Source organism: Exiguobacterium sp. U13-1, from assembly GCF_001750115.1.
In the GTDB taxonomy this organism is placed as follows: domain Bacteria; phylum Bacillota; class Bacilli; order Exiguobacteriales; family Exiguobacteriaceae; genus Exiguobacterium_A; species Exiguobacterium_A acetylicum.
Genome location: NZ_CP015731.1, coordinates 1,269,560 through 1,730,932 on the forward strand (window position 1 = coordinate 1,269,560; position 461,373 = coordinate 1,730,932).

At 47.5% G+C, this 461,373-nt stretch carries 466 protein-coding genes, 2 tRNA genes, 2 pseudogenes, 2 riboswitches and 3 other annotated features (2 of these 475 only partly in view); of the genes and pseudogenes, 360 read left to right on the top strand and 110 right to left on the bottom strand.

Annotated features, from left to right (window positions below):
- From ESP131_RS06455 to ESP131_RS06500, 10 genes are all read left to right on the top strand, one after another.
- A protein-coding gene (locus tag ESP131_RS06455; RefSeq protein WP_029340987.1) for a YqeG family HAD IIIA-type phosphatase crosses the window boundary here: on the top strand, positions 1-536 show its 3' portion. It extends 49 nt beyond the left edge of the window; the window shows 536 of its 585 coding nt (coding positions 50-585); its start codon lies off the left edge, out of view; it ends in the stop codon at positions 534-536.
- Positions 537-679: 143 nt separating this feature from the next.
- On the top strand, positions 680-1,789 hold the full coding sequence (gene yqeH, locus ESP131_RS06460; protein WP_023467421.1) for a ribosome biogenesis GTPase YqeH: 1,110 nt from the start codon (positions 680-682) through the stop codon (positions 1,787-1,789).
- Positions 1,789-2,577: a shikimate dehydrogenase gene (aroE, locus tag ESP131_RS06465; RefSeq protein WP_029340988.1), complete on the top strand. Its 789-nt coding sequence runs from the start codon at positions 1,789-1,791 to the stop codon at positions 2,575-2,577. The genes yqeH and aroE overlap by 1 nt, the downstream gene beginning before the upstream one ends.
- A 2-nt stretch (positions 2,578-2,579) precedes the next feature.
- Positions 2,580-2,873, top strand: coding sequence for a ribosome assembly RNA-binding protein YhbY (yhbY, locus tag ESP131_RS06470; RefSeq protein ID WP_023467424.1), 294 nt, complete (start codon positions 2,580-2,582; stop codon positions 2,871-2,873).
- Positions 2,870-3,439: a nicotinate-nucleotide adenylyltransferase gene (gene nadD, locus ESP131_RS06475; protein ID WP_069940362.1), complete on the top strand. Its 570-nt coding sequence runs from the start codon at positions 2,870-2,872 to the stop codon at positions 3,437-3,439. Before yhbY ends, nadD begins: the two co-directional genes overlap by 4 nt.
- Positions 3,429-4,004 (top strand): bis(5'-nucleosyl)-tetraphosphatase (symmetrical) YqeK, encoded by a 576-nt coding sequence (gene yqeK / locus ESP131_RS06480; RefSeq protein WP_029340990.1) that lies wholly within the window; start codon positions 3,429-3,431, stop codon positions 4,002-4,004. Before nadD ends, yqeK begins: the two co-directional genes overlap by 11 nt.
- Positions 4,001-4,348, top strand: a complete 348-nt coding sequence (gene rsfS / locus ESP131_RS06485) for a ribosome silencing factor (protein WP_029340991.1) — start codon at positions 4,001-4,003, stop codon at positions 4,346-4,348. The genes yqeK and rsfS overlap by 4 nt, the downstream gene beginning before the upstream one ends.
- Positions 4,348-5,076 carry a class I SAM-dependent DNA methyltransferase gene (locus ESP131_RS06490; RefSeq protein ID WP_047396323.1) on the top strand — a complete coding sequence of 243 codons (729 nt, stop codon included), beginning with the start codon at positions 4,348-4,350 and terminating at the stop codon, positions 5,074-5,076. The genes rsfS and ESP131_RS06490 overlap by 1 nt, the downstream gene beginning before the upstream one ends.
- A 228-nt stretch (positions 5,077-5,304) precedes the next feature.
- Positions 5,305-5,913, top strand: coding sequence for a helix-hairpin-helix domain-containing protein (locus ESP131_RS06495; protein WP_029340993.1), 609 nt, complete (start codon positions 5,305-5,307; stop codon positions 5,911-5,913).
- Positions 5,913-8,075 carry a DNA internalization-related competence protein ComEC/Rec2 gene (locus ESP131_RS06500; protein WP_047396327.1) on the top strand — a complete coding sequence of 721 codons (2,163 nt, stop codon included), beginning with the start codon at positions 5,913-5,915 and terminating at the stop codon, positions 8,073-8,075. The genes ESP131_RS06495 and ESP131_RS06500 overlap by 1 nt, the downstream gene beginning before the upstream one ends.
- Before the next feature lie 36 nt (positions 8,076-8,111).
- Here the strand turns inward: ESP131_RS06500 and ESP131_RS06505 are convergent, their stop codons facing one another.
- Positions 8,112-8,273, bottom strand: a complete 162-nt coding sequence (locus ESP131_RS06505; protein ID WP_023467431.1) for a YqzM family protein — start codon at positions 8,271-8,273, stop codon at positions 8,112-8,114.
- Between the two features lie 97 nt (positions 8,274-8,370).
- On the opposite strand from ESP131_RS06505, the gene holA reads away from it, so the two are divergent.
- Positions 8,371-9,375 carry a DNA polymerase III subunit delta gene (gene holA / locus ESP131_RS06510; RefSeq protein ID WP_231681748.1) on the top strand — a complete coding sequence of 335 codons (1,005 nt, stop codon included), beginning with the start codon at positions 8,371-8,373 and terminating at the stop codon, positions 9,373-9,375.
- 13 nt (positions 9,376-9,388) lie between these two features.
- A complete protein-coding gene (locus ESP131_RS06515) occupies positions 9,389-9,832 on the top strand; it encodes a GNAT family N-acetyltransferase (protein ID WP_047396330.1) in 444 nt (147 codons plus the stop codon).
- Between the two features lie 126 nt (positions 9,833-9,958).
- On the opposite strand, the gene rpsT is transcribed toward ESP131_RS06515, so the two are convergent.
- A complete protein-coding gene (gene rpsT, locus ESP131_RS06520; RefSeq protein WP_023467434.1) occupies positions 9,959-10,219 on the bottom strand; it encodes a 30S ribosomal protein S20 in 261 nt (86 codons plus the stop codon).
- 232 nt (positions 10,220-10,451) lie between these two features.
- Here rpsT and lepA point away from each other — a divergent pair, with 232 nt between their 5' ends.
- The 15 genes from lepA to ESP131_RS06595 all read left to right on the top strand — a co-directional run bounded on the left by lepA (position 10,452) and on the right by ESP131_RS06595 (position 28,136).
- Complete coding sequence (gene lepA, locus ESP131_RS06525) at positions 10,452-12,275, top strand: translation elongation factor 4 (protein WP_029340997.1); 1,824 nt, start codon at positions 10,452-10,454, stop codon at positions 12,273-12,275.
- A gap of 58 nt (positions 12,276-12,333) precedes the next feature.
- Positions 12,334-13,479 (top strand): radical SAM family heme chaperone HemW, encoded by a 1,146-nt coding sequence (gene hemW / locus ESP131_RS06530; protein WP_083254772.1) that lies wholly within the window; start codon positions 12,334-12,336, stop codon positions 13,477-13,479.
- 314 nt (positions 13,480-13,793) lie between these two features.
- Entirely contained in the window at positions 13,794-14,828 is a 1,035-nt protein-coding gene (gene hrcA / locus ESP131_RS06535; RefSeq protein WP_029340999.1) for a heat-inducible transcriptional repressor HrcA, read from the top strand.
- A gap of 24 nt (positions 14,829-14,852) precedes the next feature.
- Positions 14,853-15,410, top strand: coding sequence for a nucleotide exchange factor GrpE (gene grpE / locus ESP131_RS06540; protein WP_029341000.1), 558 nt, complete (start codon positions 14,853-14,855; stop codon positions 15,408-15,410).
- 48 nt (positions 15,411-15,458) lie between these two features.
- Positions 15,459-17,285 carry a molecular chaperone DnaK gene (dnaK, locus tag ESP131_RS06545; RefSeq protein WP_029341001.1) on the top strand — a complete coding sequence of 609 codons (1,827 nt, stop codon included), beginning with the start codon at positions 15,459-15,461 and terminating at the stop codon, positions 17,283-17,285.
- 132 nt (positions 17,286-17,417) lie between these two features.
- On the top strand, positions 17,418-18,524 hold the full coding sequence (gene dnaJ / locus ESP131_RS06550) for a molecular chaperone DnaJ (RefSeq protein ID WP_023467442.1): 1,107 nt from the start codon (positions 17,418-17,420) through the stop codon (positions 18,522-18,524).
- 25 nt (positions 18,525-18,549) lie between these two features.
- Entirely contained in the window at positions 18,550-19,497 is a 948-nt protein-coding gene (gene prmA, locus ESP131_RS06555; RefSeq protein ID WP_029341002.1) for a 50S ribosomal protein L11 methyltransferase, read from the top strand.
- Between the two features lie 4 nt (positions 19,498-19,501).
- Positions 19,502-20,248, top strand: a complete 747-nt coding sequence (locus ESP131_RS06560) for a 16S rRNA (uracil(1498)-N(3))-methyltransferase (RefSeq protein ID WP_047396336.1) — start codon at positions 19,502-19,504, stop codon at positions 20,246-20,248.
- A gap of 5 nt (positions 20,249-20,253) precedes the next feature.
- Positions 20,254-21,588, top strand: coding sequence for a tRNA (N(6)-L-threonylcarbamoyladenosine(37)-C(2))-methylthiotransferase MtaB (mtaB, locus tag ESP131_RS06565; protein ID WP_047396339.1), 1,335 nt, complete (start codon positions 20,254-20,256; stop codon positions 21,586-21,588).
- 525 nt (positions 21,589-22,113) lie between these two features.
- Positions 22,114-22,809, top strand: coding sequence for a 23S rRNA pseudouridine(2604) synthase RluF (gene rluF / locus ESP131_RS06570; protein ID WP_029341005.1), 696 nt, complete (start codon positions 22,114-22,116; stop codon positions 22,807-22,809).
- Positions 22,810-22,856: 47 nt separating this feature from the next.
- Complete coding sequence (gene rarD / locus ESP131_RS06575) at positions 22,857-23,738, top strand: EamA family transporter RarD (protein ID WP_231925698.1); 882 nt, start codon at positions 22,857-22,859, stop codon at positions 23,736-23,738.
- Between the two features lie 16 nt (positions 23,739-23,754).
- Positions 23,755-24,639, top strand: coding sequence for an EamA family transporter RarD (rarD, locus tag ESP131_RS06580; protein WP_029341007.1), 885 nt, complete (start codon positions 23,755-23,757; stop codon positions 24,637-24,639).
- A gap of 76 nt (positions 24,640-24,715) precedes the next feature.
- On the top strand, positions 24,716-25,381 hold the full coding sequence (gene deoC, locus ESP131_RS06585) for a deoxyribose-phosphate aldolase (protein WP_029341008.1): 666 nt from the start codon (positions 24,716-24,718) through the stop codon (positions 25,379-25,381).
- A gap of 134 nt (positions 25,382-25,515) precedes the next feature.
- The gene (locus tag ESP131_RS06590) at positions 25,516-26,490 is read left to right on the top strand and encodes a BMP family lipoprotein (protein ID WP_029341009.1); all 975 of its coding nucleotides are present in this window, start codon (positions 25,516-25,518) and stop codon (positions 26,488-26,490) included.
- Complete coding sequence (locus ESP131_RS06595; RefSeq protein ID WP_047396344.1) at positions 26,487-28,136, top strand: methyl-accepting chemotaxis protein; 1,650 nt, start codon at positions 26,487-26,489, stop codon at positions 28,134-28,136. The genes ESP131_RS06590 and ESP131_RS06595 overlap by 4 nt, the downstream gene beginning before the upstream one ends.
- A gap of 63 nt (positions 28,137-28,199) precedes the next feature.
- Here the strand turns inward: ESP131_RS06595 and ESP131_RS06600 are convergent, their stop codons facing one another.
- Positions 28,200-29,447 (bottom strand): murein hydrolase activator EnvC family protein, encoded by a 1,248-nt coding sequence (locus ESP131_RS06600; RefSeq protein ID WP_029341011.1) that lies wholly within the window; start codon positions 29,445-29,447, stop codon positions 28,200-28,202.
- A 332-nt stretch (positions 29,448-29,779) separates the two neighbouring features.
- On the bottom strand, positions 29,780-30,529 hold the full coding sequence (locus ESP131_RS06605) for an SDR family NAD(P)-dependent oxidoreductase (RefSeq protein ID WP_047396351.1): 750 nt from the start codon (positions 30,527-30,529) through the stop codon (positions 29,780-29,782).
- Between the two features lie 137 nt (positions 30,530-30,666).
- Here ESP131_RS06605 and ESP131_RS06610 point away from each other — a divergent pair, with 137 nt between their 5' ends.
- The 3 genes from ESP131_RS06610 (at position 30,667) to ESP131_RS06620 (ending at position 32,439) form a co-directional block, all read left to right on the top strand.
- Positions 30,667-31,101 (top strand): YkvA family protein, encoded by a 435-nt coding sequence (locus ESP131_RS06610; protein ID WP_047396354.1) that lies wholly within the window; start codon positions 30,667-30,669, stop codon positions 31,099-31,101.
- Between the two features lie 131 nt (positions 31,102-31,232).
- Complete coding sequence (locus ESP131_RS06615; protein WP_047396358.1) at positions 31,233-31,796, top strand: DedA family protein; 564 nt, start codon at positions 31,233-31,235, stop codon at positions 31,794-31,796.
- Positions 31,797-31,809: 13 nt separating this feature from the next.
- Positions 31,810-32,439 carry an HAD family hydrolase gene (locus ESP131_RS06620; RefSeq protein ID WP_047396361.1) on the top strand — a complete coding sequence of 210 codons (630 nt, stop codon included), beginning with the start codon at positions 31,810-31,812 and terminating at the stop codon, positions 32,437-32,439.
- 87 nt (positions 32,440-32,526) lie between these two features.
- Here the strand turns inward: ESP131_RS06620 and ESP131_RS06625 are convergent, their stop codons facing one another.
- The gene (locus ESP131_RS06625; RefSeq protein ID WP_047396363.1) at positions 32,527-33,585 is read right to left on the bottom strand and encodes a PTS sugar transporter subunit IIC; all 1,059 of its coding nucleotides are present in this window, start codon (positions 33,583-33,585) and stop codon (positions 32,527-32,529) included.
- Positions 33,586-33,773: 188 nt separating this feature from the next.
- Between ESP131_RS06625 and ESP131_RS06630 the strand changes: the two genes are divergently transcribed.
- Positions 33,774-34,769, top strand: coding sequence for an NADP-dependent oxidoreductase (locus tag ESP131_RS06630; protein WP_047396367.1), 996 nt, complete (start codon positions 33,774-33,776; stop codon positions 34,767-34,769).
- A 58-nt stretch (positions 34,770-34,827) separates the two neighbouring features.
- Here the strand turns inward: ESP131_RS06630 and ESP131_RS16775 are convergent, their stop codons facing one another.
- Positions 34,828-34,992, bottom strand: a complete 165-nt coding sequence (locus tag ESP131_RS16775) for a hypothetical protein (protein ID WP_023467459.1) — start codon at positions 34,990-34,992, stop codon at positions 34,828-34,830.
- A gap of 287 nt (positions 34,993-35,279) precedes the next feature.
- Between ESP131_RS16775 and ESP131_RS06635 the strand changes: the two genes are divergently transcribed.
- From ESP131_RS06635 to pulA, 13 genes and pseudogenes are all read left to right on the top strand, one after another.
- The gene (locus ESP131_RS06635; RefSeq protein ID WP_069940363.1) at positions 35,280-37,904 is read left to right on the top strand and encodes a glycosyltransferase; all 2,625 of its coding nucleotides are present in this window, start codon (positions 35,280-35,282) and stop codon (positions 37,902-37,904) included.
- Positions 37,901-38,905 carry a class I SAM-dependent methyltransferase gene (locus tag ESP131_RS06640; RefSeq protein WP_069940364.1) on the top strand — a complete coding sequence of 335 codons (1,005 nt, stop codon included), beginning with the start codon at positions 37,901-37,903 and terminating at the stop codon, positions 38,903-38,905. Before ESP131_RS06635 ends, ESP131_RS06640 begins: the two co-directional genes overlap by 4 nt.
- Positions 38,800-40,116, top strand: coding sequence for a glycosyltransferase family 4 protein (locus ESP131_RS06645; RefSeq protein WP_231925699.1), 1,317 nt, complete (start codon positions 38,800-38,802; stop codon positions 40,114-40,116). Before ESP131_RS06640 ends, ESP131_RS06645 begins: the two co-directional genes overlap by 106 nt.
- Positions 40,113-41,366 (top strand): glycosyltransferase, encoded by a 1,254-nt coding sequence (locus ESP131_RS06650; protein ID WP_069940366.1) that lies wholly within the window; start codon positions 40,113-40,115, stop codon positions 41,364-41,366. Before ESP131_RS06645 ends, ESP131_RS06650 begins: the two co-directional genes overlap by 4 nt.
- A 278-nt stretch (positions 41,367-41,644) precedes the next feature.
- Positions 41,645-42,937, top strand: coding sequence for a nucleotide sugar dehydrogenase (locus ESP131_RS06655; protein ID WP_029341021.1), 1,293 nt, complete (start codon positions 41,645-41,647; stop codon positions 42,935-42,937).
- A complete protein-coding gene (locus tag ESP131_RS06660) occupies positions 42,934-43,734 on the top strand; it encodes an ABC transporter permease (protein ID WP_029341022.1) in 801 nt (266 codons plus the stop codon). The genes ESP131_RS06655 and ESP131_RS06660 overlap by 4 nt, the downstream gene beginning before the upstream one ends.
- 11 nt (positions 43,735-43,745) lie before the next feature.
- Positions 43,746-44,486, top strand: a pseudogene (gene tagH, locus ESP131_RS06665) (teichoic acids export ABC transporter ATP-binding subunit TagH); the annotation flags it as partial.
- 112 nt (positions 44,487-44,598) lie between these two features.
- A complete protein-coding gene (gene wecB, locus ESP131_RS06670; protein ID WP_069940368.1) occupies positions 44,599-45,699 on the top strand; it encodes a non-hydrolyzing UDP-N-acetylglucosamine 2-epimerase in 1,101 nt (366 codons plus the stop codon).
- Positions 45,696-46,181, top strand: a complete 486-nt coding sequence (locus ESP131_RS06675) for a hypothetical protein (protein WP_029341025.1) — start codon at positions 45,696-45,698, stop codon at positions 46,179-46,181. Before wecB ends, ESP131_RS06675 begins: the two co-directional genes overlap by 4 nt.
- Complete coding sequence (locus ESP131_RS06680) at positions 46,171-47,559, top strand: MBOAT family O-acyltransferase (protein WP_069940369.1); 1,389 nt, start codon at positions 46,171-46,173, stop codon at positions 47,557-47,559. Before ESP131_RS06675 ends, ESP131_RS06680 begins: the two co-directional genes overlap by 11 nt.
- Positions 47,560-47,574: 15 nt before the next feature.
- Positions 47,575-48,750 (top strand): DHHW family protein, encoded by a 1,176-nt coding sequence (locus ESP131_RS06685; protein WP_029341027.1) that lies wholly within the window; start codon positions 47,575-47,577, stop codon positions 48,748-48,750.
- 13 nt (positions 48,751-48,763) lie between these two features.
- A complete protein-coding gene (locus ESP131_RS06690; RefSeq protein WP_069940370.1) occupies positions 48,764-49,690 on the top strand; it encodes an LCP family protein in 927 nt (308 codons plus the stop codon).
- A gap of 226 nt (positions 49,691-49,916) precedes the next feature.
- Positions 49,917-52,829 (top strand): type I pullulanase, encoded by a 2,913-nt coding sequence (gene pulA / locus ESP131_RS06695; RefSeq protein WP_069940371.1) that lies wholly within the window; start codon positions 49,917-49,919, stop codon positions 52,827-52,829.
- 68 nt (positions 52,830-52,897) lie between these two features.
- Here pulA and ESP131_RS06700 read toward each other — a convergent pair whose 3' ends face one another.
- Entirely contained in the window at positions 52,898-54,157 is a 1,260-nt protein-coding gene (locus tag ESP131_RS06700) for a dicarboxylate/amino acid:cation symporter (RefSeq protein ID WP_069940372.1), read from the bottom strand.
- A 313-nt stretch (positions 54,158-54,470) separates the two neighbouring features.
- On the opposite strand from ESP131_RS06700, the gene rpsU reads away from it, so the two are divergent.
- The 21 genes from rpsU to ESP131_RS06805 all read left to right on the top strand — a co-directional run bounded on the left by rpsU (position 54,471) and on the right by ESP131_RS06805 (position 73,628).
- The gene (gene rpsU / locus ESP131_RS06705) at positions 54,471-54,644 is read left to right on the top strand and encodes a 30S ribosomal protein S21 (RefSeq protein ID WP_012369719.1); all 174 of its coding nucleotides are present in this window, start codon (positions 54,471-54,473) and stop codon (positions 54,642-54,644) included.
- A 21-nt stretch (positions 54,645-54,665) separates the two neighbouring features.
- Complete coding sequence (locus tag ESP131_RS06710) at positions 54,666-55,112, top strand: GatB/YqeY domain-containing protein (RefSeq protein ID WP_069940373.1); 447 nt, start codon at positions 54,666-54,668, stop codon at positions 55,110-55,112.
- Positions 55,113-55,293: 181 nt separating this feature from the next.
- Positions 55,294-55,803 (top strand): NfeD family protein, encoded by a 510-nt coding sequence (locus ESP131_RS06715; RefSeq protein ID WP_047396392.1) that lies wholly within the window; start codon positions 55,294-55,296, stop codon positions 55,801-55,803.
- Entirely contained in the window at positions 55,800-56,783 is a 984-nt protein-coding gene (floA, locus tag ESP131_RS06720) for a flotillin-like protein FloA (protein ID WP_023467489.1), read from the top strand. Before ESP131_RS06715 ends, floA begins: the two co-directional genes overlap by 4 nt.
- 13 nt (positions 56,784-56,796) lie before the next feature.
- Positions 56,797-57,267 carry a hypothetical protein gene (locus tag ESP131_RS06725; RefSeq protein ID WP_029341030.1) on the top strand — a complete coding sequence of 157 codons (471 nt, stop codon included), beginning with the start codon at positions 56,797-56,799 and terminating at the stop codon, positions 57,265-57,267.
- 171 nt (positions 57,268-57,438) lie between these two features.
- Entirely contained in the window at positions 57,439-58,401 is a 963-nt protein-coding gene (locus tag ESP131_RS06730; protein WP_023467492.1) for a PhoH family protein, read from the top strand.
- A 36-nt stretch (positions 58,402-58,437) separates the two neighbouring features.
- The gene (locus tag ESP131_RS06735; protein WP_069940374.1) at positions 58,438-60,495 is read left to right on the top strand and encodes an HD family phosphohydrolase; all 2,058 of its coding nucleotides are present in this window, start codon (positions 58,438-58,440) and stop codon (positions 60,493-60,495) included.
- Positions 60,492-60,968: an rRNA maturation RNase YbeY gene (gene ybeY, locus ESP131_RS06740; protein ID WP_029341033.1), complete on the top strand. Its 477-nt coding sequence runs from the start codon at positions 60,492-60,494 to the stop codon at positions 60,966-60,968. The genes ESP131_RS06735 and ybeY overlap by 4 nt, the downstream gene beginning before the upstream one ends.
- 29 nt (positions 60,969-60,997) lie before the next feature.
- On the top strand, positions 60,998-61,315 hold the full coding sequence (locus tag ESP131_RS06745) for a diacylglycerol kinase (RefSeq protein WP_231925700.1): 318 nt from the start codon (positions 60,998-61,000) through the stop codon (positions 61,313-61,315).
- Positions 61,316-61,363: 48 nt separating this feature from the next.
- Complete coding sequence (locus tag ESP131_RS06750) at positions 61,364-61,762, top strand: cytidine deaminase (RefSeq protein ID WP_023467498.1); 399 nt, start codon at positions 61,364-61,366, stop codon at positions 61,760-61,762.
- Positions 61,755-62,663, top strand: coding sequence for a GTPase Era (gene era, locus ESP131_RS06755; RefSeq protein ID WP_023467500.1), 909 nt, complete (start codon positions 61,755-61,757; stop codon positions 62,661-62,663). The genes ESP131_RS06750 and era overlap by 8 nt, the downstream gene beginning before the upstream one ends.
- Positions 62,664-62,666: 3 nt before the next feature.
- Positions 62,667-63,416, top strand: coding sequence for a DNA repair protein RecO (recO, locus tag ESP131_RS06760; protein ID WP_023467502.1), 750 nt, complete (start codon positions 62,667-62,669; stop codon positions 63,414-63,416).
- A gap of 288 nt (positions 63,417-63,704) precedes the next feature.
- On the top strand, positions 63,705-64,595 hold the full coding sequence (gene glyQ, locus ESP131_RS06765) for a glycine--tRNA ligase subunit alpha (protein ID WP_029341034.1): 891 nt from the start codon (positions 63,705-63,707) through the stop codon (positions 64,593-64,595).
- Positions 64,588-66,648, top strand: a complete 2,061-nt coding sequence (glyS, locus tag ESP131_RS06770; RefSeq protein ID WP_069940376.1) for a glycine--tRNA ligase subunit beta — start codon at positions 64,588-64,590, stop codon at positions 66,646-66,648. The genes glyQ and glyS overlap by 8 nt, the downstream gene beginning before the upstream one ends.
- Before the next feature lie 21 nt (positions 66,649-66,669).
- Positions 66,670-67,299, top strand: coding sequence for a transcriptional regulator CcpN (locus tag ESP131_RS06775; RefSeq protein WP_029341036.1), 630 nt, complete (start codon positions 66,670-66,672; stop codon positions 67,297-67,299).
- Positions 67,300-67,311: 12 nt separating this feature from the next.
- Positions 67,312-68,121: a pyruvate, water dikinase regulatory protein gene (locus ESP131_RS06780; RefSeq protein WP_029341037.1), complete on the top strand. Its 810-nt coding sequence runs from the start codon at positions 67,312-67,314 to the stop codon at positions 68,119-68,121.
- A gap of 146 nt (positions 68,122-68,267) precedes the next feature.
- A complete protein-coding gene (gene dnaG, locus ESP131_RS06785) occupies positions 68,268-70,064 on the top strand; it encodes a DNA primase (RefSeq protein ID WP_029341038.1) in 1,797 nt (598 codons plus the stop codon).
- A 34-nt stretch (positions 70,065-70,098) separates the two neighbouring features.
- Complete coding sequence (gene rpoD, locus ESP131_RS06790; protein WP_023467512.1) at positions 70,099-71,184, top strand: RNA polymerase sigma factor RpoD; 1,086 nt, start codon at positions 70,099-70,101, stop codon at positions 71,182-71,184.
- Between the two features lie 153 nt (positions 71,185-71,337).
- Positions 71,338-71,679, top strand: coding sequence for a cytochrome c550 (gene cccA, locus ESP131_RS06795; RefSeq protein ID WP_029341040.1), 342 nt, complete (start codon positions 71,338-71,340; stop codon positions 71,677-71,679).
- A 117-nt stretch (positions 71,680-71,796) separates the two neighbouring features.
- On the top strand, positions 71,797-72,516 hold the full coding sequence (locus tag ESP131_RS06800; RefSeq protein WP_328286309.1) for a tRNA (adenine(22)-N(1))-methyltransferase: 720 nt from the start codon (positions 71,797-71,799) through the stop codon (positions 72,514-72,516).
- On the top strand, positions 72,516-73,628 hold the full coding sequence (locus ESP131_RS06805) for a Nif3-like dinuclear metal center hexameric protein (protein WP_069940377.1): 1,113 nt from the start codon (positions 72,516-72,518) through the stop codon (positions 73,626-73,628). Before ESP131_RS06800 ends, ESP131_RS06805 begins: the two co-directional genes overlap by 1 nt.
- Positions 73,629-73,731: 103 nt before the next feature.
- Here the strand turns inward: ESP131_RS06805 and ESP131_RS06810 are convergent, their stop codons facing one another.
- Positions 73,732-74,679, bottom strand: coding sequence for a 4-hydroxy-3-methylbut-2-enyl diphosphate reductase (locus tag ESP131_RS06810; RefSeq protein ID WP_029341043.1), 948 nt, complete (start codon positions 74,677-74,679; stop codon positions 73,732-73,734).
- Between the two features lie 145 nt (positions 74,680-74,824).
- Between ESP131_RS06810 and ESP131_RS06815 the strand changes: the two genes are divergently transcribed.
- From ESP131_RS06815 to ESP131_RS06835, 5 genes are all read left to right on the top strand, one after another.
- Positions 74,825-76,588, top strand: coding sequence for a two-component system sensor histidine kinase NtrB (locus tag ESP131_RS06815; protein ID WP_050678374.1), 1,764 nt, complete (start codon positions 74,825-74,827; stop codon positions 76,586-76,588).
- Positions 76,585-77,538 carry a sugar ABC transporter substrate-binding protein gene (locus ESP131_RS06820; protein ID WP_069940378.1) on the top strand — a complete coding sequence of 318 codons (954 nt, stop codon included), beginning with the start codon at positions 76,585-76,587 and terminating at the stop codon, positions 77,536-77,538. Before ESP131_RS06815 ends, ESP131_RS06820 begins: the two co-directional genes overlap by 4 nt.
- Before the next feature lie 47 nt (positions 77,539-77,585).
- A complete protein-coding gene (locus ESP131_RS06825) occupies positions 77,586-78,938 on the top strand; it encodes a DEAD/DEAH box helicase (RefSeq protein ID WP_069940379.1) in 1,353 nt (450 codons plus the stop codon).
- 98 nt (positions 78,939-79,036) lie between these two features.
- Positions 79,037-79,939: a deoxyribonuclease IV gene (locus ESP131_RS06830; RefSeq protein ID WP_069940380.1), complete on the top strand. Its 903-nt coding sequence runs from the start codon at positions 79,037-79,039 to the stop codon at positions 79,937-79,939.
- Positions 79,940-79,959: 20 nt separating this feature from the next.
- A complete protein-coding gene (locus ESP131_RS06835) occupies positions 79,960-80,577 on the top strand; it encodes a hypothetical protein (protein ID WP_050678377.1) in 618 nt (205 codons plus the stop codon).
- 123 nt (positions 80,578-80,700) lie between these two features.
- Here ESP131_RS06835 and ESP131_RS06840 read toward each other — a convergent pair whose 3' ends face one another.
- Genes ESP131_RS06840 through ESP131_RS06850 form a run of 3 tightly spaced genes read right to left on the bottom strand, consistent with a single transcriptional unit; the run spans position 80,701 to position 84,615 of the window.
- Positions 80,701-80,871 carry a XapX domain-containing protein gene (locus ESP131_RS06840; RefSeq protein ID WP_023467523.1) on the bottom strand — a complete coding sequence of 57 codons (171 nt, stop codon included), beginning with the start codon at positions 80,869-80,871 and terminating at the stop codon, positions 80,701-80,703.
- A gap of 55 nt (positions 80,872-80,926) precedes the next feature.
- Positions 80,927-83,080, bottom strand: coding sequence for an RNA degradosome polyphosphate kinase (locus ESP131_RS06845; protein WP_069940381.1), 2,154 nt, complete (start codon positions 83,078-83,080; stop codon positions 80,927-80,929).
- Positions 83,077-84,615: a Ppx/GppA family phosphatase gene (locus ESP131_RS06850; RefSeq protein ID WP_029341049.1), complete on the bottom strand. Its 1,539-nt coding sequence runs from the start codon at positions 84,613-84,615 to the stop codon at positions 83,077-83,079. Before ESP131_RS06850 ends, ESP131_RS06845 begins: the two co-directional genes overlap by 4 nt.
- Before the next feature lie 215 nt (positions 84,616-84,830).
- Between ESP131_RS06850 and ESP131_RS06855 the strand changes: the two genes are divergently transcribed.
- The 5 genes from ESP131_RS06855 to ESP131_RS06875 all read left to right on the top strand — a co-directional run bounded on the left by ESP131_RS06855 (position 84,831) and on the right by ESP131_RS06875 (position 90,374).
- Entirely contained in the window at positions 84,831-85,598 is a 768-nt protein-coding gene (locus tag ESP131_RS06855) for a metal ABC transporter ATP-binding protein (RefSeq protein ID WP_023467526.1), read from the top strand.
- Positions 85,595-86,464: a metal ABC transporter permease gene (locus ESP131_RS06860; protein WP_029341050.1), complete on the top strand. Its 870-nt coding sequence runs from the start codon at positions 85,595-85,597 to the stop codon at positions 86,462-86,464. Before ESP131_RS06855 ends, ESP131_RS06860 begins: the two co-directional genes overlap by 4 nt.
- Positions 86,436-86,867 carry a Fur family transcriptional regulator gene (locus ESP131_RS06865; protein ID WP_023467528.1) on the top strand — a complete coding sequence of 144 codons (432 nt, stop codon included), beginning with the start codon at positions 86,436-86,438 and terminating at the stop codon, positions 86,865-86,867. The genes ESP131_RS06860 and ESP131_RS06865 overlap by 29 nt, the downstream gene beginning before the upstream one ends.
- A 94-nt stretch (positions 86,868-86,961) precedes the next feature.
- On the top strand, positions 86,962-88,392 hold the full coding sequence (locus tag ESP131_RS06870; RefSeq protein WP_069940382.1) for a bifunctional ADP-dependent NAD(P)H-hydrate dehydratase/NAD(P)H-hydrate epimerase: 1,431 nt from the start codon (positions 86,962-86,964) through the stop codon (positions 88,390-88,392).
- A 152-nt stretch (positions 88,393-88,544) separates the two neighbouring features.
- Positions 88,545-90,374: a GGDEF domain-containing phosphodiesterase gene (locus ESP131_RS06875; RefSeq protein ID WP_029341053.1), complete on the top strand. Its 1,830-nt coding sequence runs from the start codon at positions 88,545-88,547 to the stop codon at positions 90,372-90,374.
- Between the two features lie 55 nt (positions 90,375-90,429).
- On the opposite strand, the gene ESP131_RS06880 is transcribed toward ESP131_RS06875, so the two are convergent.
- The 4 genes from ESP131_RS06880 to ESP131_RS06895 form a co-directional block, all read right to left on the bottom strand.
- Positions 90,430-91,512, bottom strand: coding sequence for a GGDEF domain-containing protein (locus tag ESP131_RS06880; RefSeq protein ID WP_069940383.1), 1,083 nt, complete (start codon positions 91,510-91,512; stop codon positions 90,430-90,432).
- A gap of 98 nt (positions 91,513-91,610) precedes the next feature.
- The gene (locus ESP131_RS06885) at positions 91,611-92,180 is read right to left on the bottom strand and encodes a 5' nucleotidase, NT5C type (protein WP_029341055.1); all 570 of its coding nucleotides are present in this window, start codon (positions 92,178-92,180) and stop codon (positions 91,611-91,613) included.
- Positions 92,181-92,279: 99 nt separating this feature from the next.
- A complete protein-coding gene (gene ispG, locus ESP131_RS06890; protein WP_023467533.1) occupies positions 92,280-93,389 on the bottom strand; it encodes a flavodoxin-dependent (E)-4-hydroxy-3-methylbut-2-enyl-diphosphate synthase in 1,110 nt (369 codons plus the stop codon).
- A 167-nt stretch (positions 93,390-93,556) separates the two neighbouring features.
- Positions 93,557-94,042: a hypothetical protein gene (locus tag ESP131_RS06895; RefSeq protein ID WP_034785923.1), complete on the bottom strand. Its 486-nt coding sequence runs from the start codon at positions 94,040-94,042 to the stop codon at positions 93,557-93,559.
- 207 nt (positions 94,043-94,249) lie between these two features.
- On the opposite strand from ESP131_RS06895, the gene ESP131_RS06900 reads away from it, so the two are divergent.
- The 22 genes from ESP131_RS06900 to ESP131_RS07005 all read left to right on the top strand — a co-directional run bounded on the left by ESP131_RS06900 (position 94,250) and on the right by ESP131_RS07005 (position 116,462).
- Positions 94,250-95,893, top strand: a complete 1,644-nt coding sequence (locus tag ESP131_RS06900; RefSeq protein ID WP_029341057.1) for a Na/Pi cotransporter family protein — start codon at positions 94,250-94,252, stop codon at positions 95,891-95,893.
- A gap of 128 nt (positions 95,894-96,021) precedes the next feature.
- Positions 96,022-96,095: transfer RNA gene (locus ESP131_RS06905), tRNA-Met, on the top strand.
- A gap of 11 nt (positions 96,096-96,106) precedes the next feature.
- Positions 96,107-96,180, top strand: a tRNA-Ile gene (locus ESP131_RS06910).
- 116 nt (positions 96,181-96,296) lie between these two features.
- On the top strand, positions 96,297-97,757 hold the full coding sequence (locus tag ESP131_RS06915) for an alpha-amylase (protein WP_029341058.1): 1,461 nt from the start codon (positions 96,297-96,299) through the stop codon (positions 97,755-97,757).
- Positions 97,758-97,850: 93 nt separating this feature from the next.
- Complete coding sequence (locus ESP131_RS06920; protein WP_029341059.1) at positions 97,851-98,459, top strand: superoxide dismutase; 609 nt, start codon at positions 97,851-97,853, stop codon at positions 98,457-98,459.
- A gap of 135 nt (positions 98,460-98,594) precedes the next feature.
- Positions 98,595-100,667, top strand: coding sequence for a peptidoglycan D,D-transpeptidase FtsI family protein (locus ESP131_RS06925; protein ID WP_029341060.1), 2,073 nt, complete (start codon positions 98,595-98,597; stop codon positions 100,665-100,667).
- Positions 100,668-100,892: 225 nt separating this feature from the next.
- Positions 100,893-101,837: a PstS family phosphate ABC transporter substrate-binding protein gene (locus tag ESP131_RS06930; protein WP_050678389.1), complete on the top strand. Its 945-nt coding sequence runs from the start codon at positions 100,893-100,895 to the stop codon at positions 101,835-101,837.
- Positions 101,838-101,927: 90 nt separating this feature from the next.
- Positions 101,928-102,869: a phosphate ABC transporter permease subunit PstC gene (gene pstC, locus ESP131_RS06935; protein ID WP_029341062.1), complete on the top strand. Its 942-nt coding sequence runs from the start codon at positions 101,928-101,930 to the stop codon at positions 102,867-102,869.
- 1 nt (position 102,870) lies between these two features.
- Positions 102,871-103,779: a phosphate ABC transporter permease PstA gene (pstA, locus tag ESP131_RS06940; protein WP_029341063.1), complete on the top strand. Its 909-nt coding sequence runs from the start codon at positions 102,871-102,873 to the stop codon at positions 103,777-103,779.
- A gap of 99 nt (positions 103,780-103,878) precedes the next feature.
- A complete protein-coding gene (gene pstB / locus ESP131_RS06945; protein WP_053454494.1) occupies positions 103,879-104,655 on the top strand; it encodes a phosphate ABC transporter ATP-binding protein PstB in 777 nt (258 codons plus the stop codon).
- An 18-nt stretch (positions 104,656-104,673) separates the two neighbouring features.
- Complete coding sequence (gene phoU, locus ESP131_RS06950; RefSeq protein WP_023467542.1) at positions 104,674-105,336, top strand: phosphate signaling complex protein PhoU; 663 nt, start codon at positions 104,674-104,676, stop codon at positions 105,334-105,336.
- A gap of 107 nt (positions 105,337-105,443) precedes the next feature.
- Positions 105,444-106,169, top strand: coding sequence for a DUF4912 domain-containing protein (locus tag ESP131_RS06955; RefSeq protein ID WP_029341065.1), 726 nt, complete (start codon positions 105,444-105,446; stop codon positions 106,167-106,169).
- Between the two features lie 32 nt (positions 106,170-106,201).
- A complete protein-coding gene (locus ESP131_RS06960) occupies positions 106,202-108,385 on the top strand; it encodes a 1,4-alpha-glucan branching protein domain-containing protein (protein WP_069940384.1) in 2,184 nt (727 codons plus the stop codon).
- Positions 108,386-108,489: 104 nt separating this feature from the next.
- Positions 108,490-108,639, top strand: coding sequence for a 50S ribosomal protein L33 (gene rpmG, locus ESP131_RS06965; RefSeq protein WP_012369771.1), 150 nt, complete (start codon positions 108,490-108,492; stop codon positions 108,637-108,639).
- 57 nt (positions 108,640-108,696) lie between these two features.
- Positions 108,697-109,242, top strand: coding sequence for a 5-formyltetrahydrofolate cyclo-ligase (locus ESP131_RS06970; protein WP_029341067.1), 546 nt, complete (start codon positions 108,697-108,699; stop codon positions 109,240-109,242).
- Positions 109,236-110,015 carry a DUF92 domain-containing protein gene (locus ESP131_RS06975; protein ID WP_047396444.1) on the top strand — a complete coding sequence of 260 codons (780 nt, stop codon included), beginning with the start codon at positions 109,236-109,238 and terminating at the stop codon, positions 110,013-110,015. Before ESP131_RS06970 ends, ESP131_RS06975 begins: the two co-directional genes overlap by 7 nt.
- Positions 110,016-110,180: 165 nt before the next feature.
- Positions 110,181-111,137, top strand: a complete 957-nt coding sequence (locus ESP131_RS06980; RefSeq protein WP_029341069.1) for an L-lactate dehydrogenase — start codon at positions 110,181-110,183, stop codon at positions 111,135-111,137.
- Positions 111,138-111,392: 255 nt separating this feature from the next.
- Positions 111,393-111,902 (top strand): GNAT family N-acetyltransferase, encoded by a 510-nt coding sequence (locus ESP131_RS06985; protein WP_023467548.1) that lies wholly within the window; start codon positions 111,393-111,395, stop codon positions 111,900-111,902.
- 159 nt (positions 111,903-112,061) lie between these two features.
- Positions 112,062-113,099 (top strand): M42 family metallopeptidase, encoded by a 1,038-nt coding sequence (locus ESP131_RS06990; RefSeq protein ID WP_029341070.1) that lies wholly within the window; start codon positions 112,062-112,064, stop codon positions 113,097-113,099.
- A complete protein-coding gene (locus ESP131_RS06995; protein WP_029341071.1) occupies positions 113,083-113,286 on the top strand; it encodes a YqgQ family protein in 204 nt (67 codons plus the stop codon). The genes ESP131_RS06990 and ESP131_RS06995 overlap by 17 nt, the downstream gene beginning before the upstream one ends.
- Before the next feature lie 83 nt (positions 113,287-113,369).
- Entirely contained in the window at positions 113,370-114,320 is a 951-nt protein-coding gene (locus ESP131_RS07000) for an ROK family glucokinase (RefSeq protein ID WP_029341072.1), read from the top strand.
- 216 nt (positions 114,321-114,536) lie between these two features.
- On the top strand, positions 114,537-116,462 hold the full coding sequence (locus ESP131_RS07005) for an LTA synthase family protein (RefSeq protein ID WP_034785924.1): 1,926 nt from the start codon (positions 114,537-114,539) through the stop codon (positions 116,460-116,462).
- 100 nt (positions 116,463-116,562) lie between these two features.
- On the opposite strand, the gene ESP131_RS07010 is transcribed toward ESP131_RS07005, so the two are convergent.
- On the bottom strand, positions 116,563-116,742 hold the full coding sequence (locus ESP131_RS07010; protein ID WP_023467553.1) for a DUF2759 domain-containing protein: 180 nt from the start codon (positions 116,740-116,742) through the stop codon (positions 116,563-116,565).
- A 168-nt stretch (positions 116,743-116,910) separates the two neighbouring features.
- On the opposite strand from ESP131_RS07010, the gene ESP131_RS07015 reads away from it, so the two are divergent.
- Positions 116,911-117,528 (top strand): MBL fold metallo-hydrolase, encoded by a 618-nt coding sequence (locus tag ESP131_RS07015; protein ID WP_029341074.1) that lies wholly within the window; start codon positions 116,911-116,913, stop codon positions 117,526-117,528.
- A gap of 41 nt (positions 117,529-117,569) precedes the next feature.
- Here ESP131_RS07015 and ESP131_RS07020 read toward each other — a convergent pair whose 3' ends face one another.
- Positions 117,570-117,833, bottom strand: coding sequence for a DUF2626 family protein (locus ESP131_RS07020; protein ID WP_023467555.1), 264 nt, complete (start codon positions 117,831-117,833; stop codon positions 117,570-117,572).
- Positions 117,834-118,057: 224 nt separating this feature from the next.
- On the opposite strand from ESP131_RS07020, the gene ESP131_RS07025 reads away from it, so the two are divergent.
- The 13 genes from ESP131_RS07025 (at position 118,058) to gcvPB (ending at position 126,861) form a co-directional block, all read left to right on the top strand.
- On the top strand, positions 118,058-118,444 hold the full coding sequence (locus tag ESP131_RS07025) for a Spx/MgsR family RNA polymerase-binding regulatory protein (protein ID WP_023467556.1): 387 nt from the start codon (positions 118,058-118,060) through the stop codon (positions 118,442-118,444).
- A 61-nt stretch (positions 118,445-118,505) separates the two neighbouring features.
- Entirely contained in the window at positions 118,506-119,348 is an 843-nt protein-coding gene (locus tag ESP131_RS07030; protein WP_029341075.1) for an ATPase, T2SS/T4P/T4SS family, read from the top strand.
- 14 nt (positions 119,349-119,362) lie between these two features.
- Positions 119,363-120,304 (top strand): type II secretion system F family protein, encoded by a 942-nt coding sequence (locus tag ESP131_RS07035; RefSeq protein WP_069940385.1) that lies wholly within the window; start codon positions 119,363-119,365, stop codon positions 120,302-120,304.
- Between the two features lie 17 nt (positions 120,305-120,321).
- Complete coding sequence (locus ESP131_RS07040; RefSeq protein WP_023467559.1) at positions 120,322-120,633, top strand: competence type IV pilus major pilin ComGC; 312 nt, start codon at positions 120,322-120,324, stop codon at positions 120,631-120,633.
- The gene (locus ESP131_RS07045) at positions 120,602-121,063 is read left to right on the top strand and encodes a prepilin-type N-terminal cleavage/methylation domain-containing protein (protein WP_029341077.1); all 462 of its coding nucleotides are present in this window, start codon (positions 120,602-120,604) and stop codon (positions 121,061-121,063) included. Before ESP131_RS07040 ends, ESP131_RS07045 begins: the two co-directional genes overlap by 32 nt.
- A gap of 5 nt (positions 121,064-121,068) precedes the next feature.
- Positions 121,069-121,428 (top strand): type II secretion system protein, encoded by a 360-nt coding sequence (locus ESP131_RS07050; RefSeq protein WP_051656225.1) that lies wholly within the window; start codon positions 121,069-121,071, stop codon positions 121,426-121,428.
- Entirely contained in the window at positions 121,421-121,714 is a 294-nt protein-coding gene (locus ESP131_RS07055) for a hypothetical protein (RefSeq protein ID WP_029341079.1), read from the top strand. The genes ESP131_RS07050 and ESP131_RS07055 overlap by 8 nt, the downstream gene beginning before the upstream one ends.
- On the top strand, positions 121,711-121,983 hold the full coding sequence (locus ESP131_RS07060; RefSeq protein ID WP_231925701.1) for a hypothetical protein: 273 nt from the start codon (positions 121,711-121,713) through the stop codon (positions 121,981-121,983). Before ESP131_RS07055 ends, ESP131_RS07060 begins: the two co-directional genes overlap by 4 nt.
- Complete coding sequence (locus ESP131_RS07065; protein ID WP_047396464.1) at positions 121,976-122,461, top strand: shikimate kinase; 486 nt, start codon at positions 121,976-121,978, stop codon at positions 122,459-122,461. Before ESP131_RS07060 ends, ESP131_RS07065 begins: the two co-directional genes overlap by 8 nt.
- The gene (locus tag ESP131_RS07070; RefSeq protein WP_029341082.1) at positions 122,458-122,772 is read left to right on the top strand and encodes a hypothetical protein; all 315 of its coding nucleotides are present in this window, start codon (positions 122,458-122,460) and stop codon (positions 122,770-122,772) included. Before ESP131_RS07065 ends, ESP131_RS07070 begins: the two co-directional genes overlap by 4 nt.
- A 184-nt stretch (positions 122,773-122,956) precedes the next feature.
- The gene (gene gcvT / locus ESP131_RS07075) at positions 122,957-124,039 is read left to right on the top strand and encodes a glycine cleavage system aminomethyltransferase GcvT (protein WP_029341083.1); all 1,083 of its coding nucleotides are present in this window, start codon (positions 122,957-122,959) and stop codon (positions 124,037-124,039) included.
- 13 nt (positions 124,040-124,052) lie between these two features.
- Complete coding sequence (gene gcvPA / locus ESP131_RS07080) at positions 124,053-125,399, top strand: aminomethyl-transferring glycine dehydrogenase subunit GcvPA (RefSeq protein ID WP_035409120.1); 1,347 nt, start codon at positions 124,053-124,055, stop codon at positions 125,397-125,399.
- Positions 125,392-126,861: an aminomethyl-transferring glycine dehydrogenase subunit GcvPB gene (gene gcvPB, locus ESP131_RS07085; RefSeq protein ID WP_029341085.1), complete on the top strand. Its 1,470-nt coding sequence runs from the start codon at positions 125,392-125,394 to the stop codon at positions 126,859-126,861. The genes gcvPA and gcvPB overlap by 8 nt, the downstream gene beginning before the upstream one ends.
- A 66-nt stretch (positions 126,862-126,927) precedes the next feature.
- On the opposite strand, the gene ESP131_RS07090 is transcribed toward gcvPB, so the two are convergent.
- On the bottom strand, positions 126,928-127,308 hold the full coding sequence (locus tag ESP131_RS07090) for a rhodanese-like domain-containing protein (RefSeq protein ID WP_023467569.1): 381 nt from the start codon (positions 127,306-127,308) through the stop codon (positions 126,928-126,930).
- 138 nt (positions 127,309-127,446) lie between these two features.
- On the opposite strand from ESP131_RS07090, the gene ESP131_RS07095 reads away from it, so the two are divergent.
- The 3 genes from ESP131_RS07095 (at position 127,447) to hpt (ending at position 129,401) form a co-directional block, all read left to right on the top strand.
- On the top strand, positions 127,447-128,277 hold the full coding sequence (locus tag ESP131_RS07095; RefSeq protein ID WP_029341086.1) for a lipoate--protein ligase family protein: 831 nt from the start codon (positions 127,447-127,449) through the stop codon (positions 128,275-128,277).
- A gap of 24 nt (positions 128,278-128,301) precedes the next feature.
- Positions 128,302-128,724, top strand: a complete 423-nt coding sequence (gene mntR / locus ESP131_RS07100; protein ID WP_035398709.1) for a transcriptional regulator MntR — start codon at positions 128,302-128,304, stop codon at positions 128,722-128,724.
- Between the two features lie 149 nt (positions 128,725-128,873).
- On the top strand, positions 128,874-129,401 hold the full coding sequence (gene hpt, locus ESP131_RS07105; RefSeq protein WP_029341088.1) for a hypoxanthine phosphoribosyltransferase: 528 nt from the start codon (positions 128,874-128,876) through the stop codon (positions 129,399-129,401).
- A 58-nt stretch (positions 129,402-129,459) separates the two neighbouring features.
- On the opposite strand, the gene ESP131_RS07110 is transcribed toward hpt, so the two are convergent.
- Together ESP131_RS07110 and ESP131_RS07115 are read right to left on the bottom strand one after the other, a co-directional pair.
- The gene (locus ESP131_RS07110) at positions 129,460-129,861 is read right to left on the bottom strand and encodes an SA1362 family protein (RefSeq protein WP_069940386.1); all 402 of its coding nucleotides are present in this window, start codon (positions 129,859-129,861) and stop codon (positions 129,460-129,462) included.
- Positions 129,862-129,881: 20 nt separating this feature from the next.
- Positions 129,882-130,814, bottom strand: a complete 933-nt coding sequence (locus tag ESP131_RS07115) for a DUF1385 domain-containing protein (protein ID WP_029341089.1) — start codon at positions 130,812-130,814, stop codon at positions 129,882-129,884.
- A gap of 156 nt (positions 130,815-130,970) precedes the next feature.
- Between ESP131_RS07115 and aroQ the strand changes: the two genes are divergently transcribed.
- The 15 genes from aroQ (at position 130,971) to spo0A (ending at position 144,769) form a co-directional block, all read left to right on the top strand.
- Entirely contained in the window at positions 130,971-131,417 is a 447-nt protein-coding gene (aroQ, locus tag ESP131_RS07120; RefSeq protein ID WP_029341090.1) for a type II 3-dehydroquinate dehydratase, read from the top strand.
- Positions 131,414-132,478, top strand: coding sequence for a M24 family metallopeptidase (locus ESP131_RS07125; protein WP_029341091.1), 1,065 nt, complete (start codon positions 131,414-131,416; stop codon positions 132,476-132,478). The genes aroQ and ESP131_RS07125 overlap by 4 nt, the downstream gene beginning before the upstream one ends.
- A 35-nt stretch (positions 132,479-132,513) precedes the next feature.
- The gene (gene efp, locus ESP131_RS07130) at positions 132,514-133,080 is read left to right on the top strand and encodes an elongation factor P (protein ID WP_023467577.1); all 567 of its coding nucleotides are present in this window, start codon (positions 132,514-132,516) and stop codon (positions 133,078-133,080) included.
- A 169-nt stretch (positions 133,081-133,249) separates the two neighbouring features.
- On the top strand, positions 133,250-133,699 hold the full coding sequence (accB, locus tag ESP131_RS07135; protein ID WP_029341092.1) for an acetyl-CoA carboxylase biotin carboxyl carrier protein: 450 nt from the start codon (positions 133,250-133,252) through the stop codon (positions 133,697-133,699).
- Between the two features lie 15 nt (positions 133,700-133,714).
- Entirely contained in the window at positions 133,715-135,067 is a 1,353-nt protein-coding gene (accC, locus tag ESP131_RS07140; RefSeq protein WP_035409099.1) for an acetyl-CoA carboxylase biotin carboxylase subunit, read from the top strand.
- A gap of 120 nt (positions 135,068-135,187) precedes the next feature.
- Positions 135,188-135,592 carry a transcription antitermination factor NusB gene (gene nusB / locus ESP131_RS07145; RefSeq protein WP_023467580.1) on the top strand — a complete coding sequence of 135 codons (405 nt, stop codon included), beginning with the start codon at positions 135,188-135,190 and terminating at the stop codon, positions 135,590-135,592.
- 69 nt (positions 135,593-135,661) lie between these two features.
- Positions 135,662-136,495, top strand: a complete 834-nt coding sequence (folD, locus tag ESP131_RS07150; protein ID WP_081834682.1) for a bifunctional methylenetetrahydrofolate dehydrogenase/methenyltetrahydrofolate cyclohydrolase FolD — start codon at positions 135,662-135,664, stop codon at positions 136,493-136,495.
- Positions 136,492-137,814 (top strand): exodeoxyribonuclease VII large subunit, encoded by a 1,323-nt coding sequence (gene xseA, locus ESP131_RS07155; RefSeq protein ID WP_029341096.1) that lies wholly within the window; start codon positions 136,492-136,494, stop codon positions 137,812-137,814. Before folD ends, xseA begins: the two co-directional genes overlap by 4 nt.
- A gap of 2 nt (positions 137,815-137,816) precedes the next feature.
- Complete coding sequence (gene xseB / locus ESP131_RS07160) at positions 137,817-138,038, top strand: exodeoxyribonuclease VII small subunit (protein WP_023467583.1); 222 nt, start codon at positions 137,817-137,819, stop codon at positions 138,036-138,038.
- Entirely contained in the window at positions 138,035-138,904 is an 870-nt protein-coding gene (locus tag ESP131_RS07165; protein ID WP_029341097.1) for a polyprenyl synthetase family protein, read from the top strand. Before xseB ends, ESP131_RS07165 begins: the two co-directional genes overlap by 4 nt.
- A gap of 117 nt (positions 138,905-139,021) precedes the next feature.
- On the top strand, positions 139,022-140,908 hold the full coding sequence (gene dxs / locus ESP131_RS07170) for a 1-deoxy-D-xylulose-5-phosphate synthase (RefSeq protein WP_047396476.1): 1,887 nt from the start codon (positions 139,022-139,024) through the stop codon (positions 140,906-140,908).
- Between the two features lie 2 nt (positions 140,909-140,910).
- Positions 140,911-141,720: a TlyA family RNA methyltransferase gene (locus ESP131_RS07175; RefSeq protein ID WP_156772524.1), complete on the top strand. Its 810-nt coding sequence runs from the start codon at positions 140,911-140,913 to the stop codon at positions 141,718-141,720.
- A gap of 154 nt (positions 141,721-141,874) precedes the next feature.
- Positions 141,875-142,324 carry a transcriptional regulator AhrC/ArgR gene (ahrC, locus tag ESP131_RS07180; protein ID WP_023467586.1) on the top strand — a complete coding sequence of 150 codons (450 nt, stop codon included), beginning with the start codon at positions 141,875-141,877 and terminating at the stop codon, positions 142,322-142,324.
- A gap of 12 nt (positions 142,325-142,336) precedes the next feature.
- Positions 142,337-144,043, top strand: a complete 1,707-nt coding sequence (gene recN / locus ESP131_RS07185) for a DNA repair protein RecN (protein WP_029341101.1) — start codon at positions 142,337-142,339, stop codon at positions 144,041-144,043.
- Positions 144,044-144,046: 3 nt separating this feature from the next.
- Positions 144,047-144,769, top strand: a complete 723-nt coding sequence (gene spo0A, locus ESP131_RS07190; protein WP_035398295.1) for a sporulation transcription factor Spo0A — start codon at positions 144,047-144,049, stop codon at positions 144,767-144,769.
- A 36-nt stretch (positions 144,770-144,805) separates the two neighbouring features.
- Here spo0A and ESP131_RS07195 read toward each other — a convergent pair whose 3' ends face one another.
- Together ESP131_RS07195 and ESP131_RS07200 are read right to left on the bottom strand one after the other, a co-directional pair.
- The gene (locus ESP131_RS07195; protein WP_029341106.1) at positions 144,806-145,384 is read right to left on the bottom strand and encodes a dihydrofolate reductase family protein; all 579 of its coding nucleotides are present in this window, start codon (positions 145,382-145,384) and stop codon (positions 144,806-144,808) included.
- Between the two features lie 675 nt (positions 145,385-146,059).
- Positions 146,060-146,314 carry a DUF2627 family protein gene (locus ESP131_RS07200; RefSeq protein ID WP_023467590.1) on the bottom strand — a complete coding sequence of 85 codons (255 nt, stop codon included), beginning with the start codon at positions 146,312-146,314 and terminating at the stop codon, positions 146,060-146,062.
- Between the two features lie 122 nt (positions 146,315-146,436).
- On the opposite strand from ESP131_RS07200, the gene ESP131_RS07205 reads away from it, so the two are divergent.
- The 15 genes from ESP131_RS07205 (at position 146,437) to trpA (ending at position 163,039) form a co-directional block, all read left to right on the top strand.
- Positions 146,437-148,092 carry a sigma-54-dependent Fis family transcriptional regulator gene (locus ESP131_RS07205; protein WP_029341107.1) on the top strand — a complete coding sequence of 552 codons (1,656 nt, stop codon included), beginning with the start codon at positions 146,437-146,439 and terminating at the stop codon, positions 148,090-148,092.
- 144 nt (positions 148,093-148,236) lie between these two features.
- Positions 148,237-149,157 (top strand): phosphate butyryltransferase, encoded by a 921-nt coding sequence (gene yqiS, locus ESP131_RS07210; RefSeq protein ID WP_029341108.1) that lies wholly within the window; start codon positions 148,237-148,239, stop codon positions 149,155-149,157.
- Between the two features lie 13 nt (positions 149,158-149,170).
- Positions 149,171-150,295: a Leu/Phe/Val dehydrogenase gene (locus ESP131_RS07215; protein WP_023467593.1), complete on the top strand. Its 1,125-nt coding sequence runs from the start codon at positions 149,171-149,173 to the stop codon at positions 150,293-150,295.
- 16 nt (positions 150,296-150,311) lie between these two features.
- Entirely contained in the window at positions 150,312-151,415 is a 1,104-nt protein-coding gene (gene buk / locus ESP131_RS07220) for a butyrate kinase (RefSeq protein ID WP_029343376.1), read from the top strand.
- A complete protein-coding gene (gene lpdA / locus ESP131_RS07225; RefSeq protein WP_029341109.1) occupies positions 151,385-152,806 on the top strand; it encodes a dihydrolipoyl dehydrogenase in 1,422 nt (473 codons plus the stop codon). Before buk ends, lpdA begins: the two co-directional genes overlap by 31 nt.
- A gap of 13 nt (positions 152,807-152,819) precedes the next feature.
- On the top strand, positions 152,820-153,833 hold the full coding sequence (locus ESP131_RS07230) for a thiamine pyrophosphate-dependent dehydrogenase E1 component subunit alpha (RefSeq protein WP_047390820.1): 1,014 nt from the start codon (positions 152,820-152,822) through the stop codon (positions 153,831-153,833).
- Positions 153,830-154,813 carry an alpha-ketoacid dehydrogenase subunit beta gene (locus ESP131_RS07235; protein WP_023467596.1) on the top strand — a complete coding sequence of 328 codons (984 nt, stop codon included), beginning with the start codon at positions 153,830-153,832 and terminating at the stop codon, positions 154,811-154,813. The genes ESP131_RS07230 and ESP131_RS07235 overlap by 4 nt, the downstream gene beginning before the upstream one ends.
- Positions 154,814-154,827: 14 nt before the next feature.
- A complete protein-coding gene (locus ESP131_RS07240; protein WP_029341111.1) occupies positions 154,828-156,096 on the top strand; it encodes a dihydrolipoamide acetyltransferase family protein in 1,269 nt (422 codons plus the stop codon).
- Between the two features lie 56 nt (positions 156,097-156,152).
- Positions 156,153-156,404 (top strand) — a binding site (T-box leader).
- Positions 156,405-156,452: 48 nt separating this feature from the next.
- Positions 156,453-156,702, top strand: a binding site (T-box leader).
- A gap of 51 nt (positions 156,703-156,753) precedes the next feature.
- Positions 156,754-158,148 carry an anthranilate synthase component I gene (gene trpE, locus ESP131_RS07250; RefSeq protein WP_029341113.1) on the top strand — a complete coding sequence of 465 codons (1,395 nt, stop codon included), beginning with the start codon at positions 156,754-156,756 and terminating at the stop codon, positions 158,146-158,148.
- Entirely contained in the window at positions 158,145-158,711 is a 567-nt protein-coding gene (locus ESP131_RS07255; protein WP_029341114.1) for an anthranilate synthase component II, read from the top strand. The genes trpE and ESP131_RS07255 overlap by 4 nt, the downstream gene beginning before the upstream one ends.
- Before the next feature lie 6 nt (positions 158,712-158,717).
- Positions 158,718-159,734, top strand: coding sequence for an anthranilate phosphoribosyltransferase (gene trpD / locus ESP131_RS07260; RefSeq protein WP_029341115.1), 1,017 nt, complete (start codon positions 158,718-158,720; stop codon positions 159,732-159,734).
- Positions 159,731-160,498 (top strand): indole-3-glycerol phosphate synthase TrpC, encoded by a 768-nt coding sequence (gene trpC / locus ESP131_RS07265; RefSeq protein ID WP_029341116.1) that lies wholly within the window; start codon positions 159,731-159,733, stop codon positions 160,496-160,498. Before trpD ends, trpC begins: the two co-directional genes overlap by 4 nt.
- Positions 160,495-161,064, top strand: a complete 570-nt coding sequence (locus ESP131_RS07270; protein ID WP_029341117.1) for a phosphoribosylanthranilate isomerase — start codon at positions 160,495-160,497, stop codon at positions 161,062-161,064. The genes trpC and ESP131_RS07270 overlap by 4 nt, the downstream gene beginning before the upstream one ends.
- Positions 161,061-162,257 carry a tryptophan synthase subunit beta gene (gene trpB, locus ESP131_RS07275; RefSeq protein ID WP_023467602.1) on the top strand — a complete coding sequence of 399 codons (1,197 nt, stop codon included), beginning with the start codon at positions 161,061-161,063 and terminating at the stop codon, positions 162,255-162,257. The genes ESP131_RS07270 and trpB overlap by 4 nt, the downstream gene beginning before the upstream one ends.
- A complete protein-coding gene (gene trpA, locus ESP131_RS07280; protein ID WP_047390833.1) occupies positions 162,257-163,039 on the top strand; it encodes a tryptophan synthase subunit alpha in 783 nt (260 codons plus the stop codon). The genes trpB and trpA overlap by 1 nt, the downstream gene beginning before the upstream one ends.
- A gap of 258 nt (positions 163,040-163,297) precedes the next feature.
- Here the strand turns inward: trpA and ESP131_RS07285 are convergent, their stop codons facing one another.
- From ESP131_RS07285 to ESP131_RS07315, 7 genes are all read right to left on the bottom strand, one after another.
- Positions 163,298-163,768 carry a GNAT family N-acetyltransferase gene (locus tag ESP131_RS07285; protein WP_069940388.1) on the bottom strand — a complete coding sequence of 157 codons (471 nt, stop codon included), beginning with the start codon at positions 163,766-163,768 and terminating at the stop codon, positions 163,298-163,300.
- A 16-nt stretch (positions 163,769-163,784) separates the two neighbouring features.
- Complete coding sequence (locus ESP131_RS07290; protein ID WP_047390842.1) at positions 163,785-165,758, bottom strand: penicillin-binding transpeptidase domain-containing protein; 1,974 nt, start codon at positions 165,756-165,758, stop codon at positions 163,785-163,787.
- A gap of 116 nt (positions 165,759-165,874) precedes the next feature.
- Entirely contained in the window at positions 165,875-166,591 is a 717-nt protein-coding gene (locus ESP131_RS07295; protein WP_047390846.1) for a peptidoglycan DD-metalloendopeptidase family protein, read from the bottom strand.
- A gap of 246 nt (positions 166,592-166,837) precedes the next feature.
- Positions 166,838-167,731 carry a diacylglycerol/lipid kinase family protein gene (locus ESP131_RS07300; RefSeq protein ID WP_029341122.1) on the bottom strand — a complete coding sequence of 298 codons (894 nt, stop codon included), beginning with the start codon at positions 167,729-167,731 and terminating at the stop codon, positions 166,838-166,840.
- Between the two features lie 137 nt (positions 167,732-167,868).
- Positions 167,869-169,332, bottom strand: coding sequence for an alanine/glycine:cation symporter family protein (locus ESP131_RS07305; RefSeq protein WP_029341123.1), 1,464 nt, complete (start codon positions 169,330-169,332; stop codon positions 167,869-167,871).
- A 196-nt stretch (positions 169,333-169,528) separates the two neighbouring features.
- Positions 169,529-171,328, bottom strand: a complete 1,800-nt coding sequence (gene abc-f / locus ESP131_RS07310) for a ribosomal protection-like ABC-F family protein (RefSeq protein ID WP_029341124.1) — start codon at positions 171,326-171,328, stop codon at positions 169,529-169,531.
- Positions 171,329-171,600: 272 nt separating this feature from the next.
- Positions 171,601-172,482, bottom strand: a complete 882-nt coding sequence (locus ESP131_RS07315; RefSeq protein ID WP_029341125.1) for a DUF1002 domain-containing protein — start codon at positions 172,480-172,482, stop codon at positions 171,601-171,603.
- Between the two features lie 193 nt (positions 172,483-172,675).
- Positions 172,676-172,782, top strand: a riboswitch (TPP riboswitch).
- A gap of 74 nt (positions 172,783-172,856) precedes the next feature.
- Here ESP131_RS07315 and tenA point away from each other — a divergent pair.
- Both tenA and ESP131_RS16630 read left to right on the top strand, forming a co-directional pair.
- Complete coding sequence (tenA, locus tag ESP131_RS07320; protein WP_047390853.1) at positions 172,857-173,552, top strand: thiaminase II; 696 nt, start codon at positions 172,857-172,859, stop codon at positions 173,550-173,552.
- Between the two features lie 51 nt (positions 173,553-173,603).
- Complete coding sequence (locus ESP131_RS16630; RefSeq protein ID WP_148662008.1) at positions 173,604-173,900, top strand: hypothetical protein; 297 nt, start codon at positions 173,604-173,606, stop codon at positions 173,898-173,900.
- Positions 173,901-173,929: 29 nt separating this feature from the next.
- Here ESP131_RS16630 and ESP131_RS07325 read toward each other — a convergent pair whose 3' ends face one another.
- Together ESP131_RS07325 and ESP131_RS07330 are read right to left on the bottom strand one after the other, a co-directional pair.
- The gene (locus ESP131_RS07325; protein WP_047390857.1) at positions 173,930-175,846 is read right to left on the bottom strand and encodes a glycoside hydrolase family 3 protein; all 1,917 of its coding nucleotides are present in this window, start codon (positions 175,844-175,846) and stop codon (positions 173,930-173,932) included.
- Positions 175,847-176,024: 178 nt separating this feature from the next.
- The gene (locus ESP131_RS07330) at positions 176,025-176,798 is read right to left on the bottom strand and encodes a sporulation protein (RefSeq protein WP_047390861.1); all 774 of its coding nucleotides are present in this window, start codon (positions 176,796-176,798) and stop codon (positions 176,025-176,027) included.
- A 110-nt stretch (positions 176,799-176,908) separates the two neighbouring features.
- On the opposite strand from ESP131_RS07330, the gene ESP131_RS07335 reads away from it, so the two are divergent.
- The 7 genes from ESP131_RS07335 (at position 176,909) to ESP131_RS07365 (ending at position 182,273) form a co-directional block, all read left to right on the top strand.
- Positions 176,909-178,093, top strand: coding sequence for a class I SAM-dependent methyltransferase (locus tag ESP131_RS07335; RefSeq protein WP_069940389.1), 1,185 nt, complete (start codon positions 176,909-176,911; stop codon positions 178,091-178,093).
- A 30-nt stretch (positions 178,094-178,123) separates the two neighbouring features.
- Positions 178,124-178,549, top strand: a complete 426-nt coding sequence (locus ESP131_RS07340) for a BrxA/BrxB family bacilliredoxin (protein WP_023467616.1) — start codon at positions 178,124-178,126, stop codon at positions 178,547-178,549.
- Positions 178,550-178,836: 287 nt separating this feature from the next.
- Complete coding sequence (locus tag ESP131_RS07345) at positions 178,837-179,610, top strand: transporter substrate-binding domain-containing protein (protein WP_047390868.1); 774 nt, start codon at positions 178,837-178,839, stop codon at positions 179,608-179,610.
- A gap of 57 nt (positions 179,611-179,667) precedes the next feature.
- Positions 179,668-180,327, top strand: coding sequence for an amino acid ABC transporter permease (locus ESP131_RS07350; RefSeq protein ID WP_029341131.1), 660 nt, complete (start codon positions 179,668-179,670; stop codon positions 180,325-180,327).
- Between the two features lie 13 nt (positions 180,328-180,340).
- Positions 180,341-181,063: an amino acid ABC transporter ATP-binding protein gene (locus ESP131_RS07355; protein WP_029341132.1), complete on the top strand. Its 723-nt coding sequence runs from the start codon at positions 180,341-180,343 to the stop codon at positions 181,061-181,063.
- A 65-nt stretch (positions 181,064-181,128) separates the two neighbouring features.
- Complete coding sequence (locus tag ESP131_RS07360; protein WP_052169377.1) at positions 181,129-181,665, top strand: GNAT family N-acetyltransferase; 537 nt, start codon at positions 181,129-181,131, stop codon at positions 181,663-181,665.
- Positions 181,647-182,273 (top strand): HD domain-containing protein, encoded by a 627-nt coding sequence (locus ESP131_RS07365; protein ID WP_029341134.1) that lies wholly within the window; start codon positions 181,647-181,649, stop codon positions 182,271-182,273. The genes ESP131_RS07360 and ESP131_RS07365 overlap by 19 nt, the downstream gene beginning before the upstream one ends.
- Positions 182,274-182,350: 77 nt before the next feature.
- On the opposite strand, the gene ESP131_RS07370 is transcribed toward ESP131_RS07365, so the two are convergent.
- The 4 genes from ESP131_RS07370 to ESP131_RS07385 all read right to left on the bottom strand — a co-directional run bounded on the left by ESP131_RS07370 (position 182,351) and on the right by ESP131_RS07385 (position 186,258).
- Complete coding sequence (locus tag ESP131_RS07370; RefSeq protein WP_047390876.1) at positions 182,351-183,064, bottom strand: ZIP family metal transporter; 714 nt, start codon at positions 183,062-183,064, stop codon at positions 182,351-182,353.
- A gap of 274 nt (positions 183,065-183,338) precedes the next feature.
- Positions 183,339-184,103, bottom strand: coding sequence for a 2,4-dienoyl-CoA reductase (fadH, locus tag ESP131_RS07375; RefSeq protein ID WP_047390879.1), 765 nt, complete (start codon positions 184,101-184,103; stop codon positions 183,339-183,341).
- Positions 184,104-184,188: 85 nt separating this feature from the next.
- Positions 184,189-185,124, bottom strand: a complete 936-nt coding sequence (locus tag ESP131_RS07380; protein WP_047390882.1) for a manganese-dependent inorganic pyrophosphatase — start codon at positions 185,122-185,124, stop codon at positions 184,189-184,191.
- Positions 185,125-185,181: 57 nt separating this feature from the next.
- Positions 185,182-186,258 (bottom strand): N-acetylglucosaminidase, encoded by a 1,077-nt coding sequence (locus tag ESP131_RS07385; RefSeq protein WP_047390889.1) that lies wholly within the window; start codon positions 186,256-186,258, stop codon positions 185,182-185,184.
- 76 nt (positions 186,259-186,334) lie between these two features.
- Here ESP131_RS07385 and ESP131_RS07390 point away from each other — a divergent pair, with 76 nt between their 5' ends.
- Positions 186,335-187,297, top strand: coding sequence for an aromatic acid exporter family protein (locus tag ESP131_RS07390; protein WP_231925702.1), 963 nt, complete (start codon positions 186,335-186,337; stop codon positions 187,295-187,297).
- A 229-nt stretch (positions 187,298-187,526) separates the two neighbouring features.
- Positions 187,527-188,651 (top strand): M20/M25/M40 family metallo-hydrolase, encoded by a 1,125-nt coding sequence (locus ESP131_RS07395; RefSeq protein ID WP_047390897.1) that lies wholly within the window; start codon positions 187,527-187,529, stop codon positions 188,649-188,651.
- Positions 188,652-188,713: 62 nt separating this feature from the next.
- On the opposite strand, the gene ESP131_RS07400 is transcribed toward ESP131_RS07395, so the two are convergent.
- The gene (locus tag ESP131_RS07400) at positions 188,714-188,893 is read right to left on the bottom strand and encodes a hypothetical protein (protein ID WP_023467629.1); all 180 of its coding nucleotides are present in this window, start codon (positions 188,891-188,893) and stop codon (positions 188,714-188,716) included.
- 108 nt (positions 188,894-189,001) lie between these two features.
- Between ESP131_RS07400 and rnz the strand changes: the two genes are divergently transcribed.
- Genes rnz through ESP131_RS07435 form a run of 7 tightly spaced genes read left to right on the top strand, consistent with a single transcriptional unit; the run spans position 189,002 to position 193,753 of the window.
- Entirely contained in the window at positions 189,002-189,907 is a 906-nt protein-coding gene (gene rnz / locus ESP131_RS07405) for a ribonuclease Z (protein WP_047390902.1), read from the top strand.
- A gap of 3 nt (positions 189,908-189,910) precedes the next feature.
- Positions 189,911-190,807: a hypothetical protein gene (locus ESP131_RS07410; protein WP_029341141.1), complete on the top strand. Its 897-nt coding sequence runs from the start codon at positions 189,911-189,913 to the stop codon at positions 190,805-190,807.
- Positions 190,804-191,208 (top strand): DUF4430 domain-containing protein, encoded by a 405-nt coding sequence (locus tag ESP131_RS07415; RefSeq protein WP_029341142.1) that lies wholly within the window; start codon positions 190,804-190,806, stop codon positions 191,206-191,208. The genes ESP131_RS07410 and ESP131_RS07415 overlap by 4 nt, the downstream gene beginning before the upstream one ends.
- Positions 191,186-191,905, top strand: a complete 720-nt coding sequence (locus ESP131_RS07420) for a hypothetical protein (RefSeq protein WP_069940390.1) — start codon at positions 191,186-191,188, stop codon at positions 191,903-191,905. The genes ESP131_RS07415 and ESP131_RS07420 overlap by 23 nt, the downstream gene beginning before the upstream one ends.
- The gene (locus ESP131_RS07425; RefSeq protein WP_069940391.1) at positions 191,841-192,794 is read left to right on the top strand and encodes an ATP-binding cassette domain-containing protein; all 954 of its coding nucleotides are present in this window, start codon (positions 191,841-191,843) and stop codon (positions 192,792-192,794) included. Before ESP131_RS07420 ends, ESP131_RS07425 begins: the two co-directional genes overlap by 65 nt.
- On the top strand, positions 192,791-193,354 hold the full coding sequence (locus ESP131_RS07430) for an ECF transporter S component (RefSeq protein ID WP_231925703.1): 564 nt from the start codon (positions 192,791-192,793) through the stop codon (positions 193,352-193,354). The genes ESP131_RS07425 and ESP131_RS07430 overlap by 4 nt, the downstream gene beginning before the upstream one ends.
- A gap of 27 nt (positions 193,355-193,381) precedes the next feature.
- Positions 193,382-193,753, top strand: a complete 372-nt coding sequence (locus tag ESP131_RS07435) for a hypothetical protein (RefSeq protein WP_023467636.1) — start codon at positions 193,382-193,384, stop codon at positions 193,751-193,753.
- Between the two features lie 42 nt (positions 193,754-193,795).
- On the opposite strand, the gene ESP131_RS07440 is transcribed toward ESP131_RS07435, so the two are convergent.
- Positions 193,796-194,611 carry an SDR family NAD(P)-dependent oxidoreductase gene (locus ESP131_RS07440; protein WP_023467637.1) on the bottom strand — a complete coding sequence of 272 codons (816 nt, stop codon included), beginning with the start codon at positions 194,609-194,611 and terminating at the stop codon, positions 193,796-193,798.
- 145 nt (positions 194,612-194,756) lie between these two features.
- On the opposite strand from ESP131_RS07440, the gene ESP131_RS07445 reads away from it, so the two are divergent.
- Entirely contained in the window at positions 194,757-196,217 is a 1,461-nt protein-coding gene (locus tag ESP131_RS07445; RefSeq protein WP_047390922.1) for an MDR family MFS transporter, read from the top strand.
- A 248-nt stretch (positions 196,218-196,465) separates the two neighbouring features.
- On the opposite strand, the gene ESP131_RS07450 is transcribed toward ESP131_RS07445, so the two are convergent.
- The gene (locus ESP131_RS07450; protein ID WP_023467639.1) at positions 196,466-197,362 is read right to left on the bottom strand and encodes a DMT family transporter; all 897 of its coding nucleotides are present in this window, start codon (positions 197,360-197,362) and stop codon (positions 196,466-196,468) included.
- A gap of 44 nt (positions 197,363-197,406) precedes the next feature.
- Between ESP131_RS07450 and ESP131_RS07455 the strand changes: the two genes are divergently transcribed.
- The 5 genes from ESP131_RS07455 to ESP131_RS07475 all read left to right on the top strand — a co-directional run bounded on the left by ESP131_RS07455 (position 197,407) and on the right by ESP131_RS07475 (position 204,477).
- Positions 197,407-199,524 carry a DNA topoisomerase III gene (locus ESP131_RS07455; protein ID WP_047390973.1) on the top strand — a complete coding sequence of 706 codons (2,118 nt, stop codon included), beginning with the start codon at positions 197,407-197,409 and terminating at the stop codon, positions 199,522-199,524.
- On the top strand, positions 199,524-199,943 hold the full coding sequence (locus ESP131_RS07460) for a hypothetical protein (protein ID WP_047390976.1): 420 nt from the start codon (positions 199,524-199,526) through the stop codon (positions 199,941-199,943). The genes ESP131_RS07455 and ESP131_RS07460 overlap by 1 nt, the downstream gene beginning before the upstream one ends.
- A gap of 71 nt (positions 199,944-200,014) precedes the next feature.
- Positions 200,015-200,458, top strand: coding sequence for a hypothetical protein (locus ESP131_RS07465; RefSeq protein ID WP_047390979.1), 444 nt, complete (start codon positions 200,015-200,017; stop codon positions 200,456-200,458).
- Positions 200,459-200,666: 208 nt separating this feature from the next.
- Complete coding sequence (locus tag ESP131_RS07470; RefSeq protein WP_047390984.1) at positions 200,667-203,222, top strand: sensor histidine kinase; 2,556 nt, start codon at positions 200,667-200,669, stop codon at positions 203,220-203,222.
- 145 nt (positions 203,223-203,367) lie between these two features.
- The gene (locus ESP131_RS07475; protein ID WP_052169380.1) at positions 203,368-204,477 is read left to right on the top strand and encodes an MFS transporter; all 1,110 of its coding nucleotides are present in this window, start codon (positions 203,368-203,370) and stop codon (positions 204,475-204,477) included.
- A 51-nt stretch (positions 204,478-204,528) separates the two neighbouring features.
- Here ESP131_RS07475 and ESP131_RS07480 read toward each other — a convergent pair whose 3' ends face one another.
- The 6 genes from ESP131_RS07480 to ESP131_RS07505 all read right to left on the bottom strand — a co-directional run bounded on the left by ESP131_RS07480 (position 204,529) and on the right by ESP131_RS07505 (position 210,440).
- On the bottom strand, positions 204,529-205,701 hold the full coding sequence (locus ESP131_RS07480) for an MFS transporter (protein ID WP_047390988.1): 1,173 nt from the start codon (positions 205,699-205,701) through the stop codon (positions 204,529-204,531).
- Positions 205,702-205,815: 114 nt separating this feature from the next.
- A complete protein-coding gene (locus tag ESP131_RS07485) occupies positions 205,816-206,844 on the bottom strand; it encodes an ABC transporter permease subunit (RefSeq protein WP_047390991.1) in 1,029 nt (342 codons plus the stop codon).
- On the bottom strand, positions 206,844-207,704 hold the full coding sequence (locus ESP131_RS07490; RefSeq protein WP_047390994.1) for an ABC transporter permease subunit: 861 nt from the start codon (positions 207,702-207,704) through the stop codon (positions 206,844-206,846). The genes ESP131_RS07485 and ESP131_RS07490 overlap by 1 nt, the downstream gene beginning before the upstream one ends.
- Positions 207,705-207,732: 28 nt before the next feature.
- The gene (locus ESP131_RS07495) at positions 207,733-208,800 is read right to left on the bottom strand and encodes a DUF58 domain-containing protein (RefSeq protein WP_029341156.1); all 1,068 of its coding nucleotides are present in this window, start codon (positions 208,798-208,800) and stop codon (positions 207,733-207,735) included.
- Positions 208,801-208,806: 6 nt separating this feature from the next.
- The gene (locus ESP131_RS07500; protein WP_047390997.1) at positions 208,807-209,730 is read right to left on the bottom strand and encodes an AAA family ATPase; all 924 of its coding nucleotides are present in this window, start codon (positions 209,728-209,730) and stop codon (positions 208,807-208,809) included.
- 17 nt (positions 209,731-209,747) lie between these two features.
- On the bottom strand, positions 209,748-210,440 hold the full coding sequence (locus tag ESP131_RS07505; protein ID WP_047391004.1) for a hypothetical protein: 693 nt from the start codon (positions 210,438-210,440) through the stop codon (positions 209,748-209,750).
- 181 nt (positions 210,441-210,621) lie between these two features.
- Here ESP131_RS07505 and ESP131_RS07510 point away from each other — a divergent pair, with 181 nt between their 5' ends.
- Entirely contained in the window at positions 210,622-211,236 is a 615-nt protein-coding gene (locus ESP131_RS07510) for an NAD(P)-dependent oxidoreductase (protein ID WP_047391007.1), read from the top strand.
- Positions 211,237-211,281: 45 nt separating this feature from the next.
- Here the strand turns inward: ESP131_RS07510 and amyS are convergent, their stop codons facing one another.
- Positions 211,282-212,823, bottom strand: a complete 1,542-nt coding sequence (gene amyS, locus ESP131_RS07515) for an alpha-amylase (protein WP_047391009.1) — start codon at positions 212,821-212,823, stop codon at positions 211,282-211,284.
- A 337-nt stretch (positions 212,824-213,160) separates the two neighbouring features.
- On the opposite strand from amyS, the gene ESP131_RS07520 reads away from it, so the two are divergent.
- Entirely contained in the window at positions 213,161-213,985 is an 825-nt protein-coding gene (locus tag ESP131_RS07520; protein ID WP_029341161.1) for an endonuclease I family protein, read from the top strand.
- Between the two features lie 150 nt (positions 213,986-214,135).
- On the top strand, positions 214,136-214,720 hold the full coding sequence (locus ESP131_RS07525; RefSeq protein ID WP_083254775.1) for a YdcF family protein: 585 nt from the start codon (positions 214,136-214,138) through the stop codon (positions 214,718-214,720).
- 52 nt (positions 214,721-214,772) lie between these two features.
- On the opposite strand, the gene ESP131_RS07530 is transcribed toward ESP131_RS07525, so the two are convergent.
- Positions 214,773-215,324: a hypothetical protein gene (locus ESP131_RS07530; RefSeq protein ID WP_029341163.1), complete on the bottom strand. Its 552-nt coding sequence runs from the start codon at positions 215,322-215,324 to the stop codon at positions 214,773-214,775.
- A gap of 133 nt (positions 215,325-215,457) precedes the next feature.
- Positions 215,458-215,631, bottom strand: a complete 174-nt coding sequence (ytzI, locus tag ESP131_RS16635; RefSeq protein ID WP_143404442.1) for a YtzI protein — start codon at positions 215,629-215,631, stop codon at positions 215,458-215,460.
- A 126-nt stretch (positions 215,632-215,757) separates the two neighbouring features.
- Between ytzI and ESP131_RS07535 the strand changes: the two genes are divergently transcribed.
- Positions 215,758-216,861 (top strand): PP2C family protein-serine/threonine phosphatase, encoded by a 1,104-nt coding sequence (locus ESP131_RS07535; RefSeq protein ID WP_047391020.1) that lies wholly within the window; start codon positions 215,758-215,760, stop codon positions 216,859-216,861.
- Between the two features lie 80 nt (positions 216,862-216,941).
- Here ESP131_RS07535 and ESP131_RS07540 read toward each other — a convergent pair whose 3' ends face one another.
- Positions 216,942-217,877 carry a magnesium transporter CorA family protein gene (locus ESP131_RS07540; RefSeq protein ID WP_029341164.1) on the bottom strand — a complete coding sequence of 312 codons (936 nt, stop codon included), beginning with the start codon at positions 217,875-217,877 and terminating at the stop codon, positions 216,942-216,944.
- Between the two features lie 122 nt (positions 217,878-217,999).
- Between ESP131_RS07540 and ESP131_RS07545 the strand changes: the two genes are divergently transcribed.
- The gene (locus ESP131_RS07545; protein WP_029341165.1) at positions 218,000-218,368 is read left to right on the top strand and encodes an Hpt domain-containing protein; all 369 of its coding nucleotides are present in this window, start codon (positions 218,000-218,002) and stop codon (positions 218,366-218,368) included.
- Positions 218,369-218,415: 47 nt separating this feature from the next.
- Here the strand turns inward: ESP131_RS07545 and ESP131_RS07550 are convergent, their stop codons facing one another.
- Positions 218,416-219,294, bottom strand: a complete 879-nt coding sequence (locus tag ESP131_RS07550; protein ID WP_029341166.1) for a chemotaxis protein CheV — start codon at positions 219,292-219,294, stop codon at positions 218,416-218,418.
- A gap of 218 nt (positions 219,295-219,512) precedes the next feature.
- On the opposite strand from ESP131_RS07550, the gene ESP131_RS07555 reads away from it, so the two are divergent.
- From ESP131_RS07555 to ESP131_RS07605, 11 genes are all read left to right on the top strand, one after another.
- Positions 219,513-220,952 carry an NADP-dependent glyceraldehyde-3-phosphate dehydrogenase gene (locus ESP131_RS07555; protein WP_029341167.1) on the top strand — a complete coding sequence of 480 codons (1,440 nt, stop codon included), beginning with the start codon at positions 219,513-219,515 and terminating at the stop codon, positions 220,950-220,952.
- A 173-nt stretch (positions 220,953-221,125) separates the two neighbouring features.
- The gene (locus ESP131_RS07560; RefSeq protein WP_047391023.1) at positions 221,126-222,097 is read left to right on the top strand and encodes an MBL fold metallo-hydrolase; all 972 of its coding nucleotides are present in this window, start codon (positions 221,126-221,128) and stop codon (positions 222,095-222,097) included.
- Positions 222,097-222,855, top strand: a complete 759-nt coding sequence (locus tag ESP131_RS07565) for an SDR family NAD(P)-dependent oxidoreductase (RefSeq protein WP_029341169.1) — start codon at positions 222,097-222,099, stop codon at positions 222,853-222,855. Before ESP131_RS07560 ends, ESP131_RS07565 begins: the two co-directional genes overlap by 1 nt.
- A 19-nt stretch (positions 222,856-222,874) precedes the next feature.
- Positions 222,875-224,071, top strand: a complete 1,197-nt coding sequence (locus ESP131_RS07570) for an ABC transporter substrate-binding protein (protein WP_029341170.1) — start codon at positions 222,875-222,877, stop codon at positions 224,069-224,071.
- Positions 224,058-224,816 (top strand): ABC transporter permease family protein, encoded by a 759-nt coding sequence (locus ESP131_RS07575; protein WP_047391032.1) that lies wholly within the window; start codon positions 224,058-224,060, stop codon positions 224,814-224,816. The genes ESP131_RS07570 and ESP131_RS07575 overlap by 14 nt, the downstream gene beginning before the upstream one ends.
- On the top strand, positions 224,813-225,559 hold the full coding sequence (locus tag ESP131_RS07580) for an ABC transporter permease subunit (protein WP_029341172.1): 747 nt from the start codon (positions 224,813-224,815) through the stop codon (positions 225,557-225,559). Before ESP131_RS07575 ends, ESP131_RS07580 begins: the two co-directional genes overlap by 4 nt.
- Positions 225,531-226,418: an ABC transporter ATP-binding protein gene (locus ESP131_RS07585; protein WP_047391035.1), complete on the top strand. Its 888-nt coding sequence runs from the start codon at positions 225,531-225,533 to the stop codon at positions 226,416-226,418. Before ESP131_RS07580 ends, ESP131_RS07585 begins: the two co-directional genes overlap by 29 nt.
- A gap of 1 nt (position 226,419) precedes the next feature.
- Positions 226,420-227,001: a CDP-alcohol phosphatidyltransferase family protein gene (locus ESP131_RS07590; protein ID WP_023467668.1), complete on the top strand. Its 582-nt coding sequence runs from the start codon at positions 226,420-226,422 to the stop codon at positions 226,999-227,001.
- Positions 226,998-227,582, top strand: a complete 585-nt coding sequence (locus ESP131_RS07595) for an NUDIX hydrolase (RefSeq protein ID WP_029341174.1) — start codon at positions 226,998-227,000, stop codon at positions 227,580-227,582. The genes ESP131_RS07590 and ESP131_RS07595 overlap by 4 nt, the downstream gene beginning before the upstream one ends.
- 161 nt (positions 227,583-227,743) lie before the next feature.
- Complete coding sequence (locus ESP131_RS07600; RefSeq protein ID WP_023467670.1) at positions 227,744-228,280, top strand: PadR family transcriptional regulator; 537 nt, start codon at positions 227,744-227,746, stop codon at positions 228,278-228,280.
- Positions 228,281-228,359: 79 nt separating this feature from the next.
- Positions 228,360-228,977 (top strand): hypothetical protein, encoded by a 618-nt coding sequence (locus tag ESP131_RS07605; protein WP_029341176.1) that lies wholly within the window; start codon positions 228,360-228,362, stop codon positions 228,975-228,977.
- Positions 228,978-229,040: 63 nt separating this feature from the next.
- Here the strand turns inward: ESP131_RS07605 and ESP131_RS07610 are convergent, their stop codons facing one another.
- Positions 229,041-229,700: a type 1 glutamine amidotransferase domain-containing protein gene (locus tag ESP131_RS07610; protein WP_023467672.1), complete on the bottom strand. Its 660-nt coding sequence runs from the start codon at positions 229,698-229,700 to the stop codon at positions 229,041-229,043.
- Positions 229,701-229,767: 67 nt separating this feature from the next.
- Entirely contained in the window at positions 229,768-230,622 is an 855-nt protein-coding gene (locus ESP131_RS07615) for an aldo/keto reductase (RefSeq protein ID WP_029341177.1), read from the bottom strand.
- Between the two features lie 165 nt (positions 230,623-230,787).
- Between ESP131_RS07615 and ESP131_RS07620 the strand changes: the two genes are divergently transcribed.
- The 11 genes from ESP131_RS07620 to ESP131_RS07670 all read left to right on the top strand — a co-directional run bounded on the left by ESP131_RS07620 (position 230,788) and on the right by ESP131_RS07670 (position 239,886).
- Positions 230,788-231,318 (top strand): NUDIX domain-containing protein, encoded by a 531-nt coding sequence (locus tag ESP131_RS07620; RefSeq protein WP_023467674.1) that lies wholly within the window; start codon positions 230,788-230,790, stop codon positions 231,316-231,318.
- Positions 231,319-231,419: 101 nt separating this feature from the next.
- Entirely contained in the window at positions 231,420-231,902 is a 483-nt protein-coding gene (fur, locus tag ESP131_RS07625; RefSeq protein ID WP_023467675.1) for a ferric iron uptake transcriptional regulator, read from the top strand.
- A 125-nt stretch (positions 231,903-232,027) separates the two neighbouring features.
- Positions 232,028-232,912, top strand: coding sequence for a site-specific tyrosine recombinase XerD (gene xerD, locus ESP131_RS07630; RefSeq protein WP_047391039.1), 885 nt, complete (start codon positions 232,028-232,030; stop codon positions 232,910-232,912).
- 118 nt (positions 232,913-233,030) lie between these two features.
- Positions 233,031-234,203 (top strand): phosphopentomutase, encoded by a 1,173-nt coding sequence (deoB, locus tag ESP131_RS07635; RefSeq protein ID WP_047391041.1) that lies wholly within the window; start codon positions 233,031-233,033, stop codon positions 234,201-234,203.
- Positions 234,204-234,221: 18 nt separating this feature from the next.
- The gene (locus ESP131_RS07640) at positions 234,222-235,034 is read left to right on the top strand and encodes a purine-nucleoside phosphorylase (protein ID WP_029341181.1); all 813 of its coding nucleotides are present in this window, start codon (positions 234,222-234,224) and stop codon (positions 235,032-235,034) included.
- Positions 235,035-235,081: 47 nt separating this feature from the next.
- Positions 235,082-236,383: a pyrimidine-nucleoside phosphorylase gene (locus ESP131_RS07645; RefSeq protein WP_047391044.1), complete on the top strand. Its 1,302-nt coding sequence runs from the start codon at positions 235,082-235,084 to the stop codon at positions 236,381-236,383.
- A 104-nt stretch (positions 236,384-236,487) separates the two neighbouring features.
- Positions 236,488-237,132 (top strand): hypothetical protein, encoded by a 645-nt coding sequence (locus ESP131_RS07650; RefSeq protein WP_148662010.1) that lies wholly within the window; start codon positions 236,488-236,490, stop codon positions 237,130-237,132.
- 83 nt (positions 237,133-237,215) lie between these two features.
- Complete coding sequence (locus tag ESP131_RS07655) at positions 237,216-238,220, top strand: S66 family peptidase (RefSeq protein WP_047391056.1); 1,005 nt, start codon at positions 237,216-237,218, stop codon at positions 238,218-238,220.
- 103 nt (positions 238,221-238,323) lie between these two features.
- Complete coding sequence (locus tag ESP131_RS07660; protein ID WP_023467682.1) at positions 238,324-238,761, top strand: peptidylprolyl isomerase; 438 nt, start codon at positions 238,324-238,326, stop codon at positions 238,759-238,761.
- A 97-nt stretch (positions 238,762-238,858) separates the two neighbouring features.
- Positions 238,859-239,386 carry a type 1 glutamine amidotransferase domain-containing protein gene (locus tag ESP131_RS07665; RefSeq protein ID WP_029341185.1) on the top strand — a complete coding sequence of 176 codons (528 nt, stop codon included), beginning with the start codon at positions 238,859-238,861 and terminating at the stop codon, positions 239,384-239,386.
- 152 nt (positions 239,387-239,538) lie between these two features.
- The gene (locus tag ESP131_RS07670; RefSeq protein WP_029341186.1) at positions 239,539-239,886 is read left to right on the top strand and encodes a GNAT family N-acetyltransferase; all 348 of its coding nucleotides are present in this window, start codon (positions 239,539-239,541) and stop codon (positions 239,884-239,886) included.
- Positions 239,887-239,903: 17 nt separating this feature from the next.
- Here ESP131_RS07670 and ESP131_RS07675 read toward each other — a convergent pair whose 3' ends face one another.
- On the bottom strand, positions 239,904-240,368 hold the full coding sequence (locus ESP131_RS07675; RefSeq protein ID WP_029341187.1) for a DUF309 domain-containing protein: 465 nt from the start codon (positions 240,366-240,368) through the stop codon (positions 239,904-239,906).
- A 92-nt stretch (positions 240,369-240,460) separates the two neighbouring features.
- On the opposite strand from ESP131_RS07675, the gene ESP131_RS07680 reads away from it, so the two are divergent.
- The 39 genes from ESP131_RS07680 (at position 240,461) to ESP131_RS07870 (ending at position 283,556) form a co-directional block, all read left to right on the top strand.
- Positions 240,461-241,216, top strand: coding sequence for a segregation/condensation protein A (locus ESP131_RS07680; RefSeq protein ID WP_023467686.1), 756 nt, complete (start codon positions 240,461-240,463; stop codon positions 241,214-241,216).
- A complete protein-coding gene (gene scpB / locus ESP131_RS07685) occupies positions 241,206-241,778 on the top strand; it encodes an SMC-Scp complex subunit ScpB (RefSeq protein ID WP_023467687.1) in 573 nt (190 codons plus the stop codon). The genes ESP131_RS07680 and scpB overlap by 11 nt, the downstream gene beginning before the upstream one ends.
- The gene (locus ESP131_RS07690) at positions 241,778-242,539 is read left to right on the top strand and encodes a pseudouridine synthase (protein WP_023467688.1); all 762 of its coding nucleotides are present in this window, start codon (positions 241,778-241,780) and stop codon (positions 242,537-242,539) included. The genes scpB and ESP131_RS07690 overlap by 1 nt, the downstream gene beginning before the upstream one ends.
- Before the next feature lie 126 nt (positions 242,540-242,665).
- Entirely contained in the window at positions 242,666-243,256 is a 591-nt protein-coding gene (resA, locus tag ESP131_RS07695; RefSeq protein WP_023467689.1) for a thiol-disulfide oxidoreductase ResA, read from the top strand.
- A 22-nt stretch (positions 243,257-243,278) separates the two neighbouring features.
- Complete coding sequence (resB, locus tag ESP131_RS07700; protein WP_069940392.1) at positions 243,279-244,826, top strand: cytochrome c biogenesis protein ResB; 1,548 nt, start codon at positions 243,279-243,281, stop codon at positions 244,824-244,826.
- A complete protein-coding gene (ccsB, locus tag ESP131_RS07705; protein WP_029341189.1) occupies positions 244,823-245,989 on the top strand; it encodes a c-type cytochrome biogenesis protein CcsB in 1,167 nt (388 codons plus the stop codon). The genes resB and ccsB overlap by 4 nt, the downstream gene beginning before the upstream one ends.
- Before the next feature lie 171 nt (positions 245,990-246,160).
- Complete coding sequence (locus ESP131_RS07710) at positions 246,161-246,877, top strand: response regulator transcription factor (protein WP_023467692.1); 717 nt, start codon at positions 246,161-246,163, stop codon at positions 246,875-246,877.
- A 2-nt stretch (positions 246,878-246,879) separates the two neighbouring features.
- On the top strand, positions 246,880-248,607 hold the full coding sequence (locus ESP131_RS07715) for an ATP-binding protein (RefSeq protein WP_047391064.1): 1,728 nt from the start codon (positions 246,880-246,882) through the stop codon (positions 248,605-248,607).
- 33 nt (positions 248,608-248,640) lie between these two features.
- Complete coding sequence (locus ESP131_RS07720) at positions 248,641-249,192, top strand: cob(I)yrinic acid a,c-diamide adenosyltransferase (protein WP_029341191.1); 552 nt, start codon at positions 248,641-248,643, stop codon at positions 249,190-249,192.
- Positions 249,189-250,442 carry an EF-P 5-aminopentanol modification-associated protein YfmF gene (gene yfmF, locus ESP131_RS07725; RefSeq protein ID WP_029341192.1) on the top strand — a complete coding sequence of 418 codons (1,254 nt, stop codon included), beginning with the start codon at positions 249,189-249,191 and terminating at the stop codon, positions 250,440-250,442. Before ESP131_RS07720 ends, yfmF begins: the two co-directional genes overlap by 4 nt.
- On the top strand, positions 250,439-251,710 hold the full coding sequence (gene yfmH, locus ESP131_RS07730) for an EF-P 5-aminopentanol modification-associated protein YfmH (RefSeq protein ID WP_231925706.1): 1,272 nt from the start codon (positions 250,439-250,441) through the stop codon (positions 251,708-251,710). Before yfmF ends, yfmH begins: the two co-directional genes overlap by 4 nt.
- Positions 251,710-252,414, top strand: coding sequence for an elongation factor P 5-aminopentanone reductase (ymfI, locus tag ESP131_RS07735; RefSeq protein ID WP_029341194.1), 705 nt, complete (start codon positions 251,710-251,712; stop codon positions 252,412-252,414). Before yfmH ends, ymfI begins: the two co-directional genes overlap by 1 nt.
- Before the next feature lie 94 nt (positions 252,415-252,508).
- Positions 252,509-253,291 (top strand): DUF3388 domain-containing protein, encoded by a 783-nt coding sequence (locus ESP131_RS07740; RefSeq protein WP_023467698.1) that lies wholly within the window; start codon positions 252,509-252,511, stop codon positions 253,289-253,291.
- A 27-nt stretch (positions 253,292-253,318) separates the two neighbouring features.
- The gene (locus ESP131_RS07745) at positions 253,319-254,218 is read left to right on the top strand and encodes a helix-turn-helix domain-containing protein (RefSeq protein WP_029341195.1); all 900 of its coding nucleotides are present in this window, start codon (positions 253,319-253,321) and stop codon (positions 254,216-254,218) included.
- 64 nt (positions 254,219-254,282) lie between these two features.
- A complete protein-coding gene (pgsA, locus tag ESP131_RS07750; protein ID WP_029341196.1) occupies positions 254,283-254,861 on the top strand; it encodes a CDP-diacylglycerol--glycerol-3-phosphate 3-phosphatidyltransferase in 579 nt (192 codons plus the stop codon).
- A 71-nt stretch (positions 254,862-254,932) separates the two neighbouring features.
- On the top strand, positions 254,933-256,165 hold the full coding sequence (locus tag ESP131_RS07755; RefSeq protein ID WP_047391066.1) for a competence/damage-inducible protein A: 1,233 nt from the start codon (positions 254,933-254,935) through the stop codon (positions 256,163-256,165).
- 111 nt (positions 256,166-256,276) lie between these two features.
- A complete protein-coding gene (gene recA / locus ESP131_RS07760; RefSeq protein WP_023467702.1) occupies positions 256,277-257,320 on the top strand; it encodes a recombinase RecA in 1,044 nt (347 codons plus the stop codon).
- A gap of 193 nt (positions 257,321-257,513) precedes the next feature.
- Positions 257,514-259,076 (top strand): ribonuclease Y, encoded by a 1,563-nt coding sequence (gene rny / locus ESP131_RS07765; RefSeq protein WP_023467703.1) that lies wholly within the window; start codon positions 257,514-257,516, stop codon positions 259,074-259,076.
- A 49-nt stretch (positions 259,077-259,125) separates the two neighbouring features.
- Entirely contained in the window at positions 259,126-259,920 is a 795-nt protein-coding gene (locus ESP131_RS07770; protein ID WP_023467704.1) for a TIGR00282 family metallophosphoesterase, read from the top strand.
- A 29-nt stretch (positions 259,921-259,949) separates the two neighbouring features.
- Positions 259,950-260,210, top strand: a complete 261-nt coding sequence (locus tag ESP131_RS07775; protein ID WP_023467705.1) for a stage V sporulation protein S — start codon at positions 259,950-259,952, stop codon at positions 260,208-260,210.
- Positions 260,211-260,399: 189 nt separating this feature from the next.
- Positions 260,400-262,148, top strand: a complete 1,749-nt coding sequence (locus ESP131_RS07780; protein WP_029341201.1) for a 2-oxoacid:acceptor oxidoreductase subunit alpha — start codon at positions 260,400-260,402, stop codon at positions 262,146-262,148.
- Entirely contained in the window at positions 262,135-263,001 is an 867-nt protein-coding gene (locus ESP131_RS07785) for a 2-oxoacid:ferredoxin oxidoreductase subunit beta (RefSeq protein WP_023467707.1), read from the top strand. Before ESP131_RS07780 ends, ESP131_RS07785 begins: the two co-directional genes overlap by 14 nt.
- A 99-nt stretch (positions 263,002-263,100) precedes the next feature.
- A complete protein-coding gene (tdh, locus tag ESP131_RS07790) occupies positions 263,101-264,189 on the top strand; it encodes an L-threonine 3-dehydrogenase (RefSeq protein ID WP_069940393.1) in 1,089 nt (362 codons plus the stop codon).
- On the top strand, positions 264,189-265,364 hold the full coding sequence (locus ESP131_RS07795; RefSeq protein WP_047391079.1) for a glycine C-acetyltransferase: 1,176 nt from the start codon (positions 264,189-264,191) through the stop codon (positions 265,362-265,364). The genes tdh and ESP131_RS07795 overlap by 1 nt, the downstream gene beginning before the upstream one ends.
- Positions 265,365-265,510: 146 nt before the next feature.
- Positions 265,511-267,127 carry an alpha/beta hydrolase gene (locus ESP131_RS07800; protein ID WP_047391290.1) on the top strand — a complete coding sequence of 539 codons (1,617 nt, stop codon included), beginning with the start codon at positions 265,511-265,513 and terminating at the stop codon, positions 267,125-267,127.
- Entirely contained in the window at positions 267,124-268,578 is a 1,455-nt protein-coding gene (locus ESP131_RS07805; RefSeq protein WP_052169381.1) for a phytoene desaturase family protein, read from the top strand. Before ESP131_RS07800 ends, ESP131_RS07805 begins: the two co-directional genes overlap by 4 nt.
- A gap of 124 nt (positions 268,579-268,702) precedes the next feature.
- On the top strand, positions 268,703-268,990 hold the full coding sequence (locus ESP131_RS07810; RefSeq protein ID WP_029341204.1) for a hypothetical protein: 288 nt from the start codon (positions 268,703-268,705) through the stop codon (positions 268,988-268,990).
- Between the two features lie 105 nt (positions 268,991-269,095).
- Positions 269,096-270,364 (top strand): DUF445 domain-containing protein, encoded by a 1,269-nt coding sequence (locus ESP131_RS07815; protein WP_035398181.1) that lies wholly within the window; start codon positions 269,096-269,098, stop codon positions 270,362-270,364.
- Complete coding sequence (locus tag ESP131_RS07820) at positions 270,361-271,188, top strand: DNA-3-methyladenine glycosylase family protein (RefSeq protein ID WP_052169382.1); 828 nt, start codon at positions 270,361-270,363, stop codon at positions 271,186-271,188. Before ESP131_RS07815 ends, ESP131_RS07820 begins: the two co-directional genes overlap by 4 nt.
- A gap of 111 nt (positions 271,189-271,299) precedes the next feature.
- Positions 271,300-271,737, top strand: a complete 438-nt coding sequence (locus tag ESP131_RS07825; RefSeq protein ID WP_023467714.1) for a YlbF/YmcA family competence regulator — start codon at positions 271,300-271,302, stop codon at positions 271,735-271,737.
- 62 nt (positions 271,738-271,799) lie between these two features.
- Positions 271,800-274,331, top strand: a complete 2,532-nt coding sequence (gene mutS / locus ESP131_RS07830; RefSeq protein ID WP_069940394.1) for a DNA mismatch repair protein MutS — start codon at positions 271,800-271,802, stop codon at positions 274,329-274,331.
- A gap of 10 nt (positions 274,332-274,341) precedes the next feature.
- On the top strand, positions 274,342-276,174 hold the full coding sequence (gene mutL, locus ESP131_RS07835) for a DNA mismatch repair endonuclease MutL (protein ID WP_047391093.1): 1,833 nt from the start codon (positions 274,342-274,344) through the stop codon (positions 276,172-276,174).
- A 218-nt stretch (positions 276,175-276,392) separates the two neighbouring features.
- The gene (locus ESP131_RS07840) at positions 276,393-277,064 is read left to right on the top strand and encodes a hypothetical protein (protein WP_047391098.1); all 672 of its coding nucleotides are present in this window, start codon (positions 276,393-276,395) and stop codon (positions 277,062-277,064) included.
- 129 nt (positions 277,065-277,193) lie between these two features.
- Positions 277,194-277,583, top strand: coding sequence for a CidA/LrgA family protein (locus tag ESP131_RS07845; RefSeq protein WP_052169383.1), 390 nt, complete (start codon positions 277,194-277,196; stop codon positions 277,581-277,583).
- Positions 277,576-278,259, top strand: coding sequence for an LrgB family protein (locus tag ESP131_RS07850; protein ID WP_029341209.1), 684 nt, complete (start codon positions 277,576-277,578; stop codon positions 278,257-278,259). The genes ESP131_RS07845 and ESP131_RS07850 overlap by 8 nt, the downstream gene beginning before the upstream one ends.
- A gap of 101 nt (positions 278,260-278,360) precedes the next feature.
- Positions 278,361-278,885 (top strand): AAA family ATPase, encoded by a 525-nt coding sequence (locus tag ESP131_RS07855; RefSeq protein WP_047391102.1) that lies wholly within the window; start codon positions 278,361-278,363, stop codon positions 278,883-278,885.
- A 101-nt stretch (positions 278,886-278,986) separates the two neighbouring features.
- The gene (locus tag ESP131_RS07860; protein WP_047391105.1) at positions 278,987-281,026 is read left to right on the top strand and encodes an ATP-binding protein; all 2,040 of its coding nucleotides are present in this window, start codon (positions 278,987-278,989) and stop codon (positions 281,024-281,026) included.
- Between the two features lie 240 nt (positions 281,027-281,266).
- Positions 281,267-283,096 (top strand): anaerobic ribonucleoside triphosphate reductase, encoded by a 1,830-nt coding sequence (locus ESP131_RS07865; protein ID WP_047391109.1) that lies wholly within the window; start codon positions 281,267-281,269, stop codon positions 283,094-283,096.
- Positions 283,068-283,556, top strand: coding sequence for a 4Fe-4S single cluster domain-containing protein (locus ESP131_RS07870; protein ID WP_047391112.1), 489 nt, complete (start codon positions 283,068-283,070; stop codon positions 283,554-283,556). The genes ESP131_RS07865 and ESP131_RS07870 overlap by 29 nt, the downstream gene beginning before the upstream one ends.
- A 20-nt stretch (positions 283,557-283,576) precedes the next feature.
- On the opposite strand, the gene ESP131_RS07875 is transcribed toward ESP131_RS07870, so the two are convergent.
- Complete coding sequence (locus tag ESP131_RS07875; RefSeq protein ID WP_029341214.1) at positions 283,577-285,049, bottom strand: DHA2 family efflux MFS transporter permease subunit; 1,473 nt, start codon at positions 285,047-285,049, stop codon at positions 283,577-283,579.
- 169 nt (positions 285,050-285,218) lie between these two features.
- Between ESP131_RS07875 and ESP131_RS07880 the strand changes: the two genes are divergently transcribed.
- The 9 genes from ESP131_RS07880 (at position 285,219) to ESP131_RS07920 (ending at position 296,313) form a co-directional block, all read left to right on the top strand.
- Complete coding sequence (locus tag ESP131_RS07880; protein WP_035398167.1) at positions 285,219-286,127, top strand: TetR/AcrR family transcriptional regulator; 909 nt, start codon at positions 285,219-285,221, stop codon at positions 286,125-286,127.
- Positions 286,128-286,198: 71 nt separating this feature from the next.
- Entirely contained in the window at positions 286,199-287,641 is a 1,443-nt protein-coding gene (locus ESP131_RS07885) for a SulP family inorganic anion transporter (RefSeq protein WP_047391118.1), read from the top strand.
- A gap of 125 nt (positions 287,642-287,766) precedes the next feature.
- A complete protein-coding gene (locus ESP131_RS07890) occupies positions 287,767-288,591 on the top strand; it encodes a fumarylacetoacetate hydrolase family protein (protein WP_047391123.1) in 825 nt (274 codons plus the stop codon).
- A 287-nt stretch (positions 288,592-288,878) separates the two neighbouring features.
- Positions 288,879-289,625 (top strand): DeoR/GlpR family DNA-binding transcription regulator, encoded by a 747-nt coding sequence (locus tag ESP131_RS07895; RefSeq protein WP_029341218.1) that lies wholly within the window; start codon positions 288,879-288,881, stop codon positions 289,623-289,625.
- Positions 289,622-290,542, top strand: a complete 921-nt coding sequence (gene pfkB, locus ESP131_RS07900) for a 1-phosphofructokinase (protein WP_047391128.1) — start codon at positions 289,622-289,624, stop codon at positions 290,540-290,542. Before ESP131_RS07895 ends, pfkB begins: the two co-directional genes overlap by 4 nt.
- A 17-nt stretch (positions 290,543-290,559) precedes the next feature.
- Positions 290,560-292,494 (top strand): PTS fructose transporter subunit IIABC, encoded by a 1,935-nt coding sequence (locus ESP131_RS07905; RefSeq protein ID WP_029341220.1) that lies wholly within the window; start codon positions 290,560-290,562, stop codon positions 292,492-292,494.
- 105 nt (positions 292,495-292,599) lie between these two features.
- Positions 292,600-293,745 (top strand): FUSC family protein, encoded by a 1,146-nt coding sequence (locus ESP131_RS07910; RefSeq protein ID WP_023467731.1) that lies wholly within the window; start codon positions 292,600-292,602, stop codon positions 293,743-293,745.
- 70 nt (positions 293,746-293,815) lie between these two features.
- Positions 293,816-294,020, top strand: a binding site (T-box leader).
- A gap of 60 nt (positions 294,021-294,080) precedes the next feature.
- Positions 294,081-295,730 carry an aromatic amino acid hydroxylase gene (locus ESP131_RS07915; protein ID WP_047391131.1) on the top strand — a complete coding sequence of 550 codons (1,650 nt, stop codon included), beginning with the start codon at positions 294,081-294,083 and terminating at the stop codon, positions 295,728-295,730.
- A 61-nt stretch (positions 295,731-295,791) separates the two neighbouring features.
- Positions 295,792-296,313, top strand: a complete 522-nt coding sequence (locus tag ESP131_RS07920; RefSeq protein WP_029341222.1) for a pyrophosphohydrolase domain-containing protein — start codon at positions 295,792-295,794, stop codon at positions 296,311-296,313.
- Positions 296,314-296,376: 63 nt separating this feature from the next.
- On the opposite strand, the gene ESP131_RS07925 is transcribed toward ESP131_RS07920, so the two are convergent.
- The 3 genes from ESP131_RS07925 to ESP131_RS07935 all read right to left on the bottom strand — a co-directional run bounded on the left by ESP131_RS07925 (position 296,377) and on the right by ESP131_RS07935 (position 298,243).
- Positions 296,377-296,673 carry an MGMT family protein gene (locus ESP131_RS07925; RefSeq protein WP_029341223.1) on the bottom strand — a complete coding sequence of 99 codons (297 nt, stop codon included), beginning with the start codon at positions 296,671-296,673 and terminating at the stop codon, positions 296,377-296,379.
- Positions 296,670-297,638, bottom strand: coding sequence for a cation diffusion facilitator family transporter (locus ESP131_RS07930; protein ID WP_029341224.1), 969 nt, complete (start codon positions 297,636-297,638; stop codon positions 296,670-296,672). Before ESP131_RS07930 ends, ESP131_RS07925 begins: the two co-directional genes overlap by 4 nt.
- A gap of 119 nt (positions 297,639-297,757) precedes the next feature.
- Positions 297,758-298,243 carry a pyridoxamine 5'-phosphate oxidase family protein gene (locus ESP131_RS07935; RefSeq protein WP_029341225.1) on the bottom strand — a complete coding sequence of 162 codons (486 nt, stop codon included), beginning with the start codon at positions 298,241-298,243 and terminating at the stop codon, positions 297,758-297,760.
- 163 nt (positions 298,244-298,406) lie between these two features.
- Here ESP131_RS07935 and ESP131_RS07940 point away from each other — a divergent pair, with 163 nt between their 5' ends.
- The gene (locus ESP131_RS07940; protein ID WP_023467737.1) at positions 298,407-299,417 is read left to right on the top strand and encodes an LLM class flavin-dependent oxidoreductase; all 1,011 of its coding nucleotides are present in this window, start codon (positions 298,407-298,409) and stop codon (positions 299,415-299,417) included.
- Between the two features lie 19 nt (positions 299,418-299,436).
- Here the strand turns inward: ESP131_RS07940 and ESP131_RS07945 are convergent, their stop codons facing one another.
- Positions 299,437-300,705: an MFS transporter gene (locus ESP131_RS07945; RefSeq protein ID WP_047391141.1), complete on the bottom strand. Its 1,269-nt coding sequence runs from the start codon at positions 300,703-300,705 to the stop codon at positions 299,437-299,439.
- A 120-nt stretch (positions 300,706-300,825) separates the two neighbouring features.
- On the opposite strand from ESP131_RS07945, the gene ESP131_RS07950 reads away from it, so the two are divergent.
- Positions 300,826-302,016 (top strand): helix-turn-helix domain-containing protein, encoded by a 1,191-nt coding sequence (locus tag ESP131_RS07950; protein WP_051656228.1) that lies wholly within the window; start codon positions 300,826-300,828, stop codon positions 302,014-302,016.
- A gap of 29 nt (positions 302,017-302,045) precedes the next feature.
- On the opposite strand, the gene ESP131_RS07955 is transcribed toward ESP131_RS07950, so the two are convergent.
- Positions 302,046-302,225 carry a hypothetical protein gene (locus ESP131_RS07955; protein WP_029341228.1) on the bottom strand — a complete coding sequence of 60 codons (180 nt, stop codon included), beginning with the start codon at positions 302,223-302,225 and terminating at the stop codon, positions 302,046-302,048.
- A gap of 88 nt (positions 302,226-302,313) precedes the next feature.
- On the bottom strand, positions 302,314-303,747 hold the full coding sequence (locus ESP131_RS07960; protein WP_069940395.1) for a C40 family peptidase: 1,434 nt from the start codon (positions 303,745-303,747) through the stop codon (positions 302,314-302,316).
- 194 nt (positions 303,748-303,941) lie between these two features.
- Between ESP131_RS07960 and ESP131_RS07965 the strand changes: the two genes are divergently transcribed.
- Both ESP131_RS07965 and ESP131_RS07970 read left to right on the top strand, forming a co-directional pair.
- The gene (locus tag ESP131_RS07965) at positions 303,942-305,654 is read left to right on the top strand and encodes an ABC transporter ATP-binding protein (RefSeq protein WP_029341230.1); all 1,713 of its coding nucleotides are present in this window, start codon (positions 303,942-303,944) and stop codon (positions 305,652-305,654) included.
- A gap of 123 nt (positions 305,655-305,777) precedes the next feature.
- Positions 305,778-306,638: a DUF4003 family protein gene (locus ESP131_RS07970; protein WP_069940396.1), complete on the top strand. Its 861-nt coding sequence runs from the start codon at positions 305,778-305,780 to the stop codon at positions 306,636-306,638.
- Between the two features lie 57 nt (positions 306,639-306,695).
- Here ESP131_RS07970 and ESP131_RS07975 read toward each other — a convergent pair whose 3' ends face one another.
- The gene (locus ESP131_RS07975; protein ID WP_047391148.1) at positions 306,696-307,943 is read right to left on the bottom strand and encodes a lysine N(6)-hydroxylase/L-ornithine N(5)-oxygenase family protein; all 1,248 of its coding nucleotides are present in this window, start codon (positions 307,941-307,943) and stop codon (positions 306,696-306,698) included.
- Positions 307,944-308,020: 77 nt separating this feature from the next.
- A complete protein-coding gene (locus tag ESP131_RS07980) occupies positions 308,021-309,151 on the bottom strand; it encodes a S1C family serine protease (RefSeq protein ID WP_023467745.1) in 1,131 nt (376 codons plus the stop codon).
- A gap of 207 nt (positions 309,152-309,358) precedes the next feature.
- On the opposite strand from ESP131_RS07980, the gene ESP131_RS07985 reads away from it, so the two are divergent.
- The gene (locus tag ESP131_RS07985; protein WP_029341233.1) at positions 309,359-309,709 is read left to right on the top strand and encodes a DoxX family protein; all 351 of its coding nucleotides are present in this window, start codon (positions 309,359-309,361) and stop codon (positions 309,707-309,709) included.
- Between the two features lie 38 nt (positions 309,710-309,747).
- Here ESP131_RS07985 and ESP131_RS07990 read toward each other — a convergent pair whose 3' ends face one another.
- Positions 309,748-310,512: an SGNH/GDSL hydrolase family protein gene (locus tag ESP131_RS07990; RefSeq protein ID WP_023467747.1), complete on the bottom strand. Its 765-nt coding sequence runs from the start codon at positions 310,510-310,512 to the stop codon at positions 309,748-309,750.
- Positions 310,513-310,638: 126 nt separating this feature from the next.
- On the opposite strand from ESP131_RS07990, the gene ESP131_RS07995 reads away from it, so the two are divergent.
- Both ESP131_RS07995 and ESP131_RS08000 read left to right on the top strand, forming a co-directional pair.
- Positions 310,639-311,559: an ABC transporter ATP-binding protein gene (locus ESP131_RS07995; RefSeq protein ID WP_029341234.1), complete on the top strand. Its 921-nt coding sequence runs from the start codon at positions 310,639-310,641 to the stop codon at positions 311,557-311,559.
- The gene (locus tag ESP131_RS08000) at positions 311,552-312,550 is read left to right on the top strand and encodes an ABC transporter permease (RefSeq protein ID WP_034785942.1); all 999 of its coding nucleotides are present in this window, start codon (positions 311,552-311,554) and stop codon (positions 312,548-312,550) included. The genes ESP131_RS07995 and ESP131_RS08000 overlap by 8 nt, the downstream gene beginning before the upstream one ends.
- A 36-nt stretch (positions 312,551-312,586) precedes the next feature.
- Here ESP131_RS08000 and ESP131_RS08005 read toward each other — a convergent pair whose 3' ends face one another.
- Positions 312,587-313,114, bottom strand: a complete 528-nt coding sequence (locus ESP131_RS08005; protein WP_029341236.1) for a P-loop NTPase family protein — start codon at positions 313,112-313,114, stop codon at positions 312,587-312,589.
- Positions 313,115-313,620: 506 nt separating this feature from the next.
- Between ESP131_RS08005 and miaA the strand changes: the two genes are divergently transcribed.
- Together miaA and hfq are read left to right on the top strand one after the other, a co-directional pair.
- Complete coding sequence (miaA, locus tag ESP131_RS08010; protein WP_029341237.1) at positions 313,621-314,547, top strand: tRNA (adenosine(37)-N6)-dimethylallyltransferase MiaA; 927 nt, start codon at positions 313,621-313,623, stop codon at positions 314,545-314,547.
- A 48-nt stretch (positions 314,548-314,595) separates the two neighbouring features.
- Positions 314,596-314,844 (top strand): RNA chaperone Hfq, encoded by a 249-nt coding sequence (gene hfq, locus ESP131_RS08015; RefSeq protein ID WP_023467753.1) that lies wholly within the window; start codon positions 314,596-314,598, stop codon positions 314,842-314,844.
- 41 nt (positions 314,845-314,885) lie between these two features.
- On the opposite strand, the gene ESP131_RS08020 is transcribed toward hfq, so the two are convergent.
- On the bottom strand, positions 314,886-315,290 hold the full coding sequence (locus ESP131_RS08020; protein ID WP_052169384.1) for a DUF2283 domain-containing protein: 405 nt from the start codon (positions 315,288-315,290) through the stop codon (positions 314,886-314,888).
- A gap of 29 nt (positions 315,291-315,319) precedes the next feature.
- Positions 315,320-316,291: a site-specific integrase gene (locus ESP131_RS08025; RefSeq protein WP_047391156.1), complete on the bottom strand. Its 972-nt coding sequence runs from the start codon at positions 316,289-316,291 to the stop codon at positions 315,320-315,322.
- Between the two features lie 138 nt (positions 316,292-316,429).
- On the opposite strand from ESP131_RS08025, the gene hflX reads away from it, so the two are divergent.
- From hflX to ESP131_RS08055, 6 genes are all read left to right on the top strand, one after another.
- Positions 316,430-317,671 (top strand): GTPase HflX, encoded by a 1,242-nt coding sequence (gene hflX, locus ESP131_RS08030; protein ID WP_034785946.1) that lies wholly within the window; start codon positions 316,430-316,432, stop codon positions 317,669-317,671.
- Positions 317,672-317,673: 2 nt separating this feature from the next.
- Complete coding sequence (locus ESP131_RS08035) at positions 317,674-318,951, top strand: methionine gamma-lyase family protein (RefSeq protein ID WP_029341241.1); 1,278 nt, start codon at positions 317,674-317,676, stop codon at positions 318,949-318,951.
- Positions 318,952-319,091: 140 nt separating this feature from the next.
- Positions 319,092-319,490: a MerR family transcriptional regulator gene (locus ESP131_RS08040; RefSeq protein ID WP_023467758.1), complete on the top strand. Its 399-nt coding sequence runs from the start codon at positions 319,092-319,094 to the stop codon at positions 319,488-319,490.
- 45 nt (positions 319,491-319,535) lie between these two features.
- A complete protein-coding gene (gene glnA, locus ESP131_RS08045; RefSeq protein WP_029341242.1) occupies positions 319,536-320,882 on the top strand; it encodes a type I glutamate--ammonia ligase in 1,347 nt (448 codons plus the stop codon).
- 116 nt (positions 320,883-320,998) lie between these two features.
- Positions 320,999-321,235 (top strand): (4Fe-4S)-binding protein, encoded by a 237-nt coding sequence (locus tag ESP131_RS08050; RefSeq protein WP_047391159.1) that lies wholly within the window; start codon positions 320,999-321,001, stop codon positions 321,233-321,235.
- Entirely contained in the window at positions 321,210-321,485 is a 276-nt protein-coding gene (locus ESP131_RS08055) for a GNAT family N-acetyltransferase (protein ID WP_047391162.1), read from the top strand. The genes ESP131_RS08050 and ESP131_RS08055 overlap by 26 nt, the downstream gene beginning before the upstream one ends.
- Before the next feature lie 48 nt (positions 321,486-321,533).
- Here the strand turns inward: ESP131_RS08055 and ESP131_RS16640 are convergent, their stop codons facing one another.
- From ESP131_RS16640 to ESP131_RS08065, 3 genes are all read right to left on the bottom strand, one after another.
- Positions 321,534-321,710, bottom strand: a complete 177-nt coding sequence (locus ESP131_RS16640) for a hypothetical protein (RefSeq protein ID WP_156772492.1) — start codon at positions 321,708-321,710, stop codon at positions 321,534-321,536.
- 92 nt (positions 321,711-321,802) lie between these two features.
- On the bottom strand, positions 321,803-322,129 hold the full coding sequence (locus ESP131_RS08060; RefSeq protein WP_047391165.1) for an AzlD domain-containing protein: 327 nt from the start codon (positions 322,127-322,129) through the stop codon (positions 321,803-321,805).
- Entirely contained in the window at positions 322,108-322,809 is a 702-nt protein-coding gene (locus ESP131_RS08065; protein WP_069940397.1) for an AzlC family ABC transporter permease, read from the bottom strand. The genes ESP131_RS08060 and ESP131_RS08065 overlap by 22 nt, the downstream gene beginning before the upstream one ends.
- Positions 322,810-322,963: 154 nt before the next feature.
- Here ESP131_RS08065 and dhaK point away from each other — a divergent pair, with 154 nt between their 5' ends.
- Genes dhaK through dhaM form a run of 3 tightly spaced genes read left to right on the top strand, consistent with a single transcriptional unit; the run spans position 322,964 to position 324,920 of the window.
- Positions 322,964-323,932: a dihydroxyacetone kinase subunit DhaK gene (dhaK, locus tag ESP131_RS08070; RefSeq protein ID WP_023467763.1), complete on the top strand. Its 969-nt coding sequence runs from the start codon at positions 322,964-322,966 to the stop codon at positions 323,930-323,932.
- Between the two features lie 24 nt (positions 323,933-323,956).
- Positions 323,957-324,559: a dihydroxyacetone kinase subunit DhaL gene (gene dhaL / locus ESP131_RS08075; RefSeq protein ID WP_047391174.1), complete on the top strand. Its 603-nt coding sequence runs from the start codon at positions 323,957-323,959 to the stop codon at positions 324,557-324,559.
- Positions 324,552-324,920, top strand: a complete 369-nt coding sequence (gene dhaM, locus ESP131_RS08080) for a dihydroxyacetone kinase phosphoryl donor subunit DhaM (RefSeq protein WP_029341248.1) — start codon at positions 324,552-324,554, stop codon at positions 324,918-324,920. Before dhaL ends, dhaM begins: the two co-directional genes overlap by 8 nt.
- Positions 324,921-324,999: 79 nt before the next feature.
- On the opposite strand, the gene ESP131_RS08085 is transcribed toward dhaM, so the two are convergent.
- The 5 genes from ESP131_RS08085 to lexA form a co-directional block, all read right to left on the bottom strand.
- Entirely contained in the window at positions 325,000-325,320 is a 321-nt protein-coding gene (locus ESP131_RS08085; protein WP_047391178.1) for a hypothetical protein, read from the bottom strand.
- Positions 325,321-325,394: 74 nt separating this feature from the next.
- Entirely contained in the window at positions 325,395-326,897 is a 1,503-nt protein-coding gene (glpK, locus tag ESP131_RS08090; RefSeq protein ID WP_047391182.1) for a glycerol kinase GlpK, read from the bottom strand.
- Positions 326,898-326,940: 43 nt separating this feature from the next.
- Positions 326,941-327,642 (bottom strand): MIP/aquaporin family protein, encoded by a 702-nt coding sequence (locus ESP131_RS08095; protein ID WP_023467768.1) that lies wholly within the window; start codon positions 327,640-327,642, stop codon positions 326,941-326,943.
- A gap of 186 nt (positions 327,643-327,828) precedes the next feature.
- The gene (locus tag ESP131_RS08100; protein WP_047391185.1) at positions 327,829-328,299 is read right to left on the bottom strand and encodes a metal-binding protein; all 471 of its coding nucleotides are present in this window, start codon (positions 328,297-328,299) and stop codon (positions 327,829-327,831) included.
- 31 nt (positions 328,300-328,330) lie between these two features.
- Positions 328,331-328,945: a transcriptional repressor LexA gene (gene lexA, locus ESP131_RS08105; protein ID WP_023467770.1), complete on the bottom strand. Its 615-nt coding sequence runs from the start codon at positions 328,943-328,945 to the stop codon at positions 328,331-328,333.
- 208 nt (positions 328,946-329,153) lie between these two features.
- On the opposite strand from lexA, the gene yneA reads away from it, so the two are divergent.
- From yneA to ESP131_RS08140, 7 genes are all read left to right on the top strand, one after another.
- Entirely contained in the window at positions 329,154-329,444 is a 291-nt protein-coding gene (yneA, locus tag ESP131_RS08110) for a cell division suppressor protein YneA (protein ID WP_231925710.1), read from the top strand.
- Positions 329,445-329,489: 45 nt separating this feature from the next.
- Positions 329,490-330,143 carry a YneB family resolvase-like protein gene (locus tag ESP131_RS08115; protein ID WP_047391188.1) on the top strand — a complete coding sequence of 218 codons (654 nt, stop codon included), beginning with the start codon at positions 329,490-329,492 and terminating at the stop codon, positions 330,141-330,143.
- Positions 330,144-330,256: 113 nt separating this feature from the next.
- Positions 330,257-330,493 (top strand): DUF896 domain-containing protein, encoded by a 237-nt coding sequence (locus ESP131_RS08120; RefSeq protein ID WP_035398122.1) that lies wholly within the window; start codon positions 330,257-330,259, stop codon positions 330,491-330,493.
- A gap of 272 nt (positions 330,494-330,765) precedes the next feature.
- Positions 330,766-332,736 (top strand): transketolase, encoded by a 1,971-nt coding sequence (tkt, locus tag ESP131_RS08125; protein ID WP_231925712.1) that lies wholly within the window; start codon positions 330,766-330,768, stop codon positions 332,734-332,736.
- Positions 332,737-332,860: 124 nt separating this feature from the next.
- Positions 332,861-333,091: a YneF family protein gene (locus tag ESP131_RS08130; protein ID WP_012370001.1), complete on the top strand. Its 231-nt coding sequence runs from the start codon at positions 332,861-332,863 to the stop codon at positions 333,089-333,091.
- A 120-nt stretch (positions 333,092-333,211) separates the two neighbouring features.
- Positions 333,212-334,963, top strand: coding sequence for an ABC transporter transmembrane domain-containing protein (locus tag ESP131_RS08135; RefSeq protein WP_029341253.1), 1,752 nt, complete (start codon positions 333,212-333,214; stop codon positions 334,961-334,963).
- Complete coding sequence (locus tag ESP131_RS08140) at positions 334,960-336,723, top strand: ABC transporter ATP-binding protein (protein ID WP_069940398.1); 1,764 nt, start codon at positions 334,960-334,962, stop codon at positions 336,721-336,723. Before ESP131_RS08135 ends, ESP131_RS08140 begins: the two co-directional genes overlap by 4 nt.
- Before the next feature lie 71 nt (positions 336,724-336,794).
- On the opposite strand, the gene ESP131_RS08145 is transcribed toward ESP131_RS08140, so the two are convergent.
- From ESP131_RS08145 to ESP131_RS08155, 3 genes are all read right to left on the bottom strand, one after another.
- Positions 336,795-337,691: an SH3 domain-containing protein gene (locus tag ESP131_RS08145; RefSeq protein WP_029341255.1), complete on the bottom strand. Its 897-nt coding sequence runs from the start codon at positions 337,689-337,691 to the stop codon at positions 336,795-336,797.
- Between the two features lie 304 nt (positions 337,692-337,995).
- The gene (locus ESP131_RS08150) at positions 337,996-338,415 is read right to left on the bottom strand and encodes a hypothetical protein (protein WP_069940399.1); all 420 of its coding nucleotides are present in this window, start codon (positions 338,413-338,415) and stop codon (positions 337,996-337,998) included.
- A gap of 73 nt (positions 338,416-338,488) precedes the next feature.
- A complete protein-coding gene (locus tag ESP131_RS08155) occupies positions 338,489-338,683 on the bottom strand; it encodes an aspartyl-phosphate phosphatase Spo0E family protein (protein WP_029341257.1) in 195 nt (64 codons plus the stop codon).
- Between the two features lie 222 nt (positions 338,684-338,905).
- Between ESP131_RS08155 and ESP131_RS08160 the strand changes: the two genes are divergently transcribed.
- Together ESP131_RS08160 and ESP131_RS08165 are read left to right on the top strand one after the other, a co-directional pair.
- The gene (locus ESP131_RS08160; RefSeq protein ID WP_023467780.1) at positions 338,906-339,604 is read left to right on the top strand and encodes a cytochrome c biogenesis CcdA family protein; all 699 of its coding nucleotides are present in this window, start codon (positions 338,906-338,908) and stop codon (positions 339,602-339,604) included.
- Between the two features lie 16 nt (positions 339,605-339,620).
- Entirely contained in the window at positions 339,621-340,100 is a 480-nt protein-coding gene (locus tag ESP131_RS08165) for a CcdC family protein (RefSeq protein ID WP_029341259.1), read from the top strand.
- Between the two features lie 42 nt (positions 340,101-340,142).
- Here ESP131_RS08165 and ESP131_RS08170 read toward each other — a convergent pair whose 3' ends face one another.
- Positions 340,143-340,568: a DUF2621 family protein gene (locus ESP131_RS08170; protein WP_029341260.1), complete on the bottom strand. Its 426-nt coding sequence runs from the start codon at positions 340,566-340,568 to the stop codon at positions 340,143-340,145.
- Positions 340,569-340,659: 91 nt separating this feature from the next.
- On the opposite strand from ESP131_RS08170, the gene ESP131_RS08175 reads away from it, so the two are divergent.
- Positions 340,660-340,983, top strand: a complete 324-nt coding sequence (locus tag ESP131_RS08175) for a hypothetical protein (RefSeq protein ID WP_023467783.1) — start codon at positions 340,660-340,662, stop codon at positions 340,981-340,983.
- Between the two features lie 43 nt (positions 340,984-341,026).
- Here ESP131_RS08175 and ESP131_RS08180 read toward each other — a convergent pair whose 3' ends face one another.
- The 3 genes from ESP131_RS08180 to ESP131_RS08190 form a co-directional block, all read right to left on the bottom strand.
- Positions 341,027-342,331: an LD-carboxypeptidase gene (locus ESP131_RS08180; protein ID WP_081834688.1), complete on the bottom strand. Its 1,305-nt coding sequence runs from the start codon at positions 342,329-342,331 to the stop codon at positions 341,027-341,029.
- 26 nt (positions 342,332-342,357) lie between these two features.
- A complete protein-coding gene (locus tag ESP131_RS08185) occupies positions 342,358-343,371 on the bottom strand; it encodes a hypothetical protein (RefSeq protein ID WP_069940400.1) in 1,014 nt (337 codons plus the stop codon).
- Positions 343,372-343,463: 92 nt separating this feature from the next.
- Positions 343,464-343,904: an RrF2 family transcriptional regulator gene (locus tag ESP131_RS08190; RefSeq protein WP_029341264.1), complete on the bottom strand. Its 441-nt coding sequence runs from the start codon at positions 343,902-343,904 to the stop codon at positions 343,464-343,466.
- Positions 343,905-344,044: 140 nt separating this feature from the next.
- On the opposite strand from ESP131_RS08190, the gene ESP131_RS08195 reads away from it, so the two are divergent.
- Complete coding sequence (locus tag ESP131_RS08195; RefSeq protein ID WP_029341265.1) at positions 344,045-344,842, top strand: hypothetical protein; 798 nt, start codon at positions 344,045-344,047, stop codon at positions 344,840-344,842.
- Between the two features lie 62 nt (positions 344,843-344,904).
- On the opposite strand, the gene ESP131_RS08200 is transcribed toward ESP131_RS08195, so the two are convergent.
- The gene (locus tag ESP131_RS08200) at positions 344,905-346,149 is read right to left on the bottom strand and encodes an MDR family MFS transporter (protein WP_029341266.1); all 1,245 of its coding nucleotides are present in this window, start codon (positions 346,147-346,149) and stop codon (positions 344,905-344,907) included.
- Positions 346,150-346,551: 402 nt separating this feature from the next.
- Between ESP131_RS08200 and ESP131_RS08205 the strand changes: the two genes are divergently transcribed.
- From ESP131_RS08205 to ESP131_RS08215, 3 genes are all read left to right on the top strand, one after another.
- Positions 346,552-348,132 (top strand): peptide chain release factor 3, encoded by a 1,581-nt coding sequence (locus tag ESP131_RS08205; protein WP_029341267.1) that lies wholly within the window; start codon positions 346,552-346,554, stop codon positions 348,130-348,132.
- Positions 348,133-348,257: 125 nt separating this feature from the next.
- Entirely contained in the window at positions 348,258-348,731 is a 474-nt protein-coding gene (locus tag ESP131_RS08210; RefSeq protein WP_069940401.1) for a YflT domain-containing protein, read from the top strand.
- A 122-nt stretch (positions 348,732-348,853) separates the two neighbouring features.
- On the top strand, positions 348,854-349,942 hold the full coding sequence (locus ESP131_RS08215; RefSeq protein WP_069940402.1) for an MBL fold metallo-hydrolase: 1,089 nt from the start codon (positions 348,854-348,856) through the stop codon (positions 349,940-349,942).
- 164 nt (positions 349,943-350,106) lie between these two features.
- Here the strand turns inward: ESP131_RS08215 and ESP131_RS08220 are convergent, their stop codons facing one another.
- Entirely contained in the window at positions 350,107-351,345 is a 1,239-nt protein-coding gene (locus ESP131_RS08220; RefSeq protein WP_069940403.1) for a purine/pyrimidine permease, read from the bottom strand.
- A 107-nt stretch (positions 351,346-351,452) separates the two neighbouring features.
- On the opposite strand from ESP131_RS08220, the gene ESP131_RS08225 reads away from it, so the two are divergent.
- From ESP131_RS08225 to ESP131_RS08235, 3 genes and pseudogenes are all read left to right on the top strand, one after another.
- A complete protein-coding gene (locus tag ESP131_RS08225) occupies positions 351,453-352,274 on the top strand; it encodes a LysR family transcriptional regulator (protein ID WP_047391216.1) in 822 nt (273 codons plus the stop codon).
- Positions 352,275-352,314: 40 nt separating this feature from the next.
- A pseudogene (locus ESP131_RS08230) lies at positions 352,315-353,347 on the top strand (RtcB family protein).
- A 52-nt stretch (positions 353,348-353,399) separates the two neighbouring features.
- A complete protein-coding gene (locus tag ESP131_RS08235) occupies positions 353,400-353,960 on the top strand; it encodes a hypothetical protein (protein WP_197499312.1) in 561 nt (186 codons plus the stop codon).
- Between the two features lie 33 nt (positions 353,961-353,993).
- On the opposite strand, the gene ESP131_RS08240 is transcribed toward ESP131_RS08235, so the two are convergent.
- Positions 353,994-354,488 (bottom strand): hypothetical protein, encoded by a 495-nt coding sequence (locus ESP131_RS08240; RefSeq protein WP_029341274.1) that lies wholly within the window; start codon positions 354,486-354,488, stop codon positions 353,994-353,996.
- A 257-nt stretch (positions 354,489-354,745) separates the two neighbouring features.
- On the opposite strand from ESP131_RS08240, the gene acnA reads away from it, so the two are divergent.
- The 10 genes from acnA to ESP131_RS08290 all read left to right on the top strand — a co-directional run bounded on the left by acnA (position 354,746) and on the right by ESP131_RS08290 (position 366,026).
- Entirely contained in the window at positions 354,746-357,472 is a 2,727-nt protein-coding gene (acnA, locus tag ESP131_RS08245) for an aconitate hydratase AcnA (RefSeq protein ID WP_029341275.1), read from the top strand.
- 57 nt (positions 357,473-357,529) lie between these two features.
- Positions 357,530-357,994 (top strand): DUF3939 domain-containing protein, encoded by a 465-nt coding sequence (locus ESP131_RS08250; protein WP_029341276.1) that lies wholly within the window; start codon positions 357,530-357,532, stop codon positions 357,992-357,994.
- A 189-nt stretch (positions 357,995-358,183) separates the two neighbouring features.
- The gene (locus ESP131_RS08255) at positions 358,184-358,891 is read left to right on the top strand and encodes a hypothetical protein (protein ID WP_029341277.1); all 708 of its coding nucleotides are present in this window, start codon (positions 358,184-358,186) and stop codon (positions 358,889-358,891) included.
- A gap of 76 nt (positions 358,892-358,967) precedes the next feature.
- The gene (locus ESP131_RS08260) at positions 358,968-361,211 is read left to right on the top strand and encodes an AAA family ATPase (RefSeq protein WP_047391232.1); all 2,244 of its coding nucleotides are present in this window, start codon (positions 358,968-358,970) and stop codon (positions 361,209-361,211) included.
- 12 nt (positions 361,212-361,223) lie between these two features.
- Positions 361,224-361,661, top strand: coding sequence for an acyl-CoA thioesterase (locus ESP131_RS08265; RefSeq protein ID WP_023467801.1), 438 nt, complete (start codon positions 361,224-361,226; stop codon positions 361,659-361,661).
- A 238-nt stretch (positions 361,662-361,899) separates the two neighbouring features.
- Positions 361,900-362,928, top strand: coding sequence for a M15 family metallopeptidase (locus ESP131_RS08270; RefSeq protein WP_029341280.1), 1,029 nt, complete (start codon positions 361,900-361,902; stop codon positions 362,926-362,928).
- A gap of 17 nt (positions 362,929-362,945) precedes the next feature.
- Positions 362,946-363,560 (top strand): glycerol-3-phosphate 1-O-acyltransferase PlsY, encoded by a 615-nt coding sequence (gene plsY / locus ESP131_RS08275; RefSeq protein WP_029341281.1) that lies wholly within the window; start codon positions 362,946-362,948, stop codon positions 363,558-363,560.
- A gap of 191 nt (positions 363,561-363,751) precedes the next feature.
- Positions 363,752-364,516 (top strand): DeoR/GlpR family DNA-binding transcription regulator, encoded by a 765-nt coding sequence (locus tag ESP131_RS08280; protein ID WP_047391234.1) that lies wholly within the window; start codon positions 363,752-363,754, stop codon positions 364,514-364,516.
- Positions 364,517-364,541: 25 nt separating this feature from the next.
- Positions 364,542-365,204: a copper homeostasis protein CutC gene (locus tag ESP131_RS08285; RefSeq protein WP_047391237.1), complete on the top strand. Its 663-nt coding sequence runs from the start codon at positions 364,542-364,544 to the stop codon at positions 365,202-365,204.
- A gap of 186 nt (positions 365,205-365,390) precedes the next feature.
- Complete coding sequence (locus ESP131_RS08290; protein WP_047391242.1) at positions 365,391-366,026, top strand: DUF975 family protein; 636 nt, start codon at positions 365,391-365,393, stop codon at positions 366,024-366,026.
- Between the two features lie 52 nt (positions 366,027-366,078).
- Here ESP131_RS08290 and ESP131_RS08295 read toward each other — a convergent pair whose 3' ends face one another.
- Both ESP131_RS08295 and ESP131_RS08300 read right to left on the bottom strand, forming a co-directional pair.
- On the bottom strand, positions 366,079-366,960 hold the full coding sequence (locus ESP131_RS08295) for an NAD(P)-dependent oxidoreductase (protein WP_047391245.1): 882 nt from the start codon (positions 366,958-366,960) through the stop codon (positions 366,079-366,081).
- Complete coding sequence (locus ESP131_RS08300; protein WP_083254776.1) at positions 366,957-368,702, bottom strand: ABC transporter ATP-binding protein; 1,746 nt, start codon at positions 368,700-368,702, stop codon at positions 366,957-366,959. The genes ESP131_RS08295 and ESP131_RS08300 overlap by 4 nt, the downstream gene beginning before the upstream one ends.
- A gap of 124 nt (positions 368,703-368,826) precedes the next feature.
- Here ESP131_RS08300 and ESP131_RS08305 point away from each other — a divergent pair, with 124 nt between their 5' ends.
- From ESP131_RS08305 to ESP131_RS08320, 4 genes are all read left to right on the top strand, one after another.
- On the top strand, positions 368,827-369,258 hold the full coding sequence (locus ESP131_RS08305; protein ID WP_029341287.1) for a YaiI/YqxD family protein: 432 nt from the start codon (positions 368,827-368,829) through the stop codon (positions 369,256-369,258).
- An 83-nt stretch (positions 369,259-369,341) separates the two neighbouring features.
- A complete protein-coding gene (locus tag ESP131_RS08310) occupies positions 369,342-370,976 on the top strand; it encodes an ATP-binding protein (RefSeq protein ID WP_231925601.1) in 1,635 nt (544 codons plus the stop codon).
- Between the two features lie 31 nt (positions 370,977-371,007).
- Entirely contained in the window at positions 371,008-372,765 is a 1,758-nt protein-coding gene (locus ESP131_RS08315) for an EAL domain-containing protein (protein WP_231925602.1), read from the top strand.
- Positions 372,766-372,826: 61 nt separating this feature from the next.
- Positions 372,827-373,105, top strand: coding sequence for a hypothetical protein (locus tag ESP131_RS08320; protein ID WP_029341290.1), 279 nt, complete (start codon positions 372,827-372,829; stop codon positions 373,103-373,105).
- Positions 373,106-373,182: 77 nt separating this feature from the next.
- Here ESP131_RS08320 and ESP131_RS08325 read toward each other — a convergent pair whose 3' ends face one another.
- A complete protein-coding gene (locus tag ESP131_RS08325) occupies positions 373,183-374,142 on the bottom strand; it encodes a DUF4003 family protein (protein ID WP_029341291.1) in 960 nt (319 codons plus the stop codon).
- 54 nt (positions 374,143-374,196) lie between these two features.
- Positions 374,197-374,712: a DUF1836 domain-containing protein gene (locus ESP131_RS08330; protein ID WP_029341292.1), complete on the bottom strand. Its 516-nt coding sequence runs from the start codon at positions 374,710-374,712 to the stop codon at positions 374,197-374,199.
- A gap of 112 nt (positions 374,713-374,824) precedes the next feature.
- Here ESP131_RS08330 and trhA point away from each other — a divergent pair, with 112 nt between their 5' ends.
- The 9 genes from trhA to ESP131_RS08380 all read left to right on the top strand — a co-directional run bounded on the left by trhA (position 374,825) and on the right by ESP131_RS08380 (position 382,780).
- The gene (trhA, locus tag ESP131_RS08335) at positions 374,825-375,472 is read left to right on the top strand and encodes a PAQR family membrane homeostasis protein TrhA (RefSeq protein WP_023467814.1); all 648 of its coding nucleotides are present in this window, start codon (positions 374,825-374,827) and stop codon (positions 375,470-375,472) included.
- A 119-nt stretch (positions 375,473-375,591) separates the two neighbouring features.
- Positions 375,592-376,494, top strand: a complete 903-nt coding sequence (locus ESP131_RS08340) for a gluzincin family metallopeptidase (protein WP_069940405.1) — start codon at positions 375,592-375,594, stop codon at positions 376,492-376,494.
- Positions 376,455-377,315, top strand: a complete 861-nt coding sequence (locus tag ESP131_RS08345) for a M3 family metallopeptidase (protein WP_069940406.1) — start codon at positions 376,455-376,457, stop codon at positions 377,313-377,315. Before ESP131_RS08340 ends, ESP131_RS08345 begins: the two co-directional genes overlap by 40 nt.
- Positions 377,316-377,357: 42 nt before the next feature.
- Entirely contained in the window at positions 377,358-378,056 is a 699-nt protein-coding gene (rpiA, locus tag ESP131_RS08350; protein ID WP_029341294.1) for a ribose-5-phosphate isomerase RpiA, read from the top strand.
- Between the two features lie 21 nt (positions 378,057-378,077).
- On the top strand, positions 378,078-378,338 hold the full coding sequence (locus ESP131_RS08355) for a hypothetical protein (RefSeq protein WP_029341295.1): 261 nt from the start codon (positions 378,078-378,080) through the stop codon (positions 378,336-378,338).
- Positions 378,339-378,635: 297 nt separating this feature from the next.
- A complete protein-coding gene (locus ESP131_RS08360; RefSeq protein WP_051656231.1) occupies positions 378,636-379,685 on the top strand; it encodes a LytTR family transcriptional regulator DNA-binding domain-containing protein in 1,050 nt (349 codons plus the stop codon).
- 122 nt (positions 379,686-379,807) lie between these two features.
- Positions 379,808-380,656, top strand: a complete 849-nt coding sequence (locus ESP131_RS08365) for an ABC transporter ATP-binding protein (protein WP_029341297.1) — start codon at positions 379,808-379,810, stop codon at positions 380,654-380,656.
- A 20-nt stretch (positions 380,657-380,676) separates the two neighbouring features.
- Positions 380,677-381,363 (top strand): ABC transporter permease, encoded by a 687-nt coding sequence (locus ESP131_RS08370; RefSeq protein ID WP_231925719.1) that lies wholly within the window; start codon positions 380,677-380,679, stop codon positions 381,361-381,363.
- Positions 381,364-382,225: 862 nt separating this feature from the next.
- On the top strand, positions 382,226-382,780 hold the full coding sequence (locus ESP131_RS08380; RefSeq protein ID WP_029341300.1) for a hypothetical protein: 555 nt from the start codon (positions 382,226-382,228) through the stop codon (positions 382,778-382,780).
- A 151-nt stretch (positions 382,781-382,931) separates the two neighbouring features.
- Here ESP131_RS08380 and ESP131_RS08385 read toward each other — a convergent pair whose 3' ends face one another.
- Genes ESP131_RS08385 through ESP131_RS08390 form a run of 3 tightly spaced genes read right to left on the bottom strand, consistent with a single transcriptional unit; the run spans position 382,932 to position 384,688 of the window.
- Positions 382,932-383,336 (bottom strand): DUF350 domain-containing protein, encoded by a 405-nt coding sequence (locus ESP131_RS08385; RefSeq protein ID WP_023467822.1) that lies wholly within the window; start codon positions 383,334-383,336, stop codon positions 382,932-382,934.
- Between the two features lie 13 nt (positions 383,337-383,349).
- Positions 383,350-383,517 (bottom strand): hypothetical protein, encoded by a 168-nt coding sequence (locus ESP131_RS16780; protein ID WP_023467823.1) that lies wholly within the window; start codon positions 383,515-383,517, stop codon positions 383,350-383,352.
- 55 nt (positions 383,518-383,572) lie between these two features.
- Positions 383,573-384,688: a GGDEF domain-containing protein gene (locus tag ESP131_RS08390; RefSeq protein WP_052169386.1), complete on the bottom strand. Its 1,116-nt coding sequence runs from the start codon at positions 384,686-384,688 to the stop codon at positions 383,573-383,575.
- Positions 384,689-384,928: 240 nt separating this feature from the next.
- Here ESP131_RS08390 and ESP131_RS08395 point away from each other — a divergent pair, with 240 nt between their 5' ends.
- From ESP131_RS08395 to ESP131_RS17065, 7 genes are all read left to right on the top strand, one after another.
- Positions 384,929-386,368 (top strand): GntP family permease, encoded by a 1,440-nt coding sequence (locus ESP131_RS08395; RefSeq protein WP_047391258.1) that lies wholly within the window; start codon positions 384,929-384,931, stop codon positions 386,366-386,368.
- A 24-nt stretch (positions 386,369-386,392) separates the two neighbouring features.
- Positions 386,393-387,094 (top strand): CoA transferase subunit A, encoded by a 702-nt coding sequence (locus tag ESP131_RS08400; RefSeq protein WP_029341303.1) that lies wholly within the window; start codon positions 386,393-386,395, stop codon positions 387,092-387,094.
- Between the two features lie 13 nt (positions 387,095-387,107).
- Positions 387,108-387,770: a 3-oxoacid CoA-transferase subunit B gene (locus ESP131_RS08405; protein WP_029341304.1), complete on the top strand. Its 663-nt coding sequence runs from the start codon at positions 387,108-387,110 to the stop codon at positions 387,768-387,770.
- Positions 387,771-387,775: 5 nt separating this feature from the next.
- On the top strand, positions 387,776-388,552 hold the full coding sequence (locus ESP131_RS08410) for a 3-hydroxybutyrate dehydrogenase (RefSeq protein WP_047391263.1): 777 nt from the start codon (positions 387,776-387,778) through the stop codon (positions 388,550-388,552).
- A gap of 13 nt (positions 388,553-388,565) precedes the next feature.
- Complete coding sequence (locus ESP131_RS08415) at positions 388,566-389,756, top strand: acetyl-CoA C-acetyltransferase (RefSeq protein ID WP_047391267.1); 1,191 nt, start codon at positions 388,566-388,568, stop codon at positions 389,754-389,756.
- A 99-nt stretch (positions 389,757-389,855) separates the two neighbouring features.
- Positions 389,856-390,365: a helix-turn-helix domain-containing protein gene (locus tag ESP131_RS17060; protein WP_069940407.1), complete on the top strand. Its 510-nt coding sequence runs from the start codon at positions 389,856-389,858 to the stop codon at positions 390,363-390,365.
- A complete protein-coding gene (locus ESP131_RS17065) occupies positions 390,350-391,204 on the top strand; it encodes an IS3 family transposase (RefSeq protein ID WP_419718458.1) in 855 nt (284 codons plus the stop codon). Before ESP131_RS17060 ends, ESP131_RS17065 begins: the two co-directional genes overlap by 16 nt.
- Positions 391,205-391,328: 124 nt before the next feature.
- Here ESP131_RS17065 and ESP131_RS08430 read toward each other — a convergent pair whose 3' ends face one another.
- The gene (locus ESP131_RS08430; protein WP_029341309.1) at positions 391,329-392,207 is read right to left on the bottom strand and encodes an AraC family transcriptional regulator; all 879 of its coding nucleotides are present in this window, start codon (positions 392,205-392,207) and stop codon (positions 391,329-391,331) included.
- 366 nt (positions 392,208-392,573) lie between these two features.
- Between ESP131_RS08430 and brnQ the strand changes: the two genes are divergently transcribed.
- From brnQ to ESP131_RS08480, 10 genes are all read left to right on the top strand, one after another.
- Complete coding sequence (gene brnQ, locus ESP131_RS08435) at positions 392,574-393,914, top strand: branched-chain amino acid transport system II carrier protein (protein ID WP_047396111.1); 1,341 nt, start codon at positions 392,574-392,576, stop codon at positions 393,912-393,914.
- Positions 393,915-394,122: 208 nt separating this feature from the next.
- Complete coding sequence (locus tag ESP131_RS08440; RefSeq protein WP_052169516.1) at positions 394,123-395,601, top strand: AraC family transcriptional regulator; 1,479 nt, start codon at positions 394,123-394,125, stop codon at positions 395,599-395,601.
- 327 nt (positions 395,602-395,928) lie between these two features.
- Positions 395,929-397,623 (top strand): IucA/IucC family protein, encoded by a 1,695-nt coding sequence (locus ESP131_RS08445; RefSeq protein ID WP_069940408.1) that lies wholly within the window; start codon positions 395,929-395,931, stop codon positions 397,621-397,623.
- Entirely contained in the window at positions 397,580-399,205 is a 1,626-nt protein-coding gene (locus ESP131_RS08450) for an IucA/IucC family protein (RefSeq protein ID WP_052169514.1), read from the top strand. Before ESP131_RS08445 ends, ESP131_RS08450 begins: the two co-directional genes overlap by 44 nt.
- Entirely contained in the window at positions 399,192-400,388 is a 1,197-nt protein-coding gene (locus ESP131_RS08455; protein WP_047396108.1) for an AMP-binding protein, read from the top strand. Before ESP131_RS08450 ends, ESP131_RS08455 begins: the two co-directional genes overlap by 14 nt.
- On the top strand, positions 400,376-400,627 hold the full coding sequence (locus tag ESP131_RS08460; RefSeq protein ID WP_029341315.1) for a phosphopantetheine-binding protein: 252 nt from the start codon (positions 400,376-400,378) through the stop codon (positions 400,625-400,627). The genes ESP131_RS08455 and ESP131_RS08460 overlap by 13 nt, the downstream gene beginning before the upstream one ends.
- The gene (locus ESP131_RS08465; RefSeq protein ID WP_029341316.1) at positions 400,620-401,618 is read left to right on the top strand and encodes a DUF6005 family protein; all 999 of its coding nucleotides are present in this window, start codon (positions 400,620-400,622) and stop codon (positions 401,616-401,618) included. The genes ESP131_RS08460 and ESP131_RS08465 overlap by 8 nt, the downstream gene beginning before the upstream one ends.
- The gene (locus tag ESP131_RS08470) at positions 401,566-402,393 is read left to right on the top strand and encodes a sugar phosphate isomerase/epimerase family protein (protein ID WP_029341317.1); all 828 of its coding nucleotides are present in this window, start codon (positions 401,566-401,568) and stop codon (positions 402,391-402,393) included. Before ESP131_RS08465 ends, ESP131_RS08470 begins: the two co-directional genes overlap by 53 nt.
- A gap of 94 nt (positions 402,394-402,487) precedes the next feature.
- Positions 402,488-403,600 (top strand): glycerol dehydrogenase, encoded by a 1,113-nt coding sequence (locus tag ESP131_RS08475; RefSeq protein WP_029341318.1) that lies wholly within the window; start codon positions 402,488-402,490, stop codon positions 403,598-403,600.
- A 147-nt stretch (positions 403,601-403,747) separates the two neighbouring features.
- Positions 403,748-404,899 (top strand): FAD/NAD(P)-binding protein, encoded by a 1,152-nt coding sequence (locus tag ESP131_RS08480; RefSeq protein ID WP_047396103.1) that lies wholly within the window; start codon positions 403,748-403,750, stop codon positions 404,897-404,899.
- Positions 404,900-404,960: 61 nt separating this feature from the next.
- Here ESP131_RS08480 and ESP131_RS08485 read toward each other — a convergent pair whose 3' ends face one another.
- Entirely contained in the window at positions 404,961-405,899 is a 939-nt protein-coding gene (locus ESP131_RS08485) for a peptidoglycan DD-metalloendopeptidase family protein (protein ID WP_047396100.1), read from the bottom strand.
- Positions 405,900-406,157: 258 nt separating this feature from the next.
- Complete coding sequence (locus tag ESP131_RS08490; RefSeq protein WP_047396097.1) at positions 406,158-406,895, bottom strand: peptidoglycan DD-metalloendopeptidase family protein; 738 nt, start codon at positions 406,893-406,895, stop codon at positions 406,158-406,160.
- A gap of 326 nt (positions 406,896-407,221) precedes the next feature.
- On the opposite strand from ESP131_RS08490, the gene ESP131_RS08495 reads away from it, so the two are divergent.
- The 8 genes from ESP131_RS08495 (at position 407,222) to ESP131_RS08530 (ending at position 412,344) form a co-directional block, all read left to right on the top strand.
- The gene (locus tag ESP131_RS08495) at positions 407,222-407,683 is read left to right on the top strand and encodes an NUDIX hydrolase (RefSeq protein ID WP_047396095.1); all 462 of its coding nucleotides are present in this window, start codon (positions 407,222-407,224) and stop codon (positions 407,681-407,683) included.
- Positions 407,684-407,770: 87 nt separating this feature from the next.
- On the top strand, positions 407,771-408,646 hold the full coding sequence (locus ESP131_RS08500; protein WP_047396092.1) for an SDR family oxidoreductase: 876 nt from the start codon (positions 407,771-407,773) through the stop codon (positions 408,644-408,646).
- Positions 408,647-408,659: 13 nt separating this feature from the next.
- On the top strand, positions 408,660-408,848 hold the full coding sequence (locus tag ESP131_RS08505) for a hypothetical protein (protein WP_047396090.1): 189 nt from the start codon (positions 408,660-408,662) through the stop codon (positions 408,846-408,848).
- A 152-nt stretch (positions 408,849-409,000) separates the two neighbouring features.
- Positions 409,001-409,381, top strand: a complete 381-nt coding sequence (locus tag ESP131_RS08510) for a GntR family transcriptional regulator (protein WP_023467846.1) — start codon at positions 409,001-409,003, stop codon at positions 409,379-409,381.
- On the top strand, positions 409,374-410,051 hold the full coding sequence (locus ESP131_RS08515) for an ATP-binding cassette domain-containing protein (RefSeq protein WP_029341326.1): 678 nt from the start codon (positions 409,374-409,376) through the stop codon (positions 410,049-410,051). Before ESP131_RS08510 ends, ESP131_RS08515 begins: the two co-directional genes overlap by 8 nt.
- Entirely contained in the window at positions 410,048-410,863 is an 816-nt protein-coding gene (locus ESP131_RS08520) for a hypothetical protein (RefSeq protein WP_047396088.1), read from the top strand. The genes ESP131_RS08515 and ESP131_RS08520 overlap by 4 nt, the downstream gene beginning before the upstream one ends.
- Positions 410,864-410,873: 10 nt before the next feature.
- The gene (locus ESP131_RS08525; protein ID WP_029341328.1) at positions 410,874-411,968 is read left to right on the top strand and encodes a hypothetical protein; all 1,095 of its coding nucleotides are present in this window, start codon (positions 410,874-410,876) and stop codon (positions 411,966-411,968) included.
- An 82-nt stretch (positions 411,969-412,050) separates the two neighbouring features.
- On the top strand, positions 412,051-412,344 hold the full coding sequence (locus tag ESP131_RS08530; protein WP_047396084.1) for a hypothetical protein: 294 nt from the start codon (positions 412,051-412,053) through the stop codon (positions 412,342-412,344).
- 28 nt (positions 412,345-412,372) lie between these two features.
- On the opposite strand, the gene ESP131_RS08535 is transcribed toward ESP131_RS08530, so the two are convergent.
- Positions 412,373-412,861 (bottom strand): DoxX family membrane protein, encoded by a 489-nt coding sequence (locus ESP131_RS08535; RefSeq protein ID WP_051656236.1) that lies wholly within the window; start codon positions 412,859-412,861, stop codon positions 412,373-412,375.
- Positions 412,862-412,988: 127 nt separating this feature from the next.
- Positions 412,989-414,173, bottom strand: coding sequence for an MFS transporter (locus tag ESP131_RS08540; protein WP_047396081.1), 1,185 nt, complete (start codon positions 414,171-414,173; stop codon positions 412,989-412,991).
- Between the two features lie 190 nt (positions 414,174-414,363).
- On the opposite strand from ESP131_RS08540, the gene ESP131_RS08545 reads away from it, so the two are divergent.
- The 8 genes from ESP131_RS08545 (at position 414,364) to ESP131_RS08580 (ending at position 420,229) form a co-directional block, all read left to right on the top strand.
- On the top strand, positions 414,364-414,789 hold the full coding sequence (locus ESP131_RS08545) for an OsmC family protein (protein WP_023467853.1): 426 nt from the start codon (positions 414,364-414,366) through the stop codon (positions 414,787-414,789).
- Positions 414,786-416,006: a beta-N-acetylhexosaminidase gene (gene nagZ / locus ESP131_RS08550; protein WP_047396078.1), complete on the top strand. Its 1,221-nt coding sequence runs from the start codon at positions 414,786-414,788 to the stop codon at positions 416,004-416,006. The genes ESP131_RS08545 and nagZ overlap by 4 nt, the downstream gene beginning before the upstream one ends.
- A 56-nt stretch (positions 416,007-416,062) precedes the next feature.
- A riboswitch (TPP riboswitch) is annotated at positions 416,063-416,165 on the top strand.
- 82 nt (positions 416,166-416,247) lie between these two features.
- Positions 416,248-416,841, top strand: coding sequence for a thiamine phosphate synthase (locus ESP131_RS08555; protein ID WP_069940409.1), 594 nt, complete (start codon positions 416,248-416,250; stop codon positions 416,839-416,841).
- Entirely contained in the window at positions 416,838-417,782 is a 945-nt protein-coding gene (locus ESP131_RS08560) for an FAD-dependent oxidoreductase (RefSeq protein WP_069940410.1), read from the top strand. Before ESP131_RS08555 ends, ESP131_RS08560 begins: the two co-directional genes overlap by 4 nt.
- Positions 417,779-417,979: a sulfur carrier protein ThiS gene (gene thiS / locus ESP131_RS08565; RefSeq protein ID WP_069940411.1), complete on the top strand. Its 201-nt coding sequence runs from the start codon at positions 417,779-417,781 to the stop codon at positions 417,977-417,979. The genes ESP131_RS08560 and thiS overlap by 4 nt, the downstream gene beginning before the upstream one ends.
- A 2-nt stretch (positions 417,980-417,981) precedes the next feature.
- Positions 417,982-418,746, top strand: coding sequence for a thiazole synthase (locus ESP131_RS08570; protein ID WP_047396072.1), 765 nt, complete (start codon positions 417,982-417,984; stop codon positions 418,744-418,746).
- Complete coding sequence (locus ESP131_RS08575; RefSeq protein WP_069940412.1) at positions 418,743-419,750, top strand: ThiF family adenylyltransferase; 1,008 nt, start codon at positions 418,743-418,745, stop codon at positions 419,748-419,750. The genes ESP131_RS08570 and ESP131_RS08575 overlap by 4 nt, the downstream gene beginning before the upstream one ends.
- Positions 419,751-419,872: 122 nt before the next feature.
- Positions 419,873-420,229, top strand: coding sequence for a hypothetical protein (locus ESP131_RS08580; RefSeq protein ID WP_023467859.1), 357 nt, complete (start codon positions 419,873-419,875; stop codon positions 420,227-420,229).
- A 130-nt stretch (positions 420,230-420,359) separates the two neighbouring features.
- On the opposite strand, the gene ESP131_RS08585 is transcribed toward ESP131_RS08580, so the two are convergent.
- Complete coding sequence (locus ESP131_RS08585; protein ID WP_047396066.1) at positions 420,360-420,728, bottom strand: hypothetical protein; 369 nt, start codon at positions 420,726-420,728, stop codon at positions 420,360-420,362.
- A gap of 231 nt (positions 420,729-420,959) precedes the next feature.
- On the opposite strand from ESP131_RS08585, the gene ESP131_RS08590 reads away from it, so the two are divergent.
- The 5 genes from ESP131_RS08590 (at position 420,960) to ESP131_RS08610 (ending at position 427,113) form a co-directional block, all read left to right on the top strand.
- Complete coding sequence (locus ESP131_RS08590; protein WP_047396064.1) at positions 420,960-421,199, top strand: hypothetical protein; 240 nt, start codon at positions 420,960-420,962, stop codon at positions 421,197-421,199.
- Positions 421,200-421,404: 205 nt separating this feature from the next.
- A complete protein-coding gene (locus tag ESP131_RS08595) occupies positions 421,405-422,526 on the top strand; it encodes an exonuclease SbcCD subunit D (RefSeq protein WP_047396187.1) in 1,122 nt (373 codons plus the stop codon).
- A complete protein-coding gene (locus ESP131_RS08600; RefSeq protein ID WP_069940414.1) occupies positions 422,508-425,513 on the top strand; it encodes an AAA family ATPase in 3,006 nt (1,001 codons plus the stop codon). The genes ESP131_RS08595 and ESP131_RS08600 overlap by 19 nt, the downstream gene beginning before the upstream one ends.
- Before the next feature lie 13 nt (positions 425,514-425,526).
- The gene (locus tag ESP131_RS08605; protein ID WP_069940415.1) at positions 425,527-426,318 is read left to right on the top strand and encodes an AAC(3) family N-acetyltransferase; all 792 of its coding nucleotides are present in this window, start codon (positions 425,527-425,529) and stop codon (positions 426,316-426,318) included.
- Positions 426,319-426,375: 57 nt separating this feature from the next.
- On the top strand, positions 426,376-427,113 hold the full coding sequence (locus ESP131_RS08610; protein ID WP_047396056.1) for a Bax inhibitor-1/YccA family protein: 738 nt from the start codon (positions 426,376-426,378) through the stop codon (positions 427,111-427,113).
- A gap of 42 nt (positions 427,114-427,155) precedes the next feature.
- On the opposite strand, the gene ESP131_RS08615 is transcribed toward ESP131_RS08610, so the two are convergent.
- Genes ESP131_RS08615 through pssA form a run of 3 tightly spaced genes read right to left on the bottom strand, consistent with a single transcriptional unit; the run spans position 427,156 to position 428,712 of the window.
- Positions 427,156-427,698 carry a GNAT family N-acetyltransferase gene (locus tag ESP131_RS08615; protein ID WP_047396054.1) on the bottom strand — a complete coding sequence of 181 codons (543 nt, stop codon included), beginning with the start codon at positions 427,696-427,698 and terminating at the stop codon, positions 427,156-427,158.
- 25 nt (positions 427,699-427,723) lie between these two features.
- Positions 427,724-428,200: a DedA family protein gene (locus tag ESP131_RS08620; RefSeq protein WP_231925603.1), complete on the bottom strand. Its 477-nt coding sequence runs from the start codon at positions 428,198-428,200 to the stop codon at positions 427,724-427,726.
- A complete protein-coding gene (gene pssA, locus ESP131_RS08625) occupies positions 428,197-428,712 on the bottom strand; it encodes a CDP-diacylglycerol--serine O-phosphatidyltransferase (protein WP_047396051.1) in 516 nt (171 codons plus the stop codon). Before pssA ends, ESP131_RS08620 begins: the two co-directional genes overlap by 4 nt.
- A gap of 191 nt (positions 428,713-428,903) precedes the next feature.
- Here pssA and ESP131_RS08630 point away from each other — a divergent pair, with 191 nt between their 5' ends.
- On the top strand, positions 428,904-429,725 hold the full coding sequence (locus tag ESP131_RS08630; RefSeq protein ID WP_069940416.1) for a MerR family transcriptional regulator: 822 nt from the start codon (positions 428,904-428,906) through the stop codon (positions 429,723-429,725).
- A 151-nt stretch (positions 429,726-429,876) separates the two neighbouring features.
- On the opposite strand, the gene ESP131_RS08635 is transcribed toward ESP131_RS08630, so the two are convergent.
- The gene (locus ESP131_RS08635; RefSeq protein WP_047396048.1) at positions 429,877-430,182 is read right to left on the bottom strand and encodes a hypothetical protein; all 306 of its coding nucleotides are present in this window, start codon (positions 430,180-430,182) and stop codon (positions 429,877-429,879) included.
- A 130-nt stretch (positions 430,183-430,312) separates the two neighbouring features.
- On the opposite strand from ESP131_RS08635, the gene ESP131_RS08640 reads away from it, so the two are divergent.
- The 10 genes from ESP131_RS08640 (at position 430,313) to ESP131_RS08685 (ending at position 439,275) form a co-directional block, all read left to right on the top strand.
- Entirely contained in the window at positions 430,313-431,047 is a 735-nt protein-coding gene (locus ESP131_RS08640; protein WP_029341344.1) for a nuclease-related domain-containing protein, read from the top strand.
- Positions 431,048-431,122: 75 nt separating this feature from the next.
- On the top strand, positions 431,123-431,545 hold the full coding sequence (locus tag ESP131_RS08645) for a MarR family winged helix-turn-helix transcriptional regulator (protein ID WP_029341345.1): 423 nt from the start codon (positions 431,123-431,125) through the stop codon (positions 431,543-431,545).
- A 68-nt stretch (positions 431,546-431,613) separates the two neighbouring features.
- Positions 431,614-432,624 (top strand): ABC-2 transporter permease, encoded by a 1,011-nt coding sequence (locus ESP131_RS08650; RefSeq protein WP_047396044.1) that lies wholly within the window; start codon positions 431,614-431,616, stop codon positions 432,622-432,624.
- A 183-nt stretch (positions 432,625-432,807) separates the two neighbouring features.
- Positions 432,808-433,122 carry an ArsR/SmtB family transcription factor gene (locus ESP131_RS08655; RefSeq protein ID WP_029341347.1) on the top strand — a complete coding sequence of 105 codons (315 nt, stop codon included), beginning with the start codon at positions 432,808-432,810 and terminating at the stop codon, positions 433,120-433,122.
- Between the two features lie 127 nt (positions 433,123-433,249).
- The gene (locus tag ESP131_RS08660; RefSeq protein ID WP_069940418.1) at positions 433,250-434,554 is read left to right on the top strand and encodes an arsenic transporter; all 1,305 of its coding nucleotides are present in this window, start codon (positions 433,250-433,252) and stop codon (positions 434,552-434,554) included.
- Between the two features lie 20 nt (positions 434,555-434,574).
- Entirely contained in the window at positions 434,575-436,233 is a 1,659-nt protein-coding gene (locus tag ESP131_RS08665) for an FAD-dependent oxidoreductase (RefSeq protein ID WP_029341349.1), read from the top strand.
- A 135-nt stretch (positions 436,234-436,368) separates the two neighbouring features.
- Positions 436,369-436,698, top strand: a complete 330-nt coding sequence (locus ESP131_RS08670; RefSeq protein ID WP_029341350.1) for a PadR family transcriptional regulator — start codon at positions 436,369-436,371, stop codon at positions 436,696-436,698.
- Entirely contained in the window at positions 436,661-437,218 is a 558-nt protein-coding gene (locus ESP131_RS08675) for a DUF2812 domain-containing protein (RefSeq protein ID WP_083254778.1), read from the top strand. Before ESP131_RS08670 ends, ESP131_RS08675 begins: the two co-directional genes overlap by 38 nt.
- Before the next feature lie 285 nt (positions 437,219-437,503).
- Positions 437,504-438,637: a hypothetical protein gene (locus ESP131_RS08680; RefSeq protein WP_148662011.1), complete on the top strand. Its 1,134-nt coding sequence runs from the start codon at positions 437,504-437,506 to the stop codon at positions 438,635-438,637.
- A 203-nt stretch (positions 438,638-438,840) separates the two neighbouring features.
- Positions 438,841-439,275, top strand: a complete 435-nt coding sequence (locus ESP131_RS08685) for a hypothetical protein (protein WP_156772494.1) — start codon at positions 438,841-438,843, stop codon at positions 439,273-439,275.
- Between the two features lie 53 nt (positions 439,276-439,328).
- On the opposite strand, the gene ESP131_RS08690 is transcribed toward ESP131_RS08685, so the two are convergent.
- The gene (locus ESP131_RS08690) at positions 439,329-439,967 is read right to left on the bottom strand and encodes an SDR family oxidoreductase (RefSeq protein WP_029341354.1); all 639 of its coding nucleotides are present in this window, start codon (positions 439,965-439,967) and stop codon (positions 439,329-439,331) included.
- Between the two features lie 264 nt (positions 439,968-440,231).
- On the opposite strand from ESP131_RS08690, the gene ESP131_RS08695 reads away from it, so the two are divergent.
- The 5 genes from ESP131_RS08695 to ESP131_RS08715 all read left to right on the top strand — a co-directional run bounded on the left by ESP131_RS08695 (position 440,232) and on the right by ESP131_RS08715 (position 444,037).
- A complete protein-coding gene (locus ESP131_RS08695; protein ID WP_047396032.1) occupies positions 440,232-441,062 on the top strand; it encodes a transporter substrate-binding domain-containing protein in 831 nt (276 codons plus the stop codon).
- Positions 441,055-441,852, top strand: coding sequence for a transporter substrate-binding domain-containing protein (locus ESP131_RS08700; RefSeq protein WP_029341356.1), 798 nt, complete (start codon positions 441,055-441,057; stop codon positions 441,850-441,852). Before ESP131_RS08695 ends, ESP131_RS08700 begins: the two co-directional genes overlap by 8 nt.
- 103 nt (positions 441,853-441,955) lie before the next feature.
- The gene (locus tag ESP131_RS08705) at positions 441,956-442,237 is read left to right on the top strand and encodes a hypothetical protein (RefSeq protein ID WP_029341357.1); all 282 of its coding nucleotides are present in this window, start codon (positions 441,956-441,958) and stop codon (positions 442,235-442,237) included.
- A gap of 80 nt (positions 442,238-442,317) precedes the next feature.
- On the top strand, positions 442,318-443,268 hold the full coding sequence (locus ESP131_RS08710; protein WP_029341358.1) for an ATP-binding cassette domain-containing protein: 951 nt from the start codon (positions 442,318-442,320) through the stop codon (positions 443,266-443,268).
- Between the two features lies 1 nt (position 443,269).
- A complete protein-coding gene (locus ESP131_RS08715; RefSeq protein ID WP_029341359.1) occupies positions 443,270-444,037 on the top strand; it encodes an ABC transporter permease in 768 nt (255 codons plus the stop codon).
- 55 nt (positions 444,038-444,092) lie between these two features.
- Here the strand turns inward: ESP131_RS08715 and ESP131_RS08720 are convergent, their stop codons facing one another.
- From ESP131_RS08720 to ESP131_RS08760, 8 genes are all read right to left on the bottom strand, one after another.
- Entirely contained in the window at positions 444,093-444,530 is a 438-nt protein-coding gene (locus ESP131_RS08720) for an Asp23/Gls24 family envelope stress response protein (RefSeq protein ID WP_029341360.1), read from the bottom strand.
- A gap of 52 nt (positions 444,531-444,582) precedes the next feature.
- Positions 444,583-444,789 (bottom strand): DUF2273 domain-containing protein, encoded by a 207-nt coding sequence (locus tag ESP131_RS08725; protein WP_029341361.1) that lies wholly within the window; start codon positions 444,787-444,789, stop codon positions 444,583-444,585.
- Between the two features lie 20 nt (positions 444,790-444,809).
- The gene (gene amaP / locus ESP131_RS08730) at positions 444,810-445,352 is read right to left on the bottom strand and encodes an alkaline shock response membrane anchor protein AmaP (protein ID WP_047396014.1); all 543 of its coding nucleotides are present in this window, start codon (positions 445,350-445,352) and stop codon (positions 444,810-444,812) included.
- Positions 445,353-445,687: 335 nt separating this feature from the next.
- A complete protein-coding gene (locus ESP131_RS08740; protein ID WP_035397971.1) occupies positions 445,688-447,058 on the bottom strand; it encodes an amino acid permease in 1,371 nt (456 codons plus the stop codon).
- A 163-nt stretch (positions 447,059-447,221) separates the two neighbouring features.
- Positions 447,222-448,106: a hypothetical protein gene (locus tag ESP131_RS08745; protein ID WP_069940421.1), complete on the bottom strand. Its 885-nt coding sequence runs from the start codon at positions 448,104-448,106 to the stop codon at positions 447,222-447,224.
- 58 nt (positions 448,107-448,164) lie between these two features.
- The gene (locus tag ESP131_RS08750; RefSeq protein ID WP_023467894.1) at positions 448,165-448,758 is read right to left on the bottom strand and encodes an undecaprenyl phosphate transporter UptA; all 594 of its coding nucleotides are present in this window, start codon (positions 448,756-448,758) and stop codon (positions 448,165-448,167) included.
- 123 nt (positions 448,759-448,881) lie between these two features.
- On the bottom strand, positions 448,882-450,201 hold the full coding sequence (locus tag ESP131_RS08755; RefSeq protein WP_069941024.1) for a Na+/H+ antiporter family protein: 1,320 nt from the start codon (positions 450,199-450,201) through the stop codon (positions 448,882-448,884).
- 314 nt (positions 450,202-450,515) lie between these two features.
- Positions 450,516-451,067 carry a beta-class carbonic anhydrase gene (locus ESP131_RS08760; protein ID WP_029341367.1) on the bottom strand — a complete coding sequence of 184 codons (552 nt, stop codon included), beginning with the start codon at positions 451,065-451,067 and terminating at the stop codon, positions 450,516-450,518.
- A 336-nt stretch (positions 451,068-451,403) separates the two neighbouring features.
- On the opposite strand from ESP131_RS08760, the gene adhE reads away from it, so the two are divergent.
- The 3 genes from adhE to ESP131_RS08780 all read left to right on the top strand — a co-directional run bounded on the left by adhE (position 451,404) and on the right by ESP131_RS08780 (position 458,770).
- Complete coding sequence (gene adhE, locus ESP131_RS08770) at positions 451,404-453,998, top strand: bifunctional acetaldehyde-CoA/alcohol dehydrogenase (protein ID WP_069940422.1); 2,595 nt, start codon at positions 451,404-451,406, stop codon at positions 453,996-453,998.
- A 190-nt stretch (positions 453,999-454,188) separates the two neighbouring features.
- The gene (locus tag ESP131_RS08775; RefSeq protein ID WP_029341370.1) at positions 454,189-455,589 is read left to right on the top strand and encodes a hypothetical protein; all 1,401 of its coding nucleotides are present in this window, start codon (positions 454,189-454,191) and stop codon (positions 455,587-455,589) included.
- A gap of 460 nt (positions 455,590-456,049) precedes the next feature.
- Positions 456,050-458,770, top strand: a complete 2,721-nt coding sequence (locus tag ESP131_RS08780; RefSeq protein WP_069940423.1) for a bifunctional 2',3'-cyclic-nucleotide 2'-phosphodiesterase/3'-nucleotidase — start codon at positions 456,050-456,052, stop codon at positions 458,768-458,770.
- A 38-nt stretch (positions 458,771-458,808) separates the two neighbouring features.
- Here ESP131_RS08780 and ESP131_RS08785 read toward each other — a convergent pair whose 3' ends face one another.
- Positions 458,809-459,690 carry a LysR family transcriptional regulator gene (locus tag ESP131_RS08785; protein ID WP_069940424.1) on the bottom strand — a complete coding sequence of 294 codons (882 nt, stop codon included), beginning with the start codon at positions 459,688-459,690 and terminating at the stop codon, positions 458,809-458,811.
- A 101-nt stretch (positions 459,691-459,791) separates the two neighbouring features.
- On the opposite strand from ESP131_RS08785, the gene ESP131_RS08790 reads away from it, so the two are divergent.
- Together ESP131_RS08790 and ESP131_RS08795 are read left to right on the top strand one after the other, a co-directional pair.
- Entirely contained in the window at positions 459,792-460,811 is a 1,020-nt protein-coding gene (locus ESP131_RS08790) for a ketopantoate reductase family protein (RefSeq protein ID WP_069940425.1), read from the top strand.
- Positions 460,812-460,824: 13 nt separating this feature from the next.
- Positions 460,825-461,373, top strand: partial view of an acetoacetate decarboxylase gene (locus ESP131_RS08795; protein ID WP_029341374.1) — the 5' portion only. 189 nt of this gene lie beyond the right edge of the window; 549 of the gene's 738 nt are visible here — the first part of the coding sequence; the start codon lies at positions 460,825-460,827; its stop codon lies beyond the right edge, outside the window.

A 461,373-nucleotide genomic window follows, 5' to 3' on the forward strand; every position in this document is an offset into this window, starting at 1 on the left:
TCGACCTTGAAATGCTCAAACGAAACGGTGTCAAAGCTATTTTGACCGATCTTGATAATACACTCGTCGCATGGAATATCGCAGATGCTCCAGACGAATTGGTTGCTTGGCTGGATATGGTGAATAATCAATATGGTTTCGACGTCATCATCGTATCGAACAACAATGGAGATCGCGTCAAGAAGTTCGCGGATCCGCTCGGATTGCACTACATTGCGCCTGCTCGAAAACCGCTTCCTATCGGGTTTAAACGGGCATTGACGGAATTCGGTTATCACGCGAAGGAAGTTGTCTTTTTAGGAGATCAACTCTTTACGGATGTACTCGGTGCAAACTCCGTTGGAATCGAAGTCATCCATGTTCAACCCGTCGTTAAGACGGACGGTGTCGTCACGAAATTCAATCGCCTGATGGAACGTGTCATTTTCCGCCGGATGAAACGCAAAGGAATCTATAAATTGACACAACGCGTCAAAGAAGATCCTTCTGTGCTGGAACATCCGATCGAAACACTTCGTCAGGATAAGCAACAATAACCCTGTCAGATCGGTAGATGAAAGGGAAGGCAGCAGTCGCAACATGTACGGCGAGAGGTCGGAAGTTACGCTCTTGGAGTAGCGAGCAGGGCGCTACGGTGAAAAGAGAAGGGATATCGTTCCCGCATGCGGCTCAACATAATATGATCGAAGAAATCCACTGCGCTGGTTGTGGTGTCGCCATTCAAACGGAAGACACAAAAGCACCAGGATACGCACCTAAATCTGCACTTGATCGTGAAATGGTCATTTGCCAACGTTGCTTTAAATTAAAGCACTACAATCAAATTCAAGATGTATCGTTATCGGACGATGATTTCGTTAAAATCTTAGACGGAATCGGTCAAAAAGATGCACTTGTCGTTAAAATCGTTGATATCTTCGATTTTAATGGAAGCTGGTTACCGGGATTACATCGGTTCGTCGGTAAAAACGACGTCTTACTCGTTGGGAACAAAGCCGATTTATTACCGAAGTCACTAAACCCGAATCGTCTCATGAACTGGATGCGTCAAGCATCGAAAGAACTCGGATTACGTCCAGTCGACGTTCATCTGATCAGTGCGAAAAAAGGGCACGGAGTTGATGAACTTGCTGAAAAAATCGATTATTATCGAAAAGGCCGCGACGTCTATGTCGTTGGTTGTACGAACGTCGGGAAATCGACGCTGATCAACCAAGTCATCAAACGCTTCGGTGAAGAAGATGAGGCCGTCATTACGGTCAGTCACTTCCCAGGTACGACACTTGATTTGATCGATATTCCACTCGATGATAACTGTAACCTGTATGATACACCAGGGATCATCAATCACCACCAAATGGCTCACTATGTGGATGCAAAAGACTTGAAGCTGATCACACCGAAAAAAGAGATCAAGCCACAAGTCTTCCAAATCCATCCGCAACAGACGCTTTTCTTTGGAGGTCTTGCGCGATTGGACTATATGGAAGGGAACAAGCGTTCATTCGTCATCTACATGTCGAACGAATTGAAAGTTCACCGGACGAAGCTTGAAAAGGCAGACGATCTATATGCGAACCACAACGGTGAGCTGTTGTCTCCGCCAAACGAAAAGACGCGTGAGATGCTACCGCCGCTTGTCCGTCATGAATTCAGCCTCCGCGACAACATGAAGACGGATATCGTCTTCAGTGGACTCGGGTGGGTTGCGGTTCACGGAAAAGGTGGACGTGTCGCTGCTTACGCCCCGAAAGGTGTCGCTGTATCCTTACGTGAGGCGCTCGTCTGATGCGCTTTGCCGTCATCGGTCATCCGATTGCCCATTCACTTTCACCTGAGCTGCATACAGCTTGGCTGGAAGCGGCTGGGCTTTTCGGCTGTTATGACCTCATCGATGTAACGGAGCAGCAATTGCCGCAAATCATTACGAAATTACGCATACATCAGCTAGACGGAATCAATGTGACGATTCCGCATAAAACAGCAATCATTCCGTATCTGGATCGGCTAGAGCCGGCAGCTCAAAAAGCAGGCGCCGTGAACACAGTGTACCGGCAGGATGGGCAGTTGATTGGTGCGAATACAGATGGAATCGGATTCGTCCGCGCGTTGACAGAACGTCGTCCTTCATTTCAAAAAACGCTCGTTCTTGGTGCGGGCGGTGCGGCGCGAGGTATTATTGCTGCGTTACCCGGAGATGTGACAATCACGAATCGTACAGAAGAACGTTCTAAGGCAGTTGCCGATGAATTTGGAGCAAACGTTCTACCGTGGCAAGAAACATTTGATTTAACGAGTTACGACGTCATCATCAATACGACTTCTGTCGGGATGGCTCCACATATCGAGGCACGTCCAATCGAATTGACAGAGACGCACGCCTTGATTTGTGATATTATTTATCGACCGACGCCGACCCGTCTATTGCGTGAAGCGACTGAAAAAGGTCTCGACACACTTGACGGCGTCCCGATGTTCGTCTTACAAGCGGCTGAAGCATTTGAACGCTTCACCGGACAAGCACCTGACCTCGCACTTGGCGAGCAGGTGATACGAAAGCAATTGGAGGAATTTTAATCATGTTAACAGGTAAACAAAAACGTTTTTTACGCGCGACAGCTCACGATTTAAACCCGATTTTCCAAGTCGGTAAAAATGGAGTCGGCGAAGCGATGTGTGCTGATTTGATGGATGCGCTCGAAAAACGGGAACTCTTAAAAGTACAAGTATTACAAAACTGTGCGGACGCACCGAAGGATGTTGCACAAGAACTCGTCGCAGGAACGAATGCTGAACTCGTTCAAGTCATCGGAAAAGTCATCGTTCTTTATAAAGAATCAAAAGAGAACAAGACGCTCGAATTACCACGATGAAAATCGGACTGATGGGCGGAACGTTCGATCCTCCGCATATCGGTCATCTCCTGATTGCCGAACAAGCGCAGGAACAACTCGAACTCGATGCGGTCTGGTTTTTACCGGCGAATGTGCCACCGCATAAACAACGTACTGTCACAGACGCAACCAAACGTCTACGTCTTGTTGAAGAAGCGATTGCATTGAATCCTTCCTTCTCCGTCTCAGCGATCGAGTTTGAGCGCGAAGAACCTTCCTATACGTATGATACGATTCGTACACTCAAGCACCGGTACCCAGAGCATGAGTTTCTGTTTCTCATTGGAGCGGATTCACTCGTTAGTCTCGATACGTGGTATCAAGCCGAACAGTTATACGAGGAAGTCGTCTTTGGTGCCGTCGCTCGACCGGGCAGTCGGTATCTGATTCCGCGTGGCGCCCGTGTGAAAGCAGTCGATATGCCATTGCTAGAAATTTCTTCGACGGATATCCGGCAACGGGTCGCGCGCGGACAGAGCATTCGCTACCTTGTACCGGAAGCCGTTCGACAACGGATTGAGGAGTGGGATCTATATGCGCCTTGAAGAAGCACGTCAAATCATTGAGAACACGTTGCCTGAACGACGCTATGTGCATACATTAGGTGTCGTCGAGACAGCGCGACACTTGGCTCTCAAGTATGGAGTCAACGAAGAAGAGGCAGCGCTCGCTGCCATGCTCCATGATTATGCGAAATACCGCGATACGAATGAGATGCGTTCGATTGCCGTTGAGTTGAATCAACGTGTTTTACTCGATTATGATGACGAACTGCTTCATGCGCCAGTGGGTGCGGAGCTTGTCCGTCGAGAACTTGGTCTTGATTCAGACGTGATTTATCAGGCCATCGCAAATCACACGACGGGGGCACCCGGTATGCCGTTGCTTGATCAAATCATCTTCGTCGCGGATGCGATTGAACCGAATCGCAGTTATCCAGGTGTCGAAGCGCTTCGTGAAGTAGCGGAGCAGGATTTGACGGACGCCGTCATCGCAACACTCAGTCAAACGATTCATTTTTTATGTAAGAAACAAGCCATCATCTTTCCGCGAACGATTGAGACTTATAATGCCTTCGTCGCGGCCAAACGAAAGGGGACCGTCCTATGACAGTCGAACAAGAATTACAATTAATCGTAAATGCCATCGACGATAAACGCGCTGAAGATATCGTCGTCCTGAATATGTCTAGCATCTCACCAGTTGCCGATTATTTCGTCATCTGTGAAGGGAATTCAGAAAAACAAGTACAGGCGATTGCACGTGAACTCAAAGAAATCGCGCACGAACATAACCTGCCGATCAAACGTCTCGAAGGATTCGATGCGGCACGTTGGGTGTTAGCGGATCTTGAAAATGTCGTCGTTCATGTCTTCCACCGTGACGATCGTGATTACTATAACCTCGAAAAACTCTGGGCAGATGCTCCAAAGGTTGAAGTCGAGGTCAACTAATGGCATACGAACAGTTCGCCTACATCTATGATGAATTGATGCAAGACGTCCCGTACGATCAATGGGTCGACTGGGTCAAAGCATATGTTCCGACTGGAAGTACGATTGCTGATATCGGATGTGGAACGGGTACGGCGACGCTTGCATTAGCGGCACACTATGAAATGCTCGGGATCGATTTATCGGAAGAGATGCTAGAAGTCGCGCAAGAGAAGGCGATGGAAGAGGGATTACGCATTCAATTCTGGGCGCAAGACATGCGCGAAATCGAATTGCCGACACCTGTCGATGCTGTGACAATACTATGCGACTCCTTGAACTATCTCCGGACGGAAGAGGATGTCAAACAGACGTTTACACATGTAGCAGCAATCCTCAAAGAGGGTGGACGTCTCTTATTCGATACACATTCTCCTTACAAGATGGAAACGTTGTTCAATGGAAAGACATACGCGACACATGCCGAGCAAAGTTCGTATATCTGGTTCGCGGATCCTGGTGAAGCACCGCTTTCTGTCGTCCATGAACTGACTTTCTTCATCGAGGAAGAGGACGGTCGCTATGAGCGTGTCGATGAAACGCATCACCAACGGACATATCCTCCGGCACAATACGTGACGTGGTTACGCGAAGCAGGATTCCGTGTCCTTGCCGTCACAGGCGATTTTGGACCGGAAGCTCCTTCCGAGACAGCTGAGCGGATTTTCTTCGTTGCTGAAAAAATGTAAAAGTGATCCCATCCGTCTTCTTTAAGCGATACACGTTCGTGTTGCTTGAAGGAGACGGATTTTTTGTTCGTCAAACAGATGCTAATTCAAAGTAACGGTATGGATGTTATGACATTCATCCGACATAACACATAGTATCGTGTTGTAAAAGAGTGGTTAGTGCGTATTCCTTCGTTTCCTGAAGTCCGTAGCGACCTGTTAGAGTCGTGGGAAAAGGAGGGATTCGTCTTGACCGTTCCACGTTTGCAACAGATCGCAGGTCTCGTCGTCGTCCTGCTACTCATCGTTTTATTGTTCGTACCATTACCCTCTTGTTCGAATGAAGCGATGGTCGATCAACCGTCCTTAACGGATAAACAACAAGAGGCAAAAGCAGAGCCAGCAGAAAAGGAGCCCTCGATTCGTGACAAACTCATCATGGTCGATGTGAAAGGGGCGGTAGAAGCACCTGGACCCTATCAATTCCACCTCGGTGATCGAGTGAAGGATGCAATCGAAAAAGCAAAGACGACTGCGAAAGCGGACATTCGACAAATGAATCTTGCGGCACGTCTCATTGATGGACAGGAAGTCATCGTGCCGGTAAAAAAGACGAAAGATCAGCCGAAATCAACGAAACGCTCAAAAGCAGAGATACCAAAAGGATTGATTGATCTCAATGCGGCAACAGCGGAACAGTTGATGGAGGTTCCGGGAATCGGTCCTGCCAAAGCAGAAGCGATCTTGACCTATCGGGAGGAGAAGGGAGGATTTGCGACGTATGAATCACTCGGAGATGTGAAGGGTTTTGGGGAAAAGACGTTAGAGTCGCTTAAATCCTACCTGATCGTCTACTGATGCCGCTATATGCCCTGTTTGTGCTCTTACTCGTTGTTGCCATTAAAGAATCAATCTGGTGGTTAGTAACGTTGATGTTGTTTGCTGTCATGAAATCATGGTCTTTTTCAATCGGTCGTCTCTTCTGTTTGCTCATTCTGAGTTGCCTTTTCATCGGAATGGGTCATCTGTCACCTGAACCGCATGACGTCTCGTCTGTTGACATTTTATCAGGTAAGCGTAATGGGGATCGAATTCGCTATGAGGCAGAGAGCAACGATCAATCGGTTCTGTTGACGGCGACGATTGCAGAAGAAGAGACAGGATACGAACGAATCGGGTACTCCTGTCGTGTCAATACGGAGCCGCTCGACGTCCGGCAACAATCGAATGCGGGAGGTTTTGACGAACAGCAATTCATGCATACACATCGTTACGCTGGAAAGTGGGAAGTCCGTTCATTTGATTCCTGTCATCCGACACCTGGGTATGCGGCAGAAGGAAGACGGGTACGTGAAGCATGGTTGAAACGGATTGAAGAATTGCTACCAGAAAAGCAAGCCTTCTACGTCGAAGCGCTCGTGTTTGGTGAGGATCGACTAATGGATCAAGTGACGCTCGAACGGTTTAAGAAATTCGGCTTATTACATGCAATCGTCATCTCAGGATCACATATCGCTTTTTTAGTATTTAGTCTGCTGTATGTCTTACGAAAAATCAGAATGACCAAAGAAAAACGACTTGATATCGTTCTTATCTTACTGCCGATTTACGGATGGTTGACGGAGTGGAGTCCACCAGTCACACGAGCTGTTCTTGTCGCGATCATTCTGTTGCTCGGTCGTCGTTTCCATAAACCGTTAGATCCGGTGGAGGTCATTGCGGGGGTCGCAGCTTTTCAATTGGCGATTCAACCAACTGTCATTTACGATATCGGATTCCAATTGACGGTCGGACTGACGCTGTTTCTTGTGCTGTCGAGACGACTCATGGGTTCGGTTCGTCGTCCTTGGAACTGGCTGCTCATCAGTGCTTGGGCACAGTTTGGAACACTCCTCTTTTTGCAAGGTATTGAACAGACGACTGTTTCAATTTGGTCGCCGTTATTGAACCTATTGATTGGTAGCTGGATTGAATGGGTGATTCTTCCGGGATCGTTCATTCTTGCGACACTTCCGTTCTTACCGATTCGTTCAACGTTTCAGATCGCGCATCAGTACGCGATTCAATGGATGGATCAAGCGTTACGACTGGCGGAGGATCTACCATTGGCGATGGTTGCCGTTCCAGCATTTTCTCCTATCGTCTTGACGATCGTCATTGTCGGAACGGGGATCGCTTGGTTCATTGCTGAGCGGAGATGGTGGGGGCATGCTCTCCCGTTGATCCTTTTACTTGCGGCATGGGGCTACACGGAGTGGCGCGCACCCGAACAAATCACTTTTTTAGATGTCGGGCAAGGCGATAGTATCGTGCTTGAGAAAGCAGGAGAGACATTCGTCGTGGATACGGGTGGCGTTTATCAACAAACGACGCATCCACTGCTTCGTCCGTTTGATCCAGGTAGTCATATCGTCGCGCCCTTTTTATTCACACGAGGAGAAGCAGAAATCGACGGTCTCATCGTGACACATGCTGATCACGATCACGTCGGTGGACTTCTAGGTGTACTGCGTCAAGTTCGCGTGAAAACCATTTATTTAGGTGCGTATGACAACACGGATGAGAAACGAAACGATTTGATTCGTTCCATCGAAGCAACTGGGACGCGTGTTGAGTTCGTTCAAAAGGGACAAACGATTCGTCCTTGGTTGCAGGTCCTTGCACCGACTGGACGAGAGGAAGAAGAGAACGATCGGTCTATCATATTACTTGCACAGATCGCCAAGCAACGTGTTTTGTTGACGGGCGACGCTGGTTTAGCAATCGAGGACGAGTTAACGATTGATCCGATCGATATTCTAAAAGCAGGTCATCATGGTTCGAATACGTCGACCGGTGAAGAACTCTTGCGGAAGACGAATCCGAAAATTGTCATCTTGTCAGTCGGACGGAAAAATCGATACGGGCATCCGCATCCGGACGTGCTTGAGCGAATCGGAACAGATCGAATCGTCTTTCGAACGGATGAGGACGGGAGTGTAACTTGTTCTTCAGCGGGCTGTGAACCTATGATAAAATAAAAAAACAGCAACCCCCCAAGGTTGCTGTTTTACTGATTATAGACTTAAGAACTTAATTGCGACACCGATGATGAACAAGACTGCGAAGAAGCCGAATGATGCACCAAAACCAACGGCAGAGTCGAGCGCATCGTTGCGTTTTGATTGAATATCGTTCTCGAACGCGTTTTCACTTGGTGGGCGTACTGAATGTGCCATGCTGCATTCCCCCTTAATAGATTCCGCTTCTAGTATAGCGGAATAAAAGAGGATTATCTATGATGAAGTTAAGAACAAACTGTGAAATGTGGTGGGAATGATGAAAACTCCTTGGCTCGTCAACGGAAAATTAGCGAATTTATACTTATTATATGGAACAGAACGACACCTGTTAGAAGAATGGGAACGGGAAATCGTAAAAGCGGCTCTTCCGGACGGAGAACGCTTTGATTATATGAAAATCGATTTGAACGACCAACCGCTTGATGCAGTACTCGATGAGGCGGAGACAGTACCCTTTTTAAGTGACTATCGCGTCGTCGTTGCAAAACCTGCAACGTTTCTGACAGGGGCAAAAGATAAAAAACAACATAACCTCGAACGGTTAGCAGATTATATCCTACAACCGGCGGACTACGCAGTCGTTGTCTTGATTGTCGAAGCAGAAAAGCTCGATGAACGAAAAACCGTCGTCAAACGATTGAAGGAGCGCGCGACGGTGTTAGAAGCGAAGAAACCGACGACTGAAGAGTTGTTCCGCTTCGTCCTGGATGCCGTCAATGATAAAGGCTACCGGATGGAACGCCCGGCAATCGAGCGGCTTATTTTCTTGACTGCTGAGATGTGGGGGACATTAGCGCACGAACTTGAGAAGTTGATGTTGTTTGCAGGAGATCGACCAACGATCGAAATCGAGGATGTCGATTTGCTTGTTCCGCGGACATTAGAGGACAACGTCTTTCAATTAACGGACTACTTGATGAAGCGTCAACTCGAACCAGCAATTCGCTTGATTCGCGACCTTGAAAAACAAGGACAAGAAGTGTTGGCCCTTCTTGGACTGATGGCACGCCAATACCGGATGATGCTGCTGTCGAAACGATTAGCAGAACAAGGATACGGAGAACGACAAATCGCATCAAAAGTCGGGGCTCATCCATATGCGATCAAATTGGCATTACAGTCTGCCAAACGGTTTACGTTTGCACAGCTCGAACAAGCACTCATCGCCATCACGACGACAGATGAAGGCATGAAGACGGGGCGCGGCGATAAGAAGATTCTATTCGATGCGTTGATCGTTCGCTTAGCGACGCTATAAGAGGAGGAAAATGATGATGGAAGTCCAAATCATTACAGCAGAAGAAGTCATCCCATTACGGCATGACGTATTGCGCCCGCATCAACCACGCGAAGCGTGTATCTACCCAGACGATGCCTTGCCATCGACGTTTCATCTCGGCGGGATAAAAGGACAACAAATCGTCGCAATCGGTAGCTTTTCGGAACAATCGCATGTACAAGCGCCAGGAGCGACATATCAGCTTCGCGGCATGGCATCGAGTGAAGATGTGCGTGGTGAAGGCTATGGTCGGGCGCTGATTGAAGAAGCCCGTCGTCTCTTGAAAGAACGACAAGTGACAGCTTGGTGGTGTAACGCCCGCGTCACGGCACTTCCTTTTTATGAGCGTCTCGGACTTGAACGTGTCGGAGAACCCTTCCTTATTGAAGGGATCGGTCTTCACTATGTCATGATCGACCGTCTAGACGACAAATGAAACAACAAATGGCGGACGAAGGAATCGTTTCACACGAGTCCTTCGTCCGCCATTTTAGATCATATAAAAAATCGCCACTGGAGATAACTCCTAGTGGCGACCCATCACCGTATTCTTCGGAAAGAATTAAAGTGCGTTTACGAGTTTAGCGAGACGTGATTTGTCACGACCAGCTTTGTTGCTGTGGATGAGACCTTTAGCAGCAGCTTTGTCGATTTTTTTAGAAGCTGTAGCGAAAGCAAGGACCGCTTGGTCTTTGTTACCTTCAGCTGCGAAAGTTTCGACTGCTTTAATCGCTGAACGCATTGCCGATTTACGTTGTACGTTAGCGACGCGGCGTTTTTCAGCTGTTTTAACGCGTTTGATTGCTGATTTAATGTTAGCCATGGATGATTCACCTCCAATAAAACTCATTCGAGATTTATATTCGCATATCTGCAGTTATCGTTCAACAGAACAAACACAATTGTAGCAAACGTTTTTCTTAAAAGCAATACGACGTCTAGGGAATCTTCACATTTTGTTTTTCGGGTAAAACAAAACGAGATAGTACAGTGAAGCGCTTTTTGGTATAATGAACCGTATGTACGTTTGAAAATAAGGTAAGGTGACTCTAAACATGACGAATGAAGACCGTTTAAAGCGGCAGAAGAGTATTCGTAACTTCTCGATCATTGCCCATATCGATCACGGGAAGTCGACACTCGCTGACCGGATTTTAGAAAAAACTGGCGCGCTGACATCGCGCGAAATGAAAGACCAGACACTTGATGCCATGGATCTCGAACGTGAGCGTGGAATCACGATTAAACTGAATGCTGTTCAATTGAAGTATACAGCAAAAGATGGGGAAGACTACATTCTTCATCTCATTGATACACCGGGACACGTCGACTTCACATATGAAGTCTCGCGTTCACTTGCAGCTTGTGAAGGAGCTGTCCTCGTCGTCGATGCGGCGCAAGGAATCGAAGCGCAGACGCTTGCGAACGTTTACTTAGCACTCGACAACGATCTCGAAATCCTTCCGATCATCAACAAAATCGATTTACCTTCTGCGGACGTCGAGCGCGTCCGTCAAGAAATCGAAGATGTCATCGGACTTGATGCGTCTGAAGCCGTTCCGACTTCTGCGAAGGCAGGGATCGGCATTGAAGAAATTCTCGAACAAATCGTCGAGAAAGTACCAGCGCCGACGGGTGATCCGTCTGCACCGCTTGAAGCATTGATTTTCGACTCGTACTATGATGCTTATCGTGGTGTCGTTGCATCAATCCGAGTCGTCAACGGAACAGTTAAGGTTGGCGATAAGATTCGGATGATGTCGACAGGTAAGGATTTTGAAGTTCTGGAACTTGCCGTCGCGACGCCAAAACCATTACGTCAGCAAGAATTGACGGTCGGTGATGTTGGGACGTTGTCTGCGTCGATCAAAACGGTCGGCGATGTACGTGTCGGGGATACGATCACGCTCGCAAAACAGCCGGCTGCTGAAGCACTACCAGGATACCGGAAGATGAATCCGATGGTGTACTGTGGACTCTATCCAATCGATGCTGCGAAATACAACGATTTACGAGAAGCGCTTGAAAAATTACAACTCAGTGACGCGGCGCTTGAGTTCGAACCAGAGACATCACAAGCACTCGGATTCGGATTCCGTTGTGGATTCCTCGGAATGCTCCACATGGAGATCATCCAGGAGCGGATCGAACGAGAGTTCAACATCGATATGATCACGACGGCACCGTCGGTTATCTACCACGTGACGACGACAGCGGGTGAAGTCTTGCACGTCGATAATCCATCGAAGATGCCGGATCAGCAAAAAGTCGAATTCATCGAAGAGCCGTTCGTTAAGGCTGCTGTCATGACACCGAATGATTACGTTGGTGCCATCATGGAGTTGTGCCAGAAGAAGCGCGGAACATTCGTCGATATGCAATACATCGATACGACACGTGTCAAAATCACGTATGAGTTGCCGTTATCTGAGATCGTCTACGACTTCTTCGATCAGTTGAAATCGAGTACGAAAGGGTATGCGTCACTTGATTATGAATTGATCGGCTACCAACAGTCGCGTCTCGTCAAGATGGACATCCTCCTCAATAACGAAAACGTCGATGCGCTCAGCTTCATCGTTCACCGTGACTTTGCATACGAACGCGGGAAAGTCATCGTTGATAAGTTGAAGGAATTGATTCCACGGATGCAGTTCGAAGTACCGATTCAGGCTGCTGTCGGAACGAAGATTGTCGCGCGTTCGACGATCAAGGCATTACGGAAGAACGTTCTTGCGAAATGTTACGGGGGAGATATCTCTCGGAAACGTAAGTTGCTCGAGAAGCAAAAAGAAGGTAAGAAACGCATGAAGATGGTAGGCTCAGTAGAGGTACCGCAAGAAGCCTTCATGTCCGTTCTATCCATGGACGAAGATTAAACAGGTGGGGGGCGCTTGCGTCCCCTTTTTGGTTTTTATAGAGAAAGGATGAGGCGAAATGGGAATACGCGCCGCATATGTCCACATCCCTTTTTGTGAACATATTTGTTATTACTGTGATTTCAATAAAGTCTTTTTAAAGAATCAGCCCGTCGATGAATACCTCGATGCACTCGAACGAGAAATCGAACTGACGCTGAAACAATATCCGACGGATCATCTCGAGACGATCTTCATCGGGGGCGGCACACCGACCGCTTTGAATGAACCACAGATGCAACGGCTGATGGAAATCGTCCAGAAGCACTTGTTGCCACTGACAGGTGATGATTTAGAGTATACGGTCGAGTCGAACCCGGACGGTGTATCGGAAGAGAAGCTCGATATCATGAAGGCGGGTGGTGTCAATCGCGTCAGTTTCGGTGTCCAGTCGTTTGACGACGGGTTGCTCGAACGCATCGGTCGGACGCACCGCGAAGCGAAAGTCGCGCAGACGCTCGATGCCGCAGCGAAACGGTTTGACAATATCTCGGTCGACTTGATGTTCGGATTACCGAACCAAACGCTCGATCAGGTCCGCTACGACGTCACGCGGGCACTTCAATTGCCGATCACGCATATCTCATCCTATTCATTGATTTTGGAACCGCACACGGTCTTTGCGATTCAGGAGCGAAAAGGAAAATTACCACTTCCGACGCAAGATCTCGAGGCGGAGATGTATCAAGTGATGATCGACACGATTGAAGCAGACGGATATGCGCAGTATGAGATCTCGAACTTCGCGGAAGCTGGAAAAGAGAGCCGGCATAATCGTGTCTATTGGGAAAACGATGAGTACTACGGATTCGGTGCAGGCTCACACAGCTACATCAATCAGACACGTCGTGCGAATATCGCACCGATTCCGCACTATATCAAGGCGGAAGGGTTACCGGTTCGCAAAGAGACACCACTGACGAACGTCGAGCGGATGGAAGAAGAGATGTTCCTTGGACTTCGAATGAAGGATGGCGTATCACTCGAACGATTCCGGACGAAATATGGAGTAGCGTTTGAAGATGTGTTTGGTGACGTCATGAAACGGTTGTTACCAAACGGTCTCGTCGAACAAACGGAGACACATATCCGTTTGACGCCAGCCGGGGTTCCGCTAGCGAACGAAGTCTTCGCAGAGTTCATCGGTGAAGCGCAGGTTCAATGAGTTTTAAATAAATGAAAAGAAGCGGTGTTTCCTTAAAAGAGGAATACCGCTTCTTTTCATTTTTTTGATTTCCTTAAAAAATAGGCAGTCGTTCCGATGACCGCGATGAACAGCCAGACAAAGACTCCTGCCATTGCCAATAATTCAATCATCCGATTCATCCTTTCCGTTCTTTGTTTCACTGTATCGCAGAATGGGAAACTGTTCAAAGGGTCACGCAATTCGGTTGACATCGGACGGACAATTCCTTATAGTAAAAGATGTAATTAGCACTCGTTAAAAGTGAGTGCTAACAAAATAAGGTGGTGAAGAAGGTGCTGACGGATCGTCAATTGTTGATTTTACGTGCAATCGTCGATGATTACATCAAGACTGCTCAACCCGTCGGCTCACGGACGCTCTCCAAGCGAGACGACGTGACGTTCAGTTCCGCGACCATTCGTAACGAGATGGCGGACCTCGAAGAGATGGGTCTGATTGAAAAGCCACACACTTCCGCAGGACGGATTCCTTCCGAACTCGGATATCGTTTTTATGTCGACCATCTGATTCGTCCGGAAAGCATCACACCAAAAGAAGCACAGGCATTGAAATCACTCTTTGCCCATTCCGTGAATGAGAATGATCGGTTGATTCGGCACACAGCAGACCTGTTGAGCGATTTAACCCATTACACGACGCTTGTACTTGGACCAAAAGAAGACGGACAACGCCTGCATCATTTAGAATTGATTCCACTTGCCGAGGGTCGTGTCGTCATCGTTCTCGTCACGGAGACGGGGCATGTCGAACACAAGACATTGCAATTGAATCAAGCGTTGTCCCAAGAAGCAGCGAGCCGCCTGATGGAACGTCTGAATCAGACGTTACGCGGTACGCCGCTCTCAGCCTTACGCAGTCGCCTGCTTGAGGAAATCCGTCGCTTCCGTTCAGAGCATTCTGAACAGACGGTATTGCTCTCGAAGGCACTTGATCTCGTCTTGACGGATCAAGAGGAGCGCCCGTTCATCTATCTGGGCGGGAAAGCCAACATGTTCGATCAGCCCGAATTTCAGGACGTTGCCAAACTACGACCTGTTCTCGAGTTGATCGAACAGCAAGAAGCCGTTCTCGATTTCCTCCGACCGAATCTCGATAATCAAATCTTGATCACGATCGGGAGTGAGAACAATGTGGATGCATTAAAAGATTGTAGCGTCATCCGGGCCCATTATTCGGTCGACGGTGTCTCGATCGGGACACTCGCCTTGATCGGACCGAAACGGATGGATTACAACCGGGGAATCAACTCGATCATCCATCTACTTCAAGCATTCCAAACCGAATTGCATAAGAACAATTTGGATTGAATATAGAAAGGGGCTCGATTCAGAGTGGAAGAAAAAGAACAGAATCAAAACCTCCAACAAGAAGAAAACGTGACAGAGCCGACTGAAACCGTCGAAGTCACAGAAGAAGAAGTCATCCAAGCGGATCTCGTCGAAGACGAGAAACCAGACTTCGAAGCACAACTCGCAGAAGCAAAAGCTTCAGAGTTACGCCTCCGTGCGGACTTTGAGAACTTCAAACGTCGCAACCGTGTCGAAGCGGAGAACCGCGCGAAGTATTCTTCACAAGCGATCGTCGAAAAGCTATTGCCGCTCGTCGATAACTTGGACCGTGCGCTCCAAATCGAGACAGAAAACGATGAGACGAAATCCGTCTTGACGGGTGTCGAGATGGTAAAACGTCAACTCGTTGAAACGCTTCAAAATGAAGGCGTCGTCGAGATTCCAGCTGTCGGTGAAGCGTTCGATCCGAACTTACACCAAGCAGTCGTTCAAGAAGCGAGCGAAGAACACGAATCAGGTATCGTCATCGCTGAATTCCAAAAAGGGTACAAATTGCACGATCGTGTGATTCGTCCGAGTATGGTCAAAGTAGCTGAGTAATCAGCTTGCACTTTATTATTCCAATCATTGAAAGCGAGGAAATAGATCATGGCAAAAATCATTGGTATTGACTTAGGTACAACGAACTCATGTGTCGCAGTAATGGAAGGTGGCGAACCGGTCGTCATCGCTAACGCAGAAGGAAACCGTACGACACCATCTGTCGTCGCATTCAAAAACGGTGAGCGCCAAGTAGGGGAAGTCGCAAAACGTCAAGCGATCACGAACCCGAACACGATCATGTCGATCAAGCGTCATATGGGTACGGACTATAAAGTAGAAGTCGAAGGCAAAGACTACACACCACAAGAAGTCTCTGCAATCATTCTTCAAAAATTAAAAGCACAAGCAGAAGACTACCTCGGTGAAAAAGTCACAGAAGCTGTCATCACAGTACCAGCTTACTTCAACGATGCAGAACGCCAAGCGACAAAAGACGCTGGTACGATTGCTGGTCTTGACGTAAAACGGATCATCAACGAGCCTACAGCGGCAGCACTCGCATACGGTCTCGAAAAAGGCGAAGACCACACGATCCTCATCTATGACCTTGGTGGCGGTACGTTCGACGTGTCGATCCTTGAACTCGGTGACGGTGTCTTTGAAGTTGTTTCAACTGCTGGTGATAGCCGTCTCGGTGGAGATGATTTCGACCAAAAAATCATCGATCATCTCGTAGCAGAATTCAAAAAAGAAAACGGCATCGATCTTGCTCAAGATAAGATGGCGCTTCAACGTTTAAAAGATGCAGCTGAAAAAGCGAAAAAAGACCTTTCAGGTGTTTCTTCAACACAAATCAGCCTTCCGTTCATCACAGCTGGCGCATCAGGTCCACTTCACTTGGAAATGACGCTTTCACGCGCGAAATTCGACGATCTCACAGCAGATCTCGTTGAACGTACGATGGAACCAACACGCCGTGCTATGAACGATGCAGGTCTGACACCAGACAAAATCGACAAAATCATCCTCGTTGGTGGTTCGACTCGTATTCCTGCAGTTCAAAAAGCAATCCAAGACTTCACTGGTAAAGAATCGTTCAAAGGGGTTAACCCGGATGAAGTCGTTGCCCTCGGTGCAGCGGTTCAAGGTGGCGTATTGACAGGAGACGTCAAAGACGTCGTTCTTCTCGACGTAACTCCACTCTCACTCGGTATCGAGACAATGGGTGGCGTGATGACGAAATTGATCGATCGTAACACAACGATCCCGACTTCAAAATCACAAGTCTTCTCAACTGCAGCAGACAGCCAACCAGCTGTTGACATCCACGTCCTCCAAGGGGAACGTCCGATGGCAGCAGATAACAAAACACTTGGTCGCTTCCAATTGACGGACATTCCACCAGCACCACGTGGCGTGCCACAAATCGAAGTTAAATTCGACATCGATGCGAACGGTATCGTTAACGTTTCTGCGAAAGATCTCGGAACGAACAAAGAACAGTCGATCACGATCCAATCATCAAGCGGTTTGACTGAAGCGGACATCGAGCAAATGGTCAAAGATGCAGAAGCAAACGCGGATGCTGATAACAAGCGTAAAGAAGAAGTCGAATTACGCAACGAAGCAGACCAACTCGTCTTCGCGACAGATAAAGCAATCAAAGACCTCGGTGAGCAAGTCGCTGACGCTGATAAAGAAAAAGCAGAAGCTGCAAAAGAAAAAGTAACAAAAGCTCTCGAAGGAACAGACATCGAAGCAATCCGTTCTGCAAAAGACGAATTGTCGACAGTTGTTCAAGAGTTGACACAAAAAGTCTACGAGAACATGGCACAGCAACAAGCTGGCGCTGAAGGCGCACAAGCTGGTAGCCAAGACGATAACGTCATGGACGCTGAGTTCGAAGAAGTCGACGAGAAAGACAACAAGTAATTCATCCGACCGATTTTTCGGGCGCTAGAGAGAGCCAAAGCGTATCCGCGCTTTGGCTCTTTCCATGTCGCACGAAGTTCGGTAAAATCAAACAGTATGAAATGAATCGGAATAGAGAGAGGAAGACTGCACGTGGAAAAACGCGATTATTATGAAGTACTAGGCGTCGCGCGCGATGCCTCATCAGCGGAAATCAAACGCGCGTACCGTAAGCTTGCCCGGACGTACCACCCAGACGTCAATAAGGAAGCCGATGCGGATGCAAAATTTAAGGAACTATCGGAAGCGTATGAAGTGTTATCCGATGACAATAAACGAGCACGTTACGATCAATTCGGTCACCAAGATCCATCACAAGGTGGCGGTGGATTCAGTGGAGCAGAAGGATTCGGCGATATCTTTGACATGTTCTTCGGTGGCGGACGTCGTCAAGATCCAAACGCACCACGTAAAGGACAGGATTTACAATACGTCGAGGAAATCGACTTCATGGAATCGGTCACAGGCGTCGAGAAGACGATCACGATTCCAGTCGAAGAAGATTGCGGTACTTGTCATGGTTCAGGTGCTAAACCAGGAACACATCCGGAAACATGTAAACGATGCGGTGGTTCGGGGCATATCAACGTCGAACAAAACACGATGTTCGGTCGTGTCGTCAACCAAACGACATGTTCGACATGTCATGGCCGTGGACAAATCGTCAAGGAGCCATGTGAAACATGTCGTGGAGCCGGTCGCGTTCGTAAAAACAAAGATGTCCGTGTCAAAATTCCAGCAGGGATCGACAATGGGCAACAAATCCGCTTAGCAGGAAAAGGGGAAGCCGGTGTCAACGGTGGACCAGCGGGTGACTTGTATGTCGTCGTTCGTGTCGCAGCACATGAATTGTTCGAACGTGTCGACGATCATATCGTCATGGATATGCCACTGACATTCGCGCAAGCAACACTTGGCGATGAGATCGAAGTGCCAACTGTTCACGGTAAGGTCAGTCTGAAGATTCCAGCCGGAACACAGACAGGATCACGATTCCGTCTCCGCGGAAAAGGGATGCCGAACGTTCGGTCCGGTCACCATGGCGACCAGTACGTCAATGTCGTCGTCATTACACCGAAGAATCTGACGGAACGTCAAAAAGAACTCTTACGGGAATTCAATGAAATTAGCGATGAAAAAGGTGTCGAAGAGCAACACGAAGGTGTCTTCAGCCGGATCAAGACATTCTTTACAGGGTGATCACTACAGAGGAGCGTGACAAGAAATGAAATGGTCAGAGATCTGTGTCCATACGACACAAGAAGCCATCGAAGCAGTTTCAAACATCTTACATGAAGCGGGAGCAAGCGGAGTCGTCATCGAGGACGTCGAAGATTTCGAGATGATGTCCCACCGCGAAGATAACTTCGGTGAAATTTGGGATGAGACGAAACGAGACGAGTATCCGACACAAGGTGTACTCGTGAAGGCGTATCTTGCAGAAAGCAGCGATTTGACGGACACGATCAAAGGCATCGAACATGATATCCAGCAGTTGACGAACTTCGGTTTGTCGATTGGCACGGGTGCTGTCACGCTGACTCAAGTAGATGAAGAAGATTGGGCTCATTCATGGAAACAATTCTATAAGCCGGTCAAAATTAGTCGCCATCTGACCGTCGTCCCAATGTGGGAAGATTATACACCACAACCGGATGAAAAAATCATCGAGCTCGATCCAGGTATGGCATTCGGAACGGGAACACACCCGACGACGGTCCTCTGTATTCAAGCGATTGAGAACTACTTGCAAGAGCAAGACCGTGTCGTCGATGTCGGAACGGGATCCGGTGTCCTAGCGATTGCAGCTGCGAAGCTTGGGGCAAAGGATGTCTTTGCACTCGATTTAGACGAAGTCGCTGTCAAATCAGCGACGGAAAACGTCGCTTTGAACGAAGTCAGTGAGCAGATCACGGTCCGTCAAGGCGACTTGATGAAGGAATTGAGTGAGCCGGTCGAGTTGATCGTCGCGAACATCTTAGCGGAAGTCATCCTTCTCTTCGTCAAGGATGCTTATACATTGACGTTACCAGGCGGTCATTTCATCGCTTCCGGTATCATCAGTCAGAAGAAGGATATGGTCGTACAAGCGATGCAAGAAGCAGGTTTCACAATCGTCGAGACGACGAAGCTTGAGGACTGGGTCGCGATCATCGCGAAACGGGAGGCGTAAACGCATGCAACGGTATTTCGTCGAGCCCTCGATGCGTCAGGGAGATGTGTTTCATCTCCCGAAAGACGACGCACACCATATGAAAAACGTCATGCGGATGGAAGTCGGCGGAGAGATTCTCGTACTCGACGGGACAGGTCTTTACCGGTGCCGCCTGGAAGCACTCGATAAACAAGTGGCTTCTGCCCGGATCGAAGAGACGCTACCGATTGAGACGGAGTTACCGATTCGTGTGACGATCGCCCATGGATTGCCAAAAGGCGATAAAATCGAACTCGTTGCCCAAAAAGCAACGGAACTCGGGATCCATCATCTACGGATTTTCGAAGCCGACCGTTCCGTCTCGAAATGGGATCAAAAGAAGGTTCCGAAAAAGATTGAACGACTCGAAAAAATCGTCAAGGAAGCAGCGGAACAATCGTACCGTGCCCACTTGCCGATAGTCGACTTCGTGGCGTATGATGAAGTCTTACAGGATGCATCGAACTACACGGCTTGTCTGGTTGCCTATGAAGAATCAGCGAAACAAGGGGAGGCCTCCGTCCTCGCTACGACGCTTGCTGGATTGCAAGAGGGCGATTCCCTTCTTGTCGTCATCGGACCTGAAGGTGGGTTCGCTGAAGCAGAAATCGCACGTTTGACGGAGGCTGGTTTTAAAAAAGCCGCTCTAGGGCGCCGCATCTTACGGACGGAAACGGCACCATTTTATGTCCTTTCCGCCGTCTCGTATCATTTTGAATTGAAAGGGTGAACGAAATGGCAACTGTTGCCTTTCAAACGCTTGGCTGTAAAGTCAACCATTACGAAACAGAAGCTGTCTGGCAACTGTTTAAGGACGCTGGCTACGCACGCGTTGATTTTGCTGATCATGCGGACGTGTATGTCGTCAATACATGTACGGTCACGAATACCGGAGATAAGAAAAGTCGCCAAGTCATCCGACGGGCGATTCGCCAAAATCCGGATAGTGTCATCTGCGTAACGGGCTGTTATGCCCAAACGTCTCCTGCTGAGATCATGGCGATTCCTGGCGTCGATGTCGTCGTCGGAACGCAAGATCGGCATAAAATGATTGGATACATCGAACAATTCCGAGAAGAGCGCATGCCAATCAATGCGGTCGGAAACATCATGAAAGCAAAAGTCTATGAAGAACTAGATGTACCGGCCTTTACGGACCGGACACGGGCTTCGCTGAAAATTCAGGAAGGTTGTAACAACTTCTGTACGTTCTGTATCATCCCATGGGCGCGTGGTCTCATGCGGTCTCGTCAACCAGAAGATGTCTTGAAGCAAGCACAACAGCTCGTTGATGCGGGTTACAAAGAAATCGTCTTGACGGGAATCCATACAGGTGGATACGGAGAAGACTTGAAAGACTACAACTTAGCAAAATTACTTAAAGCACTCGAATCTGTCAATGGACTTGAACGCTTACGCATTTCGTCGATTGAAGCGAGTCAAATCACGGACGAGGTACTTGATGTCCTGAAGGATTCGCCGATCGTCGTTCGTCACTTGCACGTTCCGATCCAGTCGGCATCGGATACGGTCCTTCGCCGGATGCGCCGGAAGTATACGATGGCAGAATTCGGAGAACGGATCACGCGTCTGAAGGAAGTCCTTCCTGACTGTGCGATCACATCGGATGTCATCGTTGGTTTCCCAGGTGAGACGGAAGAAGAGTTCATGGAAACGTTCAACTTCATCAATGACCATAAGTTCAGTGAGTTGCATGTCTTCCCGTACTCGAAACGGACGGGAACACCAGCTGCGATGATGGAGGATCAAGTCGAGGAATCGATCAAAGAAGAACGCGTCGCGCGTTTGATCGCTTTATCGGATCAACTCGCGAAGGAATATGCTTCGAAATACGAAGGAGAACTGCTTGAGATCATTCCGGAAGAATTCTCGGAGGAAGCAGGCGGTCGTCTCGTCGGTTATACGGATAACTATTTGCGTGTCGCAATCGAAGGCGATGAGTCAATGATCGGTCAACTCGTTCGTGTCAAAATCACGAAAGCCGGTTATCCGATGAATCACGGTCAATTCGTTCGAATCATGCAGACATTAAAAGGCGCTGCGGTCTAATGATTCGTAAAAGCGATCTTGATATACGCATATAAGAAAACAGCCTCGAAATAGGGGCTGTTTTCTTACGTTACTATATAAGGTGCTTTAGATTTTTAAAACAACTTGTAATCGATTCATTTTAGAAAATGATTTTATGTTATGGTTTTTATAAGTAGATGATTACCAGAAATAAAGCCTTGTAACAGTGGCATATTACTTCACATACAAAGGAATTTTCCAAAATGAAAACAAACGGATTATCAGTTCTATCAGTCACCTTAACAGTATTGATGTTCATCGTTTTATTTAATCAAGATGCAGTTGCGCATAGTTCAATCATTCTGGTCGTGCTAATAATAAGTATTACTTGTTTGACGTTTTTAAACATAGATAAGAAAAAACAATGAATCAATCATTGCATTGAAGACTAAGGACGACATGCATTGCTTTTCTTACTTAGAGAAGCATCGCATGTTATTTTGTTTTCATTTCAGGAATGCGCTACACTGAATACAGTTCAATTAAGGAAAGAGGATATCATTCATGCGAATCAACAAATTCATTAGTGAAACGGGCTTTTGCTCAAGGCGTGCTGCCGATAAATTAGTCGACGCAGGTCGTGTGACAATCAACGGTCTGACGGCAGAACTCGGCTCGCAAGCTGAAGAGACGGACGTCGTCGAAATCGACGGTCAACCACTCCAAACGAAACCAAAACCTGTCTACATCGTCTTAAATAAACCAGTCGGCATCACATGTACGACGGAGCTTGATATCGAAGGAAACATCATCGATTTCGTCAACCATCCGAAGCGGATTTTCCCGATTGGTCGTCTCGATAAGGATTCAGACGGTTTGATTCTGTTGACGAATGACGGTGATGTTGTCAACCGGATCTTACGAGCGGAAAACAATCACGACAAGGAATATATCGTGACCGTCGACGCACCGATTACGGATACGTTCATTCAAGGCATGGCGAGTGGAGTCGACATTCTCGGTACGACGACGAAAGAATGTATCGTTGAGCCGCTCGAGACACGGACGTTCCGGATCATTTTGACACAAGGGTTAAATCGTCAGATTCGCCGTATGTGTAAAGAGTTCGGCTATCGGGTCAAACGCCTGCAACGCGTCCGAATTATGAACATCGAGCTCGGTGATTTACCGATCGGTTCTTGGCGTGATTTGACGGAAGCGGAATTACGCGAATTGTTTACGACGCTTGACGGGCAATAAGGTTCAATGAAAGTCGCCATTGGCGGCTTTCTTCATACATAAGGGGGATGACCGTGGATAAACGGGGTATGAGTGCGACATTCGTCGCCTACGTAATTGGTGGACTATTACCGATCTACAAAGTATTTGCAACTGGTATTCCAGCATGGACGGTCGTTTCAATTCGGATATTGAGTGCGTTCATCTTCGTGACGTTATTACTGCGACTGACGAAGAAATTCCGATTCGTTCGTCAACTGTGGCAAAACAAACGCCAGCGCTATACCGTGCTTGCAGCAGGGCTTGTACTAGGTGGAAATTGGTCGCTCTATCTGTACGCCATCGGGGAAGGCTATATCGTTGAGTCGTCACTCGGGTATTACATCAATCCGCTCGTCAGCGTCTTGTTCGGTTTGATCTTTTTTAAGGAACGTCTGACGCGTCCGCAAATCATCGCCATCTTATCAGCGATCATCGGTGTGATGATTCTAACGCTCGGTTATGGTCAATTTCCGATCATCGCCTTCTCACTTGCCGTCTCGTTTGCTTTTTACGGTGTACTGAAGAAAAAGGCGGCAGCGGAACCATTATCCGGATTATTTCTAGAGACACTGGTCACGCTCCCGTTCGCTCTCTTGACGCTTGGTGTGACAGATAGTCAACCGCTTGCGATGCCAATGAGTGCGCTGGTTGCGATCATCATGCTCGGGATCGCAACAGCAGTCCAATTGATGTTATTCGGATACGGGATGCCGAAAATCCCGTTCGTCTACGTCGGGATTCTCCAATACATTGCTCCGACGTTGACGCTACTACTTGGAATTTATCTATTTAATGACGTCTTTACGACGATTCACTTCATCGCCTTCCTGTTCATTTGGATTGCCGTTGCTTTATTTACGATCAGCGGTTTATCGGCAGGAAAGATGCGAATGAAGAAAGTGTCATAACGAAAGAAGGGAATACATGAATCTACCTGGATTCTTCGCGACACTTGTCGCGTATATCATTTGGGGACTCTTACCGCTCTACTGGAAGATGCTCGCCAATGTACCGAGTGAAGAGATACTGGCACACCGGATTATCTGGTCGTTCTTATTTCTGCTCATCTTATTGTCGTTTCAAAAAGCTCTTGGGAAATGGAAGACGGCGTTACGCGATCCGTTCACACGTCGACTCTTTTTCTTGAACGGACTGATCATCAGTCTAAATTGGTTCATCTATATTTGGGCCGTCAATCATCAATTCATCGTTGAGGCATCGCTTGGCTATTACATCAATCCACTCGTCAGTATCGTCTTCGGTGTCTTTTTCTTTCAAGAAAAGCTCTCACGGATTGAATGGATCTCGATTGTCCTTGCGACAATCGGCGTTTTGATTTTGACGATTGGTTACGGTGAGTTTCCATGGATCTCGATCGCTCTTGCCTTAAGCTTCGGCTTTTACGGCGTCGTCAAAAAGCGGCGACCGCTGGAATCAACGGTCAGTTTGACGCTAGAAACGATGGCGCCGCTTCCGCTGGCTTTGATCTTCCTCGGGTATTGGCAAGTACAAGGGTCGTCTTCGATGACCGAATCCGTCGGTACGATGACCGGACTCATCTTGACCGGGATCGTCACCGCCGTTCCACTTTTGTTATTTGGATTCGGGGCACAACGAATTCCGTTCACATGGGTCGGATTCCTTCAATTCGTCGCACCGACCTTGTCACTTGGACTCGGTGTATTGCTCTATCACGAGCCGTTTACTAAAACGCACATGGTGGCGTTTACATGTATTTGGACAGCAGCGATCGTCTTTACGCTCAATGGTGTCTGGATTCGGAAAAAACAGCTCCGAAAAGTCGCGTAAAAAGATAGAAGTCTGACCTCTTGCGTGATAGAATAAAAACAGAGTCTAAGGGATACCCTTAAGGAGGACAACAAACATGAATTTAGCAGGAATGATCGACCACACGGCACTGAAGCCAGAAACATCACGTGCTCAAATCGAAACACTCTGTAAAGAAGCATTAGAATACAAATTCGCAAGCGTCTGTGTTAACCCAACTTACGTCGCGTTAGCAGCAGAACTCTTAAAATCAGATGATGACGTCAAAGTCTGTACAGTCATCGGCTTCCCGCTTGGAGCAAACACTCCAGAAGTGAAAGCATTCGAAACAAAGGATGCGATCCAAAACGGTGCTACAGAAATCGATATGGTTTTGAACATCGGCGCATTAAAAGATGGTGATCTTGAGTTAGTAGAACGTGACATTCGTGCGGTTGTCGAAGCGGCAAACGGTACACTCGTTAAAGTCATCTTCGAAAACTGCCTTCTTACAAAAGAAGAAATCAAAACAGCTGCTGAACTTTCAGTTAAAGCAGGTGCTAACTTCGTGAAGACATCGACTGGTTTCTCAACGGGTGGTGCAACAGTTGAAGACATCCGTCTCATGCGTGAGACAGTTGGTCCTGACATCGGTGTTAAAGCATCTGGTGGTGTTCGCGACTTCGAAGGTGCAAAAGCAATGATCGATGCAGGTGCATCGCGCATTGGTGCATCAGCAGGAATCGCAATCGTTACAGGCGGTTCGTCTGACAGCGACTACTAAGAATATCTGGCATGCCCCTCTTGTTTAGAGGGGCATGTTTTTTTATGGGACTATTCTGAATTTAAATTTTGTATTAAGAAGTCGGACATCGCTTCCGATAATCAGATGTAGAATGTCGGAAGGATGTGGAATGAATGAAACGATGGAGTGGAATCATACTGGCATCGACACTTAGCCTCGCAGGGTGCGGCAGTGTCATCGATGATCCAGAACGGGCAGTCAAGGAGCGGAAGGAAATGGCAGTCGTCTTGTCGGATGTGGGTCTTGGCGATCAATCATTCAGCGATGCGGCGATGAGTGGTATGGCGTTGTTACGGGAGAAGGAAGGCTGGTCGATCGATTACCGAGAGTTGAATGAAACAAAGACTTATAAAGCAGCATTCGAAGCGTTAGCGAAAAAGAAACCGACCGTCATCGTCGGGCTTGGCTTTATGGGGCAGACGGATCTTGAAACCGTTGCTAAAAAATATCCAAAACAACAATTCGCTTTGATTGATGCTGTATCGACGTTACCGAACGTACTCTCGGTTACGTTCAAAGAGGACGAAGGAAGTTACTTAGCGGGTGCGGCTGCAGGGATTCAAACGAAGACGAACACGATTGGTTTCATCGGTGGGATGAAGTCGCCTCTGATCGAGAAATTTGAAAAAGGATACATAGCTGGCGCTAAAGCAGTCAATCCAAAAACGAAAGTACTCGTCGAGTACGCAGAGGACTTTGCAGCCCCGGAAAAGGGACGGACGCTCGCAAACGAAATGATGCAGAAAAAGGCAGACGTATTATACGCAGCTGCTGGATTGACGGGAAGCGGTGTCCTGGAGGCAGCGCAAACGAAGGGGAAAAAAGCGATCGGTGTCGATAGCGATCAAACTCCGATCGCGCCTGACGCTGTCATGACGTCAATGCTAAAACAAGTTGATCTTGCGATTACGAAAATCGGACAAGATGTGGCTGCGAAAGGTCTACAGTCCGGACAAGTCGTCCTGGGTGTCAAAGAAGGGGCAATCCAATTGGCTCCAATCCGAAACACGAACTTTACGGACGGGGAACGAAAAAAATTAGAGCAGCTACAACAAGACGTGCTCGAAGGTAAGGTGACGATTCAATGACGTTACGGAAACGATTTTTACTCTCAACGTTAGTGACGATTTTGAGTGTCGTCATCTTGATGGGATGGACATTGTTCCAACTCCGTCAAATTCAGTCCTATAACGAAGATTACGGGAAACAGCTCGTTGAGATTTCAGAGCTTGAAACGAAGCTCTTATATGAACAGGCAGCATGGAACCGACTAGCAAGCCAACCGTCTGAAAGTCAGGCGGAGCAAGTACAGGCTCTTAGTAAAAAGAACGAACAAGCATTGAATCAGCTACAAAAGACATATTTGATTCCGGCATTCCAAGAAGAGTTGAACCGGGCGGATATGAAATATAAGACGCTTTCTGCGAAACGGATGGAACTGACGGACGCAATGAATCCGATTGAGATTCGCTCCCATGCCGCACGAATCGAAGGTGTCCTCAGTGATCTATACACGTTACATACGAAAAATGGAGAGTTTTATGATGTCTTACAACGTGAAGCAAAAGACGAGACATTGAACCTGACGCGGACCGTATTGATCGCGACATTCATTCTCCTGATTGGTCTTGCGTTATACAACTGGTACTTCGCACGTAGCATCACACGACCGATCAGCCGTGTCGTCCGGACAGCAGAACAGATTTCGGACGGAGACTTATCGCAGGAATTAGTCGTATCCGGTCGAAAAGATGAGATTGGTCGACTCGAGACAGCGGTTGCGCAGATGCAAGGAACTTTGCATGAGGTCATCGGAACGATCAGTCGTTCGTCGAATACGATTCGTCAGATGAGTACGGAAGCAACGACAGAGAACGCAAACATCGTTGAAGTTTCTGGCAACATGACCCATGCGATCAATGAAATGGCAAGTGGTACTCAAACGGTGTCGGACGATATCCAGACGACAGTCAGTACGATGTCCGATATGCAACAGCTCTTTGAAGAGAGTGAACAACGCGCGCAAACCGCTTATGCAGAAGGACAGGCGGCCGATCACGTGATGGTTCAAAGTAGTTCCGTCATGGAACAGCAAGCACGGTCACTTCGCGCGTCAACAGAACAAAATCGCGAACTCGGTCAGAAACTGGAAGGTTTCCTAGAGCAGACGCAACAAATCGAACAGATGGCACAACTCGTCGCCGGAGTCTCCGCACAGACGAACTTATTGTCACTCAACGCGGCCATCGAAGCGGCGCGGGCAGGGGAAGCCGGTCGTGGATTTGCCGTCGTAGCAAGTGAAGTCAAAAAGTTAGCCGACGAGACACACGAGGCGACGCGCTCAATCTTCTCACTCGTCCGTTCAATTCGTCAGGACGGTGCTGTCTTACAAGAAGCACTCGTGCAAGCAGAGCGGGAGCAGACAAACCAGGTCGAGAACTTCACACACGTTCAACAAGCATTCGGCGAGACGCGTCAAAAGGTAGCAAACGTGACAGAAACACTTGATTATGTAACGAAACAACTCGTTCATTCGAAAGAACAAGCCCGCCATGTCGTTGGTCAAGTCAGCACAGTCAGTGGCGTCATGGAAGAACTTGCAGCTGGAAATGAAGAGATTGCTGCATCGATGCGCGATCAACAGGCATCGTTCGAACAGATTCATCAATTGATGCAAGAACTTGAGTCAACGACGACGTCGCTTGATAGTCAGACACATCAATTCAAAATTTAATGAACACAGCAAAAAGTGCACTTCTTCTCGGAAGAGAAGAAGTGCACTTTTTCTTGAATCGACTTAGAAGAAGCTTTCTGGATCGAGCTCATTCGTCCGTCCATTCGCATCATACTGGTACCCACCATCGTGGATTTCAAAATGCAAGTGTGGACCAGTCGAGTTACCGGTGCTTCCGAGAACACCGATTTGCTGTCCTTGTTTGACTTGTTGTCCCTGTTTGACGTTCAAGGCATTCATATGGGCATAAACGGTCGTATACGTTTTTCCGTCGATATTATGAGAGATATAGACGTGGTTGCCGTAAGGACCACCTGAACTTGCTAAAATGACTGTTCCACTTGCAGACGCGACGATTGGCGAGTTGAGTGGACCAGCGAAGTCGGTTCCATTGTGGTACGCATAACCATTACTTCCGCTTGCTGCACCCATTCCTTGCGAAACAGAGCCTTGAGCAGGTTTGATGAATTTACCTTTTGCTTTTGAGATGACTTTCGTACTAGCCTTACTAACAGATGCTGGAGCTGCTGATTGTTTCGCAGCTTTTGCGGCAGCAGCCTTTGCTGCTCGGGCTGCTGCTTTTTCAGCTGCTTCCTGTGCCTTCAGTTGGGCCGATGCCTCTTTCAGGCTGAGGATGTTAGATTCGATTTTTTTCTTTTGCGACGTCAGACGCTTCAAAAGTGCTGTGCGCTTTTGTTTTTCTTGTTTCAGTTCACGTTGTTTCTTTTTTAAAACATTACGATCTTCAATCAAGTCTTGGCGTGTCTGCTTTAGTTCTTCTTTCGCAGCTGCCAGTTCTTTTTTGTTTGATTCGTAATCTTTTAACAAAGAAGCATCGCTTTCCGCAATTGTATTAAAGGCATTGAAACGGCTGATCATATCACCGACATCTTTTGCGCCGAAGACGGCTTCAAGGAGCGGGGCGTTATCAGCTTTAGACTGGCGAACTGCCAAGCGATCACCGAGCATTTTTTCTTGCTTCTTGATTTTCTTTTGTAACTTCTCGATCTTATCTTCTAATCGAGCGATCTGTTTCGTGTTTTCGTCGATCTTCTTTTGATTCTCGACGACTTGTAATGTCAGCCCATTGATTTGTTGATCCAGGGCGTAGACTTGTTGCTGTGCTTTAGATAATTGATTATTTTTTTGAGACAACGCCTCGCGTTGCTTCGATTGTTGTTGCTGATTTTGTTGTTGCTTCTCTTTATATGAACTTGCCGCGTCGACCGGAGTTGTCGTCATGAGCGGACTTGCGAGTAGAGTGAGTGTCATGAGCGATAGCCCAAGTGACTTTCCGAAAGGTCGTTTCATAAACTAAGCGTCATTCCTTTCCCGTGTGAAGTGTTACCTTTCCCACTCTAACAAGAAAATCGGAAAATCCACTTTACAATTCTTTTAAAAAAATGCAAGAGAAGCTAGCGAAAAGAATGAAGAATTTATGAAAATAATGATGCATGAACAGAAGTATAAACAGAAAATGTTGATATAAAAGGAAAAATTAATGTGTAGTAGATTGATTTCTGAATGATGTCAGGAGATATATTTTTGTAACATCGTATAAATAGAAGGTTTATTAATGTTTGAAAAAGGTATAAGTATAGTTTTTGAAATGAAAAAGTGCCCCGAAAGGCACTCCATCCGAATCATTCCTCATAAATCATCTTTCGTGTCATTCCACCGTCTAGGACCAGTGTTTCGCCCGTCAAGAAATCGTTATCTGGGTGTGTTAGATAGAGAGCCGCACGAGCAACATCACTTGGTTTTCCGACGCGACCAGCTGGATGTTGACTATGATCTTCAGGTGATAATTCTTGATAGTCACCAGTTTCAATCCAACCCGGGGCAATCGCGTTGACGAGAATACCGTCTTCTCCAAGTGAGACAGCAAGTGCATGTGTGAGTGCAAAAATACCACCTTTCGTCGACGCATAAGATTCTGTATGCGGTTCCGACATGAAGGCGCGGGTCGAAGCAAGGTTGACGATCCGACCTCCACTTTTACTTTGTTTTAAATAGGGTGTAGCCGCCTTGGTCGTTAGGAAGATGCTGCGCAGGTTCGTATGGTGAACCCGATCCCATTCCTCAAGTGACAATTCAAGGAGCGGTTTTCGGATCATGATACCGGCGTTGTTGATAACAATATCGATGCGACCAGTATGTTCAATCGCCTTTTCGATTAATAGTTGAACGTCTTTTTCATGTTGGATATCCAAGTGATAGAAGTAAGCCGTCCCTCCATCTTCTTCGATTTGTTGGACCAGTTCGTCTCCTGTCATCTGATCGATGTCAGCAAGAACGACATTTGCGCCTTGCGCAGCGTAGGTGCGGGCGAGTTCTGCACCAATTCCATTCGCGGCTCCTGTAATGATGACGGTTTGATTAACATGATTCATAAAAAATCATCCTTTCTGTAACGCTTCTCTCCCTTTTTTACCGTTCCATCATATCCTGAAACCTGACAGGATTATCATCCGTAGGAACAGGGAAATAGAAAAGCGTTGAAGTTACTTTAGAATGGGGGAAAATAGGAATGAAATTCTCAAATCAACAATTAGAAAAACAAGAACATCAATATGCCGAAGATGCAAAAGATTATATCGATCGTCCGGAAAAGACGAACTCGCTGTTACAACGCGCAACTGCGAAGGTGAACAGTAACTCTCGTTTGTCCGTCGTCTTCTCGCCGTTGACGTTGTTCGTCGACATGATTCGCGCGTACCAATCAGGTGAATACCGTAACATTCGTCGTACAACGATCTTAAAAGTAATCGGCGCGTTGATTTACCTCGTGTCACCGATTGACCTCGTACCTGATTTTGTACTCGGATTCGGTTTCGCAGACGATATCGCGGTCATCCTCTTCGTCACAAAAACAGTCTTCGAAGAATTGACACGTTTCAGCGACTGGCAGGATGAACAACAAAAGCGTCGTACACAACCAGTACAAAGTGAGGACGCGTATTAATTAAATTTGATGATCCGAGCGACTTCACACCAGAAGTCGCTCTTCTTTGTCCACAAAGAGCCGTTTCCTGTACGCCTTCTTGAAATTTCGATACACTAGAAATAGTTGGTAAAGAGAGAGGAGGGACGAAGATGGGACATCACTGGATGGAATCATACGGTTATATTGGAATCATGATGACGCTCATGTTTCCATTCATACCGAGCGAAGTACCGCTCGCGTATGCCGGATATCTCGTGCATACCGCACAGGCGAATCTACTATTCATGTTGTTCCTCGCTGTAGTGAGCTTCGTCATCAGTCAAAACCTCTTCTTTACGATTGGTCAGTTCGGGAGTGAACGGTTATTGAATCGTTTATTCAAATGGTTTCGGATTTCGGAAACGAAAATGCTCCAGTTTCAGACACAAATGGAGACAAAGGGACGCTATATCCTTCTTCTGTCTCCGATGTGGCGGATCGGATTTGCCATTGGTGCGGGGTTGACTGGCGTCTCGCGCTGGACGTTTACCGTCGTGACGACGATTTCTTTCTTGCTGTGGTCGACCATCTTTATTTGGGGCGGGAAAGCCGTCGGCCATGAATGGCGAAGATTGCATCATCTTAATCATCCAATCGTTTGGATTGGTTTAGGCATGCTGATTACGATTGGCTACTTGATACAAAAAAAGAGAAAAGCAAAAAAAGAGATCTAAAAGGAGTGGGAACATGGCAATTATCTTATTCGATATTGACGGTACATTGATTGATTCAACGGAACAGATGACAGAAGCAATCCATCGGGCGATGGAGGACATGCCGCATCTTCCAAAACCTTCTCAAGCTAGTGTACAAGCAAGTTATGGGTTGGCGGGAAGTGCTTTTTGGCGTAAGGCGATTCCAGAGGCTTCAGAAGAGGATATTCGGTTAATCCGCAAAAAAAGACATGGTCATCTAGAAGCGACGATGGTGGAACAGAACGTCTTGTTCGACGGAATTCGAGACTTGTTAGAAGCGCTAGTTTCAGAGGGACACACTATTTCAACAGCGAGTAATTGTGGCAACCACTATCTAAACCTTGTGCTGGATAGCCAGGATATTCGTTCGTTCTTCACGAGTCCGAAATGCTTAGAATCCGTCAACGGGAAAGAAAAAGCGGATATCTTGCGAGCGCACCGTGAGGAGTTTGGAGAAGCGACTTACTGGATGATCGGGGATCGGTCTTCCGATGTCGAAGCGGCTCGTAAGGAAAACATGCCAGTCGTCTTATGCCAATACGGTTTTGGTACACAATCCGAGTGGGATTCGGCGGACCATGTCATCGAGACACCGCTTGATTTACTGGCAGTAATCAAATAAGTGCATCAAAAAGCCAAGCTCAATCCGTCGATCTTTTAGACGGTCGGCTTGGCTTTTTTTGTGATGAAAGAACGAATAAAGATGAGCTTACTCAAAATCCAGTCGGTATGGTTCTGCACTCATCCATGGACGGAATCTCCGGAAGAGTAGGTGGAACAACAGACAAAGGATGACCGGCAAGACGATGAACAGCCCGAGAACAAATGTCATGTTAAACAATGTCCAGCCTCCTGACATCAGATGTAACGCGTTGATCGGACCGATTAACCCAGACATTCCGAATCCGGCACTGAACGGCGTACCTTGGACACCGAGCATTCCTGCTAGTGCACCAAGTATTGCGGCACTACACATGACAGGAAGAATCATCAAGGGATTACGGATAAAGTTCGCCATCTGAATTTTAGGAGAACCAAGAAAGTGAGCAATCGACGTTCCACGTGAATTCGCTTGCCATCCGGCGATCGCAAGACCAAATCCAGCGGCACAGACGCCTAGGTTCGCAGCTCCGGCAGCAACACCCGATAAACTGATTGCTGTCGCAATGCCGACCGTTGAAAGTGGAGAGACGATGAGCACGGAAAAGGCGACGGCAATCAGAATACCCATTAAGACGGGTTGAAGTGCCGTAAAGTCTGAGATGACATGTCCGATCGCTGTCGTGATCCGTGTCACGAACGGATACGTCAAAACACCGATTCCACCGGCTCCAACAATCAAAATCGTTGGCATGACAAGCACCGTGTACGTTTTGAAACGTTCACCGATCAATAAGACGATTGCCGTCGCAACAGCTGCCGTCAGACCAGCATTGATGACGTCTCCTGTACCGACGAAGACGAAGGTTGCATCTGCACGAGTCGCAACACCTGATCCAACGACTGTCGCGAGTCCAATCGACGTGGTCGCAATCGGTGTCACTTTAAATTGCATGGCTACGGCAACACCAATCACCATCGGCAAGAGGCGCATCGCGAGTGTTGTGGCATCTAAAACATGTTGGGCACCAGAGACGTATGGCAACAATGCCTTAGCGAGTTCACCGAGTAGTGCTCCTGGAATAAGGGCAACGAGAATTCCGATACTGAGTCCGTTTAAAACATGAACGGCAAATTGACGCGGCTGACGCAAAATAGATGAATCCATACAAGTCCTCTCCTTATGTAATGCTTTTATGCATAACAGTATAAAAGTTATGAATTGTGTTTTATCTTACGGCAAGCAAAGGCAGGCGTCAAGAAAAAGTTAGAAAATTCCAAACAAGCAAAGGATTCGTCTTTCAGAAACGGAATTGTTACAGTGAGGAAGTACATTGAAAGAGGAGGTCATGAATCATGTCAGAACAACGTATCGTATTAGCGGCACGACCAAACGGAAAACCAACAGGGGAAACATTCCGTTATGAATCATTTGAGTTAGCAGAGTTGAAGGAAGGGCAAGTCGCACTGGAGTCACTCTATATCTCGGTCGATCCATACATGCGGGGACGTATGAACGATGCGCGCTCTTACTCGCAACCGTTTGAGATTGATGAACCGATTCACGGTGGTGTCGTGGCGCGAGTCATTGAGTCTAAAAGTGAGGCACTCAAGTCAGGCGATGTCGTCGTCGGGATGCTCGATTGGGCAACAAAGGCAGTCGTCGATGCGAAAAGTGTCCGTAAAATCGATGAGCAGATTGCACCGATTTCAACAGCACTCGGTGTTCTCGGAATGACAGGGATGACGGCGTATTTCGGATTGCTTGATATCGGGAATCCACAATCAGGGGAAACGGTCGTCGTATCGGCAGCAGCAGGGGCTGTTGGATCGATCGTTGGTCAAATTGCTAAAATCAAAGGTGCTCGTGTCGTCGGAATCGCAGGAAGTGACGAAAAGCTACAACACTTAAAAGCAGATCTTGGTTTTGATGAAGTCATCAATTATAAAACGGAAGACATCGGGGAAGCGTTAGACCGGACATGTCCAAACGGCATCGATGTCTATTTTGAAAACGTCGGTGGTGAAATCGGTGATGCAGTCCTTGATCGACTCAATCCATTCGCGCGGGTACCGGTTTGTGGTGCCATTTCCGGTTATAACGCACAACAGGACATTGGTCCACGTGTTCAATCGAAATTAATCATCGCGCGTGCGCGCATGCAAGGTTTCCTAGTAGGTGACTATGGCAAACGATTCAAGGAAGCAGCTGAGCAACTTGGTCAATGGGTTAGTGAAGGGAAGTTACAATACGAAGAGACGATTTTTGAAGGATTCGATCGTGTACCAGATGCCTTCCTCGGATTATTTGATGGTTCGAACACAGGGAAACTATTAGTAAAAGTGAAGTAAATATGCCAAAAGAGGTTGCGGAATTATTTCCGCAACCTCTTTTTCTATGGCGTGAGATTCATGAATCTTTTCGATCGCGCTCGAGCTCTTCTGGATCAGGATCCGGATGTTGTGTTTCCGCAGGCTTGATTCCGGGATCTGATGTCTCAGCTGGATCAGGATCCGGGTGAAGACCAACGTCTGCCTTTTCATCTGGTAAATCATGATTTTTTTCGTTTAACATGTCCAGTCATCTCCTTTTATCAGTACGTAGTAATGTTTCCCCGTTTTTTAAATCCAAAACAATGAGAGTGCATAGGATTCGTTTTTGAAAACATGTGAATGACTTCCACGGACAAGAAAGCGAAAGTGGTCGATTTCCTAGGAAATACAGGTTGACTGAAATGGAATGTAAGGAAAATCCAAAAAAGCTTCATGAAGTCTTTACAAAAACCTTGCAAGTCCTTCAAGTAGCCTTTGAACTGCTTCCGTAGACTAAGAAAGAGTTGAAAAGAGGAAGGGTGTTTACGTGTGAGTGATCAAAAATGGAAACGACAAATCATGCAACAACTGAACTGGGTCCGCGAAGAGAAAAAACGACTAACAAGCGCGACGACCGCAAGTAAAGAGGCACTCGAAAAACTCCGTCAGTTAGAGGTCTTGCGACTGCCAACGGTTCGAACTTCTAATAAAACGACGACACGTTACCGACAAAATAGCCAAGCATCACTGCTGAATCAATTGGATGTCTCGGAGATTCCGGTCCGGACGACGACGCGTTATTATGAAAAGCGACCAATCGAGATGGCAATCGTCTGCTCGGAATTCATGTACGCCTATTATGAAGATGCCGTTCATCTCCACTACGTCAATGCGCACACATTCGAAGAAGTTTTCGAGCGCGAGATTGATCTCTTTTTAGTCGTCTCTTCATGGAAGGGGTTACGAGGAGACGATTGGAAAGGTGTCGCCACACCGAATTCAAAAAAACGCCAACGGTTGCTTTCAATGATGCAGGAAGTCAAAGCTAAAGGAATTCCAGTCGTCTTTCAATCGACGGAAGATCCGAGCAATCATGAACGGTTTCAAGACGTGGCTCAAGCTGCCGATTATGTCCTGACTTCAGATGAGGCAATGATTCCTGAATACCGCGTCTTATGTGGTCATGATCGGATCATGGCGATGCCGTTTGGTGTCAATCCATTGATTCACAATCCGATCGGAGCAACGCGTAGCCGAAAGAAGGGCGTTTTATTTGCCGGTAGCTGGATGGCGAAATATCCGGAGCGCGTTAAAGATACGGAGATGTTGTTTGATGGGGTGATGCAGTCTTCGCACGAACTCGATATCGTGGACCGGAATTATCATCTCGACTTACCGGCTTATCAGTTTCCGGAACGTTATCAATCACGGGTCGCACCAGCGATTCCTTATGATGCCTTACAACAAGTCAGTAAATGTTATGACTGGGTCTTGAACCTGAATAGCATCAAATACAGCAAAACGATGTGTGCCCGTCGCGTCTATGAATCGCAAGCACTCGGGAATCTAATCCTGTCGAATTACAGTATCGCCGTCAACAATGAGTTTCCGAACATCTTCACCGTGCATGACGCACAGGAGGCGACGGCAATCGTGGAACGTACGTCGCAAGAAGAAATCGAACGGTTACGAGCAGAAGGGCTTCGTGCCGTCATGACGGAACACACGGTCTTCGAACGGATGGATCAGATTCTAGCGTTCATTGGACGAGTACCTGAGACACGGAAACATCGCTTATTGATCGTCGTTGCCCAAGACGGGGAAGCGATCCGTGACATGATCAATCGACAAAGTCTCACACCGGACGAAATCGTCTCTGCGGATGCGCTGACGGAGCAAACTTACGATAAAGCCGATCTCGTGGCTTGGATGGATGGAAAGGAATCTTACGGCGAATATTATCTAGAGGATCTCGTGAATGGTTTTAAATACAGTGATGCGAGCATCGTCCGAAAAGGAAGCGAGTATCCGTATCATCTACAAGAGATGAGTAGTAGTCGAAACGGTGCGATCGTTTGGCGGTCAGCTATCGGATATGACATGTTCCAGGCAGATGAACTGAACGGAAAAACACTGTTGCTCGATCAATTTGAGTGGAACGAGCAGGCGGTAGTTCCGACGAATCAGACCCCGCAACTATCGGTCGTCGTTCCGATCTATAACAATGGAAAACATCTCACGTATAAATGTTTCGCTAGTCTTACACGGATGGATCGATTCATGGAATCAGAGATTTTACTCGTAGATGATGGATCAACGGATGTTGCGACACGTCAAGCGGTAGAGCGTCTCGCACGACGCCACGGAAATGTCAGAACCTATTTCTTCGAGACAGGTGGAAGCGGTAGTGCTTCACGTCCGCGCAACAAAGGTGTCGAGATGGCACGCGCTGACTACGTGACGTTCCTTGATCCGGATAACGAGGTACTCAGTGATCGCTATGCCTTTTTGCTTCAGGAACTAGAAAAAGATCCATCACTTGATTTTGTGGCAGGGCATATGAAAAAGCTGGCCGAGAAGACGAGTATCATCGCCTTACCGACGATTCGTAAACAGGGACGAACCGTTTGTGAGGATCCGAAAGCTTTTCTATTGAAACATCGGTTTGCGGTACAAAGCATTCAAGCACTCGTCGTCCGTCGTACTTTCCTGCTCGAACATCAATTGGAGCAGGTAGTCGGTGCAGTCGGACAGGACTCCTTGTTCTTCCAAGAATTGATGCTCCGTGCGAACCGTGTCTTACTCGTCAATCGGGTCATTCATTATTATTATGCAGCGGTTGCCGGATCGACCGTGAATGCCTTGACGGTGAAATTCTTTGAACGAAGTGTCGTCCGAGAGCGGGCACGAGCAGAAAAGTTCGCCCGTTATGGAGTGCTAGAGGAATATAAGCAAACACGATTCGAGCATTTCTTCGAGCATTGGTATCTCGTTAAATTACGCTACTGCAGTGATAAGGATTTTACACCGAGTGTCGCATTGCTACGTACGATCATCAGTTTCTATGAACCGATCACGTTGACGAATCCGTTGATCCGTCAATTCATGGAGCTTGCGGATCGACAGGAGACAGATCGTCTTCAACATCTATTACTTGAGGAGGTGCAGAAATGACGGCATCGATGAAAACAGCACGACCAAAAGATCAAATCCGGGCGGCCTACTACGATCAGTTAGGCGGTGGATTCGGTAAAAAAGTCCGCGCGCGTGTTCACTGGATCGTACGACAAGCAAAAGGGGAGCACATTTTAGATATCGGTTGTTCAGGCGGAGTCGTTCCAATTTTGCTTGGACGCGAAGGGAAACATGTCGTTGGAATCGATGTATTACCAGAAGCGATCATCGAAGCCAAACAAGCGTTGCTCGAGGAACCGACATCCGTTAAAGAAAAAGTGGAATTACATGAAGCGAATGTCATGACATACACACCTGATATTCAATTCGATACAGTCTTGATGACGGAAGTACTGGAACATATCGGGGAGCCGGAACGCTTCATCGCTCGTGCCGTCTCGTTCATCGCACCAAAAGGACGACTTGTCATCACAGTCCCATTCGGAGTGAACGATTATGCGGATCATAAACGGACGTATTATTTAAATCGACTGCTTGAGCAATTGACACCTTTCGGTAAAATCGAAACGGTCGAGCGGATCGATAAGTGGCTTGGAATTACGATTCAAGTCTATCCGGAACTTCAATCTGGTCGATCGATTTTACCGGAGGAAGTTGAATGGCTAGAAGACGCCTTTGAAGAGGTGGAGCGATTGCATCTCGCAACGATCATTGACTTAAAACGCAAGCAACAGACTCTAGAACGAAAAGTTCAGCGGTTAGGGGAACAAACAGATGTATTAGAGCAGGCACAAGCAGAATCGTTACGTCAGGAACAGCAACTACAGGAACAGCGTGAACAATACAAGGTGCTTGAAGAACAATATGCCGCACTGCTTGATCGATTCGAAGGGGCATTGGTGGCAAATCTGGAACTGCTGGAGGCGAATGCATCATGGAAATCAAAATACCGCTCACTCGCGCGATCAAAGCTCGGAAAAATCGTCGTCCGCTACTGGAAGTTCCGACGTCAACTCAAGCAGCGCCGGAGTCGTCGATGAACGTCTTGATGATTTGTCAAAATTTTTATCCGGAAATCGGAAGTGCGGCAAACCGAATGAAGAATATTTTCAAGCGGATGGAACAAGCGGGAAGTGACGTCCATGTGCTGACGTCAGAACCGCTCTATCCGACGGCAGAACTTTATACGGATTCAATGTTCTGGGATGAGCCGAGCTTGGATACGGCACATGTAACCCGTATCCAACCACGTGACGTCAGGGCGACGAACAATTTATGGCGGCGCCTTCGCTTGTTTGTAGAACAATTCGTGCTCGCAGTAAAAGAGGTGCGACATGACCCGAAATCCTACGCTTACATCTATGCGACGACACCATCCATCTTCATGGGACTCGTCGGGGTCGTCGCGAAACATGTCAAAAAAGCGCCATTGATTCTCGATGTACGCGATTTATGGCCGGAGTCGCTGATTGGCGTCGGCATCACGAATTCGCGTTTGTTATTGACTCCGCTCTACTGGCTTGAAAAGTGGATGTATCGTCAGGCGGATCAATTGGTCATTAATAGTGAAGGGTTTCGATCGTACATTGAAGGGCGTGGTATCGCACCGGAAAAAATTCATTACATTCCGAACTCGATCGAGGAAAACGAGTGGTTAATCAAACGGCGAAAAGTGTCGGAACAAGTACGTGTCGTATATACGGGGAATATCGGACTCGCGCAAGATGTGTTTTTGTTGCTTGACGTCGCACAGGAACTTCAACAAGAGCAGGATATCTGCTTTCAAGTCGTCGGTTATGGTTATCACAAGCAAACGTTCGAACGACTCGTCAAGGAACGTGGATTGACGAACATCGAGTTTCTTGACGCGATGCCGCGTTGGGATGCGTTGAAACAACTGGCAAAGAGTGACATCGCCTTTGCGACACTCGTCGAAAGTACAGCATTCGATACGGTGACACCCGGTAAAATCATTGACTACATGGCGATGGGGTGTGCCATCGTCGGAGCGGTATCCGGACACGCAGCGCATGTCATTGAAGAGGCAGGAGCTGGTTATGTGTCTGTCCAGCGGAAAAAAGAGGAGATCGTCGATCATATTCTCGAGTTATCACGAAATCCAGAAAAACGTGCAGCGATGGGACGCGCAGGTGTGGCATACGTCCAACACCATTTTGATTGGGAACAAAATGAACAGCGCTTGTTCGACGCCATCGAACGAACACAGGCGCGAAAGGCGGTCGCAGAATGAAGCGCATTGGAATGTTTGTTTGGAATCCCTTTACGAATGACGCCCGAGTCTTACGTGAATGTACGGCACTCGTCGAAGCAGGGCACCGCGTGGACCTATACTGCCTAAATGACGGCACACTTCCAGAAGTCGAATACCCGATGTCAGGGTTTCGCGTCATTCGAATTGACCGGACGCCACCTTTTGCGAGGTGGCTCCCGTTCTTTCGTAAACGGAAAAAACGGACACTTGCTGTCGGTTTGATGGGTGCGCTTCTTGCGCCATGGCTCATTCCCGTGATGCTTGTGCTCTTTTTCCTCATGCGAAGTCGGTTCATCCGGTACGCCCTTTACAACAGTTTCGGCATTCTGCGTATGACACGAGCTGCTAGGAAGCACGATTATGACGTCATGCATGCGAACGATGTCAATACGTTACCACAAGCGATTGGGGCGGCCCGTGGGACGAAAATCGTCTATGATTCGCATGAAGTCCAGACCGATCGGACAGGATACGGCAGCATGCAAGGGAAATTAGAACGCTGGTTGCTTCACTTCGTCGACCAGACAATCGTTGAAAATGACACGCGTGCGGATTACCACCAGAAGTTATACGGAACACGACCGTCTGTCTTGCACAATTATCCGTTTTACGAACCGATTGTTCCGCAACCGCGACCGTTACGCGAAGAGTTAGCACTTGCTCAAGATGAGCCGATTTTGTTGTATCAAGGCGGAATCCAAGAAGGACGCGGACTGGAGCGACTCATTGAAGCGATGCCGTTCATCGATCGAGGAACATTGATTTTCGTCGGGGACGGAAAATTAAAAGGAAAACTGATGCAACTGGCTGCCCAATCATCGGAAAAGTCTCGCATTCGCTTCATTGAGAAGGTTCCGCTTGCTGAACTACCAAGTTACACGGCAGCGGCAACGGTCGGCTTTCAAGTCCTTCAGAACGTCTGTTTCAATCATTATTCTGCTTCTTCGAACAAACTATTCGAATACATGGCGGCGTTGATTCCTGTCATCGCAGCTGACTTACCAGAAATCCGTCGTGTCGTCGAAACAGAAGGAGTTGGATTAATCGTTGATGTCGAATCGCCGCAGAGTATTGCTACAGCAGTCAACCGTCTAGTGAAGGATGAGAGCTTGCGACGGGCGATGCAGGAACGAGCAAGCGTAGCAAGGACACAATACAACTGGGAGCAAGAAAAAGGTCGACTTCTTGCTGTCTATGACTCGATTTTCATGGAATCTGACGCAAAATAAGAGAAATAGTCAACGACTCGAAGGGAAATCCACGTGCAATGAAGGTGGATTCCTGACGAGTCGTTTTGTTTCATTCAAATAGATACGAAGGATTCGCGAAAGCTTCATAAGATTTACAAAAACAATAGAAAACGCTGGAAATGTAAGGTCTGTGAAGAATGGTTTAAGAGATGGTTAGAAGCATTGGAAAGCAAAGGAAATGTCGTTATGGTCTAGTTACAGCCAAGCCACAGACCGTTCGTTGGCTAGTATGACTAACTCGATGGAGGAATGACAAAATGAAACTTTGCACAATCGGACTAGGATATATTGGATTACCTTCTTCTGCGATGTTCGCGGATCATGGCACGGAAGTCGTAGGTGTCGACATCGATCCACAAATCGTCAATCTTCTGAACACGGGAACGATTCATATTGAAGAACCAGGACTCGAGGATGTCATCAAACGGGTCGTCGCAAACGGAAAATTCCGGGCGACACTTACACCAGAACGGGCAGATGTTTTCCTAATCGCCGTTCCGACACCGAACTTAAACGATACGTATAAATCATGTGATTTGAAATATGTTATTTCAGCGGTTAACAATATGCTACCATTCCTTGAAAAAGGGAATGTCGTCATCGTCGAATCGACGATTGCGCCACGTACGATGGATGACCATGTTCGTCCATTGATTGAAGAAGCCGGCTTTACGATCGGTGAAGACGTCTATGTCGTCCATTGCCCAGAACGTGTCTTGCCAGGACAAATCTTACATGAACTTATTCATAATAACCGCATCGTCGGTGGATTGACGCCAGCGTGTGCAGAGGCGGGCGCAGCCGTCTATGAAACATTCGTTCAAGGTGAAATCGTTCGGACAGACGCGAAGACAGCCGAAATGTCGAAGTTGATGGAGAATACGTTCCGCGATGTCAACATTGCTCTCGCAAATGAATTGACGCAGGTATGTCATCAGCTAGAGATCAACGTCTTAGATGTTATCGAGATGGCGAACATGCATCCACGGGTGAACTTACATCATCCAGGACCGGGCGTTGGTGGTCATTGTCTTGCGGTTGACCCTTACTTCATCGTCGCAAAAGCTCCATCGCTTGCACGCATCATTCATACAGCACGACAAACGAACGTTCAGATGCCACAATTCGTCGCTGAACAAGCAGCGCGTCTTGTTGGTTCACGTGTCCGTCCGAAGATCGCCGTCTTTGGTGTCACGTATAAAGGAAACGTCGACGACATGCGCGAGAGTCCAGCTGTCGAAGTCATTGAACAATTACTCGACCGTGGACTTGACGTCGCTGTCTGTGATCCGCACGTCGAACGCTCGATTTCGACACGTTTCGAACTCGTCGATGAGCTGGAAGCGATTCAAGGCGCTGATCTCGCACTCGTCCTAGTCGACCACGATGAATTCAAACAATTCGATTCACGTCGTCTCGCAAACTACATGCGGACACCGTTACTCTTTGATACGAAAGGGATCGTCAATGAGCTCGACGCTGTCAAAGTCCTGAACTTCGGTAATTTGCATACGCACCGCGTGACGGAAGTGGATGCGAAAGCGATATGAACGCGTTACGAACGATTGGGGGAGAGTTGAAGGATCATCTATATCTGATCTTTCGACTCTCGCTTTATGAAACAAAGAGTCAATATAGCATGCAATACCTTGGTTGGTTTTGGGAGATCATGACGCCGCTTCTCCAAATCGGTGTCTACTGGGTCGTATTCGGCTTCGGGATTCGTGGTGGGCATCCAGTCGATGGAATTCCGTTCGTCTTTTGGCTCGTCAGCGGATTGATTGCTTGGTTCTTTATCGGCAGTACGATTCCAAGTGGTTCCCGGTCGATTTATGGTCGAGTCGCGCTCGTCTCAAAGATGCATTTTCCATTGAGTACGATTCCAGCGTACGTCATCTTGGCGCAATTCTATCGCCACTTAGCGATGATTGCCTTAACGATCATTTTAGGATGTGCCTTCGGTTACTTTCCGGGATGGCATACGCTTGAACTCTTGTATATCGTACCGGCGGGTGTCGTGTTCCTCTATGCGGTCTCCTTATTGTTGTCCGCGCTTGCAACGATGATTCGAGACGTGCAAAACATGGTGACATCTGCCATTCGGATGTTGATGTATTTAACGCCAATCATGTGGATTCCGCCAGATCACTCGTTATTCAAGATGTTGTTGATGCTAAACCCACTCGTTTATTTGATTGAGGGGTATCGTTCAGCACTCATCGGAACGGGCTATCTGCTCGATCATATGTGGTATGGCGTGTACTTCTGGTGTATGACGCTCGCAATCTTACTTGTTGGAGCATCGATTCACATTCGATTCCGACGCTATTTCATCGATTACGTATAGGAGGGAGAACGATGGGTCATGTCGTGTTTGAGAATGTATCGAAACGGTACATGCTCTATGCCCGACCGATCGACAAGCTAAAGGAAGTGTTGTTCGGTAAGGTGAATGGAAAATCGTTCTATGCTCTAAAGAACGTCTCTTTTTCTGTGGAAGAGGGAGAAATCGTCGGTGTCGTTGGCATCAACGGAAGTGGGAAATCGACACTATCGCATCTGCTTGCTAACGTAACACCACCGACGTACGGTCGAGTCACATTGGGTGGAAAGTCAGCATTGATTGCCATCTCTAGCGGATTGAACAGTCAACTGACAGGGCGAGATAACATTGAATTAAAAGGGCTGATGATGGGCTTAACGAAGCGACAAATCGAGTCGATTACTCCAGAAATCCTAGAGTTTGCTGATATCGGGGAGTTCATCGATCAGCCGGTCAAAACATATTCGAGTGGCATGCGAGCTCGGATTGGTTTTGCCATCTCGATTCATATCAATCCAGACATCTTGATCATCGACGAAGCACTCTCAGTCGGAGACCAAACGTTTACTGAAAAGTGCCTCGATAAGATGCGTGAATTCCGCGATCAAGGGAAAACGATTTTTTTCGTCAGTCATTCGCTCAGTCAGGTAAAGAGTTTCTGTACAAAAATCCTTTGGTTGGAATACGGGGAAGTCCGTCTATTTGGTCCGACGAATGAAACGTTGGCTGAATACAATAAATATTTATATTGGTACAAACAGTTATCAAAAAAGCAAGCCTCCCATTACGTAGCTAAAAAACGAACGGAACGGATTGGTTCCGTGGATCAGCAGATGATGGGCGAGACGATTGAACGATCGTCATGAAATGAGATAGGGGATGAAGTAAATGAAACGTGTCATGCTTGTATTCGGAACACGACCAGAGGCGATCAAAATGGCGCCGGTCGTCAAAGCACTTGAAAATCGTCAGGACGTCGAACCAATCGTCGTCGTTACAGCACAACACCGAGAGATGCTCGATCAGGTCCTTGAACTATTCGAAATCACTCCGGACCATGACTTGGATTTGATGCGTCCGCGTCAAACGTTAGAGGAAATGACAGCGCGTATCCTAAACGCGATGCGTCGTGTCCTCGAAAAGGAACAGCCGGATCTCGTCCTTGTCCATGGGGATACGACGACGACGTTCGCTGCTTCTTTAGCGGCGTTCTATCAACAGATTCCAGTCGGTCATGTGGAAGCAGGACTACGGACATTTGAAAAGTATGCGCCGTTCCCAGAAGAGATGAATCGTCAATTGACAGGTGTGCTGGCGGATTATCATTTTGCACCGACTGAACAGGCTGCCATGAACTTACGTGCTGAGAACAAGCAGACACCGATCATCGTAACCGGCAATACGGTCATCGATGCGTTGAAGACGACTGTATCATCGACATATACGCATCCTGTCCTAACACGCCTCGAGAAGTCGGGACGAAAACTTGTCTTGCTTACGGTTCATCGCCGTGAGAATCATTTACAACTGGCAACGATTTTTGATGCGATTGAACGGTTAGCAAATGATCATCCGGAAATCGAAATCGTCTATCCGGTTCATCCAAATCCGGTCGTACTAGAAGCGGCAGCTCGCCTGAAACATCATCCGCGGATTCAATTGATCGAACCACTTGATGTCTTTGATTTCCATAACCTTGCAGCGCGCGCTTCCTTCATCCTGACAGATTCAGGCGGGATTCAAGAAGAAGCACCTTCACTCGGTGTTCCCGTTCTTGTCTTACGGGAGACGACGGAACGACCTGAAGGCGTCGAAGCAGGAACCTTGAAACTGGTTGGTACGAATCCAGAGCGCATCTATGCGATGAGCCATCAATTATTGACGGACGAAGTGTTCTATCAATCGATGGCACAAGCGGCGAATCCTTATGGCGATGGACAGGCAGCAGAGCGAATCGTCGATGCGATCATGAGTGAGGTACCCGTATGAGTCAACGTATTCCTCCAGCGATTTATCAATTCTTTCCATTCGGAACGCAGGAAAAAATCTTGCTTGAGGATGCTACAGATGGTGTCTATTTTGATTTTCAAGAAGCGACGGCAGACGACAAATTGTACATTCAGTTGTTTGATCAAGGATTTCAACATCCGCCTTCAAAGTTATACCGAACAGACGCCACGATTACAGGAGATCTCATCGAGGTGACCTGTCATTTCGAAGTCGATGCACCGTGTGTCGTTCAGTTATTCAAGATGCAGTATGGACAGAAGAAACGGATGGGGTCGGAAACGGAAACCGTCACACTGATGAATGAAACAGTCGTTCAGGTACAGATGAAACGAGTACCAGGAGCGAAGTATTTCAAAGTGGCATGGAAGTTCTTGCAAGAGGGGAGCTTCCGGGTCCATCTCCGGGACATTCAGATTGTGCAGCATGTCACGGCAGGGGAGGAAGCGACGTATGCTATTTAGTTCGACGATATTCTTATTTCTGTTCTTACCGACTGTCTTGATCGTCTATTACCTACTACCACGTAGCTTCCGAAATGGTTGGCTGCTAGTGACGAGTCTATTCTTTTATGCATTCGGGGAACCACGCTTTGCACTGCTGATGTTACTGAGCGTTACGATCAACTATTTCTTCGCCTTGTTCGTCGATCTGTATCGACAGCGAATCGGCGTCAAATGGATCATGTTTAGTATGATTGCAGTCAATTTAGGATTACTCGGCTGGTTCAAGTACATCGGATTTTTCGTTCGTTCGGTCAACGAGACATTCGGATTAGGATGGTTCGTACCAGAAGTCGTCTTGCCACTCGGTATCTCGTTCTATACGTTTCATGCGATGAGTTATGTCATCGACATCTATAAAGGGAAGGAAGCGGTGCAAAAGAATCCGCTTGACCTCGCCCTTTATATCGCGTTCTTCCCCCAACTCGTCGCGGGTCCGATCGTTCGTTATAACACGATTGCGAGTCAAATCGAATCACGAGAAGAGACAGTTTCCGATTTTGCCCGAGGGGTTCGTCGGTTTACGATCGGCTTAGCTAAAAAACTGATTCTTGCCAATGGATGTGGTCAGGTCGCGGATGCCATCTTCAATATGAAAGATCTCTCGATGGGGCTTGCTTGGATTGGCATTATCGCCTACGCCTTACAAATCTATTTCGATTTTTCAGGATATAGTGATATGGCGATTGGACTAGCTTTGATGTTTGGATTTCATTTTCTTGAGAATTTTAACTATCCCTACATTTCAAAGTCCGTTTCTGAATTTTGGCGTCGTTGGCATATTTCGCTCGGATCGTGGTTCCGGGATTATGTCTACATCCCGCTTGGTGGAAATCGTGTCTCACCGTGGTTACAGTATCGCAACTTAGCAATTGTCTGGATGCTGACGGGTCTTTGGCATGGTGCTAGTTGGACGTTCGTCGCGTGGGGAGCGTATTACGGAATCTGGATCATGCTCGAGAAAGCATTTCTCGGGAAATGGTTGGCGAAAACGCCAGTCTTCTCGACCGTTTGGACACTCGTACTCGTGTTGGTCGGTTGGGTATTCTTCCGTTCCGAGACGTTCCCGGAAGCCGTTACGTACATTCAAGCGATGTTCGTACCAGATGTGATCTGGGATGAACGCGCGAGCTACCAGCTTGTCCAAAATGGTGTTCTACTGCTTGTCGCGTGTATCGCAGCGACACCGATTCCGAAAATCATCGGAGAGCGATTAGTTGTGTCACTCGGAAGAATTGGTACGACGATGCAGTATGGATATGCGATGTTGCTACTATTTTTGGCGACATCAGCACTTGTTGCAAGTACGTTTAATCCATTCATCTATTTCCGCTTCTAAAAAGGAGGTCTACTGATGGCACAGCCACTTGAAACAGAAAATAAGCAGGGACAAAAACGGACGACTTCTTTTGAACGGATCATGATGTGGGTGACGACGATCAGTTTTTTACTCATCTTGTTAACGATTGGTATTGGTACGATCGTCCGAGAAGACCGTGTGCGTTCTCAGCTAGAAAATCGTACACTCGCACAATCGGTCGATCCGACGATCGAAGGAATCGCGACTGGAAAAGACATGCTGAAGATGGAGACGTATTTCACGGACCAACTACTTTTGCGAGGGACGTTCGTTGAGATGCAGGCGCTACTATCGAAGGATGTCTTCAGACAGCCTTTTCGTAATGGAATCTATACAGCTAAAAATGGCTATATGATCGAACCGAGTGCCTCGACTCAAGTCCAGATTCCAAACGCGTTTCAGCAATTCGTGCAAGAAGTCGATCGACCCGTCTATATGGCGCTAGCTCCATCGAAGACGGTCATTGCTGAACGCGATCAGTTGATCCCATCGTATGTTGCTTCGAATGCACGGACACGTTACGCAGGAATGATTCGTGACTTCAAGGCTGCGGGGATGACGAATTTGTCACTTGATCAATTAAAACTAACGGACTACTTCAAGACGGACCATCACTGGAATATCGACGGAGCAGCGTCAGCATATCAGACGATTACGAAGGGGATGGACTTACGACCAGTCATGCCATCAAAAGCAAATCGTAAAGAAGATGAGCATGCCTATTATGGTTCATTAGCGCGAAAGACGACGCTTGCGTATGCGACGTCTGGTGATCAGTTAGCCTATTATGAACCAGCATTTTTCAAAGGAATCAATGTCTGTTACGACGGTGCATGCGATCGCCCAGTCATTGATGAATCCTTCGTTCAGCAAGAGGGAGATTACGTCGATCGGTATGAAGTATTCTTGCGCGGGAATCATGGCATCATGTCGATGAAGGAGCAGACGAAGAATGATCGACCAACGATTCTCGTCTTAAAGGATTCATTCGCGAATCCAGTCTTACCGTTCCTTGCTAAAAGTGCCAATCTCGAAGTCGTCGACGTTCGTTACGTCCCAAAATCATTCGATGTGTCGCAGTTCGCTAAACAAAAACAAGTCGACTCCGTGTTGTTCCTGCATAACTCGAACATTGCTGGATTGATGAAGACGTATGAAAACACACTATGAAGGAGTTCATGACATGAGATCCCGAATGGCGAAAAGAAAACCACGCCTTGTTTGGCGCGTATTGAGTGCGCTCCTACTAGGGTTCGTTCTGATTGCTAGTGCATCAGCTGGTTTAGCTTTTTTAAAAGTGAAGCAAACGGCAGACGCGTTCTTAACACCGTTAGATGGAGAGCAACCTAAGCCACTCGAATCGATGAAGCCGGTTAATGTCTTGTTACTGGGCGTGGATGAACGGAAAAATGATAAGGGACGTGCCGATGCCATCATGCTTCTTTCATTCAATCCAAAAACAAAACAAGCGACTTCCCTGTCCATTCCAAGAGATATGCAGGTAACCGTGCCGTCTGGCGAAAAGACTAAAATCAATCATACCTATGCCTATGGGGGGGTGAAAGAGACAGTCGAAACGGTGGAGCAGACGTTTGAGACCGATATTCCTTATTATGCGAAAATCAACATGGATGGATTGATTGAGTTGGTCGATGCTGTTGGGGGTGTCACGGTCGACAATCCATCTGCCTTTAGTTGGAACGACCGTCGTCTTCAAAAGGAGTATGATAAAGGGAAAATTCATCTGACGGGTCTTGAAGCGAGTGGTTATGCTCGGATGCGAAAGCAAGATCCACTCGGCGATATGGGTCGACAAATTCGTCAGCGTCAAGTGCTAGAAGCAGTCGGAATGAAGCTTGCTGGACCACAGTTGTTGACGCAACTCGAAAAGATCACGGATGTCATGAAAAACAACTTTACGACGAATATCGGACTTGATGTCGCAGCGCAGCTAGCACAGGAGAATCAGCGTGGGTTCGAACAATTGAAGCCGCTGAAAATCGAGGGAGAAGGATATATCGCAAGTGATGGTGTCTGGTATTTCTTTGCATCGGACGAATCAATGGAACAGACGAAGCAGACGATCGCTAAACTTCTCGCACGATCGTAAGTCATAATTAGTATTACCATCAAATAAACAAGGTTGAGCGTCTCTAGCAAATGATTGTGGAGGCGCTTTTTCCTATCTTTCTCTTAAGTAACGCATCATTCTTTTTGAAAAAAGTGCTTGGTTCAAAAGTCTTATTTTCGATCAAATCGATGAAATAGGCTTTGACAGGACTTGTAAACGGATGCAAAATGAAAACGATTACATACCAAAAGGAGATGGCTACCGTATGAAACGCATGAGATTCGTTTGTATCGTTGCGCTAACGTTTGCACTGATATTTAGTGGACTCTCTTTATCCGGTCAAGCACTGGAAAAAGGGAAGTCGACATTAGTCATCATTCACTACAAGGAAGACCCGAATGCCACAAAAGATTGGAATCTATGGTTATGGGCAAATGGGCCGGATTATTTTCCGAATAAAGCCCACGCTTTTAACGGTGAGGATGCTTACGGAAAAATCGCAGCTTATGAATTTCCAGTTGATCAGCCGGAAAAAATCGGCTTCATCGTTCGAGATGACAACTGGAACAAGGATGGGGGATCTGAGAATGATCGCTTCATTACGAAAGACATGATTAAAAATGGTGTTGCTGAAATTTGGATCGAGTCGGGAAGCAAGGACATCTCGACAGTCAATCCAAGCAATGGAGCAGATGTCGAAAAAATTGATACGAACATCCACTATTACCGGTATGACAATGATTACGAAAAGTACGGTGTCTGGTCTTGGCCGGAAGAGCAAGATGGCAAGCGTTTCGAGTTCGATCAGCAGGATGAGTTCGGTACCATTGCCAAGGTAACGCTCGATAACCCAACGAAAGCACGTCTTGCAGGCGTCATTCCTCATCTTGAGGGTTGGTCGGAAAAAGACGGAGCTGATCGTTTCTTTTATGCAGGGGCGAAAGACATCTGGTTGATTGAAGGGGATCAGACGGTATACTACAGCAAACCGGAAATTGATCGCACACCGAAAATCACAAGCTTTTTAGCAGATGACTTCCGGATGATGACATTAAAAACGAATGCACCGCTGACGGAAGAAGACTTAAAGGCATTTACGTTTGAAGGCGTGACGAATCCAGTCGTGTCAGCAATCGATGCCAAAACGGTAAAAGTCGAAGTCACTTTAGATATCGATTTAGCAAAAGTCGTCCGAGCATCTCATCCTGTTTTTGGAGAAGCAATTCTTGAAGCAGGTAAAGTGCTCCGTTCGAAAGCATTCGACCAAAAGTATGCCTACGATGGAAAACTCGGTGTCGACTATCAAAAATCGAAGACGACGTTTAAAGTCTGGGCACCGACAGCACAAGCCGTCGAGCTCGAATTGTATCGCTTACCAAAACAAGAAGCTGCTACGACAAAAGATATCACGCGCGAAATCAAGATGGAACGAACGGATCGTGGTGTGTATCAAGTAACAGTCAAGGGCGATCTTGACGGTGTCGGATACACATACGAAGTCAAACACGCCAAAGAATCAACGCGTGCTGTTGATCCGTATGCGACAGCAGTCGCCGTCAATGGCGACCAAGGTGTCGTCGTCGACTTACGCGAGACGGATCCAAAACGCTGGACGAATGGGAAAATGCCACTTCGCCATGCGACAGACGCGATCATCTATGAATCACACGTCCGTGATTTATCGATGTTTGATGTGACGAATTCAGGTTACGATTCAGGCATCAAACAAAAAGGGAAGTACCTTGGCGTCATCGAGCCAGGTACGCGTTTGACGAAGAATGGTAAGAAAACGAAGACGAAGACGGGGCTTGATCATCTGAAGGAACTTGGCATCACGCACGTTCAGTTCATTCCAGTCTATGATTTCAACACAGCGTCCGTCGATGAGACGAACCCGCTTAAATCGTATAACTGGGGTTATGATCCGAAGAACTATAACGCACCAGAAGGATCGTATGCGACAAACCCCTATGATCCAAAAGTCCGAATCACAGAAATGAAGCAGATGATTCAAGGACTACATGACAATGGACTTCGTGCTGTCATGGACGTCGTTTACAACCACATGTTTGACGCAAAGGCATCAAACCTTGATAAAATCGTCCCTGGTTATTACTACCGTTATACAGAAGGTGGCGATTTAGCGAACGGAACTGGTGTCGGAAACGATACAGCATCTGAGCGTCAAATGATGCACAAATTGATCGTTGACTCTGTCTCATACTGGGCGAAAGAATACCATTGGGACGGATTCCGCTTTGACTTAATGGGCATTCACGACGTCAAGACGATGAATGCTGTCAAACAGGCGACAAAACGAATTGATTCGTCGATTCTCGTATTCGGAGAAGGGTGGAGCCTTGGAACACCGCTTCCGGAGACGGATAAGGCAAACCAAACGAATACAAAACAAATGCCAGGAATCGGACATTTCAATGACAATCTACGCGATGCGCTCAAAGGTAGTGTCTTCATCGATTCAGATGCTGGTTTCATTAACGGAACAACGGGTCTTGAAACGCGCATCAAACGCGGAATCGTCGGAGAAATTGCTTATGACAAAGAGATTCAAGGATTTACGCAAGAACCAGATCAAGCCATCACTTACGTTGAAGCACATGACAACCATACGCTCTGGGATAAGTTGAACCTGACGAATCCGCAAGACAATGACGCAACGAAGACAAAGATGCATCGTTTGGCTTCAAGCATCTTGTTGACGTCACAAGGAACGACGTTCATCCATGCAGGACAGGACTTCATGCGGACGAAGGGCGGCGACCATAACTCATATAAATCACCGGATTCTGTCAACCAGCTCGACTGGAAACGGAAGATGGACCGTCAACAAGACGTTGATTATATGACAGGATTGATCGAGTTACGCAAAAAGAATCCAGTACTTCATTTAGCAACAGCAAAAGACATTCGTCGTTACCTGACGTTTGAAGCAGCACCGGCACAAGTCATCGCCTATCGATTAGATGATGCTGCGCCACAACAAAAGGATGATCTCTACGTCATTCATAATGCGAATCGAACAGCAGTCGACATGAAGCTACCTACAGGGAAATGGAAGTTGCTTGTAGACGGTAAACAAGCAGGAACCAAAGCAATCCGTAACGTATCAGGTACGGTTCGTGTCGAAGGACTTAGCTCATTCGTCTTATCAAAATAAGTGAACAGATAAAAAAGGACGTTCCGCAGTTGGCGGAATGTCCTTTTCGTCAGTCGAGAAACGTGCAATCAAGCGTAACGCTCATCCGTTTCTTCGTTCTCTTCTTCTTTCAGATTACCTTCTTCCGATTTCGAGACGATGACGGCACATGCTGCGTCACCAGTGATGTTGACGGCTGTCCGCATCATATCAAGAAGACGATCGACACCGATGATTAAAGCGATCCCTTCGACCGGTAGATTGACCGATTGAAGAACCATCGTCAACATGACGAGACCGACACCCGGTACACCGGCTGTTCCGACCGATGCAAGAACAGCTGTCAGGACGACAGTCGCAAGTTGACCTGCCGTCAAGTCAACAGCGTAGACTTGCGCGATGAAGACAGTCGCGACACCTTGCATGATTGCTGTTCCATCCATGTTGATCGTCGCACCAAGAGGCTGGACGAAACTTGAGACGGAACGCGGAACCTTCAACTCTTTTTGAGCCGTTTGCATCGCAACAGGGAGTGTTGCGTTCGACGAAGACGTCGAGAAAGCGAACAGCATGACAGGTGCGAACTTCTTAAAGAAGAAGAACGGGTTCATCTTCCCAAGAAGTGAAACAGTCGAACCATACGTCAATACGGAATGGACGAATAGTGACAAGATGACGACACCCATATAAAGTCCCATTGCTTTTAGCGAATCCCACCCTTGAGAACCGACGGCTGATGCGATCAAAGCAAATGCTCCGAGCGGTGCCATTTTCATGACGAGCGTGATCAAGTACGTCATTAAATCATTACCCTGCTCGATGAACGTCCGTAGTGTCGAGACTTTTTGACCGAGGAACGTGATCCCAAAACCGATAAAGACACTGAAGACGATGATTTGTAGCATATTTCCTTCCGCCATCGACGTGATCGGGTTCGTCGGGAACATACCAACGATTGTGTTGATTATGCTCGTATCTGGTAGATTTCCGTTATCATATTCAAGACCTTGCGTCTCGAAGTTACCAAACGTACCCGGTTTGATCAGTAATGACAAACCGAGAGCAATGACAATTGCGACAGCTGTCGTCGTCATGAAGTAAGTGATGGCTTTACCACCAACACGACCAAGCTCTTTTGGATTTCCAAGTCCCATGACGCCAAGGGCGATTGAGAAGAAGACGATCGGTACGACGAGCATCTTAATTAAGTTCAGGAAGATCGTTCCGATGGGTTGTAAAGCATATTTATTCAATCCCTCATAAATCGACTTGTCCGGTAAGGAAGCGAGGACGATTCCGAGAATCACCCCGAGAATCAATCCCCAAATGATGCGCTTTGCTTCTTTCATAAGTGATGTCACACTCCTTTATTTGATAATTGTCTATATTTTGACACATCATCACCCTTTTTGACAAAACATTTTAAAAAATACATGATAACGCTTACAAAAAAGTTTCTGGATTTTGATGCAGGAATGACTAGATTTTGTTGTCAAACGGATGCAACCATGAGAGGATAGATAAGAACAAAAAGGAACAGCGTAGGGTACAGAAAAGTCGCTAGAATCAACTGTTGACCAAATTGTATATTCCTACTATAATGTTGTATGACGTGTCTGACACGTTTCCTTTAGTCGGTAATATCGGAGGGAGGGAAAACTAGTGGAAACTCGTGTACGTAAAAATGAATCACTTGAAGACGCACTTCGTCGCTTCAAACGTGGTGTTTCAAAAGATGGTACGCTTGCAGAAGTTCGTAAACGTAAACACTACGAAAAGCCAAGTGTAAAACGTAAGCTTAAATCGGAGGCTGCGCGTAAGCGTAAGAAGTTCTAACGTTAGAGAGGGTGTATCCTCATGAGTCTTCAGGAGCGTTTGACAGCGGATATGAAAGAAGCCATGCGTCTACGTGAAAAAGATCGTCTTACGACGATTCGGATGGTGAAATCATCGTTGCAAAATGAAACGATCAAACTCGGTAAGCAAGAATTGACAGACGAGGAAGAATTAACGATTCTTTCACGTGAAATGAAGCAGCGCAACGACTCCCTCCGAGAATTCGAAAGCGCTGGTCGTCACGATCTCGTCGAGAAAATTCAAGCAGAGATTGTCGTGCTCGAAGCTTATATGCCAAAACAGCTTTCCGAGGAAGAAGTACAGGAAATCGTCGACGCAGCTATTGCGCAGACGGATGCCTCTGCTCCTTCAGATATGGGGAAAGTAATGGGTATCGTCATGCCACAGCTTAAAGGCAAGGCAGACGGTGCGTTAATTAATCGACTCGTCAAACAACGGCTCGCTTAATACATGAAAAAGGTGTCCTTCGGGGCACCTTTTTTGTCGTTCCTGTCACAATTAAAAGTTTCTTAATGAATTCAGAATAGTCATGAAACCTTTTTGTTTTGAAAGCGTATATAATTATAGTAACGAATCAAAGTGCAAAAGAAGCAACTTCTGACACGAATGAAAAGGGGTGAACGTACGCATGACGTTTAGCTTAGGGATGATTTTGGCGGTCTTCATGATCGGGGTCCTCATGTTACTGGTCGAAATATTCGTCACAGGGTTCGGAATCTTTGGAGTCCTCGGAATCGGGGCTGTCCTTGCTAGTCTGATCATGGCAGGTGCTACAGTTGGTCAAGTAGGCATAGCGGTTGGACTTGCTGTATTTCTATCACTTGCGGCCGGATACTGGGCATATCGCAGAATTAAATCGAATCAATCCTTATTATGGAGAGGTTTGATTTTGACAGATTCCACATCGTCTGAAAAAGGCTATCTTTCTCATCAAGACAAAGTGCAACTGTTGGGACAAGAAGGAGTCAGTCTGACACCTCTCCGTCCGTCAGGAACAATTGAAATCGACGGAAATCGAATCGATGCGGTTACGGAAGGGACCTTCATTCAAGCGGGGGAAACGATCGTCGTAAAAGAAGTGACGCATGGACGCGTCATTGTTAGAGTCCAACATACGAAGGAGGAGTCCCACACATGACACCTGAATTATTGACTGTATTACTCATATCCGGAGGAATTTTAATTTTCCTCGCCATCTTCTTCACGCTCGTTCCGATTCCACTTTGGATTAGCTCGCTCGCAGCGGGAGTGCGCGTATCGATCTTTACATTAGTCGGGATGCGTCTTCGTCGAGTAACACCGTCTAAGATCGTCAATCCGTTGATCAAGGCGGTTAAAGCGGGATTGAACTTGAATACGAACCAACTGGAAAGTCACTTCCTTGCTGGTGGTAACGTTGACCGCGTCGTCAATGCCTTGATTGCAGCACACCGTGCGAATATCGAGTTGAGCTTCGAACGCGCAGCGGCGATTGATCTTGCTGGTCGTAACGTTTTGGAAGCTGTTCAAATGTCGGTTAACCCGAAAGTCATCGAAACACCATTCATTGCCGGTGTGGCGATGAACGGGATTGAAGTGAAAGCGAAAGCCCGGATCACGGTACGTGCGAACATCGATCGTCTCGTCGGTGGTGCTGGGGAAGAAACGGTCATCGCACGTGTTGGTGAGGGTGTCATCTCAACAATTGGTTCGTGTAATGACCAAAAAGAAGTACTTGAGAATCCAGAGATGATCTCACGGACGGTTCTTGCAAAAGGACTCGATTCGGGTACGGCGTTCGAGATTCTCTCGATTGATATTGCAGATATTGATATCGGTAAGAATATCGGTGCGGTTCTGCAGACGGATCAAGCAGAAGCGGATAAGAACATTGCGCAAGCGAAAGCCGAAGAACGTCGCGCAATGGCGATCGCAAGTGAACAAGAGATGAAATCACGTGTTGAAGAGATGCGTGCGAAGGTTGTCGCTGCTGAAGCGGAAGTGCCGCTTGCTATCGCTGAAGCGATGCGTGACGGTAACTTTGGTGTCATGGATTATGCGAACTACTTGAACGTGACAGCAGATACGAAAATGCGCCAAGCAATCGGTGGGCAATCATCACCAAATGACTCACAATAAAGGGTGAGACGGTATGGATATCATATGGGTCGGATTGATGATCGCATTCGGTGTCATCTCCGTCATCTCAAAAGCAGCAGATAAAAAACCGAAGCAGACGAACCGAACTCCTTCAAAGGAGTTCGGTGAATATGTGAAGCAAATGACCGAACAGGTCGATACGATGCGACAAGAGACGGTACCTCCACCTGTCGTTCGTAAAAAAGCACCCGCGAAGAAACAACCGGGGGTAACGCAAACGAAAGCGCGACCAGTTCATGAACGAACGGAATTGCAACAACGTTTGGACCAACGTCAAAAGCAACATTCGAAAAAAGGGATGTCCTCATCGACGATTGGCGAAATCAAAGATAGCGTAGCAGATGGTGCCATTGGATCGTCTAGTCGTTCAGCATCAGCAACGACGATTTCACAAGATGAAATGCGACGTGCCATCGTTTGGAGTGAAGTTCTTGGTGCGCCTGTTTCCAAGCGCAAACGCTAATATTTGTCTAGTGAGTCGATTCTACGAAACGCGTAGGATCGACTCTTTTTATTTCCTAAAAGGTGGGAACGGGTTTTTCTTTCCATCTTTTCGGCGGAAGTGCTAAAGTGGAAGAGATTAGATATGAAGCGATGACAACTTGTTATCCATGACTAGGAGGCCATTCACAACGTGATATTCAACGAAAGAATCCCATTTGCATTTTCGAATTCAGAACAGATTCAAGCATTCGTCGGTCCGAATGATGCAGTCTTACGTACGATGGAAGCAGAACTTGACGTTCAGCTGACCCATCGAGGAGATGAGCTGTTGGCACAATCCGAACAGGAGCAGTCTGTGATCTTAGCAGGACAGGTCGTAGGCGTCTTGAAACAACTTGTGAATCGCGGAGCTGTTTTAACGGAACGTGACGCGACGAGCGCCATTCAACTTGCACGTCAAGATCGTGTGGATGAACTGCTAGAACTTTACGATACGGTCATTCATACGAATCATAAAGGAAAACCACTTCGTGCAAAGACACTCGGTCAAGCACGTTACGTTCGGGGAATCGACCGCTGTGATTTGACATTCGGTATTGGTCCAGCGGGAACCGGAAAAACGTATCTTGCTGTCGTGATGGCAGCAAAAGCGTTAAAAGAAGGTCACGTCAAACGACTCGTCCTGACGCGTCCGGCAGTAGAAGCAGGAGAAAATCTAGGATTTCTTCCAGGGGATCTTAAAGAAAAGGTCGATCCCTATCTACGTCCTCTGTACGATGCGCTACATGACGTGCTTGGTGTCGAGCATACGGCTCGTCTGCTTGAACGTGGTGTCATCGAAATCGCACCGCTTGCTTACATGCGAGGACGGACGCTTGAACATGCTTTTGTCATTCTCGATGAAGCGCAAAATACGACACGGGAACAAATGAAGATGTTCCTGACGCGTCTCGGATTCCATTCGAAGATGATTGTTACGGGCGATTTAACACAAGTCGATCTTCCGCGTGGAAAAACGTCTGGTCTACAAGAAGCGTTACATTTGCTCGGCAATGTCAAAGGGATTCATTTTGAGCACTTTGGCTCAGCTGATGTCGTACGTCACCCACTTGTCCGTAAAATCGTTGATGCTTATAGTCAGGATTTGACCTAAGCCGTTACGGAAATAGAGGAAAAAGGGGGAGATGATATGCGCAAGGTTGGGGTCTGGGTCGGTCTTTTGACAGTAATATTCTATCTCATCGTATCGACGATGATGTATGTCAGCGTTCGACCAGAAGCCTTGTCCGCAGAACCATTCTCAATTGCAGAAGAAGATATCCGGTCACCCTTGACGATGGAGGACCGGGTCGCAACAAATCAAATCAAGGAAAATTCGGTTGCTGCAATCGAGAGTCAGTATACGATCAAACAAGAGTATGCAGCACAGCAAATTGATAAAGTAGAACAACTTTTTGCTAGTTTGTCCGGTATTAAAAAAGCAAATGAGATCGGTAAAATCAAACAGCGTCTGCGTGGAACGGAGGCGGCGACACTGTTGAAGGATGATGAGTTACGCTTGCTTGTGACGTCGACGACAGCACTTCGGAATACGACACGTGACGTCGTCATTACAGCGATTGAAGAAGCGATGCGTCAACGTATCTCGTCCGATGGTGGTGAAGTAGCAGAAGCACGTGAGAATGCGCGGACTGATATCGAACGTTCGCCGCTCTCCTTCTCATTAAAAGCAGTCGCTAAAGCGCTGACCGATCAACTGATCGTGACGAATTACGTCTATGATCCGGAAAAGACGGAACAGCTTCGTAAGCAGACGAGTGATAAAGTCGAACCGGTTATCATTTCAGAAGGTGAAGTGATCGTCAAACGAGGCGAAGTGATTTCACAAGATGCCTATCGTCAGCTACAACTGGTCGGTTTGATTTCTGATCGACAGTCGTTGAAACCGTTACTCGGTGCGATGCTTGTCAGTGCGTTGATGACTGCCTTTTTATTTGGATTCATTCATCGTTCGAAATTGCGATACGCTCAAATGGGGCGGATTCGTTTATTCGGTCTTGTCTATCTCGTCGTCAGTCTACAATTACTCGTCATGTATGGTATGGCGTTCTTAGCAGACGACATCAATCCTGCACTTTACTTACTCACACCGACCGCTTTTGCTGCGCTTGTCCTGCGCAATTTATTGAACGAACGGATTGCATTATCGAGTTCTCTTTTTACGGCGCTTGCTGGAACGTTCTTCTATAGTGCAAATCAAAACTTCAGCTTCAATATCGCGATCTATTTATTGGCCGGTGGGTTAGTTGCAACGTTTTTCCTACAATCTAGTTTGTCGCGTCGTCGTATTTTCATGAGCAGTATTTCGATTGCCGGAGCAAACATCGCGATTTTCTTAGCATTCGTCCTGTTACGAAGTGGTACGTTCGAACTACGAGAAACGCTGATTTTAATCGGTTTTGCGATTGCGAGTGGTATCTTGAGTGCCGTCCTAGCAATTGGACTATTGCCGTTTCTTGAGATGACATTCGGTATTTTAGCACCGACCCGCCTACTCGAACTGTTGAACCCGACGCATCCGTTACTCAAAAAACTATTAGTTGAAGCACCGGGAACGTACCATCATAGTATGATGGTCGCGAACCTAGCAGAAACAGCCTGTGAAGCAATCGGAGCAGATGGATTGCTTGCACGAGTCGGAGCCTACTATCATGATTTAGGGAAAACGCGACGACCACTTTATTTCATTGAAAACCAGCATGGACGCAATCCCCATGATCGATTGACACCGGAAGAGTCGGCACGTGTCATCTTGGCACATACTGAGGATGGTGTTGAATTACTCGAAGACGCAAAACTGCCTGCAGCGATCATCGATATTTGCCGCCAGCATCATGGAACCTCTCTGCTACGATACTTTTATGTCAAGGCAGCAGAACAAGGTGAGGTCGACGAGGAGACGTTCCGTTACACGGGTCCGAAACCACAAACCCGTGAAGCGGCGGTCATCATGATCGTTGACTCGATTGAAGCGGCAGTTCGTTCGATGAAAGCTCCTTCAGAAGAAGGAATTCGGGACTTGGTCTCGAAAATCATTCGTGAAAAGATGATGGATGACCAATTTGCGGAATGTGACATTACGACACGTGAGATTTATCGCGTCGGTGAAAGTGCGTGTCATACCTTATCCGGTTTGTTCCATGAACGAATCGAGTATCCAGAACTAAAGAAAGAGGCAACGACATGAATATTTATATGACAGACGAGAATAATCGTCTAACGGAAGAACAACGACAGCTTGTCGAATCGATTTTGATTTACACGGCGGAACAAGAAGAAGTCGATTCAAATAGTGAGTTGTCCGTGACTTTCGTCTCAAACGATGAGATTCAAGAAATCAATCGTGAATGGCGTGGAAAGGATCAGGCGACAGACGTCATTTCCTTTGCGATGGAAGAACTCGGAGAAGATGAAATCGATTTTGGATTACTCGAAGATGAACCAATCGTCCTCGGAGATTTGATCATTTCCGTAGAACGGTGTCGTGAACAAGCGGCAGAGTATGGCAATCATTTTGAGCGAGAGCTCGGTTTCCTCGCTGTCCATGGTTTCCTCCATTTACTCGGATACGATCACATTGAAAAAGCAGATGAGGAAGTCATGACGAAGCGACAGGAGGAAATCCTGCATCACTTCGAGTTATACCGGGGCACATTGTGAAAAGCTGGTGGCAACCCTTTCGACATGCCATGAACGGATTGTGCCAATCGATTCGAGAAGAACGGCATATGAAAGTTCACGTGACAGTTGGCGCCATCGTGTTACTTGTCGCCTTTTTATTACCATTGACGTCTGTCGAGCGGGCGATCCTCTTCTTGACGGTCGGAATCGTCATTAGCGCCGAGATGTTCAATACGGCGTTTGAACGTATCGTAGATCTCGTGACACAGGAGTGGCATCCACTGGCAAAAGCAGTCAAGGATATCGCAAGTGGAGCAGTTCTTGTGTTGGCGCTTACATCTGTTGCAATTGCACTATGCATCTTCATCCCATATTTGGTACAATAAGAATCCGGCCTTTTTGGCCAATACCGTTCCTAAGAAGGGGATATTCACATGAAAACAGAACAATTACTCGAACAAGCCAAACGTGCACGCGAAAAAGCGTATGTTCCATATTCGAAATTCCAAGTCGGTGCTGCTCTACTGACAAAAGACGGACAAGTATTCCACGGCTGCAATATTGAAAACGCTGCATATGGTCTTTGTAACTGTGCAGAACGGACAGCGATCTTCTCTGCGTGGGCACAGGATGCACGCGAGTATGCAGCGATGGCTGTCGTTGCGGACACAGAAGGACCGGTCGCACCATGTGGACAATGCCGCCAAGTGCTATCAGAGATGTGTGACGCAGATATGCCAATCTATTTGACGAACCTTAAAGGGGATGTCACAGAAACAACAGTGGGCGCCCTCTTACCAGGAGCATTCACGAAAGGGGATTTACATGTTTAAAGAAGGATTCAAATCGGGCTTTGTCTCGATCATCGGACGCCCGAACGTCGGAAAATCGACATTCCTCAACCGTGTCATCGGACAAAAGATTGCCATCATGTCTGATAAGCCACAAACGACGCGAAATAAGATCCAAGGTGTCTATACGACAGAAGACGTTCAGACGATTTTCATTGATACACCAGGGATTCATAAACCAAAACATAAACTCGGTGACTTCATGATGAAGGTCGCAACGAACGCATTGCGTGAAGTTGATGCGATTTTGTTCATGGTCAACGTGACAGAACCAAAAGGAAAAGGTGACGATTTCATCATTGAAAAATTGAAGGAACTCGATACACCCATCATTCTCGTCATGAATAAGGTCGATTTGATTCATCCGAATGATATTCCGCCAATCATCGAGTCATATAAAAATGAGCTCGAGTTTGCGGCAGTCGTTCCGATCTCTGCGCTTCAAGGTAACAACGTCGGACCGTTACTTGAAGAAATCGCGAAGATCTTACCAGAAGGACCGATGTATTACCCGGCGGATCAAGTCACTGACCACCCGGAGCGTTTTATCATCTCAGAGATGATTCGTGAGAAAGTCTTGCAGAAGACACGCGACGAAGTACCACACTCGATCGCAGTCGCGATTGATCAAATCAAGACGCGTGAGAATGGAAACATGGTCGATGTCCATGCGACGATCTTGATCGAGCGCGATTCCCAAAAAGGAATCATCATCGGTAAACGCGGAGCACTTCTAAAAGAAATCGGCTCTGAAGCACGAACGGACATCGAGATGTTACTCGGAACGAAAGTTTACCTGAACTTGTGGGTCAAAGTCCAAAAGGATTGGCGTAACAAGGCCGGTCAATTGCGTGAACTTGGCTTCCGCGATGACGAGTACTAAGCGATGATCGATAAGGCGGAAGGGCTTGTACTACGAACGGTCGTATACGGTGAATCGAATAAAATCGTCACGCTACTGACACGTGAATACGGCAAGCTCGCCGTCATGGCGCGAGGAGCGAAGAAGCCGGGTAGTCGTTTTAACGCGGCAAGCCAGCCTTTCGTTCGAGCCGTCTATATCTATCCAAGGTCACGTGGTCTCGGTCAGTTGAAATCAGCAGACGTCATCACGAGCCACGCGCATATCCGGCAAGATGTCGTCTTGATGGCGTATGCGATGTATCTACTGGAGCTTGCAGATAAAGCGCTTGATGAACGGGTGCCACAACCGGCACTGTATGATTTATTCGTCGAAGGACTGGAGGCGATGGATGAAGGACTCGATCCTGACGTCGTCTCTTTCATCATCGAATTGCGTCTGTTGCGTCATCTAGGGATTGCGCCTCATTTGAATGGTTGTACGATTTGCGGGAGTGCTGAAGCACCGTTTGCTTTTTCGTTACACCATGGCGGTCTACTCTGTCGCCGGCATCGCCATGAGGATGAACATGCTGTCTTCATGTCAGAGGCAGTCGCGAAGATGCTTTACGTATTTTCTGTCTACGATTTTTCACGGATCGGGACCGTGACGGTGAAACCGGAAACGAAGCGTCTACTACGTCAAATCATGGATGCTTATATGGAACGTTACAGCGGGTTACGCCTGCGTTCAAAACGTGTCCTCGACCAGTTGATTGATTTCGGCAACGATTGACAGCAACAAGCGGGTTCGGTAGAATAAATGCGGTAGAAGTAACTAAATGAACACGATGACGAAAAGGAGTACCGTCTTTTTCTCAATCAAGCGATTCCAGGGTGGTGTGAGCTGGGAGTGAGAGGGGCGCGAATGGCGTTTCGGAGTGTTCTTTGTCAAAAAGAGTGGCATGCGATGCATGCAAGTAGGGTGGAACCGCGGGCTCGTCTCGTCCCTATGTGCAACGATTGTTGTACATAGGGGCGTTTTTTGCGTTCCTTAATCATTTCGGAGGTGAAAGTCGTGAAGATGACAGTACAAGACATGATCTTGACATTACAAAAATTTTGGGCAGAACAAGGCTGCTTGACGATGCAAGCATACGACGTAGAAAAAGGAGCCGGTACGATGAATCCGATGACATTCTTACGGAGTCTCGGACCAGAACCATGGAACGTTTGTTATACAGAACCATCACGCCGTCCAGCTGACGGTCGTTACGGGGAGAACCCGAACCGTCTGTATCAACATCATCAATTCCAAGTCATCATGAAACCATCACCTGACAACATTCAGGAATTGTACTTACAAAGTCTCGAGTTGCTCGGTATCAACCCACTCGAACATGATATCCGTTTCGTAGAGGATAACTGGGAGAACCCAACGTTCGGTGCTGCAGGTCTCGGCTGGGAAGTGTGGCTGAACGGAATGGAAATCACGCAGTTCACGTACTTCCAACAAGTCGGTGGAATCGAGTGTAATCCAATCGCAGTAGAGATCACTTACGGAATTGAGCGTCTCGCGTCGTATATTCAAGACGTCGAGAGTGTCTTTGATCTCGTTTGGACGGATGGCTTCAAATACGGTGATATTTTCTATCAACCAGAGTTCGAACATTCGAAGTATACGTTTGAAACATCTGATGTCGCGTTACTCTTCACGTTGTTCGATCAATATGAAAAAGAAGCAAATCGTGCCTTGGACGAGAACCTCGTTTTCCCGGCATATGATTACATCTTGAAATGTTCGCATACCTTTAACCTTCTCGACGCGAAGGGAGCAATCTCTGTTACGGAACGCACAGGATTCATCCATCGTGTCCGGAACATGTCGCGCCGTTGTGCGCAAAGTTTCATCGAAGAACGGGAACGTCTTGGCTTCCCATTGATCAAGTCGAAAGCAGGTGAGTCACATGCATGAATTATTACTTGAAATCGGTTTAGAAGAAATGCCGGCTCGATTCGTCCTTCAATCGGAAACACAACTCAAGGAACGCGTGACGCGTTTTCTTGAAGAAGCACGGATTGAGTTCGCGAGCGTTGAATCCTTCTCGACACCACGCCGTCTTGCAGTGTATGTCAAAGGTCTCGCAGCACGTCAAAGCGACCTCGAAGAGACATTAAAAGGACCAGCAAAACGCATCGCGATGGATGAAGACGGTAACTGGACGAAAGCAGCCGAAGGATTCGCGCGTGGTAAAGGGTTAACGACGGATGATCTTTTCCTTGGAGAAGAAAAAGGAGTCGAATACCTTTATGCGACACGTAAGGAAGTCGGACAAGCGACAGCTGATCTACTTCCTGGACTAAAACAAGTCGTCGAAGCGATGACATTCCCGAAAAACATGCGTTGGAGCACACAATCGTTACGTTACATGCGTCCGATTCGCTGGTTGATTGCCCTGCTTGACGATCAAGTCATCCCGTTTGAAGTCGCATCCGTCGAAACAGGTCGGACATCGCGTGGACATCGTTTCCTCGGGCAGGACATCACAATCCTGCGTCCGAACGCGTATGTCGAAGCGCTCGCAGGAGAAAACGTCATCGTCAGTTATGAAGCACGTCGTCAATTGATCGAAGAACAAATCGCAGCGCTTGCGGCACGCGAACAATTCGAAGTGCCGATTGATGCGTCTTTACTTGAAGAAGTCACGAACCTCGTCGAGTATCCGACAGCCTTGTTCGGTGCATTCGATGAAGCGTATCTTGAGTTACCAGAAGAAGTCTTGATCACGACGATGAAAGAACACCAACGTTACTTCCCGGTCAAACGTGACGGTGCGTTGCTCCACTATTTCGTCACGGTACGAAACGGAAACACAACACATCTTGAAAACGTCGCACGCGGAAACGAAAAAGTCATCCGTGCTCGTTTAGCCGATGCGCAGTTCTTCTATGAAGAAGATAAAAAAGCAGATATCGATGAACAGGCGAAACGTCTTGATAAAATCGTCTTCCATGAAAAATTAGGAACGACAGGCGAAAAAGTCCGTCGCGTCCGTCAGATGGCGCTCGCACTTGCAGATCGTGTCGGTGCGGACAAAACACGTGTTGAACGTGCAGGACAAATCTATAAATTCGATCTGGTCAGTCAAATGGTCTATGAATTCACAGAATTACAAGGTCTGATGGGTGAGCGTTATGCGAACATGAAGAATGAGGATCCGGAAGTTGCGGCTGCGATTCGTGAACATTACATGCCACGCTTCGCGGGTGATGCAAGTCCGGAGACACCGACAGGAACACTCTATGCGATTCTTGATAAGATGGACAGCGTCGCTGGATTCTTTGGCGTCGGTATGATTCCGAGTGGATCAGCGGATCCGTACGCATTGCGTCGTCAAGCACAAGGGATTGTTCAAATCTTATCAGATCGTAAGTTGAATCTGACATTGACTGAACTGATTGCCTTCGTCGTTTCAGAACAGGTGGCAGCAGGTCTTTATGCGAAGGATGCCGAAGAAGTTCAAGCTGCATTACAAGACTTCTTTGCACAACGCTTGAAATACCGTCTATCGGAAATGAACTTCCGTCATGATGTCGTCGAAGCCGCTCTTGATCATACGTTGACAGTCGAAGCGAATGAGCAGCGTGCTGCGATGCTTGAAAGTGCGACGAAAAAAGAATCGTTCAAGAAAACAGTCGAACAACTCAGTCGTGTCTTAAACATCTCGAAAAAAGCAGAAGACGTCACAACTGTTAATCCAGCGCTCTTTGAAAATGATGCGGAACGCGCGCTGCATGAGGCGATTGAGAAAACCTTACCAGAGGTCGATCAAGCTATCGCGTCACTTGATTATGAGCGAGCGCTTGAGGCACTTGAGGCAACCGTTCCGTCGATTACAGCATACTTCGACGGTACGATGATCATGACGGACGACGAAACGGTCCGTACGAACCGTCTTAGCGAAATGAAACGATTTGCGCAAGCCATCGAATCAGTCGCCCGGTTCAATGCACTTACTTTAGCGTAAAGAAAAAGGACGGATGAGCCGATGAAGTTAAATGAACGGCAAAAAAAGATACTCCAAATCGTCAAAGAGAATGGTCCGATCACGGGAGAGCAGATTGCTGCAGCGCTCTCCCTGACACGGGCGACATTACGACCCGATTTGTCGATTTTAACGATGACCGGCATGCTAGAAGCGCGTCCACGTGTCGGCTATATGTACGTTGGAAAGAAAAATGCGTCCATGCTTCATGAGAAACTCGACACCTTGACCGTCGGCGAATTCATGTCTTCGGCAAAGGTCATTCATGAAGGGATGACCGTATACGATGCGATCGTTCACTTATTCCTTGAAGATGTTGGTTCGCTGTTCGTCGTCAGTAAGGACCATGCGTTAGTCGGTGTGTTGTCACGTAAGGATTTTCTACGTGCGGCAATCGGTAATCAAGAATTAGACTCGTTACCGGTCAACATCATCATGACACGGATGCCGAATTTGACGGTCTGTGAAAAATCGGAGACGTTGATTGGTGCCGGTATGAAACTGATCGAAAAACAGATTGATTCAATGCCAGTCGTCGAAGAGGAGAACGGCGTCTTGAAAGTCGTTGGTCGAATGACGAAGACGAACATGACGAAAGTGTTGGTCGCTTTAGCACGTGATGAAGAAATTTAAGGAGGGTTCCTGATGCGTCAACGGATTTATGTCGTGAGTGACTCTGTCGGAGAGACGTGTGAACTCGTCGTCCGCGCAGCTGCAATCCAATTCCCGGAACAAGCCATCGAAACGGTCCGCATTCCGTTCGTCGATGATGATCAAGTCATTTATGACTTGGTTCTTCATGCGAAAGAAGAACAAGCGACGATCGCTTTTACGATCGTTCATGCGACCCATCGTCGTCTGCTTGCAGACACAGCGCGTGCCCACGGTGTAAAAGCGATTGATCTACTTGGTCCATTGCTTGATACGATGGAAGATCGCTTGCAGATGCAACCGAAGGAAGAGCCAGGATTAATCTATCGCTTAGATGAGGAATATTTCCGAAAAATCGAAGCGGTCGAATTTGCTGTTAAGTATGACGATGGACGTGATCCAAAAGGAATTAAACGTGCGGACATCGTCTTGATTGGGGTGTCGCGTACATCTAAGACACCGCTTTCGCAGTATCTGGCCTTGAAACGATATAAAGTAGCGAACGTACCACTCGTACCTGAATCGATCCCGCCGACAGAGCTATTCGATATTCCAAAAGAAAAATGTTTTGGACTACTCATCTCACCGGAAAAGTTGATCGACATCCGAATGGAACGCCTGCGTTCATTAGGACTCAAACCAGAAGCAGCGTACGCGCAGATGGACCGAATCAACCGGGAACTCGAATACGCACGGAATTTATACGAACGAATCGGTTGCCAAGTCATCGACGTGACGAATAAAGCAGTCGAGGAAACGGCGAACCTGATTTTGACCGGAATTTCCGGGAAGGCGCATGACTAGTCAAGCAGTCAGGAACATAGTATACTTGTTTAGCTGATAAATGAGATAATGCCCTTTTTCTAATGAAACGGAACGAGTCATCGTTCCGTTTCATTGCGGGTATGGTCATGTAAGGATAAGTTCTCAAGGAAAGGGGAGAGGACGGAATGAAGCGAATTCCTGATGAAATCGTCGATCAGGTCCGCCAAGCAACGGACATCGTCGAATTGATTTCAGAACGTGTAGAATTAAAAAAACAAGGGAATCGATATTCAGGGCTTTGCCCGTTTCATTCTGAGAAATCACCTTCCTTTTCTGTTTCTCCTGATAAAGGGATGTACTACTGTTTTGGATGTGGTGCAGGTGGAAACGCGATCACTTTCGTCATGGAAACAGAAGGAATGAGTTTCAAGGAAGCCGTCTCTAAATTAGCTGATCGAAGTGATGTCACACTTCCGGAACTGGAGCCGGACCGATTCGAACAATCAGAATCGACACCCGAACAGGAAAAGAAGTTCCGGATGCGCGAAGCACATCGGATCGTCACCGAGTTGTATCATGAGGTGTTGATTCAAACGGAAGCAGGCGACGCAGGACGAATCTATTTAGAGAATCGCGGTATCCGTGAAGGTGCGATGCGTGAGTTCCGACTCGGGTATGCGCCGGATCAAGATCGTTTTACAGTGGATTCCTTGGCACGACGTGGGTTTGATTTAGATGAGATGGTCGAAGCGGGATTGATTTCAATCGGACGCGATGGCGATTATCGAGATCGATTCAACGGTCGAGTCGTATTCCCTATCTCCGATCGTGATGGCACGATCGTCGGATTTAGTGGACGTTCGATTGATGGTCGTGATCCGAAGTATGTCAATACAGCGGAAACACCTTTGTTCAATAAAAGTGAACTGTTATTCGGATTCGCTCAAGCACGAGGGGCGATGCGCAAAATCAAACAAGTCGTCCTCGTTGAAGGGAATCTTGATGTTGTGCGTGTCGCTCAAGCGGGTATACCTTATACGGTAGCTTCTTTAGGAACAGCCTTAACACCGGTTCATGCCCAAAACCTAGCACGTATCGTCGATGAAGTCATTATTTGTTATGACGGAGACAAGGCAGGACGCGCTGCGACGTTAAAAGCCCTACAGTTGCTTGAAGCCGTTGCCGTCGACTGTTCCGTCATCCGTTTACCGGATGGCGAAGACCCGGATTCCTTCATTGGGACTCAGGGCGAAGAGACGTTTTTACACTGGATCGAACAAGAACGGGTTTCAAGTCTTGAATTCAAATCTTTTTATTTTCGACAAGGAAAAAACTTGCGATTAGAAGGAGAACGCGTTCGATATATTGAAACTATGCTTGAAGAGATTGGTCGAACATCCAATCCGTTGTTACGGGACATTTATTTAGGAAAACTTTCTGAGGAATTCAAACTCTCGAAAGACTCCTTGATCGCACAAGTGCGTCCAACCGTGCAACAACCGAAGAGAGAACAAATCGTTTCCGATCGCCCAGCTGCTCTACCGACAGCACCTCCTGACCGAACGTTCGCGAACTGGAAGAAGGCAGAACGCTTCTTGCTTGCCTACATGATCCGTTCAGAAGAAGTATGTCTTGAAGTGCGAGAGCAACTAGGTGTCCAATTCAATGATCCGGCACACCAATTGATTGCCGGCAAGCTATATGAATTTTACGGAGCAGGTACGCAGGGAAGTCCTGATCGTTTTTTGACGATGTTGCACGACGCCTCTTTGCAACGAATTGTAGCGGATTTAGAGTTCATGCTGATGCCTGAGTATGATCCTGATTTGCTCAGTCACTACATTCGTGCCGTCCAAAATGAACAGCAACGTCGGTTGTTAGAAGAAGAAAAGTCACGATTGAATCAACAAACAGATATCCGTGCTCAAGCGGAGCTGATGCAGGCGATCATAGAACGGAAGCGTCGTTTAAAAGATCGATGACCTGCTGCATGATGTGGAAGGAGTGTATGGTTCGATGGCAGAAAAAGCAAGATCAGAAGCTGAATTACTCCGTCTCGCGAAAGAGGAACTCATCGCGCTCGGACATAAAAATGGTGAATTGTCACACCAAAAGATCGAAGACAAACTAAGTTCGTTCGAATCAATGGATGCTCAGCAATTCGAGGAATTCCTTCAATTGCTTGAAACAGAAGGTATCAAGGTCAACAATGACGGTACAGGGGACGAAAAAGAAGAGGCGGATCTAAACGATTTGTCTGTTCCTCCTGGTGTCAAGATCAATGACCCTGTCCGGATGTATCTAAAAGAAATCGGTCGTGTCGATTTGTTGAATGCGGAAGACGAAGTCGAACTCGCAAAACGAATCGAGCAAAACGATGAAGAAGCAAAAAAACGATTGGCGGAAGCAAACTTACGTCTCGTCGTTTCGATTGCTAAACGGTATGTCGGACGTGGCATGTTGTTCCTTGATTTGATTCAAGAAGGAAACATGGGTCTGATCAAGGCGGTCGAGAAATTCGACTATACGAAGGGATACAAATTCTCGACGTATGCAACATGGTGGATTCGCCAAGCAATCACACGTGCGATTGCTGACCAAGCGCGGACAATCCGAATTCCGGTTCACATGGTTGAAACGATCAATAAATTGATTCGTGTCCAGCGTCAACTCTTGCAAGATCTTGGACGTGAACCATCACCGGAAGAAATTTCGAAAGAGATGGAAATCACGCCGGAAAAAGTCCGTGAAATCCTGAAAATTGCGCAAGAACCGGTTTCTCTGGAAACACCAATCGGGGAAGAGGATGATTCACATCTCGGAGATTTCATCGAGGACCAAGATGCGACAGCACCACAAGATGCTGCGGCATACGAACTCTTGAAAGAACAACTCGAAGATGTGTTAGATACACTGACGGATCGTGAAGAAAACGTCCTCCGTCTTCGTTTTGGTCTTGACGATGGTCGGACACGGACACTTGAAGAAGTCGGAAAAGTATTTGGCGTTACACGTGAGCGGATTCGTCAAATCGAAGCAAAAGCACTTCGGAAGTTACGTCATCCGAGTCGTTCAAAACGCTTGAAAGATTTCCTCGATTAATTCAAAGTGTGAAGAATATATGAAATTTTAGTGGGAAGGAAGAAAAAAGTTTCGTTTTTTTCTTCCTTCCCTGTTTTTTTTACAGTAGAATAGTAACGGGGAATACCATTCAGTCACCAACTTGGTTGGGTATAGAATATGGGGGGAATCCAAATGCGTAATCCATTAGTACCGTTCGCGGCGATCGCAGTCATCGCCATCATCGCTATGATTTCATTGTCTTACTTTGGGGTCGATCAGGTGAAGGAAGCTCGCAAAGGGCCGTCAACTGCAGAAATGAAGCCAGAAGACTTGTTTGCATCTAAAGGATGTACAGGATGTCACGGTGGAAACTTAGAAGGCGGAACAGGTCCGAACTTAACAAAGATCGGCGCGAAGCTGAAAGAAGATGAAATTAAAGACATCGCAATGAACGGTAAAGGGCAAATGCCTGGCGGTCTTGCGAATGACGAAGAAGCAGCTGTTCTAGCCAAATGGTTAGCTGCTAAGAAATAAGAACAAGGGCATCTATCTCGTCACGAGATGGATGTTTTTTTGTGGTGTATGGTATCTTTTTTAGCGTAAATCCGCTATTTTTAAAAGAGAGTTTTTCGGAAAATAGGAAGGATGAAGATGATGCAAATGAACGTCGTATTGGATCAACGACTCCAAAAAGTCGTGTCGTATATTCCACAAGGAGCAATCCTCGCAGATATTGGATCAGATCATGCATTCGTACCATGTTTTTGTATCCAGCAACATAAAATCGAACGCGCGATTGCGGGAGAGGTAAACGAAGGACCGATGGAAGCAGCAAAAGGACAAGTTGCACTGGTTGGGCTCGAGTCCCAAATCGATGTTCGCCTTGGAAGTGGTCTATCGGTTTTAAAGCCGGGCGAAGCAACGGCGATCACGATTGCGGGAATGGGAGGAACTCTGATTGCCTCAATCCTTGAAGAAGGGAAAGATCGGTTGTCGGGAGCGGAACGCTTGATTCTTCAACCGAATGTCGATGCAGTCGATGTCCGGAAGTGGTTGTTGACGAATTCATATGCGTTATTGTCTGAAGCCATCGTCGAGGAGAACGGGAAGATCTATGAAATTCTTGTTGCAGAACGTGGAGATGAAACACTGTACTCAGAGGACGAAACAACACGTCAGTGGGAATTGTTCTTTGGACCACAGTTAATGCGGGAACGTGCACCAGAATTCATCGAAAAATGGCAGATCGAAAAACAAAAGCGGGAGTATATCCTAGCTCAGATGAAACAAGGACAAGCAACGGAGGTTTTATCTGAAAAAATCGAAGCCATCGAACGGTTGATTCAAAAGATGGAAGAGGTGACAAACTAATGGCGAATGGGAACCATATCATTGAGCAGTTTGAAGCATTTGCTCCGAAAAAATTCGCACTCGAAGGTGATCCGATTGGTCTACAAATCGGAACATTGAACAAGGACGTCAAACGTGTTCTCGTAACACTTGATGTCTTGGAGTCTGTCGTGGATGAAGCGATTGAAAAGAAGGTCGATCTCATCATCGCGCATCATCCACCGATTTTTAGTAAGTTAGCAAATGTGACGGATCGTTCTGCAACAGGACGGATCGTCACAAAATGTATCAAACACGATATTGCGGTGTATGCTGCGCATACGAACCTTGACGTGACACCAGGCGGGGTCAATGACTGGATGGCAGATGCGCTTGGTCTTGAGTCTTGTGAAGTACTAGCACCGACGTTTGAAAACACGCAATATAAACTAAGTGTCTTCGTACCGACTGAGGCTGTAGAGCGCGTTTCAACAGCCCTTGCACAAGCGGGAGCAGGAAAAGAAGGGGACTATAGTGATTGTCAATTCCACGTCGATGGAACGGGTCAATTCCGACCGTTGACGGAAGCTACCCCGTATATTGGTGAAGCAGGGCGACTCGAACGCGTTTCAGAAGTCCGAATCGAGACGATCGTCACGGAACTGAATCAGAAACAAGTCATTCGAGCGATGAAACAGGCTCATCCATATGAGGAAGTCGCCTATGATCTCATTCGTCAAGAACGTCCAGCAACATCACTTGGTCTTGGGCGGATTGGTCGGTTGCCGGAAGCAATGACGTTGCGTGAATTTGCAGAGCATGTTCGCAATGCGTTTGGTGTACAAAACTTACGCTTCGTAGGAGACGAATCACGCCACATCCAAAAAGTTGCGGTCCTTGGTGGTGACGGCAATAAGTACGTCTCGACTGCAGCATTTGCGGGAGCGGATGTCCTTGTGACAGGCGATCTCTATTTTCATGTTGCGCATGATGCGATGGCACTTGGACTAGCAGTCGTCGATCCAGGACATCATGTAGAGTCGGTCATGAAGGAAGGCGTCGTCAACGAATTGAAGCGTCGATTCGAACAGAAAAAAATCGACGTCGAACTGCTGATTTCAACAGCGAATACGAATCCGTTTCAGTTTTTATGATGAATCGAATGGAATCCGTCGATGCTACCGTCGTATTTAGTAATAAAAAAACCGAGTCGCGAATGACGATCGCGACTCGGTTTTGCTGTATCGATTGTAATGATTAAAGTACTTTGACTTTAGGCAAGATGCGTCGTAATTCAAGGAACGGTGTCTTGTCATGCGTACTGATATCAGCAGGATCATATTGTTGTAGGAAATCGATGACCTTTTTCGTGATCGGTGTTGGCGTTGATGCACCTGATGTGACACCAACTTGCGTGACACCTTCGAGCCAAGTTAAGTCAAGTTCCGTTAGATCACCAATCCGATGCGCTGGAGTGCCAGCGATATCGAAGGATACTTGTGCCAAACGGTTCGAGTTGTTCGAACGCGGGTCCCCGACGACGATGACGAGATCGCAGTCTCCTGCTTGATCAGCCACCGCTTCTTGCCGGACTTGTGTTGCGTTACAGATTTCATTGTGTACTTCTACATGCGGATACTTTTTACGAACGTGTTCCATCAAAGCTTGGACATCCCATTGGCTCATCGTCGTCTGATTCGTGACGATGATTTTTTTGTGGGCAAGCTGAGGCGGAAGTTCATCAATATCTTCGACTTTTTCGATGAGGTGCACATGCTCTGGTGCTACACCGACTGCACCTTCAGGTTCCGGATGTCCATGTTTGCCGACGTAGATGACTTCATAATCATCCGCGACGACTTGTCGAATCAAATCGTGCGTACGCGTCACGTCAGGACATGTTGCATCGACGACGTGTAAGTTCTTCTCAGCAGCACGCGCATAAACTGCAGGTGAAATGCCGTGTGCAGTAAAGATGACAGTGCCCTCTTGAATCGTCTCTAACGCTTCAAGGCGATCGGGACCATCGACAGTGATGACCCCCATATTTTCGAACTCACGTGTCACGTGAGCATTGTGGACGATCATTCCTAAAATATGGATCGGACGTGGCAAGTCTTTATTCAATGCCGCTTGTTGTGCAAGTTTCATTGCATCGACGACACCGTAACAATAGCCGCGGGGGCTGATTTTTTTTACTAGCATAGTTATGGATTCTCCCTTTGTGAAAAAGAATGATTAGTTAGAGTGTACCATTGATTGAAGCTGAATGAAAATAGAGGAGTCTGTTTCATCTACAGAACATGCTATACTAATGAAGTTGTCAATTATTCAAAAGGGAGGCGAAGGGATGGAGTCTAAGAAAATGATGCGGTCGTATTTTTTTCAAATCACCGCTGTCTTATTCATCCTGATTTGTCTTGTCATTTCAGCGCTTGCCTTCACTGCGGACCGGGTCACGATTTCCCGGGTCGAGCAACAAACAGAGAAACAAAGCGAGAAGAGTGTCGAGGTCTCAGGAAATGCGATTCGCGACAATATTGGGAATCTGCATGAAGAGATCATGAGCTTGCAGTTGAATGTCAAAAACCCCGAAAAGCTGAAACAAAAAATTGAAGAATCGAATCTATTAGACATTGATACAGGATTTAAGAGTTTCTTCTACTTTGATCGACAGACGAAGCAAGTCACTTGGTTCTCAAGTGAGGATCGACGTATAGAAAACAGTACGATCCTGAAAGATGATGAATTCTTGCAAACGTTGACGAGTACGGACTTTCATATGAGTAAGCTGTATACGATGGAATCAGATGCTGTCACCTATATGTTCGTTCCGGTTCGAGACGGCAATGAACGCGTCGGTGTCTTTGGTGGTGGATTAAGTGTCATGAACTCGATCGTCTTTCGGAATTCGCTTGAATCATTTGACGATCAGACGATCGCCTACCTGTTCAATAGCAAAAAAGAATTATTAGCCACATCCAGTAATCTGGTACCGGATGAAGAGCGCTTATTATCGAAAAGTGTCATTGATCGTGCTTTTCAGTCGGTAGAACCTTCCGAAATTTTTAGTACGAACCAAGATATGTATTACTTTGCGAAAGATTTGAAGGTGACGGATTGGAAGATTCTCGTTCGAACGCCACGAAGCGTCTTTTATGAACCGGTCTACACGACACGACAACAGTATTTGATCATCGCTGCCTTGACGCTCGTCCTCAGTCTGATCGTCGGCTATTTGATGTCAAAACAATTGACGGCACCGATGCTTGAACTTGTCCATAAAATCGAAAAAAGCACCTCACCCAAACCGATTGTTCTCGAGCGTGCCGGATCAAACGAAGTCAAGACACTCGTTGCAGCCTATAACGAGTACGCTCAACGGATGGAAAATGCGCGCCTTGAGCAGTTGAGTCAACAACAAACGATGTTACATCAAGAAAAACTAGCCTCATTGGGTCAATTAGCAGCAGGAATTGCCCACGAAATCCGCAATCCACTAACGCCAGTCAAGATGACGTTACAGTTGTTAGCAGCAGAAAAGGATCGTGATCCAGAAATGCTGATTCTCGCCTTATCGGAACTGGATCGAGCGAATGGCATGATTCAAACGATGCTTGATTTATCGAAAGGCGAAAACAATGCCCTTCAAAAAACGACGATCGATATGAATGATTTAATGAAGAAGCTGACATATATCTTAGAAGCGGAAGCTCATCATTACGAAGCGGACTGCAAAATTTATACACCGTCCTTCATGCCAAAGATTTATGCATCGGAAGAGGGGATTTTGCAGATTTTAGCAAACTGTGTCCGTAATGCTCTTCAAGCTGTCGCGTTTAAAGGACCGGATGGAATCTGTCATCTGCATGTCCACGTTTATCCAGAAGAAGTCGTATTCATTGTTCAGGATAATGGGGTAGGGATGGATGGAAATCAAATTGATCATGTCGGTCAAGCGTTTAAGACATCAAAAGTCGATGGCAATGGACTTGGACTTTTCATGTCGAAACAAATCGTTCGTGATCATAAAGGAAAGATGATCTTTGATAGTAAGCCAGGGGTCGGTACGACGATTCAAGTCCACTTACCTCGAAAGGAGCAAACGGAATGAAATTCAATAAGGCCTGGTTATTCGTCCTAATTGTTTGGATTTCATCCGTTTTGTTCATTTCCAATTTATTCGTCAATCCGGATCCGAGTCCACGTCGTCATCTCGTCGGCTTCACGATCGTCAATGATAAACATGAATTTGCGCAACGACTTGTCGATGCGTTCAAGACACAAGCCAAACTGAATAAATATGAAGCAGTCGTCGCGACGTCTCATAACTCACGCATCAATGAACGTGAGCAGATTCAAGAGTTCATTCGAATGAAGGTGGATGCAATCTTCGTGACGACGCTGGATGATGTCTATATCGCTAGTACGTTAGAAGAGGCAGCCCGTGCTGGGATTCCGGTCTTCGCGATCGATCGATTGATTCGCTCCGAAGCAGTCGTCAGTTCGATCACCTCGAATAACCAATTGATCGGGGAACAACTTGCCTCGTTCATCAAACATGAACGCATCAAGCAGACGGGACGAGCCACCGCTAATATCATTGAAGTCGCAGGTACGGCAAACGTCAACACGACGAATGAACGACACCGGGGATTTTTGACTGGTCTTGAGCGTGAGGCGAAACTTCAAATCGTCGAATCCGTGAATGGAGATTACGATCCCGTCACTTCAGAACAGGTCATGACGCAGGTGATTGAGTCGGGAATTCCGTTTGATGCCGTCTATTGTCACAATGACGATATCGCGCTAGGTGTCCTCGAAGCATTGAAAAAAGCAGGCATCAAAGGAAAAATAATTGTCGGCATAGACGGGAATCGTGCTATATTAGAAGCTGTTGACATGAAATCGATGGATGCGACGGTCGTCCAGAGTGCTGATGAGATGATGAAAGTCGCCTTCAGTGCATTGAAGCTTCATACGAAAAACAAAAAGATTCCAACTCGTTTTTATACGTACTCCTATCTGTATGACGGTAGTAGACCCATAACCATGTTGAACTAATCGAGAGGCAGAAGCCTCAGCAAATAAGGAAAGGACGGTGTCAATTCATGAATGGATTCAGCCATTATCAATTACACCCGTTCGTCATCGAAGCACTCGATGACGCCCGCATCACAAAACCGACCGACATTCAGTCGCGGATCATCCCCGCTGCAGTAAAGGGACGCGATATCATCGGTCAATCACAAACCGGCACAGGAAAAACGTTATCGTTCCTTCTTCCGATCGTTCAAAACGTCGATCCAAAGCTTCAAGAATTACAAGCGATCATCGTTGCTCCAACGCGCGAACTTGCTTGGCAAATTCATGAAGAACTGAAATCGTTACTCGTGAAGGAACCAGACTTCATCAAGACGAGTCTCATTACAGGTGGAATGGATCGCGAACGTCAAATCGGTCGTGTGAAAGTCTCACCACAAATCGTCATCGGAACACCGGGACGTATTCTAGATTTATTCAAGGAACAAGCATTGAAGCCACATTTCGTGAAGCATTATATCATCGATGAAGCGGATCAAATGCTCGACATGGGCTTCTTGCCAGAAGTTGACCGGATTGCGCAAGCTCTTCCAGAACAGCTTCAGATGATGGTCTTCTCAGCAACGATTCCTGAGAAATTGCAACCGTTCTTGAAAAAATATATGAATAACCCGCGTTATGCGCATGTGGATCCAAAACAACAGACAGCGAAGAAAATCGTTCACCATACGATTCCGGTAAAGCACCGTGAGCGCTCGCAATTGACGTTGAAAGTCGCGAAAGCGTTGAATCCGTATATCTGTTTGATCTTTACGAATACAAAAGCAGAAGCAATCGAAGTCGAAGCTTTGTTCTTAGAAGCAGGATTGAACGTTGGTTCTCTTCACGGAGACCTTCCGGCTCGTCGTCGTAAGCAAGCCATCAAAGAAATCAACGATGCGAAGTATCAATACGTCATCGTGACGGATCTTGCTGCACGTGGAATTGATATTTCAGGTGTCTCGCACGTCATCAACCATGGTATTCCAAAAGATTTAGACTTCTACATCCACCGTGTAGGTCGGACAGGTCGTGTCGATCAAGATGGATTGGCGTACACATTGTTTGAAGATCACGAGAACGGTATGATCAATCGCTTAGAGGACCGTGGCATTCAATTCACGAACGTCGATGTCAAAGGTAGTCAAATCGTCGAAGTCAAAGAACGTCGCCGTGCGAAGCCGCACATGAAGACTGCCGTCTCGAAGACAGCGCATAGTCGCCTTTCGGGTGAAGCAGCAAAAGCGAAAAAACGTGTTAAACCAGGTTATAAGAAGAAACATCAATACAAGCTGAAAGAAACAGCAAAACGTGAACGCATCAAAGAACAACGTGGTGTCGGTCGCGCGCAACGTAAAGAAAACGCACGCAAATCAAAATAACTCCATTGATGACACCCGTGAAATGAAAAAACATTTTTCGGGTGTCTTGTCGTTTTCAAGATTTGGTACACTGTAAAAAGAGAAAGGTGGAAAAGAACATGAAAATAGGTTCACACGTCTCCGTTTCGGGGAAAAAAATGCTGTTAGGTGCAAGTGAGGAAGCGGCATCTTATGGTGCAACGACAATGATGGTCTATACAGGAGCACCTCAAAATACACGCCGTAAGCCGATGGAAGAGTTACGGATTCAAGAAGCATTGCAACATATGAGTGCTAATGGAATAGAGGAAATCGTCGTGCATGCGCCGTATATCATCAACTTGGGGAATACGACGAAACCCGAGACATTCGAACTCGCCGTTTCGTTTTTAGCTGCAGAAATTAAACGAGCAGAAGCGCTTGAAAAGGCGCAACACATCGTATTACATCCTGGTGCGCACGTCGGTGCTGGAGAAGAGGTCGGAATCAAGCGGATCGTCGAAGGACTCAATGAAGTACTGACAGGTGACGAACAGGTCAAGATCGCGCTTGAGACGATGGCTGGAAAAGGATCGGAAATCGGAAAAACCTTCGAGGAACTTGCTCAAATCATCGAAGGCGTCACACATCATGATCGTCTGTCCGTCTGTCTCGATACATGTCACGTGCATGATGCGGGATACGATATCGTACATGACTTAGATGGTGTTCTTGAACAATTCGATCGAATCGTCGGACTGGATCGTCTTGGTGTCATTCATGTGAATGACTCCAAGAATATCCGTGGTGCTAGAAAGGACCGTCATGAAAATATTGGTTTCGGTGAGATTGGATTTGATGCCTTACATCGTGTCGTGCATCATCCTGCCCTGGCACATTTACCGAAAATCTTAGAGACGCCATACATCGGTCTCGATCCAAAGAAAAAAGTGGCACCGTATAAACAAGAAATCGATATGTTACGTTCGGGTGCGTTTGATGTAGACTGGCGTCTACCGATTCTAGGAGCGCCGGTCGAATAACTCATAAAGGGGTGTCTGTGATGTGTCATATACTCGTCGTTGATGAGACTAGTTTTGCGATACGACAAGCTGTTGTCCACTATTATGAAACAAAGGAACCATTTTATTTGCCGGCAGAACTGGCAGAGGGAGAAGAAGTGTTTCTTGCGACGACTGATGGTATCATTGCGTATGCTGAAGCCTTGTTCACCGAGTATACGACACGTCCAGAAGATCCTTTTTGGTTGACGGCTGCTGACGATTCGGAAGGGGCGTACGTGTGTCTTGATCTCATCAGTGTGGATTTACGTCATCCGTTACTTGGACGACCACTCGTTCAACTTGGGATCAAAACCGGACCAGTCGAAGGTGTTTTTCGCACACGTCTGCTTGATTCATGGCAGTATGGGTATTTCGAAACCGATGTGCTGACACTCGAACAATCTAAACAACGTCGAATCGAGCGCTTCAAGGAGCGAAATCATCTGGAACAAGTCGCGCGTCAATGTATGCATTGTGAGGAGTCTAGGCAGTCGTTACTTGAATGGCATTTGACACCAGAAGGATATCAGACTGTTTGCCCGACCTGTCATCGATGGTTACATCAACAGATGCTTCATGCCGTGGATACGGCAGCGGCAACGGAAGAAAGTGAGTAAAAGGTTTTTTTTATTCAATCAGAGCTCGCACGACTAATCATTCAATCATTAAAATCTTAAAAAGAATCAAAAAAACAGTTCTCTTTTCTGCGCTGGCAGCAAAGAGAACTGTTTTCATTTAGATTAGAAAAAACGTTCTACTAAAAATAGATAAATTTTCATCCCAAGGAAGACACCAAAGATTCCGACGACGGCTGGGAAAACGGGTGGAGCAGGAATCGGTAGTTTTAATGCGGTGAACACGACGCCGCAGATGACACCTGCGAGAAGGGATAATAAGATTTGCTGAAGCATACATTTCGTCCTTTCTGCTGTAAATCAGCCTTTGAGGTAAAGTACGTATTAAACGTCAGGTGGCATTTTGATCAAGAATGACTTTGTCATCTTTCTTTTCAATCGTGATCCACTTTTGTGTCAATGGAGTTGTAAAACTAGGTTTTTGTTTTAGTTTCCCACTCGTATAGTCTTGAATCAGTAACTGGGATTCACAGCTCTGTTTTCCGTCTTTGACGTAATGATAGGATCCATCGGCTGCCTGTTCACGCGACTTCACATTATCAGCAAGGGCGAGGGCGAGACAATCCTTTAAATACTCTTTATGTTCTTCGTCCATGATCGGGAACAAGATTTCAATCCGTTTTCGCATGTTACGCGTCATCCAGTCAGCGCTTGACCCATACATCAAATCCTGTCCGTTGTGATGGAAGTAGAAGATGCGTGAATGCTCCAAGTAACGATCGACGATCGAGATGACGCGAATGTTCTCCGAAACATCTGGAATGCCAGGACGCAGACAACAGACGCCCCGAACGATGAGTTCGACTTGGACACCGGCACGCGATGCCTTGTAGAGCCGTAAAATGATGTCTTTTTCCGTTAAACTATTCATCTTGGCAACGATTCGACCGTTTCCGTGTTTTTTATGATGATGAATCTCTTCATCAATCAATGACAGGAACTTCTCAAGCATTGCATTTGGTGAAGTTTGGATGACGTTCCATTCCGGCTGTTCCCCGTACCCGGATAACCAATTGAAGAAGTTCGTCGCATCTTCGGCGATTTCTTCCCGAGCCGTCAGCAATCCGACATCCGTATATAACTTCGCGGTCGAATCATTATAATTGCCAGTACCAAGATGGACGAAACGCTGAATCTTGCCTTCGTGGAGTCGGACGACGAGCGTGATCTTCGAGTGGGTCTTTAAATCACTATATCCGTAAATGACATGGGCGCCGACCTTTTCTAGTTGCTTCGCCCATTCAATGTTCTTCGCCTCGTCAAATCGAGCCTTAAGTTCAACGAGGACGGTGACCTGTTTCCCGTTTTCGGCGGCCGTTTTCAAGGCCTTGATGATCGGAGAATCACCAGATACGCGATAAAGCGTTTGTTTGATGGCAAGGACGTTCGGATCATTCGCCGCTTGGACGATGAACCGGACGATAGGATCAAACGTATGATACGGATGATGCAAGAGATAGTCGCGTTCCAGCAATTGATTAAACAGATTTTTTGAACTATCGAGTGCTGGTGGGTCGACCGGCATGATCGTCTGATAAATCAAATGATCATATTCAATACCGATTTGACTGTAGAAGGCAAAGGAGAACGTCAAATCAATCGGACCATCCACGGCAAAGATGTCGCGTTCCTGTAAATCCAGTACATCGCGTAACATGTTGAGCAGTTCGGTATTGATGGCAGCTTTTTGAACTTCGAGTCGAATGGCGACTCCCCAACGCCGTTTTTTTAATTCTTTCTCAATCAGCTTTAATAAATCATGGGTACCTTCCTCATGAAACGGAAGGTCGGCATTACGCGTAATTCGAAACGGCATGGCAGACAACACACGATAACCTTTGAATAGACTATCGATGAAGGCGATGATGACGTCTTCGAGTAAGATGACAGCCGTCGTCTCGTCATCTTCTACCGGTAAATCGACGAATCGTGGCAAGACAGCAGGTACTTGTACGAGCGCCAAATTTCGTTTTGTCCCGTCTTCTGCCTCAAGCACCGTCGCAATGTTGAGTGACTTTGACGAGAGCATCGGGAACGGACGATAGGCATCGACGGCAACGGGCGTGAGTACCGGAAAGACTTGTTCACGGAAAAAGGATTTTACATAGGTCGTTTGTTCCGAAGTCAGAGCGTCGTATTTCAAGAATGTAATGCCTTCATCGGATAACGTCTGATTGATTGCTTGAAATGCTTCGTATTGCCGATCGACTAACTCTTTTGTTTTCGCTGCGATCGCACGTAACTGTTGTTTGGGTGTCATCTGTTGTTTATTTTCTGGTTTATTGAACCCGGCGAGTACTTCATCCTTTAAACCACCGACTCGTACCATATAGAACTCGTCTAGATTGGAACTAAAGATACCGAGAAACTTAAAACGTTCCATTAGCGGATTGCGTGTGTCAAACGCTTCATCCAGCACACGTTTGTTGAACTGGAGCCAGCTGAGCTCACGATTATTGAAATGTTCAGGTGTGTCGAGCTTCATGAAGGAAGATCTCCTTTCGTTTCGAAGGTAATCGTACAATCAATGATTCGTTCCAGATGTTTCTTTTGTTTTTCCGCTTTTTCGACTTCGAATCCATAATCATGATCCCCTGTATCGAGGACGAATTGGAGTTGATCCTTTTCAAGGAACAGTTCCAAATGATCGACAGCTTTTCGCTCCGTCACGTCGAGCGCATGACTTAATTTGAGGAGAGATCCAAGTAGGTCGAAGCGATCCAGCGATTTTTCCGTAAACCAGTCCTTGAAAGGTTTCGCAAGCTGGTTCATCCGTTTGGCAGAAGAATAGGAACTGACGAGCGAGAGAGCAACGCGATCCTTGTGCGTCATGCCATTCAATTCGGTATTCGTCAACAGGTAGAACGTCTGGTCCGATCGTGTATGTGGATTAATGTATTGTCCACAATAAAATAAGCGACTTGCTGAATCGAGCAGTCGTAGCTCAGACGCGCGTTCTGAAATCAAGTCGAGCGTGACGAGCTGCCGGTACATCGATTTGGCGAGTGTTCCAATATATGACGCACGATCTCGATTGACCTTATAGTCGCTTTCGAGCTGATAGAGACTTTGCTCACGTACGTTTTCAATCCGACGGTATGCTTCGTCCTGCACATCGAACTCGTAAACAAGACCTTCGCGAAGACCGAGATTACTCATTACGAATTCTTCCGCTTCGATGTGATGGGCTAACTCTTGAATCGCAATCAATGCCGGCAGGAAGATATCAATTCGATCTTTTGAGAGTCCTTCGATTTTCGATAGTTGTTTCGCCGACCTTCCTTCGAGATCGTCGACCATCTTCGCGAGTTCTTTCGCTTTGATTTGATATTGGTGAACACTTCGAAGGGGATAGTCCTGATTCGACTGATGGATCCGAACGAAATTTCGGGCTGAACCACCGACACCAATTAAAGGAAGCTTTTTATCACTCAGCCATGGAACCGATTCGAATTGTTCCCGTAGGAATTTCACCAATTTCTTCTTATCGCTGGCACTTAGTGTCTCGTCCGAAACGAATTGCCGTGTCAAGGTGACGGCACCAAATGGAAAGCTGTGATACGCCACCATTTCGCGATTTTCAATCAAGGTGACTTCCATGGAACCACCACCGATATCGACAGAAAAGCCATCAGTCAGGAAGGTCGAATTGATGATGGCAAAATAGCCATAGTATGCTTCTTGTTCATCTGTCAGAACCTGAATGGAAAAAGGCGTGTTTTCTGTAACGGATTCAACGATGGCATCTCGGTTCGTTGCATTACGGATGGCTGCTGTCGCGACACAGATCGTTTCTTCGACTTCATGGGTGACACCAACTTCATAAAAACGATGTAAAGTTTCTTCGAGTAAGGCGATGCCTTCATCATCGAGTGCTCCATCCTCGTTGATGTGAGCAGATAATCGGGCGACGACTTTAATATTAATCTTCTCGATATAGCGACCAGAAGCGATCGGATGGAAGATAACATAACGAATCGAGTTGGAACCGATATCGATGACTGCAAGTTCTTGTTTCAAATGACTCCGACTCCTCTCTGCGATGCGTGCACTAAAAGAATTCCCTCTCTGAACAAGCCGGAAACAGCTAGCTTCTTTCTTTATTGTACCTTGAATGTTTTCTAAGGAGGATAGGAAGTTGCTAGAGTTGCACCAATAATTGGCGGGCGCTATAATAAGACAGTTGATTAAGGCGTAATTATTCCGTTTTACGAAAACGGAAGGAGTGAAAATAAATGGAAACACCAATCATCGAGATTGATCAAGTCAGCTATGATTACCCAGATCGTCGGGTGTTGAATCAAGTCTCGTTTCAGGTCGAGCAAGGACAATTTTTAGCCATTGTCGGGGAAAATGGATCCGGAAAATCGACGCTGATCAAATGTATATTAGGGTTATTGCAACCGAAAGGAACGATTCGTTTATTTGGACAATCCCAATCACAATTCAATGAATGGTGGCGGATTAGCTATGTTTCGCAAAAAGCGGCAGCGTTCAACTCCGGTTTTCCGGTGACTGTCGCAGAAGTCGTTGAGATGGGACTGTACGCCAAAAAAGGACTCTTTCGTCGCTTATCTCGCGACGATCGAGACAAAGTACGAACGGCCCTCGAAACGGTCGGAATGTGGGAGCGACGCGATTCAAAAGTCGGCGACCTATCCGGTGGTCAACAACAACGTGTTTTCATCGCACGTGCGCTCGTCAACGATCCTGATTTAATGATCTTGGATGAACCAACCGTTGGTGTCGATCAGCGATACGTGAAAGAATTTTATGAGATCTTAGAAGAACTTCGTCGAGATAAGCGCCGGACATTCGTTCTTGTCACGCATGATATTCACTTCGTCAGTAAACTTGTCACGGATGTGATTCATCTGGTCGATGGACGTTTAGGGTGTAACTGTGGCATCAAGGAATACTGGGAACTAGATGAACAGACGATCCGCTCCCTCTATCCGGTTCCGGGACGTGTTCTCGTTCATGAAGGGAAGAGTGTCCAATGATTGAAGCGTTCATGACGTTAAAGTTTTTACAGTACGCTTTAGTGGCTGCCATTCTGATCGGATTCACGGCACCATTGATCGGTTCGTTCGTCGTCGTCCGGCGGATGAGTCTAATCGCAGATGCACTATCACACGTCACCCTTGCCGGAATTGCGCTCAGTCTCTTGATTTCTGGAATGGTCGCACAATTAGCGGACTTGAATCCACTATATTTAGGAATCGTGACGGCGGTCATCGCGGCACTGACGATCGATTGGTTGCGTGCGAAATACAAGCATTTCCAAGAACTCGCAATCCCAATCATCATGGCGACAGGGATGGGGCTTGGAGCAACATTTATCAGTCTCGCGAACGGCTTTTCAATGGATCTCGTCTCCTTCTTGTTTGGAACGGTCTCGGCTGTCGCCTTGACGGATGTGTACACGATTCTTATCGTGACGGTCGTCGTCGTCATCTTCGTCTTTGCTTTTTATAAGGAATTGTTGTTCCTCTCCTTTGACGAGGAGCAGGCGCGCGTTTCCGGGATTCGCCTTCGCTTAGTGCATATTCTCTTTATGATCGTCGTTGCGCTTGTCATTGCGATCAGTATGCGAATCGTTGGGATTTTGCTTGTCTCAAGCTTAATCACGTTACCGGTTGCGGCAGCACTTCGAATTGCGAAAAGTTTTAAGGCGACGATCTTTTTAGCCATCATATTTGGTGAAGTTGCGACAGTACTTGGGCTCATCCTGGCCTATCAGTTCGATTTGGCACCCGGCGGAATGATCGTCTTGCTTGCGGTACTTGAGCTGATCATCGTGATGCTGTTGGAACGTTTTTGGATAGGAGGGAAAACACATGAAGACGAACATCGAACAAGCGCGTGAACGCATGAAGGCTTCCGGGTTTAAAATGACACCGAAGCGTCTCGATTTGCTATCGTATCTGTTTGAAGTGAATCGTTATGTCAGTGCGCGGGAAGTAGCAGAAGCTCTTCGAACGTCTCATCCTTCGTTAAGTTATGATACAATCTATCGAAACTTGAATGACTTTTCGGAAATCGACTTATTAGAAGTGACGGAATTAGACGGTGAGATGAAATACCGAGCAGCTTGTGCTTCAGGACACCATCATCATCATTTGATATGCCGAATCTGCGGCAAGACGGAAACATTGAATGTCTGTCCGATGGAATGGGTTTCTCCGGTCCAAGAGACTGGCTTTGAAGTCGAGGATCATAAGTTCGAAATTTATGGACGCTGTGCGAATTGTCAACGCATGACATCTTAAATGAAAGAGGATGCCCGGTCGGGCGTCCTCTTTTTGCGTTTTAAAAGACTAGTCCTGTTCAAAACGGGAATAGTCGAACAGAGGTGATGAGAAGATGATTTATGATACACAAGAAGCGCGACAAATCGATGAGTGGGCACGGACATCCGGACTGCCACTTGAAGTGCTGATGGAACGAGCTGGAAGTCACATCGCAACACGTATCAAAGAGCGTCATAGGAAGACGGAGCGAATCTTGATTTTATGTGGGACAGGCAATAACGGTGGGGATGGGTATGTCATTGGACGCGAATTGATACGCGACGGATTTGATGTCACACTACATGCACCATTTGGAGAGAATCGTTCGGATACATCTATCGTTCATGTCCATTATGCAGAAGCGTTTGGACTCGTGACCGAACAACCGTGTGGTCAATATGATGTCATTCTAGATGCCTTATATGGAACGGGATTTGATCCAAAGCGGATGAATCAAGTGTTCGAAGCGCAGTGTGAATTCGTATCGGAACAAAAGCGACAAGGGGCACGTATCTATGCAGTAGATGTTCCGAGCGGAGTACCGACAGATCATGCAACGGAATTTAAGGAGACAGCGATTCGCGCAGACGTGACATTCCAATTGCATGCAATGAAACGATCTGTCTTTTTAACACGAACAGCCCCGTTTTATGGCGAATCAGAAACAATTGATATCGGATTACCGACTTTTGGTGAATGGCGCGTATCACCTAAGGATGTGACCGCCTTATTCAAGCGGGAGCCATACGGGCATAAAGGAACGTACGGGACGGCGCTATTGATTGGTGGAAGTGAGACGATGCCGGGCTCCATCCAACTCGCGACACGGGCAGCCTTACGAACAGGAGTCGGTAAACTACAAGTTGCGACGACGGCACTTGCGAAACATGGAATCATCGTCCAAGCGCCGGAAGCGATGGTCATTGATCAGACGTTACCAGCAATTCAGGAGATGCTCCCCTCCATCTCAGCAGTTGGAATCGGTCCTGGATTATCGCAAGAGGCAGTCGAAACATGGGTGGACCATCTACTTGAGAGTGATGTGCCGGTTGTATTAGATGCTGCAGCTCTAGTAAAAGAAAGTTATCCAGAACGAACCGCACCAATCATCGTCACACCGCATATCGGTGAATTCGCCCGGATGACGAACCAGAGTGTCGTAAGTATTCAAGATGATCTTTTTGGTCAGGCAACTGACTATGCCATCTTGCATCAAGTGACTGTCGTCTTGAAGTCCCATGTCATCTTAATCGCGAAACCGGATGGAGGCGGATTCGTCATCTCTGGTGCATCAAGTGGTCTCGCCAAAGGAGGAAGTGGGGATACTCTGTTTGGCATATTAACCAGCCTTCTTGCACAACATCCAACAGGCGACATCGAAAGAACATTAGCGCAAGGAGCAGAGTGGTATGCACGTGCTTCTCGGCAAGTTGAACGACGCTTACATCCGAGTAGCTTGCTAGCAACGGATGTCATCGAGGAGTTAGGTAGAGTCGAACTATAAAAACATCAATTTGAAAGAAAGTCTTCCACGATACGTATGAGGGAAGACTTTTCTTTTTAGGAAGGAATTGACACATTCCATTTAACAGGAGTATCATCAAGCGATGTCGAAACCTTTATACGGAAAATCTGACAGAAAGGAGGGGGAAAAGCATGGAGGATATCGTTCGGAAACAACAATGGTGGATCGGGAATTTTGCCTTATTCATGATGTTCGTTGGAGCTTTGATCATTTATACGACGACAGAAGAGACAATTAAGAATGCGTATTTGAGTCGTTCTGTCATCATTTCATTTTTAATCGTCATGGGTCTATTTATTTTTTATATTAGCCGTCGCAAGATGGGAATCGTTTTGCAAACGCACTTATTGTCCTTGATGTTGCTCGTCGTTCCGATTACATCGATTAGCTTTTTACCTTACGCGGCAGTTACCGTTTGGGCAAGTTGCTTTTTGTTTTTGATGATCGCTTTAATCTCGTATCAACGCATCATGATGTGGTACGCCATCATGGTTGCTGTCGCAACTAGTTTGTATGTCATGTGGAATGCCGATACCGTGACGGTAGAAATTGATCCGACGGACCATTATGGACGGATTGGCATGATTGTGATTAGCGTATCGATTGCGCTTGTCATCAATCACTTGCATATCCGTAATTTAAATCGGTTAAATGACCTTGCGATACAATTACACGATACAGCGCGACGTGATGAGGAAACAGGTGTCTTGAATCGCCAAGGGTTAAACGAAATTGATTTTCCAAGACCCGAACAACAGCTCATTTTCGTCGGAATTCATTTAGAAAACTACTATGAGTTGGCGCGGTATTTCGGAGAAGATATTCAGTCACAAGTACTACGTGCCTGTATCGAGCGACTCAAGAGACAACTACCTCCTTACCAAGCGTTTGCTCGGATTGAAGCAGGAACATTATTGATCGTCATGGAAAAGCCGGACGAGGTGGCATGTAAGGAAGCGATGGAAGAATTGAGTCAAGCAATCTCCGTACCATACGAAATCGAGGGGCATCATGTCTACGTCAACATATCCATCGTCATCGATAATGGAGAAGGGGCAACGGACAATCGGAAGCGTCGGGTACAGCAGTTATTGACTGCGTTACAAGAAGCCGCGCAACAAAATGAACGTGTGATGTGCATTGACCAAGCCTGGCGTAAGGATCAAGAATTGCGAGTCAAAGCAGCACAATCGCTAGCGCAGGCTAATATTGAAACGGATTTTCATCTCGTCTATCAATTGCAGTATGATGTCCAATCAGAGCAATTCATTGGTCTTGAGGCATTGGTTCGATGGAAGACCCCATTGCAGGGAGCTGATCGACCATCCGTGTTCATTCCGATTGCTGAAAAAAGTGACTTGATCATTCGTTTAGGAGAGTGGATCTTTGAGGAAGGGTGTAAGACGCGTAAAGCATTAATTGGTCTGGTTCCGGATGAGTTTACGCTGTCGGTCAACGTATCACCACGCCAGTTGACGAGTGAGGCATTCATGCCATTCATTGAACGAACACTACTCAAGTATGCATTAAAGCCGCAACAAATTAAGATCGAGATCACAGAAAGTCAGTCGCTTGATTTTGAGAGTCAGTCGATTCATCGAGCGCTTAAGCGTATCAAAACGCTCGATTTCCCGGTTTCGCTTGATGATTTCGGAACCGGACATGCCTCATATCACGTCCTAGAACGCTTATTGCCATTACGTCAATTAAAGATTCCGAAGCAATTCATCGAACAAATCGGCGAATCGGAGAAACGACAATCCATCCTCGAGTCAATTTTCCAATTGAGTCAATCGATGCATGTCGAATGTATCGTTGAGGGCGTAGAGACAGGAGAAGAAGTACGTATTGCCAAGGAAATCGGCATTCATCTATTCCAAGGTTATTTCTTTGCTAAACCGGTACCACTTGAAGAAATCATATGTCTCCTGCAAAAAACAAATGAAGGAACGGTCCGTTGACCAACAAAAGCCACTTCAGTCCGAATCGCTCGGAGGAGAAGTGGCTTTTTAGTATTCATTCCGATCGATACAGGCGATACTGATTTCGTCCTTGCGCTTTGGCTTCGTATAAAGCGCTATCCGCTTGCTTAAATACTGTTTCAGTTGGTTGTTGATGAGCGTAAGCAATACCTGCAGACACCGTAATGGATACGGCATGATCTTGCATGACGAATGGTGTTTGCTGAACGGCTGTTACGATTGTTTCAGCTAGGACGACAGGAGAATGCAGTTCAATGTCTGGAACGATGACGATGAATTCTTCACCACCATATCGACCGACCGTAACCGGTGCCGGACAATGCTCGTTCAATAAGATCGAAAAGTGGCGCAAGACAGCGTCTCCGACAGCATGACCGTGTGTATCGTTTATATTCTTAAAGTGATCCAAATCAAACAAGATAACGCCCCAAGAATCTTTACTTTTTTCGAGCGCCGTGACTTTTTCTAAAATGACATGGCGATTCGCGAGGCGCGTCAATTGATCGGTCGAAGCAAGGTAGGATTGATAAGAATAAAGAACAAAATGCTGCTGAAGAAGTGAAGACAAACGATAAAACAAAAAGGCTCCACCAATCGTTAAAATGAAATATGGAATATAAATCGTTCCCCAGGCATCCGCTGGAGAGTTACTCATAATCAATCGCGAGAGTACGAGTAGGGAACCGACCGTGACGATGGCAGAAAAGAAGTAACCTTGCCGTTTGATGAATCGACGACAAATAAAAGAAAGTACTAGAAATCCAAGTAGTGTGATGACAGAACTAAACAGAGCGCTTAGTGAATCTCCACTATCAATCACGAATCGATAAATCAAGAGCATCAGCCCTGTCACGGCAATACTGATATTACCACCGAACAAGGCAGACAAAGCGAGAGGTAATAACCGTAAATCAATCAATGCTCCATTTAAGTCGATTGCATGATGCATAAGTAGAATGCCAGTTATACCATTGGACAGTCCGAAATAGAGACGAGTAGACATTTTAGAGTCAGGTTGAATTGGCAAACGATCACGAAGTAAGTAAAAGGTGAACGTAGAAACGAAAAAAATAATACAAATATTCATAAAAAAGATATTCACTGTTGCAAGCATCATGAAGCCCTTCCTATATCAAAGTTTCAATCCTATAGTCATTGTACGATATCAAGTCATGTAATGACATAAAAATGGAAAAAACAGCCTAATCGGCTGTTTTAACGAATTGGTGCAAATTTTTGAATCTCTTGAACGGCCTCATTCCATGAAGCGACACGAATGACATTATTCGGTACGGCTTTACGGTTATAAGGTGCGTCGAACAAGATGACAGGAATAGATGTGTCTTCTGCGATCTGCACAGCATTCTCTAATCGGTCTTCCATGAATAAATCGAGTGATAAATCACGGACGACTTGTACTTTGTCGTGTGATCCCGTCATGATCAAGGAATCAAGAGGAAGTTCGTGTTGTTTGATCCACTCTTCTGTTACGGGACGAACGAGCTCCGATCGTGCTGTCACGTAATGGAGATCATATTGCTTCCGCAAATTCCATAAGTGGTGGCGGACGTGTTCTTGAGGAATAGATTCACGATAGATCCCGGTCTCATGACCAGAGTTCACCATGTAGTCCCAAAATTCGATTTGATTCATATTGGTATACGTATGCAATTCATACTCGGACGCCTGGTCGAAGTCGATCGACGTTCCGAGATATTTATTCATGTAAGTGAAGCAAGAGGATGGATGTGTGATCGTTCCATCGATGTCGATTCCAATTTTCATTTACAGTCACCCACGTTCTAAAAATTTTTCTTCACTTAGTATAACATAGTCGAAATCGAGATACGAAAAAAGACTCCTCGCGAGGGAGGAGTCTTTAACTTATGCGTGGTTCGCTTTTTCGGCTTCTTTTTCAGCCTGTTTTTCGAGAACGATCGCATCAATCTCTTTCTTCAATTCTTCGACCATCGTTGCTTCCGGTACTTTACGGATGATTTCTCCGTGACGGAACAACAATCCTTCGTTGCGTGCACCAGCGATACCGATATCAGCTTCACGTGCTTCACCAGGGCCGTTGACCGCACATCCGAGAACCGCGACTTTGATGTTCGCTTGGATGTTTTCGATATAGTCTTCGATTTCTGCGGCAATCGACATCAAATCGATTTCGATCCGACCACATGTAGGACATGAGATCAATGTCGCCGCGTTCGCCGCGAGACCGAATGACTTCAAGACTTCTTTTGCAACCTTTACTTCTTCGACAGGGTCCGCTGAGAGAGATACACGAACTGTGTTTCCGATTCCGCGTGACAAAATCGCGCCAAGTCCAGCTGCTGATTTTAATGAACCAGAACGAAGTGGACCGGATTCCGTAATCCCGACGTGAAGTGGGTAGTCGAACGATTCAGAAGCGAGTTGATACGCTTCAAGCGCCAACTGTACGTCTGATGCTTTAAGCGAGACGATGATGTCATGGAAGTCAAGGTCTTCGAGGATCTTAATATGGTGCAAAGCACTTTCGACCATACCACGAGCAGTTGGATAGCCATATTTTTCAAGAATATGCTTTTCAAGTGAACCAGCGTTTACCCCAATACGAATTGGGATGTTTTTCGCTTTTGCTGCTGTCACGACGGCTTCGACCTTTTCGCGACGACCGATGTTACCCGGGTTGATCCGGATTTTATCGACGCCAGCTTCGATTGCCATAAGCGCAAGTTTATAGTTGAAGTGGATGTCTACGACAAGCGGAATGTTGATTCGGCTTTTGATTTCTGCAAGTGCGAGCGCATCACGTTCTTCCGGACAAGCGACGCGGACGATTTGGCAACCAGCTTCTTCAAGACGTAGGATTTCAGCGACTGTCGCTTCGACGTCGTGTGTTTTAGTTGTCGTCATACTTTGGATGATGACTTCATTATTTCCACCAATGACAAGGTCCCCTACACGAACGGGACGAGTCTTAGAGCGATGGACCATTTTCGGCATATCGAAAATCTCCTTTTGTGGCATACCGCCATATTGTTTATGTTTACCTTTTCTATCATATCGAACTATTCCCTAAAAATCGAGAAACAAGAACGAAAATTGAACATTTACAATTGTTTAATGAAAGAAGGGCGTCCGTCAATCCGTCGGACGCCTGATTTTAATACTCATTGGGGTTTACGTGAAGCGCGTGGCTTTGAGGAACGGGCAATCCATAATGGCACTAATGTGTAGACGAAGTGTCCAATTACGAGCACCCCGATTCCGAAGCGAGGATAATCGAGTTGGTATAGAAGCATACCAAGTGGGAAGGACCAGAGATTCGTTGCAACCGTATAAGGAAACGTTTGGCGATATGCCCACGGACGGGGAAGTAACAATCGAACGAATCCCTTCGTTAGATACGCCATGAACAACACGTAAAGTAATACAGCAATTGCGATAAAGATGAAATGAAGGATGAACCAAGCAACGATCGGGATGCTTTTTTGTAAAAAGAAGGAATCAATGATCGTCGTCCAAAGCGAAATCCAAGCTAATCCACAAAAATAAAGGGAAACATCTGCCAAACGAAGACGTAAAAACAGACGATTTGGAATTAAGGAAGTTTGTAAGTAATTAATCAGTTGACGTAAAAATGACAAGTGAATCACTCTTTCTACTGTTTTAAAACAGGTTTTAATTGTTTAATTTTGATTGGTAATAAAGGGTTTATGTGTAATGGTACAGATTAATAAAACCTTAACAAACGGATGTCGCAAAAACTATTTACAAGTTCACCGGACCTTTACATAATGGGGAAGTTGAGAAAATAAACTTTACAAACACATCAATCCACATGAAATAAAGGAGCTGGCAAGATGAACTATGATTTGCAGGAAATGATTTTCACCTTCATCGGTGGACTCGGGATTTTCCTATTCGGTATTAAGTATATGGGAGATGGGCTCCAAAAAACAGCAGGAGACCGATTACGTTATATCCTTGATAAATATACGACAAATCCATTGTTAGGTATCCTAGCAGGTATCGTCGTCACGATTTTGATACAGTCGTCGTCAGGGACGACCGTCATCGTTGTCGGACTCGTTAGTGCAGGTCTGATGAATTTACGACAGGCGATCGGAGTCGTCATGGGGGCTAACATCGGAACAACGATTACGGCTTTCATCATCGGCTTTAACGTCAAGGAAGCTGCGCTTCCAGCAATCGCAATTGGTGCTTTCTTGATCTTCTTCTTCAATAAAGAACGGGTTCAATACATCGGACAGATTTTCTTTGGCTTTGGTGCATTGTTCTATGGTCTCACTTTGATGGGCGACGGAATGGCTCCGCTTGAATCAAGCGTCTGGTTCCGTGAGTTGACGGTATCGATGTCGGATAACCCATTGCTGGGTGTCTTCGTCGGAACAATCTTTACTGTTCTTGTTCAGTCGTCGTCAGCAACGATCGGTATCTTACAAGAGTTGTACGCTGGTGGCATGATCGATATCAAAGCAGCTCTTCCGGTCTTGTTCGGTGATAACATCGGAACGACGATCACAGCAGTACTCGCAGCACTTGGTGCGTCGATTGCAGCTAAACGAACAGCAGCAGCACACGTCATCTTCAATATCATCGGAACAGTATTGTTCCTGATTGCATTACCAATCTTCTCAAGCTTCATCACATGGATCACAGGCACGCTTGAATTAGGTCCGAAAATGCAAATCGCCTTTGCACACGGAACATTCAACGTCGTCAATACGTTGATTCAATGTTGGTTCATTGCGCAAATCGCATGGCTTGTACAAAAAATCGTACCGGGTACGGATACGACGATTGATTCAAAACCGCGTCATCTCGATCAAAATATCTTGAACCAATCTTCGGCACTCGCATTAAACCAAGCGAAGCTTGAAGTGTTACGAATGGGTGAATTCTCAAAAGATGCGCTTGCAAAAGCACACCGTTACACGCAATCGCATGATAAAAAGGATGTATCAGAATCAGAACAGATCGAATATGCGATTAATCATTTAAATACAGAAGTCACAAGTTATCTCGTTAAAGTAGCGGCACATGATTTATCAGAGCGTGAATCAAATGAACACTCGTTACTGATGCATGCCGTCAATGACTTTGAACGAATTGGTGACCACGTCGAAAACATCGTCGAATTGGTCGATTTCCAAATCGTCAACCGGATTCAGTTCACATCATCAGCGAAACAAGAGCTTGATGATATGTATGCCTTGACGCAAGAAATCGTCGACTGTGCCGTTCGCGCCGTCGAAGAGGACGATGTTACACGAGCTCGCAAAGTTCTAGAACTCGAAGGTAAACTTGATGCACTCGAACGTTCATTCCGTAAACACCATGTCCTTCGTGTTAACGCTGGCGAATGTACGGGCCAAGCAGGGATGATCTTCGTCGATCTCTTGTCGAACCTCGAACGAATTGGCGATCATGCTGTAAACATCACGGATCTCGTCCTTGAACAGCGGACGGCATTAACGAACTAAGCGAAATACGATTTGTCTATGTCAGCTGATTTCAAAAAATGAAATCAGCTGTTTATTTTTTTGAAATAGCATATTGACAAGTTTCGCCACATCTCGTAATCTAGTAAGAGTAAAGCAACATACATCATGGCGGTGTAGCTCAGCTGGCTAGAGCGTACGGTTCATACCCGTGAGGTCGTGGGTTCGACTCCCTCCGCCGCTACTATTACTTAAGGACCCTTAGCTCAGCTGGTTAGAGCTGACGGCTCATAACCGTCCGGTCGCAGGTTCGAGCCCTGCAGGGTCCATTCAGTAGAACGCACCTCGTTGAAAAACGAGGTGCGTTTATTTTTGTTCCTCCGGGGAATAGTAAAGATATTGTAATAATATTCATACTATAGTAACTAAGGGAGAGCGAAGAGAGATGGAACGTAACCATACGATGATGCAGTTTTTTGAGTGGCATGTAGAGAATGATGGGAAGCACTGGCAACGCTTGAAAGAGCGGGCGCCTGAATTACGTGCTGCCGGCATCACGTCCGTGTGGATTCCACCGGCGTCAAAAGGTCAATCAGATGAAGATACAGGATATGGAATTTATGACGTATATGATTTAGGCGAATTTGATCAAAAAGGAACGGTCCGTACGAAATACGGTACAAAGGATGAACTCGTCGAAGCGATTCAAGTCGCTCGTGAGAATGACATCGCCATTTATGCGGATGTTGTCATGAACCATAAAGCAGCAGCCGATGAACTTGAGACAATCAATGTCGTTGAGGTCCATCCAGAAGACCGTTCGAAAGAAATTTCAGAAGAATTCGAAATCGAAGCATGGACGAAATTTACGTTCCCTGGTCGAAACGGAAAATATTCGGATTTTGTCTGGACACATGAATTCTTTAATGGAACGGATTTCGATGCTCGTGAAGAAAAAACCGGTGTCTTCAAGATATCCGGTAAAAATAAAGACTGGAACGATCAAGTCGATGACGAATTCGGAAACTATGATTATTTGATGTTCGCGAACATCGATTATAACCATCCGGAAGTACGTGAAGAGATGATCCGCTGGGGGCATTGGTTCCAAGAGACGATTGACTGCCAAGGATTCCGACTCGACGCAATCAAACATATCAATTATGAATTCGTTCATGAATTTGCAAAATCGATGATCGAGAAAAATGATGGCGATTTCTATATGGTCGGGGAGTTCTGGAAATCAGATCTCGATGATTGCCGTCATTTCCTTGATAGCGTTGATTACACGATCGATTTGTTCGACGTTCCCCTTCATTATAAATTCCATGAAGCTTCGAACCAGGGACAAGAGTTTGATTTAACAACGTTGTTTACAGATACGCTCGTCGAATCACACCCGACGAATGCTGTCACGTTCGTCGATAATCATGATTCACAACCAGGTGAATCACTCGAATCATGGGTAGATGACTGGTTCAAACAGCATGCGTATGCATCGATCTTACTTCGTAAAGACGGTTATCCATGTGTCTTCTACGGTGACTATTATGGAGTGCAAGGACCTCATCCTGTAGAGGGTAAAAAAGAAATGATTGATGCTTTACTGTATGCACGTTATCACAAAGCATATGGTGACCAAGAAGATTATCTCGATGATCCGCATTGCGTCGGTTGGGTTCGTCGAGGCGTAGAAGAAATCGAGAACTCTGGCTGTGCTGTCTTATTGTCGAATGCTGACATGTGCGAGAAGCGCATGTTCGTTGGTGAAGAGCGCGCGGGACAAGAGTGGTTCGATTATACGAACCACCAAGATCACCCAGTTGTGATCGACGATGAAGGATTCGGTGTCTTCCCAGTTCCAGGTGGAGGTGTCTCTGTTTTTGCTCCACGAGAAGTCGAGTAAATCCGAGGGTCTTGACTTGCGTCAACACAGGTTCTTTTGCTAGTCTTAAAGGGTATTGAAGTTTTCGAAAATAGCACAAAGGGGGACATGAACATGTCAAAATTTGAATTACCAGAACTCGGCTACGCTTATGATGCGCTTGAGCCACATATCGATGCTCGTACGATGGAGATTCACCACACGAAACACCACAACACGTATGTCACGAACGTGAATGCGGCGCTTGAGGGTACAGAACATGAAGGAAAGTCACTTGAAGAACTTCTTCAAAACTTGGATGCTCTCCCAGCAAACATTCAAACTGCAGTCCGTAACAACGGTGGCGGTCACTGGAACCACTCATTCTTCTGGAAACTGCTGAAGAAGAACGATGGAGCTGCTCCAACAGGGGAACTCGCGACAGCAATCGATGAATCATTCGGATCATTTGATGCATTCAAAGATGCGTTCGCGAAAGCAGCAACAACTCGTTTTGGTTCAGGTTGGGCTTGGTTAATCGTTGATGGTGGGAAATTGGCGGTCGTTTCGACACCAAACCAAGATACACCAGTCATGGAAGGCAAAACACCAATCCTCGGTCTTGATGTTTGGGAACATGCATACTATCTCAACTATCAAAACCGTCGTCCTGATTACATCAATGCGTTCTTCAACGTCGTTGATTGGGATCACGTAGCGAAGCTTTACGCTGACGCGAAGTAACGTGAAAATGAGCGTATCGTTCAATTGTGAACGATACGCTTTTTTTAATGCGGAAAATGATGGGATAGGTTGTTATGGAAAGTTTCCTTCTATATAATGAAACAAGATGACTTTTGAACGATAGGGGAGTACGCCATGGCTAAACGAATCACCGTACGAGGAAGACGGCGTAATCATCTGCCGCTTCGTCTGAATTTAATGTTCTTCGTCGTTTTTTTATTGTTTGCGATTTTGATTTTCCGTTTAGGAGTCGTGCAAATCGTCAATGGTGAGAAAATTTCGCGGGAAGTTCAAAAAACAGAAATGATCGCATCAAAATATGAAGTGCCACGCGGAAAGATTTATGACCGGGATGGTCGTCTTTTGGTTGATACGATTTCTAAATACTCCATCGTCTACCGTCGAGCACAAACGACGAAAGTCGATGAACGCATTGAGATTGCACAGCGCCTTGCGGCAATCATTGATTTGCCTAAAAAAGATTGGAAAGTCACAGAACGTGATATTAAGGACTTCTGGATCGCGACAAACACGAAAGAGTCTGATCGTCGTTATCAAGAAGCCGTCAAACAGAAATATCCTTCAGCAGAAGCACAAAGTAAACTATCAATCGCAGAACAGGATCAAATCCGATTAGATGCGATTACGAAAGACGATATCGATTATGACGATCAAACGATGGAAGTCATTGCGATCAAACACAACATGGAAGTCGGATATGCGCTTGATCCACAACTCGTCAAACTCGGTGCTTCTGCAAAAGAGATGGCGATCATCGATGAAAATCTAGAAGATTTAAAAGGTGTATCGGTGGAACCGTTCTATGAGCGTTCTTATCCATATGAAGGAACACTTCGAAACATCTTTGGGAAGTACTCGAAGATTCCAGCAGAACAACAAGCGGAGTTCAAAGCAAAAGGTTACAGCTTGAATGACCGTGTCGGAACATCATTCCTTGAACAACAGTATGAGGATCTTCTGCGCGGGAAACCCGCGTACGATGTGTATGAGACGTTCAATGGAGAGCCGGTCGGTGATCCAAAACGCGAAGAAGGCGAGTCCGGTAAAGATCTCGTTCTGACCGTGGATGCAGAGTACAACAAACAAGTCGACCAAATCATGCAACAAGCGATTAAAATGGGGCGTGGCATGGGTAGTCGTTATCTAAAAGAAGGTTACGCCGTCGTCATGAACCCACAGACTGGTGAGATTCTTGCGATGTCTGGTCAAAAGTTGGATCCATCAACCGGTAAGTTCTCAGATGTCGCAATCAATAACGTGTTGACATCCCTTCAGATTGGTTCGACGATCAAAGGTGCAACAGTTGCGATGGGACTCGAAGAGGGTGTCATCCGTCAAAACGAAGTCATCAATGATGCGCCGATTACAATCGGGGGTACAAAAAAAGCATCGTACGTCAACATGGGAGCAATCACGGATTTGACGGCACTTGAGCGTTCATCAAACGTTTATATGTTCAACATTGCGATGCGGATGGCGAAGTATCCAAGTAACGGTATTGCCGGAGCAAGTGTAGACGGAGCAGCTGCGATCATGCAGAATTACTATAGTCAGTTCGGGCTTGGAGTGACAACGGGTGTTGATTTACCGTACGAAGCAAAAGGTGTTCAAGGGACACCTGACCGTGTCACGCTACTCATGGACCGAGTCATCGGACAGTATGATGCCTTTACACCGCTACAAGTCGCACAGTATATTTCAACGCTTGCCAACGGTGGTTATCGTGTTCAGCCGCACTTCTTAAAAGAAGTGCTCGCGTCGAATTCGATTGAAAAAGGGACAAAACAAGTTGATTATAGCTTCAAGACGAATTACCTGAATCGGATTGAAGTCAGTCAAGATAACATTGATCATGTTCGAGAAGGATTGCATCGTGTTGTCAAGGGAGAGCGTGGTACAGCAAAAATCATCGCACAAACTGGTATTGATGCAGCTGCTAAAACAGGTACAGCGCAGGTCAGTGTCTATGGTGACGATGGAATCGCCTTACGTGACGGAAGCGGTCAACCGGTTCGTTCATTGAACTCGAACCTCGTTGGCTGGGCGCCGTATGATAATCCAGAGATGGCGTGGGCCGTGTTCCTTCCTTATATGGAACAAGAAACCGTCAACTCGAAAATTGGTCACGATCTTGTCAAAGCGTACTTTAATGTCAAAGATATCCCGTGGCAAACTAAGCCAAATTAACTAGATGGAAAACGAGAGTGAGCAATCACTCTCGTTTTTTTGTTTGCATTGACCTTTTTTTCTAATGGATTTCGAATTGTAAACACTAAAAAACACGCCTTTACAATTCTTTTACGTTGGATTCATTTCGTTTTAATAGTTCATCCGTAGTATAAGTCTTGTAAGGAAAACGGATAAAAAGTCGTAGCATCGTCAGCGACATACTTTCGAGGAGGAAAATTAATCATGTCTTGGATGAAAAAAACAGCACTCATCACAACGGTAGCATCAATCGCAGTAGTGGGGGCAGCATGTGGTAACGATAAAGGCGGTTCTGCTAGTTCATCTGATTTAAAAGGAAAAATCGCAATCGACGGTTCTTCTACTGTCTTCCCGATCATGGAAGCTGTCGGTGAAGAATATTCGATGGAACAACCTGACGTAGATGTCACAGTCGGTGTCTCTGGTACAGGTGGCGGATTCAAACGCTTCGTCGTTGGGGAAACAGATCTTTCAAACGCGTCGCGTGAAATTAAAGAAGAAGAAGAAGCTGAAGCGAAAAAGAACAACATTGAATTCACAAAAATGGCACTCGCATATGACGGTTTGACTGTCGCAGTCAGCAAAGAAAATACATGGGTAAAAGAACTCTCAATGGAGCAACTCGAGAAAATCTGGCTCGATCCGAACATCAAGACTTGGAAAGATGTCGATTCTTCTTATCCGGCTGAACCATTGAAATTCTTCAGCCCAGGTAAAGACTCAGGAACATTCGACTTCTTCTCTGAGGAAGTACTTGAGAAAAAAGATATGCGTAAAGATGTTCAATTATCAGAAGACGATAACGTTCTCGTCAAAGGTGTTGAAGGAACGAAAGGCGCAATCGGATACTTCGGATATGCGTACTACGCAGAGAATAAAGATAAGTTGAAGGAAGTACCACTTTCTGCTGAAGGCAAAGATGCAGTTGATCCAACACCAGAAACGATCAAAGATCTCTCTTATCCACTGTCACGTGAAATCTACACGTACATCAATAACAAATCGATGAAAGACAAAAAACAAGTCGCTGATTTCGTTCAGTTCACGAACGAAAACGCTGGTGATCTTGCTGAAGAAGTTGGATATATCAAAATGCCGCAAGATCGTTACGATGAAAACGCAAAAGCAATTGAAGATGCAATGAAATAAATCATCGAGTCATGAGGATGGCCCAACCGGGGAAGTCTGTACCGGTTGGGTCCCGTTCTCATGTCAAGAAGGAGTAGGGAGTGAAGAAGGATGAGTTCACCACAAAATAAATCGGTTCGCGAGCTGATTCAACAGAACCGACAGCAAAAATATAGTATGAAAAACGTCATGGAACGCGTCATGCCGATCGTGTTATTCCTTTGTGCGTTTGTCTCGGTCGTTACGACCATCGGCATCATTCTCACGTTAGTCATTGAAACAGAACACTTCTTCGAAGTCGTTCCGTTCAAGGAATTCTTCGGCAGTACGAGCTGGTATCCACTCAACTCACAACCAGAGTATGGAATTTGGCCACTTGTCGTCGGTACGCTTGAGATTACCGTGATTGCGATGCTAGTTGCCGTGCCGATCGGTCTCACATCAGCGATTTATTTAAGTGAGTACGCGTCAGACCGCGCACGCCGTATCTTAAAACCAATTCTTGAAGTGTTAGCAGGTGTTCCAACGATCGTCTTCGGATTCTTCGCATTGACGTTCGTTACACCATTGCTTGTCAAGTTGATTCCAGGTATTCAAATTTACAATGCGCTCAGTCCGGGGATCGTCGTCGGGATCATGATCATTCCAATGATTGCTTCGATTTCTGAGGATGCGATGAGCTCTGTTCCGAAAAAAATTCGTGATGGTGCGCTTGCACTCGGTTCGACTCGTCTTGAAGTTGCATTGAAAGTCGTTGTTCCAGCTGCATTATCAGGTATTATTGCATCGATCGTACTCGGTATGTCACGTGCAATCGGGGAGACGATGATCGTAACAATCGCTGGTGGTTCGAATCCGACAGCTGCGATCGATCCACTCGAGCCAGTCCAAACGATGACAGCGTATATCGTTCAGGTCGCCTTAGGTGATGCTGGATTTGGAACTGTCGAATATTACAGTATCTATGCGGTTGGTACACTCTTGTTCGTCTTCACATTAGTGATGAACTTACTTGCGAACTGGATCACACGCCGCTTCAGAGAGGAGTACTAAGATGGCCTTACCAGAAAAGCAACCTGTCTCGAAAAAATTCATTGATCCGGTCGCGGTGAAGAAATCGATTAGCCAGCGACTCGTCGTCAACAACGTCACAAAAGTCATTTTCCTTGCTGGACTGTTCTTTGGTCTCGTCGTCTTAGGTATTCTTCTGTTCGGCGTCATCCGTGACGGTGCTTCATGGTTATCACTTGAGTTTCTGCAAAATGCACCATCACGCCGTTCGGAACGTGCTGGGATTTATCCAGCTTTAATGGGATCGATCTTCTTGATGCTTTTGATCATCCCAATGATTTTCATCATTGGTGTCGGAGCAGCGATTTATCTAGAAGAGTATGCGAAAAAGAGTCGGATGACTTCATTCATCGAAGTCAACATCTCAAACCTTGCAGGTGTACCATCGATCGTCTTCGGTTTACTTGGTTTGACGTTCTTCGTACGTAACATGGGCTTCGGTTCAACATTGATTGCAGGAGCATTGACACTAGCATTGATGAGTCTTCCGGTCGTCATCGTCTCGTCTCAAGAGGCAATCCGTGCCGTTCCACAAGCAATGCGTCATGCATCACTTGCACTCGGTGCGTCAAAATGGCAAACGACGTTCAAAGTCGTTCTTCCGGCATCATTACCGGGTGTCATTACTGGGATCATCTTGGCTGTATCCCGAGCAATTGGTGAAACAGCACCACTTATCATGGTCGGAGCTGCGATTTTCATCGCTCGTGCGCCAGAAAGTATTTTCTCGGAGTTCACAGCATTACCGATTCAAATCTACAACTGGACAAGTCGTCCACAAGCGGACTTCCAAGGACTTGCAGCGGCAGGCATCATCGTCTTAATGGTTATCCTCTTGACGATGAATTCACTTGCAATCTGGATTCGGAACCGATTCTCAAAACGCTATTAATCGAACGAGATAGATAGAAGGGATTTCTTTTAAGGAGGAAGACAGATGATGGATACGAAGCTGAATGCGAAATCAGTCGTTACAGAAGGGACAGAGCGTATGAACCAACCAGTAGCAGCACGTGAGAGCGTCTATAACGTCAAAGACTTAAACTTATGGTACGGTGACGATCATGCGCTGAAAGATGTCAATCTCGATATTAAGAAAAATGAAGTCACGGCAATCATTGGACCGTCTGGTTGCGGGAAATCGACATTCATCAAAACATTGAATCGAATGGTCGAACTCGTTCCGATCGTACGGACGAATGGTGCAATCGAGTATCACGGCCGTAATATCTTTGATAAAGAATACGGTGTCGAAGAATTACGGACATCGGTCGGAATGGTCTTCCAGCAACCGAACCCATTCCCAAAATCAATTTATGACAACATCGCTTATGGTCCCCGTGTCCATGGCGTCAAAAACAAAAAAATCCTCGACGAGATCGTTGAACGCAGTTTACGCCGTGCAGCGATCTGGGATGAAGTCAAAGATCGCTTGAACGAAAATGCCTATGGTCTTTCTGGTGGTCAGCAACAACGTCTTTGTATCGCGCGTTGCCTTGCAATCGAGCCAGATGTCATCTTGATGGATGAGCCGACATCGGCACTTGACCCGATTTCTACATTAAAAGTAGAAGAACTCGTCCAAGAGTTAAAATCAGACTACTCGATCATCATCGTGACACACAACATGCAACAGGCGGCACGTGTTTCGGATAAAACAGCGTTCTTCTTGAATGGTGAAGTCGTCGAGTTCGATCAAACAGACCGGATCTTTGGCAATCCGAGTGACAAGCGGACGGAAGATTACATTTCAGGACGATTCGGATAAGAAGGGGAGACGAGACGAATGGCAGCGAACCGTACGATTTTTGGAGAAAATCTTGCAATACTCGATCAAAAGGTTTTTTTACTGGCTCGTAAGACGATGCAACAGATCGCAACGACGGCAGAAGCACTCGAAAAATATGATCAAGACATCGCGCGGAGTGTCATCGAAAACGATAATGAACTCGATGATCTTGAGCTTGAAATCAACGATGATGCGATCCTATTAATCGCGAAGCAACAACCCGTTGCGACAGATTTAAGACGAATCATCACGGCGATGAAAATTTCGTCGGATCTCGAACGGATTGCCGATTATGCGGGGAATATCTCAAAAGCGGTTCTTCGTGTCGAAACATTCCCGTATGTCATCGATATCTCTTTGTTGAAGGAAGCATTCGAGACATTACTGGATATGACGGAAACTGCAATCGTCGCCTATCGTGACGGAGATGTCGAGAAAGCAAAAGCCTTGTCTGATCTCGATAACGTCATTGATGAGACGACATATAAGGCACTTCGTCAGTACATGCGTCATATGTCGCTTCAGCCGATCGTCGTCGATGAAGTCATGCAATTCACGAATATTTGTCGCTATATCGAGCGGATGGGTGATCACTTGACGAACGTCGGGGAGCATCTGATCTATCTCGAAAAAGGAAAACATTATGATTTAAACGGATGAATCAAGTAGGCAGGAGGAATTTCCTCTGCCTACTTTTTTTGTAAAGGGATTCGAAACACGTTTGTAGAATAGGAAAGAAGTGAATAATGACAGAGAGGTGATTGGGAATGCTTGAGCAAATCATTAAAATGAAAGAACAAGGGCTGACAACAAAACAAATCGCAGCTCAATTGGATACGACTGAAGGTAAAATCAAATATGCTTGGACTAAATATCGTAAATCGTTAACAGAACAACCTTCTGCAGCAGCGCCGAAAGTAAAATCAAAAACGGTCAAGCAGACGAAAAAGTCGACTGCACCGGTTTTAGACGTCGTACCGTCTGTGCACTTGGTACCTTCGCTAGAACGCGACGCGTTTGGAATGGCGACGCATTACGAGGATGACATCCTCCACGCCATCGTTCAGTCACCGACAGCGTTATACGTCTACTGGGAATTATCTGAACTGTCGAAACAGTTGCTTGAGACGCACTATCACACGACGTTTGATTCGTTCCGTAAAGAATTACGCATCATTGATGTCACGCTTGTTGAATACGAACAAGGACAAGCGAACCGAACGTATCAGTTTGAACTACCGGAAATGACGAACGCTTGGTTCGTACGACCGGTAACCCCGAATACTACATACATCATTGAATGGGGCATTCAAACAATCGACGGGGACTTTGTTCCAGTACTGCGTTCAAAACCAGTCGAAACGCCACGTGATGAACCAGTCACGGACGGACGGTTCGCGGAAGTCGTGCAACATTGGCAATACGGAGAGGTCGAACAACCGGAATGGGTCGAAGTATTACGTCCGTATTCCTATTTCGATCGCGTCCGATAATGGAATTAGAGAGAGGGAAAGGAAGAGAAGCTATGCGAAAAGGATATTTTTCACTCGTCTTACATGCACATTTACCATATATCCGTCATGAAGAGGCACATCGCTTAGAAGAACGGTGGATGTATGAAGCGATTTCAGAAACTTACATCCCGTTGCTTTGGGAAGTCGATCGTTTGTCACGTCCGCTCGGATGGACGGTCAGCATTTCACCACCCGTCATCGAGATGCTTGCCGACCCATTGATTCAAGAGCGTTATATTGAGCATATCGAGGATACGTTACGATTGATCAATCAAGAACTAGAGCGAGAGCTCGATCAAAAGGAACGAGATGCGCTTCTATTCTATCAAGACCGCTATCAAGATTTATTAAATACGTTCCTTCACTGGGAAAAGGATTTGAACCGGGCATTCCGTCATTACAAGGAGCAAGGGTATCTCGATTTGATTACGTGTACGGCGACACACGGTTTCAGTCCGCACATGTTGTCTGAACAAGCGGCACGTTCTGAAATTCAAACGGGATTGAACTGTTTCGAACGTCATTACGGATTCCGTCCGTCAGGTCTTTGGATGCCAGAATGTGCGTATACGCCAGGACTTGACCGTATTTTGTACGAAGAGGGCATTCGTTATACATTTGTCGACGAACATTCAATTTTAAACGCGGATCCGTCACCGCAACACGGAATCGGAGCACCTGTTTATTCGCCACACGGTGTGGCACTCTTCCCGCGTGATCAAATCATTTCCGGGAAGATTTGGAGCTCTATCATCGGATACCCGGGTCATCCGGATTACCGCGAGTTTTATCGTGACCTTGCGTACGATCGAGAGTGGGATCAAATCGCTGAGTTCATGCACCCGGAAGGCTTACGTTATGATACAGGGTTGAAATTGCATCGTGTAACAGGAGAAACGGATCAAAAAGACTATTACGTCCGTGATTGGGCATGGCAACGGACAAGTGAGCACGCAGCAGACTTCGCACAAGCACTCGGTGAACATTTAGATGCGCATCAAGGACAAGACTTCCCACCGTTCCTTGTCACAGCACCATTTGATGCCGAATTGTTCGGTCACTGGTGGTTTGAAGGTCCCGACTTCCTCGGTAAAGCGATGGAACGTTTAGAAGACCAAGGAATTGAGTCGATTTCACCAGCGATCTTCCTCGAACGTCACTTCCAAGACATCGACACGGCACATGTCGCGATGGGAACGTGGGGACGAAAAGGCTATGCGGAAGTCTGGATCAATGAACGGAATGACTGGATGATTCGTCATCTCCATCAGCTTGAAAAGAGACTAGCAGGTGTCGTAGCCCGAAATCGTCATCAAGATGCGTTGACTGTCAAAGCGAAGCGTCAACTCATTCGAGAATACCTCCTCGCTGTCTCGAGCGACTGGCCGTTCATCCTCGATGGACAGACGACAGCGCAATACGCTGCGAACCGTTTCCGTGAGCACATCTTACGTTTTGAAGAAACCGAGCGTCGACTGGATGCTGAGGAGCTGACGGTGGAATGGTTGGATGATCGATATCGCGAATATCCTTTCCTTCAAGATTCAGATATTGAACCAGATGTCTTCTTGACGGCACATGATTACTACGTGACAGTGAAGCGTGAGAAATCTTGGAATACAGACGCCATCTTATTGTTCATCCGACAATATGATGCGTCAGATCGGCCAGCTTCGGAGCTCGCTCGACGGCTCGCTGCTGCTGGTGAGAATGTCTATGTCGTCACGGAACATCAGGAGGCGTATCGATTTGAAGAAGGCGTTCATGTTTACGGAGTGCAAGTGACGGGTCTACCGCTCGTTCAAACTTATAACCAATTGGCGGCTCTAAACTTAGCCTTCTTACGTCAAGCGCAAGCCTTGAGTAAGATCGTTGATTTCGCAGTCATCCACAATTTCAACATGGAGACCGCATCAGCTGCCCAAGCCATCGCTAAGATCAAAGAGTTACCACTCGTCAGTAACGTCTACGATATCGAAAGTGAGCGTTCGCCTGATCGTTCAGGCGGTCTAGTCGTTGCTTTAAAACGACTTGAAGGAGACGCGTTGCGCCAATCAGCGATCGTTTATCTAGAACGAGAAGAGTCACGTCACGGGGTGGAACAAGAGTATCACGTCGAAAAGAAGCCGTTGCGTTTTGAAGAGAACCTTGAAAAACCATATCAACACGTGACGAATCCGAAAAAGAACGGATGAACAGTTGCAATTCCTTTCCTTTCTTGGTACGATACTTGAGTATGCTTAACCTTATGTAAAGCAAAATCACTTGATACATCGAGAGCTAGATAGGAGGGAATCCCATGCGCGTTAAAATCACATTAGCTTGCACTGAAACTGGTGACCGTACTTATATCACTAAAAAGAACAAGCGTAACAACCCAGAGCGTCTTGAGTTGAAGAAATACAACCCACGTCTCCGTAAGCACACACTTCACCGTGAAGTGAAATAATTGAGATGGAAGCCGTCACTTCGTGTGATGGCTTTTTTTGTGGAAAGGAAGACAACTATGAACAAACAAGAAGTACGCCGTCTGATCAAAGAACGACTAGATGTGATGGAGAACCGTGCGGAAAAGGAACGATTGATTCACGAACATGTCTTGTTACTACCTGAATGGCAACAAGCGACCTGTGTCGCGATCACGTTAGCTTTTCGAAATGAATGTGATACAAGAATGCTGATTGAACAAGCGTGGCAAGAGGGCAAGACGGTCTTGATACCAAAAGTAGTCGGAGACGAGATGGTCTTTTATGAACATGGACCAGAAGATCAACTGCAAGCAAATCAGATGGGGATTGCTGAACCGATCGCTTCAGCACGTCGCGCCTCACTTGATCAAGCAGAGCTCTGCCTCGTTCCGGGTCGCGCCTATCGTCGGGACGGCTATCGTTTAGGATGGGGAGGAGGCTATTACGATCGTGCACTCGTGCCATATACAGGATGTAAAGTATCGATTGCCTTTTCTGAACAACTTCTTCCAGATTTCGAAGTGGAAGCCTTTGATATCCCCGTTGACTTGATCGTCACTGAATTAGAGGTCATCCGATGTTGAGCGCGACCATTTTGTTTTGTCTATTGCTTGCTTGGACCGGACGATCTTTTCGTTTATTGACGACAAGTGGTGCTATCATGACCCTGCTTGTCGGTAGTGGTGTCTCATTCGGATTCGGTTGGCAAGGATTAGTAGTACTCTTACTCTTCTTTGGTAGCTCGAGTCTGTTATCGAAGGTCGGACGATCTAGAAAACAATCGGTCGACTCCATCGTTGAGAAAGACGGCGCGCGTGACGGATGGCAAGTCCTTGCGAATGGAGGGGTAGCGTTCGTTGCTGCCTTAGCGTATGCCATGACGATGGATTTTGCGTATCTCTTGTTATTTCTATTCGTCATCGCAGCATCGAATGCTGACACGTGGGCATCTGAAATCGGACCGCTCTCAAGACGTGATCCGTGGTCTCTCAAAACGTTACGACGGGTAGCAGCAGGAACGAGTGGAGCGATGTCGCTGATTGGAACGATCGGTACGATCGCAGGAGCTGCGTTCATCGCTGTAGCAGCGCATTGGATATTTTCTCTTTCTTTAAGACACGTCTTACTCGTAACAAGCATCGGTGTACTCGGGAGCCTACTGGATACACTATTTGGAGCGGTAGGGCAACGCGTTTATCGATGTACGGTTTGTGGGGAATACACGGAAAAGCGAGAGCACCATGGTCAACCGACAGCTTACGTTTCAGGCATTCGATTTTTAGGGAATGATGCTGTCAATGTCTTAACGAGTGGTTTGGCAAGCGGAATCGGGTTTATCATCGTTCGATTTTGGTAACTGGAAAGTATGTGAGCATGTAATTCCTTATGTTAGGATATCAATGACACAAAATGGACAAATGTGATTAATTTCACATGATACAAATAATGTGAAAGATGTTACAATTTACTTGTGAGATAGTTAACAAACTCTTAGGACGAATGGAAGGGTGGACATAACGATATGGAATTACATGCGAAAGTGACACGAGTAGCCCTCATTGGAGCTGGTGCAGTCGGTTCAAGCTTTGCCTATCAGATGTCAACAGCTGGACTTTGTGAAGAACTTGTCATCATTGATGTCAACAAAGCCAAAGCAGAGGGCGAGGCAATGGACTTAAACCACGGAACACCATTTAGCTCTTCACCGATGCGAATATGGGCTGGAGACTACGCGGACTGCCGCGAAGCGGAAGTCGTCGTCATCACGGCAGGCGCTCCACAAAAACCAGGTGAGACAAGACTCGATCTCGTTGCAAAGAATGCGTTGATCATGAAAGAAATGATTCGTCAAATCATGGATTCCGGTTTTGATGGTATCATCGTCGTGGCTTCTAATCCGGTTGATATCATGGCGCATCTTGCCTGGAAATATTCTGGTCTTCCGAAATCCCGCGTATTTGGATCAGGAACGGTGCTTGATACAGCGCGCCTGCGTCAAATGCTCGGAGAATACTTTCACATTGATTCCCGAAATGCCCATGCCTATATTCTTGGCGAACATGGTGATACGGAATTCGCTGCCTGGAGTAACAGCCGCATTTATGGAAAAACGATTGATGAACTACTTGCTGAAGACGATCGTTATTCTCAAGCAGATCTTGATCAAATCTACATCAACGTCCGAGATGCTGCTTATCATATTATCGAGCGCAAAGGGGCAACCTATTATGCGATTGGGCTTGGGCTCGTTCGTATCGTTCGTGCCATCCTCGGAAATGAGAACTGTCTGTTGACGGTCGGTGCGCATGTCGATGGTCAGTATGGAATTTCCGGTATCCATATTGGAGTTCCTGCCATCATCAATCGTCAAGGTGTGCGTGAAATCATTGAAGTCTCATTGACGGATGAAGAGTTGAAGAAATTCCATCATTCTGCTGATGTATTGCGTCAGACGCTTGAACCCGTCTTACAAGGATAATCGTACGAATCATGATGAAGGTGTTACGAAATAAAGTAGCAAAAAACTCAAGTGTCGGACCTGCTTCATATTGTCCACACTTGAGTTTTTTTGATGTGGAGAACAAACACGTTAATAATTACATCTATTCGTCCGGTAGTAAAAAGAGAAAAATCTAGGTTTTATTTTACTAGAAAAGGGTTAAGTAAGAGATAGAAGCGTTTTTACGTCATTTTTTGTACGTCATGATACCCAAAAAGGAGAGAACCGACAGTCATGTATACTTTTCGAAAACTAACTAAAGAGGATGCAGAACAATACTGGAATCTACGCCTTGAGGGATTAAAAAATCATCCAGATGCATTCGGTCATTCGTTTGATGATGAACAGCAAACCCCGCTCCGCGAAGTACAAGAAGGACTTGAGGGAGAACCCGACTCCGATGAGGTTTGGCTTGGTATGTTCGACGGTGATACATTGTTTGGGTTTGGTCAGGTCAAACCATATGAATTGTCACGTGAATCGCATAAAGCGATGATTTCCGGAGTATACGTATCACCTGAATATCGTGGGGGTACTGGTCGCGCTCTGATGGAAGCCTTAATCGAGGAAGCGAAGAAGTTACCGGACGTCGAGCAAGTCATTCTTGCCGTTTTATCAGGGAACGAAGCCGCACAAAATCTTTATGAGTCGCTCGGTTTTGAAGTATATGCCGAAGATCCAGATTCCGTAAAATTAGAAGACGGCACATATCGTGATGATATTTGGATGAAGAAGTACGTCTAAGTTCTTGAGATGGTGTGGAAAGAAGCTGTAGCAAAAAAGCGCTACAGCTTTTTCGCATGGTATCCGTAGGATATCAGTATCGGCAAAGAATGAATATTTGTTATCATGAGAACAAAGCGGATGTCACGTCGTAGTCCGATTGAAAGGGAGCGAATGAACATGAAAGAAGTCATACGTACGATTGAAGAGCTTGTCTCGATTCCGAGTCCAACAGGTTCGACAAAAGAAGCTATTACATATGTAGAAAAGCGATTGGTAGCAGAAGGGATCACGTATCGAAAGCTTGAAAAAGGAGCGATTTTAGCGACACTACCTGGTGCTTCAACGCGCACGCGGTTACTGACGGCACACGTCGACACACTAGGAGCGATGGTGAAAGAAATTTTACCAACAGGACGACTTCGTTTATCACAACTGGGGGGATATGCTTGGACAGCGATCGAAGGTGAGAACTGTCTCATTCACAAGATGGACGGTCAAACGATTTCAGGTACGATCGTGTTCCACCATTCGAGTGTTCATACGTCGCGCGAGACGAACAAAACGGAACGATCCGCTGATAATATCGAAGTACGGCTCGATATCCGTTCGACGACAGCAGAAGAGACGCGCGTCGCGGGGATTGAAGTAGGAGACATCGTAACGTTTGATCCGCGATTCCTCTATACGGAAACAGGATTCGTGAAGTCGCGCCATCTCGATGATAAAGCATCTGTTGCTTTGTTGCTTGAATTGATCAAGGAATGGAAAACAATCGAACTACCACACACGGTCCAGATCCTGATTTCAAATTACGAAGAAGTCGGATTCGGTGGAAATGCTGGATTCACGGAAGAAGTCGCAGAATACATCGCGGTCGACATGGGAGCACTAGGAGAGGGGCAACACTCCGATGAATTCACAGTCTCCATTTGTGCCAAAGATGGTTCTGGTCCGTATGACTTAGCTTTACGCCACCAGTTAACACGCTTAGCACAACGTAATAGCATTCCATATAAAGTTGATATCTATCCGTTCTATAGCTCGGATGCCTCGGCAGCAGTAAGTGCGGGCCACGACGTCCGGCACGGATTGTTCGGTCCGGGAATCGAATCGAGTCATTCGTACGAACGTACGCATGAGACGTCGTTACAAGCGACATATGATTTGCTACATGCCTATGTAAAGGAGCCGATGGTCGATGAAGACACTGTATGACGTACAGCAGTTACTCAAGACATACGGGACTTTCATCTATCTTGGGGATCGAGCGTCCGATATCGCGATGATGATGCTTGAACTCGATGAATTAAAAGAAGCGGGCGTTTTGGAACAACGTCAGTACGATTCAGCGAAACTAATCTTACGACATGAATTAAAGCGTTCACAATCCGATAACATTTAAGATTGTGCAACCCTTTGCGCAAATGGGTTATGTCCGGTAAAATGATGAAGCAGACATTATATGAGTATAGGGGAGACGAAGCAATGAAATGGTTACTCGGCATTGATATCGGCGGAACGACAGTCAAGATGGCAATTTTGGATTTGCAAGGGATCATCGTAGAAAAGTGGGAAATCGAGACGGTCGTTTTGAATGATGGCGTACAAATTCCTAGAGATATTGCAAAATCTTTCTTTGAGAAGTGTCAAGAGAGCAATAAACGACCAGAAGATTTCGTCGGAGCGGGCATCGGTGCGCCGGGATTCATTGATTTTAATACAGGTGTCGTTGAGAAAGCAGTCAATATTGGTTGGCACAATTTTGAACTCGTCGGTGAGTTCGAACGTTTAACAGGATTACCGGCCGTGCTTGAAAATGATGCGAATGCAGCGGCAATCGGTGAGATGTGGAAAGGTGCCGGTAGTGGGGCAACAGAATTGCTTGCCGTCACACTCGGTACGGGCGTCGGTGGTGGTCTGATCACGAACGGACAAATCGTGCATGGTACAGTCGGAATGGCTGGAGAAATCGGTCATATCACGATGTTGCCTGAAGGTGGCGTTCTATGTGGATGTGGTCGCAAAGGATGTCTTGAGACGATTGCGTCAGCAACAGGGATCGCCCGTCTTGGTCTTGAGAAGCGTAAAGGGAAAGAAACGTTACTCAACGACATCAAGGCAGTAACGGCGAAAGACGTATTCGAAGCGTATGAGAAAGGAGACCGGATCGCAACGGAAGTCGTAGAAGAAGTGACGTTCCACCTCGGTCTTGCCATCTCCAACTTAGCGAACAGTATTAACCCGGAAATCATCGTCATCGGTGGTGGTGTGTCAAAAGCAGGCGAGACATTGCTTACACCACTGCGTCAACAATTCGAACGCTTCGCTTTACCGCGGGTTTTCGGATCGACGACGTTCAAGATTGCCGAACTTGGAAACGATGCCGGAGTCATCGGCTGTGCATGGCTTGCGAAGCAGATGTTTCTCAAAAAATGATAATATTCAATTTCAGTAGAAGGTTCGCTTCGGCGAATCTTTTTTTTGTTTACAAACGTACAGTAATTATGTGATTGTTAAGTATCTTCCGGATTCCAGTTGCATTTTTGTAAAACTAAGCGTAAAATTTTCACGTGATATGGGTATATGTAAATTATGATGTAAGTTGTGTGAACTGAAAGCAGAAAGCACATGTAAATTAGGAGGCAGGTTTTTATGCAGCAAGACGCAAACATCTGGTCGCGAATGCGCCTAAAGATGGGTCAAGGCGTTCGCAGCACCTATAAAGAGCACAAGCTCTTTTGGATTGCGACCTTATTGATTTGGTTAAAAACGTATTTAGCGTATACACTTTTCTTCAACGTTCCCGTAACAAACTCTGCGCAAGCATTCATTCTACTAATTAACCCAATTAGTTCAGCGCTCTTCATGTTCGGGTTCAGCTTCTTCTTCCGGGGAAATGTTCAAAAATGGTTCATCTACGGTACATTGTTCGTCGCGACACTCATTTTATATGCGGACATCATTTTCTTCCGCTTCTTTAATGACTATCTGACGTTGCCGGTATTGTTCCAAACATCGAATGCAGAGACTGTTTCTGCATCGCTCGGGTCACTCTTGAATTGGTCCGATTTATTGATCGTCGGTGACTTGATCATCTTACCGTTCTTCTTACGGAAAATGGACATGTCAAAAAACGTTGCGTCACGTGGACGCGCGATTCTCGCATTCGTTGCAGCAGTTGTCGTTTTCCTTGGAAACTTGACGCTCGCTGAGACAGAACGTCCAGAATTGCTCACACGTGCCTTTGACCGAGAACTGCTCGTTAAAAACATCGGAACATTTAACTTCCATATGTATGACGCACTCATTCAGTCGAAGACATCTGCGCAAAAAGCACTCGCGGACAGTTCTGAACTGTCGGAAGTTCAAAGCTTCATTGATTCAAAACATGCTGAACCGAACCCAGCTATGTTCGGAAAGTACAAAGGAAAGAACGTCATCGTCGTTTCCTTTGAGTCGGCACAATCCTTTGCAGTTGGATTAAAGGCACCAAACGGACAAGAGATTACACCGAACCTGAATAAGTTGATCAAGGAATCGCATTCATGGGATAACTTCTATCACAACACAGGACAAGGGAAAACGGCAGATGCTGAGTTCATTCTCGAAAACTCGATCTATCCACTTGGACGCGGTGCAGCATTCTTTACGAACGGAGAAAACGAATTCCGGGCAACTCCTGAAATGTTGAAAGAAGATGGCTATTATTCAGCTGTTTTCCATGCAAACAACAAATCGTTCTGGAACCGAGACATCGTCTACAATAGCTTTGGCGTCGATCGTTTCTTCTCAGAGACGGATTATGACTTAGGGGATCCAGCAGATTTGACGGAGTGGGGCTTGCTCGATGATAAATTCTTTGAACAGTCATTGCCGATGTTGAAAGATTTACCACGTCCGTTCTATTCGAAGTTCATCACATTGACGAACCACTATCCATTTGAGATGCCAAAACCAGAAGATGAACTTGTACCACCGCTTGAGACAAGTTCTACGACGCTGAACCACTACGTTCAGGCACTAGCGTATCAAGATATGGCACTCGGTAAATTCATCGAGGGTCTGAAAAAAGATGGTACGTGGGATGATACGATCTTCATGGTCTATGGTGACCACTATGGTATCTCGACGAACCATAATGCTGCGATGGCAGAACTCATGAACAAAGATGAGTTGACGCCGTATGATGTTGCACAATTGCAACGTGTACCATTCGTGATCCATTTACCGGGTCAAACGAAAGGTGTCAAACATGAAGACGTCGCGAGCCAAATCGATATTAAACCGACATTGCTTCATCTGTTAGGACAAGACTTCAAGAACGAAGTATTGTTCGGTACCGATCTTTTCTCGAAACAGCATAAGGATTATGCGCTGTTCCGCGATGGTTCCGTCATAACAGACAAAACGGTCTATACGCAGGAAACATGTTATGATCGTCAGACAGGTGAAGAAGTAACAGATGGAGAGTTAGCGGAGATGTGTAAACAATCTACGAAACAATCCGAGAAGGAGTTAGGACTTTCGGATAAAGTCATCTATGGTGACTTGCTCCGTTTCCTTCAAACTTCAAAATAAGATAAAGAAAACGAATCTACTTTCGAGTGGATTCGTTTTTTGTAGAAAGACAAATAAAAAGAGAGATGCACGAGGCATCTCTCTTTTTAACGTATCTTGATTACGATGGAATACCGCCGTAAATCAATGTCGCAATCCCGAACCAGCCGAATAAGACGACAGTCAGACCTGCGAATACGAGTGGAAACATTTGGCGTTTCTTAAGTGAACGAACGACGGCCCAAACGCCGACGAGTGCGACGAAGAAGAAAAGCCAACCGATTGGTTGATCCAAATGCATGACGTACTCCCCCTTAAACAATCACGTTATGAATTTCACGAAGATTTCACTTAAATCTCACTTTTTAGTTTATCCGACTCGCGGGATAAAGTCGAGAGGGCGTTGCAGGAACTTTCGACAATTTCGTGTATAGTAGGAGAAGAGTCTATTGTAAAGGGGTTTTATAGAATGGAAATCGTAATGATCACTTCCGGTATGGCATCTGAGAATGGTTATTTGTTATTTAAAGACAAGGAATGTCTCGTCATCGATCCAGGTACAGAAGATATGCGGTTTTTCGATGAAATTGAAAGTCGAGGAGCAACCTTAAAAGCGATTTTGTTGACGCATGCGCATTTTGACCATATCGGAGGTGTCGATATGTTACGACGTTTCACGGAGGCACCGGTCTATGTCCATGCAGAAGAAGCAGGGTGGCTCGGTAATCCGGAATGGAATGGTTCAGCAAAATTCGGAATGCCACCGATGCGGATGAAACCAGCAGATCATCTGTTGCAACCAGGACGGTTGACGATCGGTAGCTTTTCGATGCATGTTCTTGAGACGCCAGGGCACTCACCAGGAAGTGTGACGTTCTACTTCAAAGGAGAGCGAATCGCGTTCGGTGGAGATCTTTTGTTCCAGCAAGGCGTCGGACGAACGGATCTTCATGGTGGGGATCAAGACGTGCTGATGCGTTCGCTCGATCGAATCATCGCGGAATTACCAGCAGATACGACGGTCTATCCGGGGCACGGTCCGAGTACAACGATTCGTCAAGAGATGAAATCGAATCCATTCCTCTGACAAAAAAACTCGCCATCCGAAAGGATGGCGAGTTTTTTTCATTACATCTGGAAGTTTGACCAGTACGTAAAGACGATGAAAAATACAGTTAAGTAAGCTCCAAAGATATAGACATACGTTTTTTCAGTTAAGCGCAAGTAACCAAGCGCTGCAAAAAAGACAGTTTGTGCTAAGAAGACGAAGCCCATGACTAAAAATGAATCCGTATGCTCACTTGAGCTTGCATCGCCACCCAATGCGCCGATAAATGCCATGACTGCGATAATACCAGTCCAGAAACCGAGTACGCGGTACATTCTCCCCATTCCTATAACCCCCTAAATCCGACAGATAGTCAATATACGTACTTATTTTACCAAGCAAACAATCATTCGTCTATCCTGTTCTAGTGATTGTTAAGGAATAACTGTGAACAAAAGATGAAGTTTCAAAAAAAGTTGTACAATAGTTGTACAAAAGGTGTACAAAGTCAAAATGGCATGCTATAGTAACTGTAATGAAACCCCACACTTTGAGAGGAGGAGCAAAAATGACGAATGAACTAGTCTTTTTCACATATCCAAGTTGTACATCATGTCGTAAAACGAAATCATGGTTAAAAGAGGAACATGTTGATGTAGAGGAACGTCATCTGTTCAGAAATGCTCCAACAGTTGATGAACTCATGGAACTGTTGAAATTATCGACGGACGGGATTGAAAGTTTGCTCGCAACACGCAGTCAAGCCTTCAAAGATCTCGGCATTGATATTGAAGACATGAAACTCAGTGAGTTATTACGCCTCATGAGTGACAATCCGAAATTATTACGCCGTCCAATCATCACTGATGGAAAACAACTTGTTATCGGATACGATAAACCAGGTCTTGAGACATTGGCGAAGCGTAAACATCGGACAATTGCACACGTATCGTAAAGAAGCCGGTTTGGTCGGCTTCTTTTTTTTGTGTATTGTCTGCTTAAGGAGGTGAAGAGAAATGAAGGAATGGACGACACAACTCATGGAACGATTCGAATCACTTGGTGCAACAGATGTTCATTTCGTACCGAATGAAGCTTGCGTCCGAATCGTTTGTCGAACAGGTGACGGTTTGTGTGAACAAGAAGAGGTGGAATTGACGCGTTATCGAACGCTTGTCAGTCATGTCCGCTATGAGGCGAACTTAAAGGAACAGAACGAGCGGATTCCGCAAAGTGGTTTGTATCCGCACGGGAAAAAGGGCATGCGCGTCTCGTTGTTACCGAGTCGACAAGGGGATGCGATGTCATGGCGCTTCTATCGTTCGACGGTCTCTCAAGAAACGGCTTTACGCACGTTACATGATCAATTGGACTTCGGTTGGTTAGCTGAACAACGACACGGGTGTATCGTCATTTCTGGATCGACAGGTGCAGGAAAGACGACGATGTTATATTCCTTGATGAGTGCAATGGAAGAAAAGCGAATCATCTCGATTGAAGATCCGGTGGAATGTACGGTACCAAACGTCTTACAACTGGAACTAAATGAAAAAGCAGGATTCACTGCTACGCGATGTTTCGAGGAAATATTGCGAGCGGATCCGGATTGGATTGCTTTTGGTGAGGTGCGGACGAGGGAGGCGGCACGTCTGACGATGAATGCCGCACTTAGTGGTCACGTCGTATTGTTTACGTTACACGCTGGAAGTATTGATGAGGCACGATTGCGATTGCACAGTTTAGGTATCGAAGAGTCAGAGCTGGCTGTCTGTCAACGCATCATTCATCTCGAGCGAAAAGGAGAGGATGTCCGCTGTACCGTCAGAAACTTACAAGCCGCGATCAAAGTCGGTTCTTAAAACGATATCATCGCTTGTTATCAAAAGGCATTTCCGCGAAAGAGACGTTACTCATTTTAAAACGATTCGAGCGTCATCCGTTCTCAGAAGTAGTCGGAGAAATGGAACAATGTCTTGAACAAGGAGACTCCTTTGCAGCATCCCTTGAACCGCTTGCGTTAACGAATACCTTAAAACGACTTCTATTTGTTGGAGAAAGGACAGAGCGACCGTTGCTCGTTCTTCGCCAAATCGTAAAACTGCTCGACCTCGAAACAGAAATGCGTTCGAAGTTTTGGAAGATGATCCGGTATCCGCTTGTTCTAGCAACCAGTCTATTCCTTCTGTTCTTCTTTTACGCCCTCTATGTATTTCCGTCTCTCCTTGAGATGTCGGACCCGAAGACTCTCCCCTCATTTCTGCATCTCCTTCTTCACCCCTCTGCGAAATATCTGCTCGCAAGTATTCCCGTTATTTTGTTAACCTCCGGTTACCTCTTTTTTCGCTTCTTTCCGTTAAACCGTATTTTACGACTGAAACCGTTACAGCGTTTGATTCGTCTCTACTACAGCTATTTATTCACGATCGAAGTAGGATCGTTCATCGATGCTGGCTTCTCGCTTGAAGAGACCTTTCGTCACCTCGAGCAAGGACAAGCGAATAAAAAAGGACATTTGTACGCTCGTCTACATGCTAAACAACAGGCAGGGGAACCACTTGCAGAAGCGCTTGGCGAAGATGAAATCATCGAAGCCGAGACGATTGGGATCGTCCATTTGGCGCGGGAAAGTGGCGATCTTGGTCCGTTGTTGCTTGAACAAGCGACACTCTTGCATGAGTCGATGGAAGAGGAACTAGAGAAAAAGTTGTTATGGATCGAGCCGATTTTGTACGGTGGATTGACGATCATGACGGGAACGTTGTTTCTCATCTTGTATTATCCGATTCAGCTAGCGATACAGCAGCTTCCATTCTAAACAGAGGAGACGATACGATGAAACAATTCTTAAAACGACAGGACGGATTCACCTTACTTGAGATGGCAGCCGTCTTATTGATCATTTCGTTGTTACTACTCGTTTTGATTCCAACGATGACAAGTGGAAAGGACCAGGCGAAAGGTGTCAGTTGTGAGGCGAACATTCGCGTCATTCGCTCGGAGGTTAATTTGTATTACGCGAAAGAGAAAAAGTACCCAGAATCGCTCCAGACGATCAATCGCGGAACAGCTGATAAACCGAATGCTCTCGTCTGTGATCAGGAGACATATACGTATGATCCGAAGACTGGCGAACTTACGAAGTGAACAAGGATTTACCTTATTTGAGATGACGGCGGTGCTGACAATCATTGCTTGTTTACTTGTTTTTTTGTTGCCGGCACTGTTTGAAAAACGACCGGACTGGATTCCGCTTGAACAAGAGGTTCGTCTGATGGAACAAGATATTCAGACGCTTCGACTCATGCAGTACTCAAAGCAAGATCAAGCATTGATGCAGTTTCGATTTCGAGGAGACGGTACAGGATACCTTATCCTTGCGGATGACAGGTTGTTATGGCAACGGACATTTCAAAATGGTCATACGTGTACCGTTCCGCCCTCGAATCGCATTATCTACTTCAAAAGCTATCACTCGATCTATGCAGCGACCTGGTCTTGCCGTTCGGCAACAGCCGAGTATGAAATCAAATTTTTACTTGGGAACTATCAAATGGCAATCCGTAAAGTGAGGTGAGAAGCATGCAGAACGAACGCCAAGCGGGCTTCTCTTTGCTTGAAGTGATGCTCTCTATCGTTGCAATCGGTATCTTCATGATGTTAGCGATTGATCCTTATCTCGATTTACGGACGAAACAAATGAAATGGGAACAAGAGACGGAACAGCTTGAGCAGATGGCTACGGATCAAGTTGAAAACCGAACAGCGTCCTATGTCCTGAAACAAGGAGCGTGGTGCAATGAAACGATGTGTCTTGCGAGCGGAATCCGGAATGACCCTTCTCGAACTGTCATTCGTCCTATGGCTGAGCCCACTTCTTCTGCTGGCAATCTTGACACTGACCCCACTCGTTCGTCCGCCGGAAGTCAACCGAATGAATGAAGAATTGTTCTTTCATACCGTGGAACGACTGATGTGGCGCAGTACGATGTGTGAGCGCCTCGGAGACGAGATTCGTGGAATGGACGTCAATCCGGGAGAGACAGCTGAAAAGTGGCGTCTCGTCCGTGTGCAAGATCAACTACGTCTCAAGAAAGAACAGGGAGGTGAACTGACATACGCCCGCGATGTCAAACAATATACCGTGACAGGGGATGCCGAGATTCTCTCGATTCAGTTGAACGACAGCAGACGTTCCTTCCGATGCGTCAGGAAGGATTCATCTTGATTCAAACGTTACTGTTACTGCTAGGAATGGGAGTCGTGCTCTTGATCTCTTGTCAGCAGATTGACGAAGAGATGCGGCATCATCAGTTAGAGCAAGAAGCGCTCCAACTTGAATCTCTCATCCGAGCGGCAAAAGCAGATTGTACGAAGGACGAGACCCTTCGCTATCCAATCGGACAAGTCAGCTGTACAGCGACCGATAAAGGCTTTAAAATGGAAGCGAGATTAGAGAATGGTCAAAGAATCGAGGCGGTCGTCACACATGAGTAAGGTTTATTTGATTGGGTTTATGGGAACTGGTAAAACAGCCGTCGGACATCGATTGGGTATACAATACGAGATCGACGAACTGGATGAACGGTTCGAACAGGAACATGGACAAACGATTACCGCTTTTTTCGCTGAGCATGGCGAAGCAGGGTTTCGTACACATGAAAGCGAATTGTTGAAGAGTAGCAAAGCCGAAGTGGTTGTTACAGGTGGCGGGATCGTCGAACGAGAAGAGAACCGACTGTACATGCAGGAATCCGGAATAGTCGTCTGGATCGATACACCCTTTGATTTGATTTGGGAACGGATCGCCTCTGATCAAAATCGTCCACTCGTGACAGAACGGGAACAAGTGAGACGATTGTTTGAACGTCGCTATTCCTTATATGCTGGAGTGGCTACTGTCCGACTTGAAGGGACGGCATCAATCGAAGAATTAACGCGTGCGATTGAAACTGTATTGGAGGAGAAGTTATGATTTGGATTACATTAGGTATTATTTTATTGGCCATCGTAGGACTCGTGTTGTTCGGATTCAGTCTTTACAAAAAAAAGCTGTCTCAAGATATTCGGCAGTTAAAACAACTGATGGAGCGCTTTACGATTCGTCAGCAAACCTTGCAGACGAACATCGATCATACGACGCAGCGAATCGATCAAATCAAAGGGAATATCAATCGAATCACTGAAGAAGGAAATCGTGTGAAGCAAGGAGCGAGTCAATTGGTGACGGAAGGTCGTCGACTCCAGGAGGAAATCAAACGAACTGCCGGAATCAAACAATTTTGAAATGGCTTTCATGGGAAGAATATGAAACAATAGGAGAGAAGGGACAGGGTCCTTTCTCTCTTTTTCGTATGTTCCTTTTTCCGAATAATACTAGATAATTATGATTTTAATTGGTAAGATGGATTTGAAAATGGAACATTAAAGAGAAGAGAGAGTGAAAATGTTCGTAAATAGGGGGATTTGTATGAGTCAAACGACATTGAAAAGAACACCGTTATTCGAAACGGTTTCGCAAACCGGTAAGATGGTGGATTTTGCGGGATTTGAAATGCCAGTTTTGTTTTCCTCGATTAAAGAAGAACACGTTGCAGTAAGGGAAAATGTCGGCATGTTCGATGTCTCGCACATGGGAGAACTGTTCGTCAGCGGACCGGATGCTCTGACGTTTTTACAAGCTACATTATCGAACGATATTTCGAAGATTGCGGTGGGGCAAGCGCAATATAATGTCTTATGCCAAGAAGACGGTGGGACAGTGGATGATTTACTCGTCTATCGTTTGGCAGAAACGGACTATCTTCTCGTCGTCAATGCTTCGAACATTGAAAAAGACGAACAACATTTACGTCACTATCTAACAGGGGACGTCACGCTTGAGAATCAGTCGGAACAATATGGCCAAATTGCTGTCCAAGGACCACGTGCGGAAGCCATTCTTTCTGGCATGACATCACTTGTCTTATCAGAAATCGGATTTTTCAAGTTCCAACGGGGGACGGTTGCAGGAGTGGAAATGATCGTCTCACGCAGTGGGTACACAGGGGAAGATGGGTTCGAACTCTACATGGCAGCTGGTGACGCACCTGCTGTCTGGCAAGCACTGCTTGAGCAAGGTGTCGTACCATGCGGGCTCGGAGCACGCGACACATTACGTTTTGAGGCATGTCTTCCGCTTTATGGACATGAATTATCAGCAACGATTTCACCAATCGAAGCGGGAATGGGATTTGCGGTCAAACCACAAGTCAAACCGTTCGTCGGTTCGGAAGTCTTGTTGCAACAGAAAGAACAAGGAGCACCGCGGCGCTTGATCGGTCTTGAATTACTCGATAAAGGGATTGCGCGTCAAGATGCACCGGTTTGGCATGACGGGGAAGTCGTTGGAGTCGTGACGACAGGTACATTGCCGCCGACAGTCGGAAAAGCGATTGCTTGGGCACTCGTTCCTGCAGAAGTAGCGGAACAAGATCAATTTGAAGTGGAAGTACGCGGAAAACGTTTAGCAGCGAAACGAACAGCGACACCGTTTTATCGTCGCACGAAATAAGGGGGATATTTCTATGGATTTTCGTTATTTACCAATGACAGCAGAAGATGAGCAGGCGATGTTACAGACGATCGGTGCAGCATCGATCGAAGATTTACTCGCTGATATCCCGGCATCCGTCCGTGATAACGGTACATTGGAAGAAGTCGGTGTGCCACTTCCGGAAACGGACTTGATTCGGACGCTATCGAAGCTTGCCGACCAAAACATGAATACGAAACAATATCCGTCGTTCCTTGGCGCTGGCATCTATGATCACTATGCACCTGCTGTCGTCAATCATATGTTACTGCGCTCAGAGTTTTACACTGCCTATACACCGTATCAGCCAGAGATTTCGCAAGGCGAACTACAAGCGATCTTTGAATTTCAATCGATGATTTGCGAGTTGACAGGGATGGATGTCGCGAACTCGTCGATGTATGACGGCATCACGGCGTTAGCGGAAGCGGCTATGCTTGCGTGTGCCCATACGAAGAAAAAGACGATCGTTCTTTCGGACGGCGTTCACCCGGAAGCACACGATGTCGTCCGGACGTATGCGAACGGTCCAGGACTAAACGTCGAGACATTGTCGCTTGAGCAAGGTGTCACACGGATCGATCAACTCGATGCCATCGAAGACGTCGCCTGTGTCATCGTGCAGTATCCGAACTTCTACGGTCGTGTCGAAGAACTACAAGCATTGGCTGATGCGACACATGCACGTGGTGCGCTCTTCATCGTCTCTGCGAATCCACTGGCACTCGGTATCTTAGAAGCGCCAGGTAAACTTGGCGCTGACATAACGATCGGAGATTGCCAACCGTTCGGGATTCCACAAAGCTTTGGTGGACCGACGTGTGGTTATTTCACGACGACAAAAGCGTTGATGCGTAAGATTCCGGGACGTCTCGTTGGACAGACCGTCGATGAGAATGGAAAACGCGGTTTCGTTCTGACGTTACAAGCACGTGAACAACACATTCGCCGTGACAAGGCGACATCTAATATCTGTTCGAACCAAGCGTTGAATGCACTCGCTGCTTCGATTGCGATGAGTGCACTCGGAAAACGGGGGATCCGGGAACTCGCGACACGCAACTTACAAACGGCACATGCATTAAAACAAAAGCTGAAACAGGCTGGCTTTACGATCGTTGACGATGGACCGAGCTTCAATGAATTCGTCGTTACGCTACCAATCGACGCGACACGTGCGAGTCAACAATTGCTCGATCACGGAATCATCGGCGGTTTGCCGTTAGGCGCTTATGACGCGGCACGTCAAAATGAAATGCTTGTTTGTGCAACGGAATTACGGACGAATGAAGAGTTGGATCAATTCGTGACAGCGTTAGGGGGACTCACACATGAATGAGCAAACATTGATCTTTGAAATTTCCAAACCGGGTCGTATCGCCTATAGCTTACCGTTACCGACTGTCGATGAGGTGGCAGTAGAAGAATTGTTACCGACCTCGATGTTACGGAAGGAAGACGTGGCGCTACCGGAAGTATCGGAACTGGATCTCGTCCGTCACTACACGGCACTCTCGAACCGTAACCATGGTGTGGATTCTGGATTCTATCCACTCGGGTCATGTACGATGAAATACAATCCGAAAATCAATGAAGATATGGCACGCCTCCCTGGGTTTGCACACATTCACCCGCTTCAACCAGTCGAAAGTGTTCAAGGGGCACTCGGTTTGATGTATGATCTGCAAGAAAAACTCGCGGTCATCACAGGAATGGATGAAGTGACGCTCCAGCCGGCGGCGGGAGCACACGGTGAATGGACAGGCTTGATGCTGATTAAGGCCTACCATCATGCACGCGGTGACTTTAAACGGACGAAAGTCCTCGTACCGGACTCGGCACACGGAACGAATCCGGCATCGGCATCAGTCGCTGGATTTGATACCGTGACGGTCTTATCGGATGAACGTGGTCTTGTTGATTTAGCGGATTTAAAGAAAAAGGTCGGTGACGATACAGCGGCACTCATGTTGACAAATCCGAACACGCTTGGTCTGTTTGAGTCGGATATCGTTGAGATCGCCAAAGCGGTTCACGAGGCGGGCGGAAAACTGTACTACGATGGTGCGAACTCGAATGCGATCATGGGCATTGCTCGTCCAGGGGACATGGGCTTTGATGTCGTTCACTTGAACTTGCATAAGACGTTCACAGGTCCGCACGGTGGCGGCGGACCAGGGTCGGGTCCGGTTGGTGTCAAACAAGATTTGATTCCGTATTTACCGAAACCAATCGTCCGCAAAGAAGAAGAGCGTTATGTCCTCGACTATGATCGTCCGGAAGCAATCGGTCGCGTCAAACCATTCTACGGTAACTTCGGCATCAACGTTCGTGCCTATAGCTATATTCGGACGATGGGTGGGGCAGGTCTCGCTCGCGTCTCGAAAGAAGCGGTCTTGAATGCGAACTATATGTTGGCTCGTCTCAAAGGTGCGTATGACGCGCCATACGACGTCTATTGCAAGCACGAATTCGTCTTGTCGGGTAAACGTCAAAAAGCACTAGGTGTCCGGACGCTTGATATCGCTAAACGTCTGCTTGACTTTGGATACCATCCACCAACGATCTACTTCCCGTTGAACGTCGAGGAGTGTATCATGATCGAACCGACGGAAACAGAGTCGAAAGAAACACTCGATGCCTTTTGTGATGCGATGCTCCAGATTGCAAAAGAGGTCGAAGAGACACCAGATGTCGTCTTGAATGCACCACACACGACGGTCGTCAAACGGATGGACGAGACACTTGCTGCTCGAAAACCGGTCTTACGCTACGAACCAAAACAAGAAGTACACGCATAAGCTACTTCATAAAAAAGAGGACATCTCCGACGAAGGAGAGGTCCTCTTTTTGCGATGAACGAAGCATCAGCTCCGTTTGATTTTTCCTGACCACTGCTTGAATCCGCCTTTTAACTGATACAGATTCGTATAACCAGCTTTTTTCAAGACTTTTGCAGCCTGTGAAGAACGCATGCTACCTTGACAATACAAGTAAATCGGCATGTCTTTTCGTAATTCCTTCGAGCGCATCTTCATTTGGCTGACCGGGATGTTACGGGCACCGACGATGTGTCCACCTTTGAATTCCTGTGTCTCGCGAACATCGACGATTTGTGCTTTACGGTAGTTCGCACGGAATTCTTCTTGCGACAATTTCGTGATGCCTTTGACCGGCATGAAACGCCAAGCGATGTAGGCGATCAGCGCGACCCATAATACGATCGTAATGATAGTTCCAGTTTCCATATTCGACTTCCAACCCCTTCGTTCGTTTAACCTCTGTTTCATTATAGTCAACGAAATCGATTTCGGCAATCGACTCGTGATTGCGCGACCGAGAATGGGTTTGATACACTAAGACGGAAACGTTTTGGGGGTGCTCAAGTGAACAGAGAGTGGCAAGTGTTGACGACGCCGGCAATGGAGCCGGCAATGAACATGGCAATTGATGAAGCATTGATTCAGTTCGTCGGGCGTGGTGAAATCGCACCGACGCTTCGTTTTTACTCATGGGAACCACACGGATTAAGTGTTGGTCATTTTCAACGGGCAACCCGTGATATCGATCGAAAGCGGATTGCAGAGCTCGGTATTCCGATCGTGCGTCGGATGACAGGAGGGCGCGCTGTCTTGCATGCAGACGAGTTGACATACAGTGTCGTCATCCCGGAAGATACAGAAGGTTTACCACGCACGGTCATCGAAAGTTATCGGATGTTGACGGAAGGAATTCGCAAAGGATACCATCACCTCGGCATTCCGGTCGAATTTTCCGTTCCGTTGACGGAAGAGGAAAAGGAAGAATTACGGAAGCCGAAATCAGCCGTTTGTTTTGATGCAGCGTCGTATTATGAACTCGCTGTTGGAAAACGGAAAGTCGCCGGAAGTGCACAAGTTCGCCATCAAGGCGTTGTCCTGCAGCACGGTTCGGTCCCACTCTCTGTCGATGAAGGTGAATTGTTTGATTGTTTCTTGTATGATGATGAGTCGACGCGCGAACGGATGAAAGCGCGTTTTTCAGGAAAAGCTGTCGCTTTGAATGAGCTAGCAGGTCGCGCAGTCGCATTTGACGAGGTACGAGAAGCGTTCACGAAAGGCTTCGAAGAGGCGCTTGATTTGTCGTTCGTTCCATTAACGTTCACTAGCGAGCAGTGGCAGGAGATTGAGCGTCTTGCCGAGAAATACCGTAGTGATGAGTGGAACTGGAAACGCTAATGAATGAAATGGGAAGGTGATGTCGTGCCAACTCCGAGTATGGAAGATTATTTGGAACAAATTTATAAACTGATTGAAGATAAGGGGTATGCCCGCGTATCGGATATAGCGGAGTCGTTAGGCGTTCACCCGTCGTCGGTAACAAAGATGGTTCAAAAGCTCGACCGGGAGACGTATCTCGTTTATGAAAAGTATCGGGGTCTCATGCTGACGCCTAAAGGACGCAAAATCGGAAAGCGTCTCGTGGAACGACACGCCTTACTTGAAGATTTTCTTCGTCTCGTTGGTGTGGATGAAGAACTGATCTATAAGGATGTCGAAGGAATCGAGCATCATATTAGTATCGAAGCGTTGGATAAGATCAACGGAATGATTCAGTTCTTCGCAGAACGTCCTGGTTTGAAAGAGGAACTGCATCGCTATCAACAAGCCCATCCAGAGGATTGAGGCTTGTTTTTTTATACTTTTTTTCTAAGAACCTATCTTAAACACGAACATTCCATTACAATTTAATGATAAAGTGCGCATTTAAAAGGTGTTATGTTATACTGAGCCTGAAAATGGACGAAGGGGGTGACGGGTGTTCGCACCTGGTCATGGAAATTACGATTAAAGAAAAGTTAGTGTCGGAGTCACAACTAAAAGAAAAAGTCCGTGAATTAGCACAACAGATTGAAGCAGATGCTGCCGGACGTCAAATCGTTCTTGTCGTCGTGTTGAAAGGGTCGATGGTCTTTGCTGCGGATTTGATGCGCGAAATCAAAGGAAGCGTTCAAATTGATACAGTCGCGTGCTCTTCTTACGGAACAAAGACCGTCTCTTCAGGGCGTGTCCAGTTGAAGAAAGATCTCGATCTCGATGTGCAAGGGAAATATGTCGTCGTCATCGAAGATATCATCGACACAGGACGGACGCTCCATTTCTTGTGTGATCACATGAAGTTGCATCAACCTGGAGTTCTAAAGGTGTGTACATTGCTTGATAAACCGGCACGTCGTGAAGTAGAACTCGACGCAGACTATGTCGGTTTTGAGATTCCGGATTACTTCGTTGTTGGGTACGGAATCGATTGTGCTGAGGAATACCGCAATTTACCGTATATCGGTTGGGTCGAAACGGATTGAACACGAAAAAAGGAGATTCGTCGCGTGACGAATCTCCTTTTTAATGTACTTCTGAAATTTAGAAAGCACGTTTTTTCTTTTTGCCTTTTTTTCCTTCGATGACTGTCAGGTGAGGCGCTTTTGAACGATCCCGCAACGGTCTGACTTTATTCGATGCCGGCGCTTTTGAAGACTTGACCGGTTTTTTCTTAAAGTCTGTCCGGCGAACAGAATTCGAAGAGCCATGCATTTTTTTTGATTGAGCGACGGATTTTCGGTACTGAGCGTTCGCACCATTTCCGACGCTTCGATTACGAGTCAGGAACTTAAAGAGTAAGAAGATAATCCCGGCGGTAATCCCGAAGAACAGCAATTGTGAAAACAGACTACTTGGATTGTTGACGAGTTTATATCCGAAGCCGACAAAAGCGAACAGTAACACGACGAGTGCAAATGTAGAACCAATGCGTTGTCTGATCATAATATCACCCCTGTTATCGATTAACCCAGTGCATTCTCATGTAGGTTATGTTCCTGTTTTTCCAACGCTTCAAACGCATAAATCGCAACCTCGATCTGTGAATCATCCGGTTCCTTCGTCGTCAAGTACTGCAACCATAGGCCAGGCAAGGCGATGACGCGAAGTCCTTTAATGTGCTGTGCTTTATTCGTCAGCTGTAACACTTCAAATGAAAGACCGATGACGACCGGTAATAAAGCGATTCGGCAGACGAGACGCAACCAAAGCGGATCCGTTGGCACGATCAGATAGACGAAAAATCCGACGATGACGGTGAAGATCAAGAAACTCGAGCCGCACCGGTAATGAAGCCGACTGCTGACGCGAACGTTCTCGACCGTAAGTGGACGTCCTGACTCGACGCAATTGATGACTTTATGCTCAGCACCATGATATTGGAAAAGTCGTTTAACAAGCGGGGTCAACGAAATCACGTAGAGATAACTGAACAAAAGCGTTAATTTGATTGTTGCTTCAATGACGTTTTGAATGACATGTCCAGACAAGGCTGGAAATACATCGAATAGCGATGCAAGGAAAGCAGGTAGTAACGTAAAGAGTAATTTACCGAAAAAGAATGATAGGATCCCGACGACAGCTACGCCGAGCCATTTCGTCAAAGGACTGGCAGTCGCCTCTTCCGGTTCTTCTTCACCCGGTTTGACACCGTAGCGATCACTTGCGAAGTTCATATGACTTGCGCCATTCGCTGAGGACTCCATCAAAGCAAAGAGACCACGCAAAAGTGGAATTCGTTTTCCTTTGGCGATTCGTGGTCGAACCGGTTTTTGCTGGGCAAACGTCTCGATCGAATCATCATTTCGACGAATCGCGGAGACTGCATGGGTCGCATTTTGGAACATGACGCCTTCGACGATGGCTTGACCACCGACTGGCGGATTAGTCGTTTTCATAATAGAACGCATCCCGTCTTCATTAAAATTAGGTGTATCGTCAGTGTACTTGATTTACGCTAAAAAAACTATGTTCGACTCGTCAAAACGAGGTAATCTTTAGGAGTCGGAAATCGGGTTATGATACAATGAAAAGGAATTCGAGGAGGTGTTTTTTTGCGTGTCTTGATATTAAACGGACCAAACTTGAATTTACTCGGAACACGCGAACCGGATACATATGGAACGGCGACATTAGCCGACTTAGAACACGACCTTCGCGCTTATTTTCCGAACATTCAGTTTCGGTTTGAACAATCGAACCATGAAGGACGACTGATTGATGTTCTTCACGAGGAACGGGGAGCGGACGGCATCGTCTTCAATGCGGCTGCCTATACGCATACGAGTATCGCGTTACGTGACGCGATCGCTGCGATCGAAGCACCCGTCATCGAGGTCCATCTATCGAATGTCCATGCACGTGAATCCTTCCGTCATCATTCGATGATCGCATCCGTCTGTCAAGGCGTCATTGCTGGACTTGGCATGACGGGATATCGTCTGGCAACGGAAGCACTTCAAGCTTTACAACAATCGGAACAAGGGGGAAATCAATCATGAAACAACGGATCGAGGCGTTACAAGCAGCTTTAAAGGAACGGGACCTTCCAGGATTACTCGTCACGAAAGCAGAGAACATTCGTTACATTTCCGGCTTCACGGGTTCAAGTGGTGCATGTCTCGTAACAGAAGAGCAAGCGTACTTCGTGACGGATTTCCGTTACACGGAGCAAGCGGCAGACCAAGTTAAAGGAATGGAGATCGTCCAAATCGAACGGTCGATTCCAGAGACGATGGGCGAATTGATGGCAGGAGCGCGTGTTCGCGCGGTTGGTGTCGAAAAGGATGCGATGACACTCGGTGCTTTTGAAGCGTACGATCAAGCTTCGGCAATCGAGCTTGTTCCGACGACAGGAATCATTGAAAACCTACGCTTGATTAAGGATTCGTCAGAGATTAAGATGATTAAGGAAGCGGTGGAGCTCGCAGACGCGACCTTCCAACACATCTTGACGTACATTCAACCAGGACGAACAGAACTTGAAGTATCAAATGAACTAGAATTCTTCATGCGCAAGCATGGAGCGACGTCTTCTTCTTTCGATACGATCGTGGCGTCAGGCCATCGTTCTGCCTTGCCGCACGGTGTTGCCAGCTCGAAAGTCATTGCGACGGGTGAGCTCGTGACGCTTGATTTCGGAGCGCTCTTGAACGGTTATGTTTCAGATATCACACGGACTGTCGCAGTCGGTCCGATCAATGCCGAATTGCAGAAGATCTACGATACAGTCTTACAAGCGCAACTAGCGGGTGTCGATGGCTTAAAACCAGGTATCACTGGAATCGAAGCGGACGCGTTGACACGTGATATCATCAAAGAAGCAGGTTACGGTGAGTACTTCGGTCACTCGACGGGACACGGTATTGGTCTAGAAGTACATGAAGGACCTGGCTTGTCGTTCCGCTCTGAGACGAAACTTGAACCGGGCATGATCGTTACGGTCGAACCAGGTATCTACGTGCCGCAAGTTGGCGGATGCCGGATTGAAGATGACGTCTTGATCACGGAAACAGGTCGAGAAATTCTTTCGTCTTCACCAAAAGAACTGATCACTCTCTAATTCAGAGTGACGGGACATTTTAGGAGGAACCATTCATGGTATCAGTAAACGATTTAAAAACAGGATTAACGATTAAAACTTCAGACGGTATGATTTGGCAAGTACTTGAATTCCAACATGTTAAACCAGGTAAAGGGGCTGCTTTCGTTCGGACGAAAATGCGTAACATCCGTAACGGAAACATCCAAGAGATGACATTCCGTGGTGGTGAGCGTGTCGAGCGTGCACACATCGAGCGTAACAAGATGCAATACCTTTACCCAATGGGTGAGACTTACGTCTTCATGGACACAGAATCGTATGAGCAATTGGAATTGACGACGGCACAAGTCGAAGCAGCTCTTCCATACTTGCTTGAAAACATGGAAGTTCAAATCGCGGTTTACAACGGCGAAATCCTCGGTCTTGAATTACCGAACACAGTCGTCATGACGATCGTCGAAGCAGAGCCTGGCGTTAAGGGTGATACAGCTTCGAACGTCAAGAAAAACGCGACAGTGGAGACGGGTCACATCATTCAAGTACCACTCTTCATCGAAGCAGGAGAAAAAGTAACGGTTGATACACGTACAGGTGATTTCACAGGTCGTTACAACGGATAATATTGAAACGACAAGACGTCTCTCACCTTCTATCAGGTCGAGAGACGTCTTTTTTTCATCCAGCTTGACTTGCATCCAATGGTATGACCAGTTAATATAAGTATTTGAGTAGGCATTAGCACCTGGTATAATAATTGTGAATACAGCATAGATGGGGGAAGAATGACAGATGAAAATCGATCAGTTGAAACAAGTACTCGAAATGCTCGATCAGTCGAGTGTAAATGAACTCTCACTCGAGACGGATACGTATAAATTGAAGTTGAAGAAACAAGGAGAAACAGTGACGGTCTCGCACCAAGCACCTGCTGCTCCAGTAGCGGCTCCTGCTCCAGTGAAGCAAGCAGCGGCTCCAGTCGAGGAAGAGGCGACTGCGGATGATACGGTCACGATCAATGCCTTGATGGTCGGAACGTTCTATTCGCGTCCGAATCCGGATAAACCGGCATACGTCAAAGTCGGTGATCAGATTGAAGTAGGTCAGATCGTTTGTGTCCTTGAAGCAATGAAGCTCTTCAATAACTTAAACTCGGAAGTATCTGGAACGGTCGTCGAGATTCTTGTCGCCGATGGAGATCTCGTTGAATTTGGTCAACCACTCTTCCGGATCCGTCCGTAAACGGGGGTGAACAGCATGGAAAAATTATTGATTGCCAACCGTGGAGAAATCGCCGTCCGCATCATTCGAGCGGCAAAAGAACTTGGAATACAAACCGTTGCTGTCTACTCGACGGCGGATAAGGAAGCCTTACACGTTCGTTTAGCCGACGAGGCGTACTGCATCGGTGAGGCGAGTTCTGCTTCATCCTACTTAAATGTTACGAATATCCTCGCGATCGCAACGAACCGTCAAGTGACGATGATCCATCCGGGTTATGGTTTCTTAGCCGAGAACGTTGATTTTGCTGAGATGTGTGAAGCGTGCGGAATCAAGTTCGTTGGTCCGACGTCGGATGCGATCCGTCAGATGGGGATCAAGGACGTCGCGAAGAAGACGATGATCGAGTGTGGAGTGCCTGTCGTGCCGGGTTCGGATGGAACGGTCACGGACGAAGAAGCGGTCGCACTGGCGCAAGAAATTGGTTATCCAGTCATCATCAAAGCAACAGCCGGTGGTGGAGGTAAAGGGATTCGGGTCGCTCGTTCGGAAGAAGAGCTGATCAACGGGCTAAGTGAGACACGTCGTGAAGCAAAACAAGCTTTCGGAAACGGGGATGTCTATTTAGAACGCTTCATCGAAGAATTCCGCCATGTCGAGGTACAAGTCCTCGCTGACCGACACGGGAATGTCATTCACCTTGGTGAACGGGATTGTACCGTCCAGCGTCGGATGCAAAAACTGATCGAGGAAGCGCCGTCACCTGCGGTCAGTGAAGCGACACGATTGAAGATGGGTGAGGCTGCCGTAAAAGCCGCAAAAGCGATTCAGTACACGGGAGCAGGAACGATCGAATTCATTTTTGTCGAAGAGACCGAAGAATTCTTCTTCATGGAGATGAATACGCGCATTCAAGTCGAACACCCGGTAACGGAAATGATCACTGGGTTCGACCTCGTTCAAGCGCAATTGCAAGTGGCGCTTGATCATCCGCTTGCCGTCAAACAAAAGGATATCAAGTTCCACGGTCATTCGATCGAATGCCGGATCAATGCCGAGGATCCAGACCATGATTTCCGTCCGTCTGCTGGACGTGTCACACAATACGTGACACCAGGCGGAATGGGCGTACGTATCGATAGCGCGGTCTATCCGGGGTACATGATTCCGCCTTACTATGACTCGATGGTCGCGAAGTTGATCGTCCATGCGGAAACACGGGAAGAAGCATGTGCGAAGATGGAACGTGCACTGGCTGAATTTTGGATCGAAGGTGTCAAAACGACGATCCCGTTCCACGAACGTGTTCTTAGTCACCCGGTATTCCGACGTGGTACGTTCACGACGAAATTCGCAGAGCGTGAGCTAAAAGGTACGATCGTTAACTGAATCAGGACGGGAGTTTGTGCGACGAACTCCCGTCTTTTTTTGACGTTCTCTATGTTTTTTAAAAGAGGAATGTGCTAAACTAACTGATTGAGAACGACAAAAAAAGGAGCACGCAAAATCATGATGAAACGACACATGGCACGCGAACTCGCAGTCCAATCTTTGTTCCAAATGGAGCTTTCGGATCTGACTGCACAAGAGGCCATTGAATTCGCGGTAGAAGGTAAGGAATATGACACATTCGTCGAGCAATTGGTGAATGGCGTCGAAACAAACAAAGCAACGATTGATCAGCACATTCGTGAAGCACTCGTCAACTGGTCATTCGAACGACTCGGAAACATCGAGCGGACGATTCTTCGCTTAGCCGTCTACGAATTATTGTTCGAAACGAACATTCCTGTTCGAGTGACGATCAACGAAGCGATTGAATTGACGAAAGCGTTCGCAGATGAAGAAGCGACGAAAATCGTCAACGGTGTTCTTGGTAAAGTCGCACAAGGCGTCGTCAAAGAAAATTCATAAACCTGTAAAACCGAATAGAGACAAACAGACAGAAGAGTGAATCGAACTTTTTGGGGGAGTGGACAAATCATGGCAGTAGTAATCGATGGAAAACAGGTAGCCCATTCATATCGTATGAAGCTGAAAGAAGAAGTCGCACGTCTGAAAGAACAGCGGATTCAACCGCAATTGACTGTCATCCTGATTGGCGAAGATCCTGCTAGTCAGTCCTATGTACGTGGTAAAGAAAAGGCGGCGAAGGAAATCGGCATGGATTCGGAGTTGATCCGACTTCGGGCAGAAACAACGGAATCAGAGCTTCTTCACTTGATCGAACGTCTGAATGTTGATGCGAGTGTCCATGGGATTCTCGTCCAATTGCCGTTGCCTGACCATATTGATGAGAGCAAAGTCATTTTTGCGATTTCTCCTGAAAAGGACGTCGATGGATTTCATCCTGTCTCTGTCGGGAAAATGATGATTGGTGAACCGACATTTTTACCGTGTACACCAAACGGCATTCTTCATCTTGTCAAAGAGATGAACGTACCGATTGCCGGTCAACACGTCGTTGTCGTCGGTCGTAGCCAAATCGTCGGTAAACCCGTTGGTATGTTGTTCTTGAATGAATCGGCTACCGTTTCCTATTGTCATTCAAAAACGAAAGACCTCGGTGCGATGACGCGTCAAGCGGATATCTTGATCGTCGCAGTCGGTGTACCGAAGCTGATTACTGCGGATATGGTGAAACCGGATGCTGTCGTCATTGATGTTGGTGTCAACCGTGTCGATGGCAAACTCGTCGGTGATGTCGAGTTTGATACAGTACAAGATGTTGCATCGATGATCACACCTGTTCCGGGTGGCGTTGGTCCGATGACGATCACGATGCTACTGCATAATACGATTGAGGCTGCGCGATGAGCGAACCTCTTCACGTTTCCGATTTAGTCCACTATGTCAAACGTGAACTAGAAGGCGATGCCCTTCTGCAACAAGTCCAGGTGGTGGGAGAAGTGTCGAATTTTAAACGACACTCTTCCGGTCACCTTTATTTTACGTTGAAGGATGAGCAATCACGGATGAAAGCCGTCATGTTTGCCCGGGATGCGAGTCGCGTCAAAGCAGACGTTCGCGATGGGATGCGTGTTGTCGTTACGGCACGCTTATCCGTCTACGTCTCTTCTGGAGAGATGCAACTCTATGTCGAACGGATGACGGAAGACGGTGTAGGAGCGCTGTATGAGGCGTTCTCACGCTTGAAGATGGATCTAGAAGAGCGTGGTTGGTTTGATCCAGCAATCAAACAGCCGTTGCCAGCTTTTCCGGAACGCATCGGAATCATTACATCTCCAAAAGGAGCGGCGCTTCATGACATCGCAACGACACTCCGGCGCCGTTATCCGCAAGCGGCCATCGTCTTCGCCCCGGTCCTTGTACAAGGAGCGGATGCGGCACCACAAATCAGCCGTGCCATTCAGCTGATGAATGAGCATGCTGCCTGTGATGTGTTGATCATTGGTCGTGGTGGTGGTTCGATTGAGGAGCTGTGGGCATTCAATGAGATGTCTGTCGTGACAGCCGTGTTTGAATCACGCATTCCGATCGTCTCTGCTGTCGGTCACGAAACGGATTTTACAATCAGTGATTTCGTCGCCGACGTTCGTGCTGCTACACCAACGGCAGCGGCAGAACTTGTCACTCCGGAAGCAGAGGCACTCACTCGACGGGTGCAGGATGTGAAGCGTCGTTTAGAACGAACCTATGCACAACTTCTCAAAAGCAAACAGGAGCAAGTGACACGGCTTGCGGCGAGCTACGGTCTGAAATCACCACGCGTCCTACTCGGACTGAAGCAGGAACAATTGGACCGAGCAGAAATGTCACTCCAAAAGGAGATCAAGCAAGTAATAGCGCAACACCAGCAACAGGTGGAGCGTCTTGACACACGCTTAATGCGTGTGCCGATGCGGGATCGCTTCGTGCAACAACGGGCGACGATTGAACAATCACGACGTCGACTCGAAATCGTTCGTCGACTCTTGCAATCGAAGCAACAACAGGTGCGTCATGTGCTCGCGCGACTCGACTCCGTCAGTCCGACGCATGTTCTGATGCGCGGCTATACGTATGTCGAACAGGATGGACAAATCGTCCGTTCCGCGAAGGCATTGACAGCGTCTTCGTTCGATATCCGATTCCATGATGGAACGATTCGTGCTAAACGAGAGGATGGGGAGTAAGAATGGAGACGGAACAATCTTTTGAAGAAGCACTGGAACGATTAGAAGAAATCGTCACGTTACTCGAAGAGGGCGAAGCTCCTCTTGAACAAGCGATGGCTCTATATGAAGAAGGCGTCAAACTGACGGCTCTTTGCCAAGGGAAGTTATCCGTTGCTGAGAAAAAACTCGATCAAATCCTGGAGCAAGATGGTACGCTTCGGGAAAAAGGAGGAGCGCAATGATTGCTTTGAATGAGTGGAAGACACAAGTCGAAAACAAAATGGAAGAGTTCATGGAGCGACTCGACGCACCGGATCGTTTACGCGATTCGATGCGGTATTCACTCGATGCGGGTGGGAAACGAATTCGACCAGCCTTGATTTATGCGGTACTCGATGCTTTTTCGATCGACCGTGCAAAAGGTGACGCGACTGCTGCGGCACTCGAGATGATTCATACATACTCACTGATTCATGATGACCTTCCAGCAATGGACGATGATGATCTGCGTCGAGGGCGTCCGACGAATCATATCGCTTTTGATGAAGCGACAGCGATTTTAGCAGGAGATGCCTTGCTCACGAACGCCTTCAGCTGTCTTCTTGAGACACCGGCTTCGCCAGAAGTGAAGCTTGCTCTTGTCGAACGGTTGTCAGCAGCAGCAGGTGCTACAGGTATGGTCGGAGGTCAACTCGACGATATGCTTGGAGAGCGCGGCGGCATCAATGACGTAGCGGAGCTTGAGTCGATTCACCGTCGGAAAACAGGAGCACTCCTCGTCTTTGCAGTCGAAGCGGGTGGATTGCTTGCTTCGGTCAGCTCGAGCGATCTTGATCACTTGAAGCAATACGGTCGCCATCTCGGAATCGCATTCCAAATTCAAGATGACATCTTGGACGTGACGGGAGATGCTGAAAAAATCGGCAAACCGGTCGGTAGCGACGAAGGGAACGAAAAAGCAACGTATCCAAAATTACTGGGTCTTGAAGGAGCGAAACGCGCACTGACAGCTCAGGTGGAAGCAGCGGAACAAGCGATTGATGCATTATCAGTCGAAGCGACGACACTTAAGGAACTGCTCGACTTCGTGGTCAAGCGCGACCATTAAGCAGGACGACGCATCTGCGTCGTCTTTTTCTATGCTGACAATGGCGCTCGATAGATTGTTCTAGTACAATGTAGGGTACAAACCCTATAAGATTGTAAGGAAAAGAGGCGGTAAGGTATGAAATTGACAGAAATACAGGATCCGTCATTTTTAAAGCGTATGTCGGTCTCCGAACTCGAAGTACTCGCAGGCGATATTCGACGCTTTTTGATTGAAGAATTAGCGACGACAGGTGGACACTTGGCACCGAACCTCGGTGTCGTCGAGTTGACGCTTGCGTTGCATCGTGAATTCGACAGTCCGAATGACAAGTTCGTCTGGGATGTCGGGCACCAAGCATACGTGCATAAGATTTTGACAGGACGTGCGAGCCAGTTTGATACGCTCCGTCAGCACAAAGGACTCTGTGGGTTCCCGAAACGCAATGAGAGTGTGCATGACGTCTGGGAGACAGGACACAGCTCGACGTCCTTGTCAGCAGCAATGGGGATTGCTGTTTCGAACGAACTGAGCGGTAAGAGTGATCGTGCAGTCGCGATCATTGGTGACGGTGCTTTGACAGGTGGTATGGCACTCGAAGCATTGAATCATATTGGAGCAGAACAACAAAACGTCATCGTCATCTTGAACGATAACGAGATGTCGATTGCACCAAACGTTGGGGCGATGCATCAAATGCTTGGACGAATTCGTTCATCACGTAAAGTGCGTTTTGCCCAAGACGAGCTTGAAACGTTGATCAAAAAGATTCCGGTCATTGGCGGACGTCTTGAAAAAGGAAGCGAGAAGTTGAAGGAAGCTGTTAAAGGCGCACTTGTTCCTGGCATGTTCTTTGAAGAGCTCGGCTTCAACTATTATGGTCCAGTCGATGGGCACGATCTTGATGATTTAATCGAACAGCTCAATTACGTGAAAAAAGAAGAAGGTCCTGTCCTGCTTCATGTCATCACGAAAAAAGGGAAAGGCTATCGTCCGGCAGAGTTCGATGGTGTCGGCACATGGCATGGTCTTGGACCGTACAAGATGGAGTCTGGCGAAGTCATCAAAGGGAAATCAAAAGCACCTAGTTACTCCTTTACGGTAGCGGATACTTTAACAAAGATGGCACGCGATGATGAAAAGCTGACGTTGATCACGCCAGCGATGAGCGTCGGTTCAAAACTCGATTGTTTTGAAAAAGAATTCCCAGAGCGGATGTTTGACGTCGGGATTGCAGAACAACATGCAGTGACGTTCGCAGCTGGTCAAGCGACGCAAGGCATGAAACCTGTCGTATCGATCTACTCGACCTTCTTCCAACGTGCATACGATCAGCTTGTTCACGACGTGGCTCGTCAAAATCTAGATGTGACGTTTACGATTGACCGGTCAGGTCTCGTTGGTGCAGATGGTGAGACACATCAAGGGGTCTTCGATATCGCTTTCATGCGTCACGTACCGAACATTCGAATCGTCATGGCGAAGGATGAGAACGAACTGCAACACTTGCTCTATTCAGCCGTCAAATATGAAGGACCAATCGCCGTTCGTTTCCCACGTGGAGAAGGTATCGGTGTACCAATGGACGAGACATTGCATGAAATTTCGCTTGATACATGGGAAGTCGAACGCGAAGGAACGGACGTCGCGATCCTTGCATTCGGACCACAAGTACAAGATGCACTCAAAATCGCGGATCTCCTAGCAGACGAACTGTCGGTTCGTGTCATCAATGCTCGGACGATCAAACCGCTTGATGAGAAGATGCTGAATGCTCTTTACGCAGAAGGCATTCCACTCGTGACGCTCGAAGAAGCCGTCTTAAAAGGTGGATTCGGATCAGCTGTCCTTGAGCATGCGAACGAGCAGGAAGCATTCCCACGCGTCAAACGCTTCGGTATTCCGGATTGGTATATCGAGCACGGCGGTGTCAACGAATTACTTGAAGAAATCGGATTATTACCTGGACAAATCGCAGAAGAAATACGCGCTTTCGTCAATCAAGGGAAGAAACAGAGTGTGTGACGATTCATGGAAAATGTAAAAAAATCCGCCTCGACGTTCTTCTCGTCGAGCGCGGTTTGTTTGAAACGCGTGAAAAAGCGAAACGATCGATCATGGCTGGACTTGTCTTTAGCGGAACGGAACGATTAGAGAAGGCTGGTGAGAAGGTCAAGTCGGACATCGACCTGCATGTTAAAGGTCAGTTGATGCCTTATGTCGGTCGTGGAGGCTTCAAGATGGAAAAGGCACTTCAAGTATTCGATTTCGATGTCGCTGGTAAAACAGGTCTCGATATTGGATCGTCAACAGGTGGCTTTACCGATTGCTCCTTACAAAATGGAGCAGCGCATATGTATGCGCTTGATGTCGGTTCCAATCAGCTGGACTGGAAGCTTCGTTCGGATGATCGTGTGACGGTGATGGAGAAAACGAACTTTCGGCACGCAACACCAGATATGTTCCCTGTTGCGCCACAGTTTGCGACGATTGATGTCTCATTCATCTCGTTACGGTTGATGCTTCCACCTCTGAAGACGATCCTCGTCGAAGGAGGAGATGTCATGGCGCTCGTCAAACCGCAATTCGAAGCGGGGCGTGATGATATCGGTAAAAAAGGCATCGTGCGGGATGAACGGATTCATGTCCGCGTCCTCGATGAGATGGTTGAATTCTTCATTCAACAAGGGTTCTATGTGAAACAGCTCGACTATTCGCCGATTACCGGTGGAGAGGGGAACATCGAGTTCTTATTGCATGCGCGCCTTGGTCAACCAGGACTTGATCCATCTGTCCATGCGACAGAGACAGTCAAGCAAGCACATGCTAGTCTTTAAACGAACAGATGAAAACGAGGACGGATCCGGTTCATGGGTCCGTCCTCATTGTTGTTCGGAGCGACGAAAACCGTATAATAAAATGGCAAACGTGGACTTTTAATGATTTATTGGATTACAATAGTAACATCGAAGAATACTGTGAGGTGCAGGAATGACAAAGGGGCAACGGTTGATTAAGATTCGGGAGATCATCACCCAGTCGGAAGTAGAAACCCAAGATGAATTGGTAGAGGAATTACGGAATGCAGGATATAAGGTGACACAGGCAACGGTATCACGAGATATCAAGGAACTTCATCTCGTTAAGGTTCCGTTGAATGATGGACGTTATAAATACAGCTTACCCGCTGACCAACGCTTCAACCCACTCGGGAAATTGCGGCGTCTGCTCGGTGACAGCTTCATCTCGATTGATTCTGCTCAAAATCTGATTGTCATGCATGTCCTGCCGGGAAATGCGAACGCAGTCGCCGTCTTACTGGACCATTTGAGCTGGAACGAACTGCTTGGCACGGTGTGTGGGGACGATACGATCCTATTGATCGCACGAAGTGAGGAACAAGCGAAAGAAGTGACCGAACGAATTTTAGAAATGCTGTAAGGAGTTGACAGGATGCTAGCTGAATTATCGATCAAACAATTTGCGATCATTGACGAGCTACAGATCGACTTTAAAAAAGGAATGACCGTCTTGACTGGGGAAACAGGTGCCGGTAAATCGATCGTTCTCGACGCGATCGGTTTATTGATTGGTGGACGTGGATCCGCGGAATTCGTTCGATACGGGGAAGATCGGGCGGAACTAGAAGGATTGTTTCTGATTGAAGACGACCATCTCGTCTATGGTCTTGCAGAAGAGTATGGTATCGATATCGAAGATGGATTGATCATCTTACGACGTGATCTGTTCGCGACCGGGAAAAGTGTCTGTCGCGTCAACAATAAGCTGGTCACACTGACGATCTTACGTGAGTTCGGGCGTGTCCTCGTCGACATGCACGGGCAACATGAACATCAGCATTTAATGGACAGTACGTATCATCAAGCGATTCTCGATGACTTCGCGCAAGAGACGATTGCGCCGCTCCTTCAAGCCTATCAATCCGGTTATCAAGCGTATGAAGAAAAACGGACGGCGCTGCAATCGCTCGCGCAAAGTGAGCAAGAACTCGCTCAACGGATCGATCTACTATCGTTTCAGACAGAAGAGATTGAAGGCGCAAAACTTCGAGCACATGAGGAAGATGAGTTGCTCGTCGAACGAAATCGTCTCGCGAATTTCGAGAAGTTATATGCATCGTTAAAGACAGCGTATGATGCTTTGCATGATGAGATGCGCGGCATCGACTCTGTTGGAGACGCGATGCGTGAATTACAGCAAGCATCAAGCATCGATGAACAGTTTTCGCAGCAGAGTGACGCGATCGCAAGCGCTTTTTATGGACTTGAAGAAGTCGGATATGCGATTCGAGATCAACTCGAAACACTTGAGTTTGATTCCAATCGACTCGATGAGATCGAACAACGTCTATCGGTCTTTCAACAGCTGAAACGAAAATACGGGGCGACAATCGAGGAAGTCATCGCGTATGGGGAGAAGATTCGAGTTGAACTCGATACGATGACGAATCGAGATGAACGGATTGAACGATTAAAAGCTGAAGTCGAACAGCTCGAAGGCGAATTGTTTGATATAGGTGGTCGACTCTCGCAACAGCGTCGAAAAGCGGCAGTTCAATTAAGCGAAGCGATTCATCTGGAATTGCGTGAGCTCTACATGGAGAAAGCACGGTTTGAAATTCGTTTTCTTCAAGACGGGAAGACACCGATGCTACGCAAGAACGGGATCGACCAAGTCGAGTTCTTCATCATGACGAATGCGGGAGAGCCATTCAAGTCGCTCGGAAAAGTCGCATCGGGCGGGGAGTTATCTCGTATCATGCTCGGATTGAAGTCAATCTTCTCGCGCTCGGTTGGAGTCGCTTCGATCATTTTCGATGAAGTCGATACAGGAGTATCGGGTCGTGTCGCACAAGCGATGGCTGAAAAAATCTATCGTTTGTCAGTAGACGGACAAGTACTCTGTATTACGCACTTACCGCAAGTCGCTTCGATGGCTGATCAACATCTCTATATTCGGAAGATTGAAGAGACGGATCGTACGACGACACAGGTCAATGTCTTGTCTCAGTCAGACCGAGGAAACGAACTTGGACGGATGATTTCCGGTGCACATATGACGGATTTGACGTTACGCCATGCCGAGGAATTGATGGATCAGGCGAAGACGATGAAAGAATCGCTTAAAAATGGGGTGTAAGGATTGATTAAAGTCGGGATAGCAGATGATAATCGCGAAATGGTCGAACTGATTCGCCAGCATATCTCTGCGCAAGAAGACATGGAAGTCGTTTGCGTCGCCTACAATGGCGAGAGTTGTCTCGAACGCATGAAAGAACACGAAGTGGATGTATTGCTCCTCGACATCATCATGCCTCATTTAGATGGGCTTGGTGTTCTCGAAGAATTGATGAAGAAAAAGAAGAACCCTGCTGTCATCATGTTGAGTGCCTTCGGTAAAGACGAGGTCTCGCAACAGGCGGTCACCCTCGGAGCATCGTACTTCTTACTTAAACCGTTCAGCATGGATCAGCTCGTTCAAAAAATTCGTCTCGTGACGAATCAAGGACAAGCACCGATCGTCGAAACGATTGATTTAAAAGTCGGTACGACACTTCGAGAAGTGGGGATTGCTCCGCATATTAAAGGCTTCACGTATTTGAAGGACGCTGTCTTAATGGTGCTTGAACGGGAAGATTTACTCGGATTGATCACAAAGGAACTCTATCCGACGATCGCGAAGAAACACCAAACGACGGCTTCTCGTGTCGAACGAGCGATGCGTCACGCCATCAAGTCCGCCTGGAACGAAGGGATGCAACAGCACGAGCTCTTCAATGGCCGAATCGAACAAGAGAAAAGTCCGAAGAACTCAGAATTCATCTCGTATGTTTCGAGTCATATGAATCAAGAACAATCTGGTTAAAGGAAACACACCGTCTGAATGATAGACGGTGTGTTTTTAGTTCCTATCCCGTTCATAGCAAGCGATCAATACGCCGTTATCAAACGTGTGTCGTTTCGTGACATTCCAAGTGATGGGCGTCATTCCGTTGTCGGGAAATAGACGTTTACCAGAACCAATGATGACGGGATAGAGGATCAATCGAAGTTCATCGATCAGATCGGCTTGATAAAGCGTATGAACGAGTTGACTACTCCCCCAGACGTGAAGTGGTGGTCCGTCCTGTTGTTTCAAGCGTGTTAGTTCAGAAGTTGGTTGATTCAAATAAGTCGTCGGCTGCCAAAGAATAGGTGGTGTATGACGCGTAGCAACATACTTCATGGCATGATCAGCAACTGGCCAGATATCTGGGTGGAGTGGCCAGTAACTCGACCATTGCTCGTATGTCTTGCGACCGAGTAACAGGGAGCAATCCTCTTGCATCCATTCACGGATGACCTGACCAATCTCAGGATGTTGAAATGGAGCAGTCCATCCCCCTTGTTCGAAGTCGTTGCTCACATCCTCATTCTTTCCGCTCGGTGCTTGAATGACACCGTCTAACGATAGATGTTCGAATACGATGATTTTTCGCATGAAAGGTCTCCTCTCGATTACGATCTGCTTATAGCATACCGTAAAGCTAAAAATATATAAAAGCGCTTGCAAATAAATATTGCATAAACTGAAATGTTTGTTATAATAAAGGTACCAAATGATTTGGCAAGACGTCAGATGAACGTCGAGTCGATAAGGACTCCGGAAATCCTGTTGACGAACATCATCTCAGAACGCCAACTGTAAATGGCTCAAGAATGCCGGACGACATTCTCTTGGTAGAAGTCGTACCAAGGTATCTTGTTCATTCTAGATGAGAAATCTCGAATGAATGGGAGCTTCCATGATTTCGAAGCTAGGGAAAAGTGGAAGGTAACGGATCGTCTAAAATGAAAAGTACAGTTCGTGAAAAGGAGTGTTGTCTAGCAGTGATTGTTAGCAACCGAATGTTTGACTGCTTCAAGCGGATGACATTATGCTCCACCTAGGTCCCGAGTACAGTCAGATGATGGAACTGAAACACCATTCTATCGTTAGCCCGATAGCCAGATCTGATTTCTTTCTACCTCTTCATTAAGAGGAACACCTAAGGTTTTGGAGTACACGAATAGTTCTAACTATGAGAGGAGTTCATCCGTAAGTGAAACCAATTTTATATGAGTAAAAGGTCCCGCGCTTGAAATGAGTTCAAGAGATGGGGACCTTTTTCTGTGTTTATTTTTTTTGATAGCGGTCGGAGACTTTTCCACGTTTTCGATCGCGATAAAAAACATATCCTGCGACAAATCCAATGCCACCCATCGCAAGAATCAAACCAACGAGACCTTGCAATACATATACGTAAGCCGCATCGCCTAAGTATTTAAACGGCACTTGTGCAATTAGAAAAACACTATCACGCATGAGCTTAATACCAATCGCGCCGATGATGCCGGGGATTAATAATGAGAGCAAACCAATGATACGCATAGGACGCCACTCCTTTCCAAGCGTATTGTATCAAAAAATCGATCGTTCTGCGAATCGGGTTTGCTTCCCTATTTTATTCCGAGTACGATAGAAATGTAAGCAGTTTCAAAGGGGGAATTCATATGCATCATCTACTCGTCGTCGGGGCTGGTCAAGGGGGAACAGAAGTCCTGCATGCGTTTCAACGTTCACCATTATTAACGGTCATTGGTCTTGTCGATCCAAACATGGATGCGCCTGGGGTGGCGCTTGCACGGCGTGCGGACATTCGGATCGAAACGAGCTGGTCAGCTTTCGAAGGGGCGGATGTCGATTTCATCATTGACGCTACAGGAGAAAATGGCGTACTTGAGCAATTGATTCATGATTTTCCGGGAGCGGCGGTCTTACCGGGGGAATTCGTCAGAGTGTTGCTCGAGCGATTGACTGAAAAAGAGAAAATGCTCGAAGCGATCATTCATTGTACGAGCGAAGCAATCTCCGTCGCCGATCAAGACGGACAGACGATGCTGATCAATCCAGCCTATACGCGCATGACCGGTTTCACGGAGCGAGACGTCGTCGGAAAACCGGCAAGTGCCGATATCGGAATGCAGGAATCCGTTCATTTGAAAGTCTTGAATACGGGCGAGAACGTTCGAGATGTTCGCATGAAGATTGGGCAAGATCAACGCGATATCATCGTCAACGCGGCACCCGTCATTGTCGATGGACAAGTCCGTGGTTCCGTTGGGGTCATTCGGGATATCTCGGAAATGAAGGCACTCGCCAAAGAATTGAAGGCAGCGCGACAAAAAATCCGGACGCTCGAAGCCAAATATACATTCGATGATATCATCGCCGAGAGTGAAGCGATGCGCTTCGTCGTCGATCAAGCGAAACTTGCGGCAACGATGCCAGTCAATGTCTTGATTCGCGGTGAATCCGGAACCGGCAAGGAACTGTTCGCGCATGCGATCCATGCAGCGAGCGAACGTAAATATGAACAATTCGTCCGCGTCAATTGTGCGGCAATCGCACCGACGTTACTCGAAAGTGAACTATTCGGGTACGAGGAAGGCGCGTTCTCAGGAGCGCGACGTGGTGGTAAGCGTGGATACTTCGAAGAAGCACACGGGGGTTCGCTGTTCTTAGATGAGATCGGCGAACTGCCACTCGACGTCCAAGCCAAACTGTTACGGGTGTTACAGGAAAATGAAGTCGTTCGCGTCGGTGGTACGAAGGCCATTCCGGTCGATGTCCGGATCATCGCGGCGACGAATGCGAATCTGGAGCAGAAGATCATCATGAATGAGTTCCGAGAAGATCTCTACTACCGGATTAATCGTTTACCGATTCACATACCGGCACTACGTGAGCGTCCGGATGATATCGCGCCATTGACCTTACACTTACTCCGTAAATTGAATCAAAGTTATGGGCGATCGGTCGGACGGATATCGGATGATGTACTCGAAGCAATGAAGAAGCAACCGTGGAAAGGAAATGTCCGCGAGCTTGAAAATGTCATCGGTCGCGCGTTGATTTTTACAGATAAAACAGAAACGGTCTTACGAAAAGGTCATCTTCAGCTTGTCGTGCCACAAACAACAAAAGTTGCGACAAGACAGAAAAAGGAAATCAAACATTTATCAGACGAGATGTCCCACGTCGAAGAACGGTTAATTCGGGAAGCGCTTACTGCCTTTAATGGCAACAAAACAGAAGCGGCGAAACAACTCGGAATTTCTCTCCGGGCACTTTATTACAAAGTGGAACGATTTAACATCTATTCGTAAAGCGCAAATTTTTGCGTGCAATATATTGCAAAAAATGCAAAAGCGTGCAAAATTAAAGACGTTCTTGCTTATCCTACCGTCTCTTTTGAATTGGCACGAAAATTGCTATTACTATTTATGTATGACAGGTGAGGGGGGAATACGGTGAGATTCAGTGAAATGGTCGAGCAGGCAGCTCGACTCGAAGATTCCGTCGTTGCGATTGCAGCTGCGGATGACGAAGAAGTGATGGATGCTGTCGCATTAGCAATTGAGAACGATTTAGCGCGTTTTCATTTGTTCGGGGATGCGACACGGATTCAGCAGATGATTCAAAAACGGGCATTACGGGAGTCACAATTCGTGATTACCCATACCTCTACATCACAAGAAGCGGCAGAACGTGCTGCTCATGCCGTTCGCAAAGGGGATGCGAGCGTCTTGATGAAAGGACTTGTTCCAACAGCAACGTTCATGAAAGCCGTCTTAAACAAAGAAACAGGTCTGCGTTCAGGAAATGTCCTGTCGCATGTCGCGTTGTTCGAAGTACCAGGGCGTGAATCAGCGATTGGATTAACCGACGCAGCGATTCATATCCAACCGTCACTCGAAGACAAGGTGAAGATCATCGAAAACGGTGTCTCCGCCTTACGTGCTCTCGGATACGGCTTACCGAAAGTCGCAGTCTTAGCAGCCGTCGAAGTCGTCAATCCGACGATGCAGGCGACGATTGATGCAGCACTTTTAACACAGATGAACCGACGTGGTCAAATCAAGGATTGCCTTGTAGACGGACCACTCGCGCTTGACAATGCCGTGAATCTCGTCGCTGCCCAGCAAAAAGGGTTAACGGGAGACGTAGCAGGTCAGGCGGATTTACTCGTCGTTCCGCAAATCGAAGTCGGGAACGTCATCTACAAATCACTCATGTATTTCGCACATGCTTCGGTTGCGGCGATTCTCGTCGGGGCACGGGCTCCGGTCGTATTGACAAGCCGTGCCGATACAGCAGAAGCAAAAATGTACTCACTAGCCTTTGCGCTTTTAAATGCTCAACAGACGAAAAAAGTAAAACAAACAATCTGAGGAGGAACTTAAAATGGTCGAAACAAACGTAGAATCACGCTTCAGCATCTTTGAAACAATGGAGATGGAAGATTACGAACAAGTCGTTTTTTGCCACGATAAAGTATCGGGATTAAAAGCGATCATCGCGATTCATGACACGACACTCGGACCGGCACTCGGTGGACTTCGTATGTGGAACTATGCATCAGACGAAGAAGCATTGATTGATGCGCTCCGTTTATCAAAAGGGATGACGTATAAGAACGCAGCTGCTGGTTTGAACCTCGGTGGTGGTAAAGCTGTCATCATCGGAGATGCGAAGACACAAAAGTCAGAAGCACTCTTCCGGGCATTCGGACGTTACGTCCAGTCACTGAATGGTCGTTACATCACAGCAGAAGATGTTAATACGACGGTTGCAGACATGGATTACATCCATATGGAGACAGATTTCGTCACTGGTGTCAGCCCAGCATTCGGATCAAGTGGTAACCCGTCACCAGTTACAGCATACGGTGTCTACCGTGGGATGAAAGCAGCGGCAAAAGAAGTGTACGGAACAGATTCACTTGGTGGAAAAACGATTGCGATCCAAGGTGTCGGTAACGTTGCCTTCAATCTATGCCGTCATTTGCATGAAGAAGGGGCGAAACTGATCGTCACGGACATCAACCAAGAAGCACTTCAACGTGCAGAAGAAGCATTCGGTGCACTGATCGTCGCACCAGAAGACATCTACAGTGTCGAAGCAGATATCTTCGCTCCATGTGCCCTCGGTGCGACATTAAACGACGAGACGATTCCACAATTGAAAGTTAAGATCATCGCCGGTGCGGCAAATAACCAACTCAAAGAAGACCGTCACGGTGACATGCTCGAAGAACGCGACATTTTATACGTACCAGACTTCGTCATCAATGCCGGCGGTGTCATCAATGTTGCTGACGAACTCGACGGATACAACCGTGACCGTGCCATGAAAAAAGTCGAACTCGTCTACGATGCAGTCACGAAAGTATTTGAAATCGCAAAACGCGACCACCTACCAACGTACCGGGCGGCTGAAAAAATGGCAGAAGAGCGTATCGCGACGATGCGTAGTGCCCGTAGTCAGTTCCTACGTCGTGATAAAAACATTCTAGGATCACGCGGCTGATCAGAGGAGGATATCCATGAGCGAACGTATTTTAACGATCAATCCTGGTTCGACGTCGACGAAGATCGGTATCTTCGAAGCAGCGAACCAGGTGTTCACGAAGACGTTACGCCATCCAGCGGAAGCGGTCGGAGGACCGCTTCCAGCACAGCTGGAGATGCGTCGTCATGTGTTACTCGAAGTATTAGCTGAAGAGCAGATTGATTTGAAAGCGCTTACTGCTGTCGTTGGGCGCGGAGGGTTACTCCGACCGCTCGTCAGCGGTACGTACGCAGTCAATCGGGAAATGCGAGAAGACTTACTCAGCGGTATTTTTGGCGTCCATGCCTCAAACCTCGGTGGACTTCTTGCAGATGAGATTGCTCGGACACTCGACATCCCATCATTCATCGTTGATCCGGTCGTCGTTGACGAGCTCGAGCCGATTGCGCGGATTACAGGCTTACCTGAACTTGAACGAAAGAGTATTTTTCATGCCTTGAATCAAAAAGCTGTCGCGAAACGGTACGCGAAGGAAATCGGACGTCCGTATGAGGAACTGCGTCTGATCATCGCACACATGGGCGGCGGGATTACGGTCGGTGCGCATCAAGAGGGGCGTGTTATCGACGTCAACAATGGACTCGATGGAGAAGGACCGTTTTCGCCAGAACGTAGCGGATCGCTACCTGTTGGTCAACTAGTAGAACTATGTTATAGTACCAAGTATAAACTTGAAGAGATGAAGCGTCTGGTCGTTGGGTCAGGCGGACTTGTCGCGCACTTGGGAACGTTTGACGCGATCGAGATTGAGCGGCGGATTGAAGAGGGCGACGAAAAAGCGGCATTGTTATATGACGCGATGGCGTACCGGATTGCAAAAGAGATCGCTGGTCAAAGTGCTGTCTTGTTCGGTCAGATCGACGCGATCATTCTCACAGGCGGACTTGCCTATAGTGATCGGTTGACGCGTGCGATCGAAGAACGTATCGCCCACCTCGGTCAAGTCGTACGTAGTCCTGGTGAAGATGAGTTGCAGGCGCTCGCAGAAGGAGTGTTGCGTGTCTTACGTGGGGAAGAAGAAGTTAAGGAATATGGAGGCGAACCAACATGGCTAGAGAATTCGACGTCGTTGTCCTAGGTGGTGGACCCGGTGGATATGTCGCCGCGATCCGTGCGGCACAAGCCGGGAAGTCGGTAGCAATCGTGGAACAAGGAAAATTAGGCGGGACATGCTTACATCGTGGCTGCATCCCATCTAAAGCCTTTTTGAAATCAGCAGCAGTCTATCAGACGGTCAAACACGCTGCTACATATGGCGTGGACGTACCGGAATCGTTTTTACGATTCGAACAGGTCAAGCAACGCAAACAAGAGATCGTAGATGGATTAGAGGCAGGCATTCAGCATCTGATGAAAAAAGGAAAGATTGAAGTCTTTCACGGTCGGGGTTCGATTCTTGGACCAAGTATCTTTTCACCGATGCCGGGTACGATCAGCGTCGAGCCGGAAGAAGGCGAAGGCGAGTTGATTCTTCCACGTCAATTGATCGTCGCGACAGGGTCGCGTCCACGTCCATTGAATGGACTTGCTTTTGATTCAGAGTATGTCCTCAGTTCGGATGATGCACTCGATATGGCAGATTTGCCAAAATCGATTGTCATCATCGGCGGTGGCGTCATCGGTGTCGAATGGGCATCGATGTTGACGGATTTTGACGTCGCAGTAACGGTCGTCGAATTCAGCGACCGGATCTTACCGACGGAAGATGCGGCAGTCAGCCGTGAAGTCGCTCGTCAACTGAAAAAGCGTGGCGTCAAGATTCATACGGGTGCAGCTGCACAAAGCGATACGTTCCGGATGTCGGAAGACGGTGTTTCGATCGCAATCGACCGTAACGGAGAACAGACGACGCTTGAAGCGGATAAGTTACTTGTCGCGATCGGTCGAATGGCAAACGTCGAAGGCATCGGAATCGAAAACACGAATATCGTCGTCGAAAATGGCTTCATCCAAGTAGATGACCATTTCCGGACGAAGGATCAACATATCTATGCGATCGGGGACGTCATCGGTCGCTTACAACTAGCGCACGTCGCGTCAGCAGAAGGTGTCAAAGCGGTCGAAGCGATCGTAAACGGAACGACGACACCACTTGAATATGCGTTCGTACCTCGTTGTATTTACAGCGTACCGGAAGCGGCATCGGTCGGTTTGACGGAAGACGAAGCAAAACGTGCCGGAATGGACGTCAAGGTAGGGAGCTTCTCGTTCAACGGATTAGGAAAAGCGCGGATCGAAGGAGAGGCAGCAGGCTTCATCAAGCTCGTCTCGGATGCGAAAACGGATGATCTCGTCGGCGTCCACATCGTCGGACCAAAAGCAACGGAACTGATCAGTGAAGGTGGATTAGCGCTCGTACTCAATGCAACGGCATGGGAAGTCGGACAGCTCGTGCATCCGCACCCAGCCTTGTCAGAAGCATTCGGAGAAGCAGCACTTGCAGTCGACGGACTTGCGGTTCACGCCTAAGGAGGAATTACGGATGGAAAAAATAGAATTCAAAGAATTAGTAGAACTCGGATTAACGGAACAGGACGCGATTCACATGTTCGAAACGATGGTCCGTGCGCGGAAGATTGACGAACGGATGTGGAAATTGAACCGAGCTGGTAAAATTCCTTTCCTCGTCTCATGTCAAGGACAAGAAGCTGCTCAAGTCGGTGCGGCGTTCGCCCTTGAAAAAGGAACGGACTACATTTTGCCGTATTATCGTGATTTAGGCGTCGTCTTGCACTTTGGTCAAACATCACGCGATATCATGCTGTCGGCATTCGCAAAGGCAGAAGATCCGAACTCAGGTGGTCGCCAAATGCCAGGACACTATGGTTCACGTGCCTTGAACATCGTCACAGGTTCAAGTCCGGTCACGACACAAGTACCACATGCTGTCGGGATCGCACTAGCTGCGAAGATGCGTAAGGAGCCACTCGTCGCGTACGTCTCGTTCGGAGAGGGATCTTCAAACCAGGGAGACTTCCACGAAGGGGCAAACTTTGCCGGAATTCACAAGCTTCCTGTCATCTTGTTCTGTGAAAACAACAAATACGCCATCTCGACACCACTCTCGAAACAGTTATCTGCGAAACACGTTGCTGACCGGGCGATCGGTTACGGAATGCCTGGCTATACAGTGGACGGTATTGATCCACTTGCTGTCTTCAAAGTCGTCAAGGAAGCGCGCGAACGCGGATTACGGGGAGAAGGTCCGACCTTGATCGAAGTTGAAGTCGAACGCCTCGTACCACACTCATCGGATGATGACGATAAATCATACCGTTCTGCTGAAGAACTCGATGCCTTAAAAGCACGTGACGGGATCAAACTCTTCCGTGCGCGTCTGATCGAAATGGGTGTCCTGACGGAAGAATCAGCGACCGCAATCGAACAAACGATGGAAAAAGAAGTCGACGAAGCAACAGCTTATGCGGAAGCAGCGGCTTACGACGCGCCAGAAAATGCATTACGTTATGTGTACGACGAGGAGGAAATGAAATGACGACGTTAAGTTTAATCGAAGCGATCAACAGTGCAATCAAAGAAGAGATGGAACGCGACGAGTCCGTCTTCATCCTCGGCGAAGATGTCGGTGTCCGTGGTGGTGTCTTCCGGGCGACACAAGGATTGCTCGAACAATTCGGAGAAGAACGTGTCATCGATGCACCGCTCGCTGAAAGTGCGATTGCCGGTGTCGGAATAGGAGCTGCGATGTACGGCATGCGCCCGATTGCTGAAATGCAATTTGCTGACTTCATCATGCCAGCAGTCAACCAAATCGTTAGTGAAGCGGCGAAGATTAGGTATCGTTCGAACAACGACTGGACATGTCCGATTGTCATCCGCGCACCGTTTGGCGGCGGTATTCACGGGGCACTTTATCATTCTCAGTCGGTCGAGGCGATGTTCAACTCGACGCCAGGTTTGAAAATCGTCATCCCATCGAATCCATACGATGCGAAAGGATTGCTAAAGGCAGCGATTCGTTCGAATGACCCAGTCTTGTTCTTCGAACATAAACGGGGCTATCGTCTGTTGAAGGGGGATGTCCCTGAAGGCGATTATACGGTTGAAATCGGTAAAGCAGACGTCAAGCGTGAGGGCGAAGACGTGACGATCATCACTTACGGACTATGTGTCCATATGGCACTCGAGGCGGCGACACGCCTTGAAAAAGACGGGATCGATGTTCACATCCTTGACTTGCGGACCGTCTATCCGATCGACCGTGAAGCCGTCGTCGAAGCAGCGAAAAAGACGGGGAAAGTCTTGCTCGTCACGGAAGATAATAAAGAAGGTAGCGTCATGAGCGAAGTGTCGGCGATCATTGCAGAAGAAGCATTGTTCGATCTCGATGCACCAATCGAGCGTCTCTGTGGTCCAGACGTACCAGCGATGCCATACGCTCCGACGATGGAGAAGTTCTTCAACATCTCAAGTGAGAAGATTGAAGATAAAATCCGGACGTTACACGCATACTAAGGGGGAACTGACCGATGAAGACTGAAACACTTACGATGCCACAACTCGGGGAAAGCGTCACTGAAGGGACGATTTCGATGTGGCTCGTCAAACCGGGCGATACTGTCAAAAAATATGATCCGATTGCAGAAGTCATTACCGATAAGGTAACAGCAGAAGTCCCATCTTCGTTTGATGGTGTGATTGAAAAACTGCTTGCTGAAGAAGGTGATACGTTGCAAGTCGGTGACGCGATCGTCACGATGCAAGTCAGCGGCGGATCAACAGAAGTCGCTGCAACAGAACAAGAAGTACCTGCTGTCGAAGAGACGACGACGGCTGATACATCGATGAAAAAACGTTATTCACCAGCTGTCTTGAAACTATCGAGTGAACACGGCATTGATCTCGAACAAGTGACGGGGACAGGAGCCGGCGGACGGATTACCCGGAAAGATCTCTTGAAACTGATCGAGTCTGGCTCTATTCCGACACCACAAGCAACTGAACCAAAACCGGAAGCGCAAGCGAATCCGGTAGCGCCTCCAACAGAAGCACCATCCGCACCGAAACGTCCGGTCAGTACACCACAACCGACGGAAACGGGCGACATCGAGATTCCGACTGCCGGTGTGCGTCAAGCAATCGCTTCGAACATGGTTCGTGCGAAACACGAAGCGCCACATGCCTGGTTGATGATCGAAGTGGATGTCACGAACTTGGTCGAAGCACGTAATCGTCATAAAGATGCGTTCTTCAAACAAGAAGGGGTCAAACTAACGTTCTTGCCGTTCTTCATGAAGGCGACGGTCGAAGGATTGAAGAAACATCCGATCATGAACTCGACATGGGCGGGAGATAAGATCATTCAAAAGAAAGCGATCAACCTATCACTTGCCGTCGCGACGCAGGACGCTCTGTTCGTACCAGTCGTCAAGAATGCGGATGAACTAAGCATCAAGGGAATCGCACGCGCGATTGATGACTTCGGGAAACGCGCACAAGCAGGCACGTTGTCGTCTGCAGAGATGCAAGGCGGGACGTTTACGGTCAACAATACAGGATCGTTTGGTTCGATCCAATCGGCACCGATCCTCAACTTCCCGCAAGCTGCGATTCTATCTGTTGAATCGATCGTCAAGCGTCCAGTTTGGGTGAACGGCATGTTCGCAGCACGCGACATGGTCAACCTCTGTATGTCGATCGACCATCGAGTACTCGACGGACTAGTGGCCGGACAGTTCCTGCAAACCGTCAAACAAGCACTCGAATCGATCGATCCGAACCAACTTTCCTTATACTGAGATTTTCCAGTTGACAGGGAAGAAGAAGCATCGTAATATAAGAATCAATTCAACACACGATAGCAAAGACGAAGAGAAGTAACTTGTGAAACGATTCAAGAGAGCTGATGGGTGGTGCGAATCAGTATCGGGTAACAAGCGAATGGCCTTCTGAGCTTCAGACCGAATCCCTTCAGTGGGTAGTAGGCTCTGACGGGTTCCTCCCGTTATCGGGGTCGACGAATCAGGACAATGGTCCGGTTCGTTTCAAAGGGGACGGTGTCAGCATCGTCAACGAAGGTGGTACCGCGGGTCTTCCCGTCCTTCATGTTCTACATGAATGGGCGAGAAGACCCTTTTCGTATACAATCGAATCGAACAAATCGTAGAGTGAGTTAAGTAGCGAGACAACATCGGCGTTTCAGAGAGCGGAAGAATGGTGCGACTTCCGTACGCCGAGGTTTCGTGAATGGTCTCATGAGAGCGTGGCTGAACGAAGAAGTAGGTCGCGACGGATGCCCCCGTTATCGTAGGCTATGATGTCTCTTATTTAGACGCATCAGACAGAGTGGGAACGGTCGAACCGTTCCAATCGAGAGGTGGCACCGCGAGATCATCGTCCTCCATGCAGCATACGCTGTGTGGGGGACTTTTTTATATTCCAGGAGGCGAACAGGGATGGTTCAGACAGACACACTTATCATCGAACAACTTGAACTAAACGGCGACGAGATGACGCCGATCATGATTTTTCAACAACTGAGCGGAACACAGAAATGTTTGCTTGAAAGTTCTGCGCATACGGATCAAGGACGGTATTCGATCATCGGTGTTGATCCGGTGGAGATGATTCGCGCAGATGGACGGACCGTGACGCGGGAACAGTTGACGACAGGTCGATTGACGCAGGAAACGGGTGATCCAGTACGACTGATGCAACAGATGATCCTCCGGGATGGCGTTGAAGAAGACCTTCCGTTTTTAGCGGGTGGGATCGGATATGTCGGTTACGACATGATGCGCGCCTATGAAACGCTTGGTGATATTCCAGAGCGAACGAGACAACTACCGGACGCGCTACTCGCCGTATACGACCAAATCATCCTGTTCGATCATCTCGAACATCGTGTTCATTTGATTCAGACGTCGCTCGGTGGCATCACCGATCGTGATGAATTACGTCAACGTCTAGCAGAGCGGAAAGTACAACTTGAGCAACCGCGAGAGCGAACGGATATCGAGCGTCCACTCCGAGATGTCGTCTACGAACCATTGATGGATCAAGAGACGTTTGAAGGACTCGTCGAACAAGCGAAGAGGCATATCCACCAAGGCGACGTCTTCCAGCTCGTACTCTCACAGCGCCTCGATGCGACGTTCTCAGGTGACCCGTTCCAGTTTTATCGGAAGCTCCGCAAGGACAATCCAAGCCCTTATCTTTTCTATATCGACTTAGGGGAAGCAATCGTACTCGGTGCCTCCCCGGAAAGTTTGGTCCAAGTCAAAGGGAATCGCGTGACGACGAATCCGATTGCCGGCACACGCCGCCGGGGGAAGACGAAAGAGGAGGACGAACGGCTGGCAGAGGAGTTGCTTCACGATGAGAAGGAACGCGCCGAGCACAGGATGCTTGTCGATCTCGGACGCAACGACCTCGGTCGGATTTGTCAGATCGGTACCGTCGAGGTGACGCGATTCATGCAAATCGAGCGCTTCAAGAACGTCATGCACCTCGTCTCCGTCGTTGAAGGGACGTTAGCAGACGGAAAGACCGGAGCAGACGCACTCGTCTCTTGTCTACCAGCTGGGACGGTCACGGGAGCTCCGAAAATCCGAGCGATGCAGTTGATTGACCAGTACGAACAGGTGAAACGAGAAGTATATGCCGGGGCTGTCGGCTATTTCGATGTTCGGGGGAATATGGATTTTGCCCTCGCCATCCGGACGATGGTGATCAAAGATGGTGTCGCCTCTGTTCAAGCAGGTGCTGGCATCGTCTACGACTCGATTCCACGCCTCGAATACCAGGAGACGTTACACAAAGCGAAATCACTACTGGAGGTTTGGAAATGATCGTCCTGATTGATAACTATGATTCCTTTACCTATAACCTATACCAATACGCATCCGTTTATACGGACGTCCACGTCATTCGAAACGATGCGGTCAGCATAGAAGGACTCCGCGAGATGAAGCCGGACGGCATCATCCTCTCACCCGGTCCCGGTCGCCCGGCTGACGCTGGCATCTGCATCGATCTGATTCGTCAATTATCGGGTCAAGTACCGATTCTCGGTGTCTGTCTCGGACATCAGGCAATCGGCGAAGCATTCGGAGGAAGCGTCGTCGAAGCACCGGTCATCATGCACGGGAAGACATCGATGATTCGACAATCGGGACAACTCTTCGCCGAAATGACGGAAACGTTAGAGGTCATGCGCTATCATTCGCTGATCGTCGCTCGAAACGACTTACCGACGGAGCTCGTCATCACGGCAGAAACGGATGACCGGACGATCATGGCGCTCGAACACCGGACGCATCCGACCTTCGGAATCCAGTTCCATCCCGAATCCGTCGGAACACCACAAGGACAGCAGATGATTAAACGATTCATTGAATTGACGAAGGAGTGACAAACGATGAAAGAGACGTTATTGAAATTAGCAGAAGCGAAACATTTACGATATGAAGAGATGCAACAAGCAGCACGCGAACTGTTTGCGGAAGACGTTACCGATAGCGAAATTGCCGCTTTTCTCGTTGCATTGAAAGCAAAAGGGGAGACTGCAGAAGAATTAGCTGGTCTCGCTTCGATCATGCGCGAGGTCGCCCTCGACATTCCGGTCACGGGTGAGTTCATGGATAACTGCGGTACAGGAGGCGATGGCTCACAATCGTTCAACATCAGTACGACAGCGGCCTTCGTTCTAGCAGGTGCTGGTATGAAAGTCGCAAAACACGGGAACCGGAGTGTCTCGAGTAAAACGGGCAGCGCTGATGTGCTCGAAGCACTTGGGGTTTCGCTCGATACGACACCGGAACGTTTAGCAGAACAGCTCGAGTCAAACGGAATCGCCTTCTTGTTTGCGCAACGGATGCATCCACGTGTCAAGCAAATCATGAAGGTCCGACGCGATTTGCGGATTCCGACAATCTTTAACTTGATCGGTCCATTGACGAACCCAGTTCCGCTCAAGACACAACTATTAGGAATTTACCGCGAGGATATGCTGGAGACGATGGCATTGACTTTACATCGACTCGGTCGGAAGCGGGCAATCGTCTTGCACGGTGCGAACGGAATGGATGAAGCGTCCCTTGCCGGAACGAACCAACTCGTCTTACTCGACGCAGGCGAGCTGATTCGCTTCAGTCTTCATCCGGAGGAAGTCGGACTGAAGACCGCACCGCTTGAAGCGATTCGCGGAGGTAGTGCACAAGAAAATGCGGCCATTTTACTGCAAGTCCTTGGTGGTGAGCATGGTGCTTATCGTGACACGGTCCTACTCAATGCTGGAATTGCCCTCTTTGCAGCGAACCGTGCGAAGACGATTCAAGAAGGAATCGCTTTAGCAGCAGATAGCATCGACTCAGGACGAGCGATGGAACGATTGAATCAATTACGACAAATGACTCGGGAGGAAGCAATCGGATGAATATCTTAGATCGCATCATCGAAACGAAACGGACAGAAGTCCTACAATTGAAATTAACTGGTGTCGAACGGATCGACCGGGAGGCATTGAAGCCGTCGATTAAGCAACGACTATCGGGAGCGGAGTTATCCGTCATCGCGGAAATCAAACGAGCGTCGCCATCAAAAGGGGCAATCGCACTTGACGTCGACGTCGTCGCTCAAGCGAAACAATATGAAGCGAGTGGGGCGACCGTCATCTCCGTCTTGACGGACGAGACGTACTTCAAAGGATCGATGGATGATTTAGCGGCAGTCGCTGCAGCAGTCGACATCCCGGTGCTTTGTAAGGATTTCATGATCGACCGGATTCAGATTGACCGCGCAAAAGCACATGGAGCACGGTTGATTCTCTTGATCGTCGCCGCTCTCGAACAAGAGACGCTTGCTGACTTGTATGCGTATGCTTACGCGGAAGGACTTGAGGTTTTAGTCGAAGTCCATGACGAAGAGGAATTACGCCGAGCAGAGGCGATCGGTGCGCAAATCATCGGCATCAACAACCGCAACTTGAAAAAGTTCGAAGTCGATTTACAGACATCGGTCGGATTACTCGAACAGAAACAACCGGACGTCCGGTACATCAGTGAGAGTGGCATCAAGACGGTCGAGGAAGCACAGCGATTACATGCTGCCGGTGCAGACGGAATTCTCGTCGGCGAGACATTGATGCGGGCAGACGATCCACAAGTCTTCATCCGAGAAGTGAGTGGCGTGCGCGTATGACACGGATTAAGTTCTGTGGTCTCCGGGAAAGAGAACATGTCGAAGCAGCAGTTCGCTTAGCGGACTACATCGGCTTCGTCTTTGCTAAAAGTAAACGACAGGTCACGCTGGAAGAGGCAGCACGTCTTAGACGCGATATTCCAAGTACAGTCCAGGTCGTCGGTGTCTTCGTCTCCCCGACCTATCAACAGGTGATTGATGCGGTCGAACAGGTCGAACTGGATCTCGTTCAAATTCATGGGACGATCCCGGACGGCAAGATACCGGTTCCGACCATTCAAGCGATTCCGGTGACGGATATCGCAAAAGTAGAACAACAGACGGATTATTTACTCGTCGACGCACCGGTTGCTGGAAGTGGCGAGACATTCGACTGGTCACGAGATATTCAAGCAGAACGTCCACTGTTCATTGCCGGTGGCTTGACAGCTGACAACGTAGGAGAAGCAATCAAACGATATCAACCGTTCGCCGTCGATGTCTCAAGTGGCATCGAGACGGATGGACGGAAAGATTCCATCAAAATGCAGGCATTCGCTGATGCCGTAAAGGAGAGAGAAGCATGAGCTACGCACAACCGGATACACTCGGACAATATGGTAAATACGGAGGACGCTACATCCCGGAAACATTGATGCACGCGGTGATCGAACTCGAAGAAGCATACGCAACCGTAAAAGAGGATCCAGCGTTTCAAGCACGGATGGACGAATTGCTGAAAGAATACGTCGGACGTGAAACACCACTTTATTTTGCCGAACATTTGACGCAAACGATTGGTGGCGCAAAGATCTATTTAAAACGAGAAGACTTGAACCATACCGGTGCCCATAAAATCAACAATACGATCGGTCAAGCGTTACTGGCTGAACGGATGGGGAAACGGAAAATCGTTGCTGAGACAGGGGCAGGACAACACGGCGTCGCGACAGCGACGGTCTGTGCTTTACTCGACCTCGAATGTGTCATCTTCATGGGCGAAGAGGACGTCCGTCGTCAAGAGTTGAACGTCTTCCGGATGGAGTTACTCGGAGCAACCGTCATCCCGGTCACCCAAGGGAGTCGGACACTTAAAGATGCCGTCAATGAAGCACTTCGTTACTGGGTCAAACATGTCGAGGACACGCACTACTTGATGGGTTCTGTTCTCGGACCACACCCATTCCCGCAACTCGTCCGTGATTTCCAAGCGGTCATCGGAAAAGAGACACGACGCCAAATCATCGAAAAAGAGGGACGTCTGCCGGAGGCGATCGTCGCTTGTGTCGGCGGCGGTAGTAACGCGATCGGCATGTTCCATCCGTTCATCGATGATACAGATGTAAAATTATACGGAATCGAAGCAGCGGGTAGCGGAATCGACACAGAGAAACACGCAGCGACGATGACAAAAGGAGAGGTCGGTGTCTTGCACGGCTCGATGATGTATCTCTTACAGGATGCACATGGTCAAGTACAAGAAGCGCACTCAATCTCAGCTGGACTCGATTATCCGGGTGTCGGTCCGGAGCATAGTTTGCTAAAAGATATCGGTCGTGTTCAGTATGAAGCGGTGACCGATGAACAAGCGCTCGAAGCACTTCAGTTGTTGAGCCGTAAGGAGGGAATCATCCCGGCACTCGAATCGGCACACGCCATTGCCTACGCGACTCAACTCGCGGCAGAGATGGACAAAGAAGAGATTCTCGTCATCTGTCTATCAGGACGCGGCGACAAAGACGTCGTCACTGTCAGAAACGCACTAAAGGGGGAAGCATGATGCGATTAGAAACAGCCATTCGTACCGTTACGAGCAAAGGGGAGAAAGCCTTCATCCCGTACGTGATGGGCGGAGATGGAGGAATTGATCAACTCCCGGAAATCCTTTCGTTTCTCGCTGAATCCGGCGCGACAGCGATTGAAGTTGGTGTCCCGTTTTCGGATCCCGTCGCTGACGGTCCGGTCATTCAAGAAGCGGGACTCCGGGCGCTAGAAGCGAACGTCGGACTGAAGGATGTCCTTGAGGCAGTTCGCGTTGCCCGTCAGACCGTCGATGTTCCGGTCGTTTTGATGACGTACCTGAATCCAATTTTCCGCTACGGATTAACAGCGTTTCTAGCGACATGCCGCGAAGTCGGGGTCGACGGACTAATCATTCCTGATTTGCCGCTTGAGCAGAGCGAACAGTTTTTCGAACAAGAAGACAAATCGGACATCGCGCTCGTTCAACTCGTCTCCTTGACGAGTCCGATGGAGCGGATCCAAAAGATTGCCGATAAAAGTGAAGGCTTCCTCTATGCGGTCACGGTCAACGGAACGACAGGCGGACAGACGACGTTTGATACGGCGCTCGAAGACCACTTAGCAAACGTCGCAGCAAACAGTCCAGTACCGGTCCTTGCTGGGTTCGGAATCAGTACACCGGAACATGTCAAACAATTGAGTCGCCCAGTCTCGGGTGTCATCGTCGGTAGTAAGATCGTCGACTTACTCCATCAGAATGATCGAGAAACGATTCAACAGTTGATGGCAGCGCGTCTTGCGGCGACGCCGTCACATTAATAAAAAAGAGCTGACTCAAAAGTCAGTCTCTATAAAGAAAAGGGTGGCAGAATGATAATCTGCCACCCTTTTCTCGTAAAAAAATGACGCGTCACACGCCACTCCTACAGGAAAAAGCGCATTTATGCGCTTGAGAGACGAACAAGCCCGCATTTCTGCTTGAATGAAGCAGGAAAGCGAGTCTTGTGTCTCGCCTGAGGAAAGGGCGTGAAAAGACGCGTCATTCTTTTTTTAGTCAGTCCCTTTTTCGTATAGATGTCACTGTTGAACGAGCGACTTCTGCAAGTTGGTATACAGCGGTTCGAATCCGAGTTCCTCATAAAACGTTGCGGCACGATCGTTGACCGCCCAGACATTCAAGCGAACCGCATCGACCTTTCGCTTTAGTGCTAGTTCTTCCGCCGCCTGCATCAACTGGCGACCGGTTCCCGAAGAACGATGGGAAAAGGTGACACCAACGTCGGTGACGTTCAGGATCCGAACGGGCTTGAACCGGTCAGGTGCTGGTGCCGTCCATTTACCGAACAAGTAACCGGTGATGTCGTCTCCGTCGAGCGACGTCAGACAGAGGTGTTGTTCTGAATCGAGCATTTGTCCTAAGGACTCTAGCGTATAAGGCGTCAAAACATCTGGATGAAAATGTGGTGATAACCGCTTATGATGCTCGAACGTCTCTGCCGTCAAGGAAAGCAGGACAGAGAGGTCTGAAGTACGGCTCGTGCGGATCATCAAGCAATCACTCCGATCATCGATTTTGTTTGAGTACTTCGGCGACGAGACCCGATACATACGGACTGCCACGATCTTCTTTTTCGACCGATTCAATCATGATGGCAACGAGAAGATCTTTTTTGTCGTTGTCGTAACCGACGAAGAAGCCGTTCTCTTTTCCATCGGTTTCGCCTGCCTTTTTCAATTCTGCCGTGCCGGTCTTACCGGCAACATCGACTTCCTTGATGTCAGCCGGGAGTGTGTAGCCGTTATGGACGACGTCATAGAGATCATCGCGAATCATCTTCGCGTCATTCGCATCCAGCAGATCTTTTTTGAAGACTTGCTTCGTTTTTTCCTCTTGTAAAAGGGTCGGACGATAAATCGTTCCGTCAGTTAGGAAAATTTCATACATCGACGCTAGGTGGAGAATGTTTGTCAGCATCTGTCCTTGTCCATACGACGTATCCATCAGCTGTCCATCTGAAGCAATCGTCCCGTCGTTTGAGATTTGAGAAGCGCGTAGCGGATACGTGAACGGTAACTTCTCACCGTAACCGAGCGCTTCAAGTCCAGACGTGAACGCCTTCGTTCCAACCTGTTCGAGTGTGGAACGGGCGAAGTAGATGTTATCGGAATAAACGAGCGCATTGTGCAGATTAACGGGTGCTGGCGTTTCGTGAATCCGTGTGACGTTAAAACCATCGATCTTATTTTTCAGTCCATTGATCGTATAGGCTTTTTCCGGGTCGAGTGTTCCACTCTTTAAGCCAACCGCGGCCGTCAGGGGCTTTTGAGTCGAACCGGGTGCGAAGGCACTCGTGAATCGGTTCAACAACGGTTGATCCTTATCCTGAGTCAGTTCATCGAGTCTTGCTTGCGAGATACCTGACATGAACTCAGAAGGATCAAAGCCTGGGGAGCTGAGTAAGACACGCGTCTCACCAGTCCGCGGATCGATTGCCGATGCCGTTCCTGGATCCTCTTTCATCGTGTCATATGTTTTTTTCTGGAGCGTAGCATCAATCGTCAACGGAATATCCTCACCATCCGTCGGTTTTGTTTCAGCGACGGTGACGCTTGATCCGTCTTTCTTTTGTAGAATGATCGAAGCTCCAGCTTTACCGCGTAAGCGATCATCAAGGACTTGTTCGAGACCCCGTTTCCCGATCTGTTCGCCAGCTTGGATTTTATTTTTCGATTCTTTAATCTCGTCTGCTGTCGCCGAACCGATATAACCGATTAAGTGTGAAGCGGCCTTTCCGAGTGGGTATGTTCGGACTTCCGTCTCTTTGACGCTGATCCCTGGAATGTCACGCAATTTCGATACCGTTGTTTCATCGGTCAGTGTTTTGAGCGGAACGAATTGTCCATCCTTGACCCAACTTGCTTTTAAGGAATCTTCAACCGATGAGGTCGGACGGTCAAGCAACTTGGCAACTTGTGCGACATCTTTAAGTTGTCCTGCAGTTGCGCCGACAGCATATCCTTTAGCAGAGGTCGCGAGCGGCTTATCGTTCGCGTCGAGTAAATCACCGCGTTTCCCTTCAACGGTTTGTAACTGAACCTTGTCTTCTTTCTTAAAGTCTTTTAGAACAAACGAAGAGTCCCAGTCGATGAACCAGTTTTCTGTTTCTCCTTGTTTCTCGAATGTTAACGGAACTTGTTTATCATAAGCAACGGCTCCTGCAACCGTATCGAAAGAAATCCGCACGGGAAGAGACGCTTTTTCTTCATCCGTTGCTTCCTTCGCTGTCTTCCGTTCGACGGATAACTTTTTGATATCAAGCGTTTTCGACAACTGTTTTGTCCGGTCGATGAATTCTTTTTTACCATATTCTTTTTTAGTAGCCGTACTCGCGTACGTATACATCTTATCGTAATCTTGTTTTTCCCAAAGTTTGATGTAGGCATCAAGACGTTCTTCTGGTGTCGGTTGATCTTGACATCCGGCAAGTAACGCCACACCAAACGTCGCTGATAAAAGAAGGGGGATCGTTCGTTTCATGGGTTTCGCCTCCGTTGTGGATTAGACTCATAATCATACCGTACCACTCCTGTCAGGAGATTTCATCTGAAACACAAAACCGGACTTCTCATGGGGAGAAGTCCGGTGAATCAAGCTTAGTTGAAGTAATTGAGTGGATTAACACTGTTTGCAGCAGATGTTCCGCTGTAGACGTAAGGACCGCGATGCATTTCGAAGTGAAGATGCGCACCGAACGCGTTACCTGTTGCACCAATCGTACCGATTTTCGATCCTTTTGCAATCGTTTGTCCGACTGCGACAGAGCGACTGTTCAAGTGTGCATACACCGTCGTATATTGGATGCCGTTAACAGTATGTGTCATCATGACATGATTGCCATACGCGCCGTAATAACGAGACGTGATGACTTTACCGGCCGCTGATGCATAGACAGGTGTACCTGTTGGAGCACCGATATCGATACCGTTATGGAACGTGTAACCGTAAATGCCACTCGCAGCACCATATCCTTGTGTGATCGGGCCACTTGCTGGACGCGAGAATCCAGTTGTTGCTTTTGTTGATGTCGTCGTACTGTATTTTTTAACATATGTAGAAGAAACATAGCGTGATGCGCCGCCGTATGAAATTTTTGTCCATGAACCGGAAACACCGAGATAATTGAATGTCTGTCCTGTATTGACGCTACCGACGATTTTATAAGCCGTTGATGGACCTGTACGAACACGAAGTCCGTCTGCCATAACCTTTACTTTATATGTTGTTGCGGCCTCGACTTTCGAAGTACTCGTTGTAGCAAAACCTGAAACTACCAAAGCTGTCATTGTCATTGTTGTAAGTAAACGTTTCATTGAGTGTTTTCCTCCTTAAAAATCTGAAGCGACAGAACTGATCATTACAAAATTGTAAGATTTTATGTATAATTATTTATTTTCAAAGAATGATTTTTCGCCTGAGATGATTATAGCATCGTCAATAACACGAAAATATTTCAAATATGTTTCAAAATTACGCTTTGTTAACATATATTGTAATGGATTAATAAGTAAAAAAAGAACTGACGGAGAGTCAGTTCTTTTTTCTATGAACCTATACTGTTATTCAGCAGAAGAGGGTGAAAACACAGTCAAATGTTGCGGGAGTACTTCGACAGTCACGGGAACGTGACCTGCTGTATCTCCATCGGCATTGATCGGCAATTCCTCTTTCGAGCGAATTTCAACACGTGTCGTCGTGAAGTGTTCGATTTGATCGGCCTTTGATAACCCACCTGTGATGAGTTTAGGTAATGCTTGAAGCGCATCAAAAAATCCGAGCTTCGTAATGATGAAACCGTGCAACAGTCCATCATCGACTTTTGCGTCTTCCGCAAACGATTCGAATCCGCCAACTGAATTCGTCAAAGCGATGATTAACAAATGTGCCTCCCCATCGAATTGTTTTTCAGCGGAATCGATTTCGATCGGATACGGGCTATGATCCTTAAAGGCTTTCAGACCTTCTATGAAATAGGCAACCGATCCGAGTGACGTTTTTTGTTCGACACTGACTTCCTCGACGGCTTCCGCAATCAGACCAACAGCGATGACGTTCATGAAGTAATGGTCATCATATTTACCGATATCGAGCGGTCGGGTAGGGGCATCAGCTAAGATCTGAATCGCCTCTTCCGGATCCGTTGGGATGTGTAGGGCGCGCGATAAGTCATTGACCGTTCCGAGTGGGACGATCCCGAGTGTTGGGCGATGTGGTTGTTCTGCGATTCCGGTGATGACTTCATTGACCGTTCCGTCACCTCCCATGGCGATGACGGCGTCGTAATTAGACTGGGCAGCATGACGTGCAAATTCCGTCGCATCGTGTTCTTTTTCCGTGAACCGAACGTCGACGGTTTCAAAACGAGTAGCAAGTGTTTCTTCGGCAAGCGTTGCGTGTTTTTTTCCGAGTTCTTTACCGGAAGACGGGTTGATGATGAGCATGACTTGAGACAAGATGAATTCCTCCTTCAGGACAATCTGTTGACTTTTTCCCTGTCCGATGAAAACATAATCCAAATTCTTTTTGACAAATAAAAACACCGAGTAGGCGTATGGCTTACTCGGTGCTAAAGTTCGAACTCAGAAGTGATTTATTGTGATGGAGGCACTTCACCAGCCGCAGGACGTGCTTCTTCTTCGACATCCCAACACTCCGTATTTTCGATCCCGAGTGCTTTTGCTGAGAAGACAGGATCGAGTCCCTGTTTCCGTTGTTCCTGATAATCTTTGATGACTTTGAGGGCGATGCCGCTCAAGAGGAGAATCGCCGTCATATTGATCAATGTCATGCCTGCCATGAAGAGGTCGGCAAAACTCCATACCATACCGAGGCTAAGAACAGATCCGATGAAGACGAAGCCCATTGTCGCAATCCGGAAACCGAAGACGGCTGCAGGACTTTGTTTGATGAACTCGATGTTCGTTTCGCCGTAGTAGTAGCTACCAACGATCGAACTAAAAGCAAATAAGAAGACGCTGAGTGCGATGAATGGTGGCGCAATCGCACCGAATTCCTCAGAGAGTGCGTTTTGTAACATACCGATTCCTTCGCCATTTCCAGCAGCGTAACTATCACTGAGGAGAATGATCGTTGCTGTCGCTGTACAGACGATCAATGTATCAAGGAATACGCCGAGTGTTTGCAAGAAACCTTGTTTTGCTGGGTGCGAAACTTCAGCCGCAGCAGCAGCGTTCGGAGCAGACCCCATCCCGGCTTCGTTTGAGAACAATCCACGTTTGACACCGAGTGAGATCGCAGCACCGACCGAGCCACCGAATGCTTGCTCGATTCCGAAGGCACTTTTGAAGATCATTGCGAATACACCAGGAAGTTCCGACAGGTTCGTGACGACGACATAAAGAGCAGCAATCAAGTAGAGACCTGCCATGATAGGAACGATGATCGCAGAGAACTTCGCGACACGGTGGACACCACCAAAGATGACGAGTCCTGTCAAGACGACGAGTGCAGCACCGACGACAGCTGTGTTAATACCGAATGCGTTGTCAAAGGCAGCGGCAATCGTGTTCGATTGAACGGAGTTGAAGATAAGACCAAACGTCACAGCAATCAAGATTGCAAAGACGATTCCGAGAGCTCGGTTCTTCAAGCCTTTTTCGATGTAGTAGGCAGGACCACCACGGTACGCGTTCGATTTCGTATCGCGTACTTTATAGACTTGAGCCAGTGTACTTTCGATGAGAGCCGTCGCGCCCCCTAAGAGAGCGACCATCCACATCCAGAAGACGGCACCTGGTCCGCCGAGTGTGACGGCAATGGTGACACCGGCAAGGTTACCCGTACCAATCCGTGTCGCAGCACCGATAAAGAACGACTGGAGAGAAGTGATGCTTTCCCCTTTATCGTCTGTTGTTTGTTCACTTTTATCGAGCGTGACGCGGAACATCTCTTTTAAGTAAGTGAATTGGATGAAGCCAGTTCGGATCGTGAAGTAGATCCCGCCGCCGATCAATACGGCAATTAGTACATACGACCATAAAATGTTATTGGCGTAATCGACACTTCCTTGAATAACTTGCTGAATGGCGTTCATGATGGTGTATTCCTCCCAAAGAATAATAAAAGCTATACGCTAAATTATACGAATTTTCAGATAACAATCAACAACAAATTAAAATAAAATTTTAAAACTTAATAAAGTTAGCTAAATGTTAGGAGTTAAAAACTTTGTAGGTGAACGAAAAAACTGTCGCTCTCGGTATCGAGAGTGACAGTCAAGGAAAGCTAAATCATCCATATTGTAGCAACTGTTCGTATAGGTCATCGAGTTGCTGTTGGATGCTTTTAGAAACGGTATCAGTTGGTTTTTCACGTTTTGCTAATTTCCGTTCAAGTCGCTCAATCTGCACTTCCAGCTCGTGTTGCGACAAGCGCTTTGGTTTTCGAGGGGGTACGTGGAGTGAGGAAGCCGTAGCGAACTCGGTACGCTTCTGTTGGGCGTACGTATACGAACCATGATAGCGTGTCAGACCATTTTCGAGCCACAGGATCTGCGAGAAAAGACGATTCAAGAAATAGCGGTCGTGTGAGACGGCAATCAATGTACCAGAAAAATTCTCGAGTGCTTCTTCAAGCGTCTCTCTGGATTCAATATCGAGATGGTTCGTCGGCTCGTCGAGAATTAAGACATTGATCGACGAATGGACGAGGACGGCGAGTTGCAATCGCACACGTTCGCCTCCGCTCAGTGACAAAATGGACCGGAAGACAGTCGGTCCAAAGAATAGGAACCGGGCAAGGATATGGCGTGCCTCTGCTTCCGGAACGGCAATTCGTTGTCTAAACCAGTCGATTAACCGCGCGTCCTCCTCGAAATGGGCATGCTGGGACAAGTAACCGACATGATTTGATGGTCCACGCGTGAGTGTGCCCGCGTCCGGTGATAATTCGTCAAGCAACAGTGAGAGCAACGTCGATTTCCCGCTCCCATTCGTTCCGACGATCGCGATACGATCCTGTGCCATGACTTCGAACGAGACGCCATCAAAAATAGGACGGGTTCCATAAGCAAACGAGAGCTCTTCAGCGCGAAAGACGACTTGGCTCGTGTGATCGGTGGAGGAGAAGGAGACATCAGCGGTTTTGGCTTCGAGTTGTGGTCGTTTAATCCGCTCGATCCGCTCGAGTGCCCGCTCCATTGATTTCGCTTTACGGAATAATTTCTCACTCGGTGGAGACGCTTCGTTTGCCCATTGCCGAAGACGACGAATCGCTTCCTTCATTTTTTTGATTTTTTTCTGTTGCTCTTGATACGCATGGAACTGCTCGAGCAGACGGCGTTCTCTCTCGACGACGAACGCGCTGTAGTTCCCTATATAGGCTGTCAGTTCACCATCTTCGAGCTCAACGATCGAAGTGACGACGGCGTCTAAGAAGACCCGGTCGTGAGAGACGAGCAGGATGGTCCCTGTGTAGTCCCGCAAGAACTGCTCAAGCCATTCCACGGCAGCTAAATCGAGATGATTCGTCGGTTCGTCAAGAATGAGCAGATTTGGTTCCATGAGTAACATGCGACCGAGACAAATCTTCGTCTGTTCACCACCGCTCAACTGGTGGAAAGGACGCGTGAGTAACGGACGTAAGTGTAATCCGTTCACCATGCGCTCAATCTTCGAGTCGAGCAGGTAGCCATCCTTTTGTTCGAACGCATTCGTCGCTTCCGCATATCGCACGAGTAGTGCATCGAGATCATCTGGTGCTGTCGCCATCATCTGCTCCAACTGTTGCATTCGAGAACGAATCGCGAGAATGTCTGCAAACGCTGTCCAAAGGACGTCGAGTCCGGTCATCGTCTCACTATAAACAGGAAGTTGTTCCAAGTAGCCGATCGTCAAACCGCTTTTTTGATAGATGACACCACCGTCCGGTTGCTCGAGGCGAGCAAGCAAGCGGAGTAATGTCGTTTTGCCACTCCCGTTTCGTCCAATCAGACCGACGCGGTCGTGTTCGTTTAAGAAGAGGGAAACGTCCGCTAAGATCGTCTCGCCTCCGAATTGTTTAGTCAGGTGTTGAATGTCGCAAATCATCATCAATTGTTCCTTTCGCGCGCATCAAAAAAGGAGAGCGCAAATAGCACTCTCCCTAACGTGTGAAAGATGCGCTTTGCTGTATTTTTCATTCATGAAGTTCTAAAAAAGGACAGACGGGTGCCTTAGAACGCCATTCCATGAAAAATCGCGCGCAACAGATACAATTGTTCCATTAACCAGTGTTTGCACGCGGCAAAGTCCATCTTTTCACACCACCTTTCGTTTCAGATACATCTAGTCTACTACTATTTTTTCAGTTACGGAAGTCTGAATTATTTGAACACGCCAGCGATCGAACTGAAGAAGTCACTTAACCCATCGAATAGTTTAGCGAAGAATCCTTTCGTCTCTTCTGATGTTGCGAACGCGTGGATGTCTTGCCCCGCATTTTTCAATCCACTCTCGATTTGTCCCCAGTTGATGTTCGCTTGCTCCATTTGATTGAACAGATTCGTCAGCCGGTCCATTTGTGTGTCAGACAACTGGATATTGTTGTTTTGAATGACTTGGACGATCAAATTTTCGATCTCGACTTTGGTTTCTGGTTTTTGATTGGCGATCTCAGCCTTGATCTCATTCATCAAGTCAGCGACCTTATCCGTTCCGACGGTTTTCCCGACGTCTGATGTGACCGATAATTCTTGCTGTGCTAGATCCTTGCGTTCGTCACTTAACTTAATTCCGGTCTCGGCAGAAGTTTGATCGTACGCCTTCATGATTCCTGTCAGTGCCGATGTCCCGGTGACCTTGTAAGGGGAAGTAATCGTAATATCGGCATCTTTGATCCCAGCCGTGACGAGAGCGTTGAGATACATATCCTTCGTCACCCACGTGATGTTCTCCGTTGAGACGGAGAGTCCATCTCCTTTTTCCGTCAGTTCGATTTTAGCCGACGAATACATGTTGCCGCCTTTTTGCGACTGTGGGATGTTTTTCCCGAGATATTTTTCCTCGTCAGCAGAAGTTGCGATGATCGGTGTGATCCCTTCCGGTGCATTGAGACGTGAAAGCACCCATGCTTTATCTTTTGCGCCGAGCGACTCCCCGAGTGTGACGATCGTCTGATCGACGACTTGTTCGGCGGATGCGGCTGTTGGGAGTAATAAAGCAGAAGCGATAACGGCTGATGCCATGATTTTTGTTGGTGTATGCATAATGAAATCCTCCAATTGTAAGTAACAGAATGAATTATAGTATCAGGTACTAAATTTAGTGTACGGTAACGATGTCTGTTCGGAATCGGTCTGCAGATGGAGACGGTATCCGTCTTCTGACACTCCATAGTATAGCGAAAAAAGGACAACTTGACTTCCGTTTTCAGCATGCTATAGTGGATGGGAATCGAATAATGACCACTAGGGGAGTCAGTAGGCTGACTGAGACGAACGAAGACGTTCGGACCCTTTGAACCTGATTAAGTTCGTACTTACGGAGGGAAGTGGCGTCAAGTCTTGTTCTTCTTGCGCCATGCCCGTGTGTTTCGGGGTGGTGTTTTTTTCGTTTCATACCAAACGAGGAGGATGAGATCATGACATTCACACAAGAAATCAAACAAGCGGCGCAAGCGTATTGGGATAGTAGTTTTACGCACCCATTCGTTCAAGGAATCGGAGAGGGGACGTTACCGCTCTCGAAATTTCGGCATTACGTCATGCAAGATGCCTACTACTTAAAACACTTTGCGAAGATACAGGCGAGAGCAGCGTCAAAAGCGGACGAATTTGCAACGATCGCAACACTTGCCGAGCATGCGACTTCGACTTACGAGGCAGAGTTGAGCTTACATCAATCATTTTTTGAGCCGCTCGGTATTACGGAAGCAGACCTTGAAGCATTCGAACCGGCACCGACAGCATATGCGTACGTCTCGCACATGCATCATGCGAGTGAAGGAACGCTTGGTGAGACGATTGCTGCCATTTTGCCATGTTACTGGTTGTATTACGAAGTCGGGCAACAATTACTGACGTATACTCCGGAAGAAAAAATCTATCAGCAATGGATCGACACGTATAGCTCGGAATGGTTTGAAAAGGTCGTCCTTGAACAGATTGCACGGCTTGATGCGCTGGCGGAGCAAGCGAGTCCGACGGAACGCGAGCGGATGAAACGTCATTTCGTGACGAGTTGTTACTATGAGTTACTTTTCTGGCACATGGGATGGACGGAAGAGACGTTCACGTCGGTTTACGAAACGATTCCAGCACGGACGGTATCTTCTTGAATCGCTAAATGGTAGAATTAGGAATACCATCTAGTGAAAGTAGGGATTGGAATGGAAATCATAGTGATCGCACTTTTGATCAGTGCGGCATATGCTGTACAACGAATGCTTGGTAAAATCAAAGTAAGATTTATTGGATATATCATTCCGATACTAATCGTGTTGTCGGGTATATCCGCTTCGACGCGTAACTTTAAGGTAGCGTATAGCATGGGAAGCTATATTTCTGCTGTTCTTGTCATCGTCGTCTATGCACTACTGACTTATTGGTTATACCGCGTCTACCAGCGTGCGAAAGAAGAAGCTGAATATCCGTATCAATCATTAAAAGACCGAGGCATCCTTTAAGGAGCTTCGGTCTTTTTTGTATCGTGTCATCATTTCTTCCAGTTTTTAAAGCCGTCACCGAATTTAAGATGCAGTTGATCGGTAAAGATACCGTTCTGAAAGACCGGTACATCAACGGGTAAAGTGCCTTGCGGTTTGAACGTTCCGAAGATCGCTCGGATACCTGCCGGAAGGTTCGGTCCCGCTGATTTTAGATTGCCTGCTTCAGAGTCTGGACCGTTCGGATCCCCTTTAAAACCATAGACGAGGACGTGTGCCGGTGCATCCGGTTGAACGGCGACATCATATGGATTACGGAGACTGAGTAGGACGGATGGTGTGTCTGTTTGTTTCGCATAGCGGAAGATCGAAGCCGGAATCGCTTGTTCTAGTGCGGTAGGCAGTAGTTTAGCACTCGTATTGACGTTTGAGCCGACAATGATATAGTCCGCTACATCGAGTTGCGCTCGAAGGGTTGGATTTTGTTCAAGTGGTAGCGTAGCAGCCGAGTAATTCGCTGTCGTCACATGCCAGTTCCGATTCTTCGGTAGGGAAGTAATCGTCTTTTTCATACTGTCCGTTTGATCCGCCGCAGGGGCAATCACAAGGACGTTAGCATTCTTTTTTGGTTTGAATGGTAACGTCCGCTGATCATTTTTCACGAGTGTGACGGCGGCTTCCGTCATCGCACGTTCTTTTGCTTTATGCTCTGGACTACCGACGATTTGGTTCGCCTGCGCGATTTTTTCAGCTAGGGATGTCGTGTCAGTCGTACCGTTCCAAATTCCGCGTTCTGCCTTTAGCGTCAGAATCCGTTCAACCGACTGATCGATCCGTTCCTCTGAAAGGCGACCGTCTTTGACCGCCGCAATCACGTCCTTGAAAATCTGGTCGAGCTTTTCGACATCTTGCTCGGAACGAAGAATCGTCGGCATGAGCGCGATGTCGACACCGGCGTCAAACGTCTTTAAGACGGCTTCTGATTCCGTGAAGTTATCGACGATCGCCTGCATGTTCAGTGCGTCCGTGATGACGATGCCATCGTAACCGAGTTTTTCGCGTAGCACACCCGTGATGACGTCATCCGACAACGTAGCAGGTAAAGGGAAGGTACCGTTTTTCGATGTGACGACTTCAGGTTCGATTTGTGGCATTCCGATATGTCCCGTCATGATCATATCGATGTCTTCAGCGATAGCTCGTTTGAATGGAACGAGCTCGACTTGTTCTAGCTCCTGCAGGGAGCGGTCAACGACCGGTAAGCCATAATGGGAATCAGTTGCCGTATCGCCGTGACCCGGGAAGTGCTTGGCGGTCGCCGCAACGCCTTCATCCTGAATTCCCTTCATCAAAGCGGAACCGAGTGTACCGACGAGCTCCGGATCACTCGAGAACGAGCGGACACCGATAACGGGATTTCCAGGGTTGCTGTTGACATCGAGATCCGGACCGAAGTTGACATTGATGCCGAGCGCACGCAGTTCGGAACCGATGATGTGACCGGCATCACTCGCATATGTACTGCTGCGGGTCGCTCCCAACGCCATGTTGCCAGGTAAGTTCGTCCCTGTTCCGAGCCGAGTGACGATGCCCCCTTCTTGGTCGATCGTGACGAAGAGCGGAATATCGTTACTGTCGTCTTGTTTGACGACTTCTTGCAGATCATGAACGAGTTTTGTCGTCTGTTCGGTTTCGCTGACGTTCTCAGCAAACAAGATGACGCCACCTAAATCATAGCGGTCGATGATGTTCGCGACTTCTGGGGCAAGCGACGTATGATTGCTACCATTCCACTGCCGGAAGTCGGGCATGATCATTTGTCCGATTTTTTGTTCGAGTGTCATCGTGTCGATTTTTTGACTGATCCGATCGGCTGAAGACCCTGCCTCTGCCATGACAGGCAAACTACTTGAGACAAGTACTGCTGCGAGTCCTGCTGTTAACGTGAACTGTCCGATTTTTTTCATGATGTACATCCTCCTTTAATCAAACCGTGACTGGAATTCTTTTCAATACGGACAGTATAGCAAGGGGATTATTTTAAAACAATATTTTATATGTAAACGATTTCAAATTGAAATAAAATTCAATAAAAAAGTGATTCCCCTGAAGAGGAATCACTTTCAAGTAAATTCGATCGATTGATTAGCTATAGCGTTCCACGATGTTTGTCAGCTGACGTTCGACGAACGGTTGATCTTGCAATTCACTATTGGACAGACGCAATTTGATCATCGACTCATCCGCACCAGCCATTTCACTGAATAATGATCCGAGACTGTGCGCACGACGGTCGACTTGGACGATTAAATCAATCCCAGATCCGTCTTGAAGCATGATGATTTCGATCTCATCCAGTTTATGAGCGTAGTGTGTATTGCGAGCTGAATACTCAAGCTCCTGAGCAATCGGTAAATCTTTCCGGAATCGTCCAGGTAATTTTTCCGTGTCGGCTTTTTTCAATCGGAAGCCAAGTGACTCCATGGCATCTAAGACTGTTGCTTGGTAACGGTTTGCTTCGACGATGACGGCGTCACGGTCCGATGGATCGACGGCTTGAGCGATGTCGAGACCCGTCTCAATCCACGATTTCGATTGGCTGACCGAGAGTGGCGTATTCAGTGGCACGCGTAGTGTAAAGGGAATTTTTCGCTCGACACCCGCTTCGATCGTGAACTTTGCTTCATTTAAAGCAAACCGGTCGAGCGTGAAGGTCGTAAATGTCGTGCTATCATTGACTTCTTGTTTGTACTGCGTGTTGAATTCAAGATAAATCCGGTCAATTTCTTGATCGACGTTTCCGCCCTTGATATGGACGACACCGTGGATTTGACCGCCTGGTTCACAGCGATCATCCGTCAACCGTGTGTCGACCGTTGCGGCACCGATTCCGATTTGTGAGAGAATTTTTTTGAACATGATGAATTCCTCCTTTTGATTATGTGCGAATGATGAAGCGTGTAAACTTGTCGAACAGGTACGAATTTGCTACAGTTTCGAAAGAACATCAGAAAAGGACGGGACGACTAGTGGAACTACATGAATTAAAAGCGAGCCTTGCCTCGCAAATCACGCAAGGAACACTGATCCATGCAACGATAAGTAATCCGCGTCAAAAATCAAATGATCTCCGACGAATCAAGGTAAAACCGATTCTATTAAGAGATACGGTGATGATGCAGGTTGAGTTTCAATTTGAACGCGTTATGAAGCATGAAAATATTTTAATGGACGATTTCGTCGGGCGACTCGATGACTGGTTCACGGAATTCCGCCAATTCTTATTCCGTTTTGAAGAAGAAGAATGGCAGTTCCAGCTCTCGAAAAAGATGAAAGTCGCGCTCAAGACATCCAAAAAGGAACCGATGAAAGCTCTCTTGTCGCATGACCGAAAAAAAACCTATCTATTAGAAGACGGTGTGCCGGTTCCGTTTCTGATTCGCCTCGGCGTCATGACGGAAGCGGGACAAATCAAAAAGCAAAAGTACGATAAGTTTAAACAAATCAATCGCTTCCTTGAATTCGTCGAGGATAGCATTGATGCCTTGCCAAAAGGAAAAAAACTTCGGATCCTAGACTTCGGTTGCGGAAAATCGTATTTGACGTTCGCTCTCTATCATTATCTAAAAGTCGTCAAAGGATTTGACCTCGAAGTGACAGGTCTTGATTTAAAGAAAGAAGTCATCGAAGAATGTACACAAATTGCGCGTGATCTGGATTATACCGATCTAACATTCCGCGTCGGGGACGTTCATGATTACACAGGGGAGACGGAAGTCGACCTGATGGTGACACTCCATGCTTGTGATGTCGCAACCGATGTCGCACTCGCGCGAGCTGTTGACTGGAATGCATCAGTCATCCTGAGCGTACCGTGTTGTCAAAAGGAATTGAACCGTCAACTCGACTGTTCGCCACTCGATGTCATGCTCCAGCACGGACTGATTAAAGAAAAATTTGCATCACTTGCGACAGATTCGATTCGTGCCGAGTTATTGACACTCGTCGGTTATGAAGCGCAACTCCTCGAATTCATCGACCTCGAGCACACACCGAAGAACATCTTGATTCGCGCCTATAAACAAAATAAACGACCAACAGAAGAAAAAATCGACCGCTACATCGCGTTCCGTGATTTGTTGCATGCCCGTCCATTTTTAGAAAGTGAATTAAGCGGCAGACTTGGACAGATTTCACCGAAACTCGTACAATAAGATGGAGAACGAATCAAAGGAGGCAATACGATGGATTTCCAAATGTATTTTGAAGATGTTGTCCAAACAGCCCGCAAAGAAGCGCAAGCTGCTGGATTTGAAGAATTAACGACGCCAGAAAGCGTGGATGAAGCAATGAAACGCGAAGGGTTAACACTTGTCCTTGTCAATTCTGTTTGTGGATGTGCTGGCGGGATCGCCCGTCCTGCTGCAGCGTATGTCAATCGGAAAGAGGGCATCAAGCCCGATCATTTCGTTACGGTATTCGCTGGACAAGATCGCGAAGCGACAGACCGTGCACGTGAATACTTCGAAGGTTATCCACCTTCATCTCCATCATTTGCATTAATGCAAGACGGAAACATCCTCTCGATGGTTGAGCGGTTCGACATCGAATCGTTCACGGCAGAAGAGGTCGTCGAGAAACTTGAATCATTGATTGAAATCTACGCATAAACAAAGAAGACTCCTGATAAAGGGGTCTTTTTTTGCGCATTCATGAGATTAAAATAATAAATTTGAAATTTGAAAGCGTTTGCAAAACTGTATAAAAAGTCATTTATGCATGAATTATGAATAGAAAGTCAAAAAAATTTATATATTTATGCTTTACAGTGAATAAATATTCGTATATCCTAAAAGCAATAGAACAGGTCAGGCTTTTCGGTATTGAATTGGACATACACATAAGTCATACTATTGTTAAAGTTCTGACAATTGAGCGTTGGAAGGGGAAAACTCGAATGAAAAAATTATTAGCAACGGCAATGGCAGGCATTCTGGCAGTCACGATGGCAGCATGTGGCGCGTCGGAAGAATCAACAGGTGGATCAAGTAAAAGTGATAAAGTATTGACGATGGGAACGTCAGCGGATTACTTCCCATTTGAATACATCGATACGAAAAAAGGAGAGGACATCGTCGGATTCGACGTTGCGATCGCCAAAGAAGTCACGAAAAATCTCGGGTATGACTTAAAAATCGAAGACATGGAGTTCGGTAGCTTACTTGGTGCCCTCAGCTCAGGTCGTGTCGACTTCGTCATGGCGGGCATGACACCAACAGAAGAGCGGAAGAAAAACGCTGACTTCACGGATATCTACTTCGAATCAAAAAACTTAGTCATGACGAAAGATAAAGCCATTAGTTCGGAAGACGAACTCAAAGGCAAAAAAATCGGTGTCCAGCTTGGTTCCATCCAAGAGGGACTCGCAAAAGATCGCTTTAAAGACAGCGAAGCGGTTCCTTTAAACAAAATCCCAGAAATCATTCAAGAATTAAATACAGGTCGGATTGATGCCCTCATCATCGAGGATGCAGTAGCCGTCAAATACATGGATCAAGATGCATCCCTGAAAACGTACCAGATTGAAGAAGATGGTCCAGCTGGTTCAGCGATCGCCTTCAAAAAAGGTGACAAGATGCGTGACGATTTCAACAAAGAGTTGAAGAAGATGATCGACAGTGGTGAAATCGAAAAATTGGCAGAAGAATGGTTCCAAAAAGAAGCAAAATAAGTCAAGTGCATGGGGGTGGGGGTAACCTCATCCCTTTTGTGCGACGTTAGGAGATTGATTATGATAGACTTTACAAAGATTCAAGATTCAATTCCATATATTCTCGAGGGGATTCCGGTCCTGTTCCAAGTCGTCATCGTGGCGGCCATTGCCGGGATGCTGATCGGAATCGTCGTCGCGGCACTGAAAATCACGAAGAGCCGGGTTCTCCGTTTCATCGGTCATGCCTACACGGCGATCTTCCGGGGAACACCACTGATCTTGCAACTGGCGATCGTCCACTTCGGATTACCGCAACTGACAGGGTATGTCACAACAGGATATCAATCGGCAATCATTGCCTTCTCCCTAAACTCCGGAGCGTATATCTCGGAAATCATCCGGGCAGGGATTCAGGCTGTTGATCGTGGACAGTGGGAAGCGGCGGATGCGCTCGGTATTTCGTATTTCAAACAACTCCGTTCGATCATTTTACCGCAAGCCTTTAAAAATATCCTTCCTGCGATCATGAACGAATTGATCACGTTGACGAAGGAATCAGCACTCGTCTCGACGGTCGGTGTGCTTGATGTCATGCGTCGTGCGCAAATCGTCGGAGGAGAAAAGGCGATTTATTTCGAACCGTTATTGTTTGCCGGATTCGTATATTTTGTTCTCGTCATGGGATTGAGCTTGATAGGCCAACAAGTCGAAAAAGCTATGAGAAAGAGTGGGTAATCAGATGGAACCTATGATCCAAGTCACCGATTTGCATAAGCAGTTCGGAAAATTAGAAGTATTAAAAGGTATCTCGACGACGGTTACACGCGGTGAAGTCGTCGCTGTCATCGGACCGTCGGGATCCGGTAAATCAACATTTCTGCGGTGTATCAACTTACTGGAGCAACCAACGAGTGGAACAATCATCGTCGATGGTTTCGAATTGACGAAACCAAAAGCAAATATCTCAAAAGCACGTCAGAACATCGGGATGGTGTTCCAACAGTTCAACTTGTTCCCGCATAAGTCCGTTCTCGATAACTTGACGTACGCACCGATTAACGTCCTTGGTATCTCAAAGGATGAGGCAGTTAAACGGGCGGAGACGTTACTTGAGCGTGTCGGTCTAGCGGAAAAACGCGATAATTATCCGAACCAGTTGTCAGGTGGGCAAAAACAACGGGTCGCGATCGCCCGTGCGCTTGCGATGGAACCGAACGTCATGCTGTTTGATGAACCGACGTCCGCTCTTGACCCGGAGATGGTCAACGAAGTTCTTGACGTCATGAAGCAGCTGGCTGAGAGTGGGATGACGATGGTCATCGTCACACACGAGATGGGCTTCGCGAAAGAAGTTGCGGATCGTGTCCTGTTCCTCGATGAAGGAATTTTGATGGAAGAAGGTTCACCGATTGAACTTTTCGACAATCCGAAGACGGACCGGGCGAAAAAATTCCTCGAAAAAGTTTTATGATCACAGTACGCTAACTCTGAAAAGGGTTAGCGTTTTTCGGTTTTTTAGTATAGAGGGGGATAAAATTGAAAAAACTACTGGAAGGTCACCACATCCGGCTGACGCGTTTTCAACGGGAAGATACCGAAGTGATGCAACGTCTACTTGACGATGTAACGTTTGCCCGTCATTTTAGTGCGACGCCATACCGCCATTTATCGATGGACAAGGTCGAACAGATGATGGCGACAGATGCACCGGAAACATTCCGTTTTGCCATTCGCAATTTTGAAGATGAACGGATGATTGGCGTCGTTGCACTGGAAGATATTCTATTTACACACGGAACGGCATGGCTGATGATCGGGATCGATCCGGATTGTGAAGGGCAAGGGTATGCGACGGATGCGCTACAGACAATCCTCGAATACGCCTTCTTAGAGCTGAACCTGTACCGGATTCAATTGACGGTCTTTGAGTATAATACACGTGCGGTTAAGCTGTACGAACGCCTTGGATTCGTACAGGAAGGAAGATACCGTGCCTTTTTACGACGAGACGGAGAGCGGCATGACATGTTACTTTATGGATTACTCGAACCAGAATGGAGGAATCTACAATGATTCAAGAAACAGAAATCTTCGTCCGGTCGTTTCACGCGACGGACTTTTCAGGTCATGATTATGCCCATATCGAACGGGTTCGTCGTTTAGCGTTACATATTGCCAAACAAGAAGGCGGAAATGTCAAAATCATCGAACTATCTGCCTTACTTCATGACGTAGCAGATAGCAAACTCGGGGGAACGGCAGAGAAGGTCGCGACCTTCTTGCAAGGAAAGGTGACGGAAGAAGAACAGGAACAGATTCTAGCCATCATCACGAGCTTGTCCTATAAAGACGGGACACGCCCTCCAATGCGGACAATCGAAGGGAAAATCGTCCAGGATGCTGATCGTCTCGACGCGATTGGTGCAATTGGAATTGCACGAACGTTTCAGTTCGCTGGTCGGTTCGGAGAGCCGATGCATGTGCCTGGACTAGCACCACGAGAGCCCGGTGACCGAACGGGAGAGACGAGTGCCCTGAATCATTTTGAAGAAAAGTTATTCCGACTAAAAGATTTAATGAATACGAAAGCAGCACTTCATTTAGCAGAGGAGCGGCATCGCTATATGGAAGAGTTTGTTGCTCGGTTCAAGCAAGAGTGGGACGGTACGACAGACAGCTGAAGACCGATTTTCGAAATGACTAAAAAACAATGCGCGTTTCCGACTAAGCTTACGGAAAGTGCGCATTGTTTTTGTTATTAACTGAGGATAATTGCTGTAATCAACCCAAGTGCTGCGAACAGACCAACGATCGCACCACCTTCCTCGTGAGCTTCCGGCATCATCGTCGAAGCGAGCATCGCGATGATCCCACCGCTTGCGAAGCCACCAATCATGGCAAACTGCATGTCCGGGAGTTCTGCAAGAATCGTGTAGCCAGCGAGAGAAGCGAGAGCGGAAATCAACCAGACGACTCCCCACATCAGCAATACTTTATTCTTCGAGAAGCCATCTTTTCGCAAACCGGTCGTACTCGATAAACCTTCCGGAATGTTACTGACGAAAATGGCCGCGACGAGTGCCGCGCTGACATTTCCGGATAACAGACTGGCACCGATCATGATTGATTCAGGGATCGCATCAAGGATCGTCCCGAAGAAAATCGCCGTTCCCGTGCCTTCGTTCCCACCAGATGAGCGTTTTCGTTTACTCGCGCCGCGTGACGAAACGAATAGGTCGAATCCTGTAAAGACGAGTGCTCCGACGATGAAGGAAATCGCGACAACGAGTGTCGTTGACTTCTTTAATGCTTCATCGAGTAACTCAAACGTCGCTGCTCCAATCAAGATGCCGGTCCCAAACGACATGATATAGCCGATCAGTCGTTGTTTTAAGGGTAAGTACAATCCAAACAGGGCACCGATGACGACGGCACCACCTGCTAACGCTCCCCAACCGAACGCTTCCCACATACGATCGCCTCCTTCTTGTCCTTTCTACCTGTTCTAGATAATTCATAAACATAGCGAAAAGAAAGAAAAATAGTTCGAGACGCATGCAAGGGGCTGACTCAAAAAAAGAATGACGCGTCTTTTCACGTCCTTTCCTCAGGCGAGATACAAGCAAGAAAACTAGCTTGTTCGTCTCTGACAGTGCAAAGATGCGCTTTTTCCTGTAGGAGTGACGTGAAATGCGTCATTCTTATCTTTGTGGAGACCGACTTCTTGAGCCATTACATCTCAATCATTAGAACGGTTGTTTATTTAACCAATGTCCACCATCAAGAGCGATACATTCTCCGTTTAAGTAGCGGGCTTGATCTGACACCATCCACGTTGCAAGTGTTGCGATCTCTTCCGGTGTACCGAACCGACCGAGCGGGACGTTGCGGCGAATTCGTTCCGCGTGTTCTGGTGATAATGCGAGTTTGTCAGCACCACCTGTCCGTTCGATCGGTCCTGGACTGATCGCGTTGATACGGGCTTGATATTTATAGCCCCATTCGACGGCAAGCGTCCGCGTCAAGTTCAGGACACCGGCTTTCGCAGCGGCGCTCGGAGCGACACCAGCGCCAGCCTGCCACGCATAAGATGCGACGATGTTGACGATTTGTCCGCCAACGACTTGATCTTCCTGCCATCCTTTGACCAGAGCATGACAGCAGTTGAATGTCCCGTTGAGGACGATATCGATGACCGTCTTCCAGCCATTTGGTGATAACTCGTCGGTCGGGCAAATGAAGTTCCCGGCAGCATTGTTGATCAATGCCTCGAGACGACCGAACCTTTCGCGTGCTTGATTGACAGCAGCCAGACAAGCGTCTGCGTCACGGACATCCATCTGAATCGTCAGATGTTCGCCTTGAATCTGACTCAAAGCTTCGTCCATCAGCTGTAAGCGTTCCGCGTCGCGTCCTGTAACGACGACGTTCCAGCCGGCTTCCTTTAAGGCGAGCGCCATCGCTTTCCCCATTCCGTTTGTTCCACCCGTCACCATGATCGTTTGTGTCATATTGATTCCTCCTTTATGTAATGAATGAACAGCCATTCATATTCTTTATTCAAAAAAGAAGGAGCGAACTCCTTCTTTTTCGAACTTATTGTGTTGCAAGAGCTGTATCTGTTAAGACAGGAACGACTTGTTTCTTACGTGAAACGACACCTTCGAGGTAAACAAGGTTGTTCGTCGCTTCAAGACCGTAAGCACGCTCAACGAGATTTGCTTCTTTCCCAAGGATGAGTCCGACTGAGTTGTTCGTCAAGATATCCGTGACGATGAAGACGAATAGATCAAGACCTTTTGCAAGGATGACTTCATTGATTGCTGTTTCGAGTTCTTCTTGGCGAAGCAAGACTTCTGCTGTATCGACCGTGTTGACTTGAGCGATTTCGACTTTGAGTGTTCCCATCGTGAATTCTTTTGCATCAAGTGAGATTAATTCAGGGACGGATTTCTTCGAGAGATCAGCTCCAGCTTTGAGCATCTCAAGACCGTAGACGTTCGCATCGACACCAGCGATTTCTGCGAGTTCACGCGCTGCGATGATATCTTGCTCCGTGCAAGTCGGTGATTTGAACAGAAGCGAGTCGGAAATGATTGCGGACAGCATCAAACCAGCGATTTCTGGTTTGATTGCAACACCATGCTCTTTGTAGAGCTTGTTCAGGATCGTTGCTGTACAGCCGACCGGTTCAGCCCGATAGTAAACAGGATCTGATGTCTCAAAGTTTGCGATTCGGTGATGGTCAATGACTTCTGTGACAGTCACAGCATCGATATCGTTCGCACTTTGCTGACGTTCGTTGTGGTCGACTAAAATGACGTGTGATGCTTCCGTTGCGACTTCTGTCACTAGACGTGGTGCTGTCACTTTGAACGTATCGAGTGCGAATAACGTTTCATCATTCATTTCACCAAGGCGGATGGCTTCGGCATTGACACCGAGTGCTTTCTTTAATTCTGCATAAGCGATTGCCGATGTGATCGTATCGGTATCAGGATTCTTGTGACCAAATACTAAAACTTTTTCCATGACGTGTTCACTCCTCAATGATTGTTGTCTCGCCCTATAGTGTATCATATCTCGGATTTAGAAAGCGTTCATTTTCACCATGATACCAGCGATTTTTTCACTCCAGAAAGGGTCTGACGCGTAAAAGACGTTCATCCCTTTTTGTTTGTTTCCGAGGTACGCGCCACGGTAATAGCGACCGTCCCGATCGAGATAATCCTTTGCAATGAAACGACCGGTCTGCTGAATCGAGTCCGTCAAGGATTTATAGACTGTCGCATCTTCTCCCGGCGCGGAATCGGTCGCATTGACGCCGAACAAGTTATTTTTCTCGCGGGCAATCTCAGACCGTCCATAATCGGATTCGTGGATGGCGTGTGCGAGTAGATAGGCCGCGTTGACACGGTATTTCTTTTCAACGGACTTAAAGACTTTTCCTTTACCGATCAAGGGGCTGTCCGGTGCTTGCTCCTTGATGAACGCATCGAGTTGTTTGGCACTGAGGCGCGTCGGCTTCGTCAAATCACGTGTTAATGTCTTCGATTCAACATATTTTGTCGTCCGAGGAGTCGTTTTCGTCGCTTCACCGGCAACGATTAGTCCACCAAGTCCGCTGTCCGCGACGATGTAGTGAAGGAGACGATCTCCTTTCGTCTGATAATATGATGCATTCGAGACTCGTTCTGCCGGGAACGGACGTAAGCGGTCCGTTGGGACATGACCCGTCACGCCGGCGATGCTGACACGACTTGTCTGTTCACCGAACTCAAGCAACTGGACACGTGTGCCGGAAGCGACGTACGTGAGCCGTTTCTTTAACTCAGGATCACGATGAATCGATAGAATACCACGATCATCGACGATCCCAGTACCTGGTCCACCGAGGTAGACGTAGCGGTCGTCCGATGAACGCTTGACAGCACCACGCTGTCCCGCGTACTCCTTCGCTTCGGCGAACGTCTGGAAGTCTTGCTCGTTGATTTTGCCTTTTTCATAGCGCTCAGCCGTATAAGGCGCTGGTGGGGTTAAGACAGTCTTGGGTTCCTCGCGGAGCCAAAAGAACAAGAGAACTCCGATGAGGAAGAAAAAAAGTAATCCTTTTATCGAACCGGTCCGGCGCACGGGACGACCGGGGCGGATAGTGCGTGTCGTCAAAGTAAATCACGTCCTTTAAAAAGCAATGGACATTCCTGTCCAACGTAGGTAGTCTAACAAAGAAAAACAAAAGGGGGTGAACCTGTTGCAAATCGGTTATCGCACGCTGAAGACAGCGGTCGCTGCTGCGCTCGCGATGTGGATCGCAGAACAGCTTAAGCTCGACTATTACGTCTTCGCTGCTATCATCGCTATCTTGAGCATCCAGTCGACACGAAAGAAAACGTTTCGGTCTTCTTACGAACGCATCATGGCATCATTACTTGCCATCGTGCTCGGATTCATTCTATTCGAGGTCATCGGCTATCGTCCGGTGACGTTATTGATCTATTTCATTTTATTCCTTCCATCCGTTCAACGCCTCCGACTTCAGGACGGTTTCATCACGAGTGTCGTCATTCTGACCCATTTGTATACGGAACGTCAGCTTAACGCGCACATCTTACTGAACGAATCCTTATTGCTTGGCATTGGTGTTGGTGTCGGATTACTTGTCAACATGTACATGCCAAGTCTTGATTTATTGATTGACGACCGGCGAGAAAAGATCGACCAACGAATCGCCGCCTTATTCTTCGAAGTCGCCGCTGCGATTGAGACAGGGCGGGTCAATCATCATGCGTTGACGCTTGACGAGACAGAACGTCTGTTACATGAAGGGAAGGATGCCGCCTTAAAACGGATGGGAAACGCGATCGGTCGTCGGAACGATGATGAAGATTATGCCTACTTCCGGATGCGCGAACAACAATTCGAGTTACTACGCGGTATCGTCCATCATGCCGAGGAACTCGTCCTCGTCGTCGAAGAAGGAAAAAAAGTCGCCGACTTCTTTCGGACGATTGGTGACAATGTCCGACCTGAAGCCGACGCAATGGTGTACATTTCAGAACTAGAGGCGTTATTGACACGTTTTCGTGCCTCTGCCTTACCCGTCACGCGGGAGGAATTCGAGGTCCGCTCTGCCTTACTGCACATGCTACAAGAAGCGGAGCAATATTTACGTTTAAAACAACGCTACGTCAATCAAAAGAAATAAAACATCGTCGAAGCGAACGTACCGATCAGGAAGATTGCTAAAATCCCGATTGTCGTCCATTTAATGATGCGTTGTTGTTTCGATGGTTTTGCCATATCCACTACTCCTCTCTTACATCAACTGATTAATGCCATTGTACAAACAACCTTTCAGAAGTGCAAATGACGATGGGGATGGTATACTAAAAAAGCGCTAATGGATTGAAACATATTAGGAGGAGGGTTTTGTCATGGTCAATGAACAACGCGTATTAGATACGTTTTTAGAACTTGTCCAGATTGATTCGGAATCAAAAGAGGAGGCACGGATTTGTGCTCACTTGAAAAAAACGTTCGAGGATCTCGGATGTGATGTGTTCGAGGATGACGCTTCGTCTAAGACCGAACATAAAGGAAATAACTTGATCGTCACACTTCCAGCAACAAAAGAAGAGGTCGACAAAATTTATTTCACTTCCCATATGGACACGGTATTTCCGGGGCAAGGCATTAAACCAATCATCGAGGACGGTTACGTCAAGACGGACGGCACAACGATTCTTGGGGCAGATGATAAAACAGGTCTCGCATCTCTGATCGAACTCGTGCATGTATTGAATGAAACGAAACAACCTCACGGGAAAATTCAGTTCGTCATCACAGTCGGTGAAGAATCTGGACTTGTCGGTGCGATGGTTCTTGACCCATCAAAAATCGATGCCGATTACGGTTTTGCACTCGATTCAGATGGAAAAGTCGGAGACATCATTACAGCTGCTCCAACGCAAGCAAAAGTCAATGCGAAGATTTTCGGGAAAACAGCTCACGCTGGTGTCGCACCGGAAAAAGGTGTCTCGGCGATTACGATTGCGTCAAAAGCAATCGCGAAAATGCCGCTCGGTCGGATTGATGAAGAGACGACAGCGAACATCGGACGGTTCAGCGGTGGTGGTCCATCAACGAACATCGTTTGTGATTATGTCGAAATCTTCGCGGAAGCACGGTCACTTGTCGCTCCGAAGATGGAAGCACAGACAGAGAAGATGAAAGCGGCGTTCGAAGAAGCGGCAGCAGAGCTTGGTGGTCGTGCTGAAGTTGAAGTCAAAGTCATGTACCCGGGCTTCAAGTTCGAGGATGGAGATCAAGTCGTCGAAGTCGCGAAAGCAGCGATCACACAACTCGGACGCACGCCACGCCTCTTACATTCTGGTGGTGGATCAGATGCCAACGTCATTGCTGGTTTTGGTATCCCAACGGTCAACTTGGCTGTCGGATATGAAGATATCCACACGACGAATGAGAAGATGCCAATCGAAGAACTCGTCAAAACAGCGGAACTGTGCGTGACGTTAGTTGATTACATCACGAACAAATAAGCTGATGAAACACAAAAAAGAGTGTACCGCAACATTGCGGTACACTCTTTATCATTGTACGATTAAACTACTTGAGGACGATCAACATATTCCATAGACTCTAGAACGAGTTCTTCTGTACATAATAAGGTCGAAGCGATTTCATCAATTTGAATCGACTTTCCGTATTTTTGCCGATAACTCTCGTTCAGTTTGCGGGCTTCCCGGACGATGCGGGCATAGGTCCGTTCAATCTTAGTCATGGAAAAAACCACCTTCCAAATCTGAATAGGTACAGTTTACCATGCTTCACCAGAAGAAAGGTGTATTTTGTGTATAAAAAATGCTAATTTTACGAAAAGGGGAAAAAGATGGAATTTTATTTTTTAGGGACAGGAGCCGGTATGCCGTCGAAACAACGAAACGTCACATCGATTGCCTTGTTACACCCCAAAATGACCTGGTTGTTCGATTGTGGAGAAGCAACGCAACATCAAATCTTACACAGCCCGATCAAACCACGAAAAGTCAACGCAATCTTCATTACCCATTTACATGGGGATCATATCTTTGGTTTACCAGGATTCATTAGCACAAGAGCAGCGCTTGAAGGCACGACACCGCTAACGATCTATGGACCGACCGGGATCAAAGAATGGATGGACGCGACATTACGCATCACAGGAACATATCTACGTTATCCACTCCGGATCGTTGAAGTCGAAGACGGTCAAACCTATGAACAGGACGGATTCCGCGTGACGGCGCGGTCGCTTGAGCATCGTTTCCCGGCGTTCGGGTACCGACTCGAAGGACCAGAAGAGCGGGGTGCCTTGCGTGTGGATGCACTGAAGACACTTGGAGTGCCATCCGGTCCGATCTATCGCCGAATCACACTGGAAGATACCTTCGAATTCGAAGGAACAGTCTATACGTCGTCCGACTTTTTAGAATCACCAAAACCGGGTGTCAAGCTAGCTGTTCTTGGCGATACGATGCCGTGCGCGGCCTCGATCGAACTGGCACGAGACGTTGATGTATTAGTCCATGAAGCGACGTTTGCCGATCGGGAAGTCGAACATGCGGGACGCTTCGGTCACTCGACCGCTCGACAGGCAGCTGTCATTGCAGAAACGGCACAAGCGAAAAAGCTTCTATTGACGCATGTATCTGCTCGTTATGTCGATCAAGAGGAAGTACTGGAACAAGAGGCGCGAGAAGTATTCGCGAACAGCCATCTCATGTTTGATCACCGGGTCGTCCCGGTCAAAGGATAGACGATGGACTTTCTCATTCTATGGGCACTCTTTTTACTGGCTGCTAGCGGATTAGGTTTTTTGCTCGAACGTCGGACGGAAAAAGAAAAATACTTGTACATGAAGTTCGTTTTTTATGCGTGTCTCGGGGCCGTGTCATTTCCAGTCTATGATATTCAGTTACCGCTCGGCATCATCATTTTCCTGATTGTCCTGCATCCGAAAAAGAACTCGCGTTATAAACGGTATATGGCACTCTTTGGGTTCTTATTCTTCCTGTTCCAACTATTTCTCGGTCCGTTTGATGGTGGGATGTTGCGGGAAGAGACACAACAGATTGGTCGCGTGACGATCACGGATGACTCATTCGACAATTTCCTTTCTCAAATCGAACGACGTGTCGGTGAAGAGGGGCTGCGGATGGAACAAAGTCAGTTGATGTTCGATCGGGGCGGGAATCTCAGGAACGCCTCGTTTGAGATGCTCGTCGAAACACCGAAACGTTTCATTCGTTACGATGTGAGTTATCAGGAGCTGACAGGAACGATTTCCTATCGACCACGTGAAGAGTTGACGACAAAATCGTTGACGTCGTATTACCAGAAACTGATTGATGCGAATCAATCGTTTGAGACGTTGCGAAAGCTTTCGATTCATGAGATTTTACATGATTCCAAAACACCCTATGTCGAGATGGATCTCGATGGGCTCTATGAAACGTTTAGTCTACAGGATGCAACGGTCTTCTTGATTGATGACGAAGGGAAATTGATTCCGTACGTCAATACAGGGGACGATGTCTTAGCGAATGCGGTCCGTCTGACGTATTACCGTTCTGACGGTCAATCCTTACGAAATAAAACCATTCTGTTATACAATTACAGCTTTGAGACATCAAGGCGAAAAGGAGTCGTACGATGAAAAAATGGCTATTTGCTGCAAGTATCGTGTTACTTGCCGGTTGCGCGGAAGCAAAAGAGGAACAACAAACAGCGTCTTGTGAGGCGGAAGTCAAGGTATCGGTCGTGGATCACGTCAAGGATAAGACGTTGTTTGATAAAGACGTATGCTTGAACGAAAAAGATACGGCACTTGATGCACTTGAAGATACGACGCTCGATGTCGTCAAAACAGGTAAAGGTGAGATGGCATATGTCACGGCAGTCGATGGGATTCGAGAGAAATCAGCTGGAGCAGGTAGTGGCTGGGTCTTCGGAGTCAACGGCAAACCAGGCGAAGTCGGTGCTGGAAGTTATGAACTGAAAAAAGGAGATCGTCTCGAATGGCGATTTGAAAAAGATGCAATGGCTTATTTTGAGTAAACCAGAACGGGAGCGACTTCACCCAGTGAACGTCGCTCTCTTTTTCATCGGGATGATTACGATCCCGTTCGTCCTCACACATGATCAATCAGTGATCGTCGTCTATCATCTGCTCTTGTTTTTATTCGTTCAAGAACGGACTGTGTTTCGCTATTTAGTCCTCCCGGCTCTTTATGCCGTCATGATGTGTGTCCCGCTTCTTTATGGTGCAAGCATCGACACAGTTGCGATTTATGAAACGACGGTCCAAGTGACGCTATTCATCACCTCGAGTCAGTGGATTTTTACGTTGGTTCGACTCGATCAGATGGGACCGTTGTTTCGCTTCTTACCACGACTGACGCGATTGACAGGTATGGTGCTGGCGCTGATTCCGTCTTTCTTACGAACCTGGCCCGAAGTCAAGATGAGTCATCCGGATGCGTCACTTGCTGTTCGACTAGAGCGGATGGCAGCCTATCATATCCTACCAATTGAAGCGGTACCGTCTCGTTTAAGGCCGATCACGCGACGTGATGTTCAGACAGGTTTGTTGCTTGCGACAGGACTGGTTCTTTGTCTGACACCATGGGCAATCATTCCGGCGATGATTTTGCCCATAGTGCTATTATTTACAAAAGGAGGAATCCGGGATGCCTATCATGTATACCGACACCAATCGCGAAGAGCGACTACGTCAACAGGCGAGCGAACATGAACAACCCGTCTTGACACCGGAGCACTTACTACATGGACGTGTCCGAGATCTTCTGGCGACGGATTCCTTGTTTCGGGCAGGAGAACTCGCGACCTTGCTTGGACTAGAAGCTTTTTTTGAAGCGGAGTCGAGTGAACTCTCATCCGGAGAACAACAGCTCGTCGGACTCGGTCATGCGTTGTCTTCGTCACCAAAGACGCTGTTCTTGTCGGAACCGTTTCTCTTTCTTGATCATGTCAGGCGAAAGCGATTGATGGGATTGCTTGAAGAAATCGAACGACGGTTTGGTTGTCAGATTCATTGCTCGATGACGATACAATCCGACTTGTCAATTACGAGTCGCGCTACTGAATTGACAGGTCGTACCCTGAATCGGATCGAAAACGTCCAACACCGTTATCCGTTACAGACAAGCTATGCACTCGCAACAGAAAAATTGTCGTTTCATCAAGGTGAACGCATTGCGATCATTGGTGCGAATGGTAGTGGGAAATCGACGTTACTACGACTCGCGCTCGGTGTCGAGCGACCGCTGTACGGAAAAGTCCGGCGGTGGGGGGAGACGCATTATGTACCAGCGCATCCGATGCTTGCGCCATTAGACGATCGAAGCGGTAGTTTTACGACACAAAAAAAACGTCTCTTGGACGGTATCGATTGGAGTAAAGACAGCTATTACTTTGATGAGCCGACAGCGGGTCTCGATGACATGGATCGAACGACTTTCATCAATTCGTGGAATACGAACCCGACAACGCTCATTGTCATGGCGACGCATGACTCAGCTCTGATTCGAGCAGCACAGCGCATCATCTATCTCGTGCACGGAGAAGTAGCGTTTGACGGACCAACGGAGCAATTTTTACGTGAAAGCCGGCTATTTGTATGATCGTCGCAACGATTCTGATTATGGGTCTGTTCTTGATCATCTTCGAAAAACTACCGATGACGGATCAACGATTACGGTTCATCGCTATCATCACGGCAGCGGCAATCGTTGGACGATTGTTGTTCTCCAGTTTGCCGAACGTCCAGCCGGCAACGGCACTCGTCTTATTAGTAGCCGTCTTCATCCATCCGATCGTCGGTGCCATTTCTGGGATGCTTGTCGTCGTGTTAACGAGCTTGTTTCTCGGAAGCGGTCCGTTCGTCCTCTTTCAAGCGCTGGCGTATGCGACAATTGCCAGTCTGGGATTCGTTCCGTTTCTTCGTTACCGGATCGTATTGACTGGGTATGGATTTCTCGCTGGTTTCTTATATGGATGGGTGAGCAATCTCGGGTTCTTGGTATTGACCGGATTCTCGTGGCAAGCTTTTTTGACACTGCTTGTAGCCGGAGGAACATTTGATATGCTTCACGGATTCAGTAACGCGATCTTCATTTGGATATTGTTTCCGATTTTTTTACGAATTATGCATTCATTCGATGAAAAGAGGGGTACAGAATAGTAACATACCGAACAGGAGGGAAGGCATATGCTGGGATCGTCGATTTCGCTTGCTTATGTCGTCATGTTGCTCATCGTCTCGAGTGTCGGCTTAGTGTTTGGCAGTATTCTGTTGATGAAAGGTACGATTAGAGGACGTTACGCTGCTTGTTACTTACTTGCTGCCGCCATCTTCCCAAGCGCCATGCTCATTACCTCATCAGAAGGATTACTTTGGCAACATTTACGATTCGAGAGTTCATGGTTCCTCGCGATTGTCTCCTGGTTACTCGTCTTATCGACGGGCTACATCGTCTCGATCACGGGTGCGCTCGTCATTCGTTATCTGTATCGCTATACGACGACCTTTGATCGCGTCAAACGTTATGCGACGCGGCGTTTTCGTCATCACGAGGCATAAATACAAAAACGGAAGAACCAGCTATCTGGTCCTTCCGTTTTTTTATGAATTCGCGTACAGGAGTTCTTCTTCTGTCGAGGATTCTTGCTGGCGAGCAGGATCTTGGATTCGACCTGTCACTTCTGTTAACAGGCGGCGTGGCAAGAGACGAGACAAGGAAACCATGGCGCGGTTGCTCGCACCTGGAACGACGACGCGACGCCCTTTGAGCATACCGCGATACCCAGCGAATGCGACGAGATGCGACGGCATACTCTTAAACGGTAGCGTGATGTTCGCCCGGTCGAAGAAGTTCGTATCAGTCGGTCCCGGGCAGAGGCAGGTTACGCTGACGCCAGAGCCGTCGACTTCCGTTGCGAGTGCTTCCGAGAACGACAGGACATAGGCTTTTGTCGCGTAGTAGACGCTCATGTACGGTCCTGGCATGAAGGCGGCAACGGATGCGACATTCAGGATGCGTCCGAAGCCGCGCTCAACCATTCCTGGTAAAAGACGTTTCGTCAAATCCGTCAAGGCGACGACGTTGACCTGGATTGAGTTGATGTCTTCTGTTGGATCGATTTCCGCAAAGCGTCCCGACGTAGCGAAGCCAGCGTTATTGAACAATAGATCGACTGTCAATTCTTGCTCCTCTAAGTACTGTACGAGACGATCAACGCTGTCGCTTAGTGATAAATCAGCAGCGAATACATAAACTTTGATCTGATAGCGTTTTTCAAGGACCTGTTGCAGTTCCTTGAGTTTCTTTTCATTGCGGGCAACGAGGACACAATCGAAACCGTCTCGCGCTGCAAGGACAGCGAGATCGAGTCCGATTCCACCCGATGCACCGGTAATCAGTGCCGTTTTTCGTAACATAGGACATTCCTCCATTCGAAATCGTGAATCTGAGTCTAGTGTATACCATTCCATACCGTTCCCGCGAATCCTGTTTCGTAAGCATTTACTTTTCTTATCACTGGTCCAACCAGTATGATAGAACAGTAGAGGGGAAGTGGAACAAATGAGGAAAAAAGTAACCGTCGCCTTGTTGCTCGCGACGTTTTTAGCTGCGATCGAGGGGACGATCGTCGCAACAGCTACGCCTGTCATGGCGAGTGAACTGAACGGGGCAAAATTAGTCAGTTGGATCTTTGCCGGGTTCTTATTGTTCATGGCGGTCTCGACGCCGATTTACGGAAAGATGGCAGATTTATATGGTCGAAAACGGGTTCTGTTATTCGGGATCGGCGTCTTCACCGTCGCTTCGTTAGCCTGTGGACTCGCTCAATCGATGGAGATGTTGATCGTTTTCCGCGCCGTCCAAGGCATCGGGGCAGGAGCTGTATTGCCAATCGCAATGACGATCATTGGTGATTTGTATACATATGAGGAGCGGGGGAAAATCCAAGGAGTGCTCAGCGCTGTCTGGGGAATCTCAGGTGTCGCTGGACCACTTGTCGGTGGATTCCTCGTCGAATCGCTTTCGTGGCGGTATATTTTCTTACTAAACGTACCGTTTGCGTTATTGTCGTTCTTCATGATCGTCGTTTACTACAAAGAGACGGTCCGTGAAACGGAGCGGAAAATCGATTACCGGGGTGCGTTATTGTTTGCGCTCGGGATGAGTGCGTTTCTTTACGGCTTATTATCGGGCAGTGAGTCAGAGACGTTCTTGCGTCCGATCATTCTAGCCAGTTTTTTCATTAGTTTCGTTTTATTGTTCACGTTCTATCGTGTCGAGAAAAAGGCGAGCGATCCACTCTTACCGCCAGCAGTCATTCGCCATCCGGTCATTCTCGTGATCAACTTAGCGGTCTTCTTTTCCGCCTGGGTGCTCGTCTCGATGTCAGCGTATATTCCGATTTTTGCCCAAGGGGTACTCGGCAAGAGTCCGACCGAAGCTGGTTTCATGTTGATGCCACTGTCGCTTTTTTGGACGCTGACCGCCATTATCGGTGGACGGACGATTGGTGTGGCTTCGCCCCGGTACCGGACGATGACCGGAATGGGACTGCTGATCGTCGGTACGACGATTTTATCGTTGATCACGCGCGAATCAAGTGATGTTTTCATCTATCTTGCCGTTTCGCTGATCGGAATTGGTTTTGGTCTCTCACAACCGGTCTTTATGGTCGTCTTGCAGACTTCCGTCGATTGGTCACTGCGTGGCTCAGCGACGGCCGTCAACTCGTTCTTGAGTACGACGGGTCAGACGCTCGGTGTTGCAATCTTTGGTACGATCTTCAACCTATCAATCCTTCGTTCGTTTGCAGCGTCGGACACGCTTTCAGGGTACGCGATTGATCCATTCTTCCAATCGAGTACGGCAAAAACGTTCGGACAGGACGTGCAGTATGCGGCAGAAATCGCGTTATCACATGGATTACGTTACGTCTTCATTGGTGGGGTCGTTTGTGCCATTCTTGCGTTCGCGATGACTTGGCGTTTACCAAAAGTTCGACCTGACGATCCACGATCGTAATGAAAGGGGCTGACTCAAAAGTCAATCTCTACAAAGAAAAGGGTGGCAGACTGATGATCTGCCACCCTTATTTCGTAAAAAAAGACTCGCCACACGCTACTCCTACAGGAAAAAGCGCACTTTTGCGCTGTCAGAGACAAACAAGACCCGCTTTTCTGCTCAAATGAAGCAGAAAACTGGCTTGTGTATCGCCTGAGGAAAGGGCGTGAAGCGGCGAGTCATTCTTTTTTTAGTCATCCTCTTCTTAATTAGGAGGATTGACTAGTGGCACTCTCACGCTGGGCGAGCTGCTCACGAATGTCACGTTCATTGCGTCGGAGGAACAATCCGATTCCGATCAACAGTAAAGCGGCACCGGTGATTTGAATCCATGTCAGCTTCTCATCGAACAGATAGTATCCGAAAATCATTCCCCAAACCGCTTCACCAAGGATCGTGATGCTGACGATACTGGCACTGACACGAGCGAGCGCCCAGTTGAATAAATTGTGACCGAGTAACGTTGGGAAGACGGCAAGAAGAATATACAGCCACCAGTCTTGTTGGAACGCAGCGACGAGATTCGTTGATTGAATCAATGATAACAAAAGCAAGACGAGCGACGCGACAGCGTAGACACCGAACGAATAGAGATTCGTCGAAACGCTTGTGCGGACGTGTTGACCGAGCAACCAGTAACCAGCGACTAAAATCGTTGCGAGCAAAGCAAGACCGTCCCCGATCAAGGCGCGCATGCCGACGGCGATATCTCCGTAAGCGACGAGACCGCCACCGAACAAGGCGACAGCAACGAACAGGAGTGCCTTGCGCGACGGGTGTTGTTTGAAAAACAATGCGTTACCGGCAAGGACAAAAATCGGACTCGCGGTCACGAAGAGCGTCGAGCTCGCAACTGTCGTATAATCAAGAGAGAGGAACCACAGCCAAAAATGCCCGGCGAGCAAAATGCCACTTAATAGCATATGCCGGATCGTCGACGAACTGAGTTGCAATAGTTCCTTCAATCGAATGAGTGGGAGCAACAACAAGGTCGAGAACAACATGCGGTAAAAGGCGACAGCCTCTATCGGGGTCTCCGCCCACTTGACGAAGATTGCCGATGTTGAAATAAAGAATAAAGCCATGAATAACGTAAAATAGGGCATGGGTACCTCCACATGTCTGAAGTAAGGAAATGAGGGTGAAGCGTGTGCAATTGATCATTGCTGAAAAACCAAAACAAGCGGAAAAACTGGCAGCTCCGTATCCGTCCGTGAAGCGGGACGGCTACATTGAAATCAAACCATGTGACCGGTTTCCGCAAGGAGCAAAACTCGCTTATGCGGTCGGGCACTTATGTGAACTGCAGGAGCCGGCGCATTATGACGCCAAATGGAAACGATGGAACTACGATCATCTGCCAATCATCCCGGAACGATTTGATTACCGACTGGCAAAAGGGAAGAGTAAACCATACCAGGTCATCAAGAAATTATTGAATGAGCGGACGACGACTTCCATCATTATAGCATCGGATGCCGAGCGAGAGGGAGAGGCAATCGTCCGATTGATCTTACGTCTCGCAAACAACGCAAAGCCATTACAACGACTCTGGATTTCGAGTCTGACGCCTCAAGCGGTTGACCATGGGTTTGCGAACCTGCTCGATGGCAAAGAAACGGAGAACATTTTTCACGAGGCGATGAGTCGCGCTTGCGCCGATTGGCTGATCGGAATGAATGCGTCCCGTGCGTATACGACGTTACTGAAGAAGAAGGGCATCGCCGACGTCTTTTCTCTCGGACGGGTCCAGACACCGACGCTCGCACTGATCGTCGAACGGGAAAAACAGATCGAGAATTTCCGACCGGAGACGTACTACGAAGTCGAGGCGGATTTTACGCGATACAAAGGAAAATACATCAATGCAAAGAAACAGACGAAGCTGAGTGACCGGGAACAGGCACAAGCGATCGTGGATCGGACGAAAGGAACCGGAGTCGTCGCATCGATCGAGAAAAAGCGGCAGACGGAACGACCACCGTTTTGGTTCAGTTTGTCGCTCTTACAAACAGAAGCGAGCCGACGGTATGGTCTCGGTGCAAAAGAGACACTCGATATCGCGCAAAAACTCTATATCCGTGGTTGGATCAGTTATCCGCGAACGGACTCTTCCTTCGTGACAAAAGAGGAGGCGGGACAGTTCCCGGTCATTCTTGATCGGTTACTGAAGCAAGCGGAATATAGCCCGATCAAGGATGTCCTGACGAACAATCCAGCTAACGATAAACGTTACGTCAATCCGGCTAAGGTCAGCGATCACTATGCGATTATTCCAACAGAAGAAGCGGGTGCCGTCGCCAAGTTATCTGGTCGGGACGCGCAAGTCTATGACTTGATTGTCCGTCGATTCCTTGCCGCCTTTGCACCGGACGCTGTCTCGGAGAAGACAGAAATCGTAACGACACGCGAGATGGACCGCTTTTTGACACGTGGCAGTCGGACGATTGATCCGGGCTTTAAACAGGTCTTACAAATCGAGTCAAAGGAAGTCGAATTGCCAGCCGTCGAACAAGGACAAGAGATGCCAATCAAAGGCTGCCGTCTGCTCGAGAAACAAACGGAACCGCCGAAACGCTATACGGAAGGGACACTCATCCTCGGTATGAAAACAGCCGGTAAGTTGCTTGAAGACGATCTGCAAGCAATCATGAAGGAAGTCGAAGGACTCGGGACGGAAGCGACCCGTGCCGGGATCATCGATGGACTAAAACGACGGGAATACATCAAATTAGTCAAAAAAGAGATTCATCCTACACCAAAAGGACGGATATTGATCGATGCCGTGACGGGGAGTATTCTTGCCTCGCCGGAGATGACAGCGAAGTGGGAGAGCCGTCTCGAGCAGATCGGCAAAGGGGAAGCATCTGCCGCCCAGTTCATCGAACAGGCGAAAAAGTTATCGGAGCATCTCGTCGTTGATGCCAAACAACGGATCGAACAACTCGCTGTTGATCCGACGCAAGTCAAGAGCAAGTCTCCGCGGGGTGCGACGAATCGTCCGGTCGGTCCGTGTCCACTGTGTCAATCCGCGGTGCTTGATCGTGGGAAGTTCTATGGCTGCAGCGGCTATCAGAAGAACAACTGTGGCTTTACGTTACCGAAAACGATCCTTGGTGCCAAATTGACACAAACGGAAGTCAAAAAAGTACTCGCAGGTCAAAAGACAAAGCCACTTGAGATGAAAAAAAATGCGCGCCAGTTCAAGGCGATGCTCTATCTCGAACGCGATCAATTAAAATTCGAATTCACGAAAGGGGAAGACTGATGCAATACGAACTGATTCAAAATCAATCATTTCGTCCTGTCTTTGAACGACTGTTACAGGAAGGACGCCGCTTGACGGTCTGGTTTCCGGATCATATCGAGGTACAGTCGGCAGAAGGACTGGTCGAAGAAGCAGAAGAACTGTTTGGTGTGACAGCGGAAGTGATCGATGATCCACAATCATTCGGCAAGCATATCCTGCTTCCGTACTTGACGGAAGTCGAGCACCGGGAAGATGGATTCATCCGCTACGAAGCTGAGCTGACGGAAGAGTTACGCCAACTCGTACGCGAATTGACGTTACCGATGCTGACGGAAGGCGACTTCGAAGTGTTGTATTCATATCAAATCGAGACGGAGACGGAACGCTTCTTCGTTGAAGACTGGTTCCAAGCTGACTTACAAAAACTACCTAACTAGGTGAAACTTTCTTGAAGAGGATGACGTAGGATAAGTGATCGTCATCATTCTATTCATTTGGAGGGTTCACTATGTTCACAGTAGCATTCATGGAAGGCGAACTGGGAGGCGACGGCTTCTTCTCGGGCATGCCGATTTTCATGGTCGGATTTTTTGTTCTCATCATCGGGTTCATTCTGTTTGGAGTCATCTCTGCAGCCTCAAAGGGAATTTCGACGAATTCATTGACGCAACAACTGCGCGAGCATGCGGCGCGTCTCGTCAGTCCGGATGAATCGGATGCACTGAATTACGTCGCTTACTTAGAAACGTTGACAAGTTTTCCAGTCGAAAAGACGAATCTCGAACCGTTTCGGATTGCGACTGGCATCTTAAGGCTCGTCCAAGGAACGGATCAAATTTCCGAAACGACGAAAAAACAAGTCGTCGCTCAGTACTTGCGGCTCGGTATTTTGGATGCGGATCATTTAGCGGACGAACAGCCGGTCCGGAGCCATAGCCACCACCATCATTAAAAAAGGGTCCTAAGGGGCTCTTTTTTTGTTGAAAACGGTTGAATCGTGACATCTAATTGTCATATACAACGATTTAGATTAAAGTTGTATGAAATTGAAATCTTTTTGAGCAGAATGCTGTGTATCGATTGAAAAAAGTTTACAATGAATGGACGGGAAAACCTTTATTGCTGGAGAAAGATAAAGGGAAAGGAGTTGAATTCCTTTAATGAAAACATGGCTGAATCGAACGATTGGACGGCAAATCATGTCTGCGTTTTATGTGATTTTTCTGACACTGCTGCTAACGACAGGTGGTGTCTACCTATATACGAAACAACAGGTGGATGAATCACGCCAAGAATTAAAGATGTTAAACGAACATCGGACACGGGCGACGGATTTATACGAATCATGGCAAAGTATGCAGTACGAGATGCGTGGCTTCGTCTTGCTTGGTGACGAAGAGATGTTAAAAGAAATCGAAGCAAAGAAAAATGACATCAATCAACAAACGACGTGGTTCGAGCGCAATGCACGTTTCAAAGAAGAACGGCAGTATGCAACGGACGCACGGGAACTCTATACAGCGTATACCCAACGCGTCATGCCGAGCCTCGTCAATTATGTCGCGGCGAAAAAAGACGGCAAAGTGACGGAACCGTTCTTGAAGATGCCGACGCTTGGAAAGGTCACGAAATCAAAACCACTCGATCCACAGCGGAAGTTTAACATCAAGACGAAGAGTGCGGCTGATATGAGTTCAAGTATCGTTGATATGGAGACGGTCTTTACGAAATATCGTAATTCCTTAAACGATCAAGAGATGGCGGCGCAAGAGCAGCTTGGTAAACAAGTCAACTCGTCGCAAATTCTCGGAGCAGTCAATATCGCAATCCTCTTATTGATCACTCTCGTTTTCGTCCGACCATTCGTCCGCCGCTTAACGCGTCAGTTGCGTCAGTTGAACCGGGAAAGTGGACGACTCGCTAAAGGTGAAGATGCGACGCCGATCGTCATCACGAATCGTCAAGATGAGATTGGTGAGTTGACGACGACGTTCAACCAGATGGCAGCCGCCATTTCCGGGCAAAAATATCAACTCGTCGCAAGTAACGATGAACTTCAAAGTCAACAGGAAGAATTAATTGCCCAGCAAGAAGAACTTCAATCGCAACAGGAAGAACTTGAAGAAGCGCTCGACATCACGTTACGCAACGAGACGCATTTGCGTTATCGCAATGAGTTGACCGAGACACTCGCTTCTCGTGAAACGTTGACGGCATATCCGGCAATCATCGAAAAATTGATCACGATTACCGATGCGGAGCTCGGAGCGATCGTCTTCCTAGAACAAGACCGCTATACGGATCTCGTCTCTTACGGGATGACGGCAGCTCAGGAGCACCAGTTATTACATGCTTCGACGTCATTACTCGAACGCACACGTCAAAACAAGCGTGCTGTCCGCTCGACGAAACAAGTCGCGAGTCATCATCCGCTCCCATATCCGTACGCGATGTACGAAATCGTCGTACCGGTGATGGACCCAGCAACGAACACGATGATTGCAAGCATTTATCTCGTCCGTTACCGGGATGCTTTCACGGAAGACCAGACAAATGAAATCTGGTCGTTCTCCCGTCAATTGGCACTCTCCTTGCTCCGGATGCGTGTCTTTGAAGAAGTCGAACGAGAACGGGAAAAGACGTCCAAACTTCTCCATTCGATTCGGGAAGCGGTCATCTATATCGAAGGAGAGACGATTTTTGCCAATAAACCATTGCTCGCTTTATTCCATCATCCGGCGCACGATCAAGTGGCGGAAGAAGGATTGATGACGCTCGACGTCAAAATCGAAGAGTTGGCAGTTCAAGTCGATCAACATGAGGCGTTCTTAACCTACATGGATCATGTCTGCAGTCAGGAAATTCCGACGGAGAGCTTGGCGTTGTCCTTGAACAAAGAGGAGCGATTCGTCACGTTATATGCAGAGGAAATCCATTACGGTGGTTGTTTCCGCGGCACGATGCTCGTCTTACGTGACGTGACGGCAGAGACAGCGATTGACCGGATGAAATCGGAATTCGTCTCGACTGTCTCGCATGAGTTACGGACTCCGCTTGCTTCGATATATGGCTATACGGAATTGATGCTTGCGCGCGACGTCCAGGAATCAAAACGTCAACGGTATCTCGAGACGATTCATGCGGAAACCGAACGGTTGACGAACCTCGTCAACGATTTCCTCGATGTTCAGCGGATGGAATCGAGTCAGCAACAATATGACTTCAAACCGCTTGATTTGACGAAAGTCATTCAGGAAACGGTCGAGTTCCATACGGCTTCGGCAAAAGATCACGAACTAGTTCTTGATTTTGAAGAAACGACGACTGATCGGATTCATGCCGACGAACAAAAAATGCGCCAGCTGTTCACGAACCTGATCAACAATGCGATCAAGTATTCACCGGATGGTGGTCAGATCACGATTACGATGCGTCAAGTCGAAGATCGTGTCCAGCTGAAGATCGAAGACGAAGGAATCGGTATTCCGCGTCACGCGCTACCGCAATTGTTCAGTAAGTTTTACCGAGTCGATAATTCGGATAGTCGAAAAATCGGCGGTACCGGTCTCGGTCTTGCGATTTGTCAGGAAATCGTTCGTTCACACGAAGGAATGATTCATGTCGAATCAACGGAAGGTGTCGGTTCCGCATTCATCGTCGAACTACCGATCGTCCAGTCCGTCATACCGGTCACGGAATCGGCAGATGAATGTTAATGTCAAAAGCGTTCTTTGATTTTTTCAATCAAAGGGCGTTTTTTTGTTGGTTTCCTCTGCAAAACGGGAACGGATTACTATCAAACAGAAAGGAAGTGAGGAGATGCGGCGAAGCAGATGGCCTTGTTAAGTCCGACGAGCACTCATGCTTTGGATCCTGATCGAAGCCAGTAGTTCGTTCATTCCAGCGTATGTGATTGAGCGCTTTTACTGGGAAGACCGCGGGATGAGCATTGCCGACGTCGTCATCGCAGAAATCGTTTTTGCTTGGGTCATGTTGATTGGTGAGGTCCCGTTCGGCTTGTTATCCGATCGGTGGGGTAGAAAGCCGTTCATTCTGGCTGGTTTCGTATGTGAGTGGTTATCGTTTACGGTGTTGCTTGAAGCTTACTCATTACCTGCCTTCCTCTTGGCGATGGTCCTTGCCGGCATCGGTGGCGCAGCACTTAGTGGAGCGCTTGAAGCCCACGTCTATGAAACATTGCGAATGCATAGGATAGAAGAGCGATTCGAGACGGTCTGGCGAGTGATTTCAATCGGTGGTTTATTGACATCAGGACTTGCGGCACTTGTCGGAAGTTACGCCGTGCGATCGGTAGACTTGATCTGGCACTATCACGTGTCCTGGTGGGTTTTGCTCGGAACAGTACTCCTGACGTTTTTCTTAAAGGAAGCATCGCGAGAACAAGACGGAGAGACGAGTTCATTAAAGACATTGCTATACGGTTTTTCGTTTCGACGCGTCTACGTCCGAATTCTTTGTCTTGTCTTGTTATACGGAGCGACAATTGATTTCGTCGATGAGTTTTGGCAACTCTATCTACGGGATCAAACGATACCGATGGTCCATTTCGGATTCGTTTTCGTGTTATTTCAAATCATGCAGGCAATCGGTACGTCATTATCTCAGTTCCGATCGCCCGTTGGATGGGCGATGATCTATATCGTGTGTCTTGCCGGATTGTCGGTTGCCTCTCCGCTCGTCAGTATCGGGTTACTCGGTCTGTTGTACTTGTGTTACGGATGGGCGGAGCCATATGTGACGACAATCATTCAAGAGGTAGCACCAGAAAACAGACGCGCAACGTTTGCGTCGCTGATCTCGGTCATTGAACGTTTAGCTGTGCTTGGAACCGGTACGCTGTTCGTCTTCGTCGAACGTGTCTTCTCGCTTCAGATGACCTATGCCGCGCTCGGTCTCGTCTCATTTATGTTGCTACTATTGTATGGTGTGACGCGAATGCGTCAGAACTGAATCAAAAAGAAGGACAAAGGTGCGGGTGACCTTTGTCCTTTTACGTAATGATTACGATACTTGTTGTTGTGTTGTGATCGAACGTTTTAATAACTGGCGAGCTGGTTGCCACATCAACAAGGAGAGGAAACCTGCAAGCGCATAGACGAGTTCGATCGCAAACAGATCAGCGAGCCAGCCGAACAATAAACTGCCGAGACAGAAACAGAGTGCATAAACGGTTTGTTGCACGCTGTAGACATACGGTAACCGTTCGAGTGGTGTCGTCGTTTGCAACAACGTATTCAGCTCAATTGCCCGGACTTGACTCGCAAACCCTTGGAACAGACAAGCGATCACGGCAAGTGTGACGACTGGAGCGAAGGCAAACAAGAAGGTCGCCCCAATCGATAAACCGATACTGCGATAAAGCAACGAACGTGTTCTGCGTCGACGTAACATCATGTAACTGCCGGCAATCATGCTCAGCAGATAGAAGGCGTTCAAGATACCCCACCAGCGTTCCGATAGCTGGAAATGTGTATCGATGTAGACGAGGAACAGAGCAGAAATCCAAGCCGTACTGACGAACGCATCGATTCCGACGAGATACGTGTTGGCTTTCGCGAAAGGATGCGTTCGCGTGTAGCGAATACTCGACCGGAAGGAGACGTCTTCCTCTTCCATCGAAGGGTCGGGTAGAGAGCGGACGCTTCGATAGAACAGATAGCTGATGAGACTGGCACCTAAAAACAGACCAGCCGAGACGGACAAGACGGAAAGAGGGGATAACAAGCTGACCAGGATGGCGCCGAGCGGCCACATGATGAGCTGAATCACTTGATTCGAACCTTGTACGAGACTGTTAGCTTTTTGGACATCCTGACACAGTCGAGGGATGAAGGCACTTTCGATCGGACGAGCAAATCCGTCGAAGAAAGCGATACACCCAACGAGTGCGAGGACGAGAGGCAGTGGTAGATCAAATCCCCAGATGACGCCTAAGAGGATCGTCTTGAGGAGTTGACTGCCGAACAACAAGGAGGCATGAGGAACACGTTGAGCGACTTGGGCGAATAAGAAGCCGCTTCCTGTCATGCCTGCTGTGACGAGAACGGGAAACAGGGCAGCGAGACTCGCTTGCCCTGTCGTTTGATAGATCATGGCGATCAGGGAGACGATATAGAGCGCATCTCCCGCATTCGCAATCCATTGACTGACCAATAAAAGCGTAAACCGGTTCATTCTGAATGACCTCCATATCGTACGTATTTAGTTAGGAGTGAGAATTCAGAATGACTTACATCGGACGCCCTCATTTCATGTTTTTTTCTAGTGTAAGAGGAAAAAAATGGATTGTCAATCAGAATCGTGACGGGAGTTCCGGGCAACGAGTGTAAAGGGATCGACCATCGATGTCGCGGCGGCTTCGTCTTGAGCACGAGATACCGATAGCTTGATTGGTTTTAGTTGCTGGCGGAAGCGGAAAGCCCGTTCGAGTCGACTCATGAATAGATTGCTGAAAAAGACAACCAGTGCTAGTCCAATCAATGGAACGAGGAACATATGATTGAGCCACGACGTCGCTGAAAACTGGTTGAAGTAATAACCGAACATCGAGGACCACTCAAAAATCGTTGGGGCAGTTCCGACATGTAAATTAACCGTTCCAGCGAAGAAAATTTTGAAAAGTGATAAGTGAACGAGTAACATCAACGTTTGAATGAACTGTTGCATAAAGACGATTGTCAACGTCGGAATAAGGTGTGGCCAAATATGGCGTCTGAAACGATGCCATGGACTGCCACCGAGCGTCTGAGCGACAATCATGAATTCTTGACTAAGCAACTGACGGGTCTCAGCAATCAGATAAAGCGATAAAGAGGGGAGACCAAGCAAAATCAAGACGATTAATTCGAACGATACACGGTCGAACAACGGTGGGATAGCAGTCGAATCAAAGAACGTAAGTGATGGAAGCAAAATGAGTAACGCGACAAGAGAGAGCGGTAAAACTAAAAATCCATCAAGAATAAGTTTTAAGTATCGATTGACGCGAGCACTTCTAAAAGCTAGCGGAATCGCAATCACTAGCGAAAGAAACATTCGACCGAGCGCAACAATCATACAAATACCGGCTGTCCATTTAAATCCTTCAATCATCAATTGAAAGAGGTCATTGCCAGAGCGGTCTGTACCGAGCCATTGATCACTTGACGGTTTTAGTGGTGACGTCGCAAGGAACGTGCCGTCTTCAGCATACCAGTTCGAAATTTGATCGACTTGACCATCACGGAAGATTGTATTTCCAAAACTAAGCAGCAGTAAACCAGCGAGTAAAACTAAACATAGCCAGAAGATAGGATCTCGCATCAAAGTACGACGCATCAAATGCCCCCTTTCCAGGCGTTCGGAATTAGCCATTCTGCCAGTAAATCAATGATAAAGATCGGCAGATAGATTAAGAACAAGATGACCATCAAAATCGGCATTTGTCCATTATAAAAGACGAACCGGAACATACCTTGGACTTCGAATGTGTATTCAATGATTACGAGACTCGATAAGACCGTAATGATATTCGCTCGGAAAAACAGATAAAACCGATAGATCATTGTCGGAATCAAGTGTTTCCAGAAAAGAGCGGCAGGACGAATCCCTTTAGCCCGTGCAAGTTCAAGGAAAGGAGCAGCTTCCTGTTCGAGTACTTGCGTCGTCAACCATTTGATGAAGAAGAATAGTGTTGTCAACGTTAGGGTAAGAATCGGTAAAAAACGAATGTACTCAGCATAGGATCCCGCAATTTCGATTTTGTCATACCCGGTCGTTTTAAACAGATAAAGGACAAGGAATTGTGAAAGAATGATCCAGAACAGATCCGGAACCATCTCAAGCGTCCGTGTCGTCTGTTTCAGCATCATGCGTGTTTTGCGGCCACTCCGATAAAACAAATAAGCATAAAAAATCGCACACACAGCGGAGACCAGCATAGCTGTCGTAAAGATGATTAACGTCTCTTTAATAAAGGGACTGATGGTAGGAAGCAATAAGAACTCCTTTTGAGCGGTTACGTTAAAATAGGTAATCTCATCAAGTTTCGTTAATTGAGCAAATTGTTGCTTCAGACCTTCCCAGTAGCTTGCTGGGTTGAATTTCATTTGCGCAACGAGCGCCGGAAGGGCGCTGATCGCAATCAAGACAAAAAAAGCCACGATGAGCTGAATTGATTTTCGGGCGATAAAAAACATGAAGGGAAAAACTCCTTTCTTTGGATCCTCAACCGATAGCGAGGATCCGGTCATTGCCAATTTGGATCAACTGACTGTTCATATGTTTCCGGCGCAGTACGTAGCGTTCGAACTGTTGCGTTGCGATGAACGAATCACGCGTCGAGACCGTCGAGAGCGTCATCAGGACATGTTTTAATTGTGGTTGTCCTTCTTGTAATGAGAGATGCGTCATTCGGTTCGCTCCGTCGAGTCGATTGAGGAATAGTTCGATCTTACAGCCTTCTTTGATTAATTCACTGATCAGGAATGCGGCTTGTTCAATGAACGTCTCAAATTGTTGATGGAGACCGTAACCGCTCGGGGCTGATAAATTCAAGGCAATCGTAAACGTATCCTGATTGCTCGTTTCGAACACTTTCGCCTGCAGGCGACCGGTCTTCGCCGTCGCATACCAATCGATTTCTTTTGACGGTTCCGCCGTATAGGGTTTTGCACCAAGTTGAACGAGTTTGTTCTTGAGCGGTGAGTAGCGGTCTGGTCGATCACCGATCCGTAAACGTTGTAAAAGAAGCGGTGTCGCTTGCGCTGTCAAGGACGGTAAAACCGTAAATGAAGGATACGTATCGAACGTAAAGAGATAGACGCCCATCTTCCAAGGCAAGCGAATCGTCAAGATGATCTCATCGAACTCGGCCGGTCCACGGCGAACCGTCTGAATCGGAATCGTCACCGCGTCTTCAGAGTCAATCACTGCATGAAATGTTGCCGGGTGTAGTGGGTCCATCTCCGGGAAGATGACTCCGCCATCTGTGTGCAAACGAAGTGTCGCTTCGAGCCCAAGCTGATTCAAGGCTTCGACGCCGAAGACTTGTAAGTGGAGCGACGTCTGTTCTTGATTGAACATCAGGGATTCATAATGTTTCCATTCGATTGCGACGTCCCGTTGGAGCTGCTTTTCTGTTCGCCCGACGACGAAATGAATCGTCGCCAAAGCTGCGAACAGGAAACCGAGGACGGAAAGACGCGGAATGAAGAGGAAGATGAACGTCATCGTGACGTACAGTGGAAAAAGTCGGCGTTCAAGCCAAAACGGGACGGAATGTTCAATCTGCATGATTCGTCACCCCATCTCGACCGGAACCGGCACGTCGCCCAGAATATGCGTCAAGACAGCCGCTTTCGTCGTCTTGATTCCACCTTCAAGTGTCAGTGTCAGGCGGTGGGACAGGACATGTTTTGCAAGATATTTGATATCTTCCGGGATGATGAAGTCGCGTTGATTCAAGAACGCGTAGCTTTGCGAGGCGCGAAGCAACGCAATCGCTCCACGCGGACTGACGCCGACTTCAATGAGTTCATGGTTTCGTGTCGCTTGGACGATATGGAGCAAGTAATCGAGCACGTCTTGCGATGCATGGACGCGGCGTGCCTCTTCCTGCCAGGAAATCAAGTCACCGCCTGACGCGATGCCGACAGCTGACCGACGGACGTTCGTCAGAATCTCAGACAATAACCGGCGTTCGTTCTCAAAATCCGGATAACCGACTTCGATTGCGACCATGAATCGGTCGAGTTGGGCGTCCGGTAGTGGGAACGTTCCTGCCGATTCAATCGGGTTTTGTGTCGCAATGACGAAGAATGGGGCCGGCATCTGATAGGTCGTTCCACCGATCGAGACCTGACGTTCTTCCATCGCTTCGAGCAGTGCCGATTGTGTCCGCGGAACAGCGCGGTTGATCTCATCAATCAAGACGACGTTCGCGAATAATGGACCGCGTTTATTCTCGAACTCCTGCGTCTTTAAGTTGAAGAAGTCTGAACCGATGACGTCTGACGGGAGAAGGTCCGCCGTGAACTGGATCCGCGAGAAGGCACTCTCAAAGCTCTGAGCGAGTGCCTTGGCAAGCATCGTTTTCCCTGTTCCCGGTACATCTTCAAGGAGGATGTGTCCTTCAGCGATGAGTGCCGTCAGACAGAGATCGATGACGTCCGGTTTACCGAGATAGATCGAATTGAGTTGGTCTTTTAATTGTTGTAGTTTCATAGGAAATCCCTCCAAGGTTAAATGGTTGAGTAGCGTGCTAATTGTTGTTCAAAGCGCAGAATCTCATCGTCCGTGACGATCGTTTCTGACACGTCACCGTAGCGGATATCCCGATATAACTGAAAGTCGACAGGGGCCTCAATCCGACGTAACCAGTCTTCAAGCGTCTCGTTCGGACGACGTTGCTGACTGCGTGGTAAGTGTTGCTCAAAGCGGATGACGAGATTACGGACACGTGAAGATGAATATGATGCATACAGATAAGGCGATTTTCTTAAAGAAGCAGGACGAAAGATCGATTGAGCTAGTGGAACGTCATCGGTCAACTCTCCTTTAGGACTGCTCCGTTTTTTCACGCGACGCGATTGAACGAGTTTCCAGACCATGAAACTAAACAAGCTGATTAAAATGACATATTGTAGATAAGAAAGAGGGGAGTCAGAGGCATCCGCTTTAAGGGATTTCCAAAGCTCCTTTGGACCAGGTATTCGTGCGATTGGACTAAATGGCATCTTGTCTCTTGTTTTAACATGAGAGTGACCAGGATCAGTTTTACGATCAATGTCTCCATCTACGTATCGCCAGTCTGATGGATTTTTAACAGGACCCGGCATGATGTAATGCGTATAGACGTATGTTGTGACGGTTTGAAACAAGAACAGACCAATCAAAATGACACCAAGCGACATGATGAAGCGTTGCCGTAACACAAGCGATTCTCCTTCCTGTATTTAAGGAAAAAATATCCATATGTACTTAGGAAGATTTTAGCATACACGCTTAACAAATAAAAACAATTTTCTGAAAATAAAGACGATGTGAGACGATTCATTTTCAAGTGGTGAGGGTATGATGGAATCAGTGGTTCTTGAAAGAGAAAGGGTGTTTTGTATGAAATTGATTATTTTTGGAGCGACGGGTCAAACGGGGCAAGAACTGGTCAAGCAAGCGATCGATCACGGGCATGAGGTCACAGCGTTCGTCCGTAGTCCGGAAAAACTGACACTACATGATGAACGGTTACATGTCGTTAAAGGCGACGTGCTCGATCAAGAAGCGGTGACGGCTGCTGTTGCCGGACAAGAGGCTGTCCTGACGGCTCTTGGCACAGAGAGTCTTGCATACAGTGGCTTTTTAGAACGGAGTCTCGTCCGGATCGTGACAGCGATGAAAAAACAGGGGGTAGACCGGATCGGTTATGTTGCGTCTGCCGGTGTTGATGATGAATTACCGGGTGTACAAGGGATGCTCGCTCAGCGGATTCTGAAAAATCCACTAAAGGATCACCGTCAAGCGATCGCGCTTTTGCAACAAGCGGATTTGAACTACACGGTAGCCCGACCACTCCGTTTACTGAACGGTCCGTTAACGGGACTCTATCGTCAAGCAGATACAGGTGTACCGGAAGACGCAAAACAGATCAATCGCGCAGATGTGGCGCATTTTCTCTTACAGGCAATCGAGACAGAGGATCATATTAAATCGAGTGTCGGTTTAGCAGAATGAAGAAAAAAGGATTCTCCCATATATGGAAGAGTCCTTTTTGATTGCTTATTGTTGACGATAGACGGAGACCGAACCACCGTTAACGAAGAATTGACCGTAGCCATCTTGGTTGATCGTAACCGACTTCGTGTTGTTACCGGTGATGTCTGTCCAAACTTCTCCTTTGTTCTGAAGACCGACGTACATCCACTTGCTACCGCCAGGACCATCTGAAAGGATTGTCGCAAGACCGGATTTCGCTCGGTCTGAGACGCCTTCACGTGTCCAACCGATGATATCTTGGTTATCGAGGTAATCATTTTGTTTACCGAACGCGAAGTCCTTCCGTGCTTTGAGTAACGGATCAATCTTCGAAGCGAGTGCTGGAATTTCGCGATTCGACGTGCCCTTTGTACCATAGTAGTCACCATAAAAGACCGACGGATAACCTTGTTCACGTGTCAGGATCATCGCGTAAGCAAGAGGTTTGAACCATGACTGAACCGTTGATTCAAGCGATTGTCCAGGTTGCGAATCATGGTTCTCAACGAGTGTGACGGCCTGGACTGGATTACTCTTAACGAGAGTACCGTCAAAGATCGTCCGCATGTCGTAATACCCGCCGCCTTTACTTGCCTGTTCGAACTTATAATGAAGCGGTGCATCAAAGACGGATTGTTGATAATTCGTTCGGCTTAAGTAGTTTTGCAACGTGCCGAGATCGTTCTGCCAATACTCTGCGACTGTGAACAATGGTTTACCCGTCGTCTGACGAACGTTTGCGAGCCAGTCCGCTAAGTAACCGTGTTTGATATGCTTGACGGCATCGAGACGGAACCCATCAAGACCAAGTTCGTTGACGTACCATTTTCCCCAGTTCTTCATTTCTTGCTGGACTTCTGGATGATCGAAGTCGAGATCCGCATACATCAAGTAATCATAGTTGCCATTTTCAGTTGAGACATCCGTATCCCACGCTTTACCGGTACCGCGGAACTTGTAGATGGCGCTTTTTGAACGCGATTGATCCCAGTCCGTGCCGTCGAAATGGTACCATTTCCATTTGAAGTTTGAGTATAGGTTATTTCGTGCTGCAAAATTGAATCCCGTCCATGCCTGGATTTGATAATCGCCCGAGATTTCTTGATTACGGTTACCCGGATTGATTTCGACTGCCGTGACGGCTTCCGTGAAATCGGCGCCACCTTTATGATTCATGACGACATCGCCATAGACATCGATTCCAGCGGTATGCAATTGTCCGATTGCCGTTTTTAATTGCGCCTTTGTGCCGTATTTCGTACGGACCGTTCCTTTTTGGTTGAACTCACCTAAATCGTACAAATCGTAGGCACCGTACCCGACATCATTTTGCGAGGTACCTTTGTAAGCAGGGGGAATCCAGACCGATGTGATCCCGAGCTGATCGAGCTTTGTTGCGTCACTCCCGAGACGGTTCCAGTGGTTACCGTCATTTGGCACATACCATTCGAAATACTGCATCATCGTTCCGTTGTCTGCCGTTGCGCCGACTGCAATCGGTTGCGCAAGTGGCGCTAAAAAAGCAGCAGATGCGACGGTTGCTAAAATCCATCTTTTTTGTTTCACGTAAAGACCTCCTCATGATTTGTGAAAGCGCTTGCATTATTTATTATAGGGAAGCTTTAGACAGGAGGAATATCGTCCCGGATTCTTATTTGTAAGTCTCTTTTGTTCGTGACTTTTGACCCTAGAATATTTCTTCTGAAGAACTATTTTGATGGGATTGACGTCATGAATGAAAAAAATCAGGACCATCTAACCGTTGCCTTTCAATGAATATTCTGAACGACGACTCATCTTCAAAAAAGCAGGTCTATCGTCCATCTTCCACCAGGAATGGATTCGGTGTGAAAATGAGCGTGTAACATCCGCTTTCATACATACTATTTAAGGGGGAACACACATGAACTGGAAGTCAAAGGTCACAGGTGCGCTTGCTGCAACACTTGCGCTCGGGTCAATCGTCTTTACACCGGTCACAGCAAAAACAGTTGATCCAAAACAAGTTTCAGCTGGTCCGCAGATGGTTACGTCACAATCGACGATCGATGCGTACTATTTACCAGCAGCGGGGAAGACAGGGGCAGCGTTGAAGGCATCGCTGCACGATATCATCGACAACCATACACAAGTGTCATACGACACGGTATGGACAGCACTGAAAGAAACGGATCAAGATCCAAACAATGCGAATAACGTCATCGAGTTATACACGGGGAAATCGATTTCAAAGAGCAGTAACGGTGGGAATGTCGGTCAGTGGAATCGTGAACATGTCTGGGCCAAGTCACACGGTGACTTTGGTACGACGAACGGTCCTGGAACAGACTTGCATCACTTGCGTCCGGAAGATGTCGTCGTCAACAGCGCACGTGGGAATCTAGATTTCGATAATGGCGGTACGAAGTACAGTGGATGTGATTGCTACCGCGATAGCGATTCGTGGGAACCACCAAACCGTGTCAAAGGTGATATCGCGCGGATGATCTTCTACATGGCGGTTCGTTATGAAGGTGGCGGAGAAATCGATCTCGAAGCCTCAGAAAACGTCAATAATGGTTCGAACCCGTTACACGGCAAATTGTCGACGCTGAAAGCATGGAATAAGCTTGACCCAGTCGATAGCTTCGAGAAACGTCGCAACGATGTCATCTTCGAGAAGTGGCAAAAAAACCGGAATCCGTTCATCGATCATCCGGAATACGTAACATCAATTTGGGGAAATTGATGACGAGTCAATCAATAGGAAAATGCGATGTTCTCAAGAGAAGAGAAGATCGCATTTTTTATGCTGTGAAGCACCACGGTCTTGAAACTTTTTGAAGAATCATGCGTAGTGCTTACCGTAAGCCATTTTTTAGTAGAAAGGTCGTACGGTATGATCAAACGCACGTTTAACAAACGAAACATCAAATGGATGGTTGGTGGGGGGCTCGTCGCTTGTGTCGCCTTCTGGTACAGTGTCGGTATTTTCGTCAATAAAGGGGAGCGACCACTCGCTGATGGGACGTCACCGTATGTCATTGTCCTCGGTGCGGGTGTCAAAGGAGAAAAACCTTCGCAAATCCTACATAATCGGATTCAGGCAGCTGCTGCATATGGGAAACAACATTCAGAAGTCCGCTTCATCTTAAGTGGTGGACAAGGTCAGGATGAAGATATTTCAGAAGCAGAAGCGATGCGACGCGGAATGATGGCGTCCGGGATTGCTGAAGAGCGATTGATCCTTGAAGCCGACTCGACATCAACGACAGAAAATCTAAAGTTTTCAAAAGCGTTGTTGCCAAAGGACGTCCGACGCGTCTCAATCGTCACGTCGGATTTCCACTTATACCGTGCTCGTAAAGAAGCACAGCAACTCGGTTTACGGACGGATGCGATTCCGGCTGAAACGCCACTTTCAGGAGTTCTTCGATTCGGGATGCGCGAACGCGTTGCGATCGTTGTTCAATTTCTACGCTAAAATCCCCGACACGCTAAACATGTCGGGGAGAAAGAAGAAGTGCATTGAATGATTAGATGCCTTCACCTTTATGTTTTTCCTCAGAAGATTGAGAGTCATTTGCTTGTTTGTCGGAAGCATCATGCTCTGCTGGTGGTTCTTCTTTGCCGAGTGCGACATCCTTCGCTTCGACGACTTTATTGCTGATAGCATTTAAGTCACCTTTCGTCTCATTTACTGTCTCTTTCACCGTAGAGGCATCTGACTTCACCGTTTCAAGTTCTGTGTTCACTTTATCATAGACATTCTGAACATCAGACGCGACTTCTTGTATGATGCTTGAAGCACTCTTCACTTGAGTGATGACTTGTGATGCTTTACCTGAAGGATCTTCCTTGATGGAAGAGGCGAGGGTCGAGACGGAATCTTTCGCACCACGTAAACTCTGTTTCGTATTTTGGCGGGACGAAGAACTAAGTAGCGTCAATAGACCGCCAACAAGGGCACCGAGCAACATCCCTGTGACGAGGTTGATTTGACGACCTGATGATTCTTCCTGATCGAACTGGCGATTCGGTTGTTCTGCGTGTACTGCGTGTGGATCATGTTGAAGCTTCGGTTCCATGATGAACACTCCCTTGAGATAATATTTGACCATGATATGGATATACCCTTGTGACTGAATCAAAAACATCTAAAAAAAACATGTATTTGAAATGAAACAAAAAAGACCACCGTGATATGATGGTCTAAGAGGTTCATTTGTTGAATGAATCATCATCTTTTTCGTGACGAAGTTTTCGGTTGATTTCATCATAATCGATTTCGATATCATCTTTGTTCCCCTTGTAGCCATATCCTTTGGAAATGACGATAATCGAGGCGACCAAGACGAATACGATGATGAGAATGGAGACGACATATAACCACATAGTCCACTCCTCCTTTCGTTCACTTTCTAGTATGACGGAAAACGCAGCTTCCGTCTAAACGAAATTGTAGGTTGTGTGCTAAACTAATTTCAGATAAACATGTTAAACGGAACGAGGTGACGGCGGATGAGTATTTTGGTCGTAGATGATGAGTTAACCAATTTAATGCTCTTAGAGCGCTTGTTAGAAAATGAAGGCTATGACGTCGTCAAAGCAATGAGTGGGGAAGAAGCAATCGAATTAATGGACGATCCGTTATTCATCGAACAGTTGGACGTCGTTCTCCTCGACGTCGAAATGCCAGGGATCAGCGGAATCGAAGCGACACGTTTGATTCGAAAACGGTTTGGTCTCGATGAATTGCCAATTCTGATTGTTTCCGGGCGATCAAACGAAGAAGATATCGTTGATGGACTGAATGCAGGGGCATCCGATTATACAACGAAACCAATCCGTAAAACGGAATTGCTCGCGCGAGTTCGTAACGCGATCGGTCTGAAGCAAGCAATCGATGCGCGAAAACGATATGAAAAAGTATTACAGGAAGACTTTGATTTGGCGCAAAAACTGCAACAGAGTGTGCTCAGTGCGAATATTGAAGACGATGAGATCCGCATCATGGCGACGTATATCCCGTCTAAGAAACTAGCGGGAGATATGTACGCCTGGTACCGCATCTCTCAGAATAAATACGGCATCATCTTGTTTGACGTCATGGGACACGGTGTCTCTTCTGCGCTGATCACGATGGGAATGAGCTCGATTTTATTCGAACTCGTGCACCGGATTGGTGATCCAGCACAAGTACTCGAAGAATTGAATCAGCAGATGAGTCGATTGTTCCCAGGAGACGAGACAGAAATCTATTTCACTGCCGTTTACCTCTACATCGACCTAGATGAGATGAAGCTCAGCTATGCGAACGCAGGGCACCCGCCTGGTTTGTTGCGCATGAATGATCAAATCATTCCGCTTGAGAATACGGGACTTCCTGTCGGTATGTTTGAAGACTCGACATATTCGAGCAAGACGATCGACATCGTCTCACCAGGATGTGTCTACCTGTACACGGATGGTTTCATGGAATTGTACAGTAAAGGTATCGATGAGGGAATCCACGCTATCCAGAACCTGATCGAACAACAAGGACCGAACATCCATCAGTTGATTCAACCGGATCAGAGCGATGAAGCGGATGACCTGTGTCTCGTGACGGTCGAAATCAATTAACCTGTAAGTGAAAAGACTCAGCGACGGCAACACCGTCACTGAGTCTTTTTTGAGTCTTACAAGCTCTGAATCTACTTGAACTAAAAGAACCTTCTCCGCCATAGGATAAAAGCTGCTAGACCGGAGAAGAAAATCATCATTCCGAAGACGATCCAGAATCCGATGACTTCTCCTTCCCATGGAACATGAACGTTCATCCCGAACATCCCGGAAATCATCGTCGGAATCGAGATGACGATCGTAATCGAAGCAAGAAACTTCATGACGAAGTTGACATTGTTCGAGATGACGGAACCGAATGTATCCATTGTCGAACTGATGATATCTTTATAGATTTGTGCCATTTCCATTGCTTGACGGTGTTCGACGAAGACGTCTTCGAGTAAGTCCTCATCGTCTTCGTGTTTCTCAAGACTTGGTGTCTTGATAATCCGGTCGAGGACACCGTCGTTCGATTTCAAGGACGTCATGAAATAAACTAATGACTTCTGAAGGTTCATTAATTGAAAGATTTCTTGATTTCGCATCGAACGTTGTAGTTCTTCCTCAAGTTCGTCCATGCGACGATCGATTTGACGCAAGAAACGTAAATACGAAGAACTGACTTTGTAGAGAATCTGGAATACGAAACGCGATCGATAATTCGTTCGGAATCCACGTAACTTACCACTCGAGAACAACGTCAACACGTCGAGCTGTTGCGAACAAACGGTGATAAAATGACGGGATGTCACGATGATACCGAGCGGGATCGTATTATAACGGCGTCCTGATGATTCTTCTTCGATGTAGGGAACGTCGACGATCATCAGAAGACCTTCTTCATCTTTTTCAAAACGTGGTTTTTCTTCCACGTCCAAAGGGTCATAAATGAAATCCTCTGGAATTTTCGTAGCAGCGATGACTTGGTCGGCTTCGTCCTTTGTCGGATTGACAAGATGGATCCAGGAACCTTTCGTGAACTCCTGTATCTCGTTGACTGCCCCGGTGACATCGCTTCGATAAATCGTCAACATATTGTCTATCCCTCCTGCTCTTCACTGTCTCATTATAGAAATAGATACGACGGCGTGTAAATGATTCTCCGATTTTTTTTTATGAAGATTAGTGATAAGATGAAAACAGAGGAGGGGAAGACATGCCTTTTTTTAATGCTAAGAAGCTCGAAGAACTTCAATCGATCGCAGGTGGAGACCACGTGTTCCTTCAAAAAATCGGAGAGACGTATATCGCACAGTTCGATCGGAAATTTCCTGAACTAAAAGATGCCGTCGCCAAACAAGATGCTGAGCAAACTGAAAAGCTGGCTCACTTGTTAAAAGGTGCTTCCTATTCCGTTGCTGCTGATGATTTAGCGGATGATTTCGAACTGCTTGAAAAAGAAGCAGAATCTGGTTCGATGACCGGAACACAAGAAATCGTCGATCGGATTGAGCAATGCATGGTGGAATTCCGTGTCGTCTGGCTCGATGTCTTTACTGGGAAAAACATTGACGCTTTACGTTAAGGATGAAATAAATAGTAAAAGCCGACTTCATGTCGGCTTTTTTTGATTTACAAGACGTAAGAATCCACTGTCTCGATCAGACGACCGATTTCCGGTTTCGTGATTTGTGCATTGACACCAACGGACTCGCCTTTATGACGTAAATCGTCGGAAATCAACGACGAGAAGACGATGATTGGTAATTCACCATAGCGATCGTCCTCACGAAGACGTTTTGTCAAATGGAGTCCATCCATCTTCGGCATCTCGATATCCGTGATGAGGAGATCACAGTTACTTCCTTGTTCGAAAGCATCAAAGGCTTCTTTGCCGTTGATGAACCATTTCAGTCCGTGGTAACCGGCTTCCTCGAGTGTTTCGATGATCAATGTCCGGAGCATTTCCGAGTCTTCGGCAATCCAGATGACTTTGTCGGATCGGTCACGGGACTGCACGCGTCGTCCTTCTTCGCGGGCGAAGATATCCTTGCGTGAGAGCTCAAGTGCGATTTTTTCATAGTCGAGCAGGATAATCATCTTGTCGCCTGTTTTGACGACACCGTTCGTCAGTCCTTCGATGCCACGAGCGAGTTCGTTTGGTGTATCGATCTGCTCCCATGAGATACGACGGATTTCCGTCACGGAATCGACACGCAGGACGCTCTTTTCTCCATTAAATTCACAGATGATCAATCGATCCTCGGTTGCTTCGTCGTGGGGAACACCGATGACCGTCGGCAAATCGATGACTGTCATGACTTCGCCACGCAGTTCAATCAATCCTTTGACAGCGTCCGGTGTACCTGGGAGTGGTGTCATTGGGAGCGGAACGATGATTTCCCGGACCTTCATGACGTTGATTCCGAACGTATATGGACCGCAATGGAAGATGACGATCTCGAGTTCATTCGTACCGGCTTCTAATAAAATATCGTGCTGATTATACATATGGTTGTGCCCCTTTCCATTACCTTCACTTCACTTCTGACTAGTTATCGGCATGCTACGCTAAAAATTCTAGTTCTGAATTGACAAAAAAAGTGTTGTAATCGCTTTCATAATATGTTAAGCAAAAAGTTTGGCATTTGTCTGACCAATTGATTACAATAAGCTATGCAGCCACACACTGAAATGAGAGAGATAAAAATAAATGGAGGTAGAGTGGAATGACTACAGCAACAACCTACACATTTTTACTAGATGGGCAATGGCATGAAAGTGAATCAAAAGAGACGATTGAAATCTCTTCACCATATAAAGAGGATCTTGTCGGTCGTGTTCAAGCGATGACGAAACCAGAAGTCGATCGTGCCATCGCTTCAGCAAAAACGGCACAAGCAGAATGGGCAAAGCAACCGGCAAACAAACGGGCTGAATTGCTTCATGCGTGGGCAACGGAACTCGAGAAACGTGCCGACGAAATCGGTGAAGTCATCATGCGCGAAGTCGGTAAAGGACGTGCGGATGGCGTCAAAGAAGTCAAACGGACAGCTGAAATCATTCGCTACACAGCGGAAGAAGGTCTTCGTTTCGACGGTCAGATGATGCAAGGGGATTCGTTCCCTGGCGGTAGTGCGAAAAAAATCGCAGTCATCAAAAAAGCACCGCTCGGCGTCGTTCTTGCGATCTCACCATTCAACTACCCAGTCAACTTGGCAGCAGCAAAACTTGCACCTGCACTCATGACAGGGAACGCTGTTGTCTTCAAACCAGCAACACAAGGTTCGATCAGCGGTATCTTGATGGTCGAGGCACTCGTCGCAGCAGGTCTTCCAGCTGGACTCGTCAATATCGTCACAGGTCGTGGATCGGTCATCGGTGATTACTTGACAGCTCACCCAGGAATCAACATGATTACATTCACTGGTGGTACAGGAACAGGGCAACATTTGTCTCGTCAATCGGCAATGATTCCACTCGTCCTCGAACTTGGCGGAAAAGACCCAGCACTCGTCCTTGAAGATGCAAACCTGTCACTTGCGGCAGATCACATTATCAGTGGTGCGTTCTCTTACTCAGGTCAACGTTGTACAGCAATCAAACGCGTCTTCGTTCTTGATCACCAAGCGGATGCACTCATTGAAGAACTTAAAACGCGAATCGCGAAATTGACAGTCGGTTCTCCTGAACAAGACAGTGTCGTCGTACCACTCATCGATACGAAATCAGCGGATTTCGTCGAAGGATTGATCACGGATGCAACTGACAAAGGTGCAACGCTCGTCATTGGTGGTGGACGTACGGCAAACTTGATTGAACCAACGCTTCTTGACAATGTGACACGCGACATGCGCGTTGCTTGGGAAGAGCCGTTCGGACCAGTTCTCCCAATCATCCGTGTTAACTCGGTTGACGAGATGATCGCGTACTCGAACGAATCAGAGTATGGTCTTCAAGCAAGTGTCTTCACAGAGAACATCGATGCAGCGTTTGCGGTAGCAGATGCGCTTGAAACTGGTTCTGTTCAAATCAATGGCCGGACGGAACGTGGTCCTGACCACTTCCCATTCATCGGTGTGAAATCATCGGGACTCGGCGTACAAGGTGTCGGACGAAGCCTCGCTTCGATGACGCGTGATAAATTAACAGTTCTTAACTTAAAATAAGTTGTTAACCGACCTTTCAATCTGCGGAAAGGTCGGTTTTTTGTGCATCCGTTTTTGAAGCGCTAACGTATGCTAAACAACAAATGTCATCCGTTGACGCACAAAGTTTGGCGCTATAGCTTCATTCTCTCTATAATGAAAGAAAATGGACGAGAGAAAAGAGGCGTGTAGGCATGACTGTATCAGACGAAATCATTTCGATTCCGATTCCGACACCATTTCCGGTAGGAGACGTGAACTGCTACGTATTACGAACAGAAGGGGAGAACATCCTCATTGATTGTGGCCCCGATACACTTGAAGCGTGGCAAGCGATGCAACAAATCTTGGCACGACATGATCTTCAAGTCGAGGATCTCGATCGTGTCATCGTGACACATCACCATGCGGATCACGCTGGGATGGCGCATCGCTTTTCAGAAAAAGGGATTCCGGTTTACGGACATGCGCGGTTACGCCCGTACTTGGAGCAAGATGAGACGTTCTTGAACAATGGAGATGCGTTCTTGCAGCGATTGGCGACATCGTTTGGTGTTCCGTCAGCCATTCAAGAAATGTTACCAAGCTATCAATCTGCCTTAAAATGGCTTGGGAAAGGTCAGCTCGATTTCACATTACAAGAAGGTGACGCCATCACACCGTCTGGGCGATACCGTGTCATCGAACTACCAGGACATGCGAGTGACCAAATCGGAATTCTAAGTGATGATGGTGTGTTGTTCGCAGCCGATCATTTGCTCGACCGGGTCGAGCCGAACCCGTTGCTTGAACAACTGCAACCAGGAGATGATGCGCTCGTCAAACGACCTGTCCTTGCGTACCTCGACTCCTTAGAAAAACTACAAGGTGAACACATTCGAATTGCGTATACCGGACACGGTGCCCCGATTCGGGATGTCGCGTCACTCGTCGAAGAACGGTTGATGCAACGCAAGGCGCGCGGCGATCAACTACTCAAGTATTTTTCTGGAGAGCACACGTTATTCGAATTAGCACAAGTGACGTATGGTAACCGATTAAAAAAATCATTCCCACTCGTCATGAGTGAAATGAAGGCACGCCTTGATACGCTCGTCGCACGTGGTGCGATTACGGTTGAGAAACGATCAGGTATCCTCTACTATTCGAAAATGGAGGAAGTTTAATGCAACTCATGAACCGGACAATCGTCATCACAGGAGCTTCGAGTGGTCTTGGGGAAGCGCTAGCCCGTACTTTACACAAAGAAGGTGCGAACTTGATTTTAGTCGCACGACGCGAGGAGCGATTACAAGTATTAGCATCTGAACTTCAAGCGCACTACTTTGTCTATGATTTAGAAGAAGCGCCGGAAGCACTGGCGCAGATGTTGGCTGATCGTTATGGATACATTGATGTGTTGGTTAACAACGCAGGTTTCGGGGAATTCAGCTTCCTAGACGACACCTCGATTGAAACGATCGAGTCGATGCACCGAATCAATGTCTTAAGTCCCGTTCGCTTAACGAAAGCATGTCTGCCATTACTCAAAAAAGGTGGCATGATCGTCAATGTTGCAAGTCAGGCGGGCAAGTTGCCGACACCGAAGTCAACGATCTACTGCATGACGAAAGCGGCAATGTTACAGTTTTCGAATGCATTGCGTCTGGAATTACGTCCAAAAGGTATCCATGTCATGACGGTTAATCCCGGACCAATCGCGACGGAATTTTTCGTAAGAGCGGACATTAGCCGAAAGTATGAAAAAAACGTCGCTTCGATCGTCTTATCAAAAGAACAACTTGCACAGACCGTCGTTCGGGCGATGCGGCGCCGCAAGCGAGAAGTCAATGCACCATGGTGGATGGAGCTTTCGGCAAAAGGATACGGCGTTATGCCGCAGCTGATTGAGTGGTTAGGAAAATCAGGTTTCGACAAAAAGTGATGACGGAGGAGAACAACGAATGAAAACAAAAGTAATCAGCTTTCTTGCCTTAAGTACCCTGCTTGCAGGATGTGGGACACCGGATGCAACACCGGAACCGAAAAATGTCTTAGAGACTTCATATCAGACGATTGAAAAAGAAGCGGAAAAATCAACGGTTCGGATGTACATGTGGGGCGGCGATGACGGCATCAATGCCTACATCGATGAGTACGTAGCACCGCGTCTGAAGAAGGAACACAACATCACCTTAGAACGGGTTCCAATCGAGACGGCGGATATCATTCAAAAACTGCGTGCTGAGAAGCAGGCAGGTAAGGAAAAAGGTGTCATCGATGTCGTCTGGATCAATGGCGATAATTTTTTAAATGCTAAAAAAGATGATTTACTGTATGGCGAAATCACGAAAGTCCTCCCGAACATGAAGTATGTCGATGCTGCCGCGCAAAGTTCAGATAGCGGCACAAAAACAGAAGGTTTGGAAGCCGCGTGGGGGAAAGTCCAATACACGTTGCACTATGACGCAGCCGATGTGAAGTCGCCACCGACCGACTTGAAAGCGTTGAAGTCTTGGGTCAAGGAGAATCCAGGGCGCTTCACTTATCCGGAAGTGACGGACTTTACGGGGAATGCCTTCGTCCGCCATGTCATGTATGGTGTCGAATCGAATGAAACGTTAAAGGATCCAAAAGCAGATTTTAAGAAGACATGGGCTTACTTGAACGAAATCAAGCCATATCTTTGGAAAAAAGGGAAGACGTATCCAAAAACGCTTGCGCAACTTGATCAGTTATACGCAAAAGGAGACGTCGACTTTACGATGGGCTTCAACGAACGACGGGCAGAACAAGAAGTGAAGTCAGGTACGTTCCCGAAACAAACACGTCCAATCGTCTTGAAGGAGGGCTCAATCGCGTCGACACATTTCCTTTCTGTACCGTTTAATGCACCGAACCCGAAAGGTGCACTCGTTGCGATCAACACCTTGTTGTCACCAGAGGCGCAGTTGAAAAAATATGATGCAACTTACTGGGGAGACGGTTCAAGTCTTGATTTATCGACACTTGATACGGCAGAACAAAAACAGTTCGCTGATGTACCGGCTGCACCGTCAACACCGAAACCGAGTGTCTTTGAAGGAAAGGTCCGGACGGAACTCGACCCGTCCATCTTTGAGATGATCCGTAAGGAATGGCCGTCTCGTGTGGCGCGGTAACGCATATCCCGCCGCCATCTTGATGGCAGGCATGGTCTTATATGGGTTATGGGTAAGTGTCTCGATGACTTCACCTGCTGATTACCGCGAGCTACTGACGGATGATGTCTTTTTAGAAAGTCTAGCCGTCAGTAGTTACGTGGCGATTGTCAGTACGGTGCTCGCGCTGATCATTGGTGTAGTGCTCGCTCGGCTCTTGAGCAGAACACGACTAGCCGCGTTACTTGCGATTCCGTTATTCATTCCTCATCTAGGAGCGGCGTATCTCGCCATCCTCTATCTCAGTGATGTGCCTGTCATTGGACCGCACGAAGGGAATTATTTTAGTGTCATCCTGACGTATCTATATAAAGAAATTCCGTTCGTCTTTTTTTATCTCTTACCGGTGGTCCGGCGTCTTGATCCACGTTATCAAGAGCTCGGTACGATGCTCGGTTTGTCACCGGTGCGCCGTTTTTGGCATGCGCGAGGTGTATTTTTACTTGTACCGATGCTAGAAGCAGCTTTTATTTTACTTGCCTTCATCCTGTTCGCATATGAAATCCCTGCATTACTTGGTGTGACCTATCCGAAATTACTCGGAGTCTATGCGTTCGATTTATATACACAAGGCGATTTATCAGAGCAACCACTCGCTTTTGTGATGAGTGTCGTTTTGACGGGAGGACTTTTCTTCCTCTTGTTGCTCATGACTGGTTTGACACGCCCACTGGCAGCGAAGATTAGTAGGGGGCGGAGCGAATGAAAAAAATTAGTACTACTGTATTCGTCGTGCTCCTGTTCATCGTCCCCTTGATCGGATTGATTCCGGGGAAGTGGAACTGGAATCCGCGTCTTGAAGCGACGCTTGGTACGACGGTCGCGATGATCTGTGCCGTCGTGTTGTTGAATCATCTCTTCGGATACATGGCAGGAAAAGCGATTGCCTTTCAAGCGGGGAAACGTGTTCGTATAGCGGAGTTCTTGATCAGTTTACCGTTGTTTGTTCCTGTCTTGTTGCTGTCCTTTGGTCTTTATTTGACATGGATTCGTCTTGGTCTAGCAGATCGGTTTTTCGGTGTCCTGCTCGTGTTACTTCTGCCGACCTTGCCATATACAGTTCGCTTGTACACGAACGGATTTCAGGCGCTCGGGGAACGGATGCTCGAACAGATGGTTTTGATCGAGGGGAATCGATTCAAACGTTGGTTCTATTTGACGGGTCCTATGCTTCGATCGACGCTACAATCCGTGACGTTGCTCGTCACGGTGATCACGATCAGTCAGTATGCACTGGTGGCGTTAATCGGTGGTGGGATCGTCCGCATGATCGCACTGGAGGTGTTCCCGGCGTATTCCGGTAATTCTCAAGGGGCGGCGCGTCTCGCGACACTGTGGTTGATCGGGTTGCCCGTTCTCTTTTATGCGTTGCAAGCCGTTATTTTTTCTAGTTGGATACGAATCGTACGGAGGCGTTTAAATGGAAGTCACGATACAACAAGTCAATAAACGATTTGGAACGAAGCGTGTATTATCTGATATCGATTTAAAGATCGCGTCTGGACAATGTGTGGCATTAGTTGGACCGAGCGGTAGTGGGAAGACGACGCTACTCCGGCTGATTGCGGGTCTTGAACGTGTGACGAGTGGAGTGATTCAATTCGGGGATCGAGATGTCACTGTTCTTTCGCCGAATCAACGTGGTGTGACGATGATGTTTCAACGGTCTCTATTGTTCCCACATTTGAACGTAGAACAGAACATCCGTCTCGGTGCAAAACAATTAACATCAATCGAGCTCAAATCCTGGTTACATCGCGTGGGACTCGAGGGAAGAGAAAAAAGTGCCGTCCACGAACTCTCAGGGGGTGAACAACAGCGGGCAAGCTTAGCTCGTGCGCTAGCAAGTCAACCGGACTTCTTGTTGCTCGATGAACCGTTCTCGAGTCTAGATGTACCGAGACGACGGGAACTTCGGACATTGATTCGGAAGTTGACCGAGGAACAAGGTGTCACGACACTCCTTGTCACACACGACCGGGAAGAGGCAATGGCGATGGCGGATGTGGTATATGTCTTAGAACAGGGGCGAATCGTCGATCATGGTACACCAATTACGCTTAGCCAGACAAGTCCGTTTTTTGGCGAAGGCATTCAGATTGAAGAAACATGGCATCCGTTGACGGCAGTCAACTTGGTCTCAAGACCGACGAAGGAAACGGATGAACGTGTTACGATTACAAAAGAACTCATTCAATACGGTGTACGTTTCTACGAAGTAGAACGGGCGTCCGGAGAACGTCTCGTGCTCTCTTCAGACGAGACGATTCAGGTGAAAGAAGGGTATATCGTTAGAAAGGAGGGGTGATATGTTAGATACGCGTGCGCGTAAAATCGTTCAACCCCTATTTGATCAAGGGGCGACCTTATTTAAGAAAATCGGATTATCGGCAACGCAGGTGACGATTATTTCCGGTATCATCGGTGGTGCAACAGGCTTTTTCGTCTATAACGACATGATGGGAACAGCGATTGTCTTGTTATGGATCTCGGGCATGCTCGATGTCATCGACGGAACGATGGCACGAAAAGAGAAGACGACTCCGATCGGCACGATTCTTGACCTTGTTCTCGACCGAATCGTCGAGCTGTCAGTATTGATTGGTCTTGCACTCCGATTTCCGGAAACGCAGGTCGTCATTCTGTTGCTCGTCGCATCATTCGTAATTGGCATGACGATGTTCCTTGCAATCGGAGCGGTCAGTGAAAATTACGGCTACAAGTCGTTTCAATATCAACCAGGACTCGTCGAACGGACGGAAGGATTTTTATTCCTGACAGCGATGATTCTGTTCCCAAGCGCCATCATTTGGATCGCAATCGTCTTTTTGATTGCTGAACTCTATACGGTCGGAGAGCGATTCCATCAAGCTTCGAAGGTGTTACGATGAGTGAACAAGAGATGATCATGACAGTAGATCGAGCGGGCAACCTGCTCGGACCTCGTCCGCGCTCGGAAGTCCACGCAAACGGCTTGTGGCACGAAACGTTTCATTGTTTCGTTTATGATCCAAAGCGGGACGTCGTGTTGCTCCAGCAACGCTCTGAACAAAAGAAGGACTTTCCAGGAATGATCGATATCACGGCAGCCGGTCATTTGCTTGCGAATGAGACAATCGAGGATGGTGTCCGGGAACTCGAGGAAGAGATTGGTTTGACGTGTACATTGGATCAATTGATACCGCTTGGCATCCAGGAAGAGGAGTTTCGGGATGCGTCGCTTTGGGACTGTGAGCGATGCCATGTCTTTCTTGCTCAAAGTGATCAAGCGATAGACGCATACGTCCTCCAGGAAACAGAAGTGAAGCGATTGATTGCTTTTCCAATCGAGCAGTTTGAACGAATCGCTGACGAGTCCATCGAGCGCATTCAGGACACGACAGGCGAATGGTTCGATCGTCGTCAATTCGTTCCGCATCCTTCTTCTTACTGGAGACATGTACGACAAGGAATCGAGCAATTACGTAAATAGAAACAATCGAAAAGCAATAACGCATGAAGACCTACGATCGAATGTGATTTCGCTCGCAGGTCTTTTTTAATCGTACATTCGTTCGACGCAAGAGTAGCGAAATTAAGATATATTTGAGATAATTAAGTATATATACAAAAGAAGGAAAGAAGGTGCAGCCAGTGGCATTACGATTTGCACTACTCGGGCTGCTGACCCAAGGGGAAGCGACCGGTTATGATTTAAGCGCGACTTTTAAAAAACAGATGATCCACTTCTGGACCGCACATCATACACAAATATACCGAGAGTTGTTAAAGATGGAAGAAGCAGAACTCGTGACGAGTGTCCATATCGTCCAAGAAGACTTGCCGGACAAGAAAGTCTATTCCATCACCGATAAAGGGCGTACGGAGCTCGTTGAATGGTTACGTACACCGAATGAATTCAAACCGAAGATGAAGGATGAGAACCTGATGCGGGTGTCGCTTTTGCATCTGCTCCCACCAGAGGAAGCCGTTGCTTATTTGGAAGAGTCGAAGCGACACCATCAATTTGCCGTCGAGATGATGCATAGTTGGCGTCACGATCATCTCGAGAACGGTGCAACACTAGGGGAGACCTTGACGAGTGAGTATGGCTTGCGTATGATGTTGAATTACTTGGATTGGTGTGACTGGGCAATCGCGGAAATCAAAAAAAACGAAGCAAACGTCTAACAACACTGGCTCGATCGTCATGTAGGTGGCGGATTCGAGCCAGTGTTGTTTTTGATGATATGAAGTAAGGAGCTAAACGATGTATTTTAATGATTACGAAGACTGGATTGAAGAAGAAGCGGAAGCCTTATTTCGCTTACATCAGGAACCGTTGACACGAGAAGCAACGTCGTATTCGCAATTCACGGCGTATGTAGAAGAAGCACTACTTGAACCGTTGTTACTGAAACTACGTTGGCTCGGAGAAGCGGAAGAAGAAGAGATTCTAGAACAAGCGGATCCGAGCGTGTGGGAGAATGCCATAGGCAATTCGGAAGCCTCCCTTCGTCGAGATGTATTACGACGAGTCGTCGAGCGAGACTTTACTGCGCATATCCTCGCGTACCTGACACCGATTCTTGAAGCTAGACAAACTGCCTATGAGGCGGAATTAGAGCAGCTTCAATTGGCGCATGCGGAACAAATGGAGGAAGTTCAACAACATGAGCAACAGATTGAACTCGGACCGCCACCTCAAAAGGTCAAAAAGTGGTGGTATCTCAAAGAAAAAGAAGTATCACGTTCCTATACAGAGGAAGAACGATCTGCATTGCAAGCTCAACAACAACAACTCGAGGACGAGTTAAAGCGACTCGAACAAAAAACACGTGAGACAGAAGCTGATCTCGAACGATTGGATTCACTTCACCGTCTATAACGTATGAAAAAATGGAGCATGCGACATGATGTCGCGTGCTCCATTTTGTATGAATACTATCTATTAAGCTTGTGTCGCGAGTTTCGCGAGGACTAGTTTTGCGACTGCTTCACTTGAAGCCGGGTTTTGTCCTGTGACGACATTGCCGTCGATGACGGCGAATTCTTTACCTGCATCCGATGTCAGGAAAGTAGCTCCTTCACCGCGAAGTGTCGTCTCGAGCAAGAATGGTACTTTATCTTCGAGACCTGTTGATTTTTCCTCTTCATCCGTAAAGCCGTTGATTTGACGACCTGATACGAATGGTTTGCCATCGATCATGACGTGCGCAAAGGCAGCAGGACCATGACAAACTGAAGCGACGACGCCATCTTTTTTGATGACGGCTTCAATGGCACCCGCCACTTGTGGGTTATTCGGGAAATCAACGACCGCACCGTGACCCCCTGGGAAGTAAACGGCATCAAACGATGCTGGATCGACTTCCGAGAGTGCTTTCGTGTCGTGCAACGCACGGCGTGCATCTTGGAATTTCGGCAAGATTTCTTTAACGATCGATGCTTTATCGATCGGGACGTCGCCACCTTTGATCGACGTGACTGTCACGTCATGTCCTGCATCCTTGAACAGGTTGTATGGTGCTGCGAACTCCTCGAACCATAATCCTGTTTTGTGACCATTCATGTCATCTGCGCTTGTTGATACGATTAAAATACGAGCCATAATAAAACTCCTCCTCTGTATGAACGTTACAAAGAAGGAGTTTCCCGGAGAAATGAAGAGTTAAACCTCACCGGTGTTCGGTATAGTGATGAATCGGTAGTGAAGCAAGTGCCTGGTCGATTTGAGCTTGCGAGATCGACTCTTTCATCGCTTGGACGTTTGACTGAAGTTGTGACACGCTCGATGCACCAGGAAGGACGATGTCGACCTGTTGATCGATGGCTTGCAATGCAAGCGCCGGAAGCGGGAAATCTTGAAGTTTTTGTAGACTTGCCTCAAGCGTTTCCTTATCGAATTGTTCGAACCGATCAACCGACTGCAGGCGTGAAGCACTCTCATGTGTCAAGAGACCTTTTGCTAGTGGACCACGAGCGACGACTTGGATGTTTTTCTCTTTTAAGCGTGGTAACAACTCTTCGATGCGACGATCGAGCAACGAATAAGGCGTCATCAAGTAAGAGAAATTACTATGCTCGAGCCAATATTCGATGACATTCGGCCGCAGTGACGACAGACCATATTCCTTGATTTTCCCCTCTGCTTTTAAATCTTCCATTGCGCGGATTGATGCATCGATATCATCATCAATCGTGCCGCCGTGGACGTAATACAGGTCGAGATAAGGGGTTTCAAGACGATTCAAACTTTCAAGACAGGCTTGTTTCAAATAGTCATAACTCGGATCCCATGTCCAACCGGTTCCGGTCGCGTTCATCCGATTCCCACCTTTTGAGGCAAGGAATAAACGACTTCGATCCTCTTGTGAGAAGGTTTGACCGATGATGGATTCGACCGCTCCGTTCGCATAGACGTCCGCTGTATCGAAGTGCGTGATTCCAGCATCAAGTGCCGTCCGCAGGATTGCCGTTGCTTCTTCCTGGCCGCGCTTTAAGATCGTCATCGTACCTAATCCTAATGACATGTTCAATTCCCTCTTTTCTTATATGAACTGTAAGTTTGGAACTTCTGCATTCTAGTGTATCATATCTGATGAAAAAGACGGTTTCGAAGTCTTGCGGCAATACGTCGGAAACGGCATACTAATCATGACAGTGAACGAAACTAGAATAGAAATGGGGCATACATGATGGAAGAAAAAACGATTGAACGTGAAGTGATTTATGAAGGAAAAGTCTTTGATGTCGAGAAACACGTCGTCACGTTACCGAACGGCAATACGTCCGTCCGTGAACTGGTCTATCATAATGGTGCCGTCGCGATCATTGCTTTTGATGAACAAGGTGATCTAATCGTCGTGGAACAGTACCGAAAAGCATTTGAAAGTCTATCGATCGAGATTCCAGCAGGAAAACTCGAAAAGGGTGAAGATCCACTCGATTGTGCCGGACGAGAATTAAAGGAAGAAACAGGATACGTCGCGAAAGAGTTACGACATGTCTTTGATTTTTACGGTGCGCCTGGTTTCTGTAGTGAGCGTGTACATATTTATGAAGCGATTGGTCTGACTGCCGGTGATCGTCAACTCGATGAGGATGAGTTCCTTGAGAATAAGACATTGAAGCTCGAAGAGGCGCTCGAACTCGTTGCAAATGGAACGATCGTTGATGCGAAGACGATCATGGCAATTCAGCATTGGCAGATCCGTACTTTAAAATGATTCTCATTTAAATGATTTTCAGTTGATAATCATTTTAATTTGAAAAAAGACTGATTATCAGCTATGATAATAGCATCAGTTCGAACAAAGGGGGCGTTATGATGGAAAGTCGTGTAGAACGCATCAAAAAACAGCTAAGCGGTAAAGGATATAAGCTGACTCCCCAACGTGAAGCGACTGTGCGTGTCCTGCTCGAACATGAGTCGGATCACCTCAGTGCCGAAAATGTCTTTCTCCTTGTAAAAGAAAAGAACTCCGACATCGGACTTGCGACGGTTTACCGGACGCTTGAATTATTGACGGAGCTTGAAGTCGTTGATAAAGTCAACTTCGGAGATGGCGTATCCCGATTTGATTTACGACAAGAAGGTGCGAGTCATTCGCATCACCATCTCGTCTGTATCGAATGTGGATCCGTCGAAGAGATTTTAGACGATATGCTGGAAGAAGTAGAGAAAGAAATCGTGTCCCGATTCCACTTTAAAATCAAGGATCACCGCCTGACATTCCATGGCGTCTGCCGTGTCTGCCAAGAGCGTCATGCTCGGGAAGCGTTGGAACAATCGCAAACACAAACAGTCTGACCGTCCGACGAAATTTCGGATGGTTTTTCTTTTTCAATTTTTATAGGTCAGACCTCTTCACAACGGTTTACACCTTTGATATGATGGGAAAGTAAGCGATTTCGTAAACGAAGAGGATGAGTTCAGTGCGTGAACAACTGGAAGCATTTATCAATTATTTAGTGATTGAACGGCAAATGTCCGCGAATACGGCAGCTGCGTATCGAAATGATTTAAATCAATACTTACAGACGCTCGAAAAAGCGGAAGTTTCCTCGTTCGAACAGGTTCACCGACATCATATCGTCGACCATATTGAACGATTGCTTGAAGCACGAAAGTCACGATCGACGGTTCGCCGGGCGACGAGCTCAATCCGTTCGTTCCATCAATATTTGATCGAAGAGAGACTTGCAACACATGATCCGTCTCGTCATCTTGATTTACCGAAACCGGAGAAAAAGTTGCCGGTCGTCTGGAGTCAAACGGACGTCGAACGCTTGCTTGATTCGGTCGTCGGTGTCGATCCGCTTACACGACGAGATGCAGCAATGCTTGAGCTTCTCTATGGAACAGGCATGCGCGTCAGCGAACTGCTCCAATTGAAGTTGAACGATTTGCAACTCGAACTCGGGTATCTGTCGTGTCTTGGGAAAGGGAACAAATCCCGGATCATCCCGATGAGTACGACATCGATTGAAAGCGTTAGGACGTATCTGGATCTTGCGCGTAACAGTCTTGGTGGTCAACAGACGGACGACGTCTTCTTAAACAGTCGCGGTGATCGTTTGTCACGGCAAGGGTTTTGGAAGATGATTAAACGACGAGCAAAGGAAGCGGGGATCGAAAAAGAGATCACGCCGCACGTCTTGCGCCATTCGTTTGCGACCCATCTACTTGAAAATGGTGCCGATTTACGCGTCGTACAAGAGATGCTAGGACACGCTGATTTGTCAACGACACAAATGTATACACACGTTAACAAAGCACGACTCCACGACGTGTATAAGAAACATCATCCACGAGCATGATGGTTCTATCTTTTAAAGGTCTGACTTCAGACAAATGATGCGTTTTGTCTAGTCTCTTTCCGGGAAAAATCGTAACGGGAATCGCACAACTACAGCTCGTATATAGGAGGAACAGCAAATGGCTCAATCATTTAAACGTGTATTTTTGGTCGTCATGGACTCCGTAGGAATCGGAGAAGCACCGGACGCTGAACAGTTCGGAGATCTTGGTTCACATACGCTCGGTCATATCGCGCGTGAACGCAACGGACTCAATATGCCGAATATGGCAAAACTCGGTCTCTCGCATATCGAACCGATCGAAGGTGTCTCAGCTGAAGAAGCACCGCTTGCGGCATACGGAAAAATGCAGGAAGTATCTGCAGGGAAAGATACGATGACAGGGCACTGGGAGATCATGGGTCTGCGGATCGATACACCATTCCGTGTCTTTGAAAAGTTCCCGGATGATTTGATTCATCGCTTAGAAGAGTTCTCAGGACGGAAGATCATCGGGAACAAACCGGCTTCTGGTACGGAAATCCTCGACGAACTTGGACAAGAGCATGTCGAGACGGGGGCGTTGATCGTCTATACGTCAGCAGACTCCGTCCTTCAGATCGCAGCACACGAAGAAGTCGTGCCGTTAGAAGAGTTGTACCGGATTTGTGAATATGCACGCGACATCACGCGGGATGACCCGTACATGCTCGGTCGCATCATCGCACGTCCATTCCTTGGTGAAGCAGGGGCGTGGGTCCGGACAGCGAACCGCCACGACTATGCACTCAAACCATTCGACCGGACGGTCATGAATGAACTCGAGACAGCAGGACTTGATGTCATCTCGCTCGGTAAGATTGCTGATATCTACGACGGCGAGGGCGTCACGGATGCGATCCGTACGAAGTCGAACATGGACGGAATGGATCAACTCGTGACGCAACTCGATCGTGATTTCAACGGACTTTGCTTCTTGAACCTCGTCGATTTCGATGCGTTGTTCGGACACCGTCGTGATCCACAAGGTTATGGACAAGCGCTCGAAGAGTTCGATGCACGTCTTCCGGAAGTGTTTGATCGCTTAAAAGAAGACGATCTCTTGATCATCACGGCTGACCACGGAAACGATCCGGTTCATGCTGGGACAGACCATACTCGGGAATACGTACCGCTGCTTGCTTACCATAAAAATGGTGTCGCAAAACCGCTCGGTATCCGTGAGACGTTCGCTGATCTTGGAGCGACGGTCGCAGAAAACTTCGGCGTCAAAATGCCGGCACATGGAACAAGCTTTTTAACAGAACTTTAATTCGAGGGAGCGATTCAGATGACAGTCAACTGGAATGAAACACGTTCGTTTTTAGAAAGCAAGATGCAGGCAAAACCGGAGATCGGATTGATTCTCGGTTCAGGACTTGGTGTCCTCGCGGATGAGATCGAAAACCCGATCGCAATTCCATACCATGAAATCCCGAACTTCCCGGTATCAACGGTCGAAGGACACGCAGGACAACTCGTCTTCGGAACACTTGAAGGGAAACAAGTCGTTGCGATGCAAGGACGATTCCACTTCTACGAAGGATATTCGATGGATATGGTCACGTTTCCAGTCCGCGTCATGAAAGCGATCGGCGTCGAGACATTGATCGTCACGAACGCAGCCGGCGCTTGTAACGAAGCGTTCGAACCGGGTGATTTGATGTTGATCACGGATCACATCAACTTCTTCGGTACGAATCCGTTGATCGGTAAGAACGTCGACGAGATGGGACCACGTTTCCCGGATATGTCGAAGCCGTATGATGCAGAATTACTTCGTCTTGCACAAGAAACAGCGGACGAACTCGGAATTCGTGTCCGTCAAGGTGTCTATTTCGGAAACACAGGTCCAACGTATGAGACGCCAGCAGAAGTCAAGATGGCACGGATGCTTGGTGGCGACGTCGTCGGTATGTCGACGGTCCCTGAAGTCATCGTTGCCCGTCATTCCGATATGCGGGTCCTCGGGATTTCGTGTGTCTCGAACATGGCAGCAGGTATTCTCGATCAACCGTTACACCATGATGAAGTCATCGAAACGACAGAACGTGTCCGGGCACACTTCCTATCACTCGTTCGCGGTTCGATCAAAAAAATGTAACGACTGTTTTTAAAACTCACAAACCACTCCTGAGGAGGAACTAGATTATGCGTATGGTAGATTTGATTGCAACAAAACGAGACGGTGGCGAACTCGCAACAGCTGATATTCAAGCAATGGTAGAAGGATTCACGAACGGTGAGATTCCAGATTACCAAATGTCAGCGATGTCGATGGCGATTTTCTATCAAGGAATGTCAGATCGTGAAATCGCTGATTTAACGATGGCGATGGTCAACTCGGGTGACGTGATCGACCTTTCGCGTATCCACGGAAAAAAAGTCGACAAACACTCGACAGGCGGTGTTGGTGACAAGATCAGTCTGATCGTTGCACCACTCGTTGCGTCAATCGGTATTCCGGTTGCGAAGATGAGCGGTCGTGGACTCGGTCATACTGGTGGAACAATCGACAAACTCGAAGCGTTCCCTGGTTTTGACGTCGAGCTTTCAGAAGAAGCGTTCGTCTCACAAGTCAACGACATTAAGATGGCAATCATCGGTCAAACGGGTAACCTGACGCCTGCAGACAAAAAACTTTACGCCCTTCGTGATGTTACGGCGACAGTCAACTCGATCCCGTTGATCGCAAGTTCAATCATGTCGAAAAAGATTGCAGCGGGAGCAGACAGCATCGTACTTGACGTTAAGACGGGTTCTGGTGCTTTCATGAAATCGTTCGAAGATGCAAAAGCACTCGCGACAGAGATGGTCTCAATCGGTAAGAGTGTCAATCGTAAGACAGTTGCTGTCATTACGGACATGGATCAGCCGCTCGGCTTTGAAATCGGTAACGCAAACGAAGTCAAAGAAGCGATCGAAGTCCTTCAAGGAAAAGATGTCCGTGACTTAAAAGTCATCGCCTTGACAATCGCTTCACACATGGCAGTCCTCGGTGAGTTCTACCCGACGTTCGATGAAGCATATGCGGATCTCGAAACACGTCTCGGTAACGGAGCAGCACTTGACGTCTTCAAGAAGTTCATCGCAGCTCAAGGTGGCGACGCTTCACTCGTTGACGACATGACAAAAGCACTTGAAACGAAATACGAAAAAACATTCGTTGCTTCAAAAGCGGGTTACGTCTCTGAAATCATCGCTGACGAAGTCGGTGTTGCAGCGATGATCCTCGGTGCAGGACGCGCGACGAAAGCAGATGAGATCGATCACGCAGCAAGCGTCACGTTGCACAAGAAAGTCGGCGATCATGTTGAAGTCGGCGATGTCATCGCAACGCTTCGTTCAAACAAAGAAACGCTCGACCAAGCAATCGAAAAAATGGATCACGCATACCATATCAGTGAAACGAAACCGGAAGCACGTCCGCTCGTTCACGCTGTCATCCAGTAATCCATCCGATAAGCAATATCTGAGTAGTGGACTTCGTCCGCTACTCTTTTTTTATGATAAAATCAAAAGTGTAAAAATATGGATATATGCAGAGGAGCGATCGTGTGAAACGTTGGTTCATAGTAGTTGCCAGTTTAGTTGGAGTTATCGGAGGCGGCGCATTGATGATGACGTACGCTTTTACAAAGGACATGGAGTCAGATGGAACGAAAGAGGCTGAAGTACAACAAAAAGCAAAGACATACTTAGAAAAGCACCTTCCGGAAGCAAAGGTGACCGGTAGTATTTACGACAATATGGGAAATTATTCGTTTGAGTATGCAGCGCGAGCAGTCGATGAAAAAACGAATACCGAGTTTTTCGTCTATCAACAGAAGGAGTCTGGAAAGTTCGTCGATACGTATCATGCGGCACTTTGGGAAGATCGGTTAGAGCAACGGATTCCGTCGCCGACTCTCGAACAACTGAACAATCAATTGAGCGTGACCGTACTTTATGACAACGATAAAATACAGCAGCTAGGTGACGCGCGTTTTGATTCAAAGGCTTATTTACGGAAGGAAGTCGCTCCGACGCTCTTAGTGGACGTTCCACGTAAGCGACACGAACAGGATAAAGCGCAGGTCACAGCGTGGGCAAAGTCGTTGCGCGAACAAAAGATTCTTCAACATATGACAGTCAAGGTCGATTATGTTTCGGAAAAAGGAGAATTGCTTGAGAACGGAGATTCGCTCTTCGTAAAGCTGTAAAATGGATGGAAAAAATGAGAGTACGCGGTTCCTATTCAATTTGTTATACTGGGAATACTTGTAATGAAAAAGGGGGAACTCTCATGAAACCACCACGCTTACAAAAAGGGGATAAGATTGCCATCGTCTCGCCGGCGTCTGCTATCGCAGCATACGTACCGCGTCGTCTCGCCCGCGGTATCGCAACACTTGAAAAAATGGGCTTCGAGGTCGTCTTGATGCCGAACGCAACGGCTGTTCATAGTCATACGGCAGGAACGATCGGCGAACGGCTGCAAGACTTACATATGGCGTTCGCTGATCCATCGATCAAAGCGATCATCTCGACGATCGGTGGGTTTAACTCGCACCAGTTGCTCGACGAACTCGATTATGAATTGATTCGGAACAATCCAAAGATCTTTGTGGGCTTCAGTGACATCACAGCACTGTTTGCTGGCATCTACCAGCAGACAGGACTGACGACTTTCGTCGGACCCGCGCTACTGACACAGTTTGGTCAATTCGATGGTCTTGATCCGTATACGGAAGAGTCGTTTAACCGTACGTTCATGCAGACGGAGCCAATCGGTCGGATCGAAGCGTCTGAAGAGTGGACGGACGAAATCTTACGCTGGGATGTCGCGGACGACCGAAGACGGGAACATCAAGTGAACGCGGGATATACGATCGTTAAGACAGGCGTTGCAGAAGGACCGATTTTGACGGGGAACACGGGAACACTTTTACTGCTTGCAGGAACACCATACTTGCCATCGTTTGACGGTGTCGTCTTGATGCTCGAGGATGACGAAAGTGAGTCACCGGAAACGATTGACCGCTATTTCACGCAATTACGACACATGGGTGCGTATGACAAGATTGCGGCACTCGTCGTCGGACGTTTCCCACGCAAAGTCGATTTTGATCCGGAATTTCCGCTCAAAGACATCATTCTGCGTGCGACGCGGGGCTATGATTTCCCAATCATTCTCGATGCGGACTTCGGACATACGGATCCTGTTGCGACACTGGCGAATGGAATTCAGATTCGTGTCGAAGCAACGGATTCGGTCACACTCGATGTATTAGAGGCGGCTGTCGAGTAAAAAGGTCTGCACGACGCCCTGAAATTTGGTACACTGTACCATGGAATCACGATCTCGAATCGTGACGAATCTCCTGCTGAAAAGCACGAAAGGTTGGTCAAACATGCAAAAAACTGGTCATATCTTATTAGAAGATGGAAATAAAATCGAATTCGAATTGTTCAACGATGAAGCACCGATCACGACTGAAAACTTCGAAAACCTTGCGAACTCGAACTTCTACGATGGATTGAACTTCCACCGTGTCATCCCAGGCTTCGTCTCACAAGGCGGATGCCCAATCGGAAACGGTACAGGCGGTTCAGGAAAAACGATTCCTTGTGAAACGTCAACATCATACCCACACAAACACAAAGCGGGTTCACTCTCGATGGCACACGCTGGTCGTAACACAGGATCAAGCCAATTCTTCATCGTACACGAGCCACAACCGCACCTCGACGGCGTACACACGGTCTTCGGACAAGTGACTTCAGGTCTCGAACATGCACAAAAAATGAAGCAAGGCGCTGGCATCAAAGAAATCCGCGTCGAAGCGTAAGTTCTTGCTCCTCTTCGAACGTTCGAAGAGGAGTTTTTCTTTTTTTAGATCCGGGTACAATCAGTAAGGGAACTCAACTCGAAAAGGAGTGTTTGTCATGCGTTTAGAAGGAAAACGAATCATCCAAGTCGTCAGCAATGACTTCGAGGATTTAGAATTATGGTATCCTGTCCATCGTTTACGTGAAGAAGGGGCAATCGTCGATATCGTCGGAGAGAAGGCGGATGAGACGTACATCGGGAAGTATGGTGTCCCGATTAAATCAAATAAGACGTTCGATGAGATCAACCCGTCGGAATATGATGCGATTCTTGTTCCGGGTGGTTGGTCACCCGATTTGTTACGTCGCTTTGACTCCGTTCTGAATATGGTGCGTCATTTTGACCAGAACAAGCAACCGATCGGTCAAATCTGCCACGCTGGTTGGGTGCTGATCTCTGCAGGCATCTTAAAAGGTGTCAACGTCACGAGTACGCCAGGAATCAAGGATGATATGACGAATGCAGGTGCGATTTGGCACGATGAAGCAGTCGTCGTCGACGGGCATATCGTCTCGAGTCGTCGTCCGCCCGATCTACCAGACTACATGCGTGCCTTCATCCAAGTGATGGAAGAACAAGCATGACTCAGATGCAGGGGACGTCACGAGACGGACTCCTGCATTTTTAGTGGATTATGAAAAAAATGCAGTAATTCGGTGTGAGAAGGTGTAGAATGAATGAGTCTCAGTCGTTCATGCTCCTGAGAGTTGTTGAAATTAGGAAGGTGTAGAATCACATGCTAGTAAAATATAAGAAGTTGAATGAACGGACCGCGATGGGGCTGATCGCCTTTTCGTGCGAAGTGAAGGATCCGAAGTATTTGCTTGAAACGGTTCAAGCCTATGAACAGGAAGAAGACCAACGCTTGTATTTGTACAAACAAGATGAGGATTTCGTTGGTGTCATCGGGTTTCAATTAATGGATGGCCATGCTGAATTGAAACATATCGCCTTATCGCCGTCATTCCGGGGAGAACGGATGTCGTATCTCTTACTGGATGAAGCAACTAAGCTTCTTCGAACGGATATTACGGGTGCGACCGAAGAGACGCAACGCCTTGTCGACAAATGGAAAAATCAATAAAAAGACCGGTCCATGGCTTAAATGGACCGGTCTCTTCGGTTTTGTAGCGCTTCTTGTCGTGCCGTGACGACGTCCGTACGATCGCGCAAACGGTGTTTATGCGTCACATAATCGAGATCAGGTGCTGTCGCTTCAAGTGCGACGGTTCGGATGACGTCCGAGAAGACAGGTAACGGGATGTGTCGATAGACCGGATCTGTGAAGTGATCGCGATGATCGAGTAGGCGTGAGACATCGATACCAGACGTGATAAGCGCTGCTCGGTGGCGTTCGATCTTATCGAATGCCTTACTGTACGTCCGTTGTGCACCGGATTGGTTATTGCGACGATGATGATAGCGGGCGACGGCCAGCTGGATCAGACCGACAAGCGCCTCGTCCTGACGTTGTCCTTCTTGCCAGACTTCCTCTAAAATTTCATGGCACTCGAAGTAATCGTGCCGGATGTTGAATTCAAATACGAATCGTTCAATCGGATTCATGGAATCACCTCTTCCTTTGAATATAACATAGTCGAACCCACCAGTTGTATGGTATACTAAGGCGCAAAAAACGTTGATGGGCAGGGAGAATCATGGAATCATACAGTGTAAAGATGGATGCGTTTGAAGGCCCGCTGGACTTGCTGTTACACTTGGTTGGTAAATTAGAAATCGATATTTATGATATATCCGTTTCCATGGTGACGGATCAATATGTGTCCTATATCCGTGCGATGCAGCATCTTGAACTAGATGTTGCTAGTGAATATCTTGTCATGGCAGCGACGCTGTTGCAACTGAAAAGCAAACAACTCTTGCCGATCGAACAGACGGAATACGATGAGATTCCTGATTTCGAGGAAGAACCGACACGAGAAGGTCTGATTCAACAGTTGATCGAGTATAAAGCATATAAGGAAGCAGCACTCGTCCTGAAAGAAAAGGAAGAGGCACGCCTTGAGCTGTTCTCGAAACAACCAGAGGATTTGATGCGTTATCTCGACACGGATGCACAAGAGTATAATGGTACGTTATCTCTGAGTGATTTATTACGTGCCTATGAAAAAATGCGCCAACGTGAAGCTTGGAAGGTACGTCGTTCGAAGACGGTCAAACGAGAAGAACGTTCACTCGAGCAACAGATGGAGTCCGTTGCCCGGTACGTCGCGACACGGGAGCGTACGACATTCTTCGGCTTTTTTGCGGAGCAACCGACGGTCGAAGAACTAGTCGTCAGTTTCCTCGCTGTTCTTGAGCTTGTCAAGCAACGGGTCATTGATTGTGAACAGATGACCGATGATATCCTATTGCGGAGCATGGTGAAGGAGGAGAGTCAGATTGGCGTATGAACAAATCATTGAGAGCCTGTTATTCGTCGTCGGAGACGATGGGATCGATCCACGTGGTCTCAGTCAAGCGCTAGAGATCAGTGAAGCGGCAGCACGTGAACAGTTGCTGGCTCTTCAAACGACATTCGAAGCAGAGCAGCGTGTGCTCCAAATCGTGGAGTCGGGTGGTGTCTTTAAAATGGTGACACGAAAAGAAATGTCGCCGTATATTCAGGCATATGCCGGTTCGCTCGCAGAAGATTCCTTGTCTCGAGCGGCAATGGAGACACTCGTCATCATCGCATACAAACAACCTGTCACACGTGCTGACATCGAAGTCGTTCGTGGTGTGAAGACGGAGCGTGTCATCCATACGTTAAGTGCAAAAGGTTTAATTGAAGAGGCGGGACGCGCCAAAGGCGTCGGTCGCGCAAAATTGTATAAAACGACGGATCATTTCCTGGACCATTTTGGTCTAAACAGTATTGAAGAGTTACCGCCACTCGAGTTCGAAGAAACGTTCGAATCGGATGGAGATCTCTTCTTCCGGAATGATCCTTCATTAGAGGAGAGAGTGAATTAATGGAACGGTTACAAAAAATCATCGCACAAGCAGGTGTCGCTTCGCGGCGTAAAGCAGAGGAATTGATCACAGCAGGTCGCGTCAAGGTCAATGGAAAAGTCATCACGGAGCTTGGAACGAAAGTCGGAGCACGTGCAGAAGTCGAAGTAGACGGCGTTAAGCTTGAGCGTGAAGAGCACGTCTATTACATGCTCTATAAACCAACAGGTGTCGTCTCGACGGTTGAAGACGATAAAGGACGTAAGACGGTCGTTGATCTCGTACCACCCGGACACCGTGTCTTCCCAGTCGGTCGACTCGACTATAATACGAGCGGTCTTCTTTTAATGACGAACGACGGTGAATTCTCGAACCTGTTGCTTCATCCGAAATATAAGGTACCGAAGCGCTACATCGTCAAAATCAAAGGTGTGCCAGAATACTTCCACGTCAAAGGTCTTGAAAAAGGTGTCGTCTTACCGGATGGTTTCAAGACAGGTAAAGCACGTGTCGAGATGCGAGATATCGATAAGAAGAAAAATACGGCGATTCTTGAAATGGTCATCTACGAAGGGCATAACCGCCAAGTCCGTCAAATGGTCGAGACACTCGGTTCGGAAGTCTTGAAGTTGAAACGTGAACAGTTCGGTTTCTTGACACTGGCAGGTCTTACTTCTGGCGAGTGGCGTGAACTTTCAAAAAAAGAAGTCAATCAATTGCGTGAGCTAGCGGATCCAGCCGCTCCACCTACGAAAAGACGTAAGAACACAAAAAAACGTTAATTTGTAAAGCGAGAAGCTCATCCTCCGGGTTGAGTTTTCTTTTTTTGTGACAAAACGATTAACGAATTTCACATTTTGTCAACGGTAAAGCGATTTCAAGTACAATATGGGTGGAGGCGGTAAAATATGAAAAAAACGAAACAAAATCCGGAAGAACGCTTAGCAGCGGCCCAGCAAAAAAAGAAAAAACGCTCCTTCTGGCGTCTAATGATCATGACGATCGTTTTGTTCGCCGGAGCAGTCGTCATCATGCAATTCGTCGATCAAGCGACACGTGATAAAAACGGTCGTGTCATGGCAGGCGATGATGCCCCTGGTTTCGCACTCGTTGATCTATATGGTGAGAAACAGCACTCGATGGACGAGTATAAAGGAAAAGGACTTTTACTCAATTTCTGGGGAACATTCTGTGAACCATGTAAGAAAGAGATGCCATTGATCAATGACAACTATCAGATGATGCAAGACCAGGGCGTCAATTTCGTAGCGGTCAATGTCGGTGAAACACCAGTTCGTGTCTCAAGCTTCATCAAGGATATTGGCGGAACGGACTATCCGATTCTCATGGATACGAACAGTTCGGTCGAGAAGGCTTACGGGATCTACAACTTACCTGTGACGTTCATCATCAATAAAAAGGGTGAAGTCGTCGAGAAGTATGAAGGTGAGATTGATCAAGCGAAGCTCGAAGAGATGGTGAAGAAGGCGAACGAGTAACGCATCGAAGGGGGATTTAAGGATGCAGGAGCAAGAAGATTTCAAACAACTGGATATGCGTTACGAGGAAGCGGAGCTTCGATCGAAACGTAAAAATCCATCTTGGATTGACCGAGCATGGACGTTCTTCTCGTCCGTCAAGGTCGGGTTATGGTTGATTGCCTTGATCATCATCGCGAGCGGGGTCGGAACGATCTTCCCGCAGGAGATGTATATTCCACAGGCAACACCACCAGAAGAGTTTTATCAAAAGGAATACGGCACGGCTGGTGACATCTACTATACGTTAGGATTCCATAATCTGTTTGAATCATGGTGGTATATCGGATTGATCACGCTTTTATTACTCTCGATCATCATCGTATCGATTGACCGATTCTTCCCGCTCTACCGAGCACTGAAGAAACAACCGGTCATCCAGTCGGACCGTTTCATGAACGGTCAGCGATTTGGCGCGGAAGCGACTGGCGATGTCAAAAAAATCGATGCGATCGCACCGTTGCTTGAGAAAAAAGGCTATAAAATCCGTCGACAAGACGGGGCACTTTTAGCTGAAAAGCAACGTTTCGGACGATGGGGTCCATACATCAATCACATCGGACTCGTCTTATTCTTCGGTGGTGCGATGCTTCGAGTCGTACCAGGCATGCACGAAGATGAATTGCTTTGGCTCCGTGAAGGAGAGACGTTGCCGATCGAGGCGACGGATAACCAGTACTACTTGAAAAATGAAGCGTTCAACATCGAATTCTATGATCCTGAGAAGGTCGATGCGAAGTTCAAGAAATCACTTGAAGCAGCAGGCGGAAACGTACCGAAGAACTATGATACGAAGATGACGCTGTACAAGAAAGTCGGCGAAACATCCGATTTCAAACCGGAGCTTGAAGAAATCAAGTCAGGTGAGACGGCAGTCAACCGCCCATTCGAATTCGATGATTATCAAGTCTTCCAGGAACAGTACGCGGCAGATCCGGAATTCAAGACGATGTCGTTTAATATCGTCAACCAGAAGACGGACAAAGTCGTCGATACGATCAAGGTCGACTTGCGTGATCCGAAAGAAACATATGCTTTAAAAGATGGATATGAAGTCGAACTGAAGGACTTCCTTCCGGACTTCGTCGTCAAAGATGGTCAGCCAACGACGAACTCGGGACGTCCAGTCAATCCAGCCTTCGTCTTCAGCATCAAGTCACCGGAACATCCGAAAGGTGAACGGAGTTTGATTGGGATCAAACTTAATGTTGGTGGAGATGAGAACCAGTACAAGATGGCATTCGCCGGTACGGAGCTCTCGAACATCTCGGGTGTCCGGATTAAAAAAGATCTGACGCTACCGTTCCTGTTTGCAGGTGGTATCATCTTCATGGCAGGTCTATTGATCGGGATGTACTGGCCGCACCGTCGTCTCTGGCTCAAAGAGAAGAACGGTCGAATCCAGATTGCTGGATTTACGAACAAAAATGCATTGGGGCTCCAAAAGGAAGCCAATCTCGCGTTGACGGAAGTCGGTCTGCCAGAACTTGAGTATCGACAAAAGTTGCGGGAAGAGGGGGAAGCTAAATGAATTTGCTTCAGTTGAGCAGTAACCTGCTCCTTACATCATTCATCGTCTACCTCGTCAGTACAGGATTCTTCGCTGTAGCGACGAGTGGTAAAAAAGGACCGACGCGTTCTGGTAAAATCGCCTTTACGCTTGCGATCATCGGTTTCCTCGCGCAGCTCGGATATTTCTTCACGCGCTGGGCTGGAGCTGGGCACGTTCCAGTTTCGAACTTATATGAATACACGACATTCTTCGGCATGATGATGGTGCTTGGTTTCTTGATCGTTTATGCCATCTACAAAAACAATGTCCTCGGTTTGGTTGCGATGCCAGTTGCATTGCTCGTCATCGCTTATGCGTCGATGTTTCCGGATGAAGTCCAACCGTTGATCCCAGCACTACAAAGTGTTTGGCTCAAAATCCACGTCACGACGGCAGCGCTCGGCGAAGGGATTCTTGCCGTCAGCTTCGCGACCGGATTATTGTATCTGATTCACGCGACGGATTTCAGCAAGGAATCGAAAACACGGACGTGGCTCGAAGTCGTCATGTTCTCGCTCGCATGTGTAGTCGGTTACATCTTAGTTGGGCTGTTGTTCAAAGCAACAGGTTCTGCGTCGACGATCGAATACGTGGCGAAAAACGGTGCAACGATGACGCATGACTATGCGATGCCAGTCTTGACAGGTCCTGAAGGCGGGAAAGTCTTATCGGGTTCAGGTGCCGTCATTGAATTACCGAATTTCTTGAATGCGAACAAAGTCAACACGGTCTTATGGTCGATCATCGGCGGCGTCGTCTTATACGTCTTGCTTCGCTTCGTCATTCTTCGCAAGCGTCTTGCTGAGAGCTTGAAGCCGATCGCGCGTAAGATCGATCTTGAGACAGCAGATGAGATCAGCTATCGTTCTGTTGCGATTGGTCTTCCGATCTTCATCCTTGGCGGTCTGATCTTCGCGATGATCTGGGCGCAAATGGCATGGAGCCGTTACTGGGGCTGGGATCCGAAAGAGGTATGGGCACTCATTACGATGCTCTTCTACGTCTTTTATCTCCATATGCGCATCCAGCGTGGTTGGATTGGTAAAAAATCAGCTTGGTTATGTGTTGGCGGATTTGCTGTCATCATGTTCAACCTCGTCTTCGTTAACCTGGTCGTAGCAGGATTACACTCTTACGCATAAGAAAAAAACAAGCAGCGGATCCGGAAACGGTCCGCTGCTTTTTCGTATTCGTCCGATCGAAGTGTGCCTTTTCGGAGAAATCAGCCAGAGCAAGCCATTCTTTTCGTTTCATAGTATACTAAAAGAGTAGTAGGATAGAGGAGTAGAGTTTAGTTCATAGGAGGAGACAGCATGTCAGAAGAAGCACGTATTTTAGTCGTCGACGATGAAGAACGGATTCGTCGCCTGTTGAAGATGTATCTGGAGCGGGAAAATTTCACGATCGAGGAAGCAGACAATGGAGAAACGGCGCTTGAAATGGCGCTTGAGACAGAATACGATGTCATTCTCCTCGACTTGATGATGCCAAAGATGGACGGGATGCAAGTCTGTGAAGAACTGCGGAAAACGAAAGCGACGCCAATCGTCATGTTGACGGCAAAAGGCGAAGAGACGAACCGCGTCCATGGGTTTGAGATGGGGGCAGATGATTATATCGTCAAACCATTCAGCCCACGCGAAGTCGTCTTGCGTGTCAAAGCGATCCTTCGTCGGGCAAGTGCGACGAAATTCCTCCACACGGATGCGAAAACAAAAGATGTCATCGTCTTCCCACACTTGACGATCGACAATGATGCCCACCGCGTGACGGTTGAATCACAAGAAGTCAATTTAACACCAAAAGAATACGAACTCCTGTATTTCTTAGCAAAACAAACGGATAAGGTATTCTCGCGGGAACAACTACTCAAGGAAGTCTGGAACTATGAATTCTTCGGGGATCTGCGGACGGTCGATACACACGTCAAACGTCTGCGTGAAAAGCTGAATCGTTTGTCTCCGAACGCCGCTCAAATGATCACGACGGTCTGGGGTGTCGGATACAAGTTCGAGAATAGTCCGACCTGACGATGAAATGGTTGCAAAGCGTTGTCATCAAACTATGGGGAACGATTCTGTTACTCGTTTCGGTCGTCTTGATCGCCTTGACGATCTTGTTACTTGAATTTTTCAACTCGTTTCATATCGAACAGGAGCGGGGGCACTTGGCAAAGCTCGGTCAACAAGTCGAGACCGTCTTTCAGGCGCACTCCGGCATCGAGGAAGGGTCGAGTACTGCTGTTGAAATCACGGATATTTACGGCGCGACACTGATCGCAAAGACGCAGGACGATTCCGTCGAAGCGAACATCTCACAAGCGAAGGCGAACCGGATCATCAAGGAACTCGAACGTCAGAACTGGAAAGCAATTGACGGTGAAGAAGGCGAGACGGCGATCGGCAACTATGAGACCTTCGATGGAAAGGCGGCACTCGCGTATCGGGCACCGCTCATTACGGACAGTGGTAACGGAACAATCTACTTGATCGAGCAGTTGACGAACATCGAACAGGCGAATGAGGGAGCACGTCAGATCATCCAACTCTGTGTCCTGTTAGCGATCATTGGAACGACCGTCTTTGCCTTCTTCCTCTCGACACGAATCACAGCACCACTGCGGACGATTCGTCAAGCTGTCGTTGAGGCCGGTGAAGGAAAGTTTGATCAGAGCCTGACGCAACGTTCGCGTGATGAGATCGGTGACTTAGCGCTTGCGTTCAATGAAATGAGTAGTCAACTCAATCAATATGTCACGGATCTCGATAAGGAACGGCACTTGCTTTCCTCGATTCTGCGCTGTATGGCAGATGGCGTGCTGACGTTCTCGAAATCAGGCGAACTCCTCGCGACGAATCCACCGGCAGAGGCATTCCTCGCAGGTTCTCCGGTACCAGACGAACTGATCGAACTGTTCCAGACGGTCATGCAGGAAGAGACGGAGATGACCGTGTCCTTCGAACGAGAGGGACGTTTCTACATCATCATCGTCAGTCCGTTACTCGAACAAGAAGAACAGATTGGAGCGGTCGCCGTCCTGCGTGATATGACGGAAGCGCAACAACTCGAAAAGATGCGTGCCGACTTCGTCGCGAACGTCAGTCATGAACTGCGGACGCCACTCGTCATGCTGCAAGGGTATTCGGAAGCAATCGTCGACGGGATGACCGAAAGTGATGAGGCGACGAAAGAATTCGCCTCAATCATTTATGATGAATCACAACGTCTGTCACGTCTTGTCAATGATTTACTTGATCTCGCACGGATGGAAGCGGGGTATCAGGAGTTACGGATCGAAGCCATCGAAGCGGTCTCCTTTGCACAACGAGTTATCAAGAAGTTCAAACAGATGGGACGCGATAAGCAGGTCACGTTCTCAGTTTCAGGTCCGAATATCATATTTGACGCCGATCCGGATCAGATGGAACAAGTGTTGACGAATCTCCTCGGTAACGCCTTGCGCTACACGGAGAACGGTGAAATCAAGATTAAGATTGATGAAGATAGGGAAAACATTACATTATCCGTCATTGATTCGGGTGACGGAATCCCAGAAGAAGATCTACCGTTCGTCTTTGACCGCTTTTATAAAGCCGATAAAGCGCGGACACGTGGCAAGACAGGTACAGGAATCGGTCTTGCAATCGTGGCGAATGTCGTCCGAGCTCATGGTGGTGAAGTCGAAGTCGACAGCCGCTTGGGTGAGGGAGCGACCTTCCGGATCCGATTACCGAAAAAACAAGGGAAGCGAACATTATGAGTCGCTTCCTTTCGCTATAGGAGTGAATGAAAAATGAAAATTTACACGAAGTCTGGTGACGAAGGAGAAACATCCCTCGTTGGTGGGAGAGTCAAAAAAAATGATCGTTTGATTAGCTTGATGGGAGAACTCGACGAATTGAACAGTTTCGTTGGACTTGCCCGGACGAAAGCATCATCAATCGAGGTGCGGGAACAACTGACAGTGATCCAGCACGCCTTATTCGATTGTGGTAGTGACTTGATGTATGTTGAACCACGCCCGTCACGCTTGAGTCAAGAAGCGACGGTTGATTTAGAAAGTTGGATCGACACATTAACGGAGTTATCGCCGCCGCTCGATAAGTTCATCTTGCCCGGTGGAACGGAAGCAGCTGCAACATTACACGTGGCACGGACGGTCTGTCGTCGTGTGGAACGTTCGATGATCGATGTCCCTCAAGCCGCTCATTTGTTACCGTTCATCAACCGACTCAGTGACTTCTTCTTTACAGCAGCCCGTTACGAGAATGCCGTCAAACAAAAAGCAGATATTGAATATGTCCGCAGTGCGCATGTATTCAAACGAAAGGATGGAGAGCAATGAGTCAGTCATTTAGCACATGGAAAAAGGAAGGAACGAGCTTTCATCTCGTTCCGACTGATAAATTCAAGACGACGACGATTCTCGTCACATTTTCAGCACCGTTAGAAGCGAAGACGCTGACAAGCCGTGCAATCCTACCGTATATCATGGAAAAATCGACAGCCGCTTATCCGTCGATGAAAGCATTACGTGAACCACTTGAAACATTATATGATGCGGGACTTTATGCGGACGCGTCGAAGTTCGGAGAAGAGCACGTCATCTCGTTCCAACTCGATGTCGTCCGGGGAGAACTCGTTCATCATCCGTCGTTGTTAAAAGAAGCACTCGAATTGCTCGAGCAAATGGTGCTGTATCCAGATTTGACGGAAGGTGGTTTCCGTGAACAGTTCGTCAAACAAGAAAAACGACTGCATGCCTTACGGATTAGTTCGCTATATGACGATAAAATGCGCTACGCCCAGCAACGTCTTCTTGAATTAATGGCACCAGGTGAAGCCGTCGCGTTGCCATCCCTCGGAACACTCGAAGAACTCGAACAGATCACCCCGTCATCCTTGCGTGATACATACCGTTCGATGATCGAAGACGATCGGATTGATGTCTTCGTCGTCGGACATGTGACGAAGGAGGAGATGGAAGATGCGTTGTCCTTCTTGCCATCGCATTCTGAAAAGATCAGCCATTACATTCCGGCCCAAAAACCAGTCAATGGCGTGAAACGGTCGAGTGAAACGCAACCGATCAAACAAGGCAAATTGCATCTCGGTTACCGGGTAGCGGTCGATCCGACATCTGCTGACTCGATTCGGATGCAAATCGTCAATGGTCTATTCGGTGGCTTCCCCCATTCAAAACTGTTTATGAATGTCCGTGAAAAAGAGAGCCTCGCGTATTATGCGGCCTCACGTTACGCGGCACTGAACAGTGCACTCTATGTTTATGCAGGGGTCGACACAAAAGAAGCGGAACGTGCCGAAAAGATCATCTTGGAACAACTCGTTGATTTGAAAGCAGGACAGTTCACGGATGAAGAATTGACACAGACGAAGGCGATGCTGATCAATGCGCGTCGTCAAATCCTTGATCAGCCGGGTCAATTGATCGGCTGGTTGAATGGTTCGAAGATGCGTGGACTGACACTTGAAGATGAAATTCATATCATTGAGACGGCGACACGTGAAGACGTCGTTCGATTAGCAGCGGCAATCGATCTTGATGCCGTATATCTATTGCGAGGTGAAGCATGATGGAACAACTGACCTATCACGATACAGACGAAACGGTATACCATGAGCAGCTTGATAACGGGCTCTCCGTCTACCTACTGCAAAAAAAAGGATACGAAAAGACGTATGCGACGTTTACGACACGTTATGGTTCGATTGATCAACGATTCAAAAAAGGAGAGGAATGGATCACGGTACCGGACGGCATCGCCCATTTCCTTGAGCATAAGATGTTCGAATCCGAAAAAGGTGATGTCTTCCAAGAGTTTGGTCGTCTTGGTGCCTCAGCGAACGCCTTTACCTCGTTCTCGCGGACGGCGTATTTGTTCTCAGCGACGTCATTAATCGAACAAAATCTCGAGACGTTGATTGATTTCGTACAAGATCCTTACTTCACGCCGGAAAGCGTTGAAAAAGAGAAGGGGATCATCACGCAGGAAATCCAGATGTATCAAGATAATCCGGGATGGCGCTTGTTCTTCGGTCTGATTGAATCGATGTATGCGACGCATCCAGTCCGGATCGATATCGCGGGAACTCCGGAATCGATCAATCAAATCACAGCCGATGACCTGTACACGTGCTACCGTACGTTCTATCATCCATCGAACATGGTGTTGTTCGTCGTCGGAAACATTGATCCGGAAGAGACACTGGCATTGATCAAGGCGAATCAGGCTAAGAAAGACTATACGGATCGTCCGGCAATCGAGCGGGACTATGGTCAAGAACCGCATGGCGTACATCGTCCGCGTTTTGAACTCGAGCTCGACGTCAAGACACCTAAGGTATTAATCGGTTATAAGGACGAATCGCTTCGCAGCGAGGCACAAGTCCGTCGTGAATTAACGAGTGAACTCCTGTTACACCTCTTGTTCGATCAAACATCATCGACGTATTTGGAACTGTATGAAGACGGTTTGATTGACGATACGTTCAGCTTTGATTACTCAAGTGAGGAAGAGTTCGCATTCGCGACGTTCGGGATGGAGACAGAAGATCCAGATAAGTTCATCCAAGCGTATGAGACACTTCTGCAAACGCGTCCTGACTTTACGGAAGATGAAGTCACGCGCAAGCGGAACATGATGCAAGGGAAGTTCCTCCGTGCCTTGAATTCACCAGAATTCATCGCGAACCAGTTCTCGCGTCACGCACTTGCCGGTACGAACTTGTTCACGCTTCCGACGTTGATTGCTTCGATTACGAAAGAAGAGATTGAAGCCCGTTTCGACGAGTTGTTCGCCATTGAAAACCGGGCGATCTCAATCGTCAAACCGTACGCGTGATGCGAATTCTCATTACCGGTGCGAGTGGCGCCATTGGTCTTGCGGCAGCAAAACAACTCGCTGCCGCCGGACATGAATTGGTGCTTCAGACGTATCGACAGCACGCTGTTTTGGAACGGATGATAGAGGAGTGGCAAGGAGAGCACCACATCTTGACTGCGAATTTAGCGGATGAGGAGGACTTGCAGGCATTTTGTGCGGCATTACCTGTCGTTGATGCCTTCGTCCATTGTGCCGGAACGAGTTATAGCGGTTTGTTGCTCGATCAATCGGCAACATCAATGCACGAACTTTGGAAAATCCACGTCGAGGCGTTGATGCGCATCAGCCAAACCGTGACACGGACGAAACCGTTTACGTCGAAGCTTGCGATCGTCGTCATCAGTAGTGTGTTAGGGGAACAAGGTGTCGCGGGTGAAGTTGTCTATTCGACATGCAAGGCGGCACAGCTCGGATTCGTCAAAGCATACAGCAAGGAACTTGGACCGATGTACGGACGTATCAATGCGATCACACCGGGATGGATTGACACACCGATGAACGCGATTTTCTCGGAAGATGAAAAGGAACAAGCAATCGCTGAAATTCCTGCTGGTCGATTCGGGAAAGTAGAAGAAGTGGCTTCTGCCATCTGTTACTTAGTGCAACCCGAGTCAAGTTATGTGTCGGGAGCCATCCTGAAAATAGATGGTGCGTGGATGTAAGCATTGGAATTTCAGTTCAGGAATGCTTTTCATTTTTCAAAAAATCATTTAACATGAGGAATGGATAATCGTATTGATAGAGGAGGATGGGCGCGTGAGTGAGTTCGAGCAATGGTATCTCGAATATGAATTAAAGGTCAACCGTCCCGGTATACTCGGGGACATTGCTTCGTTGATGGGAATGTTACATATTTCGATCGTGACGATCAATGGTGTTGATCATCAACGACGTGGTATGTTACTGCAAACGAAACAACCGGATCAAATTCCACGACTCGCCGCTATTCTCAAGACGATGTCAACCATTGAGGTCATCAAACTACGAAAACCAAAGCTCCGTGACCGAATTGCGATTCGACACGGTCGTTATATCGATCAAAGTAGTGATGAGCGAAAGACGTTCCGCTTCGTTCGAGAAGACTTAGGGATTCTCGTTGATTTCATGGCAGAACTGTGTAAACAGGATGGTCACTTGTTGATTGGTGTCCGTGGCATGCCGCGAGTCGGGAAGACGGAATCGATCGTCGCAGCAAGCGTCAGTGCGAATAAGAAATGGCTGTTCTTGTCATCGACATTAATCAAACAGACAGTGCGAACATCGTTGTTCGACGACGAGCGGACCGGTGATTATGTCTATATCATCGATGCCTTAGTATCGCAACGAAATTTCGATGAACGGCACTGGCAAATCCTGCGCGAAGTCATGCGACTACCAGCGACAAAAATTGTCGAGCATCCGGACGCTTTCGTCAAATCAAGTGAATATACGTGGGATGATTTTGATTACATCATTGAATTACGCAACACGACTGAAGAAATCATTGTGACTGAACTGCCTCGTTCCCATGGTGGAAATGATTGGTTCAACTTTGAATAAGTATGAAAAATGGAAGGTGTGTTACCGATGACCGAGCTCGGAACCTACTTAAAGGAACAACGGGAGGCACTTGGTGTCTCTCTCGAACAAATTCAAACGACGACGAAGATTCAAAAGCGTTATATCGTCGCGATTGAAGAAGGCAATTACGATCAATTACCGGGTGCATTCTATGCCCGTGCCTTCATCAAGACATATGCGGAAGCACTCGGTCTTGACGTTGATGAAGTCTTTACGACCTACAAGCGTGATCTTCCAGAACCGGAAGCACAGCCGGTCGTCGAACTGTCGCGACGAGCGACGTATTCGAAATCCAGTGCTCCTAAAAAGAGTGTTGCGAAACGTTGGATTCCGAACATCATCATCATCGTATTGATCTTTGCAATCGGTGCTGCCTTGTATTATGGTCTGCAGACGTTCCTCGACGGTAACGAAGAGGCGAAGACGTCCGCGCCGAAACAAAATGATGTGACGATCGATCAAGGAGACGCACCGAGCAAGGAAACGGATGCGCCTGCGAAGACCGAAGAAGAGCCGAAGGAAGAACCGGCGAAACAAGAAGAAACAAAAGAAGAACCTAAAAAAGAGGCACTTGCTGTGAAGTCGACATCTGGTCAAGATGTCACGTATGAAGTAGCAACGAAGGATACGATGAATGTCTCGATTCAAATCAAGAAAGATGCATCTCCATCGCCATTCGTTGGTGTGCGTGATACATCACTTGAAGGAGAAGCACTTGCGCCAGATCACATCAATGCATCGGATCCAAATCCGATCGTCGTGAAGGACGCGAAGACGGACTTGATCCGGATCCGGATTGGTTCGATTAAAGGAATTGATAAAATCGTCGTCAATGACCAAGAACTGAAACTGAACCGTTCGCTTCTCGTCCAAAATATCTATTTGAAGAAAGTAGACACGCCGTAATCCGGCGTGCCTTCTTTTAGATGACATGGTCATCTACATACGAAATGAAGGAGGAGGGCGTTACATGAACTTACCGAATCAATTGACAGTATTACGCGTTTTATTAATTCCCGTGTTCGTCATCGTACTTGCGATTGATCCGAACTGGGGACAGTGGGATGTGCTGGGAGCTGAACTTCCCGTCTCACACTTCGTTGCAGCTATCATCTTCCTTGTTGCTTCACTGACGGACTGGCTCGATGGGTATATCGCCCGCAAACAAAAACTAGTGACGAACTTTGGAAAATTCATGGATCCACTTGCCGATAAGATGTTAGTTGCAGCTGCTCTTGTCTACTTGGTGGAACTTGGATTCGTCGCAGCATGGATCGTCGTCATCATTCTCTGTCGAGAGTTCGCAGTCACAGGTCTTCGTCTCGTCGCATCTGACGAAGGGATCGTCCTTGCTGCTGGAAACTCTGGCAAAGCAAAAACATGGGTTCAGCTGACATCAATTACGGCATACTTGTTGCACGATATCATCTTTGCGATGTGGAATATTCCGTTCGCAGATATTACGATGTGGCTTGCTTTGATTTTGACGATCTACTCAGGTGTCGAATATTTCGCTAAAAACATTAAGTTAATTACGAAATCCATGTAAGATGGATCAATTTAGACTGTTCGTCATACCGAACAGTCTTTTCTTATACTTCAAGAAGGTGAGGAATCAACATGAAAGCAGAAATCATCGCAGTCGGAAGCGAACTCCTCCTTGGAGAAATCGCGAACACGAATGCACAGTACCTTTCCGAATGGTTAGCGAGTGCCGGAATTGACGTTCATTATCATACAGTCGTCGGTGACAATCATGAGCGGATGCAAGAGACATTCCGTCAGGCACAACAACGGGCAGAACTCCTTGTCATCACAGGTGGTCTCGGACCGACGGAAGACGATTTGACGAAAGAAGTGCTCGCTGATCTCCTCGGACGTGATCTCGTTCTCGATCAAGCGGCGTACGAGCGAATCGAAGGGTTCTTAAAGACACGTCAACGGGAAATGACGATCAATGAACGAAAACAAGCTCTCGTCATCGAAGGAGCGACGGTTTTACGTAATGATGCAGGACTTGCACCCGGTATGTCGGTTCAGACGGAACACCACCAATATATCGTCTTACCTGGTGTGCCACGCGAGATGAAGCAAATCCTCAAAGATCACTTCAGTCATCTGTTCGGTCAAGAAACGATCCGTTCTCGGACGTTACGATTCTTCGGAATCGGGGAATCAGCTTTAAATGACCGTCTGGAAACGTTGATCAAGGAGGCGAAGAATCCATCGGTCGCACCGTATGCGGAGCTCGCTGAAGTCCGGTTACGCCTGACGGCTAAAGCACTCGATCAACAGGAAGCCGATCGTATGCTCGATGAACTCGAACAACACGTCCTTGCTGAAGTCGGCATGTACTTTTATGGATATGGGGAGACGAGTCTGCCGGAAGTTGTCCTAAAACGGTATCAAGAAGCAGGATTGACACTTTCGCTCGCCGAATCACTGACGGGAGGAGCCGTCGCAAGTGGTCTCGTTGATGTCAGCGGTGCGAGTCAAGTATTGCGTGGGAGCGCCGTCGTCTATGATGACGCAGCGAAGCAAGCCGTACTGTCGGTACCAGAAGAGCTTTTAAAAGAACATACGGCAGTCAGTAAAGAGGTGGCGATCGCGATGGCAGAAGGAGCACGAAGCCTTTATCAATCGGACATCGCTGTTGCCTTGACGGGGGAAGCAGGTCCGACGAGCAACAGCGGAAAAACGATCGGAACGGTCTATTGTGCTATTGCGGACGCACATGGAACACGGATTGTCGAATGGCAATATCCATCGTTCGATCGAGGCATGATTCGCCTGCGCGCCGTCAAGGATACCTATTTCCTTCTACTGAAACATCTCGAAAAAGCACCAGAGTGAGAAAAATGGTCAAAGTGCAAGTATGCGAATAAATGTTCGTAAAATGCTTGTCATTCGGTCTCAAAAGAAGTACAATAATCTCAGTAAGATAATTAAAAGGAGGCCTGCTACGTGAGTGATCGTAAAGCAGCACTTGAGATGGCGTTACGCCAGATAGAGAAACAGTTCGGTAAAGGTTCTATCATGAAACTCGGAGAAAATGCGGATCAGAAGGTATCAGTAATCTCTTCTGGATCGATTACATTAGATATTGCCCTAGGTGCAGGTGGATACCCACGTGGACGGGTCATCGAAGTATACGGACCTGAATCGTCAGGTAAAACGACGGTAGCGCTTCATGCAATCGCAGAAGTTCAAAAACAAGGTGGACAAGCCGCATTCATCGATGCGGAGCATGCGCTTGATCCAGCATATGCAAATAAACTCGGTGTCAACATCGATGAGCTCCTCTTGTCACAACCGGACACTGGGGAACAAGCACTTGAAATCGCGGAAGCACTCGTTCGTTCTGGTGCGGTCGATATTCTTGTCGTCGACTCTGTTGCGGCACTCGTACCAAAAGCAGAGATCGAAGGCGAGATGGGTGACTCACACGTTGGTCTTCAAGCACGTTTGATGAGCCAAGCGCTTCGTAAATTGTCTGGTGCAACGAATAAATCGAAGACGATCGTCATCTTCATCAACCAAATCCGTGAAAAAATCGGTGTCATGTTCGGTAACCCGGAAACAACTCCAGGTGGTCGTGCACTTAAATTCTACTCGTCTGTTCGTTTAGAAGTGCGTCGTGCGGAAGCGTTGAAAAACGGTACGGACGTCGTCGGTAACAAAACAAAGATCAAGGTCGTCAAAAACAAGATCGCACCTCCGTTCAAACAAGCGGAAGTCGACATCATGTATGGTCTCGGAATTTCGAAGGTCGGCGAGTTGATCGATATCGGAACGGATCTTGATATCGTTCAAAAGAGTGGTGCATGGTACTCGTACAACTCTGAACGTCTCGGTCAAGGGCGTGAGAACGCGAAACAATATATGGTCGAGCATCCGGAAGTCGCAGCAGAGGTCGAACGTTTGATTCGTGAACACCACGGTCTCGTCGATCGCGAAGAGCCGGTTGATTTCGAAGCAGAACAACCAGAAGATCTATTTGCTGAATAAACCGTTTCAGAGAGGATTCGCATGCGAATCCTCTCTTTTTTAGTGTAAAAGAGGAAAACAGTGGAATTCTTTCCCGTCCGTTCGTTGACAATGAACGAGTGCTATCCTTACAATATAGATGTACGTTTTTTAGACAGCTTCGATGAAATACCGAAATGAACTAAGAAACACCTTGCAAAGGGGAGGTGAACCCATGAGTACACTGACTTGGATTGTCATACTTCTCCTCACTTTGCTGATCGCATTCATCGTAGGCTACTTCTTGCGGAAATCGATTGCAGAAGCGAAGATTCAAGGCGCAGAAACGGAAGCGAATAAAATCGTCGAACGTGCGCGCGAATCGGCTGAGGCAACGAAAAAAGAAGCAGTACTCGAAGCGAAAGATGAAGCATTCAAACTTCGTAACGAAGTGGAAAAAGAATTGCGTGAACGTCGCCAAGAGCTAGCGAAACAAGAAGCCCGGTTGCTCCAGAAAGAAGAGACACTCGATCGCCGTGTTGATGCCATCGACCGTAAGGAAGATCAAATCAATACACGTGATGCAGAGATCGCGAAACGGAAGCATCAAGCTGAAGAACTAGAGCGCAAAGTAGAGGACCTGTATGAACAGGGACGTCAAGAGCTTGTCCGCGTCGCGAATTTATCGCAAGACGAGGCAAGAACGATCATCATGGATGAGACGAAACAGGCTGCTTTACATGACGCAGCCATTCTTCAAAAAGAAATCGAACAAAAAGCAAAAGAAGAAGCCGACAAGAAAGCACGTAACATCTTGTCACTTGCGATTCAACGGTTCGCCGCTGAACATATCGCAGAGACGACTGTATCGGTCGTCAACTTGCCGAACGATGAGATGAAAGGTCGGATCATCGGACGGGAAGGCCGCAACATCCGTACGCTCGAGACCTTGACTGGAATCGACTTGATCATCGATGATACGCCGGAAGCCGTCATTTTGTCTGGTTTTGACCCAATTCGTCGCGAAGTCGCTAAAATGGCGCTCGAGAAATTGGTTCAGGATGGTCGGATTCACCCGGCCCGTATTGAAGAGATGGTCGACAAATCCCGTCGTGAAGTCGACGAGCGAATTCGAGAAATCGGGGAAGAAGCGACGTATGATGTCGGAATCCACGGCATTCATCCGGACCTTGTCAAAATTCTCGGTCGCTTGAAGTACCGTACGAGTTACGGACAAAACGTCCTGTATCACTCGCTTGAGGTTGCCCATCTTGCAGGTATGATGGCAGCTGAACTTGGGGAAGATGTCACGCTTGCGAAGCGTGCGGGTCTTCTGCATGATATCGGGAAAGCGATCGACCACGAAGTCGAAGGCAGTCACGTTGAGATCGGTGTCGAGCTCGGTACGAAGTACAAAGAGCATCCAACCGTCATCAACGCGATCGCATCCCACCACGGGGATACGGAAGCGACATCTGTCATTTCCGTCTTGGTCGCAGCCGCAGATGCATTATCTGCTGCTCGTCCGGGTGCACGTCAAGAGACACTCGAAAGTTATATTCGCCGTCTCGAACGCCTCGAGGAAATCTCGGAATCGTTCGACGGTGTCGAAAAATCATTTGCGATCCAAGCGGGTCGTGAAGTTCGTATCATCGTTCGACCTGACGTCGTCGATGATGTACTGGCTCACAAGATGGCGAGTGACATCCGGAAAAAAATCGAAGAAGAACTCGATTATCCGGGACACATCAAAGTCACGGTCATTCGGGAAACACGAGCAGTCGAATACGCGAAATAAGTGGAGTGGCGGGCGACCGCCACTTTTTTTAATGAACGGAGGAACAGCAATGAAGATTTTATTCATCGGAGATGTCGTCGGTGCACCTGGTCGACATATCCTACAACAATTCACAGCACGCTTGAAAGCGAAGTACAACCCGAACGTCATGCTCGTCAACGGCGAAAACGCAGCACACGGACGCGGCATCACGAAGTCAATCTATCATCAATTCCTAGAACTCGGATTCCACGGAATCACGATGGGGAATCACACGTTTGATAACCGCGACATCTTTGACTGGATCGACGATGCAGATCGGATCGTCCGTCCGGCGAACTATCCGGAAGGCACACCAGGTCGTGGGATGATGATCGTCAAGGCAGGTAATAAAAAGATTGCCGTCATCAACGTCCAAGGAACGGTCTTCTTACCACCACTCGGTGACCCGTTCCGAACAGTTGATGCATTAATTGCGGAAGTCGAAGGAAAAGTCGATGCGATCTTCGTTGATGTTCATGCGGAAGCAACGAGTGAGAAAATCGCGATGGGCTATCACCTCGACGGTCGAGTTCAAGCTGTCGTCGGCACACATACGCACGTCCAGACAGCAGATGAGCGTGTCCTTGACGGAGGAACGGCTTACATCACGGATGTCGGGATGACAGGTCCGCTGAACGGTGTGCTTGGGATGCGTCAGGAAGATGTCCTACGAAAATTCAAGACACAGCTCCCAACACGGTTTGAAGTTGCCGAAGGACGGGAACAACTTAATGGAGTCTTGATTCATATCGATGACACAACAAAAAAAGCAACGAAGATTGAACGGATTCATCTGACGGATCAGTCAGTATTCTTCGACTGATTGCCATTTCTGGATGGGGAGGTACACGCATGGACGTCCTGAAAGTATCAGCTAAGTCGAATCCAAACGCGGTAGCAGGTGCACTCGCGGGTGTCATTCGAGAGAGAGGTTCCGTCGAGATTCAGGCCATTGGTGCGGGAGCGCTCAATCAGTCTGTCAAAGCCGTCGCCATCGCACGTGGATTCGTGGCTCCTTCTGGCATCGACTTGATTTGTATCCCAGCCTTCACAGACATTTTGATTGATGGAGAAGAGAGAACCGCCATCAAACTCATCATTGAACCACGATGACGAATTGGACATAGGTCCTATTTGCAAGTAGACCATTTACTCGACTGGAGTAGATGGTCTTTTTGCTGCGCCTGCGAAATTTTCTCACCTTTCCACCGAGGGAGCATTGTACTACTTCCGGTAAATCGGTATCATGAGGGAGGATAGAGAGAACTATCATTTCAGGGGACAGAGAAGGAGCGAACGTCGATGTATAATCAGTTATCATGGAAAGTTGGCGGTCAGCAGGGAGAAGGGATCGAATCAACAGGCGAAATCTTTGCAATTGCCTTGAATCGACTCGGCTATTACCTGTACGGCTACCGTCACTTTTCGTCACGTATCAAGGGAGGGCACACGAACAATAAGATTCGTGTCGCGACACAGGAAGTCCGGACGATTTCCGATGATCTCGATATTTTGGTCGCGTTCGATCAAGAGACGATCGATGTTAACTTCCATGAATTGCGTCAAGGTGCCATCATCATCGCGGATGCGAAATTCAATCCGACGAATCCAGACGAAGCACGCGCTTCCTTGTATGCGATTCCATTTACGGAGATTGCAGCAGATCTCGGTACGGCCTTGATGAAGAACATGGTCGCGATCGGTGCATCGAGTGCGATTCTCGGGATTGCACCGGAGCGTTTCCAAGCCGTCGTCGAGCAGATCTTCGGACGAAAAGGACCAGACATGGTCGAGAAAAACTTAGCAGCAATCCGTGAAGGTGCAGCAGCATTTGAAGCACTCGCAGGAGATGGTGAGCGATTCGTCTTAGATCCAGCAGACGGAAAACAACGGATGTTCATGATCGGAAACGATGCGATCGCCCTTGGTGCGATTGCTGGTGGAGCACGTCTGATGGCGGCTTACCCGATCACACCATCATCTGAAATCATGGAATACTTAATCAAGAAATTACCGCAGTTCGGCGGAACGGTCGTCCAGACGGAAGACGAGCTGGCAGCAGTCACGATGGCAATCGGGGCGAACTACGCAGGTGTCCGTGCTTTGACGGCGTCTGCTGGTCCAGGATTGTCATTGATGGCGGAAGCGATCGGGTTATCCGGGATGACGGAAACACCGCTCGTGATCGTCGATACACAACGAGGTGGTCCGTCAACGGGTCTACCGACGAAACAGGAACAGTCGGACTTGATGGCGATGATCTACAGCACGCATGGTGAGATTCCAAAGGTCGTTTTGGCACCGTCAACGGTCGAGGAAGCGTTCTACGATGCAGCAGAGGCATTCAACATCGCAGAGGAATACCAGTGTCCGGTCATTCTATTGACGGATTTGATGCTGTCTCTTGGAAAACAATCGGTCGAACCACCGGATATGTCACGCGTTGAGATCCGACGCGGGAAGTTAATCCAAGAAGACTTACCGGAACTTGAAGGAAAAGCGTACTTCAAACGCTACGAAGTGACGGAAGATGGGATCAGCCCACGTGTCATTCCAGGCGTCAAGCACGGGATTCATCACGTAACGGGTGTTGAGCACAATGAGGAAGGGCGTCCGTCGGAAGCGACGAAGAACCGGGTCGATCAGATGACGAAGCGACTCCGTAAGTTGAACACATTCCGCTTACAGGATGCCGTTCTCGTAACAGAGCATCATGCAGAACCGGATATCTTATTCGTCGGTTTCAACTCGACGCGTGGAACGATCGAAGAGATCATGCCACGACTCGAAGCACAAGGATTAAAAGTCGATCACTTGCATATCCGTCAAGTCCATCCGTTCCCAAGTGAACTCGTCACGCCGCACTTAGAGCGGGCAAAACGAGTCATCGTCGTCGAGTACAACGCAACGGGACAACTGGCGAAACTGATCCAGATGAACTGTGGACATGCATCGAAGATCGAGCATATCCTGAAATTCAATGGCGATCCGTTCTACCCGGCAGAGGTCGTCGAGCAGGTCGTAGGAGGGGTATATCATGGCAACCTTTAAAGATTTTAGAAATGATGTCAAACCAAACTGGTGTCCAGGGTGCGGAGACTTCTCGATTCAAGCAGCGATTCAGCGTGCTGTCGCAAACGTCGGGCTCGAACCAGAAGAGTTGGCATTGATTTCCGGGATTGGCTGTTCTGGTCGAATTTCCGGTTATATCAATACGTATGGCTTCCACGGTGTTCATGGACGGTCCTTGCCGATCGCTCAAGGTGTGAAGATGGCAAACCGCGAATTGACGGTCATCGCATCTGGTGGCGACGGTGATGGATTTGCAATCGGCATGGGACATACGATTCATGCGTTCAAGCGAAATGTCGACATGACGTATATCGTCATGGACAATCAGATTTACGGCTTGACGAAAGGGCAGACGTCACCTACTTCTGCACCTGGATTCAAGACGAAATCGACTCCAAAAGGGTCGATCGAAAAGAGTGTTTCACCCGTTGAACTCGCCTTGACGGCTGGCGCGACGTTTGTTGCCCAAAGCTTCTCGAATGATTTGAAGGGCTTGACGCAATTGATTGAACAGGCGACGGCACATAAAGGGTTTGCCTTCATCAACGTCTTCAGTCCGTGCGTCACGTTCAACAAGGTCAATACGTATGATTGGTTCAAACAGAACTTGACGAAGTTGTCCGATATCGAAGGATACGACCCGTCAAACTTGGATCTTGCGAAACAGACCGTTCATGCACACGATGGTCTCGTCATGGGATTGATCTATCAGGATGAGACACGTCCTGATTACCAGTCACAAATCGATGGGTATCAAGAGTCAGGCCTTGCGTATGCGGATCTTGAGTTGAACGAAGAAACATTCGGTAAACTAGCGGCAGAATTCATGTAAGATAGAGGAAAGATGTGTTTGGTTTTTTGGGGATGCTAAACATTTGGAAGCTCGCAACATATAAATAAACGCGAACTTCCGCGAAGGAGTCGGGGAAAGATGACGAAATTAGTAACGACGGTAGAAGAGACAGCAACGACAAAAACGATGCGCGCGCTTGTCAAAGAAGAGCGCGGAGTTGGTGCGACACTGAAAGAAGTACCGGTACCCGTACCGAGTCGTGGAGAAGTCTTGATTCGAGTCGAGGCAACATCAATCTGTGGGACGGACGTGCATATCTATGAGTGGGACGCGTGGGCAGCTTCACGTGTCAATCCGCCGTATGTCTTCGGTCATGAGTTCTCGGGCGAAGTCGTCGAGCTCGGAGAAGGCACGAAACGCTTGAAACTCGGTGACCGTGTCTCGGCTGAGACGCATATCGTCTGTCATCAATGTAAACAGTGTCTACGTGGGCAATACCATATCTGTAAGAACACGAAGATCATCGGTGTCGATACACAAGGTTGTTTTGCGGAATACGTCGTCATGCCGGAAGAAAACCTCTGGGTCAACCCGGAAGACATGCCAGCAGGGATTGCCTCGATCCAAGAGCCAATGGGAAATGCCGTCCATACCGTTCTTGCGAGTGATGTCAGTGCGAAAACGGTCGCAATCGTCGGTTGTGGTCCAATTGGTCTGATGGCGGTCTCGGTCGCTAAAGCAGCCGGTGCGGCGGAAGTCGTTGCGATCGACGTCAATCCGTATCGTCTCGAACTCGCGCGGACGATGGGGGCGGATGTCGTCATCGATTCACGTCATGACGATGTCTTAGAGCGAATTGAACGTATGACGGACGGCGACGGGATTGATGTCGTCTGTGAGATGAGTGGTCATCCTGTTGCGATTCGTCAAGCGTTCGAGATGGTGACAGCAGGTGGAGACGTCAACATTCTTAGTCTGCCGGTCAAACCGGTCGAAATCGATTTGACGAACCACGTCGTCTTCAAAGGCGTCCGGGTTCAAGGCATCACCGGTCGGAAGATGTATGAGACATGGAGTCAAGTTTCTGCTTTCTTGTCGAGCGGAAAAGTTGATGTCCGCCCGTTGATCACACACACATTGCCGCTTGAGCGGTTCGAAGAAGGATTTGAATTGATGCGTCAAGGGAAATGCGGAAAAGTCGTATTACAACCAAGGGGGACGAATTAATGGGATTTGAACACTTACGGACAGAACTAGAAGAGATGAAACAGGCGGGCACGTTCCGCAACCTCGTAGCACTCGAAAGCGCACAACATAACCGCGTGACGATCGACGGTAAGGAATTGATTCAACTGTCGTCGAACAACTACCTCGGACTCGCGGCGCATCCACGTCTCGCTGAACAAGCAGCGAAAGCAGCGCGCACGTTCGGTGCCGGAACGGGATCCGTTCGGACGATTGCCGGAACACTCGAGATGCACCAAGCATTCGAACGGGAACTCGCGACATTCAAGCATACGGAAGCGGCACTCGTCTTCCAGTCTGGATTCGCCACGAATCTTGGTGTCTTATCGGCACTGCTCGGTCCGGAAGACGTCGTCATCTCGGATGAGTTGAACCACGCTTCGATCATCGATGGAATTCGTCTGACGAAAGCGAAACGCCGGATCTATAAACACGTCGACTTGGCGGATCTTGAGGCGGCCTTACAAGAAACACAAGACGCGCGGACACGCCTCGTCGTCACGGACGGTGTCTTCTCGATGGACGGAAACATCGCGCCACTCCCTGAGATCGTTGAATTAGCAGAACGCTATGACGCGCTCGTCATGGTCGATGATGCCCATGCATCAGGTGTGCTTGGGAAAGCGGGACGCGGTACAGTCAATCACTTCGGTCTTGACGGACGTGTTGCTCTGCAAGTCGGTACGCTCTCAAAAGCCATCGGCGTCCTTGGCGGATACGTCGCATGTGAACAGCACGTCAAAGATTACCTGATTCATAAAGGACGTCCGTTCTTGTTCTCGACATCACATCCACCAGCAGTCGTCGAAGCGAACCGGGAAGCGCTCCGCGTCATGGAAGAAGAAACGGAACTCTTTGATCGTCTGTGGGAAAACACGGAATTCTTTAAACAAGGACTCCGTGATCTCGGATTTGATATCGGCACGTCGACGACGCCAATCACACCGGTCATCGTCGGAGATGAAGCACGGTGCCACGAGTTGTCGGACCGCTTGCGTCAAGAAGGTGTCTTCGCTCAAGGCATCGCCTTCCCGACGGTCGCAAAAGGAAAAGCACGTGTTCGGACGATCGTGACGGCTGAACATACACGCGAAGACTTGACGACGGCGCTTGCAGCGTTCGAAAAAGTCGGTCGTGAATTAAACTTGATCGGTTAATGCTGATCACGGACGAACGCGTCCGCATACTCTCAGGCAGTGGGTCGTCGACCCGCTGCCTGATGTGCGTCACGGGCGGAAGAATGAGAAGTTAACCGTTTTTACTTTTGCAAGATAGGGAATAACTGATGATGAAAGGATGTGACCTGATGAGTACGAAAAAGAAAGGGATATTGCTCTCATTTTTGATGCTGACACTGCTCCTTGGGGGGTGTATTCGCATCCAGTACGATGCAACGATCCATACTGATCAAAGTGTCACCTTAAAGACGACATATGCCGCGAAGGAACATCCGGTGGCTCGTCTACTCAATTTGAATCCGAATTGGAAGGGGTATGTTAAACAGGCAGAAAAGAACGGCTATGCGGCGAAGACGTTTAAGACGAAGGATGACTACGAAGGCATCCGGATGCAAAAGACATTCGCGAACTTCAAGGATATGACGTCGATCAAGGACGAATGGAAGACCGGCATCGGTGGGATTCTGATTCCGCCCGATACAAAGTTTGACATGAAGAAATCGGACGGATTTTGGTTCGATACGTACCGACTCGACACGAACATTGATCTCAGTATCGATCGGTTGAACATCAAAGGGTATCAACCGACAGGACAGGTCAAGAAGTTAGCCGATCGGTATATTCGTCAAGCCGATATCGAGATCAAGCTCCACGGTCCAAAAGTGATTGGTCTCCAAAATGGTGAAAAAATCGACTGGTCGAATTACCATGATGTGTCATGGAAATTATACGGAACAAAAGCAAACCAACTACAGTTGATTGCCTATGTACCGAATCCGACAGGCTGGATCATTACCGGTATCGTACTATTGATTGGTGTCGGATTATTCCTCTACTGGGTCTTTCATCGTGTCCGTAAACTACGTCGTCAACAGCTGAAGACGATTAGTATCTCACTTCTCGTCTGTTTGATCGTCGGGGGAGGGGCGTGGTGGCTATTTGCGGAAGATACGTCGAGTGCCCCACCGCCGACGCGTCAGATTGTCACACAAGGAAAGAGTGAAATCGTGCCGACGTTCCTCGTCCATGGATTGTTCGGGACGGAGCGGACGTTCGTTCCGATGATTCAAAACTTCACGAATAAAAAAGTCGCCGATGACGGAGGACGATGTGACGTGACACGTTCCGGGAAAGCGACCTGTAGCGTCAACCCCTCACCGACCGGCTACCCGCTCGTCCGAATCGTTTTTGCGGACGATGAGGCAAGCCTTGCCGATCAACAAAAGTGGTTGAATGCGGCGATTGCTGCGTATGACGCGAAACAAAAAGCGACCTTTGCCGATATCCAGCTCGTTGGGCACAGCATGGGTGGTGTTGATGTCGTCGCCTATACGGTTCAAGAAGAGATGCCGTATCACGTCCGAAAAGTCGTGACGCTCGACTCACCGATCGCCGGCTCCGATTACGCGAAACTTGGCTTGACGCTTGCACCACTCGGCACGAATACGAACAGTCCCGCAATCCGCGATCTGGCGAAAGGTTCTCCAGCGATGAACAATCTGACCAAGCGGCTCGAGACGTGGCCACGTGATGTACTCGTCTATTCGTTTGGTGCCAAAGGGGGCGACTTCAATCTGATTTCGCTGAAGAGTTCATTTGCACTGGAGAACTATACGGATAACATCCAAACAAAATCGTATAAATATGATCATTTCACGATTCATCGCCGGGAGCCCGTCTTCCGCGAAATCCGCAATTTCCTGTTTAAAGAAAACCGGGTCACGGAGGAGGAATCATCATGAAACACGTCGTCATCGTCGGCGGAGGAATTGCCGGTCTAACGGCTGCTGCATTGATCGCACAAGAAGGGCATACGGTCACCGTCCTTGAGGGGAGCCGTGAATGGGGAGGGTCAGCCGGGAAGTTCACGCGCCGGGATCTGACATATCCAGTTGGAGCGACCCTTGGGATGGGATTTGAGGCAGGCGGTATTCATGCCCGTGTGCTTGATCATCTTGGAGTCAGGCATCAGGTCGAATCACTCGACGTCGTCATGACGATTCGCATCGAAGGACGGACGATTCATTATTATCGGGATCGCGATGCCTTTCTAATCGAATTGACATCACATTTTCCGGAGCAGGCATCGTCGATTCGTGCTTTCTTTGCTGAAATCGAGCAGATTCATGAGGCGATTCGTCCACTGATGGCAGAACTGCCGGCGTTGCCACTTCAAGATCCAGCAGACGTCAGGCGGTTAGTCCGTCACGCGAAAAGTGTTGTCCTCTTACCGTATTTTCCGATGACGATTGGTCATCTGTTACGCAAACATCGATTAGCGGATACGTTGTTCGCACAAGTGATCGACGGGATCTTACTCGACAGCATGCAGACAGGGCAGGAAGCATCTGCTTTATTAGGGGCTGTCGCCTTATCGATTTATCATGACGGTGCCTATTATGTTCCGGGCGGCTTGTACCGGCTAGCCGAACAATTGAAAGAAACAGCTGAGGCGAACGGGGCAACCTGTCTGCTTGGACGAAAAGTCACGTCGATTCGCAAGACGCCGGATGGTTTTTTGATCGAGGATCGGCGAGGGCGTTTGACGCTTGCCGATGCTGTCATCTGCGCCGTTCCGCTTGAAGGTATCCGGGAAGTCGTAAGTGCGGATATGCGACAAACGTTACGACGGACGTATCGACGACAAGAAAAACTACAGCAATGGGCGACCTTTACGTATTATGCAGCAATTCCGGAGTCGATCATTTTGTCTGATGAAGCGTTCCGTCAAGTCCATGATCCGTCCTTACCTTCAGGTCACGCCTTCGTCTCCCTCTCCCGTTCGGAGGACCGGTTACGTGCACCAGCCGGTCAGCGGACGCTGACGATGTCATGTCATGTTCCAATCGGTACGTTTGATAAGACGAACCGGAAACGCTACGACGAACAGGTCGAGACGATGTCGGCGATCTTCGAAGCTATTCTTGAACAACAGTTTCCCGGCTTCGGTCAAAAGGCGATCGAACGCCATCCGGGTGGACCCGGTGCGTGGGTCCGCTATACGTTTCGACCAGATGGCGGAGTCGGGGGATATCCGCAACGTCCAAGTACGAGTCTCTTGTTCGCAGCACCTTTTCGAACGGGCGTCGATCACTTCTTTGCGATTGGGGACACGATCTTTCCAGGTGCCGGGACGATCGGTGCCACGACGTCCGCAATTCATGTTGCCCGACAGTTTGATGTCAGATTATGAGAAATCGTCGTAAAATGATGAAAGAAGCGACGCATCTGTCGCTTTTTTCACATTTGAGGATTATGATGAAGAAGAGTCGGGAACATGATATCCATGAACAGAAAGAGAGAAGGAGTGAAGAACCATGGAGACATTCGAGCAAAAATGTCAGTCGTTCATTCAGGAACGACGACCTGAAGTCGGTCCGATTCAATTCGAGTCGGCACGTACGTTTCTCAATGCACGCGGTTTAAGTGTCTACGAACGGATTTATCAAGGAAAAGAAGAAGTACGATTGGCGTTCGTCGAGCAGACGAACGGACAACAACTCGTTTCATTAATGGAAAATACATTCGGCAACGGACTGGTCTATTTTGTCTCAACGGCAACCGCGACATGGGATGGCGACCGTTTTGGTGAATACACGTTTTAAGTACATAGGGAGTCCCAGTCGATGACTGGGGCTCTTTCGTGTCGAAACCTAATCCTCATCCCGTTCGTAAGGTAGGTAAGTGACTCAATTGAAGGAGGAAACGATGTGTCATCACTTGAACAACCTAAAACATCGACACGGCGGCTTGCGACCGTCTCGTTGATTTTCATGGCGGTCGGATTCGTCGTCTCATTGCCATTTAAAGAAAATGCGTGGGTCTTTTGGCTCCAGAGTGGTTTTGAAGCCGGACTCGTCGGTGGGATTGCCGACTGGTTCGCGATCACGGCATTGTTTCGCCATCCGCTCGGCTTAAAGATTCCCCATACGAACCTGTTGCCGAAAAATCGGGAACGGGTCATCGAATCAATCGTTCATATGCTCGAGACGGACTTGCTGAATAAAGAGAGTATCGTCGCGAAGCTCCAGCATATGACGCTCGCAGACCGTGTCATCAAAATCTTACGTTCGATTCTCGTTCTGCCTGCTTTTCGAGCGACCGTTACCGAACTATTGGTCGGTCTGATCCGGAAATTACCGAAAGAGGCGATTCTTGAGTTTGCGAATACACGGGTGACGGAGACGATCAAAGCGTATCCGTCAAAACGGCTGGCGGTACGGGCGATGGAGTTAAATGAGGAACGTCGACTCGACGAGTGGCTGATGGATCAGTTACTCGGTTATGGGCAACGTCTGCTCGAAGACCCCGTCATCCGCGATCAGATTGGCCGCCTTGCCTATACGGCGATGATCGATCAAGAAAAGAATACGTTCTTACGTGTGACGGCGCGAACCGTCCAAAAAGTCTACTCAGAAGAAAAACTCAGTCTGGTCATTCAAGGTGTCTTGCTGACGGTCATTCAAGATATGCGACACGTCCATCACCCGAATCGTTTAGCGATTCTTGATCATCTGCGTCGTAACTTGGCACAGTTGTCGATTGATGAAGAGCGTCTAGCAAAAATCGATGCCTGGAAGGCAAGCGAGGTCGACCGGTTTGACTTCGTTCCGGTCATTGAACGCGCGTATGATGCTGGTCTGATCGAACTCGAACGCTACTTGACGTCAGATGCCTTCTGGACGGAACGGGCGATGCCGATGCTTTCGCGCGCTTTAGACGACTGGGAACAGCATCCGACGTTCAAGGATAGCAGTGATCAATGGATGAAGGAGCAACTCGTTCGTTTCGTCGAACAAAATCACCAAAAAATCGGTGGACTCGTCCGTGAGAACTTAAACCGCTTCGATACCGAGACACTAATTCATATGATCGAGGATAAGGTCGGCAGTGACTTGCAATGGATCCGGGTCAACGGAGCCTTGTGTGGATTCATCATCGGTCTGATTCTTGGTGCAATCAAGGTATTCGTCGGATGAGCCGCTGGACATATGATCTGACGTTGTCGGAAGCATTTGATTTTAAGGGTGTTATGTCTCGTTTGACGGAAGACCCGTTACAAGTCGAACGTGCAGGGCGACTCATGGTTCCAGTCTTCATCAACGATCAGGCGTACATCACGACGATAGAAGCCATCGATGGTTACATGTTGCGGATTGACGGTTCAGGACCACAAGCAGCGGTGCTGACGCAACTCAAGCGACGCTTTCGACTTAGTGAGCCGAATCCTGCGCAGCGTCTCAAAGCGACGTCGTTACACGCGATCGTCGAACGGTTCGGCGATGAACGACTCGTGCTGGATCATTCACCATTCACGGCCTTGATCCGTTCAATCATTCATCAACAAATCAATCTGATGTTTGCCCATACATTGACGGAACGTGTCTTTCGAACATTCGGAACGGTCCAAGACGGGATCATCCTTCCGCCGACACCGCGCCAATTAGCTGCTGCGCGTCGTGAGGACTTGCTCGCTCTGCAACTATCAGGACGTAAAGTCGATTACTTGCTCGGCGTAGCGACGGCACCGATTGATTATGATGGATTGACGTCAGCGACTGACGCAGAAATTGCTGAGACGTTGATTGCACTGAAAGGCGTCGGACCATGGACGGTTCAAAACGTCCTGATGTTCGGATACGGTCGTCCGGATCTCTTTCCGGCATCGGACATCGGGATTTTACGGGCTTTTGAACGGTTACTCGGGTATCGACCATCGGTGGAAGAAGCGACACGACTGGCGGAAGAATTTGCTCCTGTCCGCAGTCACGCCGCCTATCTATTATGGCGTTCGATTGAATAAGGAACTATTCTTGTCACTCTATCGCGAGAACGGTATAATGAATGCGACAGAACGAGGAATCGTTCAGAATGCTAAGGGAAGCGACGTGTTCGCTAACGATAGAGGGGACGAATGTGGATGTATACAGATGAACAAATCATCGAAAAAGCCAATGAAATCGCCAAAATGATTTCAGAGACACCGGAAGTAGAACGATTTAAAGCGGCAGAAGCCAACATCAATGGGAATGAAAAAGTCCAAAAGATGATGAAACAAATCAAGTTCCTTCAAAAAGAGGCAGTCAACTGCCAACATTACGGCAAAACAGAAGCACTCGCACGTGTCGAAGCGAAGCTCGATAAATTGTTCGCTGAGCTCGATGAGATGCCTGTCGTCCAACAGTTCCAAGAAACACAAGAAGAAGTCAACGGACTTCTCCAATACATCACGGTGACGATCTCGAACGGGATTACGGATCAAATCATCGAAGCGACGGACGGAGATGTTCTCGCTGGTAAGACAGGTAGCGGCATGGAAGCAGAAAACAAAAGCGGCGGTTGCGGCTACTAATCACGAAATGAACGAAAAGCCGACGGACATCCGTCGGCTTTTTCTACGAATGAGGTGGAAGAATGGAAGCAGTACACAACACTCCGATGATGAAACAATACTTCTCGATCAAGGCGGATTATCCGGATGCCTTTTTGTTTTATCGGCTCGGTGATTTTTACGAATTATTCTTTGAGGATGCCAAAATGGTCGCCCATGAACTGGAGTTAACGCTGACGGCGAAAAATGGAAAGAACGCGGAACATCCGATTCCGATGTGTGGCGTGCCTCATCACGCAGCGAACGGCTACATCGAACAGTTGATCGAGCGTGGTTATAAAGTGGCACTTTGTGATCAAGTCGAGGATCCGAAGTTGACGAAAGGACTCGTCAAACGCGAAGTCATCCAAGTCATCACACCGGGAACGTTGATGTCCGCGTTGACGGAAAAAGAGAATCGGTACTTAGTCGCGGTCGTCGAACAGGACGGTCGTTTTGGGATTGCTCGCGGTGATGTCTCAACAGGTGAGAGTGCCTTGACAAGCGTTGCGACACTCGACGGTGTAGTCAAAGAACTGAGCATCATTTTGCCACGGGAAATCATCGTCACGACAGAGGAACACGAGACGGCGCTCGCGCACTTACGGATTCCACTGACGCGTAGTTCTCGGCGCGAATCGCATCCGCACGGGGATCGTGCGATTGATGCAGCCCAAGCGGAAGCCTTTGCGGTGCTCTATGCCTACATGCACGATACACAAAAAAGAGCGTTGACACATCTACAACCCGCTGTCGTCTATAAAGCGAATGACTTCATGCAACTCGAGCCAAATACGGTCAAGAATCTCGAACTCGTCCGCTCGGCACGGACAGGAGACAAAAAAGGTTCGTTGCTTGGTTTACTTGACGTGACAGGTACAGCGATGGGCGGACGGATGTTGAAACGCTGGCTTGAAAAACCGTTGTTATCGGAACGCGTGATCACCGAGCGGCTCGACGCTGTCGAGGAATTGTTGCAACACTACTTCGAACGTCAGCAATTAAAAGATACGTTACGCGAAGTCTATGATCTCGAGAGACTCGTCGCAAAAGTCGGTTACGGTACGGCTTCAGCGCGCGACCTCGTTCAATTGAAGTCGACGTTACGGCTGATTCCCCGCATTCAATCAGCGCTCGAGGAGATGATGAGCGAACGTCTTGGTCAGCTCAGTCTCGGACTCGATCCGCACGACGAATTGAGCGATTTGCTCGATCGTGCTTTCGTTGAAGCACCACCAATCTCAACGAAAGAGGGCGGAATGATTAAGGCTGGTTATTCCCCAGACCTCGACGAGTTACTCGTCGCCTCAAAAGACGGAAAGACATGGCTTGCGACACTTGAAGCCAGTGAACGGGCAGCAACCGGAATCAAGACGTTGAAGATCGGCTACAATCGCGTCTTCGGTTATTACATCGAGGTCTCACGAGCCAATGCCAAGCTGTTGCCAGAAGGACGGTATGAACGGAAGCAGACACTCGCCAATGCCGAACGGTATATCACACCGGAATTAAAAGAAAAAGAAGCGCTGATCCTAGGGGCGGAAGAGAAGAGTGTCACACTCGAGTACGATCTCTTCTGTGGAGTGCGCGATGAAGTCAAAGGACATATCGAAAGCTTGCAACGGGTCAGTCGCCGGATCGCGGAACTCGACGTCCTCGTCGCACTGGCTGAGATTGCCGAGACGCATGACTACGTCCGACCAATCACGACGACAGGACGAACGGTTGATATTCAGCAAGGACGTCATCCGGTCATCGAAACAGTCTTACCGCGCGGTGAATACGTCGCGAACGGGATCACCTTAAACGAAGGACGCGAGATGTTGTTGATCACTGGACCGAACATGTCCGGTAAATCGACCTATATGCGACAGTTCGCCTTGATCGCCTTATTGCATCAAATTGGCTCGTTCGTACCAGCTGCTCAAGCGGAACTGCCGATCTTCGATCAAATCTTCACGCGGATCGGGGCGGCAGATGACCTCGTCAGTGGACAGTCGACATTCATGGTCGAGATGGTCGAGACACAAGAAGCGTTGACGCGTGCGACGGACCGGTCGTTGATCCTGCTAGATGAAATTGGTCGCGGGACCTCGACGTACGACGGGATGGCACTCGCACAAGCAATCGTTGAACACATCGCCCGGCACGTCGGGGCGAAGACGCTATTTTCGACTCATTATCATGAACTGACGGTGCTCGAAGAATCGATTGATCGATTAGCGAACGTTCACGTCCGTGCCGTTGAACAAGATGGGCGTGTCGTCTTCTTGCATGAAGTACGCGACGGAAAAGCCGACCAATCGTACGGAATCCATGTCGCGCGGTTAGCTGATTTACCGGACAGCTTGATTGAACGGGCGCAAGTCCTCTTGTCCGAGTTCGAGCAGGCTGAGCCTGTTCCGGTCGCAGTACCTGTAAAAGCTCCTGTTCAGGAGGAGCCGATTGATCAACTCAGTCTGTTCTCAGATGCGGATCCTCTGCGAGAGACGATGGCGAGTCTTGATTTGATCAATATGACGCCGCTCGAGGCATTGAATACGCTGTATCGTCTACAAGCCGAAGCGAGAAAGTGAGGAGAATGCAGTGGGAATCATTCGTGAATTATCCGATAGTTTAGCGAACCGGATCGCGGCGGGAGAAGTCGTCGAACGACCAGCGTCGGTCGTCAAGGAACTGGTCGAGAACGCACTTGATGCCGGTGCGACCCAAATCGATGTCGAACTCGAAGAAGCTGGAATGAAACGGATGACGATCCGCGACAACGGACACGGGTTTTACCCGGATGATGCTGAACTGGCTTTCGTCCGTCACGCGACGAGTAAGATCAAGGATGAGCATGACTTATTCCGAATCAAGACACTTGGTTTTCGCGGAGAGGCACTTGCCTCGATCGCGTCCGTCAGTAAAGTGACGTTGAAGACGAAACGTGAGGACGCGGAAGGGATTCAAGTGACGCTTGAGTACGGGACGGTCGTCGAACGGACACCAGCAGCAATGAACCGGGGAACGGAATTGACGGTCGAGCATCTCTTCTTCAACACACCGGCTCGATTGAAGTATTTGAAGACGACGCATACGGAGCTTGCGGCGATCACGGACGTGCTGAACCGGATGGCGTTCGCTCATCCAGACGTCAAGCTTCGGGCTACCCATGAAGGGAAGACATTGATCCAGACGAACGGATCAGGAGACGTCCGGCAAGCGCTGGCAAGTGTCTACGGTCACCAGACGATCCAAGGGACGTTAGTCGCAAAAGGTGCGAATGCCGATTATCAATTGACGTGTCATCTCGTCAAACCGGAAGTGACCCGTGCCTCAAAGAATTACATCACGTTGATTTTGAATGGACGTTCGGTCAAAAACTTCGCCCTGACGCAAGCGGTCTTGAACGGTTACCATACGTTACTACCGATCGGGCGGTATCCGATTGCAGTCATCGAGGTGACGATGGATCCACTCTTGATCGATGTCAACGTTCACCCGGCGAAACGAGAAGTCCGTCTTTCAAAAGAGATGGAGCTTTGCCAGTTGATCCAGGAGACGATCAAGATGACGCTCAGCCGGGAGACGCTGATTCCGAAAGTGACGCTACCGAAACCAAAAAAGGATCCGAGTAGCCAGGAAAAACTCGATTTTTCTTACGTCGCGGAACCAGTCGAAGAGACATCATCGCGAGCGGTCTGGAATTATCCGATTCCGAAAAAGCCGCAAGAAGACGATCGACCACCTGTCGAGAAATCATTACCGTTTAGCAACGAGGATGATCTGTTCGAACCTCTCAAACCGGTCAAGCAGGACTTTGTCGAACCGATTGAGGAATCACCTGCGCGTCCTCGCTTTCCGCATCTCGACGTCATCGGTCAACTCCATTCGTCCTATATCGTCTGTGCCGGGGAAGACGGGATGTATATGATTGATCAACATGCGGCGCAAGAACGAATCAAATACGAAACGTATAAGGTCATGTTCGGTCGACCACCGGAACAGCGGCAGCAATTGCTCTTACCGTATACGTTTGAAATCTCGTCGGATGATATGAAACGGATGGATGAAGTCCTTCCGTTGCTAAAAGACGTCGGCATCGAGTTCGAAGCATTCGGTCCACAAAGCTTCATCGTCCGAGAAGTTCCGACGTGGTTCCCCTCCCATCGTCAGGAAGAGACGATTCAGGAATTACTCGATGAAGCATTGATGAAGCGAAAAATCGATCTCGAGACGTACCGGGAAGATGCCGCCATCATGATGGCATGTAAGAAATCGATCAAGGCGAATCATCCGTTGAACGATGAGATGATGCGTCGGTTGATTGACGATCTAGCGAAAACGGAGATGCCGTTCACATGTCCACACGGACGTCCAGTCATCATCGAATGGACGACGTATGAACTCGAGAAGTTATTCAAACGGGTCATGTGATTTTGCTAAGGAATAAAACATGTAAGTATAAATAATTTTAAATTCTCTAGATATAGTTAGATGAGCAATCTTTCTATTGATAGAGAATTTTTATATAGAAAAATTGTTTGATCAGAATAATTTTTCTGAAATAATGAAAAAATAGAAATAAATGCTATAATTACAAAGTAAAAGTTTAACTAATACATATATTGCAAAGGGGTAAGGAAATATTTACTATGGGAAAAAAACTAATTAAAAAAAAGATGATTTTATTTATTGTAACTTTATTAGTTATTGGGGGAGGAGTTGCGAGTTACTTAGTAATTAAAGAGAAAAAAAATCAACAAGCAATTATTAGAAAAGAAAAAAAAGAACAACGAGAGAAAGATTACCTTACTTTAATGAATAATACTGTAGAAAATCTAAATACTCTAAGTGATACTTCTAACGATGTAATTGTAATGTATAGTGACGTTTGGAATGCTTCTATTGAAAATAATTTAAGACTAAGTTCTCTTGCAAATTATCTTGGAGTAGATGAATCGTCAGTTGAGAATAATGCACCAGAGGATGGAACGCGTTTTAATAATAGAGGTCGTTATATTGAAAGAGGCGAATTTAGCGCGGCATTAGAAACTGTTCATGGTGTGTTAGAGGACGAGGGTATATATAGTAGTATGGAGGATGCACAATTTACTATTGATGAGAGTGTAAATAAATTAAAAAATCCACCTGAAAAATATATGGATCTATATTTAGATTTTAAAGAATACTATTCAAATTATTCTACTTATTCTAGCTTAGCCAAAGAACCATCGGGTTCTTATTTGACGTACACAAAGGATACTAGCGAATTGAAAGTAAATCTTGAAGCTGAATATAATTCATTGTCGATTAATTTTAAATAAATTGTTAAAAGTTAAATATAAGTAATTTTGGAAGAGATGATTACTTATTTAGAATTAAGTCTAAGGTTGATTGTTGAGGAAAAGAGGCGGATAATAAGACCCGAAACTGTTAATAAGGGGACCTTTATCATGCTGTCACGCTTTATGCGTATCATTCAAATCATTGCTCAAATCGCACTTATTTTTTGTTTTTCACTCAGTGGGGACTGGGTGAGCGAAACTTTCCAGTTACCATTACCCGGTAACATCATCGGCTTGATTCTTCTGTACGTGACATTAAAAAGTCGACTGCTTCCTCTCGTCGCTGTTGAACGGGGCGGAACCTTTCTGCTGTTCGTCATGCCATTATTCTTTGTCCCAGCACTGTCCGGAATCATGGATTATACAGCATTCCTTCGAACATCTGGTCTTCAAGTCCTATTAATCGTCGTCGTCAGCAGCCTCCTGACGTTAGTCGGCTCAGCGTATATCGTCGACCGCTTAGCACACCGGAAAGAGGCGGTGACACCACATGAGTGAGACACTGTTCTGGATCATTTTGACCATTCTTTTATTCAGTGGCGCAATGTTCATTTACCAACGGCATCCTCGTGTCTGGACGTTACCGATCCTGACGGTGACGGCTGTCCTGATTATCATCCTCATCTATAGTGGGGTCTCACATGCAGAATATATGCAAGGGGGACAGTACTTGTCGAAGATGCTCGGTCCAGCGATCACGGCATTTGCGATTCCGCTCTACCGCGTCCGACATCACGTTCGCCGTTTTCTACCGGAAATCGGACTTGGTGTCTTGCTTGGAACATGTATTGCAATGAGTTCAGATCTATTACTCGGTCTGCTGCTCCATCTTGAGCGGACGACGAACCTTGCCCTGTTACCGAAATCAGTCACGTTACCTGTTGCCTTGGCGATTTCGCAAAAAGCAGGTGGGACGACGACGCTAACGGCAGCCTTCGTTTTATTGACGGGGTTAACCGGATCGATCGTCGGTCCAAAACTCATGACAGGACTTAAGATTCGTCACTTCGTTAGCCGTGGCGTCGGCTTAGCATCGATTGCCCACGTCATGGGCGCGACGAAATCAATGAGTCTTGACCAACGTGAAGGGGCGGTCGGTCTGCTGACGATGGTCTTGACGGCCGTCTGTGCTAGCGTCATCGCACCGTTTTTAATCACATGGTTATATGGGTAAACACTCTGTTTTTTCAACGGAGTGTTTTTTTGTAACCGATTGAAACTTGTCGACCACTTTTGCAGTATAGTACAACAGAAAACAGGGTGGAGGAGAATAAGATGATCATTTGGATTAACGGTACGTTTGGTGTCGGGAAGACGACGGCAGCCAAAGGGTTACAACAACGCTGGAGCGGATCACACATCTTTGATCCAGAGGAGACAGGCTATTTTTTACGAGCGCAACTGCCGGAAAACAAGGATGATTTTCAGGATGAGCCGTTGTGGCGCGCGTTCAATCGACAGCTCCTCGAGCAGCTCGATACGGAAAAGGCGCGGATCATCGTACCGATGACATTGACGAATCCAGCGTACTTTCAGGAAATCATCGGTACGTTACGAGCGAACGGGCATGACGTCCGTCATATCGCCTTGATGGCGAAGGAGACGACTGTCAAACGTCGGTTGATTAGCCGCTTCGAGCATCCGAATTCATGGGGTGGTCAACAGGCAGAACAACGCTTACGTCAACTGACCGATCCATTGTTCAGTCAACAGATCGAGACGGATGATCTGATGAAAGGACAGATCGTCGATGCGATTGCCCTCGTGACCGGGATTGGACTCTCGCCTGCCCGACCATAAAGGATTCAAGAAAGATGTTTCCGGGAATCATTAGATGATAATAGATGAGGAGGAAACAATCTTGAACGAAGGGCAACTTATTGCTAGGAGGATTTATGAATATGAAACACTGGATGACTGAGAAATTGGGCAGACAGTTGATGGCGATTTTTTATAGTGTCTTTGCACTAAGTGTCATCACATCGGTTGCCAGTTATTTATACGTGGATAATGCAGACAGTCGGACGAAGGAACAAGTACTCGACCAGTTACAAAAGACACAATGGTTCTGGTTCTTGAACTTGATGATATTTTTATTTTGTCTATTGTTCATCGTTCGCCCATTGATTCATCGGGTGACGTCACAACTCCGCGAATTAAACGTTAAGAGTCGTCGCCTTGCAGAAGGCAAGTCGATTTCGCTCGAGCATGACGTCGACAGCCATAATGAAGTCGGTCAATTAACGGCATCATTTTACCAGATGGCACGGTCGATCTCTTCTCAACATGCGGAACTGTCAGATAAGAATCAAGAGATGGAGCTTAACCAGAAGGTCTTACAACAGAAGCAGAACGAGCTCGAACGCGCCTTGGAAGTGACACGGACGAATGAGCTACATTTACAAGATCGTAATGAACTGATCGAAACGCTTGCTTCAAAAGAGAGTTTGTTTGATTATTCCTCTGTCATCAGTACGATCGTGCGGTTGACGAAGACAGAATTCGGTGCCCTCTTACTGATTAAGAATAATGAGATCGCGCAAGTCGTTCCAAAAGAAATGACGGAGGATCAGCAGGAGAGCTTAAAAACAGAATCATTGCTACTGAAACGCGTCATGATTTCAAAGGAAACGGCACATTCCTCGAAAAAGGTCGCGAATGATGATCTCATCAAGTATCCGTATCACGTCTATGAAGGTGTCATCCCAATCATGGACCCGGCGAAGGAAGAATTGATTGCTTGTCTCTATCTGGCCCGCTTTGATGCGCCATTCAATCAAAAAGACTTGGCGGAGCTTGAATCGTTCTCAAAACAGATCGCCATTTCATTAATGCGAATGTCACTCTATGAACAGATGGAATACGAACGAAAAGAGACGGCACAACTGTTGAATTCCGTTCGGGAAGCGATTCTCTACATCAAACACGAAGAGAAGACGATCTTAGGAAATCAGGCGTTATTCGATATCTTCCAGTCGTTACAAGTCGAAGAAGACAACGATTCGATGACCTTCCTCGAAGTCCGACCGGAAACGATGTTCGAGCAGATGGATCAAAAGGAAGCGTTTGAAGCATACTTTGAAGAAGTCTTATCGGGTGAGATTCCGGAGGGCATGTTTTCCTTGTCGATCGACCAAGGTGAATACTTCATTCAAGTCTATGCCGAAGCCATTGCGCACGGGGGACATTCAAAAGGAACGATTCTCGTCTTCCGTGACGTCACGGCTGAGACAGAAGTCGACCGCGTGAAGTCGGAACTCGTCTCAACGGTCTCGCATGAACTTCGAACACCGCTCTCTTCAATTTTTGGCTTTACGGAGCTAATGTTGAAACGGGATTTGGATCCTGAGCGGAACAAGCGATACTTGCAGACGATTCACGATGAATCAAAACGTCTGACCGATCTCGTCAGTGACTTCTTGAACGTCCAGCGGATGGAGTCAGGAAAGCAAGAGTATGACAAACAAATCTTTGACCTGAAAGAAATCGTCAAGGAACAAATTCAGTTCTATCAAGCAGCGACGGAGCAACACAGTCTGAAACTTGATTTGAATGATGAACAGGACTTCATGGTCGAGGCAGATGCGAACAGCATGAAACAGTTACTCGGTAATCTCTTGAATAACGCGGTGAAGTACTCACCGGACGGCGGGGATGTCGTCGTGACGATGACTCACCAACACAATCAAATCGAACTCAGCGTTCGCGATTTCGGGATCGGGATTCCAAGCCATTCGATGCCGCATTTATTCAGCAAGTTTTACCGGGTCGACAACTCAGACAGCCGAAAGATTGGCGGGACAGGTCTTGGATTATCAATCTGTAAGGAAATCGTTCGCGCACATGATGGCAATATCGAAGTCGAATCGATCCTTGGAGAAGGAACGGTCTTTCGGGTCAAATTGCCGAGTGCGACAGACGCGTTACTCGAAGCAGAATGAAGAGACGAAGAAGAGGCGATATCATGCGCCTCTTCTTTTTTGTCGTTTCACGTGTGAGATTCGTCCAAATTCATGCGTTTGGCTAAAACGAGTAAGATGCAGACATTTGAACGATAAATCGAACAGATTGATGACAGAACGGCTGAAACAGTTGAAAAAATCGTAAATTGTGCAGGGATTGCGAACGTTTCTGTACTCTCGCTATAGTGATTATAAAAAAGCGTGAGAGGAAGAAGAATCATGGAGAGCTTAGAAGCGTTACTCACACCACCGCAAGATATCGAACAAGAGAATGCAAACATTGATGGCAAAACACCGCTTGCGAAATTACAGCGGATTGCTGGGGAAGCAGCGCGGCAGATGATGCGACGACATCTCGAAGCAGATGTCTTGCAGGCGCTTGACGACAACATCTTGTATATCCACGACGCCGATTATTACGTGACCGGTACGACGACGTGTGCTCAGATTCCGCTCGGTCAGCTACTCTCGAACGGATTTCAGACGACACACGGTTCAATCCGACCAGCGCAAGACATCCGTTCTGCCCTCGCCCTTGCGGCAATCATCGTCCAAGCGAATCAAAACATGCAGCATGGCGGACAAGCCTTCGCGACCTTTGACGATGATGTAGCGCCATTCGTCGAAAAGACCTACCAACGCGAATGGACCAAACTAAACGCCCTTGTGCCGCATTGGAAGCGACGCAAGCGGGAGCGGCGCGCATGGCAGGAGACGTATGAAAAGACGTTTCAGGCGTGCGAAGCGTTCATCCATAATACGAATTCGATGCATTCACGCGGCGGTGGACAGGTGCCGTTTTTATCCGTCAATTATGGGACGAATACGACGCAGGCAGGGCGGCTCTTTCAGCGCGCCTTGCTGACAGCGACGGAACGAGGGTTAGGAAGAGGGGAGACGCCGATCTTTCCGATTCAAATTTTTAAAGTCAAACAAGGCATCAACCTGTCACCGACGGATCCGAACTACGATTTGTTTCAACTTGCCACCCGCGTGACAGGAAAACGATTGTTTCCGAACTTTGCGTTTCTTGATGCACCATTTAACTGTCAGGAGCAACCGGGGGGAGCAGAAGTCGCGTATATGGGATGCCGGACCCGTGTGTTTGAAGATCGTGGAGACATCCCGTCCGTCACAGGTCGAGGCAACTTATCGTTTACGAGCATCAATCTCGTCCGTTTGGCACTTCAGAGTCAAACCGTCGATCAAATGTTCGAAGCCGTCCAAGAGACGACAAGACTTGCATGCCGGCAACTCATCGCGCGTTATGAGTTCCAGGCAAGTCGAACGGCTGACGAGTTTCCATTTTTATATCAACATGTCTGGAAAGACGGTGAGATGCTAAAAAGTACGGATCAGGTGGGTCCGGTCCTCAAGCACGGGACGTTAGCAGTCGGCTTCATCGGTCTCGCGGAATGTTTGACCGTTTTGACGGGCAATCATCATGGGTATTCCGAACTGGCGCACCAGATTGGTATTGCCTTGATTCAAGCGATGCGAACGGTCGTCGACAACTATGGCGAGATGACGGGATTGAACTTCAGTTTACTGGCAACTCCAGCTGAAGGGTTATCAGGTAAGTTCACACGTCGTGATGCTAGTGACTTCGGTGAAATCAAAGGAGTGACTGATCAGCCGTATTACACGAACTCCTTTCATATCCCTGTCGATGCGCCCGTGACGATCCGTGAAAAGATTCAACTCGAAGCACCGTTTCATGCATTATGTAATGGTGGACATATCACCTATGTCGAGACAGATGGTGCCCTTGCTGGAAATCCGCAAGCGATTGAAGACATCGTTCGTTTGATGGCGGAAGCTGGAATCGGCTATGGGTCAATCAATCATCCCGTCGATCGTTGTCTTGATTGTCGAACGGAGCAGACAATCGAGGATCAGTGTCCGGTTTGCGGAAGTAGATCGATCGAACGGATTCGACGCATCACAGGATATCTCGTCGGTACACTGGACCGTTGGAATGAGGCAAAACGGGCTGAAGAGCAGAATCGGGTGAAGCACGATGTTACGCGTTCTTTCCCTTCATCCTGATTCTGTCGTTGATGGACCCGGTTTGCGAACGGTCCTGTTTCTTGCCGGTTGTCCACACCACTGTGTCGGCTGTCATAATCCGTCCTCCTGGGATCCGGCAGGTGGAGTGGATTGGACGATTAAAGAAACAGTGGAACGGATTCAGGCGATCGGAAATCGTCGTTTAACATTATCCGGCGGCGAGCCGATGCTTCAAGCGGCAGCACTTGTGCAACTTCTCGAACAACTTGGACCAGATTATGACGTCATTTTATATACTGGCTATTTACTAGAGGAAATCTTACAGCGTCGACGGTGGCATCCACTAATACTGCGACTAGACGGACTCATCGATGGTCCGTTCATCCTGTCGAAACTCGACCGAACGACACGTTTTCGGGGCAGTACAAATCAACGAATTTATGATCGACAGCAACTGCAAAAAAGAGTGTTACACGAAAACAAAAACTCCCCCGTCTGAATAGACAGGGGAGAATCAGGTCATGCATATTTTTGTTCTTGATCGACGGATTCGACGACTGCGAGTGTCGTCGTCCGTCGTTTTTTGATGAAGAACGATAAAATCAGTGCCGCGAGTGCAAGTAACGTTGCGATGAAGAACGTATCGTTGATTCCTTCGATCATCGCCTGCATTTGCAACCATTCCGGATTAGCGGCTTCAGGTTGTGAAGCAAGTTCCGGAACGTGATGTTTCGTCCGCGACGTCATGATCGTCACGAGCAGACCTGAACCGATCGCACCCGATACTTGTGACAACGTATTGTTCAATGCCGTACCATGGGGCGTCAAGTGTTGCGGAATATGGTTCAACCCGTTCGTCATGACGGGCATCATGACCATCGAGATTCCAAGGAAACGTAGCGTATACATGATGACGAGGAACGCGTATGACGTATCCGCAGCTAGCTGACTAAACGAGAACGTCGTTAAGACCGTCAGTGATAAGCCGATGATCGCAAGGATCCGAGCACCGAATCGGTCGAACAGACGACCTGTGATTGGTGACATGATCGCCATGACGATCGCACCCGGTAACATCAAGAGACCAGAGTGAAACGGTGAGATACCGCGAATCGTCTGGATATAGATCGGCATCAAGATCATGGCGGAGAACATCGACATGTTCAAGACCATCGAAATTCCTTGCGATAAGGCGAACATCGGATAACGGAAAATCCCGAACTCAAGCATCGGTTCTTCGAGCATGAATTGACGTATAATAAAGGAAGTCAGACTAATCACACCGATGATCAATGATCCGATGACCGTCCAAGATCCCCATCCGGCAGAACCAGCGGAACTAAATCCATACAGCAAACCACCGAAACCAAAGCTTGAGAGAACGAGTGAAAATAAATCGAGTTTGAGTGTGCTACGAACCGTCTCTTTCTTCAATAAGAAGGCACCCGTGAACAGTACGAGTAATGCGATCGGTGTAACGAGATGGAACAACATCCGCCATTCATAATGTTCAAGAATCCAGCCGGACAATGTAGGTCCGATGGCTGGGGCGAACGTGATGACAAGTCCGAAGATGCCCATTGCTTGTCCGCGTTTCTCGATCGGGAAACCGGTCAAAAGAACGTTCATTAATAGTGGCATCATGATCGCAGAACCAGATGCCTGCATCATCCGCGCACCGAGTAGAAGCGGGAAGACGTGTGCTTGTCCAGCGATGATTGTACCGAGTGAGAACAGCGTCATCGCCGTCAAGAACAGTTGACGTGTCGAGAACTTCTGGACAAGGAAGGCCGACGTTGGAATCATGATTCCGTTGACGAGCATATAGCCCGTCGTCAACCACTGGGCGGTGCTTGCCTGAATACCGAAGGATCCCATGATCGACGGTAAGGCGATATTAAGTAACGTTGAGTTCAGGACCGCAACGAACGCACCTGCCATAAGGACAGTTAAAATTAAATAAAGTCGTGATGATTGCTTGCTTGATTGCATTTCGTTATGCTCCTTTTGTACTACGAGTCTAAAATGTTAGACTTGAATTCTATGACTAACTTGGCTATCTTACCAGGCTAAGTCGAATGAATTCAAATTATTTGCTTCATACACTAAAATAAGTGATTGTTAAACCATTGCAATCATTTGAACAGAAAAGGACAAGACCATGAATCCAAAAAAGAAACAACTTCTAGATGCCGCCTATCAGCTATTCGTCGAAAAAGGTTATCAATCGACGTCCATCCAGGACATTCTTGAGCACAGTAACGTTTCCAAAGGAACGTTCTATAACTACTTCTCCTCTAAAAATGAATTATTCATCGATGTATTTAATACCGTCTTTGAAAAGATGCGGACAGCGCGCAAGGAAATTCTCGTCGGACGAGATGTCTCAGATTATGAGACGTTCATTCAACAAGGTAACTGTTACTTGGAACTGATGCAAAAATATAAATTGTATACGTTGTTCGAAGAGGCGATTGCTTCAAATGAAAAAGAACTGAAGACGTTCATGGAGAATAACCGTCTTCTCGAGATCGAATGGACGTTTGAACGATTACGTGATTTATTCGGTCAGACGAAAGAACCGTATCTTCTAGATTTAGCGGTCATTTATACAGGAATGTTGCAATATGCGATGTACTTCTTCCGACAATCCGAACCGAACACACAACCGGAACGTGTCGTCCGTTACGTATTCAATCGATTGACGCATCTCGTCGAAGACGTCAGTCGGACGGAAGAACAGTTGATTCCGCCGCGCTTCCTATCCGTTTGGCTCGATCGGCCACAAGATGAAGTCGTCATTCGGAAGGATTTGTTCGAGAAGACGAGTGCGCATATGAAACGCTTGATTACCCTGTCATCGATTTCCGATGAATCGAAGGAAGCCCATGAAGAGGTTCTTGATTTCATCTATGAAGAACTACTCGAACGGAAGAAACCAAAAATTCATCTTCTACGCCGGGCACTCGAGACGATGGACGAAGATCCGGTCTTTGCGGGTCAGGAAATCATGGCAACCTATAAGGCGATGGTCGATGAGATTGCCCGTGTGCGGACCAAAACTTCCTAAAAAGGTTGATTTTTGAAACTAACCAGATTACACTGAGACCATTCATGTTAGAAAAGGGGTCTCATCATCATATGTTTACTCAATGGAAAAAAGAGTGGTTCCTGCAACCAAAAGCGGATTTGCTGTCCGGAATCGTCGTCGCCTTAGCACTCGTTCCGGAAGCAATCGCGTTTTCGCTGATCGCTGGCGTTAATCCGATGGTCGGTTTATACGCTTCCGTCATCATTGCAATCGTCATCTCGATTGCCGGCGGTCGTCCCGGAATGATTTCAGCTGCGACCGGTGCGATGGCACTCGTCGTCGTCCAGCTCGTCAAGGACCATGGTGTCGATTATTTACTAGCTGCCGGTATCCTTGCCGGAATTCTACAAATCACGTTCGGATTTTTAGGAATTGCTAAGTTATTACGATTCATTCCTCGATCCGTCATGGTCGGATTCGTCAATGCGTTAGCGATTTTGATTTTCTCGGCACAACTGCCGCAGTTCGAAGGACAGAACTGGATCATGTACGCAATGGTTGCCGCATCACTCGCCATCATCTTGTTATTCCCACGCGTGACGAAAGCAATCCCGGCACCACTCGTTGCGATCACGATAATGACAGTGTTGACGGTCGTCTTCTCACTCGATACACGAGTCATTGGAGACATGGGACAAATCGAAGCGGCGTTACCAAGCTTCTTCTTACCGGATGTTCCGTTCTCACTTGAAACGCTCCAAATCATCTTCCCGTATGCTTTGTCACTTGCATTCGTCGGTTTGATCGAATCGTTGCTGACGGCACGAATCGTCGACGAGATGACGGATACGACGTCGAACAAAGCAATGGAATCACGTGGACAAGGAATTGCGAACATCATCGCGGGTATGTTCGGTGGAATGCCGGGCTGTGCGATGATCGGTCAATCGGTCATCAATGTCACGTCGGGTGGGCGTGGGCGATTGTCGACATTGACAGCAGGTGTGTTCCTAATGCTGTTGATGTTTACGATGAATGATCTATTGATGACGATTCCAATGGGAGCACTCGTCGGTGTCATGTTCTTCGTCTCGTATGCGACGTTTGACTGGGGTTCATTCAAGATGCTCAAGACGTCACCAAAAAGTGATTCTGCGGTCATGCTCGCAACTGTTCTCGTCACTGTATTGACGAACGATTTATCAATGGGCGTTCTTGTCGGGATCTTGCTTGCGGCGTTATTATTCGCTTCAAAAATTTCGCGCATTCAAGTCGAGCGCAAGGAGCAAACAGATCGAGTCCGTTACACGATTCGTGGCCCGTTGTTCTTCGCGTCGACGACAGCATTTGCGGAACAATTCCAGCTCGACGCTGATCCATCGTCCGTCATCACGCTCGATTTCTCGGCGTGTCACTTGTTTGATGATTCCGCTATCGAAGCGATCGAAAACGTCGTCTTGAAATACGAACGTCTCGGCAAAAAAGTCGAACTCACTGGATTGAATGAAGAGTCGCAAGCGCTCGTCGATCGATTAGCGCAGCGAATCGCATAACGGAAGAGGATATGAGGAAGTGGTCGACACGATGTCGACCGCTTTTTTGTTTCCTTCTGATTGACGATGAGAAGTGCGTCCCTTGATTGGTTTCGCTATACTAAAAACAAAAGGGGGCAGTTAAGATGAAATGGTTTCGATTTGAGCATGAAGGAAAAGTAGGTATCGGGGTTGAACGGGATGGCTCTACATATGATGTGACGGCACAAGTCTATACGGATTCATTGTTTGAAGTGATTTCACGTGAGTTCGATGTTGACCTTGATCTAGATATCGCGCCACTACTTAAAGGGGATGTTCGTCAGCTCGCGCCGTATGTACCGGCACGAAACGTCATCTGTGTCGGCAAGAACTACGCCGATCACATCAAGGAGATGGATACGGCGGGAGCAGGGAAATTCGTCTTGTTCACGAAAGCACCGACATCGATCGTCGGTCCGTTCGAACCAATCGAACGGCATGCGGATTTGACGCAGCAACTGGATTATGAGGGGGAACTTGCTATCATCATCGGCACAACGGGGCGTGATTTGACACCAGAAAATGCACTTGATCATGTGTTCGGCTATAGTATCGTCAATGACGTGACGGCTCGGGATCTACAAAAAGAACACGTTCAGTTCTTCCGTGGTAAATCGCTTGATGGGTTCTGTCCGTTCGGACCGGTCATCGTCTCAGCGGAAAGCTTTGATCCGTTTGACGTCCTCGTCGAGACGCGCGTGAACGGGCAACTCCGACAGTCGGGATCAACCGCGTTGATGTTACGCGACGTCGTGACGATTTTAGTTGAAGTGTCGCGCGGAATGACGCTTGAAGCAGGGGACATCATTGCGACAGGAACTCCAGCTGGTGTCGGGCACGGTATGAAACCACCGGTCTACCTTCAGACAGGGGATGTCGTCGAGGTATCGATTGAAGGAATCGGTCGCCTGCAAAATGAAGTCCAGTGAACGAAGATGACCGAAATGATTGAATTTCATTCACCGCTTTCCACATTACTTTGGAAAGCGGTTTTTTATTTTGCGAAATACATAGATAATTTGAAAAATGATTGATTTTATTCGATAAAACAGTCATCATATGACCGTTTTTGATGTATAATGAAACTATAAGGACGGTTTAATGTCGAAAAAAGTCGTATTTTGAACGTTTTATAGAGAAATTATATAATTTTTGAACGTTTTTGATTGATTTTTGAATGTAAACGCTTTATATTATAGATGTGGAGGGAAACCTTATGTTAACGAAAAAACGCCATCAACTCATTCTCGAATTACTAGCTCGAGAAGAAGTCGTCAAGATGCAAAAAATCGTCGAGCAAACCGGTGCCAGTGAGTCTACGATTCGTCGGGATTTATCACAGCTTGAGACAGCAGGTCATCTGCGTCGGGTGCACGGGGGCGCGACAGCGAACCATTTGCAAATTGAGGAACCGAGTTACTTCGAAAAGAGTGACAAACATGTCGAAGAAAAGGAACGGATCGCACGAGCGGCCGCTGACCTGATCGAAGACGGGATGTATGTCTACCTCGATGCCGGAACGACGACGCTTGCCATCGTTCCGTATCTCGAAGAGAAGGCGATTACGGTCGTGACGAACAGTCTTCCTCTAGCGAACACGTTACTCTATCACCGTATCCCGACGTTCGTCGTCGGAGGTCAACTGAAGCATTCAACGCAAGCACTCGTCGGTTACAACGCACGTGAAGGAATGTTGATTTACCATTTTGATGTCGCGTTCCTTGGGATGAACGGTGTTCATCCGACACAAGGCTTCACGACACCAGATCCGGAAGAGGCACTCGTAAAGAAGACAGCGATCGAGTTAGCAAAACAATCGTATGTACTCGTCGATGAGACGAAACTGGATGCAATCAGCTTCAGTCGGGTGGCGTCCTTGCAAGCGGCGACGATCATCACGACGACATCCAGCGAGCAAGAAGCGAAATACAGTCAATACACAGAGGTGGTGAACGCGAAATGATTTATACACTGACACTCAATCCATCCATCGACTATTATGTCACGTTACCGGTATTTGAGGCAGGACAAGTCAATCGTGTCGAACAGGCGGAAAAAGTGGCCGGAGGGAAAGGAATCAACGTCTCTCTCGTCCTAAAAAACTATGAGGTAGAAACACAAGCACTCGGATTCCTTGGAGGAAGTACCGGACAATTCATTCGGACGGAACTCGAGAAACGAGGCGTGTTAACCGACTTCACACCGATTCAAGATGAGACGCGGATCAATGTTAAGATTCGTGCTGATCAAGAATCTGAGTTGAATGCAGCGGGACCGAAGATTCAACCGGAAGAGCTAGAGCATTTATTATCCCGATTCAAGACGATGCAAGCCGGTGATATCGTCGTCTTCGCAGGCAGTATCCCAAGCAGTCTACCGCATGATCTCTATCGTCATATCGCGACGATCTTGAATGAACGGAACGTCCGCTTCGCAGTTGATACGACGAAGGAAGCGATGCTTGAAGTCTTACCGCTTGGTCCATTTTTAATCAAGCCGAATCACCATGAACTCGGTGAAATCTTTGACGTCGAGATTACGTCGAAGGAGATGGCGGTTCCTTACGCCCAACAACTCGTCGAGCGTGGTGCCGAGAACGTGGTCATCTCATTTGCAGGAGACGGAGCACTGCTCGTCAATCGTCAAGGTGCCTACACGGCAAACACACCGGCTGGGAAGCTTGTCAACTCCGTCGGTGCTGGGGACTCACTCGTCGCCGGATTCGTTGCCAGCCATGCGCTTGGCAAATCACCAGAAGAAGCATTCCGCTATGCGGTCACGACTGGTAGTGCGTCTGCTTATTCCTTCGGTCTTTGTACGAAGGAAGATATCGATCGTCTTCTCGAAGACGTCAATGTCGTTGAACTCATTCAATCCTAAAAGGAGTGTGACTACTCATGAAAATTACAGATCTCTTGACACGTGATACGATTCAGCTCGATTTACAAGCGTCATCTAAAGCCGCTGTCATTGACGAACTCGTCAACGTCCTCGATCGGGCAGGAAAACTGAACGATCGCTCGGCATATAAAGAAGCGATTCTCGCACGGGAAGCGCAAAGTACGACAGGTTTAGGGGAAGGCATTGCCATCCCGCACGCAAAAACAGCAGCGGTCAAAACACCAGCAATCGCTTTCGGTCGCTCGGCAGGTATTGATTACGAAGCACTCGATGGTCAACCAAGTCGGTTGTTCTTCATGATTGCAGCAGGAGAGAACGCGGATAACGCGCACCTTGAAACACTCTCGAAACTATCTGTTTATCTGATGGACATGAACTTCCGTGATACGATTCTTGCAGCTAAAACGAAAGATGAAGTCATCGCGGCAATCGAAGCGAAAGAACGCGAAGAAGAAGGTCCAGTTGACGTCTCAAGCGACAACGTCGATCAAGATGCGCCTTATATCCTTGCTGTCACAGCTTGTCCGACAGGGATTGCACATACGTATATGGCAGCTGATGCTCTGCGTCAAAAAGCGGAAGAGATGGGTGTCCGTATTAAAGTTGAAACAAACGGATCGACTGGTGTCAAAAACGGTTTGACACAACAAGACATCAACGATGCGACAGCAATCATCGTCGCAGCGGATAAAGCGGTTGAGATGGATCGCTTCAACGGGAAACACGTCGTCGAAGTACCAGTTGCGCAAGGGATTCGTAAACCACAAGAATTGATCAACCGTGCTGTCAAACAAGACGCACCTGTCTATAAGGCAAGCGGCTCGGGTGAGAGCTCGAAACCAGCCCGCGGTGGCTTCTATAAACACTTGATGAGCGGTGTATCGGCAATGTTGCCACTCGTCGTTGCTGGTGGTCTCTTGATCGCGATCAGTTTCTTCTGGGGAATCAACTCCGCGAACCCGGATGATCCATCATACAATGAATTCGCTGCTCAGTTAATGACAATCGGGAAAGCGGCATTCGCTCTCTTGATTCCAATCCTTGCTGGATTTATCGCGATGTCGATCGCCGATAAACCGGGTCTTGCTCCTGGTCTGATCGCTGGTTTCCTTGCAAGTAACGGTAACGCTGGTTTCCTCGGTGGATTGATTGCCGGTTTCCTTGCAGGTTACGTCGTTCTTCTGCTCGTTAAAGTCTTCAAAGGTCTCCCGGCAGCACTTGAAGGAATCAAACCGGTCTTGCTCTATCCACTGTTTGGTTCGTTCATCACAGGGATAATCATGTTGCTCGTCGTCAATGAACCAATCGCGCAATTCATGAAATGGCTCACCGATTCAATGAACGATCTCAGTGGTGGGAACGCAATTCTTCTCGGTATGCTCGTCGCAGCTATGATGGCAATCGACATGGGCGGTCCGATCAACAAAACAGCATACGTTTTCGGTACAGCTGCTCTTACAGCAGGTAACACGGAAGTCATGGCAGCCGTCATGGCGGGTGGGATGGTTCCACCACTCATCGTTGCTTTCTCATCGACATTGTTCGCACGTAAGAAATTCACACCGCAAGAGCGGGAAGCGGGTATCGCTGCTTACGCAATGGGTGCATCGTTCGTCACAGAAGGTGCGATTCCATTTGCTGCTGCCGATCCACTCCGCGTCATTCCATCAAGCGTTATCGGTTCAGCGATCGCTGGTGCGTTGACAATCGTCTTCGGCGTCTTGCTCCCAGCGCCACACGGCGGTATCTTCGTCTTCCCGTTACTTGATGGTCCATCAGGTACGGTCATGGCAATCGTCGGTTACGCGGGTGCGATCCTCATCGGTTCACTCGTCGGTGCGGCAATCCTCTCCTTCCTCAAAAAACCGCTTGTTGACCAATCGGTCGCGAAAGCGGAAATGACAGAAGGAACAGGTACAAAAGCATCATAATTCATCTAAATCCTCTCCGTTTTCAAACGGAGGGGATTTTTTGTTGAATTTTGACGGCTAACGGTGAAGAATAGAGGGCATACTGAATAAGAAGGAGGGATGGACATGGGTGGACAATCCTTACAAATCGGACCACGGACCATCAAGACAGGTCTTGCGGTCATCCTGGCGCTGTTGATCAGTAATCTGTTCAACCTCAGCCCGATCCTACCTGCGATCTCGGCAGCGACGACACTCCTGCCTTCGGTCTATCAGACATGGAAACAATTTCTCGAGGAAGCAGAGGCCAACTTGATTGGTGCCTTTTTGACGTTACTCGCCCTTTGGATATTAGGGGATAATCCGGCGAATCCGCTTGCAATCGGAATCGTCATCATGGCAGCAATCTCGATTTTGCTAGCCTTTGGTTTCGGGCGGACGATTCCACACGTCGTCTTGATGATCATTGTCATTCTCGAAAGTGTGGCGACAGCGACCGAACCACTTTGGCAAGTCGTCTTGATCCGTTACTTGCTCGTCATGCTCGGGATTGGCTGTGCGCTCGGCATCAATGCGTTGATCTTCCCGCCGCGTTACGGCAATGTCTATTACCAGAAAGCGACGAAACTCTTCGAGAAACTGCTCGTCGTCACGCGAGCGATTGCCTTCGAAGGAAAGGTCGCCCCATATCGGGCGGCGATTGATAAAATGTCAAATTCGCTCCTTGAGACACAAAATCTGTTCAACCTACACAAGGAAGAGATTCGAGGAACACGTCAAAAGCACGCCTCGCTCTTACGGAACCTCTTGATTCTCAAACATATGCAATCGTGCCTCGAACGTGGTGTCGCGACGGCAGAGCGCTTCAGAGAGCGAGAGAAGGCCCTTGACTCGATTGCGGACGATCTTCGGAGTGAATTGTTTTATCACTTGATGCATATCGCACAGCGACAAGAGAAGGTCTTGCTGACATATGATCTCTTGTTGACGGAAGAACCACTCGCGATGGAGGATCTCGTCAAAGAGAACATCGCTTTCGTCAAGCACTCTTTCCTTGACCGCGATGAACTCGAGGAAGAAGTCATCATGGAAATCTTACCGATCGTCGTATCGATGAATGAGTGGATCCAAGAGCTTGAAGCATTCGAAAAACGGCTCAACGGTGCGCTTCGTCGTCATATCACATCACTGACGATCGAACAAAAATCAGTCCGTGATAAAACATTTAATCGATTTAAACGTAAAAAAGCCATTGACGAAAGTAAAAAGTAAGCGTATAGTCCTCCTTAACGATACTTTACTTGCTAAAAGCATAACAGTATAACAGCATAACAGAACGAAAGATTAAGCGATGATGAAACCGAAGTAAAGACCATCTCCCTGTTTCAGAGAGCACGTGGCGCTGCGAACGTGTACACAGATGGTGTTGAATTACAGTTTCTGAGCTTCTTGCGTAAGCGAGCGGAGCAAACCGTTATCCCGATCATGAGTGACTCAGTCGACGACTGGGTAATCAGGGTGGTACCGCGGCTTTCGTCGCCCCTGTCGAACGATACGTTCGGCAGGGGCTTTTTTGTTATCTATCATTCATTCAAGGGGGAACTCATATGTCTACACCAATCATTCCAAGTCACTTACGTCCACACGTCGCACCACAGCACTACGAAGACTACACACCAACGGATCATGCCGTTTGGAGATACGTCATGCGACTGAATCTAAATACGTTACAAGATACAGCACACCCGGCATACCTCGAAGGGCTTGCTGCATCGGGCATCAGCCCGGAACGGATTCCGGATGTACGTGAAATGACAGCGAACCTAAGCCGTGGAGGCTGGGGAACAGTCGCTGTTGATGGTCTCATTCCTGGCGTCGCCTTCTTCGATTTCCAAGGGCACGGACTCTTGCCGATCGCGACCGACATCCGGAAGGTCGATAACATTCTTTACACACCAGCGCCAGATATCTTGCATGAAGCAGCGGGGCACGCACCAATCTTGATGAATCCGGTCTACGCGGAATTCGTTCGTCGCTTCGGTGAGATTGGGGCACATGCCTTTAACCATAAAGCAGAGCATGACGTGTTCAAGGCACTGAAGAAATTGACAATCGTCAAAGAGAGCCCATTCTCGACGCCAGCCGATATCGAACAAGCTGAAATTGAGCTCGCGGAGACACGGACACACGTCAAAGGGATTTCGGAAGCGAACGAAATCTCACGTCTGTTCTGGTGGACGGTTGAATTCGGTCTGATTGGTGATATCGACAATCCACAAATCTACGGGGCAGGTCTTCTATCATCAGTCGGTGAAAGCCGTCACTGCTTAACGGACGCGGTCGTTAAACATCCATTCTCGCTTGAGAAAGCACTTGCGACGAAACATGACGTGACGAGCATGCAAAAAGAACTCTTCGTTTGTGAATCGTTCGAACAGCTCCGCGATGCACTTGAAGAATTCGCACAGTCGATGTCTTACATCCGCGGTGGTATTCACGGACTGACGAAAGCGGTCGAATCGGGTAACCTATCGACGCTCGTCTTCGACAGTGGTCTCTCGCTCGTCGGTGTTCCTGAAACGCAAGATATCCACGATTCGCTGCATCTCGTCAAACTAACAGGTCCGACAGCGCTTGCTGCGAACGGTGAAGTGTTGACAGGTCAAGGACTTGCAGATCATCCGGAAGGCTTTACATTCCTTCACGGCAAGGAATTGAACGAAGTATTGATGCAAGTCAAAATCGGTGAACGTCTCGACTGGGCGGAAGGAAATGTTCGCGTCACAGGGAACATCACAGCGATTCAAAACGTCAATGGAAACCGGGCGCTCATCGTCTTAGAGGCAGCGACGCTTGCAAACGACGGAAAAACGATGACGATGGACCGGATGGAATTAATCGTCGGTGACATCACGTCAGCATTCCCGGGAACGGAAGTTGAAGCACTGAAGCCGATTCCAGAAACGGTCGAGTTCGAACGAATCGAACGTCCGTTGACAGCGGCCGATCCGATCTTCGAAGTCGTCCGCGAGATTCGCGAAGGACGTGCCGGACGAGAACGGTTACCGCAACTGATCGATCAGACACTCGTCCAGTTACCGGACGCATGGTTACTCCGTCTTGAATTACTTGAGTTAGCGGATGAAGTCGATCAACCACGTCTGATTTCAGATCTCGAGCGCTTAAAAGCAACGTCTGAGCAGCGAGATGAATTGATTACGCGTGGAATGGCTTTACTCGACGTCGTTCATCAATGAGTCGAACTCCGGTTCTGAACCTGTTAGAATGGAGACATTCGGTAAAAGGGGATGATCGGTTATGACAAATTATTATCAAGACGTAAAGGAATTCCACCGTGTGTTTTCACACCCTGGCGCAACGACGCCAACACCTATGACGGTCGATCGTGGAATCAAACGATCGACTTGGACGGCGGAAGAAGCGGTCGTTGAGTTTCTGCATCAATCAGCGACGAGTGAAGCAGAATTTCTCGAAGCGATCGAACGTTTCAAGTCAGGGCTTGATACAGCAGTTGAAAAATCGCTCCAGATGAAACAACCCGACACAGATGTCGAACGGCTCGTCGGACAAGGGGATGCCTTGACGGACGCCCTCTACTTCATCATGGGAAGCTTCGTTGAGATCGGGCTTGATCCGGCTCCATTGTTCGAGATCGTCCAGCGTGCGAACATGGCGAAGCTTGGACCGGACGGAAAACCAATCTTCCGGGAATCGGACCAAAAGGTCATGAAACCGGAAGGCTGGCAACCACCGGAACCACAACTGGAAGCAGAAGTACGTCGACAAATCGCTGTAGCTTCGAGTACGTCGAAGGCTTGATTCATTACGATAAAAAGAGAGGGATGACTGGTCTGCGAACCGGTCATCCCTCTCTTTTTGTATCTATTCGCTTTTGACTTGATAATGCGATAAATCGAGTTGACGGGCGGTGAGGAACTCGACACCTTCTGCTTCAAGCGCAAGTCGCTGTTCATCGCCTTCAAGCGATAGTTTTCCACCAGCAGCAAGCACGCGGTGCCACGGTAGACGTTCCGTCTTACTCATGCTGTGAAGAATCCGCGCTACTTGTCGTGCGCTACGCGGATGACCGGCGAGTCGAGCGACTTGCCCGTAAGTCATGACTCGACCAGCAGGGATCGAACGAATGATAGTCAGGACATCTTGCGTGAATGGTGTCATGTTTCGTCCGTAGCAACGACATACTGTTGAATCTTATCGTCTTCATCAAAGCCGATCGTCACATCGATGATGCCTTGCTGCAAACGAATCTGGAGTTCGAGACGGTCCTTGATATCGTCCGCTTGTGCGATCGTCAACGTCGGGTCGACTTCAATCTCGACTTCGACGTGGAAATGATCGCCTTCCTTAATGACTTCTAGTTTACTAATGTCCTTGACGTCAGGGTCCTTCATGATTAGTCCGCCGAGACGTGCTGCCATCGTCTCATCGGCTTCACCCAGTGCACCAGCTGCGTTTTGCAGGAAGACATTCCCGACGACGTAAAACATCATCAGTCCGATGAGGATCGAAGCAATTCCTTCTGCCTGATGGAACGGTGTTACATGCGAGATGATGACGGCGATCATCGCGACGACACCACCAGCCGTTGCGACCAAATCTTCCAGGAACACAAGGCGTGTGGCTGGTTTTGCTTGTTTGAGTGAGCGGAAGCTGTCAAGAATCAAGCGTGGTCCTTTCGAGTCTAACTTCGCATCGTGTGCGATCTCTTGCATCGCTTTAACAAATACGCCACTCTCTAAGACGACACCGACGAACAAGACAGACAACGTGATCCAAAAGCCAGTTGATTCCGTCGGTTCGATGATGTGGGCGATCCCTTCATGAATCGTTTCGTACGCCATGATGCCGACGAAGAGGATGGCGCCGAGCAACACGAGATTGACGAGACGACCGAAGCCGTTCGGGAATCGTTTCGTTGGTGCCTTTTTACTGAGGGCAGAACCGATGAAGACGAAAAATTGGTTGGCAGCGTCCCCGAGCGTATGCATCATCTCCGCGAACATCGCGACATTTCCCGTCAGGACGTAGGCAATTGCCTTGATGATGGCGATGACAGAGTTAACGATGCCTGCCGTCAGCGCCGACCGGTTTCCCCGGCGTAATAACGTAAAAAATTCTCCCATGATTGTACTCCTTTTAGTTAAGTTACGTATTAGTTCACTTTCTTATGTTAACTTAATTTTTCTGAAACGACCACTCCGACACATAAAACCCCCACGCTTTTCGCGTAGGGGTTAAGAGGTTAAGACAAGTCGACTGTTTTATTGATTTCGTTCTCATCGTCTTTGCCGACGACTTTCTTCAATACTTGTTTGACGGATTTAGCAGTATTTCCAGTTTCCCAGTACTCGGCTGCTTCCGTGTTGACTTTAATCAAGACGACTTTCGGATCTTCATATGTCGTTCCGAGATAGGCTTCATAGCGTGGACTCCAGAGTTCTTTCTTCCGTTCGATGTCTTCAACGAGTTCCGCTGTTCCGCGGATCGAGACATATGATTTGTCAACATATGCGACATTGACGCTCGGATTCTTAAGTAGTTCTTGATATTTGTCTGTTTCTTTTGAAGTGAGGAACCAGAGGTCGCCATCAAATTCGATATCCTGTGTTTGCATCGGACGCGATACGAGTCCTTCTGCTGAAATCGTCGTCAGCATCGCTGTTTCGATTTTATCAATCAGTTTCTTGACCGTTTCGACTGCTTCTTGATTCGTAGTATGCGTTGACATGTAACTCCACCTCATTCGTTAGATTTTTATGCTCACTTAGGCATTGTTCCCTGAATCTCAAAATGAAAACGTCCCCATGATGGAAAGAAGCAGTTTCGTTGCACGGTACAACGAGGAGGCGTACAGTGTAGGTACGCATTCGAAAGAAAAAGGAGAGACATACATGAAACTTAGTATTTTAGACCAATCCCCGGTCTCTAAAGGACAATCCCCATCTGATGCCTTACACGAAACGGTCGAGCTCGCGAAAATCGCGGACGAACTCGGCTATCATCGTCTGTGGGTATCCGAGCACCACTTCGCTAAAACACTGGCTGGTTCGAGCCCAGAAGTCTTGATCGCCTACATGGCGGCAGTGACGAAACAGATTCGCCTCGGTTCAGGCGGTGTCATGCTGCCGCATTACAGTGCCTATAAAGTCGCAGAGAACTTCCGTGTCCTTGAAGGGCTTGCACCAAACCGGATCGACCTTGGACTCGGTCGGGCACCAGGCGGTATGCCGCTTGCGACGCGTGCGTTGCAGGAAGGTTCGTCCCCACGTTTTGGTGGAGCCGATTACGGCGAACAACTCGATGATCTCGTCGATTACTTGAAAGACGGTGCTCCTGCCGGACACCGGTTCGCAGGACTCGTTGCAACACCAGAAGTCGATACGACACCAGAGGGCTGGTTGCTTGGATCAAGTGGGGGTAGTGCCTTGAACGCCGCACAACGCGGGTTCGGATTTGCATTTGCTCACTTCATCAATGGACAAGGTGGTCAGGAAGTGATGGATTACTACCGTCATAATTTCATGGCGACGTCGTTCAATGAGACACCACAAACGCTCGTTTCGATCTTCGTGACGTGTGCTGAAACGACGGAAGAAGCAGAACGTTTGGCGTCAAGCCTGGATTTGTCCCTACTCTTACTGGAAAAAGGGGTCTCGTCGACAGGAACGCCAACTCCGGAAGAGGCAGCGGCGTATCCGTATACGTTCCAAGACCAATTCCGGATCGCTGAAAACCGGAAGCGGATGATCGTCGGTAATCCGGAATCCGTTGCAAAACAATTGCAAGAGCTCGCCGATTCCTACGGCACAGACGAAGTGATGATCGCTTCGATGATCGCAGACAAGGAAGCAAAACAACAATCATTGAAATTAATCATGGACGCCGTCAAAGCGACGGTCTGACCGATACGCACGTCCTTTCTCACGAAGTGAGGGAGGACGTGTTTTTTGCGTCTGCTACAGGAATGCTCTCGGACAAGATGTCTTTACGAAGTCGGAGGAATCCGAATGATGCCGCACCGAATAAGCCGACTGTACCGACTCCAAGTAGCACGATGATAGACACATGATCACTGAGTAAACCAAACAATAGGGTACCGATCGGCATCATCGCCATCGCGACCGATTCCAGAACACCGATGACACGTCCGAGATAAGCCGGATCGGTCTGTTTTTGGACGATGAGCTGTAGTGGAATGTTCATCCGTAAGACGAGCATGCCGTCGATGAACAATAGGATCATGAAAAAAGGTAGTAGTAGAGCAGATGGAACATAGCCGGATAGCGCTAGTGTAGGAAGCGCATAACAAGAGGCGATTAAAAAGAGCGACTCGAATATCGTTCGTAACGGACGTTTCACCGTAAAGCGAGGTAAGGCAAGAAGCAACGAAGCGACAAGAAGACCGGCACCTAGTGCGGACTCGACCACTCCAAACCGAAATGGTGTGAATTGTAGTCGATCGAGCAAAATGATCGGTAACAAGATTTCGAAAGCGACAAAAAAGAAGTTCAGGACGATCGCCATCAGGACGAGTGTCGTCAATACTGGTTGACGGAACAGATAGCGGTAGCCTTCTTTAAACGCCGAGACGAAAGACGGAGTATCGGTAGTAGCTAGAGGAGAGGTATCCACTGCAAGAAAGCGGAGACGGCTATTCCACCAGGCAGCAGAAGCAAACAAGAGAAACGGTAAAACCAAAAATTGCGTGATGGAGACAGCGGCGATGAGCAATCCCGCAACGAGTGGAGCGGTGATCGTTGAGGTCGATTGAATCGTCGAGAAGAGGGCGTTCCCGCGTTGTAACTCCTCTTCTTGTACGAGTTGCGGTAACGAGCTTGATAAGGTGACGGACAGGAACGTCGACAGGCTCGTCAAGAGGACACTTGCGATGATGTAATGAACGGTATGTAGAGGGGCTTGTAGCGAATAGAGCAAAAGTCCGAACAAGACGAGTGCGCTTAAGCTCTCGGTCATGACGATGATTCGTTTGCGGTTCCATCGATCAGCGAGGACACCAGCAACCGGTGAGAGCAAAATCCGTGGCACCGATCCTGCAAGCAATACGAGCGCGAACTGAAAACCAGACGATGTTTCCCGTAAGACGGTCAGTCCGGCGACAAACGTAAAGAGACTAGCCGCGAACAATGAACAAAACTTTCCGAATAAGACACGCTTTAAATTAAATGACATCCTGTTCACTCCTTCAGAGTTAAATTTTATTGAACTTTAGTGTAGAATAAAAGAGTGGAAGAAAAATGTAAAGAAAAAGTTAAATTTAATTTAACTTTTATGATAAAAGGAGTGACCAGTGTGTTAGGGGAACGTATCAAACAGATCCGAAAACAGAAAAAAATGACACAAACGGACGTTGCGACCGGTATCATCACGAAGTCGATGCTCAGTATGGTCGAGAATGGGAAAGCGACACCGTCTGTACCCGCACTACAGGCGATTGCTAGGCGATTACAGGTGACGGTCGAAGAATTGATGCTTGATCCGCGGGATGTTCAGATGCGGGAACTCATCGAAACAATCCGTTCGCGGCATACCCCATATTTTTCAGACGAAAAAATTCAGGAACTGCTAAAACCTTACTTGGTTCCGGAAACGACTTCTTATTGGCAAGGGCAGGTCTACCATAAATACGGCGATGCCCTCCGAACGAAGAATCCGGAGCTTGGTTTGACGTATTACGACCAAGCGGAGCAGATTTTTCGACAGCTCGGTCGTCAAGATGAGCAGTTGCTCGCTCAGATCTCGAAAGTCTATTTTTTATTCAATCTCAAACGGACAAAGGAAGCATACGAGCTGATCGAAGCAATGGATGTACCACGCGAGATTCCACTTGCGCCAAAAACCTATTTAAATTTCCAAATCTTGCGTGCACTTCGAGCAAGTTTGTTCGATGATCACTACACAGAAGCGATCGCCTTATTGCGTGAAGGGGTTCAGTATATGCGGGAGCAAGATGTCTATTATCATGTCATTTCGTTTCAACGTTTTCTCGGACTGTTTTTATATCTAGAAGGGGAAATCGAACAATCACAGCAAGAGTTTGATCGATTGGAGCAGTTTTTTGCATTTAGTGAAACGACTGCCGTTGGACGGATTGAAGTCGATTTGACGAAAGGACTCATCGCGATTTTTGAAAACGATACGACCGGCATGCAGATGGCGTGGGAAAAACTCGTTACTGTGGCGATCGACGACGCGAAACATTACATCGGACAACTCGAAGTCCATCTCCTTGTGAACGGCATCGAATTACCGAATCAGACGCTTCAGCAGAGCGTCGATAAGATATGGGAGATGCAAGATGACTGGCTTGCGGCGAGTGGGTTCGACCAAGCGATGATGTTGCGGACGCTCGTACTGGCGATGCAACAAGGTGTCGGTCAGGAACGGCTGAATGATGTCTTGCGATTGAAGGATGATCTTCAAAGTGACCGCCTCAAAGGCGATCTTGAGCGAGAGATACAAACATTGGTTAATATTCAATGACGAAAAAACAGGCATGAAGCGAGTGCGCTTCATGCCTGTTCGTGTGAGGATGTCGTTCTTCTGAAGATCAATAAGACGCATGCGACGACGGAAACAATCAAGTGACCGACATAGACGTCTCCCGTCTGGATATAATGCAAGATCATCGAGCCACCAAAAATCAATAAGGCAAGAAAGAGGAGCCGAACATAAAGTGTTTTATAAGACATGCAGACACATCCTTTCCATATCCAGTATATCCCAAAGTAAAGTGAGAAGACAAAAAACATCCATCCTAAGAGATGGATGAGGAAATGTTTAAAGTGATTTAAACCCTAACAGTTTTTGTGTCCAGTAACGTTCCGATACACGGCTGATGCCGAGTGCCGGTGTATTGGCATGAATGAACTGATCGTTGTTCAGCATGATTCCGATATGCGTCGGACCAGCAGCATATGTGTTTTCGAAGAAGATGATATCGCCGCGCTTCGGTTGACGTAATTTTGATAACTTCGCTCCGAGGTACCGATCATCGTTCCAGTAGCCGTTGACGTTCGTTCGTCCGACTGCATAGCCAGCGGCATTCAACGTATAGTTAATGAATCCAGAGCAGTCGAATCCACCATTAACGGGGCTGCTTGATCCCCAGACGTATGGTGTACCGAGATATTGTTGACCAATCGAGATGGCACGTTCCATCAATGTCGAACCAGGAACGGTCGTCACAGGAGGTGTCGTCGGAGTGACCGGAGGCGCCGTCGTGACGGATCCCGTCGTGATGTAACTCTTCGCGACATAGTAGAGACCCGTTCCGATCTTGATCTGGTACCAGCCGCTATCTTTACCTGTCGTTTCACCTGTGACATTGACTGTCGAACCGTGTCCGACTTGTGTGAAGATTTTAGACGACGTCGAAGGCAATGTGCGGACGTTCAGCCCGGTTGGTGCATTGACGCGATACGTCTTCGAGGCATCAACTGGCGTCAAAGAGACTCCGGGAGTCGTCGGTGTTGTTGGTGGTGATGCTTTTGTTGAAGCTTTGACATAGGTCGAAGCGACATATGCTTCTTTTCCGTCAAGCTTGACTTGGTACCACGAATCAACGGCACCTGTGACATCGAGCACCGTCTGATGCAGTAATGTCTTGTAGATTTTTGCGTTCGTCGCTGCAGCAGTCCGTGCGTTCAAGCCTTCCTTCGCATTGACCGTGTAGACTTTCGATCGATCAACCGCTTTAACGACTTTTTTGACGGGAGTCGTCACTGGTGGCTTGGAGTCCGTCGTGACGTTCGAGGTCTTTTTGCTGACTAACGTCGCATGGACGTAAGCCGTTTGCTTTTTATACGTGATTTGGTACCAATCTCCTGTTTTTTTCTTAACAGATAAGATTGTGTTCTTTGCCAGTTTTCCGAGTGATTTCGAACTCGTCGTTGCTTTTTGGCGAATGTTGACGGCATCGGTGTTCGTTATGTAGGTCGTAGTTGTTGGAGCCTTTTCCGTCGTCGCTTTGACATATGCTGAAGTGATGAAGGCTGGTTTGGACTGATAGCGGATTTCATACCAGCTGTTGACTTTCTTGACAGCTGTCAGCTTCGTGCCTTTTTTTAGCGTCGTGATGACCTTCGCGGAAGTCGAGGCAGCCGTGCGAATGTTGACGTTATCCGTCAAAGTCAGTGTCGTTGACGCGGCTGAAACCGGAACCGTGGTACCGATCAAAGCGAGCGTCGTGAGGGCGAGAACAGTCTTTTTCACGTGACATAGCTCCTTCCAATAGATAGGTAAAAATCGTTGTTACCATTTTGTCATAAAAAGCGCTGATTCCCCTGATTTAAAAATATAATTTTTGTCTGGAAAACTGTAATACCGTTTTTCAAAAAACGAATAGGTAGAATGAGTATTTTCAAAAAAGTTCAAGTACACTAGAAGTACTCGGAAGGAGGCTACACATGTTACGCCGTTTTTATCAGTATTATATCCCGCACAAACGATTATTCTGGCTCGATTTCATATCTGCCTTATTCGTCGGGGTTTTAGAACTTGCTTTTCCACTCGCTGTCCAATGGTTCATCGACTCCTTGTTGCCAAACGGTGAGATGAACTGGATCATCCTCGTCAGCGTCGGACTATTAGCACTCTACATCATCAGCACGTTGATGCAGTTCGTCGTCAACTATTTTGGACATAAGCTCGGGATCAATATCGAGACCGATATGCGTCGTCAACTGTTCAGCCATGTGCAGAAACAGTCGTTCCGCTTCTTCGATAATACGAAGACGGGTCATATCATGAGTCGGATCACGAATGATTTGTTTGATATCGGGGAACTTGCCCATCACGGTCCTGAAGATGCATTCATTGCCGTCATGACATTGCTTGGTGCATTCTCGATCATGTTGACGATCAACGTACCACTCGCGCTCGTGACAATCATCGCCGTACCATTCCTGATCTGGCTGATCAGTTATGCGAACGTCCGGATGAATAAATCATGGGACCGGATGTATGGCAACATCGCGGAAGTCAATTCACGCGTCGAGGACAGTGTCTCTGGTGTCCGTGTCGTTCAGTCATTCACAAACGAAGCTTACGAAATCGAGCGTTTTGAAAAAGACAACGCGACGTTCCGGCAGTCGAAGATCAATGCCTACAAGGTCATGAGTAAGAGTCTATCCGGCATCTACTTGACGACCCGTGTGATGACGCTTGCCGTCTTAGTCGTCGGTGCCTACTTGACGTATCGCGAAGCTTTAACGGCAGGGGAACTCGTCGGATTCATTCTTTATATGAACATCCTGCTGAAGCCAATCGACAAGATCACCGCATTACTTGAGATGTATCCAAAAGGGATGGCTGGCTTCAAACGCTTCCTCTCGATGATTGATGAGGATGCATCGATTCCGGATGCGCCAGACGCACTCGTCGTTGATCGGTTGAACGGTGGCATCACATTCAAGGATGTGGCGTTCGGTTATGAAGCCGATCGTCTCATTCTAGAGAATATCAATCTGACGGTCGAACCGGGTCAGACAGTCGCGTTCGTCGGAACATCAGGGGCAGGGAAGACGACGATCTGTTCGTTGATTCCACGTTTTTACGATGTTCTAGATGGCGCAATCACGATTGACGGAATCGATATCCGGCAGATGACGAAGGAGTCTCTGCGACAACAAATCGGGATCGTCCAGCAGGATGTCTTCTTGTTCTCAGGGACGATCGCTGAAAACATCGCCTACGGTGACCTGAATGCGACGCACGAAGACATCGTGCAAGCGGCAGAACGTGCCCATCTCGGTCCGATGATCGCGGATCTGCCTGATGGGTATGCGACACAAATCGGCGAACGGGGACTCAAGTTATCGGGTGGGCAGAAGCAACGACTTGCCATTGCACGGATGTTCCTTAAGAATCCGCCGATTTTGATTCTCGATGAAGCGACGTCGGCGCTCGACACGGAAACGGAAGCACTGATCCAAGAATCGCTCGCCGAGTTGTCCGAGAACCGGACGACGCTCGTCATTGCCCATCGTTTAGCGACGATCCGGAATGCAGATAAGATTTTCGTCGTCACGAAGGACGGCATCGTCGAAGAAGGCTCGCATGACGAACTGATGGATCAAGGTGGTTATTTCTCCCGGTTGTTAGAGAGACAACGAGTTTGAATCGATTTGAAAGAATGGAAAGCAATGGACATGTTCCGTTGCTTTTTTTGTTCGTTCAAAAATAAGATTGTGTATGCTAATTTTAGGGAAAACGATTTATAGAAAAGAAGGCGAGGTGGAAGGATGTACGGTCAATTCTGTGAGAACTATGATGAGAGTTATCCCGTCTTGCGGGAAGAGACGTCACATGATTTCCATCGTTTTTTTGCACTGTCCTACACGATTCATGATACTGTCTTTGAACAAACTGTATATGAAAGATTGATGCGGACAATCAAACACAAGACATCGCGTTTTTCAGCGCTTCGGAGCCGTTATACGCCGTTACTTGTCGCCCATGTTCAATTGAATAGCACGGATCCCGATGTTCTCATCGAAGAGATCATCGTTGCGGAAAAGAAAATTAAACATCGCCTGATTCGTGATAAAGGGGTTCGTCCATTTTTTGCGCTCAACGAAGTATTGAATCGGCGACAAGGAATTGATGCGTTCCCTTACATGGAACGATTGCATGCGACACGCCCGCATTTGAATGCAGCAAAGCAGTACGTCGTGACATCGACCTTGCTTGAACAGCAGCCATTACCAGAGGAATTTCTAGAGCGGGTCAATACATCGGAAGAATGGCTCGCGCAATATATGGAACGGACGAGTGAACGTGTCATTACAGCGCAAATCTTAGCGGCGCATCCAGATCCTTCAGCGCAACAGGAACGAATCATTGCGTGGCGGGAACTGTTAGAGCGGCGAGAAATCATCATCTGGGATCGCTTGATGCCAATCCTTGCGTTACTGCCTACAATGGAACGTGTCGACTGGATTTATGTGACTCGGATTGTCGACCGGGAGCGGGCACGGAATCGATTTTCAGACGAAGTCAACTGGTTGATTGCCTTTCATTTGTTGCTTGCTAAAACGGGTGTGACACGAGTTCAAGCCACGTTGCTAGTGCTGGCTGCACTAGAGTTGACGAAAAAACCGTAAAACGAAAAACGAACGAGGAGTGGCGCGCGCCATTCCTCGTTCGTTTGGTTTAGTGACTTAATCGAACGTCGTAAACGTCGCATGTCGTTCGACCGGATACAGTTCCGTACCGGCGACAGCGTTCAAGATCAACTGGTTCCGCGAGACGGACATCCCGAGATTATCCGCAGCCGGACCGTGTGACAGCTCTAAATTAGCAGTTGCGTAAAGATGATGGGCTGTCTCGACCGAACGCACGATTTGGTAGTCGGCATCGACTTTCCAGGCATTCGGTGCTTCGAATACAATATCAAGTCGGTCGATGAAGCTCGGAAGGGATGGCGAAAAACCAGTTGCTGCAATGACGGCATCTGTTACAGACGAGCGCTCGTCCTCAAGTTCTTGATGTTGCATTGCAATCGTGAACCGCTCATCATAGGTGATTTCTTTTACTTCGAGATTCGCGCGGATCGCGACCTGTCGTTGTTCCTCTTCCGTCAAATCATAGAGATGGGCATAGATTGATTGAAGTGTCTCCGGACTGATACCGTTCTGAGAGCGGGCAAACTTCTTGACCGACTCTTGTCGTACTTCGAGTGGAAGTTGGTTGAAATACGTGACGTAGCTCGGTGAAAAAATTTCTTCTCCGAGTTTGCCGGTCTCAAGTGTCTCAAACAGTGTCGAACGCGCGATCCACTCGAGTTCAGGACGCTCTGGAGCAGGCGTCGTCAAGAGATCAAGGAAAATCTCGGCGGCACTTTGACCGGAGCCGACGATGCTGATTTTGTTGCGCTGAAGTAAATCTGCCTTGTTCATGACATATTGCGTATTGTGGATGACGCGTTCGTCAAACGTATCCGGGATGGCGGGTTTTGAACCAGTGCCGATGACGACGTTTCGTGCTTCGAACGTTTCGCGTTTGCCGGTTGAGACATCTTCGACGAGGACTTCAAAACTATCACCGGTGTCTTGCACGTCGATGACGCGCGTCGAAAAGCGGAGATCTTCAAGTTGTGTCGCGACCCAGCGTAAGTAATCGTTGTAACCTTGTCTTGAGATCAGAAGTTTTTCATAGAAGTAAAACGTGTGGAGACGGTGAATCGATCGTAAGTAATTGAGGTAGGAAAACGAACTTGTCGGATCGGCGAGTGTGACGAGATCGGAGATGAAGCTTGTTTGCATCATCGAGTCCTGAATCATCATGCCGGGATGCCATGAAAATTGTTCGCTTTCGTCAAAAAATAACGTCTTTAAATCTGTCGGATGCGCAAGTGCACTCAATCCTAAATTCATCGGACCAATGCCAATGCCGATTAAGTCATACATAGAAAAAGCCTCCCAATTCGATATTGTTCTAAAACAATACCCGAAAAGGAAGGCGGACGAAACGTCAGGCTAAAGCTTTACAGCTGGTCGGTTGTCGTTGTTTTGGTTTCGACCGTCATCGTTTTCCCATCACGGATGATCGTCAAGGAGAGCGGTCCATCTGATTTGATCAGTGCCGTTTTGATATCAACGAATGCTTTGATTTCGGAGTCATTGATTTTCGTGATGACATCACCTGTTTTCAGTTTAGCCGCAGCAGCTGGACTGTTCGGTTCGACCGACATGACGACGACACCTGTTTTTTGACTGTCTGGTAGTTTGACTTGATCTTTTAGATAACCGGCAGGGAACGCCGCGACGTCTTGTAAGGACACACCGAGCGTCGGATGCTCAACTTTACCGTTTGTTTCAAGCTGTTTGAGGATTGGTAATGCATCATCGATCGGGATACTGAAGCCGACGCCTTCAACACCAGACTCAGCGATTTTCATCGAGTTGATTCCGACGAGTTGTCCTTGTTCATTGATCAAGGCACCACCCGAGTTCCCGGGGTTAATGGCAGCATCGGTCTGGATGACCGTCGTATTGAAGTCGTCTTGTCCGTCACTGTTCGTATCGACCGGTACGGTCCGGTCTTTCGAACTGACGATTCCGCGTGTGACGGAGTTTTGGAACTCACCGAGCGGGTTACCGATTGCGAGGACGGTTTGTCCGGCTTTTAAGTCCGCTGATTTTCCAAGTGTGATGACACCCGGAACATCGCTTGCGTCAACTTCAAGCACAGCTAAGTCATAGGTTTCGTCGCTACCAAGCAACTTGGCTGAGAGTGTCTTGCCGTCATTCAACGTTACATCGAGTTTTGATGCCCCGTCGACGACGTGATGGTTCGTAATGATGTATGCTTTGCCGTCCTCTTTCTTATAGATGACACCGGACCCTGAACCAGCCGCTGCTTCTTGTTGCGACATTGAGTTGCCCGCTTGATAGTTCGTTACGGTCACGACGGATTTTTGAGCCGTGGCGACTGCGTTCGTCACCGGATCATTCGTCGTCGTTGAGACTTGTTTGGGCATACCATTTGATAGTGGTGTATCAGCGACTTGTTGTTCTTGATCGAGTAGGATCGGAAAGGCAACCGTAGCCGTCAAGACCGCGCCGATGATGCCTCCAGTCAATCCAGGTAAAAGTGCTTTCGTTTTTCCAGCCATAAGTCATCATTCCTCTCTGTATGATTTCTGACTTCATCATAGCAAATGAAGCAACCTCTTCTCTGATTACGGGAGACATTCCGAAATGACTCATCATTCCCCATAATTCGACGACAATTTCTAAAAGTTGAGATAATCAGGTCATTTCGATACACTGAAGCTGTCTCGAACATATATTTCATTAACAGAAAGAGAGTGTGGAACATAATGCTATTGCGTCTAGTCTATGGAGCAGGATTACTGTTTGCGGGAGTTGGTCATTTCCGCAATGAAAAAGGGTTCGTCAGCATCATGCCGTCGTTCATTCCGTTCAAGCGCTTCTTCGTCCAAGTGACAGGGGTCATCGAAATCGCTTACGGTGTCATGTTGTTGACAGGAAAAGGGGTGCACCTCGTTCGTAAGACTCTTCCTGCCTTCTTATATGCTGTCTTACCCGCAAACGTCAACATGGCAGTCAATCCGAAGCCGATTAATGGGAAACGTCTTCCGTCTTGGTTGCTTTGGACACGGTTGCCGCTCCAATGGGGGCTCGTCTCTCTTGCGAAACGTCTGAAATGAATCGGAACAAAAAGCCGCCTAAATGGCGGCTTTTATTGTTAGAAACGTTTGTTGACAGCAAGTAAGGAAGCTTTTGCAATCTCTTCGTAGGTAGAATCGTTCGGGTGGAATTGGTCACTCGACAAATCACGTTTGACGTCACGCACGAGATTGAATGTGTCGATGATCTCGACATCGTACTCGATACCGAGCGTCCGTGATTTTGCGTTCCAATCTTGGACGATGGCATCGAATGCTTCACCGTTTTCCGTCGCGCGGAAAGGATTATAGAGCCCGACGTAGAAAATGACAGCATCCGGATTTTGTTCTCGTAGGATACTGAACGTCTTTTTCAAGTTCGCTTGTGCCGTCGTGACGGTTTCGGCTGTCTTCTTCGCATTGAAGTTCGCGACGCCTTCACCACGGTTGAATAAGTCATTTCCGCCAATCGTCACCGAGATGACTTTTGCTTGTTTGATTGAGCGTAAGACTTCTTTTTGTTCTAGTTGTTTCAGTAAATCTTCCGTCCGGGCACCACTGACGGCAAGATTCTGGAAGCGCTCGACAGTGTTATCTTTGACAAGATCGCGTCCGACGATCGCGGCGTAACTATTGCCGTTTGATGCTCCGACACCACGTGTCAAGGAATCACCAAGCGCGACGTACGTCCCGCCTTTTTTGACAGGCTCTTCCTTCGTAGGTGTCAGGACGGCACGTTTTGGTGGGTTGACGACGTCACTATAGGCACTGACGAAGCCGTATCCAAAGATTGCCGTCAAAACGAGTGAGACGGTTAAAAACAGGGGCCAGCGTAATCGCTTCATGAACGTTCCTCCTTCTAGGTTCTAACCTGATTGTAGCAAAAGTTGAAAGAATGTGCGGAAATGAAGTGTTCTGACAAGTCAAATGATTCATTATTCCGCTAGAATAGACAATAAGAGGTGAGAGACGTGAAACCAACAGTGAAATTAGAAGGTGTAACAAAGGTGATCGGAAAAAAGACGATCATTGATAATATCTCGTTTGAGATCCAACCAGGTGAAGTCTTTGGCTTCCTTGGACCGAACGGGGCAGGAAAAACGACGACGATCCGGATGCTTGTCGGCTTGATCAAACCGACGTCCGGTAAAATCACGGTCTGTGACTTCGACGTCCGCAAACAGTTCGTCCAAGCGATGGAGCGGATTGGCTCGATCGTTGAAAATCCAGAGTTGTATAAGTATTTGACGGGTCGCGAAAATCTACAAGTCTTTGCCCGGATGTTACCGAATGTCGATGATGCCCGGATTCAGGAAGTCATCGATCTCGTCGATTTGACGGCGCGTGTTGATGATCAAGTCCGGACATACTCGCTCGGGATGCGGCAGCGTCTCGGAATCGCACAAGCATTACTCGGACGACCAAGCGTCTTGATTCTCGACGAACCGACGAATGGTCTCGATCCGATGGGGATTCGGGATTTACGTCAATTCATCCGCCGGCTCGTCGAGGAAACGGGACTGTCGGTCCTCGTCTCGAGTCATATCTTGGCTGAGATCGAAATGCTTGCCGATCGAGTTGCAATCATGAGTTATGGCAAAATCGTTCAAGTCGGAACGGTCAAGGAACTGGTCGAGTCGCTCGCACCAGGCGTTGACTGGCGTGTCGATGATGCCTTTAAGGCAAATGAGATTTTATCAGCATCGGATCAAGTCCAAGTGTCCGAAGTCGTCGATGCCAATACGGTTCATACTTTGATGGATGCAAGCAAGACACCAGCACTCAACAAACAGTTGCTCGAAGCAGGTGTCGAAGTCTGGACGATTGAACGGAAAGTCCAAACGCTCGAAGATCTGTTCATCACGTTAACGGGAGGCGATCACATTGCGTAATCCGAACATGATCGGTCTCGTTCGAAATGAAGTGACGAAAATCGCTTCAAAACGTCGTTTTGCTGTCGTTGCGATCATTTTGATCGTCCTTGTCTCGATGTTTACGTACGCACAGTACCGAGACATCCAAGAACAAATCAAAAAGCAGGGAACGCTCGATTGGCGGGTTGAGTTACAACAAGACATCGTCGACACGCAGAACCGTCTTGCTTCCAGCAGTATTCAAGATGAGTTCCGTCAGTTCCTTGAGTTTGACCTAAAACAAAATCAATACTATCTCGACAATGACATCAACCCGAACTATCCGGGAGCCCCGACGTTCATCCGGATCTTCTTCTCGCAAGGATTGACGCTGATCTTACCGCTGTTCATCATCGTCATCATGGCGGATATCGTCAGTGGGGAGCAAAATGACGGAACGATCAAGACGCTACTGTCGCGACCAGTCCGGCGCTGGAAGATCCTGATGGCGAAATGGTTGACGGTGTTGCTCTATACGTCGATGCTGATGGCATTGACCGTCGCCGTCTGTTACGCGATATCCGGGATCGTCCTCGGCTATGACGGCTGGACCGCACCGATCTTGACCGGTTTCCAAGCTTCACCGAGCGGTACGTTCTCGACGGAGTTCGTGCATACGTTACCGATGTGGGAGTACCTCTTGATGGCAGTCGGTCTAGCGTGGATCGTTACAGCTGTCGTTGGAACGATTGCCTTGATGGTCTCTGTTCTCGTCAAAAACACAGCGACAGGGATCGGGATCATGATGGCAGTCTTGATTTCCGGTACGTTACTGACGACACTCGGTTCAAGTTGGACGAGCTCGAAATATCTCGTCAACGTCAACTTCGGACTGATCAACTATCTCGATGGACAAGCACCACCGATCGAAGGGATGACGCTTCCGTTCTCCCTTGCCGTCCTCGGTTGTTGGACGGTCGCGGCACTAGTCGTTGCGTTCTGGAACTTCACACAAAAAGATATGTATTAAGACGAACGGGTCCACCTATAGAGGGGGACCCGTTTTTCATGGATGAAGCGACAAACGATCGTATGTCTCGATTATTTTTTGATACTGAAGTTGTGTCGATAACGAAGCATCTACTATGAGAATCGGGGAAATTGACCGGTCCATTTGATACTGGTGTTCTGCGAACGTACCGATCATCGATGGGTCCGTCGCCGTATGATACGTCCGGCACCAGTCAAGGAATTCATTGGAGCCTGTAAAATCTGGGTATCGTGCTGCTTCGCGTGCGATGAGACGTTCCATCCGAACCGATTCGTCGAGCGACAGGAAGACAAGCAAGTCCCGATTGATGAAACCGTCCGGATGCCAGGCGAAGACAGAACCGGAGACGATGTAATCGTTGTAAGACATAAGATCTGCTTCATACATGGAAAATCGCTCGGAGACGTCTCGCTTTTCAGTGAACGTCGTATCTTTCCAAAGATAATGGTCTGTATCAATCCAGGGAATCTGTTCAGCTTGCCCGATGAAGGCGCCCAGTGTACTTTTTCCGGTACCTGATCCACCAATGATTTGAATACGCACGATAATCGGCTCCTTTCGAAATAATGTATCGGCACGCAGAACAGGCCCGGGCATGATGCCGGACCTGTCGCTTGGAAGAACGAATTCTTCCTATGTCGCCTCGTGCAAGCACAAGACATGGAATCGAGAGGCAGTGCCTCTAATAGGAAGCCGATGCAGGTCAGCTTCCGCGCTACGTACCAATCGTACTTTTATCATACTGATTCCAAGAATTGGTGTCAAACCTGCTCGAAAGGGTTTACAAACCGTTCAAACCGTCAAAAGAGAGAATAACGATGACTAGAGGAGGAACGACCATGGCAGATTGGGGCATCATGCTGACAGGCGTCGTCATTTGTGGGTGGTGCATCTTTAGTGCCATCTATGACGATTTCATCCGTCGGGTATAAGAAATACAAATGGGAGCCGTCCGGAATGGGCGGTTTTTTCGTGGATTTTTTTAATCCATCGAAGTGGCTGTGGTACACTCGAATCAGAATGAAAAGATAGAGAATGGGTGAAGAAAAATGAAGAAACAACCAGTCATCGTCATCGTCGGACCGACGGCAGTCGGAAAAACGAAGACGGGCATTGAACTAGCCAAGCGATTAAACGGAGAAGTCTTATCTGGAGACTCTGTCCAAGTCTATCAAGGGATGGATATCGGATCGGCAAAAGTGACGACCGAAGAGATGGAAGGGGTGCCGCATCATCTGCTTGATCTCGTTACACCGGATGATGAGATGAGTGTAGCGCGTTTCCAGACGGTTGCCCGAGCGACGATCGATGAGATCGCAAGTCGGGGGAAGTTACCGATCATCGTCGGTGGAACAGGGCTTTATATCCGTTCGATTTTATATGATTATCAGTTCACCGAGCAGGCAGAAGATCCAGCCTTACGGGCTGAACTCGAAGCGTATGCAGCGACACATGGAGCGAATGCGCTACATGATCAGTTGAAGGAACTTGATCCGGTGCGTGCCGAAGCGATTCATCCGAATAACATTCAGCGGGTCGTGCGGGCGATCGAGGTCGCGCGGACGGGTCAGACACAAACGACCGGTAGTAAGCCTGCACTTTACGAGAGTCTACTGTTCGTCCTACACATGGAAGACCGGGATCGCTTGTATGATCGGATCGATCAGCGAGTAGATATGATGGTCGAAAGTGGGCTTCTTGAGGAAGTGGCGCGTCTTGATGCTGCCGGATATCGACAGACGAAGGCCTTACAGGCAATTGGTTACAAAGAGATGTTACCAGTCCTTGACGGGGCACCACTCGATCCTGCTGTCGACATGCTGAAACGGAACACACGACGCTTCGCGAAACGTCAATTGACATGGTTCCGTCATCAATTTGATGGCGTTTGGGTAGATATGGGAAAGTTTTCATTTGAAGAAACGTTCAAAATTATCTATGATAGAACTGTAGAGTTTCTGAAAGCGGTTAAATAAGAGTTGCCCGAAGACAGAAACAGATAAAAAGAGGGGGCACGGGGAATCATGAAAGCGACATACAACATTCAGGACGTCTTTTTAAATCAATTACGGAAAGATGCAGTCCCGACAACAGTTTTCTTAATCAGCGGGTATCAATTACGGGGGCTGATCAAGTCATTCGATAACTTCACAGTCATCTTGGAGTCGGAAGGTAAACAGCAATTGATCTACAAACACGCGATCTCGACGTTCGCACCAGCGCGCAACGTGACGTTATATGAGCAAGAAGAGACACAAGAAGTCTCTCGCTAATGAAAAAGACGACCGGGGGGTCGTCTTTTTTGTTCATTTCATTATTTATAGGTTGGCTGAGCAAGCGTGCGAAGAACGTCGACAGGGTACCGTTCCAAGTCGAGGATATCAAGTCCGATGAATCCGGTATGGTCGGGTTCAGCAAAGTAGAACGTAACTCCTTGGAGGTGACACGAACTTTTCGGAATCGTGTTTTGCAATCGGAGCGAGAAACGATCTGTATGTTCTGCGTATAAGAATGCTTGTGAATGGACGGCGCGGATCACATTCGCTTCTTCATTGAAAAATTCGATTCCGACGATGCGTCCCTCTTGATCAACGTCTACGTTGAGGAATTCATTTTCTTCTAGCTCGTCAGTTTCTTCAATCGCGGGAGTAAATGTTTCTGGGAAGAGATATAGATATCCCATTTCTGCTTCTTGATCATAAGTCATTCGAATCGTCATCTATGTCACATCCAAGCCTAATGATTTTTTTACAACAACGGTGTCAGTTCCTCGACCGCCTCTTCATAACGTCGGAGCGAGACATCCTTATAGAGGCATGTCTTCTGCAGACGTTCTTCCTTCGTCATCTCGTCCTGATACGTTTTTAAGATGAAACTGTTGCGTAACATCGACGGTGTCAAGATCCGCTTGTTATCGGACCGTTCATTCAGCTGACGCATCATCTTCGTGATCATGACGATCGATAGTTGCTTCGGTGCATTTTTGCTGTAGACCCAGCGGAATGTCATCCGAGCGAAGTCGAAGGCGACGAAAAAGGGGTCGGTACTGTTATAACGGGGGCGGACCGGCTCCGGAATCGTCTTCAAGTAACGCAACATGATGTCTTGATCTTCCCGCTCGAGGTGAAGCAGGTAACGGTTGCCGAGTCGGTCATGAACGGTCATCTCTTGCTGGGCGAAATTGAGATCGTGCATCTTCAAACCAATGATGTGATGGACACGTAGACCGTAACGATAAAACAGACGGAGAATCAATTCGTTTCGATCGATCAAATACGGACGTGCCTTCAATTGATGTTCCGTCAAGCCGCGATCGGATTGATTCGTCCGGACCAATTGTTCATATTCCTTGAAGGAAGCGACGTGTTTTGCCGTCAATTCGTGCGTCGGTTGTGCGTATTCAATCAGCTTCGCCTTCGTTTGTCGAATCTGATAATTGACTTGATTGATGACGGTGACGATCCGGGCAACCGTTGCTTGCTGGTAGAGTTTCTCTTCGATCAAGTATTCATTGATGAACGTCTTCCACGTCTCGATCGAAATCGCCTTGAAATCGTCGATCGTCTCGAGTGGTTGGTCGACATCGGTCATGTAGCGATGGACTTCGATTAAATCATAGCGATAGCGGCGGACGGTCGAAAGTTGCCGTCCACTTGTCGTTAGATAAAACAAATAGCGTTCAATGAACTCTGGAAGCGTATACGACTGTTCGCGTGCCATGGTTTTCCTCCCCTTATCGTAATCTTTCTTCCATCATAAACCGAACGGATGTTTCCTGTCCAAAAAAGTTCAGACGAACCGGTGCCTGTGGTATGATAAAGGGCGCAGTACGTCTTTACTCGTGAAAGGAATGATATTATGTCAGAACGCGTCATCGTCGTTGGTTGCCAGCTCCCCGGTGTCCCGGACCATGTCTATGAAGAATCGGTCGCGGAGCTCGAAGCACTCGTAACGACTGCGCATGGTGTCGTCGTCGGTCGTCTGGATCAAAAACGACAAGCGATTGATCGCCGTACGTTCATCGGAAAAGGAAAGGTTGAAGAACTCGTTGCTTTAGCAGACGAACTTGAACCTGATTTAATCATATTCAATGCCGAGGTCACGCCCGGTCAGATGAAGAATATCCGGATCGCCTTGTCGGACCCGGAAGCCATCAAATTGATTGACCGGACGCAGTTGATCCTCGATATCTTCGCTGGCCGAGCCCAGTCACGCGAAGGGAAATTGCAGGTCGAACTGGCACAGATGAGTTATCTCTTACCACGTCTTGCCGGGCAGGGAACACAACTGTCACGTCTTGGTGGCGGAATCGGGACGCGTGGACCAGGTGAATCGAAACTCGAGACGGACCGCCGTCATATCCGGCGTCGGGTCGATGAGATCTCGAAACAACTCGAGACATCCGTCGCGCACCGTGCCCGTTACCGGGAACGTCGCAAAGAGAACCAGACATTCCAAATCGCGCTCGTCGGTTATACGAATGCCGGCAAATCAACGATCTTCAACCGGTTGACACAAGCCGACACATACGAGAAGGATGAGTTGTTCGCGACGCTTGATCCGTTGACACGTCAAGTCGATTTGCCGGAAGGTGGTCAAATCCTCCTGACGGATACGGTCGGTTTCATTCAAGATCTCCCGACGAAGTTGATCGCGGCGTTCCGTTCGACACTCGAGGAAGTGCTGGAAGCCGACTTGATCCTCCATGTCGTTGATGCGTCGAGTGAGCATTACTTGAATCAGATGCAGACGACGAACGATGTCCTCGATGAACTCGGTGCCGGTGACATTCCGCAACTGGAAGTCTACAACAAGAAGGATCAATTGAACCGCTTGTTCACAGGTGGAAAACTGCTGATTTCTGCGCTTGACCCGCAGGATATCGAGCGCTTGATCGAAGAGATCGAACGTTCGATCAGCGAAATTCTCGAGTATCTCGAGATTCGTATTCCAGTTGACGGATTTGCTCATTACAATCCGGCGAAAGAAGTCATGATGAATTTGAAGGAATCGTTCGAAGAAGATGGTTCCGTCATTCTAAAAGGTTACTTGCGTAAAGATACGCGTCTATACGCGACATTGAAACAATACGAGGTGTAAACATGTTTTCAGAATTAACCCATTACGAAACGCTCCGTCCGCTCATTGACCGGGCGGAGGAACAAATCGCCCCGTACGTCAAGAAAGCGCAAGAGGTCGCGGAATACAATCAATTCCGTGTCCTCGATGCGTTCCGACGTCACAAGGTCAGTGATTTTCACTTCATGCCGTCAACAGGGTACGGCTACAACGATGAAGGACGCGATACGCTCGAACGGATCTATGCCGATGTCTTCGGTGCGGAAGCCGGTCTTTGTCGTCCGCAAATCATCAGCGGAACCCATGCGATCGGTATCGCGTTGTTCGGTTTGTTATTGCCAGGAGACGAATTGCTCTATATCACAGGAAAACCATACGACACGCTTGAAGAGATCGTCGGAATTCGTGGTGACGGACGCGGTTCATTAAAGGAACTGGGCGTCCAGTATGATGTCGTCGAGATGAAAAACGCCGAGACGATCGACGTACCGGCCGTTCTCGAACGGATCACACCGCAGACGAAGGTCGTCGGGATTCAGCGTTCAAAAGGGTATGCGACGCGACGCAGTCTGCCGGTCAACGAGATCGGAGAAGCGATTGCCACCATCAAAGCTGTCCATCCGCACGTACTGATCTTCGTCGATAACTGCTACGGTGAATTCGTCGAGACAATCGAACCGACGCACGTCGGGGCAGACTTGATGGCAGGGTCGTTGATTAAGAATCCGGGTGGTGGTCTTGCGAAGACTGGCGGTTATCTCGTCGGTCGAACGGACTTGATCGAACGGGCATCGTTCCGGATGACGACGCCAGGGATTGGCGCCGAAGCCGGTCCATCGTTATCCGCACTTCCGGATATGTATCAAGGTTTCTATATGGCACCACATACGGTGAGCCAAGCGTTGATGGGCGCGATGTTCACGTCGAGCATGCTCGGTCAGTTCGGCTTTGATACGGCACCGCATCATACGGCAGAACGGACGGATTTGATTCAATCGGTTTCGTTCCATGCGCCGGAGCCGATGATTGCCTTCTGTCAAGCGATTCAAGCTGCTTCACCCGTCAATGCACATGCGTTACCGATTCCGGATTATATGCCGGGATATGCGGACGATGTCATCATGGCAGCAGGAACATTCGTACAAGGATCATCGATTGAGTTGTCAGCGGATGGTCCGATCCGTGCGCCCTATACCGCGTACGTCCAAGGTGGTTTGACGTATAGTCACGTAAAAATCGCCATCATCTCAGCCGTCAATCATTTGATGGAAAAACAATTAATTCCAGAAAAAAACGTTTAATACTAGAATATCTCGTGAAAAGACCTCTGAACGACTTCATGTAAAGCGATTAAAAAAGTTGTGTTAACTTTTCTTACATCGCTTGACAAGTTGCCTGACAGAGGTTTATTCTCATGGAGTAAGGAAAAAGGAGGAACCACATGGCAGACTCATCACGCCAGTCCAAGCCACTATTTCCCATCGGAGTCGTTCAAGAGTTGACCGCGTTATCTGCCCGCCAGATCCGATACTACGAAGAACAGGGACTGATCAAGCCGGAGCGGACAGAGACGAAACGTCGCCTCTATTCGTTCAACGATGTCGATCGCCTGTTGTCGATTAAGGAATACCTGGATCAGGGACTGAATATCGCAGGGATCAAATTGATTTTTGAAAACGATCTCGTCAAACGCGAACGCGTTGCGGAGAGCGTCGTCGAGACGCGCCCGGAATTATCTGACGGCGAATTGTATAAACTCCTGAAAAATGAATTGAAGGAAGCAGGACGACATGGAAAGACGTCGCTTATACAAGGTGAGCTCGGGCGTTTCTTCAAGTAAGGACCTGTAACCATATAAAAACGAATCGGAGAGGGGATTTGTCACATGACACGTCGCAACATTACACGAGAAGACATTTTGAAAATCGCTAAAGCTGAGGATGTACGCTTCATTCGCTTACAGTTCACAGATATCCTCGGAACGATCAAGAACGTTGAGATTCCAGTAAGCCAATTGGAAAAAGCACTTGATAACAAAATGATGTTCGATGGTTCATCGATCGAAGGATTCGTCCGAATCGAAGAATCAGATATGTATCTCTTCCCAGACTTAAACACATGGGTCGTCTTCCCATGGACAGAAGATGGAACAGGGAAAGTTGCACGTTTAATCTGTGACATCCACAATCCGGATGGCACGCCGTTCGCAGGAGACCCACGTGGTCAGCTCAAACGGGTACTTAAAGAGATGGAAGAACTCGGTTTCTCATCATTCAACGTTGGACCAGAGCCAGAATTCTTCCTCTTCAAGAAAGATGAAAAAGGTCGTCCGACACTTGAATTGAACGACCAAGGTGGATACTTCGACCTCGCACCAGTCGACCTCGGCGAAAACTGCCGTAAAGAGATCGTCATCGAGCTCGAGAACATGGGCTTTGAAATCGAAGCATCACACCACGAAGTCGCACCAGGTCAACACGAAATCGACTTCAAATATGCCGATGCGATCACGACTGCGGATAACATCCAAACGTTCAAACTCGTCGTCAAGACGATTGCTGCGAAGCACAACTTGCACGCGACATTCATGCCAAAACCACTCTTCGGTGTCAACGGATCAGGAATGCACGCGAACATGTCGCTCTTCAAAGGCAACGAGAACGTCTTCTTCGATGAAAGCAACGAAGATATGCAATTGTCGGATGATGCACGTGCTTTCACGGCAGGTATCCTCAAACACGCTCGTGCGTTCACAGCGGTTTGTAACCCGACAGTCAACTCTTACAAACGTCTTGTTCCTGGCTACGAAGCACCTTGCTACGTCGCATGGTCAGCACGTAACCGTTCACCACTCGTCCGTGTTCCTGCAGCACGTGGACTCTCGACTCGGATCGAAGTCCGTTCAGTCGACCCAGCAGCGAACCCGTACCTCGCGCTTGCGACATTGCTCGCTTCAGGTCTTGACGGAATCAAGAACAACTTGAAAGCACCGGCTCCAATCGATCGTAACATCTACGTCATGGACAAACCGGAACGTGTTGCAAACGGAATTGATGATCTTCCATCAACACTCAGCCACGCACTCGAAGTCTTGAAAGCGGATGACGTCGTCATGCACGCTCTCGGCGATCACATCGCAGAGCACTTCGTTGAATTGAAAGAAATCGAATGGGATATGTTCCGGACGCAAGTCACGGAATGGGAACGCGATCAGTACATGGTCTTGTTCTAATCCAACTTAAGCACTTCTGGACTTCTGTCCGGAAGTGCTTTTTTCATGTCCGCGACAGGGAATGAGTCGAGGATGTGGAAAGATACAAGAGTACAAAGAAAGGGAGACGATACATCATGAAAAAAGGATATGAAGGCGAAGAAATCACGGTCTATTTTGATTCGGAAGTCTGCATTCACTCTGGTCATTGTGTACAAAGTCTACCAACTGTCTTTGATGTCAAACGACGTCCGTGGATTGAAGCGGACGGGGCACCGGTGGAAGACGTAATGCGGGTCGTCGACGGTTGTCCGAGCGGCGCCTTATCTTACGAACGGAGGGAAACAAATGGAGCTGAAACGAGCAGAACGTAAAATCGAAACCCATCACGAGGGTGCAGTGATCGGGGAAATCACCTACAGCGACACGAACAACGGCATGTGGATCATCGATCACACATACGTCGATCCCGCGCACCGGAATCAACAGATCGGGGAACAACTCGTTGCCGAGATCGTCAACTGGGCACGCGAAGCAAACGTCAAGCTATTGCCGTTATGTCCCTTTGCGAAAAAAGAGTTTGAACAACAGCCTTCCTATCAGGATGTACAAGCGAATACGTGAACACAAAAATCTCCTCTAGTCTCTTAAGACTAGAGGAGATTTTTTAAATCATTGTTTATGATCCCTGATTTTCATTTTGCGAGAAACCATCATCGCACCGAAATAGGCGACGACGTACAGCACGATCAGTCCTTGTTTTAGCATATAAGGTAGATCCATTTGACTCGCGATTATAAAAATGGCGCACAGCAATATCAAATAGGGTATAAACTGCTTATTTGGCATATCAGGACCTCCTTCACTATCCATTTATTTCTATTTAAGGATAGCACAAGATGGATATCAAATTGTGCTACATAAAAGAAATAGTAGATTTGTTATAGATACAATCGTAGAAACGCCATCGTGACAACACCAGTCACGACCGTCCAGGATAAACTTTTACTGAAAATCGCGACCGCCATGGTCGGTAATGCTGCGAAGACATGAAGCGTCGAAACCGTCGGAAACGCCTCATCTTGAGCGATGAGGAGATTTTGAAAGAAGAGGGCACCAAGCAGACAGACCGGAATGAACGAGAGCCATTCTGTTACGAGGCGCGGTAACGTCAGTCCATGAAGGACGAGAAACGGTAAGACGCGTGGAATCCAAGTGACGAGTCCACAAACTAAAAAAAGAGCAATTAATTCTGGGCGGATTTCCATCGTGTGATCACGACTCCTATACTTGCACCACCGAGCGTCGCGCAAAGAACGGCGACTTCTGGAGAAAAGTAGCGCATGGTTATGTAAAGCAATAGTAAGACAATCAGTAAAAGAAAACTATTCACGACAATACGGGAACGTTCCCCTTCAAACTGTAAGTATAATAAGCCGATGAACATCGCTGTCAGGGCAAAATCGAGACCGAAGCGCTCGGGATCAGGGAACCAGCTGCCAACAAGGGCGCTGAGAACGGTTGCGACGATCCAACTAAAGTAAGCAGTCAGATTCAAGCCATGCATAAACGACGGGGAGAGCTTCCCTTTTTGGGCAGTATTCATCGCGACAGCGAACGACTCATCCGTCAGTAGCGTTCCAGTACCGAGGCGGTCGCGGAGATGGCGTGTCTCGACATGTGGCGCAAGCGTCAGACTCATTAACAAGTGCCTGAGATTGACGATGAACGTCGTCAGAATGATGGCAGAAGCAGGACTATTTAATAGTAAGAGACTCGTGATGATGAACTGGGCGGCGCCGGCATAGATGAAGACGGACATGAATCCGACTTCAAGAGGGGATAAGCCGGAGGCACGACCGACGATCCCGGCTGAGAAGCCGATGCCGATATATCCGAGGACAGTGGGTAGACAGGCACGGACACCTGCTTGAAAGGCTGATGACATTCGAATCCTCCTCTTTTTTTAGAGCATAGCATTCATGCGGGATATCGTCACCAACTGGTCAATATTTTCATCATTTTTTTCGACATATTCGACTTGATTTGGTGGTAAAGACTAAGTGGTACGGCAAAATCAGTTAGGTAAAGGAGCGTTTTTCATGCACAAATTAATGAAAGATTCAAACCGGTTCGTTTCAGACATGGTCGACGGACTCGTACTAGCTCACCCTGATTTGTATAAAAAGGTCGAAGGGGTCAATGTCGTCGCGCGGAAAGTGCCGCTTGACGGAAAAGTTGGTCTTGTCTCTGGTGGGGGAAGTGGGCATGAACCGGCGCACGCGGGATTCGTTGGTGACGGTATGCTTGCTGCGGCTGTTTGTGGGGAAGTCTTCACGTCACCGACACCGGACATGGTGCTTGAAGGCATTAAGGCAGCCCATGGTGGGAAAGGTGTCTTACTCGTCGTCAAGAACTACTCGGGTGATGTCATGAACTTCGATATGGCAAAGGAACTCGCTGAACTCGAGGACATCGAAGTCGACACGGTCGTCGTCAATGATGACATCGCGATCAAAAAGGAAGAGGATCGTCGTGGGGTTGCGGGAACGGTCTTCGTCCATAAGATTGCCGGAGCTGCAGCTGCAGAAGGGAAATCACTGAGTGAAGTCAAAGCAGTCGCGGAAAAAGTCATCCAGGGCGTTCGTTCGATCGGAATGGCACTCTCACCATGTTATATGCCAGAGAGTGGCAAGCCAGGCTTTGAGTTGCATGATGACGAGATGGAAATCGGAATCGGCATCCATGGTGAAAAAGGACTTGAACGAAAAGCAGTCGCTTCCGTTGATGCGATCGTTAAAGAGTTGCTCGATCGTCTGACAAAAGAGGTACCAGACAAAAAAGTCGCAGTCATGGTGAATGGGATGGGTGGAACACCAGAATCCGAACTGTATATCACGTATAAATACGTCGCGGAAGAACTTCAGGCACATGGTTACGAGATTGCCCGTTCGTTCGTTGGAAACTATATGACGTCGCTTGAGATGCACGGATTCTCAATTACGCTCTTACCAGTGGATGATGAACTGCTTGGTTATCTCGATGCAGAAACGAAAGCGATTGGATTCTAATTTAGATAAACGGGGTGTACAAAGATGAAGTTGACGACGGAACAGTTACGAAGCGCGCTCATCAAAGCAGCGGAACAGATTGAACAGCACAAGGATGAATTGACGGACCTTGACCGGGAAATCGGTGACGGGGACCACGGGATCAATATGTCACGTGGCTTCCAAGCAGTCCAAAAGACGTTAGAAGAACACGGCGAATATGAGGATTTAGGAGCTCTATCGAAAGAAGTCGGGATGACGCTGATCAAGACGGTCGGTGGGGCGTCCGGTCCTTTATACGGAACAGCCTTCGTTAAGTTCGCTGGTGCGTTCAAAGGGAAAACGGAAGTCGAAGGTGCGGAACTCGCGGATGCTTTTCATGAAGCGACGGAAGGCATCAAATCGCGTGGAAAATCGGAATTCGGTCAAAAGACGATGGTCGATATCTGGACACCGTTCCAAGAGGCGCTCTCGCGAGAAGGGGATTTGAAAGCGGCAATCGATCAAGCGCTTGCTGATACGAAAGCGCGCATCGCAACGAAAGGGCGCGCGTCTTACTTCGGTGAAGCGACGGAAGGCGTCCAGGACCCAGGTAGTCTATCGAGTGCGTTGTTACTCGGCGAAATCGCGGAGGTGCTTCATGGTTAATCTTGTACTCGTTTCCCATAGTGAAAAACTTGCGACTGGACTAAAGGAACTGTTAGCAGAGATGGCACCGGATACGCCAGTCTTAGTAGCGGCAGGTCTTGAGGACGGTAGCATTGGAACGGACGCGACGCGAATCGAAGAAACACTAAATACACTGGACGATGATGGAGTCGTCTTAACGGATATCGGTTCTGCGACGATGAACACGGAATTGGCCCTTGAACTATATAGTGGCGAACGGACAGTTCGGTTTATCGACGCACCACTCGTCGAAGGCGCGTTTTTAGCAGCTGTTCTTAGCGGGCAGTCGAAATCCGTTGATGAGATTGAAGACGGATTGAAAAAAGAGTTTAGCAAATAAGGATCAGATTCCCCTTTGCGATTAGGCGAAGGGGGAATTTTTTTAATGAAAGATGATCGTCGATCTTATGCGTGACGATTTAAAACGACGAGAGCCATTTTTCTAACCACTCTCTAGGTAAGCGAATTGTAGCTAAATCAATGGTTTGTAATTCATTTAGAGAATAACTGTTAGCAAGATAAAGATCCCATTGTGCATCGATATCGTTCGCTACTTCAGTCGCTTGCTCACTTAACGGATAGCTCCCACGTCCGTCGGTTGCGATATGGTAATGATTGTTATGGTACACGTCGGTCATGTAGCGGTAACACCAATCCGCCAGTTCTTCAAGTGTGATGTTGCCATCCAGCGCGTCCTGAATGCATGCTTTTAGTTGTTGATCCGAATAGGTAAGATTCATGATACACCCCGCATTATGTTTCTATAGAACAGTGAAAACCCGGTCCCTCTGCAAAAGGGACCGGGTCAATTGTTTTATTTTGATGGTTTGAAGACCATTGTCGCTTCCACTGCTTTTTGCCATCCGGCATAGCGTTGTTCACGATCGTCTTCTTTCATCTCTGGTTTGAACTGGTGATCCAGCTTCCATTGTTTTTTGATCTCCGCTTTATCTTTCCAGTAACCAACAGCTAATCCAGCAAGGTAGGCTGCACCAAGTGCTGTCGTTTCGTTGATTTCTGGACGATCGACAGGAACGCCGAGGATGTCCGATTGGAACTGCATCAAGAAGTTGTTCGCTACTGCACCACCGTCGACACGAAGTGTCTTCAGTTCGATACCAGAATCTTGTTCCATCGCTGTCAACACATCGCGTGTTTGATAAGCGAGTGATTCAAGCGTTGCACGAACGAAGTGTTCCTTATCTGTTCCGCGTGTTAATCCGAAGATTGCTCCGCGTACATCTGAATCCCAGTATGGCGCACCAAGACCAACGAAGGCAGGAACGACATAAACACCGTCTGTTGAGTCGACTTTCGTTGCGTAACCTTCTGAATCTTTCGCATTTTTCAGCATACGGAGTCCATCACGGAGCCACTGGATCGCAGAACCAGCGACGAAAATAGAACCTTCCAGCGCATATTCCACTTTTCCATCGACGCCCCAAGCGATCGTCGTCAAGAGTCCATGATCAGAAGAAACGGCTTTCTCGCCTGTGTTCATGAGCATGAAGCAACCTGTTCCGTATGTGTTTTTCCCTTCACCCGCTTCGAAGCACGTTTGACCGAAGAGTGCTGCTTGTTGGTCACCCGCAATACCAGCGATTGGCACTTCGTAACCGAAGAAGTGATACGGTACCGTTTTGTCGTAGACTTCACTCGACTGACGAACTTCTGGCAACATGGAAGCAGGAACACCGAGGATATCGAGTAACTCTTCATCCCATTTTTGTTCGTAGATGTTATACATCAATGTTCGTGAAGCGTTCGTGTAGTCCGTGATGTGCGTTTTTCCACCAGACAGTTTCCAAACGAGCCACGTATCGATCGTACCGAAGAGCAATTCACCGTTCTCTGCTTGCTCACGTGCACCTTCGACATTGTCGAGGATCCATTTAACTTTTGTGCCAGAGAAGTAGGCATCAATCAGAAGTCCTGTTTTGTCGCGGAACTTCTGGTTCAAACCTTGTTCTTTTAAGTCGTCACAGATACCAGACGTTTGACGCGATTGCCAAACGAGTGCGTGATAGACCGGTCTGCCTGTTTCTTTGTTCCAGACAACTGTTGTTTCACGTTGGTTCGTGATGCCGATTCCAGCGATTTGCTCAGGTTTGATATCTGCTGTCCCGAGTGCTTCGGCCATGACGGCAAGAATCGAACCCCAGATTTCGTTTGCATCATGCTCGACCCAGCCTGGTTGTGGGAAGTACTGTTTGAATTCCCGTTGTGCCGAGTTGACGATTTTCCCATCGTGATCGAAGATGATCGCACGTGAGCTTGTCGTACCTTGGTCGAGTGCTAGGATATACTTGTTTTCCATTTCGAAATCCCCCTTGAGCGGTATGTGTTAGTGAGATGTGATCTTAGTAGATCAATTGATAGATGAACACGGCAATCGCTCCACCGATGATCGGACCGACGACAGGAATCCATGAATAGCCCCAGTCAGATGAACCTTTATTCGGAATCGGTAGGATAGCGTGCGCGATACGCGGTCCAAGGTCACGAGCCGGGTTGATGGCATACCCTGTTGTACCACCGAGCGAGAGACCGATAACGACGACGAGTAAACCGACGATGAGTGGTTTTAAGCCATCTCCGAACGTTGTTAAACCAAGTGCCAAGATACCGAAGACGAGAACAAATGTCCCGATGATCTCAGAAATCAAGTTCGACGGCGTATGACGAATCGCTGGACCTGTTGCGAACACACCGAGTTTTGCAGCTTGATCATCAGTCGCTTCAAAATGTTTCATGTAATGAAGCCAAACGAGAATGGCGCCGATGAAAGCTCCGACAAGTTGTCCGGCAATGTAGATCGGAACGTCTGCCCACGGTAGGTCAGAGTTCAAAGCAAGTGCAATCGTCAATGCGGGGTTCAAGTGTGCTCCACTTTCAGCAGCGACGAATGCTGCTGTCATGACGGCAAGACCCCAAGCGAATGTGATGACGATCCATCCGCTGTTTTCCGATTTCGTCTTTTTCAAGACGACACCGGCGACGACTCCATCCCCGAGCAGGATGAGGATCATCGTACCGATCATTTCCAATACAAAGTTATTCATGCAAAAACCCTCCCTTTGGATTAAAGCAGATAATGGCCTTTCTACTTTAAATTACTCCGAATTGAGAACGTTTTCAATACATATAATTGAAATATAGGAATGGAAATTTTTTATTTTGATGTTTAAAGATACGAAAAAGTGGATAAGAAAACACCTCATTCTGCTTGCAAGCAAGCAAAAGAGGTGTTACCGACGACGTTTTTTTCTTTTTTTAGGTCGAAACCAACTGCTGGAATAATCTAGTAGGATATGAATCGTACTTGCCACCATGATACCGACGACGAATGCAGGCAAGGAAGCGAACCACGAATCAATCGTAGCAGAATCAAGAACCTGAAAATATAGACTTAAAAATAGTAGCGGAATCAGAATCGCAGCACTGTAAAGAAGCCGGATGATGTCTCCGATGATCAGTCCATGTGACCAGATCGATCGGTGAGGCATGATCTTGACATACGGCATCCACAAGACTCGAAATGGTCCAAAGCGATAATACGGTTCTGACTTTAAATCGAGGTCGGGTGACAACCAAAGAGTACCAACAGCGATGCCAATGGCGGTCGGTAACCAATCGGTTTGTTGCGTTGCGACCGAATACGCAACGTAACCCGTCAGTGCGACGGTATTGACGGTATCATGTACATTTCCTGAAGGCATGAAAAAAGACCAGTCGTAACTGGTCCCTCCGTCAATGAATCGTCCGATACACGCCGATTACCTTACCAAGAATGGAGACATTATCGAAATACATCGGATCCATCGAGTCATTTTCTGGTTGTAGACGTACCTGTTGATCTTCTAAGAAGAACCGTTTCACCGTCGCTTCGCTATCTTCGGTCATAGCTACGACGATTTCTCCGTTTTCTGCTGTGTTTTGTTGGCGCACGATGACACGATCGCCGTCAAGAATACCTGCGTTAATCATCGATTCACCATCGATCGTTAACATGAAGACCGTTTCGTTTCCTACATAATGTGCAGGGAGTGGGAACTGTTCTTCGATGTTTTCAATCGCTGTAATCGGAAGACCCGCTGTGACTTTCCCGATGACGGGAACATGGACGATGGCTTCCGTGATTTCTTCAGGCTTATCAAGCAATATCTCAATCGCACGTGGTTTCGTCGGGTCACGGCGAATCATTCCCCGTTTCTCGAGTCGATCCAAATGACCGTGTACCGTCGAGCTAGACGCGAGTCCGACTGCTTCTCCGATTTCACGAACTGATGGTGGATACCCCTTCAGTTTCACTTCAGAGACGATGTAGTCGAGAATCTCTTGTTGGCGCTTAGACATTTTCCGCATACGAATTGCCACCTCTTTCTGGATTGAAGTTTGAAATGTAAGAATATATGTTTCTAGATTCACTATAACATAGAACAAATGAGCGTACAAACAATTGTTCGACATTTTGTGTTGACCGAACACGGGTTCTGTGTTTATTATGAGTTATGCGAACAATTGTTCCGCGAACATTTATTCTAAATCATTCATTTCATATTTGGAGGGATTCATGATGATTCATACGATTCGTACTCATGCTTTTTCAATTCTCTTCTATGCATTAAGTATTGCCTTCGTGATCTTTTTACTCACACCACGCCCGGATGAAAAGGTAGCGCAACTGATGACCGCTTCCGTTACGGTCGATGAGAACGCTACAGTCGAACAAATTGCTGAAGTCTACAATGATGGTTCGATGTCAGATGAAGAATACGTCAACTGGTTGATCAAAAATAATGATGTCGAGACAAAACACGTCATCTCAAAAAGCAAAATCGTTGTACCAATCGCACAACAATGACAAAATGGAAAAGTTGTGAAAGAACGAACAGGGATGTGAGGTACGATGAAGGTCGTGATTTATTGTCGGGTGTCGACCGAAAAAGAAGCACAAGATAGTTCGATTGAACGCCAACGGATGGAGCTTTCCAAGGTCGCGTCTCAAAAGGGTTTTGATGTCATAGACATCGTCTCTGAAAAAGAGAGTGGATATGACGTTGATCGGGAAGGAATGCTGACGGTTCTTGACCATGTGACACGTGATGCGGTAGATGCGGTACTCGTGACAGATGACACACGAATTGGTCGGGGGAATGCGAAAATCGCTATTTTGCACACGTTTAAGAAGCACGGTGTTCGGTTGATGACACTTGATTCCGATGGAGAATACCAGCTTGCGGATGCAGAAGCAATGGTCCTTGAGATTGTCTCACTGGTGGAAGAATATCAACGGAAACTGCATAACGCAAAAATTGCGCGCGGCATGCGGCGAGCTGTTGAACAAGGCTTTCGCCCGGAACGAAATCTGAATCGCCAAGGAGAGAACTCTGGGCGTAGTCGAAAGGACGTACCGATCGAAGAAATCGTACGTCTTCGAGAGCTCGGACTGACGTTTTCAGATATCGCCATCACCTTGCGTGGGATGGGACATGATATTTCAAAAGCAACGGTCAATCGTCGATATCTTGAATACCGCGAACTGACACCTAGCCCGGAATGAAGAGCAAGTTACCCGTCGACTGACGCGGTTAACTTGCTTTTTTTTATAGCCTCTTTTAAAGTAAGGATACAATTGAACAACTCAAGTTTGAGTCGTACAGAAAGAGGGATTCCATGTTATCACAAGAACAATTAGATCGAATCAATGCATTAGCGAATAAATCAAAAGTCGAGCCGTTATCAGAAGCCGAAACGGCAGAGCAAAAAGAGTTACGTGCAGCGTATCTCGCAGCATTCCGTGGATCGTTCAAAAACCAACTCATGGGCATGAAAATCGTCGATGAAGAAGGAACGGACGTAACACCAGAGAAATTGAAACAAGCACAAGAAGAAGAACGGAATAAACAATAATCGTTTATTTCTTCTATAGTAAGGAAGAGGTCCCCAATCGGTGGATCTCTTTTTTGTTAGATTGGTTAGATAGGAAACATTGTACGATAGCAATACATCTTAATAGAGATCTTTCATCGATTCATACATCCTGTATGAGTCGGAAGAACGGCTATAGATAGCGCATTCATTTTAATGTGACATACTATTTAGAAAAGTTGTATCACATTTGAGAGTGTGCTAAAATGAGTAGGAATTTGTGAAAAAGAGAGAGGATGATTGTTTTGACGAACATGACGACAGTAGAACAATTAGCAATTAATACGATTCGTACCTTATCGATTGATGCCGTACAAAAGGCGAACTCGGGTCACCCAGGTATGCCAATGGGAGCAGCGCCGATGGCATTCTCGCTTTGGGCGGATCATATGAACCACAATCCTAAAAATCCAGAATGGTTCAACCGCGACCGTTTTGTACTTTCAGCCGGACACGGTTCGATGCTTCTCTACTCACTCCTCCACCTATCGGGATATGATCTATCAATGGATGATCTTAAATCATTCCGTCAATGGGGATCAAAAACACCAGGTCACCCGGAATACCGTCACACGGCTGGTGTAGACGCAACGACAGGTCCACTTGGTCAAGGGATTGCAATGGCAGTTGGTATGGCGATGGCAGAGCGTCATCTTGAAGCAAAATACAACCGTGACGATCTCAACGTCGTCGATCACTTCACATACGGAATCTGTGGAGACGGAGACTTGATGGAAGGTGTCTCAGCTGAAGCGGCTTCACTCGCAGGTCACCTTGGTCTTGGTAAATTGGTCGTATTGTATGATTCAAACGATATCTCACTTGATGGCGATCTCGATAAATCATTCTCTGAAAACGTCCAGAAGCGCTTCGAAGCGTACAACTGGCAAGTCATTCGCGTAGAAGACGGAACGGATATCGATTCGATTTCGAAAGCAATCGCGGCGGCACAAGCAGAGACGACAAAACCAACATTGATCGAAGTCAAGACAGTCATCGGTTTCGGTTCACCGAACAAATCAGGTAAATCGGCTTCTCACGGTGCACCACTCGGTGAAGCGGAAATCAAATTAACGAAAGCAAGCTACATTTGGGATCACGAAGAGTTCTACGTGCCTGAAGAAGTTAAGTCATTGTTTGACGAGCGGATCGTCCAACGTGGTGCTTCTGCAGAAGACGCATGGAACGAGACGATGAAACAATACGAAGCAGCTCATCCAGAATTGCATGCTGAACTCGTTCGCGCGATCGCAAACGAATTGCCAAGCAACTGGGAAGCAGATCTTCCGACGTACGACTTGTCATCGAAAAAAGCGACACGCCAAACGAGCGGTGAAGTCTTGAATGGTCTTGCGAAGAACGTTCCGACATTGTTCGGTGGTTCAGCTGACCTTGCAGGATCGAATAACACGATGCTCAAAGGCGAAGCAGATTTCGATATCGAACCAAGCGGTCGTAACATCTGGTTCGGTGTACGTGAATTCGCAATGGCTGCGGCTGTCAACGGTATGGCACTTCACGGCGGCGTCATTCCTTACGGCGCGACATTCTTCGTCTTCTCGGATTACCTCCGTCCAGCGGTTCGTCTTGCTGCGTTAATGGGACTTCCATCAATCTTCGTCTTGACGCACGATTCGATTGCTGTTGGTGAAGATGGTCCAACACACGAGCCAGTCGAACACTTGATGAGTTTCCGTGCAATGCCGAACGTCACGATTTACCGTCCTGCAGACGGAAAAGAGACGATCGCAGCATGGAAAACAGCGGTTCAAGCGAAAGACAAACCGACACTTCTCGTCTTGACACGTCAAGGTCTTCCTGAACTTGAAGGTACGACGACAGAGGGCGCTGAAAAAGGTGGTTATGTCATCGCTGGTGATGTGACGAAAGCTGATACACTCTTGCTCGGTACAGGTTCAGAAGTTCACCTTCTTGTCGAAGCACAAAAAGAACTTGGTGAGTCAGCAGCTGTCGTTTCTCTTCCATCATGGGAAGTATTCGAAGCACAGTCAGCAGAGTACAAAGAATCAGTTCTTCCAAAACACATCACGAAGCGTGTCGCAATCGAAGCAGGCGCTTCACTCGGTTGGTACAAATATGTAGGAACAGAAGGACAAGTCATCGGAATCGATCGTTTCGGCGCATCTGCTCCTGGGGACTTCCTCTTGAAAGAATACGGCATGTCTGTTGAAAACGTATTAGCAACAGTCAAGCAACTCGGATAATCACTTCCGGAGAAAACGGGTCCGATCTTACGTCGGGCTCGTTTTTCATCTATTATCATCTATGCAAACAATTGGAATTATAGTATAGTAAAAAGCGACGTTTTAAGTTAGAGGAGGAAGCAACTTGGCTACATGGATTTGGATTTTAATTGCCCTTCTTTGCTTGGTAGCAGGTGTCGCCCTTGGTTTCTATATCGCTCGTCGATACATGATGAACTACTTGGAGCAAAACCCACCAATCAACGAAGATATGATTAAGACATTGATGATGCAAATGGGTCAAAAGCCATCACAAAAGAAAGTCAACCAAGTGATGCGTTCAATGAGTGGTTCAATGAAATCACCTAAAAAATAAGCTGTACGAAAGGGGACCGAATGGTCTCCTTTTTGTTTGCTATTTTTTAGAAAGAGAACTAATCTAAAATGTGAGACTATTTCAAATAATCATAGGATTTAAAAAAGGGGGGAGACTTGAATGGGAGTCTTCAGGAAACTCGGTTGGTTTTTCCGACGAGAATGGAAAGCGTATAGTCTTGGGGTCGTCAGTTTGATTTTTGTGGCAGCGTTAGAACTCATTCCACCGAAGATCATCGGGACGACAGTCAACGGTCTGAGTGAGGGAAGCTTGACGAAAGATGATTTGATTCGTCTCGCAGGTACATTGTTGCTCATCGGGGTCGCGACGTACATCATTCGTTATTTTTGGCGTTTTTATATCTTTGGGGCATCGATTCGTCTCGGTCGATTATTACGCAGCCAACTGTATGGGCATTTTTCAGACTTAGATCAATCGTTCTATAAGAAATACCGGAGCGGGGATTTGATGGCGCATGCGACAAACGACGTACAAGCGGTATCGATGACAGCGGGTGCCGGTATTCTAACACTCGTCGACTCGGTGACGATGGGGAGCTTTGTCATTATCACGATGGTCACGACGATCAGTTGGAAGTTGACGCTCGTATCACTCCTACCGATGCCGCTGATGGTCTATTTGACATCACGTTACGGTAAGATGTTGCATTCGCGTTTTCATGACGCACAGGAAGCCTTCTCCGATTTGAACGATAAGGTCGCGGAAAGCATTAGTGGTGTCCGTGTTTTAAAGGCAACAGGAGAAGTCGAGTCTGATGTACAGACGTTTACGGATCTATCGGATGATGTCGTCCAAAAGAACCGTCGTGTCGCAAAAATCGATGCTTTATTTGACCCGACGATTTTTGGATTAGTCGGTCTATCGTACATCATCGCTGTCGGATATGGTGCTTACTTATTACAACAAGGTGAAATCCGAATCGGTGACATTGTCTCATTCACTACATATCTTGGTTTATTGACATGGCCGATGCTCGCCTTCGGTTGGTTGTTCAACATCGTCGAACGGGGTCGTGCTTCTTACGATCGGATCGAGCGGATGCTTGCGATCGAACCGGAAATTAAAGACGCGAAGGAAGCAGCAACGAGTGTTTCCTCACCAGAACTCCACGTTGGGATTGAGCGTTTCATCTATGATACGCAACCGGTCTTACAAGACATCGATGTGACGTTGGAGCCCGGTAAATCGCTCGGCATCGTCGGGAAGACGGGTGCCGGGAAATCGACGTTCGTTCGCTTATTGTCTCGCGAATACGACGTCAAACAAGGCGCCATCACGATTGGTGGACGAGACATCAAACAATTGACACGTGACACCGTCCGTCGTCAAGTAGCGATTGTTCCACAGGATCATTTCTTATTCTCCGCGTCGATTGCCGACAATATTGCCTTTGCAAAACCGGATGCATCAATGGAAGACATCATGGAAGCGGCACGTATTGCAGCAGTCCATGATGATATTCTCGGGTTTAAGGAAGGGTACGCGACGATGGTCGGGGAGCGTGGGGTGACGTTATCCGGCGGTCAAAAACAACGGATCTCGATTGCCCGGGCATTATTAGCAGACTGTCCGATTTTAGTGCTCGATGATGCCTTGTCTGCGGTCGATGCTAAAACCGAGGAAGCGATCATCCATCACTTCCGCACGGCGGATCACGATCAGGCACAAATCATCGTTGCCCATCGCCTGTCGGCTGTGTCGCATACCGATGAGATCATCGTCCTTGAAGACGGTCGAATCATCGAACGAGGCACACATGAGCAATTACTCGCTCATGACGGTTGGTATAAAGAGACGTACGATCGCCAGCAACTAGAATCACTCGTCGAACAAGGAGGGCGTTCCGAATGAATCATGATATCAATGAAAAAGCCGTCCTGAAGCGATTGCTTGATTTCGTCAAACCGTTCAAGAAGCAAGTCAGTATCGCCTTCGTTCTCCTGTTCATCACGACAGCAGCAAAACTCGGAGGACCGTATCTCGTCAAGATTTTCATTGATGAATACGTCGCACCGGGTACGTATCCGGTACAGGAAGTCGCACTCTTGTTTACAGCGTACTTGTTACTGCATACGACAGGGATTATCGTCGATTACTTACAGGCGTTCGAATTCCAAAAGATTGCCTTGCAAGTCATTCAACGCTTACGCATTGATGTGTTCCGGCATGTCATGCACTTACGGCTTGCCTATTTTGACCGGACGCCTGCCGGAGTGCTCGTGTCCCGGATCACGAACGATACGGAAGCGATCAAGGAGCTCTACATCGGTGTCCTGTCGACATTCGTGCAAAGCGGCGTTCAGTTGATTGGAACATATATCTTCCTTTATCTACTAGAGCCTCGACTCGCGACGATTGCGTTACTATTGTTACCGCTGTTTTATTTCATCATTTGGATTTACCGGAAGTATTCGACGAAGTATTACGCGGAAGTCCGCGATTTATTGTCGAAAATCAATGCCCAACTGAACGAATCCATCAACGGGATGGCAATCATTCAACAATTCCGCCAAGAAAAACGCTTGATGGCAGAGTTCGAGGAGACGAACGTCGCCCACCAGAATGGACGTTATAAGAATTTGAAGCTCGATAGTTGGTTGCTGCGACCAATCATTGATTTGTTACTCGCCATTTCAATTGCGACACTCGTGACGTATTTCGGTGTCCTATCGTTCTCGCAAACGGTCCAAGTCGGTGTCGTCTATGCCTTCATCAGCTACATGGAGCGGATTTTCCAACCGGTACAGCAAATCATGCAACGGTTGTCCGAGTTCCAACAAGCTGTCGTCTCAGCAGACCGTGTATTCAAGGTCCTCGATACGGATGAGCCAGAACCAACGAAACAGCTCGAAGGGGAGGCACGCGTATCGGAAGGACATATCGTCTTTGAAAACGTTCGCTTTAGCTATGACGGAGAAAAAGACGTCTTAAAAGGGATTTCGTTCGAGGCGAAAAAAGGACAGACGATCGCGCTCGTTGGTCATACGGGAAGTGGGAAAAGTTCGATCATTAACATCTTGATGCGTTTTTACGCGTACCAATCGGGTCGGATCTTGATCGATGGTCAACCGCTCGAGCAGTTATCGGAAGAAGAACTACGACAGCACGTCGGACTCGTGTTGCAAGATTCATTCTTGTTCACGGGAACGGTCGCTGATAACATTCGATTATTCGATAGTTCGATTTCCTTTGATCGTGTCGAAGCGGCTGCTAAATTCGTACAAGCCGACGGATTCATCAATCAACTCGACCAGCAATATGACAGTCCCGTTGCGGAACGGGGGGCGACGTTCTCAGCTGGGGAACGTCAGTTGATCTCCTTCGCACGCACGATGGCGCGAGATCCGAAAATCCTGATTCTCGACGAAGCGACGAGTTCGATTGATACGGAGACGGAAGAAAAAGTTCAAGTTGCACTTGAACGGATGCGTCAAGGACGGACGACGATTGCCATTGCTCACCGTCTATCAACGATTCAAGATGCCGATTTGATTCTTGTATTGCATCAAGGAGAAGTGATCGAGCAAGGCAATCACCAAGAATTGATTGCGCAAGATGGTCTGTATAAAAAGATGTACCAGTTGCAATCCGGTCATGTCACGGTTTCTTAAAAAATAGACATAAAAAATAGACATAAAAAAAGCCTGCCAGGCGATCTCGCCCGGCAGGTTGTTTGTTTTGATTAGTAGACTGTGACTGTGACGTTTTGGCGTCCCCAGTTGAGTGCTTCTTGTTGTGAACCAACGAGAAGGTCAAGTTTGTTACCTTGGATTGCGCCACCACGGTCGAGTACGATTGCTTCACCAATGCCTTCGATGTGCATACGTGTACCGATTGGGTATTGTGAAGAAGCTGCTACGATACGCATACCATTGTACGTGATCGTATTTGTAACGTCATAACCGCTTGCTGTCAACGCACGACCGTTGTAGAGTTGGCTACCGTTGTTAGACGGGTCGTTCGTGTAAGCAGTGACGTTCATTGTCACTTTCGTACCTGATTTTGCAGGTGTCGATTGTTTTGTTGCAGTTGCTGGTTTAGCAGCTGCTTTTGGTGCTGGCTTCGCAGCTGGTTTAGCAGCTGGTTGTGCTTGTGCTGCTGGTGCTTTCGATACGCCAGCGAGTGAAGTGTAATCGCTGTGTACGTAGCGTGTTTTACCATCGATTGTTGTTTTGATCCATGCACCGACTTTACCTTCTACGTTGACTTTTTCGCCTTTGTAGAGGTTACCGACATCTTTCGAGCTTGTCGTTGGTTGTGTGCGGACGTTTAGTACTGCCGTAGTAACTGTCGCTTTTTTAAAGTCGAATGAGCCTGCTGCAGACGTATACGCGCCATGAACATAACGTTTTTGACCGTTAATGTGTGTTTGGATCCATGCGCCAGAACGTCCTTCGACATTTAATGTTTGACCTTTATATACATTGCCTACGTCTGCTGATGCAGTTGTAGGTGCTGTGCGTACGTTGAGTACTGGTGTATTTACTGTTACCGTTTCTGAGGCAGCCTCTGTCTCTTGGGCAAATCCTACTGATAGAGCTGTTGCTGCAAGACCGGCAGCGAAAACTGCTTTTTTCATTATTGATGTCCTCCTGACATATGCTGTGTTTACTGTTCCTACTTTACACGGCAAAACTGACCTGTGCGTTTACAGGTCAATGTCATTCGAGTTACAAACCGGGCTATTGTGACAACGAGATTGCAAAAGGTCGGTTTTTGTCATCGGTAGGACATACTGATTATGAAAAACGGATGTTTATAGGTCTTTTGGATTACTTTTGCTGAAAGATTCGCACAATTCAACAGAAAAAAGTCTTAAAAATAGAAACTATGTCATCCTTCTATCGTCTAGTGATGAAAAAGTGAAATGGAGGATACGCAGATCAATACTTGACGATCGTCGTCACGCCGAACGCTGTCAGGTAAGAACGATGGAACAATTCCTGCATCCAATCGTTAGCGGAAAGCTGAAACGTGCCGTGAATCGTTTGGTACGTTCGCTGTCGAATATTGATTTCAATCGGCTCTAGTAAGGGGACGGATGGTAGATGGTCATGCATGCTGTCATTTTGATTTTCAATATAAAGCAACTCGAGGACATCTCCTTCTTCCATATAACGCTGTAAGTAAATCATGAACTCCCACTGATCAGCACCTTCGATCGTGTACAGGTAAGGCATCGTGAACCTTCCTCGCTTCAATGATACGTATTCAATCGCTTCGACTTCATGTACGTATAATTGGGGGAGATCGTCAGGCATATAGAGGAGACGAGAACTAGCAATGAATGTAAGAGCGGACATAAAGCACCTCCATCAGAAATAAGAAACCATAAAAAAGTCAGCATTCGCACTCGAATGCTGACCAGATCGTGCATTAAGATAAAAGCGGTTCATTCGAACCGTGAATGGTATAGTTTTGGACGATGCGTGAATATTCTAAAAGCAAGACATCGAGTTCATGACTAAGTTGTAGAACACGCGGGGAGGTAAAGCTGGACTGGTCAGCTTGATGATATAGTTCGCTACGTTTGGCTTCGATCGCTAACGTCAATAGTTGTTGTGTCGTCATAGCAGTCTCCCTTACATTGGTGTCGTATCCATATTCTAGCAAGTCCATTTACTAGGTGCAACGAGATTTCAGTAAAATCGACGAAATGTAATTTTTTTGTAATTTTGGCGGACACGAATCTTTTGCAACTTTCTGTGAGATAATAGGTGCTAAATGCAGAGGAGTTTGGCAAAATAGAGGAGGAACTTCTTCTATAGTAGTAAAGGAAAGGGGATGCTCATGATGGAGCTCTCGTTATGGTTAGCGTTTGGAGCAGGATTGTTATCTTTCGTCTCTCCGTGTACGCTACCACTGTATCCTGTGTTTCTTTCATACATCACAGGCGTGTCGGTAACGGATTTAAAAGAACGGGGCGTACGAGAAAAGCGATCCTTGTTTCATACGTTAGCGTTCCTCGTTGGTTTTGCGATGGTATTCGTTGTACTCGGTTTATCGACATCGTTATTCGCAGATGTCTTTATCACCTATCGGGATACGTTACGGATGGTTGGGGCGCTCGTCATCTTCGTCTTCGGGATTGTTCTCGTCGGATTATGGCAACCGACATTCTTGATGCGTGAAAAGAAACTGAATCTCGGGGAACGAAAAGGAGGATACGTCGGAACGGTACTCGTCGGAATCGGTTTTGCAGCCGGTTGGACACCGTGTACAGGTCCGATTCTCGCAGGAGTCATCGGATTAGCTGCGACCAATCCAAGTCAAGGTATGTTCTACATGCTTGCTTACGTACTTGGGTTCTCAATTCCTTTCTTATTAATGGCGTTCTTCGTCGGTCGTTCGCGCTTGTTCGTGCAGTATAGTCTGAAATTAACGAAATTCGGGGGAGCCTTGATGATGGTCTTCGGAGTCATGCTGTATTTTGATGGCTTGAGTAAATTCGCAGCATGGATGAGTGACATCGTCGGATTCACTGGATTTTAATCAAGGAAGTGATCGGATGATTTGGATATCAACTGGGGTAGCGCTCGTCATGGGATTGCTGATCAGCTTCATTCGTGTGAAGGCATCAGCAAAACCGACGAATGCTAAAAAAATCTTGATCCCGCCCTTTGCGATGTCGACGGGGATGCTACAGTTTTTATACCCGGCATCCCGTCTGACATGGACGGAAGTGGCGGAAGCATTGCTCATTGGAGCCATCTTCAGCATCTTTTTGATCAAGACATCCAATTTTTATGAAGCAGAAGGGCAGATTTATTTGCAACGTTCGAAAGCTTTTTTCATCGTCTTATTCGGTATCTTATTCATTCGGACGGTTGCGAAGTTCTTCATCGGCGGGCAGATTGATATTTTCGAAACGGGCGGCATTTTTTATCTCGTCGCTTTTGGAATGATCGTCCCTTGGCGCTTCGCGATGTATTTGAAATACAAACGAGTCAAGTCGGGCACCGTGCCGGTCGCGCACTTACCTCACTAAAAAAACCGCTGAAGGCGACTTCGGCGGTTTTTCGTGCATCCTTCAATTTTGGAAGTATAATGCGTAGTCTCGCCAGTCGATGGCGTGCTCCGTCAGTGCTTTTTTCAAGAATTTATGATCGCGTTTTGGCGTAGCGGAAATATATCCTTTGACAACCAGTTCAGATGTCATCTCTGTCGCTTGTTCCTCAAGTGCGAACTGTCCGATCCGCCCGGCAATCTTGCGGCGTGCGACATCGCGAAATGCCGATGGAACCGGCATGACGAGAGCGTTCAACAATTCCATCGTCTCATCCGTCCAAAGATGTCGTGTCTGGTCGATGTATTCATCTTCCCAGTCCATCATCGATTTACCGTCTTCTTTCGGTAACTTTTTGAGGAACTTCCGGAACATGAAAAACCCGCCAATTGCCATGAGTGTAATCATGATAAAGCCCCAGAGCAGAATCCCGTTCATGAACCATTCCATGCGCGACTCATCCCCCTTTCACATCAAATATAGATTAGCATAAATCAGGTGGACGTGCTATGATGAATGACGGAGAAAGTGAGGCGAAAGAATGCTGCAACCATACGTACAATTGGACGAGACCGGACAGCCCCGTAAAGGTGTCTTACCTGAAACAGCGGACGGTCGGATCGTTGAATTCTATTATGATACGAAGGGCGAAGAGATCACGGTCATCTTCGTCACCGTTCCGGCAGAAGATGCGAGCCGGAAGCGTGCGTTTACGGTCGGGAAAACGTTCAAGACGGTCTCGACACTCGAAGACTTCACGTTACTTCACTATGAATGGGCAAATGACCAGATTTTCGCAACACTTGAGATGTTCGCGGATGGGTCGAAACGTCAAATCGACGCTTCGAGATTGCTCGACTATTAAAAAAGAAGGAGATGCGGATTGCCGCGTCTCCTTCTTTTATTATTCAGGAAATATGAAGTCGGATGACCTCGTCATGCAGTTCCACCTGACCACCGATCGGGAACGTGAATAAAGGACTCGTATGTCCGAAGTCGACATTCGCAAGCACTGGTACGTGCTCTAGGAATGGATAGAGCGAAATCAGATATCGCAGATGCTCTTCCGTCATCTTCGTTGCGAGTTGGAAGCGCCCGAAGACGATCCCGCGAACCGTCTCCGCACCTGGTTGCGCCATCAACGAGGCGAAATCACGGGCAAACGTCGCTGGATGGACTTCGTAATCGTCTTCAAGGAATAAGATCGCATCCCGTAAATCAGGGAAGTGCGGTGTGCCTTGCAGAAGGTTCAACGTACAAAGGTTTCCACCAATCAGTCGACCGCTCGCTTGTCCCGGCGATAAGAGAAGTGGACCTTTATTCGGTAACGTGATGACGTGTCCACGATCAGAATCCCGCCAATGGACAGAGGGCTTAATCGTAACGGGTTCTGTTCCAAACAATACTTGCTTGAAGTAATCGATCGTATAGGCATCACGATCCCGGAAAGCCCGTAACATCGGTCCGGAGTAAGTGATTAATCCGGTATTCGTTAGAATAGCATGACTGAGTGCTGTGATATCGGAGAAGCCACAAAGAATCTTCGGATGTGTCCGAATCAATTCGTAGTCGAGTAAGTCGACAAGTTCATTTGTACTGAACCCACCACGAACGCACAGAATCGCATCGACGTTTGGATCAGCGAATGCAGCATGAAGGTCTGCGACGCGTAACTCAGGATCACTGGAACCGAACGGATTGATGGCACGTGCATGTTGACTGATCGAGACACGTAACCCGAGTGATTCGAGCGTCTGGATCGCACCATCGATGATCTTCATCTCGACCGTCGAGAGGCTAGAAGCGGGTGCGATTAAACGAACATGTGAACCATCCGTTAATTTTTTCGGCGTTAACGTTGGCAGGTGGGCAGCGATGATTTCTAACCGGTTACCGAAGGGATCAGCTGTGAAGAAACGACGACGTGGCGCAAGGCGGGTGTCATGCTCAACCGGATAACCGGCAGCTTGAAGAGCATCGCTCAACGCTTCGAACGCAGCGACGGTTAATCCAGGGTGCGCTTTTTTAGCAGGAACGAATGGATCCTCGATTCCGAGATGAAGTGCTACACCATGATCTTCGAACCAAACACCACCACTAGCTTGAACACCAGCGGGTTTTTCGACTTCCTTCATATGTAAAAGCCCGGCATAAAATGCACGGGCGCGATCTTCTTCGTTTTTCGGCATAGCGAGCTGGACATGATCTAACATGAAGACACTTCCTTTACGAATGAGATTCAGGCAACGAACTGGGTGATTCGTTTCAATTCACGTTCGACGAGGTTCAAGTAGAAGACACCTTCGATCCGGCGATCGAGGGATTGTGCGATCTCATACAGATTCGTCCGCAGCGCTGCGAGATACGACGCTTCCTCACCAAGAGATTGCCGATGAGCAAATGCATAGTGAGCGAGTAAGAACTGAAGATACCCACGGTCGGTCAAGAACGGAATCAATTGTTTTTTCTCTTCCATCGACCACGTATAGTTCGTATCGTAATACATCTTCGCATACAGGTGGTACGGCTCGTCACCGCCTGTAAAGAGGGTTTCACTCCGTTTGACTTCTTCGATCAAGCGTTCGCTCCAATCGAAGCGTTCTTTTTTGCGACTGAGGAACAACGGTAGGATGTATGGATGAGCCTGATCCGGCATCCGCGAGCAACCGCGTTCATGCCGCAGTGCTGCATAAAGTAGCAAGGCACGATCTTCGAAGCCACGTTCAATCGCATACGTCATTCGGCTGAATGCTTCACAAGATGGGCAATCACTGAGTTCGTCGCTTGGCGCGCCGATCCATTCTGATAAATAGTGATCGGCTTGTTCCTCGTCACCGAGTTTGCTGTAGACCATGAAGCTGATATAGTCACGTGTCCGAATAAAGCCATGCGCGTCACAGAAGTCGATGAAGCGATCAAGATCTTCTTCGAGAAGCGAGACCGTCACGTCTTCTTGTTCTGCCATATAGATCAAATAGGACTTGTAGTTCCAGTACAAATCAAGTTCTTGTTTTGGAGTCAGTGTCATCTCATCTTTTCGGATCCATTCCATCAAGAGCGTGAAGGACACGAGAAACGATCGGAAGTGTCCTAAATCAAATTGATTTTGTGAAAATGCCCATAAGGAGAGGAAGCGGAGTGAATCATCAGCTGTTTCCTCAAAGATGGCCCATAAGGCCTCACCGCGTGCAACGGAGGGTTCTTCTTCCTTTAAGCGAAGATATAAGAGATGGAGTTCTTCTTGAGGGTTCATCTGTACCCCTCCTTTCTTATATAAGTATACCACGAGCGTTTTGAGAAATCGCAATTGAGCGAGGATGGAATAAAAAAAGATTCCGAACCGGCTCAATCGCGGTTCGGAATCATTTCAAGTATTTGTGGATGAGTATCAGCTGTCGGATGTAGCAAATCATGTACTGTGTAACTATTGAGTACTTGATGGAACGCCGCAATGGCATCATCGAAGGCATCACGTGCCGGATTGAGCGAAGGGACCTCGTGAATGCCTTCTTGCGGATCGAGAAAATGAACGGTTGGTTCAAACAGTTGTACGACGTCACCGATATGAATTGCATCCGGAGGGCCTGCTAAGCGGAAACCACCTCCACGACCACGGACAGAATCAATCAGACCACTCTGTCCTAAACGATAGACTACTTTCATTAAATGATTCTTAGAAATGTCGTAACAATCCGCTACTTCCTGGATTCGGACTAAACGATCGGGGTGAGCTGCTGCGAACAGCAGGGACCGAATCGCGTAATCCGTATAACGTGTCATGCGCATTTTCATCACCTACTTAACACACATACTAGGGGGCGACGCAAGCATTATCAACTCTCAATGTGCAAAAAATAAGATGCATTTTACAGATTGTTTTTATGAGGCGATTATCGCATAATGGACGGTGAAAGGTAGGTTAAATTATGCATTTCGATCAGGCATTACACCTTTTGCAACAGCTCGGTCCATCGATGGAGCAAAAGGGATTGCGGATCGCGACGCGCTTCTATGACTCGCTCGAGGCGACGTATGAAGAAGAATTGCGCGCGCTTCGAGAAGCGGGGGCTCAGGATGGAACTCGCGCATTACGGATTTTACGCCTGAGTCAATTATTGAATCAGATTACTAACCAACATGAATCGAGTGAACTGTTTAAATTGATTTTATTGAACGAAATCAATCAGACGAAATCGTTTCTGCTGACATACCCGGACATCATCAGTCATGAAATTCTAAAAGCCATCCAGATCGAATATGCACTTGAAGAAGATGCACCGTTGCTTCAAGCATGGAGTATCGTCCATCATCAACTTGTCGATACGTGCCGGCATTTTTGTAAATACCGCCATGCTGAAAACTGGCGTCAACAAGATATTTTATTAATTGCTGAAGACCATCACCTCGGGTCCGTCATCGATGAAGCCCGGCATGCGCTCCTGAGCGGTCGCAAAACGACTTTATTACATGTATCGGCTGAGGAACTGGCGGAACGCATGTTAGCGAATGTCCTCTCTTTGACGACGAAAGGGATGGTCGTCCACCACATTCGTCAAGAAGGATGGGAACAGCAGATGCACGAGTTCCTGACGATGATCACAGCAAATGATCCGATCGTCTTCGTCAGTGGATCGACAAATTTCATTGAAGAAATCCAGCAACGACTTGATCCGTTACCGGTCCTGTTTGGTCCGTTCGTAGCGGCAAATCAATTACCCTCTTAATGAAAAAAGCGACGTGTAACGCTCTGACTGAAGTCGGAGCATGACACATCGCTTTTTTAGCTTTAAGCTGATTTCGTTAAACGCTTCGCACGTTGAATCGACCGGTCGAGTGCGAGATAGACTCCACCCGAGACGCAACAGAGTAATCCGATGAATGCTAAGGCAAAGTCACCTTTTCCGGAATCAAGGAACAAAGATCCGAGAAGCGGTGCGGTAACGCCGCCAATTAACCACTGAAGACTCGCAGCACCGTTATACGTTCCGCGAAGATGTTCTGGTGCAATCAAAGCGATGAACGTCATCTGGACAGGGGACATAATCATCTCACCAAGCGTATAGAACGCATAAATCGCAAGCAATACCGTTACGAGCACGACATAGTCTGTTCCGAGTGAGAACAGGTAGGACGGCACGAACGCGAGGAAAATCATACCGATGCCGAAAATCGATGCCCCGAGCAACATGACTTTTCCGAATGCTTTACCTGACAAACGAGCGGCGATCGGGAATTGGAATAAGACGACCATGATTCCGTTTAATGCCATCAAATAAGGGAAAGGATTTTGTTTCGTCGGCAAGCCCGGTAGTGCCTCCTTCAAGAAGACCGGTAACATGCTCTCAACGAGGGCAAATCCCATCGAGATGAAGACACCCGCACCGATGAAGATTAAAAAGACATGGTCCTTCCGTAACACGGTGAGTGGGGACACTTTGACTTCGTCTGTCTTTTCAATATACTCCGGTTTCGTTTCTTCGATGAAGAAGTAGAGAACGAGTCCGTACAGGAAAAAGACGAAAGCGGCAGAGTAGAAGATGAGTGAACGGTCGACGAACAAGACGGCACTTCCGAGCAGTGGACCGAATGCTGCCCCGACGTTATGCCCCATCCGCAATAGACCGAACGATTCGTTCAGGCGTTCTGGTGGCGTGACGTCAGCGACCATTGCGCTTGCAGCCGGATGGAACAGTGAACTGGATAAACCGAGCAGCGCGTTCAAAGCGAGAAGCGGTCCGAATGAATCGGCGAACGAGAAGCCGATTAGCGCAATGACATCCCCGATGATCGAGAGGACCATCAGTGGTTTTCGACCGAATTTATCAGCGAAATGACCACCGAGGACGGCGCCGACGAGTGACATGATCGGTCCGGTCGCCATGATGACACCGACCAAAAAGTAGGAATCGAGACGATCCGCATAATACAGAACTAAAAATGGTGCAATCATGAACATCATGATTCCCGTGATCGTTTCCCCGACGAACCGGATCCAGATGTTACGATCAAGCTGTTTGAGTGCGTTAAACATAGTGAAAACCCCTTATATTCCGTTTTTAGACAATAGAAAAGACGGATACGCACAAATATGGGCATACCCGTCCTAATATAAGAGGGCAGCATGTACGTATACGCATACGCACACCCTGCTTAATTAAAAATTAAACGATTGGGTGACGTACAGTTGTAGCCAATACAAAGACAGTGTGGACAGATGTCCGAGCTTGATAGAATACCATTGTACGTCTCCTCCTTCTGTAATAGTGAACTTCCTAGTCATCGTAAAGAAGAAGTAGAGGAATTGTCAACTTTAAATCTGAAAATTAAGTCAATGAAGTGAAATGGACGAGACCTTGAAAATTCGGTATGATAGACTAGTTGCGAAAAAGATTGATCGGACTTTTGAATATATCGGTGAAAGGAACTACCATACATGACAAACATTCTACAAACGGAAGTCGAAAAGCGTCGGATTTTCGGCATCATTTCCCACCCGGATGCGGGTAAGACGACATTAACTGAAAAATTCCTCCTACACGGAGGGGCAATCCGTGAAGCAGGTTCTGTCAAGGCACGGAAAAACTCGAAATTCGCGAAATCGGACTGGATGGAAATCGAAAAACAACGAGGCATCTCTGTTACGTCTTCGGTCATGCAATTCGAATACGATAAAAAAATCGTTTCCATCATGGATACACCAGGTCACTCGGACTTCGGTGAAGATACGTATCGAATCCTGACAGCTGTTGACTCAGCAATCATGGTCATCGATGCAGCGAAAGGGATCGAGTCGCAAACGAAGAAACTCTTCCAAGTTTGTCGGATGCGCGGGATTCCAATCTTTACGTTCATCAACAAGATGGACCGTCAAGCACGTGATCCACTCGAATTGATGGAAGAACTTGAAGAAGTACTCGGCATTCCGTCTGTTGCTGTGACGTGGCCAGCTGGTTCAGGGCAACAGTTCGAAGGGGTCTATGATCGCGTCAAAGGACAATTCCATTGTTTCAAGAACGATCGTAAGTCGATCGAACTCGGTGAGGAAGGTCTCGCGAACGAAGAACTCGCGACGACGATCAACTCGGAAATGTACGAGACGTTGATGGATGAAGTTGACTTACTCGACGGCGCAGGTAACGAATACAATGAAGAATTGATTGCAAAAGGCGAATTGACTCCGGTCTTCTTCGGATCAGCACTCGTTGATTTCGGTGTCACACCGCTCCTCGAGCATTACTTGAACCTGTCTCCTTCACCGACACCACGTGAGTCGAACAAAGGGAAGGTCGAACCGGCGCAAGACTTCTTCAGTGGTTTCGTCTTCAAGATTCAAGCAAACATGAACCCGAACCACCGTGACCGGATCGCGTTCGTCCGTATTTGTACGGGTAAGTTTGATCGTGGAATGGACGTCGTCCTGACACGGACAGGGAAAAAGATGAAGTTGTCGCAATCGACACAATTCATGGCAGATGAGCGTGAAACGGTTAACGAAGCGTTCGCGGGAGACGTCATCGGGCTATACGATTCAGGCAACTATCAAATCGGCGATACGATCACGAATGGTGATCCATCACTCCAATATGAAGCACTCCCAACGTTCGCACCGGAACTCTTCTTGAAGGTCTATACGAAAAACGCCTTGAAGTCGAAACAGTTCCAAAAAGGTGTCGAGCAGCTCGCGCAAGAAGGAGCGATCCAAGTCTACAAGACGGAATACAACGAAATCATTCTTGGAGCGATCGGACAACTCCAATTCGAAGTCTTCGAGCACCGGCTCAAAGGTGAGTATGGCGTTGACATCTTGAAGGATGCTGCGAACTTCCAAGTCGCGAAGTGGATCAAGCCGGCAGAAGTCGCTGCTGTCAAACAATTGACGGATTCACGGACGGTACTCGTCTACGACCGCTGGGAAAATGCTGTATTGCTGTTTGCGAACGATTTCGTTTACGAGCGATTCGTTCAGAAAAACGAAGGGACGATCACATTGGTCGATTCACCGCAACAACTCTAATGTTTTTACGGACTACTTTTCGAAGTGGTCCGTTTTTTCGTTCCTGAAATCTCGTTTGATGACAATCGAACAAGGGTAAAAATAGAGCGTGTTTGAATTCATATGAAAAAGGACGGTGTCATGTGATGGCGAAACGGTTTGTTGGGATCTATCAGGATCAATCGAGTCTGGAACGAAAAATCGAGGAATTGAAACAACAAGGACATCACGATTCAGATTTTTCTGTCGTGGGTCGGGATGACGCGGCAGACGAAGCATCAGGTGCGAGTTGGATTGATCAAGTTAAATCAACGTTTTCTAAAGAACCACCGCTCCGCGAGACGTTAAAACGTGTCGGACATTCAGATGATGAGGCAGAACGGCATTACGCGGAAGTCGAGCGCGGCGGTCTTGCATTGTTCGTCAAGGATCGAGATCACGACCATGCTCATGACCACGATCACCATCATGACCATGAGCACCATCATCACCATGACCACGACCATCGGCACGATGATAACAAGGTCGAAAATCCGGGGAACAATGCCTACGAGAGCAATCACCGTAAAGACGGTGAGAAGAGCGACCGGGCGAAATGGAAAGCAGACGATCTCGACTAATACCCAGAAGTGAAGGCGCCGATAACGGTGATCTTCACTTTTTTTCTCGCGTCCGGAGTCGCAAAGCGAGATGTCTGAGGAATCGAGGTGCTATACTGAGAGCATCGAAGAGGTGATAAGACATGAAAAAAATAGTGACAGCTTTAGCAGGAATTGGTCTTGCGAGCGCTTGGTTCATCAACCGATACCCGGTGTTCGGGAAACGACCAAGTCGTTCAGAACGGCGAAGTTTCGAACGATCAGACCGTTTTGTCGACGGGAAGTTCAAAAATGAGATGGATTTTCAGTTGAAGATGGAATGGGACTCGATGAAAAGCATTTTAAAGGATTACGGACGAAACATTCCAAATCTGCGTCCTGTCAAAGCGTTACCGACGCTTCCGTATCAGCGACGTCAAGACGATAGTGAAGCACCACGCGTCACATGGTTCGGACATTCGGCATTTTTAATCGAACTCGATGGACAAACGATTTTCTTTGATCCGATGCTCGGGCGCGCACCATCACCGTTCCCAAAACTGGGTGGAGGACGTTTTCAAACGACGCAGACGGTTGATCTCGAACGTTTACCGTTGATTGATGTCGTCGTCTATTCGCATGATCATTATGATCATCTCGATTATCCATCCGTCCTCGCCTTGAAAAATCGAGTCGGTCGCTTCATCGTGCCGCTCGGTGTCGGGAGTCGTCTCCGTGGATGGGGCGTCTCAGCTGAGCGAATCACGGAACTCGACTGGCATGAATCGACACAAGTCGGTGGCATCAAACTGACAGCGGCTCCGTCGCGCCATTATTCAGGGCGAAATGGTCTTGATCAATTTTCAACGCTATGGGCGTCATGGGTCATCGAAGGCTCGCAAAAGGTCTTCTTTAGTGGCGATAGTGGTTATGGTCCACACTTCAAAGCAATCGGTGAACAATATGGTCCGTTTGATTTAACGATGATGGAATGTGGGCAGTATGATGTCCGGTGGTCGAATTCGCACATGTTACCGGAACAAACCGTTCAAGCACATCGTGATGTCAAAGGTCGCGTCTTGATGCCGATACACTGGTCTGCCTTCATCCTTGCGTTTCATGCCTGGTTCGAACCGGTCGAACGGTTGCTCAAGGAAGCGAAACGTGACGAGATTTCGGTTCTGACACCGATGATCGGGGAAAGTGTGACACCCGAGAGCACGACACGAAAATGGTGGCGGGAAGTGCGTTGAGTAAAATAGCTTTTTGATTTTAATTGAATGAAATGATAAAAAAGTAGCCTTTTCGAATCACATCGAAAAGGCTACTTTTTTAGGTGAATAAACGGACGAGATGTTCATCCTCGACCCTTACAGAAAAGCGAGAACGATGACATCGTCCGATCGTAGAATACAATTTAGCTCGCCAATCGATCTGCTTGTTTCGCACGGCGAGAACGTACTTTTTCGACGATCTCGAAACCGAGCACAAGCATCGTTCCGACGAGCAACCCGTTACTAAGGAATGGGCGAAGCGTCAAAGGTAGAACTTCAGCGATGACCGTCGATTGCAACAAGATACTGATGCCGATGACGGCACTGATCGCAAACGCATGGCGGCGACGGCTGTTCTCCATGTTACTTTCCGCTGACTGCCAGGCAATCAGGAACATGTGTGGCAATGTCGCAAGCAACGCGGCACTCGCGACGCTACGCGGTAATGTCGCGATGATCCCGATCAAGCTTGGGAAGAACCCGATCAACGCAATGACGAGTGAAGCGATCAAGAACGGGCGACGTTTCCGGCTACCGGTTTGTGCGATGAATCCACTCGTGATGGGTAATGGCACCGGTACGAGCGTCGAGAAAGTAGCAGCGAGTAAATGAATAACACCTTCGATTGATAACCCTTGGTGCAGACGTCCTTGTTTTTGAAGCGTCGCTTCGACGGCACTTAAAGCAGCGATCAAATTGACGACGAGCAAGATCGCGAACGGAATCGCGACAAGGAATGCACTACCGTCAAACTGTGGCCATCCAAACGGTAACGCTTGCGGTGGTGCAAACAAATTAGACGACGTAGGAAGTGACGGACGGCTGACGAGCCAACCAACGATGATCCCGATCATCAAGGCAAACGGGCGTAAGCGACTTGGTCCGAATTGGCTGAGTCCGAGCACGAGCAAAAACGTGATGATCCCGGCGAGACGTGTTGCTTCAACAGCGAGGACGGCACCAAGCATGACACCTGTCAATTGAATACACAATAAGAGCAAAAATGTTCCGCTGACGAGCGGTGTGAAGACGGGTAATAAGTATTTCGTCCATCCTGTCAAACCGAGAATGATGAGGACGACGCCGGCAATGACGACGGCTGCCATCGCAATCGTAAAGGCCGTTTTTGAATCGACTGGTAATGCGGCGATGACGACGAAGATGCTGACCCATGATCCGGCAGGTCCCGATACGATCGGAAGCCGGTGGCCGAAGGCTCCGTGTAGGAAACAGGCTATCCCGCCTACAAAGAACGACCGTTGGACAAGGGCGGCTGTTTCGACTGAGGAGAGGTCGAACAGACTGGCGACGACGATTGGTAAGGCAATCGTGTTCGCGAGTAAAAAGACGATCCACTGGAAGGTAGAAGTCGTTTGTTTCATGAAAAAGCTCCTTTCTTTAACTTCAGATATTCCTGCATCATAGCATATGATTGATGTTATGATTCATATATCTTTATACATGAAAACATATGAAAGAGATGATGAATGTGGATTTACGTCAGTATCGTTATTTTTGTGCGGTCGTCGAGGAACAATCCGTTACGCGGGCGGCAGAGCGCTTACGGATGGCACAACCTGCCTTAACCCAGCAAATCCGGCGGATGGAAGAAGAACTCGGAGTTCGTCTGATCGAGCGGGCAGGACGTGGGATCAGGATTACCCCAAGCGGCAACCGCTTATATGAACGAGCGGTTTCGTTGTTGCAGTTCGAGCAGGAGACGCGAATGGAAGTGAGCGACATCGAAGCCGGTCGAACGGGGATCTTGCGGATTGGTGTCAACACGTTATCTGCCAGTCGGCTCGTCGAATGGATCGAACAGATGAAACGACGACATCCTGGCATTATCTTACAAGTCCACCAAGGAGAATCGAGTGCGCTCATCGAACGGTTGAAAGAGCGGTCGCTTGACGCAGCGTTCGTCCGTCTGCCGATTGATGCGCAAGGGATCTCGATTGAATGGATGGAGGAAGAACCGTTTCATCAAGTCTGGCACCCCGATCACCCGACTGCGGATCTCATCATTCCGAGTCAAGAAGGACTGGGTGTCTTTCAGACGTTAAGTCAACGACTCGGTGTCGTATCGCAAGAAACATGTTCTGATGTCTTGACGCTAATCGGACTCGTCCGTAGTGGACAGGCGGTGACTGTTTTGCCGGAAAGTACGTTGCGGGAACTGGATATGACAGGACTGCACCAGACATACCTACCAGGTGCCGCGAGTACGACAGCCTTCGTCTGGTTGACGGAGGCCGGACCGACGACACTGACAAAACAATTCATTGAAATCATACAAGAAACAGCAGAATAACCAAATGGATAGGATAGATAGGATGGAAAGGAACGATCGTATGAAAACAATTCAAGGCACGTATGGGGAAGCAAAGATTTTCACGGATAACGTCGACGACCTGACGATTAAGCAAGTCACAGCCATGCTAGAGGAACAATTTGCGACAGGTAGTCGCGTTCGAATCATGCCGGATTGCCATGCTGGAAAAGGATCTGTCATCGGAACGACGATGCATGTGACGGACGAGGTCGTACCGAATCTCGTCGGAGTCGATATTGGTTGTGGGATGTTGTGTACACGACTCGCTGAAAAGGGACCAATCGACTTTGCAGAGCTTGACGCAACGATCCAGCGTCTCGTTCCAAGTGGCATGTCGGTACGTCAAAAAGCCCATCCATTATCAGAACAGGTACCATTTGATCAAGTGCTTGCACCGTTCAACGAGACACGGGCACGATTATCGATCGGTACGCTCGGTGGAGGAAATCACTTCATCGAACTGAACCAGGACGCAGCAGACGAGCTTTATCTTGTGATTCATTCCGGAAGCCGAAATCTTGGGAAAACGATCGCTGAACATTATCAGGCAGAAGCGGAAACGGCACGCTTCCAATTTGATGCGGATCAAGTCATCGGGGAATTAAAGCAAGCGGGGCGTGAGTCGGAGATTCAAGCGACTTTACAGCAATTGAAAGCAACACGCTCTATGTTTAACAAAGACTTAGCATCTGTTTCCGGAGAAGCGATGGAGCGCTACCTGCATGTCTGCGAAAGCGGGTGAGCAGGCAATCATTCCGATGAACATGCGTGACGGCTCTTTGATCGTCGTCGGAAAAGGAAATCCCGATTGGAACTATTCCGCACCACATGGAGCAGGACGTATCATGTCACGATCAAAAGCATTCAAAACAGTTGAACTGGATGCATTTGAAAAGACGATGACCGATGTCTGGTCAAGTTCTGTCGTCGCATCGACGCGTGACGAATCACCGTTCGTCTACAAACCGATGGACGAAATCATCCGAAACACAAAAGAAACAGTCGATGTCGTTGAGATCATTAAACCGCTGTACAACTTTAAGGCAAAATGATGTGTAAGATACTTTCAATATGGGAGGATACAGTATGAACTATAAGGGGACTATGTTAATTCTGTTTTCAAGTGTGTTTTTAATTGCTGGATGCACGGATGAGGCGGTCACGACGGAACAGAAAAAAGTAGTCAAAACCACTACTCATACGGATCAGAAGACGAATCAGACGAAACATCCCATCTTAAATCCTGTTCAGTATGAAAAGCTGTTCAAGCATATGGATGAACACTTGAAGATGGATCAGTTTCAGTTGAAGAGAAGCACGATAGGTGCAGACTTTACAGCTGTGGATCAATCCTTGAGTTTTGGGAAGAGACGTTGGTTAACGGTTGACGGAACGATTGACACGTCCTCGACACAGGAGGCACTTTATTTTGAAAACAAGAAGCAAGATACGCAATTAGCGATCCATTTTGCGTATACGGATCGATACATAGGCAATGATCTGATTCAATATCAATCAAACGGTGATTACGGTGAGCTCCTCATCATCAGCTACAAAAATATCCTCATATCCGTGCAACACAATTCTTTACAGAAAGTCGATTCAGACACGACGCAGGAAGCAGCAAAACAGGTGATCCACGAATTAAAAAACGTTCCCGTTTAAAACGAGAACGTAAAGGAGACAACTCTGATTTGATTAGACCGTACCATCCGGCAATGTCTCACCTGTCCGGCGAATTGTCGCTCCGAGTTCAGCAGCGATCGCATTGACGGCTTCTGAATCTTCGTTGACCTCACTGATCAAGATGACACCGTAATGGTCGGGATCGATTTGATTCAGCGTCCGGTTGAATAAATCAAACGACTCCCGTTCATTCTTCTCATCCCGGTTCGCTCCGATCAAGTAACCAGCAACGGAACCGACGAGCATACCGAACGGACCACCGACGACACCAATCGCCATGCCAATCAATGAACCTTTGAAGGATTGGTCCTGTTGTGTGAAGTCGATCGCATCGATGAAAGAGAAGCCCTCTGCTTCGTCACGTTTTGCGAGAACCATCTGATCCATCTCGATTTCCTTGATTGCTTCGAGATCCTTAATCATCGCAAAGCCTGTTTTTGCTTTTTCTACATCACTAAAAATGATTGTCGTAATGACGTGCGTTGCATCGCTTTTATATTTCGCCATAATAAACGCCTCCACAAGAATCGGTTATCGTACTACACTTTTTAAGTACCCTGAACATTCTAAATGGAAACGCGAGACTGGAAATATGAAAAAAACAGGACAACAGAATAATTTTTTAATATCGGCAATAAGTAAAACTTATCGAAAGTCTTTTGTTCTTTCAAATTGTAACGGAATCCATATTATACTATGATAGAACTGTACAAGTAAGCGGTATCAGGGGCTTGATGTCGTGAACACTTAAAGGGGGAATCACCATGAAGCAAACAGATGTGTCGCAAGATATCTTTGGCGCACGCCGTTCGTTTGAAGCAAACGGTAAGAATTATCAGTACTATAGTCTTGAAAAATTGGAAGAACTCGGATTGACAGAAGTCAAACGTCTTCCATACTCGATTCGTGTCCTACTCGAGTCAGTGCTTCGTCAACAAGATGGTCGTTCGATCACACGTGAACACGTCGAGAACTTGGCGAAATGGGGAACAGCTCAAGTTTCGAACGATGTCGATGTTCCGTTCAAACCGTCACGCGTCATCCTTCAGGATTTCACAGGTGTTCCAACGGTCGTTGACCTCGCGTCACTTCGTAAAGCGATGCAAGATCTCGGTGGAGACCCATCGGTCATCAACCCAGAAGTACCAGTCGACCTCGTCGTTGACCACTCGGTTCAAGTCGATGCTTACGGTTTTGCTGGAGCACTTGCAGAAAATATGGATCTCGAATTCGAACGTAACGAAGAGCGTTACAAATTACTTCGCTGGGCGACATCGGCATTCGATAACTACCGTGCCGTACCACCAGCAACAGGGATCGTCCACCAAGTTAACCTCGAGTACTTGGCATCTGTCGTCCTTGAAAAGGAAACAGCAGACGGTACAGTTGATGTGTATCCGGATACACTCGTCGGAACAGACTCACATACGACGATGATCAACGGTCTCGGCGTCCTCGGTTGGGGAGTCGGTGGGATCGAAGCGGAAGCGGGCATGCTCGGACAGCCGTCATTCTTCCCAGTACCTGAAGTCATCGGCGTACGCATCACAGGTGAGATGCACCCAGGAACGACAGCAACAGACGTTGCCCTTCGTGTAACGGAAATGCTCCGTCAAGAGAACGTCGTCGGTAAATTCGTCGAGTTCTTCGGTCCATCACTCCACTTGATGTCACTTTCTGACCGGGCAACAATCGCGAACATGGCACCAGAATACGGTGCGACATGTGGGTTCTTCCCAGTCGACACAGAAACATTGACGTACCTTCGTCTGACAGGTCGCGATGAAGAATTGATCGAAAAAGTCGAGAACTACTCGAAAGCAAACGGTTTGTTCTACACACCACAAAACGAAGATCCAACATTCACGAAAACAGTCGAACTCGATCTTTCAACAATCGTTCCTGCCCTTGCTGGACCAAAACGTCCACAAGACCGGATCGATTTGACGGATGTTCATACATCATTCAAAAAAGCGTTAACGGCTCCACAAGGAAACGCTGGATTCGGCTTAGCGGAAGAAGAAGCGAACAAAGTCGCTGTCGTTCAGTTCGAAGACGAAGCAGTTGAAATGCGTACGGGTGACGTGGCGATCGCTGCGATCACGAGCTGTACGAACACATCAAACCCATACGTCATGATCGGTGCGGGACTCGTCGCGAAAAAAGCGATCGAACTCGGTCTATCGGTTCCAAAATACGTCAAGACATCACTTGCGCCAGGATCGAAGGTCGTTACGGATTACCTCGAGAAATCAGGACTCCAAACGTACCTTGACGAACTCGGCTTCAACACAGTCGGTTACGGCTGTACGACATGTATCGGTAACTCCGGTCCACTCGACCGCGCTGTCGAAGACGCGATCCTCGGTTCAGACTTACTCGTTTCGTCTGTCCTCTCCGGAAACCGTAACTTCGAAGGTCGTGTCCACCCGCTCGTCAAAGCGAACTACTTGGCTTCACCGCCACTCGTCGTCGCGTATGCACTTGCAGGAACAGTCGACGTCGATATCATGAACGCGTCACTCGGAACAGGCAAAGACGGACAAGAAGTCTTCTTTGCTGACATCTGGCCTTCACGTGATGAGATCCAAACGATCATCAACACGGTCGTCACACCAGAAAGCTTCCGTGCAGAATACGATTCAGTCTTCACAGGAAACGAACGTTGGAACAACCTTGACGTGCCAACAGGCGATCAGTACGACTTCGACGGTGAGTCGACGTACATCCAAAACCCACCGTTCTTCGAGAACTTGGCGAAGGAAGCTGGTCAAGTCGAAGCACTCAACGGACTCCGTGTCTTCGGTAAGTTCGCTGATTCAGTCACAACGGACCACATCTCACCAGCGGGTTCATTCTCGAAAACGACACCAGCCGGTCAATACCTCGTCAACAAAGGGGTTGCACCGAAAGACTTCAACTCATACGGTTCACGTCGTGGTAACCACGAAATCATGATGCGCGGAACGTTCGCGAACATCCGGATCCGTAACCAAGTCGCACCAGGTACAGAAGGTGGCTTCACGACGTACTGGCCAACAGGCGAAACAATGGCGATGTACGATGCTGCGATGAAGTACAAAGAAGATGGTACAGGTCTCGTCATCCTCGCTGGTAAAGACTACGGTATGGGTTCTTCACGTGACTGGGCAGCCAAAGGAACGAACTTGCTCGGCGTCAAAGCCGTCATCGCGGAGAGCTTCGAGCGGATTCACCGTTCAAACCTCGTCATGATGGGTGTTCTTCCACTTCAATACGTGGCAGGCACAACAGCTGAAACACTTGGTTTAACAGGTGAAGAAGCAATCAGCATCGCAATCGATGAGTCTGTTCGTCCACGTGACATCGTCAAAGTCACAGCAACAGCGGCAGATGGAAAAGTCACTGAATTCGAAGCGATTGCTCGTTTCGATTCAGAAGTCGACATCGATTACTACCGTCACGGCGGGATCCTTCCAATGGTCCTTCGTGAGCGTCTCCAACAAGCATAAGTTGTCTAATCAAAGGTGGGGGAAACCCCACCTTTTTTTGACGAGAGGAGGAAAAAGGTGAACCGATTCAAGAAGTGGTTTCAACCGAAGGAAGACCAGCCGTTGCCGATGCGTGACGTGACGCTTGATGAAGTCAAACAAGCGACGCATGCCTTTGAATCCGAACTACCGAAAGGGACGAATCGGACGGTACTTCTGGATGATGAGCAGCGAGTCGATTTAAAACAGCTGGAGCCGTATTTGAAAGCACGTTCGACACAAGTGTTTTACATGTCGCGTGAGACATTCACCATCATGGAGGCAAAAGATCGGGAACTCGTCTATGAGATGGATCATGTCCAAGTCGCCGTCGATCGCTATTTTGACCGGGTGAAGAAACTCCCGTTGAAACCATATAGCAAGACGTTCCAAGTCGACTGCGCGATGTTGTTTCAGGATGGCTATTTGCGCGAAATGCCGCATCATAGCTATTATTTGGTCGATGAGTCGATGATCGTCTCGCTGACGCCGAAGGAAGCATAAACGTAATCAAGGGTGGACCGAATTCATTCGGTTCGCCTTTTTTGTTGTCCTGACCGTTTTCTGATTTGTTCAAAAGTCTGACGAATTTAGTCAGAAATCGTGAAATCTCGGACAAACCCTTTGTATTCTCCTTATAAAACCGATACGATGATAAGGAATAGAGACTTGAGCTAGGAAGGTGTACATGGCATGACGAAACGAACGAGCACGTGGATTGCAGTAGCAATCGTGGCAATGGCTATCCTCCTTGCCTACAATTTTTATCTCTTGAACAAGACGCAGACTGCAAGCGATGAAAAAGCCGCGACGGTCAAACCGTTTTATACGATGACACGCATTCAATATGTTGAGAAGAAACTCGCGACGAAAAAAGATGAACTTGAATCACGCACGTATGAAGTCGTCTTTAATGACAAAGGTCATTTCCGGACAGAAGTCGTAGACGGTCCGTCAAAAGGATCGCTTGCGATCTGGAACGGGACGATGTTCCGTGAGTATGATGCGACAGGGAAGTTAGTCAATGAGACGAAAGCTGGCAAAAGTGTCAGTGCGCCGCGCCCATTCCTCTCACGTGGCTTCAACGAACAGATCCTCGCTTTCATTAACAAAGGTGACTTTGGACAAGTCGAGGGAGAAGCGGACATCGCCGGAATGGCAGCGGACGTGTATGTGAAAAAAGAACCGTCAAGCACGGTACCAGAAGAATGGATCAAACAATATCCATCGATCTTCGATAAAGAAAACAACCAAGAACAAGCAACGTATTATGTCGCTTCCGACCGTTCGAAAGTACTCGGTGCGGAGTCACGCAATAACGGTAAATTGTTCTACTCTGTCAAAATGAAGAGTTTTGAAACGATCGATACGTTCGATCCGGATTGGTTAAAAGCAAAATAAACAAGAAACGACCGGCGATGACGCTACGAAACGGTAGCGGACAAAGTCGGTTTTTTCGAGACGCAGGAGGTTCAACATGGAAGCATTCTCGAAAGAGGAGATGTTCAATCAAATCAAAGCGTGGGAAGAGGGCGCGAAGGTCGAGGAGGTGCTCGCCTTACGTTATGCCCAAAGTAGCCGGTTGCTTGGCGAAACGGAAGCACTCGTCCGCATCTTGGCATTACTTGTCGAGCATCGCTATATCATGACGGGACGACTGGATGCCTTAGCTGAGAGCTGGATGCAAGAAATCCGTCAGCATGGCCGCCTGCCAGCCCGTCTTGAGCAGCTGTTGACGGAACAACAATTACAAAGTACGTATCAGCGTCTTGTCGCGCATACGTTTCCGACGATTCGCGAGACGGACAATGCGAACGCCAAACGATCGGCGACGAAGGAACTGATCCTCCAAGCAAGTCAAATCGTCGAGGAGACGGAACAAATCGTCGAACTGACGGAACGACTTCGTCGGTTGGATGCCGGACGCTGGACGGAACTGTTCGAGGCTGGAACGGCATTATTGCGTTCAAGTGCCACGCTTGAACAGACAGCGCAGACATTCGTCGACAGCTTACAAGAGCGTTTCTATTCCCGGGAAGCGTTCCGCGAGATGACGGAACTGAAAGCGACGACGATCCAGGATCTCAAACGTGTCGTCGCTTTGCTCCCCGTCGAAAGCAAACAAGTCGAACGCTCAGCACTCGAGGAACTTGACGCGATGATTGGTCTCGAAGACATCAAACAACGGGTTCATCATATGTATCGCTTCTTGAAGTATCAACAGAAACGATCGGAAGATGGCTACCGTTCAAGCGATCAACCATCCCTACACATGATCTTCATGGGGAACCCCGGAACCGGAAAGACGACGCTTGCCCGTTTGATGGCAAAGATCTATCACGAGCTCGGATTACTCGAACGACCGGAAGTCGTCGAGACGGATCGTTCATCGCTTGTCGGTGCGTTCGTCGGTCAGACGGAAGAACAGGTCATGAGTAAAGTCCGCGAAGCCGTCGGAGGGGTGCTCTTCATCGATGAAGCCTATGCCTTAAAACGTGCCGGACAAAGTGGGAACGATTATGGTCAGGCCGCGATCGATACGCTCGTCGCAGCGATGACGAGTGGGGAATATGCAGGGCGATTTGCGGTCGTGCTTGCTGGTTACCCAGAAGAGATGCGTGACTTTCTGAAGGCGAACCCTGGACTGCGGAGTCGTTTTCCGGAATCGAATCATTATCTACTCGCCGACTATACGGATCAGGAGCTGCTCGCCATCGGACGCTCGATCGCGACCGCGAACGATTATGTCTTGACGGAACAAGCGGAGCGGGCATTACTCGGACGGCTTGAGCGGGAACGCGTCGACGCCAGTTTCGGAAACGGACGCGCTGTTCGCAATATCGTGCTCGATGCCATCTTCAAGAAGGGTGCGAGCCTTGGAGAGAGTGCCAGTCATGAAGACTTTGCCTTACTCGAACAAGAAGATTTTGAGATGGTCCAAGAACCGGATGCAACCGTTGAGGAGCGGATCGCTTCGCTCGTCGGATTGTCTGATCTCAAAGATGAACTCAAACAGATTGAAGCTCTGTTGTCGATGCAAAAACGTCGCCGGGAAGCCGGTTATAAAGTCTTACCGGTCGAACTACATGCGGTCTTTAGCGGCAATAGCGGAACCGGAAAGACAACCGTCGCGCAGCTCTATGCCGATGTCTTACGACAATGCGGTTATTTAAAACGCGGACACTTGAAAGTCGTCAGCCGGGCGGATCTCGTCTCCGGTTACGTCGGACAAACGGCGCAAAAGACGCGAGACGCAATTCGCGATGCGCTGGGTGGTGTCTTATTCATCGATGAAGCGTATGCGTTAAACGGTGGAGCGAACGACTTTGGGAAGGAAGCGATTGATACGCTCGTGGATGAGATGACGAAACACCAAGATAATCTCGTCGTCGTCCTTGCGGGTTACGAGCAACAGATGAACGCCTTGCTCGCGAGTAATCCAGGATTGAAATCACGCTTCAAGCGATCATTCCACTTCCCGGATTATTCGCCAGACGAGTTGATTCAAATCATTGAAGGATACGCGGCACGTTTCGGATACGAGCTGACGGAGGACGCACGGTTGACGCTTACCGAGAAGATTGATGTCGTTCCGAACGGAAACGCACGGGCGGCGATCACGATCGTTGAACAGGCGATTGCGAAACAATCGATGCGATTAATTGACAAAGTTAGCTTGTCCGGTTCAGAATGGTCCTATCTTGAAAAAGAGGATTTTTAAGGGGGAAGCTACATGCACACGATTGAAATACCTGTCCGGTACGCCGAGACGGACATGATGGGCATCGTCTATCATTCGAACTATCTCGTCTATTTGGAATTGGCGCGGACAGAATTAATCCAGTCCTTGGGTCTTGATTACAAGGAGATGGAAGATGCGGGATATGTCTCCCCGGTCACGAATGTCAATCTCGATTACAAACGCTCGTTGACGTACGGTGATACAGCGGTCGTCACAGTCTGGATTGATCATTACGATGGACTACGAACGATTTATGGCTATACAGTCAAACATCCGGACGGGAAACTTGCAGTATCGGCGAAGACGACACACGTCGTCGTCAAGAAGGAAAACTTCCGACCGATTCGCTTGCCGAAGGTGTTCCCGAACTGGCACGAAATTTATGAGAAGATGAGTGAGACGGACGCAGCACTCTTAACGGAAGCGTGAAGCGATACAACAAAAGCGGGATCGATTTTTGAATCGGTTCCGCTTTTTTCTTTTATTTCAGTCTGAACAGTAAAATTTAGCACTTGGTACTAACGACCGATGACAAAGTCAGGATCATTTGCGAAAATAAAGAAGCTGAAGTAAGGTAGGGACTTACTCCATCTGTCGGAAGTAGACTCGACGGATGGAACGATTAGCGGTAACATAGAGAAGCATAAAAAGAAGAGGGGTCTTACTCATGAAAAAAATCGTAACCGTCAGTACGTTAGCGCTTCTCCTTGCAGGATGTAATCCTGGGGATCAACAAGCGGATGATACAACGAAAACGGAACAGAAATCAGATGAGACAAAACAATCAAACGACGAAACGAAAAAAGAAGACACAGCAAAAGACACGAACAAAGAAGAAACAAACAAAACAGACGAAACAACAAAAGACGATACGTCAGAAGAAGCAAAACAAGAAGACAATTCGTCTGATGCAACGCAAGAAAATCAAGAATCTTCAGATGAAACGAAAAAAGAAGAAGAACAAAAAGACGATACACCAGCTTCAGAGAACAAAACAGAGGACAAAAAAGATGAATCGACGGATAAACCGGACAGTTCGTCTCAGGATCCAGAACAAGAGAAACCGTCGAAACCAGAAGATGAGACACCGGACGTTGATAAATCAGCAGATGCCAAAGCAGATCTATCACTTGGTAATCTCGTCGTCGTCAATAAGAAATACAGCTTACCGATCGACTACAAACCATCGGATCTCGTCGTACCAAACGTCAGCTTCTCATACTCAGGTGTACTTGAGCAGAGCTACATGCGGGCGCCAGCTGCGAAACAGATGGAAAAGATGTTTGCCGCTGCTAAAAAAGAAGGCGTGACATTAAACGCTGTCAGTGGATTCCGTTCAGGCGAACGTCAAAAAGTATTGTATAATAATTATGTCGCACGTGATGGCAAGGCAGCTGCTGATCAATATTCAGCACGTCCTGGTCATAGTGAGCACCAGACGGGTCTCACTTTCGATATTTCAGCACCAAGCGTTGGTAACGGGTTAACGGCTGCTCTTGGTGATACGAAAGAAGGGAAATGGATTGCGAATAACGCAGCGAAATATGGTTTCATCGTTCGCTACGATCGTGGCTTCCAATCACGGACAGGCTATACGTATGAGCCATGGCACATTCGTTATGTCGGTGTCGATGTCGCGACACAAATTAAAAATAACGGACAGACTCTTGAGGAATATATGAAAGTCGGTCACTAAGAGGTTGGAGGTTGACTATGATTGAAATCATAGGGATTTTAGTTCTTGGCTATCTGCTTGGTTCGATACCGTTCGCACTTCTTGTCGGGAAGTGGGGACACGGGATGGACATTCGCCAACATGGTAGCGGGAATCTCGGAACGACGAATACGTTCCGTGTCTTGGGAAAAAAGGCGGGAATCATCGTATTGATCGGTGATTTCGGAAAAGGAGCCGTCGCAAGTCTCGTTCCCATCTTGATGGGAGCAGATATACATCCGTTGTTTGCTGGACTAGCAGCTGTCATCGGTCACATCTATCCGATCTTCGCGAAGTTCAAAGGTGGAAAAGCAGTTGCAACGTCAGGTGGAATGTTGCTCGTGACGAGCCCTGTTCTGTTCATCTTCCTGCTCGTTTCCTTTTTGACGACACTTCGTCTGAGCCGGATGGTGTCGCTCAGTTCAATCGTGGCAGCAAGTGTCGGAATCGTTGTTTCCATCACGATTGGTGTCTTGACGAACGACTGGATCGTTCCGACGTTCTTTACGGTTCTTGCCTTGTTCGTCATCTTCAAGCACCGCGAGAACATCCAACGGATTCGCCAAGGTACAGAGTCTAAGATTCCACTCTTTGCAAAGAAACCGTCTGAATGAGTCATTAAGACGCATCTACATCTCGTTCATTGAGATGCGGATGCGTCTTTTGTTTGTGGAAAAAGTCGGATAACGGACGAATTCAACGACATTTCATAGGAACTACACGTTTATTTACATCGGATTTACAAGACCTTTACAGATGTTCGATACACTAGAACTAGAACTTGTCTGTGAAGGGGGAAGCGCACGTGTCGTTGTTAGGAGAAGAGCGGAAATCACGCATCATGGAATGGCTGGAAGAGGAAGGGAAAGTCATGACGAAGGATTTGATCGAACGTCTCGATGTCTCGGGAGAAACGGTACGACGCTACTTAGAGGAGCTCGAACGGGAACGGCAGTTGAAGCGCGTCTATGGCGGTGCCATCTATCAAGGAGGAAAACGAGAAACACCGATCTCGCGTCGGACGGATCAGTTGTCTCGCCGTTTAGCGCGTTATGCGAAAGGATGGCTCAGCGATTATTCCTGTATCTTTCTTGGTCGAGGCGAGCCGGTCGAGCATCTGTTGCCGTATTTAACGGGGAACGCGACGATCGTCACGAACTCACTAGTGGTCGCTAGTCACTTGGAGCAGTGCCGCAAGACGGGACCGTTCAAAGGTGAAATTCGGTTACTTGGTGGGACGGTCGATGCCTATGGGCAGACGGTCGGAGTCGAAGTCTTGCAGGCGCTCGATGCCTACGCTTTTGATGCCTGTTTTCTATCGTTTGACGGTGCCGAAATCGAGCGTGGCTTCGTCAGCGATGATATTGAATCCTCGCTGATTCAAAAAGCCGTCATCAGTTGTACGAAAGACGTTTATGCCTTCTTGGCGAATGATGAATTCCAGGGCAATCGTAAATATAAGGTGGCAGAGTTCCGACGTGCGAAGATCGTCCTCAGTCCAGCCTCCTATCCACCATCGTGGGAGATGAAACTGTTCAACGAACGCGTGAACTGGATGGTCGTCTCATGATACACTGATGCGGGAGGGATGTATCATGTTAGAAATCATCGCATCGACCGTAGAAGAAGCGGTCGCAGCAGAACAAGCCGGAGCGGACCGGATCGAGCTCGTTTCCGCATTATCCGAAGGTGGGTTGACGCCGAGCTATGGACTGATTCGTCAAGTCGTCTCGACGGTCGAGATTCCAGTTTACGTCCTCGTTCGACCACATAGTAAGTCGTTCGTCTATTCGAAATCAGACGAAGAAACGATCATCACGGATATCGACTTGATCCGAGAACTCGGTGCTGCCGGGATCGTCGTCGGCTCATTGACCGCAGATGGTCGCGTCGACGAAGGCTTCCTTGGTCGAATCATCAAACATAAAGGGGAACTGTCATTGACGTTCCACCGAGCAATCGACAGTAGTCGCGATATTCTCGAAGCGGCAGAAGTGCTCGCTGATTTTCCAGAAGTCGACCGGATCTTGACGTCGGGTGGTCAAGCGACGGCGTTAGAAGGAAAAGAGACAATCGCGCGCTTGATCGAGGACCATCCGGACTTGATTATCTTACCAGGTTCCGGGATTACGCTTGAGAATGCGGAAGCACTTCTTGAGGCGACGAAGGCATCGGAACTACATGTGGGATCCGCTGTCTTACAAGACGGTATCATTCAAAAAGAACGTGTTGAGGCATTGACGCGACTTCTGCGCTAATCCTATACCGCACGAATCCATTTTTCAAATCTTATGAGATGAGAGAAATGGATTTTTTTGTATGTGTTCGTGACGGATTTTCGACGATTCCGTGACGCGTTTGAAAAGCAGAGCGGGATAACTAGGTTTTTCAACGGGACTACGCTAGAATCAAAGATGGAAATAGTGGAAATGAAGGAGTACGACATGAACCCTAAACAATTAAAACAAGACGCCCTTGGTACACTAAAAGGACGTTGGCTGGTCGGGCTAAGCATCTCGATCATCTACTTCCTTATCTTTGCGCTTGCAGCAAGCCGGATGTCCTTTGAACAAGATGACATCGACAGCATGGTCCGTTTCATCGGACTGAACATGGTCGTAACGATCGTGCTTGCTCCGGTGACGGTTGGACGAACGATTGCTTACTTACGCTTCACACGCGGGGAGTCTGCCGGTATCGGAACGTTATTCGAAGGGTTTTCTTCGTTTCGACGTGCTTTCCGGACGATTGCTGCGTATGCAATCGTGACGGTATTGGTGTATGTCGGATCATTTTTGATTTTACCGGCATTGTACTTTTATCTAGCGTATCGCCTCGTCCCGTACATTTTGGTCGACCGACCAGAATTGTCGTTTTGGCAAGTCCTCGGTGAGAGTCGTCGGATGATGAAAGGGCATAAGCGTGAATTGATCATGCTTTACTTGAGTTTCATCGGCTGGGGTATCCTTGCACTACTTAGTACTGTGGGTGTCATCTTCTTGACGCCGTATTTCGATACGACGATGGCACACTTCTATGAACGCTTGAAACCAACACGTCAATCATCCGTCGAGGGATGAACCAAAAAAGCCTGTACGCTACGTCGACTGACGTAATGTACAGGCTTTTTGCTCATTCTACCGAAGCGCGTGAACGTTCAGCGAGCAACAGATAAAGCGCTTGTGTACCGGAATCGGCGTGACCCAGCTCAGCAAGTTGTTCATATAAATCCTTCGTCAGTGCGAGACCAGGTGTCGCGATGCCCATCTCAGCGCCGCGTTCGAGAGCAAGCCGCATATCCTTGATGAAGTGTTTGACGAAGAAACCAGGTGAGTAGTTTTCAGCGATGACGCGTGGAATTAAGTTCTCAAGACTCCAGCTACCGGCAGAACCAGATTTGATCGTCTCGATGAACTGCGTCGGATCAATCCCGGACCGCGTGACGAACAACAGCATCTCCGCTGTTCCGATCATTGAGCCGGCGATTGCGATTTGGTTCGCGAGTTTTGCTGATTGTCCTTTACCAGGACCACCGAAGAGTGAAATCGATTTTCCCATCGCTTCGAATAATGGCTTCGCTAGCGCGAACGCTGCTTCTTCACCACCGACGAGAATAGCGAGTGTCCCGTTCTTCGCACCGAGGTCACCACCTGTGACAGGTGCGTCCAGTGCCTGAAGACCGCGTGTTGCCGCTTCCTGCGCGATGCGTTCTGCAAGAGCTGGACTAGATGTCGTCATATCGACCAGGATCGTTCCGGGTGACGCATAGTCGAGGACTCCGTCTTCGAAGTAGATTTGCTCGACGTCTTGCGGATAACCGACGATTGAGATGACGACGTCGACATCCGTGACAACGTCTTGAATCGTATCGACGATTTCGACACCATCTGCTTCAAGGACAAGTCCTTTTTCTTTCGTACGATTGTATCCTTTGACTGTAAAACCTGCCTTGCGCAGATTGCGGACCATGCCTTGTCCCATGACACCTAATCCGATGAAACCGACTGTCTTCATACATGATTCCCCCTTGCACGTTCCGTGCCGATGAATTGTTGCGTTACGAGCTTATTATACAATGGATTGTCGACGACAAGACGATCATGTGTCCCGATGCCGGAAATCCGACCATCTTCAAGAACGATAATTTGATCGGCATGACGAACTGTCGCGAGACGATGAGCGATGACGAACGTCGTCCGTCCGACCATCAATCGCTCGAGTGCTTCCTGAACGACCCGCTCGGACTCGGAGTCGAGGCTTGACGTGGCTTCATCCAGCAATAGAATTTCCGGATCTCGGAGGAGTGCACGTGCGATCGCAATCCGTTGGCGTTGACCACCAGACAACTTGACACCTCGTTCCCCGATTTCAGTTGCGTACCCCTCTGGAAAACGTTCAATGAACGTATCGGCATTCGCCATCCGTGCAGCCTCACGAATTTTGTCTTCACTGACGTCTTCCGCAAGACCATAGACGAGATTGTCACGGATCGTTCCCGATAAAACAGGGGAGTCTTGGGCGACATAACCGATCGCTTGGCGCCAAGACGATAGCGTTAAATTAGCGATGGATTGATCTCCGAGTCGAATCTGTCCGGATGTCGGTTGATAGAATCGCTCCAGTATCGCGAATAATGTCGTCTTCCCGGATCCACTCGGACCGACGATCGCTGTCGTCTTGCCGCGTGGTAACGTAAAGCTGACATCCTGTAGGATGGGCGTCTCATTGTATCCGAATGATAGGTGATCGACCGTGACGTCCGTAAACGGACGCGGCGCAACAAGCGCTCCAGGTGCTTCCGGTGTCTCATCGAGAAGCTCGATGATTCGCTCTGTCGCCCCGCGAGCCTTCTGTAACTTCGTGATGAATTCAGTCATCGTCACGAGTGGCGTCATGATTTGGAACAAATAGAGTGAGAAGGCGACGAGTTCACCTGCTGTGATCTGGTTCGTCGCGACGCGGTAGGCACCAAAGCCGATGATCAAGATCAACATCGTCGTCAAGGTGACGTTAAAGATTGGCAACAAAAGGGATTGGATTCGTCCTTCCTTGACGCCATAGCCATAAAGATTCTCAATGCGAGTTTTCCCACGGTCGAGCTCATAGGATTCAGTCGCTTGCGATTTGACGAGTCGGACTTCACCGAGCATCTCGGCAAAAAAACCGGATAATCCCGCGAGTTCCTTCTGAGTCTCACGAGATATCTTATGCAACTTCCGCACGAGCGGGATGATGATTAGTAGCGTCACGGGTACAGCGATGACCATGACGAGTGTCATCTGCCAGTCGAGGAAGAACAGAATCGTGATCGCTCCGATGATCGAAACGAGTGATGTCAGCAGGCGGACGAGTTGCTCCGACAGCAATTGCTGGAGTGTCGTAGCGTCACTGTTGAGTCGGGAGACAAGCTCACCAGATTTCGTCTCATCATAGAACGGAATCGATAAGGTCAACAGGTGTTTCCATAGGAGTGTCCGTAAATTAGCGACGATTCGTTGACCGACGATCTGTAACCAATAGATCGATAAAGCATTCGCGACGACTTGGACGACAAAGACGATCACGAACAAACTGATCAGCTGCGGAGTCAGTCGATCGACTGTAAAACCGTCAATCAACGTCTTTAAGAACCAAGGAATGGCGAGGGCAGCCAGTGCTTGGATGACGGAGACGGAAACAGCGGCGGATAATAATCCGACCGGGGGTTTCGTTTTTTTCAATAACAGGTAAAAAGATTGGAACGTAGCAGCGTTCATTTCAACACATCCTCTCTTTTCCATTGTCCGAAAGAACGAAGAAACGGTCAAATGGGAAACGCGACTTGACAAGAAATCTTTTGGTTTGTGACACTGATAGTGGAACCAACAAGGGAGGATGCAGATGTCTATTTTCGTAGATGCGGACGGATGTCCCGTTGTCGATCTCGTCGTTCGACACCGACAGGGACGTGACGTCTTTTTAGTTTGTGATACAGCACACCAGATGATGCGGGAGGGGGCGACGACGATTACGGTCGGACAAGGTCCAGATGCTGTCGATTACGCAATCGTCAATCGGATGAAACGTGGCGATCTCGTCGTGACCCAAGACTACGGTTTAGCAGCACTCGTCTTAGCGCGAGGAGGACTCGCAATGGACCAAAACGGTCGTGAGTTCACGAACGATAATATTGATTTATTACTTCATACACGGCATGTCGGACAACAAATCCGACGAGCCGGTGGACGGACGAAAGGACCGAAAAAACGGACACGTGATGCGGATCGGGCATTTGAAGAAGCATTTCGTGCATTAGTGCACACCATCATATAAGTAAGAATGTACTTGAACTGTTGATACAGCAAGGACCATGCTATAATTTGAAACAGGAATGAATTCAGAAAGGAGGATGCACGTTGAAACGAATTTTACGCGACCACTCGAAGGACCGTCCTTACCGATTGCGCCAAGGAACGGTTCCGGCATCAGCTGAGGCACGACTCACTTCACTCGATCAACGTGAAATCAATCGGTTACAACAGAATTTACGGGAAGTCGAACTGAAATTGAAGCAACGTAATGAAATCATGGAAGCGCTAGCGACACAAAATGTCGAAGCGGCCTGTGAGACCGTCCTGACGATTCTGTTGCAACTGCTCGATGTAAAAGAAGGTGCCATCCTCTTGTACCGTCGTGAACAATTGAATCATTTCGTCGCGCAAGGCATCGACGAGATGGAGCTGATCGAAAAAGATCTCGATCAATATTCGGTCTTACGTCGGGCGTTCGTCATGCGTAAATCGGTTCAGTTGCCAATCAGTGAGCAGTTCGAGTCGGCAATCCCGGTCCAGTCTCCAAGCAACGGACAAGTCGTCGGATTGCTTTATGTTCGTCATGCCTTCGCTCAGTTCAATCTAGAGCAAGTCGGGGACTTACTTGATCTATCACGAAAACTCGGGATGACGCTTGAGCGCCATCTGTTGTTCCATCAGATGGAGCATGAAAAAATCAAGACGTATCAGCTACTGGACTCGATTCGGGAAGCTGTCCTATATATCGAGAGTAGCGGAGAACAGATTTATGCAAACCAAGCCTTGTTGAACATGTTTCCCCCGAAGCTCGTCAATCAAGCGCAAGGATTCCGTCATGCGTATGAACGGGCGACGTCGCTGTTTGAACATGTCGATCAGCCGGACGCACTTCATGACTATATCGGTCAACTAATGAACGGGGATATTCCGGGAGAAACAATCGAACTCTCGGCGTTTCGTGGGAACTTATTACTCAGTGCCTACGCTGAACGGATTGCGATCGCGAACGTTGAATGGGGAATGATGCTCGTCTTACGCGACGTGACGAAAGACAAGGAACTCGATCTTAAACAGGCAGAGTTCGTCTCGATCGTATCGCATGAGTTGCGGACACCGCTCTCTTCCATCATGGGCTTTACGGAGTTACTGATGAAACGAGAAGTCGATCCGAAGCGCCAAAAGCGGTATTTGCAGACGATTCATTCGGAAACCGTTCGATTAGCGGAATTGATCAATGATATCCTGGAAATTCAAAAAGGGGAAGATTCGACGCACGGCACGCAAAAAGAACCGCTTGATTTGAAACAGTTGATATTCGAGATGAAGCCGATGTTTGATCTTGCGAGTCAGGCACACCGAATCAGTGTTCAGTTCGAATCAGGAGACTATACGGTATCAGCCAGCAGTGAGAAGATGAAGCAACTGTTTACGAACCTAATCATGAATGCGATAAAATATTCGCCTGAGGGCGGCGCAATCCGGATCAAAGGGTCAAACCAATCGGATCAATTACGGATTGAGATTTCGGACGAAGGGCTCGGTATACCAGAGAAAGCCCTACCTTACATTTTTGATAAGTTTTATAGAGCGGATAATTCGGATACACGTAAAATCGGCGGAACCGGCTTAGGGCTCGCGATTTGCCGAATGATCGTGCTCGATCATGGAGGAGCGATTTCCGTTCAATCGACGGAAGGAAAAGGTAGTACCTTCATCATTCAACTTCCAGTTGACGTATGACCACGACAGAACCAGAAAGGAGGAAGACACGGTGAATAATAACTCACACATTCGTTATGAAGCTTTGCATCCACTCGTCGAAGAAATTCTTGAAAAACTGAGTGAACAAATCGGCGTCAATACATTATTTTTTGCATTAAACGATTCTTACAGCAATTTTGTCGTTAAAGCAATCAACCAAGACCGTCAGTTGATCGAAGAAGGCTCGACCCATGTCTTCCAACATGTCCTCTGTAAGCTGGTCGTCGATGAGACGGATGGGAAGGTCTCGATCAATGAATTGCTCAATGATCCATTGACGGTTAATCATCCGGTCACGAAAGCACTTGGAAACGGTAGCTTTTTAGGGGTGGCGATCAAAAACGCGGAGAACGAGAAAATCGGAACGTTATGTGCCTTTGACGATCAGCCATTTGACTTCAAGGAACAGGATGTTGCGCTCGTTGAACGATACGCGGATATTATCAGTAAATCAATCAACGTCGAAACCTATGTCATCAAAGATGCACTGACAGACGTCTACAACGAACGGTATATGAATCGATTGATTTCGAGTATGACGATTCATCCCGCTTTCATGATGGTGTTGAACCTGGACCGTTTTCATGCAATCAATGCAGCGCACGGATACCGGGCAGGGAATGAAGTACTGCGTGAAATCGCGAGCCGGTTAAAGTATGTTCCTTTACCGAACCATGTCGTCGGGCGGATGGACGGGAATGAATTCGTTGTCCTAGCAGCAATCGAACAGGATCTGGAGTTCGAGCAACATGCAGAAGAATATGCCCGTATCGTCACGGAAGCGATTGAGCAACCGATCGTTGGTGTCGCAGATGAACCGATTCACGTGACGGCTTCGTCTGGCGTCAGTCTCCTGACCGGTGACATGGCAAGCCGTCAAACACAAATTTACGCAGCAGAAGCGCTGATGCAACAGGTCAAACACGATGGGAAACGACGGACCTCGTTCGTTAATCCGAACCGAAATGCGGAGCAACATCCATTTGCATCGGTCCTTGAATCAGAGTTGTCGCATGCACTTGAACGAGGGCAGTTCGAACTTTATTACCAATGGATCGTCGATGCGAAACAAAAACATTATGTCGCGGTTGAAGCGCTTTTACGTTGGAACCACCCAGTGCTTGGCTTCGTCAGTCCGACGGATTTCATTCCGATTGCCGAGAAGATGGAAATTTTCCCGGACATCGGTCGCTTTACGATCTGTCAGGCAATCTTGGATCAACGTCGTTTAGAAGAAACGTTTGGTCGTAAGATTTCCGTCGCCGTCAATCTGTCGGCGAATCAGTTCGAGTCAGATCAACTATTTTCCGAGTTGCTCCGACTGACAGAGGAGTCATACTTCCCGAATGAACGACTCATTCTTGAAATTCGGGAAGAAGTACTGCAGACACGTCGCCGTTTTGCGATCAACCGGTTGGAACAATTGCGTCAAGCAGGCTATCGTTTGACCGTCGATCATTTTGGAAGTCATTACGCATCACTCAATTCGTTATTGCGTTTACCTGTTCAAGCGGTCAAACTTGATCCAATCTTTACGCGTCGCCTCGTCCAAAATCAGTTGGAGCGCTCGATGATTCGGTCTGTTCATTCGTTGACGTCTGTGCTGAACATCGCGCTCGTGATTCAAGAGGTTGAGACCGCGTCTCAACTCCAACAGATTCAACTGCTGGATGAGGACCTTTATGTGCAAGGCTATGAAGTACATCACCCTCAGCCAATTGAACAATTACTCATCGAGGACATCGTTCGCGGGCACGCCGAGGTTTAATCGTTCTTCAGTCGGGAATACTTTAAAATGTGGAACAAGTACATTTTAAGGGGGATGCCAAATGGCGAATCAACACGATAAAGAGACGGATCCGATTACTTCAGGGAACCGCATGACGAAGGATGAGATTGCCGGACGTGATCCGCAAGACCATACGGATGTACCGGAATCTTCAAAAGAGGAAAAAGAATCAAAGCATCAAGAGCAAGAACAAGATGCTGAGAAAACAGAACGATCAGATGACGATGCTTCGAGTGAAGAAGCACCCGATTTATCACACGCTTCTGATGAAGATGGCGATGTCCAGCCTTCTGATGAAGACCAGCAAGATAAAGAATGACTAAAAATAAGGGCAATCGACGTTCGGCAGTAATGCCACGCGTCGATTGCCCTTTTTGCTGTATTGTTCTTGAATGATTACTCGCCCCCGCCGTCACCACCACCATCAAATCCTCCGTCGATCCCGCCGTCCGTCGCATGGGACGTGTCGGTCAAATCAACAGGGAAGAGTAAGAACGGAATCGCGTCGGCGCCGTCCGGTGGGAGAATCGAAGATGGGAAGAGTTGTTGCAGGATCGTTTGTTGACTTAAATACAATCGGATTGCTGTCAAATAGACTAAGTCCTTCCGGTATTTAAAATGTAAATCGGAGCGTAACGCCTCTGCCATCCGTTCGAGTGACGAAGCGTGAACGTTTGGATCACCGAGTAACGCAAGCATGCCGTGGAACGACAGCGGAACATGGTGTTTACGATGTATCTTACGGGATGCCTCCACTTGTGCGATATAGCGATCCCAATCGTCTTCAGGCAATAAAGCGAATATCAAGGCCACGACATACGTCTGTTGAGCGCGTCCGAACCGTCGTTTGAGTCGTTGATAGACCGTTTCGATACGCGAGGCGAGTTCGTCTAACTCACCGCGTGTCGTAGCGTGAAAATAGACGAAAGAGATCAATAGCGGTGACACGATGAACCGATGTTGTTTTTTGAGGCGTGTGTATAATTGTACCGTTCGTTCAAGTACCGCGTCCTGTGGAGTAAGACGGCTGATGAACAGGGCAGTAGAGTAGGCATTCAAGGGATGCGACAAGCGATGCGATTTAAAATAGCCATGAATCGACATCATCTCAGCAATCCGACTCGGTGTGTGGGCGTCAAAGGCATGAATCTTCGAAGCAAGTAATAATGCCTGGGTGGTTTGTGTATACAAGCGTATTTTCAAGTCATCTGCTGTCTCAAGCAACACACTTGCGGAAACCTGCTCCGTTCCGATCGTTCGGTCGAATGCCAGTTCGATCAGAATACCATCCTGATAGGTTCTGAATTCTGGTCCGATGTGATCAAGCTGTCGCAAGAAAGTCGTCGCGATCTCCATGACTGTTCCTCCTCTGCCTTTTCTTCTAGTGTATCACGCAGTGAAAGCGTTCTCTTATTTTTTCAGTTGGGTGTCAATCAATTGTTCTGCTGCGCGCCGGTACAAGTTACTCATATGAGCCATAGCGAGAATCTGCTCCAGTGGATCGGTCGTCGAAGCGGTCAGAGCGTCTTGTTCCGTTACGAAGCGGGCTGTATTTCGTTCCGTCAGTTCGAGGTAATTACGATAAAACCCTTCAAGATCGAGTTGATCCTGTTCGATCCCTGCGTTCAAGGGCGCAAGAATCGTTTTGATATCATTGATCGAAAACGAACTTTTCAATTGATAAATCAAGCTAATCAGAATCAAGTGTTCCTTCGTATACTTTTTATTCGTGACCGGAAAGAATAATTTCTTTTTGGCATAATTGTTGATCATCGTCTTCGTCAAAATCGTCTCGTCTGCACTTCGCGTCGTTTCCTCGAATGTCCGCTCGAACAGTTGAATGACTTGATCCATATAGAGATCGATATTCGGGATATCTTCGAGCCGTAATTGACGATCGTGTCTCGTGTCATCAGAATGTGTCATAAAAAAACCTCCAAAATCGCTAAAATAGGACTTTCTACTTCTCCATCATATGATAGAATACGTATATAACGCCATGTAGTATTCGAAACTACATATCAGGGGAGGAACGAAAGTGAAAGCTTATATGAGAGAACCGATTAATGGATTAACGCATCTTGGAGGGGCTGTCTTTGCTTTTGTCGGGTTACTGGCACTTGTCATCAAGGCATCGTTAGAACGGGGGGCATCACTTGCGATCGTCGCAGCGATTATTTTTGGTGTCAGTATGATGGCGCTCTATGCCGTCTCAGCGACCTACCATATGGTCCTTGCGAGCGACCGGGCAATCGCGATCTGGCGTCGGTTGGATCATTCGATGATTTATCTGTTGATTGCCGGGTCTTACGCACCATTTTGTCTCGTCAGTCTGAACGGTCCGACTGGTTGGGTCTTGTTCAGCATCGTCATGTTGATTGCAGTCTCTGGAATCACCTTTAAATTGGTTTGGTTCAACAGTCCACGTTGGTTATCAACGACGCTCTACATCGGAATGGGCTGGATCATGGTATTTGCGATCACACCACTTGCGCAAGTTTTATCACCGCTCGGCATCGGATTATTGTTCCTTGGTGGTATCTTCTACACGATTGGTGGCATCATTTATGGGCTGAAGCCACGTATCTTATCGTTCAAACATCTTGGATTCCATGAAATCTTCCATATCTTCGTACTACTGGGTAGCCTAGCACACTTTCTATGTGTCTACTTCTTCGTTTTATGAGGATGTCCTCCTTCAGTCAATGGCTGAAGGAGTTTTTTTTGTGTCTGATGGAAAATACAGGAGAAGTCGAGTGTCCTCACGAATGAAAGAACGAATAGATCACGCATAGGAGGAAAAGCATGAAACACACACGATGGCAATTAGAAAAACTCTACACGATTAACGACGTTAAAGCAGGAATTGCTACGATACAAGCCGCGTTGACGAAACGTCCGGCTAATGTGGCAGAACAGGTCGAGCGTTATCAGCAAGTCGCGCGCGACGTCGAAGAATGGAGTGACTTCATTTATTGCTTATATGCAGAAGATGTCACGCGCTCAGAAGTCCATTCATTGCTCGAGGAAATCGAAATCGTACAAGCGATGGTGCGCAGTGAGGCAGCAGCACTCGATACGAAGATCGCCGCACTGTCACAAGAAGAGTGGGAGGCGCTCGTCACTAGTTCACCATACGCCTTTTTCTTGAACGAACGCCGTGACATCCAGTCGCGTCGTGCACCACTGGTTCAAGAACAATTGTTGCAAGATCTCGGTGTGGACGGGTTCCAAGGCTGGGGGCAGCTCTACAAACAGCGTTTCATGGCATTGCGCGTCGACTTGGACAAAAAGCAGGTCACGATCGGTCAAGGGCTGCACGAAGCGATGTTCGCACCTGACCGTTCGGCTCGTTTAGCGGCAGCGACAGCAGTTGACACCGCTTGTGCACAAGAAGCTGACCTGTTTGCGACAATTCTGAACCGGATTGCCGGCTTCAGATTGCAATCTTACAAGATGCGGAACTGGGAGCAACCGTTGACTGAGTTGCTTGAGCAGAACCGGATCTCGGAAGCGAGCCTAAAAGCGATGATGGAAGCACTTGATCAACACCGCGACCTCTTTCACGCTTATTACGCTCGGAAGATTGCCCAGGCGGAGCGGATGACGGAGAATGGCATGATTTTGAGACGAACACCTATCGCTCCGCGCGTCTCGTTCCGTTTGAGATGGCAGAGACAATCGTCACGACACAATTCAAACGATTGAATCCGCAGCTCGGCGCCTTTGCGGAAAACGTGTTTAGTGAGGGATGGGTCGATGCAGAGAATCGTCCTGGAAAAGCAGAGGGCGGATTCTGTGCTGCCTTTCCGATTGCCAAAGAGAGCCGGATCTTTATGACGTACCGTGATAGTTATCCGGACGTCGCAACGCTCGCTCATGAATTCGGTCATGCCTATCATAATTATTTACTGCAAGACGAACCGTATTTAAATCAAGTCAAAGGAACGAGCATCGCGGAGGCGGCTTCGACGTTCATGGAGAATCTCGTCCTCGATGCTGCCATCAAAGAGACGGCGGAGCGGGAGGAAGTGCTCGCTCTCCTAGAGGTCAAGATCCGGGAAGGGCTGAAATATGCCAGCATCGTTCCCGGAATGTTCCGTTTCGAGCAACGTTTTTATGCGGAACGTCAGCAAGGGACGGTCAGTGCCGAACGGTTAAGTGAACTCCTGCAAGAGGAAGAACGGTTAGCCTATGGTCCGGTATTGCCTGAACCGGCGCGCTATAAATGGATGTACATCAGTCATCTGTTTAATCCGAATCTTGCGTTCTACAACATTCCATACACGATCGGTTATCTGCTCAGCAATAGTCTGTATCAGACGGTTCAAGCGGATCCGAGTCAATTTTCAGCAGTCTTTGAAGCGGTCATGCATGATTCCGGTCAAGCGACGATCGATGAGATCGTTAACCGTCATCTCGATGCTGATCCGACATCTGTCGCGTTTTGGATGGAAGCTCAGCAACCGCTCGTCCAGGCAATTGAGCAGTACCTGACGTTAACGGAATCCTCTCTCTCCGTCGATTGAAGACGAATCGAAACGGGAACAGAAATGTAGGGAGGGATGCGGATGTATGAACAGGAGAAACAATTAGTCGCTGAGGCAGCACTAACTTATGTGAAAGATGGGATGATAGTGGGTCTTGGGACAGGTTCGACGACGGAACGGTTCATCGAAGCGCTCGGTCCACTTGTGCATGCTGGACTACAGATTCAAGGTGTGGCAACGTCACTTGCGACGGTACGATTCGCGGAACAGCTACACATTCCGTTGATTGACTTGGAAGAGGGAATGGAAATCGATTTGACGATCGATGGGATCGATCAGATTGACGGACGATTTCAAACGATCAAAGGTGGTGGCGGTGCACTATTTCGCGAGAAAATCGTCGCACTGATGAGTCGGGAATTGCTCTATCTGACAGATTCCTCGAAGTTCGTCCATCATTTAAGCGGACCGTTACCTGTCGAACTGGATCCGTTTGCCTTACCGTATGTGCGACAACGGTTACGTGATAAGCATGTCTCAGCAACGCTACGCGTGAAAGACGATCGTCCCTTCGTTACAGATGGAGGTCACGTGATTTTGGACGTTGATGTATCAGCCATCTCGGACGTCCGAGTATTTGCAAAAGAAGTGAAGAGCTGGTCGGGTGTACTCGATACGGGTTACTTCGAGCGACAGCCCGATCATGTCCTGACGGTCGAAGAGGGAAAGGTCAAACGCATCGCGCATCCACGACTGCGTGACGGCGGTGGGTTGGTTTAAGGGAAGAAAGAAGGAAACCGTATGGGCTTGAAAAAACGGTATTTATTCGGAGCAGGTGTCATTGCCGGTGCGAGTCTACTGTTGTTCAGGAAGCGGGAACAGAGCACACAGACCGATGCGTTACGAGACTATTTAGCGCATCTCGATCAGGATCCGAGTCCAGATGCTGCGAAAGACCCGGATGAGGTCGGATTGACGAAACTGGATTCGATCTATCGGTCGGAGTGGCAAGCGAATGGTTTCCCACGTTCGCGGACGGAGCTAGAGGAGCTTGAAAAATAAGAATGTCAATAAAATATTTCTTTATTGATAAACTAAATAACTTAATGATTTTTTAAACGGCTTAAATTCGTTATTTAAACGGACCTAAGCCGTTTTTGTGTCTTCTGCGCTATAGTTATGAATTAAAACGTTAATAAGAAAATCGTATGTGACTACTATTCAAAAATTCATTTCTAAAATATTCAATATTTAATTCACTATTCCATTATTCTTCTTTTATAACCTACATTTTGTAAAAAAACATGATAAGGTTTATGTATATTTCAAGGGATAATTCATCCCAAAGGGGGAACTAGAGTGACTTTATTTGTTAATGAGCTTAATTACATAGATCAGAAAGATAAAACAACAGTACTCGAAAAAGTTACGTTTTCCATTTCTCCAGGAAAGTCATTGGCGATTAGTTCTAATATTACCCATCGTCAGCTACTCATAAAGATACTTGAAGGTCGTATCCAAAGTGCAAATAAACATGTTCAAGTAAACAATCATCACCCAGGAAATACTGTACAATATCACTCGTCAATCAGTTTCTATTATGAGCAACCGTATACATACGATAGATTAACCATTTTAGATCATCTTGCTTTTTATAAAAAATTGTATAACAGCTCAAAAGCGATTTCAGACACACTCGAAGTTACACAATTAAGCGAGATAGCAAAGAAAAGAACAAACAAACTAGATCGTTCTCAAAAGAAACGTCTGCAACTCGCAATTCTTATTTTACAAGATACACCGGTGGTCGTTTTCGATGAACCGGATCAAAATATTGATCAATATACCAAGAACATTCTATTCAAAGTTATCGAATTGTTGCTCCAGGAAGAAAAGTGTCTTCTAATACTGACAGGAAGTACGGAGAGTGCAATTACTTTATCCGAAGAATCTTATGTATTAAGTAGTAGTGGGCTTACACGCATCAATACAGAAATTGAGGAAGAAGAGAACGCAATCTCAAAAAATGATGAAGAGATCAATGGACTTGAAAAATCCACTCCGTTTTCGCCTCTCGAACTGAATAAGGTCGTTGCCAAACTTGAACGTAATCTTATTTTACTGGATATAGATGAGGTCAAATTTTTCGAGAGCGCATCGGGAAGTGTTCAAATTCATGTGGCGGATACGATGTTACCGGGTCTATATACAATGAATGAGTATGAAACGACTCTTCAGGACCGGTATTTTTTCCGATGTCACCGTTCCTATCTCGTTAATCTGAAGAAAGTACGCGAGATTGTCACGTGGACACGGAACAGTTTTAGTCTGGTTCTCGACGATCGAACCGAAGTGCCTTTATCTAAGAATAAAATACACGTTCTTAAAGAGATGCTCGGCATTAAATGACGATCTTCTAGCAAGCTAATTACTCTTTTCATAAGCTTATTAACTCCTTTCATCGTTAAAATAGTGCGATGTATAGTGCTCTCTACTATTCTAAGGTTAGAAAACGAGAGGAGAACTATACTATGGAAAAGGTAATCGAAATTGAATCATTGACGAAACACTTTTCAGATAAGACGGCTCTTGACGATTTAAGTTTCTATATCAAGCAAAAAGAGATTTTCGGGCTACTTGGTCCCAGTGGCTCTGGTAAAACTACCATGATCAAAATATTGACTGGTCAAATGAAACCATCCACGGGTTCAACCAGTTTACTTGGAATTCCCTCTGAAAAACTCAAACAAAAGAACACCTTTCAGAAAGTAGGTATCATGACAGACAATAGTGGTCTCTACGATCGCTTGACGGTAAAAGACAATTTAAAGTTATTTTGCAAAATTTTTTCTGTCTCTGAAAACCGTATTCATCGTGCACTGGAGTTAGTCAATTTAGGTGATGAGCAGAATAAGAAAGTTGCCTTACTGTCGAAAGGGATGAAACAACGGGTACTACTCGCTCGAACTTTTTTACATCAACCCGAAATCTTATTCTTAGATGAACCTACTTCTGCGTTAGATCCTGTCAACACTCAAGCCATCTATTCTGCCCTTAAAGATATGAATCGAGACGGTGCGACGATTTTCTTAACGACTCACGATATGGTAGAAGCGGACACCCTTTGCGATCGTGTCGCCTTCCTAAATCGTGGTCATATCCAGTTGTTAGGATCACCAAAATCGATCAAACAGCGTTTTGCTGATCAGACGTTGACAATCGAATCATTAGACGGCCTAGAACACGTTTTCGAATCGAATGAAAAAGATGCTTGCCATATCTATGAAATGTTACGTACTAATCAGGTTGTATCTATCCATTCTAACGAACCGACTCTAGAGGACGTGTTCGTAAAAGTAACAGGGAGTGAACTCAGATGATCTTTTCAATCAATCGTACAATGGCCATTTTTCAGAAGGATGTAAAAGACGTGTCAAGAAACGTATTTGTCGGTACGACACTGTTAGTACCTATTTTGATGGCAATTGTCTATAAGAATATTGGCGAAGTGACGTTAGAAATTCACTACACCGTCATCAATTTGACATTCTCTTCAGTAGCAGCATTCGTTCAATGCACATTGATCGCAGAAGAGAAAGAGAAGAACACGTTACGAAGCTTGATGCTGTCACCTGCCTCCACTCTAGAGATTCTAGGTGGCAAAAGTATATTGACTGCACTGATCACACTCTTCACCATAGTCATCAGTGCCGTCATTACGGGTTATGCTCCGTCACATCCTTTCATCATAATAATTGGACTTCTCGTCTCTTGCTTGTTCTACCTTGCCTTAGGGACACTTCTAGGATTGATGACTTCCTCTGTGATGGAAGCTTCTGTCGCTGTATTACCTGTCATGTTTTTATTCGGATTCGGAACGTTGCTCCAGCAGGTTTCTGATAAATATCCGTTACTTTCGATTGTCGATTATTTGCCGAACTTACAACTGTTAGAGCTAGCTGAAAAGGTTGAGAATGGTGCCTCTTTCTCTTCGCTATCCATTAATCTAATCGTTATTTTGATTGCTGGTATATTATCTAGTGCTTTAGTCTTCATGATCTATCGAAAGAGAACATTAAAAGATTAATAGTCACTACAGCACAGAATACAAAAATCGATGGGGGTAAGAAATGATGAAAAAAGTACTGTTAGCAATTGTTGGGACGCTCTTTGGCCTACTCATTATGTATGTCATTCAGAACGGATTATAAAAATGATTGGTAGGAGAGTTTCACATAATAATTGATGCTTTTCACTTGAATTAAGTTTGACTTTCGTATTTGATTGGAAAAATGTATAGATCATATTTCTTAATTCGAGATATTTTCCTAAGTCATCAAAATTAGAATTTATGCAGTGTGTTCATACAAGTTATGCCTTTTTCGAGAGGAGATTCATTGAATGAAAACATTTTTAAACATCAACATATCGAGCTTTTTATATGCCGTCGCTTTATTCATTCCATTACAATGCATGCTAAATATCAATCGAATCATGAGACTTACTGATATGTCTTCAAGTATGTTTTGGACTCTGAATATCATGATTGGATGCATCACTCTAATCAGTATTCCTTTTTTAATTAGACGGATCACCTTCAAGTCCACTCTACATAAGTCGTTTGAACGAATCATCTGTCTTTCCTGGTTCGTCTACTTTGTTTTATTCACCTATTTCATAAGTGGGATTATTCCAGTCACGAATGAAGGAGACATGCCAAGCCCTGGTTTAGGCTTCATTTTAATCACCATTGTATTAACGTATCCAATTTTTGTAATGGTTTCTAAATTTCTTATCGTGGATCAAAAGTCGATGAAAGATTGAAAAAGTAGCAATTTGAAAGAAATGAATGATGTTATGAGGAGTCTACTGCCCCCGAACATTTTTTACAGATCTTAATAGAAGGATGTAAGGTACATAAAATTCCATAGCATTAAGGAGAGGGTATTTTGAAAAAACGATATTTATATTTCTATTCGACAGTCATTGTATTAATCGGGGGAAGCTTGTATTCGTATCAAGCAGGATACATCCCTTATACAACACCTTATATAGATAAAGAGCATGAGGAGTTGATGGATGCTAAGACCGTCAATTCAGTCAATCGAAAAGACTACATCGATAGATCGATGCGAAATATGGCTAACTTTGCACCTTATTCGACGGGTGATTCCATTACAAAGAATGTGACCATGAATGAACTGAGGTCGAAGATTGATGCGATGTACCACATCGAAAAATCTTTCCAATTCAAGTTGAATGATCCAGAATCAAAATCCTTACAAAAAGTAGCGAAGAACTATACTGCTTATATTGAGGCGCTTGAATATGTTGCGAGCAATATGCACGGTAAGGAATCGATGAACGTCGATCAAGCAAACTATCTGAAGAGTGCTTGGAATGAGGTCGTTACACCTGCACAATATATAAAAGATGAGGTCGATCGTTCTCAAGAAGGAGAGGCCGTCATGTTTGAAAAAGAAATTACTTCAGTTTGGAACTAATATTGATGGGGTTTAGGATGGATAAATTTGAACGTTTCGAATGATACAGTTAGATTACGACCTTATAAAGCTAGAATCTATAATATGGATTAAATGATATACAATCTAAACAGCCCTAGATCCTAATGATCCAGGGCTGTTTTCGTGCCTTTTAATATGTAAGCGATCCTGCAATGATCAAACCGATCGAAATCGATAAGAAGAGAAGCAACAAGCCGACTGCTTCGTTGTTCGCATCAATCTCTTTCGTCATGCTTAAGCGTGGGATTAGTAAATCCGCGAGATAGAATAAAACGATTTGTAAGACGATCGCGAGTGCGCCCCATAACACCATATCGAGAATGCTGACAGAGTTCGAAATACTCGAATACAGGACGATGGCGAGACCAAGAATTCGTCCACCGAAGGCGTAGACGGCCGCTTTCTTCCCGTTACGAATTAATTCAAGCTCCTTTGATTTCGTCGTCACCTCGAACAGGACGACACCGATGGCAAGGAGTACGGTTGCGACACCGATATACGAAAGAGTCGAGAGGAATAAATCACTGAATGTCATGCTGGTACCTCCATCATGATTTTTTATTTTTTTTGCGTTGTTCGTATGCAACATATAATTCGAGCAGTGCTCCGACAAGAATACCTGCTGATACATACAAATAGAAGTTGTCACCAATGAATCCGAACAAGAGACCTAATATGAGGCCGATCAGGATATAGGGACCTTTTGCTAACTTCATGCCAATCACCTACCTCTTCTTTAAAGGTAGCGGATTTCAGAGGTGACGTCCATCGTTATTCTTGAAAGCTGACGGCAGATTCTGCATTAGGAGAAAACAGGACGACTTGGTTCCGACCTTGTTGCTTCGCCTGATAGAGGGCAGCATCCGCATCCGGAAGGAGCTGGTCGATTTGAGATGTCGTTTCATCAAAAGCCGCTAAACCAAACGATGCCGTAAGTGGCAAATCGATCGAAGCCAATCGAAACGGGCTGGAAGCGATCCGTTCACGCAATTGTTCTGCTAAAGGAATCACTTCAGCGAGTGGCACGCCCTCAAACAGGACTGAAAACTCCTCACCGCCGTTACGGGATAAATACCCGCTTTCTGCCACTCCATCGCGCAGTCGATTGGCGAACTGCCGTAGCACCTCGTCGCCCGCCTCATGTCCATACGTATCGTTGACCTGTTTAAAATGATCAATGTCAATCGTCAACAACACGACCGACTGTTTGTTCAGGATCAATCGCTGTTTGACATCCGTGAAGTATTCATTAAAGGCGCGTGAATTATTTAATCCCGTCAAAAAGTCAAGTTGCGCTTTCTGACGAAGCATCCGTAATGATTGTTTGGTCAACCGAATATCGCGGATGATCAGCAGGGCGAGCCAACTACTTACGAACGATGCAGGAATGACGACTGTCATCACTTCAAGTAGAAGAATCTGTTTCGGTAAGACGATCCATAAGACAAGAGCGTGTAAAGCCGTCGCGTATATCGTCACGAGTGTGAATGTTCGTTTTGCATAGGGTGGCATCTCGCGAACGATCAGACTCGTTCCGAGAGCAACGGCGACGATGAAACCGAATGCGGTGAAGGCTGCTAGATTCGTTCCCAAACTGAAGCGATAGATGATGATTGCGATCGTCACGATCGTTGTCGGGATGGCACCACCAAAGTAGGCAGCGACGACGACCGGAATATGGCGCAAATCGACTATGACGCCAGGCGCTGCTTCGATCGTCATCTGCATGAGTAGTAATGAGATGACACTTAAGGCAAGGCCATACAACACGCGGGTCAGCCGTGGGGAGTCACGGGTGATCGGGAGCGGTGATAATTTTCCGAGCAGGTAGAAACCAGCCATTAATAGCGTCACGTTATGCAAGACGTCAAAAAGGATGCTTTTCATGAACTGTTCATCCTTTCAAATAAAAGTACGTTACTTAAAAGACATACGCCATAAAAGGACTAACTCCTGTTACTTGAAAAAATAATCTATCTGATCCAATTGTGTCTATAATGTGAAATTATGATTTCTATAAGCTGTACTTATGGTTTTACGAAATGTAATTGACCTTCTCGACACTGCGTTGTTAAATGATGAAGAAGCGAAATGAAAACGCTTACTAAATTTGAAGGAGATCTACTTATGGAACTCGTCATCATTCTTCTTGCCTTATCCTTATTGATGTTTGTTGCCTATCGTGGTTTTTCGGTCATCCTATTTGCACCAATCTGTGCCTTGTTCGCCGTCTTACTAACGAACCCGGATTGGGTGTTACCCTTCTTCTCGAATATCTTCATGGAAAAGATGGTCGGGTTCATCAAAGCATACTTCCCGGTCTTCCTTCTAGGAGCAATTTTCGGGAAAGTCGTCGAGATGTCCGGTATCGCGGAATCAATCGCGAAGACGATCATCCGCATGATTGGTGCAAAACGCGCCATCCTCGCTATCGTCTTGCTTGGCGCCATTCTTACATATAGCGGCGTCAGCCTGTTCGTTGTCGTGTTTGCTGTTTATCCGTTCGCGGCAAACCTGTTCCGCGAAGCGAATATCCCGAAACGTCTCATTCCAGGAACGATTGCCCTTGGTGCATTTACATTCACGATGGACGCGTTGCCAGGAACACCGCAGATTCAAAACGTCATTCCAACGACGTTCTTCAAAACAGATATCTACGCTGCACCGATCATGGGGACGGTCGGTGGCTTGTTCATCTTAGTCGTCGGGATGTGGTATCTCGAGTCACGCAAGAAAAAAGCCCATCAAGAGGGTGAAGGATACGCTGGATTCGAAGCGACAGCTGCGAGTGCCGCACCACAGATGGAATTGAAAAATGAACCAGAAATGACACTTGAGACGGATCGTCAACCGGTCTATCGTCAAATCCTTGCTTTCGTCCCACTCGTCCTCGTTGCCGTCATGAACAAAGTTTTCACCTTGTCGATTCCGAAATGGTATCCAGAAGGGTTCGACTTTTCAGCGATTGGATTAGAAGCATTCGGAAAGATTGAGACACCAGCTGTTCTTGCGATCTGGTCCGTCCAAATGGCGCTATTGATTGGAATTCTCGCAGCGATGCTGTATGACTTCCCGAAGATCAAGACGAACTTCCAAACGGGTCTAAACGTCAGTATCGGCGGCGCACTCTTAGCCGTCATGAATACCGGTGCTGAGTATGGCTTCGGTGGTGTCATCGCCGCACTTCCGGGATTCAAGTCCGTCTCAAGCGGGATCTCGGAAACATTTACGAATCCGCTCGTCAACGGAGCAGTCACGACGACGACGCTTGCCGGTGTCACTGGTTCAGCATCTGGTGGGATGGGGATTGCGTTAAGTGCGATGTCTGATAAATATACACAGGCAATCACGTCAGGCGGTGTGCCGCCAGAAGTCATGCACCGCGTCATCTCGATGGCGTCCGGTGGGATGGATACGTTACCGCATAACGGTGCCGTCATCACGTTGCTAGCGGTCACAGGACTCACACACCGTCAGTCCTATAAGGATATCTTCATGATTACGATCCTCAAGACAGTAACCGTCTTCTTGATGATCGGATTGTATAGCTTAACTGGTTTGTATTAAAGACTTCAAAGGGGGCATCATCAGATGAAACAGGGGAAAGTATACGCATCATTCGCGGAAGCGACAGCAGACATCTTTGACGGGGCGACGTTAGTCGTAGGGGGCTTCGGACTCTGCGGAATCCCGGAAAAATCCATTACGGCGTTACAAGAGAAGGGCGTCAAAGATTTGACGGTCGTCAGTAACAACTGTGGCGTCGATGACTTCGGACTCGGTTTGCTCTTGCAGACACGGCAAATCAAGAAGATGATTTCGTCGTATGTCGGAGAAAATAAGACGTTTGAACAACAGTACCTCAGTGGCGAGATTGAAGTCGATCTCGTCCCACAAGGTACGCTTGCGGAACGAATTCGTGCTGGTGGTGCTGGCATTCCTGGTTTCTACACACCGACTGGCGTTGGGACACCGATTGCCGAAGGAAAAGAACAAAAAGAGTTCGACGGAAAAACATATCTGCTCGAAGAAGGAATCGTTGGTGATTTTGCGATCGTCAAAGCCTGGAAGGCGGATCGTCTCGGGAATCTCGTCTTCCGAAAGACGTCACGCAACTTTAACCCGATTGTCGCGACAGCCGGAAAAGTAACGATCGTCGAAGTCGAAGAACTGGTTGAAGTCGGCGAACTTGATCCAAACGAAATTCATACACCTGCCGTCTACGTCCAGCGCATCGTCGTCGGGACGGATTATGAAAAACGCATCGAACGCCGAACTGTCCGGGAAGCTTGAGGAGGAGATTGACATGAAAACGACACGAGAGATCATCATTGAACGCGCACTTCAGGAAATTGAAGATGGGATGTACGTCAACCTCGGGATCGGGATTCCGACATTGATTGCCAATGCGATTCCGGACGACATGCATGTCATGTTGCAATCCGAAAATGGTCTGCTTGGGATCGGACCTTATCCACTCGATCATGAGGTTGATGCGGACGAGATCAATGCTGGAAAAGAGACGGTTACGGCACAATCAGGAGCTTCTTACTTCGATAGTGCTGAGTCGTTCGCGATGATTCGCGGCGGGCATATCGATCTCGCAATCCTAGGTGGGATGGAAGTCGATCAGAACGGTGATCTCGCGAACTGGATGATTCCGGGCAAGATGGTCAAAGGAATGGGCGGGGCGATGGATCTCGTCAATGGAGCAAAACGCGTCGTCATCATCATGGAACATGTCAACAAACACGGTGAATCGAAAGTCAAACAGGCGTGTACTTTGCCGTTGACAGGACGCGCTGTCGTCAATCGTCTGATTACGGACCGAGCCGTCTTTGATTTTACACCGGACGGGATGGTCTTGATCGAGACACTGAATGGTCATACGGTCGAGGACATCAAACAAGTCACGGAAGCGCGGTTCACGGTCAGTCCGGAACTCGAACGCGTGACGGTAGGGGAGTGAAGTTGATGGTACAAGGAGATATCGTACTCGTTACAGGTGCAGGGAGTGGAATTGGACTTGAAATCTCGAAGGCGTTCGCAGCAGCTGGCGCAAAAGTCGTCGTGACGGATGTCCGTGCTGAAGCAGCAGAGGAAGCAGCGGCATCAATTCGCACGGCCGGTCATGAAGCAGTCGGGATGACGTTAAACGTCACCGATGAAGCACAGGTCGAAGCGGTCTTGAAGCAAACGGTCGAACAGTTCGGTCGACTCGATGTCTTAATCAACAACGCTGGTCTCCAGCACGTCTCACCGATTGAGGAGTTTCCGACGGAGAAGTTCGAATTGATGATTAAGATCATGTTGACGGCACCGTTCATCGCCATCAAACATGCTTTTCCGATCATGAAGGATCAAGGCTACGGACGCATTCTCAATATGGCATCGATCAACGGTTTGATCGGCTTTGCCGGTAAAGCAGCATATAACTCAGCGAAACATGGGTTGCTCGGTCTAACGAAAGTCGCAGCCCTTGAAGGAGCAGAACACGGGATCACCGTCAACGCGATTTGTCCGGGTTACGTTGATACACCACTCGTTCGTAATCAAATGGAAGACTTAGCGAAAACGCGACACGTCGAGCTTGAGAAGGTACTTGAAGAAGTCATCTATCCGCTCGTTCCGCAAAAACGTCTGCTCGCAGTCGAAGAAATCGCGGATTATGCGTTGTTCCTTGCGAGCCGCAAAGCAAAAGGCATCACGGGACAAGCAAACGTCCTTGATGGTGGATATACGATTCAATAAGGAGATGGAGCAGATGAGTGAAGCAGTCGTCATCGTCAGTGCGACGCGCACGGCAATCGGGAATTTCAATGGAAGTTTGAAGGACGTCAAAGCAACGGAACTCGGAGCGACGGTCATCCGCGCGGCACTCGAGAAAGCTGGTGTCGCAGGAAGTCACGTCGATGAAGTCTTTTTCGGCAACGTCCTCTCAGCAGGACTTGGTCAAAATCCAGCACGGCAGGCGGCACTTGCTGCCGGGTTACCGGAGACGTGTCCGGCGATGACCGTCAACAAAGTCTGCGGATCCGGTCTATCTGCCGTCCATCTCGCGTATCAAGCGATCAAGTCAGGCGAAGCTGACGTCATCGTTGCCGGTGGGATGGAGAACATGAGCCAAGCACCTTACGTCCTCGCGGGTGCGCGCTCTGGACTGAAGATGGGAGACCAACCGCTCGTCGATACGATCATCCAGGACGGGCTCGAATGTGCCTTTAACGACTACCATATGGGTATTACGGCAGAGAATTTAGCCGATGTGTATGAACTATCGCGCGAAGCGCAGGATCAGTTCGCAGCGACGAGTCAGCAAAAAGCGCAGACGGCATTAGCGGAAGAACGGTTCGTCTCAGAAATTACACCGGTTCTGATTCCACAACGAAAAGGCGATCCGATTCGTTTTGATCAAGATGAGTTTCCACGCGCCGGAACGTCTGTCGAAAAACTCAGTCGCTTGCGCCCGGCGTTCAAGAAGGACGGAACGGTCACAGCAGGTAATGCGTCAGGCATTAACGACGGTGCTGCCGCACTCGTCATCATGTCAGAGGCGAAGGCAAAAGAACTCGGCGTGACACCACTCGTTGAGATTGTTGCGAATGGAACGTCCGGTGTTGATCCGAGCATCATGGGAATCGGTCCAGTTCAAGCGGTTCAGAAGGCACTCGGTAAAGCGAGACTCTCGCTTGACGATATCGATGTCATTGAAGCGAATGAAGCGTTCGCAGCGCAATCCCTCGCGGTCGATGCAGAGCTTCAGTTCCCGCATGAAAAACTTAACCGGAACGGGGGAGCAATCGCTCTCGGTCATCCAATCGGTGCAAGTGGTGCGCGAATTCTCGTCACGTTGATTCATGAGCTCGAACGGACGGGTGAAACGCATGGTCTTGCGACGTTATGTGTCGGTGGCGGGCAAGGGGTTGCGACGATCGTAAGGTCTGTAAGAGGATGATTGAATTAGGAATAATAAAAAGAAATGAAAACACTCCCTCAATTTGAACTGCCCCATAAAAGTTGGACATAAAAATCCAACTTTTATGGGGTGTTTTTTATGGTCAAATATACAAAGGCGTTTAAAGTCCAAGTCGCTGAGCGTTATCTGACAGGACGAGACGGATACCGAGGTGTAGCGATAGAATTCGGGATAGCACGTGAACTGATCCGCGAGTGGTCGCGTCTCTATGAGCGTTGGGGGGAAACGATCTTCGATCCTTCCTATACAAGCCACTCGCTGGCATTTAAACTGGAGGTATTAAACGACATGGTGACCAACAGGCTGTCCAATATAGAGGCGGCCGTAAAGTACCGAATTTCTTCCCCAGGGACGATCTCGAGATGGCGATCGACGTATGAACGGGAAGGGACCGCAGGTCTGGTCGCCAGACCGAAAGGACGTGCCCCGATGGCGAGACGCAAGAAGAAGGAATTTGAAGAGATGACAGAAGTCGAGAAGCTCAAAGAGCGGATCGAGTATCTCGAGATGGAGAACGCTGCGTTAAAAAAATTGAAAGCCTTGGTTCAAGAAGAGAATGCGCGACGAACCAGATCAAGGCACAAGTAATCGACGAATTGCGGTCAGTCTATCCCGTTCCGGGACTCCTTCGCGTGCTCGGTATGGCACGAAGCGTCTATTACTATTGGCGGACGCGCCTGACGGGCGAGGACAAGTATGCGGAGGTGAAGACAGCTATCCATACTCTCTTCCACGAACACGAGGGACGATGTGGCTATCGTCGCATCCACGCACTTCTCGAACGCCAAGGCTTCCGGCACGATCCGAAGACCGTACGCCGTCTCATGAATGAGCTCGGTCTAAAATGTCTTGTCCGTATGAAGCGATACCGCTCCTATAAAGGACGGGTCGGAAAGGTCGCACCGAATCTTCTCCAACGTGACTTCAAGGCCACCGGCCTGAACCAGAAATGGGTGACTGACGTCACTGAGTTTCACCTGTTCGGGGAGAAACTCTACCTCTCGCCGATGATGGACTTGGGAAATCGTGAGATCATTGCTTATACCCTATCGGACCGCCCTACCTATCAATTCGTTGGTGAAATGTTGGATCAGGCAATCGGGAAGCTCGACGGGAAAGCCCGACCGATTCTGCATTCCGACCAAGGGTGGCATTATCAATATCGAGCGTTCGTCGGTACGCTTCACGAGCACGGTATTACGCAAAGCATGTCCCGTAAGGGCAACTGCCTCGACAACGCAGCCATCGAAAGCTTCTTCGCTGTGCTCAAGTCAGAGCTCCTGTATCTCAAGGAGTTCGATGACATGGACCACTTCAAATGTGAGCTCGAGCGTTACATCGAATACTATAACCATCGTCGTATCAAGAGGCGACTAAAAAACCTGAGCCCGGTGGAATACCGGACTCAGGTCCTCAAGGTCGCCTGACAAATTATTTATTGTCTAACTTTTTTGGTTCAGTTCAATTCAAATAATTTAAGGGAGTGTGTGACATTTAAGCTGTCTTCGTTTGCTGAGAAGACGGCTTTTTCGTTTGCCAACATATATAGAATTACTGTTCACTACTTTTCTTTGAAACTGCGACCCATACTTCACTATAAACCTGTTCAGGGTCGTCACCGTGAATCGTAAAGGAGATGGCAGGCAAGTCAATCAATTCATAACCAGAGGAAGGTAACCATTCAGAATATGATCGAGCCATCGTATCTTGTAAAGTTGCTGGGAAAGGTCCACGATTCGGGAAAATGACCCATGTCGATGCATCGATGTACAACTGTTCAAGTCCTATACCGGAATCAGTTAATTTTTGCGTTGTAGCATATCCTAACATATGAGTAAGTGAACCGGTTTCTTCCTGGAATTGTTCCTCATGATCAAAAGATACATTCAATATATGATTAGGATAAAGATCGGCCATTGCCTTCATTTGTCGTCGTTGATCCGTCGTGATGGATTGGGCAAGCTCAATGATGGATTCATTAACCCCTTCAAATTGAATTGGTACACGTTTAGAGACACCCGTTATAAAAAATGAACTTTTTTCTTCGATTTTAAACTCCATTGAAGTTCCTCCTTTAATTTCTAAATAAAATGTGAAGGGAGGAAAGTTTTTTTGAATCTGATGTTTTATAGCAAATGACGGTAAATAACCTGACCAGTTACGAAAAGCTCTCGAAAAACCTTCTACAGAACGGAAGCCATACTGGAAGGCGACCGTAGTGACAGAAGCACCTTGAATTAAGTCGCGATTCGCTTCTGATAAACGCCTTTGTTTAATATACTCCGTTAGTGTTACCCCGGACATATAAGAAAACATTCTTCGAAAATGATAATCGGATAGTCCTGTCAGTCGAGTAATGTCTTGAGGTGATAGTTCTTCCGTCAAATGTTCATCGATATAACGCATCAATTGATTTAATTGATCGAGCAATATTTATTCCCCTCCTTTCACTATTCACTATACGTGTCGCTGACAAAGGAGACTTGATTCTTTGCATACGAATTAAGTCGATTGGTGAGAGTCATCATTGTGGACAATTTATATTATCTTCTTTTTTAAAAAGAAGTAAAAGCTTCTACTCCGTCAGATGAACTTATGAATCCGGTTTCACGCTTCGACGCACAGACGTAACAAATTATGTAGAAACAAGCTATATCAAACTTTCTGCATAATTTTCAGAATATTCTCCAGATAAACTCCTAGCACGAGCTCTTAAACGTATGGTATTCTTTCGAACGAAGTACTTCATCTGCTTAGGGAGCGGATCAAGTCGATCATCATCAGTGGGGGTTTATTATGTCTAAAACTGTTCCAACATCATTTATCATCGTCATCGGTATGATGCTCTTCGCCTTGTTCTTCGGGGCAGGCAATCTCATCTTTCCACCGATGCTCGGACAGCTCGCAGGGGAGCATGTCTGGGTCGCCAATGCCGGTTTCCTCGTTACCGGTGTCGGTCTACCATTGCTAGCGATTCTCGCTTTCGCGTACTCAGGGGAACGCGATCTACAAGCGATGGCGTCACGTGTCCATCCCGCATTCGGAATCGGGTTCTCGGTCATCTTGTATCTGGCAATCGGACCATTCTTTGCGATTCCTCGTGCCGGAACGGTCTCATATGAGATCGGAATCAAGCCATTCTTCAGTGAGTCAACGAGCCACTGGCCTTTACTCATCTTCACGGTCTTGTTCTACACGGTCGCTTGTCTTTTGTCGTTGAACCCGACGAAGATCGTCGATGTTGTCGGTAAGGTACTGACACCAATCAAGATTACGTTCATCGGTCTCTTGATCGTCGTCGCCGTCCTTCATCCAATCGGAAGTTTTCAGAATCCTTTGAAGACATATCAGTCGAATGCCTTCTTTAACGGTTTCCAAGAAGGATACATGACACTGGATGCACTTGGGGCCTTCGTCTTCGGTATCATCATCATCGCAGCGATCAAGGAAAAAGGCGTCACGTCAAAGCGACAGTTGTTGCTGATTTGTACGAAAGCGTCATTGATTGCCGCAGCCTTACTTGCAATCACGTATACGGCGCTAGCCTTCATGGGTGCGTCGAGTGTCTCGGAGATTGGTCAACTTGCAAACGGAGCGGAGATTTTGTCGGCTGTGTCGGATCATTACTTCGGTGAATACGGTGCAATCTTGCTCGGTCTGATGATCACGGTCGCCTGTATGACGACAAGCGTCGGGTTGATCACGGCCTGTGCATCGTTCTTCTCGACCCTCGTGCCGAAAATCTCATACGTCAAATGGACGATTGGTCTATCGGTCTTCAGCGCACTCGTCGCGAACATCGGTCTGAATCAATTGCTCGCCGTCTCAAAACCAGTCTTGATGACGCTTTATCCACTGGCGATCTGTCTCATCTTCTTGACGTTCTTGCATCCACTCTTTAAAGGCAAACCAGCCGTCTATCAAGGGGCGCTGTGGATGACATTCCTCATCAGCTTGTTTGATGGATTAAAGACAGCAGGGATTAACGTCTCAGCTGTCACGGACGTGTTCGATGTAGTATTACCGTTTGCTTCCGTCAGTCTCGGGTGGGTCGTTCCAGCGATCATCGGCGGGGTGATCGGAGCAGTCGTTGGTAAGAAAACAGCGGAGACACACTCGTCGTCGCGTGTGGCTTAAAAATTAAGTCCCTTCACTCAGATTACACTGGGTGAAGGGACTTTTTTGTTGTGACGGTGGAACGTACTTTAGCAACAGTTGTTGACAAAAACCGGCAGAGTGATGCTATAGTGTTAACGAAAATGATATTCATTATCAATTAGGGAAATTCAAAGTTGATATACGAAAAAAACATCAGGTAGCAAATGTTTTTAGGAGTGAGTTGGAAATGACAGAAGCACTACATACATTTCGAGTGAGGAAACACGCATTACAAACAGGAGGACAATTGGCGTTACGTCCGAGTTTGATCGTCGTCATACAAGGCGCTGGCATTACCTACACGGAAAGAAAACGTCTAGAGGCGGGAGAAGCCTGTTTCGTCAAGAAATCAGGTGAACGATTCATCGTTCAGGAGGGGCATTGTCTTTTGTATCAGTTAGAGGTTGAACTGACGCCATTTCCAATCTTCCGACAACCAACGAATGAACTAGTGGAGTGCTTAGAACGAATGCACAGTTGTCCAGAAACAATAACCGGTTCTCTTAGACAGCATCGCTATCTGTATCAACTGCTGGAGCAATTAAGTGAACGTCGTCATGAGCAGACGTTTGAGGAAGTGACGTCCCAGTGGTTAGAAGAACTCGGGAAATCAAGAACAGTCAGTGACTTGGCAAATGAGTTGAACATGTCACTGCCGACGTTTTCTCGTCAATTCAAAAAGCACTACGATCAATCACCAAAGGAACTGATTCATCAATTGCGGATGCAACGGGCGAAGGAGTGGATGATTGCACATCCAGATTGGACGATTGCTGAGATCGCAGAACGTGTATCAATCAATGATGAATTTTATTTCAGTCGTCTCTTTAAAAAACGTGAGGGACTATCACCAAGTCAGTACCGGAAACGGTTGATTCCACGGGTCGGAATCTGGAGTCAGGCGTTGTTGCAAGATCACTTATTGGCACTTGGCATTCAACCGGTCATCGCACCGTCTTTTCCGACACAATATCGTGCGAACGGGGTTCCAGACTTTTTAAGTGAAATCGAAGGTACACGACTATACGACGCGTCAGCAACGATTTTACCGGAATGGTTCGAGACATCAAATCTCGATCTCGTTTTACGGACACCGATACGAGGTGAATCACCATCTATGTTGACGTCTTGTCCGGTCATCGATATTCCGAAACAAACTTGTTGGAAGGATTACTTGTATGCTGTTGCTACGGCAACCGATATGCTTGAGCGAGCGACTGATATCATCAACGAAGTCGAGACGCTTGAAACAATTGTGAAGCAACAGTTCGAATTCAATCGGAATGTGACATGGGCCGTCATTTGGATCAGAGACTCAGAAATCAGACTTTACGGACGAACAGGGCATACGATGTTGGATTTTCTGTTCAATGAAATCGGTCTACGAGCAGTGGAAGGACTTCCGCATACCGTCTACATGACGATCGGTCTAGAAACATTACAGCAGTTGGATCCGGATGGTCTGTTCATACTGTGGAGTCAACCTGCAGATGTGGAACGAATTCGAGGAACGAAGGCGTGGCAAACGCTTCGTGCCGTTAGGACGGGGCGTATATTTTACCCAGACAGTGTCGATTGGGATCCGTGGGGACCACTTGGGAGAATGCATATGTTACGTCAATTGCATACGAATATCAGTGATAGGAACTGTTTTGTTTGTCCATGAAGAATGAAAAGAAAATCCATGTCACTCACCATTGATAATGATTATCATTACAGGTGGAGTTCACAATGAGGCAGAGAAGGCTGATAAATGAACCTAAAAAGTCGTCGCCTTGTCGTACGAATGTTAGGGAGGATCGTTTGTTTGATTGGTGTTAAATCTCACGACGATACGTGACTTCTGGCATTTGATTGATTGTGAAAACGGATTGAAGGAACTTGAAAACGTTTTACTTAACATAAGTGCGTATACGTACCATCAAAAACGGGGAAACCCGTTTTTCTATTGTTATGGAATGAGAATGATTTTCAATAAGAGGAGGAGTAGAGCGTGCGAACATGCGAAGAACAAATCGAGCGATTAGCGACCGAGGTGACGCTTCAATCGTTCATGAACAGCTACATCAGAGAAGTGAACCCGGGCGAATGGGTCAACGAGAGACCGTTTGATGCATCCGAGATATCCTCTTTTTATTGGATGAAACCGTATCTCATCGAAATCAAACGTCGTTCCATCATCGGACGCCACGAGATTGGAATAATCCGTGAAGAGACAAAAAGCGGATGGCGGGAAGTGTCAGCCATGTCCTGTATCATCACCTTTTGCATCAGGCTTCAACAAAAAGATCCGGATCAGACGGACTTACTCTTTCGTGTTCTTGACAGTCACCGGACAATCCAATTGATTTTGGAGGAACAACTGAATGCACAAGAGCAAGAGACGTTCATCGATTATGAACAACGCTTGTGGTGTGGTCATTGGTTCCATCCGACCCCGAAAAGTAGAGTCGGTATGACCGACTGGCAACAAAAAGCGTATGCGCCTGAATTCCGTCAGCCGTTTCAACTTCACTATTTTACGGTACATGAGACATTGCTCGAGGAGCGTTCAGGTAGCTACGAGACGATTAGTCAGCTGATGGAGAACCAACTGGCTAACTCAATTCAGGCGACAGCACAAGAGCGAATCGTTCCGATTCATCCGCTTCAAGCCGAGTATCTGTTGCGTCAGCCGACAGTCGAGCTGTGGATCGAGCAAGGTATTCTCCGTTATCATGGTGCAACTGGACCACTCTATAACGCAACTTCGTCGATCCGGACCGTCGAAGCACTCGACCGAAGTCATATGTTGAAGTTATCCATACCTGTCCAAGTGACGAACTCAAGACGCGTCAATAAGCGGCATGAATTAGAGGCTGGTTATTTGATGTATCGCTTGTTTCGTCATCTGTCTCTGCCTGATACGTTTGACCTCATTCACGATCCTGCATATTTAGCGATACGGACTAAACAAGAGACCGGATTCGAAGTCATTTTGCGAGAGCCAGCACCCCACGCGGTAAATGTTGCAGCACTCGTCCAACCAGCATTGCCGGATTCAGAATCACTCCTGTTGCGGCTCATCCGGCAGTCAGGATCCATTGAAACGGAGCATGTCACTCGGTGGTGGAAACAGTACTTGGAGTTGACGTTAGGAGCGATCGTTACACTATATGAGGAACAAGGAATCGGGCTCGAGGCACATCAACAAAATAGTCTCATTACATTTGAAAAAGGATGGCCAGTTCGATATCACGTCCGGGATAATCAAGGCTATTACTTAGCAGACACGAATCGAGATTCCTTCATCCTGCTAGAACCGGAGTTGAAGCATACGACGTTGTTCTACTCAGAAGAAGTCATTGCTGAGCGTTTGACGTACTACATGATTTGGAACCATCTAGCGAGTGTCATCGACCGATTGGCAGCAGACACATTATTGAACGAAGAAGTTGCTATCGCGTTACTGCGTGAATGGTGTCAGGTACGAGTTGAAAATCTAGAAGGGAGAGGCAGAGCTTGGCTTTTGATGTTGTTAGAATCGTCGACACTTCCATACAAGGCGAATTTACTAACACGCCTTCAAGGACTCGATGAACTCGAAGTCGAGGGGGAACGGGTTTGTTTCGTCGACTTGGATAATCCGTTACGGGAGGGAAACTATGCTTTACGACAGCAAAACACGCATCTGCAAACAACTTCTTGAGAGTCTGTTATTTGAGCGGATTCTTCCTTTTACTGAAACGATTGTCGGAACAAAGCATTGTTTTACATTCCACTTAAAAGATAGTGAAGTGACAGTCGAAGGCAAACGTGGTCCGTTCGACCGAATACGGCTCGACATCAAGACGTTACGCTCATCGAAGTCATCCGGCGTCAATGACTGGTTTGAGTATCTTTTGACGCAATTGCCGATCTCGGACGACTTTCAGGAAGAGTTGCGACGTACACATGATTTCGATGACTTGTCGCAGCGACATCGTCTACGAATCCACCGAGCAGGCTTCGGTTATGAAGAGTTGGAGCAGACCATCATCGAAGGGCATCCCTACCATCCTTGCTTCAAATCAAGAATTGGCTTTTCGCGTGCCGATCACGAGGCATATGGACCTGAAGCGGGCAATCGCTTCCAGTTGCATTGGGTCGCCTTGCCGCCTACGCTCGTTCAAGGAAATGGGATCATGCCGATTCGACGAATACTTGGACAGCATAAACTTCACGGTTTTTTGGAAAAGCTAGAGAGCTTGAATCGAATCGATTATCAGATTCTTCCTGTCCACCCATGGCAATGGTCACGTATCAAGCAGGAGGTGGCGCAAGTCGGAGGTATCGACTTAGGAGAAGGCGGGGTATTCGTGCAAGCGACGCAGTCGATTCGAACCGTTTTTTGTCCAGGTCACCCCGAACTACCGCATATCAAATTGCCACTCGACTTGAAGCAAACGTCAGCCGTTCGGACTTTTGCCGTGCCGAATGTCGTGGCAGCTCCTGCAGTATCGGATTGGTTGAAAAAACAGGCGAGTGAATTGCCGGTGACGCTGTTATCTGAATTTGCTTCATGCGTCGGCTCGAGCGGTCCACTTGCGGGTCGGGTCGGCTGTGTCTTTCGAGAAAACGTCTTGACGTATGCTCAACCGGGCGAGCAAGTCATGCCTTTGACGGCACTTGCTCAAATCGAGGTCGACGGAAGACATTTTCTAGGACCGTGGTTGGAACGATATGGTCATGAACGGTGGCTTCGTCGATTCTTCGTTGTCTATCTCGAACCGATCATCCGACTCGTCACTGAGAAAGGAATCGGTGTGGAAGCTCACGCCCAGAATACGTTACTTGTCTTACGGGACGGATGGCCGGAACGGATCATTCTCCGCGATTTTCATGATAGCGTCGAGTTCGTCACCGAGTTACTCGACGATCCATCGGATGTACCCGATTTTAAGAGGCTACATCCTGATTTTGATGCACCGCTCAACACGTATTACGAAATGTCACACCCGCTTGCCTTACGCGAACTGCTGTACGATACATTATTCGTCTATCATTTGACGGAACTAGCGTATCAACTTGAACAGACGGAGAACTTGAGTGAAGCGACGTTCTTTGATTGGATGCATCAGACGATCGAAGGATTGCCGATTGATCGAGACCGACTAGAACGAATCGGATGGTACGAACAAAGAGTAACAGCAGAAGCCTTACTGGCACCACGGTTTGGTTTGACGAATCAAATCGATGTAAAGAATTCACTCGTTCAACGAGGAGAGGAAGACGATCATGCTATGGATTGAGAAAGAATGGGTGACAGAAGAAGAATTGACGACACATGAACTGGTGAAGCAATCGTTCATAACGGAAGGGAAGACCGTAGCCATCTGTACGTCAGATACAAAAGCGTGGTTAGCCCTTTGTCTTGCGATGCGCCGAATGAATGGAACGATCCTGCCCATTCATCCGGATACGCCAGTTTCCGGTGCTGAGCGTCTAGCGACACAAGCCGGATGTGGTTATTTGATTTATCAAGAGACCATCGTTTCGCTTCCGGAAGCAGAAAAACGTGCGGGTGGATTGATTCAATTCAGTTCCGGTACAACGGGGCTACCAAAAATCATTCACCGGACATGGGAGTCGATCGAGACGGAACTGAATGCTTATACGAACAGTTTTCCGCTGACGACGAAAGCGACGATCGTTGCTTGTCCGACGACGCACTCATTCGGATTACTGTGTGGAGTGTTCGCGACTTTAAGACGTGGAGCAACACCAGTCATCCTACAAGACTTCTCACCGCGTCATGTGCTAGCAATCCATCGTTTGCATCCGGACGCGATCATCTATACGGCACCGGGACTGGCGTATGCGATGAGTTTGTTCCCGCAAACAGTTCACGCAGTGATGATTTCCGGGATGACATTACCAGAAAAGTGGTTCCGTTCGATTGAACGGAAGACACATCATTTGCTTCAACAATATGGCTGTTCAGAAATCGGCTGTATCGCACTTCATCCGAATCCGTCGAGTCCGCAAGCGATCGGCTTTCCACTAGAGCATCTTGAGATTGAAACGGGCACGAAGGGAAAACCAGCAGAATTAGTCGTTTCGCAACAAGGCGTACGGATCGGTACGAAGGATTTGATGTACTTTGAAGACGGGCTGCACTTTCTTAGCCGGCTCGATGAGATGATCAATGTGTCTGGCTTATCCGTCTATCCAGGGGAAGTCGAAGATGTCTTGTATCAGCTTCCGACCGTCGAGACTGTCGTCGTCTTTAAACGAATGGATGCGTTTCAAGGAGAGCGCGTCTGCGCTCAACTCGTGACGACAGCATCAGAGGAAGAACTGAAACAACATTGTATGAAGCATCTCGCACCACATCAACGACCGACGGAGTGGCAAATCGTTGAGCAAATCGAGCTGTCTGCGAATGGGAAAGTGAGTAGAAAACGATTGGGGGAACAAACATGTCCCGTTTAACGATTGCGCAATTCGAAGATATACTGACCGAACAGCTCGAATGGTCATCATCTGTCGCTGTCTCGACAACAGACTCTCTACGAGATGATCTAGGACTCGATTCGATGCGCTTGATTCATCTGTTGCTTCACCTTGAATTGGAACACGGGTTAGTGATTCCCGATGAGCACATGTCAGCCCTGCCCAAAATGCGAGTAGAAGAGTTGATGTCTGTTTTACAGGAGGTCGCACATGATTAAAGTACACTGTCTCGTCAGTTGCGTCTGCGAGACGATCAAACGATCGGACGCGGACCATCGTCCCTATTACTTTGGCGTGTGGGACTCTTCGTTCTCCTTGTCAGCCGATTATGTCCTCTCACATCATGATGAGAAGATCGATCATCAGGAGATGCTTGTTTGGTATGAACAGCTTTATGGCATACCTGTCGAAGAATGGTATGATCACGAGCAATCAAAGGAACTGAATATCGCACATCTTATTAAACGAGTCGAACAGAAAAACGAGGACGAGTCAGTGATTGTCATGTTGGATTTAGCTAGTCTACCTGAGCGCGAAAATAAATTTCACCATGATGTGTTTCCCCACTACGTCATGTTAGAGGCGACAGAAAATCCGGAAGTATGGCACATGCTTGATCCTGATTTCCGATATGAAGGTGATGTTGCACGCGAGCGTATTCTGGAAGCGGTACGTCATCCTGCTGTCGCTGGTGGGTTCGCGTTTCAGAGTACGGATGTTCGAATACCGGACGCGACGACGGTAAGTGCCTATTTCATGAGTTGTCTAAACGTACATCATCCATTGACCGAGGCAGTCAGACGTGTTGTGCATCACTATCGTAAACAACCTGAGGGATTACCGAATGCCTTAAAGCAGTTACCTGTCATTGCCATTCGAAAATACGCCTATGAGCATGCATTTGCTTATTTATATGAAACGATTGGACGCGACTTGCAGACATCTGATTTTGAAGAATGGACGGATGAGGTTGAAACATTAGTCAATCAATACTCTGTCATCCAGCATCGGGCTGTTAAATATGCTGTAACGCGTCAACCGGAAGTGTACTTGGAAATCGAACGATTGATCGAAGAACAATGGGCACGGGAGAGTGCAATTAAACGGCAACTCGTCGACACGTTCCATGCGTATCAACGACAGGAGGGGATTGAACATGAAACTCGCACTTTGCACGATCAGCTATCGGCATCATCTGCGTTCATTTAATGATTTGATCGATTTTGCTTCAGAAGAACGCTTTGACGCCATTGATATCTGGGGCGTTCATGCTGAACATTTAAGGATGGAAGAAGTCGATCGGCTGAACTCGTCCCATCTGAACGTCAGTATGTTGAGTCATTATTTAAATTTAAACGCATCGATGTCAGAACTACTTGCGGAGACAAAACGACTCTCGCGATTAGCGACACGAATCGGAACGGAGCGTATCCGCATCTTTGCTGGTAATGAGGCGAGCCATACCTTATCCGATGCAAAATGGGATCAACTCGTTTATCGATTGAAGGGGATTTGTCGTGTCCTTGATCCTGCAGGACAGCGATTATTACTTGAATTTCATCCGAACACTGCAACGGATACGGTTGCGGCAACGATACGTTTATTACAAGCGATCAATCACCCGGCATGTCGGATCAACTTTGACGTCTTACACGTCATCGAATCAAAGGCAGATCCCGTCGAAGCATACTTCAGACTTGCAGCGTATGTGGATCACCTACACTTAAAAACAGTGGCGAATGCTGAACAGTTTTCAGTTTTTGAACCAGCAAATGTCTATGCGGCAAGCGGATCGCGGGAAGGGATGGTTCCATTGTTCGAAGGGATCGTCGATTATCACCGGTTCTTTGAAGACGTTTCAGGTCATCTCGATCACTTGACGGCTAGCCTCGAATGGTTCGGTCCTGATCCGGACGAGCGATTAAGAAGTGATCGGAGTCTCATCACACAAGCTCTTGAAAGAGTACCCGTTTTGTCAAAATGATTCGAATCGATGGGGTTTAAACGTTAGTAGAAAAGGAAATTCCTCTACTGTATGTCATTGACTATCGTGTCCCTTACAGAAAGGATGTTGAAACATGTCAGAACGTGTCTTCATTAGTCCCTCAAAGTATGTCCAAGGAAAGGATGTCATTGACCGGCTCGGTACATATGTGAGCCCGTTCGGTGAAAAAGCGCTCGTCATCGCGGATGATGTCGTCTGGAAAATCGTCAAGGAACGCGTTGAACAATCGTTGTCTAGTGAAAACGTCGGCATCGAGAAAGCCGATTTCAGTGGCGAAGCCTCACGGCATGAAGTAAAACGAATCGCGGAGCAAGCAAAAGCGGCAGATGTTCGGTTCGTCATGGGTGTCGGTGGCGGGAAAACGCTCGATACGGCAAAAGCGGTCTCAGATGAGCTGAACGTGTCCGTCGTCATCGTTCCGACGCTTGCTTCGACCGATGCCCCGACGAGTGCTTTGTCCGTCATCTATTCCGACGAAGGGATTTTCGAAAGTTATCGCTTCTATAAGAAGAATCCTGATCTCGTTCTCGTCGATACGAAACTGATTGCGCAAGCGCCGGCGCGTTTCTTTGCGTCCGGAATCGCCGATGCGCTCGCGACTTGGGTCGAGGTTCGGAGTGTCGTCGCTTTTGGTGGACAGACGATGGCAGGCGGGCGACCGACAATTGCGGCACAAGCGATTGCCAAACGGTGTGAGGAAGTCTTGTTCGAGCATGGACGACTGGCGTATGAATCCGTCCAGGCGCAAGTCGTCACACCAGCACTCGAAGCCGTCGTTGAGGCGAATACGCTCTTAAGTGGACTCGGTTTCGAGAGTGGTGGATTAGCTGCAGCCCATGCCATCCATAACGGTTTTACGGCGCTTGACGGTGAGATTCACCACTTGACGCACGGGGAGAAGGTCGCCTTTGGTACACTCGTCCAGTTGGCGCTCGAAGAACATCCACAAGAAGAGATTGAACGCTACATCGCGCTCTACACGGATCTTGGTCTACCGGTGACGCTCGAGGACGTCAAGCTAAAGGATGCGTCGCGTGAAGATATCGTCAAGGTCGGCGAGGCAGCGACCGCTGAAGGTGAGACGATCCACAGCGGTTTCAACGTCACGGCGGACGAAGTCGCGGATGCGATCATCGCAGCCGATCGCTATTCAAAAGCGTATCTAGCGAAACATGCTTCTTCCTGATTGATGCGTTCAAATCCGCTTCCTCTACCGAGAGGAAGCGGATTTTTTATGAGTCTATATCGATTTGCCCTTGAATTCTTCTTAAAAACACGCTATCTTTATAAAACGTAATGATTACGATTTAATTCAGGTAAAGGAGTTTTTGTGATGACGGATCGATATGAATGGGTGATTGTTGGCGGAGGAATTCATGGGATGACGGTATTTAATGCCTTAAGTGAAAAAGGAATAGACCGAAAGATGATTCGAATCATCGACCGTCATGAGCAGCCACTTATGAACTGGCGTAAACAGACCGAACGGATTGGCATGCCTTACTTACGTTCGACACGTGTTCACCACACTTCGACGAATCCGACGAGTCTCAGACATCATGCTGAAGAACAAGATTACACACATCAAGCCTTCAAGGATACATACGGGCGACCATCCTTGGAACTATTTAACGACCATGCCCTTCAATTGGCGCAACGAAATGAAGTGGAGGCGAGCTGGGTACAAGGAGAAGTCACACGACTAAGACGAGAAAGTGGAACGTGGATCGTCTCGACAGGTGAAAGAGATTTATTGGCAAACCGTGTCGTTCTCGCTCTCGGGCAATCGGAGCATCACGTCATGCCAGAGTGGGCGAAATCGGCGCGTCATCTGTTCTTATCAAAACAAGACACACCACCGGTCGTCATCATCGGAGGTGGGATCAGTGCGCTGCATCATACGATTCAATGTGCTGAGCGCTATCCCGGGCAGGTGATCCTCCTTTCACGACGTCCGCTCGAAAAAAGTGCGTTCGATGCGGATCGGAAGTTCATGGGACCAAAAGGACTTACACCATTCAAGTCCTTGTCGGCTAGCGAAAAACGAGCGTTGATCGTACAGGAGCGTCGCCCCGGAACGGCAACACAGGACTTGATTCAACGTGTCCGACATTTGATTCGGGAAGGGATCATCAATCATGTGATCGGTGAAGTTGAGCAGGAAGTCGGAAGCGGAGTAAAGCTGACGGATGACCGCATCATCACCGCTGAATCGATTATTTGCGCAACGGGTATCCGTCCGATGGTCGTCGAAGGATCATGGCTTGAAGCCGTACAGCAAGAGTTGAAGCTACCCTTATCGCCTTGCCGGACACCGTTACTGGATGAAACGACTTTTGAATGGGGAGAGAACTTATTCGCAACTGGCAGTCTCGCTGACTTGACAGTCGGACCATTCGCTCGATCGATTTACGGGGGACAAGCCGCAGCACGTGCGATTGTCTCAACGATTCAAGTGAAGCAGAATACGCTTGTTTCCGTTTAAAAGAATAGGGAAAGCCCCGACCACATGACTTATCAATGACGTCATGCGGTCGGGGCTTTTTTTAGAGATAATCAAGTGGATTGACGCTGCTGCCAGCTGATGTTGCGCTGTAGACGTACGATCCCTTATGAAGTTCAAAATGTAAATGTGTTCCGAAGGCGTTACCTGTCTCACCGACTGTACCAACTTTTTGACCTTGCGCGACGGTTTGACCGACCGAGACGGAGCGACTATTCATATGTGCATACAGACTGATGAACGGCGATCCGTTGACAGTGTGTGAGACCATGACGTAGTTGCCGTATGCGCCTTTATACTGCGAAGTGATGACCTTACCGCTTGCTGTTGCATAGACTGGAGTGCCTTTCGCTGTGCCATAATCGATGCCGTTATGGAACGTATAGCCGTAAGCGCCGCTTGCCTTACCGTAACCTTGCGTGATTGGACCACTCGTTGGTGTCGCGAAGTTTTTTGACGTAGAGGCTTTTGATGCGCCACTGCTGTTTGTCAGTGTCAAGACAGCATATTTCGAGACGTAGTCAGCGTGAACGAATCGTTTGTCGCCACCGTATAGGAACTTGATCCAGTCACCTGTCCGACCGAGGTAGCGGAATGTTTCGCCTTTATCGACACTTCCGACGACTGCACTGCTCGTCGAGTTGCTGCTACGAACGCGAAGATTGTCGACGTTGATTTTAATCTTATAGATACGTGTTACAGAATATTTCTTAACATATGTAGAAGAGACGTAGACTTTTTTCGAACCGTAGAGGATTTTTGTCCAGTTCCCTGTCCGACCGAGATACTTGTATGTGTCACCTTTTTCAAAACTCGTGACCGTACCGTAAGACGTTGAAGGACCAGTTCGAGCACGTAAGCCGTCTTCCATGACCTTTACCTTATAGAACGTCGTTGCTGCATCCGCACGTGGGATGGCAAACGAAGCAACACTCGCCACAGCGATCGCTGTCGCAGAGACACCTTTCCAAAAACCATGCATGATTCATTCCTCCTGAGTATGTAATCTGTGTGACCAAACCGTTATGTAAATTTCATAGATGAGTATAACATTTACGAAAATGTTTAATTGTTACATTCACATTTCGATATTATTTCAATAAATTATATTAAACAGACTTAATTTTATCTATTTACCAATTGTCGACAAATTCATTTGACAAGATTGGATGGAATTGGATAAGATGAAATGCCATATGAATAACAAAAAAGGTACCCCGAATGAGGTACCTTGAAATGCTTATAAGAAAGCGAGTGGGTTGACACTGCTTGCTGCAGAAGAACCGCTGTAGACGTAGTTTCCGCGGTGGATCTCGAAGTGTAAGTGAGACCCAAACGAGTTACCTGTACTACCGACAGCTCCGATGTTAGCGCCTTTCGGGATCGATTGACCGACGAAGACGGAACGTTTACTAAGGTGAGCATACACTGTTGTGTACGAAATACCGTTCACTTTATGTTCGACCATGACATGGTTTCCATATGCTCCCTGATATGACGACTTGATGACTTTTCCGGCAGCGGCTGCTTTAACTGGTGTTCCAGTAGGTGCTCCGAAGTCGATACCGTTATGGAACGTGTAACCGTATTTGCCGCTAGCGTTTCCGTAACCTTGCGTGATCGGTCCGCTTGTCGGACGCATGAAACCAGTCGACGAAGAGAAAGATGCTTTTTTCGCTGATTTACTAGAAGCGCTGTACTTCTTGACGTAACCTGAATAGACGAAGCGTTTTTCGCCTTTATGCATGATCTTCGTCCAGTTCCCTGTCCGACCGAGATATTTGAATGTTTGACCCGCATTGACGCCGTCGACGATGCGGTGTTTTAACGATGGACCAGTCCGGACACGTAGTCCGTCTGCTTTGATCTTAACTTTATACGATGAGCCTGAAGAGGCTTCAACCTTACCTGTACCCGTAGCTGCAAAACCTGAAACAACGAGGGCGCTCATTGCTAACGTCGTGATTGTTCGTTTCATGAATGTTCCTCCTAAGTTGAATATCTAGTGTTGTCGTCGGAATGACATCTATAGAAGTGGATGCGTTTAGTGTGTGTTGAAGTGAGTAATGCGGTCATTTGACTAACGAGAGTATAGCATTCAAACATCAGACGGTTGTGTTTCAATTTGATTGCTTAAATATATTCTAATAACAATTGTTGTAATATTGAATACATATTCAATCTCAAAATCCTTTAAAATCAAGATGAATCCGTGTTACAACGAGATGAATTTGATGACAAAATGCAATCGTGGGAAATGATGAGAAAGTATGGGAGTCTAATAAGAAGAGAGTAGGTAATGGGATGGATTTGACGTTTACAGTAAATCAAAAAAAGCTTAACATTCGCGCAGTGGCGCTGTTGATTCAAGATGGACATCTTTTGATTCATCGTCAAGGAGAAGATAATTTTTGGTCATTACCGGGAGGGCGCGTCCAGTTCGGTGAAAGTGGTGCCAAAGCGATTGAACGTGAATTAGTAGAAGAACTCGGTCAGTCGATTGAGCCACCGGTCTTCCGTTTCCTGCATGAAAATTTCTTTGAGTACGCCGATCACCAGTTTCATGAACTAGGAATGTTTTATGATGTCGTTTGCAGAAAACCGCTGCCTTTATTAACAGAGGATTTTTACGGTCCAGAAGGTGAAGGATTGACGTATCGCTTCGTTCCGTTCGATAAACTGGATCAGTATACGTTGTATCCAAGCGAATTATCAAAAATGATTCAAACAAATGTGTTTCCGACACTACTGACGAATGACATCTGACTTTTCCAGAAAAACGTTTATAGATGTATCGCAAGGGAATGGTTAATCATGTAGTTCATTCAACAGTGATAAGGGAGCTGATCGTTCATGAGAGAAGAACAGTTCGAAGCGATGCATCAAGAAGCACGAGGACAGACACAGGAACAACAACCCGGTGTCGAGTACGCCATGAAACCAGAACCAATCTACGATGATCCGGATTATGTTGGTTCAGGAAAACTGACAGGGAAGGTCGCGCTGATCACAGGCGGGGACAGTGGAATCGGTCGTGCCGTCGCTGTCGCTTATGCGAAAGAAGGGGCAAACGTCGCGATTGTGTACTTAAATGAGGGGAAAGACGCTGAAAAGACGAAATCGTTGATTGAAGGCTACGGGGTCAAAGCCTTAAAAATCGCAAAAGATGTCAGTCAGCCAGAAAATGCACAAGCGATCATCGATACGGTCATTGCAGAGTTCGGTCAATTGAACATTCTCGTCAATAATGCCGGCAAGCAATTCCCGCAAGATGATTTCCTATCAATCACACCAGATCAATTGAAGGAAACGTTCGAGACGAATGTTTTTTCGATGTTCTATTTAATTCAAGCAGCGATTCCGCATCTGCATAAAGAAGATACGATCATCAATACCTCATCGGTAACAGCCTATCGTGGAGCACCGACGTTGATTGATTACTCAGCAACGAAAGGAGCAATCACGACATTGACACGCTCACTCGCCTCGAGCTTGATCGAGAAGGGAATCCGCGTTAATGCCGTTGCACCGGGTCCGATTTGGACACCTCTCATTCCAGCGACATTCTCAAAAGAAAAAGTCGAGTCGCATGGTGAAGATACGTTAATGAAACGCAGAGGACAACCGTCAGAAAATGCACCAGCTTATGTCTATTTGGCTTCTCGCGATTCAAGTTACATCACAGGTCAGACGATTCATATCAACGGCGGCGATTACATCACGTCTTAAGGGGGAGAACAAGATGAAGAAAAATCCGAATGAAGTGCCTGAACGCGAACCGGATCATCAACCGGACGAAGTCCCGCAGACACCACCGAGCGAGGTGCCGGATACGCCACAGGAAGACCCTGTTCGTCAGCCGGAACCGGATACGTTCCCAGAACCGACTGAAATTCCCGAAACACCGCAAGAGGATCCGAATCCATACTAAGGAGTGAAATAACCACCATCCAAAAATCGGATGGTGGTTTTTCATGGCGAAAGAAAAAAACCGTCTTGACAGTCAAACTGTATGGTGAGTATGATACAGAAGAGAAGTGTATTATTGTTTTAATACATTAAACAGGAAAGGGAGGTCTACCGATGCAGTTCGATCAAAGAAGCCCGGTGTACCTGCAGGTCGTGCGTTGGTTCAAACAACGAATCGCGACTGAGGAATTGCAAAGCGGGCAAGAAATCCCGTCCCGTCGCGAAATCGCCGCACAGCTCGGAATCAATCCGAATACCGCACAAAAAGCATATAAAGAGATGGAGGAGCAGCAATTGATTACGACAGAACGGAATGTCCCGAGTAAGATTACACGTGATCCACAAGTCGTCCAAAAAGTACGGGCCGAGATGCTTGAAGAAGCCGTCTCTGAATTCATCGATGCCGTCAAGGCAATTCAAATTCCACTCGATGAGGTCGTCTCGAAGGTCGAGACCGTCTATCAGGAAACGGAACGGAGGAAGATCGATGCTTGAAGTCCATGGCTTACAAAAGAAGTACGGAAAAAAACCAGTCCTTCAAGGTGTCTCATTCTCGGTTCCGATGGATCAACTGACGTGTCTGATCGGTTTGAATGGTGAAGGGAAATCGACGATCCTGAAGGCAATCGCAGGTCTTGTCCCGGTTAACGCGGGAACAGTTCTCATCGATGGCGAGATCAACCGAAATAAGATTGCCTTTGTTCCGGATATCCAGACGATGCCCGGCTACATGACGGTCGGTGATGCGCTGACGTACATGGCGGATTATTATTCCGACTGGAACCCGGCGACAGCGGATGAGCTAATGCGGATCTTCCAGCTACTCTCGACAGATAAGATCACGGACTTATCAAAAGGGAACCAAGCGAAGGTCAGCTTGATCCTCGGTTTCGCTCTCGATCGTCCGTACTTATTACTCGACGAACCATTCGCTGGGATCGATCTGTTTACGAAGGAACAGATTGCAGGATTATTCTCGAGTCACTTCATGGAAGGACGCGGCATCCTGATGACGACACACGAAATTCAGGAAATCGAGCACTTGATCGATCGAGTCGTCTTCTTACAGGACGGTCGAATCATCGATGAACATGAGACGGAAGAGATGCGAGAACTGTACGGGAAGTCGGTTCAGGACCGGATGCGGGAGGTCTATTTGCGATGAAACAATACATACAATTGACGAATGAAGAGATCAAACGGAGTTTTAAGCTTTATATAATCGCCGTGCTTGTGATGGCAGCGATTGAGCTGGTATCGGTCGTTGTAAACGTCAAACTACATGAGCGCAGAATCGAAGATTACTTGAAGGCGAATACTGCTACTTTGTATGACGCATTCAATGACATTGGAAAAATTTCGTTCATTGATACAACCTCCTTTTTCAGTTACATGACATTGATTGGTATGGCGTTAGTCGTTATTTATACAATTCAGATTTGGTACCGGGATTGGGTTGGTGAAACGAAATATATCTATCGTTTATTGATGCTTCCAGGAAATCGAGCAAGCATTTTCTTCTCGAAGTGGACGACATTACTTTTGATCATCACGAGTTTTCTCGGTATCCAGTGGTGTTTGATCCAATTCGGAAATCTATTATTTAATTGGTCTGTCCGAGTTGACTATCTGGATAAAGACAGTCATCGTACACTAGGAAGTACGTTAGGCGAACTCTTTTCGTTGAATTTGACGAATTTATTTGTAATTCTTTCAATATCGATGTTTATCGTGAGTTTTATATTCCTTCTTGTTTTAATCGAACGTTCTTACCGTAAATGGACTGGTCTTCTGAGAATGGGAGTCGAGATTTTCATCGTGGTTATTTTTACTGTGACAGGTCTTTATTTCTTAGAGCAAACTAAATTATTGTTGAACTCAGAAAAGACGCTTGTATTGATTGGGTTGTTCGTCCTCTATTTTGCTTATGTGATTTGGAGAAGTCTACGTTTATTAAAATGGAAAATTACGGTTTAAGGAGGACACTATGCGTTCGATAAAATATGTTTTACTTTTAGGCGTCATCTCTATCGTGTCTTTAGGAATTTATGTGGGACAAGTACTTTCGTTCGATAAGACGAAATTCGTCGTTGAAACAAAAAAAGGTGATCCAAACGAAGAAGTCGTCCGAAACATGCAACTTAGTCTTAGTGAGTGGGGACAAAATCCGAATGAATATAGTATTTCGATGAATGGGGATATGACGAAGGATAGTCAAACAATACTTTCGTTACTTTTTTATAATGAATCTAATTGGACCGATGCTCCACGATCGTTCCAACAATTTGCTTGGAAGAATGATACACATGTGTTTACAAAAGATTCGATTACATATGGAATCAATAGATTAAGCGAAAATAAACTTGAACTTCAGTATTGGAATGCGCAGACTAAGAAATTGACGAGCACAACGATTAAGCTGCCTGAAGATCAAATGAATAAACAGTTACGTTTTTCTCCGTTTCAACGAACAAAGGACAAGTTACTCATTGATGCGACCCCTCTTAATAGACAGATTGAAAGAGAATATATCTACCAAATCGATTTAAAAAAGAAAACGATAACTAAAATCAAATTACCTGACCGTTTAGGAAAAGGTGATACGATTCGATCGTTATACAATGGAAAAATGATTGTCGATCAATTAAAAGAATTGGAATATCCTGATGATTTTTTGTCTGAAACCGTCGTAAAGGATGGTCAACAAACAAAAGTATTAAAAGAATTCGATCAAGTCAACGAATCAAATGTCATAAATGATGGTAAATATTATCTAGGACTTCTTGAAATCTCTCTGAAACCATCGAGTAAGAAAAAGTTAAGATGGTTAATCTATGATGTTGAGTCAGAGCGACTAATTACCAAAACGATTAACCTCGAATCTCCTACATTAGAAGAAGATTTTTCCCATACGAGCTTTACTGTAGATCACGACCATATCTATTTCGCTTATCGAACGAAAAAAGATGAGGTCAAATCATTGGTGATCAATCCGGTGACATCTGAAATCGTTTACGAAGCTAATATTCAGAAACAAGGTTCGAAAAATAACATTTATCTAAATGAAGTCGTAACAAATTAATAAAAGTAACCAATTTCTACACATCACTTGAAACCTACCGTTTTCTTCCAACGTATAAAGACTATACGAAGGGGGGACTGACATGCAATTCTTGATTTTTGTCGTTTTCGCAGGTGCCATGTATTGGTTCTACTACAACTTCTTACTCGGGTATCGTAAGAAGAACATCACGCTGACGTTCGATGATCGGTTTTATTCACTCGACGAACATGTCTCAGCCATCGAACAAAAGCTCGCAACGGATGGGCACTCGGCACGTTATCTCGGTGACCGTCGTTTCGAAGTTGATGGCAAACCCTATCTGTTCCTCGAGCGGACAGTCTCAGTCGGCGGGGTTCCGACACAGCAGACGATTCTCGAGCAACAAAAAAAATAACTCTCCCGCGTACGGGAGAGTTTTTTCGTTAGACTGGAATCCGGTCAAGGGGATGCGGTTGCTGCGACGAACGATACCAGCGCATGATCCAGTGATCGATGCCGATATGATACGCAAAGCGTCCTGCAGCCAGTAAGGCGATTGACGCTGCTAGGAACAATGGGTTTAACGCAATCGTCCCAGCGAGTAAGTAATTGAGATTCATGATGCTTCCGACGACCAGTGCAGGAACCGTCAACAGACTAAGAATCAACAGGATCCCGACGACGAGTTCCGCGAACGGAATCAAGGCGTTGATCAGCCCGACGTTCGGTAAGGCGAGTTGCTCGATCCACGTCGCATACCACGAACTGACGAGTGCGTCTTCGCCAGTTGACTTCGCAAGCGCTCCTTCGAGAAACGGTTTCGCATCGAAGCCATTAATGTACTTACCGATTCCGGCGATGAACCACTGGATTCCGAGCCAGAGTCGGATGATCGTCAATAGACCGAGACCGATGATGTGTAATGCTTTCACTTTCAGACACTCCTCTACTACAACATAGTCCCCATCATACTGAAAAATCATCAGCGAGATGGGGACTATCATCATAACGTCATCGAACCGTCATCGACCTGTTACAAAAAAGGATAAGGTAACGGTTTCATGACCGTTGATCGAGGCGATGACTGATTGCAGTTAATAAAGCAGCAACGAGCGCAACCAGTCCACCGACGAGTGCCGTGTTCATCATCGGACCGTTCGCATAGACGATGCCACCGAGTGCCGAACCAAAAGCAATCCCGACGTTACTCGCAACCGGCATCAATGAAGCGGCGAGTCCTTTTGCTTCCGGATTGAACTTTTTAGCAAGGTCGATCAAGTAGATCTGTGTCGAAGTCGTTAGTAAAATCGACATCAACGACATCAAGGCGATGTTGAACAGACCAAGCGGAAGGGATGCTGTCGTGAAGTATAACGCAGCAAGAACGACTGCTTGCACGACGAAGACGAACCGTAAGCGTCCCATCGGATTTTTGCTAGCAATCTTTCCGGCAAGGATGTTACTGAAGATCGAGACGACGCCGTAAGCGAGCAAGATCGGACTGATCCACGTTTTCGCAATCCCAAGTTCTGTTTGAAGAATTGGTACGAGGTACGTGTAGACGACGTAGGTTGCCCCAAACCCAAATGACGGAATGAAGAAGGCGATCAGGATCCGTGGGTTGGCGAGCAATCCGAGCTGTTCCTTAATCGAACCAGAACCCGTCGATTGCTGGACCGGAACGATCTTTAAAACAGCGAGGAACGCGATTATTCCCATGACCGTCGTCAGCCAGAACGTGGCTTCGAAGCCAGCGTGTTGCCCGATGAACGTACCAATCGGAACACCTAAAACGTTCGCAAGTGTAAAACCACCGAAAATGAACGAGACGGCAACACCGCGCTTCGCGACAGGTACACCGTCACTTGCGACGACCATTGCGAGTGAGATCAAGACACCAGTCAGGATGGCTGTCAGAATGCGGGTTGCGAGCAATACTTCGTAACTTGGTGCAAAACTACTGGCAAGATTCAATAGTATCCAAGCAAGTAAGAGACGTAGGATCAGGCGACGCCGTTCCAGATGACCGGTCATCGACATGACGATCGGCGTACCAATCGCAAAGGAAATGGCAAAGGCCGAGACGAGCGTACCGGCTGTTGCGATCGTGATATCAAGGGCTGAGGAGATTTCAGCGAGGATCCCGACGATGACGAATTCGCTTGTTCCGAGAACGAATGTCAGGAGCGACAACGTAGCAATCAAGAGCCAATCGCGTCGACTTAAACGAGTAGTAGGTGACATGGATGATTCCTCAATTCTAGCGCTTGCGCGCGAAACTATGAGTAACAGGATAGCATGAAACGATTTCGTCGGGTATCGCAAAGCGAGATTTCGGGAAAAGAACCATTATTCGAAATAGCGTGTGAATTTCCAGGCTTGCTATTTTTTGCGTATACTACAGAAGAAGACTAATTATAAAGGAGTGGAAACGATGCAAGCGACAGTGACATGGAACAAACAGATGGGGTTTAGTGGACAGACGGAATCAGGGCATCATCTTGCGATGGACGCAGCACCCGAAAACGGTGGTGAAAACCAAGCACCACGACCGACCGAACTCTTGCTACATGCCGTTGCCGGCTGTACTGGAATTGATATCGTCTCGATTTTAGAGAAGATGCGCTTGACGATCACCCATTTCGAAATGGATATCGAAGGAGAACGGGCAGAGGATCATCCGCGACGTTTTACGTCGATCTCGATTCATTACCGGCTTGAAGGTGATCTCCCGGAAGATAAGGTCCGTCGTGCCATCTCGTTATCAAAGGATAAATATTGTTCGGTCTCGCAATCCCTGAATGCTGAGATTTCTGTCTATTATTCGATCAATGGTGTGCGGAGCGAGGATCCTTTGTGAAGAAAGTCGTACTGATCGGTTGCCTGTTGCTTGCAGGGTGTGCACAGGAGACGACGGAACCAACGAAACCATCACAATCAGAAACGAAGCAACCGACAGAAGAAAAGAAACCGAAACCTGAACCGACGAAAGAAGATCGACAACAAGCACAACTAAAGCAACAATTAAAAACGATGTCGACGTCAGAAAAGATCGATCAACTGCTCTACATCGGAGTCGCCGGCACGGAACTTTCAGCAGATGACCGGAAACTGTTAAAGACGCATGCGATTGGTGGGGTCTTACTGCTTGGCGGAAACATCACGTCGGAAGAGCAACTCTTGACGTTCACGCGTGCGATTCAAGAGACGAACCAAAAACCGTATGCGTTCGTCGGGATTGATGAAGAAGGCGGACGCGTCAGCCGGGTACCGGATCAACGATTACGTCTACCGACGAGTCAACGGATGGCGCAAGGAGCAGATGATGCGAAAATGGAAGACGTCGGACGTACGCTCGGACATTTGTCACGTTTTTATGGCTTCAACATGGACTTCGCGCCGGTCCTTGACGTCAACAGTAATCCGAACAATCCGATCATCGGCGACCGTGCGTTAAGTGCTGATCCGAATACTGTCGCGACGCTTGGTACGGCCCTGATGCACGGGATGCAGGAGACGGGAACGATTCCAGTCGTCAAACATTTTCCCGGTCACGGCAATACGAGTGTCGATTCCCATGTCGGGCTACCGAAAGTGACGGCATCAAAGGAAGAATTGAAGCGGACGGAACTGTTACCGTTCCAAGAAGCGATTCAAGAGGGCGCCGAGATGGTGATGGTCGCCCATATTCTCTATCCCGCATATGACGATACGAATCCGTCCTCGCTCTCAAAGCCGATCTTGACTGACCTCTTGCGTCAGCAACTCGGATTCAACGGTGTCATCATCACAGATGATCTCGTCATGGGGGCGATCACGAAACAATATGGTCTCGCGGAAGCGGCACGTCAGTCGCTCGTCAACGGAGCTGATATGGCGATGTTTTCAGAGGCAGGTGCTTACACAAAGGTTCATGCTGAAGTGATGCAAGCCGTCAAAGAAAAGACGCTGACGCCGGAGATGCTCGATGGCAAAGTGATACGCATCCTGAAGCTAAAGCAGACGTATGCCGACAGCCAAGAGCAACAGCGACCAACGAAATCGGAACTGATTCAGCAAGTGGAAGCGCTCAACTAGGACTAGCGAAGCAAAGCGACTCATGCTAGACTAATGGGGCAAGCCAATTAAACACGAAAAGACACTAGGGGAGTCTCCCAGCAGACTGAGACGGAAGTATCCGGACCCTTTGAACCTGATCTAGTTCGTACTAGCGGAGGGAAGTGGCTCGAAACCTTAGATATCCTTAGCGCTTCAGCGTATTTTCGGACCACTCCCTTCAACATCGGGAGTGGTCCTTTTTCGTATGGAAAGGAAGGACATGATGCGTTTACATCTCATTTCGACGGGCTCCATCCATCCGATTGACGAACTAAAGACCTTTCAATCCCTTCAACCTTATACGGATCAGCTGCATCTACGAGAACCGAACTTATCAGCGGCAGAATTACTGGATCTGATTGAAGCGCTCCTTGCGCACGGTTATTCGCCGGATCAGTTAACCGTTCATGATCGGGTCGATGTCGCCCATGTCACTGGCATCGGTGTGCAATTGACGCGACGGTCCTTGCGTGTCCGTGATGTCCGACGTCATTTTCCGAATCTCGTTATCGGGAAATCGGTCCATTCATTAGCAGAGGCACTGGCAGCTGAAGCGGAAGGAGCCGACCGACTGCTGTACGGTCATATTTATCCGACAGCGTCGAAGCCGGACGTGCCACCACGAGGTATTGACGCCTTGAAGCAAGTCGTCACCTTCACGACGAAACCAGTCATTGCGATCGGTGGGATTACACCAGAACGCATGCCTGAAATCGCAGCGACCGGTGTAACCGGAATCGCCGTCTTATCGGGTATTCTCGGTCAATCGGATCCACTCGCCGCCGTCAAGCATTATCAGGGGGTACGGGTATGACGAATCACATCATCATCGGCGGTGGAGTCATCGGTTTGACGCTTGCTTACGGTCTCGCCTGTCAGAATGAATCCGTCGTCGTCTTAGAACGCGGAGCAGGTGGACAAGGAACGAGTCGCGCGGCTGCCGGAATGCTTGCGACGGACATCGAGCTGAGAGAGGAATTGCATGCACTTGCCGCGCGAAGTCGACGTCTGTATCCGTTGCTTGCACGTCGTCTCGAGCGAGAGACAGGCATCGACTGTGGATACCGGGAACAACCATTTTTGTTAAAGCGTAAAGGACGCGAGCATCTGTTTCCAGCTGTCGGTCAAATCGATCCACGACGACTGACGACTGCATTGATGTATGCCTTACACGCACGTGGCATATCGATTGAAGAACAGGTGGAAGTCACACGCATCGAAGAGAGCGATGACTTCGTCAGGATCGAGTCGAACGCGGGAACGTGGACCGGACGAACGGTGACGGTTGCTGCCGGACGGGGTTCGCAAGCCTTGCTCGATACAGCCGGCATTTCGATTGCGACATATGGGGTCAAAGGGGAATGTCTCGCAGTTCGTCTCGCGGGTCAGCCGTTACGCTCGATCCTGTTTGACGACGCCGTCTACCTCGTTCCGAAAGCAGACGGTCGGATTTTGATCGGTGCGACCGAACTGCCGCACGACGAGACGGTCGGTGTCAGTGTCGCAGGGGTCACGTCATTGCTTCAAGCAGCAGAACGACTGTATCCACCGATTCGTGACGCGGTCATCGAAGAAGTCTGGTCCGGTGTACGACCACAAACGGCGTCCGGCTTGCCATATATCGGAGTCGCCGATTCATCCCGTCGGATCTTCCTAGCGACGGGGCATCATCGGCATGGCATATTACTCGCACCGGCGACAGCGGAAGTCTTGGTAAATACATTACGGTTGATTCAGAAGGAGGAAGTCCGATGAACATTACGATTAACGGCAATGACCACACGATCGATCAGATTGAAACGATCGAGGACATGCTCACGCAACTTGGCTTAGGGGAAAAGTTCGTCATCGTCGAACAGAATCGACAAATCATCGATCGCGTGGCGTATGGTCAGACGGTCGTTCGGGACAATGACACATTTGAAATCGTTCATTTCGTAGGAGGAGGATAAATATGCTGAAAATTGGAGAAAAGACATTTGAATCACGCTTGTTACTCGGAACAGGGAAATATACGGATGCTACCGTACAGCAAGAAGCAATCGATGCGTCTGCTTCACAAATCTTGACATTCGCCGTCCGTCGGCTCGATATCTTCGACAAACAACAAGCGAATTTCTTGGAGTCGCTTGATTTAGCGAAGTACGATTTACTGCCGAACACGGCAGGTGCGAAGACGGCGGAAGAAGCTGTTCGGCTTGCGAAGCTTGCGCGGGCATCCGGTATGTGTGACATGGTCAAGGTTGAAGTGATCGGTTGCGACAAGACGTTACTACCTGATCCGATCGAGACGTTACGGGCTTCTGAAGAATTACTCAAAGAAGGTTTCATCGTCTTACCGTATACGTCGGACGATGTCGTCCTTGCACGGCGACTCGAAGAACTCGGTTGTCACGCCATCATGCCGGCAGCGTCACCGATCGGTTCCGGGCAAGGCATTCTCAACCCACTTCATCTACGATTCATCATCGAACAAACGACGGTCCCGGTCATCGTCGACGCCGGGATCGGCTCACCGACCGACGTCGCCTATGCGATGGAACTAGGAGCGGATGGTGTCTTATTGAACTCCGCTGTCGCCCATGCTCAAGATCCGGTCAAGATGGCGCACGCCATGCGACTAGCTGTCGAAGCAGGGCGCTTCGGATACGAAGCGGGACGTATCGAGAAGAAACAGTATGCGATCGCGAGTAGTCCAACGAGTGGATTGATTCGATGAACCGTTACTCACGGCAAACTCGATTTCAACCGATCGGGGAAGCGGGACAAGCACGCTTGGCATCAGCGAAGATACTGATCATCGGCATGGGAGCGCTCGGAACGGCGTCGGCAGAGCAACTCGTCCGCGCCGGTGTCGGTGTCGTCCGAATCGTCGACCGCGACTATGTCGAGTGGAGTAATCTACAACGACAACAGCTTTATACCGAGGAAGATGCGCGTCACATCGTGCCAAAAGCGATTGCCGCAAAAGCACGGCTTGAAGCGATCAATTCGACGGTGACGATCGAAGCGTATGTATTAGACGTCGACCGGGCAGCGCTGACGTGGCTTCTCGATGATATCGATCTGATCATCGACGCGACGGACAATTTCGATATTCGTTTGCTGATGAACGACATGGCGTTGATGCGTTCGATTCCGTGGATTTACGGTGGATGCGTCGGCAGTTATGGGATCACGTTTACCGTCCGTCCCGGGGAGACGCCGTGTCTGCATTGTCTGCTCGATCAATTACCGCGGGATCAGGAGACGTGTGATACAGCGGGAATCATCGGACCAGCTGTACAGATGGTCGCTTCCTTACAGGTGACGGAAGCGTTGAAGTGGTTGAGCAGAAAGACGGACGCCATGCGGACGCGCTTGCTTGCGTTTGATGTCTGGTCGAATACGTTTCAACAAATTAACGTCCAGTCACTGAAGCAAACGGAGTGCCCGTCGTGCGGCATCGATCCGTCCTACCCTTACTTATCGGATCAAACGGTTCGTTTCACGGCACTCTGCGGTCGGGATGCCATTCAAATCCGGGGAGACGGACAGCGGGATCTGGAACAGTTGAAACAACGTCTCCAGCCGGTCGCTGCGATTTCCGCTCATAATCCATATTTGCTGGCGTTTACGACGGACGAACATCGGATGGTTGCTTTCCGAGATGGACGCGTTCTGATTCATGGCGAGGCGGATCTCGTCAAAGCGAAGCGGCTCTATCATGCCTATTTCGGCTAACGTTCACAAAACATTAAAAACTAATTTTAAATATATATGTTTTAAATGTTTGAAAAACAGGTAAATAAGACTTCAGACATAAATCGGTCTACAAGTTTTGAACGTGAAGAGGAGTGATTCAGATGAAACAAGAATTCGATCCAATCAAGGATCAAGCACAGACGGAAGACGCCCAAGCAGTTGTTCAGCAAGCCAACTGGAATCCGGATCGGTACCGGACGAACTTGAACCCATTCTATCTGTCACCTTGTAGTGTCGAACGTAGAGAAGACGTGCATCAGGATGCATCGAAAATTCTCGAAGTCGAGACGTCGTCGCCCCTCCAACAACTTTTTGAACACAATCAAGCAACGCATAAATCAGAACAATCGGGCAAAAAATTCAAGACAGGCATCGTCGTCGGTGTCGGTGCGATTATCGGCGGATCGGTTTCTGTGATTCGTTCCGTTCAACGATTTAGAAAACAACGGACGAAATAAAACGTTCGTTGTTCGAACACAAAAAGCAGGAGGCAATCGCCTTCTGCTTTTTGTGTTACCCTTTCGTTTCACAAAAGAAATGAAGAGGTTTTAGTATGTATGTTGTTTCTACTTGTTATATCTAGATTTATCAGTTAGTTACGTTATCAAATGCGGTAGATTTACCGTTCACGTAAACATCGATAATTTTATGTTCAGGATCTAATGTTAACTTGTAGACATGCTGCTTCGTTTTCTTATGAGTTTTAGATTCATTCAATTTAATCTTTAGCGTATCTCCTTGTTCCTCAAGATCAGTAGCAACTGTTTTCTTTGACTGATAAACAACATAAGCGACTTTGTCTTTCGTATTGATCAATTGCAAGGTATTGTCGGGATTGATCTTCGTTTGTATTTCGTTTGGTACAATCTTTAACTCACTAAAACTGAGCTTAGACTCGTTGATGCTACAGGCTGATAACAAAGTACATAACAGAGCTAACAGTATAAGTCTTTTCATGTGTTCCCTCCTGGCTTTCAAATGAGAAGTATACATTGTATTTTAACAGTTTTTTAAAGTATGCAGACCTCAAAAACTAATAAAATTTTCTATATTAGCCATATTATTGATTCACAAAAAAATAAAATGGTAAAGTAAATACTATTGATTAACTCATTTCTATAATTATAAATAGCGATGTAATATCAAGTTTAAACAATTTTAAGTTATATAGTAATCGGAGGGTTTTAATTGCGTAAGATGGGATTTTGTTTTGTATTAGTAGCTTTGACTAAACTATGGCTATCTATTTACTTAGCTGAGTTTTTATTTCTTAGAGAGCTAGAGGTGTACAAAAGTGTCGGAGGTGATGCGATTGACATGATTCCGAGCCTTACTTGGTGGATCATTCTTTTGGAATGTATCATAGGTATTACTTTGATTGTTACAGATGGGAAAAGAAAACTAAAACAGACTGTAGATAAAAAGTAAACGTTCTATCTATTTTCTATTGAAACTAATGTGTAGTTTTTCTCTTAGTCGAGAAGAATTACACTTTTTTCGTCATTACGTATCATTGGATTGATGTGCAACACGAAAACTTCTGCTTTTTGTGTTCCAAACAGATGTTCGTCGCAGAACGAACGCTTGCATGCTACACTTAAGCTACTATATTCAAAAAGTGAGTGTGATGAAGATGAAATGGATACATACTGCCGATTGGCATCTCGGCAAAATCGTTCATGGCGAGTCGATGCTCGAGAACCAGCGGGCGGTCTTAGCGGATTTTTTGGCACTCGTCGACCGCGAACAGCCGGATGCGATCGTCATTGCAGGTGACTTATACGACCGTGCCGTGCCACCGACGGAAGCCGTCGAACTACTCGATGAGACACTGGCTGCCTTGATCCTTGACCGGGATATCCCGGTCGTTGCGATTAGCGGGAACCATGACTCGGCCGAACGCTTGAGTTTCGGAACGACGTTACTCCAACGAGCAGGTCTGCATCTCGTCGGAAAACTAACGCCGGTCATTACTCCGGTCACGATCAAAGGAGTGTCGTTTTACCCGGTGCCATTTGCGGATCCAGCGACCGTTCGGTACGTGCATCAAGACGAAACGATCAAGACACATGATGATGCGATGCGGACGATCCTTGCCGGATGTATTCCGGACGGACCGAGTGTCCTCGTCGGTCATGCCTTTGTGATCGGTGGACTCGAGACGGATTCGGAGCGACAATTGTCCGTCGGAACGGCAGGGCAGGTCAGTGCGAGCCAGTTTGCACCGTTCACCTATACGGCACTTGGTCATTTGCACAATCCGCTTGCGATTCAATCCGAGACGGTTCGTTACAGCGGATCGCTTTTAAAATATTCGTTTTCGGAAGCAAATCATGTCAAAGGGGTCGATGTGTTGACGTTGAACGATACAGGTACGTTCGATCGCCGGTTCGAACCACTTGCACCGAAACGTGACTTGCGGGAACTGACTGGAAGTCTTGCTGAACTGACAGATCCGGCGTTCGTCGCGACACAAGACACGGACGATTATCTAAAGATCAATCTAACGGACGGCGAAGCCTTGATGGATCCGATGGGAAAGCTGAAAAAAATCTATCCGAATATCCTGCACCTCGAGCGAATTGGATTCGTCCGCGAGAGTACGCGGGCGGTCAAGGCGTCGCGTGAGCAAGTCAAGGATGCATCCGTTGCGGATCTGTTCAGTGAGTTCTATGAAGCAGTCCGTGAGAAGAAACCGACGGAAGCGATGCAAGCCGTCCTGAAGGAGGAAGCGACATGCGCCCAGAACGACTGACATTACGCGCCTTTGGACCATTTGCTGGTGAAGAGACGATTGATTTCACGGCACTTGCCGGACGGACGATGTTCGTCATCTCCGGGAATACCGGAGCAGGAAAAACGACAATCTTTGACGCATTGACGTTCGCCCTGTATGGAGAAACGTCAGGTGGCGAACGGGAAATGAGCGAACTGCGAAGTCATTTTGCCGTGCCTGAGCAAAAGACGGAAGTTGAACTGGAGTTTACCCTTAAAGGGGAACGGTACCGGATCATCCGCCAACCAAGTCAACCACATCCGGTCAATAAAACTGGCTACTCGCATGAAGCCGAGCTCGCTCGGTTGGACGGAACGACATGGAAACCGCTCGCGGTCAAAATTCCAGAAATCAAGCAACGGGTTCAAGAGCTGATTCAGCTCGACCATAAACAGTTTTCGCAAATTCTCCTGTTGCCGCAAAATAAGTTCCGCGAACTGTTGATGGCAGAGTCAAAAGACAAACTGCAGATTCTGAAGCAGCTGTTTAAGACGGAACATTATGGTGAGTTCCAGCAACGATTGCATCGACAAGCGCTCGATCTTGCGGCACGCATCAAGGAAACAAAGACGAAACAATGGGCAAAGCTTGAGGAATTACCATTGCAAGCGAACTGGAGTGAACTGACGGAAGGCGACATCCGGTTACGGATGGAGGCATTGACGACAGAACGGGACGAATGGTTAACGGCTGCACGTCAAGCTGAAATAGAGACTCGTGCAATCGTTGAGAAGAAAACGACGCAATTGCGACAAGGCGAGCAACTTGAAGCGGTTTTCCAAGAGCAGGAGCGACTTCAACAGACGGAACAGTTGCTAATTGACCGCTTACCGGAAATCAAGCAGATGCAAGAAGAAGCGATGGCGGCTGAACGCGCTCAAATCGTCGGACCGATCTATGACCAGTGGCAACAGGATCAAGAACAATTGACGCAACTGACGCATCGAAAACAGGAAACTGAACAGCACATCGCTCGCTTGAAAGAGCAACAAGAGGTCGTGCAAGCAAAAGTGGATCGATTGCTAGCGGAGGAACCACAGATTGAGCAACTCAGTCGTCGTCTCGAAAAGATTCAAGAAGAGCGCGAACGCTTGGAAGCAGAAACGGCTTTACGACAACAACAGCAACAACTAGTAGAACGTTTGAAGCTTCTTGACCCAGAGTCATTACGGAAGCAACTCGAACAAGCACGGACGGATCGAAAGAACGTTCAAGAACAACTGCATCCATTGCAAAACGTCGGAGCAGAGCGCTTACAGGTGCAAGAACGGCGCTTCATCCTGCAACAACTGGCAACGAAGATAGCGGAACACGACAAATTGGAAGCAGAACGACAACAGCTGATCGTCCGCGGTACGAGCGTTCGGGATCAAAAAGAGGCTGCAGCGCGCCAGTATGAAGAAGCCCGCAAACACGAACGGGAACAACGGGCTGCTGAACTTGCCAAAGGATTGACGGACGGGACGGCTTGCCCGGTTTGCGGGAGTACATCGCATCCGCAGCATGCTGTCGCCGTCGCAAAGGAACGATCCGTCGATGTAGCACAACAGCGGTTCCTAGAAGCGCAACAAGCACATCAAGAGTTACAATCCTCGTACCGGATAGTTGCGGAGCGTCTGCAGCAACTGACGACCGAGATGCAAAAGACGAGTGAAAACAAGTCATCTCATGCGGATGTTTCAGCACAGCTTCGGGAAGTCGAACAGACGGAAGCCCGATTAACGGCAGCACAGACGGAAAAAGCGCGTCTTGAGACTCGCCTGCAACAACTCGAGCAATCCATGGACCAGCTACAACTGAATATCGATGCAATGATCAAAGACCGGACCGTTATCGAATCGGAATTGGCACACTTGTCTGGTCGCCTAAGTCAATCAGGAGAGTCCACGAAGTCGCTACTAGCACTCCGTGAGGAACAACAACAGGCAGAAACACGTATTGAGCAGTTCAAACAAGACAAACAACGCCAGCTACGCGAGAAGGAACAGCTCGATCGTGATGTCTCAGAACAACAAGGACGTTTCCGCCAATTGACTGAGGCATCTGCTGAACAAAGCGGCCGATTAACGAAACGCGAAAACGAATTACACGCAGTCTTGGCAGAAGAAGCGTTTCCGACGATCGAAGCCTTCCGTGATGCAAGACGGTCTCGTGACGAACTCCGTCACCTCCAAAACCGTTTGGAACAAGATCGCCTCGAGCGGCAGGAACTGAAACTGAAACAGGAACAGGCTCGCTTGAAGACGGACGGGCAGGTTCGTCCGGATCTTGAACAGTTGCGGATGGATGTGAAGACGGTGTTGCTCGAACTGACGGAGCGCACTGACCGACGTGTCGGGCTTGAGAAGGAACGCGCACATATCGATCAGTTGATGGCAGCTTGGGAAAGCTTACAACGACAAATCGAGGATGAGGATGCGAGATACGGCATCATTGGCGAACTCGCCCGCGTCGGTGTTGGCGAAAACGCACAACGAATGACATTCGAGACGTATGTTCAGACGGCTTACTTCGATGAGATTTTGTTCGCCGCAAACCGACATTTGCACGAGATGACCTCTGGTCGTTTCCAGCTGGAACGGAAAACGGAGGCGGGAAAAGGACTCAAGAAATACGGGCTTGATTTAAACGTCTTTGACGCGTACACGTCACAAACACGTCACGTCAAGACGTTATCCGGTGGCGAAAGCTTCAAAGCATCCCTTGCGCTTGCGCTCGGATTGTCGGAAGTCGTTCAAGAAGCAAGCGGTGGTGTGTCGCTTGAGACGATGTTCATTGATGAAGGATTCGGAACACTTGATCCAGAATCACTTGAACAAGCAATCGAGACGTTGCTTTCGATTCAAGCGAGCGGTCGGATGGTCGGGATCATCAGTCATGTCCAGGAACTGAAGTCACGCGCTGACGCCAAAATTGAGGTCAAACAAGGAAAAACGGGGTCGACGATTACACTAGTCGTCGAGTAAGGAGCTAAGATTGATGGAAACACGAAACATGGTCACGAAATCACAAATCAAAGAAGCGTTACGCGAATTAGGTGTGACACCTGGGATGAAGCTGTTCGTCCATACGTCACTCAAACAGATCGGCTGGATTCCTGGTGGCGTGCAAGCGCTGATCGAGGCCTTACAGGAAGTCGTCACGACCGATGGGTTAATCATGATGCCGGCGCAAAGCACCGATAATTCAGATCCGAAAAACTGGAGCCAACCGGCTGTGCCTGAAGAATGGTGGGAAACGATCCGCCGTGAAATGCCGGCTTACGATCCAACAAAAACGGTCACACGCGGCATCGGTCGTGTACCGGAAGTCTTCCGAACCTATCCCGGCGTCGTTCGAAGCGACCACCCGATGTGGTCCGTCACCGCTTGGGGGAAAGATGCGGTGACATTCGTTGCTGATCATACATTAGAAAATGGCTTCGGACCCGGTTCTCCGATCGAACGCTTCATCGAGGCGGACGGTCAAATTCTGCATATCGGTTCCCCTTGGAATACGACAACCGTCTGGCATTACGCGGAATACGGATTGAATCGTCCGGACGTCGAGGATGGCTGTAAAATCAAAGAGGGAACGACGGAACGATTCATCCATTACCGACACCGTCAAATCGATAGTGATGCGTTTGGTCCGATCGGGGAAGCATTAGAAGACGCCGATTTCTTCACGTCCGGTTTGATTGGACAGGCAAAATCGTACCGAATTGATGCTAAAGCGTCGATCCCAGTCGTCATGTTACAATTAAAAGCGCTTGATCAATGGTTATTTTGAAACTTTTTCGGGAAACCATCGTAGTAGAAAACAGAATCATAAAAAGGAGTGAAAGCAATGGCTTCACGTTTTAAAGTTAACCCGGCATTGCGTCGCGGATTCGATACGGCACGTGTCGGAGAACGACCAATGACAAAAAGCGGGACGATGAGCAAGATTTTCTTGATGCTCGCTCTCGTCACGGCAGCAGCAGGGGGCAGTTGGTTCTTCCTCGCAGAAAATCAAGTGTTCCTATTCCCAGCATTAATCGGTGGATTCGTCATCGGTCTGATCCTTGCCTTGATCATCACATTCAAACCGGCAACAGCACCGGTTCTTTCACCAGTCTATGCACTGGCAGAAGGTGTCGCTGTCGGAGCATTGTCACTCGTCTTTGAAAGCATGTACCCAGGAATCGTCGGAAAGGCAGTCCTCGCAACATTCGTCGTTGCATTCGCGATGTGGTTCGTCTACTCGACGGGTATGATTAAAGTAACGCAACGTTTCCGTTCTGCAGTCACAGCGGCGATTCTTTCGATCTTCGTCTTGTACGCAGTCAACTTGATTCTCTCGTTATTCGGTGTCGACCTCCCATTCATGACAGGTAGCTCACCGCTTGCGATCGGTATTCAGTTCGTCATCGTCATCGTCGCTTCCTTGTCACTCGTGATGGACTTCGATTTTATCTCGCAACAAGTTCGTGCGGGTGCTCCGAAATCGATGGAGTGGGTTGCAGCATTCGGATTGATCGTGACGATCATCTGGCTCTATATCGAATTACTCGATCTCCTGTATCGCCTTGCGGCACGGGATTAATAGCAACAGACGACGGGTTCTCCGTCGTCTGTTTTTTTATCGTCAATTTGTCTTTAAGGGTGACATTACTTTTTCAAAACGAAAGAATTCGTATTCTTCATCGGACGAGGGCGCTTCGCCCTCTACATTCGGACCAGGGTTCCCTTTATGATTAAATTCGACGATGTGGAAACCGCACTTATTCACATAGAAATGAATATTACGTTTTTCAAAGTACGGGGTATGCAGCTCCCATACGTTTGTTTGTGGAAAGGCGACTTCAATTGCTTCCCAGGCTTTCGTACCAATCCCTTTTCCATCTGCACTTATATATATAAAATCGACTTCATTATGCTGTGTTTTTTCATCAATCCGTAGCACCACACCTCCGACTTTTTCACCATCTAGGACGATATGAAGAATAGTAGCGCCCTTCGCACACAATGAACGCTGTATATCTTCCTCTGAAGGAATAGGTCCCATTTCTGTTAAGTCTTCATGTTGACAGCTATCTTGCCAACCTTTCATAAAGTCATCTTGTAATGCCTTTTTAAATTTTGGTAAGTCTTCTGTTGTTACGGGTAATAGCTCGATTTTTGAATCCATGTTGTTTTCACCTCATCCTAAAAAATTAAAAAAAGCGTCCAATGGTTAAAAATATTAAACTCCATATGCCAATACTAATACTGGTATAGAACGCATACGTTTTTATCGACATATGCGACATCCCGCAGAAGTAACCAGCGAAATGACGCATTCCCGGTACGAAATAACTCACGACAAGCGCTACTGCACCATACTTCCCAATCCACGTTTCAGCTTTGCTACTCCATTTTCGGGGAGCGCTCATCCAACGTCCTAGCCAATCAAGTAAAGGACGGCCTGCTCGTTGTCCAATGAAATAACTGAATAGCATTCCGATGAACGACCCAATACATACGACGACAAATGTTATACCATAATGTAGAAGACCGATTTTTGTAAAATAGCCAACGAGTAAAATCATCAATTCATCTGGAATCGGACGGCTGAATATGCCGAAGGCAAGTACGAGAAAAATGGCGAGATAGCCATAGTCTGTAATCATCGATTCAAATAATGCCATCATATTGTTTGTTCATTTTCTGTGCTGATTTTTTTAGCATGTGGAATCTTCACATGACTGATCATTAAATAAGAAAGCAGGCACATGATTCCGGCGACGAACATAGGTGATAAGAAGATCGTAGTTAACAGTAGAATGACAGCAGCCGCGGGTACGGGTAACCCGATAAAAGTCGGTAACTCACTTTGCGTCGTATTAAATCGTGCTAAGCGAAGTAATGCACAGACATTGTATGACACAGCGACGAAAAGACCGATTTGTCCAAAATCACTTAATAAAACATGATAAGCAAAAAGTACTGGGGCAATACCGAACGTTACTAAATCTGAAAAAGAATCGAGTTCTTTTCCAAATTCGGATACAGTTCCTAGTTTTCTAGCGATCCTCTCGTCAAATAGATCAAACAATAACCCTAATAAAATAAATCCAATTGCTGCACTAAAGTTCTCCTCGAGTACGGCAAAGATAGACAACATTCCACAGACGAAGTTACTAATCTTTAAGGTTGCGGGTATAGCAGTTTCGGCATAATATGAAGTCTTCCTTTCCTGACATGAATGAGCGGATTTGAATCCCTAAGCGACTCATTCAAAATAATTTTTAGTCAGAGTACACGATGGTCGTTTTTGCAGGTATATGTTACTCTCACAAAAAGAGCATAAACTATGGAGTCACTCCAGGGTAAAGGGGGTAAAAAAAAGAAAAGATGAAAACTTATTTGCAAAAGAAATTTACAACCGGTGAATTTGCAAAACTTCTTGATATCAACAAAGACACACTTTTGTATTACGATAAAATTAATTTGTTTAAACCGGCTGGTACTTATACGAACGGATATCGCTACTATACGTTTGAGCAATTTGATCAATTTATGGCAATCCATTCATTACGACAAGTAGAAGTCCCGATTAAAGAATTAAAAACATATTTTGAAACACCGACGATACCATCGTTGCAACAACTGGCATTAAAACAAAGTGAACAAGTCGCGCTTGAATTAAAAAAATTGCAGGATATTCAGCTTTTTTTACATCGTGTCGTAGAACTGACAGATGAAATGCAAGCGATTTCGTTCGGAGAAGTGCATTTTAAAAAGTTAGCTGAAGAATCGATTGTACTGAGTGAGGAAAAACTAGATTGGTCATTGTCTATTGAAGAGTTGTATCAGCACTCTAGTGTATTTTTAAAAAAACTTGGTGTGAAAAGTACAGCTGCACATGGAATCGTGTATGAAAAAGAAAAATTCTTGCTGGAGGAAGGTAACCTACATCATTTGTTTTGTCACGTAGAAACAAGTCATTCGAAGAAAAAACCGGCCGGATTATACGCTGTTCTCTATTTTAAAGGGTCTTTTGACAATATCGATACTGCTTATACACAGCTTATGGATTCATTAGCGAAGCAAAACTTTGAAATGGACGGAGATGTGTATGAGGAGTATCTACTTCATTCCATTGCATCGCTTGAAGAAGAGGAGTTCATCACGAAGATTAGTGTGAAAGTAAAAGAAATCATTTCAACATCTTGAATGTGTATTTTCTAAGAATCTTTTTAAGATGTTTTGATATGTCTCACTTATTGTATTGATTGACTAAGGATTCAAATGCTTGAACAAGATTGCGTGAAAAATAAGTAATTGAAAGACCATCTGACGCATGCGTGTCAGATGGTCTTTTTGTTCAAAATCCGTGCTCGCTTTTTAATTGATCAACATATTGTTTAGCTTCGAGTAAGGATAAACCGAGTGATTCGCGAACACGTTTAACGGCTTCGACCATTTTGCCTTCTTTGAGCAACTGAACCAGTTCGACTTGTAACGCTGCTTCTTCTAAAGACACTTCGTTCAGACCGAGGTGTTCTTCGATTCGTTGCAATTTTTTTAGAATCGTTTGTTGGCGGCGTTTTGCTTCGTCCGCTTTTTGCGATAAGGACATCCAAATGAAGAATAAGACAATCAGTGGAGCGAACGTGACGACAGAATCCATAGTGAACACCTTCCTTTCGTCCACCGTACCATAGGAAATGATTCATAACAAATAGTGGAAAACGAGGTGGAAATTGATTATGCTGATATAGTGGAAAATAAAGGGTTAATATGGAAAGGAGATAAATCTAGTGGATAATGTATTAGTGACATTTTTGCCATTCTTGATTCAAATCGGACTAATCATGGTGCTGTTCTTCTTCGGAACGTTTGGTCTGTTTTTCTTCGTAAAACGCAGCTCGTATCACAACAGTCGTTATTATCGACTGACACGTGAACCGTTTTTACGGATTGTCCGTGATAAGGGGAAATGGGGCGAGTACTTGACGACACGTCAACTCGATCAAGTGTCAGGATACGGCACGTATGTGTTTAATACATATTTACCTCGTGCGCGGGGAGAAGGTACGACGGAGATCGATGTGACGTTTATTCATGAAAGTGGCATCTATGTGCTCGAATCGAAAAACTACAGCGGGTGGATTTTCGGACGCGAGCAGGACCGTCAGTGGACACAACAGTTCCAGAATCGCTTCAAGCAACGGTTCTATAATCCGATTAAACAAAATGAAGGGCACCTTAAAAGTATGCAACGTTTCTTAGAAGGAACGGATCCTACGCTCTTTCACTCCTTGATCGTCTTCAGCGAACGCTGTGAACTCAAAAAGATCACCGTCGTTTCAGCGCATGTCCGTGTCTTGAAACGAAACGTCTTACGTAAGACGATTGAGCAACTCGCGACAGAAAAGGCGTTGACACCAAGTCAAGTCGATACGATCGCGGGAAAACTCGGGGTTCATTCACAAGTCGATCGTGCCACCCAACAGGCGCATATCGATGGGATTCGTCAGCGCCAGGCCAAATGACAGCGTTGACGGACTGGCTCTCCTTCAGGTATAGTGGATAAATAATAAGTAGTGCAACTATATGGAGATGATGGGATGAAAGAATCGGAATGGTCGCTTGGCATGCAATTATCTCGTAGTTATTATGCGTTCAAACGTGCTGCCGCTAAACGGATGGAGACGTTCGGTTTAACGCCGGAACAGTTTTCTGTCCTGAGTGAACTTGCTAAACAAGATGGTGTTTCGCAAAAGCAGCTGGCACTCGTGACGGAACGTGATCAAACAACGATCGGTAAGATTCTCGATAAACTCGGTAAAAAAGAATTGATTGTTCGGACACCGGATCCTCGGGACCGACGAGCGGTTCTGCTCTTGATGACACGAGAAGGACGTGACATCGTCGATCGTCTCGGACCAGAGCTCGATCAGCTACAATTCGAAGCGTTCCGAGGACTCTCGCGGGAGCAAATCGAGCAATTAAAGGAAACACTTGAGACCATTCACCGGAATGTGACGTGAATGGTTTTCCTTCGGACATATAGTTGCACATGATATTATAAGTAATGCATATAAAAGGAGATTGTAATATGAAAGCATGGAAAGATGTCTGGTCAATGACACAAACGAAAGTGGGGCTCGTCTTCGCGATCGTCGTCCCGCTCTTGTTCCTCGTCGTCTGGATGACTGGTTACGAAGGAACAACGGAACGACTCGATCAATTGAACGTCGGTGTCGTTGGCGAAGTGAACGACCCGTTCGTCACATCACTAAAAGAAGCACCGTTCACGGTCCAAGCAGTTCCGACCGAAGCGAAAGGGTTGGAAGCACTCGATGCCAATGAAGTCGATCTCGTCCTACAAAAGGATGATACAACGCGTCAACTGACGGCACACGTCAGCCAGACGAATGCCGAATTTGCGAATGCGATTCTCGAGCGGGCAACGGAAACGATCGGCAAACAGTTGAATGGTGAGCCGACGTTCACGACGTCGGTCGTCACGGAGCATGCCGTCTCAGATTTTGCCTTGTCGATGCTGCCACTCGTCCTCGGGTTCGTCATCTATATCGCAACAATGACGATGGGGATTCAGTTCAATCTCGTCAGCACGATCTTAAGTAAGCGTCATTCAATCTGGTCACTATTTTGGAGTCGCCAACTGTTGCACGGAATCGTTCTTCTAGTCGTTCCGTTACTGCTCGTTTCTGTGGCACATGTATTAACGGACATCACGACACCGTTCATGAAGTTGTGGGCGTTCGAGTTCCTCGTTGTCGCGACCTGTATCGCCGTCACACAGATGAACTTCGCGATATTTGGACCGATTGCGCCACTTATCAATGTCGCATTGATTCCTTTCCAGTTGATGACTGCCGGAAACATCGTGCCAGCGAAGATGTTGGCACCGTTTTATCAATCGCTCGGAACGTTCTTACCGGTTCCGAATGCCGTGGCTGGATTCAGTCGATTGTTATTCATGAATGGATCCATCGGTACCCAAGTGTTGCACTTATCCCTGCTTTGTTTCGGTAGTTTTATCATAACGTGCTTAGTGGTGAGTTGGAGGGAGCAACGACAAGCACAACGTGTTGTTGCATGAAGAATATAAGAAGAATCGTCATCGAATGAGATGGCGATTTTTTTTATTTGAGATAGATTTATGAAAAAATCATTGCATAACAAAAATGTTATATAATAATATGGTTATGTGAAAAGCGAAAAAGATAAATTCGTTCCTGTAACAGGCATGGATTATACGTTTAAGAGAAAGGAGGACTCTCCATTGATCGAGACAGCAAAACGGGTAGAAGAGATGAGTCAGTTCTTAAAGCTACTGAGCGATGGAACACGTCTTGAAATTTTGCGAAGACTACACGTTCGGGAACATTGTGTCTGTGATTTCGTCGAAATGTTTGATATTTCGCAACCGGCAGTCAGTCGTCATCTAAAATTATTGCGTCAGTCCCATCTCATCTTGGAACGACGTGAACGACAATGGATTTATTTTCGAATCAATCCAGATCATCCGCAACACAAGTTGTTATTGACGATTTTAGAAGAAATGGACACTCCGGACATCCCGGACAGAAGTTGCTAGCACCATGGATGAAATGGATTAGCACGAGCAAGGCATTGGAATTGAGACGATATTCCATTCTTGATGGCACACGTTCAAGGATGGCGAATCGTTAATAGAACCACTCGAAATTTAATACAGAAATGAAGTGAACGCATTGACCGGTACACATTTACTAGCGATCGGAATTTTTCTGATCACCTTATTCTTAATCATCAAACAACCGAAAGGACTCGGCATCGGTTACTCCGCGATGGGGATGGCGCTCGTTGCGCTATTGACGGGAGTCGTCAATCTCGATGATGTTTCGACTGTCTGGGGCATCATCTGGAATGCCACCTTTACGTTCATCGCTCTGATCATTATCTCACTGATTCTTGATGAGATTGGATTCTTCGAATGGGCGGCACTCCACATGGCACGCATCGCACGAGGTGGTGGTGTCAAACTATTCGTATATATGACATTGCTCGGTGCTGTCGTTGCGGCTTTATTTGCGAACGATGGGGCAGCCTTGATCCTGACACCGATCGTCCTCGCGATGGTTCGTCACTTGAAACTTCCGGATTATGTCGTGTTAGCCTACGTGTTTGCTTCCGGATTCATTGCCGATACGGCCAGTTTACCGTTCGTCGTCTCGAACCTCGTCAACATCGTCTCAGCAGACTTCTTTAATATCGGTTTTACGGAGTATGCGTCACGGATGGTATTCGTCAATCTCTTTTCTATCGTAGGCAGTCTGATCGTCTTGTATCTCTATTTCCGAAAGAGTATTCCTAAGAATTATGATGTCGGGCAGCTCGTCGTACCCGCGACAGCGATCAAGGATCAACGGATGTTCAAGTTATCGTGGTTCGTCCTCGTCTTGCTGGTCGTCGGATACTTCACGAGTGACGTCATCGGCATTCCAGTCAGTCTTGTCGCTGGTATCATCGCCTTGTTCTTCTTATTGATGGCACGCCGTTCACCGAGCGTACCGACGAAAAAGGTCATCGGTGGTGCACCGTGGGCGATCGTCTTCTTCTCACTTGGAATGTACATCGTCGTCTACGGACTTCAAAATGCCGGATTGACACAAGTTCTCGCTGACATCATTGATGGCTTTGCGACGAATTTAGCAGCCGCGACATTTGGTATGGGCTTCTTGGCTGCCATCTTGTCGTCGATCATGAATAATATGCCGACCGTCATGATCGATGCCCTTGCGATCGACTTGAGCCAGGCAACTGGAACGATTCGAGAAGCGCTCATCTATGCGAACGTCATCGGATCTGATCTTGGACCGAAGATCACGCCGATTGGTAGTTTAGCGACATTACTTTGGTTACACGTGCTTCGGACGAAAGGCGTGAAGATTGGTTGGGGTCAATACTTTAAGATCGGAACGATTCTGACGATCCCGACACTTGCCATCACATTGCTTGGCTTGTATATCAGCTTGATACTTTATTGATTTTTAAGGAGGAACTAGAGATGAAATTGATGATTATTGGTTCAGTTGCTGCGGGAACATCAGTAGGAGCAAAAGCACGTCGTAACAGTGAAGAGTTGCAAATTACGATTTATGATCGGGATCAGGACATCTCGTATTCAGGTTGTGGGATTCCCTACTTCGTCGGTGGGGAGATCGCTGACATCGACGAATTGACACCGCGCGATGCCGCTTTCTTTAAAAAACGATATAACATCGATATTCATACACAACACGAAGTCGAATCGATTGATCATGCGACAAAAACGGCGACGATCGTCAATCTCCTGACAGGGGATCGTTTCACGGACACGTATGATACGTTAGTGCTGGCAACCGGTGCTTCAAGTATCATTCCACCACTTCCAGGCGTTGAACATGAGAATGTCTTTACGGTTCGAAATGTCCGCAATGCCGACGCGATCCGGTCCTACATTGATGCTCACGATCCGAAGACAGCAACGATTGTCGGCGGAGGATTCATCGGACTCGAGATGGCAGAGCAATTGACGTATCGGGGCATTCAAGTCACTCTCGTCGAACGTTTGCCGCAAGTCATGCCGCCACTTGATCGCGATATGGCAGAACGCGTAGCGGATCACTTGAAAGATAAAGGGGTATCCCTCTTGCTTGGCGAATCCGTGACAGCGTTCAACGGAGAAGAACGTATTTCTGAGGTCGCGCTTGAGAGTGGAAAAACGATCGAGACGGATCTCGTCATTTTATCTGTTGGCGTCAAGCCGAACACGGGTCTTGCGAAGCAGATCGGCGTAGAGCTTGGTAAAACAGGAGCGATTGCAGTCAACCGTCACATGCAGACGAATGTAGCCGATGTCTACGCAGTCGGCGATGTCGCAGAGAGTTTCTCCGTCATCACGGGTGAAGCACTTTATCGTCCGCTTGGTTCAACAGCGAACAAGATGGGACGGATTGCCGGCATGGTCATTACGGGTGAGGAAGCGGAGCACCGTGGTATCTTAGGGACGGGTATCTTCAAGGCGTTCGATTTGACTGTCGCTCAGACGGGTTTGACGGAAAAAGAAGCGCGTGAGTCAGGGTATGACATCGAAGTCTTGCATAACATCAAACCAGATCGTCCGGAATACATGGGTGGGAAAGAGATGACGATCAAAGCGATTGCCGATCGGGCAACAGGGCGAGTCCTCGGAGCCCAGATCGTTGGTCCGCAAGGTGTCGACAAACGGATTGATGTCCTAGCGACGGCGATCACCTTTAAAGCGAAGGCAGAGGATTTATTCCATCTCGATTTAGCTTACGCTCCACCGTTCGCGACGACGAAGGATCCCGTTCTCTATACGGGAATGGCACTCGATAATGCCATCAAAAAAACAGCGCGTTTGATGACACCGAACGAATTAATTGACCAAGTCGCGAGTGGGAAGTCGTTCCAAATCATTGATACACGCTCGAAAGCACAATTCGAGAAAAATCATGTCGACGGAGCGATCCATATTCCACTTGGTGAACTGCGGACACGCGCGAAGGAATTGGATCCGACGTTACCGACGATCGTCTACTGCAACAAAGGCGTGACGGGGAATGCTGCGCAAAACGTCTTGAAAAACCTTGGATTTACGGATGTATGCAACTTATCAGGTGGCAACAAGAACTATCAACATATTAAAAAATGTTTTTCATAAAATCGAACAATATAGCGTGATGATCCTATTTACTTAGGGATCATCACGTTTTTTTGTTGTCAAATTGTTAGAAATAGGATATTTTTAGTATATCGGTAGACGATATAACGGAAGACGGAATAAGGAAGTGAGAAAATGGCACGGACAATCCAAGAGACGGCATTAACTGAGGCTGTCTATTATATTTTACTGTCGCTTCAACAACCCCGTCATGGCTATGGCATCATGCAATTCGTCCAGGAGTTGAGCAATGATCGTGTCAAGTTAGCTGCTGGTACGTTGTACGGCGCACTCAGCAGTCTGGTCGATAAAGGGTGGATTGAAGCGATCGAGCAAGAAGCAGGGCGAAAGAAAGAGTACATCATGACGAATCAGGGGCGGGAGAGATTACAGGTAGAGCTAGATCGATTAAAAGAACTCGTGCGACATGGACAAGAAACGATGGGAGTGGATCAAGGTGAGTAGTAAAACGGTCTATCGCTTTTACGCTGATTATGCAAAAGAAGAAGTGTGGTTAAACGAGATGGCAAACAACGGCTGGTACTTACAGCAGTTTCGACTCGGACGTTATGTATTCATCAAAGGTGAACCTGGTATGTACACGTATCGAATCGAGTTATTAGAAAACATGTCAAAGCATCCGAAGTCGCAGGATTACTTTGCGTTTTTGGAAGAGATGGGCATCGAAGTCGTGGATACATCGTTCCGCTGGGTCTTCTTAAGAAAACGGACCTCGGATGAACCATTTCATTTGTACTCGGACTTTGATTCACAGATCCATCACGAACATCGAATTTTGCAACTCTATAAAGTCGTTTTTTTCGTGAACATCATTGCAGTACTCATTAATTTGTTTAATCCGACTACCGACACGATGATCTGGTTCAATCTCGCGATCGTGACGGGTCTCTCATTCGTGATGCAACGCCACGAACGTAAAATTCAAACGTTACGTGGATTGCGTGCCATCGCGGAGCAGGATTAAACGCATATAACCTGATTTCAAAATTCCTCACGTCTCTAAATGAAACGTGAGGAATTTTTTTAGTCGTTAGAGTTCAGGAGGATGTTGTAAAGTTGGTCAATTCGTCTAACAGTGTTGTAAGAAAGACGTACTACATCGATCTAACAGTGTATAACTAGGTAGAAGAAATTGTTTAAATCAACAAGTCAAGGGGTCATGAATCGAATGGATAAGTCTATCCGTAAAAAGTGGATTTTTTTTAGTCTAGTGTTTTTTGTCAGTGGAAGTATCCTTTTAGCGACCTGGATGAAAGTGCAACAGGGTCGCACAAACGCAACTGTCCTACCACGTTCTTCGATTACAGCCATCGATTTTAGTCCTCAACAAGACACCGTGATGTTGGTCTATCCAGGACAGGGGCAAGGGAAAACGAATGATCCTGAACTTGCCTATAGTTCGATTGTCACGATCAACATGAAAGGAAAGGTAGTAAGCGAACGACAGGTCCATGATCCACGTTTTACGAACATGACGCTTGTGCAAAAACTGAGTACGCCGAATGTGTTGTATGCATCAGTGCAAGGCTATCCGAATTATTTTTATACATTCGATTTTACAAAGCGACGGTTTGTTCAACATCATGTGACGTATTTCAAGCACGATCCCATGATAGAATCCATCAAACATTTTGGAACGGATACATGGTTCAAGACGTTGAATTCATACAAAACCGGTACGCAACGATCGTCTCAAGGAACAGGATTCTCGCACACCTTTTCTAATTTTGATACAAAAGAAAACTATGAGACGCCTGCGCGCTTCGAACCAGGAAATTCGATGATGATTGACCTAGAGCATCATCTAGCTTATGCCAGTGCTGGTAGTGAAGATGAACAAGAAGAAAAAGCAGCGATGATTTTCATGAATAAACAGACTGAAAAACCAATCGTGTACCGTAACAAGGAAGAACCTTATGCATATTCAGCCCTTTATGGGAAGGACGATACGGCATACTTCGCTAGTACAGATGGTTGGATGATTCGGATCAATGAGGCAGGTGAACAAACCGAGCGGTATTATCCGTTTCTTCAGAATACGAATTTTGATAGTACTGATCCGATTCGAATGATTGATGCAACACAAGGGATTCAAGTCGTTCAGCAATTCTCACAGAATAACCTAGATGCGGATCATCAAATTCTAGTTAAATGGACGTTCGGACAATCGTTCTCGGTTCAGGAAATCAAACCGAAGTTTTGGAAAGCCGATAAACGGTACAAGTACGTATATATTCATCCCGAGACGAAAAAATCATATTTCATCGAATTTGACCCTGAAAAACCGGATAAAGGGAAACTGCTCATTACGAATCAAAAGTATGAGTTGCTTCACGAGATTCCGGTGGAAGGACCGATTGGAATCGACTTTGTGATCGAATGAGATAAAGAGAGGAAGATATTTTGAACCGTATCGAGCGATTTGAATTTGAGTTTGAAAAAAAAGCGGGAGAACGATTTTCACTTTTCACGTATCTTGAGCAACAACAATCAGATTGGTCTTCTTTACAAGATGATGAAGCGCGGGAGGGAAACTTTCACGTAAGCATGTGGATCAGTGGAGAAAAGATTTCCTGGTCATATGACGTGCGAGAACGGGATGAAGCAACACAAGCATATCGGTTTAATATTTTCATACAACGCTGGAAAAACATCTGGGAATGGGCTCAGCAACGTCACTTAATGAGTGGAAACGCATTTGGAATTCATCAAACACTCGCTGACTCCGTCAGGACATCTGCCAAGTCTGAAGCGTATTTGGAACGGGCAATGAACGAGCTTGCTGGCTACGATGCGGAAGGACTACTCTTTTATTTTGGTCCTGGACCGTGGGACGACTTTCAGAACGCGGATGATGAGCTGGATATGTTTCTTGAGTTCGATGAGATCAATACAAAAGAGAAGATGCGTACGGAAGGGCTCTACTTTGATTACGATAGTCGGCGCTGGATCGACATTCCAGCTTCCTTACCGGTTATTGCTGAAACGATGCGGACGATGTATCTGCAACTCTACCAATAATCGATTTCATCGAAAAAGCTCACGTCTCAGAGATTGAGACGTGAGCTTTTGTATTAGAACAACTCGTTAATTGGTGTGTCACCTTCAAGCAATGTGACGACTTGCTTCGAGGCGTTGTCGTGACCGAGCGCAGCTAAAATGACACGGGCGACGTCCTCACGTGGAATTTTTTTAGTCGCTTGCTCGGACGGATCCGTCGTGACGTTGCCTGTTCCGGCTTCATCCGATAGTCCGCCTGGGCGAAGAATCGTGTAGTTGAGTGACGATTCCTTCAGGACACGATCCGCATAACGTTTTGCGATGTAATACGGCTTCATGCTGTCGGACCATGTTTCCGGCGAATCGGCATTCAAGGCACTGACCATGATGAACTGTTTTGCATTGATTGCTTCTGCTGCTTCAATCGCTTTGACGGCACCGTCGAAGTCGATTAGCATCGTCTTGTCGGCTCCCGTGTGACCACCTGATCCTGCGGTAAAGATGACGACATCTGATCCTTGTAATGTATCGGTGATCGTCGCGACGTCCGCTTCAAGATCGAGATGGACCGGGGTATGACCTAATTTCTCAAAATCACTGAACTGGTCCTTGGAACGTAATCCTACTTTGACATCGTGCTCCGAATCCTGCAGTAAGCGAGCAGCGTGACGACCTACTTTACCATTTGCACCAATGATGAAAATCTGACTCATGTTCCATTCCTCCAATTCACGATTTGATGATTCTGTTTCAGTATGGAAAAGACGGGGGGATTCTGTAAAGAAAGACGACTTGTAGAACTGCAACCGTCATCAAAACATCTTTTTAACGCTTTTATGCATAAAATCATCAAATTATCTTGAAATCACGTGTAAGTGTGGTAGGATAATGACTATTACCCACACCGAAAATCATTTGGGTTAAATTGTAGCAATATTCGGTGAATGGGCAACGACGAAACAGAAAGGAGAGATACGATGAGAAAGAAACCATGGCTACTGGCAGGACTTGTTTTGACAGGCGTTGCCGCTTGGATGATTTGGAATCAACAGACGGATGCCGAAGCACATGAGATCTTCGAAGACCACAAGCTGGTCGTCGGGACGACGGGGGATTATAAGCCCTTTACATACTGGAACGAGGAACGGAATCGTTATCAAGGCTTTGATATCGATGTCATCCAAGCGTTCGCCAAAGCAGCAAATCTTGATGTGACGTTCGTCAAGACGACATGGCCGACATTATCGGAGGATACGAAATCAGGAAAGTTTGATATCGCTGTCGGTGGCATCACGAAGAAAGTCGAGCGCGAGGTCATCGGAGACTTTACATCGTCGTATTTCTCCTTTCAAAAAGCACCGCTCGTAAAGAAGAAAGATGTCGAACGCTTGAATTCGCTCGCTGCAATCAATAATCCAGCAGTCAAAATCGGTGTCAATCCGGGTGGCACGAACGAAGCGTTCGTGAAGAAGCATTTTCCGAAGGCAGATGTGACCGTCTTTGAGAACAACTTGGACATTCCGAAAGCCGTAAAAAGCGGACAAGTCGATGTCATGGTGACGGACGACATCGAGGCGTTGCATTACGCGACAGAACTCGATCTTGCGGTGCCGAAACTAACAGAGGCATGGGAACCAGCCGAGATGGCGTATTTGATGAAACCGGATCAAAAACAGCTTGGAGATGTCTTCCGGGTCTGGATTGAAAGTGCAGAGGGGCAAGAACAAGTTCAAAAATTGAAGAAAAAATGGAACATAGTCTCGACACGTGAGACGGTCGGAGCGAAAGGAGCGGGAGCATATGAGTAAATGGGGATGGATCGTCGTCGGAGGTGGCGTCTTGTTTGCGAGCTTACTGACGCTATGGCAAACGGAGCAACCACGACGTGTACAAGCGAAGAACGTCTTTGCGACGAAAAAAATCGTCGTCGGAACGACCGGGGACTACAAACCATTCACCTACTTGAACCGGAAGACGAACGAGTACGAAGGGTTCGATATCGAAGTGATCCGTTCTTTCGCGAAGACGACCGGTATCGATGTCGAGTTCGTCCCGACGACATGGCCCACGCTATCTGCTGATCTTGCTAGCGGGAAATTCGATATGGTCGTCGGGGGCGTGACGAAGAACATCGAGCGCGAGATCATCGGCGACTTCACATCGAGTTACCTATCATTCCAAAAGACACCGCTCGTCCGTAAAGAAGATGCTAAACGTCTTGCTTCAATCGAACAAATCAATCGTCCAGACGTGACGATTGGTCTAAATCCAGGTGGAACGAATGAACAATTCGTCCGTAAGACGTTCACGAAGGCGAATATCGTCATGTATGAACAAAACCTCGATATCCCGCACGCGGTTGCCTCAGGTGAAGTCGATGTCATGATCACCGATACGGTCGAGGCGATTCATTATGAAGCGCTCGACAAACGACTCGCGGCACCAAGAATTCAAGAAAAATGGATTCCGGCGGAGAAGAGTTACCTCGTTCGAGAGTCGGAAGGGGACGTCGTCGATGTTTTCAATCTCTGGATGCAATCGCACGAAGGTCAAGAAGAGATGGAGCAATTAAAAGAAAAATGGCAAGTAGCGTCGTAAGTGGATCGTGTCTCCGTATAACAGGAGGCACGATTTTTTCGTAACAGGAATCTAATGGGAAAGGGCGAACAAGTAACATATAAGCAAATCAGGAGGAATCGATATGTTGAATAAGGGAACATCCAAACAATGGCTTATCATGACCGTTCTTTTTGCCTGTATCACTTACGGATGGATTGTCATCGGAGAGTCATGGATCAGCACTACGTTGTTATTAGGAGGGGCGATTGTACTTGCGAGTGGTGCGGTACTATCGTTTAGTCTCGCGTTAGCGCGAACCGTTCGATTAAAGGGAATCGGATTAACGATGATGATGGTGTCGATCGTCACGACGCTCGTGGTATCCGCGGGTGTCGTGTACGGTGTGTATCAGATTGTAGCGTAATCGTTAGAGCTTGAATTTAGGCACCGAATCAGGTGTCTTTTTTTTGATTCGAGAACAGAAAAAACGGGAAAATCTTGGACATGACTTTGAATTCAGAGAAAGAAGGAATGAAGATGATTCATGTCGAGAACTTGACGAAGACGTACGATGGGAAGGATGTCGTCAAAGGGATTTCGTTCGACGTGCAAGCCGGGGAAATCTTCGCTTTTCTAGGACCGAACGGGGCAGGGAAGTCGACGACCGTCCAGATGCTGACGACATTGATTCCAATTTCCGGTGGTCGGGCGACGATTCAGGAATTTGATGTCGTCAAACAGGAAAAACAGGTTCGGTTGCAAATTGGGGTCGCCTTACAAGATACCGGCATCGATGAAGACTTGACCGGACTTGAATTACTCGTCCTACAAGGAAAATTATTCGGATTAAGTCAGACGGAAGCAAAAACACGGGCAGGGGAATTGCTGCGACTCGTCGGACTCGATCAAGATGGGAAGCGCCGTTCGGGCACTTACTCCGGTGGGATGAAACGACGGCTTGATCTCGCCTTGACGCTCGTCCATCAACCAACCGTTCTGTTTCTCGATGAACCAACGACTGGGCTTGACCCCGCGAGTCGTGTACAAATCTGGAACGAGGTCCGGCGATTAAACGAAGAGTTCAGCACGACGATCTTTTTGACGACACAGTACTTGGAAGAAGCCGATCAGTTGGCGGACCGAATTGCCATCATCAACGAAGGGCAACTGATTGCGGAAGGAACGGCAGCTGAGCTGAAGGCAGCAAACGGAGAGGAACGGATTGAGTTGACACTTGCTGAAAAAGAGGACGAGCGGATTGTCTTAGAAACGTTTAAAGGACGTCAGGAAAAAGGTCAACTGGTCATTCCTTCACATGGAACGGAGACATTACGCGCTGTTGTCCGCTTTCTTGACGAACGGAAGATGATTGCGACGTCACTGGTTGTCAAACAACCGTCACTCGATGATGTCTTTATTCGTTTAACCGGACAAGCCTATAAGGAGGAGTCGTGACATGATTCGAGAAACGTGGTTTTTGATGCGGCGAAGTCTACTCGTCACGTTACGTAATCCGTTTTCCTTCATTCCGAACTTGATCATCAGTGTCTTTTTCCTGCTCGTCTACACGAGTGGTTTGTCCGGAATCTCGAATTTACCGCAGTTCGACGGCGTCGATTATTTGAACTTCATTCTCCCAGTTTCAATCGTCTCGGGTGCTGTTGGTGGAGCAGGGGGGGCCGGTCAAGCGCTCGTCAAGGATATCGAGAGTGGTTATTTTGCACGACTCTTATTGACACCAGTCTCGCGAACAGCAATCGTCCTCGGCCCGATGCTTGCCGGGATGCTGCAATTATTCGTTCAAACGTTACTCATCTTCGGGATGGCCTTTTTGCTTGGTCTATCGATCCCAGTCGGTGTCAGTGGCTTTTTCTTGACGATCGTACTCGCGCTCGGATTTGGACTCGCCTTTGCCGGTTATTCGGTCGGTGTCGCTTTGAAGACGCGGAATGCGCAAGCCGCTCAAGCCGGAACGCTCTTATTCTTCCCGCTGATTTTCCTGTCGACGACGTTCGTACCGAAAGACTTGATTGAAGCCGAGTGGCTCAAGATTGCTGCGACGATCAATCCAACGACCTATATCATGGAAGGCATGCGTAGTGTGTTAACCCGTCCAGAAATTGATTGGTCGGTTTACTGGCAAGGTTTGATCGTCGCTGCTGTTCTCAGCATCGCGATGGTGATCTTTGCTGCGTTGAACGCACGTGGGGCATTGAAAAAGTAAAAAATGGACCCGTTTTTAGACGGGTCCATTTCATGCGGCTATCTAGTTGACGGTCTTATTTCAAATCGCGTTTTTCTTCCTCTTCTTTCGACGATTTACTTTTTGCGTCGAACTCAGAACGTGTCATGACATCTTCGACATGCATATTGATTTCAATGACATCGAGTCCTGTCATATCATGGACTGATTTTTTGATTTTCGTTACAGCATCTTGGAAGATCGACGGGATGTTTTTGCCGTACTCAACGATGACTTTTAGGTCGAGTGCGACTTGGCGCTCGCCGACTTCCGCGTCGATGCCTTTTGCGATATCTTCCGTGCTCCGGAAACGATCTGTCAAACCACTCATGAAGCCACCGCTCATTGAGAGGATGCCTTTGACATCATTTGATGCGATACCAGCGATTTTTTTAATGACTTGATCTTCGAATGTGAGTTTGTTTTCGCGTACTACTTCGTTTTCGTTTTGTTTCGTGTTGATTTCGTTAGCCATGAGAAATCTCTCCTTTTAATGTGAGTTGAATGATTTTTTATTTTCTGTATGCTCAATCCCGTTGAAAGAACTGAATCCATCCTTCGACATCGAGCGCATTATCCCGCCACTGACCGATCAAGTAACCGATTGTTGCGAATACGATGATCAACAACGTCGGTCCAAAACCGATCGTCAAGAACAAGATGGCGAGGATCAGTCCGACTAGCCCGCCGAGTAGACGGTAGCGATACGGACGAAGTGCTTCGCTCGTTTTCATGATCTTCCTCCTCTCGTATCTTAGACGACGCGTTCAGATGTTTTGCTCTTCGTGTCACTGATCCGGACGCGTGTTTTTGTTACAGGTAGTTCAAGCAACGATTCGACTGCATGTTTGGCGCGTTCTTGAATGTCTTTGCCGATTGTCGGCAAACCTTCTTGACCAAAGACGGAACAGTCAACTTCTAACGCGACGGTTTCTTTTTTCGAGTGAATGTCTGCGTTGACGCGTGGGGAACGTACGCCGTTGATACCGCGAATCGACTCGAGTGCCGTTCGTTCGATCGTTTGTTTTGAAATCGTGATGTTGCCGTCACCCGTTTGAATCAGGAGACGTTGTCCTTTTGAACGACTGAGTAGTCCGGTGAATAATAGAATGACAAATACGAATGCTAGGAAGCCACCAAGTGATAAAATCGTGTAGCTATACCATTGTTGATCTTGCCACTGTTCAATCAAAGGACTGAGTCGTGGAACATCATAGACGCCGAGTACAAGAAGACCGACGCTGACTAAACCGAGAATGCCGATCAGGACGAGTAGGAAACGATTGAAACCGTTCATGTTACATCTCTCCTTTCTGTCGTTAAATTGTTTTAACGTGATTGTTCTACACATGAAATATTATGTGTATGGTGAGAATATTCCCGCTCAAACGAACTCGAAACATGAAAATGCACTTAGAATGAAAAGACTATTTATTCTGAAAATTTATCTATTTATTAGAAAAATAGTAGATGAAATACGGCTTTACGCATTGAAATCAAGAATGTTACGACGTCTTAAGGGTTTAAGCGTTCGTGAAAAATATCTATCATGAATATTTTTCAATGTCAATATAGAAAATCATCTCCATCAAAAAACTCCTCTCATGCGGTCATGAGAGGAGAGACAGACGTTTATTTTTCGATCTTCGGTACTTTTACGATGTAATAGACCGTACTTAAGATCAAGAAAGCAACTCCGATTAAGATTGAGACACGTGTCTCATCGTTGAACAACATCCCGACGAGCACTGTCACCAGCGCGACGATCGACAGATAGTTCGTCACCGGTGCACCTGGCATCTTGAACGGATGTGAGGCTGTCCGTTCGCTTTCGAGTTTACGATACCGGATATGACTGATTAAAATCGCGAACCACGGTACCATCCCTGGCAGTACCGAAGCACTGTAGACATACACGAAGATGTTCGTATCCTTCCCGAGAACGAGCGGCAAGGTGATATCAAGAATGACACCGAAGAAAATCCCGATTGAAATTGCGAAGACCGTGTAGAATGGAATGCCGCGTTTGTTGACCTTTAAGAAGAAGGACGGCACTTGTCCTTTTTCAGCCAAGGCATAGATCATCCGGCTTGCGCTGAATATCCCGGAGTTACAACCGGATAAAGCGGCCGTGATGACGACGAAGTTGATGATCCCAGCAGCAATCGTGACACCGACCTTGGCGAATGTCGCAACGAACGGACTGCCGAGATCCGACAACTCGTTCCATGGATAGACCGTGACGATGATGAAGATCGATCCGACGTAGAAAATTAAAATTCGCCAGACGACACCATTAATCGCCTTCGTAATATTCTTCTCTGGATCTTTCGTTTCTCCAGCTGTCACGCCAATCAACTCAACACCGATGTAAGAGGCGAAGACGATCGAGAGGGCAAAGAAGAAGCCGGTGAAACCATTCGTGAAGAATCCACCGTTCGCCCACAGATTCGAGAAGCCGACCGGGTTTCCGTCATTTCCTAGACCAAAGAAGATGATGCCGAATCCGGCGACGATCATCAGAAGAATCGTTATCACCTTGATTGAGGCGAACCAAAACTCGAGTTCACCGAACATCTTGACGGAAGCAAGGTTCGCAAGCGTCAAGAGAATGATGACGACGACGCCTGGAATCCAAGTCGGTAGTTCCGGCCACCAGAAGCGTAAATATGTCCCGACAGCGATGACTTCACTCATCCCGACGACGACCCAGTTGAAGATATTACTGCTTGCTGTCAAGAAACCAGCAGCTGGATGGATATAGTCGTTTGCGAACTTTGCGTACGAACCACTGTGAGGATGGGTGTAGACCATCTCACCAAGTGCACGCATGATGAAAAAGATAAAGACTCCTGCTAGCATGTACGCAAGCAAAACCGATGGTCCTGTCCAAGCGATCGTGCTTGATGCCCCAAGGAACAAACCGACCCCGATTGTTCCTCCGAGTGCAATCATTTGTACCTGTCGTGCTGTTAAATCGCGTTTCAAATTCGAACTCATCATTTCCCCCAAAAAAATTCTGTGACGTCATAATGTTCAGACAACTTGTCCGAATAACTATAACGCTGAGTATACTATCCTCAGATAGGACTCGCTAGTCTTTTTGAAAATTTGGGTTGAAGGTTTTCAAAAGTGAAAAGATTATGAAACAACTTTGTAACTGTTTTCATTTGCCTGCTATGAGAGAGACGAGTCGCTGACCGAGTCTCCCGAAATACAGGTGTTCTGAAGTCGCTAAGACGATCAAGTCGTTACGCATTGTAAGGTCACCTGACAGGGTATTTCCCTGTTCTGTCATGAATCGAATCGAACGAATACTCTCAAAAAGCGTTCCTTTACGTTCAAGTAAATGTGCTTCATCAGAATTTGCAGCAAGCAGAAAATCGTCGTACCGAGCGAACTGAGAAAAGGCAATCGTAGGTGCCTCACAAACGAGATCGTCCTCTTGATTGATACGAATGAAGCGAAAATCGGAATAATAGAAAAACCAGACTTCCTTCGACGAACAGACATTTAAGGCGTAGCAATCATCGATTGGATATTGACGATTCTTATACTGGACTACACCTGTATCGTCAAAAGCGACGAGACCAAATGCGCCATTCGAACTAGTTGCAGCATCAGCGTAGATTCCTTCGTCGAAATAACTGACCCAAATCCATCCTTGTTCATCGATTTGCATATTCTGAATCCCATCGTCTAAACAAAAGCTGTCTAGTAAATTCCCTTGAGGATCATAGACAAAGGCATTTGGTAACCACGTTCCATCTACATCGTCGTCACAACGGGAAGCGGCGAGTAACAGACGACCGTCCGGAAAGCGGTCGATGAGTGAAAAGTCCACCTCGCTTCTTTTAATCATTGTCGTTTTTCGCCAGTCATCTTTCAATTGATGAATGGAGAGAACGTGTTCATTCCGAGATTCATCGAGGGTTTCTTCGACGATTAAAATACGTCCATCGACGGTGATCCCAGTCGCGACAGGACGACCCGTCCGATAGGATGCAGTCAAACGACGTAATGTAAAATGAGCAAGCGGGGATGTTAGCATGGCAGGACCTCCTGTTTGTTTAAAAAAGCAGTCCGTCGTCAGACAGACTGCTAGTTGTTCAAACCGTTCGTTGACGGCGTTTGTAGATGACGTAGAAGATGATCAAGACAACGGCAGCAATCAGAACGCCGTTCGTGTACGGTGCAGCGACTTCCTTGATTGAGCGCCAGTTCGTTCCGAGCGTTTCACCAAGATACAGGAACAAGATCGACCACGGAATGATCGCAAGCACCGTATAGAGAGAAAACTTCGTTTGGTCCATCTTGGCAAGACCAGCCGGAATCGAGATGGCATGACGAACGACGGGGATGAAACGGGCTCCAAAGATAACACCTTGTCCATATTTCAAGAACCAACGCTCAGCTAAATCCAGGTGATGCTCTGAGATTAAAACATACTTTCCGTATTTCAGGATAAGGGGACGACCGCCGTAACGAGCGAACCAATATAAGAATAATTGCGAGAATAATCCACCGATGACGGCAGCGACGATGGCGAGCGGCCAGCCGATCGTTCCTTGAGAAATCATGAATCCTCCATAAGAGAGGACGATTTCACTCGGTATGATTTCAATCATCAACCCGAGGGCGATGCCGAAATATCCGAGATCGGCAAGCGAAAGTAAAATCTGGTTGACGACTTGAGATAACACGTTAGACAACTCCTTTGTATCAGTTCATTCCTTTATTTTAGAGAACCGAGGACGAAATGAAAAGGAAAAAAACGGAGACAATTTAAAAGACGGATCCGCGATGACAGCGAATCCGTCTTGTTTTTATAATACGACCGCAGCGATCGTACCGAAGATGAGTAATGGAATGTTGTAGTGCAGAAACGTCGGAATGACCGTTTCTCGCATGTGATCGTGCTGACCATCCGCATTTAGACCACTTGTTGGCCCGAGTGTCGAGTCCGACGCCGGGCTACCCGCGTCACCGAGCGCACCGGATGTCCCGATGATCGCAATCGTCGCTTCTAAGCTGAATCCGTACTGGATACAGAGTGGAACGAAGATGGCTGCAATGATTGGAACCGTTGAGAAACTTGAACCAATCCCCATCGTGACGAGAAGACCAATCAAGAGCATGACGAAGGCGGCAACGAGTTGGGAATCGCCCATCAACGCTTTCGAGTTCTCGACGAGTGGCTCAATATCGCCCGTCTTACGCAAGACGTTTGAGAAACCGTTCGCTGAGATCATGACGAAACCGATGAATGACATCATGCGCATACCGCGTGTAATGACGTCATCTGCTTCGCTGAAGCGAACAAGACGAAGCAACAAGAAGAGGATTAAACCAGTTGTTGCAGCGAGAATCATTGATCCGGTCTGCAGTTGAACGATCAAAGTCGCAATGACGACGATACCGCTTAAGGCAAGCTTCGTTTTCGTGATGACCGGGATTTCATAATCGTCTGGAGCGATATCACGCATCTCATACGTCCGTTCTTTACGATATGAGTATAGACCGATTAAGAGACCGACGACCATCCCGAGTGCCGGAATCGCCATCGCTTCGATGACGGATGCTCCTGCTGTATCAAGACCATTTGCCTTCAAGTTCTTTAGTAGAATCTGATTGAGGTAAATGTCTCCGAAACCAACTGGTAAGAACATGTAAGGTGTCACAAGACCAAACGTCATGATTATCGCAATCCGGCGACGGTCCATTTTCAACTGATTAAACAGACCAAGGAGCGGCGGAATGATGATTGGAATGAATGCGATGTGGATTGGCAACACGTTTTGTGAACTGATCGCGAGTAACAGAATCGCAAACAAGATGAATCCTTTTAACTTTTTGACCGATGAGGCACTTGCATTACCGCGCGAACGTTGAATCAAGGCATGTGCGAGTGCATCGGGTAAGCCCGTTTTCGAGAGGGCGACAGCGAACGCGCCGAGCAACGCGTAACTCAGGGCGATTTCTGCCCCGTCACCAAGACCACCGGAGAACGCTTTTGTCGTCGCAGTCAGGTCAAGACCACCGACGAGACCACCGGCAAACGCACTGATGACCATCGCGAGCACGATGTGGACGCGGAAGATCGCTAAAATAAATAGTAAAAAGACGGCAAACAATACGGCGTTTATCATTCAGTAAAACCACACTTTCTTTTGTTATCACTGTACTATACTAAAGTATATTACAGCCATGTTGGAATGCTGTCAAGAGTAAAAGTCTGACCTCGTAATCAAAAGATGAATGGTACGCTTATTAGCTCTCCACAAGATGATATATTCTGTTATACCCCTGAGCATGAAGTGAGAAGCGTGTTGATCACTGAATATAATTCATACGAAAAACGTGCCATCCTTCTCCGTTACGAGAAAATATGGCACGTTTTCTTTAGTTTAAGACGGAATAGAATATGCGAGTCTATTTGCGTTTCTTCTATAAAGAGTGATCAGCAATCGACGATGTCGAGTTTACCAGTAGCCGGGTCGATGACGAGTCCGTGAACGTTCGTCCCAGGTGGCAATAACGGATGGTTCTTCACGAGGCTGACTGAGTGAGCAACGCTTTCTTGAACCGACGTGAAACCACGCAACCATTGATTCAAATCAACACCGGATACTTCGAGTGTGTGAAGAATCTGTTGGTCGATTCCTCGATCCTTCATCTCGTTGATCATGTGTTTAGGATCAATTGTGCTCATGCCACAGTCGTGGTGACCGATGACGACGACTTCTTCAGCGCCAAGAGCATACAACGCAACGAGAATCGAGCGCATGACGGAGCCGAATGGGTGCGATAGGATAGCACCGGCATTTTTGATGATTTTCGCATCCCCGTTCTTAAGACCAAGTGCATGTGGGAGGAGCTCCGTCAAGCGGGCATCCATACACGTCAGGATGACGACCTTTTTATCTGGGAACTTATCCGAGACGAACTGCTCATACTGTTTTTCGGCGACGAATCGCTCGTTGAAGGCTAGCATTTCCTGTACAACTGACATTCAAGTGTCCTCCTTTAGTGGTAGCTCTTAATATGTACCCCATATCAGAATACAAGATGATGAAACGGCTATCAAGTCAGGAAAATGCGAGGTGTGATAAATCGCACACATCTATGTACATGAAGCAAAACGTTGAAAAAGAAGAACGCACAATAGTTGTAAACGCTATCAAAGGTGTGATGGAATTCACAGGATGGTCATGCACAAAACAGGAAAAAGGGGTTATGATTGATTTGTGAAGGAAAGCACAAACTATTGAAAAACAGCTTGGCATTCCTGACATAATGGTTGGCAAATCAAACTCAGATTCGTTCCACGACAGGGAGGAAACCACTCATGGCTGTGAAAGAAAAAACAAAATCGACGGCAACACCAGTCGAACAAGCAGTTGGACAAATCGTTGAAAAAGGGCAACGTGCATTACAAGAATTACTGACATTCGATCAAGAAAAAATCGATACGATCGTCCGGGATATGGCACTTGCCGGACTTGAACGGCATGTCGAACTCGCTCGTCTCGCTGCAGAAGAGACGGGACGCGGTGTCTTTGAAGATAAGATGATTAAAAACATTTTTGCGACAGAATACATCTACAACAGTCTACGTCATGAAAAAACAGTTGGGATTTTAGAAGAAGATGTCCAAAACGGCATCACATATATCGCTGAACCCGTCGGTGTCGTCTGTGGTGTCACACCGGTCACGAACCCGACATCAACGACGATGTTCAAAGCATTGATTGCGATCAAGACACGCAACCCGATCGTCTTCGCATTCCATCCATCGGCACAACGTTGTTCCGTTGAAGCAGCGAAAACACTCCGCGACGCAGCCATCAAAGCAGGTGCGCCAAAAGACTGTATTCAATGGGTCGAAGAACCATCACTTGAAGCAACGAAAGTCTTGATGAACCATGAAAAAATCGCGATGGTCCTTGCGACAGGTGGAGCGGGAATGGTCAAATCAGCGTATTCAACAGGTAAACCGGCACTCGGTGTTGGACCAGGGAACGTTCCGTGTTACATCGAACAGTCAGCAAAAGTCAAACGGGCAGTCAGCGATCTCGTTCTCTCAAAAACGTTTGATAACGGTATGATTTGTGCGTCTGAACAAGCCGTCATCGTCGACCAAGAGATTTATGCGACGGTCCGTGCGGAAATGGAAGCACTCGGTTGTTACTTCTGTACACCGGAAGAAAAACAACGTCTCGAATCACTCGTCATCAAAACCGATACATGTGCCGTCAATGCGGACATCGTCGGGAAACCAGCGACATGGATCGCGGAGAAAGCCGGCATCGACGTTCCGGAAACAACGGTCATGCTCGTCGCGGAACTCGAGCACGTCGGAGCAGCAGAACCATTGTCTCATGAAAAACTCAGTCCGGTCCTCGGTGCGTACCGCGTTGCATCAACTGAAGAAGCGTTCACGATTGCCGAACAGATGCTTGAAATTGGTGGTCTCGGTCATACAGCTGTCATTCATACGACGAACGATGATTTGATGACAGCGTTCGGACTCCGCATGAAAGCCTGCCGGATCCTTGTCAACAGTCCATCTGCTCACGGTGGGATCGGTGATCTGTACAACGAGTTGACACCATCATTGACACTCGGTTGCGGATCATACGGGAAAAACTCTGTATCTGAAAACGTGACAGCGAAGCACTTACTCAACGTCAAGAAGGTGGCGAGACGACGCGTGAACATGCAATGGTTCAAAGTCCCAGAGAAAATCTACTTCGAAAAGAACTCCGTTCAATACTTGCGGTCGATGACTGACGTCTCACGTGTCATGATCGTGACCGATCCAACGATGGTACAGTTCGGTTATGCCGATAAAGTGATTCAAAACTTGCCACAGTCCGTCAGTTACCGGATCTTTGACCAAGTCGAACCAGATCCATCGGTGACGACTGTTCAGACAGGTGCTCAAGCGATGCGTGATTTCAAGCCTGACTTGATCATTGCTCTTGGTGGTGGTTCAGCAATGGATGCTGCGAAAGGAATGTGGCTCTTCTACGAACAACCGAACGAAACGTTCTCGAACTTACGTCAAAAATTCCTCGATATCCGCAAACGGGCATATCAATTCCCGGCACTCGGTCGTCAAGCGAAGTTCGTCGCGATTCCGACGACGTCAGGTACGGGTTCAGAAGTGACACCGTTCACCGTCATCACGGATAAAGAGAAAAACGTCAAATACCCGATTGCTGACTATGCGTTGACACCTGACGTCGCAATCGTTGATCCGGAATTCGTCATGACCGTCCCGGCTTCGATCACTGCTGATACTGGAATGGATGTCTTGACGCATGCGACAGAAGCATACGTCTCGGTGCTTGCGAACGACTACACGGATGGACTGGCACTCAAAGCAATCAAGATGATTTTTGAGTACTTGCCACGAGCATATGCTAACGGATCAGACGCCGAAGCACGCGAAAAAGTGCATAATGCGTCAACGATGGCAGGGATGGCATTCGCGAACGCCTTCCTTGGAATCAACCACTCGATCGCACACAAAATCGGTGGGGAGTTCCACACACCACACGGACGGACGAACGCGATCCTAATGCCACACGTCATTCGCTATAACGCGTCACGTCCAACGAAACTAGCAGCTTTCCCGAAATATGAATCATTCGTTGCCGATGAACGGTACGCGGACATCGCGCGCTACCTCGGTCTTCCGGCAGCAACGACGGAACAAGGGGTCGAATCCCTCATCCAAGCCGTAGCTGATCTTGGACAACGTCTCAACATCAAGATGTCATTCAAGGCGCAAGGCATTCAAAAAGCAGACTTCGAGGCAAAACTCGATAAGATGGCAGTCGATGCCTTCGAGGATCAATGTACGACGGCGAATCCGAAGATGCCGCTTGTCGCTGAATTACGGACGATCATGGAACAAGCATACGAAGGCATCTAAATAAAGAAAAATATCATGGCACCTGATCGTTCAACCGGCTTCTCATTCTGAGAGGTCGGTTTTTATTTTGGAAATCAGTGGAGACAGTCAGAGAAAAGGTGGGATATAATGGCTGTTGAATGAATTTGATGTTTTTGGTTTCGCTGTAGCAGGAATATTCAAACATCAGACATAAAAAGGAGGAAATGGGATGGAGTCAAGGCAAGAAAGGAAACAACGACGGTTTTCCGTCTGGGATGTCCTGTTTGGCGTCCTTATCGGTCTCATCTTTTTCGGTGTCATCTATGGCGTGATGGCATTTTTGACTTCACAAATCACTTCATCCTCAGACTATCAGGATCTCGTGACGCAGATGCAACAGGCGGATGTCTCCTGGAAAGATGCAGACATCACGGTGTCATTGATGCTACTGTTCGTCGGTGGGCTGTCGATCACGATGCCGAGTGCGGTCCGGGAAGGGATCATCAATCAGGTACTCGACGCGAGTTCTGCCGGTGATGTCTTATCGTTGTTTGGGATCGACTTAAAACAGGTCCTCGCACCACTTACGTTCGATGTCTCTTACGGCACGTTACTCTATTCCGTTTTTGGCATCGGTTTGATCGTCCTGTTATTTTTGGTTTTACGGATTAAGGCAAGTCGTCTCGGGTGGACGATTCGATCGATCAGTTTCTTCTTAACGGTCGGAATCATCTGGTTCGTCCTTGCCGGACGCGGAAACGACGTGCCGTTTCTCTCGTTACAAGATGGCTATGCGATGAGTGGGATCCTACCGCTTCTCGTCGTCAGTTTACTTGGCTGGATGGCGTTCTTCCCGCAAAAGTTATCCGGTCTGACAGCTGCCGGACGTGCCAGCTTACTGATTTTGATGCTCGCAAGTACGCTCCAACTCGTCTTTACGGTGCAGGACGAAGCGGCGTATGACGGTGATTCCTCACTACGGACGGCGTTGACCGTCGCGAGTCTAAACGCCGGAAGTGGCGGAATGTACGACTGGATCCACGGCGGACAGGTCGTGTATCAAGCAGACGTTCTTGGAGCGAACGCGGAAATCCCGGTCTCGATGTTGAACGGGGAGACCTCAACGGATCAGCTTAATGACTCGATCCAAAAAGTCGTCGATGGCATCGATACGGACCGGGTGACAGAACAATTGTTGACGTTACTCGGTGGAGAACGTCCGGATTTGTCAGCAACACAATTGAAGCTCGACCCTGTTGATTACGGTGTCGCGCGGCAGACGATTCAAGTGATTGATGCGGAATCTGCAGGAGCGACGCCACCGAATGTCTCGAGTGAGAGTGGGTATTGGGTATTATTGCTGGTAACGTTCGCGATCTACTTCGTCTGTAGCATCCGAAGCTTCAAGTCGATTATCGATCCGTTCGTCTTTGCGATCACGATTGGTGTGATCAGCTTCATCGTCAGTCAGGCTTCATACGTTCAGTTCGCGATGAAATGGCGGAGTGACGTCTTATTCGAATTCGCTCAACAAACCGCAGGCTGGACAGTACTTTATGCCACAGGACTTGCGTTACTTGCTGGAATTCTCGGTTACGTCGTCCGACGGAAACCAGAGAAAACGGTGTAAGGGGACGTGGAGTGGTGAAAATCCTATGCCATGAATCCAATCTACGAACGTTGCTGTCATTCTCGCTTTCCGCAGGCGGGAGGTAGGCCGCGGTATCCTAAACTACGTTTCGTCTACCCGGTCTCACCTGACCCTGACGAAAGTGAAGAACATGCTTTCTTTTCCTGTAGGAGTCGAGAATGAACAATTACGTTCTACATTAGTTAAAACGATACTTTTTCAGGATTTTGGTCTGAGAAAGTATCGTTTTTTTGTATGAATTATACAACGATGTAAGACGCCTTTTTTTACCATTCATAACTGGTTTGTAAAGGTAAAACAAACAATGTTAAGCCAGTATTTGGAATTGGTTAAGTAGGTTAAATAAGACGGATGTCCGACCTATTTGAAAGGACTATTAGCTATAATCGAACCATGCTAAATTAATGAAGCAGTCAAAACATCCTGGGGGGAAATCCATATGAAAAAAGCTACGAAACTCGTCATCGCGTCGACGTTGATCGCACCGATGCTCGTACCAGTCGTTCAAGTCAAGACACTTGCTGCCGACAACAGTGTCGTCAAGTTACGCTTCTTAGAAACAACGGATTTACATACGAACTCAATGAACTACGATTACTTCAAGGATGCGCAGGACGAAACGATTGGTCTCGTCAAAGCCGCTACGGTCATTAAACAGCAACAAACTGAAGTGGGCGCAACGAACAGTTTCTTATTCGATAACGGGGATACACTTCAAGGAACGCCATTCGGTGATTACGTGAAGAACCAGTACGACAAAGGAAACAAAGGCAAACATCCGATGTACGAATTGATGGAATACCTCGGTTATGATGCGGTCACGCTCGGAAACCATGAATTCAACTTCGGTCTTGATTTCCTCAAGTCAGCGATGAGTGCTTCGAGCGGTTCAATCAAGTTCGTCAACTCGAACGTATTGGATGCAGTCACGAAAAAGCCGATCGTCGCGGACTACAACAAAGATGGAAAAGACTATCAAATCATCGAACGTCAAGTCAAGGACCAGAACGGTGACATGAAAACAGTCAAGGTGGGTGTGTTCGGAGTCGTCACGCCACAAATCATGGCATGGGATGCGGGGAACCTGACGGGGAAAGTCACGGCTGAAGATATCATCCCGACTGCTAAAGCAACAGCGAAGAAATTAAAAGATGCTGGCGCAGACGTCGTCGTTGCACTCGCACACACAGGTATCGGGGATACGACGGATCAAAAAGAGGGCGATGAGAATGTCGGCTACGCATTGACAAAAGTTGCAGACATCGATGTCTTGATGACAGGTCATCAGCACGGAAAGTTCCCGGCAGTCGATTCAGCGTTCAATAAATTGCCGAATGTTGATAAAGAAAAAGGTCTAATCAATGGTAAACCAGTCGTCATGGCAAACACACAAGGAAAGAACGTCGGTGTCATCGATCTTGAGTTGAAGCAAGTCGACGGGAAATGGGTCGTTGATACGTCAGGTGCGAAACTAGCTGACGTGACGAAAGACACGACAGCAGATGCCGGTGCCGTCAAGTTGATTGAAAAAGCACATGAAGGAACACTCGCGTACATTCGTCAAGAAGTCGGAACGATTAATGACGACATCCAAAGTTTCTTCGCTCTCGCGCAAGACGATGATTCAGTTCAGTTCGTAACGAACGCTCAGAAATGGTATGTCGAGAAACAACTCAAAGAAAATGCCGATCTCGCGAAATATAAAGATCTCCCGTTGTTGTCAGCAGGTGCACCATTCAAGACTGGTGGTCGTAACCAAGTCAACGCATCCGATTATACATTGATCAAAAAAGGACCAATCGCACTCAAGAACGTCGCCGATCTCTATGTTTATCCGAATACACTCGAAGTCGTCAAAGTAACAGGTGCTGACGTCAAAGACTGGCTCGAAATGTCAGCCGGTCAGTTCAACCAAGTCGGCGGTGAGCAAACGAACTTGTTGAACAAAGATTTCCGTAGCTACAACTTCGATATCCTCGATGGATTGACGTATGAAATTGATATCACGAAACCAGCGAAGTTTGACTATAATGGTGACTTATCGAAGGAATTTAAAGGTGACAACCGCGTCCAAAACATCAAGTATCAAGGCAAAGCAATCACAGACGACCAAGAATTCCTCGTTGCGACGAACAACTACCGCGCTGGTAGTGCGACGTTCCCGGGTCTTGGGAAAGGTCAAAATATCGTCTACAAATCGGCTTACGAAACACGTAACGTCATCTCGGACTATATCAAAGCGAAACAACCGGTTGATTATAAAGCCGATGACAACTGGTCACTCGTCGCAAGTAAGCCGATGACGGTCAGCTTTGATTCAGCGGTTGCAGCTGCACCGTACGTCAAGCGGTATGAAGGAATCACGAACACAGGTGAAACACGTCCAGGTGAGACAGGAACCTTCCTTAAATTCAACATGAACGTGCCGATGAAAGACTTCACGGTCTCGGCAAAAGCAGTTAAACCAGGTGCGAAAGTCGTTACTGGTCAGGCAGTTCCGGGCGCAACAATCACAGTTAAACTTGGCGATAAAGTCCTCGGTACAGCAACAGCAAACGAAGCGGGTCAATACGAAGTCGGAACACGTCCGCTCAAATTGCGTGACAAGTTGACGATCGTCTCTGAACTCAGCTTCATGAAGACAGAAACGAACGTCACAGTCGGAACAGGTGTCGTTGCGACACCAGCGATCGATAAAAAGTCAGCAGTCTACGGATCGACGGTCCTCCGCGGTAAAGCAACGGAAGGTCTTGACGTGACGCTCTATAAAGGATCAACGAAGATCGCGAAAGCGAAAACGACGGCAAGTGGTTTCAAGATTGCGGTCCAGAACGGTCTAACGACAGGTACGTACACGGTCAAGTCGACAGACATCTCGAACAAGATCACGAAAAAGGCGTCGTTCACGATCAAGAACACGTATCCGGTCAAAAAATGGTCAGGCAAAAAGACGTTGACAGGTAAAGTCGAAAAACGACAAATCGTCCGCCTCTACCAAAAAACAGAAGCTGGTTATCAATTGATTGCTCAAGACGTGGCGGATCAGCACGGGAACTATGTCTTGAAGATGCGTAAGGCATTGACGAACGGCTCGTACAAACTCAACATCTATACAGCGAAGGATCATCTCGATCAATCGCGTTACTTCATCACGAAGTAACATGTCACACGGATGTCTGCACATGCAGACATCCGTTTTTATTTGGCTAGATATGTGCGTTGTGAGAGCAGAAACCGTTTAATGCGTTCATAGATGGTTGCTTGCTCGACTGTTAATTGGTTCGTCACGTGCGACATGTAGAGTCGTGACGTAACGGTAAACATATCGTCCGTAATGAAGGGTAGCCCCATCTCGCGACAGACGGAGACAGGAACGAAGCTGAAATACCGTTGCTGACGTAAGGCGAGTTGCAGCGAGACGTCATCAATATAGTGCGTGGTATCGGCATAAATGTTCAGTTCCGCCATCTTCAATTGGATGAAGCGGTTGTAATCCTTATTGTGAGAGGGAAATAAAAAGGCAGTCTCCGTTGCGTCCGCATAGAGCGCCGTGATCGCTTCTTTCTCTGAATAGGAAGCAGGATAGGTGATGACAATCTCCTCTTCCACGATCGGTTCGCTCGTAATGAGCGGATGCTTGAGTTCCATGAAGCTGATCGAGAAATGGAATTCTTGATGGAGCAGGCCACTTAAAATGTCGCGATTCGAGAGGATGTCCGAGTTGAACAAAGGCGCAGTCTGCGGCAAGAGAAATTCCCGTAGGATTAATTGGATGAAGCGACCGTGCGAACTGGCAAGACTGAGTGGTGTTTCGGTAGAGGCATCATTTCGCGCCATGCGTTCCTGGACCCGTGTCAGCTCGTGTTCGATTTTTTCGACTGATTGCAGCAGAAGTCGTCCATTGTCGGTCAAGCTGATCGTTCTGCCTTTTCGATGAAACAACGTCGTGTTCAATTCACGTTCTAGTTTTTTGATCGTCGCACTGAGGGCGGGTTGGCTGATGAATAATCGTTCGGCAGCACGCGTCACGTTCAATTCCTCCGCGACGTGACGAAAATAATTCAAATGTAAGAGTTCCATGATATCCTCCTAACATAACCTATAGGTTATTAAAATATATAAATATATATATTTCTGTTTATGATGAAACCAGTATATCGTAAATACCAGAGGTGATAGATATGAAAATCGGAATTTACGGAGCAGGATCACTAGGAACCATCATGGGAGCTTATTTGAGTCAACAGTATGCGGGTGTCGATCTGATCGATACGAATCGCGCACATATCGAAGCGCTAAACACAACAGGCGCGCATGTCATTGGACCAGATTTGACGCAAGCCGTCCATGCGATACATCCGGATGACATCACGGAGATGTACGATATCGTATTGTTGCTGACGAAACAGGTCTACAATGAACCGGTCCTGGCGAAAGTCCGGACGATCTTGAAGGAAGACGGTATTCTCGTCTCCTTACAAAACGGTGTACCAGAAGAATTCATTCAACAACAGATTCCACGCGAACGTATCATTGCGGGATCCGTCGAGTTCGGAGCGACATACGTCGGACCAGGTGAGTCACGTCTGACATCGGATTACGAGCACTTCAAGACGTATGCGATGCAAATCGGTGAACTGGACGGCAAGAAGACGGACCGAATCATTCACTTGAAGGAAATCCTTGATCACATCGGTGGGACGGAAATCTCTGATAATCTACCGGGAACGAAATGGTCAAAACTCGTCATCAATAGTACGTTTAGTGGGTTATCCGCTGCGTGTAACGGTACGTATGGCGACGTTCTCGATCATCCGGTCTTGTTACGGGCAGCGATCCATACGATGCAGGAAGTCGTTGAAGTCGGTCACGCCCACGGCATCATATTCGCACCGATGAGTACGTTTGAGCCGGCAGCTTACGCAACACTAGACGCTATCGATGAAAAACTGAGCACCGTGCCACAATTGATGCACGGGTCGCGTGACTTAGAAGCAAGCATGTTGCAGGACTTACAAAAAGGGCAACCGACCGAAATTCGTTTCATCAATGGGATCGTCACGATGTATGGCAACACATACGATATCAAAACACCATTCAACTCACTCATTCAAGAAATCGTCGAAGAAGCGCAAGCAGCGAAGACGGTTCCAAATTTTGAAACAAGTGTCGCACGCTTTGCCGCATTGTTAAACGCATGAAGGAGGGATTCAGATGAGACAGGAAGATGTAAAAAATATCGTCGCGACACCGATCAATGCACCGGTCTTTCCGGCGGTCGATATCTTCTTTCGGAATCGGGAATACTTGAACATCATCTATGAGACGGACATCGAAGCCTTACAAGCAGTCGTTCCGGAACCGCTCGAGGTGCTGAGTAATCAGATCAAGTTTGAGATCATCAACATGCCGGATAGCACGGGTCTTGGGAGTTATCTCGAGTGCGGGCAAGTCATTCCGGTTCGGTATCAAGGAGAGGTCGGTGAGTTTTACCTCTCGATGTATGTCAACAATCAGCCGGCGATCGCCTCTGGTCGTGAAGTGGCTGCTTTTCCGAAGAAGTATGGCTCACCCCGGCTTTATCTCGATAATGATGTACTCGTTGGAACGCTTGACTACCATTCACTCCGTGTCGCCCAAGCGACGATGGGATACAAGTATATTCCGATGGCAGTTGAAGAAGCACAATCAATCATCGGTGCGCCGCAATTCATGCTCAAACAACATCGCGGTTATCAAGGCGAGTTGATTATCTCCGAACTG

Coding starts and splice junctions, on each gene's coding strand:
- yqeH (WP_023467421.1), top strand. CDS start 680: ATGATCGAAGAAATCCACTGCGCTGGTTGTGGTGTCGCCATTCAAACG.
- aroE (WP_029340988.1), top strand. CDS start 1,789: ATGCGCTTTGCCGTCATCGGTCATCCGATTGCCCATTCACTTTCACCT.
- yhbY (WP_023467424.1), top strand. CDS start 2,580: ATGTTAACAGGTAAACAAAAACGTTTTTTACGCGCGACAGCTCACGAT.
- nadD (WP_069940362.1), top strand. CDS start 2,870: ATGAAAATCGGACTGATGGGCGGAACGTTCGATCCTCCGCATATCGGT.
- yqeK (WP_029340990.1), top strand. CDS start 3,429: ATGCGCCTTGAAGAAGCACGTCAAATCATTGAGAACACGTTGCCTGAA.
- rsfS (WP_029340991.1), top strand. CDS start 4,001: ATGACAGTCGAACAAGAATTACAATTAATCGTAAATGCCATCGACGAT.
- ESP131_RS06490 (WP_047396323.1), top strand. CDS start 4,348: ATGGCATACGAACAGTTCGCCTACATCTATGATGAATTGATGCAAGAC.
- ESP131_RS06500 (WP_047396327.1), top strand. CDS start 5,913: ATGCCGCTATATGCCCTGTTTGTGCTCTTACTCGTTGTTGCCATTAAA.
- ESP131_RS06505 (WP_023467431.1), bottom strand. CDS start 8,273: ATGGCACATTCAGTACGCCCACCAAGTGAAAACGCGTTCGAGAACGAT.
- holA (WP_231681748.1), top strand. CDS start 8,371: ATGATGAAAACTCCTTGGCTCGTCAACGGAAAATTAGCGAATTTATAC.
- ESP131_RS06515 (WP_047396330.1), top strand. CDS start 9,389: ATGATGGAAGTCCAAATCATTACAGCAGAAGAAGTCATCCCATTACGG.
- rpsT (WP_023467434.1), bottom strand. CDS start 10,219: ATGGCTAACATTAAATCAGCAATCAAACGCGTTAAAACAGCTGAAAAA.
- lepA (WP_029340997.1), top strand. CDS start 10,452: ATGACGAATGAAGACCGTTTAAAGCGGCAGAAGAGTATTCGTAACTTC.
- hemW (WP_083254772.1), top strand. CDS start 12,334: ATGGGAATACGCGCCGCATATGTCCACATCCCTTTTTGTGAACATATT.
- dnaK (WP_029341001.1), top strand. CDS start 15,459: ATGGCAAAAATCATTGGTATTGACTTAGGTACAACGAACTCATGTGTC.
- prmA (WP_029341002.1), top strand. CDS start 18,550: ATGAAATGGTCAGAGATCTGTGTCCATACGACACAAGAAGCCATCGAA.
- ESP131_RS06560 (WP_047396336.1), top strand. CDS start 19,502: ATGCAACGGTATTTCGTCGAGCCCTCGATGCGTCAGGGAGATGTGTTT.
- mtaB (WP_047396339.1), top strand. CDS start 20,254: ATGGCAACTGTTGCCTTTCAAACGCTTGGCTGTAAAGTCAACCATTAC.
- rluF (WP_029341005.1), top strand. CDS start 22,114: ATGCGAATCAACAAATTCATTAGTGAAACGGGCTTTTGCTCAAGGCGT.
- rarD (WP_231925698.1), top strand. CDS start 22,857: ATGACCGTGGATAAACGGGGTATGAGTGCGACATTCGTCGCCTACGTA.
- rarD (WP_029341007.1), top strand. CDS start 23,755: ATGAATCTACCTGGATTCTTCGCGACACTTGTCGCGTATATCATTTGG.
- deoC (WP_029341008.1), top strand. CDS start 24,716: ATGAATTTAGCAGGAATGATCGACCACACGGCACTGAAGCCAGAAACA.
- ESP131_RS06590 (WP_029341009.1), top strand. CDS start 25,516: ATGAAACGATGGAGTGGAATCATACTGGCATCGACACTTAGCCTCGCA.
- ESP131_RS06595 (WP_047396344.1), top strand. CDS start 26,487: ATGACGTTACGGAAACGATTTTTACTCTCAACGTTAGTGACGATTTTG.
- ESP131_RS06600 (WP_029341011.1), bottom strand. CDS start 29,447: ATGAAACGACCTTTCGGAAAGTCACTTGGGCTATCGCTCATGACACTC.
- ESP131_RS06605 (WP_047396351.1), bottom strand. CDS start 30,529: ATGAATCATGTTAATCAAACCGTCATCATTACAGGAGCCGCGAATGGA.
- ESP131_RS06610 (WP_047396354.1), top strand. CDS start 30,667: ATGAAATTCTCAAATCAACAATTAGAAAAACAAGAACATCAATATGCC.
- ESP131_RS06615 (WP_047396358.1), top strand. CDS start 31,233: ATGGGACATCACTGGATGGAATCATACGGTTATATTGGAATCATGATG.
- ESP131_RS06620 (WP_047396361.1), top strand. CDS start 31,810: ATGGCAATTATCTTATTCGATATTGACGGTACATTGATTGATTCAACG.
- ESP131_RS06625 (WP_047396363.1), bottom strand. CDS start 33,585: ATGGATTCATCTATTTTGCGTCAGCCGCGTCAATTTGCCGTTCATGTT.
- ESP131_RS06630 (WP_047396367.1), top strand. CDS start 33,774: ATGTCAGAACAACGTATCGTATTAGCGGCACGACCAAACGGAAAACCA.
- ESP131_RS16775 (WP_023467459.1), bottom strand. CDS start 34,992: ATGTTAAACGAAAAAAATCATGATTTACCAGATGAAAAGGCAGACGTT.
- ESP131_RS06640 (WP_069940364.1), top strand. CDS start 37,901: ATGACGGCATCGATGAAAACAGCACGACCAAAAGATCAAATCCGGGCG.
- ESP131_RS06645 (WP_231925699.1), top strand. CDS start 38,800: ATGGAAATCAAAATACCGCTCACTCGCGCGATCAAAGCTCGGAAAAAT.
- ESP131_RS06650 (WP_069940366.1), top strand. CDS start 40,113: ATGAAGCGCATTGGAATGTTTGTTTGGAATCCCTTTACGAATGACGCC.
- ESP131_RS06655 (WP_029341021.1), top strand. CDS start 41,645: ATGAAACTTTGCACAATCGGACTAGGATATATTGGATTACCTTCTTCT.
- ESP131_RS06660 (WP_029341022.1), top strand. CDS start 42,934: ATGAACGCGTTACGAACGATTGGGGGAGAGTTGAAGGATCATCTATAT.
- wecB (WP_069940368.1), top strand. CDS start 44,599: ATGAAACGTGTCATGCTTGTATTCGGAACACGACCAGAGGCGATCAAA.
- ESP131_RS06675 (WP_029341025.1), top strand. CDS start 45,696: ATGAGTCAACGTATTCCTCCAGCGATTTATCAATTCTTTCCATTCGGA.
- ESP131_RS06680 (WP_069940369.1), top strand. CDS start 46,171: ATGCTATTTAGTTCGACGATATTCTTATTTCTGTTCTTACCGACTGTC.
- ESP131_RS06685 (WP_029341027.1), top strand. CDS start 47,575: ATGGCACAGCCACTTGAAACAGAAAATAAGCAGGGACAAAAACGGACG.
- ESP131_RS06690 (WP_069940370.1), top strand. CDS start 48,764: ATGAGATCCCGAATGGCGAAAAGAAAACCACGCCTTGTTTGGCGCGTA.
- pulA (WP_069940371.1), top strand. CDS start 49,917: ATGAAACGCATGAGATTCGTTTGTATCGTTGCGCTAACGTTTGCACTG.
- ESP131_RS06700 (WP_069940372.1), bottom strand. CDS start 54,157: ATGAAAGAAGCAAAGCGCATCATTTGGGGATTGATTCTCGGGGTGATT.
- ESP131_RS06710 (WP_069940373.1), top strand. CDS start 54,666: ATGAGTCTTCAGGAGCGTTTGACAGCGGATATGAAAGAAGCCATGCGT.
- ESP131_RS06715 (WP_047396392.1), top strand. CDS start 55,294: ATGACGTTTAGCTTAGGGATGATTTTGGCGGTCTTCATGATCGGGGTC.
- floA (WP_023467489.1), top strand. CDS start 55,800: ATGACACCTGAATTATTGACTGTATTACTCATATCCGGAGGAATTTTA.
- ESP131_RS06725 (WP_029341030.1), top strand. CDS start 56,797: ATGGATATCATATGGGTCGGATTGATGATCGCATTCGGTGTCATCTCC.
- ESP131_RS06735 (WP_069940374.1), top strand. CDS start 58,438: ATGCGCAAGGTTGGGGTCTGGGTCGGTCTTTTGACAGTAATATTCTAT.
- ybeY (WP_029341033.1), top strand. CDS start 60,492: ATGAATATTTATATGACAGACGAGAATAATCGTCTAACGGAAGAACAA.
- ESP131_RS06745 (WP_231925700.1), top strand. CDS start 60,998: ATGAACGGATTGTGCCAATCGATTCGAGAAGAACGGCATATGAAAGTT.
- ESP131_RS06750 (WP_023467498.1), top strand. CDS start 61,364: ATGAAAACAGAACAATTACTCGAACAAGCCAAACGTGCACGCGAAAAA.
- era (WP_023467500.1), top strand. CDS start 61,755: ATGTTTAAAGAAGGATTCAAATCGGGCTTTGTCTCGATCATCGGACGC.
- recO (WP_023467502.1), top strand. CDS start 62,667: ATGATCGATAAGGCGGAAGGGCTTGTACTACGAACGGTCGTATACGGT.
- glyQ (WP_029341034.1), top strand. CDS start 63,705: ATGACAGTACAAGACATGATCTTGACATTACAAAAATTTTGGGCAGAA.
- glyS (WP_069940376.1), top strand. CDS start 64,588: ATGCATGAATTATTACTTGAAATCGGTTTAGAAGAAATGCCGGCTCGA.
- ESP131_RS06775 (WP_029341036.1), top strand. CDS start 66,670: ATGAAGTTAAATGAACGGCAAAAAAAGATACTCCAAATCGTCAAAGAG.
- ESP131_RS06780 (WP_029341037.1), top strand. CDS start 67,312: ATGCGTCAACGGATTTATGTCGTGAGTGACTCTGTCGGAGAGACGTGT.
- dnaG (WP_029341038.1), top strand. CDS start 68,268: ATGAAGCGAATTCCTGATGAAATCGTCGATCAGGTCCGCCAAGCAACG.
- rpoD (WP_023467512.1), top strand. CDS start 70,099: ATGGCAGAAAAAGCAAGATCAGAAGCTGAATTACTCCGTCTCGCGAAA.
- cccA (WP_029341040.1), top strand. CDS start 71,338: ATGCGTAATCCATTAGTACCGTTCGCGGCGATCGCAGTCATCGCCATC.
- ESP131_RS06800 (WP_328286309.1), top strand. CDS start 71,797: ATGATGCAAATGAACGTCGTATTGGATCAACGACTCCAAAAAGTCGTG.
- ESP131_RS06805 (WP_069940377.1), top strand. CDS start 72,516: ATGGCGAATGGGAACCATATCATTGAGCAGTTTGAAGCATTTGCTCCG.
- ESP131_RS06810 (WP_029341043.1), bottom strand. CDS start 74,679: ATGCTAGTAAAAAAAATCAGCCCCCGCGGCTATTGTTACGGTGTCGTC.
- ESP131_RS06815 (WP_050678374.1), top strand. CDS start 74,825: ATGGAGTCTAAGAAAATGATGCGGTCGTATTTTTTTCAAATCACCGCT.
- ESP131_RS06820 (WP_069940378.1), top strand. CDS start 76,585: ATGAAATTCAATAAGGCCTGGTTATTCGTCCTAATTGTTTGGATTTCA.
- ESP131_RS06825 (WP_069940379.1), top strand. CDS start 77,586: ATGAATGGATTCAGCCATTATCAATTACACCCGTTCGTCATCGAAGCA.
- ESP131_RS06830 (WP_069940380.1), top strand. CDS start 79,037: ATGAAAATAGGTTCACACGTCTCCGTTTCGGGGAAAAAAATGCTGTTA.
- ESP131_RS06835 (WP_050678377.1), top strand. CDS start 79,960: ATGTGTCATATACTCGTCGTTGATGAGACTAGTTTTGCGATACGACAA.
- ESP131_RS06840 (WP_023467523.1), bottom strand. CDS start 80,871: ATGCTTCAGCAAATCTTATTATCCCTTCTCGCAGGTGTCATCTGCGGC.
- ESP131_RS06845 (WP_069940381.1), bottom strand. CDS start 83,080: ATGAAGCTCGACACACCTGAACATTTCAATAATCGTGAGCTCAGCTGG.
- ESP131_RS06855 (WP_023467526.1), top strand. CDS start 84,831: ATGGAAACACCAATCATCGAGATTGATCAAGTCAGCTATGATTACCCA.
- ESP131_RS06860 (WP_029341050.1), top strand. CDS start 85,595: ATGATTGAAGCGTTCATGACGTTAAAGTTTTTACAGTACGCTTTAGTG.
- ESP131_RS06865 (WP_023467528.1), top strand. CDS start 86,436: ATGAAGACGAACATCGAACAAGCGCGTGAACGCATGAAGGCTTCCGGG.
- ESP131_RS06870 (WP_069940382.1), top strand. CDS start 86,962: ATGATTTATGATACACAAGAAGCGCGACAAATCGATGAGTGGGCACGG.
- ESP131_RS06875 (WP_029341053.1), top strand. CDS start 88,545: ATGGAGGATATCGTTCGGAAACAACAATGGTGGATCGGGAATTTTGCC.
- ESP131_RS06880 (WP_069940383.1), bottom strand. CDS start 91,512: ATGATGCTTGCAACAGTGAATATCTTTTTTATGAATATTTGTATTATT.
- ESP131_RS06885 (WP_029341055.1), bottom strand. CDS start 92,180: ATGAAAATTGGAATCGACATCGATGGAACGATCACACATCCATCCTCT.
- ispG (WP_023467533.1), bottom strand. CDS start 93,389: ATGCCGAAAATGGTCCATCGCTCTAAGACTCGTCCCGTTCGTGTAGGG.
- ESP131_RS06900 (WP_029341057.1), top strand. CDS start 94,250: ATGAACTATGATTTGCAGGAAATGATTTTCACCTTCATCGGTGGACTC.
- ESP131_RS06915 (WP_029341058.1), top strand. CDS start 96,297: ATGGAACGTAACCATACGATGATGCAGTTTTTTGAGTGGCATGTAGAG.
- ESP131_RS06920 (WP_029341059.1), top strand. CDS start 97,851: ATGTCAAAATTTGAATTACCAGAACTCGGCTACGCTTATGATGCGCTT.
- ESP131_RS06925 (WP_029341060.1), top strand. CDS start 98,595: ATGGCTAAACGAATCACCGTACGAGGAAGACGGCGTAATCATCTGCCG.
- ESP131_RS06930 (WP_050678389.1), top strand. CDS start 100,893: ATGTCTTGGATGAAAAAAACAGCACTCATCACAACGGTAGCATCAATC.
- pstC (WP_029341062.1), top strand. CDS start 101,928: ATGAGTTCACCACAAAATAAATCGGTTCGCGAGCTGATTCAACAGAAC.
- pstA (WP_029341063.1), top strand. CDS start 102,871: ATGGCCTTACCAGAAAAGCAACCTGTCTCGAAAAAATTCATTGATCCG.
- pstB (WP_053454494.1), top strand. CDS start 103,879: ATGAACCAACCAGTAGCAGCACGTGAGAGCGTCTATAACGTCAAAGAC.
- phoU (WP_023467542.1), top strand. CDS start 104,674: ATGGCAGCGAACCGTACGATTTTTGGAGAAAATCTTGCAATACTCGAT.
- ESP131_RS06955 (WP_029341065.1), top strand. CDS start 105,444: ATGCTTGAGCAAATCATTAAAATGAAAGAACAAGGGCTGACAACAAAA.
- ESP131_RS06960 (WP_069940384.1), top strand. CDS start 106,202: ATGCGAAAAGGATATTTTTCACTCGTCTTACATGCACATTTACCATAT.
- rpmG (WP_012369771.1), top strand. CDS start 108,490: ATGCGCGTTAAAATCACATTAGCTTGCACTGAAACTGGTGACCGTACT.
- ESP131_RS06970 (WP_029341067.1), top strand. CDS start 108,697: ATGAACAAACAAGAAGTACGCCGTCTGATCAAAGAACGACTAGATGTG.
- ESP131_RS06975 (WP_047396444.1), top strand. CDS start 109,236: ATGTTGAGCGCGACCATTTTGTTTTGTCTATTGCTTGCTTGGACCGGA.
- ESP131_RS06980 (WP_029341069.1), top strand. CDS start 110,181: ATGGAATTACATGCGAAAGTGACACGAGTAGCCCTCATTGGAGCTGGT.
- ESP131_RS06985 (WP_023467548.1), top strand. CDS start 111,393: ATGTATACTTTTCGAAAACTAACTAAAGAGGATGCAGAACAATACTGG.
- ESP131_RS06990 (WP_029341070.1), top strand. CDS start 112,062: ATGAAAGAAGTCATACGTACGATTGAAGAGCTTGTCTCGATTCCGAGT.
- ESP131_RS06995 (WP_029341071.1), top strand. CDS start 113,083: ATGAAGACACTGTATGACGTACAGCAGTTACTCAAGACATACGGGACT.
- ESP131_RS07000 (WP_029341072.1), top strand. CDS start 113,370: ATGAAATGGTTACTCGGCATTGATATCGGCGGAACGACAGTCAAGATG.
- ESP131_RS07005 (WP_034785924.1), top strand. CDS start 114,537: ATGCAGCAAGACGCAAACATCTGGTCGCGAATGCGCCTAAAGATGGGT.
- ESP131_RS07010 (WP_023467553.1), bottom strand. CDS start 116,742: ATGCATTTGGATCAACCAATCGGTTGGCTTTTCTTCTTCGTCGCACTC.
- ESP131_RS07015 (WP_029341074.1), top strand. CDS start 116,911: ATGGAAATCGTAATGATCACTTCCGGTATGGCATCTGAGAATGGTTAT.
- ESP131_RS07020 (WP_023467555.1), bottom strand. CDS start 117,833: ATGGGGAGAATGTACCGCGTACTCGGTTTCTGGACTGGTATTATCGCA.
- ESP131_RS07025 (WP_023467556.1), top strand. CDS start 118,058: ATGACGAATGAACTAGTCTTTTTCACATATCCAAGTTGTACATCATGT.
- ESP131_RS07030 (WP_029341075.1), top strand. CDS start 118,506: ATGAAGGAATGGACGACACAACTCATGGAACGATTCGAATCACTTGGT.
- ESP131_RS07040 (WP_023467559.1), top strand. CDS start 120,322: ATGAAACAATTCTTAAAACGACAGGACGGATTCACCTTACTTGAGATG.
- ESP131_RS07045 (WP_029341077.1), top strand. CDS start 120,602: ATGATCCGAAGACTGGCGAACTTACGAAGTGAACAAGGATTTACCTTA.
- ESP131_RS07050 (WP_051656225.1), top strand. CDS start 121,069: ATGCAGAACGAACGCCAAGCGGGCTTCTCTTTGCTTGAAGTGATGCTC.
- ESP131_RS07055 (WP_029341079.1), top strand. CDS start 121,421: ATGAATGAAGAATTGTTCTTTCATACCGTGGAACGACTGATGTGGCGC.
- ESP131_RS07065 (WP_047396464.1), top strand. CDS start 121,976: ATGAGTAAGGTTTATTTGATTGGGTTTATGGGAACTGGTAAAACAGCC.
- ESP131_RS07070 (WP_029341082.1), top strand. CDS start 122,458: ATGATTTGGATTACATTAGGTATTATTTTATTGGCCATCGTAGGACTC.
- gcvT (WP_029341083.1), top strand. CDS start 122,957: ATGAGTCAAACGACATTGAAAAGAACACCGTTATTCGAAACGGTTTCG.
- gcvPA (WP_035409120.1), top strand. CDS start 124,053: ATGGATTTTCGTTATTTACCAATGACAGCAGAAGATGAGCAGGCGATG.
- gcvPB (WP_029341085.1), top strand. CDS start 125,392: ATGAATGAGCAAACATTGATCTTTGAAATTTCCAAACCGGGTCGTATC.
- ESP131_RS07090 (WP_023467569.1), bottom strand. CDS start 127,308: ATGGAAACTGGAACTATCATTACGATCGTATTATGGGTCGCGCTGATC.
- hpt (WP_029341088.1), top strand. CDS start 128,874: ATGGAAATTACGATTAAAGAAAAGTTAGTGTCGGAGTCACAACTAAAA.
- ESP131_RS07110 (WP_069940386.1), bottom strand. CDS start 129,861: ATGATCAGACAACGCATTGGTTCTACATTTGCACTCGTCGTGTTACTG.
- ESP131_RS07115 (WP_029341089.1), bottom strand. CDS start 130,814: ATGAAAACGACTAATCCGCCAGTCGGTGGTCAAGCCATCGTCGAAGGC.
- ESP131_RS07125 (WP_029341091.1), top strand. CDS start 131,414: ATGAAACAACGGATCGAGGCGTTACAAGCAGCTTTAAAGGAACGGGAC.
- efp (WP_023467577.1), top strand. CDS start 132,514: ATGGTATCAGTAAACGATTTAAAAACAGGATTAACGATTAAAACTTCA.
- accB (WP_029341092.1), top strand. CDS start 133,250: ATGAAAATCGATCAGTTGAAACAAGTACTCGAAATGCTCGATCAGTCG.
- accC (WP_035409099.1), top strand. CDS start 133,715: ATGGAAAAATTATTGATTGCCAACCGTGGAGAAATCGCCGTCCGCATC.
- nusB (WP_023467580.1), top strand. CDS start 135,188: ATGATGAAACGACACATGGCACGCGAACTCGCAGTCCAATCTTTGTTC.
- folD (WP_081834682.1), top strand. CDS start 135,662: ATGGCAGTAGTAATCGATGGAAAACAGGTAGCCCATTCATATCGTATG.
- xseA (WP_029341096.1), top strand. CDS start 136,492: ATGAGCGAACCTCTTCACGTTTCCGATTTAGTCCACTATGTCAAACGT.
- xseB (WP_023467583.1), top strand. CDS start 137,817: ATGGAGACGGAACAATCTTTTGAAGAAGCACTGGAACGATTAGAAGAA.
- ESP131_RS07165 (WP_029341097.1), top strand. CDS start 138,035: ATGATTGCTTTGAATGAGTGGAAGACACAAGTCGAAAACAAAATGGAA.
- dxs (WP_047396476.1), top strand. CDS start 139,022: ATGAAATTGACAGAAATACAGGATCCGTCATTTTTAAAGCGTATGTCG.
- ahrC (WP_023467586.1), top strand. CDS start 141,875: ATGACAAAGGGGCAACGGTTGATTAAGATTCGGGAGATCATCACCCAG.
- recN (WP_029341101.1), top strand. CDS start 142,337: ATGCTAGCTGAATTATCGATCAAACAATTTGCGATCATTGACGAGCTA.
- ESP131_RS07195 (WP_029341106.1), bottom strand. CDS start 145,384: ATGCGAAAAATCATCGTATTCGAACATCTATCGTTAGACGGTGTCATT.
- ESP131_RS07200 (WP_023467590.1), bottom strand. CDS start 146,314: ATGCGTATCATTGGTTTGCTCTCATTATTAATCCCCGGCATCATCGGC.
- ESP131_RS07205 (WP_029341107.1), top strand. CDS start 146,437: ATGCATCATCTACTCGTCGTCGGGGCTGGTCAAGGGGGAACAGAAGTC.
- ESP131_RS07215 (WP_023467593.1), top strand. CDS start 149,171: ATGGTCGAAACAAACGTAGAATCACGCTTCAGCATCTTTGAAACAATG.
- buk (WP_029343376.1), top strand. CDS start 150,312: ATGAGCGAACGTATTTTAACGATCAATCCTGGTTCGACGTCGACGAAG.
- lpdA (WP_029341109.1), top strand. CDS start 151,385: ATGGCTAGAGAATTCGACGTCGTTGTCCTAGGTGGTGGACCCGGTGGA.
- ESP131_RS07230 (WP_047390820.1), top strand. CDS start 152,820: ATGGAAAAAATAGAATTCAAAGAATTAGTAGAACTCGGATTAACGGAA.
- ESP131_RS07235 (WP_023467596.1), top strand. CDS start 153,830: ATGACGACGTTAAGTTTAATCGAAGCGATCAACAGTGCAATCAAAGAA.
- ESP131_RS07240 (WP_029341111.1), top strand. CDS start 154,828: ATGAAGACTGAAACACTTACGATGCCACAACTCGGGGAAAGCGTCACT.
- trpE (WP_029341113.1), top strand. CDS start 156,754: ATGGTTCAGACAGACACACTTATCATCGAACAACTTGAACTAAACGGC.
- ESP131_RS07255 (WP_029341114.1), top strand. CDS start 158,145: ATGATCGTCCTGATTGATAACTATGATTCCTTTACCTATAACCTATAC.
- trpD (WP_029341115.1), top strand. CDS start 158,718: ATGAAAGAGACGTTATTGAAATTAGCAGAAGCGAAACATTTACGATAT.
- trpC (WP_029341116.1), top strand. CDS start 159,731: ATGAATATCTTAGATCGCATCATCGAAACGAAACGGACAGAAGTCCTA.
- ESP131_RS07270 (WP_029341117.1), top strand. CDS start 160,495: ATGACACGGATTAAGTTCTGTGGTCTCCGGGAAAGAGAACATGTCGAA.
- trpB (WP_023467602.1), top strand. CDS start 161,061: ATGAGCTACGCACAACCGGATACACTCGGACAATATGGTAAATACGGA.
- trpA (WP_047390833.1), top strand. CDS start 162,257: ATGCGATTAGAAACAGCCATTCGTACCGTTACGAGCAAAGGGGAGAAA.
- ESP131_RS07285 (WP_069940388.1), bottom strand. CDS start 163,768: ATGATCCGCACGAGCCGTACTTCAGACCTCTCTGTCCTGCTTTCCTTG.
- ESP131_RS07290 (WP_047390842.1), bottom strand. CDS start 165,758: ATGAAACGAACGATCCCCCTTCTTTTATCAGCGACGTTTGGTGTGGCG.
- ESP131_RS07295 (WP_047390846.1), bottom strand. CDS start 166,591: ATGAAACGTTTACTTACAACAATGACAATGACAGCTTTGGTAGTTTCA.
- ESP131_RS07305 (WP_029341123.1), bottom strand. CDS start 169,332: ATGAACGCCATTCAGCAAGTTATTCAAGGAAGTGTCGATTACGCCAAT.
- abc-f (WP_029341124.1), bottom strand. CDS start 171,328: ATGATGATTTGCGACATTCAACACCTGACTAAACAATTCGGAGGCGAG.
- ESP131_RS07315 (WP_029341125.1), bottom strand. CDS start 172,482: ATGCATACACCAACAAAAATCATGGCATCAGCCGTTATCGCTTCTGCT.
- tenA (WP_047390853.1), top strand. CDS start 172,857: ATGACATTCACACAAGAAATCAAACAAGCGGCGCAAGCGTATTGGGAT.
- ESP131_RS16630 (WP_148662008.1), top strand. CDS start 173,604: ATGGAAATCATAGTGATCGCACTTTTGATCAGTGCGGCATATGCTGTA.
- ESP131_RS07325 (WP_047390857.1), bottom strand. CDS start 175,846: ATGAAAAAAATCGGACAGTTCACGTTAACAGCAGGACTCGCAGCAGTA.
- ESP131_RS07330 (WP_047390861.1), bottom strand. CDS start 176,798: ATGTTCAAAAAAATTCTCTCACAAATCGGAATCGGTGCCGCAACGGTC.
- ESP131_RS07340 (WP_023467616.1), top strand. CDS start 178,124: ATGGATTTCCAAATGTATTTTGAAGATGTTGTCCAAACAGCCCGCAAA.
- ESP131_RS07345 (WP_047390868.1), top strand. CDS start 178,837: ATGAAAAAATTATTAGCAACGGCAATGGCAGGCATTCTGGCAGTCACG.
- ESP131_RS07355 (WP_029341132.1), top strand. CDS start 180,341: ATGATCCAAGTCACCGATTTGCATAAGCAGTTCGGAAAATTAGAAGTA.
- ESP131_RS07365 (WP_029341134.1), top strand. CDS start 181,647: ATGGAGGAATCTACAATGATTCAAGAAACAGAAATCTTCGTCCGGTCG.
- ESP131_RS07370 (WP_047390876.1), bottom strand. CDS start 183,064: ATGTGGGAAGCGTTCGGTTGGGGAGCGTTAGCAGGTGGTGCCGTCGTC.
- fadH (WP_047390879.1), bottom strand. CDS start 184,103: ATGACACAAACGATCATGGTGACGGGTGGAACAAACGGAATGGGGAAA.
- ESP131_RS07380 (WP_047390882.1), bottom strand. CDS start 185,124: ATGGAAAAAGTTTTAGTATTTGGTCACAAGAATCCTGATACCGATACG.
- ESP131_RS07395 (WP_047390897.1), top strand. CDS start 187,527: ATGGTCAATGAACAACGCGTATTAGATACGTTTTTAGAACTTGTCCAG.
- ESP131_RS07400 (WP_023467629.1), bottom strand. CDS start 188,893: ATGACTAAGATTGAACGGACCTATGCCCGCATCGTCCGGGAAGCCCGC.
- rnz (WP_047390902.1), top strand. CDS start 189,002: ATGGAATTTTATTTTTTAGGGACAGGAGCCGGTATGCCGTCGAAACAA.
- ESP131_RS07410 (WP_029341141.1), top strand. CDS start 189,911: ATGGACTTTCTCATTCTATGGGCACTCTTTTTACTGGCTGCTAGCGGA.
- ESP131_RS07415 (WP_029341142.1), top strand. CDS start 190,804: ATGAAAAAATGGCTATTTGCTGCAAGTATCGTGTTACTTGCCGGTTGC.
- ESP131_RS07420 (WP_069940390.1), top strand. CDS start 191,186: ATGCAATGGCTTATTTTGAGTAAACCAGAACGGGAGCGACTTCACCCA.
- ESP131_RS07425 (WP_069940391.1), top strand. CDS start 191,841: ATGCCTATCATGTATACCGACACCAATCGCGAAGAGCGACTACGTCAA.
- ESP131_RS07430 (WP_231925703.1), top strand. CDS start 192,791: ATGATCGTCGCAACGATTCTGATTATGGGTCTGTTCTTGATCATCTTC.
- ESP131_RS07435 (WP_023467636.1), top strand. CDS start 193,382: ATGCTGGGATCGTCGATTTCGCTTGCTTATGTCGTCATGTTGCTCATC.
- ESP131_RS07440 (WP_023467637.1), bottom strand. CDS start 194,611: ATGTTACGAAAAACGGCACTGATTACCGGTGCATCGGGTGGAATCGGA.
- ESP131_RS07445 (WP_047390922.1), top strand. CDS start 194,757: ATGAGGAAAAAAGTAACCGTCGCCTTGTTGCTCGCGACGTTTTTAGCT.
- ESP131_RS07450 (WP_023467639.1), bottom strand. CDS start 197,362: ATGCCCTATTTTACGTTATTCATGGCTTTATTCTTTATTTCAACATCG.
- ESP131_RS07460 (WP_047390976.1), top strand. CDS start 199,524: ATGCAATACGAACTGATTCAAAATCAATCATTTCGTCCTGTCTTTGAA.
- ESP131_RS07465 (WP_047390979.1), top strand. CDS start 200,015: ATGTTCACAGTAGCATTCATGGAAGGCGAACTGGGAGGCGACGGCTTC.
- ESP131_RS07470 (WP_047390984.1), top strand. CDS start 200,667: ATGAAAACATGGCTGAATCGAACGATTGGACGGCAAATCATGTCTGCG.
- ESP131_RS07475 (WP_052169380.1), top strand. CDS start 203,368: ATGCTTTGGATCCTGATCGAAGCCAGTAGTTCGTTCATTCCAGCGTAT.
- ESP131_RS07480 (WP_047390988.1), bottom strand. CDS start 205,701: ATGAACCGGTTTACGCTTTTATTGGTCAGTCAATGGATTGCGAATGCG.
- ESP131_RS07485 (WP_047390991.1), bottom strand. CDS start 206,844: ATGCGTCGTACTTTGATGCGAGATCCTATCTTCTGGCTATGTTTAGTT.
- ESP131_RS07490 (WP_047390994.1), bottom strand. CDS start 207,704: ATGTTTTTTATCGCCCGAAAATCAATTCAGCTCATCGTGGCTTTTTTT.
- ESP131_RS07495 (WP_029341156.1), bottom strand. CDS start 208,800: ATGCAGATTGAACATTCCGTCCCGTTTTGGCTTGAACGCCGACTTTTT.
- ESP131_RS07500 (WP_047390997.1), bottom strand. CDS start 209,730: ATGAAACTACAACAATTAAAAGACCAACTCAATTCGATCTATCTCGGT.
- ESP131_RS07510 (WP_047391007.1), top strand. CDS start 210,622: ATGAAATTGATTATTTTTGGAGCGACGGGTCAAACGGGGCAAGAACTG.
- ESP131_RS07520 (WP_029341161.1), top strand. CDS start 213,161: ATGAACTGGAAGTCAAAGGTCACAGGTGCGCTTGCTGCAACACTTGCG.
- ESP131_RS07525 (WP_083254775.1), top strand. CDS start 214,136: ATGATCAAACGCACGTTTAACAAACGAAACATCAAATGGATGGTTGGT.
- ESP131_RS07530 (WP_029341163.1), bottom strand. CDS start 215,324: ATGGAACCGAAGCTTCAACATGATCCACACGCAGTACACGCAGAACAA.
- ytzI (WP_143404442.1), bottom strand. CDS start 215,631: ATGTGGTTATATGTCGTCTCCATTCTCATCATCGTATTCGTCTTGGTC.
- ESP131_RS07535 (WP_047391020.1), top strand. CDS start 215,758: ATGAGTATTTTGGTCGTAGATGATGAGTTAACCAATTTAATGCTCTTA.
- ESP131_RS07540 (WP_029341164.1), bottom strand. CDS start 217,877: ATGTTGACGATTTATCGAAGCGATGTCACCGGGGCAGTCAACGAGATA.
- ESP131_RS07545 (WP_029341165.1), top strand. CDS start 218,000: ATGCCTTTTTTTAATGCTAAGAAGCTCGAAGAACTTCAATCGATCGCA.
- ESP131_RS07550 (WP_029341166.1), bottom strand. CDS start 219,294: ATGTATAATCAGCACGATATTTTATTAGAAGCCGGTACGAATGAACTC.
- ESP131_RS07555 (WP_029341167.1), top strand. CDS start 219,513: ATGACTACAGCAACAACCTACACATTTTTACTAGATGGGCAATGGCAT.
- ESP131_RS07560 (WP_047391023.1), top strand. CDS start 221,126: ATGACTGTATCAGACGAAATCATTTCGATTCCGATTCCGACACCATTT.
- ESP131_RS07565 (WP_029341169.1), top strand. CDS start 222,097: ATGCAACTCATGAACCGGACAATCGTCATCACAGGAGCTTCGAGTGGT.
- ESP131_RS07570 (WP_029341170.1), top strand. CDS start 222,875: ATGAAAACAAAAGTAATCAGCTTTCTTGCCTTAAGTACCCTGCTTGCA.
- ESP131_RS07580 (WP_029341172.1), top strand. CDS start 224,813: ATGAAAAAAATTAGTACTACTGTATTCGTCGTGCTCCTGTTCATCGTC.
- ESP131_RS07585 (WP_047391035.1), top strand. CDS start 225,531: ATGGAAGTCACGATACAACAAGTCAATAAACGATTTGGAACGAAGCGT.
- ESP131_RS07590 (WP_023467668.1), top strand. CDS start 226,420: ATGTTAGATACGCGTGCGCGTAAAATCGTTCAACCCCTATTTGATCAA.
- ESP131_RS07595 (WP_029341174.1), top strand. CDS start 226,998: ATGAGTGAACAAGAGATGATCATGACAGTAGATCGAGCGGGCAACCTG.
- ESP131_RS07605 (WP_029341176.1), top strand. CDS start 228,360: ATGTATTTTAATGATTACGAAGACTGGATTGAAGAAGAAGCGGAAGCC.
- ESP131_RS07610 (WP_023467672.1), bottom strand. CDS start 229,700: ATGGCTCGTATTTTAATCGTATCAACAAGCGCAGATGACATGAATGGT.
- ESP131_RS07615 (WP_029341177.1), bottom strand. CDS start 230,622: ATGTCATTAGGATTAGGTACGATGACGATCTTAAAGCGCGGCCAGGAA.
- ESP131_RS07620 (WP_023467674.1), top strand. CDS start 230,788: ATGGAAGAAAAAACGATTGAACGTGAAGTGATTTATGAAGGAAAAGTC.
- fur (WP_023467675.1), top strand. CDS start 231,420: ATGGAAAGTCGTGTAGAACGCATCAAAAAACAGCTAAGCGGTAAAGGA.
- deoB (WP_047391041.1), top strand. CDS start 233,031: ATGGCTCAATCATTTAAACGTGTATTTTTGGTCGTCATGGACTCCGTA.
- ESP131_RS07640 (WP_029341181.1), top strand. CDS start 234,222: ATGACAGTCAACTGGAATGAAACACGTTCGTTTTTAGAAAGCAAGATG.
- ESP131_RS07645 (WP_047391044.1), top strand. CDS start 235,082: ATGCGTATGGTAGATTTGATTGCAACAAAACGAGACGGTGGCGAACTC.
- ESP131_RS07655 (WP_047391056.1), top strand. CDS start 237,216: ATGAAACCACCACGCTTACAAAAAGGGGATAAGATTGCCATCGTCTCG.
- ESP131_RS07660 (WP_023467682.1), top strand. CDS start 238,324: ATGCAAAAAACTGGTCATATCTTATTAGAAGATGGAAATAAAATCGAA.
- ESP131_RS07665 (WP_029341185.1), top strand. CDS start 238,859: ATGCGTTTAGAAGGAAAACGAATCATCCAAGTCGTCAGCAATGACTTC.
- ESP131_RS07670 (WP_029341186.1), top strand. CDS start 239,539: ATGCTAGTAAAATATAAGAAGTTGAATGAACGGACCGCGATGGGGCTG.
- ESP131_RS07675 (WP_029341187.1), bottom strand. CDS start 240,368: ATGAATCCGATTGAACGATTCGTATTTGAATTCAACATCCGGCACGAT.
- ESP131_RS07680 (WP_023467686.1), top strand. CDS start 240,461: ATGGAATCATACAGTGTAAAGATGGATGCGTTTGAAGGCCCGCTGGAC.
- ESP131_RS07690 (WP_023467688.1), top strand. CDS start 241,778: ATGGAACGGTTACAAAAAATCATCGCACAAGCAGGTGTCGCTTCGCGG.
- resA (WP_023467689.1), top strand. CDS start 242,666: ATGAAAAAAACGAAACAAAATCCGGAAGAACGCTTAGCAGCGGCCCAG.
- resB (WP_069940392.1), top strand. CDS start 243,279: ATGCAGGAGCAAGAAGATTTCAAACAACTGGATATGCGTTACGAGGAA.
- ccsB (WP_029341189.1), top strand. CDS start 244,823: ATGAATTTGCTTCAGTTGAGCAGTAACCTGCTCCTTACATCATTCATC.
- ESP131_RS07710 (WP_023467692.1), top strand. CDS start 246,161: ATGTCAGAAGAAGCACGTATTTTAGTCGTCGACGATGAAGAACGGATT.
- ESP131_RS07715 (WP_047391064.1), top strand. CDS start 246,880: ATGAAATGGTTGCAAAGCGTTGTCATCAAACTATGGGGAACGATTCTG.
- ESP131_RS07720 (WP_029341191.1), top strand. CDS start 248,641: ATGAAAATTTACACGAAGTCTGGTGACGAAGGAGAAACATCCCTCGTT.
- yfmF (WP_029341192.1), top strand. CDS start 249,189: ATGAGTCAGTCATTTAGCACATGGAAAAAGGAAGGAACGAGCTTTCAT.
- yfmH (WP_231925706.1), top strand. CDS start 250,439: ATGATGGAACAACTGACCTATCACGATACAGACGAAACGGTATACCAT.
- ymfI (WP_029341194.1), top strand. CDS start 251,710: ATGCGAATTCTCATTACCGGTGCGAGTGGCGCCATTGGTCTTGCGGCA.
- ESP131_RS07745 (WP_029341195.1), top strand. CDS start 253,319: ATGACCGAGCTCGGAACCTACTTAAAGGAACAACGGGAGGCACTTGGT.
- pgsA (WP_029341196.1), top strand. CDS start 254,283: ATGAACTTACCGAATCAATTGACAGTATTACGCGTTTTATTAATTCCC.
- ESP131_RS07755 (WP_047391066.1), top strand. CDS start 254,933: ATGAAAGCAGAAATCATCGCAGTCGGAAGCGAACTCCTCCTTGGAGAA.
- rny (WP_023467703.1), top strand. CDS start 257,514: ATGAGTACACTGACTTGGATTGTCATACTTCTCCTCACTTTGCTGATC.
- ESP131_RS07770 (WP_023467704.1), top strand. CDS start 259,126: ATGAAGATTTTATTCATCGGAGATGTCGTCGGTGCACCTGGTCGACAT.
- ESP131_RS07775 (WP_023467705.1), top strand. CDS start 259,950: ATGGACGTCCTGAAAGTATCAGCTAAGTCGAATCCAAACGCGGTAGCA.
- ESP131_RS07780 (WP_029341201.1), top strand. CDS start 260,400: ATGTATAATCAGTTATCATGGAAAGTTGGCGGTCAGCAGGGAGAAGGG.
- ESP131_RS07785 (WP_023467707.1), top strand. CDS start 262,135: ATGGCAACCTTTAAAGATTTTAGAAATGATGTCAAACCAAACTGGTGT.
- tdh (WP_069940393.1), top strand. CDS start 263,101: ATGACGAAATTAGTAACGACGGTAGAAGAGACAGCAACGACAAAAACG.
- ESP131_RS07795 (WP_047391079.1), top strand. CDS start 264,189: ATGGGATTTGAACACTTACGGACAGAACTAGAAGAGATGAAACAGGCG.
- ESP131_RS07805 (WP_052169381.1), top strand. CDS start 267,124: ATGAAACACGTCGTCATCGTCGGCGGAGGAATTGCCGGTCTAACGGCT.
- ESP131_RS07810 (WP_029341204.1), top strand. CDS start 268,703: ATGGAGACATTCGAGCAAAAATGTCAGTCGTTCATTCAGGAACGACGA.
- ESP131_RS07820 (WP_052169382.1), top strand. CDS start 270,361: ATGAGCCGCTGGACATATGATCTGACGTTGTCGGAAGCATTTGATTTT.
- ESP131_RS07825 (WP_023467714.1), top strand. CDS start 271,300: ATGTGGATGTATACAGATGAACAAATCATCGAAAAAGCCAATGAAATC.
- mutS (WP_069940394.1), top strand. CDS start 271,800: ATGGAAGCAGTACACAACACTCCGATGATGAAACAATACTTCTCGATC.
- ESP131_RS07840 (WP_047391098.1), top strand. CDS start 276,393: ATGGGAAAAAAACTAATTAAAAAAAAGATGATTTTATTTATTGTAACT.
- ESP131_RS07845 (WP_052169383.1), top strand. CDS start 277,194: ATGCTGTCACGCTTTATGCGTATCATTCAAATCATTGCTCAAATCGCA.
- ESP131_RS07850 (WP_029341209.1), top strand. CDS start 277,576: ATGAGTGAGACACTGTTCTGGATCATTTTGACCATTCTTTTATTCAGT.
- ESP131_RS07855 (WP_047391102.1), top strand. CDS start 278,361: ATGATCATTTGGATTAACGGTACGTTTGGTGTCGGGAAGACGACGGCA.
- ESP131_RS07860 (WP_047391105.1), top strand. CDS start 278,987: ATGAAACACTGGATGACTGAGAAATTGGGCAGACAGTTGATGGCGATT.
- ESP131_RS07865 (WP_047391109.1), top strand. CDS start 281,267: ATGGAGAGCTTAGAAGCGTTACTCACACCACCGCAAGATATCGAACAA.
- ESP131_RS07870 (WP_047391112.1), top strand. CDS start 283,068: ATGTTACGCGTTCTTTCCCTTCATCCTGATTCTGTCGTTGATGGACCC.
- ESP131_RS07875 (WP_029341214.1), bottom strand. CDS start 285,049: ATGCAATCAAGCAAGCAATCATCACGACTTTATTTAATTTTAACTGTC.
- ESP131_RS07880 (WP_035398167.1), top strand. CDS start 285,219: ATGAATCCAAAAAAGAAACAACTTCTAGATGCCGCCTATCAGCTATTC.
- ESP131_RS07885 (WP_047391118.1), top strand. CDS start 286,199: ATGTTTACTCAATGGAAAAAAGAGTGGTTCCTGCAACCAAAAGCGGAT.
- ESP131_RS07890 (WP_047391123.1), top strand. CDS start 287,767: ATGAAATGGTTTCGATTTGAGCATGAAGGAAAAGTAGGTATCGGGGTT.
- ESP131_RS07895 (WP_029341218.1), top strand. CDS start 288,879: ATGTTAACGAAAAAACGCCATCAACTCATTCTCGAATTACTAGCTCGA.
- pfkB (WP_047391128.1), top strand. CDS start 289,622: ATGATTTATACACTGACACTCAATCCATCCATCGACTATTATGTCACG.
- ESP131_RS07905 (WP_029341220.1), top strand. CDS start 290,560: ATGAAAATTACAGATCTCTTGACACGTGATACGATTCAGCTCGATTTA.
- ESP131_RS07910 (WP_023467731.1), top strand. CDS start 292,600: ATGGGTGGACAATCCTTACAAATCGGACCACGGACCATCAAGACAGGT.
- ESP131_RS07915 (WP_047391131.1), top strand. CDS start 294,081: ATGTCTACACCAATCATTCCAAGTCACTTACGTCCACACGTCGCACCA.
- ESP131_RS07920 (WP_029341222.1), top strand. CDS start 295,792: ATGACAAATTATTATCAAGACGTAAAGGAATTCCACCGTGTGTTTTCA.
- ESP131_RS07925 (WP_029341223.1), bottom strand. CDS start 296,673: ATGACACCATTCACGCAAGATGTCCTGACTATCATTCGTTCGATCCCT.
- ESP131_RS07930 (WP_029341224.1), bottom strand. CDS start 297,638: ATGGGAGAATTTTTTACGTTATTACGCCGGGGAAACCGGTCGGCGCTG.
- ESP131_RS07935 (WP_029341225.1), bottom strand. CDS start 298,243: ATGTCAACGCATACTACGAATCAAGAAGCAGTCGAAACGGTCAAGAAA.
- ESP131_RS07940 (WP_023467737.1), top strand. CDS start 298,407: ATGAAACTTAGTATTTTAGACCAATCCCCGGTCTCTAAAGGACAATCC.
- ESP131_RS07945 (WP_047391141.1), bottom strand. CDS start 300,705: ATGTCATTTAATTTAAAGCGTGTCTTATTCGGAAAGTTTTGTTCATTG.
- ESP131_RS07955 (WP_029341228.1), bottom strand. CDS start 302,225: ATGTCTTATAAAACACTTTATGTTCGGCTCCTCTTTCTTGCCTTATTG.
- ESP131_RS07965 (WP_029341230.1), top strand. CDS start 303,942: ATGTTACGCCGTTTTTATCAGTATTATATCCCGCACAAACGATTATTC.
- ESP131_RS07970 (WP_069940396.1), top strand. CDS start 305,778: ATGTACGGTCAATTCTGTGAGAACTATGATGAGAGTTATCCCGTCTTG.
- ESP131_RS07975 (WP_047391148.1), bottom strand. CDS start 307,943: ATGTATGACTTAATCGGCATTGGCATTGGTCCGATGAATTTAGGATTG.
- ESP131_RS07980 (WP_023467745.1), bottom strand. CDS start 309,151: ATGGCTGGAAAAACGAAAGCACTTTTACCTGGATTGACTGGAGGCATC.
- ESP131_RS07985 (WP_029341233.1), top strand. CDS start 309,359: ATGCTATTGCGTCTAGTCTATGGAGCAGGATTACTGTTTGCGGGAGTT.
- ESP131_RS07990 (WP_023467747.1), bottom strand. CDS start 310,512: ATGAAGCGATTACGCTGGCCCCTGTTTTTAACCGTCTCACTCGTTTTG.
- miaA (WP_029341237.1), top strand. CDS start 313,621: ATGAAGAAACAACCAGTCATCGTCATCGTCGGACCGACGGCAGTCGGA.
- hfq (WP_023467753.1), top strand. CDS start 314,596: ATGAAAGCGACATACAACATTCAGGACGTCTTTTTAAATCAATTACGG.
- ESP131_RS08020 (WP_052169384.1), bottom strand. CDS start 315,290: ATGACGATTCGAATGACTTATGATCAAGAAGCAGAAATGGGATATCTA.
- ESP131_RS08025 (WP_047391156.1), bottom strand. CDS start 316,291: ATGGCACGCGAACAGTCGTATACGCTTCCAGAGTTCATTGAACGCTAT.
- hflX (WP_034785946.1), top strand. CDS start 316,430: ATGTCAGAACGCGTCATCGTCGTTGGTTGCCAGCTCCCCGGTGTCCCG.
- ESP131_RS08035 (WP_029341241.1), top strand. CDS start 317,674: ATGTTTTCAGAATTAACCCATTACGAAACGCTCCGTCCGCTCATTGAC.
- ESP131_RS08040 (WP_023467758.1), top strand. CDS start 319,092: ATGGCAGACTCATCACGCCAGTCCAAGCCACTATTTCCCATCGGAGTC.
- glnA (WP_029341242.1), top strand. CDS start 319,536: ATGACACGTCGCAACATTACACGAGAAGACATTTTGAAAATCGCTAAA.
- ESP131_RS08050 (WP_047391159.1), top strand. CDS start 320,999: ATGAAAAAAGGATATGAAGGCGAAGAAATCACGGTCTATTTTGATTCG.
- ESP131_RS08055 (WP_047391162.1), top strand. CDS start 321,210: ATGGAGCTGAAACGAGCAGAACGTAAAATCGAAACCCATCACGAGGGT.
- ESP131_RS16640 (WP_156772492.1), bottom strand. CDS start 321,710: ATGCCAAATAAGCAGTTTATACCCTATTTGATATTGCTGTGCGCCATT.
- ESP131_RS08060 (WP_047391165.1), bottom strand. CDS start 322,129: ATGGAAATCCGCCCAGAATTAATTGCTCTTTTTTTAGTTTGTGGACTC.
- ESP131_RS08065 (WP_069940397.1), bottom strand. CDS start 322,809: ATGTCATCAGCCTTTCAAGCAGGTGTCCGTGCCTGTCTACCCACTGTC.
- dhaK (WP_023467763.1), top strand. CDS start 322,964: ATGCACAAATTAATGAAAGATTCAAACCGGTTCGTTTCAGACATGGTC.
- dhaL (WP_047391174.1), top strand. CDS start 323,957: ATGAAGTTGACGACGGAACAGTTACGAAGCGCGCTCATCAAAGCAGCG.
- dhaM (WP_029341248.1), top strand. CDS start 324,552: ATGGTTAATCTTGTACTCGTTTCCCATAGTGAAAAACTTGCGACTGGA.
- ESP131_RS08085 (WP_047391178.1), bottom strand. CDS start 325,320: ATGAATCTTACCTATTCGGATCAACAACTAAAAGCATGCATTCAGGAC.
- glpK (WP_047391182.1), bottom strand. CDS start 326,897: ATGGAAAACAAGTATATCCTAGCACTCGACCAAGGTACGACAAGCTCA.
- ESP131_RS08095 (WP_023467768.1), bottom strand. CDS start 327,642: ATGAATAACTTTGTATTGGAAATGATCGGTACGATGATCCTCATCCTG.
- ESP131_RS08100 (WP_047391185.1), bottom strand. CDS start 328,299: ATGCCTTCAGGAAATGTACATGATACCGTCAATACCGTCGCACTGACG.
- lexA (WP_023467770.1), bottom strand. CDS start 328,945: ATGCGGAAAATGTCTAAGCGCCAACAAGAGATTCTCGACTACATCGTC.
- yneA (WP_231925710.1), top strand. CDS start 329,154: ATGATGATTCATACGATTCGTACTCATGCTTTTTCAATTCTCTTCTAT.
- ESP131_RS08115 (WP_047391188.1), top strand. CDS start 329,490: ATGAAGGTCGTGATTTATTGTCGGGTGTCGACCGAAAAAGAAGCACAA.
- ESP131_RS08120 (WP_035398122.1), top strand. CDS start 330,257: ATGTTATCACAAGAACAATTAGATCGAATCAATGCATTAGCGAATAAA.
- tkt (WP_231925712.1), top strand. CDS start 330,766: ATGACGACAGTAGAACAATTAGCAATTAATACGATTCGTACCTTATCG.
- ESP131_RS08135 (WP_029341253.1), top strand. CDS start 333,212: ATGGGAGTCTTCAGGAAACTCGGTTGGTTTTTCCGACGAGAATGGAAA.
- ESP131_RS08140 (WP_069940398.1), top strand. CDS start 334,960: ATGAATCATGATATCAATGAAAAAGCCGTCCTGAAGCGATTGCTTGAT.
- ESP131_RS08145 (WP_029341255.1), bottom strand. CDS start 337,691: ATGAAAAAAGCAGTTTTCGCTGCCGGTCTTGCAGCAACAGCTCTATCA.
- ESP131_RS08150 (WP_069940399.1), bottom strand. CDS start 338,415: ATGTCCGCTCTTACATTCATTGCTAGTTCTCGTCTCCTCTATATGCCT.
- ESP131_RS08155 (WP_029341257.1), bottom strand. CDS start 338,683: ATGACGACACAACAACTATTGACGTTAGCGATCGAAGCCAAACGTAGC.
- ESP131_RS08160 (WP_023467780.1), top strand. CDS start 338,906: ATGGAGCTCTCGTTATGGTTAGCGTTTGGAGCAGGATTGTTATCTTTC.
- ESP131_RS08165 (WP_029341259.1), top strand. CDS start 339,621: ATGATTTGGATATCAACTGGGGTAGCGCTCGTCATGGGATTGCTGATC.
- ESP131_RS08170 (WP_029341260.1), bottom strand. CDS start 340,568: ATGGAATGGTTCATGAACGGGATTCTGCTCTGGGGCTTTATCATGATT.
- ESP131_RS08175 (WP_023467783.1), top strand. CDS start 340,660: ATGCTGCAACCATACGTACAATTGGACGAGACCGGACAGCCCCGTAAA.
- ESP131_RS08180 (WP_081834688.1), bottom strand. CDS start 342,331: ATGTTAGATCATGTCCAGCTCGCTATGCCGAAAAACGAAGAAGATCGC.
- ESP131_RS08185 (WP_069940400.1), bottom strand. CDS start 343,371: ATGAACCCTCAAGAAGAACTCCATCTCTTATATCTTCGCTTAAAGGAA.
- ESP131_RS08190 (WP_029341264.1), bottom strand. CDS start 343,904: ATGCGCATGACACGTTATACGGATTACGCGATTCGGTCCCTGCTGTTC.
- ESP131_RS08195 (WP_029341265.1), top strand. CDS start 344,045: ATGCATTTCGATCAGGCATTACACCTTTTGCAACAGCTCGGTCCATCG.
- ESP131_RS08200 (WP_029341266.1), bottom strand. CDS start 346,149: ATGTTTAACGCACTCAAACAGCTTGATCGTAACATCTGGATCCGGTTC.
- ESP131_RS08205 (WP_029341267.1), top strand. CDS start 346,552: ATGACAAACATTCTACAAACGGAAGTCGAAAAGCGTCGGATTTTCGGC.
- ESP131_RS08210 (WP_069940401.1), top strand. CDS start 348,258: ATGGCGAAACGGTTTGTTGGGATCTATCAGGATCAATCGAGTCTGGAA.
- ESP131_RS08215 (WP_069940402.1), top strand. CDS start 348,854: ATGAAAAAAATAGTGACAGCTTTAGCAGGAATTGGTCTTGCGAGCGCT.
- ESP131_RS08220 (WP_069940403.1), bottom strand. CDS start 351,345: ATGAAACAAACGACTTCTACCTTCCAGTGGATCGTCTTTTTACTCGCG.
- ESP131_RS08235 (WP_197499312.1), top strand. CDS start 353,400: ATGTTAATTCTGTTTTCAAGTGTGTTTTTAATTGCTGGATGCACGGAT.
- ESP131_RS08240 (WP_029341274.1), bottom strand. CDS start 354,488: ATGGCGAAATATAAAAGCGATGCAACGCACGTCATTACGACAATCATT.
- acnA (WP_029341275.1), top strand. CDS start 354,746: ATGAAGCAAACAGATGTGTCGCAAGATATCTTTGGCGCACGCCGTTCG.
- ESP131_RS08255 (WP_029341277.1), top strand. CDS start 358,184: ATGACGAAACGAACGAGCACGTGGATTGCAGTAGCAATCGTGGCAATG.
- ESP131_RS08260 (WP_047391232.1), top strand. CDS start 358,968: ATGGAAGCATTCTCGAAAGAGGAGATGTTCAATCAAATCAAAGCGTGG.
- ESP131_RS08265 (WP_023467801.1), top strand. CDS start 361,224: ATGCACACGATTGAAATACCTGTCCGGTACGCCGAGACGGACATGATG.
- ESP131_RS08270 (WP_029341280.1), top strand. CDS start 361,900: ATGAAAAAAATCGTAACCGTCAGTACGTTAGCGCTTCTCCTTGCAGGA.
- plsY (WP_029341281.1), top strand. CDS start 362,946: ATGATTGAAATCATAGGGATTTTAGTTCTTGGCTATCTGCTTGGTTCG.
- ESP131_RS08285 (WP_047391237.1), top strand. CDS start 364,542: ATGTTAGAAATCATCGCATCGACCGTAGAAGAAGCGGTCGCAGCAGAA.
- ESP131_RS08290 (WP_047391242.1), top strand. CDS start 365,391: ATGAACCCTAAACAATTAAAACAAGACGCCCTTGGTACACTAAAAGGA.
- ESP131_RS08295 (WP_047391245.1), bottom strand. CDS start 366,960: ATGAAGACAGTCGGTTTCATCGGATTAGGTGTCATGGGACAAGGCATG.
- ESP131_RS08300 (WP_083254776.1), bottom strand. CDS start 368,702: ATGAACGCTGCTACGTTCCAATCTTTTTACCTGTTATTGAAAAAAACG.
- ESP131_RS08305 (WP_029341287.1), top strand. CDS start 368,827: ATGTCTATTTTCGTAGATGCGGACGGATGTCCCGTTGTCGATCTCGTC.
- ESP131_RS08320 (WP_029341290.1), top strand. CDS start 372,827: ATGGCGAATCAACACGATAAAGAGACGGATCCGATTACTTCAGGGAAC.
- ESP131_RS08325 (WP_029341291.1), bottom strand. CDS start 374,142: ATGGAGATCGCGACGACTTTCTTGCGACAGCTTGATCACATCGGACCA.
- ESP131_RS08330 (WP_029341292.1), bottom strand. CDS start 374,712: ATGACACATTCTGATGACACGAGACACGATCGTCAATTACGGCTCGAA.
- ESP131_RS08340 (WP_069940405.1), top strand. CDS start 375,592: ATGAAACACACACGATGGCAATTAGAAAAACTCTACACGATTAACGAC.
- ESP131_RS08345 (WP_069940406.1), top strand. CDS start 376,455: ATGGCAGAGACAATCGTCACGACACAATTCAAACGATTGAATCCGCAG.
- rpiA (WP_029341294.1), top strand. CDS start 377,358: ATGTATGAACAGGAGAAACAATTAGTCGCTGAGGCAGCACTAACTTAT.
- ESP131_RS08355 (WP_029341295.1), top strand. CDS start 378,078: ATGGGCTTGAAAAAACGGTATTTATTCGGAGCAGGTGTCATTGCCGGT.
- ESP131_RS08365 (WP_029341297.1), top strand. CDS start 379,808: ATGGAAAAGGTAATCGAAATTGAATCATTGACGAAACACTTTTCAGAT.
- ESP131_RS08370 (WP_231925719.1), top strand. CDS start 380,677: ATGGCCATTTTTCAGAAGGATGTAAAAGACGTGTCAAGAAACGTATTT.
- ESP131_RS08385 (WP_023467822.1), bottom strand. CDS start 383,336: ATGACATTCAGTGATTTATTCCTCTCGACTCTTTCGTATATCGGTGTC.
- ESP131_RS16780 (WP_023467823.1), bottom strand. CDS start 383,517: ATGAAGTTAGCAAAAGGTCCCTATATCCTGATCGGCCTCATATTAGGT.
- ESP131_RS08390 (WP_052169386.1), bottom strand. CDS start 384,688: ATGAAAAGCATCCTTTTTGACGTCTTGCATAACGTGACGCTATTAATG.
- ESP131_RS08395 (WP_047391258.1), top strand. CDS start 384,929: ATGGAACTCGTCATCATTCTTCTTGCCTTATCCTTATTGATGTTTGTT.
- ESP131_RS08400 (WP_029341303.1), top strand. CDS start 386,393: ATGAAACAGGGGAAAGTATACGCATCATTCGCGGAAGCGACAGCAGAC.
- ESP131_RS08405 (WP_029341304.1), top strand. CDS start 387,108: ATGAAAACGACACGAGAGATCATCATTGAACGCGCACTTCAGGAAATT.
- ESP131_RS08410 (WP_047391263.1), top strand. CDS start 387,776: ATGGTACAAGGAGATATCGTACTCGTTACAGGTGCAGGGAGTGGAATT.
- ESP131_RS08415 (WP_047391267.1), top strand. CDS start 388,566: ATGAGTGAAGCAGTCGTCATCGTCAGTGCGACGCGCACGGCAATCGGG.
- ESP131_RS17060 (WP_069940407.1), top strand. CDS start 389,856: ATGGTCAAATATACAAAGGCGTTTAAAGTCCAAGTCGCTGAGCGTTAT.
- brnQ (WP_047396111.1), top strand. CDS start 392,574: ATGTCTAAAACTGTTCCAACATCATTTATCATCGTCATCGGTATGATG.
- ESP131_RS08440 (WP_052169516.1), top strand. CDS start 394,123: ATGACAGAAGCACTACATACATTTCGAGTGAGGAAACACGCATTACAA.
- ESP131_RS08450 (WP_052169514.1), top strand. CDS start 397,580: ATGCTTTACGACAGCAAAACACGCATCTGCAAACAACTTCTTGAGAGT.
- ESP131_RS08455 (WP_047396108.1), top strand. CDS start 399,192: ATGCTATGGATTGAGAAAGAATGGGTGACAGAAGAAGAATTGACGACA.
- ESP131_RS08460 (WP_029341315.1), top strand. CDS start 400,376: ATGTCCCGTTTAACGATTGCGCAATTCGAAGATATACTGACCGAACAG.
- ESP131_RS08465 (WP_029341316.1), top strand. CDS start 400,620: ATGATTAAAGTACACTGTCTCGTCAGTTGCGTCTGCGAGACGATCAAA.
- ESP131_RS08470 (WP_029341317.1), top strand. CDS start 401,566: ATGAAACTCGCACTTTGCACGATCAGCTATCGGCATCATCTGCGTTCA.
- ESP131_RS08475 (WP_029341318.1), top strand. CDS start 402,488: ATGTCAGAACGTGTCTTCATTAGTCCCTCAAAGTATGTCCAAGGAAAG.
- ESP131_RS08480 (WP_047396103.1), top strand. CDS start 403,748: ATGACGGATCGATATGAATGGGTGATTGTTGGCGGAGGAATTCATGGG.
- ESP131_RS08485 (WP_047396100.1), bottom strand. CDS start 405,899: ATGCATGGTTTTTGGAAAGGTGTCTCTGCGACAGCGATCGCTGTGGCG.
- ESP131_RS08490 (WP_047396097.1), bottom strand. CDS start 406,895: ATGAAACGAACAATCACGACGTTAGCAATGAGCGCCCTCGTTGTTTCA.
- ESP131_RS08495 (WP_047396095.1), top strand. CDS start 407,222: ATGGATTTGACGTTTACAGTAAATCAAAAAAAGCTTAACATTCGCGCA.
- ESP131_RS08500 (WP_047396092.1), top strand. CDS start 407,771: ATGAGAGAAGAACAGTTCGAAGCGATGCATCAAGAAGCACGAGGACAG.
- ESP131_RS08505 (WP_047396090.1), top strand. CDS start 408,660: ATGAAGAAAAATCCGAATGAAGTGCCTGAACGCGAACCGGATCATCAA.
- ESP131_RS08510 (WP_023467846.1), top strand. CDS start 409,001: ATGCAGTTCGATCAAAGAAGCCCGGTGTACCTGCAGGTCGTGCGTTGG.
- ESP131_RS08515 (WP_029341326.1), top strand. CDS start 409,374: ATGCTTGAAGTCCATGGCTTACAAAAGAAGTACGGAAAAAAACCAGTC.
- ESP131_RS08520 (WP_047396088.1), top strand. CDS start 410,048: ATGAAACAATACATACAATTGACGAATGAAGAGATCAAACGGAGTTTT.
- ESP131_RS08525 (WP_029341328.1), top strand. CDS start 410,874: ATGCGTTCGATAAAATATGTTTTACTTTTAGGCGTCATCTCTATCGTG.
- ESP131_RS08530 (WP_047396084.1), top strand. CDS start 412,051: ATGCAATTCTTGATTTTTGTCGTTTTCGCAGGTGCCATGTATTGGTTC.
- ESP131_RS08540 (WP_047396081.1), bottom strand. CDS start 414,173: ATGTCACCTACTACTCGTTTAAGTCGACGCGATTGGCTCTTGATTGCT.
- ESP131_RS08545 (WP_023467853.1), top strand. CDS start 414,364: ATGCAAGCGACAGTGACATGGAACAAACAGATGGGGTTTAGTGGACAG.
- ESP131_RS08555 (WP_069940409.1), top strand. CDS start 416,248: ATGATGCGTTTACATCTCATTTCGACGGGCTCCATCCATCCGATTGAC.
- ESP131_RS08560 (WP_069940410.1), top strand. CDS start 416,838: ATGACGAATCACATCATCATCGGCGGTGGAGTCATCGGTTTGACGCTT.
- thiS (WP_069940411.1), top strand. CDS start 417,779: ATGAACATTACGATTAACGGCAATGACCACACGATCGATCAGATTGAA.
- ESP131_RS08570 (WP_047396072.1), top strand. CDS start 417,982: ATGCTGAAAATTGGAGAAAAGACATTTGAATCACGCTTGTTACTCGGA.
- ESP131_RS08575 (WP_069940412.1), top strand. CDS start 418,743: ATGAACCGTTACTCACGGCAAACTCGATTTCAACCGATCGGGGAAGCG.
- ESP131_RS08580 (WP_023467859.1), top strand. CDS start 419,873: ATGAAACAAGAATTCGATCCAATCAAGGATCAAGCACAGACGGAAGAC.
- ESP131_RS08585 (WP_047396066.1), bottom strand. CDS start 420,728: ATGAAAAGACTTATACTGTTAGCTCTGTTATGTACTTTGTTATCAGCC.
- ESP131_RS08595 (WP_047396187.1), top strand. CDS start 421,405: ATGAAATGGATACATACTGCCGATTGGCATCTCGGCAAAATCGTTCAT.
- ESP131_RS08600 (WP_069940414.1), top strand. CDS start 422,508: ATGCGCCCAGAACGACTGACATTACGCGCCTTTGGACCATTTGCTGGT.
- ESP131_RS08605 (WP_069940415.1), top strand. CDS start 425,527: ATGGAAACACGAAACATGGTCACGAAATCACAAATCAAAGAAGCGTTA.
- ESP131_RS08610 (WP_047396056.1), top strand. CDS start 426,376: ATGGCTTCACGTTTTAAAGTTAACCCGGCATTGCGTCGCGGATTCGAT.
- ESP131_RS08615 (WP_047396054.1), bottom strand. CDS start 427,698: ATGGATTCAAAAATCGAGCTATTACCCGTAACAACAGAAGACTTACCA.
- ESP131_RS08620 (WP_231925603.1), bottom strand. CDS start 428,200: ATGATGGCATTATTTGAATCGATGATTACAGACTATGGCTATCTCGCC.
- ESP131_RS08630 (WP_069940416.1), top strand. CDS start 428,904: ATGAAAACTTATTTGCAAAAGAAATTTACAACCGGTGAATTTGCAAAA.
- ESP131_RS08635 (WP_047396048.1), bottom strand. CDS start 430,182: ATGGATTCTGTCGTCACGTTCGCTCCACTGATTGTCTTATTCTTCATT.
- ESP131_RS08645 (WP_029341345.1), top strand. CDS start 431,123: ATGAAAGAATCGGAATGGTCGCTTGGCATGCAATTATCTCGTAGTTAT.
- ESP131_RS08650 (WP_047396044.1), top strand. CDS start 431,614: ATGAAAGCATGGAAAGATGTCTGGTCAATGACACAAACGAAAGTGGGG.
- ESP131_RS08665 (WP_029341349.1), top strand. CDS start 434,575: ATGAAATTGATGATTATTGGTTCAGTTGCTGCGGGAACATCAGTAGGA.
- ESP131_RS08670 (WP_029341350.1), top strand. CDS start 436,369: ATGGCACGGACAATCCAAGAGACGGCATTAACTGAGGCTGTCTATTAT.
- ESP131_RS08675 (WP_083254778.1), top strand. CDS start 436,661: ATGGACAAGAAACGATGGGAGTGGATCAAGGTGAGTAGTAAAACGGTC.
- ESP131_RS08680 (WP_148662011.1), top strand. CDS start 437,504: ATGAAAGTGCAACAGGGTCGCACAAACGCAACTGTCCTACCACGTTCT.
- ESP131_RS08690 (WP_029341354.1), bottom strand. CDS start 439,967: ATGAGTCAGATTTTCATCATTGGTGCAAATGGTAAAGTAGGTCGTCAC.
- ESP131_RS08695 (WP_047396032.1), top strand. CDS start 440,232: ATGAGAAAGAAACCATGGCTACTGGCAGGACTTGTTTTGACAGGCGTT.
- ESP131_RS08700 (WP_029341356.1), top strand. CDS start 441,055: ATGAGTAAATGGGGATGGATCGTCGTCGGAGGTGGCGTCTTGTTTGCG.
- ESP131_RS08705 (WP_029341357.1), top strand. CDS start 441,956: ATGTTGAATAAGGGAACATCCAAACAATGGCTTATCATGACCGTTCTT.
- ESP131_RS08710 (WP_029341358.1), top strand. CDS start 442,318: ATGACTTTGAATTCAGAGAAAGAAGGAATGAAGATGATTCATGTCGAG.
- ESP131_RS08715 (WP_029341359.1), top strand. CDS start 443,270: ATGATTCGAGAAACGTGGTTTTTGATGCGGCGAAGTCTACTCGTCACG.
- ESP131_RS08720 (WP_029341360.1), bottom strand. CDS start 444,530: ATGGCTAACGAAATCAACACGAAACAAAACGAAAACGAAGTAGTACGC.
- ESP131_RS08725 (WP_029341361.1), bottom strand. CDS start 444,789: ATGAAAACGAGCGAAGCACTTCGTCCGTATCGCTACCGTCTACTCGGC.
- amaP (WP_047396014.1), bottom strand. CDS start 445,352: ATGAACGGTTTCAATCGTTTCCTACTCGTCCTGATCGGCATTCTCGGT.
- ESP131_RS08740 (WP_035397971.1), bottom strand. CDS start 447,058: ATGATGAGTTCGAATTTGAAACGCGATTTAACAGCACGACAGGTACAA.
- ESP131_RS08745 (WP_069940421.1), bottom strand. CDS start 448,106: ATGCTAACATCCCCGCTTGCTCATTTTACATTACGTCGTTTGACTGCA.
- ESP131_RS08760 (WP_029341367.1), bottom strand. CDS start 451,067: ATGTCAGTTGTACAGGAAATGCTAGCCTTCAACGAGCGATTCGTCGCC.
- adhE (WP_069940422.1), top strand. CDS start 451,404: ATGGCTGTGAAAGAAAAAACAAAATCGACGGCAACACCAGTCGAACAA.
- ESP131_RS08775 (WP_029341370.1), top strand. CDS start 454,189: ATGGAGTCAAGGCAAGAAAGGAAACAACGACGGTTTTCCGTCTGGGAT.
- ESP131_RS08780 (WP_069940423.1), top strand. CDS start 456,050: ATGAAAAAAGCTACGAAACTCGTCATCGCGTCGACGTTGATCGCACCG.
- ESP131_RS08785 (WP_069940424.1), bottom strand. CDS start 459,690: ATGGAACTCTTACATTTGAATTATTTTCGTCACGTCGCGGAGGAATTG.
- ESP131_RS08790 (WP_069940425.1), top strand. CDS start 459,792: ATGAAAATCGGAATTTACGGAGCAGGATCACTAGGAACCATCATGGGA.